The sequence below is a fragment of the Marinobacter sp. HL-58 genome (genome assembly GCF_001314605.1).
Taxonomy (GTDB): domain Bacteria; phylum Pseudomonadota; class Gammaproteobacteria; order Pseudomonadales; family Oleiphilaceae; genus Marinobacter.
Genome location: NZ_LIHP01000016.1, coordinates 1 through 461,373 on the forward strand (window position 1 = coordinate 1; position 461,373 = coordinate 461,373).

General features: G+C 56.9%; 422 protein-coding genes and 5 tRNA genes (1 of these 427 only partly in view). 144 read left to right on the forward strand and 283 right to left on the reverse strand.

All coding sequences use genetic code 11. The features are described from left to right. Positions 1-313: 313 nt before the first annotated feature. Together HLUCCO03_RS12495 and HLUCCO03_RS12500 are read right to left on the reverse strand one after the other, a co-directional pair. Positions 314-850, reverse strand: coding sequence for a hypothetical protein (locus HLUCCO03_RS12495; protein ID WP_027831530.1), 537 nt, complete (start codon positions 848-850; stop codon positions 314-316). 158 nt (positions 851-1,008) lie between these two features. Further along, positions 1,009-1,911 carry a hypothetical protein gene (locus HLUCCO03_RS12500; RefSeq protein ID WP_027831529.1) on the reverse strand — a complete coding sequence of 301 codons (903 nt, stop codon included), beginning with the start codon at positions 1,909-1,911 and terminating at the stop codon, positions 1,009-1,011. Positions 1,912-2,220: 309 nt separating this feature from the next. On the opposite strand from HLUCCO03_RS12500, the gene HLUCCO03_RS12505 reads away from it, so the two are divergent. After that, entirely contained in the window at positions 2,221-2,628 is a 408-nt protein-coding gene (locus tag HLUCCO03_RS12505; RefSeq protein WP_027831528.1) for a DUF6316 family protein, read from the forward strand. Between the two features lie 8 nt (positions 2,629-2,636). Here the strand turns inward: HLUCCO03_RS12505 and HLUCCO03_RS12510 are convergent, their stop codons facing one another. The 3 genes from HLUCCO03_RS12510 to HLUCCO03_RS12520 form a co-directional block, all read right to left on the reverse strand. Then, positions 2,637-2,837, reverse strand: a complete 201-nt coding sequence (locus HLUCCO03_RS12510; protein ID WP_027831527.1) for a hypothetical protein — start codon at positions 2,835-2,837, stop codon at positions 2,637-2,639. A 334-nt stretch (positions 2,838-3,171) separates the two neighbouring features. Continuing rightward, entirely contained in the window at positions 3,172-5,289 is a 2,118-nt protein-coding gene (locus HLUCCO03_RS12515) for an Ig-like domain-containing protein (RefSeq protein ID WP_027831526.1), read from the reverse strand. 120 nt (positions 5,290-5,409) lie between these two features. Further along, entirely contained in the window at positions 5,410-6,507 is a 1,098-nt protein-coding gene (locus HLUCCO03_RS12520; protein ID WP_051603815.1) for an OmpA family protein, read from the reverse strand. A gap of 210 nt (positions 6,508-6,717) precedes the next feature. Here HLUCCO03_RS12520 and HLUCCO03_RS12525 point away from each other — a divergent pair, with 210 nt between their 5' ends. Beyond that, a complete protein-coding gene (locus HLUCCO03_RS12525; protein ID WP_027831525.1) occupies positions 6,718-8,028 on the forward strand; it encodes a bifunctional diguanylate cyclase/phosphodiesterase in 1,311 nt (436 codons plus the stop codon). 11 nt (positions 8,029-8,039) lie between these two features. Here the strand turns inward: HLUCCO03_RS12525 and wecA are convergent, their stop codons facing one another. The 36 genes from wecA to HLUCCO03_RS12705 form a co-directional block, all read right to left on the reverse strand. Continuing rightward, positions 8,040-9,089 carry a UDP-N-acetylglucosamine--undecaprenyl-phosphate N-acetylglucosaminephosphotransferase gene (wecA, locus tag HLUCCO03_RS12530; RefSeq protein WP_051603814.1) on the reverse strand — a complete coding sequence of 350 codons (1,050 nt, stop codon included), beginning with the start codon at positions 9,087-9,089 and terminating at the stop codon, positions 8,040-8,042. Positions 9,090-9,221: 132 nt separating this feature from the next. Next, the gene (locus HLUCCO03_RS12535) at positions 9,222-10,364 is read right to left on the reverse strand and encodes a glycosyltransferase family 4 protein (RefSeq protein WP_036197392.1); all 1,143 of its coding nucleotides are present in this window, start codon (positions 10,362-10,364) and stop codon (positions 9,222-9,224) included. A 272-nt stretch (positions 10,365-10,636) separates the two neighbouring features. Further along, positions 10,637-10,921 carry a hypothetical protein gene (locus HLUCCO03_RS12540; RefSeq protein ID WP_027831522.1) on the reverse strand — a complete coding sequence of 95 codons (285 nt, stop codon included), beginning with the start codon at positions 10,919-10,921 and terminating at the stop codon, positions 10,637-10,639. A gap of 22 nt (positions 10,922-10,943) precedes the next feature. Continuing rightward, a complete protein-coding gene (locus HLUCCO03_RS12545) occupies positions 10,944-11,984 on the reverse strand; it encodes an EpsG family protein (protein ID WP_027831521.1) in 1,041 nt (346 codons plus the stop codon). An 11-nt stretch (positions 11,985-11,995) separates the two neighbouring features. Beyond that, positions 11,996-13,066: a glycosyltransferase family 4 protein gene (locus tag HLUCCO03_RS12550; RefSeq protein WP_027831520.1), complete on the reverse strand. Its 1,071-nt coding sequence runs from the start codon at positions 13,064-13,066 to the stop codon at positions 11,996-11,998. Next, positions 13,063-14,301 (reverse strand): glycosyltransferase, encoded by a 1,239-nt coding sequence (locus HLUCCO03_RS12555; protein ID WP_027831519.1) that lies wholly within the window; start codon positions 14,299-14,301, stop codon positions 13,063-13,065. Before HLUCCO03_RS12555 ends, HLUCCO03_RS12550 begins: the two co-directional genes overlap by 4 nt. Next, entirely contained in the window at positions 14,298-15,428 is a 1,131-nt protein-coding gene (locus HLUCCO03_RS12560; protein WP_027831518.1) for a glycosyltransferase, read from the reverse strand. Before HLUCCO03_RS12560 ends, HLUCCO03_RS12555 begins: the two co-directional genes overlap by 4 nt. 25 nt (positions 15,429-15,453) lie before the next feature. Further along, positions 15,454-16,347 (reverse strand): sulfotransferase domain-containing protein, encoded by an 894-nt coding sequence (locus HLUCCO03_RS12565; protein WP_051603813.1) that lies wholly within the window; start codon positions 16,345-16,347, stop codon positions 15,454-15,456. Between the two features lie 112 nt (positions 16,348-16,459). Then, positions 16,460-17,431: a glycosyltransferase family 2 protein gene (locus HLUCCO03_RS12570; RefSeq protein WP_027831517.1), complete on the reverse strand. Its 972-nt coding sequence runs from the start codon at positions 17,429-17,431 to the stop codon at positions 16,460-16,462. After that, complete coding sequence (locus HLUCCO03_RS12575; protein ID WP_081813518.1) at positions 17,428-18,252, reverse strand: sulfotransferase family 2 domain-containing protein; 825 nt, start codon at positions 18,250-18,252, stop codon at positions 17,428-17,430. Before HLUCCO03_RS12575 ends, HLUCCO03_RS12570 begins: the two co-directional genes overlap by 4 nt. Before the next feature lie 10 nt (positions 18,253-18,262). After that, positions 18,263-19,591: an oligosaccharide flippase family protein gene (locus HLUCCO03_RS12580; protein ID WP_027831516.1), complete on the reverse strand. Its 1,329-nt coding sequence runs from the start codon at positions 19,589-19,591 to the stop codon at positions 18,263-18,265. After that, entirely contained in the window at positions 19,588-20,136 is a 549-nt protein-coding gene (gene rfbC / locus HLUCCO03_RS12585) for a dTDP-4-dehydrorhamnose 3,5-epimerase (RefSeq protein ID WP_027831515.1), read from the reverse strand. The genes HLUCCO03_RS12580 and rfbC overlap by 4 nt, the downstream gene beginning before the upstream one ends. Positions 20,137-20,145: 9 nt before the next feature. Further along, positions 20,146-21,018 carry a glucose-1-phosphate thymidylyltransferase RfbA gene (rfbA, locus tag HLUCCO03_RS12590; protein ID WP_027831514.1) on the reverse strand — a complete coding sequence of 291 codons (873 nt, stop codon included), beginning with the start codon at positions 21,016-21,018 and terminating at the stop codon, positions 20,146-20,148. A gap of 80 nt (positions 21,019-21,098) precedes the next feature. Continuing rightward, the gene (rfbD, locus tag HLUCCO03_RS12595) at positions 21,099-21,947 is read right to left on the reverse strand and encodes a dTDP-4-dehydrorhamnose reductase (protein WP_027831513.1); all 849 of its coding nucleotides are present in this window, start codon (positions 21,945-21,947) and stop codon (positions 21,099-21,101) included. Continuing rightward, positions 21,944-23,020 (reverse strand): dTDP-glucose 4,6-dehydratase, encoded by a 1,077-nt coding sequence (gene rfbB, locus HLUCCO03_RS12600; protein ID WP_027831512.1) that lies wholly within the window; start codon positions 23,018-23,020, stop codon positions 21,944-21,946. Before rfbB ends, rfbD begins: the two co-directional genes overlap by 4 nt. 10 nt (positions 23,021-23,030) lie before the next feature. Beyond that, complete coding sequence (locus HLUCCO03_RS12605) at positions 23,031-25,244, reverse strand: polysaccharide biosynthesis tyrosine autokinase (RefSeq protein ID WP_051603811.1); 2,214 nt, start codon at positions 25,242-25,244, stop codon at positions 23,031-23,033. 15 nt (positions 25,245-25,259) lie between these two features. Continuing rightward, positions 25,260-25,694: a low molecular weight protein-tyrosine-phosphatase gene (locus HLUCCO03_RS12610; RefSeq protein WP_027831510.1), complete on the reverse strand. Its 435-nt coding sequence runs from the start codon at positions 25,692-25,694 to the stop codon at positions 25,260-25,262. A 7-nt stretch (positions 25,695-25,701) separates the two neighbouring features. Further along, on the reverse strand, positions 25,702-26,823 hold the full coding sequence (locus HLUCCO03_RS12615; protein ID WP_051603810.1) for a polysaccharide export protein: 1,122 nt from the start codon (positions 26,821-26,823) through the stop codon (positions 25,702-25,704). Positions 26,824-26,849: 26 nt separating this feature from the next. Then, positions 26,850-28,178, reverse strand: a complete 1,329-nt coding sequence (locus HLUCCO03_RS12620; protein ID WP_292016712.1) for a capsule assembly Wzi family protein — start codon at positions 28,176-28,178, stop codon at positions 26,850-26,852. 387 nt (positions 28,179-28,565) lie between these two features. Next, complete coding sequence (locus tag HLUCCO03_RS12625) at positions 28,566-28,865, reverse strand: hypothetical protein (protein WP_155939904.1); 300 nt, start codon at positions 28,863-28,865, stop codon at positions 28,566-28,568. Positions 28,866-28,903: 38 nt separating this feature from the next. Then, positions 28,904-29,302 carry a hypothetical protein gene (locus tag HLUCCO03_RS12630; protein WP_027831507.1) on the reverse strand — a complete coding sequence of 133 codons (399 nt, stop codon included), beginning with the start codon at positions 29,300-29,302 and terminating at the stop codon, positions 28,904-28,906. 25 nt (positions 29,303-29,327) lie between these two features. Continuing rightward, positions 29,328-29,693, reverse strand: coding sequence for an STAS domain-containing protein (locus HLUCCO03_RS12635; RefSeq protein ID WP_027831506.1), 366 nt, complete (start codon positions 29,691-29,693; stop codon positions 29,328-29,330). Positions 29,694-29,715: 22 nt separating this feature from the next. Next, positions 29,716-30,096 (reverse strand): ATP-binding protein, encoded by a 381-nt coding sequence (locus tag HLUCCO03_RS12640; RefSeq protein ID WP_197025653.1) that lies wholly within the window; start codon positions 30,094-30,096, stop codon positions 29,716-29,718. 8 nt (positions 30,097-30,104) lie between these two features. Then, positions 30,105-32,441: a SpoIIE family protein phosphatase gene (locus HLUCCO03_RS12645; RefSeq protein WP_155939902.1), complete on the reverse strand. Its 2,337-nt coding sequence runs from the start codon at positions 32,439-32,441 to the stop codon at positions 30,105-30,107. Between the two features lie 5 nt (positions 32,442-32,446). Next, complete coding sequence (locus HLUCCO03_RS12650) at positions 32,447-34,036, reverse strand: hypothetical protein (protein ID WP_292016713.1); 1,590 nt, start codon at positions 34,034-34,036, stop codon at positions 32,447-32,449. Between the two features lie 199 nt (positions 34,037-34,235). Then, entirely contained in the window at positions 34,236-34,526 is a 291-nt protein-coding gene (locus tag HLUCCO03_RS12655; RefSeq protein ID WP_027831502.1) for a hypothetical protein, read from the reverse strand. Beyond that, on the reverse strand, positions 34,523-35,257 hold the full coding sequence (locus HLUCCO03_RS12660) for a tetratricopeptide repeat protein (RefSeq protein ID WP_155939899.1): 735 nt from the start codon (positions 35,255-35,257) through the stop codon (positions 34,523-34,525). The genes HLUCCO03_RS12655 and HLUCCO03_RS12660 overlap by 4 nt, the downstream gene beginning before the upstream one ends. Positions 35,258-35,294: 37 nt before the next feature. Continuing rightward, complete coding sequence (locus tag HLUCCO03_RS12665; RefSeq protein WP_051603963.1) at positions 35,295-36,167, reverse strand: type II secretion system F family protein; 873 nt, start codon at positions 36,165-36,167, stop codon at positions 35,295-35,297. Next, entirely contained in the window at positions 36,160-37,077 is a 918-nt protein-coding gene (locus HLUCCO03_RS12670) for a type II secretion system F family protein (protein WP_027831500.1), read from the reverse strand. The genes HLUCCO03_RS12665 and HLUCCO03_RS12670 overlap by 8 nt, the downstream gene beginning before the upstream one ends. Next, on the reverse strand, positions 37,074-38,267 hold the full coding sequence (locus HLUCCO03_RS12675; protein ID WP_036197387.1) for a CpaF family protein: 1,194 nt from the start codon (positions 38,265-38,267) through the stop codon (positions 37,074-37,076). The genes HLUCCO03_RS12670 and HLUCCO03_RS12675 overlap by 4 nt, the downstream gene beginning before the upstream one ends. 16 nt (positions 38,268-38,283) lie before the next feature. Next, positions 38,284-39,459, reverse strand: coding sequence for a hypothetical protein (locus HLUCCO03_RS12680; protein WP_027831499.1), 1,176 nt, complete (start codon positions 39,457-39,459; stop codon positions 38,284-38,286). Positions 39,460-39,471: 12 nt separating this feature from the next. Further along, a complete protein-coding gene (locus HLUCCO03_RS12685; RefSeq protein ID WP_051603962.1) occupies positions 39,472-40,641 on the reverse strand; it encodes a pilus assembly protein N-terminal domain-containing protein in 1,170 nt (389 codons plus the stop codon). Positions 40,642-40,648: 7 nt separating this feature from the next. Continuing rightward, a complete protein-coding gene (cpaB, locus tag HLUCCO03_RS12690; RefSeq protein WP_027831497.1) occupies positions 40,649-41,566 on the reverse strand; it encodes a Flp pilus assembly protein CpaB in 918 nt (305 codons plus the stop codon). A gap of 83 nt (positions 41,567-41,649) precedes the next feature. Beyond that, positions 41,650-42,090: a TadE/TadG family type IV pilus assembly protein gene (locus HLUCCO03_RS12695; RefSeq protein WP_027831496.1), complete on the reverse strand. Its 441-nt coding sequence runs from the start codon at positions 42,088-42,090 to the stop codon at positions 41,650-41,652. Positions 42,091-42,195: 105 nt separating this feature from the next. Beyond that, positions 42,196-42,405 carry a hypothetical protein gene (locus tag HLUCCO03_RS12700; RefSeq protein ID WP_027831495.1) on the reverse strand — a complete coding sequence of 70 codons (210 nt, stop codon included), beginning with the start codon at positions 42,403-42,405 and terminating at the stop codon, positions 42,196-42,198. Between the two features lie 429 nt (positions 42,406-42,834). Continuing rightward, positions 42,835-44,223: a hypothetical protein gene (locus HLUCCO03_RS12705; RefSeq protein ID WP_027831494.1), complete on the reverse strand. Its 1,389-nt coding sequence runs from the start codon at positions 44,221-44,223 to the stop codon at positions 42,835-42,837. Between the two features lie 165 nt (positions 44,224-44,388). Between HLUCCO03_RS12705 and HLUCCO03_RS12710 the strand changes: the two genes are divergently transcribed. Further along, positions 44,389-44,988: a hypothetical protein gene (locus HLUCCO03_RS12710; RefSeq protein WP_027831493.1), complete on the forward strand. Its 600-nt coding sequence runs from the start codon at positions 44,389-44,391 to the stop codon at positions 44,986-44,988. Here HLUCCO03_RS12710 and HLUCCO03_RS12715 read toward each other — a convergent pair. The 8 genes from HLUCCO03_RS12715 to HLUCCO03_RS12750 form a co-directional block, all read right to left on the reverse strand. Continuing rightward, positions 44,966-47,017 (reverse strand): GGDEF domain-containing protein, encoded by a 2,052-nt coding sequence (locus HLUCCO03_RS12715; RefSeq protein ID WP_197025652.1) that lies wholly within the window; start codon positions 47,015-47,017, stop codon positions 44,966-44,968. The genes HLUCCO03_RS12710 and HLUCCO03_RS12715 overlap by 23 nt on opposite strands. 94 nt (positions 47,018-47,111) lie before the next feature. Further along, positions 47,112-49,010 (reverse strand): hypothetical protein, encoded by a 1,899-nt coding sequence (locus HLUCCO03_RS12720; RefSeq protein WP_027831492.1) that lies wholly within the window; start codon positions 49,008-49,010, stop codon positions 47,112-47,114. Between the two features lie 365 nt (positions 49,011-49,375). Further along, entirely contained in the window at positions 49,376-51,550 is a 2,175-nt protein-coding gene (locus HLUCCO03_RS12725) for a hypothetical protein (RefSeq protein WP_027831491.1), read from the reverse strand. Further along, a complete protein-coding gene (locus HLUCCO03_RS12730; RefSeq protein ID WP_027831490.1) occupies positions 51,550-52,245 on the reverse strand; it encodes a response regulator transcription factor in 696 nt (231 codons plus the stop codon). The genes HLUCCO03_RS12725 and HLUCCO03_RS12730 overlap by 1 nt, the downstream gene beginning before the upstream one ends. 122 nt (positions 52,246-52,367) lie before the next feature. Beyond that, the gene (locus HLUCCO03_RS12735) at positions 52,368-53,957 is read right to left on the reverse strand and encodes a hypothetical protein (RefSeq protein ID WP_292016714.1); all 1,590 of its coding nucleotides are present in this window, start codon (positions 53,955-53,957) and stop codon (positions 52,368-52,370) included. A 374-nt stretch (positions 53,958-54,331) separates the two neighbouring features. Continuing rightward, positions 54,332-55,282, reverse strand: a complete 951-nt coding sequence (locus tag HLUCCO03_RS12740) for a TraI domain-containing protein (protein WP_027831488.1) — start codon at positions 55,280-55,282, stop codon at positions 54,332-54,334. After that, positions 55,269-56,504, reverse strand: a complete 1,236-nt coding sequence (locus tag HLUCCO03_RS12745; protein ID WP_027831487.1) for a site-specific integrase — start codon at positions 56,502-56,504, stop codon at positions 55,269-55,271. Before HLUCCO03_RS12745 ends, HLUCCO03_RS12740 begins: the two co-directional genes overlap by 14 nt. Continuing rightward, the gene (locus HLUCCO03_RS12750; protein ID WP_008937850.1) at positions 56,497-56,742 is read right to left on the reverse strand and encodes a hypothetical protein; all 246 of its coding nucleotides are present in this window, start codon (positions 56,740-56,742) and stop codon (positions 56,497-56,499) included. The genes HLUCCO03_RS12745 and HLUCCO03_RS12750 overlap by 8 nt, the downstream gene beginning before the upstream one ends. 152 nt (positions 56,743-56,894) lie before the next feature. Here HLUCCO03_RS12750 and HLUCCO03_RS12755 point away from each other — a divergent pair, with 152 nt between their 5' ends. Then, the gene (locus HLUCCO03_RS12755) at positions 56,895-57,101 is read left to right on the forward strand and encodes a helix-turn-helix transcriptional regulator (protein ID WP_027831486.1); all 207 of its coding nucleotides are present in this window, start codon (positions 56,895-56,897) and stop codon (positions 57,099-57,101) included. 344 nt (positions 57,102-57,445) lie between these two features. Here the strand turns inward: HLUCCO03_RS12755 and HLUCCO03_RS12760 are convergent, their stop codons facing one another. Continuing rightward, positions 57,446-59,329, reverse strand: coding sequence for a sigma-54-dependent Fis family transcriptional regulator (locus HLUCCO03_RS12760; RefSeq protein ID WP_027831485.1), 1,884 nt, complete (start codon positions 59,327-59,329; stop codon positions 57,446-57,448). 209 nt (positions 59,330-59,538) lie between these two features. Here HLUCCO03_RS12760 and HLUCCO03_RS12765 point away from each other — a divergent pair, with 209 nt between their 5' ends. The 5 genes from HLUCCO03_RS12765 (at position 59,539) to HLUCCO03_RS12785 (ending at position 65,899) form a co-directional block, all read left to right on the forward strand. Further along, positions 59,539-60,462, forward strand: coding sequence for a transporter (locus HLUCCO03_RS12765; RefSeq protein WP_081813514.1), 924 nt, complete (start codon positions 59,539-59,541; stop codon positions 60,460-60,462). Between the two features lie 39 nt (positions 60,463-60,501). Further along, positions 60,502-62,613, forward strand: a complete 2,112-nt coding sequence (locus HLUCCO03_RS12770; protein ID WP_081813513.1) for a PQQ-dependent dehydrogenase, methanol/ethanol family — start codon at positions 60,502-60,504, stop codon at positions 62,611-62,613. Positions 62,614-62,627: 14 nt separating this feature from the next. Continuing rightward, positions 62,628-64,142, forward strand: a complete 1,515-nt coding sequence (locus HLUCCO03_RS12775) for an aldehyde dehydrogenase family protein (RefSeq protein WP_027831483.1) — start codon at positions 62,628-62,630, stop codon at positions 64,140-64,142. Between the two features lie 254 nt (positions 64,143-64,396). Next, positions 64,397-65,161 carry a response regulator transcription factor gene (locus HLUCCO03_RS12780; protein ID WP_051603806.1) on the forward strand — a complete coding sequence of 255 codons (765 nt, stop codon included), beginning with the start codon at positions 64,397-64,399 and terminating at the stop codon, positions 65,159-65,161. A 600-nt stretch (positions 65,162-65,761) separates the two neighbouring features. After that, positions 65,762-65,899, forward strand: coding sequence for an AbrB/MazE/SpoVT family DNA-binding domain-containing protein (locus HLUCCO03_RS12785; protein WP_292016715.1), 138 nt, complete (start codon positions 65,762-65,764; stop codon positions 65,897-65,899). Positions 65,900-66,082: 183 nt separating this feature from the next. On the opposite strand, the gene HLUCCO03_RS12790 is transcribed toward HLUCCO03_RS12785, so the two are convergent. The 5 genes from HLUCCO03_RS12790 to HLUCCO03_RS12810 form a co-directional block, all read right to left on the reverse strand. Then, positions 66,083-66,697 (reverse strand): tyrosine-type recombinase/integrase, encoded by a 615-nt coding sequence (locus HLUCCO03_RS12790; RefSeq protein ID WP_027831480.1) that lies wholly within the window; start codon positions 66,695-66,697, stop codon positions 66,083-66,085. Positions 66,698-67,460: 763 nt separating this feature from the next. Next, the gene (locus HLUCCO03_RS12795; protein ID WP_027831479.1) at positions 67,461-68,783 is read right to left on the reverse strand and encodes a DUF6602 domain-containing protein; all 1,323 of its coding nucleotides are present in this window, start codon (positions 68,781-68,783) and stop codon (positions 67,461-67,463) included. A gap of 68 nt (positions 68,784-68,851) precedes the next feature. Then, positions 68,852-70,390, reverse strand: a complete 1,539-nt coding sequence (locus HLUCCO03_RS12800; protein ID WP_292016716.1) for a hypothetical protein — start codon at positions 70,388-70,390, stop codon at positions 68,852-68,854. Positions 70,391-70,477: 87 nt separating this feature from the next. After that, positions 70,478-71,452: a hypothetical protein gene (locus HLUCCO03_RS12805; RefSeq protein WP_027831477.1), complete on the reverse strand. Its 975-nt coding sequence runs from the start codon at positions 71,450-71,452 to the stop codon at positions 70,478-70,480. A gap of 95 nt (positions 71,453-71,547) precedes the next feature. Next, a complete protein-coding gene (locus tag HLUCCO03_RS12810; RefSeq protein WP_027831476.1) occupies positions 71,548-71,895 on the reverse strand; it encodes a hypothetical protein in 348 nt (115 codons plus the stop codon). Positions 71,896-72,467: 572 nt separating this feature from the next. On the opposite strand from HLUCCO03_RS12810, the gene HLUCCO03_RS12815 reads away from it, so the two are divergent. Then, complete coding sequence (locus HLUCCO03_RS12815) at positions 72,468-72,761, forward strand: nucleotidyltransferase family protein (protein ID WP_027831475.1); 294 nt, start codon at positions 72,468-72,470, stop codon at positions 72,759-72,761. 768 nt (positions 72,762-73,529) lie between these two features. Here HLUCCO03_RS12815 and HLUCCO03_RS12820 read toward each other — a convergent pair. From HLUCCO03_RS12820 to rpsB, 16 genes are all read right to left on the reverse strand, one after another. Further along, positions 73,530-73,606 (reverse strand) — tRNA-Met (locus HLUCCO03_RS12820). A 95-nt stretch (positions 73,607-73,701) separates the two neighbouring features. Beyond that, positions 73,702-74,379 carry a ribonuclease HII gene (rnhB, locus tag HLUCCO03_RS12825; protein WP_027831474.1) on the reverse strand — a complete coding sequence of 226 codons (678 nt, stop codon included), beginning with the start codon at positions 74,377-74,379 and terminating at the stop codon, positions 73,702-73,704. Further along, a complete protein-coding gene (gene lpxB / locus HLUCCO03_RS12830) occupies positions 74,376-75,560 on the reverse strand; it encodes a lipid-A-disaccharide synthase (protein WP_027831473.1) in 1,185 nt (394 codons plus the stop codon). Before lpxB ends, rnhB begins: the two co-directional genes overlap by 4 nt. A 19-nt stretch (positions 75,561-75,579) precedes the next feature. Continuing rightward, positions 75,580-76,371, reverse strand: a complete 792-nt coding sequence (lpxA, locus tag HLUCCO03_RS12835) for an acyl-ACP--UDP-N-acetylglucosamine O-acyltransferase (RefSeq protein WP_027831472.1) — start codon at positions 76,369-76,371, stop codon at positions 75,580-75,582. Further along, positions 76,371-76,808 carry a 3-hydroxyacyl-ACP dehydratase FabZ gene (gene fabZ / locus HLUCCO03_RS12840; protein ID WP_027831471.1) on the reverse strand — a complete coding sequence of 146 codons (438 nt, stop codon included), beginning with the start codon at positions 76,806-76,808 and terminating at the stop codon, positions 76,371-76,373. The genes lpxA and fabZ overlap by 1 nt, the downstream gene beginning before the upstream one ends. A gap of 11 nt (positions 76,809-76,819) precedes the next feature. After that, positions 76,820-77,845 (reverse strand): UDP-3-O-(3-hydroxymyristoyl)glucosamine N-acyltransferase, encoded by a 1,026-nt coding sequence (gene lpxD, locus HLUCCO03_RS12845; RefSeq protein ID WP_027831470.1) that lies wholly within the window; start codon positions 77,843-77,845, stop codon positions 76,820-76,822. A gap of 51 nt (positions 77,846-77,896) precedes the next feature. Continuing rightward, positions 77,897-78,394 (reverse strand): OmpH family outer membrane protein, encoded by a 498-nt coding sequence (locus HLUCCO03_RS12850; protein ID WP_027831469.1) that lies wholly within the window; start codon positions 78,392-78,394, stop codon positions 77,897-77,899. 50 nt (positions 78,395-78,444) lie between these two features. Beyond that, entirely contained in the window at positions 78,445-80,763 is a 2,319-nt protein-coding gene (gene bamA, locus HLUCCO03_RS12855; RefSeq protein WP_027831468.1) for an outer membrane protein assembly factor BamA, read from the reverse strand. A 43-nt stretch (positions 80,764-80,806) separates the two neighbouring features. Next, positions 80,807-82,156, reverse strand: coding sequence for an RIP metalloprotease RseP (gene rseP / locus HLUCCO03_RS12860; protein ID WP_027831467.1), 1,350 nt, complete (start codon positions 82,154-82,156; stop codon positions 80,807-80,809). A gap of 48 nt (positions 82,157-82,204) precedes the next feature. Further along, a complete protein-coding gene (gene ispC / locus HLUCCO03_RS12865; protein ID WP_197025650.1) occupies positions 82,205-83,398 on the reverse strand; it encodes a 1-deoxy-D-xylulose-5-phosphate reductoisomerase in 1,194 nt (397 codons plus the stop codon). Beyond that, positions 83,392-84,231: a phosphatidate cytidylyltransferase gene (locus HLUCCO03_RS12870; protein WP_027831465.1), complete on the reverse strand. Its 840-nt coding sequence runs from the start codon at positions 84,229-84,231 to the stop codon at positions 83,392-83,394. Before HLUCCO03_RS12870 ends, ispC begins: the two co-directional genes overlap by 7 nt. A gap of 22 nt (positions 84,232-84,253) precedes the next feature. Then, entirely contained in the window at positions 84,254-85,024 is a 771-nt protein-coding gene (gene uppS, locus HLUCCO03_RS12875) for a polyprenyl diphosphate synthase (RefSeq protein ID WP_027831464.1), read from the reverse strand. A 77-nt stretch (positions 85,025-85,101) separates the two neighbouring features. Next, a complete protein-coding gene (gene frr, locus HLUCCO03_RS12880; protein ID WP_027831463.1) occupies positions 85,102-85,659 on the reverse strand; it encodes a ribosome recycling factor in 558 nt (185 codons plus the stop codon). A 30-nt stretch (positions 85,660-85,689) separates the two neighbouring features. Continuing rightward, complete coding sequence (gene pyrH, locus HLUCCO03_RS12885) at positions 85,690-86,418, reverse strand: UMP kinase (protein ID WP_027831462.1); 729 nt, start codon at positions 86,416-86,418, stop codon at positions 85,690-85,692. A gap of 184 nt (positions 86,419-86,602) precedes the next feature. Next, complete coding sequence (tsf, locus tag HLUCCO03_RS12890) at positions 86,603-87,472, reverse strand: translation elongation factor Ts (RefSeq protein ID WP_027831461.1); 870 nt, start codon at positions 87,470-87,472, stop codon at positions 86,603-86,605. Between the two features lie 95 nt (positions 87,473-87,567). Further along, positions 87,568-88,320, reverse strand: coding sequence for a 30S ribosomal protein S2 (rpsB, locus tag HLUCCO03_RS12895; RefSeq protein WP_027831460.1), 753 nt, complete (start codon positions 88,318-88,320; stop codon positions 87,568-87,570). Positions 88,321-88,605: 285 nt separating this feature from the next. On the opposite strand from rpsB, the gene map reads away from it, so the two are divergent. From map to dapE, 6 genes are read left to right on the forward strand one after another with little or no spacing between them, the layout of a single operon-like run. Then, the gene (map, locus tag HLUCCO03_RS12900) at positions 88,606-89,376 is read left to right on the forward strand and encodes a type I methionyl aminopeptidase (protein WP_027831459.1); all 771 of its coding nucleotides are present in this window, start codon (positions 88,606-88,608) and stop codon (positions 89,374-89,376) included. After that, on the forward strand, positions 89,377-92,022 hold the full coding sequence (locus tag HLUCCO03_RS12905) for a [protein-PII] uridylyltransferase (RefSeq protein ID WP_027831458.1): 2,646 nt from the start codon (positions 89,377-89,379) through the stop codon (positions 92,020-92,022). After that, positions 92,019-93,221, forward strand: a complete 1,203-nt coding sequence (gene dapC, locus HLUCCO03_RS12910) for a succinyldiaminopimelate transaminase (RefSeq protein ID WP_292016717.1) — start codon at positions 92,019-92,021, stop codon at positions 93,219-93,221. Before HLUCCO03_RS12905 ends, dapC begins: the two co-directional genes overlap by 4 nt. Next, entirely contained in the window at positions 93,218-93,562 is a 345-nt protein-coding gene (locus HLUCCO03_RS12915; RefSeq protein ID WP_027831457.1) for an ArsC family reductase, read from the forward strand. Before dapC ends, HLUCCO03_RS12915 begins: the two co-directional genes overlap by 4 nt. 17 nt (positions 93,563-93,579) lie before the next feature. After that, positions 93,580-94,608, forward strand: coding sequence for a 2,3,4,5-tetrahydropyridine-2,6-dicarboxylate N-succinyltransferase (gene dapD / locus HLUCCO03_RS12920; protein ID WP_027831456.1), 1,029 nt, complete (start codon positions 93,580-93,582; stop codon positions 94,606-94,608). Next, positions 94,595-95,731 (forward strand): succinyl-diaminopimelate desuccinylase, encoded by a 1,137-nt coding sequence (dapE, locus tag HLUCCO03_RS12925; protein WP_027831455.1) that lies wholly within the window; start codon positions 94,595-94,597, stop codon positions 95,729-95,731. The genes dapD and dapE overlap by 14 nt, the downstream gene beginning before the upstream one ends. Before the next feature lie 18 nt (positions 95,732-95,749). Here the strand turns inward: dapE and HLUCCO03_RS12930 are convergent, their stop codons facing one another. Further along, on the reverse strand, positions 95,750-95,968 hold the full coding sequence (locus tag HLUCCO03_RS12930; RefSeq protein WP_027831454.1) for a SlyX family protein: 219 nt from the start codon (positions 95,966-95,968) through the stop codon (positions 95,750-95,752). 185 nt (positions 95,969-96,153) lie between these two features. Here HLUCCO03_RS12930 and HLUCCO03_RS12935 point away from each other — a divergent pair, with 185 nt between their 5' ends. Next, a complete protein-coding gene (locus tag HLUCCO03_RS12935) occupies positions 96,154-96,717 on the forward strand; it encodes a cold-shock protein (RefSeq protein WP_027831453.1) in 564 nt (187 codons plus the stop codon). Positions 96,718-96,788: 71 nt separating this feature from the next. On the opposite strand, the gene HLUCCO03_RS12940 is transcribed toward HLUCCO03_RS12935, so the two are convergent. The 4 genes from HLUCCO03_RS12940 to HLUCCO03_RS12955 form a co-directional block, all read right to left on the reverse strand. Further along, positions 96,789-97,166: a hypothetical protein gene (locus HLUCCO03_RS12940; RefSeq protein ID WP_027831452.1), complete on the reverse strand. Its 378-nt coding sequence runs from the start codon at positions 97,164-97,166 to the stop codon at positions 96,789-96,791. Then, positions 97,138-98,547, reverse strand: a complete 1,410-nt coding sequence (locus tag HLUCCO03_RS12945) for a Clp protease N-terminal domain-containing protein (RefSeq protein ID WP_027831451.1) — start codon at positions 98,545-98,547, stop codon at positions 97,138-97,140. Before HLUCCO03_RS12945 ends, HLUCCO03_RS12940 begins: the two co-directional genes overlap by 29 nt. A gap of 56 nt (positions 98,548-98,603) precedes the next feature. Then, positions 98,604-100,010, reverse strand: a complete 1,407-nt coding sequence (locus HLUCCO03_RS12950) for a mannose-1-phosphate guanylyltransferase/mannose-6-phosphate isomerase (RefSeq protein ID WP_027831450.1) — start codon at positions 100,008-100,010, stop codon at positions 98,604-98,606. A 112-nt stretch (positions 100,011-100,122) separates the two neighbouring features. Continuing rightward, positions 100,123-100,563 carry a VOC family protein gene (locus tag HLUCCO03_RS12955; RefSeq protein WP_027831449.1) on the reverse strand — a complete coding sequence of 147 codons (441 nt, stop codon included), beginning with the start codon at positions 100,561-100,563 and terminating at the stop codon, positions 100,123-100,125. Between the two features lie 31 nt (positions 100,564-100,594). Here HLUCCO03_RS12955 and HLUCCO03_RS12960 point away from each other — a divergent pair, with 31 nt between their 5' ends. Beyond that, the gene (locus tag HLUCCO03_RS12960; RefSeq protein ID WP_027831448.1) at positions 100,595-101,515 is read left to right on the forward strand and encodes a DUF1853 family protein; all 921 of its coding nucleotides are present in this window, start codon (positions 100,595-100,597) and stop codon (positions 101,513-101,515) included. On the opposite strand, the gene HLUCCO03_RS12965 is transcribed toward HLUCCO03_RS12960, so the two are convergent. Continuing rightward, positions 101,512-102,573, reverse strand: a complete 1,062-nt coding sequence (locus HLUCCO03_RS12965) for a GGDEF domain-containing protein (protein ID WP_027831447.1) — start codon at positions 102,571-102,573, stop codon at positions 101,512-101,514. The genes HLUCCO03_RS12960 and HLUCCO03_RS12965 overlap by 4 nt on opposite strands. A 246-nt stretch (positions 102,574-102,819) precedes the next feature. Here HLUCCO03_RS12965 and HLUCCO03_RS12970 point away from each other — a divergent pair, with 246 nt between their 5' ends. Continuing rightward, positions 102,820-103,668 (forward strand): ABC transporter substrate-binding protein, encoded by an 849-nt coding sequence (locus tag HLUCCO03_RS12970; protein WP_051603805.1) that lies wholly within the window; start codon positions 102,820-102,822, stop codon positions 103,666-103,668. Positions 103,669-103,744: 76 nt separating this feature from the next. On the opposite strand, the gene HLUCCO03_RS12975 is transcribed toward HLUCCO03_RS12970, so the two are convergent. The 4 genes from HLUCCO03_RS12975 to HLUCCO03_RS12990 are packed head-to-tail and all read right to left on the reverse strand — an operon-like array spanning position 103,745 to position 108,932. Then, positions 103,745-105,520, reverse strand: coding sequence for a DUF2235 domain-containing protein (locus HLUCCO03_RS12975; protein ID WP_027831446.1), 1,776 nt, complete (start codon positions 105,518-105,520; stop codon positions 103,745-103,747). Continuing rightward, positions 105,498-105,980, reverse strand: a complete 483-nt coding sequence (locus HLUCCO03_RS12980; RefSeq protein ID WP_197025649.1) for a hypothetical protein — start codon at positions 105,978-105,980, stop codon at positions 105,498-105,500. Before HLUCCO03_RS12980 ends, HLUCCO03_RS12975 begins: the two co-directional genes overlap by 23 nt. A gap of 14 nt (positions 105,981-105,994) precedes the next feature. Further along, positions 105,995-106,846, reverse strand: a complete 852-nt coding sequence (locus HLUCCO03_RS12985; RefSeq protein ID WP_027831444.1) for a DUF4123 domain-containing protein — start codon at positions 106,844-106,846, stop codon at positions 105,995-105,997. A 4-nt stretch (positions 106,847-106,850) separates the two neighbouring features. Then, positions 106,851-108,932: a type VI secretion system tip protein VgrG gene (locus HLUCCO03_RS12990; RefSeq protein WP_051603804.1), complete on the reverse strand. Its 2,082-nt coding sequence runs from the start codon at positions 108,930-108,932 to the stop codon at positions 106,851-106,853. A gap of 218 nt (positions 108,933-109,150) precedes the next feature. On the opposite strand from HLUCCO03_RS12990, the gene HLUCCO03_RS12995 reads away from it, so the two are divergent. Further along, positions 109,151-110,176 (forward strand): NADP-dependent oxidoreductase, encoded by a 1,026-nt coding sequence (locus tag HLUCCO03_RS12995; protein ID WP_027831443.1) that lies wholly within the window; start codon positions 109,151-109,153, stop codon positions 110,174-110,176. A gap of 39 nt (positions 110,177-110,215) precedes the next feature. Here HLUCCO03_RS12995 and HLUCCO03_RS13000 read toward each other — a convergent pair whose 3' ends face one another. Genes HLUCCO03_RS13000 through HLUCCO03_RS13025 form a run of 6 tightly spaced genes read right to left on the reverse strand, consistent with a single transcriptional unit; the run spans position 110,216 to position 117,099 of the window. Further along, the gene (locus tag HLUCCO03_RS13000) at positions 110,216-111,184 is read right to left on the reverse strand and encodes an NAD(P)H-quinone oxidoreductase (protein ID WP_081813511.1); all 969 of its coding nucleotides are present in this window, start codon (positions 111,182-111,184) and stop codon (positions 110,216-110,218) included. A gap of 29 nt (positions 111,185-111,213) precedes the next feature. After that, a complete protein-coding gene (locus HLUCCO03_RS13005) occupies positions 111,214-112,326 on the reverse strand; it encodes a DUF3524 domain-containing protein (RefSeq protein ID WP_027831441.1) in 1,113 nt (370 codons plus the stop codon). 15 nt (positions 112,327-112,341) lie between these two features. Then, on the reverse strand, positions 112,342-114,072 hold the full coding sequence (locus HLUCCO03_RS13010) for a sugar phosphorylase (protein ID WP_027831440.1): 1,731 nt from the start codon (positions 114,070-114,072) through the stop codon (positions 112,342-112,344). Positions 114,073-114,094: 22 nt separating this feature from the next. After that, entirely contained in the window at positions 114,095-115,318 is a 1,224-nt protein-coding gene (locus tag HLUCCO03_RS13015) for a glycosyl transferase (RefSeq protein WP_027831439.1), read from the reverse strand. 18 nt (positions 115,319-115,336) lie between these two features. Next, complete coding sequence (locus HLUCCO03_RS13020; RefSeq protein WP_027831438.1) at positions 115,337-116,140, reverse strand: mannosyl-3-phosphoglycerate phosphatase; 804 nt, start codon at positions 116,138-116,140, stop codon at positions 115,337-115,339. Between the two features lie 11 nt (positions 116,141-116,151). Next, positions 116,152-117,099, reverse strand: a complete 948-nt coding sequence (locus HLUCCO03_RS13025; protein WP_292016718.1) for a hypothetical protein — start codon at positions 117,097-117,099, stop codon at positions 116,152-116,154. Between the two features lie 166 nt (positions 117,100-117,265). On the opposite strand from HLUCCO03_RS13025, the gene HLUCCO03_RS13030 reads away from it, so the two are divergent. Then, positions 117,266-118,720: a YdiU family protein gene (locus HLUCCO03_RS13030; RefSeq protein ID WP_027831437.1), complete on the forward strand. Its 1,455-nt coding sequence runs from the start codon at positions 117,266-117,268 to the stop codon at positions 118,718-118,720. 110 nt (positions 118,721-118,830) lie between these two features. Here HLUCCO03_RS13030 and HLUCCO03_RS13035 read toward each other — a convergent pair whose 3' ends face one another. Next, on the reverse strand, positions 118,831-120,345 hold the full coding sequence (locus HLUCCO03_RS13035; RefSeq protein WP_027831436.1) for a fumarate hydratase: 1,515 nt from the start codon (positions 120,343-120,345) through the stop codon (positions 118,831-118,833). 194 nt (positions 120,346-120,539) lie between these two features. Here HLUCCO03_RS13035 and HLUCCO03_RS13040 point away from each other — a divergent pair, with 194 nt between their 5' ends. Both HLUCCO03_RS13040 and HLUCCO03_RS13045 read left to right on the forward strand, forming a co-directional pair. Beyond that, entirely contained in the window at positions 120,540-121,313 is a 774-nt protein-coding gene (locus tag HLUCCO03_RS13040; RefSeq protein WP_027831435.1) for an enoyl-CoA hydratase, read from the forward strand. Between the two features lie 299 nt (positions 121,314-121,612). Next, positions 121,613-124,948, forward strand: a complete 3,336-nt coding sequence (locus HLUCCO03_RS13045) for a hypothetical protein (RefSeq protein ID WP_027831434.1) — start codon at positions 121,613-121,615, stop codon at positions 124,946-124,948. Positions 124,949-125,234: 286 nt separating this feature from the next. On the opposite strand, the gene HLUCCO03_RS13050 is transcribed toward HLUCCO03_RS13045, so the two are convergent. Both HLUCCO03_RS13050 and HLUCCO03_RS13055 read right to left on the reverse strand, forming a co-directional pair. After that, positions 125,235-127,943, reverse strand: coding sequence for a penicillin acylase family protein (locus HLUCCO03_RS13050; RefSeq protein WP_027831433.1), 2,709 nt, complete (start codon positions 127,941-127,943; stop codon positions 125,235-125,237). A 99-nt stretch (positions 127,944-128,042) separates the two neighbouring features. After that, the gene (locus HLUCCO03_RS13055) at positions 128,043-129,170 is read right to left on the reverse strand and encodes a CaiB/BaiF CoA-transferase family protein (RefSeq protein ID WP_036197367.1); all 1,128 of its coding nucleotides are present in this window, start codon (positions 129,168-129,170) and stop codon (positions 128,043-128,045) included. 75 nt (positions 129,171-129,245) lie between these two features. Between HLUCCO03_RS13055 and HLUCCO03_RS13060 the strand changes: the two genes are divergently transcribed. Beyond that, positions 129,246-130,265, forward strand: a complete 1,020-nt coding sequence (locus HLUCCO03_RS13060; RefSeq protein WP_027831432.1) for an AraC family transcriptional regulator — start codon at positions 129,246-129,248, stop codon at positions 130,263-130,265. Here the strand turns inward: HLUCCO03_RS13060 and HLUCCO03_RS13065 are convergent. Then, a complete protein-coding gene (locus HLUCCO03_RS13065) occupies positions 130,250-131,116 on the reverse strand; it encodes a M48 family metallopeptidase (protein WP_027831431.1) in 867 nt (288 codons plus the stop codon). The two genes, HLUCCO03_RS13060 and HLUCCO03_RS13065, sit on opposite strands and share 16 nt — an antisense overlap. Positions 131,117-131,121: 5 nt before the next feature. Continuing rightward, complete coding sequence (gene rmuC, locus HLUCCO03_RS13070; RefSeq protein WP_292016734.1) at positions 131,122-132,477, reverse strand: DNA recombination protein RmuC; 1,356 nt, start codon at positions 132,475-132,477, stop codon at positions 131,122-131,124. Positions 132,478-132,776: 299 nt separating this feature from the next. On the opposite strand from rmuC, the gene HLUCCO03_RS13075 reads away from it, so the two are divergent. The 4 genes from HLUCCO03_RS13075 (at position 132,777) to HLUCCO03_RS13090 (ending at position 136,582) form a co-directional block, all read left to right on the forward strand. After that, positions 132,777-133,142, forward strand: a complete 366-nt coding sequence (locus HLUCCO03_RS13075) for a hypothetical protein (RefSeq protein WP_027831429.1) — start codon at positions 132,777-132,779, stop codon at positions 133,140-133,142. A gap of 184 nt (positions 133,143-133,326) precedes the next feature. Next, positions 133,327-134,118 (forward strand): ATP-dependent zinc protease, encoded by a 792-nt coding sequence (locus HLUCCO03_RS13080; RefSeq protein WP_367142367.1) that lies wholly within the window; start codon positions 133,327-133,329, stop codon positions 134,116-134,118. Beyond that, a complete protein-coding gene (locus HLUCCO03_RS13085; RefSeq protein WP_027831427.1) occupies positions 134,115-135,632 on the forward strand; it encodes an inactive transglutaminase family protein in 1,518 nt (505 codons plus the stop codon). The genes HLUCCO03_RS13080 and HLUCCO03_RS13085 overlap by 4 nt, the downstream gene beginning before the upstream one ends. Next, on the forward strand, positions 135,632-136,582 hold the full coding sequence (locus HLUCCO03_RS13090; protein ID WP_027831426.1) for an alpha-L-glutamate ligase-like protein: 951 nt from the start codon (positions 135,632-135,634) through the stop codon (positions 136,580-136,582). The genes HLUCCO03_RS13085 and HLUCCO03_RS13090 overlap by 1 nt, the downstream gene beginning before the upstream one ends. 71 nt (positions 136,583-136,653) lie before the next feature. Here the strand turns inward: HLUCCO03_RS13090 and HLUCCO03_RS13095 are convergent, their stop codons facing one another. Beyond that, on the reverse strand, positions 136,654-138,243 hold the full coding sequence (locus tag HLUCCO03_RS13095) for a BCCT family transporter (RefSeq protein WP_027831425.1): 1,590 nt from the start codon (positions 138,241-138,243) through the stop codon (positions 136,654-136,656). Between the two features lie 244 nt (positions 138,244-138,487). On the opposite strand from HLUCCO03_RS13095, the gene HLUCCO03_RS13100 reads away from it, so the two are divergent. Next, positions 138,488-140,134, forward strand: coding sequence for an FMN-binding glutamate synthase family protein (locus tag HLUCCO03_RS13100; RefSeq protein WP_027831424.1), 1,647 nt, complete (start codon positions 138,488-138,490; stop codon positions 140,132-140,134). Positions 140,135-140,246: 112 nt separating this feature from the next. Then, positions 140,247-140,323 (forward strand) — tRNA-Pro (locus HLUCCO03_RS13105). A gap of 119 nt (positions 140,324-140,442) precedes the next feature. On the opposite strand, the gene eutC is transcribed toward HLUCCO03_RS13105, so the two are convergent. From eutC to HLUCCO03_RS13225, 24 genes are all read right to left on the reverse strand, one after another. Further along, positions 140,443-141,273 (reverse strand): ethanolamine ammonia-lyase subunit EutC, encoded by an 831-nt coding sequence (eutC, locus tag HLUCCO03_RS13110; RefSeq protein ID WP_027831423.1) that lies wholly within the window; start codon positions 141,271-141,273, stop codon positions 140,443-140,445. After that, entirely contained in the window at positions 141,266-142,678 is a 1,413-nt protein-coding gene (locus tag HLUCCO03_RS13115) for an ethanolamine ammonia-lyase subunit EutB (RefSeq protein ID WP_027831422.1), read from the reverse strand. Before HLUCCO03_RS13115 ends, eutC begins: the two co-directional genes overlap by 8 nt. Positions 142,679-142,692: 14 nt before the next feature. Then, positions 142,693-143,064 (reverse strand): VOC family protein, encoded by a 372-nt coding sequence (locus HLUCCO03_RS13120; RefSeq protein WP_027831421.1) that lies wholly within the window; start codon positions 143,062-143,064, stop codon positions 142,693-142,695. Positions 143,065-143,214: 150 nt separating this feature from the next. Further along, positions 143,215-143,580, reverse strand: coding sequence for a MerR family transcriptional regulator (locus tag HLUCCO03_RS13125; protein WP_027831420.1), 366 nt, complete (start codon positions 143,578-143,580; stop codon positions 143,215-143,217). Continuing rightward, positions 143,561-143,863 (reverse strand): integration host factor subunit alpha, encoded by a 303-nt coding sequence (ihfA, locus tag HLUCCO03_RS13130; protein WP_007151838.1) that lies wholly within the window; start codon positions 143,861-143,863, stop codon positions 143,561-143,563. The genes HLUCCO03_RS13125 and ihfA overlap by 20 nt, the downstream gene beginning before the upstream one ends. Before the next feature lie 3 nt (positions 143,864-143,866). After that, on the reverse strand, positions 143,867-146,239 hold the full coding sequence (pheT, locus tag HLUCCO03_RS13135; RefSeq protein ID WP_027831419.1) for a phenylalanine--tRNA ligase subunit beta: 2,373 nt from the start codon (positions 146,237-146,239) through the stop codon (positions 143,867-143,869). Positions 146,240-146,298: 59 nt separating this feature from the next. Further along, a complete protein-coding gene (gene pheS / locus HLUCCO03_RS13140) occupies positions 146,299-147,297 on the reverse strand; it encodes a phenylalanine--tRNA ligase subunit alpha (RefSeq protein WP_027831418.1) in 999 nt (332 codons plus the stop codon). Positions 147,298-147,435: 138 nt separating this feature from the next. Further along, complete coding sequence (gene rplT, locus HLUCCO03_RS13145) at positions 147,436-147,789, reverse strand: 50S ribosomal protein L20 (RefSeq protein WP_027831417.1); 354 nt, start codon at positions 147,787-147,789, stop codon at positions 147,436-147,438. A gap of 50 nt (positions 147,790-147,839) precedes the next feature. Then, complete coding sequence (gene rpmI / locus HLUCCO03_RS13150; RefSeq protein WP_007151842.1) at positions 147,840-148,031, reverse strand: 50S ribosomal protein L35; 192 nt, start codon at positions 148,029-148,031, stop codon at positions 147,840-147,842. 94 nt (positions 148,032-148,125) lie between these two features. Further along, a complete protein-coding gene (gene infC, locus HLUCCO03_RS13155; RefSeq protein WP_081813510.1) occupies positions 148,126-148,668 on the reverse strand; it encodes a translation initiation factor IF-3 in 543 nt (180 codons plus the stop codon). Then, the gene (thrS, locus tag HLUCCO03_RS13160; RefSeq protein WP_027831415.1) at positions 148,665-150,590 is read right to left on the reverse strand and encodes a threonine--tRNA ligase; all 1,926 of its coding nucleotides are present in this window, start codon (positions 150,588-150,590) and stop codon (positions 148,665-148,667) included. Before thrS ends, infC begins: the two co-directional genes overlap by 4 nt. A gap of 151 nt (positions 150,591-150,741) precedes the next feature. Next, the gene (locus HLUCCO03_RS13165) at positions 150,742-153,336 is read right to left on the reverse strand and encodes a TRAP transporter permease (RefSeq protein WP_027831414.1); all 2,595 of its coding nucleotides are present in this window, start codon (positions 153,334-153,336) and stop codon (positions 150,742-150,744) included. Between the two features lie 89 nt (positions 153,337-153,425). Continuing rightward, positions 153,426-154,409, reverse strand: coding sequence for a TAXI family TRAP transporter solute-binding subunit (locus tag HLUCCO03_RS13170; RefSeq protein WP_027831413.1), 984 nt, complete (start codon positions 154,407-154,409; stop codon positions 153,426-153,428). Positions 154,410-154,598: 189 nt separating this feature from the next. Beyond that, positions 154,599-156,986 carry an MMPL family transporter gene (locus tag HLUCCO03_RS13175; protein ID WP_027831412.1) on the reverse strand — a complete coding sequence of 796 codons (2,388 nt, stop codon included), beginning with the start codon at positions 156,984-156,986 and terminating at the stop codon, positions 154,599-154,601. 46 nt (positions 156,987-157,032) lie between these two features. After that, positions 157,033-158,127: a YCF48-related protein gene (locus HLUCCO03_RS13180; protein ID WP_292016719.1), complete on the reverse strand. Its 1,095-nt coding sequence runs from the start codon at positions 158,125-158,127 to the stop codon at positions 157,033-157,035. 208 nt (positions 158,128-158,335) lie between these two features. Next, positions 158,336-159,724: a DUF1329 domain-containing protein gene (locus tag HLUCCO03_RS13185; protein WP_027831410.1), complete on the reverse strand. Its 1,389-nt coding sequence runs from the start codon at positions 159,722-159,724 to the stop codon at positions 158,336-158,338. 174 nt (positions 159,725-159,898) lie between these two features. Further along, positions 159,899-162,547, reverse strand: a complete 2,649-nt coding sequence (gene pepN, locus HLUCCO03_RS13190) for an aminopeptidase N (protein WP_027831409.1) — start codon at positions 162,545-162,547, stop codon at positions 159,899-159,901. A gap of 30 nt (positions 162,548-162,577) precedes the next feature. Continuing rightward, on the reverse strand, positions 162,578-163,420 hold the full coding sequence (locus HLUCCO03_RS13195; RefSeq protein WP_027831408.1) for a DUF2797 domain-containing protein: 843 nt from the start codon (positions 163,418-163,420) through the stop codon (positions 162,578-162,580). Next, a complete protein-coding gene (locus HLUCCO03_RS13200) occupies positions 163,417-163,716 on the reverse strand; it encodes a DUF1315 family protein (RefSeq protein WP_027831407.1) in 300 nt (99 codons plus the stop codon). The genes HLUCCO03_RS13195 and HLUCCO03_RS13200 overlap by 4 nt, the downstream gene beginning before the upstream one ends. A 162-nt stretch (positions 163,717-163,878) precedes the next feature. Further along, complete coding sequence (locus tag HLUCCO03_RS13205) at positions 163,879-164,754, reverse strand: rhomboid family intramembrane serine protease (RefSeq protein WP_027831406.1); 876 nt, start codon at positions 164,752-164,754, stop codon at positions 163,879-163,881. 3 nt (positions 164,755-164,757) lie between these two features. Then, positions 164,758-165,771 (reverse strand): metallophosphoesterase, encoded by a 1,014-nt coding sequence (locus HLUCCO03_RS13210; RefSeq protein WP_027831405.1) that lies wholly within the window; start codon positions 165,769-165,771, stop codon positions 164,758-164,760. Positions 165,772-165,775: 4 nt separating this feature from the next. Next, positions 165,776-166,660 (reverse strand): NAD(+) kinase, encoded by an 885-nt coding sequence (locus HLUCCO03_RS13215; RefSeq protein ID WP_027831404.1) that lies wholly within the window; start codon positions 166,658-166,660, stop codon positions 165,776-165,778. Between the two features lie 131 nt (positions 166,661-166,791). Further along, complete coding sequence (locus HLUCCO03_RS13220) at positions 166,792-168,042, reverse strand: DNA repair protein (RefSeq protein WP_027831403.1); 1,251 nt, start codon at positions 168,040-168,042, stop codon at positions 166,792-166,794. A gap of 221 nt (positions 168,043-168,263) precedes the next feature. Next, the gene (locus HLUCCO03_RS13225; RefSeq protein WP_027831402.1) at positions 168,264-170,330 is read right to left on the reverse strand and encodes an NADPH-dependent 2,4-dienoyl-CoA reductase; all 2,067 of its coding nucleotides are present in this window, start codon (positions 170,328-170,330) and stop codon (positions 168,264-168,266) included. A 132-nt stretch (positions 170,331-170,462) separates the two neighbouring features. On the opposite strand from HLUCCO03_RS13225, the gene HLUCCO03_RS13230 reads away from it, so the two are divergent. Further along, complete coding sequence (locus tag HLUCCO03_RS13230; protein ID WP_027831401.1) at positions 170,463-171,521, forward strand: AraC family transcriptional regulator; 1,059 nt, start codon at positions 170,463-170,465, stop codon at positions 171,519-171,521. 202 nt (positions 171,522-171,723) lie between these two features. Here the strand turns inward: HLUCCO03_RS13230 and HLUCCO03_RS13235 are convergent. Then, positions 171,724-171,800: transfer RNA gene (locus tag HLUCCO03_RS13235), tRNA-Asp, on the reverse strand. Positions 171,801-171,925: 125 nt separating this feature from the next. Beyond that, complete coding sequence (locus HLUCCO03_RS13240) at positions 171,926-172,957, reverse strand: AraC family transcriptional regulator (protein ID WP_027831400.1); 1,032 nt, start codon at positions 172,955-172,957, stop codon at positions 171,926-171,928. Positions 172,958-173,120: 163 nt separating this feature from the next. Here HLUCCO03_RS13240 and HLUCCO03_RS13245 point away from each other — a divergent pair, with 163 nt between their 5' ends. Next, positions 173,121-173,996, forward strand: coding sequence for a MaoC/PaaZ C-terminal domain-containing protein (locus HLUCCO03_RS13245; RefSeq protein ID WP_027831399.1), 876 nt, complete (start codon positions 173,121-173,123; stop codon positions 173,994-173,996). Positions 173,997-174,000: 4 nt separating this feature from the next. On the opposite strand, the gene HLUCCO03_RS13250 is transcribed toward HLUCCO03_RS13245, so the two are convergent. The 3 genes from HLUCCO03_RS13250 to HLUCCO03_RS13260 are packed head-to-tail and all read right to left on the reverse strand — an operon-like array spanning position 174,001 to position 178,688. Next, on the reverse strand, positions 174,001-175,590 hold the full coding sequence (locus tag HLUCCO03_RS13250; protein ID WP_027831398.1) for a response regulator: 1,590 nt from the start codon (positions 175,588-175,590) through the stop codon (positions 174,001-174,003). A gap of 45 nt (positions 175,591-175,635) precedes the next feature. Then, entirely contained in the window at positions 175,636-176,262 is a 627-nt protein-coding gene (gene fixJ / locus HLUCCO03_RS13255) for a response regulator FixJ (protein ID WP_027831397.1), read from the reverse strand. Between the two features lie 17 nt (positions 176,263-176,279). Then, positions 176,280-178,688, reverse strand: a complete 2,409-nt coding sequence (locus HLUCCO03_RS13260; RefSeq protein WP_027831396.1) for a Lon protease family protein — start codon at positions 178,686-178,688, stop codon at positions 176,280-176,282. A 164-nt stretch (positions 178,689-178,852) separates the two neighbouring features. Between HLUCCO03_RS13260 and HLUCCO03_RS13265 the strand changes: the two genes are divergently transcribed. Beyond that, entirely contained in the window at positions 178,853-179,137 is a 285-nt protein-coding gene (locus HLUCCO03_RS13265) for a hypothetical protein (protein WP_027831395.1), read from the forward strand. A gap of 178 nt (positions 179,138-179,315) precedes the next feature. Continuing rightward, on the forward strand, positions 179,316-179,693 hold the full coding sequence (locus tag HLUCCO03_RS13270; RefSeq protein WP_027831394.1) for a PilZ domain-containing protein: 378 nt from the start codon (positions 179,316-179,318) through the stop codon (positions 179,691-179,693). Positions 179,694-179,700: 7 nt separating this feature from the next. Here HLUCCO03_RS13270 and HLUCCO03_RS13275 read toward each other — a convergent pair whose 3' ends face one another. From HLUCCO03_RS13275 to HLUCCO03_RS13285, 3 genes are all read right to left on the reverse strand, one after another. Further along, positions 179,701-180,174, reverse strand: a complete 474-nt coding sequence (locus HLUCCO03_RS13275; protein WP_027831393.1) for a flavodoxin family protein — start codon at positions 180,172-180,174, stop codon at positions 179,701-179,703. A gap of 34 nt (positions 180,175-180,208) precedes the next feature. Next, the gene (recA, locus tag HLUCCO03_RS13280) at positions 180,209-181,255 is read right to left on the reverse strand and encodes a recombinase RecA (RefSeq protein WP_027831392.1); all 1,047 of its coding nucleotides are present in this window, start codon (positions 181,253-181,255) and stop codon (positions 180,209-180,211) included. Positions 181,256-181,401: 146 nt separating this feature from the next. Beyond that, the gene (locus HLUCCO03_RS13285) at positions 181,402-181,902 is read right to left on the reverse strand and encodes a CinA family protein (RefSeq protein ID WP_027831391.1); all 501 of its coding nucleotides are present in this window, start codon (positions 181,900-181,902) and stop codon (positions 181,402-181,404) included. A gap of 82 nt (positions 181,903-181,984) precedes the next feature. Here HLUCCO03_RS13285 and mutS point away from each other — a divergent pair, with 82 nt between their 5' ends. Together mutS and fdxA are read left to right on the forward strand one after the other, a co-directional pair. After that, complete coding sequence (gene mutS, locus HLUCCO03_RS13290) at positions 181,985-184,618, forward strand: DNA mismatch repair protein MutS (protein WP_027831390.1); 2,634 nt, start codon at positions 181,985-181,987, stop codon at positions 184,616-184,618. A gap of 137 nt (positions 184,619-184,755) precedes the next feature. Beyond that, positions 184,756-185,079: a ferredoxin FdxA gene (fdxA, locus tag HLUCCO03_RS13295; protein ID WP_027831389.1), complete on the forward strand. Its 324-nt coding sequence runs from the start codon at positions 184,756-184,758 to the stop codon at positions 185,077-185,079. A gap of 88 nt (positions 185,080-185,167) precedes the next feature. On the opposite strand, the gene HLUCCO03_RS13300 is transcribed toward fdxA, so the two are convergent. The 6 genes from HLUCCO03_RS13300 to HLUCCO03_RS13325 all read right to left on the reverse strand — a co-directional run bounded on the left by HLUCCO03_RS13300 (position 185,168) and on the right by HLUCCO03_RS13325 (position 192,238). After that, positions 185,168-185,821, reverse strand: a complete 654-nt coding sequence (locus HLUCCO03_RS13300) for a LysE family translocator (protein WP_027831388.1) — start codon at positions 185,819-185,821, stop codon at positions 185,168-185,170. A 31-nt stretch (positions 185,822-185,852) separates the two neighbouring features. Next, positions 185,853-186,887 (reverse strand): hypothetical protein, encoded by a 1,035-nt coding sequence (locus HLUCCO03_RS13305; protein ID WP_027831387.1) that lies wholly within the window; start codon positions 186,885-186,887, stop codon positions 185,853-185,855. Between the two features lie 154 nt (positions 186,888-187,041). Beyond that, positions 187,042-187,992, reverse strand: coding sequence for a DegV family protein (locus HLUCCO03_RS13310; RefSeq protein ID WP_027831386.1), 951 nt, complete (start codon positions 187,990-187,992; stop codon positions 187,042-187,044). A gap of 107 nt (positions 187,993-188,099) precedes the next feature. Then, positions 188,100-188,933, reverse strand: a complete 834-nt coding sequence (locus tag HLUCCO03_RS13315) for a metal-dependent hydrolase (protein ID WP_027831385.1) — start codon at positions 188,931-188,933, stop codon at positions 188,100-188,102. 246 nt (positions 188,934-189,179) lie between these two features. After that, on the reverse strand, positions 189,180-190,556 hold the full coding sequence (locus HLUCCO03_RS13320; protein ID WP_027831384.1) for a solute carrier family 23 protein: 1,377 nt from the start codon (positions 190,554-190,556) through the stop codon (positions 189,180-189,182). 53 nt (positions 190,557-190,609) lie between these two features. Continuing rightward, positions 190,610-192,238, reverse strand: a complete 1,629-nt coding sequence (locus HLUCCO03_RS13325; RefSeq protein ID WP_027831383.1) for an acyl-CoA synthetase — start codon at positions 192,236-192,238, stop codon at positions 190,610-190,612. Positions 192,239-192,393: 155 nt separating this feature from the next. On the opposite strand from HLUCCO03_RS13325, the gene HLUCCO03_RS13330 reads away from it, so the two are divergent. Both HLUCCO03_RS13330 and HLUCCO03_RS13335 read left to right on the forward strand, forming a co-directional pair. Then, positions 192,394-193,890 (forward strand): ATP-binding protein, encoded by a 1,497-nt coding sequence (locus HLUCCO03_RS13330; RefSeq protein WP_027831382.1) that lies wholly within the window; start codon positions 192,394-192,396, stop codon positions 193,888-193,890. Then, the gene (locus HLUCCO03_RS13335) at positions 193,887-194,525 is read left to right on the forward strand and encodes a response regulator (protein ID WP_027831381.1); all 639 of its coding nucleotides are present in this window, start codon (positions 193,887-193,889) and stop codon (positions 194,523-194,525) included. Before HLUCCO03_RS13330 ends, HLUCCO03_RS13335 begins: the two co-directional genes overlap by 4 nt. 9 nt (positions 194,526-194,534) lie before the next feature. Here the strand turns inward: HLUCCO03_RS13335 and HLUCCO03_RS13340 are convergent, their stop codons facing one another. Continuing rightward, entirely contained in the window at positions 194,535-195,947 is a 1,413-nt protein-coding gene (locus HLUCCO03_RS13340; protein ID WP_027831380.1) for a PLP-dependent aminotransferase family protein, read from the reverse strand. A 177-nt stretch (positions 195,948-196,124) separates the two neighbouring features. Here HLUCCO03_RS13340 and HLUCCO03_RS13345 point away from each other — a divergent pair, with 177 nt between their 5' ends. The 3 genes from HLUCCO03_RS13345 (at position 196,125) to HLUCCO03_RS13355 (ending at position 198,596) form a co-directional block, all read left to right on the forward strand. Beyond that, a complete protein-coding gene (locus tag HLUCCO03_RS13345) occupies positions 196,125-196,421 on the forward strand; it encodes a hypothetical protein (RefSeq protein ID WP_036197358.1) in 297 nt (98 codons plus the stop codon). Next, on the forward strand, positions 196,418-197,227 hold the full coding sequence (locus tag HLUCCO03_RS13350) for a PhzF family phenazine biosynthesis protein (RefSeq protein WP_027831379.1): 810 nt from the start codon (positions 196,418-196,420) through the stop codon (positions 197,225-197,227). Before HLUCCO03_RS13345 ends, HLUCCO03_RS13350 begins: the two co-directional genes overlap by 4 nt. Positions 197,228-197,411: 184 nt before the next feature. Beyond that, entirely contained in the window at positions 197,412-198,596 is a 1,185-nt protein-coding gene (locus HLUCCO03_RS13355) for an NAD(P)/FAD-dependent oxidoreductase (RefSeq protein WP_027831378.1), read from the forward strand. 15 nt (positions 198,597-198,611) lie between these two features. Here HLUCCO03_RS13355 and HLUCCO03_RS13360 read toward each other — a convergent pair whose 3' ends face one another. The 4 genes from HLUCCO03_RS13360 to HLUCCO03_RS13375 all read right to left on the reverse strand — a co-directional run bounded on the left by HLUCCO03_RS13360 (position 198,612) and on the right by HLUCCO03_RS13375 (position 203,554). Then, positions 198,612-200,156, reverse strand: a complete 1,545-nt coding sequence (locus HLUCCO03_RS13360) for a phospholipase D family protein (protein ID WP_051603803.1) — start codon at positions 200,154-200,156, stop codon at positions 198,612-198,614. 26 nt (positions 200,157-200,182) lie between these two features. After that, positions 200,183-201,109: a universal stress protein gene (locus HLUCCO03_RS13365; RefSeq protein WP_036197353.1), complete on the reverse strand. Its 927-nt coding sequence runs from the start codon at positions 201,107-201,109 to the stop codon at positions 200,183-200,185. A 1-nt stretch (position 201,110) separates the two neighbouring features. Then, positions 201,111-202,598 (reverse strand): SulP family inorganic anion transporter, encoded by a 1,488-nt coding sequence (locus HLUCCO03_RS13370; RefSeq protein WP_027831375.1) that lies wholly within the window; start codon positions 202,596-202,598, stop codon positions 201,111-201,113. 332 nt (positions 202,599-202,930) lie between these two features. Continuing rightward, positions 202,931-203,554 (reverse strand): LysE family transporter, encoded by a 624-nt coding sequence (locus HLUCCO03_RS13375; RefSeq protein WP_027831374.1) that lies wholly within the window; start codon positions 203,552-203,554, stop codon positions 202,931-202,933. Positions 203,555-203,639: 85 nt separating this feature from the next. Between HLUCCO03_RS13375 and HLUCCO03_RS13380 the strand changes: the two genes are divergently transcribed. Beyond that, a complete protein-coding gene (locus tag HLUCCO03_RS13380; RefSeq protein WP_027831373.1) occupies positions 203,640-204,530 on the forward strand; it encodes a LysR family transcriptional regulator ArgP in 891 nt (296 codons plus the stop codon). Then, the gene (locus HLUCCO03_RS13385) at positions 204,523-205,803 is read left to right on the forward strand and encodes an MgtC/SapB family protein (RefSeq protein ID WP_027831372.1); all 1,281 of its coding nucleotides are present in this window, start codon (positions 204,523-204,525) and stop codon (positions 205,801-205,803) included. Before HLUCCO03_RS13380 ends, HLUCCO03_RS13385 begins: the two co-directional genes overlap by 8 nt. 6 nt (positions 205,804-205,809) lie before the next feature. Here HLUCCO03_RS13385 and alkB read toward each other — a convergent pair whose 3' ends face one another. Continuing rightward, positions 205,810-206,460: a DNA oxidative demethylase AlkB gene (alkB, locus tag HLUCCO03_RS13390; protein ID WP_027831371.1), complete on the reverse strand. Its 651-nt coding sequence runs from the start codon at positions 206,458-206,460 to the stop codon at positions 205,810-205,812. Between the two features lie 208 nt (positions 206,461-206,668). Between alkB and djlA the strand changes: the two genes are divergently transcribed. Further along, a complete protein-coding gene (gene djlA, locus HLUCCO03_RS13395) occupies positions 206,669-207,439 on the forward strand; it encodes a co-chaperone DjlA (RefSeq protein ID WP_027831370.1) in 771 nt (256 codons plus the stop codon). A 6-nt stretch (positions 207,440-207,445) separates the two neighbouring features. Here djlA and HLUCCO03_RS13400 read toward each other — a convergent pair whose 3' ends face one another. Then, entirely contained in the window at positions 207,446-208,072 is a 627-nt protein-coding gene (locus tag HLUCCO03_RS13400; protein WP_036197351.1) for an isoprenylcysteine carboxylmethyltransferase family protein, read from the reverse strand. A 178-nt stretch (positions 208,073-208,250) separates the two neighbouring features. Between HLUCCO03_RS13400 and HLUCCO03_RS13405 the strand changes: the two genes are divergently transcribed. Further along, positions 208,251-209,723 (forward strand): amidase, encoded by a 1,473-nt coding sequence (locus tag HLUCCO03_RS13405; RefSeq protein ID WP_027831368.1) that lies wholly within the window; start codon positions 208,251-208,253, stop codon positions 209,721-209,723. Here the strand turns inward: HLUCCO03_RS13405 and HLUCCO03_RS13410 are convergent. Continuing rightward, positions 209,696-211,576, reverse strand: coding sequence for a diguanylate cyclase (locus HLUCCO03_RS13410; protein ID WP_292016720.1), 1,881 nt, complete (start codon positions 211,574-211,576; stop codon positions 209,696-209,698). The two genes, HLUCCO03_RS13405 and HLUCCO03_RS13410, sit on opposite strands and share 28 nt — an antisense overlap. Before the next feature lie 267 nt (positions 211,577-211,843). Here HLUCCO03_RS13410 and HLUCCO03_RS13415 point away from each other — a divergent pair, with 267 nt between their 5' ends. Further along, a complete protein-coding gene (locus HLUCCO03_RS13415; protein ID WP_292016721.1) occupies positions 211,844-213,658 on the forward strand; it encodes a sensor domain-containing phosphodiesterase in 1,815 nt (604 codons plus the stop codon). On the opposite strand, the gene HLUCCO03_RS13420 is transcribed toward HLUCCO03_RS13415, so the two are convergent. Next, positions 213,625-216,720 carry an efflux RND transporter permease subunit gene (locus tag HLUCCO03_RS13420; RefSeq protein ID WP_027831365.1) on the reverse strand — a complete coding sequence of 1,032 codons (3,096 nt, stop codon included), beginning with the start codon at positions 216,718-216,720 and terminating at the stop codon, positions 213,625-213,627. The two genes, HLUCCO03_RS13415 and HLUCCO03_RS13420, sit on opposite strands and share 34 nt — an antisense overlap. 5 nt (positions 216,721-216,725) lie before the next feature. Next, the gene (locus HLUCCO03_RS13425; protein WP_027831364.1) at positions 216,726-217,808 is read right to left on the reverse strand and encodes an efflux RND transporter periplasmic adaptor subunit; all 1,083 of its coding nucleotides are present in this window, start codon (positions 217,806-217,808) and stop codon (positions 216,726-216,728) included. A gap of 323 nt (positions 217,809-218,131) precedes the next feature. Between HLUCCO03_RS13425 and ilvG the strand changes: the two genes are divergently transcribed. After that, entirely contained in the window at positions 218,132-219,832 is a 1,701-nt protein-coding gene (ilvG, locus tag HLUCCO03_RS13430) for an acetolactate synthase 2 catalytic subunit (protein ID WP_027831362.1), read from the forward strand. Beyond that, on the forward strand, positions 219,829-220,107 hold the full coding sequence (locus HLUCCO03_RS13435; protein WP_027831361.1) for an ACT domain-containing protein: 279 nt from the start codon (positions 219,829-219,831) through the stop codon (positions 220,105-220,107). Before ilvG ends, HLUCCO03_RS13435 begins: the two co-directional genes overlap by 4 nt. Before the next feature lie 412 nt (positions 220,108-220,519). Here the strand turns inward: HLUCCO03_RS13435 and cynS are convergent, their stop codons facing one another. Genes cynS through HLUCCO03_RS13455 form a run of 4 tightly spaced genes read right to left on the reverse strand, consistent with a single transcriptional unit; the run spans position 220,520 to position 224,155 of the window. Further along, on the reverse strand, positions 220,520-220,963 hold the full coding sequence (cynS, locus tag HLUCCO03_RS13440; protein WP_027831360.1) for a cyanase: 444 nt from the start codon (positions 220,961-220,963) through the stop codon (positions 220,520-220,522). Between the two features lie 31 nt (positions 220,964-220,994). After that, positions 220,995-221,885 (reverse strand): ABC transporter ATP-binding protein, encoded by an 891-nt coding sequence (locus HLUCCO03_RS13445; RefSeq protein WP_027831359.1) that lies wholly within the window; start codon positions 221,883-221,885, stop codon positions 220,995-220,997. 18 nt (positions 221,886-221,903) lie between these two features. Then, on the reverse strand, positions 221,904-222,731 hold the full coding sequence (gene ntrB, locus HLUCCO03_RS13450) for a nitrate ABC transporter permease (RefSeq protein ID WP_027831358.1): 828 nt from the start codon (positions 222,729-222,731) through the stop codon (positions 221,904-221,906). A 2-nt stretch (positions 222,732-222,733) separates the two neighbouring features. Continuing rightward, positions 222,734-224,155 carry an ABC transporter substrate-binding protein gene (locus HLUCCO03_RS13455; protein ID WP_027831357.1) on the reverse strand — a complete coding sequence of 474 codons (1,422 nt, stop codon included), beginning with the start codon at positions 224,153-224,155 and terminating at the stop codon, positions 222,734-222,736. A 325-nt stretch (positions 224,156-224,480) separates the two neighbouring features. Between HLUCCO03_RS13455 and HLUCCO03_RS13460 the strand changes: the two genes are divergently transcribed. Next, positions 224,481-226,409 (forward strand): sigma 54-interacting transcriptional regulator, encoded by a 1,929-nt coding sequence (locus tag HLUCCO03_RS13460; RefSeq protein ID WP_051603802.1) that lies wholly within the window; start codon positions 224,481-224,483, stop codon positions 226,407-226,409. On the opposite strand, the gene HLUCCO03_RS13465 is transcribed toward HLUCCO03_RS13460, so the two are convergent. From HLUCCO03_RS13465 to HLUCCO03_RS13480, 4 genes are read right to left on the reverse strand one after another with little or no spacing between them, the layout of a single operon-like run. After that, positions 226,390-227,733, reverse strand: coding sequence for a sodium-dependent transporter (locus tag HLUCCO03_RS13465; protein ID WP_027831355.1), 1,344 nt, complete (start codon positions 227,731-227,733; stop codon positions 226,390-226,392). The genes HLUCCO03_RS13460 and HLUCCO03_RS13465 overlap by 20 nt on opposite strands. Further along, positions 227,730-228,773 carry a proline racemase family protein gene (locus tag HLUCCO03_RS13470; RefSeq protein WP_027831354.1) on the reverse strand — a complete coding sequence of 348 codons (1,044 nt, stop codon included), beginning with the start codon at positions 228,771-228,773 and terminating at the stop codon, positions 227,730-227,732. Before HLUCCO03_RS13470 ends, HLUCCO03_RS13465 begins: the two co-directional genes overlap by 4 nt. Then, entirely contained in the window at positions 228,773-229,921 is a 1,149-nt protein-coding gene (locus tag HLUCCO03_RS13475; RefSeq protein ID WP_027831353.1) for a zinc-binding dehydrogenase, read from the reverse strand. The genes HLUCCO03_RS13470 and HLUCCO03_RS13475 overlap by 1 nt, the downstream gene beginning before the upstream one ends. A gap of 45 nt (positions 229,922-229,966) precedes the next feature. Next, positions 229,967-231,079 (reverse strand): AI-2E family transporter, encoded by a 1,113-nt coding sequence (locus HLUCCO03_RS13480; RefSeq protein WP_027831352.1) that lies wholly within the window; start codon positions 231,077-231,079, stop codon positions 229,967-229,969. A 217-nt stretch (positions 231,080-231,296) separates the two neighbouring features. Here HLUCCO03_RS13480 and HLUCCO03_RS13485 point away from each other — a divergent pair, with 217 nt between their 5' ends. Continuing rightward, a complete protein-coding gene (locus HLUCCO03_RS13485) occupies positions 231,297-231,725 on the forward strand; it encodes an SRPBCC family protein (RefSeq protein ID WP_027831351.1) in 429 nt (142 codons plus the stop codon). A 141-nt stretch (positions 231,726-231,866) separates the two neighbouring features. Further along, a complete protein-coding gene (locus tag HLUCCO03_RS13490) occupies positions 231,867-232,667 on the forward strand; it encodes an MBL fold metallo-hydrolase (RefSeq protein ID WP_027831350.1) in 801 nt (266 codons plus the stop codon). Positions 232,668-232,676: 9 nt separating this feature from the next. Here the strand turns inward: HLUCCO03_RS13490 and HLUCCO03_RS13495 are convergent, their stop codons facing one another. Both HLUCCO03_RS13495 and HLUCCO03_RS13500 read right to left on the reverse strand, forming a co-directional pair. Further along, a complete protein-coding gene (locus HLUCCO03_RS13495) occupies positions 232,677-233,072 on the reverse strand; it encodes a hypothetical protein (protein WP_155939893.1) in 396 nt (131 codons plus the stop codon). Positions 233,073-233,579: 507 nt separating this feature from the next. Continuing rightward, positions 233,580-234,002: a tetratricopeptide repeat protein gene (locus HLUCCO03_RS13500; RefSeq protein ID WP_027831349.1), complete on the reverse strand. Its 423-nt coding sequence runs from the start codon at positions 234,000-234,002 to the stop codon at positions 233,580-233,582. 180 nt (positions 234,003-234,182) lie between these two features. On the opposite strand from HLUCCO03_RS13500, the gene HLUCCO03_RS13505 reads away from it, so the two are divergent. Both HLUCCO03_RS13505 and HLUCCO03_RS13510 read left to right on the forward strand, forming a co-directional pair. Next, entirely contained in the window at positions 234,183-234,905 is a 723-nt protein-coding gene (locus HLUCCO03_RS13505; RefSeq protein ID WP_027831348.1) for a YebC/PmpR family DNA-binding transcriptional regulator, read from the forward strand. A gap of 13 nt (positions 234,906-234,918) precedes the next feature. Beyond that, entirely contained in the window at positions 234,919-235,632 is a 714-nt protein-coding gene (locus HLUCCO03_RS13510) for a glutamine amidotransferase (protein ID WP_027831347.1), read from the forward strand. On the opposite strand, the gene HLUCCO03_RS13515 is transcribed toward HLUCCO03_RS13510, so the two are convergent. Genes HLUCCO03_RS13515 through HLUCCO03_RS13525 form a run of 3 tightly spaced genes read right to left on the reverse strand, consistent with a single transcriptional unit; the run spans position 235,629 to position 238,398 of the window. Next, positions 235,629-235,979, reverse strand: coding sequence for an FHA domain-containing protein (locus HLUCCO03_RS13515; RefSeq protein ID WP_027831346.1), 351 nt, complete (start codon positions 235,977-235,979; stop codon positions 235,629-235,631). The genes HLUCCO03_RS13510 and HLUCCO03_RS13515 overlap by 4 nt on opposite strands. Positions 235,980-235,993: 14 nt before the next feature. After that, positions 235,994-236,740: a protein phosphatase 2C domain-containing protein gene (locus tag HLUCCO03_RS13520; protein ID WP_027831345.1), complete on the reverse strand. Its 747-nt coding sequence runs from the start codon at positions 236,738-236,740 to the stop codon at positions 235,994-235,996. Then, the gene (locus tag HLUCCO03_RS13525) at positions 236,740-238,398 is read right to left on the reverse strand and encodes a serine/threonine-protein kinase (protein WP_027831344.1); all 1,659 of its coding nucleotides are present in this window, start codon (positions 238,396-238,398) and stop codon (positions 236,740-236,742) included. The genes HLUCCO03_RS13520 and HLUCCO03_RS13525 overlap by 1 nt, the downstream gene beginning before the upstream one ends. A 217-nt stretch (positions 238,399-238,615) precedes the next feature. Between HLUCCO03_RS13525 and HLUCCO03_RS13530 the strand changes: the two genes are divergently transcribed. Genes HLUCCO03_RS13530 through HLUCCO03_RS13545 form a run of 4 tightly spaced genes read left to right on the forward strand, consistent with a single transcriptional unit; the run spans position 238,616 to position 242,600 of the window. Next, on the forward strand, positions 238,616-240,052 hold the full coding sequence (locus HLUCCO03_RS13530) for a phospholipase D-like domain-containing protein (protein WP_036197346.1): 1,437 nt from the start codon (positions 238,616-238,618) through the stop codon (positions 240,050-240,052). 19 nt (positions 240,053-240,071) lie between these two features. After that, positions 240,072-241,148, forward strand: coding sequence for a carboxysome shell carbonic anhydrase domain-containg protein (locus HLUCCO03_RS13535; RefSeq protein WP_027831342.1), 1,077 nt, complete (start codon positions 240,072-240,074; stop codon positions 241,146-241,148). Between the two features lie 42 nt (positions 241,149-241,190). Continuing rightward, entirely contained in the window at positions 241,191-241,592 is a 402-nt protein-coding gene (locus HLUCCO03_RS13540) for a PA2779 family protein (protein ID WP_027831341.1), read from the forward strand. A gap of 12 nt (positions 241,593-241,604) precedes the next feature. Further along, positions 241,605-242,600 carry a PA2778 family cysteine peptidase gene (locus HLUCCO03_RS13545; protein WP_292016722.1) on the forward strand — a complete coding sequence of 332 codons (996 nt, stop codon included), beginning with the start codon at positions 241,605-241,607 and terminating at the stop codon, positions 242,598-242,600. On the opposite strand, the gene HLUCCO03_RS13550 is transcribed toward HLUCCO03_RS13545, so the two are convergent. The 3 genes from HLUCCO03_RS13550 to HLUCCO03_RS13560 form a co-directional block, all read right to left on the reverse strand. Then, the gene (locus tag HLUCCO03_RS13550) at positions 242,597-243,235 is read right to left on the reverse strand and encodes a class I SAM-dependent methyltransferase (RefSeq protein WP_027831339.1); all 639 of its coding nucleotides are present in this window, start codon (positions 243,233-243,235) and stop codon (positions 242,597-242,599) included. The two genes, HLUCCO03_RS13545 and HLUCCO03_RS13550, sit on opposite strands and share 4 nt — an antisense overlap. A 76-nt stretch (positions 243,236-243,311) precedes the next feature. After that, on the reverse strand, positions 243,312-243,629 hold the full coding sequence (locus tag HLUCCO03_RS13555) for a DUF2007 domain-containing protein (RefSeq protein WP_027831338.1): 318 nt from the start codon (positions 243,627-243,629) through the stop codon (positions 243,312-243,314). Positions 243,630-243,706: 77 nt separating this feature from the next. Continuing rightward, positions 243,707-244,084, reverse strand: coding sequence for a thiol-disulfide oxidoreductase DCC family protein (locus tag HLUCCO03_RS13560; RefSeq protein WP_027831337.1), 378 nt, complete (start codon positions 244,082-244,084; stop codon positions 243,707-243,709). A 108-nt stretch (positions 244,085-244,192) separates the two neighbouring features. Between HLUCCO03_RS13560 and HLUCCO03_RS13565 the strand changes: the two genes are divergently transcribed. Continuing rightward, on the forward strand, positions 244,193-245,422 hold the full coding sequence (locus HLUCCO03_RS13565; protein ID WP_027831336.1) for an RNA polymerase sigma factor: 1,230 nt from the start codon (positions 244,193-244,195) through the stop codon (positions 245,420-245,422). A gap of 78 nt (positions 245,423-245,500) precedes the next feature. After that, positions 245,501-245,860, forward strand: a complete 360-nt coding sequence (locus tag HLUCCO03_RS13570; RefSeq protein ID WP_027831335.1) for a YciI family protein — start codon at positions 245,501-245,503, stop codon at positions 245,858-245,860. 31 nt (positions 245,861-245,891) lie between these two features. On the opposite strand, the gene HLUCCO03_RS13575 is transcribed toward HLUCCO03_RS13570, so the two are convergent. Beyond that, complete coding sequence (locus tag HLUCCO03_RS13575) at positions 245,892-246,401, reverse strand: cupin domain-containing protein (RefSeq protein WP_051603799.1); 510 nt, start codon at positions 246,399-246,401, stop codon at positions 245,892-245,894. Between the two features lie 163 nt (positions 246,402-246,564). Between HLUCCO03_RS13575 and HLUCCO03_RS13580 the strand changes: the two genes are divergently transcribed. The 3 genes from HLUCCO03_RS13580 to HLUCCO03_RS13590 are packed head-to-tail and all read left to right on the forward strand — an operon-like array spanning position 246,565 to position 248,714. Continuing rightward, positions 246,565-247,218: a sigma-70 family RNA polymerase sigma factor gene (locus HLUCCO03_RS13580; RefSeq protein WP_081813509.1), complete on the forward strand. Its 654-nt coding sequence runs from the start codon at positions 246,565-246,567 to the stop codon at positions 247,216-247,218. After that, entirely contained in the window at positions 247,215-247,451 is a 237-nt protein-coding gene (gene rsrA / locus HLUCCO03_RS13585; protein WP_027831332.1) for a mycothiol system anti-sigma-R factor, read from the forward strand. Before HLUCCO03_RS13580 ends, rsrA begins: the two co-directional genes overlap by 4 nt. Before the next feature lie 33 nt (positions 247,452-247,484). Continuing rightward, positions 247,485-248,714, forward strand: a complete 1,230-nt coding sequence (locus tag HLUCCO03_RS13590) for a MerC family mercury resistance protein (protein ID WP_027831331.1) — start codon at positions 247,485-247,487, stop codon at positions 248,712-248,714. On the opposite strand, the gene arfB is transcribed toward HLUCCO03_RS13590, so the two are convergent. Together arfB and HLUCCO03_RS13600 are read right to left on the reverse strand one after the other, a co-directional pair. Further along, positions 248,705-249,118 carry an alternative ribosome rescue aminoacyl-tRNA hydrolase ArfB gene (gene arfB, locus HLUCCO03_RS13595; protein WP_027831330.1) on the reverse strand — a complete coding sequence of 138 codons (414 nt, stop codon included), beginning with the start codon at positions 249,116-249,118 and terminating at the stop codon, positions 248,705-248,707. The two genes, HLUCCO03_RS13590 and arfB, sit on opposite strands and share 10 nt — an antisense overlap. Further along, positions 249,112-250,104, reverse strand: coding sequence for a GTP-binding protein (locus tag HLUCCO03_RS13600; protein WP_027831329.1), 993 nt, complete (start codon positions 250,102-250,104; stop codon positions 249,112-249,114). Before HLUCCO03_RS13600 ends, arfB begins: the two co-directional genes overlap by 7 nt. A gap of 140 nt (positions 250,105-250,244) precedes the next feature. Here HLUCCO03_RS13600 and HLUCCO03_RS13605 point away from each other — a divergent pair, with 140 nt between their 5' ends. Together HLUCCO03_RS13605 and HLUCCO03_RS19425 are read left to right on the forward strand one after the other, a co-directional pair. Continuing rightward, on the forward strand, positions 250,245-250,814 hold the full coding sequence (locus HLUCCO03_RS13605) for a DJ-1/PfpI family protein (protein ID WP_027831328.1): 570 nt from the start codon (positions 250,245-250,247) through the stop codon (positions 250,812-250,814). 47 nt (positions 250,815-250,861) lie between these two features. After that, entirely contained in the window at positions 250,862-251,296 is a 435-nt protein-coding gene (locus HLUCCO03_RS19425) for a ribbon-helix-helix domain-containing protein (protein WP_367142368.1), read from the forward strand. Here HLUCCO03_RS19425 and HLUCCO03_RS13615 read toward each other — a convergent pair. Further along, entirely contained in the window at positions 251,245-251,937 is a 693-nt protein-coding gene (locus HLUCCO03_RS13615) for an SDR family oxidoreductase (RefSeq protein WP_027831327.1), read from the reverse strand. The genes HLUCCO03_RS19425 and HLUCCO03_RS13615 overlap by 52 nt on opposite strands. Positions 251,938-252,112: 175 nt before the next feature. Here HLUCCO03_RS13615 and HLUCCO03_RS13620 point away from each other — a divergent pair, with 175 nt between their 5' ends. Further along, a complete protein-coding gene (locus HLUCCO03_RS13620) occupies positions 252,113-252,973 on the forward strand; it encodes a PA4780 family RIO1-like protein kinase (protein WP_027831326.1) in 861 nt (286 codons plus the stop codon). Here HLUCCO03_RS13620 and HLUCCO03_RS13625 read toward each other — a convergent pair. The 7 genes from HLUCCO03_RS13625 to HLUCCO03_RS13655 all read right to left on the reverse strand — a co-directional run bounded on the left by HLUCCO03_RS13625 (position 252,970) and on the right by HLUCCO03_RS13655 (position 258,816). Further along, complete coding sequence (locus HLUCCO03_RS13625; RefSeq protein WP_027831325.1) at positions 252,970-253,365, reverse strand: hypothetical protein; 396 nt, start codon at positions 253,363-253,365, stop codon at positions 252,970-252,972. The genes HLUCCO03_RS13620 and HLUCCO03_RS13625 overlap by 4 nt on opposite strands. Positions 253,366-253,388: 23 nt before the next feature. Beyond that, positions 253,389-253,922, reverse strand: coding sequence for a hypothetical protein (locus tag HLUCCO03_RS13630; RefSeq protein ID WP_027831324.1), 534 nt, complete (start codon positions 253,920-253,922; stop codon positions 253,389-253,391). Between the two features lie 123 nt (positions 253,923-254,045). Then, positions 254,046-254,720, reverse strand: a complete 675-nt coding sequence (locus HLUCCO03_RS13635) for a spermidine synthase (RefSeq protein ID WP_027831323.1) — start codon at positions 254,718-254,720, stop codon at positions 254,046-254,048. Then, a complete protein-coding gene (locus HLUCCO03_RS13640; protein WP_027831322.1) occupies positions 254,721-255,065 on the reverse strand; it encodes a YdbL family protein in 345 nt (114 codons plus the stop codon). Between the two features lie 29 nt (positions 255,066-255,094). Continuing rightward, complete coding sequence (locus HLUCCO03_RS13645) at positions 255,095-255,313, reverse strand: YnbE family lipoprotein (RefSeq protein ID WP_027831321.1); 219 nt, start codon at positions 255,311-255,313, stop codon at positions 255,095-255,097. A gap of 32 nt (positions 255,314-255,345) precedes the next feature. Continuing rightward, the gene (locus tag HLUCCO03_RS13650) at positions 255,346-257,229 is read right to left on the reverse strand and encodes a YdbH domain-containing protein (protein ID WP_197025648.1); all 1,884 of its coding nucleotides are present in this window, start codon (positions 257,227-257,229) and stop codon (positions 255,346-255,348) included. Positions 257,230-257,247: 18 nt separating this feature from the next. Further along, positions 257,248-258,816, reverse strand: coding sequence for a bifunctional GNAT family N-acetyltransferase/carbon-nitrogen hydrolase family protein (locus tag HLUCCO03_RS13655; RefSeq protein WP_027831320.1), 1,569 nt, complete (start codon positions 258,814-258,816; stop codon positions 257,248-257,250). A 162-nt stretch (positions 258,817-258,978) separates the two neighbouring features. Here HLUCCO03_RS13655 and HLUCCO03_RS13660 point away from each other — a divergent pair, with 162 nt between their 5' ends. The 5 genes from HLUCCO03_RS13660 to HLUCCO03_RS13680 all read left to right on the forward strand — a co-directional run bounded on the left by HLUCCO03_RS13660 (position 258,979) and on the right by HLUCCO03_RS13680 (position 266,532). Continuing rightward, positions 258,979-259,467 carry an NlpC/P60 family protein gene (locus tag HLUCCO03_RS13660; protein WP_292016723.1) on the forward strand — a complete coding sequence of 163 codons (489 nt, stop codon included), beginning with the start codon at positions 258,979-258,981 and terminating at the stop codon, positions 259,465-259,467. 76 nt (positions 259,468-259,543) lie between these two features. Further along, positions 259,544-261,430: an ATP-dependent zinc metalloprotease FtsH gene (ftsH, locus tag HLUCCO03_RS13665; RefSeq protein ID WP_027831318.1), complete on the forward strand. Its 1,887-nt coding sequence runs from the start codon at positions 259,544-259,546 to the stop codon at positions 261,428-261,430. A gap of 120 nt (positions 261,431-261,550) precedes the next feature. Continuing rightward, on the forward strand, positions 261,551-262,669 hold the full coding sequence (locus tag HLUCCO03_RS13670; RefSeq protein WP_036197342.1) for a diguanylate cyclase: 1,119 nt from the start codon (positions 261,551-261,553) through the stop codon (positions 262,667-262,669). A gap of 77 nt (positions 262,670-262,746) precedes the next feature. After that, entirely contained in the window at positions 262,747-263,802 is a 1,056-nt protein-coding gene (locus HLUCCO03_RS13675) for an alpha/beta hydrolase (protein WP_027831316.1), read from the forward strand. A gap of 159 nt (positions 263,803-263,961) precedes the next feature. Continuing rightward, positions 263,962-266,532, forward strand: a complete 2,571-nt coding sequence (locus HLUCCO03_RS13680) for an FAD-dependent oxidoreductase (RefSeq protein ID WP_027831315.1) — start codon at positions 263,962-263,964, stop codon at positions 266,530-266,532. 13 nt (positions 266,533-266,545) lie between these two features. On the opposite strand, the gene HLUCCO03_RS13685 is transcribed toward HLUCCO03_RS13680, so the two are convergent. Then, a complete protein-coding gene (locus HLUCCO03_RS13685) occupies positions 266,546-267,928 on the reverse strand; it encodes an L-serine ammonia-lyase (protein WP_027831314.1) in 1,383 nt (460 codons plus the stop codon). A 321-nt stretch (positions 267,929-268,249) separates the two neighbouring features. Between HLUCCO03_RS13685 and HLUCCO03_RS13690 the strand changes: the two genes are divergently transcribed. Beyond that, entirely contained in the window at positions 268,250-269,362 is a 1,113-nt protein-coding gene (locus HLUCCO03_RS13690) for a GlxA family transcriptional regulator (RefSeq protein ID WP_051603796.1), read from the forward strand. Here the strand turns inward: HLUCCO03_RS13690 and HLUCCO03_RS13695 are convergent. The 4 genes from HLUCCO03_RS13695 to HLUCCO03_RS13710 form a co-directional block, all read right to left on the reverse strand. Continuing rightward, positions 269,354-271,051, reverse strand: a complete 1,698-nt coding sequence (locus HLUCCO03_RS13695) for a formate--tetrahydrofolate ligase (protein WP_367142371.1) — start codon at positions 271,049-271,051, stop codon at positions 269,354-269,356. The genes HLUCCO03_RS13690 and HLUCCO03_RS13695 overlap by 9 nt on opposite strands. 22 nt (positions 271,052-271,073) lie before the next feature. Beyond that, positions 271,074-272,000, reverse strand: a complete 927-nt coding sequence (locus HLUCCO03_RS13700) for a methylenetetrahydrofolate reductase (RefSeq protein ID WP_027831311.1) — start codon at positions 271,998-272,000, stop codon at positions 271,074-271,076. Positions 272,001-272,086: 86 nt separating this feature from the next. Then, positions 272,087-273,448 carry a glycine cleavage T C-terminal barrel domain-containing protein gene (locus HLUCCO03_RS13705; RefSeq protein WP_027831310.1) on the reverse strand — a complete coding sequence of 454 codons (1,362 nt, stop codon included), beginning with the start codon at positions 273,446-273,448 and terminating at the stop codon, positions 272,087-272,089. Positions 273,449-273,580: 132 nt separating this feature from the next. Further along, positions 273,581-274,930, reverse strand: a complete 1,350-nt coding sequence (locus tag HLUCCO03_RS13710; protein ID WP_027831309.1) for a hypothetical protein — start codon at positions 274,928-274,930, stop codon at positions 273,581-273,583. 196 nt (positions 274,931-275,126) lie between these two features. Between HLUCCO03_RS13710 and HLUCCO03_RS13715 the strand changes: the two genes are divergently transcribed. Both HLUCCO03_RS13715 and HLUCCO03_RS13720 read left to right on the forward strand, forming a co-directional pair. After that, on the forward strand, positions 275,127-275,480 hold the full coding sequence (locus HLUCCO03_RS13715) for a gamma-glutamylcyclotransferase (RefSeq protein WP_027831308.1): 354 nt from the start codon (positions 275,127-275,129) through the stop codon (positions 275,478-275,480). Positions 275,481-275,525: 45 nt separating this feature from the next. Continuing rightward, positions 275,526-275,939, forward strand: coding sequence for a DUF2721 domain-containing protein (locus HLUCCO03_RS13720; RefSeq protein WP_027831307.1), 414 nt, complete (start codon positions 275,526-275,528; stop codon positions 275,937-275,939). A gap of 81 nt (positions 275,940-276,020) precedes the next feature. On the opposite strand, the gene HLUCCO03_RS13725 is transcribed toward HLUCCO03_RS13720, so the two are convergent. Genes HLUCCO03_RS13725 through HLUCCO03_RS13755 form a run of 7 tightly spaced genes read right to left on the reverse strand, consistent with a single transcriptional unit; the run spans position 276,021 to position 280,162 of the window. After that, positions 276,021-276,881 carry a serine hydrolase gene (locus HLUCCO03_RS13725; protein WP_292016724.1) on the reverse strand — a complete coding sequence of 287 codons (861 nt, stop codon included), beginning with the start codon at positions 276,879-276,881 and terminating at the stop codon, positions 276,021-276,023. A 51-nt stretch (positions 276,882-276,932) separates the two neighbouring features. Further along, entirely contained in the window at positions 276,933-277,211 is a 279-nt protein-coding gene (locus tag HLUCCO03_RS13730) for a hypothetical protein (protein WP_027831306.1), read from the reverse strand. 39 nt (positions 277,212-277,250) lie between these two features. After that, positions 277,251-277,694 carry a PaaI family thioesterase gene (locus HLUCCO03_RS13735; protein WP_155939891.1) on the reverse strand — a complete coding sequence of 148 codons (444 nt, stop codon included), beginning with the start codon at positions 277,692-277,694 and terminating at the stop codon, positions 277,251-277,253. A 47-nt stretch (positions 277,695-277,741) separates the two neighbouring features. Further along, positions 277,742-278,320, reverse strand: a complete 579-nt coding sequence (gene thpR, locus HLUCCO03_RS13740) for an RNA 2',3'-cyclic phosphodiesterase (protein ID WP_027831304.1) — start codon at positions 278,318-278,320, stop codon at positions 277,742-277,744. Next, complete coding sequence (locus HLUCCO03_RS13745; RefSeq protein WP_292016725.1) at positions 278,313-278,903, reverse strand: CPBP family intramembrane glutamic endopeptidase; 591 nt, start codon at positions 278,901-278,903, stop codon at positions 278,313-278,315. The genes thpR and HLUCCO03_RS13745 overlap by 8 nt, the downstream gene beginning before the upstream one ends. Further along, positions 278,904-279,227: an antibiotic biosynthesis monooxygenase gene (locus tag HLUCCO03_RS13750; RefSeq protein WP_027831302.1), complete on the reverse strand. Its 324-nt coding sequence runs from the start codon at positions 279,225-279,227 to the stop codon at positions 278,904-278,906. Beyond that, positions 279,227-280,162 carry a M23 family metallopeptidase gene (locus tag HLUCCO03_RS13755; protein WP_051603795.1) on the reverse strand — a complete coding sequence of 312 codons (936 nt, stop codon included), beginning with the start codon at positions 280,160-280,162 and terminating at the stop codon, positions 279,227-279,229. The genes HLUCCO03_RS13750 and HLUCCO03_RS13755 overlap by 1 nt, the downstream gene beginning before the upstream one ends. A 281-nt stretch (positions 280,163-280,443) precedes the next feature. Here HLUCCO03_RS13755 and HLUCCO03_RS13760 point away from each other — a divergent pair, with 281 nt between their 5' ends. After that, complete coding sequence (locus HLUCCO03_RS13760) at positions 280,444-280,650, forward strand: cold-shock protein (RefSeq protein WP_027831301.1); 207 nt, start codon at positions 280,444-280,446, stop codon at positions 280,648-280,650. Between the two features lie 177 nt (positions 280,651-280,827). Next, a complete protein-coding gene (locus HLUCCO03_RS13765; protein ID WP_027831300.1) occupies positions 280,828-281,247 on the forward strand; it encodes a universal stress protein in 420 nt (139 codons plus the stop codon). A gap of 71 nt (positions 281,248-281,318) precedes the next feature. On the opposite strand, the gene HLUCCO03_RS13770 is transcribed toward HLUCCO03_RS13765, so the two are convergent. From HLUCCO03_RS13770 to HLUCCO03_RS13785, 4 genes are all read right to left on the reverse strand, one after another. After that, a complete protein-coding gene (locus HLUCCO03_RS13770; protein WP_027831299.1) occupies positions 281,319-281,513 on the reverse strand; it encodes an SPOR domain-containing protein in 195 nt (64 codons plus the stop codon). 76 nt (positions 281,514-281,589) lie between these two features. Next, positions 281,590-282,258 carry a thiaminase II gene (tenA, locus tag HLUCCO03_RS13775; RefSeq protein ID WP_027831298.1) on the reverse strand — a complete coding sequence of 223 codons (669 nt, stop codon included), beginning with the start codon at positions 282,256-282,258 and terminating at the stop codon, positions 281,590-281,592. 58 nt (positions 282,259-282,316) lie between these two features. Beyond that, complete coding sequence (locus HLUCCO03_RS13780; protein ID WP_027831297.1) at positions 282,317-282,988, reverse strand: SDR family oxidoreductase; 672 nt, start codon at positions 282,986-282,988, stop codon at positions 282,317-282,319. A gap of 71 nt (positions 282,989-283,059) precedes the next feature. Further along, positions 283,060-283,521, reverse strand: coding sequence for an MgtC/SapB family protein (locus tag HLUCCO03_RS13785; protein WP_027831296.1), 462 nt, complete (start codon positions 283,519-283,521; stop codon positions 283,060-283,062). Positions 283,522-283,670: 149 nt separating this feature from the next. On the opposite strand from HLUCCO03_RS13785, the gene HLUCCO03_RS13790 reads away from it, so the two are divergent. Further along, complete coding sequence (locus HLUCCO03_RS13790) at positions 283,671-284,510, forward strand: zinc-dependent peptidase (RefSeq protein ID WP_027831295.1); 840 nt, start codon at positions 283,671-283,673, stop codon at positions 284,508-284,510. Between the two features lie 3 nt (positions 284,511-284,513). Here HLUCCO03_RS13790 and HLUCCO03_RS13795 read toward each other — a convergent pair whose 3' ends face one another. The 3 genes from HLUCCO03_RS13795 to HLUCCO03_RS13805 all read right to left on the reverse strand — a co-directional run bounded on the left by HLUCCO03_RS13795 (position 284,514) and on the right by HLUCCO03_RS13805 (position 287,085). Then, the gene (locus tag HLUCCO03_RS13795) at positions 284,514-284,972 is read right to left on the reverse strand and encodes an ion channel (RefSeq protein ID WP_051603794.1); all 459 of its coding nucleotides are present in this window, start codon (positions 284,970-284,972) and stop codon (positions 284,514-284,516) included. 90 nt (positions 284,973-285,062) lie between these two features. Next, complete coding sequence (locus tag HLUCCO03_RS13800; RefSeq protein ID WP_051603793.1) at positions 285,063-285,851, reverse strand: isoprenylcysteine carboxylmethyltransferase family protein; 789 nt, start codon at positions 285,849-285,851, stop codon at positions 285,063-285,065. Between the two features lie 142 nt (positions 285,852-285,993). After that, the gene (locus HLUCCO03_RS13805) at positions 285,994-287,085 is read right to left on the reverse strand and encodes a class I SAM-dependent methyltransferase (protein WP_036197338.1); all 1,092 of its coding nucleotides are present in this window, start codon (positions 287,083-287,085) and stop codon (positions 285,994-285,996) included. Between the two features lie 197 nt (positions 287,086-287,282). Between HLUCCO03_RS13805 and HLUCCO03_RS13810 the strand changes: the two genes are divergently transcribed. Then, positions 287,283-288,317, forward strand: coding sequence for a GlxA family transcriptional regulator (locus HLUCCO03_RS13810; protein WP_027831292.1), 1,035 nt, complete (start codon positions 287,283-287,285; stop codon positions 288,315-288,317). 34 nt (positions 288,318-288,351) lie between these two features. Here HLUCCO03_RS13810 and HLUCCO03_RS13815 read toward each other — a convergent pair whose 3' ends face one another. Further along, positions 288,352-288,582 (reverse strand): hypothetical protein, encoded by a 231-nt coding sequence (locus HLUCCO03_RS13815; RefSeq protein WP_292016726.1) that lies wholly within the window; start codon positions 288,580-288,582, stop codon positions 288,352-288,354. A 167-nt stretch (positions 288,583-288,749) separates the two neighbouring features. Between HLUCCO03_RS13815 and HLUCCO03_RS13820 the strand changes: the two genes are divergently transcribed. Genes HLUCCO03_RS13820 through HLUCCO03_RS13830 form a run of 3 tightly spaced genes read left to right on the forward strand, consistent with a single transcriptional unit; the run spans position 288,750 to position 293,085 of the window. After that, complete coding sequence (locus HLUCCO03_RS13820; protein ID WP_027831290.1) at positions 288,750-289,472, forward strand: ABC transporter ATP-binding protein; 723 nt, start codon at positions 288,750-288,752, stop codon at positions 289,470-289,472. Between the two features lie 4 nt (positions 289,473-289,476). After that, on the forward strand, positions 289,477-291,855 hold the full coding sequence (locus HLUCCO03_RS13825; protein WP_027831289.1) for an ABC transporter permease: 2,379 nt from the start codon (positions 289,477-289,479) through the stop codon (positions 291,853-291,855). A gap of 21 nt (positions 291,856-291,876) precedes the next feature. Further along, entirely contained in the window at positions 291,877-293,085 is a 1,209-nt protein-coding gene (locus tag HLUCCO03_RS13830; protein ID WP_027831288.1) for an HlyD family efflux transporter periplasmic adaptor subunit, read from the forward strand. Positions 293,086-293,143: 58 nt separating this feature from the next. Here HLUCCO03_RS13830 and HLUCCO03_RS13835 read toward each other — a convergent pair whose 3' ends face one another. The 4 genes from HLUCCO03_RS13835 to HLUCCO03_RS13850 all read right to left on the reverse strand — a co-directional run bounded on the left by HLUCCO03_RS13835 (position 293,144) and on the right by HLUCCO03_RS13850 (position 297,327). Beyond that, on the reverse strand, positions 293,144-293,494 hold the full coding sequence (locus HLUCCO03_RS13835) for a DUF1622 domain-containing protein (RefSeq protein WP_027831287.1): 351 nt from the start codon (positions 293,492-293,494) through the stop codon (positions 293,144-293,146). A gap of 335 nt (positions 293,495-293,829) precedes the next feature. Then, the gene (locus HLUCCO03_RS13840; RefSeq protein ID WP_027831286.1) at positions 293,830-294,384 is read right to left on the reverse strand and encodes a hypothetical protein; all 555 of its coding nucleotides are present in this window, start codon (positions 294,382-294,384) and stop codon (positions 293,830-293,832) included. Positions 294,385-294,701: 317 nt separating this feature from the next. Further along, positions 294,702-296,510, reverse strand: coding sequence for an AAA family ATPase (locus HLUCCO03_RS13845; RefSeq protein WP_027831285.1), 1,809 nt, complete (start codon positions 296,508-296,510; stop codon positions 294,702-294,704). Between the two features lie 304 nt (positions 296,511-296,814). After that, a complete protein-coding gene (locus tag HLUCCO03_RS13850) occupies positions 296,815-297,327 on the reverse strand; it encodes a copper chaperone PCu(A)C (protein ID WP_036197335.1) in 513 nt (170 codons plus the stop codon). A 217-nt stretch (positions 297,328-297,544) separates the two neighbouring features. Here HLUCCO03_RS13850 and HLUCCO03_RS13855 point away from each other — a divergent pair, with 217 nt between their 5' ends. Continuing rightward, positions 297,545-298,273, forward strand: coding sequence for a tellurite resistance TerB family protein (locus HLUCCO03_RS13855; protein WP_292016727.1), 729 nt, complete (start codon positions 297,545-297,547; stop codon positions 298,271-298,273). Positions 298,274-298,297: 24 nt separating this feature from the next. On the opposite strand, the gene HLUCCO03_RS13860 is transcribed toward HLUCCO03_RS13855, so the two are convergent. Together HLUCCO03_RS13860 and HLUCCO03_RS13865 are read right to left on the reverse strand one after the other, a co-directional pair. Next, positions 298,298-298,813: a phosphate-starvation-inducible PsiE family protein gene (locus tag HLUCCO03_RS13860; protein WP_027831284.1), complete on the reverse strand. Its 516-nt coding sequence runs from the start codon at positions 298,811-298,813 to the stop codon at positions 298,298-298,300. Between the two features lie 32 nt (positions 298,814-298,845). Then, positions 298,846-299,424, reverse strand: coding sequence for a histidine phosphatase family protein (locus HLUCCO03_RS13865; protein ID WP_081813614.1), 579 nt, complete (start codon positions 299,422-299,424; stop codon positions 298,846-298,848). A 287-nt stretch (positions 299,425-299,711) separates the two neighbouring features. Between HLUCCO03_RS13865 and HLUCCO03_RS13870 the strand changes: the two genes are divergently transcribed. From HLUCCO03_RS13870 to HLUCCO03_RS13905, 8 genes are all read left to right on the forward strand, one after another. Next, positions 299,712-300,164 (forward strand): YaiI/YqxD family protein, encoded by a 453-nt coding sequence (locus tag HLUCCO03_RS13870; RefSeq protein ID WP_027831282.1) that lies wholly within the window; start codon positions 299,712-299,714, stop codon positions 300,162-300,164. A gap of 71 nt (positions 300,165-300,235) precedes the next feature. After that, complete coding sequence (locus HLUCCO03_RS13875) at positions 300,236-302,026, forward strand: ABC transporter ATP-binding protein (protein ID WP_027831281.1); 1,791 nt, start codon at positions 300,236-300,238, stop codon at positions 302,024-302,026. Between the two features lie 94 nt (positions 302,027-302,120). Beyond that, positions 302,121-302,894 carry an ABC transporter ATP-binding protein gene (locus HLUCCO03_RS13880; RefSeq protein ID WP_027831280.1) on the forward strand — a complete coding sequence of 258 codons (774 nt, stop codon included), beginning with the start codon at positions 302,121-302,123 and terminating at the stop codon, positions 302,892-302,894. Beyond that, on the forward strand, positions 302,884-303,816 hold the full coding sequence (locus HLUCCO03_RS13885) for an ABC transporter substrate-binding protein (RefSeq protein WP_027831279.1): 933 nt from the start codon (positions 302,884-302,886) through the stop codon (positions 303,814-303,816). The genes HLUCCO03_RS13880 and HLUCCO03_RS13885 overlap by 11 nt, the downstream gene beginning before the upstream one ends. After that, a complete protein-coding gene (fhuB, locus tag HLUCCO03_RS13890) occupies positions 303,806-305,836 on the forward strand; it encodes a Fe(3+)-hydroxamate ABC transporter permease FhuB (protein ID WP_027831278.1) in 2,031 nt (676 codons plus the stop codon). Before HLUCCO03_RS13885 ends, fhuB begins: the two co-directional genes overlap by 11 nt. Then, complete coding sequence (locus HLUCCO03_RS13895) at positions 305,823-306,614, forward strand: (2Fe-2S)-binding protein (RefSeq protein WP_027831277.1); 792 nt, start codon at positions 305,823-305,825, stop codon at positions 306,612-306,614. Before fhuB ends, HLUCCO03_RS13895 begins: the two co-directional genes overlap by 14 nt. Positions 306,615-306,877: 263 nt before the next feature. After that, positions 306,878-308,977, forward strand: a complete 2,100-nt coding sequence (locus HLUCCO03_RS13900) for a TonB-dependent siderophore receptor (protein ID WP_027831276.1) — start codon at positions 306,878-306,880, stop codon at positions 308,975-308,977. Between the two features lie 87 nt (positions 308,978-309,064). Further along, positions 309,065-310,192: a PQQ-dependent sugar dehydrogenase gene (locus HLUCCO03_RS13905; RefSeq protein WP_027831275.1), complete on the forward strand. Its 1,128-nt coding sequence runs from the start codon at positions 309,065-309,067 to the stop codon at positions 310,190-310,192. Positions 310,193-310,204: 12 nt separating this feature from the next. On the opposite strand, the gene HLUCCO03_RS13910 is transcribed toward HLUCCO03_RS13905, so the two are convergent. Beyond that, entirely contained in the window at positions 310,205-310,618 is a 414-nt protein-coding gene (locus HLUCCO03_RS13910; RefSeq protein WP_027831274.1) for a GFA family protein, read from the reverse strand. Positions 310,619-310,741: 123 nt separating this feature from the next. Between HLUCCO03_RS13910 and dkgB the strand changes: the two genes are divergently transcribed. Next, positions 310,742-311,551: a 2,5-didehydrogluconate reductase DkgB gene (dkgB, locus tag HLUCCO03_RS13915; protein WP_027831273.1), complete on the forward strand. Its 810-nt coding sequence runs from the start codon at positions 310,742-310,744 to the stop codon at positions 311,549-311,551. On the opposite strand, the gene HLUCCO03_RS13920 is transcribed toward dkgB, so the two are convergent. Beyond that, on the reverse strand, positions 311,520-312,206 hold the full coding sequence (locus HLUCCO03_RS13920; protein WP_027831272.1) for a DUF6064 family protein: 687 nt from the start codon (positions 312,204-312,206) through the stop codon (positions 311,520-311,522). The genes dkgB and HLUCCO03_RS13920 overlap by 32 nt on opposite strands. Further along, positions 312,203-313,126, reverse strand: a complete 924-nt coding sequence (locus HLUCCO03_RS13925; protein WP_027831271.1) for an aldo/keto reductase — start codon at positions 313,124-313,126, stop codon at positions 312,203-312,205. Before HLUCCO03_RS13925 ends, HLUCCO03_RS13920 begins: the two co-directional genes overlap by 4 nt. Positions 313,127-313,389: 263 nt before the next feature. On the opposite strand from HLUCCO03_RS13925, the gene dacB reads away from it, so the two are divergent. Then, positions 313,390-314,973, forward strand: coding sequence for a D-alanyl-D-alanine carboxypeptidase/D-alanyl-D-alanine-endopeptidase (gene dacB / locus HLUCCO03_RS13930; RefSeq protein WP_027831270.1), 1,584 nt, complete (start codon positions 313,390-313,392; stop codon positions 314,971-314,973). A gap of 37 nt (positions 314,974-315,010) precedes the next feature. Here the strand turns inward: dacB and HLUCCO03_RS13935 are convergent, their stop codons facing one another. The 6 genes from HLUCCO03_RS13935 to HLUCCO03_RS13960 are packed head-to-tail and all read right to left on the reverse strand — an operon-like array spanning position 315,011 to position 319,582. After that, positions 315,011-315,595 (reverse strand): NapC/NirT family cytochrome c, encoded by a 585-nt coding sequence (locus HLUCCO03_RS13935; RefSeq protein ID WP_292016735.1) that lies wholly within the window; start codon positions 315,593-315,595, stop codon positions 315,011-315,013. Continuing rightward, the gene (locus HLUCCO03_RS13940) at positions 315,595-316,071 is read right to left on the reverse strand and encodes a nitrate reductase cytochrome c-type subunit (RefSeq protein WP_027831268.1); all 477 of its coding nucleotides are present in this window, start codon (positions 316,069-316,071) and stop codon (positions 315,595-315,597) included. Before HLUCCO03_RS13940 ends, HLUCCO03_RS13935 begins: the two co-directional genes overlap by 1 nt. An 11-nt stretch (positions 316,072-316,082) precedes the next feature. Next, complete coding sequence (napA, locus tag HLUCCO03_RS13945; protein WP_027831267.1) at positions 316,083-318,587, reverse strand: nitrate reductase catalytic subunit NapA; 2,505 nt, start codon at positions 318,585-318,587, stop codon at positions 316,083-316,085. A 22-nt stretch (positions 318,588-318,609) separates the two neighbouring features. Next, positions 318,610-318,909 (reverse strand): chaperone NapD, encoded by a 300-nt coding sequence (locus HLUCCO03_RS13950; protein ID WP_051603790.1) that lies wholly within the window; start codon positions 318,907-318,909, stop codon positions 318,610-318,612. After that, on the reverse strand, positions 318,902-319,399 hold the full coding sequence (gene napF / locus HLUCCO03_RS13955; RefSeq protein WP_081813506.1) for a ferredoxin-type protein NapF: 498 nt from the start codon (positions 319,397-319,399) through the stop codon (positions 318,902-318,904). Before napF ends, HLUCCO03_RS13950 begins: the two co-directional genes overlap by 8 nt. 9 nt (positions 319,400-319,408) lie before the next feature. Further along, positions 319,409-319,582 carry a periplasmic nitrate reductase, NapE protein gene (locus HLUCCO03_RS13960; RefSeq protein WP_081813505.1) on the reverse strand — a complete coding sequence of 58 codons (174 nt, stop codon included), beginning with the start codon at positions 319,580-319,582 and terminating at the stop codon, positions 319,409-319,411. A 294-nt stretch (positions 319,583-319,876) separates the two neighbouring features. Between HLUCCO03_RS13960 and HLUCCO03_RS13965 the strand changes: the two genes are divergently transcribed. Together HLUCCO03_RS13965 and HLUCCO03_RS13970 are read left to right on the forward strand one after the other, a co-directional pair. Beyond that, entirely contained in the window at positions 319,877-320,251 is a 375-nt protein-coding gene (locus HLUCCO03_RS13965; RefSeq protein ID WP_027831265.1) for a DUF4398 domain-containing protein, read from the forward strand. Positions 320,252-320,277: 26 nt separating this feature from the next. Next, entirely contained in the window at positions 320,278-321,087 is an 810-nt protein-coding gene (locus tag HLUCCO03_RS13970; protein ID WP_027831264.1) for an OmpA family protein, read from the forward strand. A 141-nt stretch (positions 321,088-321,228) separates the two neighbouring features. Here HLUCCO03_RS13970 and HLUCCO03_RS13975 read toward each other — a convergent pair whose 3' ends face one another. Continuing rightward, positions 321,229-322,611 carry a DUF4397 domain-containing protein gene (locus HLUCCO03_RS13975; RefSeq protein WP_027831263.1) on the reverse strand — a complete coding sequence of 461 codons (1,383 nt, stop codon included), beginning with the start codon at positions 322,609-322,611 and terminating at the stop codon, positions 321,229-321,231. 211 nt (positions 322,612-322,822) lie between these two features. Between HLUCCO03_RS13975 and HLUCCO03_RS13980 the strand changes: the two genes are divergently transcribed. Further along, positions 322,823-323,692, forward strand: a complete 870-nt coding sequence (locus tag HLUCCO03_RS13980) for a DUF6279 family lipoprotein (protein ID WP_027831262.1) — start codon at positions 322,823-322,825, stop codon at positions 323,690-323,692. Positions 323,693-323,694: 2 nt separating this feature from the next. On the opposite strand, the gene HLUCCO03_RS13985 is transcribed toward HLUCCO03_RS13980, so the two are convergent. From HLUCCO03_RS13985 to HLUCCO03_RS14005, 5 genes are all read right to left on the reverse strand, one after another. Beyond that, on the reverse strand, positions 323,695-324,465 hold the full coding sequence (locus HLUCCO03_RS13985; RefSeq protein ID WP_027831261.1) for an SDR family oxidoreductase: 771 nt from the start codon (positions 324,463-324,465) through the stop codon (positions 323,695-323,697). Positions 324,466-324,481: 16 nt separating this feature from the next. Beyond that, on the reverse strand, positions 324,482-325,171 hold the full coding sequence (locus HLUCCO03_RS13990) for a histidine phosphatase family protein (RefSeq protein ID WP_027831260.1): 690 nt from the start codon (positions 325,169-325,171) through the stop codon (positions 324,482-324,484). After that, positions 325,171-326,235: a phosphotransferase family protein gene (locus HLUCCO03_RS13995; RefSeq protein WP_027831259.1), complete on the reverse strand. Its 1,065-nt coding sequence runs from the start codon at positions 326,233-326,235 to the stop codon at positions 325,171-325,173. The genes HLUCCO03_RS13990 and HLUCCO03_RS13995 overlap by 1 nt, the downstream gene beginning before the upstream one ends. A gap of 169 nt (positions 326,236-326,404) precedes the next feature. Then, complete coding sequence (locus HLUCCO03_RS14000) at positions 326,405-327,220, reverse strand: SDR family oxidoreductase (protein ID WP_027831258.1); 816 nt, start codon at positions 327,218-327,220, stop codon at positions 326,405-326,407. Positions 327,221-327,610: 390 nt separating this feature from the next. Further along, positions 327,611-328,822: an acyl-CoA dehydrogenase family protein gene (locus HLUCCO03_RS14005; protein WP_027831257.1), complete on the reverse strand. Its 1,212-nt coding sequence runs from the start codon at positions 328,820-328,822 to the stop codon at positions 327,611-327,613. A gap of 119 nt (positions 328,823-328,941) precedes the next feature. On the opposite strand from HLUCCO03_RS14005, the gene HLUCCO03_RS14010 reads away from it, so the two are divergent. Further along, the gene (locus HLUCCO03_RS14010; protein ID WP_027831256.1) at positions 328,942-329,835 is read left to right on the forward strand and encodes a LysR family transcriptional regulator; all 894 of its coding nucleotides are present in this window, start codon (positions 328,942-328,944) and stop codon (positions 329,833-329,835) included. Here the strand turns inward: HLUCCO03_RS14010 and HLUCCO03_RS14015 are convergent, their stop codons facing one another. Then, positions 329,836-330,192, reverse strand: a complete 357-nt coding sequence (locus HLUCCO03_RS14015; protein WP_027831255.1) for a hypothetical protein — start codon at positions 330,190-330,192, stop codon at positions 329,836-329,838. Between the two features lie 21 nt (positions 330,193-330,213). Continuing rightward, the gene (locus HLUCCO03_RS14020) at positions 330,214-330,978 is read right to left on the reverse strand and encodes an EAL domain-containing protein (protein WP_027831254.1); all 765 of its coding nucleotides are present in this window, start codon (positions 330,976-330,978) and stop codon (positions 330,214-330,216) included. Positions 330,979-331,161: 183 nt separating this feature from the next. Here HLUCCO03_RS14020 and HLUCCO03_RS14025 point away from each other — a divergent pair, with 183 nt between their 5' ends. Next, complete coding sequence (locus HLUCCO03_RS14025) at positions 331,162-332,313, forward strand: isocitrate/isopropylmalate dehydrogenase family protein (RefSeq protein WP_292016728.1); 1,152 nt, start codon at positions 331,162-331,164, stop codon at positions 332,311-332,313. Between the two features lies 1 nt (position 332,314). Here HLUCCO03_RS14025 and HLUCCO03_RS14030 read toward each other — a convergent pair whose 3' ends face one another. Genes HLUCCO03_RS14030 through HLUCCO03_RS14040 form a run of 3 tightly spaced genes read right to left on the reverse strand, consistent with a single transcriptional unit; the run spans position 332,315 to position 334,321 of the window. Further along, positions 332,315-332,884 carry a DUF1439 domain-containing protein gene (locus tag HLUCCO03_RS14030; protein ID WP_027831253.1) on the reverse strand — a complete coding sequence of 190 codons (570 nt, stop codon included), beginning with the start codon at positions 332,882-332,884 and terminating at the stop codon, positions 332,315-332,317. Between the two features lie 13 nt (positions 332,885-332,897). Further along, on the reverse strand, positions 332,898-333,089 hold the full coding sequence (locus HLUCCO03_RS14035; protein WP_027831252.1) for a CPXCG motif-containing cysteine-rich protein: 192 nt from the start codon (positions 333,087-333,089) through the stop codon (positions 332,898-332,900). Between the two features lie 5 nt (positions 333,090-333,094). Further along, positions 333,095-334,321, reverse strand: a complete 1,227-nt coding sequence (locus tag HLUCCO03_RS14040) for a pyridoxal phosphate-dependent aminotransferase (RefSeq protein WP_027831251.1) — start codon at positions 334,319-334,321, stop codon at positions 333,095-333,097. Between the two features lie 259 nt (positions 334,322-334,580). Between HLUCCO03_RS14040 and HLUCCO03_RS14045 the strand changes: the two genes are divergently transcribed. After that, positions 334,581-335,561, forward strand: coding sequence for a D-2-hydroxyacid dehydrogenase (locus tag HLUCCO03_RS14045; protein WP_292016729.1), 981 nt, complete (start codon positions 334,581-334,583; stop codon positions 335,559-335,561). Between the two features lie 117 nt (positions 335,562-335,678). On the opposite strand, the gene HLUCCO03_RS14050 is transcribed toward HLUCCO03_RS14045, so the two are convergent. The 4 genes from HLUCCO03_RS14050 to HLUCCO03_RS14065 all read right to left on the reverse strand — a co-directional run bounded on the left by HLUCCO03_RS14050 (position 335,679) and on the right by HLUCCO03_RS14065 (position 341,699). Then, a complete protein-coding gene (locus HLUCCO03_RS14050) occupies positions 335,679-336,344 on the reverse strand; it encodes a response regulator transcription factor (RefSeq protein ID WP_027831250.1) in 666 nt (221 codons plus the stop codon). Positions 336,345-336,388: 44 nt separating this feature from the next. Then, positions 336,389-338,335 (reverse strand): acetate--CoA ligase, encoded by a 1,947-nt coding sequence (gene acs, locus HLUCCO03_RS14055; RefSeq protein ID WP_027831249.1) that lies wholly within the window; start codon positions 338,333-338,335, stop codon positions 336,389-336,391. 271 nt (positions 338,336-338,606) lie between these two features. Beyond that, positions 338,607-340,145 carry a fatty acyl-CoA reductase gene (locus HLUCCO03_RS14060; RefSeq protein WP_027831248.1) on the reverse strand — a complete coding sequence of 513 codons (1,539 nt, stop codon included), beginning with the start codon at positions 340,143-340,145 and terminating at the stop codon, positions 338,607-338,609. 240 nt (positions 340,146-340,385) lie between these two features. Further along, a complete protein-coding gene (locus HLUCCO03_RS14065; protein WP_027831247.1) occupies positions 340,386-341,699 on the reverse strand; it encodes an AAA family ATPase in 1,314 nt (437 codons plus the stop codon). Between the two features lie 315 nt (positions 341,700-342,014). On the opposite strand from HLUCCO03_RS14065, the gene HLUCCO03_RS14070 reads away from it, so the two are divergent. From HLUCCO03_RS14070 to HLUCCO03_RS14085, 4 genes are all read left to right on the forward strand, one after another. Further along, positions 342,015-343,991: an HDOD domain-containing protein gene (locus HLUCCO03_RS14070; protein WP_027831246.1), complete on the forward strand. Its 1,977-nt coding sequence runs from the start codon at positions 342,015-342,017 to the stop codon at positions 343,989-343,991. Positions 343,992-344,013: 22 nt separating this feature from the next. Then, on the forward strand, positions 344,014-346,188 hold the full coding sequence (locus HLUCCO03_RS14075; protein WP_027831245.1) for an EAL domain-containing protein: 2,175 nt from the start codon (positions 344,014-344,016) through the stop codon (positions 346,186-346,188). Positions 346,189-346,427: 239 nt separating this feature from the next. Then, positions 346,428-347,081, forward strand: coding sequence for a class I SAM-dependent methyltransferase (locus HLUCCO03_RS14080; protein ID WP_027831244.1), 654 nt, complete (start codon positions 346,428-346,430; stop codon positions 347,079-347,081). Positions 347,082-347,130: 49 nt separating this feature from the next. Beyond that, a complete protein-coding gene (locus HLUCCO03_RS14085; protein ID WP_027831243.1) occupies positions 347,131-348,138 on the forward strand; it encodes a DUF2156 domain-containing protein in 1,008 nt (335 codons plus the stop codon). On the opposite strand, the gene murI is transcribed toward HLUCCO03_RS14085, so the two are convergent. After that, the gene (murI, locus tag HLUCCO03_RS14090; RefSeq protein ID WP_027831242.1) at positions 348,116-348,964 is read right to left on the reverse strand and encodes a glutamate racemase; all 849 of its coding nucleotides are present in this window, start codon (positions 348,962-348,964) and stop codon (positions 348,116-348,118) included. The two genes, HLUCCO03_RS14085 and murI, sit on opposite strands and share 23 nt — an antisense overlap. Positions 348,965-348,966: 2 nt before the next feature. Beyond that, positions 348,967-349,782, reverse strand: coding sequence for an NAD(+) diphosphatase (gene nudC / locus HLUCCO03_RS14095; protein WP_027831241.1), 816 nt, complete (start codon positions 349,780-349,782; stop codon positions 348,967-348,969). A 142-nt stretch (positions 349,783-349,924) separates the two neighbouring features. Here nudC and plsB point away from each other — a divergent pair, with 142 nt between their 5' ends. Beyond that, a complete protein-coding gene (gene plsB, locus HLUCCO03_RS14100; protein ID WP_027831240.1) occupies positions 349,925-352,393 on the forward strand; it encodes a glycerol-3-phosphate 1-O-acyltransferase PlsB in 2,469 nt (822 codons plus the stop codon). A gap of 21 nt (positions 352,394-352,414) precedes the next feature. Here the strand turns inward: plsB and HLUCCO03_RS14105 are convergent, their stop codons facing one another. The 7 genes from HLUCCO03_RS14105 to ppc form a co-directional block, all read right to left on the reverse strand. Continuing rightward, entirely contained in the window at positions 352,415-353,230 is an 816-nt protein-coding gene (locus tag HLUCCO03_RS14105; RefSeq protein ID WP_036197330.1) for a class I SAM-dependent methyltransferase, read from the reverse strand. Then, positions 353,230-353,592: a hypothetical protein gene (locus HLUCCO03_RS14110; protein WP_027831238.1), complete on the reverse strand. Its 363-nt coding sequence runs from the start codon at positions 353,590-353,592 to the stop codon at positions 353,230-353,232. Before HLUCCO03_RS14110 ends, HLUCCO03_RS14105 begins: the two co-directional genes overlap by 1 nt. 86 nt (positions 353,593-353,678) lie before the next feature. Continuing rightward, positions 353,679-354,476 (reverse strand): undecaprenyl-diphosphate phosphatase, encoded by a 798-nt coding sequence (locus HLUCCO03_RS14115; RefSeq protein ID WP_027831237.1) that lies wholly within the window; start codon positions 354,474-354,476, stop codon positions 353,679-353,681. Positions 354,477-354,511: 35 nt separating this feature from the next. After that, positions 354,512-355,207, reverse strand: a complete 696-nt coding sequence (tsaB, locus tag HLUCCO03_RS14120) for a tRNA (adenosine(37)-N6)-threonylcarbamoyltransferase complex dimerization subunit type 1 TsaB (RefSeq protein ID WP_027831236.1) — start codon at positions 355,205-355,207, stop codon at positions 354,512-354,514. A gap of 4 nt (positions 355,208-355,211) precedes the next feature. Further along, positions 355,212-355,865 (reverse strand): adenylate kinase, encoded by a 654-nt coding sequence (adk, locus tag HLUCCO03_RS14125; protein ID WP_027831235.1) that lies wholly within the window; start codon positions 355,863-355,865, stop codon positions 355,212-355,214. Between the two features lie 204 nt (positions 355,866-356,069). Then, positions 356,070-357,440 carry an HDOD domain-containing protein gene (locus tag HLUCCO03_RS14130; RefSeq protein ID WP_027831234.1) on the reverse strand — a complete coding sequence of 457 codons (1,371 nt, stop codon included), beginning with the start codon at positions 357,438-357,440 and terminating at the stop codon, positions 356,070-356,072. A 195-nt stretch (positions 357,441-357,635) separates the two neighbouring features. Next, positions 357,636-360,281: a phosphoenolpyruvate carboxylase gene (ppc, locus tag HLUCCO03_RS14135; RefSeq protein ID WP_027831233.1), complete on the reverse strand. Its 2,646-nt coding sequence runs from the start codon at positions 360,279-360,281 to the stop codon at positions 357,636-357,638. A gap of 101 nt (positions 360,282-360,382) precedes the next feature. Here ppc and HLUCCO03_RS14140 point away from each other — a divergent pair, with 101 nt between their 5' ends. Next, positions 360,383-360,616, forward strand: coding sequence for a hypothetical protein (locus HLUCCO03_RS14140; RefSeq protein WP_027831232.1), 234 nt, complete (start codon positions 360,383-360,385; stop codon positions 360,614-360,616). Positions 360,617-360,695: 79 nt separating this feature from the next. Here the strand turns inward: HLUCCO03_RS14140 and HLUCCO03_RS14145 are convergent, their stop codons facing one another. The 5 genes from HLUCCO03_RS14145 to cysM form a co-directional block, all read right to left on the reverse strand. Continuing rightward, entirely contained in the window at positions 360,696-361,040 is a 345-nt protein-coding gene (locus HLUCCO03_RS14145) for a hypothetical protein (RefSeq protein ID WP_027831231.1), read from the reverse strand. Between the two features lie 128 nt (positions 361,041-361,168). Further along, positions 361,169-362,026, reverse strand: a complete 858-nt coding sequence (mazG, locus tag HLUCCO03_RS14150; protein WP_027831230.1) for a nucleoside triphosphate pyrophosphohydrolase — start codon at positions 362,024-362,026, stop codon at positions 361,169-361,171. Then, on the reverse strand, positions 362,023-364,260 hold the full coding sequence (gene relA, locus HLUCCO03_RS14155) for a GTP diphosphokinase (RefSeq protein ID WP_027831229.1): 2,238 nt from the start codon (positions 364,258-364,260) through the stop codon (positions 362,023-362,025). The genes mazG and relA overlap by 4 nt, the downstream gene beginning before the upstream one ends. Positions 364,261-364,315: 55 nt before the next feature. After that, the gene (gene rlmD / locus HLUCCO03_RS14160) at positions 364,316-365,656 is read right to left on the reverse strand and encodes a 23S rRNA (uracil(1939)-C(5))-methyltransferase RlmD (RefSeq protein WP_027831228.1); all 1,341 of its coding nucleotides are present in this window, start codon (positions 365,654-365,656) and stop codon (positions 364,316-364,318) included. Positions 365,657-365,676: 20 nt separating this feature from the next. Then, on the reverse strand, positions 365,677-366,570 hold the full coding sequence (cysM, locus tag HLUCCO03_RS14165; RefSeq protein ID WP_027831227.1) for a cysteine synthase CysM: 894 nt from the start codon (positions 366,568-366,570) through the stop codon (positions 365,677-365,679). Between the two features lie 247 nt (positions 366,571-366,817). Between cysM and HLUCCO03_RS14170 the strand changes: the two genes are divergently transcribed. After that, entirely contained in the window at positions 366,818-369,694 is a 2,877-nt protein-coding gene (locus HLUCCO03_RS14170; RefSeq protein ID WP_027831226.1) for an ATP-binding protein, read from the forward strand. Between the two features lie 9 nt (positions 369,695-369,703). Here the strand turns inward: HLUCCO03_RS14170 and pdxJ are convergent, their stop codons facing one another. The 13 genes from pdxJ to rpoE all read right to left on the reverse strand — a co-directional run bounded on the left by pdxJ (position 369,704) and on the right by rpoE (position 383,114). Then, on the reverse strand, positions 369,704-370,453 hold the full coding sequence (gene pdxJ / locus HLUCCO03_RS14175; protein WP_036197323.1) for a pyridoxine 5'-phosphate synthase: 750 nt from the start codon (positions 370,451-370,453) through the stop codon (positions 369,704-369,706). After that, a complete protein-coding gene (recO, locus tag HLUCCO03_RS14180; RefSeq protein ID WP_027831224.1) occupies positions 370,443-371,171 on the reverse strand; it encodes a DNA repair protein RecO in 729 nt (242 codons plus the stop codon). Before recO ends, pdxJ begins: the two co-directional genes overlap by 11 nt. A gap of 7 nt (positions 371,172-371,178) precedes the next feature. Further along, positions 371,179-372,096, reverse strand: coding sequence for a GTPase Era (gene era / locus HLUCCO03_RS14185; RefSeq protein ID WP_027831223.1), 918 nt, complete (start codon positions 372,094-372,096; stop codon positions 371,179-371,181). Continuing rightward, positions 372,096-372,785, reverse strand: a complete 690-nt coding sequence (rnc, locus tag HLUCCO03_RS14190) for a ribonuclease III (protein ID WP_027831222.1) — start codon at positions 372,783-372,785, stop codon at positions 372,096-372,098. The genes era and rnc overlap by 1 nt, the downstream gene beginning before the upstream one ends. After that, positions 372,782-373,171 carry a DUF4845 domain-containing protein gene (locus HLUCCO03_RS14195; RefSeq protein WP_027831221.1) on the reverse strand — a complete coding sequence of 130 codons (390 nt, stop codon included), beginning with the start codon at positions 373,169-373,171 and terminating at the stop codon, positions 372,782-372,784. The genes rnc and HLUCCO03_RS14195 overlap by 4 nt, the downstream gene beginning before the upstream one ends. Before the next feature lie 29 nt (positions 373,172-373,200). Beyond that, entirely contained in the window at positions 373,201-373,986 is a 786-nt protein-coding gene (gene lepB, locus HLUCCO03_RS14200; RefSeq protein ID WP_027831220.1) for a signal peptidase I, read from the reverse strand. A gap of 11 nt (positions 373,987-373,997) precedes the next feature. Next, positions 373,998-375,800 (reverse strand): translation elongation factor 4, encoded by a 1,803-nt coding sequence (gene lepA, locus HLUCCO03_RS14205; protein WP_027831219.1) that lies wholly within the window; start codon positions 375,798-375,800, stop codon positions 373,998-374,000. Between the two features lie 105 nt (positions 375,801-375,905). Then, positions 375,906-378,632 carry an EAL domain-containing protein gene (locus tag HLUCCO03_RS14210; RefSeq protein ID WP_027831218.1) on the reverse strand — a complete coding sequence of 909 codons (2,727 nt, stop codon included), beginning with the start codon at positions 378,630-378,632 and terminating at the stop codon, positions 375,906-375,908. Positions 378,633-378,782: 150 nt separating this feature from the next. Then, on the reverse strand, positions 378,783-380,207 hold the full coding sequence (locus tag HLUCCO03_RS14215) for a DegQ family serine endoprotease (protein WP_036197944.1): 1,425 nt from the start codon (positions 380,205-380,207) through the stop codon (positions 378,783-378,785). A gap of 112 nt (positions 380,208-380,319) precedes the next feature. Beyond that, a complete protein-coding gene (locus tag HLUCCO03_RS14220) occupies positions 380,320-380,757 on the reverse strand; it encodes a SoxR reducing system RseC family protein (RefSeq protein ID WP_027831216.1) in 438 nt (145 codons plus the stop codon). Further along, positions 380,754-381,770, reverse strand: coding sequence for a MucB/RseB C-terminal domain-containing protein (locus HLUCCO03_RS14225; RefSeq protein ID WP_036197941.1), 1,017 nt, complete (start codon positions 381,768-381,770; stop codon positions 380,754-380,756). Before HLUCCO03_RS14225 ends, HLUCCO03_RS14220 begins: the two co-directional genes overlap by 4 nt. A 133-nt stretch (positions 381,771-381,903) precedes the next feature. After that, the gene (locus HLUCCO03_RS14230; RefSeq protein ID WP_027831214.1) at positions 381,904-382,482 is read right to left on the reverse strand and encodes a sigma-E factor negative regulatory protein; all 579 of its coding nucleotides are present in this window, start codon (positions 382,480-382,482) and stop codon (positions 381,904-381,906) included. Positions 382,483-382,493: 11 nt separating this feature from the next. Then, positions 382,494-383,114, reverse strand: coding sequence for an RNA polymerase sigma factor RpoE (gene rpoE / locus HLUCCO03_RS14235; protein WP_292016736.1), 621 nt, complete (start codon positions 383,112-383,114; stop codon positions 382,494-382,496). Positions 383,115-383,313: 199 nt separating this feature from the next. On the opposite strand from rpoE, the gene nadB reads away from it, so the two are divergent. From nadB to HLUCCO03_RS14260, 5 genes are all read left to right on the forward strand, one after another. Continuing rightward, positions 383,314-384,918 (forward strand): L-aspartate oxidase, encoded by a 1,605-nt coding sequence (nadB, locus tag HLUCCO03_RS14240; protein ID WP_197025646.1) that lies wholly within the window; start codon positions 383,314-383,316, stop codon positions 384,916-384,918. Positions 384,919-384,963: 45 nt separating this feature from the next. Then, positions 384,964-385,218, forward strand: a complete 255-nt coding sequence (locus tag HLUCCO03_RS14245) for a succinate dehydrogenase assembly factor 2 (RefSeq protein ID WP_027831211.1) — start codon at positions 384,964-384,966, stop codon at positions 385,216-385,218. After that, a complete protein-coding gene (locus HLUCCO03_RS14250; RefSeq protein ID WP_051603788.1) occupies positions 385,202-385,702 on the forward strand; it encodes a hypothetical protein in 501 nt (166 codons plus the stop codon). The genes HLUCCO03_RS14245 and HLUCCO03_RS14250 overlap by 17 nt, the downstream gene beginning before the upstream one ends. Positions 385,703-385,716: 14 nt before the next feature. Further along, positions 385,717-386,715: a folate-binding protein YgfZ gene (locus HLUCCO03_RS14255; RefSeq protein ID WP_027831210.1), complete on the forward strand. Its 999-nt coding sequence runs from the start codon at positions 385,717-385,719 to the stop codon at positions 386,713-386,715. 117 nt (positions 386,716-386,832) lie between these two features. Further along, a complete protein-coding gene (locus tag HLUCCO03_RS14260; protein ID WP_027831209.1) occupies positions 386,833-387,666 on the forward strand; it encodes an HDOD domain-containing protein in 834 nt (277 codons plus the stop codon). A 157-nt stretch (positions 387,667-387,823) separates the two neighbouring features. Here HLUCCO03_RS14260 and ung read toward each other — a convergent pair whose 3' ends face one another. The 13 genes from ung to ffh all read right to left on the reverse strand — a co-directional run bounded on the left by ung (position 387,824) and on the right by ffh (position 401,820). Next, complete coding sequence (gene ung, locus HLUCCO03_RS14265; RefSeq protein WP_027831208.1) at positions 387,824-388,570, reverse strand: uracil-DNA glycosylase; 747 nt, start codon at positions 388,568-388,570, stop codon at positions 387,824-387,826. Between the two features lie 3 nt (positions 388,571-388,573). Next, the gene (lysS, locus tag HLUCCO03_RS14270; RefSeq protein WP_027831207.1) at positions 388,574-390,106 is read right to left on the reverse strand and encodes a lysine--tRNA ligase; all 1,533 of its coding nucleotides are present in this window, start codon (positions 390,104-390,106) and stop codon (positions 388,574-388,576) included. Positions 390,107-390,160: 54 nt separating this feature from the next. Beyond that, positions 390,161-391,256 (reverse strand): peptide chain release factor 2 gene (gene prfB / locus HLUCCO03_RS14275; protein WP_155939887.1). Its coding sequence is split into 2 segments (ribosomal slippage): positions 390,161-391,183 and positions 391,185-391,256, totalling 1,095 coding nucleotides; the frame shifts between segments, so codons are not numbered across the junction. Between the two features lie 589 nt (positions 391,257-391,845). Next, positions 391,846-393,579, reverse strand: a complete 1,734-nt coding sequence (recJ, locus tag HLUCCO03_RS14280; protein WP_027831205.1) for a single-stranded-DNA-specific exonuclease RecJ — start codon at positions 393,577-393,579, stop codon at positions 391,846-391,848. A 5-nt stretch (positions 393,580-393,584) separates the two neighbouring features. Beyond that, positions 393,585-394,988 (reverse strand): threonine synthase, encoded by a 1,404-nt coding sequence (thrC, locus tag HLUCCO03_RS14285; RefSeq protein WP_027831204.1) that lies wholly within the window; start codon positions 394,986-394,988, stop codon positions 393,585-393,587. Between the two features lie 12 nt (positions 394,989-395,000). Then, positions 395,001-396,302 carry a homoserine dehydrogenase gene (locus HLUCCO03_RS14290; RefSeq protein WP_027831203.1) on the reverse strand — a complete coding sequence of 434 codons (1,302 nt, stop codon included), beginning with the start codon at positions 396,300-396,302 and terminating at the stop codon, positions 395,001-395,003. 113 nt (positions 396,303-396,415) lie between these two features. Next, positions 396,416-397,162: a DsbC family protein gene (locus HLUCCO03_RS14295; protein ID WP_027831202.1), complete on the reverse strand. Its 747-nt coding sequence runs from the start codon at positions 397,160-397,162 to the stop codon at positions 396,416-396,418. 132 nt (positions 397,163-397,294) lie between these two features. Beyond that, positions 397,295-398,227 carry a site-specific tyrosine recombinase XerD gene (gene xerD / locus HLUCCO03_RS14300; RefSeq protein ID WP_051603787.1) on the reverse strand — a complete coding sequence of 311 codons (933 nt, stop codon included), beginning with the start codon at positions 398,225-398,227 and terminating at the stop codon, positions 397,295-397,297. 110 nt (positions 398,228-398,337) lie between these two features. Beyond that, positions 398,338-398,694 (reverse strand): 50S ribosomal protein L19, encoded by a 357-nt coding sequence (rplS, locus tag HLUCCO03_RS14305; protein ID WP_027831200.1) that lies wholly within the window; start codon positions 398,692-398,694, stop codon positions 398,338-398,340. 26 nt (positions 398,695-398,720) lie between these two features. Beyond that, the gene (gene trmD, locus HLUCCO03_RS14310) at positions 398,721-399,479 is read right to left on the reverse strand and encodes a tRNA (guanosine(37)-N1)-methyltransferase TrmD (RefSeq protein WP_027831199.1); all 759 of its coding nucleotides are present in this window, start codon (positions 399,477-399,479) and stop codon (positions 398,721-398,723) included. A gap of 3 nt (positions 399,480-399,482) precedes the next feature. Beyond that, on the reverse strand, positions 399,483-400,010 hold the full coding sequence (rimM, locus tag HLUCCO03_RS14315) for a ribosome maturation factor RimM (protein WP_027831198.1): 528 nt from the start codon (positions 400,008-400,010) through the stop codon (positions 399,483-399,485). 32 nt (positions 400,011-400,042) lie between these two features. Beyond that, positions 400,043-400,288, reverse strand: coding sequence for a 30S ribosomal protein S16 (gene rpsP / locus HLUCCO03_RS14320; RefSeq protein WP_027831197.1), 246 nt, complete (start codon positions 400,286-400,288; stop codon positions 400,043-400,045). 143 nt (positions 400,289-400,431) lie between these two features. Continuing rightward, entirely contained in the window at positions 400,432-401,820 is a 1,389-nt protein-coding gene (ffh, locus tag HLUCCO03_RS14325; RefSeq protein WP_027831196.1) for a signal recognition particle protein, read from the reverse strand. Positions 401,821-401,999: 179 nt separating this feature from the next. On the opposite strand from ffh, the gene HLUCCO03_RS14330 reads away from it, so the two are divergent. The 5 genes from HLUCCO03_RS14330 to HLUCCO03_RS14350 all read left to right on the forward strand — a co-directional run bounded on the left by HLUCCO03_RS14330 (position 402,000) and on the right by HLUCCO03_RS14350 (position 408,182). After that, positions 402,000-402,806, forward strand: a complete 807-nt coding sequence (locus HLUCCO03_RS14330; protein ID WP_027831195.1) for an inner membrane protein YpjD — start codon at positions 402,000-402,002, stop codon at positions 402,804-402,806. A 90-nt stretch (positions 402,807-402,896) separates the two neighbouring features. Next, positions 402,897-404,174 carry an HlyC/CorC family transporter gene (locus HLUCCO03_RS14335; RefSeq protein WP_027831194.1) on the forward strand — a complete coding sequence of 426 codons (1,278 nt, stop codon included), beginning with the start codon at positions 402,897-402,899 and terminating at the stop codon, positions 404,172-404,174. A gap of 123 nt (positions 404,175-404,297) precedes the next feature. Further along, on the forward strand, positions 404,298-404,900 hold the full coding sequence (locus tag HLUCCO03_RS14340; RefSeq protein ID WP_027831193.1) for a Yip1 family protein: 603 nt from the start codon (positions 404,298-404,300) through the stop codon (positions 404,898-404,900). A gap of 186 nt (positions 404,901-405,086) precedes the next feature. Continuing rightward, positions 405,087-407,312, forward strand: a complete 2,226-nt coding sequence (locus tag HLUCCO03_RS14345; protein WP_027831192.1) for a DUF1631 domain-containing protein — start codon at positions 405,087-405,089, stop codon at positions 407,310-407,312. 87 nt (positions 407,313-407,399) lie between these two features. Continuing rightward, positions 407,400-408,182, forward strand: a complete 783-nt coding sequence (locus HLUCCO03_RS14350; RefSeq protein WP_027831191.1) for a TonB family protein — start codon at positions 407,400-407,402, stop codon at positions 408,180-408,182. An 11-nt stretch (positions 408,183-408,193) separates the two neighbouring features. Here HLUCCO03_RS14350 and grxD read toward each other — a convergent pair whose 3' ends face one another. After that, positions 408,194-408,520 carry a Grx4 family monothiol glutaredoxin gene (gene grxD / locus HLUCCO03_RS14355; protein ID WP_027831190.1) on the reverse strand — a complete coding sequence of 109 codons (327 nt, stop codon included), beginning with the start codon at positions 408,518-408,520 and terminating at the stop codon, positions 408,194-408,196. Positions 408,521-408,850: 330 nt separating this feature from the next. Between grxD and argF the strand changes: the two genes are divergently transcribed. Together argF and HLUCCO03_RS14365 are read left to right on the forward strand one after the other, a co-directional pair. Beyond that, positions 408,851-409,765, forward strand: coding sequence for an ornithine carbamoyltransferase (gene argF, locus HLUCCO03_RS14360; RefSeq protein WP_027831189.1), 915 nt, complete (start codon positions 408,851-408,853; stop codon positions 409,763-409,765). A 4-nt stretch (positions 409,766-409,769) separates the two neighbouring features. Then, positions 409,770-410,840, forward strand: coding sequence for an ABC transporter ATP-binding protein (locus HLUCCO03_RS14365; RefSeq protein WP_027831188.1), 1,071 nt, complete (start codon positions 409,770-409,772; stop codon positions 410,838-410,840). A 20-nt stretch (positions 410,841-410,860) separates the two neighbouring features. Here the strand turns inward: HLUCCO03_RS14365 and glpK are convergent, their stop codons facing one another. The 3 genes from glpK to HLUCCO03_RS14380 form a co-directional block, all read right to left on the reverse strand. Beyond that, entirely contained in the window at positions 410,861-412,342 is a 1,482-nt protein-coding gene (gene glpK, locus HLUCCO03_RS14370) for a glycerol kinase GlpK (RefSeq protein WP_027831187.1), read from the reverse strand. Positions 412,343-412,637: 295 nt separating this feature from the next. Next, positions 412,638-414,212: an ATP-binding protein gene (locus tag HLUCCO03_RS14375; RefSeq protein ID WP_292016730.1), complete on the reverse strand. Its 1,575-nt coding sequence runs from the start codon at positions 414,210-414,212 to the stop codon at positions 412,638-412,640. 58 nt (positions 414,213-414,270) lie between these two features. Next, positions 414,271-415,008 (reverse strand): response regulator, encoded by a 738-nt coding sequence (locus HLUCCO03_RS14380; RefSeq protein WP_036197317.1) that lies wholly within the window; start codon positions 415,006-415,008, stop codon positions 414,271-414,273. A gap of 299 nt (positions 415,009-415,307) precedes the next feature. Between HLUCCO03_RS14380 and HLUCCO03_RS14385 the strand changes: the two genes are divergently transcribed. Together HLUCCO03_RS14385 and HLUCCO03_RS14390 are read left to right on the forward strand one after the other, a co-directional pair. Further along, on the forward strand, positions 415,308-416,072 hold the full coding sequence (locus tag HLUCCO03_RS14385; protein ID WP_027831184.1) for a GNAT family N-acyltransferase: 765 nt from the start codon (positions 415,308-415,310) through the stop codon (positions 416,070-416,072). Between the two features lie 24 nt (positions 416,073-416,096). Then, the gene (locus HLUCCO03_RS14390; protein ID WP_027831183.1) at positions 416,097-416,903 is read left to right on the forward strand and encodes a lysophospholipid acyltransferase family protein; all 807 of its coding nucleotides are present in this window, start codon (positions 416,097-416,099) and stop codon (positions 416,901-416,903) included. A gap of 2 nt (positions 416,904-416,905) precedes the next feature. On the opposite strand, the gene HLUCCO03_RS14395 is transcribed toward HLUCCO03_RS14390, so the two are convergent. The 4 genes from HLUCCO03_RS14395 to HLUCCO03_RS14410 form a co-directional block, all read right to left on the reverse strand. Beyond that, a complete protein-coding gene (locus HLUCCO03_RS14395) occupies positions 416,906-417,364 on the reverse strand; it encodes a peptidylprolyl isomerase (RefSeq protein WP_027831182.1) in 459 nt (152 codons plus the stop codon). After that, positions 417,364-419,571 carry an acetyl-CoA hydrolase/transferase C-terminal domain-containing protein gene (locus tag HLUCCO03_RS14400; RefSeq protein WP_027831181.1) on the reverse strand — a complete coding sequence of 736 codons (2,208 nt, stop codon included), beginning with the start codon at positions 419,569-419,571 and terminating at the stop codon, positions 417,364-417,366. Before HLUCCO03_RS14400 ends, HLUCCO03_RS14395 begins: the two co-directional genes overlap by 1 nt. A 170-nt stretch (positions 419,572-419,741) precedes the next feature. Then, positions 419,742-420,056, reverse strand: a complete 315-nt coding sequence (locus HLUCCO03_RS14405; RefSeq protein ID WP_027831180.1) for a hypothetical protein — start codon at positions 420,054-420,056, stop codon at positions 419,742-419,744. Positions 420,057-420,332: 276 nt separating this feature from the next. Further along, complete coding sequence (locus tag HLUCCO03_RS14410) at positions 420,333-421,370, reverse strand: NADP(H)-dependent aldo-keto reductase (RefSeq protein ID WP_027831179.1); 1,038 nt, start codon at positions 421,368-421,370, stop codon at positions 420,333-420,335. 88 nt (positions 421,371-421,458) lie between these two features. Between HLUCCO03_RS14410 and HLUCCO03_RS14415 the strand changes: the two genes are divergently transcribed. Together HLUCCO03_RS14415 and HLUCCO03_RS14420 are read left to right on the forward strand one after the other, a co-directional pair. After that, entirely contained in the window at positions 421,459-422,706 is a 1,248-nt protein-coding gene (locus tag HLUCCO03_RS14415) for a glycosyltransferase family 1 protein (RefSeq protein WP_051603786.1), read from the forward strand. Further along, a complete protein-coding gene (locus HLUCCO03_RS14420) occupies positions 422,672-423,220 on the forward strand; it encodes a phosphatase PAP2 family protein (RefSeq protein ID WP_027831177.1) in 549 nt (182 codons plus the stop codon). Before HLUCCO03_RS14415 ends, HLUCCO03_RS14420 begins: the two co-directional genes overlap by 35 nt. Here HLUCCO03_RS14420 and HLUCCO03_RS14425 read toward each other — a convergent pair. Further along, a complete protein-coding gene (locus tag HLUCCO03_RS14425; RefSeq protein WP_027831176.1) occupies positions 423,217-423,924 on the reverse strand; it encodes a helix-turn-helix domain-containing protein in 708 nt (235 codons plus the stop codon). The two genes, HLUCCO03_RS14420 and HLUCCO03_RS14425, sit on opposite strands and share 4 nt — an antisense overlap. A 188-nt stretch (positions 423,925-424,112) precedes the next feature. On the opposite strand from HLUCCO03_RS14425, the gene HLUCCO03_RS14430 reads away from it, so the two are divergent. Then, positions 424,113-425,609, forward strand: a complete 1,497-nt coding sequence (locus HLUCCO03_RS14430; protein WP_051603785.1) for an FAD-dependent oxidoreductase — start codon at positions 424,113-424,115, stop codon at positions 425,607-425,609. A 35-nt stretch (positions 425,610-425,644) separates the two neighbouring features. On the opposite strand, the gene dinB is transcribed toward HLUCCO03_RS14430, so the two are convergent. Then, positions 425,645-426,709, reverse strand: a complete 1,065-nt coding sequence (dinB, locus tag HLUCCO03_RS14435) for a DNA polymerase IV (RefSeq protein ID WP_027831175.1) — start codon at positions 426,707-426,709, stop codon at positions 425,645-425,647. A 114-nt stretch (positions 426,710-426,823) separates the two neighbouring features. Here dinB and HLUCCO03_RS14440 point away from each other — a divergent pair, with 114 nt between their 5' ends. From HLUCCO03_RS14440 to HLUCCO03_RS14480, 9 genes are all read left to right on the forward strand, one after another. Then, positions 426,824-427,105, forward strand: coding sequence for a DUF1244 domain-containing protein (locus HLUCCO03_RS14440; RefSeq protein WP_027831174.1), 282 nt, complete (start codon positions 426,824-426,826; stop codon positions 427,103-427,105). Then, complete coding sequence (locus HLUCCO03_RS14445; protein WP_027831173.1) at positions 427,102-427,491, forward strand: HopJ type III effector protein; 390 nt, start codon at positions 427,102-427,104, stop codon at positions 427,489-427,491. Before HLUCCO03_RS14440 ends, HLUCCO03_RS14445 begins: the two co-directional genes overlap by 4 nt. Next, the gene (minC, locus tag HLUCCO03_RS14450; protein ID WP_027831172.1) at positions 427,488-428,252 is read left to right on the forward strand and encodes a septum site-determining protein MinC; all 765 of its coding nucleotides are present in this window, start codon (positions 427,488-427,490) and stop codon (positions 428,250-428,252) included. The genes HLUCCO03_RS14445 and minC overlap by 4 nt, the downstream gene beginning before the upstream one ends. Before the next feature lie 65 nt (positions 428,253-428,317). Beyond that, the gene (gene minD, locus HLUCCO03_RS14455; protein ID WP_027831171.1) at positions 428,318-429,130 is read left to right on the forward strand and encodes a septum site-determining protein MinD; all 813 of its coding nucleotides are present in this window, start codon (positions 428,318-428,320) and stop codon (positions 429,128-429,130) included. A gap of 3 nt (positions 429,131-429,133) precedes the next feature. Beyond that, positions 429,134-429,388: a cell division topological specificity factor MinE gene (minE, locus tag HLUCCO03_RS14460; protein WP_027831170.1), complete on the forward strand. Its 255-nt coding sequence runs from the start codon at positions 429,134-429,136 to the stop codon at positions 429,386-429,388. Between the two features lie 200 nt (positions 429,389-429,588). Next, positions 429,589-430,335 carry an START domain-containing protein gene (locus HLUCCO03_RS14465; protein WP_027831169.1) on the forward strand — a complete coding sequence of 249 codons (747 nt, stop codon included), beginning with the start codon at positions 429,589-429,591 and terminating at the stop codon, positions 430,333-430,335. Positions 430,336-430,393: 58 nt separating this feature from the next. Then, the gene (locus HLUCCO03_RS14470; RefSeq protein WP_027831168.1) at positions 430,394-430,885 is read left to right on the forward strand and encodes a CBS domain-containing protein; all 492 of its coding nucleotides are present in this window, start codon (positions 430,394-430,396) and stop codon (positions 430,883-430,885) included. A 50-nt stretch (positions 430,886-430,935) separates the two neighbouring features. Beyond that, positions 430,936-432,291, forward strand: a complete 1,356-nt coding sequence (locus HLUCCO03_RS14475) for a PhoH family protein (protein WP_051603784.1) — start codon at positions 430,936-430,938, stop codon at positions 432,289-432,291. A 169-nt stretch (positions 432,292-432,460) separates the two neighbouring features. Continuing rightward, positions 432,461-434,113 (forward strand): diguanylate cyclase, encoded by a 1,653-nt coding sequence (locus HLUCCO03_RS14480; protein WP_051603783.1) that lies wholly within the window; start codon positions 432,461-432,463, stop codon positions 434,111-434,113. Between the two features lie 10 nt (positions 434,114-434,123). On the opposite strand, the gene HLUCCO03_RS14485 is transcribed toward HLUCCO03_RS14480, so the two are convergent. From HLUCCO03_RS14485 to HLUCCO03_RS14510, 6 genes are all read right to left on the reverse strand, one after another. Continuing rightward, on the reverse strand, positions 434,124-434,549 hold the full coding sequence (locus tag HLUCCO03_RS14485; RefSeq protein WP_027831166.1) for a secondary thiamine-phosphate synthase enzyme YjbQ: 426 nt from the start codon (positions 434,547-434,549) through the stop codon (positions 434,124-434,126). A gap of 14 nt (positions 434,550-434,563) precedes the next feature. Further along, positions 434,564-435,631, reverse strand: a complete 1,068-nt coding sequence (locus tag HLUCCO03_RS14490) for a succinylglutamate desuccinylase/aspartoacylase family protein (protein ID WP_027831165.1) — start codon at positions 435,629-435,631, stop codon at positions 434,564-434,566. A 1-nt stretch (position 435,632) separates the two neighbouring features. After that, on the reverse strand, positions 435,633-436,538 hold the full coding sequence (gene rimK, locus HLUCCO03_RS14495; protein WP_027831164.1) for a 30S ribosomal protein S6--L-glutamate ligase: 906 nt from the start codon (positions 436,536-436,538) through the stop codon (positions 435,633-435,635). Next, positions 436,535-437,032, reverse strand: coding sequence for a RimK/LysX family protein (locus HLUCCO03_RS14500; RefSeq protein ID WP_051603782.1), 498 nt, complete (start codon positions 437,030-437,032; stop codon positions 436,535-436,537). Before HLUCCO03_RS14500 ends, rimK begins: the two co-directional genes overlap by 4 nt. Next, entirely contained in the window at positions 437,013-437,873 is an 861-nt protein-coding gene (locus HLUCCO03_RS14505; RefSeq protein ID WP_036197313.1) for a mechanosensitive ion channel family protein, read from the reverse strand. The genes HLUCCO03_RS14500 and HLUCCO03_RS14505 overlap by 20 nt, the downstream gene beginning before the upstream one ends. Positions 437,874-437,948: 75 nt before the next feature. Further along, positions 437,949-438,767, reverse strand: a complete 819-nt coding sequence (locus HLUCCO03_RS14510) for a hypothetical protein (RefSeq protein ID WP_027831161.1) — start codon at positions 438,765-438,767, stop codon at positions 437,949-437,951. Positions 438,768-438,873: 106 nt separating this feature from the next. On the opposite strand from HLUCCO03_RS14510, the gene phrB reads away from it, so the two are divergent. Next, entirely contained in the window at positions 438,874-440,274 is a 1,401-nt protein-coding gene (phrB, locus tag HLUCCO03_RS14515; RefSeq protein ID WP_027831160.1) for a deoxyribodipyrimidine photo-lyase, read from the forward strand. A 121-nt stretch (positions 440,275-440,395) separates the two neighbouring features. Here phrB and HLUCCO03_RS14520 read toward each other — a convergent pair whose 3' ends face one another. The 4 genes from HLUCCO03_RS14520 to hemA are packed head-to-tail and all read right to left on the reverse strand — an operon-like array spanning position 440,396 to position 444,347. Continuing rightward, complete coding sequence (locus HLUCCO03_RS14520) at positions 440,396-441,145, reverse strand: molybdopterin-synthase adenylyltransferase MoeB (RefSeq protein WP_027831159.1); 750 nt, start codon at positions 441,143-441,145, stop codon at positions 440,396-440,398. Then, entirely contained in the window at positions 441,132-441,983 is an 852-nt protein-coding gene (gene prmC / locus HLUCCO03_RS14525) for a peptide chain release factor N(5)-glutamine methyltransferase (protein ID WP_197025645.1), read from the reverse strand. The genes HLUCCO03_RS14520 and prmC overlap by 14 nt, the downstream gene beginning before the upstream one ends. Continuing rightward, positions 441,976-443,061, reverse strand: coding sequence for a peptide chain release factor 1 (gene prfA / locus HLUCCO03_RS14530; RefSeq protein WP_027831157.1), 1,086 nt, complete (start codon positions 443,059-443,061; stop codon positions 441,976-441,978). The genes prmC and prfA overlap by 8 nt, the downstream gene beginning before the upstream one ends. Continuing rightward, on the reverse strand, positions 443,058-444,347 hold the full coding sequence (hemA, locus tag HLUCCO03_RS14535; RefSeq protein WP_027831156.1) for a glutamyl-tRNA reductase: 1,290 nt from the start codon (positions 444,345-444,347) through the stop codon (positions 443,058-443,060). The genes prfA and hemA overlap by 4 nt, the downstream gene beginning before the upstream one ends. 233 nt (positions 444,348-444,580) lie before the next feature. Here hemA and HLUCCO03_RS14540 point away from each other — a divergent pair, with 233 nt between their 5' ends. The 9 genes from HLUCCO03_RS14540 (at position 444,581) to HLUCCO03_RS14580 (ending at position 451,799) form a co-directional block, all read left to right on the forward strand. After that, positions 444,581-446,335: a tetratricopeptide repeat protein gene (locus tag HLUCCO03_RS14540; RefSeq protein WP_027831155.1), complete on the forward strand. Its 1,755-nt coding sequence runs from the start codon at positions 444,581-444,583 to the stop codon at positions 446,333-446,335. Further along, positions 446,332-446,970: a lipoprotein insertase outer membrane protein LolB gene (gene lolB / locus HLUCCO03_RS14545; RefSeq protein ID WP_027831154.1), complete on the forward strand. Its 639-nt coding sequence runs from the start codon at positions 446,332-446,334 to the stop codon at positions 446,968-446,970. Before HLUCCO03_RS14540 ends, lolB begins: the two co-directional genes overlap by 4 nt. Continuing rightward, positions 446,967-447,824 (forward strand): 4-(cytidine 5'-diphospho)-2-C-methyl-D-erythritol kinase, encoded by an 858-nt coding sequence (gene ispE / locus HLUCCO03_RS14550; RefSeq protein ID WP_027831153.1) that lies wholly within the window; start codon positions 446,967-446,969, stop codon positions 447,822-447,824. The genes lolB and ispE overlap by 4 nt, the downstream gene beginning before the upstream one ends. Before the next feature lie 19 nt (positions 447,825-447,843). Continuing rightward, positions 447,844-447,918: transfer RNA gene (locus HLUCCO03_RS14555), tRNA-Gln, on the forward strand. Positions 447,919-447,970: 52 nt separating this feature from the next. Beyond that, positions 447,971-448,921 carry a ribose-phosphate diphosphokinase gene (locus HLUCCO03_RS14560; protein WP_027831152.1) on the forward strand — a complete coding sequence of 317 codons (951 nt, stop codon included), beginning with the start codon at positions 447,971-447,973 and terminating at the stop codon, positions 448,919-448,921. Between the two features lie 156 nt (positions 448,922-449,077). After that, positions 449,078-449,725: a 50S ribosomal protein L25/general stress protein Ctc gene (locus HLUCCO03_RS14565; protein WP_027831151.1), complete on the forward strand. Its 648-nt coding sequence runs from the start codon at positions 449,078-449,080 to the stop codon at positions 449,723-449,725. 30 nt (positions 449,726-449,755) lie between these two features. After that, the gene (gene pth, locus HLUCCO03_RS14570) at positions 449,756-450,346 is read left to right on the forward strand and encodes an aminoacyl-tRNA hydrolase (protein WP_027831150.1); all 591 of its coding nucleotides are present in this window, start codon (positions 449,756-449,758) and stop codon (positions 450,344-450,346) included. A 195-nt stretch (positions 450,347-450,541) separates the two neighbouring features. Further along, positions 450,542-451,633: a redox-regulated ATPase YchF gene (gene ychF / locus HLUCCO03_RS14575; protein WP_027831149.1), complete on the forward strand. Its 1,092-nt coding sequence runs from the start codon at positions 450,542-450,544 to the stop codon at positions 451,631-451,633. An 89-nt stretch (positions 451,634-451,722) separates the two neighbouring features. Continuing rightward, positions 451,723-451,799 (forward strand) — tRNA-Met (locus tag HLUCCO03_RS14580). Positions 451,800-451,855: 56 nt separating this feature from the next. Here HLUCCO03_RS14580 and HLUCCO03_RS14585 read toward each other — a convergent pair. The 5 genes from HLUCCO03_RS14585 to HLUCCO03_RS14605 are packed head-to-tail and all read right to left on the reverse strand — an operon-like array spanning position 451,856 to position 457,448. Next, positions 451,856-452,860, reverse strand: a complete 1,005-nt coding sequence (locus HLUCCO03_RS14585; RefSeq protein WP_027831148.1) for an oligopeptide/dipeptide ABC transporter ATP-binding protein — start codon at positions 452,858-452,860, stop codon at positions 451,856-451,858. Continuing rightward, positions 452,857-453,825, reverse strand: a complete 969-nt coding sequence (locus HLUCCO03_RS14590) for an oligopeptide/dipeptide ABC transporter ATP-binding protein (RefSeq protein ID WP_027831147.1) — start codon at positions 453,823-453,825, stop codon at positions 452,857-452,859. The genes HLUCCO03_RS14585 and HLUCCO03_RS14590 overlap by 4 nt, the downstream gene beginning before the upstream one ends. Before the next feature lie 19 nt (positions 453,826-453,844). After that, the gene (gene oppC / locus HLUCCO03_RS14595) at positions 453,845-454,777 is read right to left on the reverse strand and encodes an oligopeptide ABC transporter permease OppC (RefSeq protein WP_197025644.1); all 933 of its coding nucleotides are present in this window, start codon (positions 454,775-454,777) and stop codon (positions 453,845-453,847) included. Then, positions 454,777-455,697, reverse strand: coding sequence for an oligopeptide ABC transporter permease OppB (gene oppB, locus HLUCCO03_RS14600; RefSeq protein WP_027831146.1), 921 nt, complete (start codon positions 455,695-455,697; stop codon positions 454,777-454,779). The genes oppC and oppB overlap by 1 nt, the downstream gene beginning before the upstream one ends. An 8-nt stretch (positions 455,698-455,705) precedes the next feature. Then, positions 455,706-457,448: a peptide ABC transporter substrate-binding protein gene (locus HLUCCO03_RS14605; RefSeq protein ID WP_197025643.1), complete on the reverse strand. Its 1,743-nt coding sequence runs from the start codon at positions 457,446-457,448 to the stop codon at positions 455,706-455,708. Between the two features lie 159 nt (positions 457,449-457,607). Here HLUCCO03_RS14605 and HLUCCO03_RS14610 point away from each other — a divergent pair, with 159 nt between their 5' ends. The 4 genes from HLUCCO03_RS14610 to HLUCCO03_RS14625 all read left to right on the forward strand — a co-directional run. Continuing rightward, positions 457,608-458,885, forward strand: coding sequence for an aminotransferase class I/II-fold pyridoxal phosphate-dependent enzyme (locus HLUCCO03_RS14610; protein WP_027831145.1), 1,278 nt, complete (start codon positions 457,608-457,610; stop codon positions 458,883-458,885). Positions 458,886-459,030: 145 nt separating this feature from the next. Beyond that, entirely contained in the window at positions 459,031-460,077 is a 1,047-nt protein-coding gene (gene lipA, locus HLUCCO03_RS14615; RefSeq protein WP_027831144.1) for a lipoyl synthase, read from the forward strand. Positions 460,078-460,084: 7 nt separating this feature from the next. Then, positions 460,085-461,305 (forward strand): methyl-accepting chemotaxis protein, encoded by a 1,221-nt coding sequence (locus HLUCCO03_RS14620; protein ID WP_027831143.1) that lies wholly within the window; start codon positions 460,085-460,087, stop codon positions 461,303-461,305. A gap of 52 nt (positions 461,306-461,357) precedes the next feature. Continuing rightward, on the forward strand, positions 461,358-461,373 hold the beginning of the coding sequence (locus HLUCCO03_RS14625) for an MMPL family transporter (protein WP_027831142.1). It continues 2,471 nt past the right edge of the window; the window shows 16 of its 2,487 coding nt (coding positions 1-16); it begins with the start codon at positions 461,358-461,360; its stop codon lies beyond the right edge, outside the window.

Genomic DNA, 461,373 nt, shown 5'->3' on the forward strand with positions numbered 1-461,373 from the left:
AAACACACAAATAACGGGAAAATAGTGTCTGAATCTTCGATTTTTTGCCGGTTAAACCCAAGATCGGCAAATATCAGCAGTTATTCAGACCTTCCCTAGATCATCAAATATAAATTATCGTATCGCATTATATATACTGCATTTTTGTGAATAAAATGCAACCACCCGGAAACCGAGCATGAGCAAAAGATCTGCCTCCTCTAAGGGGAAATGTATCCGCTGAAAAACCATGAAGAACCTGGCTCGCAAACGTGAGCCAATGACCAACAGGGAAACACATGCTGTGGCCTTCAAAAAGCTTGAACTAGCTCCGTTAAGCGCCTACCTGCTCGAACACACAGTCCAGATTTTCTTCGATGAAATCTGCAATCACTGCGATGAGCCGCTTATCATTTTCACGAACCGCCACATTATGCACTGTTTCCACCGTCGATTGACCGTGCCACTCGTCGTATTCGATGTCGCGCAACAGTGCACTCTCATCCCGTGCCTGGTGCAGCACTTCGAGAGCAACATCAAAATCATAGCCCAGGAAAACTTCCGGACACTGCCGTGAGGCTAACAGCCGGATCGCCTCAAACTGCTTCCCAAAACAGGCCCAGGATATGCCCCGATAATCGGTCAGGCAGTCCTTCGAAAACCAACTGAAATAGGATGGAAGTCCATCAAGGAAATATACGATCTTCTTAATATCACCCTCATAGCAAGCTTGACAAAAGGCCTGCTTGGCATCCCGCTGGAATTGCCCAAGAGCTGCGCCTCGAAGGGTTTTTGCCGCCTCGTCAAAATGAGCGCGCAAATCTTCTAAAGACATGTACGCGACGTGATTGAGGCTCTGATTGTTAGTCATATTTGTTGGCGCTCCAAAGGTTGTTCTGGATCAGATTATCCACAGCTTATCAAGGAAGAATTCCAAACAGGATCATGTAAAGACTTGGCGTCATTTTCCGATTTATAGCATCAAATAGTGAACCTACTATCCTGTAGCGCCATCCTGTTAAATTTCTATCAAAGTGTCATCGAACCTTCCAAATGTCCCAGATTTCTGGCAGATTTTGTCCATTCGTTTATCCTCTCGTGAAACACAGCGACCTCATTACGCTGGTTCGAAGACCCCGCTTTGAGTTGGGCAATGGCGAACAGCCCGTCGTAGGAAGCGTGTTGCAATTCCAACTGGGAAAGGTCAAGCCACGTCAATTGAGAACGGAACAGCTCCCCAATCGCATACTGACTCACAATGTCGCGTTCCGGTAAAGAAACGTCAAAGGCCTCCACCAACATTGACACATCAAACTCTTGCTGCCGAAATTTCTCTATGGGACTTACAAAACTACCGAGAAATCTAGGAACTCCACTACCCATCATCCGATAAACGAGTTGTTCACCAGTTGCCTCATGTTTCATCGAGTATGGAGAATCGCCCACGACTGCCAAGATTCTTTCATTAAACAGAGCGACATCAACCCGGGAGCAGCAACGACCGATCACCTCGTAACCAGCTAAACCATCCTCAACTGGCTGAGAGTAATCTCTTAACTTGAGCACAGTCACTAAAAATTCTGATTCAAGGTCTTTTCGCTCCAAAACCACCTCATATTGCGGCGGAACAGGAGAAGGTTTTGCAGACCGCTCTTGCGGCATGCGCCACAACAAACTATGAGACCCATGGGTGTAGCCGAGATTTATGGCCGTTTGTATCAATCCCTGGAGAACATGTTTACCCATGTGCTCTAATTCTTGCTTTTCAATTCGACCAACAAGATCCGAGAACTCACTCCGGAGCTGGGTAATCCTTTGATATGGGGGCAGGCAGTTAGTAGTGCTTATCGCTTCTGAAGCTGTCGCACCGTACCCGATGCCCTCAAGTTTTCGAGTTATCAACATTCGCTTGTCAGGGTCTAACTGAGACATAGCAAACTCCTTACTATTTTCAGATATCTCCCATAGTTTTTTTCAACAACAGCATATTTCATGATCATTACAATTCCCTGATATTTAAAACTAATCGTCAAGACGAAGCCAATAGCATCTGATCAATTTACTACAAAAGACAATAGGTTTTATATGTCAGCATAAATGTACCTATACGACTTGTAAAATATACCGCATACTGTATACTCTATGAAGAGCCTCCCGGCTCTGCGAGCGAACCCGCTCAACCCTTAGCCACTGCCCCATACAATGCCCCGGGGCAGTGGCCTTTTCAAAAGCAGTGGTGGTATGTCCAAATTTACTCGCTTCTTTTCAAAGAAAAACCAAAAAACTCAAAACAAAACCCGACATGAGCAAAAGCCAGCTGTAGCTGACGACAGTGTGTCCGCCGAAGAACCTGACGATGGCCATGCACGCGATGATCGATCAAGACTGGTCAAAACATCTGTCGGCTGGTTTGCTCGAACCCGCGAAAAAGATGATCTCGGGCCTTACTCTACTGAAGTAGACGCTCAAGACGCCTTGTTGGCCTATCTCTCGCTCACAAAGTCTAATCAAGAGAGGCCTTACTCCCCGCAAGTCACCCACGGCATGTTCATTCACGACCCCGAAACCTGTAAAAAAGATCTATGCGCGTTTTGCATTGAGGCCGAAGCGTCTGACGAGAACACATGGAGTGACCTTCAGGAAGACTGACGCTTCCATCAAGCTCCTATTTGCTCGAACACCCGGTCCAGAGTTTCTTCGATGAGATCCGCGATCACAGCAATCAGCCGCTTGTCATTCTCACGAACAGCCACTTTGTGCACCGCCCCCACCGTTGATTGGCCATGCCACTCGTCGTAGTCAATGTGGTGCAGCAACGCATTTTCATCCCGCGCCTGATTCAGCACCTCCAGTGCCACGTCGAAATCGAAAGCCAGTCAAAATACGACGGGAGTCCGTCGAGGAAATATACGATTTTGGCGTTGCGCTGAAACTGCCCAAGACCCGCCCCACGCAGAGTTTTTGCTGCCTCCTCAAAATGAATACCCAGGTCTTCGGGCGACATGCTGGAAAGCGTTTTTAAGCTCTGATTGTTATTCTTAGGTATAAGTTATCCACGACCACGGTTGCTGAACCATAACAAAAAGGCCTGAGTCATGTTTAACACAGAACTCAGGCCTTGTTGAACGCGGGGCCATGCATTCCGGCGACTGCCGGTCAGTTCATGGCCCTGCGGTTTTTCGTACGGCTCGGTTAATTCTCCGGATTCAACAGATCCACAAGGCCACCAACCAGGGTCACATCTCTCAACTGATCCGGGTTGAGCACGTCGGTCAGCGGGGCAAGGGGGCTGTCGCCACTCAGAGCCTCGTCGTCCAGCAGCCTGGCAAAGTCGTCAATCAGAGGCAGCGACCCCGGATCAGCTTCACCGCCGCCATCACTGAATGCAAGCAGCTGTTCCACCAGATCCCCGAGCAAAGGGGCAGACGTCAGCGGATCGCCGCCGTCCGCATCACCCAGATTGGATGGATCGAGCAGCATAACCAGGTCGCCAATCAGCGGCAGCTGGTCTGCACCACCATCAGGGAACTCACCGGGGAAATCGCTCGGCAGCGCTGAGAGAATATCGCCTACCAGCGGCACAGTCTCAGGCTCGAACTCAAAGTCGTCCGGCAGCATCAGCAGCTCAGAAAGCTCACCCAGCTGGTTCGGATCCAGGGGACTGCCACCTTCCATGTTCAGAAGATCTCCGATCAGCGGCAGATCTTCAGGCGACAGCGGCAGATCGCCACCCGGAGCACCCTGACCCGGCTCCGGAATCCGCTCAAGCAGCAAGTCAAAGAGCGAACCACCCAGGTTGAGAACACCTTGATCGCCGATGATCTGCTCAGTGCCACTCAACACGTCAGCCGTTGCCAGCTCACCCAGATCAACACCCAGCAGAGAGCCTTCAAGCAGGCCAAGATCCACCAGTGACGCGCCGTCGTCCTGGGCCACCAAATCGCCCAGCACCGGAATCGCATTCAAGCCGTCAAGTACCGTCTGCAGGCCCTCTTCTGCCGGCTCTGGGAGCGGAGTGCCACTATCGTCAACCAGGCGCAACTCAATCACACCTTCAGACTCCGACAGCTCATTACCGAGAACGTCGGAAAGCTCAGGAGGCAGATTATTGAAATCTCCTGTGGCCAAGCTTTCCCCGAGCGCCTCGATAAGGGCCGGTATCTGCTCCGGGTTACCTTCGGTAAAGGTATCGGCGAGGCTTTGCAGCTGGTCTGGATCAAGATCCAAGTCAAGGGCGACTGTGCAATCAGGCGATGGAGTAACCGTTTTCGGGTCGCAGACCGCAACCAATGCACTTGAAAACTCTGCGAACTCTGTACCGTTTATGTTCGTTGTAGAGAAGTCGGAGTCGCCAATATCTCCAACACCACTCAATTGGTCAGTCAGCCCCGTCAGCAAGGGGATCTGCAGCAACAGCGCGTTATCAAGACTGTCCAGCCCATCATCCTCGTTACCAAAAGCCAGGGGTTCAAGAAGTGTCCCTCCCAGCGTATTCAAAGCCTCGTCAAGAGGACCGAGTTGTGATACGACGCTGTCATTAAGCAAAACAACTAACCCACCAGAGCGGAACGTGAATTGCTCCTGTTCCACGAGCGGATTACCTGCCAGATCAGTAATGGAAGTGTCTACTGCAATCTCGTAAAACGTCTGTCCTTTCAGGTCAGCACTGGGAACAAACTCAATGGAGTTGCCAACAGGATTAATCTCTCCATCAACGGAGGAAACCACGTCCCCATTTTCATCAAGCTCCGACACAGTAAAATTATTCTCATCCACTGACTGTGGATCAATTTCCTCATCAAACTCAACGAAGACCGAAGAGTCTACAGGCGCCAAGGTCTCGCCATCATCTGGCGAAGCACTCACCACTTCCGGCCCCTGGTCGTCAATTTCCTCACCTGTCGTGAACTCAGCTGAATCATTGTCAACAAGACTCTTGACCAGATCACCTTCTGAGTCACATAAAGCACGTAGCTCGGTGGTTGCAGTTACTACATAATCGGTATTGGCATTCAGATCTTCGTCCGGATTGATAACAACCGTTTTGCCCAAGACGCTATACGAAGAAGCAACCATTGTTGCATCGCCATCAATTGTCAGCGGCAAAGAATTCTGGCTGACGGATTCTTCATCAATTTCGGCATTAAACGTCAGGCGAATACTGCGATTGGGTTCAACATTTTGTGAGCCATTCTCAGGAACGAACTCGGCAACCTCAAAAGTTGTATCCCCGGAACTGCAGAAGATTTCCTGTTCGCTTCCATTGTCGCCGTTCCCGCCATCGTTGCCAGTACTTTCGTCTCCGTCCAAGCGGGGCTCGCTAGGCCCGTTGCTACCGCTATCACCGCATCCTGCCAGAGCTATCACTGAAGCAAGCGCGAGGGGTACCCAATGTTTCGATTTACTCGTCATGACTGCGTCCTCTGCAAGTTACTTTTTAATGATTTCAGAATATTCGCCAGAAACAATCGCCTCTACGCGACGATTTTTGGCACGACCTTCAGCCGTGTCGTTGGAAGCAATAGGCTGGGATTCCCCCATGCCAGTTGTGTTGATCCGATCAGAGTCAATCGAAAACTCATTAATCAGAACCTTCATAACGGCATCTGCGCGACTCTTCGACAATTGCTGGTTGTATCTGGAGGAGCCTGAACTGTCCGTATGTCCTTCCAACAAAATTGTGCTGGATGGATATTGCTTCATCACATCAGCAAGCTTCTCGATTTCGGGGAAGAATTCACTTCGCACCTCTGTTTTATCCAGCTCAAACTCAACATACAGAGTTTCGCGGACCTCCTTAGTCAACTCCTTCGCGCACCCATCGGAATCAACCAAAGCGCCCTCCGGTGTGTCGGGGCATTTATCGATGTCATCGATTACGCCGTCACCATCAGAGTCTTCAGGCGGGGCAACCTTCGGCTCTCTTTTGGTTTGCAGAACAACCTCTGACTTCGGTGCTTTTGGATACTCGCGACCAAACATGTAATGCACACCAGCAAAGTACTCACCATCCAAATAACCATCTTCCAATTCAGCTCTTGCGCGAACACCAGCCTCAATCAAAAACCGCTGCGATACCATGCGCTGAAAGCCTCCTTCCGCATAGATCGCATCTTCAGTTTTGGAGTTTACGGCTTGATCTACGTCGAAGTCCGTATAGCTATATCCGGCACCTCCAAAAGGCCGCCAACCACCAAGGCGAAATTTACCAGGATGCACACGGCCGCCAAGAGAGAATCGCAGCATGTCAACGTCGATGTTGGTATTGCGGGTTTCCGGTTCAGCGTATGTCCCCTGAAGCAGCATGCTTACCTTGGGGTTGAACTGGCGGGTGAAGTTCAGGCCGAAAGTTCCGTAGTTGGATAAATTGTCGCTGGTCTCATCTTTATCTCTTGAGTTACCGGAATCGATGTAACTGCCCTCGATTCCCACTGAGTTGTATTCCATTGGAAAATCATCTTTGGCAAAGGCCACCCCCGGCAATAAAATTACCGCCAAAGCGACCCCTTTCACTGGTAAAGCGCGCATATCAAACCTCCAGGCTGTTTTAATTCTTGTGTCAGCATACATTAGGTCATATTATTTTTGAATACTTTCAGTTGCGCTTGTAAGCATTTATTGTTACCTGATTGTCAAATCAAATTTTATAAATGGATAATCCATGAACATGCCAACCCAGGTTCCACGCTCAGCGCAGTCAGCCCACGGAGCAACAGGGGGCCAGCAGGAGGGATACCGATGACACCAAATTTGACACAAACGAATGCCTGCGCATCAAAGACGTCCAGTGCGAGTGAAGATCAGGATCAGCTCACGCAATTTCTTAACCGGGTTGGTCTTGCGAAACATCTAGAGGCCCAGACAAAGACACCGCGTCTGTCGATCATCCATCTGGACTTTGAGCACTTTGGGCTAATCAACCAGAAGTTCGGCCGCAGGATTGGAGACAACCTTATTCGGTCTGCAGCGCACCGGATACGCAGTGCTGTTGGTACAGAACATAGATATTGCCGCCCCGCGGGAGACGAACTGCTCATCCTACTCAACGCCTGCAACAAAGAAGACCTGCTCACCTACGTCTATCGAATACAGGACACACTGGAAAAGCCCTTTGAGATTGGCGGCCAACATATAACACTCAGCGCAAATATCGGCGTTGCCCGTTGCCCCCACGACTCGAACAACCCGGAACGACTGCCTGATCTGGCTGAGTGCGCTCTGCGACAATCCAAATTACAACTGGATCCAATCGCTTTTTTTAATCCCGGGTTCCACCTCAGAATGCAGAGAACGATCGACGTTGAGCAGGCTTTAAAGTCTGCCATCCTGAACAACAAACTGGAGGTCTATCTTCAGCCCAAACTGGACTTCGCCACACGGGAAATTGTCGGCTTCGAGGCACTATTAAGATGGCAAGACAGTGAGCTTGGATGCGTCATGCCGGATGAGTTTATCTCCATTGCTGAGCAATCGTTGCTAGGGCAGCAACTGGATTTTTTCGTATTAAGATCGGTATGCAGCTTGATTGCTGAGCGCAATTTTCTTGGTCTTGCCACACCGCCAATTGCCATAAATATCGGGGCCGGTCATTTTTCCGATCCCGAATTGACTGGCAACCTTAACGCAATTCTAAGTGCAGCTGACGTTGAACCATCTGCTATAATCCTGGAGGTGACAGAGGGCGTACTTATGGAGCGCAATTGTCAGGTCGCGCCCAATCTCAAGAATCTCAGGGCTCTTGGGTACGCTATCGCCATTGACGATTTTGGCACCGGCTACTCAGCGTTAAGCTATCTAAAATTCATACCAGCCACCGAACTGAAAATCGACAAATCGTTCATAAGCGACATAGATTCAGACCAGGGTCAGACCCTGATCCGCATTATTATCAGTCTTGCCCGGGCCTACGACTTAGTCGTGACTGCAGAAGGTGTGGAAACCAAAGCACAACAGACGTTCCTCCAAAGCCTCGGTTGCGAGCAGGGTCAAGGGTTCTTCCTGGCTCAGCCAAAACCGGCCCTGAGCGCGCTGGGTATGTTGCCGGCATAAACAACTATAAATTAACCGTGAATCAAAACTCGTAGGCGCCCGATGTGACCTAAAAGCCGGCTATAAAAAGTGAACAAGCCAAGAAAGGACGCAAACATGAGCCACTCAGGGACCAGAAACAGTTCTCCCAGAATGCCAGCCATCGCTAATAGGCTTGCAGCGCCAACAATAGATACCAACGCTTGGGTTTGATTGAAACCTGCGCGCAAAAATACATGGTGAAGGTGTTCCCTGTCAGCTCGCATCATCGGCTGACCATTGCGCGCGCGCCTGACCATAATAGACACCATATCCATCAGTGGTAATGCAATCACCCATAGTGCCGTTACCGGCCGCATAGCAGGTGCATCCGCCTGAGTACCATTAATCAATAACCACACAATGGCAAAGCCGATAAAAATGGAGCCGGCGTCCCCCATGAATATTTTCTGGCGAAACCCGAATAACCGTAGGTTTGCGGCCAGATAGGGAACCAGAGCAGCCGAAATCCCCAGCGACAACACCAATTCCAGCTCAAACCCTGGCTGCTGGCTGAACAGATAGGCAAGCGAAAGCAACGCTACCAAACTCATTGAGCCCGCCAGCCCGTCAATACCATCCATCATGTTAAATGCATTGGTAGAGCCGATAATTGCCGCCACCGTAATGATCGACCCCACTAGCACTCCAAAGTGTATAGGCCCGAATCCCAGCAAATTACCGAAGGTGTTCAAATGAAGCCCTGACCCAGCAATCAGAATAATAGCCAAAAGCACCTGCGCAAGCAGCCGAAAGCCTGCGGGTAAATTCCGGGCGTCATCCACTGCCCCGATCATTACCAACGCAAATGAACACAAGAAGAACGAGCCATACCCGAAGTCCAATGGCATTAACAGGATCCACGCCAAGAGCAGACCAAAAAACACGCTCAGTCCGCCCACCAGAGGAACCGCGCCAAAATGGAGCTTCCTTTGATCCGGCACATCGACCAACTGAACGTGAACGGCAATCGGCTTCAACAAGACCAGCGACATCCATGCGAACAGGCCAGCGAGTACCAAGGTAACGTATGCAAGGCTCATAGCAGCCTCCATGCCTATCGTATAGTATGTTTTATACTGTATTTTAGAGTTTATTTAATAATGAACTATCTACAGTCATCTGCTGCAGAAGTCACATGAAAGACATCTAGCATTATTATCGCCTAGATTAATTTATACTGTATTTTCATGATTAATGGAAGAAGAGCTTGAAGCTTTTAAACAGTCCAAATAGGCCTTTACAACGACTGCCTCACTGAAATGCGCCTCCATTCTTGAGCGCGCTGCAACTCCGGCTCGAATTACGTGATCAGGCCCCTTCTCGAAAACTCCTTTCATCTGTGCCACCAATGACTCAGTATTTCGTACCTCACATAACCACCCGGTTACCCCTGGCTCAATGGCATGACGGCAGCCCGGCACGTCGGTTACGATGGCCGGGCGGCCCATGGCGGCAGCTTCCAAAACGGTCCGAGGCATACCCTCTCGGTAGGAGGGCAACACCATCACATGGGCTTGCTGAAGCAAGGGGCGAACATCATCTGTTGCCCCGGTATATTCCACAACCCCCTGATCCTGCCAATGACTAATTTCCCTTTCCGAAATCGCGGTGCGGTTACTCACTCCCAAGGGCCCTACCAAAATGCAACGCACATTCAGCCCTTGAGCTTTCAATTTCCCGCACGCCTCCACATATTCTCGAACACCCTTATCTCCCAGCAAACGGGCTATCATAATGAAAGTGAAAGGACCGCCTATCGGTAGGGGCGAAGCCTGAAATCGTTGCAAGTCCACCCCGGAGCCTGGCAAAAGCGTATATGGCGTGTCGCCTAACAAGCCTTGGCTCCGGAATACCGCCAAGTCTTCCTCATTCTGAAAAAAAAGATGCAGCGCCCGCCGATTAACTAGCCCGTAAACCTGCCTTACTCGCCGGAACAGCCAGGAATCGTGAATGAATGCCGTGCCCAGTCCTGAGATGTTGTTAGCAAACGGAATATTCTGGAGCGCACACACCAGGCCACAATAAATGTTCATCTTCACGGTAAAGTTGAATACGAGATCGGGCCGGTAATGACGCATCACCTTCCGAATTGAACATAGGCTGCGAAGCTCCTGTAATGCACCCGTACTCTTGCCATCCAGGGGCAGCGCAACATGCTCCGCTCCTAGCTCATCCGCTAACCTCTGGCTGAAATCATCCGGCGGTGACAGACAGATAACTCGGTTGCCCTGCTCTCGCAAAGCCTCAATGGTGCTGCGGCGAAAGTTATACAAATACCAGGAGGTATTAGAGGTAAGAAAAACGACCGGGTTCAAACGTGCTCCTGCAATCCTGCTCAAGGGTCAAGTTACCAAAGCGCGGCCCAAATCACTCACCACCTTGCTAATATCCAGCCGGGGATGCCGGACACCTCTCTCAAGGAAATGAAACCGCGTCCACTGATCATCTAGGCTGCGAGCCGCATTCCGGTTTCGCTGGTGGCCAGTGACAAAGTTGTCCAAGACTACTTCATCTTTAGCAGTTGGCTGAGCCCATGAAGCCGATGGTATTGGTGATTAGCAAAGCTTTGGATTGACCGGGGGCTTGATCAAGAAGCTTTAACACCAGGAGCCACCATAAACTGTCGCATGGCCTCTGCTTCGGGCACCTCCAGAACCAACATCGTTGGGTGTTGATCCTCAAGATAGCCTCGGACCCAATTGCTGGCCATTGGCAAAGACCAGAACCACAACCAAAGCAACGCCACTGCACCTAACCAGAACGCCAGTCGCCTACGGCCAGCAATGGCAAGCAATAAAGCCAGCAAACCACCGAATAACGACATACCCAGAGGCGATATCAGGGCTATGGCAAGTTTCGAGACTACAGCCATGATTTACTTGCGGCTTTACAGCTCAGAGCCATACGACATTTTGGTATGGCAACCAAGCAAACGAGTGACTCGCGAAATTTAACCAGACCGCCTGCACTAACGTGTAATACCCAACAACTCCGAGAACCACCAAACCACGACGCCGTGGATCACTCATCACAAAAGGCAGCCGAGCAAACACAAACAGTTGTATTGGAATTAGATACAACGCAACACGGTCTGTAGCGGTGGAGGATAAAGCTACCAAGGGGATACAAGCGAGGGCAAGAAGGGACATCCAGAACCAAAGTTTGTCCTCCGACTCTGTAAGTCGCAATTGCCGGCGTAAAAGAAAAAACAAAAAAGCAGGTACCGAATTCATTAATACCCGAATCAATCCACCTTGTGATTGATACTCTGCTTCAACATAGTTAGTCCACAACCTATCTGCAGAATCGAACACAAAAAGATAGCCGCCTACCAAAGACATCACCCCCACCCAAAGCAGGCTCCAGAAACGATTGGAGGTCGAGGCCAGAGCTGCAACGGGTAACATCAAAACTGCTGATTTATGCAAAGCGGAACCGAGCATTACCCAAAACACGAACCAGCGGATCTGAGCATTAGCCAAAGAGACAAGGCCGATCAACAAAAGCCCAAGTGCCGCTGACTGCCGCGTATAACCCATACCGACAACAATAATCAGATAGGGAACCGCCACCAGAAGCGTTAGCCAAGGCAAGGGCTGCGCCCTGGCAAAACGGACAATCCCTGCCATAAGTATCATCCCGCAGCCAGTATTCACCCAATAGATGGAGCCACCAGACTGGGCGACAATCCAGTTTATCAGGTAATAGCCTGGGTCAGACCCCACCAGGACATCAGAAAACGAAGTGGTGGCTCGCATATCGAGGTGGCGAAGGTATGAGAACCAGTCTCCACCTACCTCGAACCGCAACCCGATAGCGAGCGAAAAAAACAACCAAACAGCAAACCAGACCCAAAACTGTGATCGTTCGGACAATCGGCGGTTTGTTAAAATGACACTAACCGGCAGGATTAGAAATAGCCAATAAGGTAGCATTAGAAACGGAGTTACTTGGCTGCTGATTTGAGGATATCAGCAAGAATTGGGGCTTGAGTCTGAAGAGAATATCTTTTCTCAACAGCGTTTCTGCCAGCACGCCCGAATGTGTTCCGCACTTCATGGTCCGAGAGAAGTTCTAGCAACGAAGCAGCCCATTCATCTGTTGACTGGGCAAGGCAACCACAGCCATAGTTATTTACGATCTCAACATTCACCCCAACCGGGGACGCCACAACAGGCACACCGCTGGCCATGTATTGAATCAGTTTGTAGCCACACTTGCCCTTTTCCCAGGGACCATCAACCAAAGGCATGATGCCAACATCCATCTTGGCAATATTCTCCGCCTCCGTATCTTCGCTCCAGGGAACAACGTCAACGGGGATGCCCGCGAAATGTTCAACCACATCCTCTGTAGCCCCAACCAGCATCAATCGGGCGCATGACTTATCGCACGCCGCACGAAGTGCTTCTTTGATATCAACAACATAACACTGGGTTGAAGGGGAACCAATCCACCCAATAATTAGGTTGTTGCTTTTAGCAGTGCGTGCTTGCCTATAACGGGAATGATCTACAACCGTCGGAATAATTTCCACCCTAGAGGCTCCGGCTTGCCTTGCGTGGTAAGCCAAGTACTTATTACCAGCGATCACACAGGCCGAGTGGGCCATCACGATATCAATTTTGTGGCCTAGTACCGTCCTAATTAACCCATTGCTGGACAGATCATAGTTGTGGAAGATGGCATCATCATAATCAACCACATACTTAATCCCTGAAAAGGACAACAACTTTTCAAAGATCGCAGGAATAAAGGGGAAAAGCTCTTTCTCAATCCAAACCAAGTCGTACCGATAGACTGTCAGGAGAACAAACAATCGCTTCAGATAAAGCAGGAGCGAGCGGATTCCGGGGCGATTGCCTTCTTCATACAGCGAGTTAAGGTATTGCTCATCAAACAAGCCACTAACGGTAACCTCAACACCCTCTTCAGCAAGAGCAGGAATATATTGCAGTGACCGCAAGCGACTGCTTGCACCCATGCGGGGATATTTGGATAAAAGTAAAACTTTCATCCGCTTGGGTTTCGTATTTCTTGCAATGAACTTTGACTAACCCTTTCTAATGCCTGCCGATAAGAATCAACACTTGCTCGAAGCGAGTGGCCCTGCAACCCTATTTCTCTGGCACGAGACCGAAATCCTTCCCGATCCTTCAACACCCGATCAGTAAACCAGGTCGCAGCTCCTATCAGGGAGTTGCTACCATGATCGTCGACCAGGTAACCAACATCCTCATTGATTAGCCCCGTGTCACCGATCCCTCTCGTGGCAATTATCGGCAATCCACATAGTAGGTACTCTCCCAATTTAATGGGAGCTACTCCCTGCATTGAAAACATGGGCCGACGAAGAGCAAGTCCTAGATCTGCGCTCGCGAGGTAATTCGGCACATCGGCTGGGGATACTGAACGAATGATGACCTTCTCCCTCAGTTTGGCATACGCCGCCACTCCCAAGTGGCCAATCTCCGGAACCCCCGTGAGAATCAAAAATCGCGCATCGGGCCTCCAGAGCAAAATATTCGAAAAAATCTCAAGCATTTCGGTAAGGCAGTATTGCTCCCCCAAAGACCCCGCATAAACCAGTAACACCGCATCAATTTCAATACCGAGCAGGGCCCTTATCTGCGGCCTCTTGCAGGCATCTAACGGCGCAAACCGGCTTGCATCCCGCCCGTTTCCCACCTGGAAAAATCGCTCCTGCGAGGTGCCCGCGCCAGCTCGTGCCGCCAGAATATCCGCCGCTCTACTTGTGCGCGTCAACACCACCTCCGACCGACGCACACCTTGCGCCTCGACATCACGCAGTAACCGGTAGACCACGCCGGTCGGGGACATGCCGCCGAAATCTACTCGCTCATCCAGCGGCAAGCCATCGGCGTCAAACACCATCGGCATCTGTTTCCCTCTCAGGGCCCTCATGGAGGCTAGCAAGGGCAAGGTACTCCGCGGCATCACCACGTCGATATTCCAATCACGGACCGCGCGGCGGATGTCTCGCGCCCCCTTGATCGCCGTGAACAGGGAACCCAACGAGACCGGCCTGCGCCACACCTGAATCGCGCGATACGACACCCCAGCCTCCGCGCAGGCTTGGTGACTCCGTTGCAGGCGCTGGTTATCGCCCCAAGTGAATTGCAGCACGTGGAATTCCCAGCCATGCTCGGCCAGGCGGCGGAAGATGGGCAGGAACAACCCTTCCAGGTAGGACACCTGAGGACCGTCCCAGGTGATGAACAGTACCTTCATGTCACCTTCCACTCCGCGAGCAGGCGCTGATAAAGCTTGTCGACATCGCTCACGTAACGCTCGGCGCTAAATTCAGACCTTGCCCTCTCCTGACCTTTAATACCCATGGCTCGACGTAACTCAGCAGAACGCAAAAGTTTAAACAAGGAATCAGCAAGACGTTCAGCGTCACCAGGGTTCAGCAAGAAACCAGTGTTATTATCATTTACCACACTAGGCGTACCCCCAACACTGGTAGCCACCACAGGCAGTTGAGCAAACATGGCTTCAAGAACTACTAAAGGAAGCCCCTCATACTCAGAAACCAGAGCAAAAATATCCATTACCGCATAGTAGGGCGCAGTGTCTGCTTGATACCCAGCAAAAATCGTTGCATGAGCCACATTACATGTAACTGCCAACTGCTTAAGCTCATCCTCATCTGGCCCTCCACCAACGATTAGAAGGCAAGCTTCTGGGGTATGCTCAAGAACACGGGGCAATACCCGGATCAAATCACTTACCCGCTTGTGCTTGTCCAAGAGTCGCCCAACAGTACCGATGACTATTTTGTCATCACCGATACCATGCTTATTTTTTATATCCTCTAACTTTTCCTGATTAGGTCGCTGACGCTCTTCAACGCCGTTATTTATAAGCGTTATTTTTTTGTCGGGATTATAAATCCTATCCGCCAAATAGCCATGCACCGCTGGTGAAATAGCAACCAAGTGATGCGTCATCGAACACAATGCACGGTAGAGCAAATGCCCTGTTACTCGCCTGTACTTGGGATCGACAGTTTCCTCCCCAACGACCACGGGGACACGACCGAATCGTCCAGCCACTGCTGCCAAAGCCACTCCTTCATAGACAGCCCCGTGGATGATGTGCGGTCGAAGCTCCCGCACCACTTCCAGCGTCGCCTTGTACGGGCGACGATCAAGAATGCCGTTGAACTCGCCCACCTCGTGGATGATGCAACCCGCCTTCTCGAACTCGGCCGGGAGTCCACCAACAGCCTTCGTGCATACCAGGTGCTGTTCGTAACGTTCCCGATCAAGGCGTCTCGCAAGTGACAGGCGCCTCTGCTCAACTCCGCCTGAGCCCACCCTGTAAAGGCAGTGAAGCACTTTAATTTTTTGCATTACGCATCACTTTTCGCATGGAAAATTATTTTTGGTTACCAACATTCTTCCAAGAAGAAAGATCTGCACCAGTCAAGCTTTCCAGAAGACAAACTTCATCAAGAAACTCATCGCGCACCGCATTTAGGAATTCCGAATCAACGGGCTCACCATTATATTTCCTCTTGTTCCACTTGTGCGCAAACCTCAAAAACCCGGTGCCACCCGAAAAACCGAAACGCAATTTGAAAAACTCAACCGCCTTTAGGGCACGCGCCACCCCCAATGACCTGTTTGTCTTCCTCACATTTCTAGGTGTGTTATCGATATTCAGTGACTCGTTTACACCCAAAAACCGCTCAACCTCATTCAACGAGCCAAGCGGATCGCGCCTCAGGGAATCCATAAATATAACGCAAACACGCTCCCTACCCACCAATGAGAACAAAGACTTCAATTGTGTTCCCAGCGAACAAATATCTTTGTACATAAGCAAGTTCGGCGACCTACATGCCTTTGGAATCTTATATCCCTTTTTCCGGTCTCCTTGAGCCAGCCACGCTTGACTGAAATCAGAAATATTCTCATTAAGTGAAAACAGCTCCTGCGAGTGGAGCGACACCGCCATCTCGACCGGATCCCTTAGCATCACAATAAATTTTGCAGCAGGCTGGTATCGTAAAATCTCTTTAACCGCCAGCTCAGACCTTAGGTATGTGGTTGATGCCTCACCAACCGCCCGAATCTCATTGCCAGCACCAAAAAAAAGCCGTTCGTAATCACGAATAGTCTGGTAATCAGATGGCACAACGTCCGGTGAGAAGAAAAACGGCTCTTTGACATCAGACATGAAGACCTGCGGATTTTCACCAAGCCATTCTGCTAAAGAAGTAGTGCCACACTTCGGAGCGCCGACAATAAAAAAGTTAGGGGCTTTCATGCATTGCTTCCTCCGATAAAGCTGACATTGAGCGTATATACGCAAACTCCGGGATCATAAAGAAACTCACAATAAAGTGCATATTGAATCTCTATCGAAACCCGCGCCCTACTCACGGTCGGATCAAGTCCTTGGCGGCACTTTTCCAACCTGAGAGATGTCGATATCCACCTGTAAACCAGAAAGAAAGCACGTTCGGCCACCGTCGCCGTCGAGGGAGTGATGCCAATTCCACACGACGGCTTAATGCAGCGCGTTTTTCGTTCATTGAAACGAGAAACCCATCCACCGTTTCTCCAGCGACCCATCCTTCAAGCTCCGGGCGTCGTTCTTCAATGCGCTTGCTGTACTCACCCAGGTTTCGTATGTCTCTCTCCCAGCCTGCACGCGCATCCCGCAGACCATACATTGTCCACAAACTGACAACCGATGCAGTTTTATTACCGCTTTTGACGGCAACAGATTCTGAAACGTTATTTTCGTGTCGGCGATATAACTGCAACGTGCTTTCAAGGATCAACCGCACACCAACTGAATCCGCAAGACGATTGACCCATGCATCATGCATATCCATACCAACCGGAATCGGCATGATGATATCAAGCCACTTTTTCCGTAACGCAGTGCAACAACCCGTTACAAACCAAGAGTCACCAAGACCTAATTTTCTTACGTTATGCAATTTGGTGACGCCGCTATCCCGCAACTCACCATCGGTGATCAACTGGTCGTTGATCACGACCATCTTGTCCGGATTACGCAGGAACGCCTGCTCCACCTCGGCCAGCTTGTTTTCCAGCCAGACGTCATCCTGATCGCTCAGGAATACAATGTCACCGGAGCATAGCGACATGGCCTTCTCGAAGTTCTTGGCATAACCAAGATTCGACTCGTTCACGTGAATCTTGACCTCAAACGGGGCGGAAGCCGCGAACTGTCTTAATATCTCTACCGTCGCATCACTGGAGCCGTCGTCGCATACCACCAGTTCATCCGGCTGGCGCGCCTGGGCAACAAAACTGTCCAGTTGTTCCTGGAGATACTTTTCGCCGTTGTACGTCGCCATGGCAATGGAGATTTTCATGACGCGTCGCTCCTCTCGTGCTGGTTCACATGCCGGCAAAGGGCAATGTCGTCCGCGTAGTAGTCAAGGACGAATGCTTGTACATCGTCGGCTTCGAAAAGGTCCTTCATTCGCTGGTCGCGCGGCACGTAGACGCGCTCACGGACCTGCTGCTTTACGGACTCCGGCAGGACCTTGCCCAGGCGGTCGGTCAGGGGCCTGGCTGTCTCGATCACTCGGCGCAGAAGGTCGTTGCGGAACACCACCGTGCGGTTGGCCTGCGTCACGCCTCCTTCCGTGCCCGGTTCCCCCAGGTTCTGTCCCACCCGCCGCCCCACGTCCAGCAGCAGGTCGTTAATTTCGTTCACGGTATAGATCGTGTCGAGAACGCGAACCCCGTCCAGTTGGATGTAGTCCACCTGTTTCTGGAAGTGGATGTATTCCGGCGGTAGCAGGTGCCCCTCCCGAGGCTGGCGTGACAGGTAGTCGATGCTCTCGTCAATCACCAACCGGACCTCGTCCAGCGAGCGCTTCTGGATCGGCTGGTCGCTGTACATTCTCAGCCGCTGGGAGACCGAGGAGGCGAAGCGGTCGAACGGATCACGCATGACCGCAAAGGACCAGTAGTCCCGCACGGCCTCGAACTCCGCCGGGAAATGATGGCGAAGCGTAAACAAGGGGATGTGACCGTAATCCAGCGTGCCTAGAACCGAATTCTTTTTTTGCCAAGGCGGCCCCGCGAGCTGCCACTCATTGAACGGCGTTAATGGGTTACGTATCGACGTTCCCGCGCATTTCGGGATGTGGACAAAAACAAACCGGTGCTTCTCACTGATAATCATGAGGTGATCCCTAGAACGCAGAGGGTCTAAGCCCAAGTCTCTGGACGAAACGAATGGCAAGTATCAGATTCCAGGTCGCGAGACCGATCGCTACGGCCAAGGCAGCACCAACTGCACCAAAAGGCGGGATAAGGACGACGGCGGCGATAGCGTTGATGAGTAGCGCGACGATCTGACCATTCAAGGTGTCTCGCTCGAAGCCGCTCATGATCAGAAACATGCCGACAGAACCAAAGGCCACGTTCACCAGTTGACCCACAGCCAGAATCGCCAGCGGCAGGGTGACCGTATCGCGGTACACCTCGCCGTATACGAGTTCGACAATCGGCCCGCCGAGCAAGATTAGCGGCAATGCGATAGGAAGAGCCACCGCGAGTGCCGCCCGCGCGGACTGGCGCGAGAGCCGTTGCAGACGGGGCTTGTCGTTGTCCCGGTGGGCGCGCGTGATATGCGGACCGATCACCATGTTGACGATGGTCAGTGATAGCACGACGAGCATCGAGCCGCTCATCGCCACCTGGAGGGCGGCAACGTCTTCATCGGTGCCCAGCCAGCCCAGCGCCAGGATGCCGATCTGGCCGTTGAGCGTACCCACCGCCGCCAGCAGTGTGAAGGGCAGCAGCGCCCGGCCCCATTCGCCGTGGCGGTAATCCGGTCGGGCCTGCCCGACTTCCGCCGGCTTGAGGCGCCACAGTAACCACGCGCCGACCCCGAACGCGAGCGCCGTGGCGACGATCTGGCTGGCGAGCGCGGTGGCCGGGTTGAGTATGCCCGCGGCCAGCAAGCCGCCGGCGATGACCAGATGCAGCCCTGGCCGGGCCAGCAGTTCGGGTAGCTGGGCGTAGAAGACATTGCGCAGCCCGCGCAGGGTGGAACTACGCAGGGCGTTGAGGCCCAGCAGCGGCAGCATGAACGTGGCGAGAGACAGCAGGGCCCAGCGGTCGTCCACGGTCCACGAGGCATTCCGGAACGCGAGCAGGGCGATCACCACGGCCATCAGGGCCGAGCCAAGGATCACCCACTGGTGGGCGCGGCGCAGCAGGCCGCGAAACAGCCCCCACTCCTTGCCGTGGTGGCACTTCGCCACCTCCCGGGTAACGAGCTGCCCCAACCCCGGGCCCACGGGAAGCGCCAGCAGGGAGATCACGGCCAGCACGAAAACGTACTGCCCGTAGCCTTCTGGCCCCAGCCCCCGGGCGAGCAGGATGGAGGTGGCCAGTGTCAGTGGCAGGGAAAGCAGCTTGAGCCCGCCCACGCCCAAGGCCCCACGCACGAGCTGGGCCTTGAGGCCATCACCGTGGGAGGACGACAGCAGCCGTTGTGCGAGATTGGCGATCAATCGAAGCACTCCGCTTGCGCGAAGGCTTGCCCCTGGCAGTCCTTTTCCGAAACCAGCAGTTCGCCGTTACCCTCGAGCGGCCAATCTATCGCCAGGTCCGGGTCGTCCCAGCGGATGCAGCGTTCGTGTTCGGGTGCGTAGTAGTCGCTGCACTTGTACTGGAAGTCCGCCGTCTCGGAGGTGACATAGAAGCCGTGGGCGAAGCCCGGCGGCACCCAGAGCATGTACTTGTTCTCGGCGGAAAGGTGCTCCCCCGCCCACTGGCCAAAGGTGGGCGACCAGCGGCGCAGGTCCACCGCCACGTCGAAGACCGAGCCGGTGGTCACGCGCACGAGCTTCCCCTGCGGCTGTTGGATCTGGTAGTGCAAGCCGCGCAGCGTGCCCTTCACAGAGCAGCTGAGGTTGTCCTGGACGAAGTCGTGGTCGATTCCCCCCTCGGCGAACTTGCGCCGCTGCCATGTTTCCATGAAGAAGCCGCGCTCGTCGCCGAAGACTTTGGGTTCGATGAGTTTTACATCCGGGATTCTTGTTTCTGTGATTTTCATATAGCTCGCTCATTTACCTGCTTTGGCCAGTTTCTTCAGGTAGGCGCCGTAGCTGTTCTTTCTCAAGTTTTGGGCCTCAGCCAGCAGTTGTTCTTCACCGATAAAGCCCATGCGGTAGGCGATTTCTTCCAGGCAGGCGATTTTCAGGCCCTGGCGTTTTTCCAGGGTTTCGATAAAGCCGCTGGCTTCGTGCAGGGAGTCGAAGGTGCCGGTATCCAGCCAGGCAAAGCCACGGCCCAGCAGTTCTACGTTCAGGTCGCCCCGCTCCAGGTAGGCCTGGTTAACGCTGGTGATTTCCAGCTCTCCCCGTTCCGAGGGTTTTACCTGTTTGGCAGTGTTGACTACGTTGTTGTCGTAAAAGTAGAGGCCTGTTACGGCGTACGCGGATTTTGGTTTAGCGGGCTTTTCTTCAATAGAGATAGCACGCTGGTTCTGGTCAAACTCCACTACACCGAAGCGTTCCGGGTCAGTTACCTGATAGCCGAAGACGGTGGCACCTTTATCTCTTTTGGCTGCGGTTTGCAGCATCTTGCTCAGGCCCTGCCCGTAGTAGATATTGTCGCCCAGTACCAGGCATACACTGTCGCTACCTATAAACTCTTCACCGATGATGAAGGCTTGAGCCAGGCCGTCCGGGCTGGGTTGTTCGGCGTAGCTGAGGTTGATGCCCCATTGGCTGCCATCTCCCAGCAAGCGCTGGAAGCCTTGTTGGTCTTCCGGGGTGGTGATGACGAGGATGTCCCGAATGCCCGCCAGCATAAGTACAGACAGCGGGTAGTAGATCATGGGTTTGTCGTATACCGGGAGTAACTGTTTGGAGATGCCTCGGGTGATGGGATAGAGGCGAGTGCCGGAGCCACCGGCTAAGACTATTCCTTTCACTTTGTACCCTTTCAGTGTGTTTCAATGGGGGCTGTCCACGCAGGGACAGACGCCGTCTAAACTTTGGAGCCCACGCTCAATCAGCTTTCGAGGTATTCGTTTAACGTGAGTGCCAGTTGGTTTCGCCAGTCTGGGAGCTGGATGTTGAGTGCGGTTTCGAGTTTGGTTGTGTCCATCCTTGAGTTAAGCGGCCGTGTGGCTGGGGTGGGGTAGTCGCTGGTTGGTATGGGGTTCGTTTTTGTGGTTATGCCGGCTTGGCGGAAGATTTCTTCGGCGAAGCCTTGCCAGCTTGTTTCACCTGCCGGAGCCAGGTGGTAAAGGCCACCCGGGATATTGCTATGGATCGCCAGGGTGGTGATCTGGGCGATAAGTCTTGCCGGAGTAGGTGCGCCTATCTGGTCTGCCACGATATCAAGTTCGGTTTTGCTTTTCGCAAGGCGCAGTATGGATTTCATGAAGTTGTTGCCCCGCACGCTATAGACCCAACTGGTGCGGAAGATAAGATAGTCCGCTTCGCTTTGCTGGATTGCCTCATCACCTTGCAGTTTGGTTTTACCATAAGCGCTCAAGGGGCAAGGTGGACTGGTTTCCTGCCACGGAGTTGTTTCGGTGCCGGGGTATACGTAGTCGCTGCTGTAATGCACCAGGAAGACGCCATGCTCTGCACTGTAGCTGGCCAGTTGATCGGGCAGGCCAGCGTTGAGACGCCTTGCAGTTCCCATCCGGGCTTCCGCGGCATCTACAGCAGTCCAGGCGGCGGCGTTTACGATCAAGTCCGGTTGGTGCGCATCCAGATAATCTGCTACGGCTTGGGCGTTGATCAGATCAAGTTCTTGCCGACCAGGGGCCGTGATGGTGCCCAGCAGCGGCAGGGTTCGGCAAAGCTCGAAACCGACCTGACCGGTTTTGCCCAAGAGAAGGATTTTCATGCAGTTACTCCAAGCCGCTCACTCTGATAACCGCCATCTTGTACCCGCTTCCACCATCGCTCGTTGTCGACGTACCATTGAACGGTTTTCCGCAAGCCGGATTCAAAAGTCTCCAGGGGTATCCAGCCTAGGTTCTTTTCAATTTTGCGGGCATCGATGGCGTAGCGCAGGTCGTGACCAGGGCGGTCTTTTACAAAGGTAATCTGATCTCGATAACGAGCTTTTTTGGGTACTACTTGCTGCAGTATCTCGCAAATGGTTTCGACGACTTCCAGATTTTGCTTTTCGTTGTGTCCTCCGATGTTGTAGGTTTCGCCGGGCTTGCCTTCAGTGACAACTTTATAGAGGGCACTGGCGTGGTCCTCGACGTAAAGCCAGTCACGGATCTGGCTGCCGTCACCGTATACCGGAAGAGGTTTCCCGGCAAGGCCATTCAGGATTACCAGTGGAATGAGCTTTTCGGGGAGTTGGTAGGGCCCGTAATTGTTCGAGCAGTTCGTGATCAGAGTTGGCAAGCCATAGGTCCGGTGCCAAGCACGTACGAGGTGGTCTGAGCTGGCTTTACTGGCAGAGTAGGGGCTGCTTGGGGCATACGGGGTTTGTTCTGTAAACAGGGGCAGAGCCGCCGGGAGCGAATGGTCTGTGGTTACTGCCAGGTCGCCGTAGACTTCATCAGTACTAATGTGATGAAAGCGGAAGTTGGCTTTTTTATTCCCTTCCAGATCTTGCCAATATTGCCGGGCGGCTTCCAGCAAGGTGTAGGTACCCACTATATTGGTTTCGATAAACTTGGCCGGTCCGTCGATAGAGCGGTCTACATGGCTTTCTGCTGCCAGGTGCATGATTGCGTCCGGCTGATGCTGGGCCAGTATGTGATCCAACTCGGCTCGGTTGCAGATATCTACCTGTTCGAAAGTATAGCGAATGTTACTGTTGATACTTTCGAGACTTTCAAGATTACCGGCATACGTCAGTTTGTCGACATTAACAACACTATTATTCGTATGACCTATTATATGCCTTATGCATGCAGAACCAATAAAACCGGCTCCGCCGGTGATCAGAATCTTCATTTCAAGGTGCTCATTTGTAACTGTAATTGTAATAACCGTAGTAGCCGTAACTGTTAGCAGCCCGGCGCTCTACAGCATTGAGAATAGTCCCTTTCACGTTAACACCACCTGTTGCCAGCCGCGCCTGTGCGATTTCAATCTCCTTCTGGGTGTTTACGCCAAAACGAACCACCATCAACGCCGTGCTACACTGCTTTGCTATGATCGCGGCATCAGTGACTGCGAGAATGGGCGGTGTATCCAGAATCACCAGGTCGTACCTGCGGCTCAAATGATCCAGAAATTCGGTGAAGCCGGGCTGCATCAGCAGTTCCGAAGGATTCGGTGGGGAAATGCCGCGGCTAACCCAGTGAAGCCCATTGATTTTGGATTCCCGCACTGAGGCTTCGAAGCCCAGCTTGCCGGAAATAACTTCGGAAAGGCCGCTCTTTGCCTCCTGCCCCATGTCTATATGCAAATGCCCTTTCCTCATGTCTGCGTCTACAACCACAACACGTTGGCCACCTACAGCACAAATTGCCCCCAGGTTGGATGATATAAAGCTCTTACCGATTCCCGGGCTGGGACCGGTGATCACAAGCCGGTTATCTGCACCTTCCATCATCGCGAAATGCAGGCTTGTACGCAGGCCTCTTATAGCCTCAATGGAGAGATCAGCCGGGTTTCTGAACGCCAGCAGGTCGGTGTGCTTTCGTCTGCTTTTTTTGTTGCCTCCAGATGATTTAGCCTCCATGCCGCGTTTCTCTTCCTCGGAAAGCGGCACTGTTGCATACACTGGCAAGCCCAGGTCTTCCAACTGTTCGGAAGATACAATGCCCCGGTTGAACGCTGCTCTCAACAACACTACCACCATGGCCAAGAGCAGGCCCGCAAGCAACGAAACTCCTGTGATCAATCCACGCCGTGGCTCGACCTGGCCCTGTATCTCAGCCTCATCAAGAATCCGAACATTACCAACCGTACCTGCTTTAGCGAGCTGCAACTCCTGCATCCGATTCAGAAGCTGCACATAGATTTCCTGAGTAACCTGCACATCACGGCTCAGCCGCAGAACCTGTTGCTGGGTTCGCGGTAGATTGTCTGTGCGGTCTTCTAAGCGCGCCTTCTCCCGCTGCAGCTGCTCTTTCTTTTCTACTAGCGCACGATAGACCGGATGGTACTCCGTAAATCTCCGTGCAAGCTCCGCCTCTTGCAGTTCCAGTTCGTTCAGGCTGGCTTCGACCTCCACCAGGCTGCTTAATGCATTTTCAGTTTCAAAGCTCAAATCAACAGAGTCACTTTTTAGACGAAACTCGTTCAGACGATCCTCTGCTTCTGTTAACTGTTGACGCACTTGAGGAACTTGCTCGTCCAGAAATTCCAGGCTTTTTTCTGCCTCAGCGGCCTGCCGGGCAATGTTCTGAGTCAGAAATACCTGATTAACTGCATTCAGACTAGAGACCACTTCTTTGCGATCGGGCCCGTCCAAACTGAGCCTAAGCATTCCTGTATCCTTCCCTTGCTCGGCGATATCAAGCCGCCCTTGCAACTCCCGGGTTGCCGCTAAGCGGTTTTGCTTGGTTACCTTAAATATCGCACCCTCAGGCGCAGTCAGTTCGTCGACTCTGAGCTCGAACCAGGGTTCCTCAACCTCAAGGGGAATGCCAACACGCCCTTTCGCAATCACACGGTCTTCGTCAGGCGCCATTACGGTATAACGCTGATTTCCGTCAGATCTTATCCGCAGCTCCATTCCTTCCGAGTCATGGTCTGTCACGAAACTGGCTATGCTCAGTGTTTCGCCGCCCCATATGTAACCTGATGTATCGAACAGGTTAGGCCTGGAAATATCGGATCGAACCAACCATTGTCCAATCAATGGTAAAGTCTTGGGCGTGACCCTAATATCAACCGAGGTCTGGTCCACCACTTGCCTCAGAATCAACCGAGATTTCAGGATTTCCACTTGCGTACTGGTTGGGTTTTCTGGCTCTCCCCCAAGCGCCGCCTCAAGGTCCGCACCCGCCATGGAGCTCGATTTCTGCTCCACTTGAACCAGTGAGTCAGCCCGATAAATTGGTGTAGCCAGGATCCCGTACACAAACCCACACAGCGCAAATACAAAAGCTACTAACCCTATAAAGTACTTGTGGTCCCAAAGACTGCCCAACAAAAATCCGATATCGATTTCGTCATCGTTACTGGTATTCCGGATTTTCTGGGCGGGCACTACCGATTCGGACATAAATAGCTGGCTCGATTATTTGAGTCTCGCCGCCCAGGCGGCTGTCGCATTGAGTAGCAGGGTATGGACATGCTCGAAGGCTTCCCGCCCCTTTTTATAAGGATCAGGAATAGACGGCTGACCGGGCAACCAACGGCCCATCAACATGGTTTTGCCGGTGGATGCCAGATCAAGTTCACTAACACGCTGGCGCTGATGTTCATTCATGACCAGAATTAAATCTGCATCCCTGATCATCTCAACGGTTACCTGACGAGCTTTGTGGCTTGTAGTGTCAAGACCACTGGCCTCTGCCAGAGAAGCAGCCATGGCATCTACCGAGTGATCAACCAGTGCAGTAAGCCCTGCCGATTCCACCTTACGATCAGGCAAATGCGCCTGCAGCATTCTTGCTGCAACCGGGCTGCGGCAGATATTACCCATGCACAAGATCAGTATGTGGTAGAACATTATTGTTTTACTCCACAATATCCGTTGCACGGTCACCCAGGAACAAGGCCGAGAAGGACGGCGTTAGCAGCGATATTACGCGGTTCCAGCGGGCCGCCGGTGCTGTAGTAACGTACACCAGATCCCGATCATTCAGAACGAAACGGTCCGCCAGAACCATTGCGGTTGCGTCCTTCATGTTCAACTGAAAGAGATCAATCGGCTTTGATGACTCTGGTGTTTCAGATCGGCGAACCACGAAGACCCCCGTAGCATCCGATTCGCGTTCGTTGAGCCCCCCAACATTTGAAATTGCCTCTGCCAGCGTCAGCCCGTTTCGCCCCATTGGCAGCGTTTGCGCGCTGCCGACCTGCCCCAGAACAAAAACCTTTTGATCATCCCCCAGCGGTACATTCACCACGTCACCAGACTGCAGAAGTACGTTATGCAGCTTGTCCCCTGATTCCAGCACAGCCTTCAAAGACAGACGGTAATCGGTTCCGTCCCGGGTTAAAATGACATTTCGCCAGTCAGCTCCTTCATCCAGACCGCCAGCCTGGCTGATGGCATCCACAAGACGTGTGGGCACATTAGTCAGGGGGTATACGCCGGGTTCTTCTACCGCCCCACTCATGTAAACGCGCTGACTTTGAAAGGACGCCACAGCAACATCCACTTCGGGATCTTCAATGTAACGTGAGAGTCTGGCTGCAATCTCCTCACGAATTTGTTTGGTGGTTAACCCCACCACATCCACATAGCCAATGTATGGGTAATAAATCGAACCGTCTGAATTAACAACATTGCCAGATTCCGCAGAGCTTCTGCCTTCCCCTGCCGGGTTTGTTAATTCTGGATGGTCCCACACAGTGACTTGCAGTACGTCACCTATGCCAACGTAATACTGATAGGCTCCATCCGGTTGCATTAAGTCTTTCGGGGGGGCAGATGCAGACTTTACAGACCGGTCACGCAAAATGTCCGCATCTATTTGAGTCACATTGATCAACTCGGAGTAATCAACATCCAGTTGTCTTTCCCCTCCCCTATAGAATCCTGAGGGATCGTCTGTGTCCATGTGCGAACCAGGCGCATAGGCACATCCAGCCAGTACCAAAAACACCAGCATCGCCAAAACAATATTTCGCATTAAAGCCAACTGCCTTTGCATTATTGTCAAAATCTGTAGGTCCACTCTCCACTGAGGGACCAGCGGTCGCGAGCCCCGCTTACAAAGTCTGTTTTCTGATTACTGCCTTGAGCATTCAAATCAAGCCAGCCAGACAAAAAGTGGGTTCCGTAACCGATCGAAACAAAGGCGGCGGTACTCCGTTCAGCAGGGGCAAAATAAAAAATATCGTCACCGGGAACCTGCACTCTGGGGTTATCGTCTACGTTCAGGTCTGCGTACGATACGCTGACTGACAGGGTTCCCCCACCCTGAAAAAAGTGATAGCCGCCAAGCGTTGTTGCCCTGGTGTCGCCACCGAAAGACGCCCCGATGGCTCTGCCGAAATGGTTGTAACCACTGCGGTACTGAAAGTGTTCATAGGTGACGTTCGGTACTGAGTTACCATCCAGATCGTTAGCAACCGTATTTATGTGTTCTACAAACCACTGTTGCTGACCTCCCCACAAGGCGCTGGTTGCGTCAGCACCGAAGAGCCAGGATTTCTTGGCTGGTAGTAAACCGGCCTCATCTTCACCTAGCACCTCTGTGTATACCCCCAGGGTATGGTCACCCAACGCGAAGCCATAACGAACGTCGATAGACGCAAGCTGATTGCCTGGATCGTCATCTGCCCCATCCTGGGAATTATCTCGCCCAATCAGAGCATCCAGAACGGTTGAAGCACCTTCTGAACGTTGGCGGCCTCCAAACATCATGACCCTTGAGAATCCCACATCAAGGCCCTGAAATGGTCTGAGGGTCAATCGCATTCCTAGAATCTTTGCCTCCGGTTGCGCTCGCTTACCTTCGAGTTGCCCACCAAGCAAGGTGAAATCCCAAGGACCAGCCCAAGATAACCATGGGCTGGCTGACTCAGTCGCGATTTTACGATTTAGCCAGATTCCAGGAATAGGTCGAGCGTTATTCGATAGAATCAAGCTTGAGTGCCACCCTGGCCCCCACCAACGGTCAATTTGGCCAGCTCCCACTACCCAGTTTCCCAAACTCTTGGCAACGTAGCTGCCATCGGCCTGGACCTGCTGGTTATCGTCGGGGTCTATTACACCCGAACCTGACAACCCGAGCGCCCAGCCATGCCCTTGCCATTCGGCCGTGACACCGACGCGGCCAGTGCCACCAATTGCCTTCTCAAAGCCAGTAACAAAGGGAGCTTCGTTCTGCCCCCCAATAACCACAGCTGCAGAAGAACTGGGCAGTCCTGCTTGCTGATATTCGAATGCCAGATAAGGGCTACCCCTCTTGAGCCGAGCACCGCCTTTGGCGCCAGGCAGATTAACCCACATGACCGGCCAAGTCGTGAAGGTACGGTTCACAAGTCCTAAATCGGCAGACTGCTGAGCTTCAGATCGAGCCCTTGCGTCACCGGGGCCGACCCAGGGGGCTGCCGCAAGAGGAGGCGTCAACATACTCGCCAGGCACGCTACCGCCCCACCGACCAGAGTCCAGTGTTTTGAGGTCATAGTTCTATTTTTCTATTCTGGGAAATCAAAACAGAAGGAGGGATTCTCCAACTGACTCCCTGTCAGACTGCTTGTGAACCGCGATATAGCCGGGGCGTGCCTACATTACATGAGGCGACACAAATTCTGCCTGGGGCGCCGGAGGGTACCCAAGCCGCCAAACATCAACGTTTTGATTATCACATAAGGCATAATATGCTTTATTTTATGACGTTTCAAACAAATCTGATCGAAGTGACATCAGCCCTTCGCCTTGCCAAGTTCAACTTTTTGCTTGATTTCTGATGTTTCTGGTGCCCCCAATGCGCCTTTATCATTGGAATGAATCGCGAGGGCGTGGTGTCCAGACACTGCAAGCGTCCCCACACAGAACTTTAACACTGCAAGCTCCGTTGTATCACTCATGCTCTGAACCAAGCTCGACGATGCCTCGGAATCAAGACTTCTCAGGGCGCGACCACTGAGAAGGCGCACCTCCATCCCTTCTGATGCCATCGCTTTGACAGCATCAATGTAGTTTTCATCATAGTTCGCTTGCATGTTAGCATCCATAACGTTGGGTACCCTGTCTAACAGTATCACCCAGCACGAGACAGTTCGTTTATCATCGTCACATAGTCACTAAAGTACTGGACCGGTAGCAACCACTCGACTCTCTCATCATTACTAGCCAGGTTACCATTCATTTTCAAGGCGGATATCAGAACATACCCATAGGTACGATAGAACTCCTTTACCTCTACTGCATTGCGATGTTCTGATGCGGCTTCCCAATCGGCATAAACTGCGTATTCTTCTCCGTCCAGCTCAAAAGAAATCATTTGTGGCGATCCCTGACCGAACGACTCATGAAGAAAGACCGCTTGTTCTGGCTGCACATCAGTTTCAGGCAGCCCGTACAGAAACCAGATGATGTTTACAATTTTCTGCTGTTCATCCCGCTGAATAGCGAGAGTACCGTCTAGCACAATGGCCATTAACCTAGTCCTTGCAGCGTTTCGCTCAACTTTCGCGGCGCTGTATCTCTGCCAGATACTCGTCCATCTCAGCCTGACTGGCGAAAACCGTCAGGTCCGGCATTACTTTAACAATTTCGAAGACCTTTTTAACACCCTTGGACATCTGCGATATGCTGACCTGTCCACCCCGTGCTTTCATCAGCTTCAACGTTTTAAAAATCACTCGCAACCCCGCGGAGCTGACAAACGTGACTGCCCCCATATTGATGGCTACCACCTTGGTCTCTGGCGTGATCAGCTCGTCCAGTGTTGAATTCAGTTTTGGAGCAGTTTCGCTGTCCAGCGCCCCTACCAGCACCAGGCTGACAGTTTCCTTTGTACTTTGCAGATGCTCAATAGTTAACGACATGGAAATCCTCCGAAGATAGGTATTAAAAATGTTTCTTTATAGTCCACTCATTCATGCCGTTCAGATAATTGAAGTGCTGATCGTCACTTAACGAATATATTAAAATCAGGCCCAATCCTCCAATATCGCGGCGCTCAATCGGGCAATCCGCCACATAACCGCAGGCTGACGCAGGATCAAATTTTTTTCCCGCATACCTGAACTTAATTGTCACACCAGTTTGCGTTTTTTCCAACTCCAGTGTCCATTCCGTTGCTGGAGTGGCTGGAAAGACGTGGTGCTTCATGTTTGCCATAAATTCATCAATAATAATCTGGCATTCATGAATAATATCTTCGGCAACCCCATTCAGTGCAGCTTCTGTCTCCGACAGAACATCGCTGACCGAGTCATTCGCACTCACAGTTAATTTCATAAAGCCCTGACGTGGCGTTGGATTGTCATTATTGTTATGTCATCTGATTGGGGAGCATAACCCGAAAACTGCTCAATTTCACTTTTCAGTATCGTCAGAAAGCTATTATCCATATCATTAGCGCGGTAGCCAATTTGGATAAGCCTGCCATCTCCAAACTCTTCCCCCGATTCATTAAACGATTCAGTAACGCCGTCACTGTATAGAGTGACAGTGGCACCTTGCTCAATTGTCACACTAAAAGATGGGAACTGAACCTCTTCGTAGAGCCCAAGAGGTGGGCCTGATTCTCTGGCTATAAGCTCCGGGGTCATAAAAGATTGCACCAATAATGGAGCATTATGGCCAGCATTGATGAACTTCAGCTCACCGTTTGCCAGATCCAATAGCCCGAAAACGGCAGTGACAAACATACAAGATTCGTTGTTAACACAGAGCTCTGCATTAAGCTTTGTTACTATTCGCTGGAGATCCGATCCTTCGGCTTTAGCGAGATAATTAATCAATGACACGGTTTTAGCCATGAACAGGGCTGCGGGTACGCCTTTATCGGATACATCCCCAACAACCAGCAAAAGCTTTCCACCCTGACAGCGGATAACATCGTATAAGTCCCCACCCACCGCGCTAGCGGGGTTTAGCAGTGCTTCAATAGTCCAGTCTTTGTAATCTCCCCGGAACTCTCCCTGGAGCGGCACCATCGACATTTGTATTTCCCGGGCAACGGACAACTCTCCCTCCAGTTTTTCCCGCGCTCCTTTCTCGCGCTCAATCGATTGAGACATCGACTTTACCAGGCGTGCATTCATCATACTGGTCGCAATCATCGAACCCAGAATAAGCAGATAGTCGATTGCAGATTTGGAAATATAGAAATACCTCGATTGCAAGGTCATAACCCCAACAATGGTATTCGCATCCAGGGATAGCGGAAGTAATAGCACTGGGCGATTATCATGGCCTACGCAACAGGCACGATACATGCTGTCCTGCGGCATCACGTAGTCAGTGGAACGGCCACCTAACTTTTCGTCGAGATCGCTAATCGAAAAGGTCAAAGGAGACGGGTCGTCACCGTAGCGAGAAGCAGCACCGGAGCTTGTGGACGCAACAGGCCTGAAGTTATCAGTGTCCAGCGGCCGCTCCCACAGGGTAATGCTCCCCAGATCATAGTGCCCCTTGATACGCAACAATACACTTTCAAGATCGCCCCAAAGCTTGCTGGCTTCAGCACCCGCCAAACGCACGCCTATGTCCCGGATGAAACGCTCGCCAGATAATGCGGTTTCCAATGAAACCTGCCAGGTATGTCGCTCAATCGCCAGGCTTGCAAGAAACACAACGGAAGAAAAGTCTGCGATTTCCTGGTCCGTTGGGTGCTTCGCATACTCAAAAAACAACGTAATGACGCCCAGTAAGTCTTTATCCTTACCAGGAATAACCTCCGACCATGAAGCAGTCATTCCTAGCTCGGATACCTGGGCCCCATACCCCTGCCATCGATGGTCGCTTTGCAGATTTTCTACGATAACGCGGCCGCCAACATAGAATGCCGTGCCGATGGACGTTGAGCCATAAAGCGACGTAATGACAGGAAACATCTGTTGAAACTTGCGAGCAAAAGGGGATGAACCGGTTGAACTCAAATTGGCGCTTTGGTCATCGTAAAGTGAAAGTACACAGTGGGAGTGTGCGATGGTTACTTCTGCCAGCTTCGCGATGGTATCCAGAACGCTCTGCAGCGAACGACCCGACATGATGTCTACCAGTGCTCTGTTACGCAGGTGCTCGGCGATCTGATTCATTTTTTCGCCGTGGATGTTATTTGCCGCAAAAAGCCTTGCTGGCCGTCCTTCGAACGCCGTATTGCTGATGGTCGCCGCGACCCACAGGTGATCGTCCTCACCCGTTCTGAAACACCATTCCCTGCGTTCAACCCCAATGGCCTTTACTTTACCCAGCCATTCTTCAAAGTCGACCAGACGATGGGGAGCGACCAGCCAGGCGTCTGGCCTAGAAATCACCTGATCCATCAGCTCATCAACGGAGTGCTTGCCAAACATATCCAGTGCCTGTTGATTGGCAAAGAGCAAAACCGGCGCGTGGCGATCAAACACCATGATTATCTGTGATGTCTGGTTCAGCAATGCACGGGTGTCTGCAATTGCTGAACGTAGCTGCCGGCTGACTCTGTTACTGAGTTCCTCACGCGCAGTAATAACGCCCTTGATACGACGCCGATACGAGAGAAAGGTAGCTGCGAGGCAAAATAGGGCCATAAGCGCTCCCAGCGATAGCCACTCCGCCCAACCGAGCTGTGTCATCACTTCCATATGGTTCACTGCTCTACATTCTCGATAAGCTGGGTACTTTGCTGGCTTGCGCCGATCACTTTCACAGAAGCTCCGCCAAGGTCTGCTCCCAGGGATGTCAGAAGCGGTGAGACTGCACTCTCGAGGACGACGCCTGTCACGCCCTCGACTAGGTCGGTCACTGGCGCGGATAGCCCGGACAGTACCGTGTTGAGGACACCGCTGATTGCCCCCCCTGACTCACATTGAAGCGACAGATTGCTCAGGTTGACAGATAATCCACCCAACGACCCCGTTGAGCTGTCGGTCAAGGTTTCCTCATCGCAATCTCCATCGGGACAATGAAGGCTGTAATACTGCAGTGCCTCCTGCACCCCAGACTGATGCGGCAAAGAAACACTCAGATCGCCCCTGACACAGGTCTCGACAGCGGGAAGAAGTGGTGCGTCGAGTCTCAGGATTGTCGCATTCAGCGAATCAGGAACTACCGCGCCCGTGGAGGTGTCAATGGTTCCGGTTTCGATCGCCACAACACTGCCCTGGGTGTCAAAATCAAGATTCACAGTATTGTTGTCTCCCCGGGCACAATCCGCTGCGATCAGATCTGCTTCTCCGCCACCTGCCTGTACTGCAAGCGGAATACGAATATCATCCAGCACTGAGACGCCCACCAGCCCTGCTGATAACGTGTCAACCAGGGAAGTTAACTCTCCCGTTGCCAGCCCCACGTCAATGTTCGCCTGTAGACTTATATCAGCGGCTCGTACGTTAGTTAGCCAGTCGCCAGCCTCATCCTGACGCGCCGGCCCGAAGACAATCCGCGGTGGCTCATCCACCATCAAATCCAATGTGATTTCAACATCACCCAGCAGGTCCAGCCCACTGGCATCAAACAAATCCTCGGTATCTTCAAGCTCTAGTTGTAACAAACCGGCGCCACTCTGATTGGCTGCTCTCACGCTGTTTAATACTATGCTGTTAACAAAGTCATACAGAGGAAACGAGCTATCCTCTGAAACACTGATGCCACTCACAACATCGAAGACAGCACCTGCATCGAGCCCATTCAAACCGGTCGCAGAGGTCAGGTCATCTATAACCGAACCTGCCGGAGACCCTGCCTCACCAACAACAGTAGTCACTGCCTCGAGAACATCCAGAAGCGGTTCGTCTGCCAGTGCCGTCAAATCAGATACGCCCAACTCATCCAGCAGGTCACCGACACTAACCACCGTTGACTCAAGGCTTTCAAGATTGGTGGCATCCACTTCGGATACACCAGTGAGCTCCTCGATCAACTGGCCCAGAATCCCGTCTTCAATGCTCGCAGTCGAACCGGTTGCACTCAAGATCGCCACCACTTCTTTCCTGGCCGCGGCGTCTACCGATAGTTCAACCGGGCTGAAAAGACTTTCCGGCAGCAGTCGCGACAACGGTTCTGTTCGGGTGTATGTCACCAGGGCTGCATTGGTCTGGAGAATGTCAGCTTTTTGGGAAAACCGCAGTGAATCGGTGTTTTCCTGATCCGGAGCCAGCAAACCGGCCGCCACGTCGAGATCGCTCTCGTCGCCGTCAAACCCCACCGCCCGGGCGGCAGACAACCCACGGGCCTGCATTTCTGAGAGGTCACCGCTTTCTCCGCCGCAAGACTGCGCTGCGTCGGCGGCGGCGGTTGCCGCTGCGTTAACCTGGGACTGCATGTCCGATCGGATGGACAGAAGACGGGCGCTGTCGATCACCAGGGTCAACAGAATTACAATCAGGGTCAGGAGCACGGGGGTCAGAGCAATGAAAACCCCGCGCTGTGAACGCCTGTTAATCATCCCGTGTTGACTCACTGATACGGTCTGGTATTGGCCGCGAGAATGTCTCCGCAATGCGCTCCTGGGTGAGCACATAGATGTCCTGGGTGAGCTCACCACCTCGAACCGGCTTCGATGCCTGCTCATCCATCACCTTTTCCGTATCACTTCTCGGATCTGCTTCAAACGAGAGCCCGATCATTCCACCCGGCTTGTCATCCGATTGGTCCGGGTCTTCAGCCATCACAACTCCGCTAATGGCAAAAAGGCCGAAAATCACGAAACTCTGAGTCATGGTTTTCATGGGTGCTCCTTGCGCATATTTTCAGCGACTTGCTTACCGGTTTTCAGGTCTCTTTCTGACAGGCCAAGCGTGCCTTTGAGCTTATTGAGTGCGGCATCACCTCCGTTGAGATAATAGGCCGCGACCATATTCTGTTTGACCGCACCTTTGCCTTCGGCCAGTTCGTACGCTGTTCGTAATTCGAAGGCAGCACGCCCGTATTCACCGGCTATCATCAGCGCATAGCCATAATCGTTCCGAATGTCCGGCACCGCCGGCGACATGTCTTTGGCCGTCTTCAACGCATCCAGCGCGTCCTGAATCTTGTCCTGCTTGACGTAGACCACGCCAAGGCCGTGATAGGCCTCATGGGACTCACATTTGTCGGCAATCGTCTCAAAGGCCTCCTCTGAGTCCTTCACCTGATCAACCTGCGCCAGCAACTGCGCCCAACGAAGCCAATGGTGTTGGGTTTCAAAAGACAGTGACTCCAGTTGCGCAAGGGCCGCATAATACTCACCCCCTTCCATGAGTGAGTCGATCAGATCAAGTTCAACCCGATGCTCCGGCTGCAGCGTTGTGGAGCAGCCAACGGAATAAATCGGGTCTTTGAGTGGCCGCTGGTCGTCCTCGCTCTGCTCACTCTGTTCGCTCGACTCCATCGTTGAACAGCCGGTGGTCACCAGCCCCACCATCACTGCGATCACTGATGCAGCTGTGATCCAACTTCCTGCTCGATGACTCTGCTTCATAACTGTTTCCATTACCGATGTCTTCCGTTGAATCTGTTTAGTTTCTCAATGTGTCCAGAATAGAAAGTACCGCTGGCCCCCCGATAAGCATGAACAGCGCAGGCAACATGAACGCCATCATTATGATGGTCATTTTCGCGCCGACCCGGTTGGTCTCTTCTTTCAATTTGCTGCGTTCTTCGTGCTGCGCTTCTTCAATAATCTGGTCCAGACTGACCGAAACCCGCGAGCCCAGGGTGCCGCTCTGTTTCATCAGCGTTACGTAGCTTCGCAATACAGTGATGTTTCGATTTCGACCCAGCTCATCCAGTGCCACCGTTCTGTCTGCACCACTTTCCATCACCCGGTTGAACCGATCAACCCGGTGGATCAGGCGTGGCATGAGGTCCCTCGCCTGATGAGAAATAAGCTTCAAGCTGCGCTCGGGCGATAACCCTGCCTCCAGAAGCATTCTGGTCATGTGGCAGAGCTCTATCGCTTCGCGGTTCTGTTGTTTCTCGGCGAAAGCGCCGGAGGCGCGAATCATCCGGCGCGGGACGAAAAATGCCATAAGCGCGGTGAGTATGGCCGCGGCGGCACTGAAAAACACAAATGCGACAGGCAAGATGATGGCCGGAACGACCCAGCAGAGGCCAAAGTAATAGACCCGAGACTGGTAAGGAGACCGTCCGCTGGCTTCCAGGGCGGGCTCAAGCTCTTTAAAATCTCCCCGAACAAGTCGGCGCTCGGCGAGCCAGAACACCAGCTCTGCCATGGCCGAGTCGCTTTCAGGGTCATCGTCAACCAGGCGCTGATGATGCAAGCGGGCATTGATACGCGCCTGCATTGACCAGGAGGGTGCGCCATATATTCCAGCAATTAGAGACAGCAGTCCGATCACGAGCGCCGCTCCAAAAATAAGCTCAATCACGGCCAACCCTCCGAATCAGATTCCAGATCAGCAAACTGCCAATCACCTGCAGGGCTCCCGCGATCATCAACAGGGTGTGGCCCGTGTCGGTGTTCAACAGTACCGCAGAAAATTCCTCGTTGAGTATTACCATGTAGGCCGCCAAGCCAGGGGGCATTACAGCGAACACAACGGCGGTGAACCGGGTTTCGGCCGTTGCCGCCATGAACTCTCTTCTCAGCTCCTGCTGCGAACGAATGGCTTTCGAGACTTCCTGAAGAACCGGCTTGATGGACGAACCAAAGCGGCTAGTGGTGCGCAGCGCAATCGCTATCTGGGTGAGCGCCGGGATCCGGTACATGTTGGCAAAGCCCTCGAACACGGGCGTGTAGTCCCGCCCTTGATTAATGGCGCTGCGCAAGCGCTGCAGCAGGGGCTGAAACACCGGCGACGCATCGCCAAAAGCGGCAAGAAGTGCTTGTTCGATAGACCGGCCGGCGGTGATAGAGCGCAAGACCGAATCGAGGACCACGGGTACATCTTCGAGAACCTGTTTGCGCAGCTTTTCAAATTTTACGCGCCACAGTGTGATGCCGGTGGATATCACGAAAAAAAGCCCAATCATGGCTTCGATCCATCCCCGGGATAGCCCGACGCCCACAATAAGCCCCAGCATGACAGCCGAAAGTGCAACGGCCCTGCCACTGGACATAGTAAAACCGGCCCTAACCAGCGTTTTTTGGATCGGGCCCATGTCCACTTTTGCCGTCTGGTCGCCCTGACCAGCCACCTCGGATCGTAAACGCTGGCGCACCCGGTCTTTAATCGCAGCCGAGGCCCGGGCACTACTCCACAGACCCTGAAGCACCGCCACAATGAGGGCGAGAACGCCCAACATCATGGCCAGTAAAAGCAGTAACTGGACGGTCATAACGGCTCCTCGGGGGCAGAGGAGAAGTCCAGTTCGGGCGACCGGTAGAGTGACTCCATCCGGTAGGGGTCCGTCATTGTTGGTTTGAGCGCCACAACCTCACTGATCAATCGCCTGCCATTGGGCAATCGGCTGAGCTGAATGATAATATCCAGTGACGATCCAATGAGACGTCCAATCGCTCTCTCGCCGGCATCGTACCCATTGACCGCAAGCAGCGTTTCGATCCGAACCAGCGCATCTTTTGCGGAATTCGAATGGATTGTGCTCATAGACCCTTCGTGGCCCGTGTTCATAGCCTGGAGCAGCTCGATGATCTCTCCGGAGCGCACTTCACCCACAACGACCCGGTCGGGCCGCATCCTCAGCGCGTTGACGATGAGATCCCGGGCCGTTATTTTTCCGGTTCCTTCGGTATTTGCCGGACGCGTCTCCAGGCGCACAACGTGGGGATGAGTCAACTGCAGCTCGGCGGAATCCTCAATTGTTACCACCCGCTCGTCTTTTGGTATGTATTGACTGAGCATATTGAGAATCGTGGTTTTGCCCGTGCCGGTGCCTCCGCTGACCAACAGGTTGCGCCGGCCCTCCACCACCGAAATCAATGTGTCGAGGCACTCCGATGTCATGGTTCCGCCGTTCACCAGATCAACGGCAGACAGGTGCCTGTCACTGAATTTTCTAATGCTGAGCGACGGCCCATCGAGGGCGATGGGCGGGACAATAGCGTTGACACGGGACCCGTCTGGCAAGCGAGCATCCACCATTGGGCTGCTTTCATCAAGTCGGCGCCCGAGCGGCGCAAGAATGCGGCGGATGATCCGGAGGACATGGTCATCGTCGATAAAGCGAGTCTGGACTTTTTGCAACACCCCGGCGATCTCAACGAAAACCACGAGGGCACCGTTGACCAGAATGTCGTTTACCTGATCGTCAGCCAGCAAGGGTTCAAGCGGACCGAAACCAATGATTTCGTCCAGAATTTCCTTCGTCAGCGTGTTTTGATCCGGCGCTGCCAGAGGGATACGATGGTTGTGGATGTACTGAGATACAGACGTTTGCACAAAAGACTGCAGGGCGTCTCTGGTCGATTTTTCAACCTCTACCCCCTCCTCATCAAGCCGCTCTATGAGGAAGGTATGAACGCTCTTCTTGAGCTGCTGATAGTCTTCATCGATTCGAGTCGCCACACGTTACCCCTAGATTTCATGATCGGCCGATGAAACCAAACCGGCGTTTTAACGGTGATTGAGAAACGAAAGTCGAGCTGACGTAAGCGTTCAGTTTTTTGTGGTATCGGGAGCGGCTCGGGAGCATCCCCAAGGGCACGCCTGCGTTGATAGAATCCAGCCGGTGGTTCCACTCAATCGGCAGTGTGAGATCACAGGCCACACCAACGGTTTTTTCAATGTCCGCAATCGCCAGTTTGGACCGTTTCTCGTACCCATCTATAACGAGGCTTTTAACGCAATCCGTCGACAGCCAGTTACCGATTTTCTGAAAAAGCCCTTCAGCCTCCTGGATCTGATCAACCACCGGGTGCATCACGACGAACATACGATTGACGTTGGCCCCTATCGCACTCAGCCAAGAGTCCGCCAGGTCGCTGTCTACCCTGACAATGACCTCGTCGAAGAGCTCTCCCAATTGAGTCAGCGTTATAAAAAGGTCTGCACCGCCATCGCCGGAAAGGTCCCCTTTTTCCAGCCCACCTGACAGTAGGCGTAGTCCGTTTGAGTACTCACCTAGGGCGGTTTCCACGAATGACCGGTCGATCGAGTCCTGTCGCTTAACCAGTTCGTCTAGTGTCAGGCGATTGAGGTTGTCAAAATAGAAAGTGCGTTCACCACGAGATAGTGTGTCAATCGCAAGCACCTGCTCATGGGGAAGAGCCCGGTTTATCTCACTGACAAAGTTCTGACAGAAAAATCGGGTATCCACTACAGGGCTTACCGAGGTGACAAACGTGACATTGCGGCGGGCCCTTGTGCTTTCCAGCGCCGGCTTATTATGCGAAGACTCTATCACCCGTCGTACGCGCTCCGGTGCAGCGTCGGTATCCGTTCCGGTAATCAAGCAGTCCCTGGCACCGACTCGCATGATTCTCAACAACATGTCTTGAGAGATGCGTTTAGCAACCGCGATCAGCTCGGCCGAGCCACATATTTTCCCCAGGGCAGCAAATGTTTTGACGGCACGTTCCGGGTTGTCCTCTTCAACAGCCACTAGGACCACTGGCGTGCCTGTCGCCTTTACCAGGCGGCTCACCCTTGAAAGATCTGACGAGGTGACCGCCTCGATCACCCATTCACTATCCAGAGACCGTTCCAGCCAAACCCTCAAACCAATATCATCGCTGACACATACAAGGGTTTCGTTCATTGAAGGCACTCCCTACCAACTCAGTCCGTGTTCGACAGGCTCGCCGGCTTTTCTTGAACCTGTAAACATGTCCGGCCACTCTGTGCTGCTGTTTTCATACTCCATACCAAACCGCTTTACAGAGTCAGGCATCTTTTTCTGTGGGCTGACCAGGCGGGGAGTGACGACCATGATCAGCTCCTTGTCTTCCGCAGACACCCGGTCTGAACGAAACAGAGCCCCCAAAATGGGAATGTTGCCAAGCCCGGGTAATCGATCACTGTTATTCAGTGTTGTCCTGCTAACCAGGCCACTGATGATGAACGTTTCCCCCGGCGCCATGGAAACGGTTGTTTCAGTCCGCCGGATTCTCAACCCGGGCACTGAAACACCAGAGGTGGAAACACCGGCAGTGAAATCCAGCTCACTCACTTCCGGCGCAACCTTGAGAATGATCTGGTCGCCTTCGACCACCGTTGGCGTCAGCGACAGACTTACCCCGAATTCCTTGAACTCGATCTGGGTGCCGTTGTTGTCAGACTGGATCGGGATCGGAAACTCTCCCCCGGCCAGAAACGTTGCACTCTGGCCACTCAGGCTTACCAAAGAGGGCTCGGCCAGGGTGTAAGCGAACCCTCCGGATTCAAGCGCATTGATGATACTGAGCGAGCTGCTGCCAAAGCTGAAAAGGTTGAAGCCTTCACTGCTGATACCTTCGGCAGCGTTGCTGGCTGAATCAAAGCCACGAAAACCACCACCGCCAGGAGGCGCCACACCAATGCTGGATTGGCCGCCATTGAACAGTTTGGCGTAGTAAAGCCCCAGTGTATTGAGCTCGTTGCGGTTTACTTCCACAATCCGAATGTCAGTCTGAACCTGCATTGCCAGAGGAGACTTTTCGCCGCTGGTTGAACTTACAACAACCGTGGAAACCAGTGGCTCATCAGCACCATCCAGCCAGACACTCAGGGTGGCATCTCCCGGCTCTTCGCCGGTAATCAGCACTTCGGATTCGCCAGACGCCGTGACCTTTGCAACACTCGGGTCAGACGTCGCAACCTTACTCAGCTCACTCGGAAACGACAGGGCGCGCTGCTCACCGGGTCCCATTTCCAGAACCGCGTCCTGCTCTTCTGCCCAGACCTGTGCAACGGACAGCAGCAGGACGAGCAGGCATGCTGCCCTGGCGTTCAATCGGTGCATTCCACGCTCACTGCACATAGACATTCCTTGCTTCAGAGCCTTCAAATATCTGAACCTTACGGCCCGGATCCTCGCGCTCGCGTTCAGGACTTGCATTGCCATCGTTACTGGACCTTCGCGGGGATTCCGGCATCAAATCGGAGAGAAAAACCGCTGAGTCAGCGGCACTTTTCTCGACGGGGATCGAAGCAACAGACTCGTTCTCTTCTTCGGCTATCAGCGGCGACCGCTTGACCGCAATAAAGCTCAGTTGCGCTTCCTCAGAGGCCAGCACCAGCTCTCTTGTCCTCTCTTCCGGCACAGAAAGTACCATCGTACTGTTGCGGCGACGATCTTCTTCGGAAGCGGATGGGCCGACCTTTGTTGCTCCTTTGACCGAAAGCACCTCAACGGACTCAAGCAGGGTTTTTGATGATGACTCACTCTCGCCCCTTTCGTCGAACGACACGAGAATATCCACGAAATCGCCCGGCCTCAACAATCCCCCGATACTGGCCACGCTGCTCATTTCAAAGGCAATTGCCTTGTGCCCATCGGGAACAAGCTGCCTTACCAGGCTCTGATCTTCAAGGATTTGTGTCGTCAAAAGCTCGCCCGGCTCCATAGATGTCTCGATCGAAATGTCATATGGCACATCCTCTGCTTCGATTGCATTGTCGATGGGCGTCGATGATTCGATTTCAATGAAACTGCCCCGCTCCAGAGCGTCTCCGGGCTTGATGTTCTGGGCCGCGACCACATAGGTATGGACAGGTGCCTGCTCCACTTCAGGCTCGGTGACGGCAGCGGCGCGACCTTCTGCCGCCGCCGACTCCTTACGCGCTTCTTCCGCTGCGTTGTACTTCATCAGGCCGAACAGTGCGGTCGCTATGGCCACCATCGCCAGAAGGAGGGAAGGAAGGAAATACAAGAAGCGGGGTTTCATAACAGTGTCATCCTGAGCTCATAAGTGCGGGCTTTCATACTATTTGACTTACTTACCTCTTCCCTAAGCGAAGCCTGTAATGCTCAAAAGGCGACTGCCGACCTGACCTCTATGGTGTCAGGCAAGGGTGGAAATTTTCCCAGAAAACCGAATTTGAGTTGTGGCACGAAAGGCGACTCCGTTCCATCCGCCACAACTGTGCACTCCACAAGCGAGACACCACCCACGTTCTCAATGCCGCACTCTCTATCGTCCGAGCGTGATGCCAGAGAACCTGATACTTCTGAAATTAGAGCTTCCAAAGTATCTGAAGCCCGATCGACTGCTCTCTCGTCAGCGCCCTCACCGAATTTGCTTCGATCGAGCGACATTGCTGATGAAGCCGCGCGGTCAACCACCTTCTGCAACTGGTACTTCTGAAAAAACACCCCGCCGTAAGCCGCAGCTGTGTAGACCATGCCGACTACCAGCGGAAACACCAGAAGAAACTCGAGTGCAACCGCTCCGCAGTTTTTCCGCGACATCAAAACCCTATAACCGCAAGCCATAATGATCACTTAATACCAAATAAGCCAACGGCGTGATTGGCTGACATCTGTCGGTCAAACCCTATCAGCATTCAAAGCAAACTACTCACCGTTGCCGGTATCAGATGCTTCCTGAAACAAATCTTCGAAGGCGGACTCTACCGTGTCTCCAAAGCCCCCGCCGCCAGCCAAGAAGCCCAGCACAATGATAATACCGGCAGCGAGAACCAAATACTCGAGCGCTGAGGCACCCTTTTGGCGGCTCCGCCCAGCTATCGAATCGGCTTTGTTTCTGAAGCTCTGAAAGTGCATGGGTTGCCTCCTTGGTTTTCATTGATCAATAGAAATGTCGCTTGAACATCTATGTTCAGTCTAGAGGGTATTGTTCGACAAAATCGAACAACACCCGCAAATCCTAATTTAATGGTAACAAAAATAGCAAGTTACCAAATGAAGAGAAATGTCAATTTTGGTTAAAATTAAAGGATGTATATTATCCTTAACAACAGAATGTAGTTATATAAAACGTCGAGGCTGTCGCGAAACCCTGAAATCTCCACATTCAATTGGTGAAATTGAGGAGGAAAGGCAAGGAGCCGGCAGATAGCCAACCCCCATATCAGGCTACGCCGTTGGAGTCGTCAGCTACTGCCAACTTTGGATCAAGCTCCCACTCACTGAACAGGCCCTGGTTACGACCCGGAATCGCTTATTTCTTTAATTTCTTGCTCTTTCTATAACTTATTCATGCCAACGGCCATCTCTCCAAAACTGTACAGAATTTAGCCCACGAGCCTGTAATTCATCTTCAACACAATCACGAATCTGCCGGTAAATCGGCTCTCCCATGATCGATCGTTGCCGGAAAATTCCAGCCAACCGGCGGGCAAAAAAAGGGCACGGAATATTGTCGTTAGCAAACGCATAGCTCATGACCCGTGATGCGCCAAATAAAGGACCAAGCTGACTAAGCTTGAAGCTTGGGTCTTCCTGTTGAATTCTAGCCAAGATCTCGCTGCCTTTGCCCGGGCCGCGAATGAATAGTTCAATGTCGCCAGGGTACCTGAACAGGTAACGAATCAGTATTGACGTTGGTGCATCGATGCGCTGGTTCGCCCTTTGCCGAAATCGGTAGAAGGCTTTAACTTGGATACCAAGAGTCCAATAAGCCTCAGAACTCGTCAGCTCGAAACTTTCCCTGAACAACGTAAAAAGGCTGTTAGTGTCTCCAAGAATCGGTTGAGTGTTGCGTGTGTATTTTCTAAGCTCCGTCTCGGCTACCTTTTCCGTGTTAGTCCAATTTCCCTTACCCAGTGCACTCTCAGGATCCAAATCTCTTGACACTGCTTCGTCACGGAGTACCTGCAGATAGTGCTTTTGGAACCAATCACCCCACAGAGCACTCAGTTCATCAAAGAAAGCCTCATAGGTTTCATCGGACATCCAGGACGTTAATGAGTCCTGTTCGCGCAGAACGGCCCATCCCCGGGCTTCAAACTTTTCGATTTCATTACCGCCCCCGATGACCCCCTGCTCCTTCTGGTATTTCGATAGTAGCCGCTTGAACAATTCACCAAACTTTCCGACCACGAGCATCTGTAGACGGGTTACCGGGATACTGCTGTTGACGCTGCTGGAACTGTCCTCCGCAAGCATTTTATAGGAAGAAATATAGGACCTTCCGAAAAGCGGCGCGAAACCACTTTTTTTCGGTCTTGCACTGCCATTGCTGACACCCCTTCCTTCAGGGAGCATGAATGGTGCTATAAGATCAAAAACTTCAGGATTGGTGGGCCTCAGTAGCAGTTGGGCGTAATGGGGGTACTTCAGCAATAGCCGGACCAGGATAGCTTGACTGGGCCGTAAACTTGGCACCTCGACTGCCCGAGTTTCCAGTTCCTCATCAACATCAACTGTGGAGTCGGTCTTGCCGAGCACATCAATAGACGATTTTGCCCGCTTCAACTGTCCAAGCCGGTTAACCGGTACATTCATAAGCATCGCTAAATCAAGATCCTTGACCTCAACGCCATCAAGAGCGCTTTCAAGCATTACTTTGAGGTACGCCAAATTTTGCCCACTGATTGCTTGAGCTGGCCGAGTCAGTTCATTTTTGTTTGCAAAAGACATTTTTTAATCCTGGAAATGAAATTTGATTTAGCGTAAGCATTATACTTTTGACCTAGTCGAATTCGATGTTAACATTGGTCGCGTTTAGGGTTTACAGCGATCCTCATCAATTGTGACGAGTCAAATGATAATAAGGTTCATTCGTTTACAGACAAGGTGTGAAGTGTGTCACTAATTGGAGCGAAAACATTTTTCTTCTACAAGGGTAAATCCCAGCCCTCGCATCACACTGTAAGCCTGCCGGATTACTTTCAAAAATCAGATATGAAATTGCCGAGATCTGGCGTCACGCTCCTCTACGGGCATAAAGGGCCTGGAAGCCTGGTTGGTGCCGCTATCCGCAAAAGCGCCAGTGAGAACATCGGCGTTTGCTTTGCCGACATAAAAATAGATATTGGTCTTTGGGATGCCAATAAACAGAGCCTCGACAATTTCGATCGGTGCCGATTCCTGAATCTTCCCTCCAGGGCCAACAGGGATGTTCTGGATGACATCAACAGCCGTTGGAACCAATGGCTGGAACAGAGCTGCCTGCCAAGAGAAAGCTTCCCAAGAAAACCATCATCAAATATGAACCTATTAGACAGGCTCGTTCTTGAAGAACCCTACTCGCACCTAAACGCCATTGCTTACGACGCGATTACCCGGTTTGGGATAGCCAAGTTTGTCACCGTTTTCAATCTGGATGCCATACTGATGGAAGAAATAATGGTGATTCCACCATCCACAAGAATTTCGTTCGTTAAGCCCGAGGCGGCTGATTGACCTCTGGCAATACCTTGTTTCTTCCACTGTTTTTTGCCTCGTACAGGGCAACATCCGAGCGTTTAACAAGCGACTCCGCTGTATCACCGGGCCGAAATTCCGCAACACCCATACTTATGGTTAACGGTGTATCTATGCCAAAGTCATAGCTTTCGACATGTCGGCGGACCATATTTCCCACGCCAACAGCTTTGTTAATCGGCGTTTCTGTCAATATGACAATAAACTCCTCCCCACCCCACCGGCCAATTACATCTGTCGCCCGAATTGTCGATCTAACGAGGTCGGACAGTGCAAGCAGCATGCTGTCACCCATATCGTGACCGTAATTATCGTTCACTAACTTGAAATGATCGATATCGAAAAGCATTACTGAAAATGGGTTTTGGTACCGTAAACTACGGTCGATCTCGTGATGCAATATCTCTTCAATTTTATGACGGTTGAAGAGGCCAGTCAGACGGTCGTAGAGAGCCTGATGCATGAGACTCTTAATAAGTCGGTGACGGGCAAATGCACTGGCAAGTATTGGAGCGATCGTCGACAAGAGGTTAAGTTTTTTTACTACTCTCGATTCCTGAGGGCCAAGCACAATAAATCCCTCCAACGTAGAATCTGCAGATAATGGGAACACCAGACACTGATCGATGAGCCGCTTGTTGCTGTTAACAGATCCATTCGAACTGATACCTATGGCATGAGCGAACTCGTGGTCAGTACTCAAGTGCAAGCACTGATACTCCGCTTCCAGCGAAGCTACAAACTCTGACTTGTGAACCAACAGCTCCTCACTGGAGAGCCACTGCCGCACATCCTTACCAGCGAGTCCAGAACATATGCTGCTCTCTTGATCCCGGAAAGTGCCAACCGGACGATAATTTCCGTCCCTCTCATCAAGAATCCAGCACCTCAGGCTTGATGATGGTACTTTCATGAAGGCTGCAAGCTTATTGGTTGCAGCCACAAACGTACTGTGGTCAGGTCTGTGTGGATCTGTCATTAACTGTTGACTGAAAAACCTGAGAAATTCTTCTAACCGCGCATTCTCCCGAAGCGCGTTGATGGAGAGGTGTCGCTCCATTGTTGAGCTGGCCAGATGAAGCGGGATTGCCAATTCTTTATCGCTTACCGGTGTTTCCACGACAGCCTCTTTGTAGAAGAAGTCGAGGGTTCCAAGCAGTTGGTCATTGATGCCGAGCAATGGTAGAGAAACCCAACGCTTGATACCGGCGGCCTTGAGTGCCGAAGCCATTACCCGAGGCGCGAGAATATCGCCGTCGCGAAAGTCCGTTGTGGTTTTTTTCCTCAACACTGACGATGTTGTGTGGACACCATTCCCGAACACAACGAGAGCATTATCAATTGCGCTACAAGCCTCTCGCGACAATCCCTCAGGCCGAACGAGATATTCGAGCCTTTCGGTCTCGGCGTTAAAAGTAGTTACACCAATTAGAGCTTCTGGCCCGATGTATTCACGGCAGAGACACACGATAGACTGTAATGCGTCGGGCAACTTTTGCTCAGTTAGAGTAGAGTCAACTAATTTATAACGATCATTCAGCAGCTTTTCGTGGCCACTTTGTGCGGCGCTGCGATCCAGGGATATCAGATACTCCCCACCAGACCGTCCTTTTATCAATTCAATGTGAGCTATGAGCGCGTTAAGGTGCTCTCCCTCTCTATGAGTTGATTCCAGAATGTGATCTGCAACCCCCATTGGAGACGGTATACCCTCTTGTAACAGCCTCCGCACGTTGGATAACTCTGCTGGAGACTCTTCCTGCCAGCACAATAGATATTCCAATCTTCTTCTTGCTGAAGCTTCCGATCCATCGCCCAAGAGATTAACGCAGGCACTGTTCATTTTCCTGACCGACAAGGGCTCTTTCTGTAGGACCAACAAAGGTGTCTGGACAGCCTCAAACACCTGATCGAGATAATTATTGGCTAATTGAACCTCACGGGAAAGCTCACGGTTTCTGTCAATGATAGAACACCAATTCAATTTTGCTTCCGCTACCTTGGACATGAACGCCCATAAGAACAGGCCTATAACGACCAAGGTTACGACCACGAACCAACCTGCCAACCATCCGGGCCAAGCGCTCAAATCTACCATAGCGCTATGCAATCATCTCTCGTAAACTTGTCACTAATCCAATGATATCATTGGCGTTTTTCTCACGATTGACCAATAGATTGTAGCGAACACGAATAATCTGGCCCTTTCTCACCGAGGGCACACTACTATTGACGCTGTTGCGCCATACGAGCACGAACCCCTCACTAGCATGAATGTCGGAAGAGGTATCTTCTACCAGTATTTGCTGGTGGGAATCCATGTATGTGAGCACTTTGCGAACTCGAAAGTCCTGCTCGAATACTGGTTCGGGAAATCCCCTTCCCCATGGCTGCCGCTCAATCCAGTGGGCAAGGGGGAAAACTCGTTGATTGATTGTGAGTGCTCCGTCACTGCCTTCCGGCGAAACGGCCATCTGAAAGTCACTTGACGCTTGTTCCAGATATTGACGCAACGACATCTCGAAGCCTGGCAATCCCGCCTCGTCTATCTCGAGAAACGCATAGCTTGTATCTGCTTGCCATTGCGGATGGTAGGACGCCAACTCGGATTGAAACGATAGAACATTCAGCGTGTCACCAATGTGTATACTTTCAGTCCTGAGATAGCAGAGGGCACGATCGGCTCCCCCAGCTTTTGTCGTTGTGAGCAAATAAACCCCCCCGAATTGCCCAAAGTTCTGTTCCGCGACTACCGGCAACAAAGCTTCAGTTAGGGAATCATTTCGTAACACATGTAATTGAAATTGTGAGTTGTGAGCATTTCCTGACTTTCCACTCAATTCATTTAATGTAGGTATGCCATGAAACTCGGTACGGGTCCGCAGCATATCTGTCTGGTGCGTCAGCAGTGATGCTTTGGCACTTTTATCCTTTGCAGTTTTTCTATCATTGGTTAGCAAACACTCTATCAGTGTGTGGCAATCTCCAATCTGTGCCATCACTCTGAATAATGGGGATAGCGACTGATCAATCTCTTTCGAAGTAAAGGGGTATGCAGCGTCGCATTCCGTAAGAAGAGACCTCAAACCATAGCTTAACAACCCTCTTGAATGCGCTGTCCGAGGCGGCAACGACCAACCACGATTTATTTGTTCAAGACCTGAGCGAACCAAAAGGCGCATGGGTGCAGAAAGTAGCCTACCGCCCAGGATAATGGACAGCCCAACCAAGGCTCCAATGGTCTCAAGACCCGCAGATTGCAACTGCGACACCAGGACCTGACTACGCGGATGGGATGCAACAGAATTAGCGATCTCATCACGGGCGCGCAACAGAAGAAAATGAAGCATGCAGCACAATGTGTATTCTTTTTGCGGCCCCTCTCCTGGATTATCCAATCGGGGCGCGAACGCGATTTCCCCATCGCGACTATCAAGGCAACCGGCAATTGGAGAAACCGTGGCGAGACCAGCATCAACACCGGATGACAGCAAGATATTTCGGGTTTGATCAATCTCCCCCTTGGACGGGTTCAGCAGCAAAACGAGATCCGGCTCCGAACACTCTATCTTTTCTTTCACTACGGAGGCGCCTTGAGTGTCGACCATACAAATCGCGACATCGACCGCCGCCTCTGACTTCCAATCCCCGACATTGCCACGAGAGGTTGCAACAACATCTCGCGTTCGACGCATTGCCTGGGACAATAACTGGATTCCCTGCTTAAAGCATGCAACGCTAAAGATTACCTCTGATGAGGCCTTACCAACGAGAAGTATGCTTCCTCCGTTCAAAAAGGATTCCGCAATTTTCGATGCCAGCGCAGAGAATTGAGGCGTAGCTAATCCATTCTCGATAGTCTCGAAGCTTTCAAGATCTGGGAAACTTGTATGTCTAGAGTTGAAGATCTTTTTTTTCACAGTGTCCAGGTCTGAGGAGGAAACAGGCCTGCGAACCTTCATATGGCGATCGATGTTGGATATGGTTGCTGTTTCTGGCATGTATTTTCCCTGTAAAGCCGCTGGTACGTTTTCTAACCTTAACGAATAATGACAAAGTATGGTGCCGCAGATGGGGGTCGGATTTCGTAGTCAGTCTCTGCGCAGGCCACAGCCACCAAAAACGTATCTATGCTGTTAGAAAGCAAATCCGGCAGGCCTCTCAGCACCAATCACCAAAGCTCAGGTACTTTGAGCATAAATGCGTTTATGCTGGCATAACCGTAAAATTTTAGAATAATATAGCATAGGTATTATTATTCTGTACATCCAATGATGTTTCGAAATTTTACGAGGTGATAGTTAATCATTTAGCTAATTTACTAGGAGAGACAACATCGAAAACGAGCCATCGAAACAATAGACTGTCAACGTATCAAGGGGATAACCGCGCGAATACCGGCGTTACTACCATTCACCCAAAATTCAGCCAGACCACCCAGTTCAGCTGCCCGAGTCTGCATATTATTTAGTCCCCGACCCCGCGTCACGCAGGTCGATTTTTCGCACTGGACTACACCATCGTTCCATACCGTCATTTCCAGATTCTGCCCGTCAGACACCAGAGAAACACGGATGCAGGTCGGGTGTGCATGTTGGAGAGCATTAGTAATGGCCTCAAGCAGAATGCGCCTTAAATTGATCCCCTGCCGAACCGAGAATTTTCGCGGACCTGCCTGCAAATTTTGACTCCAGTCAAGCTCAACCTGCGTTGGGCATAACCTTTCCTCTGCCTCTGCCTGCCAGTCCTCAATGCATCCAGGTGCTTCCTGAAGAGCGTCGCTATCAATGGCTTTCATTGACTCACGCAGGGATCGCAGTGCGTTACGAGCCAACGAAGCATAATGATCATTGGGCGATTGATGTAGCAGAGACAACAACTGACCTCCGACATCGTCGTGCAAATCTCTTACTATACGCTGCCGCTCCTGCTGAACGGCCTCCATTTCCTGCTGATGGACTTTTAGTATTCGTCGCGTTACTCCGAAAAGGCTTTCTACGTAAACTTGATCATCGGGAGAAAATAGCCTCTTTCCATTATCCGCGTAAAGCAGCCGGAGACGACCACAGTCGCCAAACAATGGAACATCCATATGCGTACCATTGTCGGAGAGATACACACTGGTGAGCTGAATCGCTGAAGATTCAATCGCGGCCGGCTGAAAGCTCCGGCTAAGGATGGATTCCCACTTTTTATTGACTTCGCCTGCAGGAACAGCACCTGCGATTTCCTCCACCATCTGCACCGGATCCTGCTGACTTCGTGGTGCACCACCGACTAGTGAAGCCCACGCCCACTGGCGCAAAGGAAAATACAACCACCCCACGATGACCACTGCCACCATCAGTGCTACCGGCGGTTGCACCTGAAGATAGGTAATTAAGGCTAAATCCACCAAAACGATTGATAATCCACCCAGAAACCAACCCCAGATGCGCAGCCACCACCGGTCAACCTGGAATAACCTGTATCGAATGATTCCTAGAGCAAATCCAACGTACAGTAATGAGGCCACTGCCACCAGCCCCCACTCTGGAACGATTGGAACGCCTCGTAAAGTAAGCGGTATATAATATATCGTCAGTCCTGCGCCCATGATGATAAATACTGCCAGTAACATCCATTTCAGAGCTGCCCGATCAACCGGTCTGCCTCGTGAAACTCGCCATTGGCAGAATGCTATAGCGACGCCGATCGCATACATGGCGTATATGGGCAGAAAAAAACTGTGAAGCGGCAAATCGAACATCTGATACCATTCATTGCTTAAAGTAAGAACAAAGGCTGCAGAAGCGTATAATTCAGGAGGGTTTCGAGTTATTTTATTTGGAAATCTCGCCATGAGCGCGAGGATGGCAAACAGCATCACTAGAAGCCCGGTTCGATTGCCTCTGGAAAGCAGCGCCAACACGTCCCCTTGGATACCAAGTTCACGACAGACGTAAATACTGTTAAATATACAGGACAGTATAAAACCACCGGACGACAGACAAAGCATCCTCGCTGCTGGTTCCCTTGGCCGGGCTGCAAAAACCGACAAGCCAACGATCCACACTACCATCCCAAAGAAATTCAGTAGCCAAAAATCAGCGGGAAAACTCTTTAAAGCTCGCTCGTCAATCAAGCTGACCGAAACGCTGCGCTGGCCATTGATCTCAAGCTTGGCGCCAGACGAAAGCAACTTGGCGACGCGCGCCGAATGCTCGAAATAGTTTGCCTGCTCTGCGAAGCGATTAAATCCGGAAGGCTCCAGACCGGGGTCGAATCCCCGGAGTGAAAAGCGTCCCGCTTGTTCACTGATGAGTGCAGTCACGCGGTCGCCGGGACTCAACTCGACCGAAGAAAACTGATGATGATAAACCTTGTCAATGACGGGGAAACCAGCTTCAGTATCATAGGCGACACTAACACCTAACCAAGGCTGGCGCTCCACGAAAACCAATGCAGCCAGCGTCATAAGTAGCGCCAGAATCGCCCCCGCCCCCATCAAAGGTAGCGGTGCAATCGCTGCCCCCCTGATCAGTTGCTGGTAGGCCATCATCAGAAATCGGAGGCTCCCGGAACCACCCCCATCTGCACCGCTCGCAAGGTCGCTTCGGCCCTGCCTGAAACATTCAACTTCCGATAGATGGATTTGGTATGACTGGCAGCTGTGTTGGCAGACATGCCAAGCAGCCTTGCAATGTCCGCCCGGCCCATACCCTTTGCAAGTAGCTGAAGCACTTGCTCCTCCCGCTCCGAAAGTGGTTTATCCAGTAAAGAGGCGGTCTGTCCATCGCTCAGGTTTTTATTGCTATACGCTTCATTTTCGTCCTGCTCTTTATGGAAGTGACGGAGGATGCGTCGCGCGATGGTGGGACTGAGCGGCGGCTTTCCTTCCAGGATACCAGTGAGACTTTCAATCATCGAATGGGTTGGCTGGTCTTTCAACAAATAACCGCCGGCACCAGCCTTCAACGCGTTAAAGAGATGGCGATCATCATCGAAGATGGAACAGACAACCAGGTAGGCTTCCGACCGCTCAGAACGCAGTCGGCAAAGGAGGTCAATACCAGAACCGTCCGGCAGGCTAAGATCTATCAATGCCAGAGAGGGCATTATGTCAGGCAGTATCCTGAACGCCTGCTCAAGCGTTCCCGATTGAACAATATCCGGATTTTTCAACACCCGGTTTACAATCGAAACCAGCCACTCACGGGTCTCAAGGTGGTCCTCTACAATTAGCACCTGCTGCATCACACATCCTTTGCCTACGCAAAATTGCGGAGATCCTACATCCATCGATACTCTTAGTTTAGAAGCAGGTGGCATCAGAATTCAAAGTGGGGCCCTGGAAACAGGGCCCCGGATACTGGTAGTTACTGGCGCTCGTAGCCAAAATCAGTGAACAGTTCGTCGTCCCGGAACTGCTCTTCATCGGGATTGGCCGCCGGGTCGCTCAGATAGAGCGTGCTGCCGTCGACCCCGAACAGATCGTAGACCTCGACGCCAATGTCGTAGAACAGGTCAAGCTCGTAGGCCTGCACGGATTGCGGAGAATTATCCACCGCCTCGCCTACCTCATAATCGAACGGCTGAGTATCGCTGTTCTCGGGAGTATCACAGGCCTCCGAATCAAAAGCTTCCTGTGTTGCCTCACCTGAACCATCACTGTTGAAGGTATAGGTGATGCTGGTCCACTGGTCAGTATCGGATTGCTCGCACTCTGACATGGCCCAGGTGCCGGTAATGTCTGGTGCCTCCTCGGGTTCGGGCTCTTCCGTGCTTTCAACGTAGCCACAGGCCGCTACTGCGCTCAGGTCGTCCTCACTTGCCTGTTGTCCATTGACAAGAACCTCACCGCCGCCCGACGGAAATTCCACGGTATAGGTTTCTTCCGAGCCCGCTGGCGTAATATCAATACCCCCGCTGGTTGGAGTAACCTCGTCTGCGGTCAGGGACTCAACATACAGAGGGCCGCTTTCTTCGGTGCTGAGAGTGGCGTTCACCCCGCAGCCCTGGGTCGCACTGCTGCGTACCTCGTACTCCCCGTTAATGTCCAGCCGGATGTCCCCGGTGCCACCCGAATCCTGCGCGGCCTGCAACACAAAGGGGTCGTCCAGCGTGCCCAGGCGGCTGTAGGACTGGTTGCCGTTGATCTCCATGTCCATTTCCAGAAACGCCACACTGGTGAGATCTTCACCCGGAGTGCCAAGCCAGTCGGACAGGTCACCGTCGACACAGCCATCACACAGATACATGCGATAACGCAGCACCGGTATCGACAGCCCGGCAAGAGGCGACTCCAGTTGCAGCGAACGTGAGGGATCCGGGGCATCGTCAAAACTGAGTGTATCCCCGCCAAGCCCCCCGGCTTCGGCGAAAACCAACCGTCGGTTTGGGTAGGTATCGACATCTTCCCGCTGTGCGATGTCGTAAGCACCCAACACCCTTGCCTGACTGACATCACAGTTGGCCCGCCCGCGGGCATCGTCCGCCGCCCCGGATGCCACAGATGCCGAAGAAGTGAATGGTGATGGAAAGTCAACTTCCGACAAATCAATCACATTGCCTTCCTGAGCCACAAAACCTGGGTCCACAGAATCATCAACTGCGGAGCAATTATCATAGGGCTCGGTGGTTGTTGCCGTACTAACACTCTTACTCTGCGCCATGGCGCCCACCTGCTCGTCTTCCGCTGCACTACCCGACTGAGCCAGTGCCTGGCCGGGAAGAGTGTTGGCTTGTCCAGCGATGGAATAGGCAATAGCCAAGGCCTGACGAGAATCGGATAACGTTGAGACGTTTGGCGGATCATCACCCTCGTTACCTCCGTTACCTCCATCGTCTCCGTCACCTCCGCCGGAAGATCCCCCACCACACCCGGCAATTGCTAGGACCGTCGCCAGTGGTAAAAAAAGCCAACTTACCTGACGTTCCAGCACCGTTTTATTCTTGCACTTGCCCATAGTTCGACTCCATGATCTGTCTATTATTTCCTTAACCGGTCAGCAGATACCTGAACAATCTTGCTTGTCATTGTCATCCGCCGTGCCGGCTACATACCAGCAACAAAGCTCAATGTTTTTTTGGGATGTGCAACCCCTTACTTGTGAGACTTTGACACTTTCCATCTTTCAGGTGAGCGTGAACGTTAGCAATGACCCAAATGGGCTAACCCTGGGAGGTGATGTTGCTATATCGGCGGATAATTCTACAGCTGGTCAGTTAGGCAGTTAGCCAACGAGCGCTGAAATAATGAAAACCTACGGCCTAGGATCAAAGCAGCGATCTCCCAGATGGTGGATCAAGGGATCGTACTGTGCTTCGGAGAGGCCATTGTTCAATACGACTCAATCGACGGCAACCAATAGGCGTTCTGCCCCAACCGACCAAAGCCTGCAGGTTCGCGGTGTTGGTATGCTTTTCGCTGGTTATCTGCCATGGTGCTCTGGCCGTCGGCATCTCTTACGTAACGGGCCAGTGTCATCGCGGCAGGCACCCCATAGCGGGCCCCCGAGGATGCGCAGGTCCAGATGTGTCGCAGGGTAAGCGCAGCGTCAGAGTCCATTCGGTCCAAGTAGGCCAGTCCGAACGCACAGGCTTCCAACGTCAAGTCGTCATGACCACAAAGCCGTGACATTGCGGTGGGTCGTCCCTGGACATCGAAGGTGTAAGTCTTACCAATGTCATGAAGCAGCCCGGCTACAAAGCCCATTTCCTGTAATGCCCTTGGCATCCTAGGCTCGTTGATTCGGATCATGTTCAGCACACCCTTAGCCACCTCCAGTGAATGCACCAGCAATCCACCCGGGTAGTTATGGTGGTAGTTCTTGCTGGCCGGCGCCCGCAGGAATGTTTCCAGCCGATCCCGACGCTCCAGTACCCGCTTGATGAACGCCTGCAGATGTTCAGATTCAAGCGCACGCACTGTATCAATCAACTGATCGAGGAAGTCCGGCCTCGGGCAAACCATTCGCGGCAGTGTTTGCAGCGCCGGCAAGTAGGCCACATCCTTCGGAAGCGGTCGACGGATGTCCGTCAGAAGGATGGTGCTTTCCTCTGGACCAATGCATACCTGCCCTTTCGCCACCACCAGTTCCATATGACCCAAGCATTCCGGAATAGGAATCGAATCGATCACCGCCAGCACCACACAATCGCCTGCACAGCTGCTCAACCTCAACTTCAGATACGGAATGCCCTCGTCGTCAAAACACGCTACTCGTCCGGTCAGCCGGTACGTTCCAGTAAAGGTTTCCTGCAGAATCGGGCGAAACTCATTCAGTTTCATCGTCCACCTCCTGATTGGCGGTTACACGGTTTTGGATCAAGCGCTCGAAGGCGCTGCCATCCATACGGGTCACATTAGGAATAAAGCGGGAATACACTTTGAACAGCATCTCGGTGGAGGAGTGCCCCAACACTCGCGCAACCCACTCAGGGTTTTCTCCGGATGCCAACAGCAAGGTGGCTGCGGTATGCCGTGTCTGGTAAGGCCGACGCTTCTTTAAATTCAGGGCTTGAAGTAAGGGGTACCACACCCTCTTGGTCATGTTGTTGTGATCAAGAGGCTCACCGAGACGATTACAGAATACGAACTTGCTCAGTTTTCCGGTTGCCTCATGCTGAGCCTTGAGTGCGTCGTAAACCGGGCCAAACATAGGGATTTCCCGCTGGGAGCCATCGGTTTTGGTGTACTCGGTCTTACCGTTGATCAGCGTCTCGCGAACGAGAATCTCGCGCTTCTCAAAATCAACGTGCTCCCACTTCAAGCCATCGATTTCGCCCGTGCGCATGCCGGTGTAGAAGCGAACCAGGTAGTAATTCTGGTAGTCCTTCCGCACATACTTGGTAATCCGCTCTACCTCATCCAGAGAAAAAGGTTCGATGTTTACTTTCTTCAGCTTCAGCGGCTTGATGTTGCGATACGGGTTCGCAAAGTCGAAGCGCTCGGCGCCTTCGGTCAGAATCATCCGCAGAATCGCCATGTGGCTATTGATGGTCTTGGGAGCCATCTGGATATTGCCCGCCCTACCCTTGCGGCTCGCCAGCTTGTTGCGGGCTGCCAGGATGTTGGCTTTGGTGATTTCTGTCAGACGTTTGTTTTTAAATGCCGGCTTGAGAGAGCTCTCAAGAATAGACTCAACATTGCGTAGATGAGAGGCGCGCCATTGAATCTTGTTCTCCTCAAGCCACAGGTCGGCGAAATCAGGGAACAGCGGCGACTGATCGGTTTCCTGATCCGGATAAGCCATTACATTGGAAGCCCGACCCGTTCCGGATAGCGCGCCTGCCTTGGCCAGCTTTTTCAAGTTCTTGCTGCCCGGAAAGAATTCAGCGTAGTCGAATTCACCCAGAAGGATTTTGGCCTCAACCTTCTGAAGAAGAGCTTCGCATTTTTTACGATTGGCCGGCGTATCCGGCAGCGCGGTCTGTTCCCTGCACCGCAGCCCCTCGCACATAAAATCCAGATAAAGCTTGCCGGTCTCCTTACGCTCTCTCACCTTACCCATGACATACCGCTCCGCTTGCCATAGGAATTGACAGGTGTTCGTGCTCACGAGCACTGACCAGCATTTCCTTTTCAACTTCTTCCCAGAGAAAGAGAATTTTCCGCCGGCCAAAAGGCTTGATGTAATGCTTGCCCTCCAGCAGTACCGTGTCTTTAAGACATTGACGAATTGTCCGGCAGTCGTATTTGATGCGGCCAGCCAGCTCTTCAGTGGTCAGGTAGGTGTAGGAATTTTCCATCGAAATTTTCCTTCTGTTGCGCTACGCTAAATCAACAAAAGACATTCTCCGTATCAGAATGCCACCCTAAATGACATTTTAGGCAGAAAAATTACATTTGCAAGCACTTTTTGTCATTCTGAATAACATTTTTAAATTAAGGATGATCAGAAATGGTTCGATGCCATCTCGCTCGGCTGATGGGCGAGCGAAAAATGAAGATCGTGGACGTAGCCAGAGAGACGGGTCTTAACAGGAATACTGTAACCCTGCTCTACAAAGAAACGGCGCAAAGGATAGACCTGGAAGCTATTGAGAAACTCTGCCAATTATTTGAATGCCAGGTGGGAGATCTGCTCGAGTTGCAAGAGGATCATTGAGCAAATGAGATGGTTAAAAGGCCACTCTCATTCAATCAACATGTTTTGGCGCAGTTTTGCTCCATCGCTTGACCCGTCGCGGGCCTCCCTACTTCTTTGCTGTGACCACAAAGCAGACCTTTTCAGATGGGGGCCTACTCAATCCGCTATTCGAAAACAAAGCACGCTGAGGTCTCAAAGCGAACATTTAGAATGGGCGGACAACGACCGGCACAGCCAAGCTAATGCCCCATAATTGGAAACCGGATACACCTGACAAACTGTAATGCCCAGGCGCTTACTCGCTGAAAATAGCGGCGCGTTTTATCGCCTCATGAGAAATTCGGGCTAGTCCACGAATTACCTCAGAGGCCAAAATGTTTTATTTTCCGATAGAGGGTGGCTCGTGTTATCCCTAATTCTCGAGCTGCGGCACTGACGTTGTGATTGTGTTTCTCAAGCACACATCGCACCGCCTCGCGCTCTGCAGAGGCGAGTGTGCCGCCCTCGCCGACATCCACCTCCGCAGTGTCATTTTGGGCCTTGATGTCCTCGGGCAAATGCTCAACATCGATAATTCCCTGAGTAGAAAGCGCCTGGCCAAGATTCAGTGCCTGCTGGAGCTCTCTGATATTACCTCTCCACGAATGGCGCCTTAAGAGATTACGAGCCTCGGATGTCAGAATTGATGGGGAATCTTCCTGTGACATTGATGCCAGCAAGTGATCAATCAAAGCATCGAGGTCTTCACGCTCCCGCAGAGCAGGGAGCTGCACCCTGAGGCCATTGATCCGGTAATAAAGATCGCTCCTAAAGTCCCCACTCTCCATAAGCTCATCAAGATTCCGATGCGTCGCACAGACCAGAGAAAACGAGACGGGCCGAGGCTTCTCTTCTCCAAGCCTGGTGACAGTGCGCTCCTGCAAAACACGTAACAAACGTGCTTGAAATTCCACTGGCATATCGCCTATTTCATCCAGGAAGAGCGTACCGCCGCTCGCCTCCTCAAATTTCCCCTTGGCCCCACCACGTCTGGCACCAGTAAATGCGCCGTCTGCGTAGCCAAACAACTCTGATTCGATCAGCCCAGCAGGAATAGCCGAGCAGTTCACTGCAATAAACGCACCCTTTGAAGAAGGCCCATTGGCATGTAGCGAGCGCGCTAAAACCTCTTTGCCCGTGCCAGTTTCTCCAGTTACCAGAACCGGAACTCCAAACTGGAAGGCCCGATGCGCCTTGTCGAAAAGTGATTGTGTAGGCTTGCCCACGTAAAAAGACTGAGCGATGTCGGGCCGTTTTTGCGGTGGCATCGATTTGACGCTCAAAGGCCCTTTGCGAAGACTTTCAACTTTAAGGAAAAGCCTTGCCCCATTGTGACATTCCACCTCAACAGGGTTTTGTTGTAATCCCTCAATCTCGGCAACGCGGCAAGAGAATACGTCTTTGAAACAGACATGACTCTGCTTCTGCTTGAGAGCATCGAGATCCAGCATTTGCCTGGCCGAGGGGTTTGCACCTAAAACTTCACCGTCTTCGCCAAAATGTATCAAACCACGCACGGGTGACTGTGTAAGCTCCGGGCGATAGTGAAGCGCAAGGACAAAGGCGCCACGCAAATCGTCGACCATTCGATTCTCAACAGCCCGAGTTGCGAGCGCAACCGACTCCACAATACCGACCGGCCGGCCATCATAAGGTTTCGAGGCGTTCAAAGCCCCAACCAGCGTCCCGGCAGGGTCAAAAATGGGTACTGCCACACAAGATAGATCCCAGAGTGAATGCAAGAAATGTTCTCTACCACAAACAACCGAAGGCCTGCCTTCTATCAAAGCGCAACCAGGGGCATTGGTTCCGGCTATCTCTTCTGAAAGGTCGATACCAGCATTCAAAGCGGCTCCGAGCACTTCGTAGCAGGGACTGTCATTGCCGAAATATTTAATGCTGTGACCTTCTCTCTCCACACAGGCCAAGACCCAACCTGCAGAACTCATTGAACGGAACAAGCGTTGCATTTCAGGCTCTGCATATGTCAGGAGCCGCTGGTACTGATTGCGGACATGAGAGATCTGGTCGAATCGTGCGGCCTCACGTAAGACCTGTTCCGTGGGGGACACTCCATGTTGTCTGCATCTTAGCCAGGAACGCAAAACCTCATCCCGCACCAACTGGGACGGTACAACACGTCCTTCATCAAACAACATACGCGCTTGCTGGATCTGAGTATTCAGGTCAACGATCTTTTTATGCATAACGATACCCACGGCTCTGTATTGTTTTTATTCAACCCTACACTTTTAGTGTATTGAAACGATCCACTTTTTTCCAAAAACTGAAGTATTGAAGCTAAAAAACCTATTAGATCACTGTTTCAAAAGGACTTTCAAAAACCCTGACGATCTGGCATATCGATTGCTGAACATTGAGTGCAATACCAACAAAACTAATAAGAGGCTGCACTATGTCATCTGTATCAAACTATAAGCACAAAAGTTTACTCCATTTCAGAATTAGAAATGTCATCTTCGCTTCTGCTGGTCTGGCCACCATGTTGCTGTGTTCTGGCAATGCAATGGCTATTGACGTTGATGCCGGGGACTACACGGCGCTTCCCGCCGGCACCAATCTTGGAATGGTCTACTACCAATACGCCACTGCCGATTCCCTCTACTCGGATGGCGACAAGGCCCCCATTAATGCTGGATTAGACTCACAGGTAGGAATCCTGCGTGGGGTCCATTTCACTGAAATAGGCGGCTATATCGTAGACCCGCAATTCCTCCTCCCGTTCGGCAAAGTAGAGGGAAAAGACGATACATCTGCCCTTGGTGACACCAGTGGCATCGGCGACTTGATACTTGCGGCGACTGTTTGGCTTGTAAACGAACCCGAGAGCAACACCTATTTCGGCATTACTCCGTTCCTGTATGTCCCGGTAGGGAGTTACGATCGAAATGACACATTAAACCTTGGCGAAAACCGGTGGAAATCTGCATTACAGGCGGGTTACATAACCGGTCTCACCTCTAACATCTCATTAGACTTGGTTGGTGACGTCACTTTTTTCGGCAAGAATGACGAACTCGGTGCCTCCAAGGCCACTCTGGAACAGGACCCTTTGTATCAATTCCAGGGGTTCCTGCGTTATCACGTAACGCCGCAATGGGACCTTCGCACCGGCATTTCTCATACCTTTGGCGGTGAGTCACAGATAAACGATATTAACCAGGACAATGATCTTGCCACGACCAAGATGACAATCGGTACGGCATGGTTTGCTAATCCGGGGCTGCAACTAATCGCAAATTATGGAAGAGATTTGTCCGTAGAAAATGGATTTAAAGAACAACATCGACTCAACTTTCGTATTCTAAAAGCGTTTTAAGTTCCCATAAAACAGTAATAAAAACAAAAGGACATAGAAATGAAGCTGATTAATAATCACTACAAAGGCCGTTTCATAAAAAAATCGTTAAGTAGTGCATTAGTTCCATTTTTAGCAATCGGAGCCAGTACTGCTATTGCCGCCGATCAGGTTGACCAAAGCTATATCATTGAAAATGCAAAGACCGGGAAGGACTGGCCCACCCATGGTTTTGATTATGCGGAGACGCGCTTTAGCCCTCTTTCCCAAATTTCAGCGGACAACGTCGAAAACCTCGGACTTGCATGGTCCTACAACCTTGGGTCTGAGCGAGGAATCGAGGCTACTCCGCTTGTTGTGGATGGCGTGATGTACGTTACTGCTTCCTGGAGCATTGTACATGCACTTGATGCAAAGACCGGCAAAAAACTCTGGACCTACGACCCTGAAGTACCTGGCGAGGCGGGCTCAAGGGGTTGTTGTGATGTTGTAAACCGCGGTGTGGCAGTGCACTACGGAAATGTCTATGTTGCATCCTACGATGGTCGATTGATCGCTATTGATGCAAAAACCGGCGAAAAAGTCTGGGAAACGAACACTCTGCCCGACAACGACATGAGCTACACGATTACCGGCGCACCTCGGATTGTTAACGGCAACGTGATCATAGGCAATGGGGGGGCCGAATTTGGAGTCAGGGGCTACATCACAGCTTACGACGCGAAAACCGGAGCACAGAAATGGCGTTGGTATACCGTGCCGGGAAATCCGAACGAACCGTTTGAAAACGGAGCCATGGCTCGCGCCGCAAAAACCTGGGACCCGAGTGGAAAATACTGGGAGGCCGGTGGCGGCGGCACTGTATGGGACTCCATCGTTTTTGATCCGGACCTGAATCTATTATATGTCGGCACAGGTAACGGCTCTCCATGGTCACACAAGAAGCGTAGCCCGGAAGGTGGAGATAACCTCTATCTATCCTCAATTGTTGCTCTCAATGCCGACACTGGAGAGTACGTGTGGCATTACCAAGCCACGCCCGGTGATAACTGGGACTATACTTCAGCGCAGGACATGATTCTCAGCGAGCTCACAATTGATGGAGAGCGTCGTAAAGTAATCATGCAAGCTCCCAAAAACGGCTTCTTTTTTGTTCTCGACCGGACAAACGGTGAATTCATATCGGCCGACAATTATGTCGATGTTAATTGGGCCACGGGATACGACAGCAATGGTCGTCCAATAGAAGTTCCTGAAGCACGATCCATGGACGAACCCTTCGATATCATCCCTGGGCCTTTTGGTGGACATAATTGGCACTCAATGTCTTTTAACCACCAAACCGGCCTAGCTTACTTCCCGTCTCAGCACATCCCTATCACAATGGTCGAGGACCCCTCCTGGGAAAGCATAGAAAGCAATGAGCCGGGACAACCCATGAGTGGCGTAGGTTGGAACACCGCTTTCCAACTCAACGTAGCGCCACCATCAAGCAAGCCGTTCGGGAGACTTACAGCCTGGGATCCCATTACACAGCAGGAAGCCTGGCGTTACGAACACGTCTCTCCATGGAACGGCGGAACCCTGACAACGGCCGGCGATCTGGTATTTCAGGGAACCGCAGATGCTCGCTTTATGGCGTTCAACGCGCAAACTGGTGACCCCCTATGGGAATCCCCAATGGGTACCGGCGTCATCGCAGCGCCCATCACCTATGAAGTGGACGGCACTCAGTATGTCTCTATTGCGGCGGGCTGGGGCGGTGTTTTTGGAAAATCCCAGAGGGCCTCCGACCTCAAGACCGCCGGCACTGTTTATACATTTGTCCTGAACGGTGATGCCGAGATGCCTGAGTTCACCAAGTATCAGCTGAACTCACTGGTTTCCGGCGTTGAATATAATCCCGACTTTATTGAAGAAGGCACGGCTCTCTACGTCAGTAATTGCGTGTTCTGTCATGGTGTTCCTGGTGTAGACAAGGGCGGAAATATTCCAAACCTGGGCTACTCAAAGGAATCAGTTATTGAAAACCTGGACGCCTTCCTGTTTCACGGTCCATTCGTTTCCAGTGGCATGCCTGATTTTACCGAAACGCTGAATGAGACAGATGTCGAGAAAATAAAAGCGTTTATTCAGGGTACTGCAGACGCTATCCGTCCGAAAAGTCAGTGATTTGAGGGAAAACAATGAATACGTTTACAAAACATCCACATGGTTTAGAGAACAAAACCCTGGCGTTTCTGGCTCGTCAAAATCACCGTATGCTGATAGGCGGCCAATGGGTTGATGCTCTGGAAAACAAACGCATAGAGGTAGAAAACCCGGCTGAAGAAACGGTTATAGGAAGCATACCACTTGCACATCCTGATGACGTTAACAAAGCGGTTAGCTGTGCAAAAAGTGCGTTCAATAGTGACGACTGGGGCCGAATGAGACCCTCCGCCCGTCAGAAAATGCTTCTTAAACTTGCAGATCTGATCGAGCGAGATGCCAGAATCATTGCTGAGCTGGACGCTATCGACAACGGCAAGTCTGTTGCTGTTGCCGAAGCTGTTGACGTAAGCCTGGGACTGGAATTCTTTCGCTACATGGCCGGATGGGCAACAAAAATTGAGGGCTCGACTCTTGATGTGTCCATGCCCTTTGCCCCGGCTGACTCTGACTTTTCTGCATATACCCGGCGCGAACCCGTCGGTGTTGTTGCCGCGATCATACCGTGGAACTTTCCATTTCTGATGGCCTGCTGGAAGCTGGCTCCGGCACTTGCAGCGGGCTGCACGGTTGTGTTGAAGCCTGCGGAACAAACCTCCCTCTCTGCGCTCTATCTGGGCGAGCTCATCGGAGAGGCAAACTTTCCTGACGGGGTTGTCAATATCATTACTGGCGAGGGCCAGAGCGCTGGGTCGACACTGATAACTCATCCTGACATCAACAAGATTAGTTTTACGGGATCCACTGAAGTGGGTCAGATCATAGGCCGTGCTGCGATGGATAATATGGCGCGAGTTACCTTAGAGCTCGGGGGCAAGTCTCCCATGATTGTCCTCGCTGACTGTGATCCCGAGAAGGCTGCGCAAGGCGCAGCGGCCGCAATCTTCTTCAACCATGGGCAAACTTGCAGTGCAGGCTCGCGACTTTACGTCCACCGAAGCATTTACAGTGAGGTCCTGGATCGGCTCGCCGAGTTGGCAGAGGCCATCCCCCTGGGCCCCGGCCTGGATCCATCGGCTCAAATGGGACCACTCGTGTCTAGGGTGCAGCTGGACAGGGTCTGTCACTACATTGAAACGGGCCGCCATGAAGGTGCACGCCTGGTGACTGGTGGCGAACGTGCTGACCGCAAAGGTTATTACGTTAAGCCCACTATATTTGCGACCGAAGACGATTCTATTGTCATAGCCAAAGACGAGATCTTTGGTCCCGTTCTGGTGGTCATTCCGTTTGATAATATCGAGAATGTCGTAGACCGGGCCAATGATAGTCGTTATGGCCTGGCGGCCAGTATCTGGTCAAACGATCTTTCCCAGGTGCAAAGCTTAATCCCGAAATTAAAAGCAGGCACTGTTTGGGTAAATGGGCACAACATGCTTGACGCCAACATTCCATTCGGGGGCTATAAACTCTCCGGGTTTGGACGTGATATGGGTAAGCAGTCACTCGATTCATATCTTGAAACAAAGTCGGTTGTCATTGCCCTTTAGGAAAAACGATAAACCCCGACTCTGAGAAGCCGGGGCTTATCCCTGATAGGTCAAACATTCAACTTCAGAGAGTCGAATAACGCCTTCCCCAGAGGAGAGCCACAGAGCTTCACCGGTGTGTAGATGAAGAGAATGATGCAGGCCTGGTTTAAGGCTCCTTGCTCGATTCCGCTCGAAATAGTCAGGTATCAATGCGGCGAGGAGTGCGAGCAAAACACCGGCCAATGTATTTACAGTTTGGCAAGGAATAACAAATGCTAAAAGAAGCCAATAACCTCAGAAGCTTGGAAAAGAGCCAAGCCACGCTAAACTCGCTCCCGGTTCCTGACATTGGGCAGGACGAAGTCGAAATGGCGCGATTGTCCAAGGTCATGATTGCTGATTATCAGCCGCTTTTTCGAGACGCCATACGCGATATTATTTTAGTAAATCATGATTGCGAACGCGTCTTCGAAGTATCCAGCTTGGAAGATGCCATGGAAATCATCAGTAAGCATGGCAACCTTGATATTATCTTCTTCGATCTTGACATGCCGGAGATGCAGGGGCTTGGCGGTCTCGGTAGCTTAAATGAGATCGCGCCTTCACTACCCATCATCGTTATGTCATTCAGATTAAACAGGTATCTCGCGTCTCAGGCGATCGGCCACGGTGCTATGGGAGTCGTGGCGAAAACTGCATCCAGACATGAAATTGTTGACGCTATTCGACAAATTCTGGGTGGCAAAATTTGCATTTGTGCAGGCTCTGACGAATTCGAAAGTGGTAATGGCCGAGCCAGCTCAGAAGCAGAGGGGGATCTCAGCCAGCTTCAATCTTTAACGAAGCGACAGCAGACAGTTTTAGAGAGAATGACACTTGGAGAGTCCAACAAACAGATTGCGTACAAGTTGCACCTCGCCGAAACCACTGTTAAGGCTCATGTTTCGGCAGTCTTACGTAAGCTGAATGCTCAGAACCGCGTGCAGGCGATTCTTACAGCAAGTTGTCTCGACCTAGTTTCCCGAATGCGCAAATAGCCGGGTGTTTCGATTCAGGGAGACCTAAAACGAAGTCGGATTCGAAGACTGACTGAAAAATCAAATCAGCCGGTGGGTGCCGAGAGATTTCCAACTGGCAGTTTTGGGAACGAATGTCAGGAACATTCGGTGCTTATGTAAGCATCCCTGTTTTAGTTGAACCGCGGATTAGGGTTTTCCGCCCCGTTGTGTTATGCCAAACATTCGAATGTCGGAGGGTCTTTCGGTGACTCGGGGGGAAGGCAATCAGGTCACGCAGCCGAAGAAAAGGTCCGCTTTTGGGTCAAATTCGGTCGTTTCTGAATGTCCGCTTTTGTTAAAGCTTCTACTTATGCTGGGGGCCTCGCCACACCAAGCCTATGAGTGAAGCTACCCCGGTTCAGACTCCTTTCACTGGCTCATCTCGTCGCGGTAAAAAGGCCCGCTTTCCAATTGAGGCCATGCGGTATAGTCGAAATTGACCCGACCCAGGCATGTAGCGGTTAAGCCTGAGCAGAGCAAGTCATCGTCTGCCAAACTATGGTTGAATCAACAGGGGTCGATAAGAATGAGAGCGATAATATGGCAACAACAAAAATTCTAAGAGACGGTGACGATCTAGTGGTTGAGGTACCAGAGGACATACTGCTGGCGCTGGGCATTGGAATCGGGCAAAAGCTACATGTGTCACTCGAAGACGACAAAATTATTCTCGACCCCGCGCAGACCGATGACACTGCGGACGAGAATCAGGATTAGGTGAACACTCGGCAAAAAGGTCCGCTTTCCAATGAAACGGGCATCTTTACAGATGGCTTACCAATGTCCGCTTTTGTTTAGACGTCAGAGGATGTCTGGGAAAACCAGATATATGATTATCGACTGACTCCGAGAGCGACTCCGGTTCCCAGTGATTCGAATTGAAGGGCCACGTTACAGCAATCAAATCTCAATACTCTCAACTATCTCCAGAGCATCCTCCACTTCGACACCAAGGTATCGCACGGTACTGGACATATTTGTGTGCCCCAATAGCAACTGGACTGCTCGAAGATTTTTGGTCTTCTTGTAGATCAATGTTGCCTTGCTGCGTCTCATTGAGTGGGTGGCATAGACGGAAGGATCGAGTCCAATTCTGGTTATCCACTTCTTGACGATACGGGCATATTGATGAGTAGTGATGTGATCAAACTTCCTCATCCGGCTCGGCCATAAATAATCCATACCTGATAGTCCGCGAAATTTGATCCACGCTTCGACGGATTCGCGAGTCTTTTTGGTTATCTCAAACTGAACAGGCTGACTGGTTTTTTGCTGGATGACTTGCGCCCGATCCATAACCTCACCGTTTCTGGAAATATCTCGAACCAAAAGCTTTACCATATCGCAGGATCGGAGTTTGCAATCGATCGCCATGTTGAACATCGCCAGCTCGCGGATATTCTTTGCAATCTCCAACCAAATGCGGATAGCCCATATTTGTTCGAGTTTGAGTGGTAACTTCTGGCCAACGAGCTTCCCCTTGTTCCAGGGAGCTTTGCTGATAGGAAATGTCATGACGTGGCCCTCTTCGAGGGTAAGGGCCTTTAAGTATGGTTCAGAAGATCGTTCTCTGCCGCCTAACGGTCGCAAAGCGGACATTTGGGTTGGGTGATAACGCCGCCAGAATGCGCGGCTTTATAGTGAAGGCGCAGCCGCAACGAAAAAGAAGTCGCCGTGGTGCCAGGCCTGGCCTGGCCTGGCCTGGTTAGAGCGCCTACCGCCCCGGGATTGAGGATAGTAGTCGGCAGGCATATTGTTTTGGCCCCCATGAGAAGGCAAATGTATCCGACACCTCGTGCCAACGACCTTCTGGGTGCCCCGTTCCATGGTGAGCCCCCATGCACGAACACTCGCAGTGTAGCCCTTTCGCATTCCAACACGCCGGGGCGCACTTTTGGTGTTTTTTGTATAGCTGAATTACGTAGGCCTTGCCAAAGCGCCTGAGTACTTTCGCCGTGATTTCATCGAACCAAGCAATCGGTACTTCCCATGCTGAGAACTGCGGATTCCAATTAGGCTTATGCCGGCGATCTCCTCGAACCCACTGGAAATTATCGGCAGCGTATGGGAGCCGCAGTAACAATGGGGCTGGCCTCGACCTGCGAAAAACCACCGGTATGGCTTTTTGTTTCCACAACTCTCGCAGTCTTGGATCACGCTCATCCATGGTACCTCCACTGTATGTTGATAGCGCTTTAACGCACGGCTCACGCGCCGTGATGTTGAAGCTGCGATGTGGCGGAAAATCGGTTTCTGTGCAGCCGATTGTTATACATTTTCAATCAATCAACACTAAGTTAATGTAATGCGGTGCAATCTCATTTTCTTTACACCAAAGATCGAATCGCTCTCGTTCGCAACATACATAACCGCTACCATCATCATTCGTTACCATGTGGGTAAACGAATGAATAGGACGCAAATACTTTCCATCTTTCATGAATAGTCTTGTTGATATCAAGTTATCGGAAACCTCTTCAATTGAGGTCTCATATTCTTTATTGAGGTAGTCGTTCATTCCGTCATCCATCAGCAAATACCCACCTCCCATCGCCATTATTTGTACAACGGAGACTTCTGCCGCCGTTAATGGTGATGGCTCCCAAATATCATCATCTTCTCTGACCAAGTGCTTTTCTTTAGGCTCTAGCGTATTGTACATCCAGCCAACTCTCTCACCAGCCCTAACAGCTTTTGATATTAGTAATGGCTGAACATTATCCATGTGTAAACCATCACCCCATGGCATATTAATATCAAAAAATAAGGATATTTTCGACCACACAATTTCCAGTATCAGTTTTGCTGAATTATGTCGAATTGAGACAACTGAAACCCATTCACCTTTACCTCTGACAGTAACAAATGGGACACCATTAGCTTTTACCAATGCATACTGGCCAGAGGTTACTAAAGATGGAATACTCGGTATCCCAACTCCGGAACCATCCTCTAATGTTTTCTCTTCCAAAATATCGATAAACGCTGTCCTGAGGCCCTTTTCTGTCTTGTAACCGTCGTAGCCGTGAACAATACTGACAGGAGCTAGAGATTCCTGAACAAGACAATAGAATAAAATGCCTTCATCCTCAGGCAGGTTATGAATTCCACTATAGCGTTCTGGTGCGGTCTTCCCAGTAATCTGTGCGAAGTGTCGACGAGCGGAAGAAATATCTGGCTCGTATCCCTTGTGGATAAGCCTATGTTCGAAGTTGCGGGCGAACTTCTTTCTGATACCCGCTAAATGCTCAATCGCATCTTTGTATTCTTTTTTACCTAATGTCTTTTTAACCTCAAAAATGCACAGAACATTTTCGATTTTGTATATATATTGGTCAGTTAAACCATACCTTTCTCCAGAGCCATGAACGAGCATGCAGTCAACTTGTTCAGGTAGCATCTCTCCACCGACTGATATAAAACCGGATACAACGCTCAAGTCTAAGAATTTGGGGATCGAGAATTTTTGGTCTATTCCCTGTTTAGTTACCTCTTCATAGGCACTTCCCAGAGTTGGCATATGAGGCATATTGAAGCCCGACAACTTCTCTGTTTCTTCCTTGATGAATAGCTCTAGTAGCTCCGATGCTTTGGTAATCAATTATGCATCCTCAAATTTGGATTTCTGTATAACGCCGCATCCATCGGCTTGTCCGGTGCAATGCATTGTTACATTTCATCATTGTCCTGCGCTACAATCTCTAACCATCCCTCATCACCGATTGATCTAGTTGCTGGTTCTACGGGAATAACCGTTATTAAATCACGATGCTCTGGGGCAATACGGAGGCGCTTTACCAAGGCTCTCTTCTGAGATTCTGCTGAGCCATCTTTATCCAAACAGACCCAGACCATTGACTTTCCTTCTTCCTCGATAAGCTTTCTGAAAAGGCCATTAATGTGGCTATCGTCTATATTAAATCCATACCCCACAACAACTAAACGGTCGCACGCAACATATTCATCGTACAGCCCGACATACCTACGAGACATATCTACAGAGGTTAACGGCTTTAACCCGCTTTGGGTAAGAACAAAAGGAACGTGTATCTGATCCTCGGGAACTTGATCGGGATCATCTTCCGAAATTACTGAATTCTTGTATGGGTTATAGTAATCGGTCACGCCGCCATTTAGGTGCTGGACAGCAGGTATTTCAAAATCAAGGTCCTCAGATATCTTTTCAACCAAACTGTTATAGTTCGAAGTTCCAATTGCAGAAACCTTAAGTCCAAGTTGTTCACATCTTTCGAGGTCGTGATAATAGCCATTTTCTGGGAGGTCACCAATTTCATCTAATTGCTTAACTATATAATCTCTAGTTGCCCTAAGAAAAATTACCATTTTAGAAAATTTTGCCCATTCTGTTCTGGGTGAAAATAGGTATCTAAAATGACTATCGATTAACGATTGGTAGTCTAGAACTGTGGTAAATATATTTTCCAACACCTGCTGAGAAACAGCACATAAGATTTCAGATACATTGCCATTTTCCAGATTATAATTACGGCGTTTTTCAAGCAGCAGCTCTAAAGCGGTCAGGCCAGCGCGGCTAAACTCAAGCTTAAACATACCTGTAACGTCATCGAAAATCGGAATATCGTCCGGAGCAGCCTCAAAAAGCTCTTGGTTTAGCCGTTGCACCAAGTGCTGACCATGAGCTCCAACAAGTAGTTGAAGAAAAGCTCCTGCGTAACGTTGAAGATCAGCAGAGTTTTGACCACCACTAATAACACTTAGAATCGCGGAATATGATTCACTTCCAAAAAGCCTGACTTCATTGGCGAGGATTGGATTCATTCTTATTGCAGTTGAGTACAGGTGCTCGCCAAAGTCGGTATCCATCTGCTCATTGAATTTATCAATTAGAATGTCCTTTTCTATACCCAATTGAGAAAGAGCATACTCGACCTCTTCATCAAAGGCATTAAGCCTGCGTATGATTTCGTTTTTTCTGTATTCAATTGAGGATTCAATCAGCGCTGTAAATTCATTTTTACCGAATGCATGAATTCGCTGTGTTGCATAATTCTCTGGAAGCCAGCTAGTGGCATAATTGGTTCGAGGATCAATTTGTCCAAGCTGTTCACGCAGCTTTTTCTTATGTTCACTCACATCTTGTCGAAAGAGGTCGATGGCGAACTTCCCACCACTCGGAAGTCCATAACCTATCTCGGCTCCTGCCCCAAAGAAAAATCCTACTTTCATTCAACCTCCAAGTGGTCGTATTTCATTTAGATGTAACGCAGAGCGAAGCGGCCCGCCAAGGATGTCCGCCTTGCCCGTTTTGATATATCAATTAAAAAAATCCGGCACATTCTGGGGCTGTGGGTCAAGTACGTACGATACGATACCATGTCGCATATTCTCTAGAACTCCAGACCGGAACTCCTTGAATTCTGACACACTGTCTTTCCCCGATACGAAGGAGCGCCAATGAATGCTTTCTTCACCGATAGCAAGTTTAAATTTCAACAGCCGAGTAATGGCCATATGTGCAAAGAGTGCAGATGTTTCTTTGGCAACCGAGTGAATTAAAAAATGACTTCCGATGTCCTCCTGGGATTCTTCTAGGTTCCAAGAGTAGAATATGCTCTGAGCTATAGGTGATAGATCCCTCACGGTATCGCCGTTACCATTCGTGTAATAGACATCATCAATGACTACTTCCCAGTGCTGTGACTCACCGCCTTGCTCAGATTCCACGAATCGTTGCTTCTTACAGCTTATATGTACTCCTGCTCCAGATTTGACCGTGTATGAAAAATCGCCGGCAAGCATTCCAAGCAAGCTATTACACAAGGCGTTTTCGAAATTTATATTGTAGTTTTTCTGCGCTTTTCTCAGGTTTGAAAGAGGAAATAGAGCCCAAATATCCCATCTTGTCCTCCAAGCTACCAAGAGTGGAAGCTTTAGCGTGTCAGCATATTTCTGTAGCCGTTCTTTGTAGTCCGGCCTGAAAGACAGGGTATTCTTCCAACTAGATTTAACTTCAATTAAAACCGGAACATCTTTTCCGTTACACTCAAAAATTGCCAAAAGGTCAGGTGCCTGGATTAAAGCCGCAGACCCTTGGGGGTACTGGCTTTGATCCAATTTGTGTATCAACTTGCAGTTGCCAAGCCACCCACAAACGACACTGAACTCATCTTCTAGCGGGAGGCCTAGATCAAGCCGTTTCACTCGTTGAGCAACTTGCGAGGCATCAGCCGACCACCCAAGTTGCTCAAGAGATTCGTGAATCAATCTCTCCAGATCATCATTAGGCATCCAAACTCCCTTTGATATAACGCGGAGCGCACTGGCGGCCCGTCAGAGACGTCCGGCGGCCATCGGCAGCGTAATGGTGGGAATTGTTAGAGCCGTTACTCACGCCAGATACCCTTTTCCAATCTGGCGACCTCGTCTAAGAGCATCTGTTTGATAACGCTATCCCCTCGGCCGCCACAGACATAGACCGTTCGGGCGGCCTCAACTTTTTTGATTATCTCTGGCTGCATGTGAGTTCGTAGCGCTGAATACCAGGCCGTGTCCCCAAATCGTTCGTTATCAAAATCGAACTGATCAATGACTTTTCGCCATTCTGAAATATGCGCAGCTTTTTCCTGACGGACTGCTCTTTTCTTGTCGATCTGCCACCGAACCCATGGAGTGAGTAAGCCACCCAAAAATCCCAATACGGCTGTAACAAGACCCACTATTACGGTATCCATGGCTCGATCTCTAACAGCTGATTCAATGATAAATGGCACCTATTCCGCATGCGCATATCCCCAGCGGAAAATGACACCTTCGGCCATCGTAGTTAAACAATCAGAGATTTACGAGCACTTCTTTGAGCGCGTTGCACCGGGATAAACTCAGATTGTCGCTTGTTGCTCAAACTGCTGATTCGCTTATCCCAATATCACCTCCCCGCACTATTCCATTGCTTTCATAGGATCCACCTCAAAGCTCTTGAGCATCCAGTTGCCGAAGTTCTGCGACGATTGTCGTTGATCTGCGGGTGGTAGCCCTGCTCAGAGAGGGGGATGGAACGCCGTCCGTCCCAGTGTTCGCTTTTGTTTAAAAGCTTGGATTTATTCTGGCGCTCTTGCAACTCCTAGCCTATGAGTGAACCTATCTCGGTTCAGATTCCCCTCACTGGGTCATCTCGTCGCGGAAAAAAGATCCGCTTTCCAATGGAGGCAACTGCGGTATAGTCGGAATTGACCCGACCCAGGCCGATAGCGGTTACGTCTGAGGGGAGCAGGTCAATGGAAGCGAGGATTCAAGGTGGAATGACATGGGCAGGACTTCCAGGGTTTACAACCGGTATAGAAACGAAATTCGAGAAATTACCAGTCGTTACCCGGTGACAAATATACGCGTATTTGGCTCGGTTGCTCGTGGCGATGACGGCGATACCAGTGATCTCGATTTACTGGTGGACCCACTACCCGATACCACATTGTTGGATTTGGGCGGCCTTCAGGATGAGCTTCAGTCACTGCTAAAAGTAAAAATTGATCTGGTTACGCCAGGCGATTTGCCTATCAGGGTCAGGGCAACCGTAATAAGCGAGGCAAGACCCGTGTGAAAGATCTATAAGCCAAACTGCACTTGGCTCACATCAGATCAATACCAAAACTTGGAAGGTGGGTTGGACGGGTTCTACCCCATTCACTGCTTCTCTTCATGGTCCATCATGACCCCTCCTGAAATGCCTTCTCCGTCAAACCACGCCTCCCACTCCTCTGGGCCAGTAACGGGGTCCGTGGGTTGCTCAAATTTCTTCACTGAACCTTTCAGTCTCTCCAAGGGCTCCGACTCGTGGGGGAGCGGCCTTGCCAACACGTCCGCGTGGGCTCCATAGGCATCTAGGTCTTTGAGTAGCTTCTGCTCTGTCTGTCGTTTTTTTTTGCATGGGAACCTCTCGCTTCAAGATTTTCTTCTCATCTAGTTTACAAAACTGGCAAATCCATCGATCCAACACCACGACAGGCTCAAGATGAGATCACCGGTTGGTTTACATTGGAAAAATTTCCTAGCCCTGCTGTTAGCCGATCTCCTCGCGACAAAAAAGTCCGCTTTCCAATGAAGCGTGGCAGAACTCCAGACGAATATCGCCATAATGTGGCAGCTTGGGCTAGACTGGAACGTCACGAACACACCCAGAGTTGCAGCGCAGACAGACTACTCTCACCCGAAGACCAAAAACTGACTTACGGTCATTTTCCACCTAGCGCCAAGTCGAAGCGTCACAAGCCTTGGCACATATTTGTCACATATACGTCACATGGAATTTCTGCCGGCCCAAATGCAAAAAAGGCAGATCAGTAAGTGACTGATCTGCCTTTCTTAAATATGGTAGCGGGGGCAGGATTCGAACCTACGACCTTCGGGTTATGAGCCCGACGAGCTACCAGACTGCTCCACCCCGCAACAAACTTTTTTCGATTCTGCGCTTCGAATTCTGGTGTTTTCCGGGGCAACCCCCGATCAACGTGCGCGTATACTAAGGATTTGGTGGCAGGCTGTCAATCGATATTTTCAAAGAGATCCGTCGGGTATGTCAGCGCTTTGACGGTATCGGTGTTGACCATACCAACGGCATCGATCGCTTCCTGAACCGGGCGGAATGAGCGCCGGTGCTGGGTGGTGGCTCCAAGCCTGCCGAGGGCATCCAGGTGCACGGGTGTGGGATAGCCTTTGTGGCTGGCGAAGCCGTAGTCGGGATAGGTTTTGTGGAGCTCGGCCATCTCCCGGTCGCGGGTTACCTTGGCCAGTATGGAGGCGGCGCTGATGGCTTCCACACGGCTGTCGCCCTTGACGACTGGTTCCGATGGCCAGTGCCAGTCCGGGCAGCGGTTGCCATCCACCAGTACGTATTCCGGGCGGATGTGCAGGCCAGCTACCGCCCGCTCCATCGCCACCATCGTGGCCCGAAAGATATTCAGGCGGTCTATCTCATCTGCTTCACAACGGCCCAGGCTCCAGGAGGCAGCCTGTTCAATAATCTGATCGTACAGGGCCTCACGGCGCTTTTCGGTCAGCTTTTTGGAATCCGCCAGCCCGGGTATGGGTTTATCCGGGTCGAGAATCACCGCGGCTGTCACGACTGCACCCACCAACGGGCCGCGGCCGACCTCGTCCACACCTGCCAGCAGGCGTCCCTGATAACGACACTCAAACGGTGGCAGCGGTTTCCTGCTCATGGCTGTTTGCCCTCAATCAGCGCTGAAATCGCGGTTGCCGCCTGCTCGTCGGCATTCTGCCGTAGCTGCTCGTGCAGTCGGGAGAAAGCATCCACCAGGCGGGCGCGCTCGGTTTCGTTTTCCAGGCGTTCGAGAACGGCTTCGCCAAGGGATTCCGGCGTGGCGTCATCCTGCAGCAGCTCCGGCACCAGGGCCTCTTTGGCCAGCAGATTGGGCAGCGCAACATGGGGAACCTTCACCAGCCTCGACACCAGGGCGTAACTCATGCCGCTCAGCCGGTACCCGACCACCATGGGCTTTTTCAGCAGCATGGCCTCCAGGGTGGCGGTGCCGGATGCCAGCAAAACAACATCCGACGACGCCATCACCTCCCGGGAACGGCCCCGGACAATGGTCACTTCAAGCTTTACATCAAGAGCGTCTACGAGAGCGCGCACCTGCTGTTCCCGCTCCCGATTGACGCAGGGAATAACCAGCTGCAGATCCGGCCGCTTGCCCTGGATCCGGCGCGCAGCCTCGAGAAACAGGGTGCCAAGGCGCTCTACTTCCCCACCCCGGCTGCCCGGCAGAATGGCCAGCACCGGAGCATTGCCACGGAGCCCCAGAGCCTCGCGGGCACCGGCGGTATCCGGCGTCATCGGAATTCTGTCTGCCAGGGGGTGTCCCACAAACGCAACGGGGATGTTGTGCTCTTCATAGAACCGGGCTTCGAAAGGAAACAGCGTCAGCATGAGATTGACGGCTTTGGCGATCTTGAAAATACGCTTCTGGCGCCAGGCCCAGACCGAAGGGCTGACGTAGTGGGCGGTGAGCATGCCCGCATCGCGGCAACGACGCTCGACGCCCAGGGTAAAATCCGGGGAGTCGATGCCAATCACCACATCCGGTGGGGTTGCCAGCAGGTAGTCCATCAACCGGGCGCGGATACTGAACAGTTCACGGATGCGGCCAAGCACCTCCACCAGCCCCATGACGGAAAGCCGCTCCATGGGCACCAGGGAATGAAAGCCTTCAGCAACCATTTCCTCACCGCCAATACCCACGAACCGGGCATTGGGGTAGCGGATACGAAGCGAACGGATGAGGCCCGCGCCGAGAATATCGCCGGAGGCTTCTCCGGCCACGATGGCAATGGTTACTTTGCGGGTACTGACAACGGTGTTCTCGGGATGATCCGTCACCGGGGCACTCTCTCCCTGGTCAGCGGATGATGCCGCGGTCTGCACCGCGAAGGGATTCAATCAGCGGCTGCACTTCGGGGATGTCGGAGTAGGCTTTTTCCAGTTCCTCAACGGCCTGTTCAGTGGTCAGGCCCTGGCGGTAGATCACCTTGTAGGCACGGCGAAGAACCAGCAAGGCTTCCTTGCTGAACCCACGGCGCCGCAACCCTTCCACGTTCATGCCAAAGGGCTGGGCCGACTGGCCGCTGGCCATGATGTAGGCAGGAATATCCTTGAGCACAATGCTGCCGCCGGCACTCATGCTGTGGGTGCCAATATGGCAGAACTGGTGAACCATGGTGCCGCCGCCCAGTATGGCAAAGTCGCCAACGGATACATGCCCGGCCAGGGTGGCGCAATTGGCAAGAATCGTGTTGTTGCCAATAATGCAGTCGTGGGCCACATGCACGTAGGCCATCAGCAGGTTGCCGTTGCCGATACTGGTTTCACCGCGGTCCTGTACGGTTCCCCGGTGAATGGTGCAATTCTCGCGGATGATGTTGTCGTTACCGATAACCAGTGTGGTGGGTTCGCCGGCGTATTTCTTGTCCTGGCATTCCTCACCCACGCTCGAGAACTGGAAGATGCGGTTATTGCGGCCAATTCTGGTGGGGCCCTTGATCACAACATGGGACATGATTTCGGTGCCCTCACCGATCTCCACGTCCGGGCCAATATAGCTCCAGGGGCCGACAGTTACGTTGTCAGCCAGCCTGGCGGACGGATCCACGATCGCCTGAGGATGGACTCCCGACCATTCTTTTGTCGCCATCAGACTTCTCTCTCAGCGGTCAGTATTTCTGCCACACAGACAACTTCGTCATCTACCAGTGCGCGGCATTCGAATTTGTAGATTCCACGTTTACCAGAGATCATCCGGGACTCCATGCTCAGCCTGTCTCCGGGTATCACAGGGCGCTTGAAACGCGCCTTGCTGGAACCAGCCAGGTATTGTACCACGCCGTCCGATGGCTTCCGCCCAACCGTCACAAACCCCAGAACGCCCGAAAGCTGAGCCATGGCCTCGATAATCAATACGCCCGGCATGATCGGATTATTCGGGAAATGGCCGGTAAAAAAAGGCTCATTCAGGGAAATATTCTTGTAGCCCTTGATGAATTGCCCCTTTTCCACCTCGGTAACCCGGTCAACCAGCAGGAACGGGTAACGATGGGGCAGGTATTCCATGATTTCATCGATGTACATCATCAGTAACGGCCTCAGCCTTCTATTTTCTTTTCCAGTTCTTTTAGCCGACGCGCCATGGCATCAAGCTGACGAAATCGCACGGCGTTCTTTCGCCATTGCCGATTGGTATCGGCGCTGGTTCCGGACGAGTAAACGCCGGGCTCCCGGATATCTCCGGTAACCAGTGTCATGCCGGTCAGGTGAACCTGATCGGCAATCGTAAGATGACCTGCCACTCCCGAGGCGCCGCCAAACACGCAGTGGCTGCCAATACGGGTACTGCCGGCAATGCCGACCATTGCCGCCATGGCACTGTGATCACCAATACTGACGTTGTGTGCTATCTGAATGAGATTGTCGAGCTTTACCCCATCTCCGATCACGGTGTCGTCGAGCGCACCGCGATCGATGGTGGTGTTTGCCCCCACCTCTACATCGTCGCCCAGCACCACCCGGCCTAGCTGCGCTATCCGGTGCCAGGCGCCTTTCTCGTTGGCAAATCCGAAACCGTCCGAGCCGATTACCGCGCCACTCAGAACATGGCATCGCTTGCCCATCACAATATCGTGCGCCAGCGTCACCCGCGGACGCAGCACAGAGAGCTCGCCAATGTTGCAGCGGGCACCAATGACACAACCGGCACCCACCACCACGTTCTCACCGATGATCGCATCAGCCTCGACAACCGCCTGGGGGCCGATACTGGCGCTCTTTGCAACCTGCGCGGAAGGATCAACCACCGCAGAGGCATGAATGCCCGGCTGTGGCACCGGTGCCGGATCGAACCAGTGGCTCAGGCGAGCATAACCAAAATAGGGGTTGTCCAGTAACAGGACATTGGTGGGGCATTGATCAGCAACAGACGGCGAGACAATCACGGCAGAAGCCCTGGTGTCTGCCAGATAACGGGCATACGACGGGTTGGCCAGGAATGCTACCTGTCCCGGCACAGCCGCCTGCAACGTGGCCAGCCCCTCGATTTCCGTTTCGGGGTTGCCTCTGAGCTCTGCCCCGAGCTCAGAGGCAATGTCGCCAAGCCGGTACGAACGCTTTGTCATTATCAACTCCACAAAGTTTTTCCGGGCTGGCCATCGTCCGGCCCACCGTTATCAGCGGTCCAGCTTCTCCAGGAGTTCATCCGTCAGGTTCATGTCTGGCTTGACGTACACCACGGCCTCGCTGGGCAGAATCAGGTCGAGGTCATGCTCTTCCAGCAGTTCCTTGACGGCTGCATCCACTTCCGGGCGGGCATCTTCCAGAAACTGCTGCTTGCGGTTGGCTACGGTGGAGTCCAGGCGCTGCTTGAGGAAGTTGAATTCCTTTACCTTCTCCTGGAATTCCGCCGTCATTTTGTTGCGCTCGGACTCATTCATCATCCCGCTGTCTTTTTCCAGACGCTCCTGGAGTTTACGGGCGGCCTCCTGGGCCTCCCTGACCTTTGCTTCCTCTCCGGAGAAATCCTGCTGCATCTTTTCGCTGAATGCCTTTGCATCACCGGAGGAGAACAGTGCCTGGCGCAGATCAACTACGCCGATACGGGTTTCCGCTGCAACTGTCGAAGTAGCCATCAGTGCAGCCAGGATTACGGCAATGGACAATCGGAACATTTCTTTTCTCCTGTGTTTTTATTTATACCGCGTTTCCATTCGCTCTCTGATCAGAATGTCTGCCCCAGGGAAAACTGGAATACCTGAGTATCATCGCCACTCTTGTCGTTCAGAGGCTTGGCAAGGCTGAATGCCAGCGGGCCAACCGCTGTTATCCACTGAAATCCTACACCGGCTGACAACCGTACTTCATCCAGTGCCGGGTCAAAATTACGGTCGGCATCAAACACCTGTCCCGCATCAACAAAGAACGCCGTTCTCATTGATCGGGTGTCGCCGGCAAACGGCGTGGGGAAGATCAGCTCAAGGCTGCCTTCTGTCAGCAGACTACCGCCGAACGGATCCTCATCGGATAAATCGTTTGGCGCGTTTGTGGCCTTCGGCCCCAACGAGTTTGCCTCGTAACCGCGCACCGAGCCATAACCACCGGCATAGAAGTGTTCGTAGAACGGCATCACGCTGCGCCCGCTGTAACCATCACCATAGCCGATTTCGGAACGGGCACGGAACACCCATGTCTGATTGTCGTTGAACGGCTGGTAAAAGTCTGTTTTCTGATTCACTTTATAGAAAGTCAGATCACTGCCAGGTACAGCAACATCCGTGGACAGGGACAGGCTGTAGCCATCGGTTGGCAACACACCCCGGTTAAGGGTACTGCGGCGCCAGGAACCGAACAGGAAGTAGTTGTTGAAGTCGTTACCTTCTTCGTCGATGAAGGTTTTCACTTCTTCGGACGTGAAAGAGCCTGCCTTTATCTTGGAGAGTGTATAACCAAGACCGAAGTTGAGCCGGGTGACGTTGTCCGTCGGGTACCCGAAAGTAACCCGTCCGCCGTACTCATCGAGCAGGTAGGAGGAAATGTCCTGCTCTTCAAAATCCGTTTCGCGGGCGAAAACGCTGAAGCCCCGGCTTACACCATCCACCGTGTAATAAGGATCCTGGTAGGAGAAATTGGCGCTTTTTATAGACTCACTGACGTTAACGCCAAACGATAACCGCTTGCCACTACCAAAGAAGTTGTTCTCGGACACGTTGGCCCCGAGGATCACACCAGAGGCCTGAGAGAAGCCCACCGATGCTGAGAGGCTGCCCGTTGCCTGCTCTGATACCGAATAGTTTACGTCGACCATGTCGTCCGTACCCGGCACCGGCACGGTCTCCACATCCACGGTTTCGAAGAAGCCGAGCCGTTCGAGACGGGTTTTCGAGAATTCGATTCTGTCAGTGGAAGCCACACCGCCTTCCATCTGGGTCATTTCCTGGCGCAATACATCATCGCGGGTGGAAACGTTACCATCGAAATTGACGCGCCTGACGTACGCCCGCTTGCCGGGCTCAACAAAGAAGGTGACCGATGCCGTGTCGTCCTCACCCGGCTCCGGCACCGCGTTGACGTTGGCAAAGGCATAGCCCTCACGGCCAAGACGACGAGACAGGGATTCGGAAATGGCGGTCATGCGGGAACGGGAAAATACATCGCCCTCTTCAATGGGAATCAGCTCTCGCAGTTCTTCCTCGTCTACAATGAGCTCACCCCGAAGATTGACTTCGGATACCGTGTACTGCGGCCCTTCATTGAGTGCTATGGCAATGAATACCTTCTTCTTGTCCGGTGAAATGGACACCTGGCTGGATTCAACGTTGAAGTCGATATAGCCCCGGTCGAGGTAGAAAGAGCGCAGGGACTCCAGGTCACCACTCAGGCGCTCGCGGGCGTACTTGTCGGAATTGGTAATCGAGTTCCACCAACTGGTGGTTTCAAGCTCGAACAGATCCAGCAGGGTTTCATCGTCGAAAGCTTCGTTACCAACAATGTTGAGATGCTGGATAGCGGCCACCGAGCCCTCGTTGATATCCAGCCGGATCGCAACCCGGTTGCGGGGAAGCTCTTCAGCGGTTGCCTTGACGCGGGCGTTGTAACGCCCCTGGCTGATGTATGACCGCAGAATCTCGAGCTCAAGCCGCTCCAGGGTGGCACGGCGAAACACCTGCCCTTCCTGCAGGCCGGCGCTGGATAGCGCTTCCATCAACATGTCGGTTTCAATGTTCTTGTTGCCGTCAATGTCAATGGAGGTGATCGACGGCCGCTCCTCGACAGTCAGAATAAGCACACCACCGTCCCGACTGGCCTCGATATCGGTAAACAGACCAGTTCGAAACAGATCCTTGATGGCAGATGACAGCTCAAGTTCATCAACCGGCTCGCCAATGGATACCGGAAAGGCAGAGAACACCGTTCCTGCAGATACCCGCTGGAGACCCTCTACCTCAATATCGGATACGGTGAATTCATCAGCCAGAACCGGTCTTATGGCGGAAGTGGCGACTGCCAAGCCTACAGCTAAATTCAGAAAAGAACGTCTCATTCAATAATTTCGCCTGTTGATGCGCGTAAGGAGTTCGCAATTCTCACAACCGCATCAGGTCGTTGTAAAGTGCAAACACCATTAATGTGAGGATCATTGCCATACCAATACGTAATCCAAAAGCCTGTGCCTGTTCGGAAAGCGGCTTTCTGCGGATGGCTTCGATGGTGTAATAAACAATGTGCCCACCATCCAGAACCGGCACTGGCAAAAGATTCAGCACTCCCAGGCTGACACTGAGGTAGGCAAGAAAGCGTACAAAATCTTCGAAGCCCGAACTTACACTGGCTTCGGCTATCCTTGCAATGGTAATCGGGCCGCTGAGGTTAGTGGGGGAAAGCAGGCCGGTCACCATTTTCTTGATGGCCACCAGGGTCAGCCTGGTGTCGCCCCAGGTTTCTGACATGGCATTGGGAATTGCAGCCAGGGGGCCATAACTGACATCCCGGAGCACTTCGTCAGGCCAGGTCACTTCCTTGACACCGGCGCCTACCAGGCCCGTGACGGTTCCGTCGTCAGCCCGGTTTTCTGCTGGCGTCACCTCAATCTGCCGGCTGCTGCCTTCCCGTTCTACCGTGAGCTCCAGCGGTTTTTCGGGGGATTCACGAATGAATTCCACCAGCTCGAACCAGTCAGCGACCGGCTCTCCATCCACGGCAACCACCCGGTCTCCGCTCTTCAGGCCTGCAGCCTCAGCCCTTCCCCCGGCTGCAATCTCCCCCAGCACCGGTGGCACGTCGGGCCGCCAGGGGGTAACACCGAATTCACCCAATGGATCTGGATCCTTGTCACTGAGGCGCCAACCTTCGAGAGAGCCGGTCACAGTACCACGGCTGCCATCCCGGGATACATCAATGGTTATCTCGCCAAACTCACCGGTACGCTCGAGCAGGCGCATGTTCACATCGCGCCAGGACGTTACCCGATGGCCATCCACCTCATGGATTTCCATCCCGGAGGCAAGCCCTATTCGGTCAGCCACGCTTCCTTCATTGACGTCTCCGACAATGGGGGCAACCGTAGTGAAACCCACAACACTGAGCAGCCAGTATGCAAAGATGGCAAAAAGGAAATTGGCTATGGGCCCTGCCGCTGCAATGGCTATGCGTTTTGAGGGCGGCTTGGAGTTGAAGGCCAGGTGTTTCTGATCTTCCGGAACGGGGCCTTCCCGCTCATCCAGCATCTTTACATAACCGCCGAGCGGGATGGCGGCCACGGCGAACTCGGTACCCTGGCGGTCGTACCAGGAATACAGCGGCTTGCCAAAACCCACGGAAAACCGCAGCACCTTCACCCCACAGCGCCGTGCCACCCAGAAGTGACCGAACTCGTGGAGGGTAACCAGAATGCCCAGCGTCAGTACCAGCGCCAGTATGGTTTCAACTAGTTGCATAGTGTTCTCTGTTGAATTTGATCAGCTCGCCAGTCGAGCCCGACTGTATCAGACAGCCAGCCCGAGGATCTGTTCCCGGGCTACAGAGCGGGCTTCAGCGTCCTTGGCAAAAATGGTATCGAAACTGTCCGCCGGCACAACATCGATCATAGCCAGAGCCCGCTCTATGATAACGGGAATATCGGCAAAACCCACCTTACCGGCCAGAAACGCTGCTACCGCCTCTTCGTTGGCTGCATTCAGCACGGCCGGCGCGGTTCCACCCTGCTGAAAGGCCTCGGCTGCCAGCCGGAGACAGGGGAAGCGCTCCAGGTCCGGCCTTTCAAAGTTGAACTGCCCGATGCGGAAAAGATCCAGGGGCGCTACGCCGGCATCGATTCGTTCGGGCCAGGCCAGTCCATTGGCGATCGGGGTACGCATATCGGGGCTGCCCAGCTGGGCAAGTACCGAGCCATCGGCATACTCCACCATGGAATGGATGATGCTCTCCGGGTGCACGTGCACTTCGATCATGTCCGGAGTGGTATTGAACAGCCAGCACGCCTCAATCAACTCCAGCCCTTTGTTCATCAGAGTTGCGGAGTCCACCGAGATTTTCTGGCCCATGGACCAGTTGGGATGGGCACAGGCCTCTGCCGGCAGGACATGGCGCAGAGCTTCGGCAGAATGGGTACGGAAAGGGCCACCGGATGCCGTCAGCAGAATACGGGTGATGCCAGCGGCGCCTGTATCGCGGATCCTGTCCGCTGGCATGCACTGGAAAATGGCGTTGTGCTCGCTGTCGATGGGCAGCACTTCTGCACCTGAGGCAGTGACGGCATCCATGAACAGCTTGCCGGACATCACCAGTGCCTCTTTATTGGCCAGCAGCACCCGCTTGCCGGCCCGGACAGCGGCCAGTGTGGGAGGCAGGCCCGCGGCACCAACAATGGCGGCCATGACCGTATCCGCACCCGGGTCTGCGGCAACTTCGCCAAGGGCCTGTGTTCCACTGAGAACCGTCACCGACGGCAGGCCGGAAAGCGCTGCAGACAACGCCCCGGCCGCTGCCTCATCCGCCATCACGGCATAGCGCGGGCGAAATTCATGGCACAGCCCGGCCATAACTTCAACACTGGTGCTGGCCGTAAGCGCAAAGACCGAAAAGCGATCCGGGTGGCGGCGTATGACATCAAGCGTGCTCAGGCCTATGGACCCGGTGGCACCCAGTATCGTGATGCTTCGCTTCACGATGGTCACCATTGCCCCGCAGTCAGCCAGCCGAGCAGCGTGATCATCAGTGCAAAGACCGGGATGGCCGCCGTCAGGCTGTCGATACGGTCCATGATGCCACCGTGTCCGGGTAACAGCCCGCTGCTGTCCTTGATACCACGGAAACGTTTGAGCATGCTTTCCAGAAGGTCTCCCAGCACGGATACCAGGCCGGTGACAAGGCTGGCGACAACCAGCAGAAGAGACTGAGTAACGGTAGCCGAGGCCAGCGTACTGACAATGACAGCAAATACGGCAACCGCAGCCAGACCACCCCAGACGCCCGCCCAGGACTTGCCGGGGCTGACTCGCGGTGCCAGCTTGGCCTTGCCGAATGCGCGGCCGGCGAAGTAGGCCCCGATATCGGCAACCCACACCACGCAGAAAATATAGAGAATCACCAGCAGGTTGTTGGTGGTATCACCAAACTGGAAGCCACCGGTGCGTATATGGTTAAGCCCGACCCAGGCTGGCACCAGCACCAGAAGACCCATAATAGCCCGGCCCGGCACACTGCCCCAGCGATCCGAACCGTCCGGGTAGCTTCTCACCAGCAGGAAACACAGAATCCACCAGACCAGAGCCAGCCAGAGAACAGCCACAGCCGGCACATTCAACAGTCCGTAGAGCACCGCCGCAACCAACAGGGCATAGGCAACACGGGCGGCCGGTGTCACCAGGCCGGACATATTGGCCCACTCCCAGGCGCCAATGGTAATGATGGCTCCGGTGAACAGCGCAAAGCCAAGGGGCGGCAGGAAGAAAATGCCACCAATGGCAATGGGTGCCAGTATGAGCGCGGTAATAATACGGGTTTTAAGCACGATATCGTTCGCTATCTTGTCGTTATTGTTCCGACGAAACACTGGCAATCTGGTCATCGGTCTGACCAAACCGGCGTTTTCGGCCCGCATACGCCTGTAGCGCCTGGCTCATTTCCTGTTCACGGAAATCAGGCCAGTAAACAGGAGAAAAGTACAGCTCGGTGTATGCCAGGTGCCAGAGCATGAAATTGCTGATGCGTTGCTCACCTGCGGTACGGATCATCAGATCCGGCATCGGCAGGTCGCCAATGGAGAGGTGCTGCTGTATCAGGTCGTCGGTGATGTCCGAGGGCGCCAGCTCACCCTTGCGCACTTTCTCCGCCACTTTGCGGCTGGCCTGGGTAATATCCCAGTGGCCACCATAGTTTGCGGCGATAACGAGGGTCATCCGCTTGTTGTCGCGGGTCAGCTCCTCGGCGCGGTTCATATGTTCCTGGAGGTTGGCACTGAACGCCGTGCGATCGCCGATAATACGCAGGCAGATATCATTGCGATGAAGCTTTTTCACTTCCCGCTCCAGGGCAAACAGGAACAGCCGCATCAGGGCCGACACTTCTTCTTCGGGCCGGCGCCAGTTCTCGCTTGAGAACGCGAAAAGTGTCAGTACCTCGACCCCTTCCCGGGCGCAGGTTTCCACCACTGACCGGACCGCCTTGACGCCCGCCTTATGACCGGCAACGCCCTTCAATCGCCGGGCTTTGGCCCAGCGATTGTTTCCATCCATGATAATGGCCACATGCCGGGGCTGGCTGCCAGCCGATACCGGAATCTCTGCGGATACACTTTCCGTCATGCAATCCCCTGTTCAGCCAGCACCCGGCAATACAACCGCCACTGACTGATCACGTTGCTGAAATTGACCGGCTGCACTCAGACAGCCATCAGGTCCTCTTCCTTGGCCTTTAGCTGCTTCTCGATCTCGGCGATGTAGCGGTCAGTCAATTTCTGGATTTCCTCCTCACCGTAGCGCTCTTCATCTTCATTGATTTCCTTTTCCTTCAGCAGCTCTTTCAGCGTGCTGTTGGCGTCGCGACGGGCATTGCGAACAGACACACGGCCGTGCTCCGCGTCAGCCTTGGCCTGCTTGACCATTTCCTTGCGGGTTTCTTCGGTCAGCATCGGCATGGGAATGCGAATAACCTCACCGTTATTGGAAGGATTCAGGCCCAGATCCGACATCATGATTGCTTTCTCGATCTTCGGTAACAGCGGCTTCTCCCAGGGCGAGACGGCCAGGGTGCGGTTGTCTTCCACATTCACACTGGCCACCTGCTTCAGCGGTGTTTCCTGGCCGTAATAGTCAACCATTACGCTGTCCAGGATGGAGGGGTGGGCACGACCGGTACGGATCTTGTTGAAAGCCGAGTTCAGGGACTCAAGGCTTTTCTTCATCTTCTTTTCGGCATCAGCTTTAATATCGTCAATCACTGCAGCATCCTCGGATTCATTGTTCAAAAATTACTCAATCAGTGTGCCTTCCGACTCCCCGGTTACGATCCGGGTCAGCGCGCCGGCCCGGTTCATATCGAAGACCCGCAGAGGCATACCATGATCCCGGGCAAGACAGATGGCGGTCAGGTCCATCACGCCCAGTTTCTTGTCCAGCACCTGATCGTAAGTCAGGTGATCATACTTCTCTGCCGTCGGGTCTTTGTAGGGATCTGCGGAATACACCCCGTCAACCTTGGTGGCTTTCAGCACGGCATCAGCTTCAATCTCGATGCCCCGCAGGCAAGCCGCTGAATCGGTTGTGAAAAACGGATTACCTGTACCCGCACAGAAAATCACCACATCGCCGTCTTTCAGATCACGCACGGCACGGCGGCGGTCGTAATGCTCAACAATACCACTCATGGGGATAGCAGACATAACCCGGGTGCGAATGTTGGAGCGCTCCAGGGCGTCTCTCATGGCCAGCCCGTTCATCACGGTTGCCAGCATCCCCATGTGGTCACCAGTCACCCTGTCCATGCCGGCAGCGTTCAAAGCAGCACCACGGAACAGGTTGCCACCCCCGATCACCAGTCCTACCTGAACACCAATACCAATGAGGGAGCCAATATCCAGCGCCATACGGTCGAGTACTTTGGGATCAATACCGAAATCATGATCACCCATCAGGGCTTCGCCACTGAGCTTGAGCAGAACACGTTTATATCTGGGCTGGGTATTGGAAGACTTCGGCATGAGGATCCCCTTCTTGGTGTCTGGCTTGGTGTCTGGCAGGACAAGCTTCTCAGGCTTGTATCTGACATACTCCTCCGAAAAGGGGTATCTCAGATACAAGCCCGCCACGAGAGCCGGAAAACTCCAGCTAACGTGGCAGACTCGAACGGTGCGTCAGCCTGTGCGTCGGCACCTGTCAGAAGGATCAGGACTTGCCGGTGCCCGCTGCAGCAGCGACCTCGGCAGCGAAGTCCACTTCTTCCTTCTCAATACCTTCGCCGACTTCCAGACGAACGAAACTCACCAGATCGGCGCCGTTGTCCTTGATCAGCTGACCAACAGTCTGGTCAGGATTCTTGACGAACGGTTGCTCGACCAGGCTGTTCTCCGCCAGGAATTTCTTGATGCGGCCGCCCATCATCTTCTCGACGATTTCGGCAGGCTTGCCTTCCATGTCCGGCTGGGCCTTGATGACGTCCTTTTCTTTCTCCAGCTCATCGGCAGGCATGTCTTCCGGCTTGCCAACACGCGGGTTGACAGCGGCAACGTGCATGGCAACGTCACGGGCAACTTCAGGATCACCGGCGCTCAGGGCAACAACGGAAGCGATCTTGTTATTGCTGTGAACGTAACCGCCCACCACAGGCCCTTCAACGCGGATGATGCGACGAACGGTGATGTTCTCACCGATCTTCTGAACCAGTGCTTCGCGCTTGGCTTCAAGATCGCCTTCCATCAGTTCGGCAACGTCTGTCTTGCCGTTTTCAAAGGCAACATTCAGAACGTCGTTGGCGAAGTTCATGAAGTTGTCATCACGGGCAACGAAATCGGTTTCGGAGTTCACTTCCAGAATGTAAGCGACAGTGTTGTCGTCAGACACCTTGATCAGGGAAACACCTTCAGCGGCGGTACGGCCCGCTTTCTTGGCAGCCTTCAGGCCGGAAGACTTGCGCAGCTCTTCGATAGCAGCGTCAACGCTTCCGCCAGCTTCTACCAGTGCCTTTTTGCACTCCATCATGCCAAGGCCGGTGCGCTCACGCAGCTCTTTGACCATTGCAGCAGTAATTGCAGCCATGTTCATTCCTCTTAACTGTTCCAGTCCAAATTCTGTACCGGTGTGCCCGGCGGTAAACCACGGGCACACCCTACAACCTGTTCGCGAAGGAAATATTACTCCGCAGCGGGAGCAGCACCTTCCGCGTCTTCGCTGACTTCTACAAATTCGTCAGCGCCGGCAGCGCCAGACTGGGCAGCCTCGATACAGGTGTCGGCAACGGCCTGCACGTAAATCTGGATCGCGCGGATGGCATCATCGTTGCCCGGGATAACGTAATCAACGCCGTCCGGATCGCTGTTGGTATCGACAACACCGATAACAGGAATACCCAGCTTGTTGGCTTCCTTGATGGCGATACGCTCGTGGTCCACGTCGATCACGAACATGGCGTCCGGCAGGCCGCCCATGTCCTTGATACCGCCGATGGAGCGTTCAAGGCGATCCATTTCGCGGGTGCGATCAAGGGCTTCTTTCTTGGTCAGCTTGTCGAAAGTACCGTCCTGGCTCTGTGCTTCCAGGTCACGGTAGCGACGGATCGACTGGCGGATGGTCTTGTAGTTGGTCAGCATGCCGCCGAGCCAGCGATGGTTCACGTAAGGCTGGTTGGAGCGGAGTGCTTCTTCCTTGATGATCTTGGCCGCCGCACGCTTGGTGCCAACGAACAGGATCTTGTTCCTGTTGCCTGCGAGGTTATGAACGAAGTTCAGTGCCTCGTTCATGGCAGGAACAGTCTGCTCAAGGTTGATGATATGAATCTTGTTACGGGCGCCGAAGATGAACTTCGACATTTTCGGGTTCCAGTAACGGGTCTGGTGACCGAAGTGGGCGCCTGCCTTCAGCAGGTCACGCATATTTACCTGAGCCATGATATTTACCTTTTTAGCTTCGGGTTAGTCCTCCACACGTCCGATTGACCCAACCTGAACCCGATGCTTGTTATGTGAGCAACAGGAGCAGGCACCCTGGGACAACGTGCCGACGTGTGTGCGAATTTGCCGGATTTGTTTCCAGCGGGCGCGTTTATACCATAAATCGGCCGCCGGATTCCATTAATTTGTACCTCCCGTAATGGGCCGGCCATCGCCTCTTCCTTGTACCGGGCCACGCTCCCCCTTAAAATGCCTGTTTGATCCAAATCAACGGGAAACCCAATGCAGGTATCGATCAAGACTCCGGAAGAAATCGAAAAGATGCGTGTCGCCGGCCGCCTGGCGGCGGAAGTTCTCGAAATGATCGGTGACTACGTCAAACCCGGCGTGACAACCGAGGAACTGGACAACATCTGCCACGACTACATGGTGAACGAGCAGCACACGATTCCCGCACCGCTGAACTACAAGGGTTTCCCGAAATCGATCTGCACTTCCGTGAACCATGTGGTCTGCCACGGCATCCCTTCGGAAAAGAAGGTGCTGAAGGATGGCGACATTCTCAATATTGACGTCACCGTCATCAAAGATGGCTGGCACGGCGATACCAGCAAGATGTTTATCGTGGGTAAACCCAAGCCCGGAACCGAGCGCCTGATCCAGATCACCCAGGAATGCCTGTATAAAGGTATCGAACTGGTCAGGCCGGGCACCCGGCTCGGGGACATTGGCCACGTTATCCAGCAGCACGCAGAGAAGCACCGGTATTCCGTGGTGCGGGACTACTGCGGCCACGGCATCGGGCAGGTTTTCCATGAAGAGCCACAGGTAATGCACTACGGCAAGCCGGGAACCGGCATGGAGCTTCAGGAAGGCATGACCTTTACCATTGAGCCGATGATCAACCAGGGCAAGTACCACACCAAGCTGTTGCCGGATGGCTGGACGGTCGTGACCAAGGACCACAAGCTGTCAGCCCAGTGGGAACACACCATTCTGGTAACGGCTGACGGCCACGAGGTACTGACCAAGCGCACGGAAGAGTCGTTCTAGGTGGACTTCAGCGAACTTGAGGCCAGAATCAGCAGCGACCCGTCTCCTGTCGGGGCAGCCAGGCAACTGCTTAAGGAGCGCTACCGCGCGGATGCAGAGGCCTTCCGCCAGGGGGCGGATGTCCGCGCCCTGGTTCATTCCAGATCCGACACCATTGATACAGTCCTTGCCCTGATCTGGAACCGTTACGCCTTCGCGTCTTCCCCGGATGTTTCCCTGGTTGCCGTTGGTGGCTACGGCCGCGGAGAACTCCACCCCCATTCCGATATTGATCTGCTGATCCTCACCCGCAACGGTATTGAGGACAACTGGCAGGAAGACCTGGGCGCCTTCATTACCCTGCTCTGGGATCTGAAGCTGGACATTGGCCACAGTGTCCGCAGCATCAGGGAGAGCATGGAAGCCGCCCGGCAGGACGTCACCATCCTGACCAACCTGCTGGAAACCCGCACCATCGCCGGGCCGGATGAGTTGCGGGACGAACTCAGCCAGCAGGTCTATTCCGACAATATCAGTTCCGACCGGGACTACTTCATCGCCAAACGGGAAGAACAGAAACTCCGGCACGCGAAATACGGCGATACCGAGTACAACCTGGAGCCCAACGTGAAAGGCTCGCCGGGCGCCCTGCGGGACATCCAGACCATTGGCTGGATTACCAAGCGACACTTTGGCCTGCAGAATATCGCGGACCTGACCCGCTTCAGCATTCTGACCGAAGAAGAACACCAGATCCTGCTGCAGGGGGAAACCTTCCTCTGGCGGCTGCGGTATGGCCTGCAACTGATTGCAGACCGCAACGAAAACCGCCTTCTGTTTGACCACCAGCGGGCCCTGGCCGAGATGCTGGGCTATCGGGATGAAGGCAAGCGGCTCGGCGTCGAGCTGATGATGCAGTCCTACTACCGGACGGTACTGGCCCTGGCCGAGCTGGCCGACGTCATTCTTCAATACTACGACGAAGCCATCCTGGGCTCGGGCAGCGACGATGACATACTGCCACTGAACAAGCGTTTCCAGATCCGCAATTTCTACATCGAAGCGGTAAACAACCAGGTATTCGCCTACGCCCCCTATGCCATCATGGAGATCTTCGTGCTGATGGCCCAGCACCCGGAGATCAAGGGTATCCGGGCGACCACCATCCGTTCCCTGCGGGCGCACCGGCATCTGATTGACGACGCCTTCCGGTCGGACCTGGCGGTAACCTCCCTGTTCATGGAATTACTGCGGACGCCCCACGCCCTCGACCAGACCCTGTCTGCGATGAAAAAATACAACGTGCTGGGCCGCTACCTGCCGGAGTTCGGCCAGATCATCGGCCAGATGCAGCATGACCTTTTTCACATCTACACCGTGGACGCCCACACCATGCGGGTGATCCGCAACATGGTCCGGCTCGACAGCGCCGAAGCCCGCGATGAATACCCCCTCGCCTCGCGCCTGATACACCGGTTACCGAAACTGGAAACACTGTATATAGCGGGCCTCTATCACGATGTGGCCAAGGGCCGCGGAGGCGACCACTCGGAACTGGGCGCCATTGACGCCGAGGAGTTCTGTCAGCGCCACCACCTGAGCGAACGGGACACGCAGCTGGCTTCCTGGCTGGTAGAGAACCACCTGCTGATGTCCATGACAGCCCAGCGCAAGGATATTTCCGACCCGGACATCATCCACGGGTTTGCACGCTCGGTACCGAGCCAGGTTCATCTGGACTACCTCTACGTGCTGACGGTATGCGATATCAGCGCCACCAACCCGAAACTCTGGAATACCTGGCGGGCGTCGCTCCTGCGCCAGCTCTACATTGAAACCAAGCGGGCACTGAGACGTGGCTCGGAAACGCCGGTAGACCGCCAGGAGTGGGTGCGCGCCACCCAGTCCGAGGCGCGGGAGATCCTGCATGCCCAGAACATGACCGACGAGCAGATCGACAGCATCTGGGAAACCCTGGACGAAGATTACTTCCTGCAGGATTCCACCGTGGATATCGCCTGGCAGACCGCCGCCATCATCCGCCATGGCGATGACCCGGACCCGCTGGTGCTGATTCGTGATACCCGCGGCGGGCCAACCGACGGCTACTCCCAGATCATCATCTACATGAGCGACCGTATCGATCTGTTTGCTGCAACGACGGCGGTGCTGGAACAGCTCAACCTGAACATCGTCGATGCCCGCATCAGTTCCAGTGAAGGCCCCTTCTCCATCAGTTCCTATATTGTCCTGGATGAGAAAGGCAAACCCCTGGGCATCGATCCGGCCCGCAAGGACCGTGTGCGCAGGCGCCTGATCGAGGAGCTGGATGACCCTGAGGATTACCCGGACATTATCCACCGGCGCACGCCCAGGCAGCTGAAACACTTTGCCTTTCCCACCGAGGTGACCTTCTCCAATGACACCATTAACCAGCGCACGGTTATGGAAGTGGTCACACCGGACCGGCCGGGGCTGCTGGCGCGGGTCGGGCAGGTATTGCTGGAACATCGTGTGCGACTGACCAACGCCAAGATAGCCACCCTGGGCGAACGGGTGGAAGACGTATTCTTTGTAACCGATGAGCATGGCGAGCCGATCCGTGATCCGGCCGTCTGCCAGGCTCTGCAGCAGGACCTTTGCCAAATGCTGGACGACACACGATGAACCCGGATCTGGACAGACTCCACCCCTACCCGTTCGAGAAGCTGACGAAACTCAAGGCCGGCATTACCGTCCCCCGGGACCTGAGCTCAATATCACTGGGGATTGGCGAACCCAAGCATCCGTCACCGGAATTCGTGAAACAGGTGATTGCGGATAACCTGGACAAGCTTGCCAACTATCCCACCACCAAAGGCACCGATGAACTGCGCCAGGCCATCGCAACCTGGGCCACAGGGCGTTTTGGGCTGACACCGGGAACACTGACTCCGGAGCACCACATCGTTCCGGTCAACGGCACCCGCGAGGGGATTTTCTCGCTGGTCCAGTCTGTTGTGGATTCCACCCGCCCCGCCACCGTGGTCAGCCCGAACCCGTTCTACCAGGTGTATGAAGGGGCCGCGTTCCTGGCCGGCGCCACGCCTCATTACCTGGCATGCGATGCCAGCAACCGGTTCATACCGGACTTCGACCGGGTACCGGATTCGGTGTGGGAAAACTGCCAGGTTCTGTTCCTGTGCTCACCGGGAAATCCCAGCGGTTCCGTCATACCCCGGGAAACCCTGGCACAGGTGATCGAACTGGCGGACAGGCACGATTTTATCGTCGCCTCGGATGAGTGCTACTCCGAGCTCTACCCCGATGAAAGCCAGCCGCCGGAAGGGCTGCTGCAGACGTGTGCCGCCATCGGCCGGAATGATTTTGCCCGCTGCATTGTGTTTCACAGCCTGTCCAAGCGCAGCAATCTGCCAGGCCTGCGCTCCGGGTTCGTTGCCGGCGACGCCAGCATTCTGAAAGGTTACCTCAAGTACCGCACCTACCACGGCTGCGCCATGCCCATTCACAACCAGCTCGCCAGCATCGCAGCCTGGAACGATGAAAACCACGTGCGTGAGAACCGGGCCGCCTACCGCGCCAAATTCGAGGCGGTGGTGCCCATCCTGCGGGAAGTCATGGACGTGGATTTCCCGGACGCAGGCTTTTATCTATGGCCGGAAACACCGATGGACGATGAAACCTTCGCGCGGGAGCTGTCAGCCCAACAGAACGTACACGTGTTGCCGGGCCGCTACCTTTCCCGCACTGTCGACGGCCATAACCCCGGCGAGAACCGGGTACGGATGGCCCTGGTGGCCCCCGTTGAGGAATGTGTTGAGGCAGCAAAGCGCATTGTGACATTTGTAAAGGCGAACAAGGCATGAAGCTATACGGCATCAGAAACTGCGACACCGTCAAGAAAGCACGTAAATGGCTGGATGACGCCGGTATCGACTACGAATTCCATGATTTCAGGAAGGATGGCCTCGATGCCGATCGACTCAGCGAATGGGAGCAATCGGCCGGCTGGGAAGTGCTGCTGAACCGCCGCGGTACCACCTGGCGCAAACTTCCGGACGAGGTTCGTGATAATATTGGCGCCCAGTCCGCCCATCGCCTGATGCTCGACAACCCGTCCATCATCAAGCGGCCTGTGGTAGAGCATGGCGACACGGTCAGCGTCGGTTTCAACCCCGGTGAATGGGCCGAACGATTCAAACACTGAGAACCAGGAGCACATCAATGAGTTTTGCATTCGGAATTGGTATCGGCACCCAGAACAAACAGGGCGAGTGGCTGGAAGTGTTTTACCAGCAGCCGGTCATCACCCCCGATAACGGCCTCATCGAAGTGGCTCGTAATGTACTGGAATATCAGGGTGGCAACCAGGCAATATCGGCAACCCCGGAGCAGCTCAAAGCGCTTTCCGACGGGCTGCGCCAGCTTGGCCAGATGGAACAGTCCGCCCTCGCCAGCAAGGCTGCAGAAAGCCGTCGCCCGGTTGTGGTGACACTGCTGGACTCCGACGATACTGCGTCCAGCACACCGGAGGTGTATCTCAAACTGCACCTGATCTCCAGCCGCCAGGCCAGGCCACACGAACTGAAGCTGGACGGCATTTTCGGATTACTGCCCAACCTGGCCTGGACCAGCGAAGGCGCCATTGATCTGAACGAACTTCCGGCCCGCCAGCTGGAGGCACGAATCCAGGGCCGCACCCTGGAAGTGAAGTCCGTGGACAAGTTCCCGCAGATGACCGATTACGTGGTGCCGAAAGGCGTACGCATCGCCGACACCGCCCGTGTTCGCCTGGGCGCCTATGTGGGTGAAGGCACTACCGTGATGCATGAAGGCTTTATCAACTTCAATGCCGGCACCGAAGGCACCAGCATGATTGAAGGCCGCATTTCCGCCGGCGTCATGATCGGCCAGGGCTCGGATCTTGGCGGTGGCTGTTCCACCATGGGCACACTTTCAGGCGGCGGCAATATCATTATTTCCGTGGGCGAGAACTGCCTGATCGGCGCCAATGCCGGCATCGGCATTCCCCTGGGCGACCGCTGCAAGGTGGAAGCCGGCCTGTACATCACCGCCGGCACCAAGGTTGCCCTGCTGGACGACAACAACGAGCTGGTGGAAGTGATCAAGGCCCGGGACCTGGCCAACAAGCCTGACCTGCTGTTCCGTCGTAACAGCCAGACGGGTGCGGTGGAGTGCAAGACCAACAAGACTGCCATCGAGCTGAATGAAGAGCTGCATGCAAACAACTAATTCCCCCACCCTTGAACTCGCCGTGGATCTTATCCGCCGCAAGTCCGTGACGCCGGACGACGCTGGCTGTCAGAATCTGATGATGTCCCGGCTTTCCGCCCTGGGCTTCAACGGCGAAGCCCTACGCTTTGGCGACACCGACAACCTCTGGGCCCGCAAGGGTTCAGATGGCCCGTTACTGGCCTTCGCCGGCCATACGGATGTTGTTCCCACCGGCCCGGAGAAGAACTGGCGCCATCCGCCGTTCGATGCTGTCATCGATGATGGTTACCTCCACGGCAGGGGTGCTGCCGACATGAAAGGCAGCCTCGCGGCGTTCGTGACCGCCTGCGAGCGTTTTGTGGACAAGCATCCGGATCACCGGGGCTCCATTGCCCTGCTGATCACCAGTGATGAGGAAGGCCCGGCCCAGAACGGCACCGTGAAAGTGGTGGAAACCCTGGAAGCCCGGAACGAGAAAATCGACTGGTGCCTGATTGGTGAACCTTCCAGCACCCACCAGCTGGGCGACGTGATCAAGAACGGACGCCGGGGCTCGCTGCACGGTTACCTGACAGTGCACGGCACCCAGGGCCACGTGGCCTATCCGCATCTGGCGGAAAATCCCGTGCATACCGTCGCTCCGGCGCTGGATGCGCTGGCAAAGGAATTCTGGGACAACGGCAATGACTTCTTCCCGCCAACCACCTTCCAGATTACAAAAATCGAGGCTGGCACCGGCAGTAACATTATCCCCGGTGAATGCCTGGTGCACTTCAATTTCCGTTACTGCACGGAAAACACAGCGGAGAGCCTGGAAGAGCGCGTGGTTGCGATTCTCGACCGTCATGAACTGAAGTACGACCTGCAGTGGCACCTGAGTGGACGTCCGTTCCTGACCGACCGAGGCGCACTGGTTTCGGCAGCCCAGAGTGCAATCCGCACGGTTACCGGCCGGGATACCGAACTGTCCACATCTGGCGGAACGTCCGACGGGCGCTTTATCGCGCCTACCGGTGCCCAGGTTCTCGAACTCGGCCCCATCAACGCCACGATTCACAAGGTGAACGAGTGCGTAAAGGCGGAAGACCTGGATACGCTGTCAGAGATTTACGAGCAGATTCTTATCGAGTTGCTGGCCTAGATGGCCAGCCGCCGGTAATCAATAGTGGGGAGGAGGCGTTTCGTCCTCCTCTTTTCGGATGTTTGACGACGACACTTCCTTCAACTGCGTGTTCAGCTGCTTCTTCGCTTCCCAGAGTTCCCGGATATCCAGTTCCTGACGGGCAAGTTGCTCGTTCAGTGTGTTGATGATGTCGTCCTGGAATGCCAGCCGGGTTTCCAGCTCGTCGAGCCGGGCCTCAAGATCTTTCTCGCTCATATACTCCTGCCGCTTGGTCAGCGCTCCCCGTTATCTGGTATCATGCCGCTTTTGCCCACCAGGGGATTGGCAAGGCTGTTTTACGCCTTGAAGTATCCTGGCGGTTTTCACCGGCCGGTGACCCGATTTTACCCGATATCCGGCTCTTTATCGTTAGCGTTTGATTAATGGAGAAACTTCAGTCCATGCAAAACCCAGCAAAAGCGATCGTTCTTGCTCTCCTGGTCGCCATTCCGTCACCCTTTATCCTCGGCTTTCTGTTGGTGACTTTCACCCCGGAGCTCTTCCAGATTCTGTCACAGTCACGCACCAGTGAACTGGCAACCAATACCACCTTCGTACTGGGCAGCGCCCAGGGCATTGCGGCTTACATCCTTGCGGTTGTTATTTTTGGCCTGGCAGGCTTCCTGACGGTGGCCCTGGCTGCCAAGAAACCATCCGCAGTCAGCCAGCAGGCTCCGCGCGCCAGCGCAGCGCCTCGCAAGCAGGCCCAGCCCGATTATGACGACGACGATGATTACGATGACACCACCCCTGAAGGTGATGAAGAAGGCACCGTCAAGTGGTTCAACGTCAAGAAAGGCTTCGGCTTTATCGTTCGCGACAGTGGTGATGAAGTGTTCGTTCACTTCCGTGCCATCCGTGGCCGCGGCCGTCGCGTACTGCGGCAGGGCCAACTGGTCCGTTTCAGCGTTGTGGAAGCGGATAAAGGTCTCCAGGCAGACAATGTGTCCATCCTGAGCGAGTGACCTGAGAACCTCTGCGTTAACTGAAAGGGGCAGCCAATGGCTGCCCCTTTCAGTTTCTTCCGGCAGCGGTCTCAGTTCCAGACTGCCAACTGCTCTCCTCTCTGATCAAGCCGCCACCATCTCTCGTCTTCAACCGGCTCCCCTTCTTTCCAGTCGCCCGGGCTGCAACGAATTTCCGTATCCAGGGCCCGCCATGCACTGCGGGCACAGCCCAGGTCCGAGTTCCAGGGCAGATCTTCTGCTTCCAGGATCAGGGAGGTATACCGCTTGCCGCCGGCACCGGGGTATAAACTGATCCGCACCCGATGCCCGTGGTACCAGGCCGTGCCTTTCACCGCCTTGTCGCCCAGCGGATCGTCCGCCAGATCAATCTCGTCGAGATGGTTGGCCAGCCAGTCCGATACCGCTGCCGACTCAAGGTCACGAATATAGATTTCGAGATCCCTCACCCTCTGTTTCTCCTGCCGGTTGGTCACAATGGACAACATAGTGAACCGGGCCGGGACGCGCTGCAACCCAGCGCTCCAGTTCGTGGCGAAGGTCTTCCACTTTCAGGGTTCGAAGCGTCCCCTCCGCCTTGCGTTCATGCCATGCCACTTCCGCCGCTGCCCGTTCGATCGCGACACTCTCAAGGGAACGTTCCAGGCCTTCCAGCGGCTGCTGACGCGCCATGGCCACCAGGGCCTGGCGCCTGAGTGTGTCCGTGGTTCCCGCCAGCGCCAGACTTTCCAGAGACCCGCGCCCGGCAAACAGATTCAGCCTTGCCGCCGCTCTCTCCACCCACTGCAGCATGCCGCCGGGAGAGCTCACCAACCGGCTTCTGCTCGACGCCGCATAGCGGATGAGTGCCGGGGACAGCTCGATATTCCAGTGTCGCTCAATGGCTGGCTGGTGAGCGGTCAGAATCGCTGACCTCTGGCCAGGACTGGTATCCGGCATGTCGAAAATATCAAAGTCCCGCCCCAGGTAACGCTCCAGTTGCTCAATGGCCTCACCCGTCCCCGGCGAGTCTGGCCCCAGCAGGAGAACCGGGCCCGGATAGCTGGTTACCAGCGTACTCGCCAGACTGTGGGCGGACGTGACCATGGCGGCCAGATCAGTCGGGGAGATATTATCGAGAATCAGGGCCGGGCATGCTCTGCGTTCAGTGCCATTGGCCGGCATCGCCGGGATGTCCCTGGCCATCACTTCCGCTTCATTGCGCAGGTCAAGCCTCACGAATCCGGATTCCAGGAACGGCAGCAGTGCCTGCAGCCAACTGGTCTTGCCGCTCCCCCGGGCACCACGGACCCATACCAGTGCTCCGGGCACCGAGGCCAGGGTAATGGCCACGTCTTCCGCCAGCGTCAGCCACTCAAGATCGGTGATCACGACGGGGGCCTCACCGGCGCCATCCGCATCAGCTACATGGCGCGGGCTTTCATCGGTCGCAGGCCAGCGGCTCACCAGTTCCAGCACGGCAACATAGGCTTTTCCCTGCAATCGCTCCGCATTGCCCGTCAGTACCGATAACAGATGCGGCCAGTCCAGCCAGGGAGCATCACTCAGTTCACGGGCGCAGGAGAACCAGTACATGAGCTGCGAGGACAGCAACCCTTCGCCGCCCACTTCTGTCACGATGGGTTGTTCACATTGGATGGTGCGGGTCAGTTCATCGAGGTCGACGCCACAACCCCGGAGGAAATCACAGATGGCAGGCTCGCCATCCAGCAGCGCCAACAGAAAATCTTCTGTCGTGATTGCATAGCCACCGCGCTGGGCAACGTTGTCACGGGCCCGTTGCAGTGCGGTCTGACAGAGCGGGCTGAGGCATCCTTGCCAGTCTTCCATTCACTTCTCCTTGTGGTTCCAGTGGCATCATCCTGATGCCGTTTCAATCAATCCGGTCACACCCGGTTATAGGTATCCTCGAAGCGCACGATATCGTCTTCGCCCAGGTAACTGCCGGTCTGTACTTCGATCAGCTCAAGGGGAATCACCCCCGGATTGGTGAGCCGGTGGGTAACGCCCAGCGGGATATAGGTAGACTGGTCCTCGGTCAGCAGCAGAACATCGTCACCACGATTGACCGTTGCCGTTCCCTTTACCACCACCCAGTGCTCGGCACGGTGATGGTGCTTTTGCAGTGACAGGGACGCACCCGGCTTGACCGTAATACGCTTGACCTGGAAGCGCTCGCCCATGGCAATACCCTCGTAGGTGCCCCAGGGCCGATGTACCTTCTTGTGGAAGCGGTGTTCATGGCGGCCCTGGGCCTTGACCTGGGCAACCAGTTTCTTCACATCCTGTACCCGGTTCCGGTCGGCCACCAGTACCACATCATCGGTTTCAACAATAACGTGATCGGTAATGCCCAGTGCGGCAATAAGACGGCCTTCAGAGTGTATGTAGGAGCCGGACACGTCTTCGGTGATAACGTCTCCCCGGCAGACATTATTGTTCTCGTCGTGGGGCTGGATGTCCCAGAGTGCCGACCAGGAACCTACATCTGACCAGCCGGCGTCCAGTGGCACCACCACGGCGTCACGGGTCTTTTCCATGACGGCGTAATCAATGGAATCGTCCGGGCAGGCCTTGAAAGCTTCAGCGCCCACACGGGTGAAATCCATATCGGAATTGCGTTCTTTCCAGGCAGCCCGGCAGGCCTTGATCATCGCCGGTTGCTGGCTTTCCAGCTCTTCCAGGTAACGGTCAGCACGGAACAGGAACATGCCACTGTTCCAGAAATAGTCGCCCTCCTCCAGATACTGGCGGGCAGTTTCCTCATCCGGCTTTTCCACGAAGGCGGCCACATCGTTGTAGCCCTCATGGGCCGGCCCAGCCTTGATATAGCCATAACCCGTGTGCGGCGCATCGGGGACGATACCGAACGTCACCAGCTTTCCTGCCCGTGCGGCCTCCGCGCCCTGGCTGACGGCCTGGCGGAAGACGTCCTGGTTCTTGAGAACATGATCCGAGGGCATGACCAGCAGTAACTCTTCGGGATTCTCCTCAGCCGCTGCGAGGGCCGCCAGTGCGATTGCCGGTGCAGTGTTGCGACCCACAGGCTCCAGAATGATCCCGGCGCTGCGCTCCGGGGCCTGGGCCTGAAGGTGGGCGGCCACGACAAACCGGTGCTCCTCGTTGGTGATGGCCATTACCCTGGCCTTGTCACCCAGGGCCAGACCACGGTCGATGGTTTCCGCCAACAAGGTCTCCTCAGACACCACCGGCAGAAACTGCTTGGGATAGGCTTCACGGGAAAGCGGCCACAACCGGGTGCCGGAACCACCAGAAAGAATCACTGCAAGCATGGGTCGTCCTTGTCTTGAATTTTCGCGAATTTTACCCCAAAGGCCGCCGGGTTGTCCTGCCGCCGGTAATTAAACCGGTTTCATTTCGTGTTCAGAGCCTGATGCACAAAGATCACCAGGTTCCCGTATTCTCCATGCTTGCCCAGGGCTCTTTCGGTGGCAGGGATTCACCTTTCTGAAGCAGTTCGATGGAGATACCATCCGGCGTGCGGATAAAGGCCATGTGGCCATCCCGAGGCGGCCGGTTGATGGTAACCCCGTTGGCCTGCAAATGGCTGCACAACCCGTAGATATCGTCCACCCTGTACGCCAGATGCCCGAAATTGCGGCCGCCGGTGTATTCTTCCGGGTCCCAGTTGTAGGTGAGTTCAATCATCGGCGCTTTGTCTTCCCTGGCCCGCGCCTCGTCATCGGTAGCGGCGAGGAACACCAGGGTGAAACGCCCCTTCTCGCTGCTCTTGCGACTGATTTCAATCATGCCGAGAAGGTCGCAGAAAAAGTGCAGGGTCTGTTCCAGGTTGCTGACCCGGATCATGGTATGAAGATACTGCATATTGTGTCTCCTGTTGGGTTATCCTGCCACCATGAGCAAACGACGTGAAACCGCAGCCCATCTTCAGTACCGCGTTCCGGCCGTGCGCCATCTGGCGTGGATGTGTCATGCCCCCCAGCTTATCAGCTCTCCCATGGGATTTGTTCCGGAAAAATACCTGCCGGATGATGCCGAAGACCGATTGAGGGCCTGGGACCAGGAACCCCTTTGTGGTCCCGCCGTACTGACGGAACAACCGGCCCGGCGCCTCGGGCACTATTTCGAGCGGCTGTACCAATGCCTGATGGAAGACCTGCTTGGCTGGGAGATTCTGCTGAAGAACCAGCCGGTCCGCAGTAACGGTATTACCCTCGGGGAACTGGATTTTGTTGTCCGTAACCCGGCAGATAATGCCATTGAGCACCATGAAATTGCTGTCAAATTCTACCTTGGTTATCGCAATACAGATCGGGAGAAAGCCCTGTGGTACGGGCCCAACTCAAGGGATCGCCTGGACATCAAAACCCGGAGGCTGATCAACCATCAGAGCCAGCTCACGAAAAAACCGGAGGCCCGCAGCCTGCTGGACGCATCGGGTATCGAGACACCCGCCAGGCCACGGATATTCATGCCCGGCTACCTGTTCTATCCACTGGGAGAAACTCTGACGCCACCTGCCGACACACCATCCGACCATCTGCGGGGCGGCTGGCTCTGCATTGACGATCTGGACGAGCTGATTGACGACACACAGCAGTGGATTCCACTGATCAAACCCCACTGGCTTGGCCCCTGGCGCCAGGGACAGGCGCCCGATCAGCAGGAGACCGAAGCGGCACTGGAAACTGTCCGAACCGCAGGCATTCCCCGCCTGTTTGCCGTGCTCGAGCCATCTCCGGCGGATGGTCACTGGCAGGAAGTTTCGCGCCTGTTCGTGGTGCCCCGCGGCTGGCCGGAGGCCAATGGCCGTTAAAAGGCTTCCAGCTCTACGCGATTCCGGCCAAGCTCCTTGCTGCGATAAAGCGCGCGATCGGCACGGTTAATCGCGGAATTGAGATCATCGTTGCTCCGGAACTCACTGACACCTGCGCTGATGGTAAGGTCGATCCGCTCACCGTTGGGCGCCCGCCAGTCATGGGCCAGAAGTGCCTCCCGAACCCGCTCTGCACTGGCCTGGGCACTTTTCAGGCCAGTGTCCGGGAGCACCGCTAGAAACTCTTCTCCGCCCCATCGGGCAATCAGGTCCTGAGTTCGCAACTGTGCCTTGATGATTCCGGCAACATCCCCAAGTACCCGATCGCCGGCCTCATGACCATACTTGTCATTGATCGACTTGAAATGGTCAATGTCGAGCACGAGAAAAGCCACCGGGTGACCGCTCCGTTGATAACGCGCCAGCTCTTTTTCAACAAGGTAGGTCATGTGGCGGCGGTTGAAGAGGCCCGTCAGTGAGTCCGTTGTCGCCATTCGCCGCAGTTTCCGGTTCGCCATGGTGACCATCGTCAGGTAAAAGAACGACAGGTAACTGAACATGGCGAATACCACACTCAGGTTGAAAAGATAGACACCGAGCAGAGCGCCCGGAGCGATCGGCTGAAGCGGCTCGATAAACCACATCAGAAGATACAGGGCGACGTAATAGCTCCACAAGGCCGCGAGTGCCGCGATGGCTCTTTGCAGCTGCATGCTTACAAACAGGGCTGGAATAAACATCAGCAGGTAATAGTGAAAACCACTTTCCCAGCCAATCAGCATCACACCAAGCCCGGCGTGAATGATGACCTCCGACCAGATCAGGGTTATGGCCAGAACATTCTGTTTTTTGCCCAGTGCCCTGTACGCCACCACGTACATGGTAACGCTGACCACATTGACCCAGGCCAGGATGGGTGAACCCAGCAAATGGAAAAGAAAGAAAAAAGCCACATCAACGGTGGCCGCGATCTGACAACAGCGCTTCGCAACCTGCCAGAATTGCGGGCGACGTTCCCGGATTGACTCTCCGGCAAACATGGACCTGGCCTGACTCATAAAAATGACAACTTGGCGGAATAATTGACACCAGATTACGCCGAAAATCACAAACCTGCTTACCGCAATCGTAAAAAACTGAAAATCTTTGCAAACGTCGGGGAGCAGCCGTTAGCCACCCTGGTTGTAATAGGCTCGCCCGCTGCTATTCTTTGGATATAACGATTGACCTTCTCTTGATTACAGTGCTGCCTCGCCCTGCCTGAATGCATTGCCTGGCCAGCATTGGCCTGTCTGGAACAGACGATGTATCAGCATGGACAGCTCTATCGCAAGCCATTAGTGATCCGGGCGCGCAACCTGCTTCTGGGCATGTTGCTTCCCTGTGCCCTTCCCCCGGGCCTGCAGGCCGAAGAGCCGCGCCAGAAAATCCGGCTTACCAATGGCCACTGGCCCCCATACATGGAAAACACCCCTCCCCGGTATGGGGTCATCTCGCACATTGTGTCGCTGGCTTTTGCCAGGAACGACAGACCGGTCACCTACGGCTTCTTCCCGTGGTCACGAGCCATACTGCTGGCTGAAAAAGGCCTTTGGGACGGTTCAGTCGCCTGGACCTGCCGCTCGGCATTACTCAAACACTTCCACTTCAGCGATCCCATCGTGGCCCACAACTACGTGCTGTTCCATCGCAAAGACAAAGACTTCGACTGGGAGCAAGTGGAAGACCTGGAAAGCAATCGCATTGGCCTGACACAGGACTACAACTACGGCGACGAATTCGAGGAAGCCGTTGCGGCAGGTAGAGTCAGCACAGAAACAACGTCCTCAGACGAATCCAACTTCCGCAAACTGGCAGCGGGACGAATCGATCTCTTCCCCATGGAACCGGCCGTCGGAATCGAAATGCTGAAGGCGCTGAAACTGAACGACAAAATCACCTTCCACACCACGCCACTGCAATCGGATTATCTGTACCTGGTCCTGTCCCGGCGGGTACCGGATAGTGAGCGTTATCTGGAGGAATTCAACGAGGGTTTGGAGGAGCTGCGGGAAACCGGCCGGCTTGAGGAGTTGATTGCTACCTCGTTACCGGAGTTGCCGATGCGGTATCTGGAGGTGGAGGATGGGGGTGAAGATGCGCTTTGTGAGTAACCACACCGCCTGGTTTGAAGGGGCGTGATCCTTGGTTTAAAAAGGCCGAACTCGCCATACTGGCTCGGCCCTCAACTTAAGAGGGCAAATCAAGTCCTCTTACACTGAAATACCGATAGCCATGAAACAGGCTTGTTTGTTGGTGTGAGCGAAAATCCATCTTTTCTGGTACGGAATCGTGCATACCATGACTAAACAGAAGCATGACAGCGTTTGGCACGTCGTTCGGTAGATTTTTCCCAGCTATCCAGTCCTTCCAGCGATACGCCATCAGGCATTCGTTCTGCAGCACCAATCGAGCGTGCCTTGAAACAGAAGGGCTTGTTGATTCAAACCTACGGACTAAATCCGTTGCCTCTTCATCAACTTGGTTAAGCCAGCCCCAAGACTCATCCAACTCCTCTATTGCTGTATCTAGCCTATCACGCTCTCGTTTCACCGCTTCCCAGTGATCCTCATCAGAGTCGGTCAATGCAGCTACCAGGCCACTAACTCGAGTACGCAACCAACCGGGTAATTCTTCCTGGGAACCTTCAAGAACACTCTTAGCATATCGGTACTCAGCAAAACGTTGAGACTGCCAGTACAGGTACAGCAGGGTATGTGCTCTGAACGCTGTTTCCTTCGGGTCCCGATGCGCCCTCATGAATCGCTCATAATGCCGAACCAATCCAAACATCGTATATGAACCCACAACGTGATTGAACTCGAATTGCTGTGCAATTTGGCGATCTGCCTGTGCGAGATCATCCATATGAGGAATTGGAACTCCTGCCCGATAAGCGGCGTTGTACATGCGATGTAATGCTACCTTGGAAAGTTCAGAGCTCGGTTTCTGGTTGTCATCTTCAAGACCGCCACCGACGTCAGGACTGATCCCAGGGAAAAGTTCTTCACTCCAATTGGCTTTCAATGTCCCCAAAGTCCGCGAACGACGGTAGAAGCGGCGCTCATGGGCAGCCACCAAATGAAGCGCTTTTACTACTGCTGGATGCAAATCGCCCCCATCATCCAAAACGGGCGTTAATGGGTGCATCCAGTCTAGGGGCCCCATTTCCGGGTGTGTGCGATCAACACAATCAAAGAACCCCGCAAACTCAACAACAACTTCCATGCCGTTATATAAAAACTTCCCATCCGACTGGATACAGAGGTTCTCCAGCAAGTTTCGAATGAATCGCTTACCTAAAGCAGCACCAAAATCGAACCCGAATACTGAAACTCTTATCGACCGTAATGGTGCTCCCCCAGCTAACGTAACCTCTTCTACCTTATGAAGAAATGATTGTTCTGCCATGTCAAGCCGCGTAGAAGCACCAGACATCAATAAGCTGGCGGCAATAGAGGTATCGCGTATTGGTTCGAAAATTTCAGCACCAGCACGAATCGCACCATTACGAATCTCTTTAACCCAGCCTTTCCAATCGGTAAAAGAATCTTTAAAGGTTTTTGAGAACGTTTCGTACCAAGGGCGCCCACCGTTACCATTTATCGTGTCCTTGCCAGCTTCGACCCCCGCCCCTTGCGATTGACCCTCAACTCCGGCAGAAATCTCGTCAGGGGCGCGATGAACACTTCCCCCAAAGCCAGACGCGAGGGACGCATTCAATTCAGTACCTAAACCGGAAAAATAAAATCGGTCAAAATGTTGCAAATCACTAGACGCATCCGTGGCACGAAATACCCCCCACAGCTTAGCTATGTTACTTCTAGTGTCACCGTACTGTGTCCCATTTATCTCGCATCCCATTCCATCGAAAAAGAATCCCAACTTGAGCTCAGAACTACATGTTGCATCTTCGGAACCACTTAAAATTCGACTGCAAGTGTCAACCGCTTTTCCCGATAACATTGTCTCGTGCTTCCTTGCCTCTGATTACCTGAAATTTGGACTGCATCGTCTCACTCCAAAACAGTCTAACTGCATTATCTGGGTATATATGAACGTGGAGATATATTTCATCGTCAGCGCGCTCTGGGACAAGGGCTTCCTTTGCTCTATGCTCTCCTCTAAGCCCAGAGTCGTATTGATTTTGGGTAACACTAAGCTTCCACTGAACGTCAACCCTGCCTTTCTCTACCTCGGCGCAGCATATAACACCACTTCCAGTCGAATACCCATCAAAAGCCGCTGAATTCCCAATCCAAACATCGCCTACAATGGCCTCCGAAATAGGTCGTTCTGTATGATTATGTAATACAAAAGCAGTCTCTTTATCAGTAAATGTATACTTCCACACAATTGGACTAACAATTATTAGAACAAGCGCCACTTGCAGCCAAACAGGCAGTGGATCCAGAATTTTATTCATTAACCATCGGCCAATCATTTATTTCCCTGTTCTATCAAACTGTCAAGTAACTCGACTAATGGCTTCTGCATACCAACTGCGCGCTTTGTCAATTCGGAAATTTCATCAGACGACTCGGCCTTATTTCCAGTTACCATCTCTAAATACACATAAACTTTTCGATCATCGGCCGCCCTAACACCGAGCGCATCAGCTTTAGCGAGGCAATTCCTTACCATTCGCCGTTTCGCTGAACCTTTCAACCCCTCAAACACTTCGGGTGCATCCTTGGCAAGGCAACTGATGAGTACCTCTATCTCAGGGTTGCCGACTAACTCAAACCACAAATCCTCATCAACCTTTAGTGTCCACTTATCAGGTTTACCAGATTTCGTAGTTAAAGGAGACTCAAAGGCCAATTGAAATTTTCCATTTTCCGATCTCCAGTGCCATGATTCCAAGTTGGCAAAAAGTTCATCGAACCAAGAGTATTCCGCTTGGTTTTTCAGCGTCTTGATGATCTCCGGGCAGTAAAACCTAAGTAACCTCACTTCTTGTGCCGGAGAGATGCAACACATTGCCGGAGTGAATTGGCGACTAAGCTGCCCCCCCTCAGAGTACGCGGCTATCCAAGCGTGGCTCGCATCAGCCAAGGTGCTGATATCAGCCTGTTCAAGTCGATCTAAATCAACCTGAACTAACCACGGCCCCTCGCTAATCAAATGGATCTGTGAGCTATCATTCACGAGAGGCCACATCATTCCTGTCACTCGATCTAGAGCTACAGCGCGTTCAGTGGGTTTAATAAAGCCAAGTTCTGCAATCATGAAAAAGTTCAGTTTCTCATTTGTGCTATCAAACCACTCTCTTGGCACACACTCAATCATGCTTCTAATCTCCACTCACCATAAGTGATCCATGATCCAGTGCTCTTAACCAGCACTCCTTACAAATCTTTGGCAAAGCTTGAGATTCCGGGCCAGCATTGCGTCTGATCGAAGTCTCCGCTAGTTCAGGAGCTCTCACGCTTTTACCACCATTAGCTGCGAGGACCTCGGGCTTTTGTGGGAGCCGAGATTGTTGGCCACATCCACTCCCCGGCGAACCACCGGAATTGATCTTGATCCCCGGCCCCGCCAGCGTCACACCACTGGGGTCCAGCTTCAGCAGACTGCCGCCGGCGGAGATGGTGAGTTCCGCACCGGCGTCCAGTACCACTTTGGCGCCTGCCTTGTGGTGAACTTCGGTGCCGGCTTCGCTGAGGGTGCCCTGGGCGGACTTCTGGTGGAAGGTGCCGCCAATGTCCTGGCTGCAATCACCGCCTAAACTCTCTCGCTTTTCGCCATCCACGGTGCAGTGATCGTTGCCCTTGATGTGGGCCTTGCGGTGGTTGTCCACGGTGAGGTGGCTGTCATTCTTGATGACTTCGGTACGGTTGTTTTCGGTCAGCAGGTCCAGGTCTTTCTGGGCGTGGAGATAGATCTGTTCCTTGTCTGCTTCGTCTTCAAACCGCAGTTCGTTACTGCCCTCGCCCTTGTGGGTCTGGGTTTTTAATGTCGTCCGGGTCTTGTGCTCCGGCAGCGCATAGGGCGGTGTGTTGGTGGCGTGGTAGGTTCTGCCGGTAATAATGGGTTGGTCCGGGTCGCCGTCCAGGAAGGAAACGATGACTTCGTGGCCGATTCTCGGTATCGCCATGAAACCATACTGGCCACCGGCCCAGCCCTGGCTGACTCTCAGCCAGGCGCTGGAGTGTTCATCATTCTTTGAGTATCTGTCCCAGGGGAACCGAACTTTGACTCTGCCATGCTCGTCGCAGTGGATCTCTTCGCCTTCGGGGCCAGTGACCAAGGCGATCTGGGGGCCGTCCATCATCTGGCGATGTTTCACCTGGGGCCGCCAGGTGCGGTCACCGGGAATGGCGTTGAAGGCGTTGTGGTAGGTGGTGGCTCCACCGCCGCTGTCTTCTTCCAGGGCCTGGGGCTGTTCGCCGGTGTGGGTGATGCGGGTGAACAGCCAGTCCCGATTCAGTTTGGGGTTGTCGTGTTCGGTAAGTTCGACTTTAGCGCCCACGGTGAAGTCGGGGCGGTTGCTCTGGCCGTGGGCCAGGGTGGCGTCGTTTCTGAGGGCGTCCAGCCGCGCTTCGGTGAAGGGCTGGCCACTGGCGTCCTGTTTGAAGCGGCCGGGGTAATCGTAGTGTTGGTAGTCTTCCCGTTGGGCGTCCAGTTTGTCGGCCTGGCTTTCATGCATCAGGGCGTAGGCGAGGTTCTTGAAGGTGTAGTCCTTCATGGCCACGGAGGATGCTTTGACCCGTTCCCGGTAGGTGAACTGGAAGATGGCACTCTGGCGGGAGCTGCCGCCGGCCTTGCCGTTGTATTCCACCGGTTCCAGTCTTGGGGCGTCGCCGTGGTGGTCGGCGATGATCAGGGCCGGTTGTTCTGTGCCTTCCACATCCCCGTGGTTGTAACGGTAGTGCCAGCCTTCTTCGGCCGAGAGCCTCTCCATAAAGGCCAGGTCGCTTTCCCGGTGCTGGACGCAGTATTCCCGTTCTTCGGGGGTGCGCTTGAGATCAAAGACCGTATCAATAATGCCCCGCTCTTCCAGCAGGGTGCGCACGATCGCGTCGGTGGTTTGGGTCTGGAAGATGCGGCTGTTGTGCACCAGGTCCAGGCGCCACAATGGAGGCTGGACGATGACTTCGTAACAGGTGCGGCGGTGGCCGCTGTCGCCCCGGGCGAATTCGTTGACCACGCCGTGGAAGCGCCGCAGGGGCATGCCGTCCTGCCAGACCACCAGTTCCACGGGCTGTTCCAGCACGTCTTCGGCGGCAATATCCGGGGCGGTACTGGCCAGTTCCAGCTTGCAGCGGAATAGTTGCGAGAGGTGTTCGGTCAGTTCGAAACGGACGACCGCGAACAGGTCTTTGGGAAGTTGGCCAAGGGTGGCCGTGAACTGCAGTCCGGTTGCCTGGGGCATGTCTTCGATCCTTGAAGATTAAAAGTTTGTCTGCTCATCCTGAGCTTGCGCGATTATAACGATCACGCCGAAGAATGTAACCCCATTCAATGGGGTCAGACCCCAGTGCATTTGATGCGGTTAAATGTATTGGGGTCTGACCCCAACACCGGGAAGTTGACCTTATAACGATTCTGCGGCACCCTAATCTGGTTTCATTATGCAACCGGAGATTATTTGTGAGCAACTATACCAATCGAGCGGTCATTCTTAACCAGCGCCCCCAGGGCGAAATCAAGGAAGGAGACCTGGTGCTGGAAGAGCGCCCGGTCCGTGACCTGAAAGACGGTGAAGTTCTGGCCAAGGTGTTGTGGCTGTCCCTGGACCCCTACATGCGTCCGCGCATGAACGACGCCAAGGGCTATATGGACCCGATCGGCATTGGTGAGGTGATTGTTGGCGAGAGTGTCGCGCGGATTGTTGAATCCCGGTCAGACGACCTGAAGGTAGGCGACCTGGTGACCTGCTACTCCGGTTGGCAGGAATACGTGGTGTTCCCGGGCAACGCCGAAATGGTCTACAAGATCGACCAGAAGGACAACGTGCCCCTGCAGGCTTACCTGGGCGTAGCCGGCATGCCCGGGCGCACCGGTTATTGCGGCCTGATGTACGTGGGCAAGCCAAAAGCCGGTGAAACGGTTGTGGTTTCGGCAGCCTCCGGCCCTGTCGGCACAGTGGTCGGCCAGACCGCGAAGAAAGAAGGCTGTCGCGCCGTGGGTGTGGCCGGCGGCCCGGAGAAGTGCCGTTACGTGGTGGAAGAACTGGGCTTTGATGCCTGCGTGGATTACAAGGCCGGCAACCTCGAGGCGGACCTGAAAGCCGCCTGCCCTGATGGTATCGATATCTACTTCGAGAACGTCGGCGGCGCCGTGACCCGTGCAGTGGCTCCGCTGCTGAATCCGGGCGCGCGAGTGCCTATCTGCGGCTTTGTATCGGCTTACAACGCCGAGGATATGAATTCGGTGGAAACCCCGTTCCACGTGCTCAAGGCGCTGGACCCGGTTCCGGAGCACCGCTTCTTCCTGGTGACGGAATGGCAGGACAAGCACCAGGAAATCACCAATATCCTGGCGGACCGGGTTGCCTCCGGCGAACTGAAATACCGCGAAACCGTCGCAGAAGGCCTGGAAAACGCAACGGAAGCCTTCAAGGGCATGCTCAAAGGCAAGAACTTCGGCAAGCAGCTGGTGCACATCGCTGACTGACCAGGCAAACCTCCAGGGACGGAGGTTTATCCGATTGCCTTAACCCGCCACCTGCAACAGCACCTTCCCGGTATTGCGGTTGTCCGCCACGTAGGCCATGGCTTCACCGGCCTTTTCAATGGGCCAGGAACTGTCGATCACCGGATCAATCTGGCGGGCGGCGAGCAGTGGCCATACATGCTGATATAGGGCGCTCATCACTTCGCCCTTGTCGGCAACCGGTCGTGAGCGCAGGGTAGAACCGATCAGGCGGTGGCGCTTCATCAACATCAGCCCAAGATCCACTTCCGCCATGCGGCCGCCCATCAGACCAATCAGGATAATCCGGCCGTCCACATTCAGAACTTTCTGGTCCTCAGCAATGTAGTTGCCGCCTACCGGGTCCAGAACCATGTCCACGCCGCCCCAGGATTTGATGGCGTCAACGAAGGAGCCATCCTTACGGTTCCACACGCCACTGGCGCCCAGCTTCCTGCAGGTTTCCAGTTTCTGTTTGTCACCGGCGGTGGCGAATACCGGATTGCCAAGGGCCGTGGCCAGCTGGATAACGGCCGTTCCCAGACCGCTGGCCGCAGCATGCACCAGTACCTTTTCGCCGGGCTTGAGAGCCGCCTCGTGGTACAGGTTCAGCCAGGCGGTGGCGAACACCTCCGGAATCGCTGCTGCTTCCTCCAGGGTGTACCCCTTTGGAATGGGCAAGACCTGAACGGCTGGCACCACCACATGGGTGGCGTAACCGCCACCGGTGAGCAGGGCACAGACTTCATCGCCAGGTTTGAGATGAGTGACCCCCTCCCCCACGCTTGAAATGGTTCCACTGACTTCCAGGCCGAGAATCTCCGAAGCCCCGGGCGGCGGCGGATACACCCCGGCTCTCTGCATCAGGTCCGCACGGTTGATGGCGGTCCACGCAATATCAATAGCCACATGATTTTCTGCCACCTCGGAAGGGATGTCACAGGCCTCCCAGCTCAATGTGTCGCCACTGACCTTTATGGCTCTCATCATCTGTGGTTACTCCATAGTGTGCGTCAGGCTCAGCATACCGTCTGCCGGTGCAGGGTTGCACTGATCACTTTGTAATATTTCTTTTGCAGTTCGCTCAACCGCCAGGCGGTGGGCTCACAGGGCTCGGGCGGATCAGTCAGCAGCCAGCCAAGACACTGTACCGCCGCGTCTGCCTCCGCTGCGGGATCGCTCTCATGGCTGGCATACAGCTGGGCCGCTGGCACATATTCAGGGTAAGCCAGGCGATCCGGCGCCAGGGCAATACAGCCTGACCCCATGGCCTCAAGAACAGACAACCCCTGGAAATCATGAAGTGCGGTTGAGATAACCACGTCCGCCTCGGCAAGCAACCGGTCATAGTCCGCCCGGCTCTCCAGGTATCCCCAGTTCACAATCCGGTCGGAATGCGCTTCCCGGATGCGGGCGAACGCCCCCGGCTGATTGCGGAACTGTTCCCCCACCACACTTAACCGGAAATCCTGCCCCGATTCTGCCAGAGCCTCCAGCAGGAGCAACAGCCGGTCCGGTGCCTTGTCGTATTCCCAGCGATGATTCCAGAGCAGATGCGGGCATCGGGCGTTGAGTGTGCTGTGCCGCTGCACAAACAGCCTGTCCTCGATGGGCACCGGTATGACGTGGGATTTTTCCCGGATGCTGCTGATCAGTCCATCGGGCAGGCCGTCCGGCATCTTTTCCAGAAAACGATAGGCGCCTTCCAGAAAGCTGTCGCGGTTCCAGGCACTGTTGAACAACACACGATCAGCCGCTACCGCACTGTAGAGGTTCACTATTTTGGGCTCAGCGCTGGAGTGCTGCCGGCCGGAGTCCGGATAGGCGAACTGGTTCTCGTGCATGTAGAGAATGGTGGGCGTTCGTGCCAGGTGGGGATGAAACCCTTTCAGGGACGCCAGATCTACCATGGAAGTGACGATCAGCAGATCGTAGGGCGCCTTTAACGCGGGTTCCTGCAGCCAGGTCAGCGCATTGCCGCGAATCCGCCAGCGGAAGAACCTTGGCGGTAATGCCAGCACCACCCAGTGGAATTCGGGCTGGCTGGCCACCAGCTGTTCCCGCCAGCGTTTGTGACTGCCGGCGTCGTAGGCGGATAAAAGCAGAATGCGGGGCTGATGGCTCGATGGCATCGGCGCATTTTGCCATCATTCCCGGTTGGACAGCCAGACACTTTGGTAGGGTTTGAGGGTCAGGCAGCCGGAGAGGTCATCGATCTTCAGGCCGGAGATCAGGTCCTGCCACTCATCGGTGCCGATCAGGTTGATGTCGCCCAGGGACACCTGCTGCACCTCGTCGGTGATGTTGTGAATACAGAAGATGGACTGGTCCCGGCGCATGCTCTGGCGCCAGAAGCCGAACAACTGAAGCCCCAGGTGCAGGGTGAACTGGGTGGCGTTGGGGTGAAAGGCCGGTTGCCTGCGGCGAATACCGATCAGGCGTTTCAGTTCAACGAAGACCTTGTGATGGTGGCTCAGCGGATCCGCCAGTTTGGCTTCCAGTGTTTCCAGGTTCCACTGCCCCCGATTGATCGAGCGCAGCCGACCCGTATTCGCGACCCGGTCATGATCGTTTTCAGTGCCCAGAAGGCTGTGGATGTAGAAGGCGGGAATGCCCTCCAATGCCAGCATGATGGTATAGGCGCAGATAAAGCGATGCAGTTGCCAGTGATCCGCCCCCCTCTCCGCCGTGCCCTTGAGGGCATCGAACAGAGCCACGTTCATTTCATAGGGTTGGTCCTTGCCGTCCGGTGTGCGCCGGTAGGACACCTTGCCGCCGAAGGATTCCATGGTATTGATCAGCCGCTGCTTTTCCTCATCCGTCAGCAGCCCGTCCGTGGGGCGCAACCCGACACCGTCGTGGGACGCGACAAAGTTCAGGTAGGTAGTACCCATCTGGGCCGGCGGCATGCTCATCAGCCAGGTTTTCAGATGCCGGCAGTTGCCGGTAACCAGGGTGTTGATCAGCAGCGGCGGCAGGGAAAAATTGTAGATCACATGGGCTTCGTTGGCGTTGCCGAAATAGGTGAGGTTCTCCCGGTTGGGGACATTGGTTTCGGTGATCACCACGCCGTGGGGGGTGTGATGCTCAATGAGTAACCGCAGAATCTTGATCAGTTCATGGGTTTGCTGCAGATGGATGGATGGCGTGCCCACCTCTTTCCACAGGAATGCCACCGCATCCAGCCGGAAGATGGTCACGCCCCGCTCCAGATAATAACGGATGATGCCCACAAACTCGTTCAGCACCTGGGGGTTGGCAAAGTTCAGGTCCACCTGGTCTTCGCTGAAGGTGCACCAGACATAACGCTCTCCGTCATCCGTCTGTACCGCGTTAAGCAGGGGCGATGTGCGGGGGCGAACCACGGCGCTCAGGTCGTCGGTGGGCCGGGCCTCGAAGAAATAGTCCTTGCCGGGGTCGATTCGTTTTCTGAAGTTCTCGAACCAGCGGCTGCGGGCGGACATGTGGTTGATCACCAGGTCCGCCATCAGCTTGTAGCCGCCGGCGATGCGCTCGATATCCTCCCAGTCGCCGTGGGACTCGTTGACCGCCAGATAGTCCATCACCGAGAAGCCGTCGTCCGAGCTGTAGGGGAAGAACGGCAGTATGTGTACCGCCGATACCGTGTCCTTCAGGCAGTCCTCCAGAAACCGGTACAGGGTCTTCAGTGGTTTTTCATTTTCCCGCTGTACCGTGTCTGCGTAGGTGATCAGCATCACGTCAGACTCGTCCCAGTTGTTCTGGTGCGCCGGGGGTGCAGGGGTGTCCGGTTGCAGGCCCATGGTGGACAGCAGCTGGTCGGCCAGGTATTCCGTGTCCACCTCCGGGTAGACCACCTCCAGCATGGTGGCGAGCTTGTGATGCAGGGTGTTGCTCATGGTTGCGGCTCCGGCCCGGTTCTCACTGGCGATACTCCTGATTGTCCAGTTCCACGGCTTCCATCAGTTGCTCCTTGATATCCGGAATCGCACTGGTAACCCGGTTCCAGCTGGGAATAAAGGGGGTATCCATCGGGTTGTCCAGGAAGTAGGCCCCGGCCAGCATCACGTTCTGGGCGAACAGTTCCACCGCCTTTTCTTCCTTGTGGCGGTCGTAGCTCAGCCCATTGATGATGGCATCGCTCTGGTAGGTTTCCACGAAATCCAGGGCAATACGGAAATAGGTGGCCTTGATGGTGCGGAATTTCTCGTTGGAGAAGATCTCGCCGTTGGTGGCCAGCTTGCGGAACAGGGCCTTGCTGATGTCCGTGCTCATTTTGGACAGGCCGCGGCTGGCGTCTTCCGGGGAAAGCTCCTGGTGCTTGTGGTCGTAGGTGTCGGCGATATCCACCTGGCACAGGCGGTTGGTGGCGTAGTTGCGCTTCATTTCCGACAGCACGCCCACTTCCAGCCCCCAGTCACTGGGAATGCGCAGGTCTTCGATGACGTCGGTGCGGAAAGAGAACTCCCCGGCCAGGGGATAGCGGTAGCTGTCCAGATAATCCAGGAAATCACTGGGGCCACACACTTTTTTCAGGGCCCGGATCAGCGGCGTGACCAGCAGGCGGCTGACGCGGCCGTTCATTTTTCCGTCTGCCACCCGGGCGTAATAGCCCTTGCAGAACATGTAGTTGAAATTGGGGTTGGCCACCGGGTAGATCAGCCTGGCAACCAGATCCCGGGAATAGGTCAGTATGTCACAGTCGTGCAGGGCCACCGATTTGCTCAGGCCGGAGGCCAGCACATACCCGAAGCAGTACCAGACGTTCCGGCCCTTACCCATTTCCGTGGGTGCCAGGCCCTGCTCCCGCAGCTTCAGGTCCAGCGCTTGTAACCGGGGCCCATCGTTCCAGAGCACCCGAACATGCTGGGGCAGTTCCGAGAAATACTCCAGGGCGTGCCGGTATTCCTGCTCATTGGCCCGGTCCAGACCAATGACGATCTGCTCCAGGTAAGGCACCTTGGCCAGTTCCTTTACAATGTTCTTCAGCGCCGGGCCTTCCAGTTCCGAATACAGGGATGGCAGTACCAGCGACATGGGCCGGGCTTTGCGAAAGCTCATCAGTTCCGCTTCCAGCTCCTCCACCGGCCGGCGGCAGAGGTTGTGAAGGGTGGTTATGATGCCGTTCTGATAAAAGTCGCCCATGGTGGAGCTCCTGTGGTTTCAGTAACCGTACTCAATCAGCAGATTCAGTACGCATTCATTCCAGCCTGCAGGGCCCTCCTTGATGGAGCGTATTGCCCTGCTCTGGGAAGGCAGCGATACGCTGTCTGACTGCGCGCCTTTGACAATGACCGCAATATCCGCCTCCTCCAGCATGTGTTGATCGTTGGGGCTGTCACCCAGCGCAATGGCAATGATCTTCTCCGCTGGGTACTGCGCCTCATACTTGCGCAGCAAAAATCGGACCCCATCGGCCTTATCGAAGGTTCCCATGGCATGAAGAAAGCGCCCACCCTGCACCAGGCGGCAGTTTTGCGCGGCGAGTTTCTGCCTGAAAGCCTCCAGGGATGCGTCGTCCCCCTCCCACAAAAGCGGCTCGGTGCCAGCCCGGTCCTTCGCCAGCTCCGCCGCTGACTCAGACAGGCCGGCATTGCGGGCCAGCTCTGCTGCGCTCATGTCGCTGAAACTGCGGAACTGAAAGCCCTCGTCTCGCAGTTGTGCGAGTAATGCGAGGACATCATCCCGGGATGCCCCAAAAGTCTCCACCTGCTCCGGGCCCGGTCCAAAACAGTTCGCGGGGATAACCACGGCGGCACCGTTTTCAACGATATAGGGCGCGTTATTGTCCAGTTCGTCCCTCAGCGCCCGGATCTCGCCGGCGGTTTTGCTGGAGTTGAGCACCACCGGTATCTTTGCTGCTGCCAGCCGCTCCAGAGCAGGCCTGGCGGCGGACCAGTGGTAGTTGTGATGGTCCAGCAGGGTGCCATCCAGGTCAGAAAAGACAATCAGGCGGGGCTTGGGCATGGCGGCATCCTCTACTGGCGTTGTCGTATCAGCGGTTCACTGAAGTTGTGGTCTTCATCCACGTGAATCACGCAATCCGCGCGCGCGGGCATTTCCTCCAGACTGGCGCGGGTGATTCGTTCGTAGTGCATGATGAACCGGGCAACCTCCTCTTCACTCATGATGCGCAATGGCTGTGCATGAGCACCGTCTTTTTCGCCCTCTTTTGGTGCACTGTTTAACGTTTCCCTGAGCTTATGCTCTTGCAAGGTGCGCCACTGGTGAACACACTCCAGAGAGGGCGCCTTGAGCATGATCAGGCTGTCGATCTGGCTGAAAAAGCGGCCGTAGTCGCCCTGCAGGCAGCGGTTGACGTATCGGCGCCAGATGCCTTCAGGGTCTTCGGATTCTTCCAGTGCGTTGACCGGTGTCAGCAACTCACTCTCATCGGCTGCGGGTTCTGCGCCCATGCACCAGCCTTCAATCAGGATAATGTCTGCCCTGCCCCTGAACACCGGCCACTGGTCTTTCGGGCGGCGGTCGTCCCGGGATTTGTCGAAGGCGGGAATGGCGGTTTCAGAATCCGGCCCGGCCGCTTTCAGCTGGTCGATCACCTGCTGGCCCAGGCTCAGATCGTGGGTGCCTGGTACGCCCCGTGTGATAAACAGGGGGTGAACCTCTTCGGCCAGTTTCTCCCGTTCGGCGCGGGTGAGATAGAGGTCGTCGAGGGAGAAGTTCGCCGTGGGTATGCGATAGTGGGCGGTCAGCAGATCCCGTAAAAACAGCGTGAGGGTGGATTTTCCGGTGCCCTGGGCGCCGTGGATGCCGATAACGACAGGTTCACTGCGGGCCTGTCTGAGGCTGTGGAGGTGCTGGGCCAGGGGGAGGATGGTCTTTTTGGCGATGTCGGCGTAGGAATCGGGGAGTGATTCCTGTTTTATCAAAGTCTGGATGGTGGTGGTCAGTTCGGGTGTAGACACGGTTGGCTTTTCCCCCTTTGGTTTGTATCGGGTTTTGCAGGTTTTGTACCAGATTGGAGTATAGGTGGTCGACGCCGGGTTGTTTGTCGCGGGCTTGAGTTATCTGGGACACTGGTGTTGTAAACTTGGGAGTTAACTTCTCCGCCCAAAGAGATACTTACGTTATATGAGCAGCAATGAATTCAAAATCGAACACCGCTACCTTGAGCTTCCCGACAGTTTCTACACCCGGGTGCAGCCCACGCCGTTGAAGGACGCGCGGATGGTGTGTTTTAACCATGAGCTGGCCAGGGAGATGGGGTTTCATACGGACAATCCCGAGGAGTGGACCGGGGTTGGTGCAGGAACCGAGCTGCTTGAGGGGATGGATCCGGTGGCGATGAAGTACACGGGGCACCAGTTCGGGATGTATAACCCGGATCTCGGGGATGGCCGTGGGCTGTTGTTGTGGGAGACGGTGGGCCCAGATGGGCGGCGTTGGGACTGGCACTTGAAGGGTGCGGGGATGACGCCCTATTCGCGGTTCGGGGATGGCAAGGCAGTGCTGCGGTCGACGATTCGGGAATATCTGTGCAGCGAGGCGATGGCGGCGCTTGGGATCCGGACCACGCGGGCGCTGTTTATGGTAAGTGCGAAGGACCCCGTGCGGCGGGAGTCGATTGAGACTGCGGCGGCGTTGATGCGGGTGGCGGAGACGCATATCCGCTTCGGGCATTTCGAGTTTGCGGCTCATCATGAGGGGCCGGGGGCGGTGAAGACCCTGATGGAGCATGTGATTTCATTGCACTTCCCTCACCTGATCGACCTGCCCGAGGACGAGCGTTACCAGCGCTGGTTTGTGGAAGTGGTGGAGCGCACGGCGCGGATGATCGCGGACTGGCAGGCGGTGGGGTTCTGCCACGGGGTGATGAACAGCGACAATATGTCCATCATCGGGGATACCTTTGACTACGGCCCCTATGCGTTCCTGGACGATTTCGACGCCGGTTACATCTGCAACCACACCGACCAGGGCGGGCGTTATGCCTACAACCGCCAGCCCAACGTCGGTTTTGTGAACTGCCAGTACCTGGCCAATGCACTGCTGCCCGTGATGAACGAGGATGATGTGCGCCGGAGCCTGCGGCGTTATGAAATCGCCTACAACGAGCGCTTCCTGCAGAACATGCGGGACAAGCTGGGGCTGGCGCAGGAGGATTCGTCGGATCTCAGCCTGATTATGGATACTTTCAGCATGCTGCACGAGCACCATGTGGACTACACGCTGTTCTTCCGGGGTCTGTCCAATCTCACATCAAAGGGCTCATCACCCATCCGGGATCTGTTCGTGGACCGCAGCGTGGCGGATGAGTGGCTGGAGCGCTACGAGCAGCGCCTGCAAAACGAAACCCGCGCCCATGACGAGCGGGAATACCAGATGCGCAAGGTGAACCCGAAGTACATCCTCAGAAACTACCTGGCGCAGCAGGTGATCCTGGAAGCCCAGAGTGGCAACTACGAGCCGATGAAGGAATTAATTGAGGTACTGAAAAAGCCGTTCGATGAACAGCCGGAAAACGAAGAATATGCAGCACAGCCCCCGGATTGGGGGAAGCATTTGAATATCAGTTGCTCTTCCTAGGGAAAAGATTTTTTGCCACTAAATCCACGAAATCCACTAAAAAAAACAATAACTGATCTGTTTTTTTTCATTTTTTCGTGGATTTAGTGGATTTCGTGGCAAATCTTTTTTTAAACGGCTTTAGCGGCAATGATCTTGTCGTGCCACTCGGCCGGGCCGGTCTGATGAACAGAGGAGCCCTTGGAGTCCACTGCAACAGTCACCGGCATGTCTTCCACTTCAAACTCGTAGATGGCTTCCATACCCAGTTCCGGGAAGGCCACCACTTCCGCGTGCTTGATGGCCTTGGACACCAGGTAGGCTGAACCACCCACCGCCATCAGGTAGACGGCGCCGAACTCACGGATGGCGTCGATGGCTACCTGGCCGCGCTCGGCCTTGCCGATCATGCCGGTAAGGCCGGTTTTTTCCAGCATGGTGCGGGTGAACTTGTCCATGCGCGTGGCGGTGGTGGGGCCGGCCGGGCCAACCACTTCCTCACGCACCGGATCTACCGGGCCCACGTAATAGATGAAGCGGCCTTTCAGGTCTACTGGCAGCTCTTCGCCGCGCTCGATCATGTCCACCATGACCTTGTGGGCGGCGTCACGGCCGGTCAGCATCTTGCCGGACAGCAGCACGGTTTCGCCCGGTTTCCAGTCTTTCACATCTTCCGGAGTGACCGTATCCAGGTTCACGCGGCGCACGCTGTCACCCACTTCCCAGGTGATTTCCGGCCAGTCGTCCAGACTCGGCGGGGTTTGCAGTGAGGGGCCGGAGCCGTCCAGCACAAAGTGAGCGTGGCGGGTGGCGGCACAGTTGGGAATGATCGCCACCGGCTTGTTGGCGGCGTGGGTGGGATAATCCTTCACCTTCACATCCAGAACCGTGGTCAGGCCACCCAGGCCCTGGGCGCCGATGCCCAGTTCGTTGACCTTCTCGAACAGTTCCAGGCGCAGTTCTTCAGCTCGGTTGGAGGCGCCGCGGGCCTGCAGGTCGTGGATATCAATCGGATCCAGCAGGGACTCTTTCGCCAGTTCCATCGCCTTCTCGGCGGTGCCACCAATGCCGATGCCCAGCATACCGGGCGGGCACCAGCCGGCGCCCATCTGCGGCACCATCTTCAGCACCCAGTCCACCACGGAATCCGACGGATTGAGCATGGCGAACTTGGACTTGGCTTCGGAACCACCACCCTTGGCGGCCACGTGGACATCCACGGTGTTGCCCGGAACCATCTTGTAATGGATGACGGCGGGCGTGTTGTCCTTGGTGTTGGCACGCTTGCCGTCCGGGTCTGCCAGCACGGAGGCGCGCAGCACGTTATCCGGATGGGTGTAAGCGCGACGAACGCCCTCATTGATAATGTCGTCCAGCGGCATGTCCGCATCCCACTGCACATCCATGCCGATGGTCACGAAAACCGTCACAATACCGGTATCCTGACAGATCGGCCGCTTGCCCTGGGCACACATGCGGGAGTTGATCAGGATCTGCGCCATGGCATCCTTCGCCGCCTGGGATTCTTCCTTCTGATAGGCCTCGTACACTGCCTGAATAAAATCTTTCGGGTGGTAGTAGGAAATGAACTGCAGCGCGTCCGCTACGCTCTCAATCAGGTCGTCCTGGCGGATTACGGTGGTCATAGGCGTCTCATCAGGTCTGGTTTATAGATCGGTTATGAATTTCAGGGCTGTGTAAACAGAAGCGCGAAGTTTACCAGAAAATCCTGAAACGAGGGATCAGACTGAAGGGGAAGCTTTTCACCGGAATCTTGGCGAAACGGCGCCAAATGACTGTAATATCGTCGCCAAAGTCGAATCAGACCGCAGGAGACACCGTGACCGAACTCGTCCTCACCGAAAAGAACAATCACATCCTTACCGTTCGTATCAATCGCCTGGACCGCAAAAACGCCCTCACCCATGACATGTACACCGCCCTGGGCGATGCCATCGAACAGGCGCAGAACGACAGCGACATTCGCTGCCTTCTTTATACCGGCAGCGAAGACTGCTTCACCGCCGGCAATGACCTGGGCGACTTCGCCGCGGGCCTGCCCGGGGATTTTGAGGATACGCCCGTGGGCCGTTTCCTGTTCCTGCTGGCCACCACCAACAAACCCATTGTGGCGGCCGTCAATGGCCCGGCGGTGGGTATCGGCACCACCATGCTGCTGCATTGCGACCTGGTGTTCGCCGGCAACAACACCCACTTCCAGATGCCGTTCGCCAACCTTGGCCTCTGCCCGGAAGGCGGCTCCAGCCTGCTGCTGCCCTCCTGGCTTGGCCGGGTGCGCGCCGCAGAGCTGCTGATGCTCGGTGATGCCTTCACCGCCGACGATGCCCTGCGCATGGGGCTGATCAACCGGGCATGCAAACCGGCGCAGACAGAAACCGCCGCCCTGGAAGCCTGCACCCGGCTGGCGGCCCAGCCACCAGCCGCCATCCGCGCCACCCGGGAACTCCTGAACAGGGCCACCGCCGAAGAGCTCAAAACCACCATGCTGGCCGAGGGCAAACTGTTCGCTGAACGCCTGAAATCTCCCGAAAATGCCGAAGCCATCACGGCCTTCACGGAAAAAAGAAAACCCGATTTCTCAAACTTCAGCTAAGCTCGGAACACCCGTCCTGAGGGACTCGACAAACGTCTCAGGGCCAACTATTTTTCAATGAAGCCGAACTCCGACTGTGCGGGTGGGCTCCCAATGGTCAGAATCACACTTTAGAGCGATCAACTGTTGCTTTACTGACGTTATAGTCAGAGTTACAGAAAACTTGGCACAGAGCGCTGGCCAGAAATTCAGACAACAGAATAAGCAGAACAGGCCACTGACATTGGGTTTACCGGACCAGACCGGCCCCGTCAGCAGCCGAACATAACGACACAACAACAGGAAAAGGTTCCACACCCATGTTCAAGAAAACTCTAATAAGTCTTGCTGTGGCGTCCTCCCTTGGACTAACAGGGTGCTTTGATAGCGCCGGCTCCGGGTCGCAGAATGCGAATCCGGAGCCAAAGGTTAACAACCCGGACATTGATGGTAAGACCTGGCCAGTTTTTAATCCGATCACCAGCGAAGTGCCTATTCCAAGTGACCTGAACTTTGACCAGGAAGCGCAAGATGGCTCCTTCGGCATTGATGGAGACGAGACAAATCCCGTCATTGGAGCTCTCAACAAACTGAGTGGCGCGTCCACGGTAGCTCCTGCCGTTGTCCGAATGAGTGGCGATATTGACATCGATTCCGTCGACTCAAGAGCTTTCATTCCCAATCCTGCCTTCGATCCAGAAGCCGATCCACAGACGGAACTGCCGGTCATCCCCAACCCTAACCAGAACGTTTTCCTGATTGAGCTTGCCTATGCCAGCGGCGAGCCCGTCCGTGCCCTTTCAGCAGGAGAGCCACCGACCATTCCCCTGGCCGTTACTTTCCAGCTTGCTGCCGGCCAGGATCCCCTCGGCACCGGTGAAGACCTGCAAGGCCGAAACCGTGAACAGGCGATTGGGTACCTGATGGAACTCGCAGAATCTCCCGCCTATGATCACGACGTGGTAGAACTGAATGGCGACTCTGCAATTCGCGTGCGTCCCAACACGCCTCTTAATCCTCTAAGCCGTTACGTGGTCGTGGTCACCGACGGCATTGAGGATGTAAATGGCGATGCAATTGTTGGTTCCCCGTCATACCAGAATCTTGGCGAGGAAGACGAGCCCCTTGGTAACAACGCTCTCGCTCCCGTCAAAACCCTGATCACGGGCTTCTGGGAAAACATCAGCACCAATTATTTCGCGCTGAACAACAGCTCCCGTGAGGGTGCGGGGCTGGCTGCCCTTGGCAAGGACAATATTGCCCTGTCGTACAGCTTTACGACCAGCGAAGACAAAAAAGTTCTTAGCCATATCGCCAACCCGGCCAACTGGATAAGTGACCAGCTTGAAAGGCAGGTTAAGGTAGGTGCTGCCGGTTTAAGAGCGGCAGCGGCAACTGTTTTTGAAGCACAGGCTAGCGGCGAGCCCTCGGGACTGGACCCGGAACGTTTTGGTCTTCCCGAAACGGCGACCGATGAGCAGGTTCAGGCTGCTGTTGTGGCGGCCCTTGGCAAAGATCCAGAAAATGACGTCGTTGAACCATCAGATTTTCTTCGTCCGGGGAACGATGATCCGACGTCATTCGGTTTCGGAGATACTTCCTATTTCGTACAGGTAGCAACATCGGGATTTACCCCCAGTGAGGTGCTTGGCAGCGACTTCGGGGACTGTGACGCCCTCGATGGTAAGCAAAAGTTTGATTGTGTCGGCGCTACTGCGGAAGCAGGATTTGGTATCGCAGGTATCGAATTCCCCATACCCGAGGCCCGCGATTTTGGCATCGACTCCACCAATGATGCGCTGTCGGTATCAGCTGTGCTCTCTTCACTGGATGTTGAAGCGGGCGATATTGATGTCCATCAGGGTTTCATTGAGCTGCCGCAGTATATCAGCGTGCCTGACGCGAACCAGACTGGCCCAACATCCTCGATCCGCACCCAGAGCTGGCAGCCAGATTCCGGCCTTGCCGCAATCCTCGGGGATCAGCTTGATGCAACGATTCCCCAGGAAGATTCGGATGTGAGTTCAGTGCTCAATTACAACTTCCCGTTCCCCACGCTGCAGGATGATGTCCGGGTACCCATGCTCGTCATCACTCCGAATGGAGAGAATCCGGCCGATGACAGTGGTACTCCGCTTATCCCGGTGATTTTCCAGCACGGTATCACGACCGACCGAAGTGCCGCACTTGCCTTCGGCACCCAGTTGGTCGCATCCGCTGAAGAGGCAGGCCTGAGCCTTGCCGTATTTGCGATCGACCAACCCCTGCACGGTGTATCACCGTTCACGCTGGAAGATCAGGAAAGCCTTGCACTAACATTGCTGGTTCAGGGTGGGGTTGTTGACCAACCTGAACTGGACGACGAAGGCAATCCTATCGTGACGCCCGAAACCCAGGCAACGATTGATACGGTAATTGCTGGAGAGTTCCCAGCACAAATTCTGACCGCGATCGCTTTGGGCCTCGAGCCACTCGATGCATCCCCCGATACCCCATGCGAAGACGCGAGGTTCGACGGAATGCCTGACGGGGCCGGTGGTACCGTATCCGGCGAGCGGTCGTTCGATGAAGCAGTTGGCAATGTTTTGGCAGGCCAGTGCGATGACGTAATTGTTGGCGCGGGCGAAGACCCGGTAAATGCTCCGGCCCTGGGTTTAGCGTTCTCACTCGATACGACGGTTGCCAATGCGGGAAGCACTATTCCGGGGCTCGAACCTGCGAATACTGCCACCGGTTATGTCGAAGGCGAAATCAACGAGCGCCACTATGGCTACACAGCTGACCCGGATAACAATCCGATGGCCATGGACTTCGAAGAGGGCGTTGGCAGCTCTGGATCGCTGTTTATCAACCTGACCAACTTCCTGAACTCCCGCGACATTCTTCGCCAGGGCTCTATCGACCTGATGAACCTCGCTGCGACGATCAATGGCATGGACGGAGTCACCGGTAATGGAGTGAATTTCGTTGGGCATTCCCTCGGCACGCTGAACGGTGGTGCCTTCGTGGGTGCGGCCACGGCGAGTGGCAACGAAGACCTTTTGGTGGCGTCGTCGCACCTGCTTACTCCGGTCGCTGGTACTACACGACTGCTTGAAAACTCTCCGAGCTTCGCGCCAACCATTCTTGGTGGTCTGCAAGTCGCGGCTGGTCTCTCGCAAGGTGATGCCGATCTTGAGACCTTCCTTAATGTGAACCAGGCGACTCTCGATGCGGTTGACCCCATCAACTTTGCCAACGAACTTGCTGTTTCAAACACTGTTCTGGCTCAGGTAGAGGGGGACCGCACTACTCCGAATGCCGCCGACACGCGTTACGGTGAGGACAAAGGGCCGTTGGATATCACCTTCCCCAATGGCCTTCGCGTCCAATCACCGGCAGCGCCGCTCTCCGGCTCTGAGGCGCTCGCTCTGATCATGGGCGCCAAGGCAACTGAGGAACCACTGGACACGCCGATGATTACTCGCTATGAAACAGGTGTCCACGGAACCCCGGTTCTGCCACAAGAAGAGATTGCCGAACCGGGTGACGTGTTGAAAGACCGCACAATTGCCGCCGGCGGCGAGGTGATTGTCTCTACGGAGGATGCCCAGACAACCTTTGGCACAATGATTGAGCAAACAATCCAGCTAATCGGAACTACGATACCGGATTGAATTTCATGAGGTGTGAAGCTGAGGCCGCCATCGTTGATGGCGGCCTTTTTTGTTTCAGCTTTGCACAGGCACGCGGCTTGTACTCCATACTCTATGCAGCCACAACACCGATACTCCCCTCACCCCCAAACATCTCTACTGCAAAGATCATCTCTACGCGTCATCAACTAGGGTACGAACCGGGATCACGTCACAGGCGTTATGCCAAGCCAACAAAAAACCCCGAAGCCAAGCCCCGGGGTTCCTGTTACCATACACAGCTGCAGGAATTCTCTATTTTAGCCTATTAGTTACTGATGGTTATCTCCCCATCAGTCAGTAGGTTCTGTTCGATTTCCTCCTCCGTAAAGTACAGCTTCCTCGCATCTTTCTGTGAGTAGCGACTGCTTTGGTCGATAAAGAAGTCAGATTCTGTATCTGCGGATTGGGAATAACTGGTCAGCCCATAGGCCTGAGGCCCCTCATCCGTATACTCGAGCCCGAAATGCCAGCTTGTACCGCGGGCAATCAACCAACCTTCTCCATCGTTAGCAGATAGTCCTGCCGCGAAGCCGGCTCCACTGTCAGAATCATATTCCGGGGTATTCACTCGCGGAATGCGCGTATCTTCAGCGAAATTATTATCCACCACGCCAATGGCGTTGAAGGCACCTTCTACATTGCCATCACCACCGTGCCATGGAATTCTTGCGGAGAGCGCCTGAGCATTTGCCGGATCCCCTCCTGGCGGAACACCTCCAGTGGGCTGATAGTACTGAACCTCACCCAGCGGGCTATCAAGTGCAATACCGGCATCCTCCAGCAATACCATTGCTGCTGCCAGGGACTGAAGCATAACGTCATCAGCCTCGCCGCGATTGTCCGTTGAAGGGTCAGCCGGCGTGTTGACTGGATCCGCCGGATCGAAATCCGTTTCCAGGTCATCGGGGAAGCTTCGATTGTAGATATCGATAAACGCCCTGAACAGATGGGCACCGGTACTGGTTAGATCATAGGTTCCATTCCAGTCATTCAAGGTATCACACCCTTCTGTAACATCCATTGAGCCAGGTGATGTCACCTCGGGATCTGACGGCAGGAGTCCTTGGGGCACTTCAACAGGGTCGCTTATCTCAGTGCAGCGAGCCCGCAGTTCTGGCAAGAACTGTTCGGCGTACCAGGCCCGGTTGTTCCAGATGGTGTTGATCAGATCCTCGGCGCTGAATTTGCCATCCTGACCGGCGGGCGGTGGGGTATTCGGGTCCAGTCCCGGATCAGTTGGGTTCTGAAGCATTTTGATGCCAAGTCTCGTGCGGGGATTCACCGGCGCATTCTCAGCGCCGAAGAGGGGCGAAAAACCAGTTAGAAACTCATCAGGGTTGGTGGCCCAATGACTGCTATTGGAGTTCTGAACCCAGTCTGCACGTTGCAACTGGGGCTTATCCTCAAAAGGCACCAAGCCTGCACACTCCCCTTCTACCCAGTCATCCCGGGACTTTGAACCGTCAAGGAGGGTGACACCGCCATCAAACAACTGGTTGAACGCCGGGCTGGCAGTGCGCTTGAAATCAAGGACCGCAAGAGAAGCCCCAGAGAGATTGGGCACGGAGCTACTATCAATATAGTAGGCATTGCCCTGATCGTCTGCGTATGTGGTGTTCGTCCACAGGGTGGTACCACACTCACGGAACACATTCTTAAACTCCTCAAGATTCGTCGCCCGACTCATCTCAAGCCAGGTATCAAGCAGGCCGGAGGTATTCGCATTAGCATCGCGATAGGTATAAGCGGCCGGTTCACCGTTGACAAGCCCCGTCCCACCCCACTCCGGGAAGGCGTCGTTGGCCTCGTTTGCCGCCAGCATAGGGCCGTATTCGGAGAACCAGAAGGTCCTTTCAAGAACGACCGGCTCAGGGCCGCCCATGTTCACTTCAATCTGAAAGGTTTTGGAGGTTATAGGCTTTTCGACGCCGTCTTTAATATAGGTCAGCGGGTCACCTGCCTTCAGCTCCAGTTCATACCAGGTAAAGCGTCGGCTGGTGGTCACTGTGTGGGACCACGCCAGATTCTCGTTGAAGTTAATCAGCGGAATGGCCGTGCCAAGCAGCCCCGCGCCATTGACATTCAGGTAGCCCGGAACAGTCAGCTGGGCCTGGTAGAGCCGCCTGTGGCCGGTGTACGGAAAATGGGGATTCGCGAGTAACGCACCTTTTCCATTCTCGGTCAGTTCAGAGCCAATACCCCAGGCGTTGCTGGCCAGGCCCATGTCCGCAAAGTTGTCGATCCTGCGAACGTTCTGTCGAGCAGCCTCTGCCACTTGCAAGAGCTTGCCAGTGGTATCGTCAGTATTCTGAGCCAGAATCGGCTCGGCTGACTCTCCCGGAGGTACCGCGGCAAAGGCCAAGCCAGTGGCAAATTGCGCACCACTGGCAAATTGCCCCACGATCCGATAGTGCGCCAGCAGATCGGTTGGCTCGATTTCCTTTACCCAGGGCTGGTCACGGCATTCCGCAGGTAGGGCGCTGGGGTCGGTTTCGCTTACGTACCGGTTATATCCGGCCGTGAAACCTTCAACCATGGCGCGACTTTCTTCAGTAAGCTGTGGAAACTCGGCTTTGGCTCCGCTGAGTATGTCCTGCGCCATATAGCTGAAATCGTTGATTATATTGATACTGTTATCGCCGGGGCCAAAATACTTCGCCCTTTCACTCCTTGCCTTGACGAATGCCTCTGCCAACAAACACACATTATCCTGGGCCTGTACGTAGCCATGTCCAAAAGCCGCCGAAGCAAGATTATTCGCCTTTATATGCGGAACCCCGTTCGTCGTTCTCCTTATATTTGCCTCAAATTTACCGTCCGCCGGGAAGAGCTGTTCGTTCACTGAGTCACCGGAACTGGAAGAGCTGCTACCGTCGAAACATCCTGTTATCAGAAAGCTGCTGGCCAGCGCTACTCCAGCAGCTTTCAATGCGCCTTTGCCGGCGCTCCTGAAAGGTTTGCGAAGCAATTTCATAGTTGTTTGTCCATTGTGATTGTTATGGATGAGCCAAAGATGACTCACTCTCACAAATTAGTAGACAAACTCATTCTGCGCCAAGAACTGACGCTCGTTTCATTTTTTATTTACTACGTCGTTATCAGCCCCCAATACCCGCCCAACATAACGACTCTCACAAGGCGTCCCACTGAACTTGATCGGATGCCCTATCTGCTTCTGGAAACCACCGCCCTCCCTGGCCACCTCTATCACCATATTCCGCGCCTTCATCTGGGGATGCTCCGCGGCTTCGGTAATCGTCAGTACGGGCTCCACACAGGCATCCACGCCTGCAAACACCGCTTCCCACTCTTTCAGGGTTTTCCGGGCAAAGGCGGCTTTCAGGGCTTCGCGGATGGTTTGCTGGTGTTCGGGGTTCTGGCTGAGGGCGAAGCTTTTCATCTCGGGGATATCCAGGGCTTCGCACAGCCGGGCCGAGAACTGGGGTTCCAGGCTGCCGACAGAGATCCAGCGGCCGTCGCTGGTCTGGTAGTAATCGTAGAAGGTTCCGCCGTTAAGCATTGAGCTTTCCGGTTTCTGTTCCTGCCCCCCTGCCAGCGCGGCGGCGCCGGCCATGCCATTCAGGGCGAAGGCGGCGTCGGTCATGCTGATGTCGATGTACTGCCCTTCCCCGGTTTGCTGCCTGTGAATCACCGCCGCCAGGATGCCCATGACCGCATGGTGGGAGCCGCCAGCCACGTCGGCCACCTGGATACCCAGGGGTGGTGGGCCGGACTCCTTGCGGCCGCTGTGGCTGGATACGCCGGCCAGGGACAGGTAGTTGATGTCGTGGCCGGCACGGTCTTTGTAGGGGCCGGTCTGGCCATAGCCGGTGATGGCGCAGTAGATCAGGTTCGGGTTGATGGCTTTCAGGGTGTCGTAGCCGATGCCCAGCCTGTCCATCACGCCCGGGCGGAACTGTTCGATAACCACGTCGTAGTCTTTTACCAGGCGCTTGATCACGTCCGCACTGCCCTCTTTCTTCAGGTCCAGGCCAAGGGAACGCTTACCGCGGTTCAGGAAGGTGTGGGCCGTGCTTACGCCGTCTTCCAGCGGGGGCATGACGCGGGTGAGGTCCAGCCGGTCCGGGGCCTCCACCCGCAGGACGTCTGCGCCCATGTCCGCCAGCAGCATGGTGGCGTAGGGGCCAGGGAGCAGCGTGCTGAAATCCAGTATCTTGAGGTGGTTTAGCGGGCCGGGCATGCAAATCTCCTTATGGTTGCATTGTAAGCGAAGGGTTTTATGATGGGCTTCATTCAAAGAAGGATAAAGGATCACATGTCGGAACTCACCGTTTCCAGACACTTTGTGGAAGCCGCGCTGATAGGCGCCGGGAAGGCGGGTTTTGATACCCGTGCCTTGCTGCGGGAAGCCGGGATTTCACCGGATCTGCTGAGAATCGAGATGGCGCGGGTCAGCAGCACCCAGTACAGCCGGCTGATGCAGATTATCTGGAACCGCATGGAGGATGAGTTCATGGGCCTGGGCCCCCGGCGCTGCCGTACCGGCACCTTTGCCACCATGTGTGCCCTGGTGATTGACTGCCCCAACCTGGAAGCGGTATACCGGCGGGCCTTCGATTTCTGCCGTCTGTTCGAGCCCATGGTGGCCATGAAGCTGGAGGTGGATGACCAGACCGCGCGACTGGAAACGGTGATTGAGGGTGATATTCAGGACCCGATGTATTTTTTTCGGGAAAGCATTCTGGTGATCTGGCACCGGCTGGGCAGCTGGCTGATCGGGCAACCGGTGGAGTTGCTGAAGGCACAGTTCAGCTATCCCCGGCCGCCCCATGGCGATGAATACCGGCATATTTTCCATTGCCCTCTGTCTTTCGAGGCCGGGAAAACGGCACTGACATTCGACAAGCGTTTTCTCCAGGCACCGGTAATCCGGGACAAACCCGAGATGCGCCAGTTCCTGAAAACCTCGCCGGCGGATCTGTTATCACGCCCGGATGAAAGCAATACCTTTACCGGCCGGATACGGGCGCTGATCGGCCGGGACTTTACCCGGTCATTGCCGGATTTCGAATGGATTGCCGCGGAACTGCATACCAGCCCCCAGACCCTTCGGCGGCGGCTGAAGCAGGAAAACACATCGTTCCAGGAAATCAAGGACTTGCTGAGGCGGGATATGGCCATTTACTACCTGTCGCGGCCGGATTTACCCATTAACGACATTGCCTTCCGTGTCGGATTCACCGAGCCTTCCACCTTCCACCGTGCGTTCAAGAAGTGGACAGGCGTCACCCCCGGGGCCTACCGCGAGGGTGAGCGGGGTCAACTGCCGGACTGACTGGCCCCCTGCATCGTCTTTATCAGACGGCCTAGGGTGCGGGCAATTTCCCGTGCCCTTTCCCGGTCCTCGCTCAGCTTCATCAGGCGTGAGCCATCTCTCGGATCGTATATCCAGCAACTGCTGGTTGAGCTCTCGCAGTTCCACTCCACCTGCGGATTGACCCCGAACACACCCAGCGACTCCGTTGTTCGGACCACCCGGTCGTTGTCCTCACGGCGGGACTCCTGAATGCTGATCGTGTCGTTGCGTCTGTCCAGCGTGTAGGCGATATCTGCCGGCTGGTCCAGCCTTACGATTCGCTGGTCGGCTCTCCATCCCGCCGCCCCGAGAAGGGTATTGGCGTGAATCACCAGGGCTTGCTCATCCGATTCAGCCAGGTACAGCTGCTTCAGATTCTCCAGTGATTCCTCACCAGCAGGCTCTATGATGGCAACCGGCTCACTCTTGTCCTGCCCGTTTTCACTGGCATTTGCCCCCTCTTGCTTTCGCTCCTTCTCAACCCGTGTAATCAGATTGAGGGCGTCGCGGTAATGCTCACCGTCTTCGCCGGCCCGGCTGACGTAGCGTTCCAGTGCCGCCCGCGCCTCGTTAAAATGCCCGGCCTCCAGCATCACCCGGCCGCGAAAATAGTAATAGTCCGCCGGTTTGTCCCCTTCCAGTTGCTGAAGGCGGTTGAGATATTCCCCCGCTTCGCCCCAGTTCTCGCCGGTGACCGCCTCTTCAGTGGCCAGCATCAGCCTGCGGATTTCGTGTTCAGGCTCCAGTGCATCAACCTGACCGGCCATCAGCAGCGATGCCAGAAAAAGGCCGCAAGCCGATCGGCGCCCGATGCGGGTTATCTTCACCATGTGCTTTACTCCTGCTGGTTATCCCGGACGGCGTCGTCTTCGGCGTCCACTTCTGCCTGATCCATGATCGCTTTCGGGAGTTCTTTTTTAACACGAACGCCCAGCTCCACAAAGCGATTGGCCTGGGAGATCAGATTACCGCGCCCACGGGTCAGGGTGTTCATTGCGGAATCATAAGTGCCCTGTGCAGTGTGTAGCTGGGTGCCGAGTTTTTCCATGGCCTCCACAAATATCCTCAGCTTGTCATACACTGCACTGGCCCTGTCAGCAATGCGACGCGCGTTCTGGCTCTGGCGCTCGTACCGCCAGATGTTCTCGATGGTGCGCAAGGTGGCCAGTAACGTGGTTGGTGTAACCACAATAATCTTTCGCTCAAATGCTTCTGCGAATAGGTTCTCGTCCTGCTGAAAAGCGGCTACAAATGCCGGTTCAATGGGCATGAACAGGAAGACGAAGTCCGGCGAGTGCAGACCGTGGAGCTGGCTGTAGTCCTTCTCGCTCAGCGCCCGGATGTGGTTGCGAACGGCTTCCACATGCTGCCGTAGCGCCTCTTCCTTTGCCTCTTCATCTTCTTCCGTCGCCCATTGCTGGTAAGCCACCAGCGACACTTTCGAGTCCACCACAAGGTTACGCTGGTCAGGCAGGTGCACAATCACATCCGGCCGCAATAGCTGGTTGTTGTCATCGCGGTAGCTGCCCTGGGTTTCGTACTCGATGCCCTTGCGCAGGCCGGAACGCTCCAGCACTCTCTCAAGGATCAGTTCACCCCAGTTGCCCTGGATCTTCTTGTCACCCTTGAGCGCCCTGGTCAGGTTGGAGGCCTCTTCAGTGATCTGGCGGTTCAGTTCCTGCAGGGACTTTATTTCGCTTCTCAGGGCCTGTCGATCACGGGTTTCGTTGGTGTAGACGTCCTCCACCCGCTTGCGAAAATCCTGCAGCTGGTCACGGAACGGGTTGAGCAGGGTATCAATGCTGGTCCGGGTCTGCTGGCTGAAACGCTCGCTTTTCTGTTCAAAAATGCGGTTGGCCAGGTTCTCGAACTCCTGCTTCAGCGCATCGCGATTCCGTTCCAGCAGTTCCAGTTTTTCAGTGGTAGACCGGCGCTCTTTCTCAAGTGTGACTTCCTGCTCCCTGAGAGCGACTTTTGCGTCACTGAGCGCCCGGGCAAGCTCATCGGCGCGCTGCTGTTGCGACACTCTCTCAGCTTCAAGCTGCTCAATACGCTCCAGCCGGGACCTGCTTTCGGACTCCAGGCCAGCCACCTGATTGTCCAGAACCGCCGCGCGTTGCCGCCAGCTTTCAGTGGTGCGGTTACCCTTTATCACCATGAACACCAGCAGGCCCACAACCAGGGCCAGCATGGCCGCGGACACAACAATCTCCGGCTGGTTTTCCATCGCAGCAACTACGGCCTGGGGCACCCTGATCTCCTTGACTGATTATTCGAATATGACAATGCAGCAACAGTTTACCGTATTCGCGGAACCTTTTTGCCTGTCGCCCCGTCGGATACTTGTTGTTACACATGCAGCCATCGACTGCTTGGCAAAAATTTCAGCCTGATACATCCGGCTCTGGACTCGGTGCGTAATATCATCTAAAACGGATAATACACCCCGGCACCAAGGTCCCTGGGCAGTATAAAGGACAGGAATTCGACATGCTTAAAGAGCTCTGGAGAAAACTGGGATCGGAACTGTCACCCTCCGACTGGCCTGAAGACCACGACGGCTTCCGGTCGAAGAATCACAAGGGAGAGTTCCGCATACTGCCGCACATGACCCATACCGGTGAATTTCATCTCGAGCGTCTGACCGGCATCCTGAAGAGCCGCTATGGCAAGACGTTCCAGAACAACGGCGATGAATCCATACGTGATCTGATCCACTATGCCTCGCGTATCCAGGATCAGGATGTTCAGAGGGAGCTGCTACTGTTCTATCTCAATTGCTCCCCGATTGTTCAGGAATATCTCCGGTCTGATGAAGTGCTTGCCGAGAACCACTTCCTGTCCCGGACATCCTGAAACAGATATTTTCGCCGTTAACCATCTGTAAACCCTCCCAACAGGTATGTTGTTGTATACTTCCGCCCTGAGAATAAGATAGCGTTGCCCGATGGGGTAATGACTTTAATTGCGGCACTCTTTATGACGGTATTCCGGACTGTGAGAAATCACGCCGCGGGTTCAGAGGTTTCGGATGTTTTTCATGGTTTCAGTTTCTCGAAAGCTTGCGGCGCCAGCCGTGTTACTGCTGTTGATGTCCGGTTGTACTGCAGATCGCTATTTCATGGTGGAGAAAGAGGACCTCGAGGCCCTCAACACTTCGGTGGTCAACCAGGGCGACCAGGTCGCCAGCCTGGAGAACCGCGCTGACGAGGGGTTTCAGGCGCTTACCCGCCACAACGAAGAATCCACCAGAACCATTCTGCAGGCCATTTCTGAACAGGTTGAAAAACCCACTTGCCCACCCGCTCCCGAAGAACCTGTCTGCACGATTCAAAACCAGAGTGAAGGTGACGATGGCAGGGCAGACAGGCTCAGGGGCAAGGTCATTGTCGGTGAACTCGAAAAATTCTACCTCGTTGGCGCCGAGCTGGTATACGACGCACGCATTGACAGCGGTGCCGAAACCTCGTCACTGGACGCCCGGAACATCAAACGGTTTGAAAGGGATGGCAACAACTGGGTCAGATTCGATGTACCGGTTCCGGACTCAGACGATTTCATGACGCTGGAAAGAGAAGTTGCCCGCCGCGTCAAAATCATTCAGTCCAGCACCGACGAAAGCGAGCGCCGGGTGGTTGTCGAGCTTCAGTTCATGATTGGCAATCACCAGCAACAGGCAGAATTCACCCTGACAGACCGGAGCCATCTATCCCATCGCGTATTGGTGGGGCGAAACATTCTGAGGGACGTTATGCTGATCGATGTCGGCAAGGAGTTTGCCACAGAGCTGCCAAGCTCACGCCCTGACGGAGACAATGGGGACGAATCGTGACGGCCCGCTCCCGCATTCCCTTCTACTTTGCGATTCTTTTACTGATAGCTGCCGGTATTTCGGTGGCTGTCTGGCGTCATGTGGAGCTGGGTATTCCCTGGTTCACCGGAGAGCAACAGCCGGTCTGGATGGTGGAAGCCCGGATTGATTTCGAGGGTACCGGTGAACCGGTGCTTGCCAGTATGAATATCCCTGACCAGCCCCCGGGGTTCCGCATTATTTCTGAACAGGCTGCCTCCCCGGGTTATGGCTTCTCCATTGTGGAAGACTCCGGTGACCGCCGGGCTGAATGGTCAAAACGGGATGTCAACGGTACCCAGACATTGTATTTCAAGGTACAGCTGGTGCCGGACGGACAGGCTCAGACCATTGAACCCGAGCGACGCCCGAAACCCGAGCCGGTATTCTGGGAGGAGCCCCAGGCCACTGCCGTTGAAGAACTTCTTCAACAGGCTGCGGCAAAATCCAGCACACCGGAAAGCTTGACCCGCGAACTGATCAAGCTGCTGCGGCCGGATAGCCGCGCACAGAACACCACTCTGCTCGTTTCCAACGCAAACTACATCGAACTGCTTAACCAGATGCTGAACCACGCCGGTATTCCGGCCCGCACGGCGGACGGCCTGGCACTTGAGGATGCAAGGCGTCAGCAACAGCTCCGTCCCTTCCTTCAGATCTATGATGGCGCCCGGTGGCTGACATTCGATCCCCGTACGGCAGAACAGGGGCTCCCGGAAGACGTTCTGCTATGGCGCCAGGAGTCGGTTTCATTGCTTGATGTGGTCGGTGGTGATGACTCGGAAGTGAGCTTCTCTATGCTCAGGCAAACGGTGCCAGCGCTGCAACTGGCGCAGGCCCAGTCCTCCGACAACGGCCTCGGTTTTCTGAGCCTCTATCAGCTCCCTATTGAAGAACAGGGCATGTTCAGGATGCTTCTGTTACTGCCACTCGGCGCGCTCGTTGTTGCACTGATGCGGATTGTGGTGGGCATCAAGACCTCCGGAACCTTCATGCCGATTCTGATCGCCGTGGCATTTGTGCAGACCACACTGGTGCCGGGATTGATCGCGTTTATTTCTGTGGTTGCCATCGGGTTGCTGATGCGCAGTTACCTGTCCAGCCTCAACCTGTTGCTGGTATCCCGGATATCGGCGCTCATCATTCTGGTGATCTTTATAACCGCTGGTCTGAGCATTGCCGGCTATCAGATGGGCTTTAATACCGGTATGACAGTGACGTTCTTCCCCATGGTCATCATCGCCTGGACTATCGAGCGCATGTCCATTCTCTGGGAGGAAGAAGGGCCGCGGGAGGTCTTTGTTCAGGGCGCCGGCAGCCTGTTCGTCGCTGTGTGCGCTTTTCTACTGATGAGTACGCCGCTGGCCAGCCATCTGACTTTCAACTTCCCGGAGCTGCATCTTGTGGTGCTGGGGCTGATCCTGCTGATGGGCCAGTATACCGGCTACAAGCTGTCTGAACTGCGCCGGTTCAATCCCATGAAGGTCTACGACTGATGGGCTGGATATCGCCCTGGAAGCTTAATCGGCTGGGAATGCTGAACATGAACCGGCGCAATGTGGACTACATTGCCCGGTACAACAGCCGCGTCTCCTATCCCCTGGTGGATAACAAGCTGAAAACCAAGCTGGCCGTCGCCGAATACGATGTCCGCACGCCCAAGCTGTTACAGGTTGTGCGCCAACAACACGAGATTTCCCGTTTCCGCCAGATGGCCGAGGATCTCAAGGGCTTTGCCATCAAACCCGCCAAGGGCTCTGGTGGCAAAGGCATTACCGTCATAACGGGGCGGGACGGAGACGACTACATCAAGGCGTCGGGCGCCCGGGTGTCGGTTCCCTACCTTGAGCGGCACCTGTCGAACATTCTCGCCGGCCTCTATTCCCTCGCCGGGACCCCGGACGTAGCCATCGTTGAAGATCTTGTGGAGTCTATTCCCGAGTTGGCCAGGTATTCCTTCCAGGGTGTGCCCGACATACGCATTGTGGTGTTTCAGGGCTATCCGGTTATGGCCATGCTGCGCCTGGCAACCACGGCTTCTGACGGCAAGGCAAACCTGCACCAGGGTGCCGTGGGTGTCGGGCTTAATATTGCCAACGGCCACAGCCTGAATGCAGTGCAGTTCAACCGCCCCATCTCATTACATCCGGATACCGGTCTGGCACTGGAGAACATCGCCATTGATGACTGGCAGGAAATGCTGGTAATGGCCTCGCGGTGTTACGAAGCCACCGGCCTGGGGTATATGGGAGTGGACCTGGTTGTTGATGTGGACGACGGCCCCCTGTTGCTTGAGCTGAATGCCCGCCCCGGCCTGGCCATCCAGATGGCCAATGGTCGCGGACTGTTACCACGCCTCAGGCAGATTGAAGCCCTTCGCAAGCCACATTTCACGCCGGAAGACCGGGCCGCCTACGCCATGGAAACCTTCACCTCGAAAACCTGAACCATCCTCGCAGGCACAAAAAAACCGGGGTGAACCCAACCCCGGTTTTTTTCAGACTGCGTTTGCTCTTGTCAGAGTTTGCCTTCCGCAAGCAACAGTTGGCGCTCATGGGAGAGACCTTTCAGAAGCCCCCATGTCATGATCAGCAACACCACCGTAAACGGCAGGCCAGCGGTGATCGCGACTGCCTGAATGGCGCCCAGTGCATCTTCACCGCCGCCAAAGATCAACGCAGCCGCAATAGCACCCTCCATGACCACCCAGAACACACGCTGTGCAGTGGGTGCATCGGTTTTACCGCCAGCGGTGATGCTGTCGACAACCAGTGAGCCGGAATCGGAAGAGGTCACGAAGAACACCAGAACCAGCACGATACCCACAAACGATACGATCTCAGTGAGCGGCAGGTTGGCGAACATCTGGAACATCGCCAGGGGAACCTCAGTCAGGCCATCTTCAGCCAGTGCACCGATGCCCTGCTTGATCTGCTCAAGTGCAGAACCCCCGAATGAGCTCATCCAGACCACAGTAATAACCGTCGGCACAATCAGTACTGCAGTCACGAATTCACGAACGGTACGGCCACGGGATACGCGCGCAATGAACATGCCTACGAACGGTGACCAGGAAATCCACCAGGCCCAGTAGAAGACGGTCCAGCCGTGGAACCATGCTTCGTCATCGCGGCCAAACGGGTTACTCAGCGGCACCGCATTGGCAACGTAGCTGGAGGATGTAACCCAGAGCGTTTCGAGGATCGCCATGGTCGGGCCGGCAAAGATAACAAAGAGCAGCAGGATGGCCGCCAACCCCATGTTGAAATTACTGAGAACTTTTACACCGCCGTCGAGGCCCCGCAGTACCGAAATCAGCGCAAGCGCCGTTACACCGGTGATAATCGCCATCTGCACGTTTATGCCCGACGATACCCCGAACAGGTAATCCAGGCCGGATGCGGCCTGCTGGGCACCGAAACCGAGGGAGGTGGCAAGGCCGAAAATCGTCGCCACGACTGCCAGAATATCGATGATGTGCCCGGGCCACCCCCATACGCGGTCTTTAAGCAGCGGGAAAAAGGCCGAGCGCATGGTCAGAGGCATGTTCTTGTTGTAGGCAAAGAACGCCAGCGAAAGCGCCACAATGGCGTAGATGGCCCATGGATGCAGGCCCCAGTGATACATGGTGGCACCCATAGCCAGCTTTGCAGCTTCCGGGGTTTCGGCTTCAACTCCCAGGGGGGTTTCATACCAACCCGTGTAATAGGCCACAGGCTCGGCGACAGCCCAGAACATCAGGCCGATGCCCATGCCGGCAGCAAAGAGCATGGAAAACCATGACAGCGTCGAAAAGTCAGGTTTGGCGTCCATCCCGCCGATGCGGATTTTGCCAACCGGCAGGAAAATCAGAGCGAGGGACACCACCACAAAGATGTTGGCACTCACCAGGAAGAACCAGTCAAACTGACCGATTGTCCACCACTTGGCACCGTCAAGAAGCTCCTTTGCCTCTCCCGGGAAGATCAGCGTTCCAACTACAAACGCAACGACCAGTACTGCCGTGATCGGGAATACTGGCGCATGCAGGTCGAGACCGAAAGGATTTATATTATCCTGGCCCGCGACGTAATCCGTCTGGTATTCGTCTTTTACAACGTCGCCCACGTATTGAGCCTCCTGTCTGGGTAAGTCTTTTTGGTATTCGGATGCAAAGGTTACAAGATTGACATCTTATTGCTTTGAGCTCAAAACATCAAAGAACGCATACCTACGCCCTGAATCAAAGCTTAGACCAATATTCAGATGTCCGGAAAAATCAAATGAACCAAACTCACGCCGGAGCACGTATCGCAAGGGCCATTCCTGATAGTATTCAACACACCTGAAGCCCTTCTGTGCAGAGGATCCAATGGCAAGAACCAGAACCATTCCTTTTCGTTATACCGCCTACGTACTGAGCATTGCCGGCTTTCTGCTGTCCCTGCCGGCAGGTTTTGCGCTGCAGGGCTGGTATTCCGCACTGCCATTTGTTTTCGGCGCTCTCGTCATACTGGGAACCCTGGATCTGTTACAGCGCAAACGAACTGTCAGCCGCAACTACCCGATCCTTGCCCACTTCCGATATTTCCTCGAATCCATCGGCCCGGAAATGAGGCAGTACTTCATCCAGTCCGACACTGAAGAGCGACCCTTTTCGCGGGAACAGCGCACAATCGTCTACCAGCGCGCCAAAAACGTGCTCGACAAGCGGCCTTTCGGCTCCCAACTGGGCATGTATGACGAGGGCTTCGAATGGATCAATCATTCGATGAGGCCTGTGAACCTTACCGACCCCGACTTCCGCATCGTTATTGGCAAACGCTGCGCCAGGCCCTACAGCGCCAGCGTTTTCAATATCTCTGCCATGAGCTTTGGCGCGTTGTCTGGCAACGCCATTCTGAGCCTTAACACCGGCGCAAAAATGGGTGGCTTCTATCATGACACCGGAGAGGGCTCCATCTCCCGCTATCACCGGGAACCGGGTGGTGACCTGGTCTGGGAAATCGGCTCAGGCTACTTTGGCTGCCGCCACAAGGATGGTTCCTTCAATGAGGAAATGTTCGTTCGCAATGCCACAATCGACCAGGTCAAGATGATAGAGGTCAAACTGTCCCAGGGTGCCAAACCCGGCCACGGTGGCATACTTCCCGGCGCCAAAGTGACACCGGAAATCGCCGAAGCAAGGGGTGTGGAGCCCGGTGAGGATGTTGTATCACCAGCCAGCCATTCAGCGTTTTCCACCCCGGTGGAACTGCTGGAATTCCTGGACCGGTTACGCGAGCTGTCTGGCGGCAAGCCAGTGGGGTTCAAGCTGGCTATCGGCCACCCCTGGGAATGGTTTGCAATCGTCAAGGCCATGCTGACAACGGGCAGGAAGCCTGACTTTATTGTTGTGGATGGCGGTGAAGGCGGCACCGGGGCGGCTCCCCTGGAGTTTATAAACCGGCTGGGAACACCGATGACAGAAGCCCTGCTGCTGGTTCATAACACCCTGGTGGGGACCAACCTGCGGGAAGACATCGCCATCGGCGCTGCTGGCAAGATCACCTCGGCATTCAATATCGCCAGGACCCTGGCACTCGGAGCGGACTGGTGTAACGCAGCCCGCGGTTACATGTTTTCACTGGGCTGTATTCAGGCCCTGAACTGCCATACCGGCAAGTGCCCCAGCGGGGTCGCCACCCAGGATCCGGGACGTAGCCAGAAGCTTGATGTGGGCGACAAAAGCCAGCGGGTTTACAATTACCACAGGAATACCCTGGAGGCGTTAATGAACCTGCTCGGCGCCTCGGGGCTCAGGCACCCGTCCGAACTGGGGCCGGAGCACATTATCCGTCGCACCGCGCGAACCGAAATTCACTCCTACATGGACCTGTTTCCGTTCCTGCAACCCGGGGCACTGCTCGAGGGGAAAACCGGCGAGCGGGTATTCGATATCTACTGGGCGGATGCAGATCCGGACAGCTTCGAGCCACCGGAATTTATTCGTCAGCTTCGGGAAACCAAACTGAAATAGAAATACCCCGGAATTGCCGAAAGCATGTTTATTTTTTGCAAAGGCTGGTGTAGACTTCGCTCCCGCTAAGCCACTGAGATTTATCTCAAGTTTCTCTGGCCAATGGCAGTATCGGGGCGTAGCGCAGCTTGGTAGCGCATCTGCATGGGGTGCAGAGGGTCGCAGGTTCAAATCCTGCCGTCCCGACCATATTCCCTACAACAAAGCCCGGGCCGAAAGGTCCGGGCTTTGTTGTTTCTGTTATGTTTTGCTGACCTCACTCGTATCGGATGCGCCCCGGATTCAAACATTCTGGAGGTGCCGATACATTATGATTTCGTCAGAAAATTCCCGGTATCCCCGGCCCTGCCGATCACAAGCTCTCCGGTACGATCTTTGAGTGCCACACCGGAGGTTCCCAGGCGCGCTGCCTCATCCATCAGGTAAAGCAGGCGCTCACTGGCATGCTCAACACTCAGCCCAGCGGGCCTCACGTTCGAGATACAGTTCCTGCGGGCGTCACTCAGGCCCTGTTCTGGGCCCCAGGTCAGGTAGATTCCCAGGCTGTCTGGCGAACTGAGCCCCGGGCGCTCCCCAATCATGATTATGACCATTCTGGCGCCGAGGGATTCGCCAATCTGGTCTCCTATCGCAACCCGGCCCTGTTCAACAATGCTCAGGGGTGCAAGGCGCCAGGCCTTCTTCCGATCAGCCAGGTCCGAGAGCAACCGGTTGATCATCGGTACCGCGTTATTCTGGATGGCGATGGCCGACAGTCCATCAGCAATCACGATTGCCGCGTCGAAGGGATCCCCGTTGCTGCCACGGTTGTCGGCCAACAGGGCTTCTGAATCCGGGGATAGAATGCGCCCGAGATCGGGTCTTTGCAGGTAAGTCAGGCGGTCTTCCGCCCGGCTTTTGAGCAGCAGGGGGGATTGGGTAGGCAAGGCCGCCGCTGAGCCTTCCAGATCACGCACCAGGCGGTCCACATCAAGCGGAAAGTGCACGGCGTCTCTGGCCCGGGCATGGGCCAGCTGGAATTTCAGCAGCTCGCCGGTGGGCAGGCTGACACCGGCCCTGCCCTGGCCAATCCTGGCGTCGGTGAACTGGCGCAGGACCCGCCAGACGTTCTCCGTAACTAGAGATGGGCGCTTACTCATGGCCTTTTCCCTGTGTCAGGGCTTTCAGTGGTCCTCTGAACAGCTCCGGTAACTCACGGCCTGGCTCTGCGCGGGACACATCCTCAAAGATTCTGGTGCGGGCAAGCCACTCTCCAAATTCAGGAGCGGGCTCAAGGCCAAGAACCCGCCTGGCATAGAGCGCATCGTGAAAGGACGTTGTCTGGTAGTTCAGCATGATGTCGTCAGAGCCGGGAATACCCATGATGAAATTGCATCCGGCCACTCCCAGCAGGGTAAGCAGGTTATCCATATCATTCTGGTCGGCTTCCGCGTGGTTGGTGTAACAGATATCACACCCCATGGGGACGCCGAGCAGTTTGCCGCAAAAATGGTCCTCCAGCCCTGCCCGGGTGATTTCCTTGCCGTCAAACAGGTATTCGGGGCCGATGAAGCCGACCACCGTATTGACCAGCAAAGGATCAAATTGGCGCGCCACGGCATAAGCCCTGGCCTCGCAGGTCTGCTGGTCCAGGCCGTGGTGGGCATTGGCGGACAGGGAGCTGCCCTGCCCCGTCTCAAAGTACATCACGTTGTTGCCCACCGTACCGCGCTTCAGTGACAGCGCCGCCTCCCTGGCTTCCTGCAGTGTGGCAAGGTTGAACCCGAAGCTGCTGTTGGTGGCCTCGGTGCCGCCGATGGACTGGAATACCAGGTCCACGGGCGCACCCTGCTCAATGGCCTCCAGGGTATTGGTCACATGGGTAAGCACGCAGGACTGGGTAGGGATCTCGTATTTGCTGATCACATCGTCCAGCAGGCCGATCAGCCTGACCGCCTGGCTGACGTTATCCGTGGCCGGGTTGATACCGATAACCGCATCGCCGTTACCATACAGAAGGCCATCCAGAACACTTGCGGCAATGCCCGACACATCATCAGTGGGATGATTGGGCTGCAGTCGGGTGGAGAGGTGGCCCGGCAGGCCGATGGTGTTTCGAAATACTGTGATGACATGGCATTTTTTGGCCACCAGGATCAGGTCCTGGTTTCGCATCAGCTTGCTCACTGCCGCCACCATTTCCGGTGTCAGGCCACTGCGGAGCCGTTCAAGGCTTTCCGGAGTGGCATGGTCACTCAACAACCAGTTCCGGAAATCTCCCACGGTCAGGTGGGAGATGGGTGCGAATGCCTTCTTGTCGTGGGTATCCAGGATCAGGCGGGTTATTTCGTCTTCTTCGTAGGGAATCAGCGCCTCGGAAAGAAACTCCCTGAGTGGCAGCTCGGCCAGGCGCATCTGGGCAACGACGCGCTCCTCCGCCGACCCGGCAATCACACCGGCCAGCCGGTCACCGGAGCGTGCCGGTGTGGCCTTCGCCAACAGCTCCGCCAGGCACCCGAACTGCCAGGTGCGTGTACCCAGGGTGAACCTGTACCGGTCAGCCATGTGCTGTCCGGCTGCTAGCCGAAGTGGAAAAAGGCCAGTTTGTTGCCATCGGGATCGCGAACATAGGCACCATAGAACTGGTTCGGGATGCGTTGACCGGGCGCTCCGTCACAGGTGGCACCCAGTTCGATCGCACGGTTGTAGTGGGCATCAACGGCCTCCTTGGAGCCGGGAGGAATGGCAAACATATTGCCGTTGCCACAATTGGCCTCCTGTCCGTTTGCCGGCGTGCAAACCGCTAACATGGGCGACTTCATATCCTTGCCAATGAACGCGATGCGGCCAAGATCCAGCAGTTCCCTGGCGCCAAGATCACCCAGCAGGTCCAGGTAAAACTTCTTGGCTTTCGCCATATCCTTCACACCAATGGTGACGTAACCGATCATATTATTCTGCTCCTGTTTGTCAGATGGAAACAACTATACGAGCCCGGGGAGGAAATCGGCCACTGGCTCACTGGCGATCTTGCAGCGCGCTTCCTGAAACAAAAAAACCGAAGGCGCGCCTTCGGTTTCTGGTGTCTGGTTCCGGTGTTCTCACTTTACCGGTGTGTTCAGCACATCCAGCACTTCTTCAAGCTCGGTGATCATCTGCCGTATCAGCTGCTTGTACTGGGAGGTATCGTCTTTCACCTCATGGCTGCTGAGTTTCTGCTTGGCCCCACCGATGGTGTAGCCCTGATCATAAAGAAGGCTGCGAATCTGACGGATGGTGATCACGTCGGCACGCTGGTAATAGCGGCGATTTCCACGACGCTTGACGGGCGACAGCTGCGGAAACTCCTGTTCCCAGTACCTGAGAACGTGCGCCTTTACCGCACAGAGTTCGGCAACCTCACCAATGGTAAAGTAACGCTTACCCGGTATCGTGGGTAACTCGTTGTTATGACTGGGTTCCAGCATACGCTTCTACTTTCTGTTTTAGTTTTTGTCCCGGGCGAAACGTAACAACACGCCGTGCACTGATAGGGATTTCCTCACCCGTTTTCGGGTTCCGTCCCGGCCGCTGCTTCTTGTCACGCAGGTCGAAGTTGCCGAATCCCGACAATTTGACCTGTTCGTTATGGCTGAGAGCGCCCCTGATTTCATCGAAAAAAGCTTCTACCATTTCCTTGGCTTCGCGTTTGTTGAGCCCTAATTCTTCATACAACCGCTCTGCCATTTCCGCTTTCGTCAAAGCCGCCATCTGTTAACTCCTCAGTGTTGCCCCCAACTCTTCCTGCAATGCCTCGATGACACCGTTGAAGAGCGAATGCACCTCTTCTTCATTTAGTGTGCGCTCGGGATGCTGCCAGAACAGGCTGAGGGCAAGGCTGCGATTACCTTCACCCAGGCTTTCACCTTCATAGACATCAAACGCACGCAAAGCTGTGAGGTACTCGCCGGCGTGCTTTTTAGCCACACGCTCGACATCTGCAAACCCCACATCGCTTCCAATAATGATAGCCAAATCCCGCCGAACTTCAGGGAATTTTGAAATATCTTTGAAATTAGGCACATATCCCGAAACGATCGAATTCAAGAATAGCTCAAACATCAGAATCGTGCCATTAAGTTCCAGTTTTTTCTGAACTTGTGGGTGCAACGTGCCCAGCCAGCCTACATGTTCTCCATCGCGCAGAAGTTCCGCGGTCTGGCCCGGATGCAGCGCCGGGTGCTGGCTGGCAAGAAACTGGATGTCGATCCCGAGTAGTCGGAACAGGCTTTCCAGTTCCCCTTTTACATCAAAGAAATCGGCATTTCTGCGACCGTTGGCCCAGTTTTCCGGCAACTGATTCCCAACGACCACCCCGGCCAGCATGGGTTGCTGATCGATCTGGTCGCCCTGGGTGACGAACCGGAGACCGGTCTCGAACAACCGGATACGGGGCTGCTGGCGATTCTGGTTATGGGCAACGGTTTTCAGCAATCCGCTCCAGAGACTGGTGCGCATAACCGAAAGATCGGAAGAAATGGGGTTTGCCAGGGCAATGCCTTCCCGCCCGGGATCCACCAGCCCCTGGACTTTCGGATCCACGAAGCTGTAGGTGATTGCTTCCTGGTAACCGCAGGCGACAAAATAATTCTGGATGGCAGAGACCGGACGCACCGCCTCTTCCTGAACTCTCAGCCCCAGTGACCCGGTGGGCTCAGTGACCGGCAGATTGTTATACCCGTAGATCCGGCCAATTTCCTCAATCAGGTCCTCTTCAATGCTGATATCCGGGCGAAAGCTGGGTACGTGCACACGCCAGCCATTCTTCAGCAGTTTGTCGATATGAAGACCAAGCCGGGTCAGGATTTCCTCAACGGTGGTCCGGTCGATTTCCAGCCCCAGCACATCGGCAACCCGCTGCTCACGAAGATCCACGGTACGGTCTTCCGGCAGATCCTGCTTGCTGACTACCTCTACAATATCGCCGGGCTCGCCGCCCACGATGGACATCAGCAACGCCGTTGCCCGCTCCATGGCATCCCGGGCCAGCTCATAGTCCACGCCCCGTTCAAAGCGGTGGGACGCATCGGTATGCAGGCCATAATGGCGCGCCTTGCCCGCGAGGGTGATCGGATCGAAATACGCCGCTTCCAGGATCAGGTCCCGGGTTTTCTCGCTGACACCGGAGTGCTCGCCGCCCATCACGCCGGCAATGGCAATCGGCTTGGCATGGTCGGCTATGACCAGTGTATCTCCGGTCAGCTCGACTTCCTGGCCGTCAAGCAGTACCAGTTTTTCACCGGGCTCCGCCATGCGGACAACAATACCGCCTTCAATTTCATCGCGGTCAAACGCATGCAGCGGCTGGCCCAGTTCCAGCATGACGTAGTTGGTGACATCCACCGCCGCATCAATCGAGCGGATACCGGAGCGACGCAGCTTCTCCTGCATCCAGAGCGGCGACTCCACGCTCAAGTCCACATTGCGCAGGATCCGGCCCAGGTAGCGTGGGCAGCCTGCAGGCGCCCTGACAGCAATCTCCGGCACCTCGGAATGTACTGCTTCCACCGGGGCAATGTCCGGGCCTTCAACCACCAGGCTGTTCAATACCCCCACCTCACGGGCAATACCCTTGATAGACAGGCAGTCGCTGCGGTTCGGGGTCAGGTCCACATCGATGGTGACATCGTTCAGTTTGAGGAAATCACTCAGCTCCTGGCCCACCGGTGCATCTTCGGGCAGTTCCATAAGGCCGTCGTGATTCTCGGACAGGCCCAGTTCGGCTTCAGAACACAGCATGCCTTCGGATGGCTGGCCTCGGAGCTTTGCCTTCCTGATCCTGAAATCACCCGGCAACACCGCGCCCACAACAGCAAAAGGCACCTTGAGGCCTTCACGAACATTGGGGGCACCACACACCACCTGCACCGTCTGGCTGCCATCATTGACCTGGCAGACCCGCAGTTTGTCCGCATCCGGATGGGGCGATACGGAAGTCACCTCACCCACCACAATGCCACTGAACTTGCCGGCTACCGGCTCGAATCCGTCAACTTCCAGACCCGCCATGGTGATCTGGTCCATCAATGCCTGGGTGTCGTTCGCCGGATTGACCCATTCCCGTAGCCACTGCTCACTGAATTTCATGGTATCTGCCTTGTCCTGGTGCGGTTGTGCCTGTTAATTCAATTGCCCTGACAGCCTGCTCAACGGAACTGCCGCAGGAAGCGGAGATCGTTTTCGAAGAACATACGCAGGTCATTCACGCCATAGCGAAGCATGGCAAGCCGCTCAACGCCGAGACCAAACGCAAAGCCCCGGTATTCTTCGGCGTCGATACCGCAATGCTCGAATACTTTGGGATGAACCATGCCGCAGCCCATCACTTCCAGCCACTTGATGCTGCCGTCTTCTTCACGCCCCCATTCGATATCCACTTCCGCGGAGGGTTCCGTGAACGGGAAATAGGACGGCCGGAAACGCACTTCCAGATCGCGCTCGAAGAACACCCTCAGAAATTCTTCAACGGTACTCTTCAGATCGGCAAAGCTGACGTCTTTTTCCACCAGCAGCCCTTCCACCTGATGGAACATGGGTGTGTGGGTCATGTCGGAATCACAGCGATAGACCCGCCCGGGGCAGATCATCCGGAACGGTGGCTTGCCAGCCTCCATGGTGCGGATCTGAACCGGAGAGGTGTGGGTGCGCAGCAAGGTTCCCGGATTGAAATAGAAGGTGTCGTGCATTGCGCGGGCGGGATGGTGCCCGGGAATGTTCAGCGCTTCGAAGTTGTGATAATCGTCTTCTATTTCAGGGCCCTGCTCAACGGTGTAGCCGGCACGGGAGAAAAACTGCTCGATACGCTGCAGGGTCCTGGTTACCGGGTGCAGCCCGCCGAGGTCCTGGCCACGGCCCGGCAAGGTCACGTCAATCGATTCACTGGCCAGCTTCTGCTCGATGGCCGCGCGCTCGAGATCCGTCCGGCGGGCGTTGATGGCCTGTTCTACCTGCCCCTTGGCTTCGTTGATTTTCTGGCCGGCGGCCGGGCGCTCCTCTGCAGACAGTTTGCCCAGTGTCTTCGCCTGCTGGGTGATGACACCCTTCTTGCCAAGGTATTCAACACGAATCTGATCCAGTGCCTGCAAGCTGTCGGCACTCTCAACCGCTGCCAGACCGTCCTGAACGAGTTGATCCAGGTTTTCCATTGACCCTGCTCCAATCCAGAAATGGAATCGCTTTAAACAAAAATAGGGGAAGAGCGCGCCCTTCCCCTATCAGAAGGCGTCTTCATGAACCCATGGAGACGCCCGGATCGATCAGTAACCGATGAAAGAGCTAAGCGATCACAGAGACGCTTTTGCCTTCTCAACAACAGCAGTAAACGCTTGCTGCTCGTTCATGGCCAGGTCAGCCAGAACTTTGCGATCAATCTCAACGTTAGCCTTTTTCAGGCCTGCAATCAGACGGCTGTAGGACAGACCGTTGGCACGGGCGCCGGCATTGATACGGGCGATCCACAGTGCGCGGAATGAACGCTTGCGATTGCGACGGTCACGGTAAGCATACTGACCAGCCTTGATAACCGCCTGCTTGGCTACACGATAGACGCGGCTACGCGCTCCGTAGTAACCCTTGGCCTGATTCATGATTTTCTTGTGACGACGACGTGCTACCACGCCACGTTTTACACGAGCCATACTTTAATCCTTCTACCTTTAAACCTTTGCAGGAATCGTTAGCGGCTGAATCAGCACGCTGTCATACGCTTGATGGAAGCCACATCAGACTTGGCAATCAGCTTGGTACCACGGAGCTGACGCTTACGCTTGGGGCTCTTCTTGGTCAAGATATGACTGGTGAAGGACTGCTTGTGCTTGAAGCCAGTGGCGGTTTTCTTGAACCGCTTGGTGGCCCCGCTTTTGGTTTTCATCTTGGGCATTTTTTAAAACTCCGCATTCTGTTTTTAAATGACATCAATGTGCCCCTGAACGACAAATCCCCCGCGACCGCGGGGGATCATCACCGGATCAGGTTCACTTCTTTTTGCGGGGAGCCACAACCATGGTCATCTGGCGGCCTTCCATTTTCGGCCGCTGTTCTACCTGGGCAAGCTCTTCAATATCCGCCTCGATTCTGTTCATGAGCTTCATACCGATTTCCTGGTGTGCCATCTCACGCCCACGGAAGCGAATAGTGATTTTGCCGCGGTCCCCGTTTTCAAGGAAACGTACCAGGTTGCGTAGTTTGACCTGATAATCCCCCTCTTCAGTTCCTGGACGGAACTTAAGCTCTTTGACCTGGGTCTGCTTCTGCTTTTTCTTCGCAGCAGCCTTGGCCTTCTTCTCATCGAAGATTTTCTTGCCGTAGTCCATTATCTTACAGACGATCGGATCGGAATCCGTAACCTGAACCAGGTCAAGAGACGCTTCTTCAGCCTGCTTGAGTGCATCTTCGATCGATACGACACCGACCTGATTGCCTTCGGCATCGATCAGACGGACTTCCGTTGCGTCAATATTCTCATTGATCGGCGCCTTTGGTGTACGCCCCCGATTCGCTCGCTGTTTAATAATCAGATCTCCGTTTTGGTTCGGCCTTTACGTTCAATTTCCTCAGCCATCAGCTGCTCAAACGCGTCCAGCGATAAAGTCCCCAAATCTTCGCCCTTGCGGGTTCTCACCGCAACGGCGTTGTTCTCGACTTCTTTGTCGCCGACAACAACAAGGAAAGGGACTTTGTTAATAGTATGCTCGCGGATTTTAAAGCCGATCTTCTCGTTTCTCAAGTCGGCATTAACCCTATAGCCAAGGGAATCCCATTTTTTTGCAAGATTCTGGCAATAATCACGCTGATTATCGGTAATATTCAGCACCGCAATCTGCGTTGGGGCCAGCCAGGTCGGGAATGCGCCCTCGTATTCTTCTATAAGGATCCCGATAAACCGTTCGAAAGACCCCAACACCGCCCTGTGCAGCATAACCGGCGTCTTGCGCTCCGAGTTGTCCGCAACATATTGTGCGCCCAGGCGACCCGGCATGGAAAAATCGACCTGAATGGTACCACACTGCCATACCCGGCCGATGCAGTCTTTCAGGGAAAACTCGATTTTCGGGCCGTAAAACGCCCCCTCGCCCGGCAACAGCTCCCAATCAACGCCTTCACGGTTCAGGGCCTCTTCCAGGGCGGCCTCTGCCTTGTCCCAGACTTCGTCAGAACCCACGCGTTTTTCCGGGCGGGTTGAAAGCTTGTAGAGGATTTCGGTAAACCCGAAGTCTTCGTAGATCTCGTGGAGCATCTGGATAAAGTCCGACACTTCCTGCTGAATCGCATCTTCTTCACAGAAAATGTGGGCGTCATCCTGGGTAAACCCGCGAACCCGCATCAGGCCATGCAAGGCGCCCGAGGCTTCGTTGCGGTGGCAGGAGCCGAACTCCGCCAGGCGCAGGGGCAGATCCTTGTAGCTTTTCAGGCCCTGATTGAACACCTGTACGTGACAGGGGCAGTTCATGGGCTTGATGGCATAGTCGTGTTTCTCGGACTCGGTGGTAAACATGTCGTCCTTGAACTTGTCCCAGTGCCCGGACTTCTCCCAGAGCGCCCTGGAAACCACCTGCGGCGTCCTGATTTCCTGGTAGCCATGCTCATGCTGTTTGCGGCGCATGTACTGTTCAATTTCCTGGTACAGGGACCAGCCATCCGGATGCCAGAACACCATGCCAGGCGCTTCTTCCTGCATGTGGAACAGGCTCAGTTTCTTGCCAATCTTGCGATGATCACGTTTCTCCGCCTCTTCAAGGCGATGGAGATAGGCCTTCAGATCCTTCTTGTTACCCCAGGCCGTGCCGTAGACCCGCTGCAACTGTTCGTTGCTGGTATCCCCGCGCCAGTATGCGCCGGCCACCTTGGTCAGTTTGAATGCCTTGAGCTTGCCGGTGCTGGGCACATGGGGGCCGCGGCACAGGTCGATAAAGTCGCCCTGGCGGTAGAAAGACAGGTCCTCGTCGCCAGGGATATCCTCAATGATGCGGACCTTGTATTCCTCACCCATTTCATCAAACAGACGCACGGCCTCATCACGGGACATCACCGAGCGGGACACGGGAATATCCTGCTTTGCCAGCTCTTCCATGCGTTTTTCAATCCGGCTCAGATCCTCGTTGGTAAATGGCCGGTCGAATTTGAAATCATAATAGAAGCCATTGTCCACAACCGGCCCGATGGTTACCTGGGCCGAGGGAAACAGCTCCTTGACGGCCATGGCCAGCAGGTGGGCGGTGGAGTGGCGGATAATATCAACGCCGTCCTCATCCCGCTCGGTAACAATGGCAAGATCAGCATCTTCCTCAATGCAATAGCTGGTATCAACCAGCTTGCCATTTACACGGCCGGCGATAGCGGCCTTGGCAAGACCGGCACCGATGTCTGCTGCGACATCGTGAACGGTGACAGATTCGGCAAAACTGCGGTGACTGCCATCAGGCAGGGTAACGACAGGCATAATTGGCTCCTTGAGTCTCAGAGGTGATCCGTACCAAAGACCACATGTTGACGGTTGGCCACGATACAAACCGCGGACCGTTGCGGGCAGGAGTTTAACAGAAAAAAACCCGGCAGGTTAATGCCGGGTTTTCACGACACCAGGAGGTTGGTCACGCCGTTGCTTCCTGCGCGTCCTCCCGGCTCTTGCGCCGCAACTGGCCGAAGGCCACGAGCCCAAGAAGTATCAGCGCCGGAATAAACATCAGCTCTTTGGGTGGGCGCTCCAGCTCAACCTGAAACGCTTCGATGGTCCAGCCGAAGTCAATACCGGCATCTTCTGCCGGACTGTCGAATTCAACCGTGTTGACCGTCATGACGTCCCCGTCAGTACTCAAATCAAGACCAGCCCCCAGCAGTCGCTCCTCCGGGCTGTCGCCCCCGGGGATTTCCAGTTTGAGATAGGTGGACACATCGTTGCCGTCCATGGACGTTCCCGAGACTTTCAGCACAATGTCCTTATCCGCAGGCACTTCTTCCACATACTCCATGATTTCGGCCCCGGGACGTTCCTCCGTTGGCGGATATACGCGGTCCCACCAGTATCCGGGACGAAACATGGTGAACGTAATCAACAGCAACGCCAGGGTTTCCCACCATCGGGTTTTGGTAAACCAGTACCCCTGGGTTGCAGCGGCGAACACCAGCATGGCTGTAACGGCGCTGAAAACCGTGAGCAACAGGTCAAACCACCCTGTCAGCCCGATCAACAGCAACTGGGTGTTGAAGATAAACATGAACGGCAGAATCGCGGTACGGATATCGTAGGCAAAACCCTGAATACCCGTTCGTATCGGATCCGCTCCTGAAATAGCAGCGGCGGCATAGGCTGCCAGACCAACCGGGGGAGTGTCATCTGCCAGTATCCCGAAGTAGAACACGAACAGGTGTACCGCAATCAACGGCACCAGCAGGCCGCTTTCGGCGCCCAGCGTCACGATCACCGGCGCCATCAGCGTGGACACTACAATGTAATTGGCAGTTGTCGGTAGACCCATTCCAAGTATCAGGCTGATGACGGCGGTAAAGATGAGCATCAGCAGCAGGTTGCCGCCGGACAGAAGTTCAACGAATTCCGTCATCACCAATCCGATGCCGGTCAGGGTAACCGTACCCACCACGATGCCAGCTGTTGCCGTGGCAACACCAATTCCGACCATATTCCGGCCGCCGGTAGCCAGGGAATGCACCAGGTCGCCCAACCCCTCCCTGAAGGCACCAAGAAACGCGCCGTGTTTGCGAAAATACGCTTGCATAGGGCGCTGGGTAACAACGATAAACACCATGAACATGGTTGCCCAGAACGCTGACAGCTGCGGAGAAAAACGCTCCACCGTCAGGCACCAGATCAGTACAACCACGGGCAGCAGGAAAAACAGGCCACTTTTAACCGTGGGGCCTACTTCCGGTAACGCGCCCATTTCCTTGCTGGGGTCATCGACTTCAAGCTCCGGGAAGCGGGTGCCATAGGCAACCAGGCCGATGTAACTCAACAGAAGTATGGGCCCGAGCACCCAGGCAGCCCCGTCCCCCAGCCATGCCTTCACCCAGCCAATGCCGTAATAGACAGCCAGGGTGAGTACACAAAGGCCTATCAACAGAACAACCCAGCTTAGCATCCGCTGAGCCAGCGAAGGCCGGTTGGGGCGCTCAATACCTTTCATATTGAGCTTGCAGGCTTCCAGGTGAACGATGTAAATCAGTGCCACGTAGGAGATCATCGCAGGCAGAATCGCATGCTTGATGACTTCCAGATAGGAAATTCCGACATACTCAACCATCAGGAATGCCGCTGCGCCCATAACAGGGGGGGTCAACTGGCCATTGGTTGAGGCTGCAACTTCCACCGCCCCGGCCTTGGTGGCCGGAAAGCCAACACGCTTCATCAGCGGAATGGTAAAGGTACCGGTGGTCACCACGTTTGCGATGGAGGAGCCGGAAATGATGCCACTGAGCCCACTGGATACAACGGCCGCCTTGGCAGGACCGCCTCGCATGTGCCCAAGCATTGCGTAGGCAACCTTGATGAAGTAGTTACCGGCCCCTGCCCGTTCGAGCAGCGCACCAAACAACACGAACAGGAAGACGAAACTGGTGGAGACGCCCAGTGCGACCCCGAACACGCCCTCGGTACCCAGCCATTGGTGAGAAGCCAGCTTGTTGAGACTGACCCCTTTGTGGGCAATGACATCCGGCATGTAGCGCCCGAAGACGGAATAGGTAATAAAAACAGCGGCGACAATGGCCAGTGGCAAACCAAGAGCCCGCCGGGTGGCTTCCAGCAAAAGCACGAGGCCGATCAACGCAACCCACAGATCCATGGTTGTGGGAGAGCCCGGGCGACTGGACAGTTCCCGGTAGAATACGTAGAGGTAAGAAGCGCAGAAAGCGGCAATCAGGGCAAGAACCCAATCATAGACTGGGACGGCACTGGAATGTTTGCCCTTGATCATCGGGTACGCAGAAAATGCGAGAAAAACAGCGAAAGCCAGGTGTATTGAGCGCGCTTCCGTGGAATTGAAAATGCCGAAATTTACGATGTATGGAAGTGGCGAGGCTATCCATAACTGGAACAGCGACCACACCAATGGAACAAGAAAAAGTACAGTGGCGGCTTTACCGGTGGCTGCCCTCCCGCCGATTTCTGTCTGCAGAATCTCTTCGACCTTATCGACATCAACACCCTTCGACGGGTCACTCGTTGCCATAAGTATTTCCTGTCAATTCAAAAGCGGTAGGCTGAACACAAAGCGCAGCGGGTTCGTGACCGAACCCGCTGCGCTTGGCAACCGGCTGATCAGTCGATCAGGCCAGCTTCCTTGTAGTACTTCTCTGCACCTTTATGCAGGGGGGCACTGTTGGCATCAGTGACCATCTCTTTCTTATCCAGATTCTCGAAGGCTGGATGCAGGCGCTTGAAGCTGTCGAAATTCTCGAATACCGCTTTGACCACTTCGTAGACAACCTCTTCCGAAACGTCAGAGGAGGACACGAATGTTGCGGCAACGCCGAAGGTGGCGACATCTTCGTCAGAGCCCCTGTACATGCCGCCAGGAATGATCGCCTTACGGTAGTACGGGTTCTCGTCGATCAGCTTCTTGGTGGCGTCGTTATCCACCTCAACGATGACGCTGTCACAGGAGGTGGTGGCCTCCTTGATAGCACCGGAAGGATGCCCAACCGTATAGAAGAAGGCATCGATATTGCCGTCACACAGCGCCTGGGACTGTTCGGCTGCCTTGATCTCGGCTGCGAGGGAGAACTTGTCCTTGTTCCAGCCCATTTCCTCCATCAGCACTTCGGCGGTGGCACGCTGGCCGGACCCCGGGTTACCGATGGATACGCGCTTGCCTTCAAGATCTTCAAATGTCTTGATGCCAGAACCCTTGCTGGCAACAACAGTGAACGGCTCCGGATGGAGGGAGAAAACAGCACGGAGTTTTTCGTCTTTGCCCTTGTCTTCGAAATCACTGCTTCCGTTGTGTGCATGGAACTGCCAGTCGGACTGGGCAACCGCCAGGTCAAGTTCACCGTCGCGAATGCCATTCAGGTTGTAGATTGACCCCCCTGTGCTTTCAACGGAACAACGGATGCCGTGTTCCTTGCGATCCATATTGACGAGACGGCAGATGGCACCACCAGCCGGATAATAAACACCGGTTACACCACCGGTACCGATGGTGACGAATTGCTGTTCCTCGGCGGATACCGCAGTAGAGCTCGCGCCAAAGCTGACCGCTGCCGCAACGGCGACTGCGGAGAATTTCTGTTTCAGTGTCATGACTTTTCCCTTTTTCTGATCGTTATTGCTTTTATTTCGGCCCGCGTAACAACACGGGCGCTTTCTTCGTTCCCTTTAAAACATAGACCACTTTGCGCCATAAATAAAGCAAGGTTTAGCACGCTAACCGATTGAGAGAGCAACAAAAAAGCCCGCAGTGCGGGCTTTTTTGATCAGAGGCTGCAATTCTTATTTGCTTGCACGGGCCTTGGCCACCATTCGATCCGGGCGCAACAGGAAGCGCGCCAGGGCCGGCAGCAGCCAGATAGAGCCCACCATGTTCCAGATGAACATAAAGAACAACAGCAGCCCCATATCTGCCTGGAACTTGATTGGCGAGAAGATCCAGGTCACCACACCAATGCCCAGGGTGATACCGGTAAAGATAACGGCTTTACCGGTAGACCGCAGGGTCTCGAAATAGGCTTCCTGGAGCGTCTTGCCCTCAAGCAGGAATTTCTCAAGCTTGCTGTAGATATAGATACCGTAGTCAACACCGATACCCACACCCAGCGCAATAACCGGCAGCGTCGCCACCTTGATACCGATACCCGACACCGCCATGATGGCCTCGGCCAGTATGGACGTGAGTCCCAGCGGAATCAGGATACACAATACCGCGCGCACTGAACGGAACGTCAGGAGGCACAGTGCCGCCACCACGCCATAGACGAAGATCAGCATCATGTTCTTCGCGCTGGAGATAACGTCATTGGTTGCCGCTTCCACGCCGGCGTTACCCGCCGCCAGAAGGAAAGTGTGCTCCTCGTTGTTATTGTTGGCTGCAAACTCCTCAACACGTTCCGTGACCGTTTCCAGGGTTTCAGCCTTGTGATCCTCAAGGAACACAAGTACCGGCGTCAGGTCGCAGTTCGTATTGATAAGTCCTGCCGGAGCCTCACGGATGGACGCATTGATGATGGTCTGGTTGCGGGAGATTTCATACCACTTCCAGTTACCCTCGTTCAGCGCCTTGGTAACCATCTTCGATACGTTTGCCAGCGAGGCGGAGGACTGGACACCTGGCGTATTCTGCAGTTCCCACTGCAGCGTATCCATGGCACGGAGCGTATTGTACTGGGTACACTGCTCTTCCTCCGTTTTCACCATCACCACCAGCACATCGGCACTGGTGGAGTAGTTATCGATGATGAAGGCGTTATCCTTGTTGTAGCGGGAATCAGCCCTCAGTTCCGGTGCGCCCTGGTCCAGGTCGCCGACTTTGAGGTCCTGCTTGTAGTACAGACCAAGCCCCAGGCCGATTACCGCGATCAGCAGTGAGATCGGTGCCACACCGGGATGCGCGAAGTAGGACATGACACGCCACTTACGGTCCTGCTTCTCACCATGGTTCTGCACATGGCGAACGCCGCCCTTGGAAATGCCCAGGTAGGACATGATCAGTACATGCAGCACCAGGTTGGTGAGGATAACGAATGCCACACCGATACCGGCAGCAATGGCCAGGTCCCGGATAACGTCAATTTCAATAAAGAACAGGGTCAGGAAGCCGAAGGCATCGGAAACCAGCGCCAGCATACCCGGGATATAGAGTGCCCTGAACGCCAGTCGTGCCGCGGTTACGGAATCAAACCCTTTGGCTGCTTCCACCGCCATGGCGTTGACAATCTGAACGCCGTGACTGATACCGATGGCAAATACCAGGAACGGAACCAGCACCGAGTACGGATCAAGGCCATACCCCAGCAGCCTCAACGTGCCCAACTGAAGAAATACCGCAATGATTGAGGTGAACACCGGCACCAGAGTCCCCTTGATACAGCGGGAGTAACCATACAGGAGCAGTGTGGTAAGAATGATGGTAATACCGGCAAACCAGGCAATGGAACCGATACCCTCGATCAGGTCACCCACTTTCTTGGCGAAACCGACGATGTGGATGTCGATATTCGGATTCTGACCTTCGTACTTGTCCCGGATTTTTTCTTCCAGTTGGCGGGAAAACTCACCATAGTCCAGCGGCTCACCGGTTTCCGGGTTATTTTCATAAAGCGGTGCATACACGATGGTGGAACGGAAGTTATCCGAAATCAGGCGACCGACTTCGTTTGACCTGAGCACGTTCTGGCGCAATTGCTCCAGACTGTCCCTGGATGAGCCATCGTAGTTGTCCGGAATAACTGTGCCGCCCTGGAAACCCTGCTCGGTCACTTCCACCCAGCGAACATTGGAGGTCCATAGGGATTTCAGCCCGGAACGATCCACACCATTCAGGTAGAACACCTCGTCGGTGATCTCCTTCAGGGTTTCCATGTATTCTTCTGTGAATATATCGCCCTCTTTCACTTCCACGGCGATACGCACAAAGTTGCCAAGGTTTTCCAGGTCGTCCCGGTGCTCCAGCATATTGACGATGTAGGGATGCTCCAGCGGTATCATCCGCTCGAAACTGGCATCCGGCTGGATTTTGACGGCGTTGTAGCCGAGAAACAGCGTCAGGAAGAAAAATGCAATCAGGATAATGGCCCGATTGTTGAAGATCAGCCGCTCCAGGAACGGTTCCGCCTTCGGTGTAGTCAGGTAATGCTCGCCCTTGTCATGCTTCGGGTTCGACATTCAAAAGCCCCTCTCGTTTTCGATCTGTTGGTGCCGCATCAGGGCGTTATTGAAGACTCTTGCCACGGGCATCGGTGAACTTCGCACCGCCTTCGCCCACGATCAGGAGGTTGGTTCCGGAAAGCGGAACAACGTCCATCACGCCTTCCCGGTCATCCCGGGAGTAGGGCCGGAAGGACTCGCCACCATTGGTGCTCATCAGAACGGTTCCACCATTACCAACCAGGGTTATTCTGCCGTCGTCCGCAACCACCCCGTTATTCAGGGTCGCGCCGGCTTCGTTCGGAACCACTTTCCAGTTCTTGCCAAGATCGGTTGAAAGGAACATGTTGCCACGCAGGCCGAAGGCCAGAACCTCATTCACCTGGCCTGTGCCAATGGCCCCGAACAGCGAACCTTCATAGGGACTTTCACGCTTTTCCCAGCTTTCGCCACCATCCACGGACACATAGATCTGGCCAGCCTCGCCCACGATCACCAAGGCACCGCCAGTGATGCGGGAAATACCATTGAGGTGATAACCGTCAGGATTGTCGATTCTGGGCGACCAGTCCTGCCAGGTTTCACCACCATCAGTAGTACGCAGGAACATTCCGTAGGCACCCACTACAAAGCCGTGATTCTCATCTTCAAACCAGACATCAAGAAGCGGGTTCACCGGCCCGATGTCCAGATCCGACTCCATGTTTTCCATGGCGAAGAACAGATCGTCGAGGGCCCACTCAAGGTCGGCTTTTTCCTCTTCCGGAGCGTCCTCTATTTCCTGTTCCATCTCTTCGATCTGTTCCTGCAGGCTTTCAATCGACAGTTCGGCAGCTTCGATGCCGGTCAGCTGAAGCTCCCAGCTTTTACCCGCGTCTCCGGAATGCAGAATCACGCCACTGTGGCCCACGGCCCAGCCATGCGTGTCCGTGCCGAAATCAATACCATTCAGGGTTACGGAGACAGGGACCTGACCCTGCACCCAGGTTTTGCCCTCGTCTTCCGAAAAAATGATATGACCACGCTCACCAGCCGCCACGATACGCTCGCCCGCACGATCAGCATCGTTGAGCAGATGCTCGGCTGCGAGCAGGGTGGGCCGGGAAGGGGTTTCGATGATATCTGCAAGCGCAAACACCGAGGGCGCGGACAGTGCCATGGACACTCCAAGACAGGCCGCTCCCAGAGTCTTGCACATCAACCTTGTAGCCATTCAGATTGCCTATATGTTGTATTGAACTGTGTCACTCTGATGTCACCGGTATTACCGGCCGATACTATGAATGTACCGGTGGCCTTGCGGCCACCGGTACATTCGTCGCCATCCATTGCTGGCGAAAGTCTTTTCCATTCAACAGACGCGGGCGTTAACGTACACTCCTGCGGCGCAGGGATGCCGGCGAGAAATAACGCCGGTTGGGCACGTCGTCAGTGAACTTACGGGTGGAGTTTTCCTCGGTATCAAGGCCCAGCACATGGTAGCGGCGCGCTTGCAGGTCATGATACACGTCCAGAACAGTCCAGACGCCGGGAAGTTCATAATAGTTCTTCGCCATACCCATGGTCACGCGCCAGAGTTCGCCACGGCCGTCATACTGATCCAGCAGAACCGTATTCCAGCTGTCTGCATCCACATAAAAACGGCGCTTGCCATAGATGTGGCGTTCACCATCTTTCAGGGTAGCTTCCACCACGTGTACCCGATGCAGCTCCCAGCGGGTCAGGTCCGGGTTCAGGTGTGAAATTCCGAGGATATCGGAGTACTCCGTGCCTTCCTCGCCAAGACGGTAGTTGTTGTAGGGAATATAGATTTCACGCATTCCCTCATAGTTCCAGTTGAAGCGATCCAGCGCCCCGTTGAAGATATCCGTGTCATCGGCGGTTCTCAGGTTGTCCGCTGCCGCAATCGGGGAATCATAACCCAGGTTGGGAGCTCGCCGGACACGACGCTGGCCAGCATTATAGCCCCATCCGTTACGCGGATTGATAATCTGGTTCAGGGTTTCGTGAATCAGGATGGCACCACCGGCAAGACGGGCCGGAGACTGGGTGAACGACAGATAGTAGAATATGACGTTATCCAGCTCTTCTTCACTGCCTTCCGGATTGTAGTAGTTGAAGAATGCTTCCTGCTGGGAAGTAACCAGGGAGTAATCACCATTGGTCTGCACGGCAACTTCGCTGGAACGACGGGTAATATTGACTCCGCGCCAGCGGGTCAGGTGATTCCAGATAACCTGCCAGGCTTTTTCTTCATTGTTACCATGCAAAATGGGGAACGGATAACCGGCAAACGCACCGTCAATCCCCTCGCCCTGGCCGACGATTTCTGCATTAACAGCGTTCTCTCTGGTATTTTCAGCAACCCAGTCCGGCACCGCATGGGTACGCCTGCTCTGATAGACAGGAATGCGGAAGGTGGTCGGATAGGTGTCCAGCATGGCTCTGAGACCATCTGTCAGGTACTCATCATACTGGTCCATGTTTGACGCGGTAATGGTAAACAGCACTTCGTCATCCGGGAACGGATCGATATGATGCTGACCGCTGCCCTCGTAGCCGTCAGGTGCTTCCGTCAGCCCACCGGTCCACGCGGGAATCGTTCCAGCATCATTGCCGTCTTTCACGGAACCAAACGGAGTCAGGTCCTGCCCGAGGCGATCGGCTTCACTGGAAGAAACCGCGGCGCCCACTGGCAAGGCAAAGACGGAAAACGCAAACAGACTGCTCAGAATTACGTTGTTTTTGTACTTCATTGTTTAACCTTAAACCTGTCTGAAAGCCCTGAGTAAGGCTTTTCTTATTGTGTTGTCATGGAATATCGGCTCCTGACAGATTAGCCGATTGGCTAACATTGTCTATCGACCGAAAGTGCGATTTTGTATCCGCCTGTGACAGGCCCGGGCGGATACAATCCTTACATCCTCCTGTTATTGGCCGGCAAGGCTTTTGTGGACCACCTCAAAAACGTCGCGGGACAAGCCGGACTTGTCCCTGATGGACTCAAGTGCTGCCTTCATCCGCTCCCCGTGCACAGGAGCAAATTTACGCCAGCGGGTCAGCGGCGACACCAACCGCGCTGCGATTTGCGGGTTGCTGTCGTCCAGACGGCGCACCTGCTGCTCCAGAAACTCATAGCCCGATCCATCCTCGGCGTGGAAGGCAGGCAGGTTCTGTCCCGCAAACACACCGATCACCGAGCGGATCTTGTTGGGGTTCTTCCAGTCAAATGCCGGGTGAGCCATCAGCTCCTGAATTTTCTGCAGGCCGCCGGTTCGGGTGCTGCCGGCCTGAACCGCAAACCACTGCTCCACCACCTGCGGGTCGTCTTTCCAGGTATCATAGAAGTCCTTCAGGGCCTGTTCGCGCTCCTGTTCGTACCCGGAGTTCACCAGCGCACGCAGCGCGCCCATGCGGTCGGTCATGTTATCTGCACTGGCAAACTGACTTACCGCCAGCGCCCGCCCTTCCTCATCATCGGTATGAAGCAGCCAGGCCAGGGCTGTATTTCTCAGGCTCCTGCGGGCGACCGCGTCCGGGGTTACCTCATAAGCTCCTTCAACGGAGTTGCGGCGGTAACAGGCCAGCAATTCGTCCCGCAGCGAGGCGGCCAGGTGCCCAAGCACCCGCTCCCGGGCCTGGTGAATGGCAGGCACATTGGGCTTGTCTGCCAGCTCAATCAGATAGGCCTCTGAGGGCAGCTGGAGCATTTTCGCAACCAGCGCCTGATCGAGGGAAGTATCGGTTAACAGGCCCCGGTACGCTTCCGTTAACCCGGAATCGACCGGTTCATCGCCGGCATTACCCACCAGCCCGTTAATAACATCAACAGCCAGCCTCTGGCCGGCGTCCCAGCGGTTGAATCCGTCCGGATCGTGGCTCATGAGAAACATCAACTGCTCACGTGTCCAGGGATAGAACACCCTGACCGGCGCCGAGAAGTTTCTCAGCAGAGACGGCACGGGGCGCTCGGGCAGATCGTGGAATTCGAAGGTATGACTGGCTTCCGTCAGTTCAAGAACCCGGTCTGTGGGCGCGTCTGTATCACCGGCATTCAGCTTCAGCGGCAGAGGTTCGCCAGCAGCGCCCAGAAGGCCAACGGCAAACGGAATGTGCTGTGGCTTCTTGTCTTTCTGGCCCGGGGTGTCAGGGATGGACTGCTCGATGGTCAGGCGGTAGATCCCGGCGGCCGGGTCGTAGTCATCCTTTACGGTCAGCTCCGGGGTGCCTGCCTGCTCATACCAGAGACGGAACTGGGACAGATCACGGCCACTGGCATCCTCCATGGCTTTGACAAAATCGTCCGTGGTTACTGCCTGGCCGTCATGGCGTTCAAAGTACAGGTCACTGCCCTTGCGGAACATATCAGGGCCGAGCAGCGTATGAATCATGCCAACCACTTCCGACCCTTTTTCATAGATGGTCAGGGTGTAGAAGTTGGTAATCTCCATGTAGGACTCCGGGCGCACCGGATGAGCCATGGGGCCGGAGTCCTCGGCGAACTGGGCCGTGCGCAGCATGGTGGCGTCTTCAATACGTTTGACCGTGGGTGAACCCATATCGGCGGAGAATTGGGAATCCCGGAAGACCGTGAAGCCTTCTTTCAGGCTGAGCTGGAACCAGTCGCGGCAGGTAACCCGGTTGCCGGACCAGTTGTGGAAATACTCGTGGGCAACAATGGACTCGATACGCTGGAAGGCCAGATCGGTTGCGGTTTCCTGGCTGGCCAGTACACAGGAGGAGTTGAAAATATTCAGCCCCTTGTTTTCCATGGCTCCCATGTTGAAATCATCCACCGCGACGATCATGAAGATATCCAGATCGTATTCACGGCCATAGACTTCCTCGTCCCAGCGCATGGCGCGCTTCAGGGAATCCATGGCGTGATCGCATTTTTCGGCGTTGCGGGGCTCCACATACATGCGCAGGTCGATATCACGCCCTGACATGGTATGGAAACGGTCCTGTTTCTCCACCAGATCCCCCGCCACCAGTGCGAACAGATAGCTCGGCTTGGGGAACGGATCCTCCCAGGTTACAAAGTGCCTGCCACCCTCCAGGCCACCCTTTTCAACATCATTGCCATTGGACAGAAGTATCGGGTATTTCGACTTGTCTGCCTCAATGCGGGTGCGGAAACGCGCCATCACATCCGGACGATCCGGGAAGTAGGTGATGCAGCGGAAACCCTCTGCCTCACACTGGGTACAGAACATACCGGATGATTTGTAGAGGCCCTCCAGACGGGTGTTGTTCTGTGGTTCGATCCATGTCACCACACCCAGCTCGAAGCGGTCCGGCACCTCATGGATGACCAGTCGGTCAACGCTGTCATCATAGGCGCCTCTGGCCAGATCGTTGCCATCCAGGCTGAGGGATTCCAGTGTGGTCAGAGAATCGCCGTTCAGCTCGAGGCTTTTATCCGCACTGTCACTGTCCGGGTTACGGCGCATGGACAGAACACTGTGCACCCGTGCCCCGTCCTCAAACAGCTCGAAGCGCAGGTCCACGTGGTCCACCAGAAAAACGGGGACGCGGTAATCCTTGAGGTAAATGGTCTGTGGCTGGCTGGTACGCATTCGCTATCTCCAGAAATTGTCGGGGCCGCTTCAGGCGTTCGGGAAGACCCGGAAGCGGACTTCATAACCTGTGTACTTGCGGATATTGATCACCCCGGTGTCGAGAATGAGATACTGGCCCTTGATCCCCTGGAGCACACCTTCCGCCGTGGGTGTTTTGTCCAGATTATGGGTTTTTACCTTCTGGGGCCACACCTGCACCGGGTAACTCAGTGCAAGACTGTCTTCCTCGACAGCTCTGATGGCGTTTTCGCCATGGCTCGCCCGCAGTTCTGCCAGATCATCGGCTATCAGGGCCAGAATGCGGCGGCGCTCCTGTGCCAGATCCAGCTCCGGCACCTCGCCCTTCAGCATGGCCCGCCAGTTGGTACGGTCGGCAACATGATTCTTGCAGGCCACTTCCACAAAGCCGGCCAGCTGGCGGGTGGCGACCCTGACCATCGGAATGGCATCCACCGCTCCCTGGTCAATCCAGCGGGTGGGGACTTGCGACCCACGGGTAATACCGACTTTGAGACCGGACGAGTTGGCCAGATAGACCACATGTTCAATCATGCAGTGGGTTTCGCCCCACTCCGGCTCACGGCAGGTGCCTTCATGATAGTGGCACTTTTCCGGGCTCATGATACAGCTGTCGCAGGCCGCCAGTTTGCGGAAGCAGGGATAACAATAGCCCTGATTGAAGCTCTTGCCGGTTTTGCGATCGCAGTGAATGCAGCGAATCACGCCGTCAAAATCAAGCTGCAGCGGGTAACCCACCATCTCGTTCAGAGGGACGAGCGTGTCCCCTACCCGGATGTTGTAGCTGACAGGATTACCGGGCTCGGCCGGCATCTTGCGCAGTCGGCCTGTCACATCAACCAGTGCCGTCAAGACTTCACCTCGAAGTACTGGCCGGAGTCCGCCGTGCCGTTGGCAGAGGTTCCGGTGGTTCGTGCCACGCTGGGATCACAGGCCGTGCCGGCTTTTTTTCCACGATCGAGGTAACCGACCCGCTGCTCCATGGGAACCTGGTGATGGTCTTCGTAATAGATCACCGCTTCCATGCAGATCGAGCGCTGTTCGTCGTTCAGCTTGCGGCCATCCGGCCATTTCCCCAGCTCCAGGGCGCGCTTGAGGCTTTGATAGACCGCCGGATCCAGCCGCTTGATCAGCTCTTCGTATGTCATTTCATCCTCCAGTCACTGTTCGTTCGCACTGCTCATTCGAAATACGGCAAAAAAAGTGCACAAACCCGTTGACAGCAATAAACGATAATGATTATCATTAACTCACCAAATGACGAAGGTCGTGTTCATTTGGTCTCTCTCATCAGGAGCTAAACGCTCTTTTCATGCCCCGCGGTTTCGCGGGGCTTTTTTTGGTACCGGCAAAATGGCCGCCAGTGCCAGACCCGCCACGAAGCCACCCAGATGGGCTTCGTTCGCCATCCGCCCCAGCCCCAGCACTTCCGGAAACGGCGTGAAACCAATCACCATCCAGGCCACGGCAAAGGTAATCAGTGCCGGAGGAAACTGGAACCTGGGCACCCGACGCTGGCTCAGCCAGCAATAGCCGAGTATGCCGTATACCACACCGGACAACCCGCCAAACAGCGGGCCCGAGACAATGTATTGCAACCCGTTGGACAGCAGACTGGTCACCACGAACAACACCAGCAGGCGGCTGCGGCCATCAAACCATTCGATCTGGCTGCCCAGGAACCACAGCATCACCGAATTGAATATGATGTGGGTCCAGCTGAAGTGGAGAAAATCCGGGGTAATGAGCCGCCAGACCTGGCCGCTCCCAAGCGTTGCAGACAATGCCTGGATACGCTCCGCCATGGTGCCCCAATCATACACCCGGGGGTCTACAAACATCAGCAGTGTGGATAACTGGTTCTGCCCCATGGCGGTCACCCAGGCCATCACCAGGGCCACCACAATCATGCCCAGCACTATCGGTGCGTGTCGCGGTGACGGCTGCCACCGGCCTCCGACGAACACCGGTGACCGGGCGGTTGTGTTCACCGCCTTCTGGATGTCCGGCTCACTCAGAAAACGCTCAAGGGCCTGAAGCACCGGCTCTGTGTGTTCGGGGTTTTCCAGCCAGAGAACCTGGTACCCGCCTTCCTCGGTAATCCGGTGCCCCACGCCCTGCTCTCTGAGCCAGCGACTGAAGCCCTCCAGATTGACCGTGGTCTCTATCTGCTTGATACGGTACACAGGCTACCTCGCCACGCTGTCTTCGCTGGTGGGATACTCGGGCTGTTCCGGGCGCTCCACATCCACCCAGACAAACTTGTCGCGGGAGAGAGTTCGTTCACCATCCAGCCGGTAGGCCACCAGTTTGCCGTATTTGACGGCACTGAAATCGATGCAGGCAACGTTGTGCTTCAGCGGCGCCGGCTCGCCTTCCATCCAGTAATGCCCTACAAACACAGGGGGGGCCGACGCCGGGTAGCTGATCAACTGGCTGCGTTCCGCATCCGTCAACTCGCGGCGGGCCACCTCTTCCGGCAACGGGTCCGGCTGGAACACCACATCCGCGTAGGTTCTGGGGTTATCAGCCCAGAACTTGGTGCGGAAAAACTCCCGGACATAGCCGTCTTTCCCGGTGATTTTCACGCCCGGCGGCAATCGCAGGTCAGTGCCACGTAGCAGGGTGTCCATCACCTGGCCGGCGAAGGACTCGATGGCGGCGGAGGCATGGAGGAAGTCATCATCGATACAGGCGCCGCCCTGGCTTTCCTTGAATTTGTTGATCAGGTCACTGTCCCAGCACGCATGCACGGCCCGGAAATCCGGCTCGTCGATAAACAGCGGGATGGTGTAGAACCATTCGAGAAACTCGTTCCACTCATGGGGGTAGTGCTCGAACTGCTCCAGGGTTTCACGGATCAGCCGGTCGTGGCGGGCATTGTGTTCCCGCAGGAATTTCTTGCCACTGCCCGGCCGTGCGCGGGTACAGTAACCCAGCGCGTTGTATTCATGATTGCCCATCACGATACGCGCCGAACCATGCTCCACCATGTCCCGCACCAGGTGCAGGGCTTCCCGGATACGCGGCCCCCGGTCAATGATGTCGCCGATAAAAATAGCCTGCCGCCGCGGATGCTCGTATATGCCGTTGACCTTGCGATAACCCATCTGCACCAGAAGGCGCTCAAGAGTGTGCGCGCAGCCGTGAATGTCGCCGATAATGTCGTAGCCGCGGCTAGCGGATCTTGCCTGTGATGCCATGGTGTTAACTCGCTGAAATCTCACTGGCCCAGCCCAGCTTGTCCCGGCATGTGGCGTAAAAATTGTGATCCGCCGGATGAATCAGGCGAATCTTGAAAGGCTTCTTGGTGATACGGATGATATCGCCGGGTGCGCAGGCAATGTTCATTTGCCCGTCAAAACTGATCTGTGGATAGGTTTCGTTGGTCTCACCAATCACCAGTTTGATCTCGCTCTTGCCATCCACCACGATGGGGCGGCTGCTCAGGGTGTGAGGGAACATGGGCACCAGCACAACGGCATCCAGCTTGGGATGCATAATCGGCCCGCCGGCCGACAACGAATACGCCGTCGAGCCGGTAGGAGTAGACACAATAAGCCCGTCTGATCGCTGGCTGTATACGAAATGTCCGTCAATATACAGATCGAAGCCGATCATCCGGGTGGATTTGCCGGGATGAAGCACCACATCGTTCAGCGCGGTTCCGAAGCCGAGTGGCTGGCCATTGCGTTCAACATGCCCGTCCAGCAGGAAGCGTGTTTCTTCGATGTACTCACCCTGGAGCACCTTGCCCAGCCGCTCTTCCAGGTCCGACGGTGATATATCGGTCAGGAAGCCCAGGCGACCGCGGTTCACCCCCAGCAGCGGAATCTTGGATTTGGCCAGCTCGCGGGCTGCGCCAAGCAGACTTCCATCCCCGCCGACCACGATCACCAGATCACAGATTTCCCCCAGAAGCTTCTTGCTGGCCACCTGCAGGCCGTGGCCCGGCAGCATACTGGCGGTGTCTTCTTCAATGATCACGTGATAGTGGTTGTTCACCAGGTACTGTTTGAGCTGACGCAGCGACTCGACCACTTTGACACTGCCCATGCGGCCAATCACGCCAATGTTTCTGAATTGATCCATGAAGCTTCCTGTGGATGTCTGTATGGGCCGGGATCGATCTGACAGGTCTCCCGGGAACGTCTGGGAGACCATAGTAACGAAATACGGCCTGATTCTGAAAAAAGATGCCGATACGGGCAGACGCTGGCGGGTTATTTTTCGTCCCGGGGCTGGTGATTCCCGCAGCGATCATCAATTCCCGGGCGGAAGTCCGCGGGCTGGCTGACCCGCATTACCGGCTCTTCACACAGTGTTCTGTCGTCGTTCTGGTGGTGACAGACAGGTTTCTCGTAATGCTCCAGCCACTCCCTGTAAGCGGGCTCGTTGAGGCCACAACGTTCTGCTGCATAGGCGACCGGGTTGCGGAAATAGGTTTCAATATCGTCGTACGGCAGAGTCAGGTGACCAACGCCGGGGTGATAGGCCACCAGAAATACCGACTGGCCCTGCAAATGGTCCATGACCGAGTTTTCGACGGGTGTCTGATGGCGAAGGTCGTAATTTTCCTGTTCCAGGGCGACGATTTTTTCATCCCGAAGCTCCAGCTCACGCTGCCGGCGCTCCAGTTGTTCCCGCAACAACACCACCTCCGCATCGGCCGTTGCGTCCTCACGCTGCTTGCGCTCATCCCCGCCGGTTATCTGCTCCTGCATGGTCAGGTATTGTTCATTGCGCTCGGCAAGGCGCTTTTTCAACTGTTCGTTGCTGAGTTTCTGGCGTTCGTATTTTTGCTGAAGTTCCGCCATTTCGTTACGCAGTGCCTGCATTTCATGGCGGTTTTCACGCTGGATATCAGACAGTGCATCCCGGTGGACACTTTGCAGGGTTTTTATACGAAGCCGTTGCTCACGGATAACCCGGGCCAGGCGCACGCGATCAGCGGAGGGCTCCATGTCATCAGAGGAGCGGGATTCATCGCCGAGAACGGGGATATTCTCTTCCGGGGCCGGGTCAACTTTCCGGAGTTTCAGGCTGTTGGCATCGACAGCACGGCGAATGGCCTGGAAGTGGTTGCTCCCGGGCGTCATATCCGGGTCCCACAACTCTTCGGCGTTCACCGACTTCGGGCACTGGCTACGGCACACCAGGCGGATCGGGCCGGCTCCCATGTCCGGACCCTTGGCCCCCTTTCTGGCAAGCTTCTCCACCGGCAGATTCCAGTGGCTGTCGGCCCTGCCCTCTTCATCGAAATAAATGCGGAAAAACACCAGAGACCGCACCAGAAGGTCCGTGCCCAGAAGCACATACACCGCCTTCACATCGGAGTCCGCCAGATCGGAAAGCCCGACATAGCCATCCAGAAAGGCACCGAACTCGGAAGCACGCATCTGCCGTGACACATTGCTGCCATCCATGAAAAACACGGCCGAATAACTATCGTTTGCCTGGTCGGCAGACCCCATTGCTGACTCCCCACTTTCCGAAAACCTGACAGCAACACGGTAAACACCGGGCCGGCGTTCCGTTTTTACCATCAGATACCAGAAACCGGCCGCGCACGGTCAGTACGGGCCGGTTTCAAACTGACAGACTTCCGGATAATAGTCTAGCGGGTCAATGCCCGCCGGACAGGGGAAAACTGCAACGTTTTGTGATCATGGGGCCTGACGCACGCTTCTGTCTGTCACAGCTGGGCTGCCAGCCGGCTGCCCTGATCTATAGCGCGCTTGGCATCCAGTTCCGCAGCCACATCCGCGCCTCCGATCAGGTGAACCTGAATGCCCTCGGCTTCCAGGCCGCCCTGCAGTTCCCGCAGCGGCTCCTGTCCGGCGCAGATCACGATGGTATCCACCGGCAGCACCCGGTCTTCCCCCTGTTCCGCCCCTTTCGGCGTGACGGTGATGTGCAGGCCCTCGTCATCAATCCTGCGATAGCTGACTCCCGGCACCATCCGGACCTGACGGTTTTTCAGGGACGTCCGGTGAATCCAGCCGGTGGTCTTGCCCAGGTTCTTGCCCACCTTGGAGGCCTTGCGCTGCAGCAGGTAAACCTCACGGGCCGGCTCGGGTACTTCCGGCTCCATGCCCTGAATTCCGCCGCGGTGCTCAACGCTCAGGTCCACACCCCATTCGCGCATGAAATGCTCCGGATCCAGCGCCGCAGACGTACCCTTGTGAACAATGAATTCAGCGACATCAAATCCGATACCGCCGGCGCCGATTACTGCCACCTTCCGGCCAACGGGCTTACGCCCCAGCAAGGCATCCAGATAGCCGATCACCTTGGGGTTATCAATACCCTCGATGTCCGGTGTACGGGGGCTGACACCAGTGGCCAGCACCACATGGTCGAACCCGCCGGCGTTGAGATCCTCCACATCCACACGGGTATTCAGGCGAACATCCACGCCATGCTTGTCCAGCATCACACGAAAATACCGCAGGGTTTCGTAAAACTCCTCCTTGCCCGGAATCAGCTTGGCCACATTGAACTGGCCCCCGACTTCGCTGCCGGCATCAAACAGAGTGACCTGGTGGCCCCGTTCCGCGGCCACCGTGGCGAACGCCAGGCCCGCCGGGCCGGCGCCGACGACGGCAATATTCTTCGGCGCTGCCGTCTTGATGTAGGCAAGCTCGGTTTCATGACAGGCACGGGGATTCACCAGGCAGGAGGTCAGCTTACCGCTGAAGGTGTGGTCCAGGCAGGCCTGGTTACAACCGATGCAGGTGTTGATCTCGTCGGCGCGGTCTTCCGCAGCCTTGCGCACCAGGTCCGCATCCGCCAGGAATGGCCGGGCCATGGACACCATGTCGGCATCGCCTTCGGCCAGGATTTTCTCGGCAACCTCCGGCATATTGATGCGGTTGGTGGTCACCAGGGGAATACTCACTTCGTCTTTAAGGCGGGCGGTTACCTTGGTAAAGGCACCCCGGGGCACGGAGGTGGCAATCGTTGGTACCCGGGCCTCATGCCAGCCTATACCGGTATTGATGATGGTGGCGCCGGCCTTTTCAATTTCCTTGGCCAACTGCACCACCTCGTACCAGGTGCTGCCATCCTCGATCAGGTCCAGCATCGACAGACGGTAAATCAGGATGAAATCATCGCCCACACGCTCCCGGACCCGGCGAACAATCTCGATAGGCAGGCGAATGCGGTTTTCATAGGAACCGCCCCACTGGTCGGTGCGGTGGTTGGTGTGAGCCACGATGAACTGGTTGATGAAGTAGCCTTCGGAGCCCATGATCTCCACGCCGTCGTAGCCCGCTTCCCGCGCCAGGGCCGCGCAGTTCACGTAATCACTGATCTGTTTTTCGATGCCTGCTTCGTCCAGCTCTTTCGGTTTCAGGGGATTGATGGGCGCCTGGATGGCAGACGGGGCCACCAGTTCCGGATGGTAGGCGTAGCGGCCGGCGTGCAGAATCTGCATACAGATCTTGCCGTCAGCCTCATGCACCGCCCGGGTGATGATCCTGTGTTTTTCCGCCTCTTCCGGCGTACTCATTTTGGCGGCGTGCTGGAAGACGGCGCCTTCCACATTCGGCGAAATTCCCCCGGTCACGATCAGGCCCGCACCACCGCGGGCGCGCTCAGCGTAAAAGGCTGCAAGCCGCTCGAACCCGTTCTTTGCTTCCTCCAGCCCGGTATGCATGGAGCCCATCAGTGTGCGGTTGCGAAGACGGGTGAACCCGAGGTCCAGCGGTTCAAGCAGATTGGGGTAACGTGTCACGCCAGGGGTGGATGCGGTCATGATCTCTCTCCTCTCGTTTTGACGGCAATGCCGATTCATGGGCCATAAAGTAGCCCCCGGGCTTGCACCAGACAATATCCCTGAAGCACAATCTGATATCCTTGAACAACTTGTAAGACAATACCGACCGCCATGACCGCCAACACCCGACACAGGAATTCCCTTGGTGACATCAGCGTGCTGTACGTTGCGGTCATGGCACGAGCCATCCGGGCTGAAGGTGCCGACCCAACCGCTTTGCTGGGTCGCTTCGGGCTTGACGAAAAGGCTCTGAGGGCACCGGAGGCGCGCATCAGCATCCCCAGATTCATGCGCATGGGTCAGGCGGCGATTGCCCTCACCGGTAATCCGGCGTTCGGTCTTACCATGGGTCAGCTTTCAAGGCCGGTGGATGCGGGGATAGCCGGGCTTGCCGCCCAGTCCGCCCCTGACGCCGGCGAGGCCATCAGCACCCTGATTGACTACGCCCTGCTCACCAGCCGCAATAGCCGGGGCGTGCCATGGACCACCCATCATGGGCGTGAGGCCCATTTTTACTCGATCAAACCCTACAATGTGTTCAACTTCTTCGTGGTGGACTCGGTTCTGGGCGCCTGGACGCAGTTTCTGAGGGCTATTACCGGACGCAGCAGGGTCATCGAGCGGGTTACTATCGAGTACCCCTCCCAGGGGCAGGACGAGGTGTTCGAACAGTGGTTCGGCTGCCCGGTGAGTTTTGGCAGCGGAGGCAACAGCCTGAGGCTGGCAGCAGGCATTGCCGAAACCAGCTCCTTACATACCCAGCCGGCCATGTATGAACAGCTCAGGCAGCAATGCCAGCGGGAACTGATGCGGATACGGGCCGGCTGGAGCACCGGAGACCGGGTAAAGGATCTCCTCCCGCCGATGCTGCAGGGAGATACACCAACTCTGGCTGCCATGGCAGAAAGGCTCGGCATGGCGCCCTGGACATTGCAACGGCAACTGGCGGAAGAACAGACCGGGTTCAGGGAACTGGTGGACGAAACCCGCAGGGAACTGGCGGTGGAGTATATCCGGGAGACCCGCACATCGCTGTCGGAAATTGCCTGGTTACTGGGTTTTTCCAATCCGGCAGCGTTTCACAAGGCGTGGCGTCGATGGTTTTCCACCAGCCCGGGGGAACACCGGAAACGGTACCTGGCAGAACAGGCGGCGAAAGGAATCCGTTAGCGATTGGAGCCGGAGTCAGAGCTCAGTGGCGTCATCCGGGGCATCGTCGTCATCATAATCTTCGAACTGACAGTCCATCAGCTCTTCTTCGTAGTCGGACATCATTCATCTCTCGTGTTTATTTGAGAGAAACGATGGCACGGGATTGTGACAACTGTGTGACCGGAAGATAAAAAAGACGAATTCACGAAAGGAAGGAAAATGGCGGAGCGGACGGGACTCGAACCCGCGACCCCCGGCGTGACAGGCCGGTATTCTAACCAGCTGAACTACCGCTCCGCGTGAGCCGCCACCTCGGACGCAATCAAGGGTGTGATTGCTCGGTGACAACGAGGGCGCATTATAAAGAGGCCGCCCTGCATGTCAACGTTTTTCATGAAAAAAATCAGGTAATCAGGCTGCCCTCACATGGCATCAACCATGGCATCCTTTCCCTGCGCGGTTTTGCGGTATTCAATGGGGGTCATACCCGACCAGCGCTTGAACGCACGATAAAAGGTGCTGGGCTCCGAAAAGCCGGTCAGGTAGACAATTTCATCAATGGACTCATCGGTGGTCGCCAGCAGCTGCCGGGCCAGGCGATAGCGGAAATCCGCCAGTACCTGGTTAAAACTGGTTTCCGCCTCGGTGAGGCGCGTACGCAGTGTTCGCGGCTTGATTCCCAGGCGTTCGGCCACAGCGTCAAGTGTCACCTCACCGCTGTCCAACAGCTCGGCCACGATCCGTTCCACCTGGCCGACAATGTCTTTCTTCTCAAGGCGCGCCACCTGTTCACTGGCAAATCGTTCGTGAAGATCCAGCAACTCGGGTTCCGCATGGGGTGAGGCATGGGACAGCAGGGAAGCCGGGAAATACAGCCGGTTTTCCCGGGCACCGAAGACCACGTCACAGCCCAGCACCTCACTCGCATGGGCTTCGCCATGGTCGCGCTCATGCTCGAACTCAATCCGGGAAGGGTAGAAACGGTCATCGGTGATGGATTTGAAGAAGGTAATCAGGCCCTGAACAAAGCATTCGTTGAAATGCCGCAGGCGGCTGACCTCCTCAGAGGCGGCATCCAGCACCATGCAGGCTTCGTCGCCCTCGATGAAGAAGTCGGTATTGGCGGCATCGCTCAGCAGCCTCTGGTAGTTCTGCGCTCGCCGCAGACCCTCACCAAACGTGGGACTGCTCAGGAACAGATATTCAAGCACCTGCCCCTTGTAGGCGGGCAAATACTGGCCCAGATGAAGGCCCGCATCCGGATCGCCGGAGACATCTTCCACCACCTGCCAGAAATAGAGCTGGGCGCTGTGGGGTGTTCTCAACTGCTCGGTGTAGACATAGCCCTCATCCACACCCAGACGGGCAAAGATGGCGTCGGTATCGATTCCCTTGCGTTTCATGGCCTGATAAATCAGGCGCAACATCACACCCGCATCACGAAGTTCCTGCATAGTGTCCCGCTTTGTAGTTGTTTATTGATCGGCTTGGCCCGTCGGACAACCTTGCCGGCAAGCCAGGTCAATGCTCATACTGACGGGGTTTGCCAGACTCTGAGACATTAGTATTAGAGCATATCAGGCCAGAGACGCACAGGTGTACCAGGAGAGTAACAATATGACAGATACTGTAATCTATCGTAATCACCCGCCAGGCCTTTGGTCGCTTTACAGCAAGGCATTGCTTCCGAAAGAGAAGTCACCCGGCAATGACATTCACATTCCCGCGCTTTCCGCGAGACTGATCGGCGTCAGTACGGCCAACGATAACCTGAAACGCTATCACAAAGTGTGCGGATTCGGTACACAGACCACTGTGCCCATTACCTGGCCACATATCCTGGCATTTCCGCTTCACCTGAAGCTGCTGACGGAAAAGGCTTTCCCTCTGCCGCTACTGGGCCTGGTACACCTTCGCAACCACATCACCCAGCATCGTCCGATCGGTACCGGCGAAACCCTGGATATTCTCGTGAAGCTGGAGGGTCAGGGCAATACTTCCAGAGGGCTGGAATTCGATCTGGTCACCGAAGCCTGGGCGGGTGGCCGGCTGGTTTGGGAGGAAACAAGCACCAACCTGTTCCGGCAGCCGGACAAGAACAGCAAAAAATCCGGCGGGAAACCACCGGAGCTGCCCCGTTATCCGGAAACGGCGGAGATAAGCGCGCCGGAATCCATTGGCCGGCAATACGCCGGAGTTTCAGGAGACAGGAACCCGATACACCTGCACGCGCTGACGGCCAAGGCATTCGGTTTTCCCCGCGCCATTGCCCATGGAATGTGGAGTAAGGCCCGGGTGCTGGCCCTGCTGGAGCAGCAGAGCGGCTGGCGACCGGATGCGGTGTCCATTTCCTGCCAGTTCAAGAAACCGCTTTTCCTGCCGGGAACGGCACAGCTTAACTGGCAGACTGGCAAGTCGGGCTGGGATTACCAGTTACTGAATGCCTCGGGGGACGCCCCTCATCTGAGCGGCGAGATCCAGTGGAGAGACTGAGGATTTACGCCCCGGGCTCTCCGGAATCGGCATCCGGCGCACAGGGCGAGCCTTCGGCTCCTGCTACGGGCAAGGTGAAATAGAAGCAGGCGCCGCCCTGTTCCGGGCGCTCGAACCCGATATCACCACCCTGGGCCTGGATCAGGGAGCGACAGGTGGGCAGGCCAATCCCCATGCCTTCTTCCTTGGTGGTGTAGAACGGCAGGAACAGCTTGTCTTCAGCATCGTCCGGCAACCCAATGCCATGATCGGTCACTGCAACACGCACGCAACGGCTACCGTCCATGGTGACTGTTACCTCGACCGGCGCTGAGGAATTGGCACTGCGGGTCGACTCAAGGGCATTGCGGATCAGATTAAGCGCCACCTGCTGCACCTGGATGGGGTCCGCCAGCACTTCCGGCACGTCATCAGCCACGAAAATTTCAACGCCACCTTCGTTGTTGCGGATATCCACTTCGGCAAACTGGCGGGTATCCTCAAGTAGCGCGGAAATAGACAACACATCCTTGCCTGCCGCCGGTTTTTTCATGAACCGACGAATCCGCCTGATCACTTCACTGGCACGGTGTGACTGGGCTTCAATTTTATCCAGCGTTTCTTCAAGCAGCTGCTGATCCGGCTCTTCCTTGGCCAGCACGCGCTTGGCCACGCGGGCGTAGTTGGTGATGGCAGTCAGTGGCTGATTCACTTCGTGAGCCACCCCCGCAGCCATTTCCCCCATGGTGGTCAGGCGTGAGAAGTGGGCAATCTGCTCCCGCTGCTCCTGAACCACATTGCGGGCATCCTCAAGGGCCTTCTCACTTTCAAGCTCGGCGGTGATGTCGCGAAAAACAACCACTGCGCCGTGCAGTTCCTCGCCATCCAGCTTGGGCGTGGAACGGTACTCCACCGGAAATGCGGTACCATCCGCCCGCAGCATTTCGATGTCACGCTGGTTCTCCGGCACACCCTGGCTACAGGTGGCATAAACCGGAAGCGACTCACACCCCTGGCCGGCCGTGCGGAAATGCAGCTCAAAGAAATTCCGGCCAATCAGTTCCTCGGCAGAGCTGCGCATGATCCGGGCAGCGGCAGGATTGGCAAATACGATAACGCCGTTGGCATCCAGACCATAGATGCCCTCACTGATGGAGTTCAGAATGCGCGCCTGGTCACTTTCCAGCTGACGATTGCGGGCCTGCAGCTCCCGCTCCAGACGGATGACCCGGGCATGGGTTTTTACCCTGGCAATCACTTCCTGCGCCTGGAACGGCTTGGAGATATAGTCGGCGCCACCGAGGGAAAAACCACGGACCTTGGCCTGGAGATCATCCAGGGCGGAGAGGAATACGACGGCACAGTCTGAAGTCACCGGATCTGCCTTCAGGCGCTCGCACACCTGGTAGCCGTCCATTTCCGGCATCATGATATCCAGCAGGATAACTTCAGGCTGATGGCGATGGGCGAGGTCCAGCGCTTTTTCACCGTCATTGGCGATTAACAGGCGATAACCCTTGTCTTTCAGGGTTTCATAGAGAACTTTCAGGTTCTGCGGGTTGTCGTCTACAAGCAGAACCGTTACGTCTGTTGTCTCCAGGACAGCATCTGTCATATGAATACGGCCGGTTACGATAGTGACTGCATGATGCCGGCCTGATCAGCGTTCGTCGATAAGGTCCTTTACGGACAGAACCATACGGACCAGGTGTGCCAGTGAGTGGGTGCCCATCTTGTGCATAACCCGGGAACGGTGTATTTCCACGGTGCGCTGGCTGATCTCCAGCTCGATGGCGATCACCTTGTTGGCCTGCCCGGCGATCATACGGTCCATGATTTCGTGCTCACGGGGTGTCAGGCTTTTCACGCGGCGGAGAATTTCCTGCTTCTCACCAAGGGTTTTGCGCTGCTCCCGATCCTGCTCCAGCGCCGCCTCGATCTTCTGCAGCAGCGCCTCTTCCCGATAGGGTTTCTGGATGAAGTCCACGGCGCCCTCTTTCATGGCATCCACGGCCATGGGCACGTCACCATGCCCGGTCACGAATATGATCGGGAGAATGGAGTGCTTTTCATTCAGTTTTTTCTGAAGCTCCATGCCGTCCATCCCGGGCATACGGATATCCAGCACAATGCAGCCAGCCATCTTGTCGGAATAATCCTTCAGGAACGCGTTGGCGTTGTCATAAGTTCTGACCGGCTTGCCATCGGATTTCAGCAGCAGCTCCAGCGAGTCACGAACCGCCTCGTCATCCTCCACTACGTACACTGTTTGCTGGGTATCAGTCATGTGCCTTGTCTCTCCTTTCAGTGAATCGACGGGTCTTTATGGTCATCCCGGGCATGTTCCTGACGCTCATGCTCGCGCATTTTCTCCAGACGTTGCTGGATCATGCCAAAAACACTCTGTTTGGGATACCTGCCTTTCTTGTCCGCCCTGCCTGCCGGCTTGCCCAAAAGGAGGGTAATGGCCTCTTCCGCCCGGCTTACCGAATGCACGGTAAACTTGCCGGCACGGACCGCCTGCACCACTTCCTGATCAAGCATCAGGTTCTGTACGTTGGTGGCGGGAACGATCACCCCCTGGGTACCGGTCAGCTCGCCCGTCAGCTTACAGGTACTGTAAAAGCCCTCGACTTTTTCATTAACGCCACCAATGGGCTGCACCTGGCCAAACTGGTTGACGGAACCGGTGATTGCCAGATCCTGCCTTACGGGCAACCCCGACAGGGCCGATACCAGGGCGCACATCTCTGCCAGCGACGCACTGTCGCCATCTACTTCACCGTAGTTCTGCTCAAACGTCAGGCTCGCCGACAGGTGCATGGGGTCATTGACCGCAAAATGAGCCGAGAGCCAGGAGCTGAGTATCATCACGCCCTTGGAGTGAATATTACCCCCCAGCTTCACATCCCGTTCGATGTCCATCACACCGCCATCACCATAATAGCAGGTAGCGGTAATTCTGTTGGAAAGACCAAACTCGAAGCCACCGGTCGAAAGTACCGACAGCGCATTTACCTGCCCCACACAGGTGCCACTGGTCGTCACCAGGGTGGACCCGTCGCGGATGGAGTCGTAGAACTGATCCCGAATGCGGCTGCTGCGATAGCGGGCACTTTCCAGCGCCTGATCCACATGGGTGTTCTGGATCAGCCTGGCGCCCGCCTGCCGTGCCCAGTAATCCGATTCACGCAGCAGGTTGGCAATATCCGCCGCGTGCAGCGAGAGGCGGTCCTGGTGTTCTGCCATCCGCGCGCTGTGTTCAATGATTCGGGCCACAGCCTTGTTGCTGCAGTGCAGCAATTTCTTTTCATCCACCAGGCTGGCGATGAACTTGGCGTACAGCAACTGGCTTTCGTCCGTACGCATCATCTCGTTCTCGAAATCCGCCGTAACCCGGAACAGCTCGGCGAATTCGGGATCATACTCCTGCAGCAGCATCCAGGTTTCCCGGTCACCGAACAACACGATTTTCACATCCAGCGGAACAGCTTCCGGCTCCAGCGAGATGGTGCCGGACAGGGTAAGCTCCCGTTCCAGCGAATTGATCTGGATAGATCGGGACCTGAGCGCCCGCTTAAGACCATCCCATACGAACGGCTGCTCAAGTACCTTGATGGCATCCATCAGCAGGTAACCGCCGTTGGCACGGTGAAGGCTGCCCGGACGGATGAGTGAAAAGTCGGTGAACACGGTGCCTTTGAACGTCACACTTTCCACATAGCCGAAGAGGTTATGGTAGGTGGGGTTATCTTCCACCACCACCGGCACTTCATCGGTTTTCTGGTGGACCAGCACGTTCACCAGGTAACGCCGTGGCATCTTCTTGTCCAGCGAAGCGTAGGCAATCGCTGCCTGCTCTTCATTGTCTTCCAGGAAAATCTCCAGGCTCTCGGACAGGTCCTTGCGGACAGCCTCGAAATAGGCCACCACATCCGGCTGGTCATGGTATTTCTCGATCAGCTCATCAATCTGGTGGCCGGAGATACCCTCCAGGGTCTCCTCGTTGAGTGCCTGCTGGCTCTCCGCGTATTCCTGCTCCCAGTCCGCCAGTTTGCGCAGCGCCTGGCGCAGCTTTTTCTCGAGCTTGTTGATGTCGCTCTCGAATTTTTCCCGCTGCTCCTCGGTCAGGGCCTGGAATGTCTCGGCGGTATGGGGTTCGTCGCCATTCATCGCCACCAGGCGATAGCCGCCGGGCGTGGTGATATTCAGGCTGACTTTCTTTCGCCTGGCCTGGGCGGCGACCTTTTCCAGCTCGTCTTCCTGTTTCTTGCCGTATTCGTTCTTCAGCTGTTCCGCCCGTTCAAGAAAGCTGTCGCTGTCGAAGGTCTGGGGAATCATCTTCATCAGACGCCCCATCAGCTTTTCCATATCCTGCTTCAACTCTGTGCCCTTGCCGGCCGGTAACCGCAGCATCCTGGGAACACGAGGCTCTTCGAAGTTGGCCACGTAGCACCAGTCATGGCTCTGGTTTTCCGTGTCTACATGATGTTCAAGGTACCGCAGCATCATGGTGCGTTTACCCAGGCCATTGCGCCCGACCGCGTACACGTTATAACCGCCGTGGGGCATGGCCAGGGCAAACCGGACCGCTGCCTGCGCGCGGTTCTGGCCGACAATTTCCGCCAGGGGCTCGAGCTGACGAGTGGTCTTGAACGGTAAATCTTTTAGTACACAGGCTTTGTAGAGCTGGTTCAGGGACAGTGACTTCAAGGTTCGGTCCTGTAACGGTATGAAAGCATTTGGTTATGGCCGGTCATTGTAGAATCTGGGGCCGGCCCTGTCGCGCTCAGGCTAAAGATTTAGCCAAACTTGTCGATAAATTGATCAATTGGGCATAATGGCAATGCTCAACCATAGGGCAGGACACTCACTTAATGGACATTTACCGAAATCAGTCGCAACCGCTGACCGTGCTGGAATCATTGCGCAAACGCCAGCCCTTCACGGCGCCACAAACCTCGCAGGCGGCATCGACCCCGGAAAAACCTGCAGGCGACCGCCGTGCTCAACCGGACAGGCGCCGTGTCCAGGTTGCATTCGAAGGGCCGGACCGGCGCAAGAAACGCTCCAGGCGCAGCCCGCGCCTGCTCAATCCCAAAACCGGGCAGGAAGCCCCCTCCGAGGATCGCAGAGGGCGGCTGGTAAGTACCCGGGCCTGAAAGCCATGGCAGAATGGGCATGATTCGGTGACACAGGTGGGAACGCATCAATTTTGATAACCTGATCACAGTTCTCGGCTTGGTCATTTTTCAGCCACCATCACGGGAACTAAACTCCGTGATCCCGGTGGAAGAACGGGGCAATAACAAACACAAGATCAGCAATGGATGCCAGTGTATGACGAGTGATTCCGCAGACCGCAGAATCAAGGACCGCTACCCTGCCATGTGCCTCAAGGTACGGCTGCAGGAACGGGGCTTTTTTGGTCGGGGGAAGAATTCAACCGCAGTGACCTGCCTTGATATGAACCGCTATGGCATGGCAGTTCTCTGCCCCAGGCCCGTGGAACCGGGCGCCAGGCTTTACATGGACTTTGATGGCAAATACATCAGCCAGTCCCGCGTTGCCGCCCGCGTGGTGAACTGCCAGCCCTATCAGACCGGTTACCGGGTGAGCGTCCAGTTCAGCTACTGTTTCGACAAGAAAGGTTATTCAAGAACGGTAGACAATGCGCTGTCGCGCATTGAAGGCTTCTACAACCAGTACGCCAGCTAATCCCGGGCTAGAACAACCCCGCATCCAGGCCGGCCGCCATATACAGCCCCAACTCCCGGCACTGTTCCTCGAACTCCTCCCGATACTCACCGTGGCAGAGCAAAGGCTCCTGCACCAGGCGCCAGCGCAGGCCCGTGGTAATGGATTCAATGGCACGGTGGGTGCCGGTGCCGTCGAGACCGGCACGGATGTAAAAAGTGAAAGGCAGGCCCTGGGTTTCCTCCAGGCAGGGGTAGTAGCTGCGGTCGAAGAAATCCTTGAGGGCACCGCTCATATACCCGAGGTTTTCAGTGGTGCCAAGGATAATGGCGTCACAGGCCAGAACGTCGTCCGGGCCGGCTTCCAGTGGCGGCAACACGGTGACATCAACATTCTCGATGTCTTGGTGTCTGGCGCCCTGCTCTACGGCTTCCCGCAGCTTGAGGGTATTCGGGGAAGGAGCATGGGCAACGACCAGCAACTTTTTCTTCGCGTTTTCCATGCTCCCTCCCCGACAGTCCGAGAACGGTCAGCCCTTAAAGAAGCTCACCATTGGCGTCTGCGGTTACCTCTTCAGCCGCTTCTTTTTTCACCGGCTTGGGCATCAGCTTGTCACGCACAGCGGCTTCAATTTCCCTGGCAATATCCAGGTTCTCTTCCAGGAACTTGCAGGCATTGGCCTTGCCCTGGCCGATCTTGTCGCCCTTGTAGGCGTACCAGGCACCGGACTTGTCCACGAAGCCTTCCTTCACGCCCATGTCGAGCACTTCGGCCATGTGGTAGATGCCCTTGCCGTACATGATCTGGAATTCGGCCTGCCGGAACGGCGGGGAGACCTTGTTCTTGACCACCTTGACACGGGTCTCGTTGCCGACCACTTCATCGCCGTCTTTCACCGAACCGATGCGGCGGATATCCAGGCGAACAGAAGAGTAGAACTTCAGGGCGTTACCACCGGTGGTGGTTTCCGGGCTGCCGAACATAACGCCAATCTTCATACGGATCTGGTTGATGAAGATCAGCAGGCAGTTGGCGTGCTTGATATTACCGGTCAGTTTGCGCAGGGCCTGGGACATCAGACGAGCCTGCAGGCCCACATGGCTGTCGCCCATTTCACCCTCAATTTCGGCTTTCGGAGTCAGCGCCGCAACCGAGTCCACAATGATGACGTCCACCGCATTGGAGCGCACCAGCATATCGGCGATTTCCAGCGCCTGCTCACCGGTGTCCGGCTGGGATACCAGCAGGTCATCCACGTTTACACCCAGCTTTTCGGCGTAGATGGGATCAAGCGCGTGCTCGGCGTCGATAAAGGCACAGGTTTTGCCATCTTTCTGGGCTTCGGCAATCACCTGGAGGGTCAGTGTGGTTTTACCGGAGCTTTCCGGGCCATAGATCTCACAGATACGGCCATAGGGCAACCCACCGATACCCAGCGCTACGTCCAGGCCAAGGGAACCGGTGGAAACCGCAGGGATGGCTTCCCGGGGCTGGTCGCCCATTTTCATGACGGCACCCTTGCCGAACTGACGTTCAATCTGGCTAAGTGCTGCGCTCAGTGCTTTGTTGCGGTTGTCTTCCATCGTTGCAAACCCTCTGTCGCCAATGCCGTAACCGGGACGGGAGCCCGACGGCCATCATCGTAAACGGCGGACCCCGGAAAAACCGGACTCCTGTATATTTGAACAGTATTAAAACATAACCCGCGGGCAAGACCAACCCCTCAATCTCAGGAGTTTTCCAGAAAGCCTCTAACCCCCTGTAACGCATACAATACAGCCTGGCGCCGTACCTGATCCCGGTCGCCCTCGAAGATTTCCACCACCGCCTCGGTATCCGTCGGCGAGCTGCCCCAGGCAAACCACACCGTGCCCACCGGCTTGTCTTCGCTGCCACCTCCGGGGCCTGCGACGCCACTGATCGCCACCGCAACGCTGGCACCGGTTGCGGCCAGCGCACCGGCAACCATCTCCCGCACCACCGGCTCACTGACGGCACCATGTTCATCCAGAGATCGATCGGTAACTCCAAGCAACCCCTTCTTGGCGTCATTGCTGTAGGTCACCAGCCCCGCCAATACATAGGCGGAGGAACCCGCGCGATCGGTCAGAACCTTGGCAACCCAGCCCCCGGTGCAGCTTTCAGCGGTGGCAATGGTAAGCCGGCGCCGCTCGAGTAATTCAGCCAGTTGCTCACCGGCTTCCGCCAATGCCAGGTCGGTCAGTGGCATAATGTTCTCCTTCGTTTCATCATGGCGGTTATTTTCTTACAATCCCTGCCTTCATATAAAGCCAATGGATCCGGAACCGTTCATGTCAGCAGCCCAGACCGATCTGTCCCAGCACACCCCGATGATGAGGCAATACCTCAAGATCAAGGGCGAACACCCCAACGAACTGGTGTTCTACCGCATGGGGGACTTCTACGAGCTGTTTTACGACGATGCCAGAAAGGCCGCCGAACTGATGGACATTACCCTCACCGCCCGGGGGCAGTCCGGTGGCAGCCCGATTCCCATGGCTGGCATTCCGTATCATTCCGCTGAGGGTTACATTGCACGTCTGGTACGGGCTGGTCAATCCATCGCCATCTGCGAGCAGATTGGCGACCCGGCCACCAGCAAAGGGCCCGTGGATCGCCAGGTGGTTCGTATCGTGACACCCGGCACCCTCAGTGACGACGCCTTCCTCGAAGACCGCCGCGATAATCTGCTGGTTGCCATCTACAGCCACCGGGAACAGTTCGGTTTCGCCTCTCTGGATATTTCCAGCGGACGGTTTACCGTTTCCGAACTGGACGGCACCGAGAGCCTGCAGGGAGAACTGCAGAGATTACGGCCGGCAGAAATTCTGGTGAGCGAGGATTTTCCCTACCAGGAGCTGCTTGAAGGCTACACTGGTATCCGGCGCCAGGGCCCCTGGCTGTTTGAATCCGATACCGCCCACCGGGTGCTTACCCAGCAATTACAGGTACGCGACCTGACCGGCTTTGGCTGTGAGGACCTCACCCTGGCGATCTGCGCTGCCGGTTGCCTGCTGCAATATGCCAAAGAGACCCAGCGCACCGCCCTGCCCCACATCCGCAAGCTCAGCCGGGAGCGGCGCGAAGAGGCCGTGATACTGGACGCCACCAGCCGCCGCAACCTGGAAATCGACACCAATCTCATGGGCGGCACCCAGCACACCCTGGCGTGGGTAATGGACCGCACCGCCACCGCCATGGGGGGGCGCCAGCTTCGGCGCTGGCTCAACCGGCCACTGCGGGATGTGGCCGTGGTGGAGCAGCGCCAGCAGGCCGTTGCTGCACTGCTGGACGGATTCCATTACGAGCCGGTTCACGACCTGCTCAAGAGCATCGGGGATATCGAGCGGGTTCTGGCACGGGTGGCGCTGCGCTCGGCACGGCCGCGGGATCTGGCCCGGTTGCGGGATGCCTTCCAGGCACTTCCGGATCTGCAACAGGCCCTGAAGCCGGTCAGTTCCCACCATATCGTCAAGCTGGCCACCACCATCGGTGAATATCCGGAACTGGCCGATGTTCTGGAGCGGGCCATCATCGACAACCCACCGGTGGTCATTCGTGATGGCGGCGTAATCCGTGAGGGGTTCGACGAAGAGCTGGACGAACTGCGCAACATCAGCGAGAACGCCGGCCAGTTCCTGCTGGACGTGGAAACCCGGGAGCGGGAGCGCACCGGTATCAGTACCCTCAAAGTGGGTTACAACCGGGTACACGGCTACTACATCGAGATCAGCCGTGCCCAGTCCGGCCATGCCCCCGTGGACTACATCCGGCGCCAGACCCTGAAGAATGCCGAGCGGTTTATCACTCCGGAACTGAAGGAATTCGAGGACAAGGCCCTCAGTGCCAAGAGCCGGTCACTGGCGCGGGAAAAAGCGCTGTACGATGAAGTGCTGGAAACCGTGGCTGCCCAGCTGGCACCGCTGCAGGATGCCGCCCAGGCCCTGGCGGAGCTGGATGTACTCAGCAACTTTGCCGAGCGCGCCACAAGCCTGCGCTTCAATGCGCCGGAGTTCAGTAATACCCCCGGCTTTGATATCGAGGAAGGCCGCCACCCGGTGGTGGAGCAATTACTGAGTGAGCCCTATGTACCCAACGACCTGCTGATGGACCAGCAACGGCGCATGCTGGTCATCACCGGCCCCAACATGGGCGGTAAGTCCACCTATATGCGCCAGGCAGCGCTGATTGCCCTGCTGGCCTACACCGGCAGTTTCGTACCTGCCAACCGGGTGGTGATTGGCCCGGTGGACCGTATTTTCACCCGTATGGGCTCCTCGGATGATATCGCCGGCGGGCGCTCGACCTTTATGGTGGAAATGACCGAAACCGCCAACATCCTCCACAACGCCACCGAGCACAGCCTGGTGCTGATGGATGAAGTGGGGCGCGGTACCAGCACGTTTGATGGTCTGTCACTGGCCTGGGCCACGGCGGAACACCTGGCAAAACATATTCGCTGCTATACCCTGTTCGCCACCCACTATTTCGAACTCACGCAGTTGGCTGATGAGCTCGAGCATGCCGTCAATGTTCACCTGACGGCCACGGAGCACGACGACACCATCGTATTCCTGCACAATGTCCATGATGGCCCTGCCAGCCAGAGTTACGGCCTGCAGGTGGCCAAACTGGCGGGGGTGCCCCAGGATGTTATCCGCAATGCCCGGGAGCAGCTGTCCCACCTTGAGGGCAGCGCTGCGCCGGCCAATCCCGCGCCCGGCAGCACTGTAGCGGTAAGCGCCGAGCCTGAACGGCAAAAACGCACGAAACAGGTCAGCGAGCCGGTGATGCAGGGGGATATGTTTGCCAGCCTGGAACCCAGCAAGGTGGAGGAAACCCTGGCGGAACTGGATGTAGACGGGCTGACACCCCGGGAGGCCTTGAACCGACTGTATGAATTGAAGGAACTGCTGAATAATTAAGCGCAAATTGCGGCAGAATTGACCCATGTAATAACGATATAGCGCCTCGGCGCTTGCGACCGGGCAGGCCGCTCAATACAATATCGCGCAATTATTATTACTCTGATGAGATTGACTACTGGACCAGGAATCTGACTATGGCGTTTATCGTTACTGATAACTGCATCAAGTGCAAATACACGGATTGCGTGGAAGTATGCCCGGTTGACTGCTTCTACGAAGGCCCGAATTTTCTGGTAATTGATCCGGACGAATGCATCGATTGCGCCCTGTGCGAGCCGGAGTGCCCTGCAGAGGCCATCTTCTCCGAGGACGAGCTGCCTGCAGACCAGGTCCAGTTTGTTGAGCTCAATGCCGAGCTGGCAGGCAAGTGGCCGAATATCACCGAGAAGAAAGACCCGCTTCCAGACGCCGAAGAGTGGGACGGCAAGCCGGACAAGCTGCAGTATCTGGAGAAGTAATTGCAGCGTACCGCGCATGCGGAACGAAAAGGGGAGCCACAGGTGCTCCCCTTTTTTTGTGGCCTGCGGTTAGATGGCCGCCAACGGCTCACTGGGTTGCCAGCTTCGCCCCCATGGCAACGAAAAAACCACCGGTGAGGGCGTTCAGTGTGCGTTTGACACCCTGCCCCACACCCAGCCTGCGGGACTTGACCACCAGCGCAGCCAGTGCACATTGCCAGGCCATGGCCAGCACAAAATGAACGGCGGCCAGAAACAGCGATTGCTGGAAGGCATTACCTGCAGGGTCAATAAACTGGGGCAAAAGCGCCATATAGAACAATGCGGTTTTGGGATTCAGGACGTTGGACAGCAGGCCTTCGCGGAACGCCACCGCAGCTGACGCCGGTTTCATCAGCGCCGATGCTGCCGCCAATGACGGCTCTGCAGCTCCCTGCCCCGGAGAACGCTTGATGGCCTGACGCAAGGAACTGAGCCCCAGCCAGACCAGGTAACAGGCACCTGCCCACTTGAGCATGGTGAAGGCCCAGGCGGTCTCCACCAGCAACACGGAGATGCCCAGGGCAGACAGGGTGGCATGAATGAAAAGCCCGCTACAGATGCCCACGCTGGTCACGCAACCGTCCCGCAGACCGCCGCGGCCGGCGTTGCGCATCACCAGCAGGGTATCCACGCCCGGTGTTAACGTCAGCAGCGTAATTGCTACCAGATAGGCCCAGAACAGTTCGGTCGGTATCCACATTGCCAGACAACCCCGCGGACAGCAGGTGTGCTCAGCTCTCCTGCTGCAAAAGCTTTTTTGCCGCCGCGGACCTGTAGAACGGCTCGAGACGGCGACGGATCAGGGCTTCAAGATACCCCTCCTCCCGCAACACGTCTATCACCGGAAGTGCGTAGGCATCGACTTCCGCCATCACCACCTCGCGGTCGACGCCAACCGTGCGGAGCAGCTCGATGACCGGCCTGTCGCCGTAAAGGGTGAACAGGTGCTCCACCACTGCCCTGGCACAGCCTTCAAAGTAGTCGGTCTTGCGGAACTGCAGCCAGAATTCGTAGCCCAGAACCACGAACTCCTGTAACTGCACATCTCCCAGCCCTTCATGAAGCTCTTCGATGGTGCGGTCTTCAAGGGATACCCAGGCTGCCATCACGCTGTCCCGCAGTTCATCGTCTGTCAGCGCCCGGTGGAGAAACTGTTCACTACGGGCAATCAGCCCCGGCAGGCTGTCAGACAGCCAGGCCTTGAAGCGGCGCTCGAAGCTTTCATCCAGGCCTGGCACTGCCTTGTTGGCCATGCGCTTGCCGAACTTCATCATCGAACCCACGCCGGGGACACTCTTGGTAATCAGGTTGTCCTCGTAGAGGTAATTCACCACGCCCTGGTATACCACGTTGGAAACCAGCTCCTGGTAGACCGGGTGCGCCATGATCTCACTGATCACCCTTTCCCGCTGCTGGCGAAGCTCAAGGGCCTCTTCCAGAAAGCCGGTCGCCTGCTCGCGGGTGATTATGTCATTGAGGCGGGAGGTTCGCTGAACCGGGGCATTAAGCACTTCCGTGGCCATCTCTGCTGCCAGCTCCGGTATCCCGGCGTCCAGCTCCATGTTGATCACAATACGGTGAATCACACCCATCACCTGTTCCACCGAGGTAATCCGGTTCAGTGTGATGGTACCGGCGTAGTCAAACAGCTCATCCACCTCTGTTGCCAGGAACCGTCGCAGTTTCGCACCCTTCAGGGACGCCATTTCATGTTTTACATGCTGCTCCAGCAGTGCATTGGCGAGATCCGTTTTGCCTTTGGTCATAATCAGGTCCGGTGCTGTCAGAAAGTGGGCGTTGGCGTTAGGAAGTGAAAGAGGCTAACACGAAGCTGCACCGGCCGCGTTTGCCGAAGATACACCCGGCAGGATGCAGGCGGGCCAAGCGGCAACGGCACCTCCTGATGGCACCAGGCGGTTATTACTGGAAATCGCTGAATTCGTGAGGCTCGGCCGCCAGGGCCAGGCAGAGGCTGCCAGGGCCGACATAGATACTGCTGGTAATCCCCATCTGGGACAGCAGCAGTTCCACGCCGTTTTTCTCACACGCATCCCGCAGCCGGTTCAGGCCGGGAAGGTCCTCGATCTCCGTCCAGGTCAGGCCACAGGAAAGGCTGACATAAGGCGTCAGCAACCCGGCCTCTACCCGGCCGACGGCGTAGTTCATGACTTTTTCCACCGCCATGTCAAAGCTGCGGGTTTTGGCCGCTGGCTGCCCCTGTGCCCCCTGTCCGAATATGACCGGCGTAATGTTCAGCGCCTTGCCCAGAAAGGCCACCAGCGCGGAAACACTCTTGTCGCCCCGTTTGCGGGCACGTTCGCGGATGTAATGCAGGTCCCGCGGGATTACGCAGGTGTAGATCTTGTCGGTGAAAATCTCGACTTCATTGCGGAGGGCGTTCTTGGACAGTTTCTGCTCGATCAGCCGCAACGTATGGGCTGCCAACAGGCCCTGGCCGGCAAATATCTGCTTGCTGTCGATCACACGCATGGAGAACTTGCCTTCACGGCCGGCAGCCTTGCGCGCTTCCTGGTAGTGCGCCATGACACTGTTCATGGCTTCGGTGGCATTCTGGAAAATCAGGCTGCGGGAGCGGGTGACGGTTTCGCAGATCGCCACATCAAACTGGGTGACGATCTTTTCCATGAACAGATCGTGGATCTGCTGTGGGGAAAAGGCCTGGGTTTCCGCATGGTGGCCTTTTTGCAGTAATCCGCTCTGGTAGAACTCCTGGGTCCGAACCGGATCGTGCTCATCAATGTAGGTCTGACCGTCGATAACGGCGGTCACGGGCAGAATGAACAGATCGTGCTTGCGACTGAACTCATAAGGCAGATCACAAGCTGAATCCACAATCAGACCAACGCGCATGGGGGCCTCCAGCTGCGGGAAGTCAGCCTGCCGGGCTCTTCCCTTTATTGTCATTGTTCCTGGCAGCGCCCAGTCTTACACAAACCCCCGGCAATTTCAGCACCCCGTTAGCCGGCAGTTTGCTCCAGCTCAAGTTCGTTGAGGTTTTTATGGATCAGGTCACGATTATCCTGTTGCCAGGGGTGAAATCCCTTGCGGAAATAGGCCAGAAAGTCCGGCAGGCACTTGCGCAATACGCCCGGTTTTCCCCAGAGGAAGTTGATACCACCAATCCAGGTGCCCGGGCTCCATAGCTTGCCATCGGTCTTCAGCAGGCTGCAGGTATTCAGGAAGGTGTACTTGAAGAAGTTCCAGGTCACAAACAGGAACACAACCCGCCGCAGCCGCTCATTGCCCACGCAATGACGATAGACGTCGAAAGCCACGGATTTATGCTCGGTCTCCTCGATGGCATGCCAGCGCCATAACCTGGCCATCCCGGGGGTCGCCCCGTCCATCCATTCCGGGTGCTTGAGGATCGCGTTGGCCAGCACGGCGGTATAGTGTTCCGCGCCGCAGGTTCCTGCCAGCTGCCGACTCGGGGGCAGTTTGCCTACCCACTCCATGTGCTTGCGAAAGCGCTCGTCAATGGCATCAATATTGTAACCCCGCGCTTTCAGGGCTTCGTTGTAATGCTTGTGCTCCCGACTGTGCAGCGCCTCCTGCCCGATAAACCCGCGGATCTCCTCTTTCAGCTTGGGGTCATCCACCTGGTCACGATACAGGCGGACAGCGTTGATAAACTGCTGCTCCCCGTCCGGAAACTGTAGCGAGAGGGCGTTGAAAAAGGCCGTGCGAAAGGCGTCGTTGCCGTGCCAGAGCGTTCTGAGTTCTTCGGCAAGATCGAAGCGCAGGTGCCGTGGGGTAACGGATACCCCCTCGGGTGTGGAGCTGATAGTCATGACTGCCTCCGGTTTATTGTGATTATGGAGCGGCATTCACCGTACTGCGGAAAACCGAGTACGAAAATTGATCAGAGGATTCAGTTTAAACCCGGATTGAGCCCGGAAGGAAGGCAGGAACAGGAAAAAACCGACAGATTGTCACAAAATGACAGATCGTCAACAACAAAAAAGGAGGTATGGCAATGCCGATACCTCCAAGGACACACAGGGGTTGAGAACCTCCGGCAAGGCCGGAGGTTCTCGTTAGTGCTCTTCGGCCGCTTTCACACCCGGCGCTTCCGGGTCTGCGGTAAATCCGATCAGTTTGGTGCGCTCAATCAGGAAATACAGCACCGCACCGGTGGCCAGGCCCCAGCCCGCGCCATAAACCGCCAGCACCACACCCATGGTGCCGGCAATACCGCGTTCGGTGTTGTTCTCCAGCTGCTCCAGGCCCACCATCAGGCAGATGTAACCGGTCAGCAGCAGGGTCAGTGACAGGGCAATCGGGAGTACCGGCTGGAAAAAGCTCACCAGCGGCAACATGAATACGGCAATGAAACCGGTGATCCAGAAGGTACCGCCACCACTGTAGATGGACTCCATGGCATTGCGGCCATACTTGTAGCGCTCCGCCATGGTGGCCGTGACCGCTGTCCAGATCGGGCCTGCCAGACCCGGATACGGAGCGAAGAAGGCATGGCCACCATTACGAATGGCTGTGACCAGGTGTACACGGTCAATGCTGTTGTCAATGTCTTCATCCTTGCGCAGATGGTCGACACGGCTCATCAGGGACTGGCCGACAACAATGTCACCGAAGGCAATGACATAGGCAATCACTGCGGTCGGGATGGCGTACATGAACACGCTGGCATCCGGGAAACCAACCGTGAACGGCAGGTAGTTCCAGAGCTCATCAAACGCCGGCTTGGTGATGCCCCACTCCACCTCGGGTACGGCATACTCGCCGGTGGCAAAGCCCACGACGATGGCGACGACCATCCCGGGCACCATGCCGTAGTTGGCAATCTTGCGGGCAATGTTGCTGCTGTCCACAAAGCCCTTGAAGGAAACGGAGAACATCAGGTACAGGCACACCAGGCCACCGACAATGAGCGATATGGGGGTTTCCGCCAGGCGGCCACCGGCCTCGATTTCACCCATCAGCGCGGCTATACCGGCGCCAATGATAATACCGCCCTTCATGGACCGGGGAATCAGCTCCACCAGCTTACTGCCAAGGCGGGTTATCCCCAGCACCAGGAAAATAATGAACACCAGGAACTGCAGGGCAAACAGGGCCTGGATGGCCTCGGGGCCGGGCTCGTAATCGCCCAGGAACAGAAGCACCACAGGAATACCCGGGGTAATCCAGCCAGGTACCAGGGGGACACCCAGCAGCGCTGGCAACATGAAGCCAATACCACAGATCACCACATAGGCAAGGGCGACGTCGTAGGGCACGCCAAGGTATTTTTCCAGCAGTGGAATCATCGCCAGGCTGACCACGAACATGATCAGGGCCTGCACCATTTCCGCAAATTCCCAGCGGTAATGGACAAATGGCAGTCGGACTTTGAAGGGGCCTGCAGGCCAATACGGCTGCTCTTCCCCGTTTTTGCGTTCATACAATTGCATAACAGAAGTCTCCTGGCGCGGGGTATTCCGCGCCTGATGTTGTTTTTGTGGTCTTAGCCGAGTTCTTTCGCCTGGTCTCGCAGGACGAACTTCTGGATCTTGCCGGTGGAAGTCTTCGGCAGCTCCGTGAACACGATGGTTTTCGGTACCTTGAAGCGGGCCAGGCGCTCACGGCAGAACCCGATCAGGTCCTCTTCGCTGACATCGCCGGCCTCAGGCTTCAGGGTGATGAACGCACAGGGCGTCTCGCCCCACTTCTCGTCCGGACGCGCCACCACGGCGGCCTCCAGCACTGCAGGATGACGGTACAGGGCATCTTCCACTTCAATGGTGGAGATGTTCTCGCCGCCGGAGATGATGATGTCCTTCAGGCGGTCCTTGATTTCCATGTACCCGTCTTCGTGCCACACCGCCAGGTCGCCGGTGTGGAACCAGCCGCCCCGGAAGGCTTCTTCCGTGGCCCTGGGGTTCTTCAGGTAGCCTTTCATCACGGTATTGCCGCGCAGGAAAATCTCGCCAATGGTTTTGCCGTCCTTCGGCACCGGCTCCATGGTATTGGGGTCGCCTACCATGGTGCCCGCCAGGGTGTGGTAACGAACGCCCTGACGCGCCTTGATGGTGGCCCGCTCATCCAGGGTTTTTTCGTCCCATTCGGACTTCCAGGCACACACGGTCACCGGACCATAGACTTCTGTCAGGCCATACACGTGGGTAATGGCAATGCCCATTTCCTCGATGGCGCCGATAACCTGGGCGGGGGGAGCTGCACCGGCGGTCATCGCCTTCACTTCGTGGTCGATACCCGCCTTGGCGGATTCCGGCACGTTCAGCAGAGCGTTAAGGACGATCGGCGCACCGCACATATGGGTGACCTGGTGGTCACGGATCAGTTGCAGGATTTTCTCCGGGTCCACCCGGCGCAGGCACACATGGGTACCGGCCAGAGCGGTGACGGTCCAGGGAAAGCACCAGCCATTACAGTGGAACATGGGCAGCGTCCAGAGATAGACCGGGTGCTGGCCCATGGACCACACCGCCTGGTTACCCAGGCTGTTCATGTAGGCGCCACGATGGTGATAGACAACGCCTTTCGGATTACCGGTAGTGCCGGAGGTGTAGTTCAGGGAAATCGCATCCCATTCATTACCCGGCAGGCGCCACTGGTAATTCGGGTCACCCTCCTGCAAAAAGGCCTCGTAGTCGAGATCGCTTACCCGGGTGCCTTCGCCGTACTCCGGATCATCCACATCGATCACCAGCGGCTTTTCGTTCAGGCGACTGACGGCATCGCGGACCACATCGCCAAACTCACGGTCGGCAACCACCACTTTGGCCTCGCCGTGCTCAAGCATGAAGGCAATGGCTTCTGCGTCCAGACGTACATTCAGGGTATTGAGAACCGCCCCGATCATGGGCACACCAAAGTGGCACTCCACCATGGCCGGTATGTTGGGCAGCATCACCGCCACGGTATCGCCCTGGCCAATGCCACGGCCGGCCAGTGCAGAAGCGAGCCGGCGACAACGCTCGTAGGTCTGGCTCCAGCTGTAGCGGATAGCACCGTGAATCACCGACGGATACTCCGGGTACACACTGGCGGTGCGCTCGATAAAATCGATGGGGGACAGAACAGAATAGTTGGCGTCGACAGGCTCCAGGGCCTGATCAAAAATCGAGGTCATTGGTGTGGTCCTTTGGCTTCCATTGTTCTTATGGTGTATTCAGTAAGTACGCCGGAAAAGCTATACTCATGGCTGGCGAAAATGGTATTAAATAGCAACATTACTAGAAATTACACCAACGTATTATAGTATTACTACTATACAATGGCTGGCCAATGACAATAATATCCACAGTCCCGGTCTTTCAGCTCCCTGAATGCGATCCGGAAGCCGGGCTTGTACTGGGCCCGGACAGCACCATTCTGGCGAGCAATCCGGCGGCAAAGATGCTGGCCCGGGAAGCAGGCACAGAAGAGATTGCAGGCCTGTTACCAATCAACACACAGGCACTGATCAACGCCAGCGTCAGCCAGGGGCGGGCCATTGAGGGCGTGGAATGCCACCTGCCCGGTATCGCTCTGCTCTGGACATTCATTCCCGATCGGGCCTCCGGCCAGGTTCTCGCCCGTGGCAGAAATGCCACTGATGAGCTCCGCAAACTGAACGAAGCGACCCGCTGCAGCCGCCTTTACCGCCTGATCACCGAAAACACCACAGACCTTATTTCCCGTCACGCCCCGGATGGCCGTTTTATCGATGCCACTCCGGCTTCCTGGCGATTACTGGGGTACTGGCCGGAAGAACTGCGAGGCAAACCCCTGGAAGACGTGTTTCGCAGCAGCTCCATTCACGATGAACTGGAAGAAGCACGCAACAGGCTGCGGGACGAAGGCTACGCCACCCTGACCCTCGAAATTACTCACCGGGATGGCAGCCGGCGCTGGTTTGAAATTGCCAGCAGGGCCATCCGGGAAACCTACACCGGAGCGGTGATCGAGGTGGTGAGTGTGTCCCGGGATATAACGGCGCGAGTTGAATCGGAAGAAAACAACCGGCGGTTGGCCGACGAGCTGGCGCACACGGCCCGGCTGGCAACCCTTGGCGAACTGGCCTCGAGTATCGCCCACGAAATGAACCAGCCATTGGCCACCATCGTGAATTTTGCCAGCGCCAGCCAGCGCTACCTGAAACAGGCACAGGAACACCCCGAATGCCTGGAACGGGTGGACGACGGGCTCCAGCGCATTACCCACCATGCCAATCGTGCCTCGGAAGTGATCAGACGTCTGCGGGCGTTTTTGAGCAAGGGCCAGAAACGAACGGCTCCGATCAGCATTAACGATACCGTTACCAACGTCCGGCGCCTGTGCCAGTGGGATGCGGACAAAAACAACGTGGTCATACGGACTCGGCTGGCCGAAAGCAATCCGGTGATCACGGCCGACCCGGTGTTGCTTGAGCAGGTCCTGATCAACCTGGTGCGCAATGGTATCGACGCCAACCTGGAAGCCCGTGGCGGCAATGACACCGCCTCACGGATAACCCTGACAACCTGCGTGACACCGGAACGGGAAACCCTGATCGAGGTGACCGACCAGGGTACGGGACTGGATAACGAGGGCCTGCGGCAAATGTTTACACCCTTCTACACCAGCAAACCCCAGGGGCTGGGCCTGGGGCTTTCCATGAGCCGCTCCATTATCGAGGGTTTTGGCGGATTCCTGGATGCAAAACCGGCCGAAGGCAGCGGGCTGGTGCTGGTCTGCCGGTTTCCCCCCGCCCTTTCCCGCACAAATACACCAGACGATCCCCGGGGAGACACACCAGAATGAGTGAACAACCCAATACGGTCTACGTGGTGGACGACGACGCGGGTATGCTGGAATCCACCCAGTGGTTACTCGAGTCCGTGGGCTTGCAGGTACGCCCTTACGCCGATGGGCGCCGGTTTCTGGAAGCGGTGGAACCGGAGCAGACCGGCTGTGTGGTGCTGGATATCCGTATGCCCGGCCTCGGCGGGCTGAACGTTCAGGAGGAGTTGCAGAAACGCGGCTCGCAGTTACCCATTATCTTTGTTTCCGGCCATGCGGATGTGCCCATTGTTGTCCGGGCGTTCAAGTCCGGAGCCTTTGATTTTATTGAAAAGCCCTTCAATGAACAGCTTTTGCTCGACAGCGTTCAGCAGGCCCTGCAGCAGCACCAGGCCACCAGCACCCGGCAACAGGGCGACGCTCAGACCGATGCCCTGATAGCCTCCCTCACCCGCCGGGAACGGGATGTATTCCTGCCACTGGCCCAGGGTTACACCAGCCGGGAAATTGCCGAGCAGCTGGACGTGGGCATCAAGACCATTGATCTTTACCGGGCGCGGGTCATGAAGCGACTGGGCGTGGAGCGGGTGCCGGATGTTACCGGCATCGCCATCGCCGCCGGCCTGCTGGACCCACTGGAGCTGAGAACAAGGTAAGTCCGGGGCTCAGGATTCCGACGCCAAAGCGGTTGCAATGGCACCCAGGCGGGCAACCGCGTGCTCGATCCGCTCACTCCATGGGTTGGCGCCATTGAGCCGCAGGCAGTTTTGGTATTTGTCGGTTGTGGAGAACATCAGCCCCGGAGCCACATTGATGTTTTCCTCCCGGGCCCGGCGGTAAACCTCCGTTCCGGACGTCTTGCCCGGAAGCTGAACCCAGAGCACGAAACCACCCTGTGGGCGGCTGACAGCGGTGCCCTCCGGAAATGACCGCCCCACCGCAGACCGCATCCGCTCGGTAGCCTCGCGAAAACGTGGCCGGACCGAGCGCAGGTAACGGTCATACCCCCCCTGCTCCAGGAAACGGGCCACCGCAAGCTGCGGTAGACTCGCGGTTCCCAGATTACTGAAATACTTCTGCTGGCGCGCCTCGGCCAGATATTTTCCAGGCATCATCCAGCCCAGGCGCAGCCCCGGCGAAATGGTTTTTGAAAACGAACTGCAATAGATCACATTGCCGGTACGGTCGAAGACCTTTGCCGGTCTCGGCCGCTCGCCGGTGTGGAAAACATCACCATAGATATCGTCTTCAATGAGCGGCACACCGGCCCGCTCCAGCATCGACACCAACTGCTGCTTACGCTCATCCGGCATCCGCGCGCCCATCGGGTTGCTGTGATTGGGGACCACCACGCATGCCTTGACCGGCCATTGCTCCAGCGCCAGTTCCAGCCCCTCCAGGCTCATCCCTTCGGACGGATGCGTCGGCACTTCAATCACTCTGAGCCCGACAACATCCAGGGCCTGAAGAATGCCCGGAAACGAAGGCGACTCAACCACGACGATATCCCCGGGTGAAGTCACTGCCTTCAGGGCCAGAATGATCGCCTCCTGCGCACCGTTGGTGGCGATAATATCGTCGGGTGTGACCATGACACCCAGGGCCGCCATCCGCTGGGCCACCTGGCGGCGATATTCAATCTTGCCCGGAAAGGCATAATCCAGGGATTCCAGCCCACGCCTGGCCGCCCACAAGGTCGCCTGCTGGATCTGCCGGACCGGCAGGAAATCCGGGTGCGGCACTGCGGCCGCCAGCGGGACCATGCGCTTCTGCTCGTCGGCACACAGGTCCAGCGTCATCTCCCGGGCGCTCACCGGCATGGGTTTGGCCCTGTGTTGCTGCATCACCGGTTCGGGCATATCCCGCCTGGGCAGATGCACAAAATAGCCGCTGCGTTCCCGGGCTTCCAGATAGCCACGGGCCTCCAGCGTCTGGTGGGCCTGAAGTACCGTCGAAACGCTCACACCAAACTGCCGGCTCAACGCCCGAACACCGGGCAGCCGCTCCCCTTCGCGATAAACCCCGTCACGAATCAGCGCCTGCAACTGGTCTGCCACCTGGTTATAGAGAATGCCCATGACCTTATCCTGCCATATCCATCAAGCGTAACGGCGGTACAGATTGCCGGAATCCTGACCGGTACAGATGCAGATACCGTGGATCTGTACCGGTTCAAAACCACAATATCTGAATCTGTTATGGTTGTCTGCAGCGGCGGAGAATGGTGATCAGCGTCCGGAAGAAGGAGTTTCACCATGACCGCACTGAACCGATTACAGCCCCACCCGCTGACAGAGATACCACCGGCCAGCCGCAGGGACTTGCTGGGCGTTGGCCACAACCACGACCTGGCCCCGATGACCATCCACACCGCCCGGAAGTGGCTGGAGAACCTCGGCTTTGAAATGCGCCTGGTCAAATCCGAACACTGGATCATTACCCACTCGAAAGCTCTGCCAGAGCTTCACTTCTACAGCGCCGTGGAACTGAGCCAATTTGCCGCCCACCGGGCACACCGCTACGCTGACACGTTCACAAGGGAGGAGTCATGAAAACATTACCGATCTACCAGGTCGACGCGTTTACCAGCCAGGTTTTTGGTGGCAACCCCGCTGCCGTTATGCCACTGGAAGAGTGGCTGCCAGACGACACCATGCAGAAACTGGCACTGGAGAATAACCTCTCGGAAACGGCCTTTCTGGTTGCCCTTCCCGACCATGCAGAAGAAGACTTTCACATACGCTGGTTCACACCAACGGTAGAAGTTCCCCTATGCGGCCACGCCACCCTGGCCAGCGCCTGGGTCGTCTTCAACAAACTGGGCTGGCAGCAAAAACAGATCCGCTTCCAATCCAGAAGTGGCCCCCTGGGCGTGCAAATGAAGGACGATGGCTGGCTGGCGCTCGACTTCCCCAACCTACCTTTTGAAGCACGTCCCACACCGGATCTGATCCGCAACGCACTGGAAGGCACCCAGGACACGTCCTTTTTCGTGCCCAACGACACCAACTACATGGTCGTCCTGAAAGACGAAGCCTCGGTAAAAGCCGCCCAGCCCGACATCCGCAAGCTCCGGGAACTGGGCAACCAGGGCGTCATCATCACCGCACCGGGCAACAACTGCGACTTCGTCAGCCGCTACTTCGCCCCCGGCGCCGGTATCGACGAGGACCCGGTCACCGGCTCCATCCACAGCGTGCTGGTGCCCTACTGGGCGGAGAAGCTTGGCAAAAGCACGCTGCTGGCGAATCAGGTGTCTGCCAGAGGAGGCGTACTGCGCTGCGAACTGAAAGGCGACCGCGTAGCCATAGCCGGCCAGGCGGCTTTCTACATGGAAGGCTCCGTTCACCTGCCCTGAAACCCCGGCAAAAATGTATACTGCGCCGAACAAACGCAAAGCGGCAGGCAACACAGATGTTCGGCAAGGCACGGGTTGAGGGTGGTCAGGGATCGTCAAAAACAGGGATGTTTTTGTCGAGCGTACACGGACGTATTCACCGCGTATCCCTGACCACCCTCAACCCGTGCCGGAACTCCAAAGCATGAAAGAACAGAACTACGACGTCATCATCATAGGCGCCGGCGCAGCAGGCCTAATGTGCGCATTAACGGCGGGCTATCGCGGCCGCAAAGTCCTGGTCATCGACCACGCCAACAAACCCGGCAAGAAAATCCTCATGTCCGGCGGCGGCCGCTGCAACTTCACCAATCTCAACAGCACCCCGGCCAACTTCCTCTCGGACAACCCCCACTATTGCATCTCCGCCCTCAAACGCTACACCCCCCAGCACTTCCTGGATCTGGTGGAGCGCCACGGCATCGAACACGAGGAAAAAGCCGCCGGCCAGCTTTTCTGCAAGGACAGCAGCAAGGAAATACTCAACATGCTGCTGACCGAGTGCGAATGGGCCGGCGCGGAAGTGCGGCTGAATACCAGCGTCAGAACAATCAGCTCCACCGACAACGGCTACCAGCTGCAAACCAACGCCGGTGCCCTGAACTGCGAATCCCTGGTAGTGGCGTGCGGCGGCCTGTCCATTCCCACCATGGGCGCCACCGGCTTTGGCTACGACATTGCACGACAATTCGGCCTTACCGTATTGCCCACCCGGGCGGGACTGGTGCCCTTCACCCTGCACCCGGAGCTGAAACAGCAACTCGCCCCTCTTTCCGGTGTCAGCTGCCCGGTGGACGTACACTGCAACAACGAACACTTCCGCGAACCCATGCTGGTCACCCATCGGGGCCTGAGCGGACCGGCCATGCTGCAGATCTCCAGTTTCTGGCATCCCGGCGACAGCCTGAGCATCAATATGCTCCCTGCTACCAATATCGGGCAGGATCTGTATCAGCTCAGAAAAAGCAGACCGCAATCCACCCTCGCCCAGTACCTGATGCAACACCTGCCCAAGCGCTTTGCGCAGGCCCTGAATGACCTCCACGGCTGGTCAGGACCGCTGCAGGAATACAAGAACAGTGACATCGAAAAAGCGGCCCGTGCCCTTGGCCAGTGGGCCATCAAACCCGCCGGCACCGAAGGCTACCGGACCGCCGAAGTAACACTGGGCGGCGTGGACACGCGCCAGCTCTCATCCAGGACCATGGCGGTTATTGAACGACCGGATCTGTACTTCATTGGAGAGGTGGTGGATGTCACCGGTCATCTTGGCGGGCACAACTTTCAGTGGGCATGGGCGTCCGGCGTGGCGGCCGGCAGTGTTGCCTGACCAGCCCGGACAATCCTAGAGATACTTCTCGACAGGCAACCACGACAGGAAACGGGACTCGACACGGCGCCACCAGCCAACCGTAGGCTCGCTGGAATACACCTGCTCATCGCTGCGCCATTGCAGGTCTCCGCCATCGTCCAATGACACTTCCCAGCTGTTACCGGGTGCCATGACAGAGCGGATGTCATCCGCCACCTGCCCTGCCAGTTCCGCACTGTGAATGATCAGCACCGTCTCGCCGTTCAGGTAAATGGAACGAAGATTGACATTGAAAGACCCCACCACCAGCGTGCTGCGGTCGAACACCACGGACTTGGAGTGCAGGCTGACCTCTCCCGTCGAACAGACCGCATCCCTGCTCAGCCACTGCTGGCACGCCTCCGCGTCTGGCCTGAGTTCGTAGATTCGCATCCCCTGCCCGAGCATGTAAGGGCGCCAGCGGGCATAACCGGCATGGTTGGTGACCAGGTCGTTGGAGGCCAGTGAATTGGTCAACGCAGATACCTGCAGCCCCTGGCGGTCGTCGATATCAAGTAGCTGCAACTGCTCCGAGGTGAGGATCAGGTAGGCGGACTCGATCAGGATTTCCCGGGTAGCAGCCTCTGCCAGTTTTTGCAGTGCTCTGGCACTTCGTCTCGGAGCTTCGGCCGGCTCTTCCATGGTTTCAAAAGGGTAGTCGAACACCAGCTCGCCGGAGGCCAGTGTCATCTTCTCGAACATCCCAGTAAGTTCCGTCCTGCCCTGCTCAAAGTCCACAGGCGCCGGCACCGGCAGCCGGCCCTGTGTTGTGGCCTGGCGCCGAAGCCTGTCCATGGTGGCAGCCAGGTCTCCCCCGGCGGGAGTACCCGGGTACAGCGTGGCCACGGGATAGGCCCAGGGGTTGTTCCAGTAGGCCTGAAAATTGTCCGTCATTCCGCCAACCACCGGACCAAGCGCGAACACGTCGCGGTCCCGGAAATAGCGGCCGGCATCAAAGCCGAAATACTCATCGCCGATGTTGCGGCCGCCAACAATACCCGCGGTACCATCCACCACGAACGTCTTGTTGTGCATGCGGCGGTTGATACGGTCGAAGTCCAGCAGGAAGGATACCCATCGGCCCCAGCCACTGCGGCTTCTGGCGGGATTGAAGATGCGGATATCAATGTTCGGATGGGTATCCAGGGCGGCAAACAGCTCACCGATGGTTCCGGCATTGAAATCATCCAGCAGCAGCCTGACCCGTACCCCACGGTCCGCAGCCAGTAACAGTCGCCCGGCCAGATACTGCCCCGACGGGTCGTTGCTCCAGATGTAGTACTGCGCGTCGATGCTCTGTTCTGCCGCTTCGATCAGCGCCGCACGATAGAGAAAGGCGTCCTGGCCGGAATCCAGCATGTAAAAACCGGACTGGCCATTCGTACCGGCCAACCTTTGCCTGGACTGGGTGGAAAGAAAGCTGTCGTTGTTTTGCAAGGCTTCCCCGACTCCCGGGTGTGTCACCGGTGGCAGACTGCCAGCACATCCCGTCAGCATTGCCATCAGCACCAGGAACCAACCGCCTGACGCCGGGAGCATGGCCGGGGAACGCCGGCACAATGGCATTAACGCAGGATCACCAGAGGTTTTCTGGCGGTCTTGAGCATTGTGGTTGTGGTGCTTCCCACCAGGAACTGGCGAATCCGCGAATGCCCGTAAGCGCCCATGACCAGGATATCGATATCGTGCTCTTCCTGATATGCATGGAGGGTGGGCTCCACATCACCGGCGCGGATGGCCAGGGTAATGTCCGAACCGAGCCCGCCGAGCATCTTTTCGGCTTTCCGGAGCTGCTCCCGGCGGTCACTGGTATCCGCACCGATCATCACCAGGTGGATCGGCATACCCTTGAGTACCGGGCTGCCGGCCAGCAACTCCACACCCTTGAACGCGGTGGCACTGCCATCAAACGCCAGCATTGCGCTTTTCGGCTGCTGGTATTCGTCCGGTACCAGGAGAATCGGCCGGTGGACACTGCGGATCACGGTTTCCAGCTGGCTGCCCACATGCACGTCCCGGTCAGAGCTGCTTTCGCCATGAAGCCCCATTACCAGCAGACGGGTCTGGTTCTCCAGGGCCAGCAGGGACTCGGTAAGGTCGCCGTGGCGCTGACGCTTGATGATGTCGTCGATTCCCAGGGTCCGGATCCGGTCCTCGGCCTCGTCCAGCATGTGGTGGCCATGCTCCAGGGCCAGTTTCGATCGCTTCCGGTCCAGTTCGGCCAGCTCGTCCATCAGCTGCTCACGGCTGCCCAGACCAATGCTGCCGGCCAGGTCCGGTTCCATCGGATAACGCTCCTCATCCAGAACATGCAGAAGCGTGACAGGGGTTTCCATATGCTTGCTGGCCCAGGCTGCGTAATCACAGACTGCCGGTGCGGCCCTGGAACCATCGATACAGGCAACTACTCGTAACATCTTAACCTCGCCCTGGTGATTGTTATGGTTGTTATTCTGGCCGGGTTCGTTGGTGAATTCCTTGGCTTGTGTCATATCAGTGCCCCATCAACTGGTCAACGGCTTCAGGCTTGTCGTGCACCCCGAAGCGGTCAACGATGGTGGCACTGGCTTCATTAAGCCCGATAACCTCTACCTCGGCACCCTCACGACGGAACTTGATCACCGCCTTGTCCAGGGCCGCCACTGCCGTTATATCCCAGAAATGGGCACGGCTGAGGTCAATCACCACATTATCCACTGCTTCCTTGAAGTCAAAGGATTCCGTGAATTTTTCCGAGGAACTGAAGAATACCTGCCCCACTACGTTATAGGTTCGGGTGTCTGTTGCGTCATCGAACCCGGAGGTAACCAGCATGTAGTGGCCCACCTTGTTGGCAAAGAACAGCGCGGCAAGCAGCACACCAGCCAGTACACCAAACGCCAGGTTGTGGGTTGCGACAACCACAATCACCGTTACCACCATGACAATGTTGGTGGACAACGGATGCTCCTTGAGATTCTTGATGGAGCCCCAGCTGAAGGTACCGATGGACACCATGATCATCACGGCTACCAGCGCCGCCATCGGAATCTGTACCAGCCACTGGTCCAGAACCAGAACGAGCACCAGCAGGAAAACACCGGCGGTCAACGTGGAAAGCCGGGTTCGACCGCCCGACTTGATATTTATGATGGACTGGCCAATCATCGCACAGCCAGCCATCCCGCCCAGCAGGCCGGAACCAATATTGGCAATACCCTGGCCCTTGCACTCGCGGTTGCGGTCACTGGTGGTATCCGTGAGGTCGTCCACAATGGTGGCGGTCATCATCGATTCCAGCAAGCCAACAACGGCGAGACCGACGGAGTAAGGCAGGATAATCATCAGGGTTTCAACGTTGAGCGGCACGTCCGGCCACAGGAAAACCGGAAGTGTATCCGGCAACTGCCCCATATCGCCGACCGTGCGGATATCGATGTTGTAGATCATGGCGATGACCGTCAAAGCAACGATGCAGATCAGCGGCGAGGGCAGGATGCGACCAACCACCGGCACCAGTGGAAACAGGTAGATGATACCCAGACCAGCGGCCATCATGGCGTACACATGCCAGGTCACGTTGGTCAGTTCCGGCAACTGGGCCATGAAGATCAGAATGGCCAGGGCATTTACAAACCCGGTGACAACGGAACGCGATACAAATCGCATCAGGCCGCCAAGCTTCAGGTATCCGGCTCCGATCTGCAGCAGGCCGGTGAGCAACGTGGCCGCCAGCAGGTATTCCAGGCCATGCTCCTTGACCAGGGTAACCATCAGCAGCGCCATGGCACCGGTTGCCGCCGAAATCATACCGGGGCGGCCACCCACAAAGGCAATCACAACAGCGATACAGAAAGAAGCGTACAGCCCTACTTTGGGATCCACACCAGCGATAATCGAAAAAGCGATTGCTTCAGGAATCAGGGCCAGCGCCACCACGATACCGGCAAGCAAGTCGCCCCGTATATTGGAGAGCCAGTCGGCTTTGAGCTTGTTAATCATTTTCAGGATCCAGTCAATTCATGCAGGGGAGAAAAACCGTTGGTAAAACCCGGAGACAATAAAGCCCATGGCACTCGCCGGCGGCGAATACAGGCTATTGGCTCGAGGATTTAACCTGGAGAGGGTGCGCGAAGCGCTATGGCGGAGTGATCGTCAGGAACGTCGCGGACACTTTCATCAAAGTAGGTTCATAGGCCGTGAAATAAAGGCGGCGAAGAGTACCAGAATGGGCCCGGGAAAGTAACAGCTATAACGGATTTTTCTTAGGGCCCTAAACAAAATGCACTGATCAACAAATAGCCGGACGGAACAGGGGCATCGCACCCGGCAGCCTATGACAGACCGGGTCCGGACAGCCCGGTACTGGCAAGATGGAAGGCGATTACCGCCATCATTGAACCGATGGCCCCGTCGATAAACCGCCATGCCCGGGGGCTGGCCAGCCAGGGTGACAGGGCCGCGCCACCGGCGGCCAGCAAACCGAACCAGAGTATCGACGCACTGCTGGCACCGGCCACGAATACCGCGGGGCTTTCCTGCTGCGCACCGATGGCAGGAATCAGCAGCAGGGTATCCAGGTACACCTGCGGGTTCAGCAAGGTCACCGCCAGTGTGGTCAATACCACCATGCGAACGCTGGAAGCGGCGGCGACATCAGCCCCCAGGCCCTGCCGACCCATTATCACCCGGTAAAATGCCACCAATGCCAGCCAGGCCAGGAACACCACCCCGAGCCATCTCAGAACCTCCAGTGCCTGCGGAACAGCCATCAATGCCGCATTCACGCCAAACATGCCCGCCGTGAACAGCAGAATGTCGGCGCACATGCAGATGCCCGCGGAGTACCAGTGGTGCTCCCGGCGTATCGCCTGGCCCAGGATATAGGCATTCTGGGCCCCGATGGCGATGATAATTCCGCCGCATACAACCAGCCCCGTCAGATAACTCGTCAGCATTCGTTCCTCCTGAAACAGAGTGGCAGGTTACCGGCCCGACGCTATACTGAAAAATCATAACCCTTATATCCCATGAATTTTTCTTATGCTGGACTACAAACTGCTTCAGGCGCTGGCCGCGGTGTTGGAAAATGGCGGTTTCGAGCGGGCCGGGGAGATCCTGGGGCTGACCCAGTCAGCCGTGTCCCAGCGCATCAAGTCACTGGAGGTTCGCCTCGGCCAGCCGGTACTCGTCCGTCACCCGGAGCTGCAGGCGACACCCGCAGGCAACAAACTGCTGAATCACTTCCAGCAGGTCCAGTTGCTGGAAAGGGACCTGCGCGACACCATCCCCGCCCTTGCTGAAGACACCGCCCGCCTGCGAATCGCTATCAATGCCGACAGCCTGGCTACCTGGTGGGCCGCTGCCGTGGGAGATTTCTGCAGCCGGGAAGGCCTGCTGCTGGATCTGGTCATTGAAGACCAGGACGTGGGCCTGAAGCGGATGCGTGACGGCGATGTCGCAGCGTGTCTGTGCAGCAGCAGCCAACCCATTGCCGGTGGTCGCTGCGTTCCCCTGGGAGAAATGATCTATATGCCACTGGCAACGCCGGAGTACCTTGATCGTTTCTTTCCGGAAGGGATTTCAACAGATGCCTTTGCAACCGCACCGGCTATTGTTTTCGGCCCCAATGACCAGTTACAGCACCGGTTTCTGGCGGGCTGCGGCTACCACGGCCACTTTCCCTTTCATCTGTGCCCGTCATCCGAGGGATTTGTGCAGCTTGCCAGGGCCGGCATGGGTTACGGTATGATTCCCGAGGTCCAGGCCCGCCAGTGGCTGGATGACGGCATTCTGGTCAATCTTGCGCCTGGCCATGAGCTGAAGATCCCGCTCTACTGGCACTTCTGGCGCCACAGCGGCGAGCTGCTCCAGCGACTGACCACCACCCTGGAGCGATCCATCAAACCCGATAACGGAACACATCATGGATGAGGTAACCACCCGGTTTATTGCCGACAACCAGACCACCCTGAACCTGCTGATCGCCCTGCTGCTGGGGGCCATTATCGGGCTGGAGCGGGGTTGGGACGCCCGGGAGCAGGCGTCGGGAGAGCGCATCGCGGGGATTCGCACCTTTGCCCTGATCGGTCTGCTAGGGGGTATTGCCGCGCTGCTGACACAGGAAGTGACCGAATGGGCATTTCCCGTGTTGCTGGTGAGCGTGGTGGCCATTGCCATGGTGGCCTTCAGTCAACGGCTTGCCCACATACGCAACTTCAGCATCACCGGCACCATAGGCATGGTGCTCACCTTCTGTTTCGGCGCCATTGCCGTGGCCGTGGACCCGGCCATTGCCACCGGGGCAGCCGTTGTCACTGCGCTGATACTGGACAACAAGAAAGAGATCCACGGGCTGGTGGACAAGCTCCAGTCCCACGAACTGGATGCAGCCCTGAAACTGCTGGTTATCTCAGTGGTGATGTTGCCACTGCTGCCCAACGAAGACCTTGGCCCCGGCGGTGTTCTCAACCCCCGGGAAATCTGGTGGATGGTGGTGCTGATTGCCTCGGTTTCCTTCGTTGGTTATTTCGCCATCCGTATGGCCGGAATGAGAAAGGGCATTCTTTTCACCAGCCTGTTCGCGGGGCTGAGCTCTTCAACGGCACTGACACTCCATTACGCCAGGCAGTCCAACGCCTCGCCGGAAGTCAGCCCGCAATTTGCCAGTGGCATCCTGATTGCCTGCGGCACCATGTTCCCACGCATCCTCGTGTACTGTGCGCTGATCAATCCGGCATTACTTCCCAGCCTGATTTGGCCTGTGGCCGTCATGACGATCCTCCTCTATCTGCCAGCCCTGATTATCTGGAAACGCAACCAGGGTGCCCTGGAAGCAACCCGGCCGGAACTGACCCAGAATCCGCTGGATCTGAAATCTGCACTGTTATTCGGTGCGCTGCTGACGGGCATTCTGTTGCTGGGTGAATTCCTGCAGGAATGGCTGGGCGATCTGGGCATCTTCATGCTGGCGGCCACGTCCGGGGTTGCGGATGTGGACGCAATCACTCTTTCCCTGACGCGAATGTCCCAGGATTCCCTGGCCATGCAGACAGCGGTCATCGGGATCGTTATTGCAGCCGCCACCAACAACCTGGTGAAAGCGGGAATTGCCGGCGCCATTGGCCGCCGGGAACTCGGCACCCGGGTAGCTGGCCCCATGGTGCTGTCCCTGATTGCCGGGCTGGCCGTGGCATGGTTTCAGTGACGATGTTCAGCGGGCCCTGCGGAAGGTGAGGTTATAACGGCAGGCGCCGGTCAGGGGATGGTCCGCGGCTTTCAGGGTGAGCACCCCGTGGTACCGCAAACGGGCAGGGCCACCCCAGACCACAATATCGCCATGCTCCAGGGGGACTCTTACCGGCCGATCACTGCGCCGCATGCCACCAAACTGGAAAGTCGCGGGTGTGCCCAGGGAAACAGACACAATGGGCTGATCGAAATCCGCTTCGTCCCTGTCCTGGTGAAGACCCATTCTGGCACCCGACTGGTACCGGTTGACCAGGCAGGCATCAGGCTCAAAACCCGGATATCCCCCCGCTTTCGCCGCTTCTGTCGCCAGCTTCTGAAACAATACCGGCATGGCAGGCCAGGGCTCCCCTGAAAGCGGATCGTCCCGCTGATAACGGTAACCCCGGGCGTCCGTTACCCAACCCCAGTCACCACAACAGGTCATGGCCACAGACATGGTGTGGCCACCGGGTGTCTTCATCTGCCGGAACGGCGCCTGTTCCGCAACCTGCCCAATCGCCTCCAGCAGCTGCACATCGCGGCTGACGGCAAAATGGCGCAACACAAGCGCCCCCTCGCAAAGTGGCTGGACCCGGGGTTCTTGAGGTGATTGGCCGAAAAGCTCCATTGTCATGATGTTTTCACCTTTTTATCCGGAAAACCATGGGGTTAAGCTCAATCCTATAGTCCGTATCCTGCCTGGTCATACGCCTGGCCACCCGGTAAAGCGTAAAGCACGCTTTCTGAAATGAAAATTCATCCATTGCCCCGGGTTGTCTCCGAATTCTTTTCTGAAACCCGTATACTTTGCGCAGTTCTAAACTCTTGAAAAGGATAATGCCATGTTTGGCCTGTTTATCGGTGGTTTGATCGGCTACCTGTTTGGCCGCTTTCCCGGATTACTGATTGGCGCAGTCGCGGGCCTGCTGCTGACCCGTTACATCAAGAGCCGATTGTGGCAGAAACTGCGAAATGTGCAGACGGATTTTCTGGAATCCGTGTTCGCGGTGATGGGTGCCCTTTGCAAGGCGGATGGTGTGGTCACACGGGACGAAATCAAGGTGGCGGAAGGCCTGTTCGACCGCTTCCGATTGTCCGGAGAACATCGGGAACGTGCCAAGGCCGCCTTCAACCGGGGCAAGGCTGACGATTTTGACCTGGATGCCGAATTACAGCACTTCCTGAGGGTAAGTGGACGACAGCCCGCCCTGTTGCAGATGTTCCTTCAGGTGCAGGTGTCTGCCGTTGCGGCTGACGGTGTTGTGCATCCCGCCGAGCACGAAATGCTGGTGCGTATTGCCCGTGGTCTGGGGCTGCCGGAAGCCCAGGTGGACCAGTTGGAGGCCATGTTGCGCGGCGCCCACACCGGGCAGGCAGGTGCTTCGGGCCAGGCCTCATCCGCCAGCCAGATCGACGATGCCTACAAAGCGCTGGGAGTGTCCCCCTCCGCGAGTGATGCCGAAATCAAGAAAGCCTATCGCAAACTGATGAGTGAAAACCACCCGGACAAACTGGCCGGGCGGGGCCTGCCCGAAAGCATGCGGGAACTGGCAGAGGAACGTACCCGGGAGATCAGCCACGCCTACGACGTGATCAAGGAAGCCCGCAAATAGTCCGGGTCACAACCAGCGCGGTACTCGCCGGCGATAGGCTTCATAGGCATCCCCGAAGAGTTCCGCCAGCGCTTTTTCTTCCACCCTCGCCTGCCGCATCAGCACGGTTACACCTGCCAGCAGGCACACCAGGGAAAACACCGACGGCAGTGCGAGAAAAAAGCCCAACTGCCCCAGCATCACCGCAATGAACACCGGATTGCGGCTGCGACTGTAGGGGCCACCGGTGAGCAGGTGACGATTCTGCTTCGGGTCCACGCCGGAGCGCCAGTCTTCATGCATGTAGGCCTGCAGGTAATTCACCAAGCTGAAAGACAGCAACAGCAAAACCATCCCCGTGACCAGCACCGGCCCGTGGTACATGAATCCGAAGACCCCGAGCCAGGGGTCAATATCCGCAAACACCCGCACGACAACCACAGCCAGAATGAGCGCACGGAACACATTGAAGATATGCCGGTGCCACCAGCCAGCGGATGCTGTCCGGCCATAGTTTATGAAGGAAAACCCCATCCGCGCGTACAGTCCGAGGCTGCGGGCGCTGAACTGCAGGCCGATCATAAGGAAAAAGATACCGAGGAAATAGCGGACCAGTGGCTCGGCAAATGTATCAAAGTTATCCAGAAACACCATTAAATTCACTTATTGCTGATGCGGAGCCCGAGGGACAGGCCTGTAACCTGACGCGATGGCTTGAAACCGGATTCTTACCTTTTGTTTCGCCTGATGCAATTTCCTGATATGACATATCGTCACATTTAAACCTCGGTTACAGTACTTTTAATTCCGGACCCGAAATGGAGAACAGGCCTTGACCACAAGAAACCCGCCACAATCCATGCATACCTTCAGCGACGATCTGCTGGGACAGCACGATGCGACAGCGCTGGCTGCCATGATTCGCGGCGGCGACGTTTCAGCGGACGAAGTCCTGCAGGCAACCCTTGCCCGGGCCCGAAAAGCCGAGCCCTTTATTCACGGCCTGGTCACACCGATTCCGGACCCGGGCAGCGTAACACTGCCCGGGGCGTCATCTTCTGCCCGGACGAGCCCCGGCATTTTCGCCGGTGTCCCCACAGTGATCAAAGACAACACAGACGTAAAAAGGTTTCCCACCACCCATGGTACCGCAGCCATTCGGCCCCGGCTGGCGGAAAAAACCAGTCCCGTCGCGCGCCAGCTTCTGGCCCAGGGGCTGGTCTGTTTCGGCAAAAGCACCCTGCCCGAGTTCGGATTCAACGCCACTACAGAGCCGGCCCATGATACACCCACCCGTAATCCCTGGAACCTGAACTATTCCACCGGCGCCTCCTCGGGCGGTTCCGCGGCATTGGTAGCTGCCGGCGTTATTCCCATCGCCCACGCCAACGATGGGGGCGGTTCCATCCGCATTCCCGCAGCCTGTTGCGGACTGGTAGGCCTGAAGCCCACCCGCGGCCGCCTGATCGACAACGACGCGGCAAAGTCACTGCCCGTCAATATCGTCAGTGACGGTGTGGTGACCCGCAGCGTAAGGGACACGGCCAACTTCTACCATGGGGCGGAAAGCTACTTCCGCAATCCGAAACTGCCGCCAGTGGGTAAAGTGGAAGGCCCGTCATCGCGCCCGCTGACCATTGGCCTGGTGATGGACTCCATCAATGGTCACCGGACAGATGCCGCCACCCGCGAGGCGGTGGAAACCACCGCGCGGGCCCTGGAGGACCTGGGGCACAGAATAATACCCATGGACGTACCTGTTGCCGCGTCCTTTCCGGACGACTTTGCGCGCTACTGGGGAATGCTGGCCTTCGGGGTACGCTCCAATGGCAAGTGGCTGATTCACCCCAGCTTTGACAAATCCCGGCTGGACGGCCTGACCCGTGGCCTGGACAAGGCCTTCAGGCGGGAATTCTACAAGCTGCCGGGCACTCTCTGGCGCCTGCACAGGTCTTATCAGCACTACGCCGGAGCCATGACGAATTACGATGCGGTTCTTACCCCCGTGCTCGGCCACACAACACCGGAAATCGGCTACCTGAGCCCGACAGTGGACTTCGACACCCTTTTTGAACGCCTGACCCGTTATGTCAGCTTCACCCCGCTGGCCAACGCCACGGGCGCACCTGCACTCGCACTGCCGGCCAATCTTGACGGACATAACCTGCCGGTTTCCATCCAGCTGATGGGGCGTCATGGTGAGGAGCGGACATTACTGGAGCTGGCCTTTGCCCTGGAAGACACCATGGACTGGCCGAGCATGATCCAGGACAACCTTCAGGTGGTTACAGGCTCCGCATCCTGAACCTCCGGGGGCTCACAGGCCACGACCTGATTCCGTCCACGGCCCTTGGCTTCGTAGAGTGCTTCATCCGCCCGTGAGAAAATCGCTGTGGTGGCGTCAGCCTCGTCGGGACAGACGGCGCACACCCCAATGCTGACAGTCAGGTGCAACACCTCGTCTGATATCCGGAAGCCGGTCTCCTCGATTTCCCGGCGAATTTTCTCAGCCACCCGCAGCGCACCTTCTGCCGGCGTATCCGGCAACAGCACCACGAATTCCTCACCACCGTAACGGGCGGCCAGATCCTGGGGCCGGGTAACATACTGGCGGATGCAATTGGCCACCATCTGCAGACAATCATCCCCGACCAGGTGACCGTAGGTATCGTTGAACCGCTTGAAATGGTCGATATCCAGCAGCAACAGCGAAAGCGGCTGGCCAAACCGGTACGCCCTGACTACCGCCGAGCTGAACGCCCGGTCGAAATGGCCACGATTCTTGAGGCCCGTCAGGGCGTCGGTTGAGCTTAGCTCCCGCAACTGGTCATTGAGGGATTCCAGGTCCCTGGTACGCGCCTGCACCCTTTGCTCCAGGAGCGTATTGGCTTCCTGCTGGATACGGAGGGACTTTTCCTGCGCCATCCGCGCCTTGCGCTCCTCCCTGAATAGATTCTGCTGCGCCTCGAATGCGCGCTTTTTCTCCTTGTTAAGCCGGTCTGCCAGGGCCACCGACAGCAGGATGACACCGATGGCAGAGCCTACCTGGGTAGCATTCTCCGTCAGCAGGTTACGGGGCAGCATGGTGAACTTGCTCAGAGCCAGGACGATCCCTCCAAACAGCATGAATACCCACGCCAGGGTATAGTAACGGGCGGCAGGGTCTTTCCTGATCCATCGCATAATGCTCATGAGCAGCATGGCCGTGCAGCCCAGGAAAGCCACCAGGATGGTTGGCAGGATCATCAGCCGATAAGGGATCAGTATCCCTGCGGCCGCCATTACTCCCGCCACTATCATCAGCGACACCGCCAGCCGGTTCATAATCGGATGGTTGTGGCGGGACACATTGATGAAACGAATACTGAAGGCGCCACCGAAAAGCACCACAAGGTTCAGGAAGACAATAATGGCCTGATCATTCCAGCGGGTCGCCTCGGGCCACAGATACTGAAAACTGACACCATGCAGGCTTGCCAGGAACAGGGGCATGGCGGTGATGTAACCGACGTAATAGAGAAAACTGCGTTCGCCGACTGCCATATACACGAACAGGTTATACAGAATCATCACCAGTACGATGCCGTAATAAATTCCCTCGAACAGGCTTCTGGACTGCTCAGCTACGTAGTAGGCTTCCTGATTCCAGAGGGTGAGTGGCACCTGCATTGAACTGCTGGTATCCACGCGGAGGTACAGGGTCAGATTTCCATCGGCTGGCAGGGACAGTGGAACAAGGAAGTTCCGGTTATGGATCAGACGTTCATGGAAAGGTTTCTTGTCACCGAGGATGTATTGTTCAATCAGCGCGCCATCTCTGACCAGGTATACTTCCACATGATCCAGCACCGGGTAGCCGATTTCCAGGAACAGAGGGTCCGAGGCGTCAAGGTGGTTCTCGATACCAACCCGGAACCAGTACACCTCATCGCCATAACCCAGGCTGACACTGTCCTTGCCGTTGCGCTGCCATTGATCATCGGGAAGCCCCCGAACGGACTCAAGGGTGGCACGCTCCGAAGATTCTGCCCGGTAGTCCACAAACCGGGACAACTCCATACGCCTGGAATGATTGTCCCAGGTAGCCGGTTGGGCCGAAACCAGTACTGGCAATGCCGAAACCAGAATCAACAGTATCCGCACAACAATGGTATTCAATGGCAGTCCCGCAGCGGAGAAATCGGTTCGTTCATGATCAACGGCAGTATGAACCAGAACCGGTAACTTCGCCGTACATGCAAAAAATTGATGCAATCAGACAACAAATCTTCACAGACTGACATCTTCCACGACAGACCGCACCGGGGTTGGACAGGGCCGGAAGCTGGTGCCACTATAGAAGCAGTGCCACAGGGACGGGCCGGCAAACCGGCATCAATCATTCACAACCGAAAGCCAGAATCTATGCAGGATACGGACACCTTTGTGAACTTTCACAAAGCACTGATGAAGCTGAGCCATAGCCCGGAATTCGTCAGCAGGGAGCGCGAAGAGAAACTGTCAGCGTTAACAGCTCTGTGTGCAGAACTGCTTGATGTGGAGCGGGTCAGTATCTGGCGGTTTCCGGAACATCGGGGCTGTATCGAGTCGGAATGGTTGCACACGCCGGAGGAGGCAACAGCAAAATCATCCACGCTGCATCAGTGGAATAACCCGGCCTATTTCTCTGCACTGGAAAGCGAGCGGGTGCTGTCTGTACCCGATGCCCAGAATGATCCGAGAACCCGGGCCTTCACACCCGGTTACCTCGCCCCGAAGAATATTCATTCCATGCTGGACGCGCCGGTCTTCGATGGTGCCCGGCTCAGCGGCGTGGTCTGTCTGGAGTCAACAACCCGCCGGAAATGGACCTTGCCGGAAATATCCTTCGCTATCGCCATCGCCGACACCATCAGCCTGATGAATACCCACGAGGCCTGGCTCGACTCAAAGCAGGCCCTTGAATACGCCACCCGCTATGATTCCCTGACCGGCCTGTTGAATGTCAGGTCACTGAGGGATCGCATCAACTATCTGATTGGCAAGGTAGAACGGCGCGGCCTTGGCAGCCTGGCCTTGATATGGCTGGATGTGGACCGGCTGAAGTCCATCAATGACGGGCTCGGGTCACAGGTGGGCGACAATGTCATTGAAGAAATCGGCCAGCGACTCAAGCAGATCAATGTTCCCGGCAAGGACCTTCTTGCCCGGATCGGCGGCGATGAGTACGCCCTCATCATTCGCAATCAAACCCGACCGGAGACCCTGGAACGGACCATCTCGCGTATCCGGCACGAAATCAGCAAACCCATTCGCCTGAACGGGCATTCGATCACGGTGGGCGTCAGTCTTGGTATCTGTCACCTTCCCGGTGACTGCAAGTCCACCGAAGACCTGCTTCGCGGTGCTGAAGCGGCCATGTACAACGCCAAGAACAAAGGAAGGGGCCAGGCCTGTTTCTTCGATTCCCGAATCCAGGTAAGCGCCCGATCGCGCTTTGAGCTGGAACACGAATTACGCACTGCCATTGAAGAACAGAAGCTCGAGGTGTTTTACCAGCCCATTACCCGGGCCTCGCAATTCAGTGTGGAATCGGTTGAGGCACTGGTTCGCTGGCAGCACCCGGAGCGCGGATGGCTGTCACCCATTGAATTCCTGGATATCGCAAGAGGCAGCGGGCTGATGTATGCCCTCGGGGAATGCGTGCTGCGCCGGGTGTGCGAGCACTGGCAACAGGCCCGGGAACAACAGATTCCGATGCCCGAAGTGTCGGTCAACCTGGCTCCGGAGCAGGTTTTGGCCGCAGAGCTCCCCCGGCTGATCCGGAATATCTGTGCCGAATACGATTTACCCGTCAGTACCCTGCACTTCGAAGTGACCGAGGATGCCATTCAGGGTGATGTCAGCACGGTTACCGGCATCCTGGAGGAACTTGTTGCAGACGGGGCGCAACTGTCGATTGACGATTTCGGCACCGGCTACTCATCCCTGTCACGGCTCAAGGGGCTGCCGTTTTCACGCATCAAGATTGATCGCTCCTTCATCAGCAATATTCCCGACGATGAAGATGATTGCGCCATCATCCTTTCCATACTGGGGCTGGCAAAGGGGCTGGGGCTGGAGGTCGTGGCCGAAGGCGTGGAAACCCTGGCTCACGAAAAATGGCTTTGCGACCAGGGTTGCGACTACCTGCAGGGTTATCGGTACAGCCGGCCACTTCCCTTCGATCAACTGGTGGAACGTTTCTTTGCCAGTGCATAGGAAACCTGCTTCAGTTTCCGTCCGGATTTGTCCCCCAGAACCAGCAACGCCGGCGTAAGCAGCAGGGTCAGTATGGTCGCAAAGGCCAGCCCACCGGCGATGGCACTGGAAAGCTGGGTCCACCACTGGGTTGAAGGTGCGCCAAGCCCCAGCGACGGTGTAATCAGGTCCACGTTCACCCCCAACACCATGGGCATCAGCCCCAGGATGGTGGTTATGGCGGTCAACAGTACCGGGCGGAGACGCAGACACCCGGTTTCCAGTGCCGCCTGGAACGCCTCCATACCGTCTTTGCGCATCTGATTGTAGGTGTCGATCAGAATGATGTTGTTGTTCACCACGATACCGGCCAGGGCAATAATGCCCATACCCACCATCACGATACCGAAAGACTGACCGTTGAGCAGCAGGCCCAGCAGCACTCCGGCCGTCGAGAGCACGATGGCGGAGAGTATCAACAGGGTCTGGAAGAGGGAATTGAACTGGGTCACCAGGATCAGCAACATCAGGGCGATCGCCACCATGAACGCAGAGGCCAGGAAGTTGGACGCCTGTTCCTGGTCCTCGTTTTCACCGGCAAAGCGCACGGAGACGCCTTCGGGCGTTTCCGGCATGTCTTCCTGTAATGCCCGCAACAGTTCATCGGCCCTTCGCCCCGGTGCCACGTCCGACTTGATGGTAACCGTGCGCTGTCCGTCCACCCGAACGATACTGCCGGTCTTGTCGCCCGGTTCCAGTTCCACGAATTCAGACAGCGGAACCTGCCCCCTGGCGGTATTGATCGTCTGGCGCTGGAACTGGTCCAGTTCACGCCAGTTGTTAGGAACGCGCACGGCTATATCCACCTCGTCTCGCACATCTTCCGGACGATAGGTCGCAAGCACCAGCCCGTTGGTAATCAATCGCACGGCACTGCCTACACTCAGCACATCGGAACCGAAGCGGGCCGCTGCCGAGCGATCCACGTTCAGCTGCCACTCGATACCCGGCAGACTGCGATCATCCTCAACATCCACAAAACCATCAATGGCACTCATGCGTTCCTGGATCAGCTCCACATACTGGTCCAGTTTTCCGCTATCGAGACTGCTGACCATCAGTTCGATGGGCTTGCCATCAGCCGGGCCTCCCTCCTGCTTGCGAAATTCCAGTTCAACACCGGGTATGTCGCTGGTGCGCTCGCGGAAATCCTCGAGAATCCGGGTGGCAGACCGGCGCTCGAACCAGTCGGTGAACTGGAACTGCAGCACGCCGATAACATCCGGTGCCATCTGGTTACCGGGGCTGACCATTGAGCGAGCGTACAGGGCCTTTACTTCGGGCATGCCCTGCAATCTTTCCTCCACTTCCCGGACAATGGCGTCCCGTTCTTCCACGGACATATCACCCCTTGCCCGCACCTGGACCTGAGCCGAATCCGGCTCGACACTGGGAAAGAATTCAACACCATGATTGAACATGCCATAGGCCGCATAAATCGCCACAACCACAGCCAGAACACCCGCCAGGGTGAACCCCGGTGCTGACAGTAAACGCCCCAGCATTTTGCGGTACAGCCTGGTCATCCGCCCGTCCGGTGACGCCTGGCGCTTGCGCCTGCCGCCACTGAGACTGCCCAGAACCGGCAGGAACACCAGTGCCATTGCCAGGGAAGCGGTCAGGCAGATAATGACTGTCGTGGGCAGGAACTTCATGAATTCACCCACCACGCCTGGCCAGAACAGCAGGGGGACGAAGACAGCAAGCGTGGTCGCGGTGGAGGCGGTAATCGGCCATGCCATGCGGCTGGCGGCCTCGCCCCAGGCAGACCGCACGCTCTGCCCTTCGGACAGGTTCCGGTCCGCCAGTTCTGACACCACAATGGCCCCGTCGACCAGCATGCCCGCCACCAGGATCAGACTGAACAGAACCACAATGTTGAGGGTAAATCCCATGCCCCAGATCACCAGAATACCGGTCAGGAAAGCCCCCGGGATGGTCAGGCCCACCAACAGGGCCGAGCGTGGGCCCATGGCGGCAATTATCAGGATGATCACCAGGACGATGGCGGTGAGTACGTTGTTGAGCAGATCGCTGAGAATATCCCGCACTTCGCCGGACTGGTCCATGATGTAGCGGACTTCCAGCTCCTCCGGCAGCTCCGGCCCTGCGGCCCGGATCAATTCTTTGACCTGCCCTACCGTTTCAATAATATTGGCGCCCGTGCGCTTGGATATCTCCAGCACGAGCGCCGGTTCACCATTAATCCGGGCATAACCGGTAGGGTCCTTGAAGGTACGCTGAAGCATGGCAACGTCCCCGAAAGTGACCACGGTGTCACCATCCACCTTGATGGGCATGGACATCACATCCTCCACCGACTCAATCACGCCGGGCACCTTCATGGTCATGCGGCCGGCGCCGGTATCCAGGCTGCCGGCCGCCACCAGCTGGTTGTTGCGGGTTACCAGCGACGCCAGCTGGTCAAAATCAATGCCATAGCTCTCAAGCACCTGAGGATCCACAACGATTTCCAGCAGGTCTTCGCGATCGCCGCCGATGTCCACTTCCAGGACTTCCGGAATCCCTTCTATGGCGTCCTGAAGTTTACGGGCAACCGTGACGAGCTCACGCTCCGACAACGGCCCGGACAGGCCCACGGACATCACGGGAAAGAGTGCCACATTGATTTCGTTCACCCGGGGCTCGTCCGCTTCCTGGGGAAGCTTGCTGCGGGCAGTGTCCACTTTCTCCCGCACATCCTGGAGCGCCAGATCCGGGTCGAAGCCGGCGTCGAACTCCAGCATTACCGAGGCATGGCCCTCCGAAGCGGTACCGCGCATTTCCTTGATCCCTTCAAGGGACCGCAGCTCCTGTTCCATGGGTCGGATAAGCAGGCGTTCGGCGTCTTCGGGGCTGATACCCTCAAGGGTCATGGACACATAGATCATGGGAATGGTGACGTCGGGGTTGGCCTCCTTGGGGATGACCTGGAAGGCAGCAATACCACCGAGGATCAGGAAAACCAGTGTCAGGAACGTTGTGCGGGATCGGTCAAGCGCCGCAAATATCAGCGTTCGCATACCGGTCAGCCCCGGTCCGAATCACGGTTGACCGGGCGCACCTGCTGCCCGATCGAGACAAATCCGGCACCACGGGTGATCAGCCGGATTTCTTCCGGCAACCCTGTGACCCAGGCGCCGTCGGTGGTGACGTTCAGCAGTTTGACCGTGGTGAACACAACCTCGTCGGTCTCACCCACATACCGCACACCGGGTCGGCCATCCTCACCCAGGCTCAGATAGGCAGGTGAAATAAACGTGGCCCTGACTTCCGGCAATGAAATCCGCAGCGTTGCGCTTCCGCCGGCAACCCGTTTACGTTCAGGGTTCTCCACCGCCACTTCCACCGCAAAGCTGCGGGTTTCCCGGTCTGCGGCACTGGCCACGAAGCTCACTTTGCCTTCGAGCGTCTCTCCGTCCAGGGTGCGGATCGTTACTTTCTGTCCTTCTTCCACGGTACCAACAGACTGTTGGGGAATCTGGCCCGTTGCCTTCAGCCGGTCAATCCGGACCAGCTCCAGTAATGGAGACCCCACCTGAACCAGGTCCCCCAGATCCACGTCGCGACGGTTAACCGTGCCATCGAATGGTGCGCGGGGAGTCAGGTTGTCCACAGCCAGCCGAGCCCGCTCCAGCTCCGCCCTGGCGGCCGAGAGTTCACTTTGCAGGGTCAGAATCTCAGATTCAGAGGTGAGATCCCGGGTGCGAAGTTGCCGGGCCGCCGAAAGATCTGCCTCCAGTTTGCGGATACGGGATTGCCATTGCTCTACCGCTGAGCCACGACCATCTTCGGACAGCCGCAACAGAATATCTCCTTCCGTGACCCGGGCGCCCTGTTCCACCATCAGTTCATCGACAGTACCGGCCACCCGTGCACCAACAGCCACGGTCCGCCAGGGCTCCAGTTGTCCCTGCAACATCAGGCCCGGCTCATAAGGCCTGGCCCGCAGTACGTCCACCTGCACTGAAGGTACCGCTTTCTCCTGCTCAGGCGGCGCTTCCGGCGCTTCATCCCGTGCCTCTCTGACATTCCCCGTTGCCATCCAGACAACAAGTAACACCAATACCAGAGCAGACAGGCCGAGGGATCCAAATTTTGCTTTTGTCATGATTGCTCACACGCTGAAACAGGTGATGTCAGTGATCACTGCGATTCCTGTTGGAAAACTGCCAGAAAACGGTTGCATCCGGTTATTTCCGTGGGGTAGATTCTACACACAAACCTTTTACAAATTCAGAGCAGATCCTGATTTTATGAATCTCAACGCAGTGGTTGTCCTTGTGAAGCTAGTCCTGGTGGTCGTGGTACCGTCCGGGGGCTTTTGCGTGGACAAGCGGGTGAGATAGCGACAACCTGACAAGACACGAGAAGCCCCCGGCACCGAAAGGTCCCGGGGGCTTTTTTTTGCAGCAAGAAAAAGGGAAAACGACCATGAACGGCGCACAGCACATTCTTGAAGCATTCCATCGCCACCACATCAGCACGGTTTTCGGTTATCCGGGTGGCTGCATCATGCCGCTATACGACGCGCTGGTGGACGATGTGGACGTGGAACACGTGCTGTGCCGCCACGAACAGGGCTGTGCCCTCGCCGCCGATGGCTATGCCCGCGCCAGCGGCAAGCTGGGGGTGTGCATTGCCACTTCCGGCCCCGGCGCCACCAACCTGATTACCGGCGTGGCCAACGCCCACCGGGACTCCATCCCGATGCTGGTCATAACGGGCCAGGTTCCCTCAGCCCTGATCGGCACCGACGCCTTCCAGGAAACCGACGTTCTGGGCATGACGCTGGGTATCGTCAAGCACAGCTACCTGGTTGACGATACCAATGCGCTGCCGGGCATCATGGAAGAAGCCATTGAACTGGCCCAGAGCGGCCGACCGGGGCCGGTGTGGATTGATATTCCCAAGGACGTATTGCTGAACGACGCTGCCCATACGCCCTTACCCGCACCGGAGCAACAGTCCGCCGGTTGCCCGGATCTGACCCAGGCCCTGGCCATGTTGCGAGAGGCTCGAAAGCCTCTGCTCTACAGCGGTGGTGGCATCAGCCTGGCCCATGCAGAAGACAGCTTCCGCCGTTTTGCCGAATCCTCCGCCTTGCCCGCAGTTGTGACGCTCAAGGGCATCGGCAACCCGGGCAAGCACAACCCCTTCAACCTCGGCATGCTGGGCATGCACGGCTCCCGCGCCGCCAACAGGGCGGTGGATGAGTGCGATATGTTGCTGGTCATCGGCGCCCGCCTGGACGACCGCGCCACCGGCAAGCTGGACGGCTTCGCCCCCAATGCCAGGATGATCCACGTTGACGCCGACGCCGCCGAAATCAACAAACTGCGCCCGGCCGATGTGGCGATCCGGGGCGATCTGAACGCCATCCTGCAAGCATTGGCCACAGCGCTGCAGGAAAACCCTCTGGCCATCAGCACATGGCAGAAACAATGCCGTAACTGGCACACTACCGGCGGTTTCCAGGCAGCCGACAACGAAGAGCCCCTGGCGCCGATCACCGGCCCTGCCTTCATCCGCCAGCTCTCCCGCATTGCGCCGGATGACACCGTGATCGCCTGCGATGTGGGCCAGCATCAGATGTGGGTGGCACAGCATTATGAATTCGATCACCCGCGCCACCACCTCACCAGCGGTGGCCTGGGCACCATGGGCTTCGGCCTGCCCGCTGCCATCGGCGCCCAGTTCGCTGACCGCAGGCGCACGGTCATCAACGTTACCGGCGACGGCTCGTTCATGATGAACGCCCAGGAACTGGCCACCATCCGCCGCTACAACCTGCCGGTGAAACTGATCGTGATGGACAATCAGTGCCTGGGCATGGTCCGCCAGCAGCAGGAGCTGTTCTACAACAACCGGGAAAGCCAGATAGACCTGGACGACAACCCGGATTTCGTTGCCATGGCCCGCGCCTTCGACATCCCGGCCCTGCACATCGAACGAACCGACCAGATCCGCCGCGGCATCGAGACCATCCTGGCCTACAACGGCCCGATGCTGCTGCACGTGGCCATCAGCCGTGAAGAAAACGTCTGGCCCATCGTCAAACCCGGCGCCAGCAACCGCGAGATGATCGACGAAACCCGACGCCCCAGCACCGCCAACAAGGAGCAAGTAGCATGACCCAGCAAGAGGACACCTCGATACCGAGTTACACCCTGAACTGTCGCATGTCCCAGGAAGCCGCTGCCTTGGAGCGCCTGTGCCAGGTGGTCCGCATCCGCGGTTTCCGGATCGCCAGAATGGCAGTGGAATCCGCCGGCGAGCACATCCACATCGCCCTCACCCTGGAAGGCACCCGCCCGATCGCCATGCTGCAGTCGCAACTGGAGAAGTTGCATACGGTTGCTGAGGTTGCCCTTGGTCAGTCGTCTGGGGTTCGGGTTCAGACGGCCTGATACCTTGGGAGTTACCGGCCCTTTGTAGCCTGCCGGTTTTGGGGCGGGCTTGCGGGGTGGCATCTGTATTTTTTTTGAAAAAGAACTCGCTTCGCTCAGACACCTTTTTCTGGCAAAAAATCCAGATACCACCCCGCGCCGAGCTGACCAAGGCGGGATCGCGAAGAAAATAAAATACGACTGAAAAGGCTGGCTCGGATTTGTCGGGAATCCCCGGAGCATTAACGCCTACTCGACTTCAGTATCCCCGTGCTGCACGTCGATAGGGGGGTGGGGGTATTTTTTCTGGCAAGGAAAAAGATGTCTGAGCGAAGCGAGTTCTTTTTCCAGAAGAAAAAATACCCCCACCCCCCGTATCCGCCCGCAAAAACAGCAGGCTACAAAAAGCAGGCAACTCCCAAACTAACGGAGATCACCAAGCCTTATAGGGCAGGAACTTGCCGTTCATGGTGACCACCACGCGGTCGCCCTTGGGGTTCTCCTCCTTCTCGATGTCCATGGTGAAGTCGATGGCGCTCATGATGCCGTCGCCGAATTTTTCGTGGATCAGGGCTTTCATGGTGTCGCCGTAAACGCCAACCACCTCGTAAAGACGATAGATCAGCGGGTCCTGGGGTACACCGCCGTCCCAGGATTTCTTCGGGAATTCCTGCAGCGCATGGGCTACGTCTTTGTCGAGGCCAAGGGTCTCGCACAGGGCGAAGGCCTTGTCTTCAGAGAAGCTGTTCATGCCGAAGCACACCGAGATGGTGAACACCGGCGACATGCCGATGGACTCGGCGATGGCTTCCCAGGTCATGTCCTTGGCGACTTTGGCTTCCAGGATTTTTGCGGTCATCAGTTCTTTGTTCATCATGGTTTCTTCCTCACGGTTGGCGTGTCTGGTTTCAGGCGTTGACGGCTTTGGCCGACGTTTCCGGTTTGCTGGCCTCGGTGGCTGACGCCACGTCGGATGGGTCTATAACACGTGGTTTTCCGTCTTCGTCAGGAAGCGCGCTGCCGCTTCGGTTGATCAGGAAATCCACCAGGTAATCCCGGGTTTTGTGATAGGCCGGGTTCTGGAAAATGGTGGCCCGGGCCCGTGGCCGGGGAATGTTCACCTTAACGCTCTCGGCGATGCGGGCGTGTGGGCCGTTGGACATCAGGAAGATGCGGTCCGACAGCAGGATGGCCTCGTCCACATCGTGGGTGATCATGAACACCGTCTGGTGGGTCTCTTCCCAGATTTTCACCAGTTCGTCCTGGATCACACCCCGGGTCAGGGCGTCCAGTGCGCCGAAGGGCTCGTCCAGTAGCAGCAGTTCCGGCTGGGTGGCAAAGGCGCGGGCGATGCTCACCCGCTGGCGCATGCCGCCAGACAGCTGGGAGGGCTTGCGATCCAGCGCGTGGTCCAGGCCCACCATTTTCAGGTAGCGCTCACTGTGTTCCCTGACCTGTTCTTTTGACCACTTCGGCCAGCGGGCCCTTACCGCGAACACGATGTTGTTCAGAGTGGTTTTCCAGGGCAGCAGGCTGTAGTTCTGGAACACCACACCCCGGTCCAGGCTGGGGCCGATAACTTCCTTGGCGTTCATCACGATGTTGCCAGTGGTCGCTTCGTCCAGCCCCGCCATGACGTTGAGAATGGTGGACTTGCCGCAGCCGGAGTGGCCGATGATGCACACGAACTCACCTTTCTCCAGGGCAAACCGGATGTCCTCGAACACCGTCAGTTCGCCGCCCTGGCCGTCGGGGTATACCTTCGATAATCCGTCCACTTCCAGGAATGACTTACTCATAACGTTGCTCCGGTTCTATCACTCTTTGTATTCCACAAGGCTTTGAGCCTTGCCCAGTGCCAGGTCCAGCAGCATGCCTACCACCCCGATCATCAGGATGGAGAAGATCACACTGGCCAGGTCCAGGTTGTTCCATTCGTTCCACACGTAGTAGCCAATGCCGGTGCCGCCTACGAGCATTTCTGCAGCGACAATGACCAGCCAGGCAATGCCAATGGAGATGCGCATACCCGTCAGGATGGTGGGTGCGGCCGCTGGCAATATCACGGTTATGGCGGTCCGGACGGGGCTCAGCTCATGGGTACGGGCGACATTGACCCAGTCCTCCCGAACATTCGCCACTCCGAAAGCCGTGTTCAGCAGCATCGGCCAGATGGAACAGATAAAGATCACGAAGATTGCCGACTTCTCGGAGTCCTGGATGATGAACAGTGCCAGCGGCATCCAGGCCAGGGGCGAGATCGGACGCAGCACCTGAATGTAGGGGTTCAGCGCCTTGTACATCAGCGGGGACATGCCGATCAGGAACCCGACTGGCAGGGCAATGGCCATGGCTCCGATGAAACCGGTCAATACCCGGTAGATGGAATACGCCAGTTGAGTACCGATTCCCTTGTCGTTCGAGCCCCGGTCATAGAACGGGTCCGACAGCTCGTAAATTGCATGCTGGATGATTTCTGAAGGCGGCGGTACCCGCGCTTCCTCGTCTGCCCCTCCCATCAGCATTTCATATTCACTGAGATTTTCCTGGGGTGCGATCACCTGAGTTCCGAATTCCCAGATACCCAGGAACAGCACCAGAAATACCACTGACAAAAGGGCTGCACGTACATTTGTGGATGCCATGATCAGGACCTCCGGATATCAAAGCTCTGGACGTATTCCTCCGGCTTCTTGGGGTCGAAGGTTTTGCCCATGATGGTGTGGTTCTTGTAGGTTTCAGTCGGAGCCGTGTAGCCCAGCTCTTCCATGACCTTGCGGGTTTCCCCGGCCACGTAGACCTGCTCCGCGATGTCCTGGTAATCCACATCGCCTTCGATATAGCCCCAGCGTTTCATCTGGGTCAGGATCCACACGCCCATGGAGTGCCAGGGGAAGGGGTCAAAGTCTATGCGGTCCGGCACGTTCTGCACCTCGCCAAGGCCATCCGCGTAACGCCCGGTGAGCACCTGCTGGATAACGGCAACGGGCTGGTTGAGGTAATTCTTCGGCGCAATGGCTTCGGAGATTTCCTTACGGTTGTCAGCGTCCTGGGAATACTGGGTGGCATCGATGATCGCCCGCAGCAGTGCGCCGTAGGTGTTGGGATTCTCGGAGGCGAACTGCTGGCTGCAGGCAAAGGCGCAGCACGGGTGCCCTTCCCAGATGTCCTTGGTGAGGATGTGGATAAAGCCGACTTTTTCCCACACCGCCCGCTGGTTGAACGGATCCGGTGACAGATAGCCATCCAGGTTACCGGCGCGCAGGTTGGCGACCATCTCGGGTGGCGGCACCACGCGGATCTGCACGTCCTTGTCCGGATCAACACCATGCTCTGCAAGGTAGTAGCGCAGCAGGAAGTTATGCATGGAGTACTCGAAGGGCACCCCGAACTTGAAGCCCTTCCAGTCCTTCGGGTCGCGCTTGTCCTTGTGATCCACGTGCAGCACGATGGCCTGGCCGTTGATGTTCTCGACCGCCGGCATGATAAAACGCTTGGCACTGGAACCCGCGCCCATGGTCATGGCCAGGGGCATGGGAGTGAGCATGTGGGAGGCGTCGTATTCGCCGTTCAGGGATTTATCCCTTGCCACCGCCCAGCCGGCGGTTTTGGACACGTTCACGTCCAGGCCGTAACGCTCGTAGAAGCCCAGCGGGTGCGCCATGATGATGGGTGTGGCACAGGTGATAGGTACAAAACCGACGTTGAGTTTGGTTTTCTCAAGCTTACCCAGTGAGTCCTTCACGGCGGCCTTGGCCTTGTCCAGGGGGAAGACGCTGGATACCAGCGCCGCAGCAGTGCCCGCCCCCATCATCTTCATGAAGCTTCGGCGACTGTGATCGTTGTGCCCGAATACGGAACGCACCACTGCACTTTCAATGGCCCGGTCCAGCATGGCTTCGGAGTCTGCAGGCCCGTCGTTCGCCTGCACCTGCCGCTGATCAGAAACTATCGGTAATTCGGAATCGGAGCCGGCCCTGGCGTTCGTGCAATCGTTGCATCCGCATTGCTTGGAATGGATAAGGGTCTGGTCACCGTCAAACGGATTACCCAGGCTTTTGATCGTCATGGCTCTCTCCCCATACTGGTACTTGACTGGTTCATTCGCACATATTTGGTGCGCAACGGATGCCTTCCGCGTTCCGGCCCGACACCCGTCACGAACGCCTGTCATTACCTATCGCAGGGTTTGTGCCATGTTTCAGGAAATCAGTATCCTTCTGTTTTTACTGATTTTATTCGATCACCCCTCTCTCCATGGCTGCCACGATATTTCGTAATCCACGAACCTTCGTAGTGAATTGCACGAATTCTCGTAGTTGGCATAACTATTGATCAGTAGTTTTTGTCTGTTCCCGGTATGCCCCGGGAACGCCCCTTAAAGGAAGCCTGCAATGCCCGTTACGAGCACAGAGCCAACGACGCCAGGTACCGAGGCCATGTCCCCGCACTGGATCAATCACCTTCCGGAGCCGGCCGTGCTGGTTGATGCCGCCCTGGATGTGATTCTGGCTCTGAACACCGCGATGGCCAGATTACTGGGTTGCAGCCGGGGCAGCCTGGTCGGGCAACCCTGCACCAAACTGTTTCGGGACCAGCGCCCGCAACTGATCGCCTTCACCGAAGAAACCCTGTTTCGTGGCAATGCATGGAGCCGTGATTTCACGATCGAGCACCGGAGCGGGCGCGTTATCGAACTGGAGATCTCCGCCGCCCGTGCCGGTGAGGCCGAGGACCAGCATGTGCTGCTGCTGTTACGTGACCGTCAGTTGCTGAAAACCCTGCGCGAGCGACATGAGGTAAACCACTACCATCGCGGCGGGCTACTGGAATGGCGGCGGGTAGCCGAACTGTTCAAGGACATGGAGCGGGAAAACCAGCTGATTCTCCATGCAGTGGGCGAAGGTATCTATGGCGTCGATGCCGAGGGGCGAACCACTTTTGTCAATCCTGCGGCAGAGCGCATGCTGGGCTGGCGCTATGATGAGTTGATGGGGCGCGTCGCCCACCGGGTCATGCACCATTCCCATGAGGACGGAACCCTCTATCCGCTGAAGGAATGCCCCATCTATGCCGCCTTTCGTGACGGCAGCGTTCACCGCGTGGGGGAAGACTGGTTCTGGCGCAAGGATGGTTCCGGCTTTCCGGTTGAATACACCAGCACGCCAATCATGGATAACGGCCACCCCGTGGGTGCCGTGGTGGTTTTCCGGGACATGTCGTCCCGGATGCAGGCCCAGAAAGAACTGCATCAGGCGCTGGAAGAAGTGGAAACCCTCAAACACCGGCTTGAGATCGAGAACGCGTATCTGCAAGAGGAGCTGAGCGCTGAATACCATTTCCACGAAATTGTCGGCCAGAGCGACGCCGTCAAAGGAATCGTCCGCCGAATCGGCCTGGTTGCCCCGACCGATGCCAACGTACTGGTCACCGGCGAATCCGGTACTGGCAAGGAACTGATCGCACGGGCCATCCACCAGGCCAGTGACCGCAGGGACAGGCCGCTGATCCGGGTGAACTGTGCCGCTATCCCCAAGGATCTGTTCGAGAGCGAATTCTTTGGCCATGTCAAAGGTGCTTTCACGGGGGCATTCAGTGACCGCGTTGGCCGCTTCGAACTGGCCGACGGCGGCACCCTGTTTCTGGACGAAGTGGGAGAGATTCCCCTGGAGCTGCAGGGCAAGCTGCTCCGGGTGCTGCAGGACCAGCAATTCGAGCGCGTAGGCGAAAACCGGACCCGGGCAGTCAACGTGCGGGTAATCGCGGCCACCAATCGTGACCTCAGAGCCGAGATTCAGGAGAAAAATTTCCGTGAAGATCTGTATTTCCGGCTCAATGTGTTTCCCATCGAGTCGGTACCGCTGCGCAAGCGTATCGAAGATATTCCGATGCTGGCCCAGGAATTCCTGGAGAGAGCCTGCGTAAAGTTCAACCGCCCCCGCCTGACGCTGCGGACCGGTGATGTGGAACTCCTCAAGCAGTATCACTGGCCGGGCAATGTCAGGGAGCTGGAGAATGTGATTGAAAGGCAGGTCATTACTGCCGACCGCCACCTGGATTTCGACCTGCCGGGCCAGGATGACTTGCCGGGCGAGGCCCGGGGCGAAACACCCCTGCGACATTCCGGTTCAAGGGTCATGACGGAGCAGGAGTTGCAGGCCCTTGAAATCGCCAACCTGGTCGAAGCCCTGACCGCAACCGGTGGCCGGGTTTTTGGTGATGACGGTGCGGCCGCCATGCTGTGCATGAAACCCACCACCCTGGCCTCCCGGCTGAAAAAACTGAAAATCAGCCCGGCGGATTTCAGAGCGAGTCAGACGTAATACCCAACTGTGCCAGTGCGTAGGTCAGCACGATCCAGAGCACCATCACCAGTGGCAGGTAACGGCCAACCAGGTAGATTCGCCATTCCCACCAGCGGCTCTCGGTACCCAGCACGGTTCGTATCTGCTGGGGCGGTATAAACCAGCAGAACAGCGCGGCACCCAGCACGCCGGAGAAGATAATTACATTTCCACCTGCAATCCGGTCCACCACATCCAGCACCGGGTCACCGGCGATGGTCCATTCCATCGGGGTAAAACTCAGCGCCGAGGCACTGCCCAGGACCAGCATCACCACAGTCACAATCGACACGGCGGCGGTGTTACTCAGCCGGAATTCCTCGGCCACAGCCGCAATCATGACTTTCAGGCCGGCGAGGCTGGAGCTGAAGGCGGCCGCAAAAAAAAGACCGAAAAACAGGATGCCCACCCAGTAACCACCTGTCATATCCTCGAAGACCCGGGGCATGGTCACGAAAGCCAGTTGACTGCCTTCTGTCGGCTCAAGCCCGAAACTGAACACAAACGGAAAGATCATCCAGCCCGCCAGCAGGGCTACACTGGTTTCGGTACCCGCCACAATCATGCAGGCCCGGGGGACGTGGGTCTGGCGCGGGATAAAACTGCCATAGGTCACCAGATATCCCTGCCCGATAGCCAGGGTATAGAACGCCTGCCCGAAGGCGAAAGCCCAGAGCTTGCCGTCGGCCATGCGGCTCCAGTCAACCTGGAAGAAAAAATCCTTGGTCTGTGCCCATCCCGGCGTTGAACTGGCAAAGATCACCAACCCTATGACCACCACCAGCAACACCGGCATCAGTATCTTGGACATCAGCTCGATGGCGCTGACATCCCTGGCCAGAACCAGCGCTGCCAGAAGGGTAACGGTGATAAAATACCACAGGGAATTGAACCCGCCGGTGAAGCCGTCGAACACCCGCAGGTCATCACGTGCCGCGTCCACGGCGTAGCCAAGGGTCCAGCCGGTAATCACCAGATAATAGCTGGTAATAGCCATGGTGATCAGCACCACGAACCAGCCGTATACCGCGCCGAACCGGTTTACCTGGCGGTAAGTCTGCACGGTGCTGCCTTTCGACAACCTGCCGGCAGAGACTTCCAGAATCATGATGGGAAGCACCACCAGAATAAGGGCGGTCAGGTAGGCAACGACAAATGCGCCACCACCATTCTCCCCCACCATGTAGGGGAACCGCCACAGATTGCCCAAACCGACTGCAGCAGCCGCCATGGAAGCGATGAAGGCCGGTTCGGAACTCCACTGCTTGCGGGATTCTTCAATGAATTCGTGTTTTCTGGTCATTCCGGATGTGCGCTGGTCAGAATATGTGTGAGCCCCCCGCAGTCAACCATGGGGTCGTCACAGTTTACGATGATGTCCGCCCGGTTCAGTACGTAGCTCTTGCCGGTAATGGTATTCTCAACCACCTCATGCTGCCCTTCCTGACGCACGCCGGTTAATTCGCCGATGAACCCGGTCTCCCGCAGGGAGACGGTCTCAAGCCGGTCACCCGGGCTGATGGTGCCCTCGTAGTGCATCAGTGCCAGCCGTGCGGAGGTGCCCGTGCCAGTGGTGCTGCGACAGATTACCCCGGGATGGACATAGGTTGCCGAACGGGAGCGGTATGAATGGTCAGAAAGTTGCTCCACCGGCCCCATGAAATGGAGGAAAGGCAGGGGACCAACATCCCCGAGCGTGTAATGGGAAAAACCCCGCTCCGCCTGGATCGCTTCGATAATATGGCCGGCACATTCACTGAGCCTGCGCTCCTCGTCCAGGGTCAGGAAGAATCCCAGGCTGGTTGCGTCCACCAGGGCGTAGAAACCGCCACTGTACGCCACGCTGTAGGTGACGTTGCCGATCGAAGGCACATGAATGCTTGCCTTGTAGGTATCGATGTAACTGGGAAGCCCTTCGCAGGTGATGGCCTCCACCACATTGTCCCGGACCAGGGCATCAATGTGGACCAGGCCAGCCGGGGCTTCCAGGGTAAAGCTTTGCCAGCCCTCACGCTTGCGGACGATGCCCGACTCAAGCACCGCTGTCGCCGTGCAGATGGTATTGGAGCCGGAGTATATCGGGTAACCCATCACCTCCATGATGATGTAGCCGGCAACGGCTTCCGGGTCCGTCGGTGGTACCAGCAGGTCCACGGACATTTCCGGAATACCATAGGGCTCCTCAAGCAGGAGCCTGCGCAGGCCATCCGCCTCGTCCCGCAGGTATTCCATCTGGGCGCGCACGGTTGCTCCGGGAAGCGAGCGTATCCCCCCGGTCACAATCCGGCTTACATCGCCCCCGGCATGGGTATCCATCAATTGCAATTTCAATTCTGGCTGCATTATGACTTCTCCAGGGCAAACGGGGCGCCGTGTTCGTCCCACTGGGCATCCGGGACAATCACGATCTTGCCCAGGTAGTTGCTGTTACGGTTAACGAAATAACGCTCGGCTTCGTGCAGTTCCGAGAGCCTGAAGGCCGCGTGAAGCACCGGTTTCAGCTGCCCGCTGCGGATCCAGGCAACCAGTTGCTCCGCTTCCTCACGGGTACCGTGTGACACGCCGAAGATCTGAACCTGGTAAAGGTAGATCCGGGTCCACATGATTTCACTGAGATTACCTGCACTGGCACCGGCTATGCTCAGACGGGGATAGTCGCCCCGGCTGTTCATGTCGAAAATCATGGTGTCGATGAACTTGTCTGTCATCTCGCCGCCTGCCAGGTCCATGACCGCGTCGACAGGCCTGCCACCGGTTACAGCTCGAACCTTGTCGGTAAAGTTGGTCATATCGGAGCGGTCCAGAACCGCGGCGGCACCCAGCTTCAGCAGTGCCTCGGCCTTGTCCTGCTGGCTCAGGGCATAGGGAACGGCGCCCATAATACGACACAGCTGGATCAGTGCGGTGCCGACACCGCCACTGGCCCCGGTTACGAGTATGTGCTCACCGGCCTTCACCCGGGCAGAGGTAAGCATATGCAGGGCTGTCTGATAGGAACACATTCCCATGGACGCCAGTTCGGCATCCGCTAGGTCGGTATTCCCGATGTAATGGAACTGGTCGGACGGCACGGCAATGTATTCGGCAAATCCACCATCGGCACCGTGGCCGTAGTAGTCCGGAGTCAGGTTGATGTCCCGGCGCTCATCGGCATAAAGATTGAAATCCAGCAGGCCTCGCTGGCCTACCCTTGCCTCATCAACACCCTCCCCCACTGCGACAATATGTCCGACAACGTCCGCCCCCTGGATTCGGGGAAAGGTCAGGGTTGGCGACCCGCCCATCTGGAAGGAGGTGACTTCCCCCTTCTCTCGGGTGGGGTAGAGACCTTCACGGGCTTTACGGTCGGTGTTGTTCTTGGCCGTGGCGGTTATCCGTACAAGCACTTCTCCCGGGTCGGGTTCGGGAGTGGGTACGTCCTCGGCGTATTCCAGTTTTTCAATGCCACCGTGGCCGGTGAGCAGCATGGCTTTCATGGTCTTTGGGATCATGGGCTTTCTGCTCCTGTATTTGCTGGGTATTGCTTCAGAATAACACTATCGCGCAATGACTTTGTAAATCGGGCGGAGCCTCGGAATCTGTTTGAGAATAACCTGGATTACCGTCATCAGGGGCACAGCCAGCAGAACCCCGACCGGCCCCCACAGCCAACCCCAGAAGAAGATGGAGACGAAGATAATGACCGGGTTGATGGCCATTCGGAATCCGTGGATCCAGGGTTCAATGAAGAAGCCGATCAGGGAAGTAAGGGCCAGATAGCCAACCGGGGCAATGGCCATCATCCACAGGGTGTCGAGGCTGGTCGCGGAGACCACTGCCAGAAGGGTAATGGTAAGAATTACGCCCAGGTAGGGAATGAACCGGGCAAGGCCGGCGACCAGTCCCCATACAACGGGATCCGGCAGACCTACGGCCCAGGACACAAGGCCGGTTGCGGTGCCCACCAGCAGGTTACTGAGGCTGAGTACCGCCAGGTACTGGGCGATCTGCTGCTGGGAGTCACGGGCGATATGGAGCACGTTCCGTCGTTGCCCCCGGGGTAGCTGGCGCACGAAATTCTGGATAATGCGGTCGCCACCCACCAGCAGGAAGTATGTCAGAGCCAGAGCCAGGGCGAGGCCGGCAGCACCGTTGCGGGCTTTGGTTACCAGCTGGTTTCGCCAGGAGTCGGTTTGCAGCACGACCGTGTTGGTGGTGCCTTTCTCCCCGTCCTCTTCAGAGAGTTCATCCATCGACTCTTCCACCTTCTTGGCGGATTCGTTGACCTTGTCGATCTGGGTTTTGAGGCCACTCTCACCCACCAGCAGTCGCGAGATGCCCTGCGGCGCCTGTTGTGCCCACTCCAGGGCGGGCGTGGCAACCGCAACCCCGACGCCAACGAGCCCGGCCAGAACCAGGATCACCAGCACCAGCGCGCTGAGAACCCTCGGAATTCCGGCTTTCTCATAGGCTTTTTTGACCAGCGGAAACAGCAGCAGGCTGGTCAGAATAGCCAGCACGATAGGCAATACAATCTGATGGGCAAGGTAAAGGGTATAGAGTATGCCCAGAGCAAACAGTCCATTGAGAGGCGTGGCGAGATCCGAGCGGACCGGCTTTTCGCTGCCGGGTTCGGTGGCCGGTTGAGTATTCTCTTTGTCGTCGTCCATGCAGGTCAGAGCACCTTTGATGTCGGATTTTGTGTGTGCCGGGCTTGGGGCTGCGGAGTGAGTGTACCTGCCGGATGCCTGTCAATCAGCCCAAATCAGTCCCAATCAGCCCCAATCAGCCCCTTTCGGGCCAGAGCCCGGTCATCGTTGCCCTACGACTTTTGTTGTAGCACATAACCGGATACTCTGTCTGAAACAGTCTCTTAAGAGTGAGGTTATGGCAACTTACACGATTGAAATGGATGAAACCTTTGACGTGCCGCGAGAGAAGGTATTTGCCCTGTTTGCGGACCACGAGCGCTTCGGCAAACTGCTCGGGGCGCCGGTAAAGCGAATTCGTGACAGTGACCAGGCTGACCCCAACGGCGTTGGATCCATCCGCAAGATCGGTATTGGACCTATCGGTCTCGAGGAAACGGTGATTGCCTTTGAACCGGGCTCACTGATCGAATACACCATTTCCAGCATGAGCCCGATCCGCAATCATCTGGGCCGGATTCGCTTTGAAGATGTCGCTGATGGGAAAACCCGGGTTCTGTATACCATCTCCTTCGAGGACATTGTTCCCTACACCGGTCGTCTGGTGAGCTCGGCACTGGAACAGGGGATTCGCAAGGGCATCAGGCGCGTTCCCAGCCTTGCCTGAGGTACGTTGCAAAACATTACTTGATGGATATCAGTTTATTGACCTGACGCAAAAGGTCGCTGTCGGCAATTTTGTACCCTCCCGGAAATTTTGCAGTATCTGGCCATCCCGGCCGGATCGTCAGCCTACCGGGAGACAAGAATGGCAGCGGAACCCATCGTTCTGTTTGATAACGGGCAACACAAGTGCCTGATGTTCGATTCACTGGTAACCGGTGAGGGCGTGCAGTCCAACCAGTTCCTCATTGTCGATGGCAAGCACGAGGCCCTGATTGATCCCGGCGGCGATCTGACCTACACCCCGCTGTCGGTCGCCGCATCGCGGTATATGAATATTCGCGAAATGGACTACGTGTTCGCTTCCCACCAGGACCCGGATATTATCGGTGCCATTGATCGCTGGATCGTTCATACCCGCGCCAAAATCGTCACCTCCCGCCTCTGGGCACGTTTTCTGCCGCACCTGGTTTCCGGCTATGTGACCGGGCAGCTCAGCGGGAGCGTTTACGACCGGATTGTAAGTGTGCCGGATGGAGGCATTAACGTGCCTTTTGGGGAATCTTACATCCAGTGCCTGCCTGCCCATTTCATGCACTCCGTGGGCAACCTGCAGTTCTATGATCCGGTCTCGAAAATTCTGTTCTCGGGGGATCTGGGTGCCTCCATGGGCGGCGAAGACGACCACAAGCCAGTGACCGACTTCGACAAACACATTCCCAACATGATCGGCTTCCACCGGCGCTATATCGCGTCTCGGAAGGTATGCGAGTTGTGGGCCAACATGGTGCGGCAGATGGACGTCAGTGCCATCGTGCCACAACATGGGAAACGCTTTGAAGGACCCGCCATGGTGGATCAGTTCCTGAACTGGGTATCCAGTGTGGACTGCGGTATTGACCTCGTCAGCCAGGAAAACTACAGGCGGCCTGTGGATTATCTCTGAACCGGGCTACTACCGGGCCGGGCCGGCAGGACCCTGCTGTCCCGGAACCGGTTGCTGCCGCCCGGCTCCCTGGCCGGTGCTCATGCCAGCTCCCTGGCCTGCCCCGCTGGCGGGGCCCGAAGCACCACCCTGACCCCCGGCGTTCGGTTGTCCACGGATCTTGCGGCTACGGGGGTCATCGCCCGAGGACGACGGCAAACCACCAATCTCCTCCGGGCTCATGCCCTGGGCCCTCGCCCGGTCTGCCATTTTCAGGCGGTGTTCATCCATGATGGCCTGACGCTCTTCCTGGCTCCCTGCCGACCGTACCCTCTCCTGCAACTGGTCACGCTCCTCCGGGGTCATCAGCCTGGCGCCCGCCACCGGCTGGCCACCCTGGTTACCCATCTGCTGCTGATTCCGCATCTGCCCTTGCGCCTGACCCTGGGGTTGACCTTGGGGTTGCCCCTGGGGTTGCCCCTGGGCCTGACCTTGCGGTTGACCCTGAGGCCGGGCTTGCGGCTGTCCCTGGGTTTGCGGCTGCTGGGTTTGAGGTTGCTGAGTTTGCGGCTGCTGGGTTTGAGGCTGCTGGGTTTGAGGCTGGGCTTGAGGTTGCCTTTGGGGTTGCGGCTGACCCTGGGTTTGAGGCTGGCCCGGCTGTGGCGCGGTCTGCTGGGCCGCCACCAGGCCCGGCAGTGCCATCAGGAGGCTCATATTCACAAACAGGATTGTTGCACGTTTCATCATTCGACTCCCCGGTGCTGACGGGTGAACCGGCCTATTTCGCCGGAGCCCCGACAATCGTATCAGTTTACCTATGAGGCCGAGGATACTTACCTTTTACCAATGAATAAATGAATGCCCCCTTCCCTGACCAGTCCATGACAACATGGTAATGCTGTGGTAATCCGGTACAGGTGGTGGTTGATCCGGTCAGGAGTCCTGCTTCGCCCGGGTTCGCCAGTATTCAGCCTTCGCCGGATCAGATTCTGTGCCGATACCCTCAGCATAGGCCCTTGCCACCTCGGACATGCTTGGCCTGTCGCCGGCCTCCGCTGCTTTCAGGTACCACTCGAAGGCCCTGGATTCATTCTTTTCCACACCCTGGCCCGCCGCGTACATGTTCGCCAGGTTATACATCCCCTGGCGGCTGCCCGCTTCCGCCAGCGCCTCGTATCGTTCAAATGCCAGGTCATACTGGCCCATCTTGTAGACAGCGTAGGCTTCCAGAACCTTGACCATTTCCCGGGCCACGCCCATTTGCTGTTCCGCGTCATCACCCTGTACCACCGGTGGCAGCATTATCAGCAAGCCGGCAGCCATGGCGATCCTGTGAGCGGCGAATTGGCGTGACATGGGAACCTCCGGGTATCAGTGGATTCCCTTAAGCTAACACCCCGAAGCGATAACTTCTTTGACCCTAAAGTGGCGAAGGTTTACAACTTTGGGTGGGGCCGGCACGCCGGAAATAACTCTGTCGCCGGCCTGTGTTGTCGAGTAAAATCCGCACTTTTGAAACGACATCGAGGCAGCGAAATGGGCAGAGCCTATCAGAACCGAAAAGACTCCATGGCCAAGACGGCCGCCGCCAAAACCAAGGTTTACAGCAAGTACGGCCGCGAGATCTATGTATGCGCCAAGTCCGGTGGCCCGGACCCGGACAGCAACCTGTCACTGCGTGGCCTGATCGACCGCGCCAAGAAAGATCAGGTACCGGCCCATGTTATCGAGAAAGCCATCGAGAAGGCCCAGGGCGGAGCCGGCGAAGATTTCTCACCTGCCCGCTATGAAGGCTTCGGGCCGGGTAACTGCATGGCCATCGTGGATTGCCTGACGGATAACCCCAATCGCACCTTCGGTGACGTTCGCCTGGCTTTCACCAAAACCAAGTGCAAAATCGGCACCCAGGGCAGCGTCAGCCACATGTTTGATCACTGTGCCATTTTCGGGTTCCGGGGTGATGACGAAGAAGCCGCTCTCGAAGCGCTGATGATGGCGGATGTCGATGTCACCGATATTGAACATGAAGACGGCATGATTACCGTGTTCGCCCCTCACACAGAATACGCCAAAGCCCGGCAGGCCTTGCAGGAAGCCTTCGAGGGTCTGGAATTTGAAGTGGACGAAATCCAGTTCCTGCCCCAGACAACCACCACCATCGAAGGTGATGACATCGAGCTGTTCGAGAAATTCATGGACATGCTGAACGATCTGGACGATGTCCAGAACGTCTACCATAACGCCGTCATCGCAGAATAACAGGAGCCGTCAATTGCCCAGGGTCGTCATACTCAAAACCGGCACCACCTACCCGTCTCTAAGGGACACATTCGGGGATTTCGACAGTTGGTTTGTTGCCCGGCTGGCGTCGGAACTCAATGTTAATGTTGTGGATGTAACGGTTGACGAACTCCCGGGCGTGCCCCACAACTGGGACGGCATCGTGGTCACCGGCTCGCCAGCCATGGTCAGCGACAGGGCATTGTGGAGCGAACGAACGGGCCACTGGCTTGCTGATGCGGTTAAAGCACAAATCCCGGTGTTGGGCGTTTGTTATGGCCATCAGTTGCTGGCCCATGCTCTCGGTGGTGAAGTGGGTTTCCACCCCGGAGGACGGGAGACCGGCACCCACCCGGTGGAGTTACTGGATGCGGCTCTGGACGACCCTCTGTTTCAGGGGCTTCCCCGGCGGTTTCCGGCTCAACTCACTCACCGGCAGTCGGTCCTCCGGCTACCGGAAGGCGCAACTCTGCTGGCACGCAATGACTTCGAGGCACACCAGGCTTTCCGGGTGGGGCCATGTGCCTGGGGCGTTCAGTTCCACCCGGAATTCTCTGACGAAGTGATGCGGGCCTACCTCGAGGTTCAGGCACCGGACCTCAGGAAGGAAGGGCTTGATGCAGATGCTCTTTTGGCGGGCGTAAGCAGCGCGCCGGAAGCTTCTTCCCTGCTGGAGCGTTTCTCCCGGGTAGTGATGAATCGCTAATCGAGGATATAGGCGGTTTTTTCCATTGAGTTTTCATCTTCGTCCACGAAGCGGAACTCGTTCCAGCCGATACGCACCAGGTCGTTACTGTTCAGGCGCTGGCGTCCACTGATACGGATATCGTTGACGAATGTCCCGTTGGTACTGTTCTTGTCAGTGATATAGTAATCCACGGTGCCTTCAAGGTAGGCATTGGGGACGGATTCAATAAGCGCGTGATGACCACTGACGGATATCTCGTCGATGCGGATATCGTTGTCTCCTCCCCTGCCGATACTGACCTCTGGCCGGTCCAGCTCAAAAGTGTTCACTACAACGTTATCCACCAGTTGGGAAAGTGACGCCATACAGGGCTCCTTTTCTATTCGAGTATCAAAAGCACAACAGACACGTTGTCCGCCGCTTGATTGTCCAGGCTGGCTTTGACCAGCGCCCGCACCCTGTCTTCCGGTGACCCCTGGCCGGCTATCAGCGGTAACCAGTCTTCCTCCGGCAGGGACCCGGTGAGACCATCGGAGCACAACAACAGGCCGTCGCCCGGCTCCAGTGAAATTCGCCTGAAACTCGCAAGCACCGACGAGGCGCCCAGGGCGCGGGTCAGCACATTGCGAAATGGCACGTGAGGTACATCATCCGGCTGGATACTGCCATCTTCCAGCATATTCTGAACCACGGTGTCATCCCGGGTCTGGCAGTGCAGTTCTCCACCGTGGACGAGGTAACAACGGGAGTCTCCCAGGTGGGCAATGTGAGCGTTGCCGTCGATCACCCAGGCAATGACCAGCGTGGTGCCCATCTTTGCCAGGTCCGGATCCGTCGCCCTGCGCTCCTGGATGCGCGCGTTGGCAAGATCGATAGCAGCCTGCAGGGCTTCCTCGGGGTCGTCGGGCTGCTCCGGGTTTTCAGTCGCCAGATACGCACCCACTGTCTCCATTACCGAATCCACCGCGATCCGGCTGGCAATCTCTCCCCCCTGATAGCCCCCCATGCCGTCAGCAATCACCAGCAATACCTGCCGGTTATCATCACTGACGCGCCAGTCGAGGGCATCCTGATTGGCTGCACGTACAGCGCCGACATCGGTCAGTCCGGCCACCCGGGGAATCATCACGATGCCTCCTTCCTCAGCTCACGGGATGCCTGCCGCCGCAGCGCTTCTGCCATGGTTGCGGCGCTGAGGAAGCGTTTGTCCGGCTCCCGCTGTATGGCCTTATTGATAAGGCGAACCACGCCATCAGGCAGTTCAGGATTGAACTCACGAACGCTCCTGGGGCGTTTGTTCAGAATCTGGTAGGTCAGATTGGCCAGGGTATCCCCCTGGTATGGGGTTTCTCCACAGACCAGCTTGTACAGGGTAATACCCAGACTGTAAGTGTCTGTGGCGCCGGTGACCTTCTGACCCTTGAGTTGCTCGGGAGACATGTAGAGCGGGCTTCCCATGACATTCCCGGTGCGGGTACGGGAATCGTCCGATATCTTGGCAATTCCGAAATCGGTGATTTTTATCTCACCGTTGTCCGGATTGAAGATGATATTGCCGGGTTTTATATCACGATGAATGATCTTCTGGCGGTGTGCATAATCCAGGGCATCAGCCACCCGGGCAACGATATCCAGCACCGTGGCCAGGGGCAGCAGACGCCCCAGCTTGCCAAACTCACTGAGGGGACGCCCCTTGGCATAATCCATGGCGATAAACGCCAGGTCGGCCTCTTCTCCCACATCATAGACAGTCACAATGGCAGGATGGCTGAGGCGCCCCGCGGCCTCGGCTTCACGGAAGAACCGGGCCTTCAGATCCCGCAGTTCACTGTCCTCGAATGCCTGGTAGCTGAGTGTCTTGATCGCCACGGTGCGGGCGATTTTGGGGTCCTTGCCGAGATAGACCACCCCCATGGCGCCGCGCCCGATCTCCCGCTCAATCTCATAACGCCCGAGCGTTGGCCGGCTGACGCTCTGCTCCGGCAGCACCAGGGTCCGTGTGCTGTCAAAACCTCCCGTTGCGGCCGAGGTACTCTCTGCATTGAGATTTTCCAGGGCCGCCAGCCGTTTTCCTGCATCCCGATACTTGCGTTTCTGGTCAAGGATCTGCCGGTAGGTGGCGCAGGCCTTGTCGTACTGGCGCTTGCGCTCCTGCTGAATTGCAATCTCGTACTGCAAGGCCAGGGTTTCCTCGCCGGGAGGGCATTCTGAAAGCACCTCCAGCGCCTCGTCTGCCTGCCCCTGCTGCAACAGAAGCTTGCCCAGATGGGTTCTGGCTTCCTGCACATTCTCCGACAGTGCCACGATATCGCGCCGGGGTTGCAGCCAGAAGAGCATGATGACATAGCCTGCCACCAACAAGGTGACCACTTCTCCGAGCGGTAACCAGACATTCCGGTAAAACATGAAGCCAGCCTGCAGCACCACCAGCGACCCTGCCACCAGAAGAATGACAGGCAGGGCCACACCAGCACCCAGGCGAGGCACGGCCAGTACCAGGAACAGCGCCGATGCCATCAGCCCGGAACGAATGGCTGTGGCAGACCAGGCTGGTTCAGAGAGCCCCCGCGCGTCCAGTGCCGAGGTGAAAGCCTCTGGTGTCATCGTCAGTAAGGCACCGGCGTCAGCGATTCCGGAACGGTCTCCAAGAGAACCAAGCAGAAGGCGATCCGCCCAGCCAAGCATGGGGATGGCGTCTCCCATAAAGACACAGGCCAGCGCCAGCACAACAATGAGCAGGCGCAGGCTGAAAATACGGGAAATGACAAAAACCAGTGAGTTCACGGGAGCCGTTACTGTAAATGATCGATGCGGCAAGTTTAGAAAGTGAACGCGGACGGCGATAGGTTACGGGTAGCTGTTTTTTGTAATTGTTTGTTTAGCTGGGATCGCCATCACGCCTCCGGCAGAATAAGCCGGTGATGACAATGGTGTAAAGGACGCCACCCGCGCTTCTGCCGTATAGTCGGCGTTATGGACGTCTCCGCCGGGAAGCATGACAATGACATTCAAGTTACTGATTAGCCTGATTGTTCTGACAATCATAACCACCAGCCTCTACCACTCATTCAAATCCCTCCCCCAGGGGCTCAGTTATCAAGGCGATGAACGGCCCCTTGTCAACGCCAGGTTGCTCGTGGACAGAACCCTGCACTTCGCCAATGAAGAGCCACGGCTGGACCATGAGATCTTCTCTGAAGTGTTCAGAATGATTGCCGGCGCCCGGCAGTTTGTGTTGGTGGACATGTTTCTCTTCAACGACTCACGGGCAAACGGAAGCCGCCAGTTACCACTGGCACGGGAGCTTACCGATGCCCTGATCGCACGCAAGCAGGCCCATCCGGAGATGGACATAATCGTGATATCAGACCCCATCAACACGGTTTATGGCGGTACAACCTCTCCCCATTTCCAGCAACTCCGGAAGGCGGGCATACCGGTGGTGGAAACCCGTCTGGAGCGCCTGCGTGACAGCAATCCCATCTGGTCCGGGTTCTGGCGCATCTGCTGCCAGTGGATGGGCAACTCGGCCACCGCGGGCTGGCTGCCCAATGCGTTGGGTGAACAACCCGTCACCCTTCGCAGCTACCTGGCATTACCGAATTTCAAGGCCAATCACCGCAAAACCCTGGTGGTGGATAGCCCCGATGGGTTTGCGGGGCTGGTTACATCCGCCAATCCCCATGACGGCAGCAGTCGCCACAGCAACATCGGGCTGAGGTTCGGGGGAACCGCGGTTGCCGACCTGCTCAGAACCGAGCGGGCGGTGCTGGCCATGTCTGGCGCAGACACCGCTCCCGTAGACGAAGTACTGAACAACTTTCCCGACCCGGAACCGGAATCACGGGAAACCGTCTCGATTGTTACCGAGTCAGCGATACTTTCCTCTGCCAGAGAGATCATTGACACCGCTGCGCCCGGGGCCAGTCTTGATCTGGCGATATTCTATCTTTCCCACCGCACCGTGCTGCGCGCTTTGAAAGAGGCCCATGCACGGGGCGTAGAGGTTCGTATTCTGCTGGATGCCAACAACGATGCATTCGGGCTCAAAAAGAGCGGCATTCCCAATCGTCAGGCTGCCATGGAGCTCAAGCAGGCAGGCATCACGGTACGCTGGTGTCATACCGAGGGCGAACAATGCCACACCAAGCTTCTGATCAGGCGCGACCAGAATGACAGTGCACAGCTGCTGCTGGGTTCCGCCAACTTCAGCCGCCGGAACCTGGATAACCTGAACCTTGAGACGAGTGTTCATGTACGCTCAACCACTGATTCCGATACCGTGCTCAAAGCGTCGCAGTATTTCGAGGAGCAATGGACGCATGGCCCCGGAGACACACCGGTCATGAGCCTGCCCTACGAGGCCTGGGCAGACGAATCCCGCCTACGGTATTGGCAATACAGGTTGATGGAGGCCACGGGGCTGTCTACGTTTTAGGTTTCAAGAGGCGATTTTAATGAACACACCCGTGCATTCCCGGCCCATCAATGACCGGATTGACTGGTTGATGGAACTGAGCCGAAACCACTCGGCCAGTTTCTGCAGCCCTGAGAACCATCTGGCCCGCCAACGCTACCTGGCGGAACACAACACCCTTATCATCGCCATGAAATGCATGGACGGCCGCATTCACCTGCCCTACGTCACACAGACGCCCCTCGGGATAATCCATCCCTTTCGCAACCTTGGTGGTATTTTTGACCTGGGCTGGCCCTATCTCGGGGACCTGCTCGCAGACACCGTGCAGGAGGCAGTCAATGCGGGCAGGCGGGTACTGATCATCATCACCTACCACTATTCAAAGGGTGCAACCGAACGGGGATGTGCCGGTTTCAACTGCGACCTTGACTCAGCCCGGGAGCATGCCTTCAGTATCCGCCGGCAGGTTGAGGCGTTGTTCGGCAACGGGCACCAGACGGTCTACCCCCTGGTCTGTGGTTTTGAAACCGATGAAGACGCCCTGCTTCTTCACGGCCGCGACCAACTCTGCCTGGACCTGTCCACCGTTACCCCGGCCGATACTGAGGAAACCAGATCACGCATAGCGGGGCTTTACCCTGATATGCCAGCACCGATACAGCGGGACCTGTTACCCCTCGTGCACGGCAATATTCAGCATATTGCCGATATAAGAGAGAGCGACCGGGAACTGAACATTGAACACCGGGAATGGGTGATCTGCATCGGCCGGGGATTCGATTTCCTCCACGCACCGAACCTGGCACTGATTATCGGCCCTTACAGCCCTGACCTTTCCCATCCCATCCGCCAGGCTGCAGGTATCATTAAAGCCAACATGGAGGCCGGAAGAGTACCGGACGACGGATTTCTTTTACTTTCATCTGCCCCTTATCAGGAACCTGGAACCCAAAAAGCGCGTGCTACTCTTAAGTCCGCGTTTTTGTCGGAATTTGCAGCCAACGTTATTCACCAGGAATTTCCCGAACTGGCAGAGCGTATGGTTACACGCTCAGCTATCCTGAACTGGCCGGAGAGACGTCTTGAAGTTCAGCCAGGAAAACCCGGAACCTGAACACGAAACCGTGTTTGGTAATACCAAAGCGAGGAGAATGGAATGCAGACTATAAGAAAGCACCTGAGGTACGTATCGTTTGTCATGGCCATCATGATGGCTTTCGGCAGTGTGTGGGCGTCATCTGCCACCGCCGGCGTGGTAGGCACAGGGGAACTGCTGACCGAGCAGCGTGCCGATGTTGACCGCCAGTCACTGATGAACATGCTTGAGCGTGATGAAGTAAAAGACAAGCTCGAACAAATGGGTGTCAGCCAGGAACAGGTTGAGCAGCGAATTCAAAGCCTGACGCCAGAGGAGCTGTCGTCTTTCGAGCAACAACTGGCTGAAGCACCCGTGGGTGAAGACGTGGTAGGGATTATCGTCCTGTTCCTGCTTGTCTTTATTATCACCGACATGCTGTGTGCCACCAATATCTATCCGTTCATCAACTGTATCCGGTAGCGCGCAGTCTTCGTGATTCATTTCGCCAATCCGCACCTGTCACGAATCATTGCCGGTATCACACTGGCGGTGGTTCTGGCGGGCTGCTCCAACCGCCCCCAGTGGCCCGAATCAGAGCGCCTGAACCTTGTGACGGACCGTGAACAACGCCAGGTACTGGATGATGTTCCCTTCTATGCTCAGGAGCGCTACCAGTGTGGCCCGGCTTCCCTGGCCATGATGCTCAACAGCCAGGGGCTGAACACCAATCCGGAGGTGCTCAAGGAACTGGTTTATCTGCCGGAACGGCAGGGCAGCCTGAAGGTAGAGCTGGTAGCAGCCGCCCGGGCTCACGGGCTTCTGGTCTACCCGCTGGATGGGTCACTGGAAAGTCTGCTGGAAGAGGTAGCGGCCGGCAACCCTGTACTGGTCATGCAGAATCTCAGATTTGGCTGGTGGCCACAGTGGCACTTTGCCGTGGTGACGGGCTTTGATGCCGAAGCGCGAAATATCATCCTGCACACCGACACCCGCGAATATCACGAGGAAACCCTGGAAGTATTCACCGCAACCTGGCGACGCGCGGATAAATGGGCTGCAGTGATGCTGCCTCCTGACCGGTTACCGGCAACCGCCGCCCCCCTGCGCTACCTGATGTCCGCCAATGACCTGGAAACCACCGGCCGAACCCGCGCGGCAACTACAGCTTATGAAACTGCCGAAAAGGCATGGCCAGACCAGCCAGCGGCCATTATGGGACAGGGGAATATTGCCTGGGAGCAGGGAGAGCCCGAACTGGCGACACATCATTATCAACGCCTGATCCTGAAGTTCCCCGGCGTAGCCGCCGGCTGGAACAATCTGGCCCACTCGCTGGCAGCTCAGGGCTGTGCCAGCGCCGCTGAAACCGCAGCCAGCTGTGCAAAGGCTATCGACCCTGAGCGCTTCAATGGTGCCGCCCCAGACAGCCTGAACAACAACCGCCCGGATGCATGCCCGGTGGTTACCTGTTCTGAGAAGTCCCCTTAACGCTTCTGAAACAGGGCTACATCCTTGGCCGGAATATCCAGCACCCAGCCATGGGCTCTGGCCAGCCACTTCATGGTGGCACGACGGTAAAACACAATATGGGTCGGATCACGCCGGTAATGCCAGTTGGCAAATCGCTCATCGTCAGTCTGGAAACAGGTCATCACGCCCAACCATCCCCCGGGCACCAGCAGGCTATCCAGCTGGCGGAAGGTCTCCGCCGGATGATGAAGGTGCTCCACCACTTCCGTGCAGGTAATGAAATCATACTGTCGCTCGAGAACGGATTCTTCCGGACAGAAAAACGGATCGTAGACTGCCATATCCATACCCGCCTCCCGCAGCATGGCCGCCAACGCGGGACCAGGGCCACAACCAAAGTCGAGGCCGAAGGATCGCGGTTGCAGTCGCCCGAGTAACGGGCCGGTCAGCTTCGAGAGAAAACGACGGTAACCCGCATCGTCCGGATTATTGTCGTGAAGGTCATAAATTGCCTTTTCCTCGTGCGCCTCCAGCCAGCAGGACTCCTCCATAACCGTCGCTTCACAGGTGCCACAGCGTTGATAACGGGTGTCCCCGATGACCTGGAATGGCTCAAGCGCGGATGTTTCACAAACCGGGCAACGGGGTGTCAACGGATTGAACTCCTGCAATGACGAACGAGTGTTTCTATCAGGAAGGTATATTTCAGAACCCGGCTTACGGGAAAGTTTACAAAGCGCCGAACAGCACTACCATCACCACAGCCAGAAACAACAGAAACCAGGTGGCATAGCGGTCGGCCCGATCTTCGACACTGGCCGGGTCCGTCTCAGATGGCGAAGCGGCCTCATATTCGGCCACCAGCTTGCGGGCCAGCAAATAATCCTCATCTTCAACATGGACATTGGTAAACCCCGCGGCACCAATCTCGCCCATGGCACCCTGCAGGTAATGGCCACCCACGTGGGAATCGATCCCCCGTGATTGCAGCATGCCGGCGATAATATGGGCTTCCGCCAGGTCGCGGGCTCGATAGGCTATCTGCATTGAAAGGCTCCGCAGGCTCAGGCAACTCGTTACCTGAACCCTAGCCGGAATACTGCCATTCGTCGACCCGGGCCGGACTATTTTGGCATACGACCGGTTCTCTCCAGCCGCTCGCCAACCCATTTATGATAGAGCTTCGCCAGTACCGGCCGAATAACCGGTAATCCGATCAGCCAGGCCAGGGGTTTCAACAGCCAGACCCGCGACATCAGCAGAATGTAGGCATCCAGTTCCCGATGGATATTACCCTCACTGTCCTCCACGTGCAGTTCCTGAAGCGCCGCTTCTGGCTCAATACCCCGCTCTTTCAGCTCATCGTCGCGACCAGTGATATCAACCCATTCCACCGATTCCCCGGTTTTGCCGGCCAGCCGCTCGTAGAGCTTGCGATCCTTGACGCAACCGGGGCAGGCGCCATCATAAAATACCCTGAGCCTTTCCTGTGATGTAGCCATTTCCATCCCCGTTTCTTGCATCCTGTTCACTTGCTAACACGATAAAACAATGTCTAGTGTTAATAAAACAACCGGAAGAGTCGCCGCAAGGGATCATCTGTAGCGATCATGAACATCACCAGACACATTAACGACATTTATCGCCATCAGTCCCGGAAGGTACACGCTACCCTGATCCGATTGCTGGGGGACTTCGACCTGGCGGAAGAAGCCCTGCAGGAAGCGTTCACCGCCGCGCTCCGGCAATGGCCGGAACAGGGTATCCCGGACAACCCGGCCGCCTGGCTCATAAAAACCGGACATCGCCGGGGCATCGACCATATCCGCAGGCGCCAGACCGCCAGCCACAAACTTGTCCACCTCGCTGACGAAGAATCTCCGGTGTCAGAAGAATACACCGACACCATTGACGATGACCTCCTGCGACTGATATTCACCTGCTGTCACCCTGGCCTTGCTACCGAGGCGCAGCTTGCGCTGACGCTGCGCGAGATCTGCGGCCTGACCACGGAACAGGTTGCCAGCGCCCTGCTGCAGAAACCGGCCACCACGGCGCAGAGGATTGTTCGCGCCAAACGCAAGATCCGGGAAGCCGGCATTCCCTACGAGGTACCGGAACAGCGGGAATTACCGGAACGCCTGCAGAGCGTGCTCAAGGTAGTCTATCTGATTTTCAATGAGGGCTATTCCGCCACTGATGGCAATGCCGTGGTTAACGTCAGCCTCGCCAACGAAGCGATCCGCCTTGCCCGGCTTCTTGCCGAGCTTTTGCCGGAGGGGGAAGTATTCGGCCTGCTGGCCCTTATGCTGCTTCATGATTCCCGCCGTAACGCCCGCCAGGACGCCAACGGAGAACTGATCACACTGGAAGATCAGAACCGCGACCTCTGGGACCGGAACCAGATTCGTTCCGGCCTGACATGGCTGAGCTACGCACTGCCATTGACACCCACCGGGCCCTATACCCTCCAGGCCTCCATTGCTGCCGCTCATGCCGAAGCCGCTACGCCGGAAGACACCGACTGGTCACGCATCGCCAGGCTCTATGAAACCCTCTATCAACAGTTACCCTCTCCGGTTATTGCCCTGAACCGGGCCGTGGCAGTCGCCATGCGCGACACGCCCGAAGAAGGGCTGAAGCTTCTGGACCAGTTGGCAGGCCAAAAGGCAATCCAGAACTACTATCTGTTCCATGCCGCCCGCGCCGATCTCTATCGCCGTTCAGGGGATATGTCATCAGCCCGAACAGCCTACCAGCGCGCGCTCTCCCTTACCCAACAGGGCCCGGAACAACGTTTCCTTAACCGGAGACTGATGCAGCTGGACAGCGGCCACTAAAAAATTCTCCACCGTTGTCGATCTGAAGCATTCACACACGACTTACTGACACACACCCAGACAGACAGGCCGATTACCATGAAATACGTAGCACTGGTCTATTACCAGGAAAGCATTATCAACAGCATGAGTGAAAAGGAATGGCATGACCTCAACCAGGAGTGCATTGCCGGTGTGGAGAGGCTCACCGAGCAGGGCAAGTACGTGACAGGCCAGCCTCTACAATCGGTAGAGACGGCCACGACCGTCAGGGTACGGGACGACGAAGTTTTGATTTCGGACGGCCCCTTTGCCGAAACCAAGGAGCAACTGGCCGGCTTCTACCTGCTTGACGCAAACGACCTTAACGAGGCCCTGCAACTGGCCAGCCGCATACCACCCGCGCGCTTCGGCAGCATTGAAGTCCGGCCGGTGCGGGAATTACCCCCGAAAGAATAAAGAGGTGGCGCCGGTCTCCGGCGCCACCGGGTCAATTCCGGGGATCATCTTCCGGGTTGAGGTACTCGATACCCCAGGGGCCGGTACCGTGGAGCTGTATGACGACCTCCTCCTCGGTGTAACCAAACATCGGATCTCCCGGGGACATGATCGCGACACCGCCTTCTGGTAATGCCGTAGCCTTGTCGCGGTCGATTTCCTCGCCGTGGGCGAAATGGAAGGTGCCGGACAGTACCGTTACCCGCTCATACGCAGGGTGTATGTGCGGTGCGATCTCATAGTCCGCCGGTAACCGCAAACGCATGGTAAAAGGCTCCTCCTTCGACAGATCGCCCTCTATGATGGAGATCTCCGCGCCCGGAGCCATGGAACCTACTGGCCCCCACTCCAGCTCCGATGGTTTTACCAGGGTGTGTCCCTCGCCCATGTAGGGTGTTGCCGCCATTACAGCGGGTGCGGCCACAAGCATCGCAAACAGTGCAATGCCCCGACAGGTGCTACTGCGGTGGTAGGGTGAACGAATGGTTGTGTTGCCTGCCATGGGTTCTATCCTCCTTATTAGGGTGGTTGTTTTCCGGGACAATGCCCGGTCGGCTGCAAGGACGCTTGGCAGGTCCGGTTTGTTCCCGTTGTTGTCCACCGGTTGTAACCCGGAACTTTTCACGGGCTCACGCGTCCTTGCCGCAACAACAGCGGGAAAACACATGACAGCCAGCAACCGGAGAAGAGAAACCCTGGCCGTTTCGAAACAGCGCAGGGACCAGTTTGAACAGGAGGTGACCCGCCTGATGGACCGCCTCTATGGCACGGCCTTGCGCCTGGCAAGAAACCCGGATGATGCCGAGGACGTAGTCGCAGAAACGGTATCCAATGCCTGGAAGAAGCTGGATCAACTGGAAAATCCTGCACACATGGAAGGCTGGCTGTTCAGGATTCTTCATCACACGTTTGTCAGTCATTGGCGTCGGCGTCAGTGCCGACAGGCGCAGGAAGTGGATATCGAACCGGAGGAAAGCGGCGTTCGTTTCTCCCTGTTCGAAAAGCTTCACCAACCGTTCCTGCTCTGGTGGGGCGCACCTGAAAGAGAGTTCGTAAATGCCCTCCTGCAGGAGGATATCCGGAGGGCAATCGATAACCTGCCAGACTGCTTCCGGTTGGTTATCGTCCTGGTCGAGATTGAGGGCTACAGCTACGAGGAGGTATCCCGGTTACTTGACCTTCCTCTCGGCACAGTCCGCTCTCGAGTCAGCAGGGCACGCGGTCTCCTTCAGAAGGCCCTGTGGAACCAGGGCCGGGAGGCAGGCCTGGCAAAGTGCTGTAACCCGGCAGCAGGAACCAGCAGTGGAGGTGATGTATGACGGAGTCCTGGATTTCCTGTGAAGAGGTTGTCGAGAGCCTTTTCGAGTATCTGGACCGTGAACTGGACAACCATACCAGCGTCGAAATTGAACGCCATCTGGAACGTTGCCATGACTGTTTCAGCCGGGCGGAGTTTGAACGCAGACTCCGGGAACGAATCGCCGATAGCGGTCAACAGCAAGCGCCTGAGCAACTGCGTCGCAGGATCAGGGACATGCTTGAACGCTTCTGAACCGGGACACGCCCGGTAAGGAGAATCGTCACCATGGTAGCCATTCTTGGATACTCACCACAGCAAATCACCGAAGCCGTCCAGGAGATGTACACCACTGTTGCGGAAAGGCCCTCATCGCCCTTTCATTTCCCGGTGGGCAAACAGACGCTGGCCCTCCTCGGGTATGATGCCCGCGATACCGAGCCACTGCCGGAGAACGTTGCTGCGTCCTTTGCGGGTGTCGGCAACCCCTTCAGGGCAAAAGCACTGCAACCAGGCGATACTGCGCTGGACATCGGAGCCGGCGCCGGTAATGACACACTGATTGCGGGCAGGAAGGTAGGGCCCGATGGCAAGGTGATCGCACTGGATCTGACGGCAGCGATGACCCGGAAGATCAGACACAATACCGCTGGCCGATGCCCGAACGTTGACGTGGTTCAGGCATCCGCTGAACAGTTGCCGGTCGCCACCGGAAGCATCGACTGCATCACCAGTAACGGCGCTCTCAACCTGGTGCCGGACAAACGCCGGGCCATCAGGGAGATGTTCCGGGTATTGCGGCCCGGCGGACGACTGCAACTGGCCGACGTGGTCATCAACAGGCCGGTCAATGTTGATTGCGACTCCGACCCGCGCCTGTGGGTGGAATGCGTTGTAGGGGCAACGGTGGAAGAGAGCCTGATCGCCATGCTCGAAGATACGGGCTTTGAAGACATTCGCGTTCTGAACCGGCTGGATTACTTCGCCCACAGCCCCAGCCAGCAGACCCGAGAGATAGCGCGCAGCTTTGGCGCCCATTCCATTGAACTGACCGCCAGAAGAGCAGACCGCACCCCCGGCAGGTTGCGACAGTGGCTTCGCCCCCTGCACCCCCGACGCTGGCTGGCAGACCTGCACCGCCGGGGTCTTCTGGGCGTGGCCACCCTGCTGCTTGCGCTTGTCAGTTGCTATGGCGCTCTGGCCGCCGCAGGGCTGTTGGCCGCTCTGGGAGTGGGGCTCGCTCTCGACCCCGGTGTCTGGGCCGGAACCATTGCCCTGTTCGCGACGTTTGCCGCCGGATTCATTGCCGCCGGTTTCCGGTATCACCGTTCAATAGGACCGACTGTATTCGCAATGACGGGGGTTGCACTTGTTCTGTACGCCCTGTTCGTGGACTACAGCGTGATGACAGAGTTAACCGGGTTTGTTGTCATGATCGGCGCCGCGGCCCGGGACCTGTACCTGCGCCGGTATGAAGAGGCCAGAAAGCTCGGCCTCAAAGGCCGGGGTCACACCTGAACCTTGCCACGCAGGGCCTTGGTCCGGCCCTTGATGGTCTTTTTGTCCACCCGGCGGCGCTGGGAGCTCTTCGTGGGCCTGGTTGGCCGCCGGGCTTTCTGTTGTTTCACGGCCTCCTGAATCAGTTCTTTCAGGCGTTCAAGAGCATCTTCCTTGTTCAGCTCAAGAGTCCGGTATTTCTGGGCCTTGATAACGATAATGCCATCCTTGCTGATGCGCTGGTCAGACAGAGCCATCAATCGCTCCTTGTAGAACGGCGGCAGGCTGGAATTGAGAATGTCAAAACGCAGGTGCACAGCAGAGGCTACCTTGTTGACGTTCTGCCCCCCGGCGCCCTGGGCGCGGATCTGGGTCAGTTCGATTTCCCAGTCCCCCAGTTCCACAGCATTGGAAATCTTCAGCATGACGACTCCGCTTGCCCGATGGATTCCTGCAGGCTGGCATCCAGTTCAGCATCATCCAGTGCCTGCTCACTGATCATTTCAATACGGGACAGGTCCCTTGGCTCACATTCGGATACAGACAGGGCACCATCGGCCATATTAATGGTTCGCCACCCCTCAGCGGTATTCACTACCGCCTTGAACCTGGCAAAGCGCCCATCCAGTGATAACGCCAGCAAAGCGGTTTCAGAAAAAACCGTTTCCGGATGAATTCGCCAGCCCAGGCTGAAGTGCCCCTGCCCCTGATTGCTGACCCGCTGCCAGGGTTCATCCCGGATATCCGGAACAGGCGTGGGCTCTGCCGGATCATGGTGATGGTGGGCATGGGGCGAACCTACCTCTGACAATGCCGCGTCGCCATCCAGCCAGGCGATGTCCATTCTGCCCTGCCGGGTATGGAACACGGCGTTTTTGGCCGGCTGCAGGCGTCCCACCCAGTCATCAAAGCGGGCAACCTGACCTGGCTCACACAGATCCGTCTTGTTAGCCACAACGATATCAGCCGCGGCAACCTGGTCCTGGAACTGAACATTCTCCAGAACCCGGGCCTCCTCCAGTCGCCTCGGGTCCACGAGGCAGAGCACCGGGCCCAGCTTCAGCACATCGCGGTAGTGCTCTCCGGTAAGCGATTCGATAATCTGTGAAGGGTGCCCCAACCCGGTAGGCTCAATCAGCAGCCGATCGGGCCTGGCCTTGTGGATAAGCTGGTTGAGGCCGATCTGCATTGGCAACCCGGCCACACAGCACATACATCCCCCGGGAATCTCCCGCACGAAGGCACCCTCGGTTTCCAGTATGGCGCCATCGATGCCCACCTCACCGAACTCGTTTACAAGAACCGCCCAGACCTCCCCGTCCGGTTTTTTCTTCAGCAGGTCCAGTATGGCGGTGGTCTTACCCACACCAAGAAATCCAAGCACCAGATTGGTGGGTATCGGTGAAATCATAGATCGCCCGTATTGACAGATGGAGGAGCCGGTACAAACAAGTGTTATAACATAACGCTGTAGTATTCCCCTAATACCTGTTCTTCCCCGGCTCTTGGTAATGTGGACAGGCTACCATCAACAAGCACAAGGAGAAGGGTATGAGCGGAAAGAAGATACTGATGATCACCGGTGATTTCACCGAAGACTACGAAACCATGGTGCCTTTCCAGGCGCTTCAGGCAGTCGGACATACGGTTCACGCGGTATGCCCGGACAAGAAATCGGGGGACACCGTCGCCACGGCGATTCACGACTTCGAGGGCGACCAGACTTATACCGAAAAACCGGGCCACCGGTTTGCCCTGAACGCAGACTTTGCCGGTCTCAACCCCGCTGATTACGACGCACTGGTCGTGCCAGGGGGCCGTGCACCGGAGTACCTGCGCCTGAACGAAGACGTCAGGAAACTCGTGCGGCACTTCTTCGAAACCGACAAGCCGGTAGCCGCCATTTGCCATGGCGCGCAGCTTCTGGCCGCAGCCGGTGTTCTTGAGGGGCGCGAGTGTTCGGCCTATCCGGCCTGTCAGCCGGAAGTGGAACTGGCCGGCGGCCGCTTCGCCGAGATCGACGTTGACGCCGCGGTAACCGATGGTAATCTGGTGACAGCCCCGGCATGGCCGGCCCATCCCCAGTGGCTGGCACAGTTTTTCAAACTGCTGGACAAGTGACGGAAGCGGGGCCACTTCCGTGGCCCCGGATTCATGAGGACAACGCCATGTGCAAACTCTTCGTCCAGGCGGATTCCGAACTCTGGGTCAGCCGCACCCACTCCCTGCGCATCGACGGCATGGTCACCAGCATCCGCATGGAAAACGCCTTCTGGAATGCCCTCACCGAGATTGCCGCCCGCGACGGCATGAACCTGCCCCAGATGATCACGAAGCTCTACCATGAATCCATCGACGCCGGGCATGATCTGGGCAACTTTACCTCGTTCCTGAGAGTCTGCGCCATGCGCTATCTGGCCCTGCAACTCAGTGGCGACATCCCCGGGATACCCGGGTATCCATCGCCTCCCTGGATGCGGACAAGATCCTTGCCAGAAACATGGAGCAGAAGCCGCCCAGCGAAGCGACCCACTGAGCGGCCGGTTCAGGTTTACTTGAGCGCTGGCGTTGGCCGCACCAGAATTTCGTTGACATCCACATGAGACGGCTGGGATACGGCGTACATGACGGCCTGGGCAATGTCGTCGGGGTTGAGGGCGTTTTCCGGGCGCTCGTCAAAGAACGGCGTATCCACCATCCCCGGCTCCACAAGCGTGACACGAATACCCGAGCCCCGCAGTTCTTCCCTCACACCATAACCGATGGCCGAGACGGCCCACTTGGTGGCACTGTACATGGACCCCGGAATGGTAACCCGGCCGGCAGCGGAGCCGGTCAACAGAAGATGGCCACGGCTTTTCCTCAGGGCCGGCAAACAGCACTGAACGGTCAGCCCGGCACCGTAGACGTTGGTCAGGATCATGTCCTTCCATACTTCATGATCGGCACCACTGAATCCCCCCGGCTCACCGCCACGGCCGGCATTAACAAACACGGCGTCAATCTGTCCGAAGGCCGCCAGGGCGGAATCCACCACGGCCTGCTGGTCCTCCATGCTCTGCACGTCGCATCGGGCAATCAGTACCCGTTCACTGCCCCCGAGTTCGGTTTGCAGGGCTTTCAGCTTGTCTTCCGAGCGAGCCGAAAGCACCAGACGGTAACCAGCCTTTTGCGCTGCGCGTGCCGTTGCCTCACCAATACCCGATGAGGCGCCGGTAATAAGCATAACCGGGTCAGTCGTCATAAATTCTCTCCTGAATGTGGTGTTGAACCAGTGTCACAGATTACCTACGGCACCTGAAGCGTCTGCAGATCAATACAGCCATGAGGGTTCTGTCGACAATATCAGGTAATATAGCCGCAGACATGCCGGTCAACAGGATTGACGGGCCAGGCCAACCAGGCAACCGAAAGGCTTTATGAAAATACCGAAACGATTACAGCCCCTTGTCGACGACGGCATGGTGGACGAAGTGTTGTACCAGTTGATGAGCGGCAAGGAAGCCGAGGTGTTCGTTGTGCGCTGTGGCGACAGTGTTCGCTGCGCGAAAGTGTACAAGGAGGCTCAGAAGCGCAGCTTCAAGCAGGCCGTGCAGTACCAGGAAGGGCGCAAGGTTCGCAATACTCGCCGTGCTCGTGCCATGGGCAAGAAAACCCGTTACGGCCAGAAGGAGCAGGAAGACGCCTGGCTGAACGCCGAGGTAGACGCCCTGTACCGGCTGGCCTCTGCCGGGGTGCGGGTTCCGAAACCACACGGCTTTGTGGATGGCGTGCTGCTGATGGATCTGGTTTCAGGCACGGATGGCGAGGTGGCCCCGCAACTGGGAGAGGTTACGCTTTCGCCCGAAAAGGCACGGGAATACTACAGCCTGGTAATTGCCGATGTGGTGCGGATGCTCAACGCCGGGCTGATTCACGGCGACCTGTCCGAATTCAACGTACTGGTGGACAAGGACGGGCCGGTGATTATCGATCTGCCCCAGGCTGTCAACGCGGCGGGCAACAACAGCGCGGAACGTATGCTGGAACGGGATGTGGATAACATGCGCCGTTATTTCGGCCGGTTCGCACCGGACCTGCTGAACACCGATTACGGCAAGGAGATCTGGGCGCTTTATGAATCCGGCGACCTGCATCCGGACACGAAACTGACAGGGTGTTTCGAGCACGACACCGAAAGCGCGGATGTGGATGAACTGATGGCGGTCATCGATGCTGCCAAGGAAGAAGAGCGCGAACGCCAGGAACGCGCCCGTGATGCCGAAGAGGGTGACGACTAGCCGGGCTCACCCACAAACCTGCCCACCACGCGGTCAGACAGCATAAGGTGGGCAAGTGCGGGGTACGGCAGGTAATGGCTGAGCAGGAATATCCCCGCAGCCATATCAAGCCCGGAAGACAGTCCCACGTAGGCAGCCCAGGCCACGAACAAGGCGCCCAGGAAGCCACCATATGACCAGAGCACCCGGCCCCGTTCCTCGCTGCTTGGTACCCGCTTCAATATGCGGGCTACCGACCAGCTGATGTAGGCCGCAATCAACGCCGCGATAACCACCGATACCACTACCCCCGTCAGGCCGAACAGGAATCGTGCCAGGTAATTGGTAAGAAAAAACAGCACAATGGCGCTGACGGCAATGATGGTTACCCGCGAACGCTTCAGATCTTCCATAGACACAATCCCGGCCTGTTAAATCAGATGGTTTGCACTGTTTTAACATTCCGGGAATCAAGATGCGACTTCGCTTCCTGACGCTGCTGTCTACTGGCCGCATGAACTGCCAGTACATATTTCCCATCACGCAATGCAGACTGTGTCTTGACAAGATAGGGCGTGTGGTCTGGACGGAGTGTCACGGCGCCCGCGACCAACATGCCGATTGCCGCGCCGATCGCGGTCATTACAGAAGCGGCAACAACCGAATTCTGAACTACGAAACCGACACCCATGGCACTCAGTACCAGGAACAGTACGAAGCCGGCGACCGCACCGGCAGCACCAAGGCCGATATGGGAACGCACCAGTGTCTGCCAGATTCCCCGGTCTTCCGGTTCCAGTTCCTTCCCCTGATGCCGATCAGTCGGGCCAAGGACGGTTACCTGCTCGTCTGTCAGACTCGTTTCCTCACATATCGCTTTCGCCGTGCCTCTGGCATCGGACTCTGTGTCAAAAACCGCGGCCACCTTGTGGTCATCATGTTCGCCAGTCAATTTCACTGAAGCGTTCATGGGAATACCTCCCCGGTATCTCAGAGAATTAAAGAGGCCTCTGATAAAACATTGGTCCCTCCCTCCGAAATAACAACCTGTCGACCTGTCCATCAAATGACGGTCCGGTAATGGGAGACGCCGTTACCAGGCCAGCCAGATGACATGGCGCGCGCCCTTGCCCGGTCGCAGAGCCCGCACCGTGACCGGTTCCACGGACAATCCTGCACGGCGCAGCCTCTCGGTAAAGGCGTGCTCGGGGCCGGCGGACCAGTAGGCCAGTATGCCGTCAGGGCTCAGGGACTTCTGGGCGGCTGCGATACCGGCAGGGGAGTAAATCCAGTTGTTTTCCTTGCGGGTGAGCCCTTCAGGGCCGTTGTCCACATCAAGCAGAATGGCATCCCAGTTGCCATCGCCGGCCCGCAAAAGCTCCGCCACATCGCCGACGTGGACACAGGCCCTGGCATCGTTCAGGGGGTACCCTGCCGCAGCTCCCAGCGGCCCCCGGTTCCACACCTCAACTTCCGGAACCAGTTCCGCCACGGTTACCCTGGCATCCTCCGGCAGGGCCGACAGAGCCGCAGCCAGCGTGTATCCCATCCCCAGCCCGCCAATCAGGACACGGGGCCGGGGCAGTCCGGCTATACGCTCACAGGCAAGGGTGGCGAGGGCATCCTCCGAACCGTGCAAGCGACTATTCATAAGTTCACCGGTTTTCCCGGCTATTTTGATGGAGAACTCGTCATTTCGCTGCAGTAAACGTAGCTGTGTTCCCTTGCCGGGAATGGTTGCGATACCGATTTCCTCAAAGCGGGCCATCTATTTTTTGACCCACTTGCCATCCACCAGTATGAACTGACCCGATGGTGTTTTTTCCAGCGCCTTCTGGCCGGCGACGGTTTCCACCTGGGTGACCGGGATGTCGTGTTTCTCCGCAATACGGGCGTATTCATCCCGCCGGGCCTTGTTGATCGCCTCAACAATACCCCTGGCATTGCCTTCCGCCCTGACCACCTCCAGATAACCGGTTGGTGTTTCTCCCACCAGGCCCTCCTGCTTGGCTGTATCCAGCTGGCTTTTGGCTTCCTCCAGCCCCATCGAAAAGGCAGGCGCAGCCAGGCAAAGCACAAGGATCAATGCACCGAGTTGAACAAACCGCTTCATGACTGACTCCCAGGATTCAGAATGGATCATCAGAACAGCCCCTTTTCGCCGAAGAGTTCATCCACGTCTTTGTCGACTTTTACGTAGATCTCATGCTGGATCTTGACGTTCAGGTTGACGGTAATAGGCTCTTTCGGTGCCTCCATTTGCACGGTGGGCGTGCACGCCGTAACACCCAATGCGAGCGCAGTGATAATCAGTGCGTTCCGATATTTTCCGGGCGGGCCGCCCGGCCTGAATCTGTCCATCTGCCTTGCTCCTGTTTCATTCTCCGAACCGGTTACTGGCGCTCTGAATCCCGTTTCTCCAGGAGGTTTCGCACTTTTTCAGTAACGGCTTCATTCACCCGACCGCTCAGCTGCAAGCTCGTCAGCAACGCCGGAATGTCCTCTTCCAGGTTGATATTGAGCACAATCGGGTGTCCGTCCCGCACCTCGGGACTGCTGCCTTCAAGACGCAGACCGAGAATCAGCTTCCCGTCTTCATCATAGTCTACCGTGCTGTTGAGAACGGTGTAGTTAAAGTTTTCCATGGCTTGCACAACCAGGGCCATGGCCTCGTTGTTCTGTGCCATACCTCTCAACCTGTCCGCCGGCAGTTTCAGGGAGCCGCCGGGGGCTTGTGCTTCAACCTTTCCGCCATCGATACTGATTCCCTGCTTGCCGATCCGCAGCGGCACTGTTCCCCGGAGAATGCCGCTGCCCGCCAGCCCCTCCGCGGGGTACACCTCCATCAGCTGCGACAGTTCAATACCACTGAGTTCCAGGGGAAACCGCAGCGGCATTTCCGATAAATGCCACTCACCGGGTTCAATCCGCACACTGCCCCCCAGGAGCTCCGCGGTTGCCTCGCCAAGTCTCAGCGTGCCGGCAGTAATCTGCTCCGTTTTCGAGCTATAGCCGCCGGCAAGCCGGAGTTCACTCAGGACAATGCCCGGATTGACCGTGGCAACGGCCAGACCGGAGGTGTCCGCATCCAGACGATCCCCCGCAAGCTCAATGGCCACTTCACCATCAAGCCCGCTCCAGGCCGTTCGGCCGAACAGCCCACCCAGGCCATCAAATCCGACTTCTCCCCGTAAACTGAGGCCATCTTCCGGAAAACGCAGTGCCAGAGTCGTGTTGATGCTGCCCTCCCCGATTTCAAGTTCCCCGGGCCAGGCGGTGAACGTATCCGCCAGTACCTGGTTTCCCTTGGCACCAGTGGTAATCATGTTGGCATCAAGCGCCGGAATGCCTTTGAATGGAAGACGAAAAGCGACATTGGCGCTGGCACCCGCATCTGATGAGAGCGTGCCGTCAAGCCTGAAGGTTTCATGGCTGCCCTGCAGCCGGCCATCAAGTCGCCAGGGTTGCGGCCGTAACTGAGGTTGATGAATTGCAGCGGCCGTTGCCACCACCGGGCCCTCAAATTCCAGACTCTCAAGGGCCATTGCCTGCAGACTGTGCTCGGTGTGCAGTGTCGTGCCCGCCAGATTCATCCTGACGTTGTCCAGCTGCGCCACACTGTCCGGGGCATCCATCCGGGCGAGCGCGAGTTTGGTTTCCTCTTCGAATTCCACAGTGGCTGTTTGCGGGTCAGCTCTACCCGAAAACAGCAGGTCCACCCGCCCTTCCTGAAGCGCCCAGCCCGCCAGGGTCGTCGCCGGAATCGGAGTCTCCACCCTCATGGCATTGGTGACAAGTTCCCGTTCATCGGGCCTGGAAAGTTGCGAAACAGCCAGATCCCCCTCGGCACGTATGCCCTGCGGGAGGGTGAGGATTAGTTGATCAATTATCACCTGGTCAGGTAGCCAGAGGGGCAGTTCTGCAGGAGCGCTTTCTCCCGGCTCATTCTGTGACACCGAGCCGGGCCATGCGGGAATATCCACTGTCAACCGGCCCACGCTTGCCACGTCTGGCACCGGCCCATACCAGTGCCAGCTCCAGCCCAGGGACAGCGCCTCGGCCGCCGCAGAATAGCGCTGGCCGTCCTGCGTCGTGGTTACTGAAAAACGTTCAAGCTGAACCCCCGTCAGTGATACATCAATTCCCTGCCATTGCAGGTCGCCTATACCGTATTCGTGCCGCCAGTCATCCCAGGCCACACGGGCATACCAGCCTCCCGCCAACAAAAGCAGAAAAAGCAGTGCCAGCAGCCAGAGCAAAGCGCGACGCAGTGTCATGAAACCGGCCATAAAGGGTCACTGTCCACGCCAGTTCACCGTGTAGAGGTCATGCCGGCGGTCCTTCAGATTTTTGACCGTGCCGCTGTTACGGGCGGTGATCAGTGTTTCGGGCCTGAGGTCCGCAAAGGCAACGGTCTCCACGTTCGGGGTGGTATCGGCGGCAATACCGTCGCGGGCAAACGGGAAATCACAGGGCGTCAGTATGCAGCTCTGGCCGTATTGCAGCTCCATATTGGGAACGTTGGGCAGATTGCCCACATTCCCGGACAGAATCACGAACAGCTGGTTCTCCACTGCCCGGGCCTGGCAGCAGTAGCGCACTCTCAGGTAGCTCTGGCGCTCGTCGGTACAGAAGGGAACAAACAGCATCTGGATGCCCTGGTCTACCAGATGCCGGGTCAGCTCCGGAAATTCTGCGTCATAACAAACCAGGACACCGATGGGCCCGCAATCGGTTTCGATGGCAGTAACGCGATTGCCACCGGTGATGTTCCACCAGTAGGCCTCATTGGGCGTGGGATGGATCTTGGGTTGCGAGAACACCTGGCCATCACGCAGGAATACATAGGCAACATTGCGAATCCGCCCGTCCTCCTCCTTTACCGGTGTTGAACCACCGATAATATTGATGTTGTGTCGCAGGGCGAGATCCCGCATGAGATCGCGGAAGGGTTCGGCGTATTCCGTCACCGCTTCGATGGCTTCCGCAGGCGTTCCCTTCCGGCTCTCAATGGAAAGCAACTGAAGGGTAAACAGTTCCGGAAATACCACGAAATCGCCCTTGTAGGTGGACACCACGTCCACGAAATACCGCACGATATCGCTGAATTCCTCAAACGAGGCAACCCTGCGCTGCTGGTATTGGACGGTACCGATCCGTACGGTGTCCGGCACCCGCCGGCCATAACGCTTGCGTTTGCCATTGTCGCCGTTACGGGCCACTTTCGGGTTGCGCCAGACCAGGTGGATGCCGTACCCCAGAGAGGCATGGTCTGCATCCAGATAATGGGGAATAATGCCGTGGATCTCGAAACCATTGTGCAACTGGAATGACAGCACCGGATCCCGCTGCTTCCTGGACTTGACGGCTTCCACATAGGCTTCTACCGACCCAAACTTTTTCAGACGTTTGGCCAGCGTCGGTAACCTGCCGGCGAACACCACACCCTGCAATCCCAGGGACTGACACAGGCTCTTGCGTTCATTGTAAAGGCGCTCACCGATCTTGTACCCGCGGCAGTCCGGGTCGACACAGACTTCCATACCATAAAGCCATTCCCCTTCCGGGTCGTGCCTCGAGGCGTAACCGTTCCCGGTAATCTCGGTCCAGTCATGAGGAGCAAGTGCCACGTCTTCACCGATACGAAACGTGGCGCAGTAACCCACCACCCGGTCACCGAGCATGGCCACGAACTGGCCCTCGGGGAAGGTGTTGATCTGCCCCGTCAGCGGGCCGGCGGTATAACCATACATTCCGGTTCCCTCGTAGACCCGGCGGCTGAGGGCGATGATGCCGGGAATATCACTGAGGGTGGCATTTCTTACGAACAGGCGCTGATTCTGATCAGAGAACGGAGGGCTCATTGAAACCTCGGAGGCTGAAGGCGTTCACCCATAGTTCGCGAAACAGTCTTGAGCCGTCAAGTGGCATCCGGGGGAAACACAAATTGACGCAATCTTTAACCTGACAAACCAGCCCCGGGCTTCTAAAGTGGCCTGATGTCGAACAGTTCGAGGTTACATCCAGTGAATCGACACCCCTTGCCTGCGTTGTCTGCAATCCTGATGGCTCTCACCCTGGCCGGCTGCGCCAGTAACCAGAACCTGGATTCCGCCAACGAAGCGGGCTGGCAGCCTTCTGGCGAATCGGCAACGGTTGACCGGCTGTGGCGGGTCTTCGAACGCTACGAGGGCACGCCCTACCATTATGGGGGCATGTCTGCCAGCGGCTTTGACTGTTCCGGGTTTATCGCCACTGCCTTTGACGAAGCACTGGGGCGCCAGCTACCCCGCTCCACCTCCCAGATGCTTGCAGCCGGTGATGAAATCTCAAGGGATCAGCTCCAGGCCGGCGACCTGGTGTTTTTCCGCATCAAGGGCAAGGACCAGCATGCCGGCATCTACATGGGCGACAACCGCTTTATTCACGCGTCCACATCGGTCGGTGTAACCCACTCCTCCCTGGACGGTTACTACTGGCGCAACCGTTTCAGCCAGGCACGGCGGTTTGATTAGTATCCCTTGCCACCTGATCAGTCGCGGTGTAAAACTCCATTGGCGGAAGATTTTACAGCCCTGAAGACGGAACACCATGACCCAGACACAAAAGCCTCAGCAGCCAGAACAGCCGCAGACCCCGCAAGTACCTGCCCAATACTCGTTTTTATGGCTGAGCGCCGCAATCATTCTTATGTTTTTCTGGCTCCAGGACGGGCAGCAGCCGACGGTGACTGAATTACCCTATTCCCGGTTCAAGGAAGCTGTCGCTGAGAACCATGTGGAAGAAGTCACTCTCCGGGCAGACCACATCGAAGGTCAGTTGACCGAAGAAGGAGGCAGGGCCTGGGCCGAAGGCTCCAACTCCCTCCGCTTCCACAGCATTCGCCCCCCTGTCGAGGATCCTGACCTGTTACCGCTTCTGGAATCCAATGCGGTCACCGTCAGTGCAAAACCTGCGGACCCGCCAGCCTGGCAACAGCTGTTGAGCAATGTTCTGCCCTGGCTGCTGTTCCTCGGGCTGATGTTCTGGTTCTGGTCCTATGCCCAGAAACGCATGATGCAAGGCGGCGGGGCACTGGGTTTCAACCGGTCAAAAGCCCGCCGTGTAGAGAAGCAGTTTTCCAGAACCAGGCTGTCGGACGTGGCGGGGATTGAATCCGCGAAACGCGACATCACAGAAATTATTGATTTCCTGACAAATCCGGAAAAATACAAGGCCCTGGGGGCAGACATGCCCACAGGCATCCTGCTGGTAGGCCCGCCCGGTACAGGCAAGACCCTGCTGGCCAAGGCCATCGCCGGCGAAGCCGAGGTGCCGTTTTTCAGCATCAGCGCATCCGAATTTATTGAAATGTTCGTTGGGGTCGGGGCGGCGCGGGTCCGCGACATGTTCGACACCGCCCGGAAGGAAGCCCCGGCGCTGATTTTTATTGATGAGCTGGATGCCATCGGGCGATCCCGTGGCGCCGGCTTCGGCGGCGGTCACGATGAACGAGAGCAGACCCTCAACCAGATCCTGACGGAGATGGACGGCTTTGAAGGCCATGAGAATGTGGTTGTTCTGGCGGCCACTAACCGCCCGGATGTACTGGACAGCGCCTTGCTGCGCCCCGGCCGTTTCGACCGCAAGGTAACCCTCGACCGGCCCCACAAGGAAGCCCGCAAGGCCATACTCGAAGTTCATGTCAGAAAGGTTCCCCTCGACAGTGATGTCGACCTGGCGGAAATCGCGGCCCGCACCATCGGATTTGCCGGTGCCGACCTGAAAAATCTGGTGAACGAGGCGGCCCTTACAGCCGCCAGAATGAACCTGAAAAAGGTTAACAACGAGTGCTTCGAGCACGCCCGTGACCGGATTGTTCTGGGTGAGGAACGCGATGCCGAACTGACCCAGGAAGAAAAGGAAGTGGTGGCATACCACGAATGCGGGCACGCTATCATGGCCTATTACATGCCCAAGGCGGACCCGCTCACCCGAGTAACCATTATCCCCCACGGCATGGCGATGGGGGTTACCGAACAGACGCCCAAGGAAGACCGGTACAACTACACCGAAAGCTACCTGACCGACCGTATCAAGGTCATGCTCGGCGGCCGTTCATCGGAAAAACTGATTTACGGAGAAGTCAGCACCGGCGCCCAGAACGATCTCAAGGAAGCCACCAAACTTCTGCGGCGCATGTTCGGACAATGGGGCATGAGTGAAAAAATCGGCCCGCTGGGCCTGGGAATCGGAGAGGAGCATGTTTTCCTCGGCCGGGAGATGGGGCAGCCCCGGGAGTACAGTGAGCACATGGCGGAGCTGATCGACATTGAGGTACAGGCAAAACTGATCGAGCTCGAGAAAGCGACCGTGAATTTTCTTTCTGACCATCGCCAGCAGTTGGAAGCTCTGGCGGAAGCAGTACTGGCAAAGGAAACACTCTCGGCTACTGAAATCCACCAGATACTGGAAGAAAGTGAACGCCAGCGGGCCTGACCTGATCCACTGGCTTTAACAGCGCTTTGCGCGCTAGTATCTGTAGTGAAAACGTACTATTTTCTGTCTTCCCCTGCGGGCATCACGAGGAATCCCGCAATAAACGGATTGATAAACGCTATGGACTCAGCACCCGGGAATGACCTCCACGCCATTCGTACAGAACTGAACCGCCTTGAAACCTATCGGCGGCGCATTTATCTGGGCGTCATCCTGCTCACTATTGTCATTGTCATGCTCAGTTGGGCATTTCGGGAGAATGGCGACCCATTCATTGCAATAGCCTACCCCCTGTTTGCCGTAATTCTTGCGGGCCTGGGCATGGCCCTCTGGCGCAGGATTACCTCCCTGAGAACCATGGAGATCATTTTTGTTGCCACGGTGGGCACCCTGATACTCAGCCGTCTTGCCTGGCACTTCCGGTTCAGTGACCCGCTGGGTGAGCACCTGTTGCTGCTGGCCGGCGGGCATTACTGGGCAGTAGGCATACTGATTGTCTGTGGCTTCATCACCCTCGGTTTCCGGGGAGGCATGATTACCGGGGTAGCCACGTTTCTGTTCTCCGGGGCACTGGCAACCCATGAAATCCTGGGCTGTTTCCTCGCTGCGGCAGAGCAATGCCATAACTGGGTTTACCTGGCGCGGATCCATCTGTTCTTTGCCGTGCTGCTGGCACTGACCAGCGCCGGAACCTTCCTGCGTGAGCGAACCTGGGGCGCCTTTACCCGGGCGGAAACGCTCCAGCACTGGGCCAATACCGACCCGCTGTGCGGCCTGTCAAACCGGCGTGGTGCCGACCGGTTTCTGGCCGCCGAGGCAGCACTGGCGGACCGCTATCAACGCCCCCTGACCATCATTCTTATTGATATCGACCACTTCAAGGCCATCAATGATGAGCACGGGCATAAAGCCGGCGATACCGTTATTCGCGAGTTCGCAGACATTCTTTCCAGCACCGTACGGGAGGTGGACCTGGCGGCACGATGGGGCGGTGATGAATTCCTCGTGGCGACACCGGGCGTTGACCTCCGCGCCGCCCGTCATGCGGCTGAACGTTGCCGCCGGGCGATCGAGCGGGAGCCTATTGCCGGAATACCGGTAACAGTGACTGTGGGCATCGCCGAGTATGTTCCCGGCAAGGGCGCCGATGATGCCATCAATCGTGCCGACGCCATGCTCTACCGCGCCAAGACAGCAGGCCGTAACCGGGTTATTACCGAAGCCTGCGAACCTGCCTGATTTCAAGTGTTTACTTTGAGTACCAAATAGGCGAAAACTCGGCTAACACAAGACGTCGGTTGCCAAAAGGCTGATTCATGATCTGGTTTGTACTGGTATTACTCCTTTCTATCGTACTCATAACGCTTCTGTTGCTTCGGGGTGAAAACCTGGCCCACCTCGACCGGGATGACATGCCGAAGCAGAACTACACCCCCAGCCCTGGCCACAACCAGGTACTGGAAACCATAAAAGACATGGGCCGTTCCGCCAGGGGACTGAAAGGCAAGGCCCGGCTGATGGCACTTCGCAAGCACATGGACGGGCTCAGCGAAGGCCGGGAGTTTGTTTCGGAATTTCGCCCGTCCGGGGCCAATGCCCCGAATGGGGAGTGGGTTCTGGCACCGGGGGTGAACACACGGCGACGGATTCTCTACATTCACGGTGGAGCCTGGGTATCAGGCAGCCCCCGCAGCCACCGCACCATCACCGACAGGCTGTCGAAGGTCGCCAATGCCGCTGTATTTGCAGTGGATTACCGGCTATTGCCGGAGAATCGCTACCGTGAAGGGCTGCGGGACTGCCAGCAAGCCTACCAGTGGATACTGGAGCATGGCCCCGACGGCCCGGAGCCAGCCGAATTCCTGGTGGTCGCCGGGGATTCCGCCGGTGGCAGTCACACCCTGGTACTGATTGCCTGGATTCGCGACCAGGGTCTGCGACAGGCGGATGCCGCAATCGCACTTTCACCCTCTACCGACCTGACACTGACGGCCCCCAGCAACCGCCTCAATATCAAGACCGATCCTCTGCTCGGCCCTACCTTTGGCAGCCTGATGCGGGTACCGCTGCCGGTACTCTGGTGGCTGAGTTTCTTCGGCATGCGCCTGTCGCCATCCAGTCCGCTGGCCTCCCCGCTGCGAGGCAGCCTTGAAAACCTGCCCCCCACCCTGATCCATGCCAGCGATTCGGAGATGCTGCTGGATAACGCCCGCCGTTATGCCAACAAGGCCCGGGACTCGGGCTCACCGGTGGAACTGAAAACCTGGCCAGGAATGGTGCACGTATGGCATATTTTCCCGGATCTTTTGCCAGAAGCGGAAGAAGCCTTTGAACATATTGGAGATTTTCTGAACCGCGTCGAGAAGGGTTGAGGCAGCTCTGAAGACCGATTGAATCCCACCTGCCCTTTGCCGTTTTTGGACGCCTTGGTGTCGTATTGGATTTACCACCCCCGGCCAATCAGGGCCACATTGAATCAAGACCGTGCCGCGGCGCACGCGGGCGTTCAATGCGGGTAAAGGGGGTTCAAGATGGCACAGCTACCGAAACGTGCAAAAGTCGTGATCATTGGCCAGGGCGGTATTGTCGGGTCCTCGGTAGCCCACCACCTGATCGAACTGGGCTGGGATGACATCGTCGGGCTGGAGAAATCCGCCATTCCGTCGGATATCAGTTCCACCTCCCACGCCTCGGATTTCTGCTTCACCACTTCCCACGACAAGCTCAACATCTACACCACGAAATACAGCCAGGCCTTCTACGAAAAGCGCGGAAACTATGTGAAATGCGGCGGCATGGAAGTGGCGCGCATTGATGACGACGAACGCATGGACGAACTTCGCCGCAAGGTAGGCTCGGGAAAGGCCTTTGGCACCAATGTCAGCATGATCTCGCCAAAGCAGGCGAAGGAACTCTTCCCCCTGGTGGATGAAAGCCGGATACAGGGCGCCATGTGGGACCCGGATGCCGGGCTGGTGGTGCCGCGGTCGCAGAAGGTGGCGGGTGACCTGGTGGAGGAAGCCGTGGCGACCGGCAAGCTGCAGGCCTTTGCCTACACACCCGCTACCCGTATCGATGTCCGGGACGGCCAGGTGCGGGGTGTTGCAACCCACAAAGGTTATATTGAAACCGACTACGTGGTGCTCTCCATGGGCATCTGGGGGCCACTGATGGCGAAAACCGCCAATACGCCGCTGCCACTGATGCCCCTGGAGCATCCCCTGCTGTTCTTCGGCCCCTATGAGGAGCTGACTGGCACCGGCAAGCAGATTGTCTACCCCCTGTTCCGTGACCAGGGTAACTCCGCCTATGTGCGGGATACCGGCGACCCGACGACCACGGAGGGTGGCCGCATCGAGTGGGGTTATTACGAGGCCGAAAACCCCAGGCTGGTCTACCCCGGCGCCATTGCCGAACCCGAGGACGCGCGGATGTCACCGTCCATGCGGGACCTGTCGCTGGATCAGGTCATGAATGCCTACGAAAAGGCTATTGAAATGACCCCGATCCTGGGGGAGCTGGGCTGGGAGGAAAAACACTCCTTCAACGGCCTGCTGTCGGTCACACCCGATGGCGGCTCCCTGATGGGGGAATCCCCGGAAGTACGCAACCTCTGGTTCTGCGAAGCGGTCTGGGTCAAGGATGGCCCCGGCGCGGGCAAGGTACTGGCGGACTGGATGACCCACGGGTCCCCGGAGATGGACCCCCACAGTATTGATATCGCCCGTCACTACCCCCTGCAGAAAACCCCGGATTATGTCTATAACCGCTGCTACGAGACCGCCAAGAAGATCTACACCCCGGCGGTTCACCCCCGGGAACCCTACCTGACCGGTCGCAAGATGCGCACCAGCCCGTTTTACCTGCGTGAGGTGGAGCTGGGAGCCTACTTCATGGAAGCCGCCGGCTGGGAGCGCGCCCACGGCTATGCCGCCAACGAATCCACCCTGCTGGCAAAATACCGCGACCGCATACCAGTGCGGGAACACGAGTGGGACGCCCGGCATTTCTGGGAGGTGTCCAACGCCGAGCAACTGGAGATGAGCGAATCCGTGGGCATGATAAACCTCTCCCACTTCGCCATTTTCGACATCTCGGGCGACGACGCCGAAGCACTGCTGGAATACCTGTCGGTTGCCAGGGTCGGCGGCACCACACCCCATGGCAAGGGCGTTTACACCCATTTCCTGGACAGCCGCGGGGGTGTCCGCTCAGACCTGACCATCATCCGGCGTGGCGAAAAGGACTACCGGGTGGTCTGCGGCGGCGACACCGGCCACCGGGACTACTGCTGGATCACCCGCATCGCCCGCGAGAAAGGCCTGGACAACATACAGCTCCGGGACCGTACCGATGAGCTGGCTACCCTGGGACTGTGGGGGCCGAAAGCCCGGGAAACCCTGGCGCGGTTTGTCACCAACCCTGACGAGCTGTCCCATGAAAACTTTCCCTTTGCCACCGCCCGGGAGCTGAATGTCCAGGGCGTGCCGGTCTGGGCCTTCCGGATCTCCTACGTGGGCGAACAGGGCTGGGAGCTTTACTTCCCGTTCAGTTACGGCCTGCGGCTCTGGGATCTGCTGTACGACGCCGGCGTCACCCCGGTGGGTATCGAAACCTACGCCAACACCCGGCGCCTTGAAAAAAGCCTGCGGCTACAGAACGTGGACCTGGAAACCGAATACAACCTCTACGAAGCCGGGCTGCAGCGCCCCAAGGTCAAGGAAGCCGATTTCCATGGCAAGGCCGCCTATCTGGAGCAGCGCAGCCGGCCAGAGCAGGCAGCCTACCTGTGCACGATGACCATGACAGACCACCGGGATGCCAACGGGGTACTTCGCTATCCCGTCGGCCAGTGGCCCATCCTGGACCCACAGACCGGAGAAGTGCTGGTGGACAGCCATGGCCGGCGTTCCTACAACACCAGCACAGCCTGGGGGCCATCGGTCGGCAAGATTATCCTTCTGGGTTACATCCCCGTGGAGTACGCCCAGGAAGGGCGGGAACTGACCCTGGAATATTTCCAGGAGCATTATCCGATTCGCATCGAGGCCGTGGGTTACCGGGCGCTATTCGATTCCGACAATGAGAGAGTCAAGTCCTGATGGGCTCAGGCGGTCAGCATTCGATGATGTTGACAGCAAGCCCTCCCCTTGCGGTTTCCTTGTACTTGTCCAGCATGTCACGGCCGGTTTCACGCATGGTGTATAGCACCTTGTCCAGGGAGACGTAATGCTTGCCGTCACCACGCAGCGCCATGACCGCGGCGTCGATAGCCTTCACCGAGGCCATGGCGTTGCGCTCTATACAGGGAATCTGTACCAGCCCCCCGATAGGATCACAGGTCATGCCCAGGTGATGCTCCATGCCGATTTCAGCGGCATTCTCGACCTGTTCCGGCGAGCCGCCGGTGGCAGCGGCAAGACCGGCCGCCGCCATGGCACAGGCTGAACCGACTTCGCCCTGGCACCCGACTTCAGCTCCGGAGATGGACGCATTTTCCTTGAACAGCACGCCTATCGCCCCGGCGGTCAGCATAAAACGCTCGATGCCGTCTTCATCCGCCTGGGGGCAGAACTCCCGGTAATAATGAAGCACGGCCGGGATAATACCCGCAGCGCCATTGGTGGGAGCGGTTACAATCCGCCCCCCGGCCGCGTTTTCCTCGTTAACGGCCAGGGCATAGAGATTGACCCAGTCCAGCGCACTCAGTGACGGTGAGATCAGATCCACCCGCTGTTTATCCATCAGCGACCGATACAGGGAGGCGGCCCGTCGCCGGACCTTGAGGCCACCGGGCAACACCCCTTCGTGGCGAATGCCGTTCTGTACGCATTCCCGCATGACCCGCCAGAGTTCCAGAATGCCACTGCGGATCTCATCCGGCGTGCGCCAAGCCTGCTCGTTGGCATGCATGATATCGGCGATGGTCAGCTCATGTTCCCGGCAAAGGGCCAACAGAGCCCGGGCGCTGCTGAACGGGTATGGCTGTGGACTGTCATCCTCACGGATGATCGGTGTGCCTGCGGTGGTTCCATCCATCACGAAGCCGCCACCCACCGAGTAGTAGGTTTTCTTGAGCAGGCACTGTCCCTCCCCGTCGAACGCCTGACAGACCATGCCGTTGGGGTGTTCCGGCAGGGATTTCCGGCGGTAATTGACAAGGTCGCGGGATTCCCGGAAAGGAACCGGGTGCATTCCGGCCAGTAACAGCGTGCCCCTGCTTCTGATGCGCTCCAGGTGCGCCGGCATTGCCTCCGGATCAATTCTGGCGGCCTCCGCCCCTTCCAACCCCATCATCACGGCCGGGCCACTGCCATGGCCCTTGCCAGTGGCACCGAGAGAGCCGTAAAGAGAAACCTTGAGCCGCGTCACCGATACCAGCAACCGTTCTGTTTCGAGAGAGCCTGCGAACCGCCGTGCCGCCACCATCGGGCCCACGGTATGGGAGCTGGAAGGGCCAATGCCAACCTTGAACAGCTCAAACAGACTGATCGCCATTTTGCATACTCCTGCGCTGTCTCCAGCCGGTGGATCTGCCTCCACACTAACCCCACCGCTGCCCGAACGCGTGCTTGCCGGCGACACGGGAACGATGATTTACGACAGGCCGGGACGTCGCGTAAGGACCATCCTGAAACACAGGATGTCGCACGTGGACCATTGGCCGACCCACCAACGCCTTAGAATGAAGCACACAATGGAACTGATCACTTATTGCACTATCAAAGTGCAACAGCTAGTGTTCATGTTGCAGTAGTCAATATGCATCATTTATGCGCGGCTACCGCAACAGGCCCGGGCGGGGCAAGGGGGTTAATCATGGCCACTGATACAGGCCTGCACACAGACAGGCCCGCTCAAAATCCCTATCGGGTCGGCTTTCTGCTGATCGAAAATTTCACACTGATTGCGCTTGCCACTGCGGTTGAACCCCTTCGGGTGGCAAACCAGCTGGCTGGCACGGAACTCTATTCCTGGAAACTCCTCACCGCGACGGGCGAGTATGCCCGCGCCAGTGACGGCATTACTATGGTCCCTGACGCCTCCATTCAGGAGGAACACACCTTTGACCTGGTGATTGTGGTAGCCGGCATCGATGTCACCCGAAGTTTTTCCCGCAGCGAAGTCAACTGGCTGAAACAGATGGCCCGACGGCATGTCCTGCTGGGGGCGGTCTGCACCGGGCCCTATGTACTGGCCAGTGCCGGCTTGCTGGATGGCCACTCCTGCAGTGCCCACTGGGAATGCCTGGAAGCCATGCAGGAAGGCTTCCCCCGCGTGCAGACCAACAACCGTCTGTTCACCCTGGAACGGGAACGCATGACCTGCACCGGTGGTACCGTACCCATGCATATGATGCTCAGCTTTCTGGCGCGGCGCCACGGCCAGGAACTCAGTAATGCCGTGTCCCACATGTTTGTCTGCGACCGGGTGCGGGAAGAAAGCGAACAGCAGCCCATGCCCATGCATCCGAGGCTGGCCTGTGCCCAACCCAAGCTGGCGGAAGCCGCCCAGCTGATGGAGGCCAATATCGAGGAGCCGATCGAGCTCCGGGAACTGGCAACACTGGCTGGAATATCCCGGCGGCAGCTGGAACGGCTGTTTCTGAAGCACATGGGGTGCACACCTTCGCGATACTACCTGCGTGTGCGCCTGAACCGGGCACGCCGTCTGCTCAAGCAGACTTCCTGTTCAATCGTGGAGATAGCCTCCATGTGTGGTTTCGTCTCCGCCACACACTTCAGCCGCTGCTACCGTAAAACCATGGGCAAGGCCCCGAAGTACGAGCGCGTGGAAGTCGGCGGCCCCGGGACGGGAAGCGATCTGGTAACCGATACCATGGCTTCTCTCGCATCCTCGTCCTTACAGGCATTGCGCCGCGCCCGTACCGAGCCGACCTACGGCATCTTCGAGGACACCCATTCAGGTTAATCCCACCACCAGTCCATTGTCATCCAGGGCAATGTCCAGTGCTGCAGGGCGCCGCGGCAGCCCCGGCATGGTCATGATATCGCCGCATACGGCTACCACAAATCCGGCTCCCGCCGCGAGGCGCACTTCCCTCACTGGCAACGTATGGCCGGACGGGGCCCCTTTCAGTGAGGAGTCCGCCGAGAAGCTGTACTGGGTCTTGGCGATACAGACCGGCAGATGGCCAAAGCCCAGTTTCTCGTATTCCTCCAGCTGTTTACGGGCGGCTGTTGTGAACTCCACGCCTCCGGCATGGTAGATACGGGTGGCAATGGTGCGGATCTTGTCTGCCAGCGGCAGACTGTCCTCGTAGAGGAACCGGATCTCCGGCTTGCCCTCATCCATCTGGTCAAGCACGGCCTGGGCCAGCTCCGTGGCACCCTCGCCCCCGTTTGCCCAGTGATCAGCGGGCACCGCCCGCACACCCAGCTCTTCACTGATGGACTGGACCAGTGCCAGCTCCTCCTCGGTGTCGTCCGGGAACCGGTTGATGCATACCACCGGGGTCAGCCCGAACTGCTTGAGATTGCAGATGTGTCTTTCGAGGTTGGCGGCACCGGCACGCAATGCGGCCAGATCAGGAATACCCAGCTGACTGCGGGGGACACCGCCCTGCATCTTGAGAGCCCGGATGGTGCAGACAACCACCGCGGCGTCCGGACGCAGGCCGGTGTGCCGGCACTTGATGTCGATGAACTTTTCCGCGCCCAGGTCGGCACCAAAGCCGGCCTCCGTAATCACAACATCATTGAGGGCAAGAGCGGCGCGGGTGGCGGTCACGGAATTACAACCGTGAGCGATATTGGCAAACGGCCCTCCATGAATAAATACCGGATTATGCTCCAGGCTCTGTACCAGGTTGGGTTGCAGCGCTTCTTTCAATAATACGGTCAACGAACCTTCCACGCCCAGATCCCGAACGGTGACCGGCGTCATATCAGAGCGTCTGCCGACGATGATATTGCCCAGGCGCTGCTTCAGGTCTGCACGACCGTCGGCCAGGCACAGGATGGCCATGATTTCCGAGGACACGGTAATGTCGAAACCGGTTTCCCGGGGCACACCGTGGGCGGCGCCGCCGAGGCCCGAAACCATATTGCGCAGGGAACGGTCGGTTATATCCAGAACCCGCCGCCAACTGACATAACGGGTGTCCAGGCCGGCCTCGTTACCCCAGTGGATGTGATTATCGATCAGCGATGCCAGCAGGTTGTGAGCCGTGGTGATGGCATGGAAGTCACCATTGAAATGCAGGTTGATATCTTCCATGGGGATGACCTGGGCACGGCCACCACCGGCGGCACCGCCCTTCATGCCGAAACACGGCCCCAGAGACGGCTCCCGCAGGCACACGGACGAACGCACACCGAGACGGTTGAGGCCATCGTTAAGCCCCACGCTGGTGGTGGTTTTACCTTCTCCGGCCGGGGTTGGGGTGATTGCTGTCACCAGCACCAGTTTGCCCCGGGGGGCGCTTGCAGAAGTGTCCACGTAGGACATGTCCAGTTTGGCCTTGTAGTGACCGAAGGGCACCAGGCTCTCGGCCGGCAGGCCGAATCGCTGCTGCGCCAGCAACAGAATGGACAGTGGCTGAACCGACCGGGCAATCTCGATATCCGGCGTTCCCGGTGGCAGCCAGTTGCCGGACATTGGCGTTACGGATTGCGATTCACTATAGCGAAGACTCATGGCATTGCCCCTTCTGGTCCTCAATGGACCCGCTGTGTTCCTGAATCCATTGCGCGGACTTGCGCAGCCCGCCAAACGGGAAGAGATGAATACCCCGCAACAGGGTTTCCGGGTTGTCCAGACAGTACCGGACGAGCGCCTGCAACATGCCCTCCGGAGTCCAGGCCCGCAGCATCCTGGCGCTTCCTGGCCGGCGCAGCATCAGGCGTGCGGAGGCGCCCACCCCACACTGGGCAGCGTAGGCGATCAGGGTTTTCACCCGTGTCGGCCCGGCCATACCAATGTAAACAGGCACTTCTTCCAGAACGTCACCAAGGCTCTGCAGCCAATCCGTCACCACATTGGCGTCGAAGGTAAACTGGGTCACCACCCACAATCGTGTCGACGTTGTGCGGGCGTATTCCCGTTTGATTCCCAGGGCCTGGTGCAGGGTGGCCCGATCGGCCATGGGGTGTCCGTCCGGATGGGCGGCGACACCAATACCGTGGAACCGGAACTGGGCCAGAAGGCCGGACTCCAGCACCGCCAGGGTGTCGGGGAAAGGGCCGGCAACCGCATCGCTGTCGCCGGCGATCAGCAACAACCGGTCAACGCCGCTGTCATCCAGTTGTGAAAGCCAGTCCCGGAGTTGCCCCCGGCTTTCCGCCATACGGGCCGGGACATGGGGTACCGGCTGCATCCCGATTTCCAGGAGACGACGACACGCTTCCAGTGTTTCACTGAACTGGCCCTTTGGCAGGAACGGCACATAAACGCAGGTGCCGCCAGGCAACAGATCGGGCAAATCGTCCGTTGTCATTACCTGCCGCGGCGTCGCTTCCAGGGAGGCGGAGCGTACGAGGGCGTGAAGCTTTGCCGCGGTCTCCTTGTCGTGGGGACTGTACGCCTGTTTCTCTCTCACCAGTTTCATAAACCAAGCCCCCGCTTACTACCCGTGTAATCCGTGATCATCAGGCAGGCGGCGGACGGTCATTGCCGCCCGCCCTGCCGGCTTTGCTAGTCGGCGAAGTCGATCCCCTTCGCCCGGGCACGCTCCCGTGCGTTGGGATTGACCGACGGCCGGAAGGGAACCTCCACAACTTCCGCCTCCACAGCCGTGGTGCCGTCCGGGGCGGCGTATTCCACTGGCAGGTGAACCGTCAGACGGGTACCGATACTGCGCAAATCGTATGGCACATAAGCAAGCGCGATATTGGTTTCCAGCTCCGGGGAATACCAGGGGGATGTCACATAGCCTTCAGGCTCGCCGCCATCCGGGCCGCTGATCAGCCAGAAGTCATTGGCGTAGTCGGTTACTTCACCGCCACCGAAACGGATACCCACCATGATGTGACTGAACGGGGGCCGGCCGGCATCAATCTGTTCGCGGGCCTTTTCAAGCGCCTGCTTACCGATGTAATCCGCCTCTTTGTTACGTGGCACCTGGTAAGCCAGGGCACACTGGAACGGCAGGGTTTCCTGGTCCACGTCCTGGCCCCAGGAAAGAATACCCGCGGCAATGCGGCGATGGTGCGCAGGGGCAATCACCTTCAGGTTGTGGGGTTCTCCCGCCGCAAGCACCGTGTACCAGAGGTCCTCGGCGTATTTCGTGGCATCCTTGAGGTAGATCTCGTAGCCCTTTTCACCGGTAAACCCGGTCTGGGAAACAATGACATCGTGACCGGCGACCTGGCCTTCCATGAGTCCGTAATAGGGAATGTCCCTCACACACTCGCCAAACAGATCGGCCATGAGTGCTTCGGATTTCGGACCCTGGATCTGCACCGGTGCCACATCAATCTCTGCAATGCTGACGTTGAAGCCCATGCCGATATTGACGCCCCTCAGCCACATTTCCAGATCGCTGTCGGAAAGCGAGAACCAGAATTCATCCTCCGCAACCCGCAACAACACCGGGTCATTGAGAATGCCGCCTTCTTCGTTACACAGAATGACGTACTTGCCCCGCATGGGTTTGATCCTGGTGGCGTCCCGGGTGATCACATAGTTCACGAAACGCTCGGCATCCGGGCCCTTCACCTGAATCTGGCGCTCGACGGCCACATTCCACATGGTGACATCATGGATCAGCGACTCGTACTCCACCATGGCGCCGCCGTCCTCCGGCCGGACATAACCCCGGGGGTGGTACATACGATTGTATACGGAGGCCCGCCAGCAGCCGGCTTCGTAGGACAGGTGCCAGTATGGCGACTTGCGCACCCTCGTGGAGATCAGCATCTCCACTGGTGTGGGGCCGGACTGGCGCAGATTGATGGGAACGCGTCGATCAGTCTGATCGACGCTGTCGGGCTGGCGTGCTGCGCCTGCCCGCTGGTGTGGGTAATCCTGAAGTACTTGCTCGAATTTAACGGCCATTGCTATCTCCCCCTTAGCGGGTTGTCGATAGCTCTAATGTGACCCTGTTCGCGTTTATCGGGTTGAACCAATACGACACTGGCGCAACCAAAAACGTCAGAGGGATGGTGAAAGCCATCCCTCGTCAGCGTGTCAGTCGTGAGGTATGGGGTCCGGGCTCCGGTCCCAGCCCACCATAACCAGTGTCGCCACCACACCGATCAGCAACCCGATCCAGGGTTCGAAGAAGGCCAGTGCAGCGCCAATCAGCACTACGGTACCCCTTGAGGCATTATCCCTCGGAATGGACATGGCTATGTAGGCGCAGGCAAAGCCGGTGAGCACCAGTGTCAGCGACAGTGCAATGCCCAGCAACGGCTTGAGACCGGTCAGCAATGGCAGCAGGAAGTAGATGAACGGCAGGCCCATGAGGTAGTAGGACGCGAGACCACTGTGAAGGCTGCCCATGGCTTTCGGTCCCTGCTTCCAGCGCTGCACGACGATGACATGGACACCTGTCCAGACAGCCCCCTGGGTCGGGAAGAATGGTGCAACAATACCCATGAGCGCATTTCGGATCGACAGCGAGAAATGAGTACGGTTGAGGTTGATATCAATATGCTCGTCGGTGCGGGTTTTCATGCCATCCCGCAAGACTTCATTGCCGGTGACGATATCGCCGAACAGGATGATGTAGGCGATCAGTGCCAGGGGCACACTCTGCGCAACCATCTCCGTGGAAGGCCAGCCATTGACCAGTGGCGATGCCTTGGCAACCGCCTCGGCCAGGGGTGGCACCACAAAGCCCCACTGAATATCGAAGCTGACCTCACCCACGAACGGCCCCACCATGGCAGCAATCAGGAAACCAGGCAGCAATCCAAGCGCTCCGAGCATGAAGAAAAAGCGATTCCGGGCTTTCAGCTTCTGCATTGGCACCGAGAACGTGAAAATCAGGCAGATAGCACAGGCCAGCGTAGTGGCAATAGGCTGTTCCAGAAGAAAGCGATCGGCATCATCAATAAACACCCGCTTCAATGCCGCAATCGAGGCGCCAAGAATAATGCCGGCTTTCAGGGTATCCGGCAGCCAGATCACGAATCGTCGCCCCAACCCGGTTATACCCAGAAGAAACACCAGTGATGCGAACACCAGGGTCAGCGCGGTCATGGCCTGGAAACGGGAGGAAGGGTCTTCGTAGCCACCAATCACGAAAGCCAGGATCAATGGCAAAGCGGGTGTTATCCAACCGCCGGCATAGGGTTCCCCGAAGATAATAACGGCTGATGCAATCAGGAAGGCATGCACCATGGACAATGCGACGGCTTCTTCAAAGCTCAGGCCGAAGTAGGCCGTCATCACCGGAATCAGCGCCAGGCCCGTCGCCGCTGAAACCAGCAACCCCTGCAGGAATTCCGACCAACATAGCCTGGTGTGATAAAACGGTACCCGGAAAGTAAACGGGCCCCATCGCCAGCCCGCGAGTTCTTGTCTTTCTGCCATATTGGATTACCCGTTGGTGGTTATATTTGTTGTGACCAGAGTATGGAAAGGGTTCGGGTATTCCGCGAATGAATTTTTCTGATCGGCAGCGATAAGCGCCATTGATGGATTGGAGGCACGGTGCGGCTGGATTATCCCCCTGGCATCGCTTTAAACTCAGGGGCCACCCTCGTGATTTTTGTACCAAAGAGAGTCAATGAAACACGTAGTTGCGGTATACGGCACTCTGAAACAGGGCTTCGGGAACCACCACCTGCTCGGAAAAGCCTGCTATATTGGTTCCGACACCCTCACCAGCCTGACCCTTTATGATCTCGGCCCTTACCCGGGCGCACTGCCAAAGCCGTCTGAAGGCGTGAGCGTGGAGGTCTACGCCGTAAACGGCCCGCTGCTGGCGATGCTGGACGAACTTGAAGATTTCAATCCGAGAGCAAGAAAGGCAAGCCTGTACCTGCGCAAGAGAATGCAGACCCGACATGGGCTTGCATGGGTCTATCTCTATAACCGGCCAGTTCGCAGTAGCCAGCGCATCAACAGCGGCAACTGGTAGCGACAGGAATCGATTAATGACTCCATACCGTACAAGGAGCAGACGTTGACACTGACCACCCCCGCCCTGCTGTTTCCAGCCATTTCGCTGTTACTGTTGGCCTACACCAATCGTTTCCTGGTACTGGCCCAGTTAATCCGCCAGCTCAAACAGATGGATACCGAGGAAGACCACGCACTGATCGCAAGGCAGATCAGCATGCTGCGCAAACGTATCGTCCTGACCAAACGCATGCAGGCCTTTGGGGTATTGAGCTTCTTCCTGTGCACCGTGTCCATGTTCGTGCTGTTTCTGGGGGCGCAGCTTGCAGGCGCCATAGCGTTCGGCGTGAGCCTGATACTGCTTTCACTGTCGCTGCTGTTTTCGCTTTACGAGATCGTGATCTCCACCAACGCCATTAACGTTGAGCTTGAGAATTTTGAGGCGAGGAAGCAGGGGCAGGCGGATACCGGGGAATAACAAACTCTTCCAGCAGCGCATTCTGTTGCCGCATGAACGAGGGGGAGGCTGGCGGTTGCGGGTCGGCGGTCATCACCACTGTCATCCTGAGTTCCGGCACAACGTATAGCATCTGCCCACCGAATCCACGGCCGTAATAGGCTCTGTACCCGGCCAGATCGGTGACAAACCAGCCGATCCGTAACGATCATCTGTGTAACGGGAGAGGCCCCGCTGCGTCCAGGACGACTCGATCCACTCGGGCGATATCAACTGCTTCCCGGCGTGAACGCCCTCGTTACGATAGAGCTCCCCGATCTTCAGCAAGGCCATGGGAGAAAGGCGCATGTCGTTGCCCCCGAAATAGATGCCCTGAGGGTCAGTCAGCCAGGCGGGAATCTCGATATCCAGAGGGTCGCCAAGCCAGTCGCGGGCAATGGCCAGCGTACTTTGCCCGGTGCGATCGGTGAGCGCTGCCGACAACAGGTGATAGCTTCCGGTGGAATACAGCATGTCTCCGCCCGGCTCATCCACGAACGGGCGGTTGAGAACATACTCTACCCAGTTGTCGCTGTTGACCCACTGCCCGTAGTAACGCCCGGAGGTGCGCTGCAGGCCCGCCTGCATGGAAAGCAGATGGCCAATGGTTACTTCACTGACCCTTGAATCGGCGGTTGCCGGCACATCCAGGATATCGGTTATGGGCTGATCGGCGCTTTCAAACACACCCCGGTCAATGGCCATTCCGACCACGGCCGAGAGCACCGTCTTGGAAAGGGACTTGATGTTCACCGGCTCATCCAGATCCGGCCCCCGGATTGCCCTTGCGAACACCGGTTCTCCGTCTACGGCGATCACCAGGCCGTGAAGCCGTTCAAGTGCCACCGCCTTCTCGGCCAGCCCGGGGAATGGCTCATTGCTCTCACGCGCCTCGACCGTCCACGCCGACGCGGACAGGAGCATCAAGCCCCCGGCAAAGAGCAAAAGCTTCAGGGACGGAGAGCGCAACATGGCCTATCGGTTACCCCAGATCCTGGCGACAGCGCTGTCACTGCCGAGGAACCCCACGACAAGGCACACCAGGCCGATCACAAAGAAAAGAATGATGGGGAAAAGTGCCCCCAGGGTTTCCGCCACCAGGGCCGCCAGCAGGGACACCCCGGAAAGAACAAGGAACAGCAAACCTACTGCCAGCAGTATTTTCCGGTGGGACGGGCGATAGCCCTCTGCACTTTCACCCTTTTCGAAGAACAACAGAATGGGCCAGAAGACCTTTCGCAAAACCTCTTTCACTGAATGCAACCTCGCATCATCCGGGGATGGCCTGACCGCTCAGGCCTGTTTCGCAGGTACGTCACGGGGGCTGACGACGGCCAGTGTCACTGCCGCTTTGGACACAAGCCGCATATTATCAGCGGTACCGCAATACACCTCGGACTCTACCACAGTCAGCGAGGAGCCGGCCTTCAGAACAGTTGCAATACACTCAAGATGGGTGCCTTTGGCGGATCGCAGCAGTTTCAGTGAGAAATCCGAGGTGAGCACAATCTGGCCCGGCCGGGCCATGGCAGCACCGGCAGCGCCTGCGGTATGGTCGGCCACGGTTGCCTGAACCCCGAAATGAACAAAACCGTCCTGCTGCAGATGCCTGTTTGCAAGAACCAGCCGGGAACGGCACTCGCCTGCCTCAATGGAAACAAGCTCCAGGCCCAGATCGGCGATAAACGGTGCCGAGGAGAAAATCCGCTCCACTTCGTTTTTATTGAGAATCCCCACAATGATCTCCCGAATTCAATGAAGCCACTGAAATCCTACCTGAGTTTTCAGCCATCAGCGCTGTCGATTTTACCCTGATCCATCATTGTAAACCGCTCGATAATCTGGTAGACCGATCCCTGCTCACCCCGAACGCTTTGAAACAATGCAAATCTGTCCACAGCAAACGAACCGACTACCAGCTGCTCAGGACTCTGAAGCAGTTCAGTGACGGGCCCTGCCCCTTTCTTGAAACGGGACAAGGTAATATGCGGGTGGAACCTGCGCCTTTCCCCGGCGAGCCCACTCTGCGCCAGACCCTGGTCAAGCGCACAGTGCAACCTGACCAGGTCTTCCTTCGGCTGCACACCGGCCCAGAGGTTCTTCGGCCGATCTGGCGCGCCGAAGCAGCCAATACCACAGACGGTAAGTTCAAAGGGTTCAACCGGCAGATTTCGGGCAGCATCACAAACCACGGGCAGCCGTCCGGCGTCCACACTGCCCAGAAATGCCAGGGTGAGGTGTAGCTGGTCTGCCCGCTGCCAGCGCGCACCGGCCACTGGCTGCTGAATCTGCAGCAGCCGCTGTTTGATTGCTTGCGGAATCTCCAGCCCGAAAAACAGACGAAGCTTTGCCGTTTTATCCACTTCGCACCCCGAACAGCTCGGGAAACCGCCGCAGGCAATAAAGCGCGATCAGGTCATACACACCGTGCCAGACCATGACCAGTACCAGGCTGTCTGTGAGCGCATAGGCGGTTCCCAGCACCAGGCCCAGCCCGGTCGCCACCACGAAGTAGGTGAAAGATAGATAGTGCACCAGACCGAACAGCACCGAAGCCGCCGTAACCGCCACGGCAACGGGGACATTCTGCGTCAGCCAGCCCTGGATGGCACCGCGGAACAGTAACTCCTCACCCACGCCAGCCAGGGCCGAAAGGGCAATCAGAACCGGCCAGGAATAGTCGCTTGCGAACCGGTGCAACTGCTCCAGTTGGGATTCCAGAGACTCCCTGAGCAGGCCCGGAAGCCTCGTCAGCAGCATGATCACCCCGTAGGTCGCCACACTGCCCACCAGGCCCCACAGAACGGAAACCCCGTGGCTCATCCCGTTCAGCTGTACCGGTATGGCAAACAGGATAATGGCCACCAGGCCGACCACACCGATGCACCCCTGGAACATCAATGCTGCATGGGGTGAGATCTGCGGCCGTTTACCGGGTCTGGTCACTCAGTTGCCCTGCTTTCCGGGCGGCATCACCACCCATTCGGGGTCATCAAATTCACCGAGTGGTGTAATCTCACAGAACGGCGCAGCGCTGCGGATGATGCGGGCAACCTCCGGGTTGTGCTGTTTTTCCATCGCATCCCGGTCCGCCTTGCTGTCCCAGCTGGCGATGGCAATCAGCACATTCGGATCATCCATTTTCCGGTGCAACTCGGTTCCTCTGGCACCGGGTGCCTGCTGGATGATCTCGCTGGCACGGACCCAGGCATCTGCGTATTCCTCGGCGGTGTGCCCTTCCCGGATGCGAACCTCAAAGATGTATTTCATCAAGTGCCCCTCTGTCGAATCACATCATTGCGAACCAGGTAACGGCCATCAAAACTCATCGGCAGGCCATTGGCTTCCCACATGAGTTCGTCGTGTTGTGAAACCCTGCCTTCCACCGCATGCATGTGAAGGTGGGGTTCACTGGTATTGCCCGAGTTACCCACTCGCCCTAACAGGTCCCCTGACTGTACCCTGTCGCCCGGCTCTAACGAAACCGATCCGTCCTGCAGGTGGGCCAGCACCACCGTTGCATCGGCACAATAAATGGCAACGAAATTTCCGGCAGGATTGTCACGGTCACTGCGGGGCGGTGTCTGGTCCGGGAAACCCGTCTCCACGTTCGTCACCTCGCCGGAACACGGTGCGGTAACCGGTGAATTCCATATCTGATAGTCCTCCAGCGCGCTGGGTACAACCCCGTGGGTACGCAGGCCAAACCGGCCAACCCGCACCACATCAATCGCATGGTGTTGCGCGTCGATCCCGTAATGGTGATTCATCACATGGGAATTGCCACCCTGCCCGACACGGTATTGCCCCTCCGCCAACGGCCATTGCAACGCAACGGGCCGGGCGTCTACATCTCTGGCCCCCAGGACAGACCATGCCGGTACCGAAAGTGCGGCCAGCACCGCCAGGTTGAAACCCAGCGAAAGAATGGTACCGGCCCGCCAGGCAGGCCGTGGCGGCAGCAAGGGCATACGGCGCACCAGAAACCAGACAACACTGCCCGCCAGGGCTGCCCAGAACAGCCACGGCCAATAGCCGCCCAGCCATATCCAGGCTCCTGCCTGCTGGATCAGCAACAGATAAACCACAGCCAGCGCCAGGTAACTCAGCCAGTGAACTCTGGACGGCGATTTCCCGAACCCCACGGCGACGATGAACACCAATGGCACGAAAAGATGGGATAAAACGAGAAGCAGAAGAGTCATGGCCAATCGCTCACCTGGGACAGTAATATTTCTCTGGTCGTCGACCGCGTCGGTAAGTGCCTATGAAAATAAACTTGGCAAACCCGGGCCCATGATAGTACAGTGCGTTTCGTAGGAAAGATTTAGCACAGCATTTCACGAATAAGACGCATCTCTGTTGTTTTCGGTAGTTTTCCGTCCTGTTTTTGATTCCGCGCGTTTTTTGTTTCCGCACAACGCTGATCAGTCATCATTTCAGATGGTCTGGCGGCACATTAAATTATCGATTTCAGGATTAAATTATGTCTACTACTACCGGTACTGTTAAGTTTTTCAACGAAGCAAAAGGTTTCGGCTTTATCACTCGCGAAAGCGGCCCGGACGTCTTCGTTCACTACAGTGCAATTCAGGGTGGCGGTTTCAAGACTCTGGCTGAAGGCCAGCAAGTCGACTTCACCGTTACTGAAGGCCAGAAAGGTCCTCAGGCAGAAAACGTCGTTGCTGTTTAAATAACAGCCCGCACGTTTCAGAAAAGGCAGCTTCGGCTGCCTTTTTTTGTGCCTTTGATTCGTCTTCTTGCCCTGAATCAATAACGACAGCTTTGGTTTTGACAGGCGCCATCGCTGGCTGAGACTCTGGAAGTTCAGGTTCGGATTTTATTCTCTGTACATCTTCGGAGGTGATCCATGTACAGCAAGATACTGGTGCCGGTAGATCTGGCACATACCGAAAAGATGTCCAAAGCGTTGAACACCGCTATTGACATGGCCAAGCACTACCAGGCGACGCTGTGCTACGTCACTGTCACCAATACCACACCCTCGGCTGCTGCACATAACCCCGAAGAGCTTGCTGAAAAGCTTGCTACCTTTGCTTCCGAGCAGGGCCAGGCACATGACATAGACACAGAAAGCACTGTTATCAGCACAGCTGATACAGCCGTGGAGCTTGAGAAAAAACTGCTGGATGTCATCAAGGAATCCGGAGCCGATCTGGTTATCATGGCATCCCACCCACCAGGCATCGGCGACAAACTGCATATACTGCACTCCAATGGCGCCAACATCGTCCGGCACAGCGACGTCTCTGTATTTGTTGTTCGCTAGTGTCACTGCTATAACGTAAAAAGGCAGCTTTCGCTGCCTTTCTGTCAGAGCACTTCTTCTACGCGAAAACGTTAATAAGTCACGCCGTGGCGATCAAAAACTTCCTCAATCTCCCTGCGCTCCTCTGACGGAATCATAACCCTGATGATATTTTCCTGCTCCTCAATATAAATGTTTTCCTGGGGAAGGCCCATGGCAATCAGATCGTCTCTGACATTTCTGGCCTGTTCTTTCGAGGTGAAATTTCCGTTCAGCGCTTTGCTCATCAGACTATTCTCCATATAGTTCGGGCTATCAACTTCAAGGTTAGTTGAGCAGTGAACGCCTGTAAATTCAGCGGAGTTAAAGTCGCTGCTCCAGCCCCATTTCCCAGAAATCAATTTCCAGCCGGGTAGCCTCACTGAAAATCCGGGTTAACTGGCTGAAGCGGGCTGGTGTTACATCCGCCAGCTTGGCATTCAGCCAGTCGATTTCCGCCTGCATCGCCTCCTGGAACTCGTTACTTTCATACATGGCAATCCAGGCGTCATAGGGATTGTTGTCGCCGCGAACGGTGTCTGCCCTGGCATTCAGCCAGTTGGCAATTTCGCCGTAGCCGACCATACAGGGGGACAACGCCACGTGCAGATCCAGCAGGTCGCCCCGGTTCCCGGTGTCCAGCACGTACCGGGTATAGGCCATTGTTGCGCGGGCTTCCGGCAGGTTTGCCAGTTCCTCTTCGCTGATTCCCCATTCCTGGCAGTAGGTCACATGCAGCCCCAGCTCCACATCCACAATGGCCTGCAGGCCCTCCTTGGCCTGTTTCAGGTCGGCCAGTGTCGGGCTTTTATAGGCTGCAAGCGCAAACGCCCGGGCGAACTGGATCAGGAACAGGTAGTCCTGCTTCAGATAATGGCGGAATGCCTCGGGCGCCAGGGTGGCATCGCCCAACTGGCTCACGAACGGATGTTCAATGTAGGCCTGCCATTCTGACTGGCAGCTGTTTTTCAGGTCTTCAAACTGATAGCCCATCCTCAACACTCTTTCTCCGGAGAATTTAAACGATAAAACCTGCCTTGCCGGCAGCTGGTTACCAGGGCAGCTCCTCGCCATTGCTGTGCCAGAACGAGCCGGTATTTTCCAGGTTCAGCGCCTCAATCCTCGCTGCCAGCCCCTTTGCCGATTCCTCCGGAGTGATCAGCCCGCCGAAATTCACCATGCGGGTCTGCACATAGCCGGGATGAAGTTGAGCCACCGCAATGCCCCTCGGCTTCAGGTCCATGGCCAGGGACTTGCCAAAGGCATTCAGCGCTGCCTTCGAAGCGCGGTAACCATAGCGGCCGCCGGAATCGTTGTCCGCAATGGAGCCCATGCGGCTGGTGATGTTGGCGATCTTGCCGCCGGACGGAATCCGGGAGACCAGGGCCTCTGCCACACGAAGCGGTGCGTAGGCGTTGATCTCCATCTGGGTACGGATAGAGTCGAAGTCGATGCTGCCCAGTTTCTCATCCTGCAACAGGCCGGCATTGTTGATCAGCAAATCGATCTGCTGATCTTTTAACTCATCGACCAGCTTCCGGATACCTTTGTCGGTGGTTACATCCACCCCTTCAATCACCCGGGCGGCTACATCCGCCAGCTCCGCCGACGCTTCCCGGCAAACGCCCACCACATCACAACCTTCACCGGCATAATGACGGGCAAGCTCGAGACCGATGCCACGGTTGGCGCCGGTAATTACAACGGTTCTGTTAGCAGACATGGAAACCTCCTGTTCTGTGGTAAGGATTCACTGATACGAAATAAGGGCGTTACAGTTCAAACTGGCCGACATTACTGATCTTTATCAGTGGGAACCAGCTCTCGCTCGAAACGACCAAGCGCCACCATGATCACAAGAGCCAGCACGGTTACCATTCCGGCCAGGTAGAAATTATTGATACCGGCGGCAACTCCTATAGCCCCTGCCAGCCATATTGACGCACCCGTGGTAATACCCTGAATCTGTCCACCACTTCGAATGATACTGCCGGCACCCAGAAAACCGATTCCACCAACCACGCCCTGCACTACACGGGTAGGGTCTATACGGGCGGAAGGATCACCTTCTGCAGTGGCAAACAGAACGCTCATACCAATTATGATGAAGGTTGCCGAACCCAGCGAAACAAGCATGTGGGAGCGCAGCCCGGCAGGTTTACCACGCAGTTCCCGCTCAAGGCCAAGAAACAGTGCCAGGCCAGCGGCGACAGAGAGGCGGAGTAGCATGTCCAACGGAGCGATTTCGGTTTCCATGGTATTCCCTGAAAGAAACTTCGTTGATGAATGATATCGGCTCAACCCAAGCGTAGCACTGCAGGTTATCAACCGTTGAGTCTGGTGACCGCTCCGGATAACAATTACACTGACGGACCACTCACCGCTTCCGGAGCCGAGGCCCGCCAATGCTGCTCTACACCCTCTGCATGCTGGCCGTTATCGGACTTTCCGTTTTCTACCTGTTCTTCTATCGCAACTGGCGGCGGGAAAGAAAGCTCCAGCAACCCTTCCCTGACCAGTGGCACAAAATACTTGAAACCCAGGTGCCGGTTTTCAACAGACTGCCCCGCGCCCTGCAGCACCAGCTGGAACAACACGTGCAGCTGTTCCTGGCAGAAAAATCCTTCTACGGCTGCGACGGATTTGAAGTGGACGATACCGTACGCCTGACCATTGCCGGCCATGCCTGCCTGTTAATTATTGCCCGCAATTTTTCCGACTTCGACGAGGTAAGCAGCATCCTTGTCTATCCGGACGCTTATCATGTCAGGGAAATTGAAAGCGACGGGATAGTGGTGAGCGAGAGCAGCCAGATCCGCGCCGGCGAAGCCTCCAGCCGTGGTCAGGTGGTGCTGGCATGGGCCGAGTGCGAGGAAGGCGCCGTCAACCCCGACGGGCACCACAACGTGATTCTCCACGAGTTTGCCCATCAGCTTGATTACCTGGACGGCACTGCTGACGGCGCCCCTCCACTCTCCGGAGAACAGGCCCGGCACTGGCAGGAAACCATGACCCGGGCCTACGAACATCTGCGCCACTCACTCCGTCATCACAAAAAGCCCTGGCTGGACCCTTATGGGGCAACGGAGCCGGCTGAGTTTTTCGCGGTGCTGACAGAAGCTTTTTTCCAGCAGCCCGGTCACCTCGAAGAGGAACAGCCGGAAGTCTTCGTGGCACTGCGCGGGTTCTACAGGTTTGATCCCCTCTCGCTGAGCATAGCCGCTCCTGAGCACACTCAGAGGTGACAATTACCCGGTGTTGTTTCCCCAGGCCCTGGCCATGACCAGGTAACTGAACGAGGCCGACCAGGTAATCATCATGAAGCCTACCAGGGCCTCCGTACCTGCAAGAAACCGCACATGCCCGGAAGCCGCCAGATCCCCCCAGCCCGCAGTTGTATAGGTGGACGCAGAAAAGTAGACACAGTCCAGTAAGCTGATATGGGAGTAACCAACAATGGTGCCGTACTCACCGAAATCCAGCAGATACCAGAACGCCAAGCCAAACAGCCAGATTTCAATGACATGGGCAATGAGCAACGCAAACATATTGCCGAGGATAATCGGCCGGTTGCGAAACCCACCGGATGAAGAGAGTTGCTGCCTGGGACAAAAGCGGTTCAGCAATTGAATGACTTCAAAATGAAAGACGACAACCAATCCAACAACCAGAGCCGTAACTGACACAACAACCACTTCACCATTCACAAACAGTTCCTTAATTGCCGGTATCTGAATTTCGCAACACAGGTTTACCTCCTTACTTTCAGGCTGTCCAGATAAACGTAAAGCTCTACCTCACGCGTCGCGCCGCCAGACATCATCTTCCGACGCCGCATTGTCCGGTCGATCGGCCACTACCCTTCCACCGATCATCGGTACCAGGGCGGGTACACGCCTCTGATAGCGGCGATACTGATCCCCGAACACCTTCACGAGATCCCGTTCTTCGAAACGGGTACCAACGAGAATGTACAAAGTGAACAAACCGGCGAACAGTAGATGCCCTGCCGTCATGTCGGGCGTTGACCAGAGTACCAACAACATGCCGGTCATCATCGGGTGACGGACGATGCGGTACAGAAACGGGGTCACGAATGAAGGCGCATGGGCACCAGACAGATTCTTCAAACCACGAACAGCCTGTGCCAGCCCAACCAGCTCCCAGTGGTTAATCTGAAAGGTTGAGCCAACCAACAGCAACCAGCCACCCCAGTAAAAGATCTGAATGATCGTTTGCCAGTTACCGCTGCTGACCTTCCAAACGGTTTCCGGTAGCGGCTGCCAGGCCCACATCAGGAACAGAAGGATCACCGAAGAGAGAAACACATACACACTGCGTTCCATGGCCTCGGGCACCAGGCGATTGAGCCAGCCCTTGGAGCCTTCTCTGGCCATCAGACTGTGCTGGATTCCGAACAGCAGCACCAGGAGCGTATTTATCAGAACCGGGTAAGCACCCCGGGCTCCTCCGTCAATCGTCTCCCAGGGGCCAGAATTAAGCAGGAAGGCCATAAGGGCCAGAACACAAACCAAAAAAAGAATGTAGCTGAAGCCGCTGAATACAATAATTGATACACGTCGCATCACGTGCACCTCCTGATAGATTCAAGACCAAAATGATCAAGTGGTGGACAAAAACACTGCGGCTTGCACCCCGTTCCGGAGCTGTCAGGGCCGCATTGGAAATTGCAAAAAGACATTAACGTACGGCACTTGCCGCCCGGGATCATATCCCGGGACGTGCAACGAAATAGACGTTAAACGGGTCGTGTTCCAGCCGATGCGCCGTGATCTGCCTGAATCCCGCGGTTTGCAGCATGGCTTCCGCCATTTCTTCGCCCCACATCGTACCCAGTCCCGGGCCACCCTGCCCCAGAGAAACCGGCGTGCAGTGGGCGCAGGAGATGCTGTACAGCAGCGGCCCCAGTGGATGGTCCAGGTTATTTTCAAGATGGCTGGAGCCGGCAATGTCCTGCATCAGGTAAACCCCGCCTGGCCGCAAAGCCCGGGCGATACCCGACAGCAGCGCTTGCGGATCGGCCTGGTCGTGTACCGCATCGAAGCTGGTGATCAGGTCGTAGCGCTGGGGTTCATCAAAATCACGCATGTCCAGGCCCTGCAGAGTAAGGTTGGCCACCCCGGCCTCCGCCGCTTCCCGGGCAGTTTCTGCAAAAGCGTCCGGGCACAGGTCATAACCCACGAACCGACTGTGGGGATATTCACGAGCCAGCGTAAGCAACGCCTTGCCTGCTCCACAGCCGGCATCAAGAACATCGATTCCCTGTTCCAGCCGGCTGGCCAGGCCCGGCACGAGAGGAAGGATATGGTCGCGCAACGCGGCGACGACCGTTTGCGCACTGTCCTCACTCATAACCTGATGGAAGCAGGGATAGGCCTCATAAGGCAGTCCTCCACCATTCCGGAAGCAACCGATCAGTGCATCCTCCATTTTCGCAACGACAGGAACAAACTGGGCATTCACTGCCATGTTATTGGGCACCGCTGCCCGGGTCAGGCAGGCCGCATGCGCCGCGGGCAGTTCGTAGCATTGGGTCTGCGGATCGTAGGTGACTATTTTCCCGGTCACCATCACCGCCAGCCACTCGCGGACATAGCGCTCATGCAGGCCTGCTGCCCTGGCGATCACATCACCAGGGGCCGGCGGCAAATCTGCCAGATGATCGAAAAGCCCCAGCTTATGGCCCAACGACACCATGGCGATGATCGCACTGTGATTCAGCATGTTGACCAGGTCATTGGCAAAGGCGTCTGTGGCGGCTGCCTGTTGTTCAGCAAAAGACGGTTCTATGACGTTCATGGTGTGATCCCTGTGTTGAATGAACAGTTGTCATCTTAAAGAGCATTGATTAACCGCCCATCAGTCAAAAACCACCCAATACAGTCAAATCTGCCAGATCAGGACAACACCGTACTCAGTCACAGGCAAAGGAGGCTAATATTATAGAAACCCGATTGACCGGGAACCGCTGCCTTGCACCGGGGGAGAACATCACCATGCCTGCGCCAACGCACCGGAAGCCAACGGAAGTGGCTATTCTGGCCACCAGTCAGACTACATCCTCTACGGTGTACGGGATGAACGATCTGCTGTGCTCGGCTGGCCGGGACTGGGCCGTGATTACCGGGGGCGAAGCCGGACCTCCGCTTGTCAATCCCACCATCATCTCGGCCAGCGGCACTCCCCAGGAAGTGGCCAATGGGGGCTGGGTAAAACCCCATCGACGTTTCAGTGATAACTATCGTCCCGACGTGGTTTGCATCCTGGAAATCGCCATGGCCCCGGACAGCCAGTTCGTAAAGGAGCTGACCACGGAGATCCACTGGCTGAAGGCCTACTGGGAAAGCGGTGGAACCGTTGCGTCGGCCTGCACCGGCTCACTGCTCATGGCCGAAGCAGGATTACTCGACGGCGAGGACGCGACCACTCACTGGGCATTCTGTGACTTCGCCGCTCGCCGCTACCCACGTGTCCGCTTCCATTCGAACAGGGCACTGGTAACCTCCGGCAAGGGCCAGCGGCTGATCATGGCCGGAGGTGGCGCATCCTGGATGGACCTCGGGCTATACCTGATCGCCCGTTTCTGCGGCATAGAGGAAGCAATCCGAGTGGCGAAAGTCCACCTGATTGACTGGCATGAGGCAGGGCAACAACCCTACGCCGTACTCTCCTGCAGCCGGCAATCGGAGGATGCGGTGATTGCACGATGTCAGGTGTGGGTGGCTGAAAACTATGACCGCCCCTCCCCCGTCAACCAGATGATAGCCCGGAGCGGATTAAGCGAGCGTTCCTTCAAGCGTCGATTTCAGCTGGCCACCGGCATGACACCGATGGAATACGTCCTCACACTGCGCCTGGAAGAAGCCAAGCAACTGCTGGAAACTTCCGACTTGTCCATCGACGCGGTGGCCGAGGCCGTCGGGTATCAGGACGCCGGCTTTTTCGGGCGCAAATTCCTCAGCCGGGTGGGCATGACACCAACTCAGTACCGGCGCAGGTTCCACGGGTTGCGGCAACACGTTATGGCATAAAAGGGCAGATCAGCTCACTTTTACTTCTGGCTGCCTATCGCCTCACCCCTAACCTGTCCAGGTAAACGTGAAGCTCTGCCTCACTGATATTGACGTACTCCACCACCCGACCATAGAGCATCACCGTTGGCACATTACGCCCATTCAGCTCGCGCTGGGTTTCCTGCAAAACATACAGAATGATGCGCTCGGTGCGAGTCAGGCCGTCTCGCGCATCGGGGATGGTTTCCAGGAGGGTATCAAGCTCTTCCGGGCTTAGAGTCAATTCAACATGCTCCATTTCGATTAAGTCGCACGTGTGCGATATCAGGATACCGCAGGCTGTTCCAGTATAGAGGAGTCTGTTGCGACAGTTTGTGGTATATCTTCACACATGGGTAAGCTGCGACCTTGGCAGCGGATGCCAACTCATGAAGGGCAAGTGGCAATTACATGGACAGATCGAGCTCCGACCTACCCGTTTTTCATGCCTCCGGACTGACAAAAACCTATCACCAGGGCGAGGTTGAGGTGCATGCCTTACGGGGGGTGAACCTGGACCTGTTTGCAGGAGAACTGGTGGTAATGCTGGGAGCTTCCGGCTCCGGCAAATCCACTCTGCTGAACATCCTTGGCGGATTGGATGTGCCCACCAGTGGTGAGGTGATGTATCAGGACATTGATCTGACAAGGGCCAAAGACCGGGAGCTGACCCTTTACCGGCGAGACCACGTCGGCTTCGTGTTCCAGTTCTACAATCTGATACCCAGTTTGACGGCACGAGAAAACGTTGTGGCCGTCACGGAAATCGCACGCAACCCCATGACTCCGGAGGCGGCACTTGAACTTGTGGGCCTGGCCCAGCGCATGGACCACTTTCCCGCCCAACTCTCCGGGGGTGAGCAACAAAGGGTCGCCATTGCCCGGGCCATTGCCAAGCGCCCCGATGTCTTACTGTGTGACGAACCCACCGGAGCGCTGGACTCCGCCACAGGCGTACTGGTACTGGCAGCACTGGAAACCGCCAACCGGGAAACCGGTACCACCACTGTGATCATCACTCACAACGCCTCCATTGCACAGATGGCAGACCGGGTCATCACTCTGTCTGACGGGACTATCAGTGGCGAATTCCGCAACTCAACGCGGCAGGACCCACGGACCCTGAGCTGGTAACGCCATGCCAGCCATTCTCACCAGCATCCTGCATGCCAAATTACGCCGCGAGCTCTGGCAGATGCGGGGACCGACACTTGCAATCGCCCTGGTCATCGCTGGCGGCATTTCCGTGTGTCTGTTGTCACTGGTGAACTATTCCTCGTTAACGGCCACTCGCACCCAGTACTATCAGGAACATCAGTTTGCCGACGTGTTTGCCACCCTGGAACGAGCGCCCCGGCAGTTACTGCAACAGGCCGAAGAGATTCCCGGTGTAACCCGACTGAGCGGAAGAGTTGAAGGCGTCGCCAAGCTTGAAATTCCCGGCTTCAGTGATCCCGCTTCCGCCCGCCTGCTGTCTTTGCCCCCTGCAGGGCAGCCAGAGGTCAACCGGACATATCTGCGCCACGGGCGATTACCCCATTCCGACCGCAGCGATGAAGTCGCCGTGATCGGAAGCTTTGCTGACGCTCACGAGCTCCAACTGGGCGACCGCCTGGGAGCCATCATTAATGGTCGGCGCCAGGCCCTAACCGTGGTAGGTATCGTTGAATCGCCGGAGTTTGTTTATGTTATTCCACCGGGCGGAATGCTGCCCGACTACCAACGCTATGGCGTGGCCTGGATGACCGAGCAGGCGTTGGCGTCGGCCATGGACATGCGCGGCGCTTTCAACAGCCTGGTGTTAACGGTTGATCCGTCCATTCCGGTAGCTGGCGTAATCGATCTGCTTGATCGATTGCTGGCCCCTTACGGAGGCACCGGTGCCTATGCACGGGATGATCAGTTCTCACACCGCTTCCTGAACGACGAGCTGAACCAGCTCAAAACCATGGCCGTAGTCTTTCCCGTCATCTTTATGGCAGTTGCCATGTTCCTGCTCAATACAGTGATAACCCGGCTGATCAGTACCCAAAGGGACATCATTGCTGTATTGAAAGCGTTTGGTTACAGCAACAGGCAGATCGGCTGGCACTATAGTCAAATGGTGCTGACCATAGCCTTTACCGGCCTGTTGATAGGCACCATTACCGGCATGTGGCTGGGCCGGGCCCTGGGCGGGCTCTATATGGAGTACTACAGGTTTCCGGAACTGCTGTTCCGCATCAGCCCCTGGTGGATCCTTATCCTGAGCTTGCTGACACTTTTTGTAGCCTGGCTTGGGGGCTGGCGCGCCATACGCAGTGCTGCATCCCTGCCCCCGGCTGAGGCCATGCGGCCGGAAGGCCCCGCCAGATACCGGGTAACCGCTCCGGAGCGCATGCTGTCGTGGATCCGCTTCAGCCAACCCTCCCGCATGATTGTGCGACATCTGGCGCAACGCCCCGCCCGCACAGCGTTGTCCGTAACAGGCATAGCCATGGCGACGGCCGTGGTGATCGTCGGGAACTTCCAGTTCAGCTCGGTTTCCTTGATGGTACACACCCAGTTTGCACAGGTGCAGCAACAGGATCTGACCGTCAGCCTGACCGATCCACTTCACCAGACCATTATGTACGGAATGAGGAGGCAGCCAGGTATCCGATATACCGAGGGGCGACGTGTAGCGGCAGTTGAGCTGGTCAATGGCCACCGGCAATGGCGCACCGCCTTGACCGGTATTCCAGACGATGCCCGGCTACAGTTCGTCATAGACGAACATCTTAACAAGGTCCCTATACCTCCTGCCGGGCTGTTACTGACCGATTTTCTGGCAGAACAACTTGGAGTGAATGCCGGAGATTCCATACAGGTGAGGATACTTGAAGGTCATCGCCCTGTGCTGAACCTGCAAGTCGCAGGCGTAACCAGCGAATTCCTGGGTGTGGGTTCCTACATGAACCTCGCTGCGATGAATCGGGCACTGAAAGAGGGGCCAGTCGTCAATCAGGTGCTGATGAATCTGGAGCCAGGACAAGCGGGAACCGTGTATCAGGAACTGCGGGATACTCCGCGGGTAATGGCCATCAACATTCGCCAGGTGATGCTGGACAGTTTTTTCGAAACGCTGGCAAAAACCTTCCTCACCTTCACCTGGGTGATCAGCATGCTGGGTGGCATTATTGCTTTTGGAGTTATCTATAACACCGTGCGCATCTCCCTCGCGGAACGTGGGCGGGATCTGGCGAGCCTGCGAGTACTGGGCTATAGCCACAACGAAGTGGCCCACATTCTTCTTGCCGAGCTGGCAATTCTGCTGATACTCGGCATTCCCCTCGGTTGGGCCACAGGCCATGGCCTGGCGAGCCTGGTGGTGACTATGATGCAAACCGAACTATACCGGGTACCGTTGATTATCACGGGCAGAACGCTGGCACTGGCGGCCAGTGTGGTAATCGTATCGGCCCTGATAACCGGATTCATTACCTGGTGGCGGCTGCGTAAACTGGACCTTGTGGCAGTCCTCAAAACCCGGGAATAAGCAGATAAAGGGACATCTTTCATGGCAAAGGGTAAACAGTTGGCGGGCAAATGGCTGTTCTGGTCAATCCTTGGGGTACTGGCCATTATGGTGGTGGCCTATCTCCTGCGTCCTGAGCCAGTCTGGGTAGACCTGGCGACCGTACAACGAGGCCCCCTGGAAGTGACCATACTGGAAGAAGGCAAAACCCGAGTTAAAGATCGCTATGTTGTCTCCTCACCAGTAACCGGCTACCTGCATCGGGTGGAACTGAACGTTGGCGACCAGGTGATTCCCGGTGAGTTGTTAACCGAGGTAGACCCGATACCCGCCAGTGTTCTGGACGCCCGCAGTCGGGCTGAGGCGGAAGCAAAGGTTAAAGCCGCGCGTTCGGCTCTGAACTCTGTGCGTCAGAAAACACAGGTTGCGAAAGCGGATGCTGAACTCGCTGAAGCGGAATATCATCGCCTGCTCACCCTGGACGGTTCCCATTTCGTGTCTGCCGAGCGCCTGCAACAGGCTCAGTCCAGTTCCATACGAACCCAAGCTGTTCTGCGGTCCGCACTCTTCGATGAAGAAGTCGCCGCTCACGAATTGGCCGCAGCCAGAACCCGGCTGGAGATTTCCGCTGCCCGATCAGAGGGCCAACAGCCCGCAGAGCGGCTGGCGGTTCGCTCACCAGTCAATGGCAGCGTTTTGGGCATACAGCGTGAAAGTGAAGGCGTCATTCAGGCTGGCGAGCCGATTCTGGAACTGGGCGATCCCGGTGCACTGGAGGTAGTTGTGGATGTGCTCAGTTTTGATGCCGTCAAACTCACCCCAGGTGTTCAGGTACGGCTCAAGGGGTGGGGCGGAACCCAGCTGGATGCCGTCGTTCGACGGGTCGAACCGGTCGGGTTTGAAGACGTGTCTGCTCTTGGTGTGGAGGAACAGCGTGTACGGGTCATAGCAGACATGGTCAGCCCCCGTCAGAACTGGGAAATGCTGGGCGACGGATACCGGGTTGATGCAGATTTCATCCTCTGGCAGTCAGCAGACATACTCCAGGTGCCGGCATCTGCCGTTTTCCAGAATAACGGCCAGCCCACTGTCTTTCTTGTCAAGAACGAGCGTGCAGTAATGCAAACAGTGGAAACCGGCCGCAGCAATGGCCTGATGACAGCCCTGGAAGGCGGGCTGAACGAAGGTGACCAGTTAGTTCGTCATCCTGGCCGGGAACTGAGTGACGGCGACCGGATTCGGGTCAGATAGGCCGGATTCCTCTGCACCCTGAGGGTATTCAGCAGCGGCTTGAACACCAACCTGATAATTACTGTCTGTCCTGCCAGGGCCATTTACCATACATCTCCACTTCCAGGGTAAAGCTCAGGAATGTACGGATAAGAACAACAATTGCCAGAACACCAATGGTTTCAAACGTCAGCTCAACGGCCACCGTGTAAATAATGTCAGAGGCAATGAGAAACTCCAGCCCGAGCAGAATGCCACGCCCCAGTGACTGGCGCAGCTCCTGGAAAACAGCTTCCTTCTCTTCCTTTTTCAGCAACCTCGCCACGGCATTGTACAAGGCATACAGTGCAAAAAATGTAATAGTCGCGATGCCGATGGTTTCAATGATAACCGCGCACCAGGCTGCTATGGGCTCTATCAGATCACTCAAGTTCACTCCTTAAAGATCAGACACTGAAACGCCGAAGCACAAAATCGTAGACCCTTTATGCATAGATTGCGTATAAAACCAGCAGCACAGACGCAATAATGCCGAGAATCGGATCAACAATGCCAGCATTCAGCCCCGGCAGTATAAAAAGAGCAAATCCAAAACCTACCGCCAAAAGCAGAATGACCGTTAACAGAAAACAGGAAGGCCCTTGGGACTGTGAATGGAAGGATAATCAAGCTGAGCACAAAAACGTTGGCCCTGAAAAAAGACCACGTATCCAGTAGAAATGTTTTAGTCAACGCCAACTCCGTTCTTGTGCATATGCCACTCTTTTATTTCCCGTGATGAGGCTTGAGATGGCTGCCGTGTCCAGCATCGTTGTAGCCCCTTAAAGCCATGTACTCGGCTAGCTGCTGATCATTAGGCATTTCAGTCTGCTGCAAATGCGCACCGAGATGGATGGCACGCAGACGGGACTCAATATCGCCAATATCCTTCACAAGTTCCGACAAAGACGATTCGTCGATATTTCTGCTTCTGAATGCCTTATCCAGCGCAAGCTCTGCTGCAACCAAATCAGCACCCAGCTCTTTAGCGGAAGCTTCCATCCGGGCGAAGAGGGCTTCGGTTTCTCTCCACTTATCGGCTGTCAGCGACAGCTTTTCGCTGAGCTCGAGTACATGGGCCGGGCCGGGGTAGCCATTCAACTCCGCTGCTTTGGCGTATCCCATACCTTCCGCGGAGACCAGGCCGTCAATCTCTGCTTTTGACAGGGAACTGATTTCCCTGGCTTCTTCGCCTACATAAGGAGAGCTTTCAGAAGCCAGAGCTTTTACTCCCGGCAGCGCCACTATCATTACGAAAACGGCCGTTTTTATGCGACGCATTCAATTGATCTACATTGTTTCACAAGAAAACTATTGAAAGTAATTATAGGCTCCTCACCTTCGAACTCGACCTTGCTACCACACTCGACGGCACAAAATGCGGTGCCAGACCCACCGATGGAACTACCGGTCAAGTTATGATCTAAAGTCATGTAAGAGAGCCCCTATATGTGTTTACTGTGAGTGCCTGACAGTCCCGCGAGACTGACGACGCAGGCGTTCTCACTCATGGGTTTAGGTTGGCTGCTGGCGCGACCAAGTAAATGACTATTGCCTGTTGATTCCAAGAAGGCTCATATGTGTTATGTAGAACGTTTTCAAGACCACTGCTGGAAGATTTGTTCGATCTCATCGAATGCACCCAGCTGATATGCTGCGTTTTTTGCGATATACAATGACTTTAAGCGCCCAACAGGAATTTTTGCTGCACTTGCGAAGCTCGCTAGGATCGGTTTACCGGGAATCTTTTTTTTCCAGCCACCATCTCCTAGCGAGCCCTCGAGTTCGCGGTAGGTTTGCCGAACCAAAGTTTCAGTAGAGGGGCCGTCGAGTGCTGACAATACTCGATCACGTTCGGCCGCTTGGGCCGCCAAAATCAAATCGCGGAGTTCGTCGTCTGACTTACTGGCACACCCCTTCGGCATGACGCTTACATTACCAGCCTTCAACCGAACATGTTTGGAGACTATTAGAGCCGTTGCGTAACTGAGGTGAGTTCTCGCGAGCTCTTGTAGTTTCTCCCCAATGTCTTCCACATTCCGTAACCAAGAATCACCAGCTTCTTGATCCTCAAAACAAGCAGCGAGAACGTTCTCGTCAAGGAAGTAATTTTCAAGGTGGTAACGATCCAGAACACGGAACCGCCCTCCAGATTTTGAAGTCAAATCGTCTGATAGGCTGTCTGGTGCCGCATCGCGATCAGCGAGCATATAGAATTCGACGCCCCATATTGTACGGTTGAGAATATTATCGATAATGGCATCAAATGACACCAGTTGATCTTTTCCTCCGGCGGGTTGTAGTACAAAGTTAGTGTACTTGTTCTCTAATATCTGGCCATAAGTTTGTTTGTCGAGACTTGAATCATTGCCCTCAATCAAAGCAATCTTATGGCCCAGCGCGACAACCCCAATTGATTGGCCTAGTTTATGAAGAGCATCTGAGGTCGAGTTCTCAGGCGTTACAAGGACAGCTTGGTTTGAGCCATCCGGCTTTGGAGGGGTCAGGAAGACAACAGAATCTTCTAGAGACGCTGAAATTACGGCTGGCGAATGAGAGACCAAAAAAAATTGGTTATTTTTTCCAACAGATCTCAAAGTAGTAATGAGTTTATGAAGAAGCTCAGGGTGGAGGTGAAGTTCAGGCTCGTCAAAGAATACTATACAATCACTTGGTTTACGCAGTATGAAGTCAAATATTATGTTAAGGACTTCTTTTTCCCCGCTACTCAACGACCTGATGTCATCTTCCCTGTCTCCTTCCGCGTAGATCAATGTTTGCTTTTGTATATCCGCTCGAACTAGTTTTTTGGGGCCTAGCAACTTGTAGAAAGCATCACGAAATGGCTCAAGAGGGTCGGCAAACTCGAGGTTCATCGACTTATGCCCTTCATTCTTTAACTGGATAGCGCGGGATGCAATAAAACTCTTTTGACTCTGAATCTTCTTAAAAACGGCATGGATTGTATCTTGCCAACGACTTTTTAGCGGGTTAAACGAAAACCGCTTTCCAATCTGCTCTTCCCAAGGGTCTTCATACTCGAATTGAAATTTTAGAGGTTCGATCTTCTGAATGCTTCTATCGCTTTCGTAGTAAATTATCGAGCTCTTTAGATTTCGTCTTCGTTGATTTCTTTCTAGGAGGGTGCGCAGCTTCTGAGCATCAAGAGAATCTGAAGTAACAAGCCTGTCTTTTCCCCAGGCATTATATTCATCATCACAGGTTGCAATAATCTCAAAGGAAGTATTCGCCTCCTTGAATGACTTGAAGTAGTTAAGAAACGAGGTGATCAGTCGCGACTTTCCGACACCGTTTGGTCCTGCAATAACGACAAGATCGGACAAGCATTCGACCTCAAAGCGATTAACGGGCGGAATACATCCAGATTTAATTTTATCAATCCTCACGGCAAATTCCCATTGGCTGGCTTGTGGTGCATAACAGTTTATTTTACGAACACATTTGTATAACTCCGGGCGCCTATCCAGCGTTCATACAACGCAAAACCCCATACAAATCCCGCCCAGAAAAACCAATATAGTTCAGAATTTTAGAACACGCATTTTGGCTCCCAAACAGGTCTTATGCGAACATGTCCGTATAATTCCAGAAAGCACTATTCGTATAACTCGGGAAACGCACTGTTAAAACCTCATAGATTCAGCAATCAGGGCATAGCTCTTCGGAGTTATACGAACAAGGACGTATAACTCAGTGCCCTGAATGATCCATGTCACTTTCTTGCTTCTGCATGCCGCCATCCAGCGGTTCAACGTCCAGTTCTACGTCCATGTCTGCGGCACCTTCGAAGCCGAGGGTCAGGGGAATGCTCTCCCCTTCCTTCAGGGGGCCATCCAGTTTTTCAAGCATCAGGTGGTATCCATGGGGTTTCAGTTCCACGGTTTGTCCGGCAGGTATGGGCAGGCCCTCTTTTAACGGGCGCATGCTCATGGTGCCGTCTTTCATGGCGCTTTCATGAATGGAAACACTTTTGGCTCTGGAGGTAGTGGCACTGATCAGCGTTACATCGCTGTCACCGTTGTTGGTGATGACCATGTAGCCGACACCCATGGGTACACCCGGGGGTGTGGGACGGCTCCAGGGATGATCGACAGTGATCTCGCCCTCGGTGTATTCGTGGGCAACCGCGGTGTTGGCAAAGGTGCCAGCAAGGATGCTGGAGCCGATCAGTACAGGCGCAGCCAGCGCAGTGAGTGTTTTCATGGAGCCTCGCTTTATGGGTTTCTGATCAATCGGTTGGCAATGTAGTACCAGTGTCGCTTTCGCCACAGCGGATGACAAGTAGCAGCGTTGTCCTGTCTGAAATCCTGTGTCGGGAGCCGGGCACCAAAACCGAACGCGGCGGTCATACCAGCGGGAAAGGATGTACCTCCAACCACATCCGTCACATTCACCGCACGTGCGATGCAGGAGTGAACCAATGAATGCCATGAACATTCTCAAGCAGTTGATGGACCAGGCTTCCGGCAGCCAGGCCGGGGGGTCCGGGGTGAACCGTATGATCGGGGAACTCACATCACAATTCGGGGGCGGCGGATCCAGAGGTTCAGGCTCCGGGGGGATTGACGTAAAAAGCCTGCTTGGCGGCGGTGCCGTAGGGCTGATGCTGGGTTCGAAGCGCGGCCGGAAAATGGGTGGCACGGCACTGAAGTACGGCGCTCTGGCCGGCGTTGGGGTGCTGGCATGGAAGGCCTACCAGAACTACCAGGCGCAATCGGCCCATCAGGCTGGCCCACAAGCACCCGACGCCCGGCAGGGCCAGCCGCTGGAGCAACTGCAGGGCAGTGCCCAGGAGCAGCGTGGCCTGGAAATCCTTCAGGCCATGATCATGGCGGCCCGTGCCGACGGCCACGTGAATGCCAATGAGCGCGCCCTGCTTACCGGGGAGATCGAGAAACTCGGACCGGATGACGAATTGCACGCCTGGATTCAGCAGCAATTCGACGCCCCGCTGGACGCCAATGCCCTGGCCCGCAGTGCAGACTCGCCCCAGGCGAGCCGGGAGATCTATATTGTCAGCGCAGTGATGATAGACGACCAAAACCCGATGGAGCGCGCCTGGCTGGACCAACTGGCAAATGCCCTGAAGCTGGAGCCCGGCCTTGCCAGGGAACTCGAACAGCAAGTGCAGGTTGCCACCGCGGCGTAAACCGGCATTGCACTGGCCGGGTAATCAGTCATCCCACTCCTGGTACTGGTTGCCCTGCCTCAGCAGCCAATAGGTGACGCCCAGTGCCAGTGTGGTGGCGGCAATACCGATCAGATACATGGGCGTCAGGGTATCGAAATCCAGCACAATGACTTTCCGTGCGATCGCCATGAGAGCGGTGGCAACAACAAGCTGGACCGGGAACACGTTGGTACCCAGGTAGAGCCGGATATTGATGAAGATTTCCACGGCAATCAGCACGGCCATGAAGGCGCCGAACGTGTAGAAAATGTCATTTATACTCAGCAGCAGGAAAGGCGGCGTGATCAGCCGGTCGTAAATAATGTAAATAACATCGCCCACACCCCAGAGGATGACGGCGACCATCAGTACCGCAAGCACCCGGATCGCGAAGCGAATAATCCGGTGCAGACTGCGAAAGAAAGGGTCCGGGAAATCAACAGGCAGCTCCTGATGGAGTTCGTGCCGTCTATCTGGTGGTATCTGTGCAGGTGTCTGTTCTTTATCGCCGTCAGCCATTGAAATCCTCCGTCAAGCCACGGACTATACCACTACTTCTGCGGCGAAACCCTCGCCAGTACCGTCGGCTTTTCGGATAACGGCAAGGCAATAATTACCCCCTCGTTGGAGGACGGGAATACATCGGCCAGTTCGGTCACATTCACCTGGTGAGATACCAGCACCACCGGTGGCCCCGGTTCCATCTCGTTCACTATGGCTATTGTCTGCCTTGTCTGCATTTGCCCGTCGCCGCGACTGCGGAAGAACGAATTCAGCGATATCATCTCCTCCACCGGCCCGACATCCATTTCCCGGGCTGTTTCAAGGCAACGGCACCACTGACTGCTGAACACCCTTGCTTCATCAATGCCATGCTCTGCAAGGAAAGGCTTCCATGCCCTCGCCTGCTCACGGCCGGTATCGTTAAGATTGCGCTGGGTGGAACAGTCGTCCACCTTGAATTTGTCAGGATCCCCGGTGCCCGGCGCCAGCGCATGCCGCAGCATCAACACGGCACGGCCCTCTCGAAGAGCGTCCCAGGCCTCTGATTCGTCAGCCTGCGCAGAACCCGCTGAAGAAACAATAAGGCCAAACACTAAAGCAAATAATACAGTTGAAACACTGTGCATTTTCATTGGTTTTCCTGCCCTCTCGTCTGAACTCCCTCTGCTATCGCGGATTTTACTCTGTAGCCTGATCGCGCCCTTGGGAGGGGCTTTCCAAAAATGTTGGAGGCCATGGATGGCCGGAATCAAGCGCACAGGGACGTGCTTGTAGCGTTTTTTGGAAAGCCCTTCCCAAGGGCGCAAGCCCGCCAAACCTGCAGACTTGGCAAATAATACGCGGAACCCAACTACCAGGCTCACACCAACAGAAGGTAAACTCCGCCCAGAACCGAACCAAGAAGGAACCCGCCATGCCAATCTGGGTCGACGCCGACGCCTGCCCCGTCCCCATCCGGGAAATTCTCTGCCGCGCGGCGGCCCGCTGGCAGATCGATACCACCTTCATTGCCAATCATGCCATCAACCTGCCCCCGAGCCCCTATATAAAGCGCCGGCAGGTTCCCCAGGGCTTTGACGTGGCCGACAACGAAATCATGGACCAGATGCAGGAAGGCGACCTTGTTATTACCCAGGATATTCCCCTGGCTGCCGAAGCCATCGAAAAAGGCGCTGATGTTTTTAACCCGCGGGGGCAGGCCTTTACCAAAGAAAACATTCGCCAACGCCTGGCCATGCGCAATTTCATGGAAGAGATGCGAAACGCCGGTCAGGTTACCGGCGGCCCGGCACCACTGAACCAGACTGACCGCAAGGAATTCGCCGACAAACTGGACCGCTGGCTGCAACGGAACGCCCGCAGGTGATAATGATTCTGTTTTATTGACAGGTCAAATCCGCTACCCTTGCCGCTTTTCTGGCGCAAGCGGAGCGAACCATGAGCGAGCCTTCCCACAAGACCACCAGCAGTTTCGCCGCACTCGGGCGCCTTCTGCGTTACGCCAGGGGCTACCGCCGGCAGATCATCGCGGCCACCACCTGCTCTGTGATCAACAAACTCTTCGACATTGCGCCAGAGATCCTGATTGGCGTTGCCATTGATGTGGTGGTCAATCAGGAAGAGAGCTTTGTCGCGGGCCTGGGGTTTGAAACCGCCCAGGAACAGATCACCATTCTGGCAATACTGACCTTCTTTATCTGGGCCGGCGAATCCATATTTGAATACCTGTTCCAGGTGCTCTGGCGCAACCTGGCCCAACGCCTGCAGTCTGACCTGAGACAGGACGCCTATGAACATGCCCAGAAACTGGACATGAGCTTTTTCGAGGCCCGCAGCTCCGGCCAGCTGGTTGCCACCATGAACGACGACGTCAACCAGCTCGAACGCTTCCTGGATGGCGGCGCCAATGCCATGATCCAGGTGCTGGTTACGGTGGTGGCTGTCGGCGCGGTGTTCTTCGTGCTGTCGCCCCTGATTGCCCTGCTGGCGTTCACGCCGATTCCGCTGATTGTCTGGGGCGCCTTCTACTTCCAGCGCAAGGCCGGCCCCCTGTATGCGGATGTGCGGGAAAAGGTGGGCGACCTGTCCAGCCGGCTGGCCAACAACCTGGGCGGCATTGCCACCATCAAGAGTTTCACCTCGGAACAGCGTGAAGCCGAACGCCTCAAGGCCAGCAGCGAGGCCTATGTGGAAGCCAACCGCAAGGCCATTCGCATCAGTTCGGCGTTCATTCCGGTTATCCGCATGGCCATTCTGGCGGGTTTCCTGGCCACCTTTACTGTGGGCGGCATGATGGCCCTGGAAGGCTCCCTGAATGTGGGTGCTTACGGTGTTCTGGTGTTCCTCACCCAGCGCCTGCTCTGGCCCCTGACCGGCCTTGCCGAAGTGATCGACCTGTTCGAACGCGCCATGGCCAGTACCCGCCGAATTCTCGACCTGCTGGCAGAGCCGGTGCACGTGCGGGACACGTCGGACACCTCTCTGGCGCAGCCGGTCAGGGGTGAAGTGACTTTCCGGAACGTGAGTTTCCACTACCCATCCAGCGGCGCCGGTATCGAGGATATATCCGTTGAGGTGCCAGCCGGGAATACGCTTGCCCTGGTGGGTGCGACCGGCTCAGGCAAGTCCACACTGATCAAGCTGTTGCTGCGTTTTTACGACCCCACCGGCGGCGCAATTCGCATCGACGGGCAGCCGATTCAGTCCGTCAGCCTCAAGTCCTTGCGGCAGGCCATCGGGCTGGTAAGCCAGGACGTGTACCTGTTCGAGGGCAGCATCCGCGACAATCTGGCCTACGGTTTCCCCGGCGCCAACGATGAGCAGATCATCGAGGCGGCGAAAACCGCAGAGGCCTGGTCCTTTATCGAGGCCCTGCCGGAAGGCCTGTCCACCGCCGTGGGGGAACGGGGTGTGCGGCTTTCCGGCGGGCAGCGTCAACGCCTTTCCCTTGCCCGGGCACTGCTGAAAGACCCGCCCATCCTGGTGCTCGACGAGGCCACCAGCGCCGTGGACAATGAAACCGAAGCCGCGATACAGCGCTCTCTCAAGCGCATCGGCCACAACCGTACGGTGATCATGATCGCCCATCGGCTGTCCACCATTGTGGATGCAGACACCATTGCGGTGGTTGATGCCGGGCGGATTGTGGAGTCCGGCCGCCACGAGGACCTGTTGCAGGCCGAAGGAGCCTATGCCGCCCAATGGCGGGTGCAGACAGGGCAGGTGTAACAAGTCTGCCGGGATGGCCTGTAAATCCATTGATGTATTGATAGTAATTCGCATTTAGATTATTCTGCAGACCCTCAGAATTACTGGAGCCTGCATGTCTGCGTTCTTCGAAGTATCCAGCCTGGATGTTAACGTCGGCGACACCTCTATCCTCCGGAATATCAATATCGAATTCCGCGAAGGTGAGGTGACCGGGTTGCTCGGGCACAATGGCTCCGGCAAGTCCACGCTCCTGAAAGTCCTGGCCCGGCAGATGTCGCCTGCCTCGGGCGATGTCAGCCTGCTGGGCACTTCCTTCCGTACCACCGGTGCACGGGAGTTTGCCCGCACCGTCGGTTACCTGCCCCAGCATCCGCCGGGCACAGACGGCCTGACCGTGCGTGAACTGGTTGCCCTCGGCCGCTATCCCTGGCGCGGGCCACTGGGCCGCTACAACAACGAAGACCACCGGCTGATCGACCAGGCCATTGAAGACACCGGGCTTGGCCATTTCCAGCATCGCTCCGTGGATACGCTTTCAGGCGGCGAACGCCAACGGGCCTGGATTGCCATGCTACTGGCCCAGCAAACCCGCTGCCTGTTGCTGGATGAGCCCATCTCCGCACTGGATGTGAAGCACCAGGTGGAAACCCTGCGCCTGGTCCATCGCCTGGCGGAAGAAAGAGAGCTGACCGTGGTAGTGGTACTCCACGATGTGGATCTGGCCGCACGTTTCTGCGACCGGCTGGTGGCGCTCAAAACCGGCCGGCTGATCGCTGACGGCAGCCCGGGAGACATCATGGACTCCGGAACCCTGGAAACCATCTACGGCGTTCCCATGGGGGTGATGGAACGGGCGCCGGGCCAGTGGGTCTCCTATGTACATTAAGTATCCCGCAAGAACCTGTGCGGCCCTGCTGTTTCTCGGCCTGTTGTCACTGCAGGCCGCTGCCGGAACCTGGCACCACGAGAATGGCACGATTACGCTGGATTCCACCCCGAAGCGGATCGTTGCCCTTAACTGGGCTGCCACTGAAGCGCTTCTGCTGCTCGGCGTAACGCCGGTGGGTGTTGCGGATCGGGACGGCTATTCCGTGTGGGTGAAAGAGCCTGAGCTGCCCGACAAGGTCGCCAATATCGGTACCCGTGTGGCGCCCAGCCTGGAGGCCATTGCCGAGCTGGAGCCGGACCTGATCGTTACCAGTTCTGAAATGGCCCCTGCGTCCGGCCTGCTGGAACGGATTGCACCTACCTACGTCATCAGCGTTTACAAGGAAGGCCACCGGCCCTTCGAAAAAGCCAGCGAGATGCTGACCACACTTGGCGAGATGCTCGGCCGGGAAGACCGCGCCGAGGGCATACTGGCAGACATTGAACAGACCCTGGATACCCAGCGCCAGCGGCTGGAAGAGGCCGGCATGACCGACCGCCCCGTGGCCCTGGTGAACTTCCTGGATGACCGGCATGTGCGCATCTATGCGCCCAACAGCCTCTACCAGAGCACACTTGACGCCCTGGGGCTGGAAAATGCCTGGCCCCGGCAGGGAAATTTCTGGGGTTTTTCAGTGGTCGGGCTGGAAGCCATCGCCCCTTACCAGAACAGCCGCATTGCGGTTGTTTCCCCCACCCTTCCCGGTCTGTCCGACACCCTGGCCGACAGCCCGTTCTGGACCTACCTGCCAGCGGTGAGGCGTGACGAGGTCTACCAGATAGACGCCGTATGGCCATTCGGTGGTGTCTTTCCGGTCAAACGACTGGCAACCATGTTGACGGACTCACTCCTGGAAGGGGGCTCCGACAATGTACGCTGATACCTCCACCCTGCCCGAAATGCGCCCTTCCATTCCTGCAAAACTGCCGGTAGCGGCGATTATCCTGTGGTTCGGTGCCCTGATTGCCAGCTCTGCCCCCTGGATTGGTCAACTGGACGCCGGGGCGCTTGCGTCTGCCTTCTGGACCTTTGACCCGGAGAATTACTCCTCGGTACTGGCCCACTACAGCTGGGCGCCCCGGGTATCCATTGCCATTCTGATTGGCTGTGGGCTGGGCCTGGCCGGGGCAGTTACCCAGCAGATACTGGGCAACCCGCTGGCCTCCCCCACCACCCTTGGCGTGGAAGCGGGCGGACAGTTCGGCATTACCGTTGCCACCCTGTTTGCACCCGGGCTGCTGGCGTTCAGCCCCGACCTGGCAGCCATTGGCGGGGGATTGCTGGCCATTGGCATGGTGATCGCCCTCACCTGGCGGCTCGGTTTCTCGCCGGTTACCGTTATTCTCGCCGGGCTGGTGATCACCTTCTTCCTGGGTGCCCTGAACATGGCGTTCCTGCTGCTCAAGGGTGAATGGCTGGGCAATCTGTTTATCTGGGGTGCCGGATCGCTGGTGCAGAACAACTGGGGGCCATTTATGGAACTGTGGCCCCGGGTGCTGATTCTCGCCGTTCTGATGTTACTGCTGTTGCGGCCACTGCAGTTACTGCAACTGGGGCAGAGTTCCGCCAACTCCCTGGGTGCAAGGGTCGGGCTGATCCGCGCACTGGCGCTGTTCCTGGTGGTGCTGATGACCGCCACGGTTGTCAGCCGGGTAGGTGTCGTGGCATTTGTGGGCCTGGCGGCACCGGTGCTGGCCCGCTTGCTGGGTGCCCGCACCATAGGCGACAAGCTGCTTTGGAGTACCCTGATGGGGGGCGGGCTGCTGCTTCTGGCGGATACCCTGGCACACTGGGCGTCCACCTGGGGCGATGGTTCTCTGGTGCCTACCGGCACCACCACGGCGCTGATTGGCGGCCCTGTTATCCTGCTGGCCCTGCAGAGCTTCAGGAACACCCATCATATGCCGGGCCAGGAATCCGGCCCGGCAGGGTTCCAGCCCCGGCGCCGTTCCCCCGTACTCGTTACCGGCATTATTTCCGCACTGCTTCTGGCCACCGTTGTTGTATCCATGGGCTGGGCTCCGGGGCTGGAGGGCTGGAACTGGACGGCATTAACCCAGTGGGACCATGCCTGGGTCTGGCGCGGGCCGCGGTTGCTGGCGGCCATGCTTGCCGGAGTGGCCCTGGGACTGGCCGGCACACTGATCCAGAGGATGACCGGCAATCCCATGGGCAGCCCGGAAATGCTGGGCATCAGCGGCGGCGCCGCACTGGTGATGGTTTTGATTGTTCTGTCCGGCGCTGAAGTCGGCCGGGCTGGCCAGCTTGGCGCGGCCACCCTGGGTGCTGCCGGTGCCCTGGGCCTGCTGATTGTTCTTGCCCGCAAACACCGGTTTGCAGGCAACCAGTTGCTGCTTGGCGGCCTGGCCCTGTATGTATTCATGGACGCGGGCCTGAGGCTGGTGATGGCGTCTGGGGGCACCGTAGCGTCCCAGTTGCTGAACTGGATGTACGGTTCCACCTGGCTGATCTCCGAGGGTGAGGCTTTTGGCCTGTTGGGCTTTACCGTGCTGGTCAGCGGCTTACTGCTTCTGGTGGTACGGCCGCTGTCCATTCTGCCGCTGGGGGACACTGCCGCGTCCTCCCTCGGGCTGTCCGTCGCTCGTGCCCGGTTGCTGCTTCTGTTCCTGGCGGCCGTATTGACGGCCTCGGCGACGGTGGTTATCGGCCCCCTGAGTTTTGTGGGGCTGATCGCACCGCACCTTGCACGCGTCCTGGGGCAGCAGACTGTCGGCCGGCAAATGATTGTGGCCGCTCTGGTGGGGGGGCTCCTGCTGGCCGTGGCGGATTATCTTTCCCGGATTGTCGTCTTCCCCGGCCAGTTGCCGGCCGGCTTGCTGGCGGCACTGGTGGGTGGAATCTACTTCCTTTGGGGGTTGAGCCGCCATGGCCGGCAGTGAGCAACAGCAATGGGCCCGGTTGCGGGACGCCGCCGGCGTCTCGGCACAGGACATTCGCCAGTCCTACACCCTGGCAGGGCACACCACTGCCCCGGCCAATGCCCTGACACTGGCCCAGTGCCTGGAAGAACCTGAACGGCTGGCCCGGGAGGTTCATCAGCCCATTGCGGGCATTGGCCAACAAAAACAGCGGCGCATCCGCGTCTCCGTGCTGCACCAGAACCTCGCACTGGAAGTGATTGCGCCGCTGACCATGCGGCTGTTCCTGGAGGGAAGCACACGGCTGCCCTCGGCAGCAGAGATCATCCTGGTTCCCGGCGACGAAACGCCCTCATGGTCCTGGCTGGAAACTGCCTCAAGCGCCGATACTGAGACCTTCGTGGCAGAGATGTCGGCACAGGTACAGGGCTGGTACCCGCCGTTTCGCAATGATCACGGCGTCAGCCCGGGCGCCTATTGGAGTAGCGTGGGGCTGGGTCTCGGGATGCCCTTTTCACTGCTGTATAACGTTGCACCACCGGACCGGCTCTGTGCACTGGCAACCCGCTGGTTGAGCCGTTTTGACTGCGACGCGAACCGGTTTATCGAATGGATTCCGGCGGTTTTCAATGGCCAGACCATGGCCATTCCCCAACGCCGGGGTTGCTGCCTGAAATACCTGCTACCGGAAGGCGGCTATTGCGGTACCTGCGGGGTCTACCGCAAGGAACGCATTGCCCGTCTCAACCCCCGCCCAGCGTCGACCCGAGTATCAGGATACTGGCCAGCACCAGAATAAACATACCGGATCCTGCAGCCAGTTTAAGCCCTTCGATTGCCTCTTTTTCCGGTGTCATGTCACATCTCCCTGGTCGGCTTGGGTTCTTTTGAATAATTTACACCACAATATTGCAAATGTTAATCGTTATCATTATTATTGCCATAATTTCAGTAACTGGCAACCCCCCGCCAAGGTTTTAACTCCCGACTTCCTGAAAAGTGACAAAAGGTAAGCAGTCTATGTCGTTCAGAAAACAGCGCAGTAAACCCCGGAATCTGATCTTGAACACCTCCACCTGGATAGCTTCCGGTCTGGTGCTGACATCAGCCATCGTGCCCGCCACCCGGGCCGAAACCACCCTTGATGCAATCGAGGTGACTGAAGACAGAATCGAAGACCCACGAGGCCCCGTCGACGGTTACCGGGCAGAAACCGCTGTGAGTGCAACCAAAACGACAACGCCCATTGCCGAAACGCCCCAGGCCATATCCGTGGTCACCAAAGAGCAGATGAGCGACCAGGGCGTTACCAGTGTTCAGGAAGCCCTTCGCTATTCGGCCGGAGTGGGCGCGGAGCAATTTGGCATGGACAGCCGTGGTGACTGGCAGAGTGTGCGCGGTGGCGACCCGGTTATCTTTCTGGACAGCCTTCAGAAGACCTTTGGCAATTACCAGAGCCCCCGTACAGAGCCCTACACCCTGGAGCGGATCGAGATTGTTCGTGGCCCGTCTTCGGTGCTCTACGGTCAGGGTAACGTCGGAGGCATCATCAACCTCGCCACAAAACGCCCCCTGGACCAACAACAGAGCGAACTGAACCTTCAGTTGGGCAACAACGAGCGTAAGCAGGCAGCCATTGATACCACAGGCCCCCTCAACGCAGACGGCACCCTGCTCTATCGCCTTGTTGCACTGGGCCGCGACAGCGACACCCAGGTCAAACAGGTTGAGGACAACCGTGTTGTTATTGCACCCTCCATTACCTGGCGCCCAACGGACAGCACCGAGTGGACCCTGATGGCGTTGCACCAGGAAGACCGCACCGGATCAACCACCCAGTTCCTGCCTCACGCCGGCACCGTCACACCAGCACCTGACGGGCTGCCGGACATCCCGGTTGATGTTTTTGTGAGTGAACCGGATTTCGACAGGTATGATACGAAAGAAAACTCTGTCACCTCTCTGTTCAGCCACCGGGTCAATGATGTCTGGACCCTCCGCCAGAACCTGCGGTACTCGGAAAGCGAAGTAACCTATCAGACCATCTATCCGATGTTCCCCCCGACTTTGCAAAGTAACGGTGACATCTCGCGGCTTGCTTATGCCAGGAACCCGAACCTGGACACCCTGACCATGGATAACCAGGCCGAGGCGGTTTTCGGCTCCGACAATGTCAACCACACGGTGATTGCCGGTGTGGATTATCAGCGTGCTGAAAGCGATGGCCGCACGGCCTATGTCGCGGACATCGGCGACCTGAACCTGTATGACCCTGTTTATGGCAACTACTCACGGGTAACCGAGGCAGACTTCAGCGACATCGCTGAAAACACCGTGCGCCAGACTGGTGTTTATCTCCAGGATCAGATCACGATCGACGATCGCTGGATTGCCGTACTGGGCCTTCGTTACGATAATGCCCGCAACAAGACCGAAGGTAGCGAGAGCTTCGAAGACAACGAAGTCACCACCAGGGCCGGCCTGATGTACAAAACCGGCTTTGGGCTGTCGCCTTACATCGGTTACTCCGAGTCTTTCCAGCCCATTACTTCGGTTGACGCCTTCAACAAGCCTTTCGAGCCGCTAAAAGGAGAGCAGGTGGAACTGGGCGCGAAATACCAACCCCCGGGATCCAACAGCTTCTTCACCGCAACCGCTTACGACCTGCGGGAGAAAAACCGCCGGGCGCCGGACCCGGCTATGCCAAACAACCAGATTCAGAATGGTGAAACCCGGGCCCGTGGTGTTGAGCTGGAAGCGTTGGTGGAGATGAACCCTCAATGGGATCTGATTGCCAGCTACGCCTACACCGATACCGAAGTGCTGGAAGGCACCAACGAAGGGGCACGGCTGGCAAGTGTTCCTGAACAACTGGCTTCCGTCTGGAGCCAGCACGATTTTGCCATCGCCGGCATTCCCGGCTTCCGCGCTGGTGCGGGCGTACGCTACGTAGGCGACAGCTGGGATGGAACGGACCAACTGAAAACACCCTCCGTAACGCTGTTTGACGCCATGGTTGGCTACAGCCGCGGCAACTGGGATCTTAGCCTGAACGTAAACAACATTGAGGACGAAACCTACTTCAGCTCCTGCCTGGCGCGGGGAGATTGCTTTGTAGGTACCAAGCGAACGGTTGTCGGGTCTGTTAACTACAGTTTCTGATACTGTCGGCCCTTCCCTTCGTACCAACTGCTAGACTGCATTCATTAGGGATGTTCTGACAGATATTCAGAAGGGAGGGGCCATCTCATGAACCGAATCGGCAAATTAGCAACATCACTGGCTTTCGCCGGCATGGCCAGCGCTAACCTGGCTGGCGCTGGCACCTTCAGCTCGGACAAGGCTGACTTCCGCCTGGATACCGTAGCCGAGGGCCTGGAGCATCCCTGGGGCCTGGTTTTCCTCCCGGACGGTTCCCAACTGGTCACCGAACGCGAGGGGAGGTTACGGCGCATACAGGACGGCAAACTTCAGGATCAGCCCATCAGTGGCGTGCCGGATCTGGTGGTTTCCGGCCAGGGCGGCCTGCTGGACATAATCCTGCATCCGCAGTTCGAAGATAATCAGACCCTGTTTCTCAGCTATGCCCACAAGGTAAGCCGCGAAGGGATGACAACCCGGGTGGCAAGGGCGAAGCTGGACGGCGACCGGCTTTCCGATGTTGAAGTGATTTTCGAGGCCCTGCCCCGGGGCAGGGCCGGCCGCCACTTCGCCGGACGAATGGAATTTGACCGCGACGGCAACCTGCACGTTGCCGTGGGCGACCGGGGCGAGATGGACCGCGCCCAGAAAACAGACGACGACGCCGGTGGCGTACACCGCATCACCACCGATGGCGAACCGGCCCCCGGCAACCCGTTCACCGATGACGCCTCGGTGAACGATACCTTCTTTACCTACGGCAACCGCAACATCCAGGGCATGACGATTCACCCGGAAACCGGTGAGATCTGGAGCCACGAGCACGGGCCCCGTGGCGGCGACGAGATCAACATCATTCGCGCCGGCAACAACTATGGCTGGCCGGACGTTACCTACGGCATCGACTATTCCGGTGCCACCATATCGGACAAGACCACCATGGAAGGCGTAACCGACCCGCTGCATTACTGGGACCCGTCCATCGCCCCCTCCGGCATGGCTTTTTACACCGGAGACCAGTTCCCCGAGTGGAAGGGAGACCTGTTCGTGGGCGCACTGAAAATGCAGAAGCTGGTACGCCTGAGCATTGAAGACGAGGAAGTCAAAGAGGAAGAGGATCTTCTGGAGGATCTTGGCGAGCGCATCCGCGATGTGCGGATGGGCCCCGATGGCGCCTTGTGGCTACTGACGGATCATTCCAACGGCAAGGTATACCGGATCGTTCCCGCGGAATGATCGTATATATCCTCAGTTGGGATCGTTGGTTCTTTCAGTTTTGTCGTACTGGGAAATATCATCCGTGATGGTGAACCAGTCTGACTTTGAACCCACGTAAACGTGTGATGCAGGCCCTTTGCCCAAAGGCTCGTTGATCATACCGACACGCAGGCGCAAGATACCCTGAATGGCATCGACCCGGCTGTACAGCTGGCTGCCACAGCGGGGGCAGAAGGCCCGGAATTTGCCCGGGCGGGATTCATACTCGCGGATCAGATCCTCGCCTGCCGTAAAACGGGTGCGAATTTTCTGTATCGGAGCGCTGGCCGAAAACGCACTGCCATGGGCTCGACGGCACTGGCTGCAATGGCACAGGGCTATGGGCCCCAGTGGGCCATCGTATTCCAGCTTGATATCGCCACAAAGGCACTGCCCTGTCAGCATGATTTGACCTCCACGGTGGTCGGATTGGCGTATTCCCGGGGCCGTCATGATAACCACCCGCCACTTGAAGAACCAGCGGGCGGGCACCACATACAAGTCAGAGCGTTCGCAAAGGAGGACACTATGGCATTCAGCACACTTCCGAAAATTGGCATGGGCACTTTTCGCCTGAAAGGCAACGATGCGAGAGACGCGGTCAAAAGCGCCCTCTCACTCGGTTACAGGCATATCGATACGGCCCAGATGTATGGAAATGAGTCTGAAGTGGGCGATGGCATTACCTCCAGCGGCATTCCGCGCCGTGAGATTTTCCTGACCACCAAGATCTGGCATGACCGGCTCCACCGCAGCGACCTTATCAACAGCCTGCACGACAGCCTGGCCCGGCTGAAGACTGACCATGTGGACCTGACCCTGATCCACTGGCCGTCACCGGGGGACGAAGTTCCCATGGCGGAGTATCTTGGAGCACTGCGGGACGCCCAGCGCGAGGGGCTGACCACGCACATCGGCATTTCCAACTTTACCTGCGCCCAGATGGACCAGGCAAAAGAGATCCTGGGCGAATCCCCGATTCTTACCAACCAGGTAGAGGTTCACCCCTTTCTGGCCAACCGCAAGGTGGTTGACCATGCCCGGAAGCTGGGCATTACCGTGACAGGCTATATGCCCCTGGCCGTCGGGAAGGTCATGGAAGATGAAACCCTGATTCGGATCGGCCGTGAGCACAATGCTTCACCAGCGCAGATTGCCCTGGCCTGGATTGCCGCCCGCGGCGTGGTTCCCATTCCGTCGTCCACACGCCCCCAGCACCAGAAAGCCAATCTGGACGCGCTTGATATCAGGCTCAGCGAGGACGAGATGGCCGAGATCGACAAACTGGACCGGGGCGAGCGAATTGCTAACCCGGGCTTTGCGCCGGCCTGGGACTGAACCGGAAGCCGGCAATGGCCAGCACCAGGGTAACAGCCGGCAGGACAAGCATCAGCCGGATGCCGAGGGCCCACAGGGTTGCCATGCTGAACAGGGCCCACAACAGCGGCAGCAACAGAAACACCCAGCGCACCCGCCTGGGGAACATGAGCAGGCAAGGCACAGAGGCGGCGACAGTCAGGTCCGGTGTGATTCCGAACAGCGCCAGGGACTGCCAGTTCCCAGTCTGTGCCACGACCAGAAAGGGCAAAAGAGCGGTTACCACAAGCCAGCCGGTGCCGGCCTGCCATCGTTGGGCAGCCCTCCGGGCCGTTCTTTCCCAGGGACACACCAGCGCCGCCACGGTCAGAAGTGAACCTTGCAGGATAAAGGCCCAGCCAAACCAGGTGGCCGGCGAATTGATGGGCCCGTAATACTCCATCAGGAAGCCGGCACCGCTCCATACCCAGGCAGCCGCCAACAGCAACAGGATCGCCCGTTTTGCCGCCGTGTTGCCACGCACCAGCAACCCGGCAATCAGTACCATCATCACCACCGCAATGGCCTGCCAGGGCCAGACATCCTGATTGATCCGAACAAAGAGCCGGAGAAACACCTCCGGCCCGAACATCAGAAAATCCGACAGTGAATAGCTCAGCCAGTCCGCATCAGTCATAACCCTGCCACATAGTCAGCCATCCGCCGACGCTGCTGTTCATCCGGAAGCCTGCCGTACAGGGCACCCATGTTTTCCTCCATGTGCTCCACACGGGTTGTCGCCGGAATAGCACAGGTAACCGCCGGGTGCGACACGATGAACTTGAGGAAGAACTCTGCCCAGTTGCTGCAACCTGCCTCTTCCGCCCAGCCGGGCAAAGATTCCGACTGGAAACGGCGGAACAGATTGCCACCCTGAAAAGGCCGGTTAGCAATGACAGCAATGCCCCGCTCCCTGGCCAGGGGCAACAGGCGTTGTTCAGCCTCCCTGTCCAGCACATTGTAGGTCAGTTGCACGAAGTCGAGGGGCCCCTGTTCCATTATCCGCGCCAGATCGCTGTGGCGGCGGCCGTGGGAGGTGGTGATCCCCAGGTACCGTATATCTCCGTCCGCTTTCATCTGTTTCAGGGTTTCCAGGTGGGACTCCCAGGCCAGCAGGTTATGGATCTGCTGAAGATCAAAGCGCTCGATGCCCCACTTGCGTCGCAATGTGCTGTCCTGCTCCCCTGTGGCGCTGCCATCCCGGGCCCAGATCTTGTTGGCGGAAAATACCTTGTCGTGGGCATCTAGGCTGTCCAGTGCTTCGCCCATGACATCGTCTGCCGACCCGTACATGGGCGACGAGTCCACCAGGGTTCCGCCCCATTCAAAGAACGTTTTCAGAACGCGGGTACGTTCAGCCACCAATTGCTCATCGCCGCCCACATTGAAGGTGCGCCAGGTGCCCATGCCGATCACCGGCAACGACTCTCCCGAGGAGGGAATAGCCCGGGTAATGGCTTTCTGTCCGGGTGCCGCCATCAGCGCGGGCACACGCAAGGAAAGGCCGGTTGCGGCCAAAGCGGCAAGGAACTGTCGTCGGGACCATCGAATCGCCATGACTCATTCTCCGGTGTTCAGCACATATACCTGTACTACGCAGACAGACAGATTCAGGTTCTGTTCCTGCCAGCGGGGTAACGCCCCAGCTTGCCCGGCAGCTAACCCTTTGATTCATTTGAGCACTTACATCCATTAACAAAAACGCAGTATAAACAACGACACTACTGGCATTTTTTAACGTCATGTAGAGCCTTTCCACATAGTATGCGCCGAATTTTTGGGCTATTGTTATTGGATCAGAAACCAACGAGCGTCGCACCATGTTGCTGAAGGCACGAAGCCATCGTCACAAGCCAGATAACGGAACTGCGCGCCAGCATGGTTCAGTGATACCCCGCGTTCTCGCTACCACCATTGCAACCTTGCTGGCATTTGGTACCGCATCCGCTTCCGAGCCTGCAACCAATACCGACGCAGCCAGCGCCTCTGCCAAAACCTGGAGTGGCCAGGTCAGAAGTTACGCGTTTCAGTCCCTGAACAACGAGCAGGCACTGAGCATGGCCGCCATCCCACTGAACGGCCCCGGCATTGAGCAATATATTAACGCTGATGAACTGATGAGCCCCGGTTCCATTATCAAGCTGATCACCACCTACGCAGCCCTGGAAACCCTGGGGCCAACCTATCACTGGGACACAAAGTTCTACACCGATGGCAAGCTTGTGGGCGACACGCTCAACGGCAACTTCTATGTGGATATGGGCGGGGACCCCAAACTGACCATCGAACGCCTGTGGAGCACCCTGAGCGAGCTTCGCGGCATGGGCATCAGCGCGATCAAGGGCAACCTGGTGCTGGACGGCGACGTATTCAGCCTGGCGGATGGGCTGCCAGGCTTTGACGATAACGGCGACAACCCCCATGCGCCGTTCCTGGTCCAGCCTTCGCCTTACCTCACTAACCTCAACCTGATGCACTTTCAGGTACGGGCCGATGAGCGTGGAACCCAGGCCTGGAGCGCACCGTCCCTGAATGATGTGGTTGTCGACAACCGGGTAACGGCAAGTGCAGAAGGCCCCTGCCCCGGCCGCAAAAACTTTGACTGGGAGCCGATTTTTCACGAGGACCACAGGGTTACGGTCAGGGTTACCGGTGAATTGCCCCAGGGGTGTCGCACCACGGCCTACCTGTCTGTACTGCCACATGAGCAATACACTGCGTCGCTCATCCGCTCGCTGCTGAAAGATATGGGCATAGAGATCTCCGGAAAGAGCCTGCTGGCCAGCACGCCGGAAGACGCCAGGCTGTTGCTGAAAACCACCTCGCCCGATCTGGTTACCATGGTGCGGGACATCAACAAATGGAGCAGCAACGTCATGGCCCGTCAGTTGTTGCTGACCATTGGCGCCGAGCACCGGCAGGACGACGATGAAGACGACCGCGTCGCCGGCATCCGCGTGATATACAAGTGGCTGGAAGATAAGGGCATCAATACCAAAGGTATGGTCATTGATAACGGCGCAGGCCTGACCCGCCACGGCCGCATTACTGCCCGTCAGGGCGCACAGATTCTTCAGCACGCCTGGAACAGCAATTACTCGGCCGACCTGATGGCCTCCATGCCACTGATTGCGATGGACGGCACCATGGCCCGCCGGCTGAAGAACGCCGGTCTTGATGGCAAAGGCCGCATAAAGACCGGTTACCTGGAGAATGTGCGTTCAATCGCGGGTTTCACCCGGGATGGCACGGATACCACCTGGGCAGTTGTGGGTATGGTCAACAACGATCCGGCGTGGAACGGGCAGGCAGTACTGGATCGAATCATCTATTCCCTTCACCACCGCCCGCCTACTGGCACAACGCTGTCACAGGGCCCGTCCAGTGGTACCGAGGTACGCTGAGCCAGTACCGTAACCGGCCTGGCCCATGCTTTTCCCTCTATCGCTCCACGCCTGCCATGTCCGGCAGCTCATGGGCAATGCCCTTGTGACAGTCGATACAGGTTTTATCCCCCTCGTCCGTCAACGCGGTGGAATGGGCTTCTGCCGCGCGCGGATCCTGCTGCGTGAAGTCCATGGAATCAAACTCGTGGCAGTTGCGACACTCCAGTGAGTCATTGGCTTTCAGCCGGTGCCACTCCCGCTCCGCCAGTTCGCGCCGCTTGGCCTCGAATTTTTCCGGGGTGTCGATAGAACCAAACAGCCAGCCCCAGACTTCCTTGGAGGCTTCCATCTTGCGGCCTATCTTGTGGGTCCAGTCGTGGGGCACGTGGCAGTCAGAGCATTCCGCCCTGACCCCGGAGCGGTTGCTGTAGTGAATCGTCCCTTTCAGTTCCTGGTAGGGATTGCTGTACATCTCGTGGCAGCCGGTACAGAACTCCTCGGTGTTGGTAACCTCCAGGGCGGTATTGAAACCGCCCCAGAATATGATGCCGGCCAGAAACCCGCCCAGCGTAAGAAATCCGAGGCTGTAGTGAACGCTGGGTTTACGTAACAGTTGCCAGTAATACTTCAGCCGATCCATCATTGGCCTTCTCCCCGATCGCCCTCACGGATTACCTGGTCGATGGGTTTGAAGTCTGACTCAACCAGCGCTTCTGCATCCGTTTGAGGCACATGGCACTGGGTACAGAAGTACCGTCCGGGGGTCACTTCCGCCCTCACCTGAAAATTGCGATCCATGAAGTGGGTCACACTGACCATGGGGGCGCCGGCGTCCGGGGCCGACTCACGGCTGTGGCAGTCCAGGCATCGATTAAAACGCTTGTCCACCTGGTAGTCCCGTATCGTGTGGGGAATCACCGGTGGCTGCTCCGGGTAGTTGCGTACTTCCCGCTGAACATCCCTGGGATCGCCGGCAATCGGGGGAGCATCCGCAACGTCCCCGAGGGTTCCACCTTTACGCAGGCCATCCGGCGAGGACGGTGACATTGAGGGCGACTCCGCCAGAGCAACCATGGCAAGGGAGGCCGTCAGCAGGATTGCGATCAGCTTTTTCATGGCATGTCTCCTCAGGCCAGGTTAACCAGTTCCAGACGCACCGCACATTTCTTGAAGTCCGTCTGTTTGGAGATGGGATCGGTGGCGTCCAGCGTGACCTTGTTGATGATCTTGCCGGCATCGAAGAAAGGCACATACACCATACCTTTGGGGACACTGACACGGCCCCGGGTTTCCACCCGCAACCGCACCTCACCACGGCGACTGGCCACCAGAACCTCACTGCCCCGCCGGAAACCCTGCTCCCTGGCATCTTCCGTGTTCATGTACAGCAGGGCGTCAGGCACCGCCTTGTGGAGTTCACTGACCCGCCGCGTCATGGAGCCGGTGTGCCAGTGCTCCAGCACCCGGCCGGTACAGAGCCAGAACGGATAGTCGTCGTCAGGTGATTCCGCCGGTGGCTCATGGGGCACGGCAAATATCCGGGCCCGGTTATCGTCATTGCCATAGAACTGAAACCCGCTTCCCTCTTCCACATAGGGGTCGGACCCCTCGCGGTAACGCCAGAGCGTCTCCTTGCCATCAACAACCGGCCAGCGCAAGCCACGGGTCTTGTGATAGGTGTCGAAGTCCGCCAGGTCCTTGCCCTTACCCTTTCCGAATTGCCGGTACTCCTCGAACATTCCCTTCTGGATGTAAAAACCGAAATCCTTCGATTCATGGTTGCCATACTCGGGATTCAGGTCATCCAGCGGGTAGGCATCCACATTACCGTTGCGGTAAAGCACATCGAACAGGGTTTTGTCCCGCATATCCGGCGCCTTGGCCAGGAGGTCCTCGGGCCAGACATCCGCCACCTTGATGCGCCTGGCCAGGGCCACGGTCTGCCAGAGATCGGATCTCGCCTCACCCGGTGCCGTCACCAGCTCCTGCCAGAACTGGGTGCGGCGCTCTGCATTGCCGTAGGCGCCTTCCTTTTCGACCCAGCCGGCGGAAGGCAGAATCAGGTCTGCCGCCTGGGCAGACACCGTGGGATAGATATCGGAGACGATGATGAACGTGTCCGGATTGCGCCAGCCCGGCAGGGTTTCCTGCATGGTATTGGGGCCGGCCTGGATGTTGTTGGTGACCTGGGTCCAGTAAACCCTCAGCTTGCTGTCCTTCAGCATCCGGCTTTGCAGCACGGCGTGGTAACCCACTTTTTCGGGAATGGTGCCTTCCGGCAGTTTCCAGATTTTCTCGGCCTTGGCCCGGTGCTCCGGGTTTGCCACCACCATGTCGGCAGGCAAACGGTGGGCAAAGGTACCCACCTCCCTTGCAGTACCACAGGCGGACGGCTGGCCGGTCAGCGAGAATGGGCTGTTGCCGGGGGTGGCAATCTTCCCGGTCAGCAGGTGTATGTTGTAGATCAGGTTGTTAACCCAGACGCCACGGGTGTGCTGGTTGACGCCCATGGTCCAGAAAGTGGTAACGCGCTTGTCCGGATCGGCATAGAGCCTGGCCAGGCGCTCCAGCCGGTCTGACGGGACACCTGACTCCTTGACGGCCCGTTCCAGGTCGTACTCCTTTACATATTCGGCAAAGGCTTCAAAGCTCATATCCTCAAAGCTGTTGGCGTTATTGGCATTCTTCGCGTTTTGCTCCCGGGGATCTTCCGGGCGCAGACCGTAGCCGATATCGTCAGCCCCCTTTACGAATTTGGTGTGCCTATTGACGAAGTCCTCGTTAACCGCATCGTTCTGGATGATGTAGTTGGCGATGTAGTTGAGGATGGCAACGTCGGCGTGGGGCGTCATCACCATCGGCAGGTCAGCCAGGTCAAACGAGCGGTGTTTGTAGGTAGAAAGTACTGCAACCTCGGTGGACGGATGAGACAACCGGCGGTCAGTGACCCGCGTCCACAGAATCGGGTGCATTTCCGCCATGTTTGAACCCCAGAGCACAAACGCGTCGGCGTTCTCGATGTCGTCATAGACTCCCATGGGCTCGTCAGAGCCAAAGGTGCGCATGAACCCTGCCACCGCCGAGGCCATGCAATGCCTGGCATTCGGGTCAATGTTGTTGGTGCGGAAGCCGGCCTTGAACAACTTGCTGGCGGCGTAGCCTTCCCAGATGGTCCACTGGCCGGAACCGAACATGCCAACGCTGTCTGGTCCGTGCTCCTTGATGGACGCGGTAAATTTTTCTGCCATCACATCAAGTGCTTCGTCCCAACTGACCTCCTGGAAGTCTCCTTCCTTGTGGAATTTGCCATCCCGTTTTCGTAACAGAGGCTTTGTAAGCCTATCCCGGCCATAGAGAATCTTTGATAGGAAGTAACCCTTTACACAGTTCAGGCCACGGTTCACCTCGGCCTGGGTGTCACCGTGGGTGGCAACAATCTGGTTGTTCTTGGTGGCCACCATAACGCTGCAACCGGTACCGCAGAAGCGACAGGGTGCCTTGCTCCATTTCAGTTCGGTGAGTTCTGCGTTGGTGATCAGATTGCTGGCTGCTGCGGGAATCGACAGCCCCGCGGCCGAAGCCCCGAGAGCAAGCGCGTTGGCCTTGGCGAATTCGCGTCGTGTCAGGTTCATGGCTCTGTCCCTGTGATCGGTTTTATTGTGTTTGTTTCAGATCAATCATCTCGTGGCCGGCTTCCGCCGCCGACATCAGCTCGTGATAAACCAGAATGCATTCCAGAACACCCGGCTGACTTTCCAGCAACTCAACCGTTTCCAGCAATCGCTGCTGGTGCGGGCCTTCGGCAATGACCACCAGCTTCCCTTCAGGTGATTCGGCTCCGGTTTCCAGGCCTTCAGTCTGGTCAATCTGTGCCTTGATGGCGTCCAGATGGTCGGGCCAGCAATGAACAATAAAGCTGGCGATATGCAGCTCCTCAGAGGAAGTGTCAGACATGGTCAGTCTCCTTGCCGACGGGCACAACCAGCTCTATGGCCTCCTGGGGGCAGACCGCCACGCAGGCACCGCAACCGGTACAGTCATCAAGGGCAACATGCGGCGTTGGCACGTGGCCAGGTGAAGGGGCAAAGCGGATAGCATCAGGCTCGCAGGCGTCCTGGCAGCTCTGACAATGGATATTGGCCAGTGCCAGGCAGTGATCACTGACCTGCGCGCGCCAGGAAAAGGCTTCCCGCGTCAGATCGAAAACAGGTTCTTTACAGACGCGGACACACTCTTCGCAAAAGGTGCAACCATCATCCTGAAAACGGATCTGCGGAAAACCGCCATCGCCCCTGAACAGAACATCCTCCGGACAGGCATCAATACAGTCACCGCAACGGACACAGGCGTCCGTGAAAGATTCATCCGTCCAGGGTGGTCTGTGCTCGGCAGACAAGGTACGACCGCCGCGAAGAAACGATCTGCGGGCCAGGGATACAGACATGCCGACGCCCTATCCGGGAGACCCTGGTGGCCCCATAAAGATCTGGGAAATCCAGATAATAAAGCCATATCCGCCAACAACGGCGACCGCGAGAATGGGAAACAGGAAAACGATCAGAAAGACAAAAAGCCGGAATTCATACTTCTTTCTGGGCTCCTGCGACAGTGCTGGTTGATCATCCATAAACCCGCCTTTCAGATGTGTATAACCAGAAACCTAGTCGAGACCCCTCAGTTTTCAAGTGACATGGTTCAAGTTTGATAAACACCGCACAGGCCAGTTTCAGCAACCATACTGAAGTTAATGGCAAAACCGTCATACCGGATGCTGAACTGCCTGCTAACCTTAACCGTAACGTCAGGTGGCACTTTGATTGGAGAACGTTGTCCCGGCAAAAGGGTGTTCCTTGGGCAAATGTGTCTACTCGAGTACAGGCGGGGCTTACTGATCCCGCTCTTCACTGGAAGGAGATAGTGCATGACCAAGCATACTTCGAGAACAGGCGCTGCAGGCATTCTCGGCATCGCCGTGGTTTTGGGTGGCTGCGCCAGTTCTGGCGAGAGGCCGGACGGAGAACTGCAGACAGCTGAGTCAGCCATTCAACAGGCAGTATCATCGGACGCCCGCGACTTCGAACCCGTGCTGCTGAACCGGGCTCAGAACAAGGTAGCCGATGCGGAGCAATTGATCGACGCCGAAAAATACCGGGAGGCCAGCCGCCTTCTTGAACAGGCCTCCGTCGACGCTCAGCTGGCCGGAGCCCGCTCGGACACCGCGAAGGCAGAACAGGCGGTTGAAGAGGTCAACAACAATATTGAGTCTCTTCGCCAACGAATCGAAGAACGCCAGTAAGGCCTCAGCGGAAACAGGAGATTGTTATGAACAAGCGCAACATGACATTGGGCATGGCTGTGAGCTTATCTGTGCTTATGGCCGGCTGTGCCAGCACGCCCCAGGACAACGAGAAAGTTGATGAGGCCCGGGCCGCCTATGAAGAAATCCGCAATGATCCGAATGTTGCCCGCAGCGGCGATCGTCAATTGAGGAGCGCCAGGGACAATCTATCCCGTGCCGAGTCCCTGCTGGAAGATGGCGAAGATATTGTCGAAATCGAACATGCCGCCTACCTCGCCAACCGTCATGCCCAAATCGCCCGTGAACAGGGCAGGCGTGCGGAGCTTCAGGAGCAGATCGATTCCGCAGAGGAGCGGCGCAAGGAACTTGAATTACAGATGAGCTCCAGCGAGGCTGAGCAAGCCCGGCGCGAAGCGGAAGAGCTCCGCCGGCAAATGGAAGAAATGCAGGCAGAGCAGACAGACCGTGGAATGGTGCTGACCCTTGGTGATGTGCTCTTCGACCTGGACCGGGCTGAACTCAAGTCCTCGGGTGAAGAAACCGTGACCCGGCTGGCCGAGTTCATGAAAGAATATGAAGATCGCAGGGTTCGGGTAGAAGGCTATACCGACAGTACCGGCGAGGCATCCTACAACCAGGGCCTGTCCGAGCGCCGGGCAGAAGCTGTACGTGACGCCTTGGTTGACATGGGTATCAGCCGTGATCGTGTTGAAACCAAAGGCTTTGGCGAGGAGTACCCCGTGGCCAGTAATGACGATGCCAGCGGCCGGCAGCAGAACCGGCGGGTAGAGATCGTGATATCCGACGAAGACGGCAATATCGAAACGCGGTAGGCCTGATCTGCCTGCTGCTTTCTGGTCAAAAAAAAGCCCCGGCCAAGCCGGGGCAAGTTTTTTCAGCAATGCAGTGAGTCAACGCTTTGGCAATTCACACTTATTCAATACGTTGCTGCTGCGTGATCTGGATCAGTTAGATTATGGCGATACAAAATCATCGAACAGAATAAGACCAAGTTCGTCCAATGGTTCCATTCCCGCATCACGAGCAACCACCGTATATATCTGACCATTGCTCAACTCAACCGCTTCAGCGGTGATCGCTGGAGTACCGGAACCAGCCGGTGTGATATATACGTTGTAGGTTCCCTCCGCCACCGGCAGGTAGTCTGTGACGGCCTTGAAAGGAACATCTTCCAGGGTCGGCTCGGAATTTCCGATACCATCCTGGCTTCCTGGTACCAGATAGACATCCACGTTACCGGCCTGGGTAGAAGCATGGATAATCCGCAAAGACGCCTGAGTTGCTATGCTGCGCACTTCATCCGCTTCCACCAGACCTTCAATGTTATCCAGCAGGCCGACGGCAAGGACTGAATAACCCTGGCCGTTTGCGAGATCTTCAACGGTTTCTATCACTGGATCTGTAGTGCCTGTCGCAGCCACCTCGAGGAGCGTCTCACCAGCAGGCAAAGCTGCGTATCCATCCAGGAAGAACTCCGGAGAAACGTCACCAAATGCGATGTCCTCGAGAGCCAGAGCTTCATCCACCAGAACGTCTACATTGGGTGCATCGGCGGAAGCATGCACAACTCGAACACCCGCCCCCTGATTCGCGTCGTAAATCTCAGAGACCTCTGCGCCATCAACAACGATCAGGCTGATCGGGCTGGCACCATCGGCTGAAAAATTGGCCCCGGTGTTCTGTACTGCACCGATAAACAAATCGGCACCGGCAGGCAATGTGACATCACCACTATCAAAAACCGGATCTGAGTCACCGGTGGCAGTAACCTGGATTCGGTAATCCCCCGCCGGAACAATTAATGGATCCTCTGTCACGGTTTCATAGGACACGTCTGGCAGCAGGGGATCCTCGGCGGAAAGGTCATTACCCTCCCCGGCAGCCGTGACATAGATATCCACATTCGGCGCATTTGGTGCCAAATGACCAATCAGCAACCTGGCATCGCTTCCCGAGCTGAAATCGGGCTCGTCTTCGAGGAAGACAAGAGGACTGATTTCGTTGACCGGACCGATCGCAACAATGTTGTACCGCGTTCCTGCTTCAAAACTGAAATCGGCCGGCCCTATAACCGTGGCGTTGCCGCCCGGAATAATGCCTTCAACCGCGATTTCATAGTCACCCACCTCGGGTGTCAGCAGCGCTGCCTCTTTGAAGTCAGCGCTCTCAACTGCAGCTTCTCCGTTCACTAGAATATTGACTGGCGGCGCATCGGGCGAGGCGTGAATTACACGCACTTGTGATGTCACCGGCGACGAACTACTGGAACCATCAAAACAACCTGCGAGCACAATTGAGCTCGCAACCACTATTGGTAATGCATACTTGCTTGTCATTGTTCTGCTCCTTCGATGCAGATGAAGATTACCGGTTTAAAGTGGTTCGAACCTGCACAGGTTCAGTCCCTGAACTATGCGTCAAAGCAACTTACGGGTGTGCGCCGGAATCGGATTTACAAAATTTGACATTTGTTCTCGTTGCACGTGAACTCCATCTGAAAGCCTCCCGGCACCGTATGTTTCAGTACACTCACCAAGATGAACAACCATGCTCCGAACTTTCTGTATTGCGTTAATGAGTCTGCTGGTACTGGCGGGCTGCAGCTCCACCAAGCTGGCTTACCGCTACGCGGACTGGGGCATTGTCTGGTGGGTGGACGACTACATTCCCATGACATCAGAGCAGGAATCCCGATTGGAGCAGGACATTCGTGACCTCCGCCAGTGGCATTGCAGCACTGAACTGCCGCGCTATTCCGACTGGCTGGCCAGGCTGAAACAGGACGTTCGCGCCGGGGCTCTCGATGAATCCACGGTTGGCTGGCACCAGGAGCAGCTGTTCTCTTTCTTCCCACCGTTGATGGACCGGGCAAAACCAGCCGCCACCCGGCTGCTGGCTGATCTGAGCGATCAGCAGGTCCGGCAGTTGCGAGAGAACATGAAGGAAAGCCAGCAGGAACTGGAGGAAGAGTTCCTGGCGGACAATCCTGAGAAAACACAGGCAGCCCGGGCAGAGCGCACCACCGAGCGGGTTGAGCGCTGGCTGGGGCCACTGAATGACCGGCAGCGGGAAACCGTCAGTGCCTGGTCTGATGCCCGGGGCCAGCAGACGGAAATCTGGCTGGAAGGCCGCCGCAACTGGCAACATGCTTTACTGGAGGCGCTAGAAGAACGGGATGAGGACGGCTTTGCCGACCGCGTCAGTTACCTGATCGACAACAACGAGGCCGTGCGTGGGGAAAGGTATCAGCAGATGATGTCAGAGAGCCGGCCTGCCATGGCGGAGCTGATGACAGAGCTCTTACAGCAGGCAGACCAGCGCCACATTGATCATTTGGTGGGGCGGGCGGAAGAACTGGCAGGAGATTTCGATACCCTCGCCTGCGTCAGCGAAGATACCGAAAGCCGTAACAGCTGACATCAGATCGTCAGGTAGCCGCCATCCACATTGATGCAGGTGCCGGTGGTGTAGCTGGAGGCACCTGACGCCAGGTAAAGCACTGTGCCGGCCATTTCGTCCGGATCGGCCACCCGCTTCATCGGAATGTGGGCCATGGCCTGCTTCTTGATAGCTTCGTTGCTGGTCAGCGCACTGGCGAACTTGGTGTCCGTCAGCCCCGGCAACAGGGCATTCACCCTCACCTTCTGCTGGCCCAGTTCCATGGCGAAGGACTTGGTCATGGAGATGACCGCCGCCTTGGTCACCGAGTAGATACCCTGGTAATGCCCCGGATTGACACCGTTTACAGACGCCACGTTAATGATGGAGCCGCCACCGTTTTTCTTCATGATCTGGGCACCACGGGCACACATGAAGAAATAACCGCGAATATTCACATCTACGGTCTTCTGGTAGGCGCCGAGGTCCGTATCTTCAATGGGGCCGAAATAGGGGTTGGCCGCTGCGTTGTTCACCAGGATATCCAGCTTGCCATGCTTTGACTCGATGTGCTGCCAGATGTCTTCGATCTGGTCCATCTCGCCGATATGGCAGGCATAGGCCTCGGCACTGCCACCGTTTTCGCGGATGCTGCCGGCAACCGCCTCGCAGCCGTCAATCTTTCGGCTGCTGACAATCACATGGGCGCCGTAATTGGCCAGGGTGCGGGCGATGCTCTCGCCAATGCCCCGGCTGGCACCGGTAATCAGGGCTACCTTGCCGCTCAGGTCAAACAGGTCTTGCTTGCTCATTACTCACCTCAATTCGTTATCGGAAGGTCACCAGGGAAGCATCTTCTGCTTCCAGATGACTGTAATTGTTGAAGACCGCGAGGCTGCGGCGGGCTCCTGAGTGCAGAATCCGGGTGACGCTGGTGTTGGCAATCACGGAGTTCATTTCCAGTGCCTTGCGGTCACTCAGTTGCAGCAGATGCTGGGCTATAACCGCAATGGGCCCACCGGAAGTAGACACCAGGGTGTCGCCACCGTCTGTGTATTCGATCAGTTGCTCCAGGGCTGTGATCACCCGGCTACGGAAATCACTCCAGCTTTCGGAGTATTCATCATCGTGCTCACCGCTGACCCAGCGCACCATGGCCTCTTCAAATACCTGCTGAAACGCCCTGGCAGGCTTGGGAAAGGCGGCCAGATCCCGCGCCATGCGCTCGCGGTCTCCCCACTCGGGGCGCAGGCGCTCAACCACCTGGATATGGTCAAACTCGTTGAATCCCTCAACCGCCTGCATATCCGGAAGGGCATCGCCGTAGCCACTGGCCAGGGCTTCCACCGTTTCACGATGACGCTCCATATTGCCGCCAAACACCGCGTTGGGCTTTACCTTGCCATACAGCCAGCGACCCAGAACACGGCCCTGCTCCCAGCCCCGGGGCGACAGTTGATCATAATTTTCCTTGCCGAAACTGGCCTGGCCGTGGCGGATCAGATAAATCGTTGCCATTACAGGTCACTCGCCTCGATCAGTCGCTGACAACGCTTCTCCAGATAGTTGGCAGCATGGCCGAAGGCAGCAAAGCGCTTGTCTTTGGTCTGGCCGTGGTAATAGCGGTAATAGATCTGCTGCACAATCACCGCCAGGCGGAACAGGCCGTAGATTTCGTAGAAGTCGAAGTTATCGATTTTAAGACCGGACTTCTCCGCGTAGTAAGCGACCACTTCCTTGCGGGTCAGCATACCGGGGCGGTGTGTTGGCTGACGGCGCAACATCTGGAACGGGCCTTCATCGCCTGCCTCTATCCAGTACGCCAGGCTGTTGCCGAGGTCCATCAACGGGTCACCGATGGTGGCCATTTCCCAGTCCAGCACGCCAATCACTTCAAACGGGTTGTCCGGGTTCAGCACCACGTTGTCGAAGCGGTAGTCATTGTGGATAACCACCTGGGCGATGTCGTCCGGCATCTTGTCGTTCAGCCAGCCCATGACGGTTTCAAAATCACCCACGTCTTCAGTCTTCGCCTTGCGGAAGCGGTCGCTCCAGCCGCCGATCTGGCGCTGCACGTAACCGGCACCCTTGCCCAGCTTGTCCAGGCCCGTGGCCTTGGCGTCCACGTTGTGCAGGTCCACCAGTTTGTCGATCACGTTCAGGCACAGCTTGCGGGTATCCGCTTCACTGAGCTCGAAGTCCTTGGGGAAATCCTGGCGCAGGATGATGCCCTTCAGGCGCTCCATCACGTAGAAGTCGCAGCCCAGTACGTCGTGGTCGTCGCAGATGGCGATGATGTTGGGCACATAGGGAAATTCGGGCTTGAGGGCCCGCATGACCTTTGCTTCCCGCAACATGTCGTGGGCGGACTTGGCGATCTTGCCGAAGGGTGGGCGGCGCAATACGTAGGAACGGTCGCCGTAATCCACCTGGTAGGTCAGGTTGGAAGCGCCGCCGGGGTACTGTTTGATTTCCGGCTTGCCTTCCAGGTCCGGAATGGCCTGCTTCATGAAGCGGTCAACAGCCGCGACATCCAGCTCTTCGCCTTCGCGGATATCAACAGCCTGGTCAATCTGGCTCATTCAGGGCTCTCCTATCGTCTTCGTTTTGTCCGCTCGTCAGCAAGCAAACAGGGCTTTCCTGAACACGCTGTAAATACGTCCCTGTACGCTCGGCCTCCGCCATCCATGGCTCCGGACGGTTCTGGAAAGCCCTGTTTGCTTGCTTCCTTATTTCGCAGTAAACCGGAACTCAGGCTTTACCACCCATTTTTTTCATCCATCGCTTACTTTCCTGGTGCATCAACCAGTCAAACGCCTTGGGCGCATGGCGCTTGACCATCCACATGCGACGCTCCCTGGCGTGGGGCAGGACCCAGAAATCGCCTTTCTCGACCGCACGGAGGATGTCATCCGCCACATCTTCTGCGGTAATGGTGGAGCGCTTCATCAGTTTGTTGACGTTCTGCTGAATGCCGGGAATATCCGAACGCATACTGCTGGTCAGATTGGTCTGGAAAAACGCCGGGCACACACAACTGACGTGAATGCCATCGTCCCGAAGCTCCTGGCTGAGGGTTTCCGAGAGCGCAATCACACCAGCTTTGGAGACATTGTAACTGTCCATCAGCGGCGCAAGCATCAACCCTGCCATGGAGGCAATGTTCACGAAAGCCCCGGAGCCCTGTTTCTTGAACTGGGGCGTAAACGCCTTACACCCACGCACGACACCCAGCACGTTGATGTCCAGGATCCATTCCCAATCGGCCATGGTGGTGTCTTCAATGGAACCTGCAGAAGCAACGCCGGCGTTGTTCACCACAACGTCCACCCCACCCCATTTACCGGTCAGATCGGCACAGATCTTCTCCAGGTCGGTCAGTCGGCGCACATCGCACTCGACAAAGTAACCTTCGCCACCGGCGTTGTTGATCTCCTTCTCCACGGCAACGCCCTGCTCCGGGTTGATGTCACCGATGCAGACCTTCGCGCCCTTTTTTGCATACCGCAACGCAATCGCCCGGCCCAGACCACTGGCCCCGCCGGTTATAAATACTCGCTGTGTCATCGTTGTCTTCCGCTGGTTTCTCGTTTATTGAATATGGGTGCAAGAGCCGTCAATGGGGAGGCCCTTCTGAAACACGCTGTGAATACTTCCCTGTACGCTCCGCTCCGCCATCCATGGCTCCGCAGGGTTTCCGAAGGGCCTCCCCATCGCCGGCTCCCAAACATTTCAGTTAGCCGCTCCACTTTTCCAGACAGCCTGTTGCTTTACTCCGCCACCCCTCACAGACCTGCTCCGGAGTTAGCCGGAGACGGCGGGAGGATATGTCAGAAACTGTACGGAGCCATGGATGGCGGAGTCCAAGCGTCACATGGATGTGCCGAAGGAGCGTGTTTCTGACATATCCTCCCGCCGGCTCCACCCTCCCAGTCAGAGGGCCACGATAAAAGCAGCTCAGCCCCGATACTTGGCCAGTTCCAACCGGGCAACCATCGCACGGTGAACCTCATCCGGGCCATCGGCCAGGCGCAGAACCCGGGCATAGGCAAACAGCTGGGTCAGCGGGAAGTCGTCGTCGCTGACACCGGCACCACCGTGAATCTGAATAGCATCATCCACAATCTGCTGAAGCATCTTCGGAATCACCGCCTTGATCATTGAGACTTCCTGCAAAGCGCCCGAAATACCCTTGGTATCCAGTGCCCACGCACACTTCAGAGTCAGCAAACGTGCCTGTTCGATATTCATCCGCGCGTTGGCAATGATATCCGGATTGCCGCCCAGTTTCGCAATCGGGCGACCAAACGCTTCCCGGGTTGTGGCGCGTTTGATCAGCAGTTCCAGGGTACGTTCCGCAGCACCGATGGCCCGCATGCAGTGATGTACGCGGCCCGGCCCGAGGCGGCCCTGGGCGATTTCAAAACCGCGGCCTGGGCCGGCGATGAAGGCGCTCTTGGGCAGGCGCACGTTCTCGAAGGACACCACACCGTGGCCATAGGGCTCGTCGTAGGCGCCGAAAACCGGCAGCATGCGTTCGATTTTTACGCCCGGCGAATCCAGCGGCACCAGCACCATGGAATGACGACGGTGTTTGTGGGCCTCCGGGTCGGTCAGGCCCATGAAGATGGCAACCTTGCAGTCCGGGTGGCCAACGCCGGTGCTCCACCATTTGCGGCCGTTGAGGACGACTTCATCACCTTCAACGATGGCGGTGGCTTCCATATTGGTGGCGTCTGAAGAGGCGACGGCCGGCTCGGTCATGCAGAAAGCGGAACGTACCTCACCGCTTTGCAGGCGAGGCAGCCATTCGGCTTTCTGCTCTTCAGAACCGTAGTGAATCAGCACTTCCATGTTGCCGGTGTCCGGCGCGTTACAGTTGAAGATTTCCGGGGCAATAAAGCTGCGGCCGGTTTCCTCGGCAATCAGGGCGTAGTCGGAGTTCAGCAGGCCACAACCGTTTTTCTCGTCCGGGAAAAACATGTTCCACAGGCCCTGGGCTTTGGCCTTTTCCTTGAGCTCCTTGATGATGGGCAGCACCACCCAGCGGTTTTCCTGCGCCATCAGGTCCTTGTGGTACTGCTCTTCAATGGGGAAGATCTCCTCCTTCATGAAGGTTTTGACGCGCTCAAGATAGTCCTGGCCTTTCTCGGAAATATTGAAATCCATCGCCGTATCCTCGTGGTTTGACCGATATGGCACCAGTCTAGATTCCTCCCAACTATTACGCGACTGAATTATTCTTATCCTTTATCATAAGGCCTGCTTATTCTAAAACAGGAGGCGCCATGGCACTCAACCGGCTGGATCTGAACCTGCTGCACGTATTCGACACCATTTACCGGGAAGGCAGCCTGACCCGCGCGGCCAAAGCACTGCACCTGACCCAGCCGGCAGTCAGCCATTCCCTGTCACGGTTGCGGGAGCATTTTGATGACCCCCTGTTCAGCCGCCAGGGCAACCAGATGGTGCCGACGCCCCTGGCCCGCCGGTTTCTCGAATCCATGCGTCCAGGCCTGACCCAGATACAGAGCGCGGTGAACCAGTTCCACGCCTTTGACCCTGCCAACCAGCGCAAAACCTACTCGCTGGCCCTGCGGGACATTCTCGAATCCACTTTCCTGCCCAGACTCATGGCGCGGCTGGAAAGCTATTCGGAGTTGGAGATTGTCAGCCAGAGGGTGCCACGGCGGGACATGGAAACCCAACTGGCGGCGGGCAAACTGGATTTTGCTGTGGATGTGCTGTTGCCGGTCAGCAGCCAGACAGCCCATGAATTATTGCGGCAAGACCGGCTGGTGGTGCTGGCCAGGAAGGGGCACCCGCTGACCCGGGAGGGCCTGACCATGGAAAAGTACCTGGAGGCAAAGCATGTCCTGGTGTCGTCCCGGTCAGAGGGGCCGGGCATTGAGGATTTTGCGCTGTCGCGGTTCGGGGTGCAGCGACACATTCGCCTTCGGTGCCAGCACTATTACGCGGCCTGCCGGGTGGCGGAAGGCACCGACCTGCTGCTGACCATGCCGGAGAACTACGCCCGCATCATTGCCGAGCGGGCCGATATTGATATTCACACCGCGCCGGCGGACCTGCCGGATATTGATGTGCATCTATACTGGCACAAAGCCTACGAGCGGGAGCCGACGCTCATCTGGTTCCGAGAGCAACTTAACAGCATTGCCTGACTAATAGGCCCCGAGCAGCTTGAGGAAACCAAGAAATCCGGCAGCGGTGATACCCAGTGATGCCGCAACAATACCAAACCCCCACCAGATGGCGGCACCGTCGGATACCGGCACATCGTGCCCCCGCAGGGTCCGGTAAAACGCCCAGGGGCCGAGGATAAAGGCACCCAGAACCGCAAACACCAGCCCTACCCCCACACCGGCAAAGGTCCAGGTGGCCAGTACGGTGGCATGGTCAGACACCTGTTCGGTTACACCATGGCGCTGCAGGAACTGCTTGCAGAAAAACCAGATCAGAGCGAACAGTATGATGACAAAGAGCAGGCCACCAACAATGGTAATCAGGCGAAAGAACACAGTGTATCCTCGAAAGCTCGTCTAACAGGGAAAGTAAGGCTCCGGCAGACACTCGAACCCGGGCTTGGCGAAAAGGTATCCCTGGAACAGCGTAATACCCTGTGACCGCAGCCAGAAGTATTCTTCTTCAACCTCGACGCCCTCGGCAACGATTCGACCTCCAAGTAGCGTCATGGTTGTAATAATGCCGGCAACGACTGCCTGCTTGTTGGGCTCTTTGTGAATATCCCGTACCAGCGCCATATCCAGTTTCAGCAGGTTCGGCGGGCTGGCAATGAGGATATTGTAGCGCGAATAGCCGGCACCGAAATCGTCCAGGGCAGTATGAAATCCCATTTCCCGATAGGAATTGATGATACCCACCAGATGATCAAGGGACGTCAGGTCTTCCGTCTCTATCAGTTCGAAGATAATCTGGCGGGTATCAAATTTGTACTTCTGGGCCGCCGCAAGCGTGGTCCTGATGCAATACTCCGGGTTATACACCGCATTGGGCATGAAATTGATGCTCAGCATGGTTTCCATACCGAGGCGTGCTGCCAGTTTGACCGCTTTTACGCGGCATATCTGGTCAAAGGAATAACGGTTGTTCTCGTTGACCTTTGACAACACACTGTATGCGCCCTCACCCTCGGGCCCGCGGACCAGGGCTTCGTAGGCATAGACACTTTCGGTGGTAACGTCGACGATGGGTTGAAACGCGAAGGTGAAGCTGAAGTCCAGGCCCTCTCCGCAGGCGCATTGCTCACAATGAGACTCATCAAACAGTTTGGCTGGCTTATTCACTACAACTCCGGTTTTCTGACAGTCATGCCCGAGGATAAGGTGACAACATGCTCACTATAGCCACCAAAGCATATCGGGTAAAAGAAATGCTCTGTTAAATCCTGTGGAATCCCCGCTCCACATGACTACACTGAACCACACAACTGTCCTATACGATCAAAGCGACCCGAAGGAGTATCCGGAATGGCCAAGAAAATCCGTATTGCGGTCACACCAGGTGACGGCATCGGCCCTGAAGTGGTTGCCGAGGCAGTGCACTGCCTGGAAGCACTGAGATCCAGCCACAATCTTCCCCTGGAGTGGACCCGCTTTCCCTGGCCATCCCACGCCTGGCATGAAGAGCATGGGGAGTCCATGCCGGCTGACGCGCTTGATCAGCTGCAACAATACGATGCCATTCTTCTGGGTGCACTGGGCGACCCGGGCCCGGTAGACGATCCGGAACGCTATCTGCTTCCGGACAGCATCTCACTGGCGCCCTTGCTGGACATGCGCAAGGGCTTTGATCAGTGGGTCTGTGAGCGCCCGGCCCGGCTGTTACCGGGCGCGCGCCAGTACCTTGCCGACGAGCGCGCCAAAGACATCGATATGCTGGTGATCCGGGAGAACAGCGAGGGGGAGTACGTAAGCCAGGGGGGCCGGCTGCGCAAGGGCTCACCTGACGAAGTGGCGACCCAGATGGAAGTGTTCACCCGCCACGCCACCGACCGCATTATCCGGTATGGTTTTGAACAGGCCCGCCTGCGGGCGGCCACTCGCGCCGAGGAAGGCCGAACCCGCCATTTCCGGACACTGGACGGCAAAACCTGTGAGAGCCAGGTGTGCATCGTGACCAAACGCAATGCGTTGCGTTATTGGGGAGACATGTATACCGAGGCGTTCGAAGCGATAGCCAGACAGTACCCGGATGTGGCAACGCACCATGAACTGGTGGACGCGGCGTGCATGAAGTTTGTGCAGGCACCCTGGGCTTTCGATGTGGTGGTGGCCAGCAACCTTCAGGGCGACATACTGACCGACCTGGCAGCGGTGTTGTCCGGCGGTATGGGGGTGGCACCGTCCTGCAACCTGAACCCGGACGATCCGGATATGCCGTCCATGTTTGAACCCACACACGGCAGCGCGCCGGACATTGCCGGCCAGGGGCTCGCCGACCCGACTGCCATGCTGTTTACCACGGCACGCATGCTGGAATGGCTGGGGCGGAACGATCCTGCTGTGGCAGCTGCGGGGAAGGAGCTGTTCGATGCCGTCGCCGCAGACCTGGCAGAAAATGCCGGGGCAAGGCGAGGCACCCAGGAGATCGGCAAGGCCGTCCGTGACCGCCTGAAATGACCTAGTCGGCCATTATGAACTCAAGCCGCCCGGGTGCTACGCGCACGTCCATGGGGACCATCCCGAACATCCGCTGGGTGAAATCCGCTTCATCCAGCCGGTACACCGGCATGGTCTCCAGCATCTGGGCAACGGCCCGCATGACCGTGTCGGTGACGGGTTTCAGATCCCCCTTGAAGAGCGACGAATCGATGCTGCTCTCCAGCAACTGCAGGCGGCGGATGTAGATCGCCTTTTCCTCACTGTCGTACACCGGCGCACCTTCCACTTTCAGGGCAATATCCACCGGCAGCTTTGTCAACAGCGCATTAAGGGATACCTGCCCCTGCAGATCTATCACCGCCACATCGCGGCCATCCGGCCCCAGGGTAATATCCGCATTGCTCAGGCTGAGACTCAGGGGTGAACCGCTCTGCAATTGCTGGCGATCAAAATCACTGACGGTATCCTGAAGGTGCCTCTCCAGGGTTCCCTCGGAGATGGAATAGGGAGACAGACTGGCACAGCCTCCCAGTAAAACCATAGGGATCAGAACAACAACCGCCAACAGGCGGGAACCAGTGGTGAACATCAGGGCATTCTCCTTATTCGTTTTCTGCGCGGACATCCACCGTTGGCGTCAGGCTTTCATCCAGAACCACATGGACAACGATTGGCTGGCAACATACCTGGCAGTCCTCCACGTATTCCTGGTCAGCCACCGAAGGGTCGACGCTGATTTCCAGCGTCTCCCAACAGTAGGGGCATTGAACCAGTACCGAGTCCAGGGCTGACATGGTGGTCAGAACTGCTGCTTCGCCATCCAGGGGATGATTCTGTCGAAGGCTTCCTCCAGTTTCTCGCAGGTGGTGGAGAAACTGATGCGGACCGCGTTGGTGCACTCCTCACCAAATGCGTCGCCAGGCACCAGGCATACACCGGTTTCCTTGAGCATCCGCAGCGCCAGGTCGGAACCGTCCACATGGGGCGGCAGGTCGGGAAATGCGAAGAAGGCACCGCCAGGCTTGTAGCCGGTCATGTAGGGCGTCTGGTCGATCAGCTCCACCACCTTGTCGCGCCGTTCACGGTAGATATCCACCATGTTCCTGACGCATTGCTGGTCGCCGGTCAGCGCAGCAACACCGGCAAACTGCGATGGCGTGTTGGCCACGGAAGTGGTGAACATGTGCAGCCGGCGAAGCGACTTGATGGCCGCCTGGCTGGAGATCACCCAGCCAACCCGCAGGCCTGCCATGCTGTAGGTCTTTGAGAAGCTGCTGATGCACATGATGTTGTCCAGGTCCATGGAACAGTTCAGCACGCTGGCGAAGTCGTCATCGTCGAAAATCAGATGGTCGTAGACCTCATCGGCATAGACCTGAATACCACGGTACGCGCACTCCTCCAGAATGGTCTCAATGGTACTACGGGGATACACCGCACCCGTGGGGTTGTTCGGGTTATTCAGAATCAGGGCGAACGTGCGTGATCCCATCGCCCGGATCACTTCATCAGGGTCGAGCTGGTGATCATTCTCTGCACGGGTCGGGACGAATTTTACCTCACCGCCGTTCATCCGGATCAGTGGTGCGTACAGCAGGAAAGACGGGTCCGTCACGATGAACTGACGGCCCGGCGCAGACGTTGCTGAAATGGCCAGGTACATGGCCTCGGTGGCACCACTGGTAATCAGGATGTTGTCCCGCGTCAGCTTCCGGTCGTAACGCGCCCCGTAATAATCCCGCAGCGCCACCAGCAGCTCGGGCAACCCGGCATCCATGGTGTAGCCGGTCTGCCCCGCATTGAGGGCATCAATGTAGGCATCAATGACATGCTTGGGTGTCGGCAAATCCGGCTGACCGATGGAAAGATGGATGACATCCTTCATGGTGGCCGCCATATTCACCATGCGACGAATGCCCGGCACCGGAACCGCCTGCATGGCCGGATTCCAACTGGCCTTGTTCTTGCGGTACTTCACTTTACGCGGTCTGGTCTGGCCGGTTTCTTTATTGGCGGCTTCTGCCATAAACACCTCCTGAAACGGGGCAAAAATAGTGGCTACCCCTGCAGGTTAGCCAGTAAACAGGGGGCGTACAAGACATAAAACAGAAAGATTCCGTTGCCATACTGAAACCTTTTATTCCCACCTGTACAGGGCCCTACGACCTTTGTCCCGGATTGGCTCAGGTTGACCAGTTCAAGCTCAGATACCAGACTGTAAGCCTGATATCCGGACTGTCGATTCCCGCGGCCGGACGCGGACAAACTGCAATGGCGGAGGACTGATGACTCAACACACCAAACCGGTTGTGACCGTTCTGACAGCACCCGGAGAGCAGGAACCTCCCGGCATGGATGCACTGAGAGCAAGGGCAGAAGTCCGCTTTGCGTGCGACGAACCCACGCTGCGGGAAACCCTGCCGGGCACCGATGTCATGATGGTGACGGATTTTCGCACCGAAGCCCTGGCTGCCGCCTGGCCTTCCGCCGATAAACTGAAGTGGATTCATGCCACCAGTGCCGGTGTCGATGCACTGATGTTCCCGGACCTGATCGAAGGTGACGTAATCGTAACCAACGCCAGGGGCATCTTCGACCGCACCATTGCCGAATACGTGCTGTGCACGATTCTGATGTTCGCCAAGGATTTTCCCCGCTCGTTGCGCCTGCAGGCGGCCCACGAGTGGAAGCACCGGGACACCGAGCGAGCCGAGGGCAAGCAGGTCCTGATTGTCGGAGCCGGCTCCATTGGTGGCCAGATTGCCCGGCTGTGCAGGGCTGCCGGTCTGAAGCCCCATGGCATAGCCCGCAAGCCACGTCACGATGACCCTGACTTTATCGCCGTTCACGGTAACGATGACCTGACAGAACAACTGGGCCTTGCAGACTTTGTAGTGATCGCCGCTCCGCTGACCCCCCAGACCGAGGGCCTGTTCAACGAAAAAGCCTTCAAGGCCATGCGCAAGTCCGCCCGCCTGATCAACATCGGCCGCGGCCCCGTGGTCAAGACGGACGACCTGATTGCCGCCCTGAACAATGGCGACATTGCCGGTGCTGCCCTGGATGTCTTCGAGGAAGAACCCCTGCCCGCGGATCACCCGCTCTGGGATATGGAGAATGTGATCATGACAGCCCATATGTCCGGGGATTTCATCGGCTGGAAACGGGCCCTGACTGATCAGTTCCTGGAAAATCTGGACCGGTGGCACAAGGGCCAGGAGTTGTTCAATTTCGTGGACAAGAAGCTGGGGTACGCCAGTAAGTAGGTTGACTGGCGGGTGCCTATGAGGTGATTGTCGGATTACGGCTTTGCCTGATCCGACCTACGTTTCCGGGCCGAGACTCATGTAGGTCGGATTAGCCGCAGGCGTAATCCGACAAAATCAGCTACCAGACAACGACGTATCCGAAGGATCGATCTCCATCTGCTGGATCGCAATCACCGCCTGGGTCCGGTTACGGACGCCGAGTTTGCGGAATACCGCGGTAATATGCGCCTTGATGGTGGCCTCCGACACATCCAGATCGTAGGCAATCTGTTTGTTCAGGAGGCCCTCCGCCAGCATACCCAGCACCCTGAACTGCTGCGGTGTCAGCGAGGCCAGCTTTTCGGAGAAATCCGTCATGTCCGAGTGCATGCGCTCGATCTTGTCTGCCACGCCCTCAGGCAACCAGACGTCTCCTTCCAGCACCGCCTGAATGGCCTCGGTGATGGTGGGAAGCGGCGCCGACTTGGGAATAAAGCCGGACGCCCCGTAGTCGATCGAGCGACGCATGACCTGCATTTCTTCCGATCCTGACACAACCACCACCGGCAACCCCGGATACTGCCCGCGCATGAACACGAGCCCGGAAAAGCCGTGAGCACCCGGCATATTCAGATCCAGCAATACCAGATCCGCATCCGGGTGCGACTCTACCGCCGCCTGCAGCGCCTTGATGCTGTCCACTTCCACTGTTCTGGCATCAGGAACCGCCTGACTGACCGCCTGCTTCAAAGCTGCACGAAACAGCGGGTGATCATCGGCGACGATAATGGTTTGTGTCATTCAACAGATTCCTCACAGGGTCACAGCCTGGTTACAGGCAGGCCTTACTTGTTCGCACGACCGCTGATCAGGTCATCCACCACACCGGGATCCGCCAGTGTTGATGTATCACCCAACTGATCGTGCTCGTTTGCCGCAATCTTACGCAAAATCCGTCGCATAATCTTGCCAGAACGTGTCTTGGGCAGTCCAGGCGCCCACTGGATCACATCCGGAGAGGCAATCGGGCCAATTTCCTTGCGCACCCACTGGACCAGCTCTTTCTTGAGCTCATCGGAAGGCTCTTCGCCGTGAACGAGGGTGACATAGACATAAATGCCCTGCCCCTTGATATCATGGGGATAGCCTACCACAGCCGCTTCAGCAACTTTGCTGTGGGCTACCAGGGCACTCTCAACCTCGGCAGTACCCAGGCGGTGGCCTGACACGTTCAGCACATCGTCCACACGGCCGGTAATCCAGTAGTAGCCATCTTCATCACGGCGGGCACCGTCACCGGTAAAGTACATGCCCTTGTAGGTGCTGAAGTAGGTCTGCTTGAAACGCTCGTGGTCGCCATAAATGGTGCGCATCTGACCCGGCCAGCTGTCCAGAATAACCAGGTTGCCCTCGGTCTTGCCCTCCAGGATCTTGCCATCGTTGTCCACCAGCGCCGGCTTCACACCGAAGAAGGGTACCGTCGCGGCACCGGGCTTCAGATCAATGGCACCGGGCAGTGGGGAAATCAGGATGCCGCCGGTTTCGGTCTGCCACCAGGTGTCCACGATCGGGCACTTGCTGTTACCGATGACGCGGTGATACCACTCCCAGGCTTCCGGGTTAATGGGCTCGCCCACGGAGCCCAGCAAACGCAGGCTGTCGCGGGTGGTACCATTCATGCAGGATTCGCCTTCGGCCATCAGCGCACGGATGGCAGTGGGTGCGGTGTAAAGAATATTCACCTTGTGCTTGTCCACCACCTGGCCCATGCGGGAAGTATCCGGGTAGTTCGGCACACCCTCGAACAGAACAGAGATAGCGCCGTTGGCCAGCGGGCCATACAGGATGTAACTGTGGCCGGTCACCCAGCCGAAGTCCGCTGTACACCAGTAAACGTCGCCATCGTGGTAGTCGAATATGTATTCGTGGGTCATGGAGGTGTACACCATGTACCCGCCGGTGGTGTGCAGAACACCTTTTGGCGCGCCGGTGGAACCGGAGGTATACAGCATGAACAGTGGGTCTTCCGCGTTCATGGGCTCTGCCGGGCAGTCAGTGGACGCGCCTTTCATCAGCTCTTCGTAGCTCTGGTCGCGGCCGTCTTTCCAGGGCACATCGCCGCCGGTACGTTTGACCACAATCACCTTGTCCACATTGGCGCCGGCTTCATTATTGAGTGCGGCATCCACGTTTTTCTTGAGCGGAATCTTGCGGCCGCCGCGCACACCTTCATCGGCCGTAACAACGAAACGGGACTTGCCGTTGGCAATCCGGGCACCCAGTGCTTCCGGTGAGAAACCACCGAAGACCACGGAATGAATGGCACCTATGCGGGCACAGGCAAGCATGGCAACGCCGGTTTCAACAATCATGGGCATGTAGATGGTAACCACATCGCCTTTTTTCACGCCCTGAGCCTTCAGCACGTTGGCGAACTTGCAGGTTTCCTCATACAGCTCGCGATAGGTCACGTTGCGGGAATCGGCGGGGTCGTCACCTTCGAAAATGATCGCTGTCTGATCACCACGCTTCTCAAGATGACGGTCCAGGCAGTTGGCGGCAGCGTTCAGCTGGCCATCCTCGAACCACTTGATGGACAGGTTATCGTAATCGAAGGTGGTGTTCTTCACCTTGGTGAAAGGCTTGATCCAGTCGAGGCGTTTGCCGTGTTCGCCCCAGAAAGTTTCCGGGTCCTCCACCGACTGCTGATACATCTTCTCGTACTGATCCCGGTTTAACAGGGCCCTTTTGGCCACGTCCGGGCTTACCGGATAAACCTGTTTATCAGTCATTGTGCTCCCCCTTATAGTCAGAGTCTGTTGTCATTATCGGTTATTTAATAAAGAGCGTGACGGGCAAAAAGCCCTGAAGACGGATACCCATAGTTCAACATGCGTGCCAGTGAACAATGAATTAGACTAACGTCCTAATGCGCCGGCACTTTTAGCCAGAATGACGACTTTGCTGGGTTGTTCAGGAGCCTTCATAAAGGATAGACCCACTGGCCGAAACAACAAGTGGAAAGCGGACCCCCGGGGGGCAGGGATCCGCCGGTTGCGGATTTTATGCCGCTTTTTTGCGGGGTTGGGCGGCCCGCAGGCTGTAAAGCTTGCGTTCATTGAGCGCATAGCGGTTGAGGCCGCCAAGGTGAATCTTGCGCAGGTACAGCTGCCAGTCGATCTGGCGCGCATCCACCGGGAACAGTACCCGGTCCAGTTCACCCATGCGGGAAGCAAGCGCCATCAACCTGTCGTTACGGAAGGTGTAATCCGGTGCCGTGTAGAACCCGAAGATGGTGGCCAGTGACCGGGTGGTGTCGAGGTTCTTCAGAACTTTCAGCTCCCTGTTCTGCCCCGCCAGCCTCAGGGCTTTACCGGCGATAGACAATGGTAGCCTCATACCACCGACCACAACATCAAACAGTTTCCGGTTCACAGCAATAAACGGTTTGGTGGGCTTGCGATAGAACAGCTGGTCATAATCCGCATAGCTGGACTTGGCTTCCGCCATCAGATGATCAATGAACTCACCCAGCGAGATGGGGTTGGAACTGCCGCTGCAACACTGGTAGATCCTGCGCTGGCCTGGTTCTGCAATGGTCTCTGCCAGTGACAGGATAATGCTGTTGGCAACCAGGTCCACCGGGATAACATCGATGATGCCGCTGCGCTTGCCAGGAAACAGAGATACCTTCCCGCGGGCGTAAGCCAGTATGATGGCATCGGCCACTTTCACACCCTCGATCCAGCCGGGTGACGGTTCTTCCAGGGCGCTCTCGATGATAGCCGGACGCACGATGGTGAGGGACCGACCGGAAAGCGCCTTCATCAACAACTGTTCTCCCAGCCACTTGGTGAAGGTATAGGTATCACTCCAGCCATAGAGGTTGGCTTCACGGATGCCCAGATCCACCAGTTTCTTCTCGAGCATTTTGCCGGAATAGCGGGAACGGACATCAGCTACCTTGTCCTGCAGCAGATGCACCAGTTCGTCGATCTCGTAGTAGCCATCGGTACTGCGGGGGATGGCCTCGCCTGCAGGCTTGATCACGGACTCGGTAACCTGCCCGGAGTTCTTGCCGTTGACATAACAGGTCGATACCTGGATGACCGCCATCGTGCTGTTCAGCTTCGCCAGAGCCGCTACGTTTTCGAGGCACAGGGTGTTGATCTTGAGTGCCTTGTCGAGCTCTTCCCGGAAATTGACGCTGGCTGCGGAGTTGATGAATGCGTCCATCTGGCCGGCCAGTGACCGGAACCGCTCCGGAGTGAGGCCGAAATGGGGTTCTGTAACTTCACCGGTAATACAGTGAACGCGCTCCTCGAGAAAATTCTCGAAGGCTTCGTTATCATCCTGCCGGAGCCGGTTGAACACCGACGAACTGGCGATCTCGTTGTCAAAGCGTTCCCGGGCACCCGGATACCGCTTGTTTCCCCGGATAAGCAGATGAATACCGCCAATGTCGGGCACGGTGCGGATCAGTTTTTCCAGCACCACCTTACCGAGAAATCCGGTCGTTCCGGTGATCAGTACGTGTTTGCCTCTGAGTTGTTGCAGAACACCGGACTCTGAGGTTCCGGGTTGCAGTTGCTGTTTCGCCATGGCGTGAACTCCTTCTCTATAGTCTCTGTGCAGCCATCATTAAGTGCAGTTGGTTTCAGATGAAAATAACGGTTCCCTGACCACTGCATTTTGCGGGCCACGATTCCGGGAAATAAGGTCAATATTTGCACAGACGCCATTACAGTGCGGTGACAGACTGCAAAGTTACGCTACAAAAAGCGTAAAAAAAATGACGATAAAATAAGGTGATTTTCAGGAAAAAAACGGGGCGGAAAACGATCAGGAACCATCCTTGCCGGTATCCGCGAGAGACCGTAACAGCTGGTCTAGGGAAATATCGGAAGGCTGCTCCCTGAGCGCCCGCACCAGCCGGTTCTGGTCCCCGAAGCTGATACGGTCATAGTAGGGTTCACGTCGCTTCCCGGGCACCTCCGGCTCTACTTTCTGCTGTACAGAACCAGGATCAATCTGACTGGCGATATGATGCAGGTGAGTTGCCAGGTGTGTGCGCTGCTCCTTATCCAGCCGCTCCCAGTCCAGAGACGAAAGCCCCGTCTGGATGATCTCGATGGTATCTGCATCCATCGTGCGCCCCAACAGTGCAAAAAATCCGTTGAACGCTTCATAACGCAGCAAAGGCGCGTCGCGGCTTTCCGCCAGTACTTTGTCGATATCAGCAATCAGCCGCTTGCATTCCGCCGCCGGATCCAACGGTGTTTCCGGTTCCCCTTTACGGGCTGACTGAGCGGGCTCCGCCGGCGCGGTGGATACCCGGTGCCAGTAGGCGGCAATACCGGCCTTCCGGGCAGGAAGCTGGCGCAATCGCACATTCAGCATGTCGGATAACGTGCGAAACTGGCGACAGGAAGGATCCGACGGCGGCAATAGCGCTACCGGACGCTGATTCAATACCGATTGGCGCAACGTCTCATCCCGCCAGACAGCCCCCAGATAATGCAAAGATATCCCGAGATGGCGTTGGGCAGCCGCTTCCAGGCGCTGAAACACCGACCTCGCCTGGCTGGCTCCCTGGGCCATATTGACCAGTACGCTCGGGGTCCTTCTGTAACCACGCCGGATAAGCAACTTGATCAGAGAGAAGGCATCCGTTAGCGATGCCGGGTCCGGGGTCACCACGACACAGGCCAGTTCCGCTGCGGCGATCATATGCATGCCGGTCTTCTGCAGCCCCGAAGCGGTGTCGGTGATCACATAGTCGTAATTCTTCTCGAGCCGGGACAGCGCCTTGAGCACCCGCAGGCTTTCTTCGGCAGCCATGTCCACGCACTGCTCCACACCCGAGGCACCGGGAATGATATGAAGCCCCCACTCGGCTTCCATGATGACATCAGCCAGGCTGCACTCGCCGGCCATCACATTGGCCAGTGTCCGGGTGGGGTAACGCCCGAGCATGATGCTGACATTGGCAAGATCCGTGTCACCATCCAGCAACAGAACCCTGTAACCCTCACGGGCAAGAGTGAGGGAGAGATTAAGGGCTACAGATGTTTTGCCCACACCTCCCTTGCCACCGGTAATTGCCAGCGTTCTGGGTTGGCTCTGATGTTGCGTGCTCGTATGGGAGTCCGTCATGGGTTCTTATTGGCGCCGTCTGATCCGTTGACTGGCACATTTCCGGGGAAATTTGTGCACTGCTTCAAATTGTACCCCGGACTGCGGTCTAACTGTAGCCAAAAACGAGCTATCGGGCCGGCCAGAAGTGCGCTGTTTGACTACAATTTATCTGTAAAAAGTTTACACACATCACAAGGCGGGTAATACTTTGCCTAAAAAAGGAACAATAAGTGTTTAATAATTGCAACTTATTGACTAAGCTCAGCCCAAATATTTTATGAACAAACTGTCAGAAACTGACTACTCATTCCGGTGTTGAACACAGGCAGGCTTATGCAGATTGCCCCTGACATACAGTTACCAAGCCTCCCCGAGGTCACGCTCAGGGCGCTGGAAGCTTGTCATCAGGATGAGAGCTACCGCAGGATCAGCGACATTGTCTCTGCGGACACGGCACTGGTATCCCGAATTCTGGCCCTTGCCAATTCCGCACTTTACGGCCCTGTTGCAGAAATCCGTTCAATTGACCAGGCCCTGCTCAGGCTCGGAACAAGGCGCTTCCATACCCTGGTTCTGACGGCGGCGTTGCGACAGATACTGTACGAGCTGGGTGCGGATCAATGGCAGCAGCTCAGAGACTTCTGGCGTCATTCCCTCACCACCGCCCTGACCGCACGGGCACTGGCGACACTGACACGCTACCCCGAGCCCGACCAGGCGTTCATGCTGGGCATGCTTCATAACGTGGGTGAACTGATCGCCCTCAAGACGCCACCTGGGGATACACAACAGTATTATTTCGACCACCAGGCCGATATCGCCGCCGCGCTGGTCAGTTCCTGGGGCCTTGGCCCCATGGCCGCTGATGCCATGCGTTACCAGCAGGCCATGCCAACGGAAATACGCGACGCCGGCCATCTGGTAAAGCTGATCAGTCTTGCCACCAGACTGGCACTGTCAGATGCAGCAGGTATTGCTGCCGCCGGCACCATATTCGGCCTGAACGAGGAGCTCACGCGGGAAATAAACCGTCGTATCGATCAGGAAGTAAGCGGGATGGCGGAGTCTCTTGGCATTCCGCTGTCCGATGAATACGATGCCAGTCACTCCAACCAGAAACTCAAGCAGACAATACTGAAGCAGGCCATGGCCAACCAGGCGCTGGACCTTTCACCACTCCGGGGCAATGCCCAGGAATACCTGGCTGCAACGGTTAACAGCCTGACCCTGATTACCGGGCTGCCGGCACTGTATTTCAGCCAGGCAGGCGATGGCCTGACTCTTCTTTCGGCCAGTAACGGCGACATCCCCGATCTTTCAGTTGCCAGCGGGCCTGCCACCAGTGTCCTGACGGAGGCCTTCAGCACCGGAGACGCCCTTTGCCTGGAGGAACGCTCACCCACGGTACTCGACCGCCAGCTTCTGTCACTGTTGAAAACTCCTTCACTGGTTGCCATTCCCGTCAAAGGGAACGAGGAGTGCGCCGGGGTATTCGTGGTGGGCACCGACAAGGAAAACTCGGCGCAGACCGAGGAGCTTGGCCGGCTGTTCAGTGAAAAGCTGTCTCAGGCCTTGACCACCATGCTCTCCGGCGCTGACGGCCAGGACAATATCGAAGCCGAGCTGGCCCGGGAGGCCATCCGGCGCCAGGTTCACGAAGTCAGCAATCCACTGACGATTATCCGGCAGTATATCTATCAGCTCAGAACCCGGCTTGACGATGATGAAGTGCTGCAGGAGCTGGACGTCATCCGGGATGAACTGGACCGGGCGGGGGACCTGCTGCTGCAGATCAGCCGCACCCCGGAACATGACTCAACCGGATCGACCGGATCCTGTAACCTTAATGACGAACTCAGAATATTGCGGGATCTGCTGGAAGACAGTCTTTTCAGCGGTGAGGACAAATCACTTGAACTGGAACTTTGCGACGAACCCACCGATGTTGCAGTCTCGGGCGCGGTTATCCGGCAAGTGGTCATCAACCTGGTCCGCAATGCCGCGGAGAGCCTGGTCGATGGTGGCAATGTATCAATCCACACTCTGGCGCCGGTCTGGCAAAGCGGCAAGACCTGGGTTGAACTGGAGATCGCAGACACAGGCAATGGAATCCCTGCCGAGGTCCGCAAGAACCTGTTTTCTCCGGTTCGTTCCACCAAAGGCAAGGGCCACAGCGGCCTGGGCCTGAGTGTCGTAAAACAGCTTATTGATGACATGGAGGGCATCATCAATTGCCGTACAGGGCGTGGAGGGACAGCATTCCGAATACTGTTCCCCTCGGCGGCAAATAAAAAAAACGATGACGAATGACGAAAAGCGACGGGCATAAAAAATGAAACCTTCGAGCACCGAATGGACTTCCGGCAACGGCGCAGAAGCACGCATTCTGGTCGTCGATGACGACCCGAGGCTCTTGTCAGGTCTGGCATCACTGCTCAAGGGCAAGGGGTATGACGTTACCGAGGCGGAAGGCGGCCGTAAGGCCTATCGCATCCTCGAGAATGAATCCTTTGATCTGGCGATGCTGGATCTGCGAATGCCGGACGTGGATGGATTCGATGTCATGGAAAGGCTGTCCACGGAGCAACCGGATTGCGGCGTCATCGTCGTCAGCGGGGAAAGCTCCTTCAACTCTGTCAGCCGCGCACTACGCCGTGGCGCGCTGGACTATATCCGCAAACCATTCGACCCGGAAGAACTGCTGGCCACCGTCAACGGCGTGCTCGGCAAGCGTTCCCTGCTACGCGCCCACGAACACATACGCATGCGGCTGGAAAAATCGGAAGAGCTCCATCGCTACATCGTCAACAGCTCTCCCGATATCGTATTCATGCTCGATGGCGACGGTCATTTCTGCTTTGTGAACAGCAAGATCGAGAGCCTGCTGGGTTATCAGCCCGCAGAACTTTTCGGGCGCCACTTCCGTCATATACTGGATGACCGCGACATAGCCAGGGGCACCTATGCCCTCAAAGGCCCCAACATATCCGCGGACAATCCCCGCACCCTGGAAGTAAGGCTGAAAACCCGGGGAAGCCGCAAGGCCACCCGGCATTTCGAAATTACCGCATTCCCCATTGACCCGGAAACCTGGCCTCACTCGAATCACGAAGATGGCAAACAGGGCGGCCGGGAAGCCCGTTACTACGGCACCGCCCGCGATGTGACCGAGCGCAAGGAAGCAGAAGCCTTTATCAACTTCCAGGCCTATCACGACCTGCTCACACGACTGCCCAACCGCGCCCTGTTCAAGGACCGGCTTGACCTGGCGATTACCCACGCCCGCCGCAGCGAACAGAAACTGGCGGTTATGTTCCTGGACCTGGACCGCTTCAAGGTTATCAACGACACCCTTGGCCACGCCATGGGCGACCGCTTGCTGCAAGCCGTTACCCAGAGACTGGAACGCTGCCTGCGCAAGGGCGATACCCTGTCCCGTTTTGGGGGTGACGAATTCACTCTCCTTCTGCCTTCGATTCACAACCATGAAGATGCCCGGCAGATCTCCAGAAAACTGATCAAGGCCCTTCGCGCGCCCTTCCAGCTGGGAGATCACGAAGTGTTCGTGGGTGTCAGTATCGGTATCGCGATCTATCCGGAAGCGGGTGAGTCGATGGACCATCTGATCCAGAACGCTGACATTGCCATGTACCACGTGAAAGCCCGGGGAAAGGATGGCTACCGCTTCTATTCCGAAAGCATGAGTATCGACACCGCCAACCGTCTGAACCTGGAGCGGGATCTGAGGCTGGCACTTGAGCGGGACGAACTGCGGGTGTTCTACCAGCCGCAGGTATGCTCCACCAGTAACCGGATTGTTGGCCTGGAGGCCCTTGTACGCTGGCAGCATCCCGAGCGTGGCCTGCTGTACCCCCGCGATTTCCTGCCACTGGCGGAAGAAACCAAGCTGATTGCAAAACTCAGTGAATGCGTACTGGACCGTGCCTGCCGCGATGTGGGCCAGTGGATCCGTGACGGCCACAGTGACCTGAGACTGGCGGTCAATCTGTCTCCGGTACAGGTGGAGCACCCACGGTTCGTCGAAACCCTGATGGAACAGATCCACGCCCATGGATTCCCGCCCGGCAACCTGGAAATCGAGATCACGGAAAACGTGATCATGAACGATCTTGAACAGATCAGTAACAAACTCCGTGAACTGGCGTCACTGGGCGTCAGAATTGCCATTGATGATTTCGGCACCGGTTACTCCTCCCTGAACTACATTCATCGGCTGCCCATTCACACCCTGAAAGTGGACCAGTCCTTCGTCAAGGCCATTCGAAGTGGCGAGGACGGCGCCTGCATTGTCAATGCCATCGTTGCCATGGCTCACGGTCTGAAACTGGAGATTGTGGCTGAAGGCGTAGAGACCGACGAACAGCTTTCCTACCTCAAAAGCCTTGGCTGCCATCAGGTTCAGGGTTTCTTCTATGGTCCCGCCCGACCAGCGGAGGACATCGAAAAAACCCTCGGGCACATACCTGCCCGCGCCGTGGCTTTCTGAACCGCCCGAAAAACGACACTCCATTGTCTGACAGTCTGATCTAGAATGTTGATCTGGTTTGCAAAGTGTTGCTGTTCGTTACTTTGTGTATCCGGAAATGCGTATTACTGCACACAATTCCCCCACCGCCTTCTCTAAGCTCAAATCATCAGACGTTTCCATCGCAATCACCATACGGTGAAACAATCATTACAAGAACGATGGAAGCATCCAATGGACAGGGACAGGCAGAAGTCACCATGCACGACAAATACAAATACATTGGTCCGGTTTACGATTTTCTGAGCAACCTCTACAGCGGCAAGAACATCCATCGATGCAAGACGGCAATGCTTGATGTGGAAACCGTAAAACCCGGTGCACGTATCCTGTTTGCCGGTGTCGGCCATGGCCGTGACGCCATTCGCGCAGCGGAACTGGGCGCGGATGTCACAGTAGTGGACCTGTCCGAAACCATGTTGCGAAAGTTCGGGGAGGCCCAGGAAAAAGAGGCTCCTCATCTGACCATCCGCCGTATTCACAACGACATCATGAAGGTGGATGAATTCGAGCAATACGACATGGTGGTGGCCAACTTTTTCCTCAATGTGTTCGACGAAGACATGATGGTGCGGGTGCTTGAGCATCTTATCCGTCTGGGCAAGGCCGACGCCAAAGTCGTGGTCGGCGACTTCTGCTACCCCACCGGCAATATTGTCGCCCGGCTGTTCAAGAAGATGTACTGGTACATGGCTGTATTTATCTTCTGGCTGTTCGCCAATAACGCCTTCCACAAGATCTACAACTACCCCGAGCACATGCAGCGCCTTGGTCTGCAGGTTACCGAGAAGAAGCATTTCAAACTGCTGAACATGAACTGCTACTGGTCAATCCTGGGACAGAAACAGGCGTAGACAGTCGTCCTCGCGCCGGTTCAACAACAAAAACACGGGGAGCAACATCATGTCAGACCAGATTCTTTCGCTTGACGGCATTCAGTCACTGGACGAAGGCGCCTTTACCTTCCCGGAACGGGTGGGCTATCTGAAAAAGTACGGCACCCACTCCCAGTCCTTCTCAACCTTGCAGCCGGGAATGCAGTATTTCGATGTACCGGGCGTTGGATACCTGGCCTATATGCGCAAGTGGGGCGGAACCTTTGTACTGTCTGACCCGGTCACCGCACCTGAGCACTTCGGGGTCATACTGGAAAAATTCCATCAACGCTTCCCCAACGCCTGCTATATTCAGGTTTCAAAACCAGTGGTGGACTACCTTCACCGCCGGTTTGGCCTGTTCGGCACCCAGTTCGGCAGCGAATCCCGCATCAATCTCCAGAACTGGTCCCTGAGCGGAAAAAAGAAACAGATCCTGCGCACGGCCCTGAACCAGGCGGAAAAGAATGGAATCACGGTCAAGGAGCGGTTCAGCGACGACCATACACGGGAAATCTCCGATGCCTGGATTCGCACCCGCAAGTGCAAGAGCAAGGAGATCCGTTTCCTGATTCGCCCCATGGAAATGGAATACCGGGAAAACGAGCGGCATTTCTACGCCTACCAGGATGGTAAAGCGGTGGGTTTTATCTATTTTGACCCCATCTACCGCAACAACGAGATCATCAGCTATGTGCCCAACATTTCCAGGGCCAATGCCGATTTCCGCCAGGGTATTTTCTACACCCTGATGGCTCACGCCATGGACGTGTTCAAGGCCGAAGGCGTGCCCTATCTGGACCTGGGACTGATCCCGCTGTCAATGGACCAGGCCACCGAGCACCAGGAAAGCCGCCTGCTCAAGCGCATCATGCACGGCCTGTATGAGAGGGGTAATTTCCTCTACAACTTCAAGGGGCTGGAATTCACCAAGTCGCGTTTCCGTGGCGACAACTTCAAGACCTACTGTTGCCACCGACGCGCATTACCGGCACTGGAGTTTCTGGCAATGTTCAAGCTGACCCGGTTGCTGTAATCCCCGCGGCGGACGTTGCCCAATGGCCCCGGATGTCGTCGCTGCCGAGCTCCAGCCGGCTCAGAAAGGCTTCCAGCCCCTCGGGCACGGCACCGGTGAACAGGGCGGCTTCAACAGCAACAGAGCCACGTGGCTGTTCCAGGCTGCCGGGAGCATGCCCCTGCTTCTCAAGTAACCAGGCAGTGCGCCGGGCAATGGCGTCACCGGAATCCACCCAGAATTTCACCTCCGGCAACTGCGCTCTCAATGTCCCGGTAATCAGCGGGTAGTGGGTACACCCCAGCACGACCGTATCCACCCCGGCGTCCCGAAAAGGCTGCAAGGCTGCGTGCAGAGCCTCCTCTGGCACCGGCGTCCCGGTGACCAGTCGTTCGATCCAGTAGACCAGGTCCGGATGGCCCAGGCGTTCAACCGTGCAGTCGCCGGCGAATTCATCAATGAGGTTTTTGAGATAGGGACGCCTGACGGTCGCCGGTGTTGCCAGCACGCCAATGCGACGGTTCACAGACAGGGCAACGGCCGGTTTGACCGCGGGGACCACACCAATGACCGGTGTTGATGTCATCGCCCGCAAATGTGGGAGCACCACTGTACTGGCGGTATTGCAGGCCACGACGACCACGTCACAGGGAAACTCGTCCAGCGCCGCTCCTATCAGCGCCTGGCTGCGCTCGACAACAACCGATTCCGGTTGGTTGCCATAGGGGAAACCGGCGTTATCCGCCACATACACCAAACCCACTCCCGGCAACTGCCGGTGGATACACTCGGCAATACTCAAACCACCCACACCGGAATCGAAGACCAGTACCCTCGGAGTCGTCACGCCTACATCCCCCGCCCGGTAATTTCCTGCTCCATGGCCCGGATCAGCTTCCCGGCTATGGTGGTTGCAGGTGGTACGGGAGGCAGCTCACCCGGCCGGTACCAGTCTGCCTCGGCCAGCTCGTCTTCCTGCAGGATCAGCTCCCCGCCGGCATAGTCCGCAAAAAAACCCAGCATTAACTGGTGGGGAAACGGCCATGGCTGCGAGGCCTGGTAACGAATACCGCTCACGTCCAGCCCGGTTTCTTCCTTTACCTCCCGGGCCACCGCCGCTTCAATGTCCTCCCCCGGTTCCACAAACCCCGCAATCAGACTGAAGTAATGGCGCTTTACCCGGGACGAGCGGGCCAGGAGCATATAATCACCCCGACGGATAACCACGATCACACACGGCGCTACCCGTGGATACCAGGGAATACCACAGGCATCACACCATTTTGCCCGTTCCAGTGAATGCAGCCCGGTCACCCTGCCGCAGCGGCCGCAGAACCGGTGATCCCGCCACCACTGATGAACCTGAAAGGCGGTACCCAGCATGTCGGCCGGCGCCTCCTCCATCATCAGAATGGCGTCTCTCAGCGGCACAGCCTCGACCCCACCCTTCATGGCATCCGCATCGGCCTCGGTGACATAGACAGCCTGCCCGTCCAGTTGCCCCACATACACCACGCCGGTGTCCGCACTGACAAACGATGACACCGCCCGCCATGGGCTGAGCCAGCCGGACACCGGCTTCAGGACGATATCGCCAGCGATGGCGAGCACACGATCGTCTTCGCCGGGGGGTTTTGTTGTCCAGCCCGGTGTCCATGTCGTCATAATCCGGATCCTGCAGCTATGATGGAGAGATAAGGGAAAATGTACCACAACGGTGCAATGCAACTGAACGACATCATGTCTTTCAGCACCTTGCACAACCAAGTAAACTTAGCGCCTGTTTTGTGAACCGGAGCGACCATTTATGCGTTTTTTCCTGGGCCTTCGCAGCCTGATCCTGACCCTTTTCCGCAAGATCCTGTTCTTGTGGGTCCGGACAGACGTAAGCGGTAACAGCATCGAGGCCCTGGGACTGGACCCGGAAAAACCGGTTTGCTACGTGCTGCAGTACAGCTCGCTTTCCAGTCGCCTGGTGCTGGAGCAGGAAGTACTGAGCGCGGGCCTCCCGGGCGCGGAATCGTCCCTGCCGGTCAAGAATGGCCCCAACCATTCATTCTTCTTTCTGTACCGGCGCATAGGGGGTCTGTTCCGGAGGCGCCAGACGCCGGTGCCCACCAATGAATTCAGGGCACTGGTCCGCCATGGCCTGGAGCACCCGGAACAGGACGTGCAGATTGTTCCGGTATCACTGTTCTGGGGACGCTCCCCGGACAAGGAAAAGTCCCTGGTCAAGCTGCTGTTATCGGATACCTGGTCGGTTGCAGGCCGGCTTCAGAAATTCCTGATCATTCTGGTTCACGGCCGCAATACCTACGTGCAGTTCAACCAGCCCCTGTCCCTGAAACAGGTCATTGACGAGTACCGCCACAGCGAGGAGCGAGCCAATCGCAAGCTGGCACGCATACTCCGCACCCACTTCCGCCGCGTGCGCCAGGCCGTGCTCGGGCCGGACCTGTCGCACCGCCGCACCCTTGTCAGCGGGCTGGTGCGCACCCAGGCTGTGAAAGAAGCCATCCGGGAGACAGCCCGCAAGGACGACATCCCCCCGGAAAAGGTTCGCGCCAAGGCGTACAAATACGCTGACGAGATAGCCGCCAGCATGTCCATTGTCACTATCCGTATCCTGGAGGTGGTGCTGGCCTGGCTGTGGAACCGTATCTACAACGGCATCAGCATCAACAATATCCAGGTCGCCAAGGAAGTGGCCCAGGACAACGCCGTGGTTTACGTGCCCTGCCACCGCTCCCACATTGATTACCTGCTGTTGTCCTATGTGCTCTACAAGAACGGGCTGATGCCGCCCCATATCGCGGCCGGCATCAACCTCAACATGCCCATCGTCGGCCCCATCCTGCGCCGTGGCGGTGCCTTTTTCATGCGCCGGAGCTTCCGCGACAATCCCCTCTACGCCACCGTGTTCAACGAGTACATGCATGTGATGTTTTCACGGGGCTATTCGGTCGAGTATTTCGTGGAAGGCGGGCGCAGCCGCACAGGGCGGATGCTGCAGCCTCGCCCGGGAATGCTGTCCATGACCGTGCGCAGCTTCCTTCGTGACCATCGCAAACCCATCGTTTTTGTGCCGGTTTACATCGGCTACGAGAAAGTGATGGAAGGCCGCTCCTACCTGGGCGAATTGCGGGGCAAGAAGAAACAGAAGGAAAGTGTGTTCGCCCTGGCCAAAACCGTTCGCAAGCTGAGCAACTCCTTTGGCAGGGTGGCCGTCAATTTCGGTGATGCCATTCACCTTGCCGATGTTCTGGACGAGGTCGAACCCAGCTGGAGGGAGGAAGCCTACGATTCCGAATACCGGCCAAAATGGCTGAATCAGGCCGTATCCGAACTGGCGACCCGCGTGGCTTCAAGCATCAACGCGTCGGTTGCGGTCAATCCCATCGGTATTACCGCCACGGCACTGCTGGGCACCGATCGCCTCGCCATGGATGAGGGCCAGTTGATCCGCCTGATGGACCAGTATGCGGATCTGCTGAAAGCCTTCCCCTATGCGGAAACCATCACCCTGCCCGAAGGCAGTGGCAAAGACTGGGTGGCCTACTGTGAGAACATGGGCCTGGTCTCACGCCAGCCACAGAAGCTGGGGGACATTATCGCCCTGGAAGGCAGTAATGCCATTCTGATGACCTACTACCGCAACAATATACAGCATCTGTTCGCACTGCCGTCGCTCATTGCCAGCCTGTTCGAGAACAAGCAATCGCTGCGCCGGGAAAAGGTCGAGTTCCTTGCCAGCGTGGCCTATCCCTACCTGCAGTCGGAGCTGTTCCTGAAGTATCCACTGGACGACATTCCCGGTGTTATCAATCAGTGGATTGACGTGCTGGTGTCCAGGGGGCTGCTGTTCGAAGAGGAGGATGACCGGATCAGCCGTCCCGAGGAAGGCACCGACGCCATGCTGCGGTTACGGATACTGTCACGGTTCATTATCCAGACCCTCGAGCGTTACCACATTGCCATCGGCATTCTGCGCAAGTACGGCTCCGGCAAGATTACCGCCAGCGAGCTGGAAGAGCAGAGCACGCTGCTGGCCGAGCGCATGTCCATCCTGTTCGGCCTCAATGCGCCGGAGTTCTTTGACAAGACGCTGTTCCGCAACTTCATCGCCAATATGCAGAAAAATGGCGTGATCACCACCGATGAAAACGGATTGCTGTGTTACAGCGACGGGCTTGATGAAGTGGCCGAGGATGCCCGACTGGTACTGAGCGTGGAGAAACGCCAGGCCATCCAGCAGGTTACCATGCTGGGCGCCTGAGCGCCCGGCACCGGGATACTGTCAGGCCGGTGAGGTGGGCAGTGCCTTGATGGAGTACACGTCGTAACGACTGCTCTTGCCTTCAATGCGAGTAGTGGGTTCGGGGCCGCTCACAGGCTCAGCCTTGCGGGGGCGCTTGACCACCACCCGGTAGGTTGCCACCGCCAACGCTGCTGACAGAAGGTCTTCGGAATCGCTATCCTCCCCCACCACGGTCCGGAACACCTGCATCTCTTTCTTGACCAGGGCCGACTTGTCCCGGTGGGGGAACATCGGGTCAAGATAAATCACGTCCGCGGCACCTTCACCTGCCTCTTTCAGCCAGTCAATGCTGCTACCGGGCCTCAGTGTCATACGGGCAACCACAGGCGCACTCTGCTGGTTCAGGGCGGCCCTGGCAAGACCGTCGCTGAGCAGGGCATGTATGACCGGAGAACGCTCGAACAGGGTGACACGGCAACCCAGGGACGCCAGCACAAACGCATCCTGCCCGAGGCCGGCAGTGGCATCAAGAACGTGCAGCGGTTGCCGGGTTTTCTGCAGCCCCACCGCCTTGGCGATCAACTGGCCGGTGCCACCACCATGCTCCCTGCGGTATCCGGCCTTGCCGGTGACAAACTCCGCCCTGACTGGCCCCGGAGCACCCTTGCCGGTCACTTGCAGCCCGAGTCCGTTTTCATCGGAAAACAGCAGCACCGGGTATTCCCGGATATCGCGGGGGTGGACCTTGCCAAGAAAGGGCAGAGAAAGCTCACTTGCAAGCTCGCGTGCGGCGCGGGCATCACCGAGTGGACTGCAGGCAACCGCAAGCCGGGGCAACGGGGAATCGGTGGGCATCAAACCAGTATGTCGATACCGGACAGGCCGGAATCGGATACATCACCCCGGGCGGCCACATCGGCAAAGGTGGACAGGGCCCGCGAGGTATTCAGGGGTATTTCGTCGGCACGGAAACGCTCAAGGCGGACATCTTCGGCTGCCTGGCGGGCTTCGATACGCCGGTCCAGTGATTCTGCAGAGGGAAACGGGCGTTCTTCGGCATTGCGTGAGCGGGTATCGGCAAGATCCCGCCTGACCGCATCACCGTTGTTATCCGGGGCTGTCGCGGGGGCGCGGGCTACGTCACTGCGTTCCCTTACCGGGCTGTTATTGCCGGACTGAAAAGCAAGACCGCTGTTCGGATTTACACCACCAATCATCTCAGGCACACCGATTATGGTTACAACTGAATCCGGATTATGGAAGATTTACTGCGGCTTTAAAAGCTGCCTGCCTACATTCTGTTCTACCAGAGCATGACAAGAAGCAGAACGCCAAGAATCATCCGGTAGATCACAAACGGCATAAGCCCCAGACGCTCAAGGAATTTCAGGAACAGGTGAATACAGATAACCGCACTGACAAAGGACAATGCGGCACCCAGCGCGATAGCGGTCCAGTCAGTTGCGCCCCCCTGCTCCACCAGCTCGAGAGTCTTCAATAAACCGGCGGCAAGAATCAGCGGGATGGAGAGCAGGAAAGAAAAACGCGCGGCTGCTTCGCGCCCGAATCCCAGAAACAGGGCAGCCGTAATTGTGATACCGGAACGGGAGGTACCCGGAATCAGTGCCAGCGCCTGGGCGACTCCGATAATCATTGCGTCCTTCATGGTCAGGGATGGCAACTCGCGGACGCGGCGTCCGACAGCATCCGACCACCAGAGCACAAGCCCAAAACCGATGGTGGAGGCGGCGATAACCAGCCCGGAGCGCAGGGAGGACTCAATAAAGTCGTTCAGCAACAGCCCTGCCAGACCAGCCGGCACCGTACCAGCGATGACAGCCCAGGCAAGCCCGCTGTCCTGCCCTACCCGCCCCCGCGCCGTGTCGCCGGCCCAGGCGACGGTGAGCCTGCACACCTCCATGCGAAAATACCAGATGACCGCGGCCAGCGTGCCCACATGGACCGCCACATCAAAAGCCAGACCCTGATCCGGCCAGCCCAGTATCTGTGATGGTAGAATCAGGTGCGCGGAGCTGCTGATAGGAAGAAATTCCGTCAGCCCCTGAATAATGGCCAAAACAATAATGTGCCACAGTTCCATGGGCAGAGTTTCCGTCTTGATAACAGGGAAGGTAGTCAGCGGCCGGGGAGCTTCTTCCAGGCCACTTCATCACGAATATAGACCGGCTGGGCCTCAGCGGCAGATACACCGGCGCCCTCGCGAAACGCCGTTGCCGCCAGTTCCGCCACTCTGGAAGCCCGGGGAACCAGGGTTTCGTCGATGGCCGTCATGGCATCCACAACCTCAGCCGGGAAGCTTTCCCGCAGGGCCCAGCCCTGACCGGCGCCAGACCAGCGGGTGATTCCGGAGGCCAGCTCAACCGAGCCCGGTGCACAAACCCGTTCGTCACCGACCAGTTGCGGCTGGCCAGCCCGGCATACATAGCAGGCCCAGTAAAGCTCGCCCATACGGGCGTCGAAAGCCACTGCAATACCGTCGCCTTCTGCCAGGGAATGACGGGCAATGGCATCCGCTGCAACCGCTGCCAGGGACGATACCGGCACAACCGGCACATCCAGGCCATAGGCCAGGCCCTGAACAACCCCCGTGGCGATCCGAAGGCCGGTGAAAGAGCCCGGACCACAGGCGAAGGCCAGACAATCCAGTGCAGCCGGCGCCAGGCCCTGTTCCGAAAGCAGCTCGCGGACCATTGGCATCAGCAGTCGCGTGTGCCCACGGGGAGCAATCTCGAACCGCTCAGTTACGCTACCATCAACGAGAAGGGCTGCCGAGCAGCCCTCCGACGAGGTGTCCAGTGCCAGTAATTTCACGTCGTTACTTCAGCTGGGTAAGGATCTGATTGCGGATATCATCCAGACTGCCCACACCTTCAACACGCACGTATTTGGGCGCTGCTGCCGGGTCTTTCTTTGCCCAGTCCTGGTAGTAGCCGATCAGTGGTGCCGTCTGCTCATGATAGATTTTCAGGCGCTTGCGAACCGTTTCTTCCTTGTCGTCCTCGCGCTGAACCAGAGGCTCGCCGGTTTCGTCGTCCTTGCCTTCAGTTTTGGGCGGATCATATTTGACGTGATAGATGCGGCCACTGCCCTCATGCACACGACGACCGGACAGTCGGCTGACAATTTCCTCGTCTTCAACGGCAATCTCGACCACGTAGTCAATCTCGATGCCCTGGCTCTTCAGTGCTTCGGCCTGGGGGATGGTGCGGGGGAACCCGTCCAGCAGAAAGCCATTCTTGCAATCCGGTTGCTTTACCCGCTCTTCAATCAGCGCGATGATGATGTCGTCGGATACCAGACCACCGGTGGCCATCACTTCCTTGACCTGCTTGCCAAGCTCGGACTCCGCCTTGACTGCTGCCCGCAGCATGTCACCGGTAGATATCTGGGGGATACCGAACCGCTCGGTGATAAACTGGGCCTGAGTCCCCTTGCCCGCGCCTGGTGCGCCTAACATGATGATTCTCATAACGCTGTGCTCCCGTTGTAGTCATTATCATTTGAAAAGCTGTGGCAAAACCCCGCGGCTTTGCGACAGCCTCTCGCCGGCTGCAGTCTGGCGGACCACGCCGAAGTTGGCGCATTATACGAACTCAGCCACATCATAGAAAGTGGACCTCCGTAGCATGCACCAAGAGGTTACATCAGGCTGTAACCGGCAACCATGCGCGGGTCAGGATGACAGGGAAAGTGCCAGTGCGTCCAGATCTCCGGAAACCTTGTCGATCTCTTCACTGAGAAGGTTGATATCAAAATCTGTAAGCCCGAGAGGAGACGCCAGCGCACTCAGGTCGTCCGGGTTGAACTCGTCTCCGATACCTTTTTCCTTGAGCAGGCCATTGGCAAGCTGAACCATAAGCACATAGCTTTCATGCTCCCCGTGATAGCCCTGCTGCTGGTGCATGCCAGCAGCCTTGACGACAGGGTCCGGCAATTCCCACAGACGGTGCAGAATGCCGCCAATAGCGCCATGACCAACCGCCAGCATCTGCTGGTTGTCGTCGGCCCCGAATACCTGTTGTTCCAGTGCGTGCATGCTGGCTTCCGGGTTGGCTTCGCGAAGAGCATTCAATTCCTTGAATTCCTGTGGAAACAGGTGGCCAATCAACAGCAGGCCAAAGTTGTGCAGCAACCCGCAGAGATAGGCAAGCCCCTTGTCGGAATTGCACTTGGGTGCCATGCGCTGGCACAGGAAAGCGCAATACAGTGAATGCCGCCAGAACTGGTCCATTCCCAGCATGCCCTGTCGGGGCACTTCAAAAGCCCGAACCGAGGCAATCCCCAGGGCGATGTGGGCAACACGGTCAAAGCCCAGAACCCGGGTTACCGCTTCCTGAACGGAATTGATCTGGCCGGGGTAATTGAAGAGCGCCGAACGGGCATATCGCATGATTTGCGCCGTCAGGCTGGGGTCAAACTCGATCAGCTCAGCCAGTTCCCGGGCGGTGGCCTCTGTGTTGGCAGTCAGCCTGAGTATCCGCAAGGCCAGTGCCGGCATGGGCGGCAGGCGATACAGTTTCTGGAGCTTATCCGCCACCTCTTCCAGCGTCAGCGCATCCCGCTGGCCGTTATTCTCGCCGCGAATCACCAGGTGCCCCTGGGTCGCATCGGCCAGAGACCGTGCCAGGGAGGTGCGGTCCAGCTCGAGCAGGGTGTTGTCGGTACCACAGCACATCAGTGCACGGGGGTAACCCAGAACATCTTCATCCACCAGCACGGGTATGTCGTAGGCACCGCCAATGGGCGGCTGGAATCCCGGGTCGCAGTCGGCGAAAAGGCGCGCGGACTGGCGGGCCGTCAGAGGCTGGAGGCGCCGACCGGTCAGCTTGTGCACCAGATCCATATCGAGGCTGGTGTTGTAACCGTGAACGGCCATCACAACGCCACTGATATCGATCAACGGCGTTGCCCGGATAAACTCCTCCTGGGAACGCCCGGATGCCATGACCGCCGCATCAAAATTGAGTACCTGGTCAATGGGCACTTCCTTGTACGCAATCCCCTGACGGGTCAGAAAACGTTCCAGCCTTGCCGCTAACGCCACGGCGTTACTCCTGTTATTTTGTTTACTTGCCCGCTTTCTCAGCGGCTTATTACGGATATGTTTACTCGACAGTCCGGGGTCATGTGGGGTGATGGGCCCCAGGACTGTCTTTGGCCATGGATGGCCAAAGTCAAGCGCACATGGATGTGCTCGTAGCGTGTCCTGGGGCCCATTGCCCCACATGGCCTTGCACCGCTATCCAGTATTTCGCATACCCGCGGAAATACCCGCCATGGTAACCTTCAATGCGCGCTCCACCATTTCGGGGACTTCTCCCTTGCCTTCGCTTTCGCGGTCGCGCTTAAGCAGTTCCGCCTGCAGATAGTGTAGCGGATCTGTGTAGGGATTACGTACACGCATGGAATGGGCAAAAACCGGTTCCTGCTCCAGCAGCATCTCCTGCTGTTTCAGCTCCAGCAGATTCCGGATACAACCCTGCAGACGCTCCCGCAGGCTTTTACCCAATTCCAGCAACTCTGGGTCTTCCACCAGAGTCTGCTCATAGTAACTGGCGATTCGCAGGTCGGATTTTGCCAGTACCATCTCCAGCATATCCACATAGGTTTTGAAGAAGGGCCATTGTTGCATCATTTCCCGCAGCACCGGCACCTTGTCATTACGGAAGGCTTCTTCCAGGGCAACATCGCTGCCCAGCCAACTGGGCAGCATCATGCGCATCTGGGTCCAGGCGAAGATCCAGGGGATGGCCCGCAGGCTTTCGACACCACCGCCGGGTTTCCGGCGTGCAGGGCGGCTACCCAGGGCCAGTTTGCCCAGCGCCTGCTCGGGGGTAACCTGACGGAAATAGGGAACGAAGTCGGGATTTTCCCGAACTACATCGCGGTAGGCTTTCAGGGACCTTTCGGTGAGCCAGTCCATGACCTCCCGCCACTCCGGTTCGGGACTGCGGGGCGGCGCCAGCGTCGCTTCTATCACCGCCGTGGTGTAGAGCGTCAGGCTCTGCTCCGCCAGCCGGGGCAGGCCGAATTTGAAACGGATCATCTCGCCCTGCTCGGTAATGCGGAAGCTGCCGTTGACCGACCCCGGTGGCTGGGACAGGATTGCCCGGTTGGCAGGGCCGCCACCACGGCCGACGGTGCCGCCACGGCCATGAAACAGCGTCAGATGAACACCATGGTCACTGGCAACCTGTGTCAGCTGTTCCTGAGCCTGATACTGGGCCCAGGCGGCCATCATCTGGCCGGCGTCCTTGGAAGAATCGGAGTAACCGATCATGACTTCCTGGCGGCCTTCACAGTAGTCCCGGTACCAGTCCACGTTATACAGCGCAGCCATGCTGTCCGGTGCCCCGCGCAGGTCGTCGAGGGTTTCGAACAGAGGCACCACCCGCATCGGGTTTGCCATGCCGGCTTCCCGCAGCAACAGAATGACATTCAGTACGTCCGAGGGTTTGCTGGCCATGGAAATAACGTAGGAACCCAGGGCCTCGGGTGTCTGTTGCGCCACAACTTCACAGGTGGCCAGTACTTCCGCGACCTCGTCCGATGGCCGCCAGTTCCTGGGCACCAGGGGGCGACGGCCCTTGAGCTCGCGTACCAGGAAATCCTGGCGCTCCTGTTCTGACCAGGACAGGTAATCACCCATTCCCAGGTATTCCACCATCTCGGCAACCGCTGAGGCATGGCGGGCGGCTTCCTGGCGGATGTCCAGGCGGATCAGCGGCAGGCCGAAAGTATGGGCGCGGCGTATGGTATCCAGCAGCGGCCCGTTGGCGATGGTTTCCAGCCCACAATCGACCAGTGAGCGATAACACAGCTCCAGCGGGCCGGTGAAATCCTCGTTGGCAAACAGGATGTCGGAGCTGTCCACCGGCTCACCGGCGACACTGGCCTCGGCCCAGTCCCGGGTTTTGATCAGTTTTTCACGCAGTCCCGCCAACACCATGCGGTAGGGCTCGCGGGAATCCCCGGTGACGGCCCGCAACTCATCACTGGCCTGCCACATGGAAAGCTCGGCACGCAGAGCCTGGATATCCCGCAGGTACAGATCGGCGGCCATCCACCGGCCAAGCAGGAACACTTTGCGGGTCACTTCATGGGTAACATTGGGGTTGCCGTCCCGGTCTCCCCCCATCCAGGACGCAATACGGATCGGTGATGCGTTCAGGGGCAGGCCCTTGCCGGTGGCCTCGGAAAGCGACAGGTCGAGGCTTCGCAGGAAACGGGGCAGCGCCTCCCAGAGACTGTTCTCGATAACGGCAAACCCCCACTTGGCTTCGTCCACCGCAGTAGGGCGTTCGTGCCGGATTTCATCGGTATGCCAGGCTTCGGTCACCAGCTGGCTCAGCCGGTCAACGATTTCGTCGCGCTCTGCCGGTAACAGGTCATCATGATCCAGACGGGCCAGGCAGTCCGACATCTCGTCGTATTTCATGATAAGTGTCCGACGCGCCACCTCTGTGGGGTGCGCCGTCAGTACATATTCAATGCGCAGATCAGCCACCCGCCGGTGCAGTTCCTCCGCACTGACACCCCCGTTCTTCAGACGGCTGAACACATCACCGAGGGATTCCACCATAAGGTCTGACTGGTGGCCGCGCTTGCGGCGAATGCCATGGTACTGCTCGGCCAGGTTGGCGAGGTTGAGAAACTGGTTAAAGGCTCGGGTTACCGGCAGCAACTCGTCATCACTGAGCTTGCCCAGCAGGTTGACCAGGCGCTGGCCGGAGCCGCTTTCCTGGCGACGGTCCGCCTTGGCGGCGGCGCGCACTTCTTCAATCAGCTCGTAACAGTCCTGGCCTGGGTGGCGCCGGATACTCTGTCCCAGCAACTCACCCAGCATGCGAACGTTTTCTCGGAGTTCGGGGTGTAGCTCGGTCACATTGACGTCCTTTTAAATTGACGGAGGCGAAGTAAACTGACGATACTATTTACTCTTAAATCCTTTCTAACGATTTAAGCCTGTGGCCGCAAGGAGTATTCATGAAAGTAACCGATCTGCCCAAACACTGGGAAGGCAAAAAAGAACCTGTTGAGCGGAGCCACGATTACAACCTCCGCCTGCCTCTGGAAGATGCCGCGCGTATCGCTGCGCTGGCCGAACTATACCCGGACCGTTCCGAAAGCGATATTCTGAACGACATGATCGGAGCTGCCCTGGACGACCTGGTCAGGCTGAGTCCATTGAAGGACAAACTGGAAGGCAAGGAAAAGTAACAGGGGGCAGTTTACTGAGGGGTGGCTGAAACCACCCCGTGATTATTGCAGGTTTTCTGTGATCAGGCCGCTGGCCTGATCAGGCAACCGACTCGAGCTGTCGCGCCTTGAGCTTCTGGATATGCTTCTGGCTCAGGCTGATGAAGCGCGGTGTCATACCCTTGTCTTCATAGATCTCAAAGCCGTCCTCATCGAATGCCACCACCTTCGAACCCTGAACATAGGGGAAGCTGGTTTCCAGTTCGTCAAGGGCGGCGGAGATGAGATCCCGCATGAGATCCTGGGACGACTTCATCGGATATAGAGCGGCCAGTTTCTCCAGTCGCTTGTGATGCTGGTCAGAAAGATTGGCAAAATACGCATCACGGGTCAGCCGACCACGCGCATGCTTGTCCCAGTAGTTGACCAGATCTTTGATTTTCATGGTGCCTTCACTCCTGCATCTTCTTGGTGGCCCACGGGATGCACAAAAGGTGTGCACCCGTAACCGGAAGTGTAGACGAAGCAACCGCACCAGGGGCGGAATTATTGGTAACGGATTGTACTTATCCGTTACTTTTTCCGCTGTTTTTCAACTCCCTTGACGGTTTGCCAGACGGCATCCAGTGCCTCAAGTGACTCACCATCCAGATCACGGCCTTCGCGTTCGAGGTGTTCCTCAATAGCACGGAATCGTGTCTCGAACTTGTGATTGGTGCTGTTGAGGGCCTGCTCGGTATTAACCTTCATGAACCGTGCCAGATTCACGCAGACAAACAGCAGGTCCCCCAGCTCATCCTCGACGGCGTCCACCGGACCTGCCCCGGAGCGCGCGTCATGCCAGGCTTCTTTCAGTTCATCGATTTCTTCATGAAGCTTGTCGAACACGGGTTCAATGTCCGGCCAGTCAAAGCCGTGACTGGCCGCCCTGCGCTGAAGTTTCTCAGCACGCACCATTGCGGGGAGTGTCCGGGCGATACCGTCTAACCGGCTGGCGGCACCCGGGTCTGATGACTTGTCCGGTTGGGCTGCCCGCTCCTGCGCCTTGATACGCTCCCAACTGGCCTTGATCTCGGCTTCCCCGGGACGGTTATCCGGGTCCACCCGGCTTTCCAGGGTGCCATCCGGAAACACATGGGGGTGGCGGCGGACCAGTTTACGAACCAGGTTGTCCACCACCGAGTCAAAATCAAAGTGGTTCTGCTCTTTTCCCATCTGGCTGTAGAAAATCACCTGGAACAGGAGGTCTCCCAGCTCATCCTCAAGGTGGGGATAGTCTTCCCTGTCAATGGCATCGGCAACCTCGTACGCCTCTTCCAGTGTGTGCGGCACGATCGTTTTGAAGGTCTGGCGGGTGTCCCACGGACACCCGGTGTCCGGGTCCCGCAGCCGCGCCATCAGGGTTTTCAGGTCGTCGATGGTATAGCTCATGAGCGCTTGCGCCTGACGTCGATGATGTTAGGCAGGTTACGGATCTGGGCCAGCAACCGGGCCAGCTGATCAAGGCTGGAAATTTCCACTGTCACCGTCATGGTGGCGGTGTTCTCATCCTTGTTGGACATGGTGTTCAGCGCCAGTACATCGCTTTTGGATGAAGACAGCACCTGGGTGATATCCCGTAACAGTCCCGAGCGGTCATAGGCTTCTATTTCCACATCCACCGGATAGACAGCCACCGGCTGACCACCCCAACTCACCTCGATGATGCGGTTGGGCTCGAATTCCCGCAGGTTCAGGAATGTAAGGCAGTCCTGCCGGTGTACCGTTACACCACGGCCAACGGTGATGTAGCCACCAATGGGATCACCCGGCAGCGGTTTGCAACACTTGGCCACCTGGGTCTTGAGCTTGCCTACACCGAGGATCTGGATATCGGATTCGGTATCGTAAGGCTTGCGCCGCTGGGTGGTCAGCTTCAGGTCCAGCTGTTCGGATTTAGGCTCCAGCATCTGCTGGGCGACATTGGCCACATGGGTGGGACGCAGGTCACCTGCGCCCACCGCTGCGAACATGTCTTCGGCCCCCTGATAGTTTACCTTGCGCGCGAGATCATCCAGATCCACCTCGTATAGGGACAGCCGCTTGAATTCATCCTCCAGGATTGCCCGGCCGTCGATGATGTTGCGGCCACGGTCCTGCTGCTTGAACCAGTGGGTCACCTTGGCTCTGGCACGGGAAGTCTGGATGTAGCCCAGGCTCGGATTCAGCCAGTCCCGGCTCGGCGCCTGGTTGTTGGAGGTAAGAATGGAGATCTGGTCGCCGGTTTTCAGGGGATAGGTCAGCGGAACAATACGATTGTTCACCTTGGCGCCCCGGCAGGCGTGGCCGATCTCGGTATGCACCCGGTAGGCAAAGTCCACCGGCGTGGCACCCTGGGGAAGATCCACCACATGGCCCTCGGGGGTAAACACGTAGACACGGTCGGAGGCCACATCGGACTTCAGGTGGTCCGCCAGCCCGGAGAGGTCACCCAGTTCCTCCTGCCATTCCAGCACCTGGCGCAGCCAGTTGATCTTGGCGTCGTAACCAACGGAGCGATTGCCCTTGTCCATACCCTTGTAAAGCCAGTGGGCACAGACCCCCAGCTCCGCTTCCTCATGCATGGCATGGGTGCGGATCTGTACTTCCATTACCTTGCCTTCAGGGCCGATGACGGCTGTATGCAGGGACTGGTACCCGTTTTCCTTGGGGTTGGCGATATAGTCATCGAACTCGTTGGGGATATGGCGCCAGAGGGTATGCACGATACCGAGCGCGGCGTAACAGTCCCGCACCTCCGGTACCAGAATACGTACGGCGCGAACATCGTACACCTGCGAGAAGTCGATCCCCTTGCGGCGCATCTTTCTCCAGATGCTGTAGATATGCTTGGCACGCCCCGATAATTCGCCTTCTATTCCGGAGGCGCCGAGCTCTTCTTTCAGGGTGGTGATCACGCGCTTGATGTAGCTTTCACGGTCCAGCCGTTTTTCGTCCAGCAGTTTGGCAATCTTTTTATAGGCGGTGGCATGCAGGTAGCGGAACGAGAGATCCTCCAGCTCCCACTTGATGTGACCGATACCGAGCCGATGCGCCAGGGGCGCGTAGATATCGAACACCTCGCGGGCAACGCGCATGCGCTTTTCTTCCGAGGCGTTTTTCACGGCGCGGATGGCACAGGTCCGCTCTGCCAGCTTGATCAGTGCGACCCGCACGTCGTCAATCATGGTCACGAGCATCTTGCGGACGTTATCAAGCTGGCCTTCGGTCTGGCCGAGCACATTGCCCTTGAGCGGGTGATGAATGGACGATATGGCAGCCATCTGCTGCACACCGTCAATCAATCCGGCGACTTCATCACCGAATTCCGCCCGTATTTCCGCCAATGGAATACGCTCTTCCCGCACCGCCCGGTAAAGAATTGCTGCAACCAGGCTGGTCTGGTCCAGATGCAATTCAACCAGCACCTGGGCCATTTCTATGCCAGTACGGAAACTGCTGGCACCGGGTGCCCACACCCGGTCTTCACGCACGGCCTGGAAATCGATGGCTGCCGCTTTCTCGCAAGCCCGCCGGAACTGTTCGGCATTCTCCAGATGAGTCTGTGACTCTATCTGGCGAACCCAGCGCTCAATATCCACCTGGCCGTCGCCGGTCACTGCATAATCTTCGCGAACTTTTACCATATCGCTCTTGTTCTTCCTGGTTGTTTACCCGGGCATCCGTGACCGGCACCGAGATTCATCTGTTATCCACGCGCTCGAACACCGCCATGGACTCAACGTGCGTGGTGTGGGGGAACATGTCCATTACCCCCGCCCTTACCAGCCGGTAGCCATTGCGCACCAACACCCCTGCATCCCTGGCCAGAGTGGCCGGATTACAGGAAACGTACACAATCCGCCTGGCACCGAAGGCTGTCAGGTATTCACAGACCTCCTGGGCACCGGTCCGGGGCGGATCGATCAGGATCTTGTCGAAACCCTCAACAGCCCAGGGTTGCGCCGTGAAATCCGCCTGCAAGTCTGCGCCGTGGAATGCGACATTGGATAACCCGTTGAGTTCCGCATTTTGCCGTCCCCGAACCACCATGGCGTCATCGCCTTCCACGCCAACCACCTGCCCGGCACGACGCGCCAACGGCAGGGTAAAGTTCCCCAGTCCGCAGAACAGGTCGAGTACCCTCTCATCCGGCTGGACATCCAGCCATTCCACGGCCCTGTGTACCATGGTGCGATTGATCCCTGCATTGACCTGGGTAAAGTCCATGGGATGAAACTTCATGGTCAGGTCGAATTCTTCCATGCGATAGGCCAAGCGCTCCTCACCCGACTCAGGCCAGATCCTGTAAACCGTATCCGGCCCTTTTGGCTGCAGGTAGATATGCAATTCATGGGCCTGACCAAACCGGATCAGCGCCGCGGTGTCTGCTTCGCTCAACGGGTCCATGTTGCGGAAGACCATGGCCGCCTCCTGATCGCCGCAGGCCACTTCCACCTGGGGAATGCGCCGGTAGGCCTCCAGGCCGTGAAGCATTTCCCGAAGCGGAGCAATGCGATCGCCTATGCGCGGATCCAGCACCACACACCGGTCGATGTCAGTCAGGAAGCTGTTGCGTTTTTCACGGAAGCCCACCAGCACCGACTCCCGCGCCGGCACATACTTCACCCCCAGCCTGGCCTTGCGCCGATAACCGAGCGCCGGAGAACGCATGGGCGCCACCCATTCTTCTGGCTCAATGCCCCCGAAGTGGGCAAAGTGCTCCCTTAGGGTATCCTCCTTGAACCGGATCTGAGCATCACTGTCCATATGTTGCAGGCTGCAACCCCCGCACAGGTCCGCAAACTCGCAGGGGGGTGTAATCCGGGCCTCGCTGGCTTCCAGCACCTCCACGGCCCGCAACTCGTCGAACTTGCTGCGTGAGCTGATCACCTTTGCCATTACCGTTTCGCCGGGCAGCGCGCCATCAACAAACTGCGCCTTGCCATTCTCACGGGCAATACCGCGGCCATCATGGCTCAGGGTTTCAATAACACAACGCACCGGCTTGGTGGGCAGGACTTTCCTGCGTCTTCTGCTCATAGATACTTCTCTTGATGAATTCAGGCGCCGGGAAAGACACCTGTAGACAGGTAACGGTCGCCCCGGTCACAGATAATGGCCACGATCACTGCGTTTTCAACCTGGGCTGACAGTTTCAGTGCCGCGGCAATGGAGCCGCCGGAGGAAACCCCACAGAAGATACCTTCCTCACTGGCCAGTGCACGCATGGTGTCTTCGGCTTCCTGCTGGCCGATATCCAGTACGGTGTCGACACGGGAAGCATCATAGATTTTAGGCAGGTAGGGTTCCGGCCAGCGGCGGATTCCTGGAATCGAGGCCCCTTCTTTTGGTTGCAGGCCAACGATCTGAATGTCCGGATTGCGTTCCTTGAGGTACCTGGAAACCCCCATTATGGTACCGGTGGTACCCATGGAGCTGACAAAGTGGGTCACCTTGCCTTCGGTCTGTTCCCAGATCTCAGGGCCTGTGGTGCGGTAGTGGGCCAGCGGATTGTCCTGATTGGCAAACTGGTCCAGCACCTTGCCCTTGCCCTCTGATTCCATCCGCTGGGCCAGGTCCCGGGCGGATTCCATGCCGCCCTCTTTGCTGACATTGATAATTTCGGCGCCGTAGGCCCGCATGGACGCGCGGCGCTCTTCGCTGGCATTCTCGGGCATGATCAGAACCATCCGATACCCCTTGATGGCCGCCGCCATCGCCAGGGCTATACCGGTGTTGCCGCTGGTGGCCTCGATCAGGGTATCGCCCGGCTTTATGTCACCCCGGCGCTCCGCCTCCTGGATCATGCTGATAGCCGGGCGGTCTTTCACTGACCCTGCCGGGTTGTTGCCTTCCAGCTTGGCCAGAATCACGTTGCTGGTTTTACCAGGAAGCCTTTGCAACCTCACCAGGGGCGTATGCCCTACATAATCTTCGATGGTCGGGAAATGCATGCTCTTACCTTCCTCAAATCTGCCGCAACCCGCGGCCAGCAGTTAACGCCGGCAACACAAGCCTGTGGTACACTCCGGATTCGCATGATACGCGGAATAGCCGCCGTCTCCCAATACAGCTTCTCGCTATATCCATGACTGCGGGCTATATCCGGGAGTGCCATCACGGCCAGAACGGCTGCAATCATCTATTCTGTCAGGGAAGAATGCCGGAGATCAGGCCGGCGACGTCAATCGGGAACTCACTATGCGGCGTTGGGGCATACGCAAAAAAGTACTTGTGGTGACGCTCGTCCCCACCCTTCTGACCACTCTGATGCTGGGGCTTTTCTTTACCTACAGCTGGGTCAACAATATTGAAAACCTTCTGAAGGACCGGGGTGAATCCCTCTCGCGGCAGTTGTCTGCCGGCTCGGAATACGGCCTTTTTACTGCCAATCGCAGCCTCCTCAGCAGCCTCTCCAATGCTCTGCTGGAAGAACAGGACGTGCGCTCCATTACCTTCTTTGACAGCGAGCATAACCGGCTTCTTCACACCGGCCCCGGCAGTTCCGATGACGTCGGCAAGGACACCCTCACCGGCGAGGATGCCAAACAGATCAGCAGGCCGGACAGCACTGTGTTCGTCACCCCGGTTTACCTGCAGGACCTGATGATCGAAAGCATGCTGGACCCGGACTCCCGCCAGGATGTGGCCAGCGGCAAGGAGCCTATTGGCTGGGTCACGGTGGAAATGTCCCATGTTCGTACCGAGAAGGAAACCTATAAGGCCCTGCTGATTTCACTGCTGCTGGTGCTGGGCGGGGTGCTACTTAGCCTGGTTATTGCCATGCGCCTGAGCCGTGCCTTTACCGATCCGGTTTTCGAGCTCAATGAAGCGGTGGCCAGGCTCAAGGAAGGCAAGCTGGACACCCGTGTCTACACCGGGGCCGGCCCTGAATTCGAGCAGCTGGAGTCCGGCCTGAACGCCATGGCCAGCGAACTGAGCAAAGCCCAGGCGGAGATGCAGCAGAACATTGACCAGGCCACGGAAGACCTGCGGGAAACCCTGGAAACCATCGAGATCCAGAACATCGAACTGGATTTTGCCCGCAAGGAAGCCCTTGAAGCCAGCCGTATCAAGTCCGAGTTCCTGGCCAACATGTCCCACGAGATACGCACGCCGCTCAATGGCATTATCGGCTTCACCGAGTTGCTGCTGAAAAGCCCCTTGCCCCGCCAGCAGCGGGACCACCTCAGCACCATCCGGAAGTCGTCGGAAATACTGCTGACCATCATCAACGACATCCTCGACTTCTCCAAGATCGAGGCCGGCAAGCTGATTCTCGACCGCATTCCGTTCCAGCTCCGGGACATTGTCGAGGAAGTCATGGTGATGCTGGCCCCGGCCGCTCACAGCAAGAACCTGGATCTGGTGCCACTGGTTTATAACGATGTCCCCGACAACATCATGGGGGATCCTCTGCGGGTGAAGCAGGTGATCACCAACCTGGTAAACAACGCCATCAAATTCACCCAGACCGGTGAAGTGGTGTTGCGGGCAAGCCTCGAAGAGGAGGACCCGGAAAGCAACCGGATTACCCTGCGGCTGAGCATTACCGACTCCGGCGTCGGTCTTTCCCGGGCCCAGCAGCAATCACTGTTCAATGCCTTCAGCCAGGCTGATGCCTCCACCGCACGGCAATACGGCGGCACCGGCCTGGGCCTTGCCATTTCCAAGCGCCTGGTTGAAGAAATGGGCGGAAAAATCGGGCTGGAGAGCGAACTGGGCAAGGGCTCCACCTTCTGGTTTACCCTTACCTCGGAGCTGTCTTCCACCGGAGAGGCGATTGCGCCGAAAGATGCCCTGCGTGGCGAACGGGTTATCTACCTGGAACAACAGAAGACCACCGGCCTTGCCGTTGAGCACATGCTGCGGGAATGGGGCATGACGGTAGACCGGGTCTCCTCTCCCGGCGCCATGCAGGAGCAGATCGAGGAAGCCCAGAAAGCGCAGTCCGGTTATGCGGTTGCCCTTCTCGGCATCACCCGTCATCTGCTCAACTCCAGCCAGTACTGCTCACTGGTCAGAACCCTCGAACTGGAGAGGGATTGCCGTACCCTTTTGCTCACTCCGACGCTGGAAACCCACGATACCCCGCTTTCGGGCCTTGCCAGTGGCCACCTCACCAAGCCGGTATGCCGGGACTCGCTCTACGATGAGCTACTGTTGCTGGTCCATGGCATCAGCAGCCGGCAGCGACATCTTCCGGCCCCATCCGCTGCAAGAGAGGCAGCCCCGCAATCCGGTCAGGCACCACGGGTTCTGGCGGTGGACGATAACGATGCCAATCTGAAACTGGTACTGACATTACTGCACGATTGCCGCATTGAAGCCGAGGGCGCCAGCAGTGGCTTTGAAGCCCTGAGCAAGGCACGGCAGAAGCCGTTTGACCTGGTTTTCATGGACCTGCAGATGCCGGGCATGGACGGTGTCGAGACCACGGAAAGACTCCGCAGCCTGGACAACAACAGTCATCGCACCCGTATCATTGCCCTGACCGCCCATGCTCTGGCGGAAGAACAGGACCGGCTCACCCGGCAGGGCTTCGACGGCTATCTTGCCAAGCCCATCAGCAATAGCCAGCTGATCGATATCATCTATGACTACACCGGCTATAGCTGTAACCCGGCCGGGGACAGTGGCTACCCCTCTGTTCCGGAGATCCGGGATACCCGGCGAGCCCTGCGACCGTCCACCCGCAAGAAACAACCGGATTGCGTCAGTGTCGCCGAGAGCATTCAGTTGGCTGCCGGCAAGGCAGACCTGGCGGAAGAGCTGTTCAGTATGCTGATTGAACAGATCCACACCGACCTGGACCGGATTAACAGGCTCTGGAACAACGGCGACCGGGAGGAGTTACTGGAATGCGTGCACAAATTGCATGGTGCAACCCGGTATTGCGGTGTACCTGAACTGCGGGGTGCCGCCAACCAGCTGGAAACCTCGCTGAAATGCGACTCACCCGATGCGGAATACCTGAAAGACCAGTTGCTTGTTGCAATGGAACGCCTGCAGACCTGGAGTGAACAGACCGACTGGCAGCAGCTGTTCCGGGAGCAGAATCAACAGGCTGAGGTCTGATACATCCCGTCAGGCCCGGGCGTTTTGCAGGATCGCCTTCATGTCCCGCACGGCCTCCTTCAGGCCGGTGAATACCGCCCGGGCAATAATGGCATGGCCGATGTTGAGCTCATTAATGCCAGGAATCGCAGCAACCCGCTCAGTGTTGTGATAGTGAAGGCCGTGGCCCGCATTCACGATCAGGCCCTTTTTACGGGCATGCTCCACGGCATTCACCAGGGTATCGAAGGCGGCTTCTGCAAGTTCCGGTGTACCGGCTTCCGCATATTCGCCAGTATGAAGTTCCACCACCGGTGCGCCACACCTGACCGCGGCATCAATCTGCCCGATGTCAGGATCGATAAACAGGGACACCTCGGCCCCTATCCGCGCCAGACGCTCACAGGCTTTTGCAACCCGCGCCTCCTGGCCCTCCACATCAAGCCCGCCCTCGGTGGTCAGCTCTTCACGCTTTTCCGGCACCAGGCAGACACATTCCGGCCGCACCTGTTCAGCGAATGCCAGCATGGCGTCTGTCACCGCCATTTCCAGATTCATCTTGGTGGTCAGGATTTCCCTGAGCAGCAGTACATCCCGGTCCTGAATATGGCGACGGTCTTCCCGGGGATGAATGGTAATCCCGTCTGCCCCGGCTTCTTCCGCCATGATGGCCGCCTGGACCGGATCCGGATAGCGGGTGCCCCTGGCCTGCCGCAGCGTTGCGACATGATCAATATTGACGCCCAGCAACACTCTGGGGCTGGTTGCACTAGGATTCATGACGATCTCCTCGATGATGACGGAACAGGCTACGGCTGTTGAGAGGCCGGCCCTGCAGAAGGTAATCCACCAGTACACGGGTTACCCGCTTGGCAACGCGCCGACACTCCGTTGATTCCAGGTCTCCGGAGGCCAGCGCCAGCAACGTGGCACCGGAAAGGTCCTGAAGCCTGACACCAGCCGAAGGCGTGGCCAGAATCCCCTGCTCCGGATCATAGCAATAATATTCACTGGCCTCGACCGCATGCCCGGTGTCGGTTGCGAGGTCCCAGGCAAAGTCATACCCCAGCTCCGCGGCAAATGATTGCTCGAACCGGCGCAGGACCGGCTCCACATCACGGGCTCCCGACAACTCGGCGATCACATCGATATAGGCGGCGAAGAGACGGGGATGGGGATCTGACGGGGGCAGCAGGCGCTGCAGGAGTTCATTAACGTACAACCCGCTGTACAGGGATACCGTGCGCTTGAGGGCAGGCCCGCCGCGGACTTCTGCCTGGGTCAGAGTCTTCAGGTCACTGCGGCCGGTCCAGTCCAGTAGCAACGGCTGAAACGGCTGTAACTGTGCCTTCAGTGGGCTCTTGGCGCTGTTGCCACCCCGGGCAATAAGGGTAAGCCGGCCCCCGTTGAGGGAGAAGATGTCCACCATCAGACTGGTTTCGCGCCAGGGCCTGCGGTGGAGGACATACGCGGGCTCCTGCTGCACTGGCCCCGTCATGGTTTCCTCAGAAGTCGGTCATGCCGAGACTCTTGAGCGCCCGGTCGCTGTCCGCCCAGCCCCGTTTGACCTTGACCCAGAGCCGCAGCATGACCTTGCTGTCAAAAAGGCGCTCCATGTCGGTTCTGGCTTCCTGACCGATACGACGCAGGCGCTCGCCCTTGTCGCCAATAATGATCTTTTTCTGGCCCTCACGTTCAACCAGAATCAGGGCAGAAATGTGCAGGGTCTTGCCGTCCTTGCGGAACTCCTCGATTTCGACCGCCACGGAGTATGGCAGTTCGGCACCCAGTTGCCGGGTAATTTTTTCCCGCACCATTTCCGAAGCCATAAACCGTTCACTGCGATCGGTAATCTGGTCGTCCGGATAGAAATGAACGCTTTGTGGCAGGAAACGTCCAACGGCTTTCTCCAGGGGCTCCAGATTCATGCCCTTCAGTGCCGACAGGGGAATGATTTCGGCGAAATCCCGTTTCCGTGACAGCATGTCCAGGTGGGGAAGCAGGGCTTCACGATTCTCGATCCGGTCCACCTTGTTCACCGCAAGAATCACCGGGCACTTCAGGCTGCTCAGCTTCTCCAGCACCATGTCGTCGGCAGTGGTCCAGGCCAGCTGATCAACCACGAACACAGCCACGTCAACGTCCTTCAGCGCCGACGTAGCAGCCTTGTTCATATAGCGGTTGATCGCCCGGGGCTCTTCCTCGTGCATGCCCGGTGTATCCACGTAGATTGCCTGTACCGGGCCCTCGGTCTTGATTCCCAGAACCTGGTGACGTGTGGTTTGTGGTTTTCGCGAGGTGATACTCAGTTTCTGGCCAAGGATATGGTTCAGCAGCGTCGACTTGCCGACATTGGGGCGTCCGACAATAGCCACAAAACCACATCGGCTGTCCGGGTTCTCCGGGCGGGTAATATCATTCATCATTCATTCTCCACGCCCAGTTCCTTGAGGGCATTGCGGGCGGCCTGCTGCTCGGCGATCCGGCGGCTATTGCCGGTTCCGGTGGTTTTCCGATCCAGCGACGGCAGAGCACAGGAAACATGGAACGTCTGGGCGTGGGCTTCACCATCCACGGAAATTACATCGTAGCGCGGCAGCGGAAACTGCCGCGACTGCAGGTATTCCTGCAACCGGGTTTTGGGGTCCTTCTGGGTGTCCTGCAAATCCAGTTGCTTCAGGCGCACCTCGAACCAGCGCAGCACCTGCTCCCGGCAGGTATGAAAATCACTGTCCAGATAGATTGCGCCGATAATCGACTCAACCGCATCGGCAAGGATCGACTCTCGGCGAAACCCGCCACTTTTCAGCTCACCGGAGCCCAGTCGAAGGTATTTTCCCAGTTCAAATTCACGGCCGATCTCCGCCAGGGTAACCCCCTTGACCATGCGGGCACGCAGGCGACTAAGCTGCCCCTCCCGGGCCTTCTCGAAGCGCAGGTACAGGTGCTCTGCTATGACCATATTGACAATGGAGTCACCCAGAAATTCCAGGCGCTCATTGTTCTGGTTACCGTAACTTCGATGGGTCAGCGCCAGCAACAGGCGCTCAGGGGTTTTGAACTGATAGCCGATACGCCGCTGCAGCTGGTCCAGATCCGGTTGTGAATTCACTTGCCCTTCATCTCATACTCGTGTTGGAAGTGGATAACCGTATCTACGTTACGGAAAAGGTTGTTGCGGACTTCATAATCCACATTGATCACGACAAACTCGCCGTTTTTCTCAACGCTGATGTTCTTGGCGTCGAAGCCCCTCACGTTGTTCACGCTCAGGCGCTTGTTGATCAGGCTTCTGACCTGGGAGGGCCCCATTTCGGAGAGGTCTTCGGTTCCCTCCAGGCTTTCCAGTGCCTCCTGAATGGTAATATCGTCCAGATACGCCGGCCCCAGCTTGATGACCAGTGTCAGCAGGCTGCCGAAAAAGAGCACCATGATCATGATCACCAGTGCCGAGGCACCTGACTGCCTGCGCATGGAGGAAAGACTGTTTTTTTTCATTGTAGAGACACCCCTGAATTACAACCCACTTATTCTATGCCGCCCACACGATCAAATGATGGCAGACTGGTCAACGATTGCCAGTGCATCCAGATCGCAAATGCCTTGCCCACCACCAGTTCGTCCGGCACCGTGCCCCAGTAGCGGCTATCGTTACTGTTGTCGCGGTTGTCACCCATCACGAAATACTCCCCCTCCGGCACCAGCCACTCTCCCTCGCCGGAGCGGCCCGTGCGCCCGAGTGTCAGGAACACGTCGTGTTCACTGTCGCCCAGGGTCTCGCGCCAAAGCTCTGCCGGTGGCAATCGGGCCACAAAACGGGATTCGACTTTTTCGCCATTGATGTAGAGCTCCCTGTCTTCGTAGCGGATACGATCCCCGGGCATGCCGACAACCCGCTTGATGTAATTGGTGCTGCCATCTTCCGGATAGCGAAAGACAACAATATCGCCCCGCTCGGGATCATCCACCTCAAGAATTTTTGTACCGGCAACGGGCAGCCTAAGCCCATAAGCGTACTTATTGACCAGAATGAAGTCTCCCACTTCCAGGGTCGGCAACATGGAGCCCGAGGGAATCTGGAATGGCTCCACCAGGAACGAACGCAACACCAGCACTACGGCCAGAACCGGGAAAAAAGAACGGCTGAGGTCAACAAGGTAGGGTTCCCTGGGCTCTTCGTCGCCCTCCTGCTCGCCCGGTTTCAGTCCTGCCGCAGCAAGCCTGCGCTTACGGAGGAAGAGCCTGTCCAACAGCCAGATCAGCCCGGTTGCAAACGTCAGAACTACAAGAACCAGGGGAAAATCAATATCCATTCAGGTGCCTTTTAGTTATCCACTTTCAGTACCGCAAGGAAGGCTTCCTGAGGCACCTCAACATTGCCCAGTTGCTTCATGCGCTTTTTGCCTTCTTTCTGCTTCTGCAGCAGTTTCTTCTTCCGGCTGACATCGCCACCGTAACACTTGGCTGTCACGTTCTTGCGAAGCGCCTTCACCGTGACCCGGGATACCACCTGGTTCCCGATAGCTGCCTGAATGGCAATATCAAACATTTGCCGCGGGATCAGCTCTTTCATTTTTTCCACCAGGGCCCGCCCCTTATAGTGGGCCTGATCCTTGTGCACAATCAGCGCCAGAGCATCCACGCGCTCTCCGTTGATCAGCACGTCCAGCCTCACCAGATTGGCGGTCTGGAAGCGCACAAACTGGTAGTCGAGTGACGCAAAGCCCCGACTGGCCGATTTGATGCGATCAAAGAAGTCCAGGACCACTTCTGCCATCGGCAGCTCGTAAGTGACCTGCACCTGGGTGGACATGAAGTGCATGTTTTTCTGGATGCCGCGTTTTTCCTCACACAGGGCTATGACATTGCCCAGATGTTCCTGGGGCACCAGAATGCTGGCCTCCACGATCGGCTCGCGCATTTCTTCAATAGAACCAATATCCGGAAGGCTCGAGGGATTGTCTACCGACAGGGTCTCACCCTGTTTGGTAACGACTTCATAGATTACCGTCGGCGCCGTGGTAATCAGGTCAATGTCGTATTCACGCTCCAGGCGTTCCTGGACAATCTCCATATGGAGCATGCCGAGGAAGCCACAGCGGAAACCGAAGCCGAGCGCATCCGAGCTTTCCGGCTCGAAAAACAGTGAGGCATCATTCAGGGTCAGTTTTTCCAGCGCGTCGCGGAAGTCGTTGTAATCGTCGGAGCTTACCGGGAACAGACCGGCATAGACCTGAGGCTTCACCTTCTTGAAGCCGGGCAGCATCGGGATATTCTCCGAACCTTTCTGCTGCACGATGGTGTCGCCCACCGGCGCACCATGGATATCCTTGATGCCAGCCACCACAAAACCGACATCGCCGGCCTGGAGAATGTCCGTATCCTTGGGCTTGGGGTTGAAGATACCTACCTTGTCGGCATTCCAGGCCTTGCCGGTGGATTTGATGACAATCTTGTCACCCTTTTTCAGGGTGCCCTCGGTAACCCGGACCAGGGAAACGACCCCCAGATAATTATCAAACCAGGAGTCGATAATCAGTGCCTGCAGGGGTGCACTGCGATCACCTTTCGGCGGCGGGATCTTCGCGATCAGGTCTTCCAGGACATCTTCCACCCCGATACCACTCTTGGCGCTGCAGCGCACCGCATCGGTGGCGGCAATGCCGATGATGTCCTCGATCTCCTGGGCGACCCGCTCGGGTTCAGCCTGTGGAAGGTCCATCTTGTTCAGTACCGGTACCACCTCCAGGCCCTGCTCTATGGCGGTATAGCAGTTGGCCACGGACTGTGCTTCCACGCCCTGGCCGGCATCCACCACCAGCAGCGCGCCTTCACAGGCATAGAGGGAACGGGACACTTCATAGGAGAAGTCCACATGCCCCGGCGTATCGATAAAATTCAGTTTGTATTCCTTACCATCCCGGGCCTTGTAGTTGAGCGTCACACTCTGGGCCTTGATGGTGATGCCGCGCTCACGCTCAAGATCCATGGAATCAAGCACCTGTTCGGCCATTTCACGTTCAGTGAGGCCGCCGCAGATCTGGATAAAGCGGTCTGCCAGGGTGGATTTACCGTGGTCAATGTGGGCGATAATCGAAAAATTTCGGATTCGGCTCAGTTCAGTCACAGACAATGAATACTCATAAAAAGACGAAGGATTGAGCCCGGACGGGCCGTTGCCGGAGTCCGGCGACGGCGTGATTTTACCGGTTACCGGCCACCATTGCCATGATCAGGAGGTAAGCGGCCGCTCATATTGCCGAATCAGGAAGCCAATGAGGGCATCTTCATCCAGCGGATAGCTGAACAGGTTGCCCTGGCACTGGGCGCAGCCGGCGCTTTTGAGAAAACTCAGCTGCTGCGGTGTTTCCACTCCCTCGGCCACAACCGTGAGGTGTAATTTCCTGGCCAGCGCAATAACCGCTGAGGCAACATCCGTTGCGCTGACATTATAGGGAATGTCGCGGATAAAACGGTGGTCAATCTTGATCACGTCCAGCGGCAGTTGTTGCAGTGCAACCAGCGAACAGGCACCGGTACCGAAATCGTCGAGGATCAGACAGACGCCCATGTCGTGGAGGGAAACCAGCAACTCCCTCAGCATGCGCGGGTCTTCATTCAGCAGTTCCGCCGGCATTTCCAGCTCCAGACGCTCCGGAGACACCCCGGTTTCGGTAATCACCTGGCGCATCATGTCAAGGAAACCGGTATCCGTCAGCTGGCGCACCGACAGATTAACCGCCATTTTCAGGGACTCGAATCCGGCACGCTCGAGGGCCTGCACCTGAATGCAGGCCTGGCGCAACGCCATCTCACCGAGCCGTATGATCAGCCCGGTTTCCTCCGCCAGGGAAATAAACTGCTGGGCGCTGACCAGCCCTTTCTCCGGGTGGTGCCAGCGCAGGAAAGCTTCCACCCCGATCACCCGCTCGGTCTCCAGGTCAACCTTGGGCTGGTAATGCAGAACAAAACGGTCGCCGTCCAGGGCAGTGGCCAGTTCTTCCTGCTGCAACAACCGGCGGGCGGCCTTGATGTTCATGGCCGGGGTGAAGAACTGGAATGTGTTCCGCCCGAGTTCCTTGGCCCGGTACATGGCCAGGTCCGCATATTTCATCAGGGTACCCGGGTCCTCGCTGTCGTGAGGAATCATGGTGATACCGATACTGACGGTAATGCCCACTTCGTGATCGTTCAGGCGAATGCGCTGGCACAGCCGCCGGAGGATGGTTTCGGCAACCTTGCTGGCGGCGTCCGGGCCACTGATGCGGGACAACAGCACAACGAATTCATCACCCCCCAGCCGGGCAACCGAATCGTCCTCTCTGACACACCCGGTAAGCCACTGGGATACCTGCTTGAGCAGTTCATCGCCACTGTCGTGACCGAGGGTGTCGTTGATGCGCTTGAAGCCGTCCAGGTCCAGGAACATCAGGGCGGCCGGTTCTTCGCTGCGGCGGCTGCGGCGCACCACATGGCTCAGGCGATCCTTGAACAGCTGGCGGTTGGCAAGACCTGTGAGCGGATCATAGAACGCCAGCCGGTGAAGTTCCGACTGGGCGGCCTTGAGCTGCGTCAGATCCCGCAGGCTGAGTACCACGCCATTTACCCCGGGCACATTGAGCATGGCAGTAAAGGTACCCTCCATGTCCCGCCACTGGCCTTCGGCATCCCGTATGCGGGCATGGACCACTGGCATCTGCTTGCCCGGTGACTTGACCGCCTCGACGAAACCGGCTTTCAGCTGAGGCCAGTCTTCTCCGTGAACCAGAGTGTCGAGATCCAGGCGGTCGGCCTGTTCGGGATCAAAACCCAGGATGTCCCGGCTGGAAGGGCTTGCGTACCGTGGCTTGCCGTTACGCTCCAGTACCAGGGTTACATTCGCGGCGCCTTCGGTAATGGCACGATAACGGCCTGCGCTGATCTGCGCCTGAATCCGGCTGCGGATCATGGTCAGCACGAACAGGAACATCAGCAGGCTGATAAGGATGCCGGAACCGAGGACAATGGGAGGGCGGGGATCAGACGCGAGGAAATCAAAGGCCGGTGTGGAACGGGTCTGCAACAGCCAGTCCCGGCCTCCATGATTGATGGTCTGGCTCATTTCAAAGCTGAATTCTTCGTCCAGCGAGCCCAGGTTGGAGCCGTACATCAATGAATCCCGGGTGACTTCCCCGCTGTCGTAGATCTTCACGTCCAGAAACGGTGAGATCAGGCCGACAATACCATCCAGCAGGTGATTCATCCTGAAGGCGCTGAAGACATAGCCCGCCAGCATCATCTGCCGCTCCACCCGGCTTTCCGGTACATCGCCCCCCTGAAATACCGGGTAATACATCAGAAACCCTGCCTGGTCTTCAGCCACTTCTTCCTGCACCAGCACCACCTTGCCGGTGACCTTGGGTGCAGCGTGGTCCCGCGCTCTCACCATGGCCCGCCGGTGGACCGGGTCGCTGTAGGCGTCATATCCCAGCGCCTTGCGGTTCCTTTCGGTACCGGGTTCCAGATAGACCATGGGGTAGTAATCGGGACCGGTACCCAATGGCGTGACCAGGTAATTGAGCACCCCATCCCGCCGGACAGAGGCTATGTGATCCGCCATCTGCCGAACGCCGACCTTCTGGACATAGCCGATACCCTGAATCCCCGGGTAATAGCGGTTGATATCCACATTGTCGATATACTCCCGCCAGTCTTCCCTGCTGACTTCTCCGGCAACGGCGAAAAGGCCGGCACTGCCAGCAAGCACCTGTTCGTAATTCAGCAGCCGTTCTTCGATGGCAGTTTTGAGCTGCAGGGACTGGGTCTTGAAACGGGCTTCAGTGCGATCCTCAACCAGACGGATAGACACCTGCCACAACAGGAGAGTAACAGCGAGACAGGCAGCCAGCAGCAGCCAGGCCACCCACGAGTGACGCAACTGAAGCAGTTTCCGAAGGGGGAGATCCTTTTTGTTCATCATTCGGGCAGGTCCGATCCGTGGCCAGTTATCTGATTGTTTTCGCCATTATAACAAAAGCCCTGCTGACTGTCGTTTAACCGACAGGCAACAGGGCTCTGTTCAGTGAACGCCCGCACACCTTACCGGCATTCCCTGCCGGTATTCGGGCTGTCAGGGCTTCATAACCAGATAGATTGCCCGTCCCTGACGAACAACACGAACCGAGACCGCACTGTCTTTCGGCAATGCCTCAACCGCTTCCCGGAAGTCTTCAACAGAGCTGATGGAACGGCGGTTAAGCTCGGTGATCACATCCCGGGGCTGGATGCCGGCATTCAGCGCTGGCCCCTGGCCAAGCTCGGACACTATCACTCCGCCGGAAATACCCAGCGAATCCCTGACGTCATCCGGCAAGGGCTCCACTACCATTCCCAATGGCGCAGATGACGGCCCCTCACCACCGGTGGCCGGCGCGGAGGCACGCTCTTCACCTTCCTCCGGCAGCTTGCCGATTTCTACGTCCACGGTGATCTGCTTGCCTTCCCGCATTACCTTCAACGACGCTGTTTCGCCAACGGGGGTACGGCCCACCATGGGGGGCAGATCGGATGAAAGCGTGACTTCCTCACCTTCATATTCAAGCACGATATCACCAGATTTCAGACCAGCCTTTTCAGCAGGTGAACCGGACATGACCTCGGCAACAAGGGCGCCGCGGGGGCGCTTCAGCCCGAAAGACTCCGCCAGATCCCGGTTAACTTCCTGGATAAGCACTCCAAGCCATCCTCTGGACACACCCCCCTCATCCCTGATCTGCCGGAATACATTCATGGCATCATCAATAGGGATCGCAAACGAAACACCCATGAAACCGCCGGAACGGGTGTAAATCTGGGAGTTGATACCGACAACCTCTCCGTCCAGGTTGAACAGCGGCCCCCCGGAGTTGCCGGGATTGATAGCCACATCAGTCTGGATAAACGGAACGTAGTTTTCAGATGGCAGGGAGCGGCCAAGAGCACTGACAATACCGGCGGTCACCGTGTAGTCGAAACCAAAGGGTGATCCGATGGCCAATACCCATTCGCCCACTTTCAGGTCCCTGGAGCTACCCACCCGCACCACCGGCAGGTCGTCTCCGTTCTCAATCTTCAGGACCGCCATATCGGAACGGGGATCAGTACCGACCAGCTTCGCCTGCAGTTCGCGGCGGTCATTCAGACGCACGATGATCTCATCCGCGCCTTCCACAACGTGATTGTTGGTCAACACATAACCGTCGCTGGACACAATAAAACCGGAGCCCATGGACTGACGGGGAGCAGAGCCGCCCGGCCCGCCCCCGAAAGGTGACTGGGGACCACGGAAGAATTCCTGGAAGAACTCCGGCAATTGCTCAAGCTGACGCTCATCGAACGGGAGGCCGTTAGAACGGTTACGTCCGGACTTCGGTTCGGTCGTGGTACTGATATTGACCACCGCAGAGGAGTTTTCCTCAACCAGCTCGGTAAAATCCGGCAAACTGCGGGCCGAAACAGATTGAGCCAGCGACAAAGGCACCAGCAGGCAAAGCAGATACAGACCGAACGCTGTCATACCCCGGCCTCCGAACCAGAGTGACACTTCACGGTCATTCTTTACTTTGAGCATTCAGAACCCCCTGATCGATGTTTGTTTGCAGATTATAATGTGGTCGATACCGGTATTTTCAACGCAGCTCCTGCCGGACCTTCAAAAGCCGCGGCTCGTAATCCCGGGCAGGGTTCGAGCCGGCCCGGCGAGCCAGGAAGAAACCGGCAAACAGTCCGGCGGCGGCACCCCACATGGCTGCGGCATCGTGCCCCCCCGAGAGCTGATGCCCGGCTACGGTTCCGAGCACCATCAGCAACAGCGGTAACGCATACACCAGCAGGGACGCACCGAGCAGTGCGGATTCATCAATGGCAACAGTTACCTCGTCGCCAACCCTCGCCCCCAGACTGTTGGTGACCAGTACCTGGTTGGCGCGCCCGCCGGACACCCCTGCCAATGCCCGCTGGCCGCAGCCATGACGGGCCGTACAGCTCTCACAGGCACTGGTACGGATGGTCTGCACCCAGACCCGGTCACCACTGACCGCTACCACTCTGCCCGTTTCAGTGATCATTGCCCCAGTGCTCCGAATGCCAGCGTGTCATCTACCTTGACGGATTCCGCAACCTTGCGCGCAGTCGTGGGGGGAATTTCACCGACCACGGTCACGAAAAAGTCCACGTTATCGACTTCAAGCTGCTTCATGTAAACCGTTGTGGCCCCGATGCGTGAGGCTCCGGTAGGCATCAGGATCTTCCGGGCAGGTTCGACAAATACCGAAAACGCCGCCAGACCATCGGAAAATGCCACCGCCTGACCTTTTCCTGAACGTGGCGCCGCCGCCGCAATGAACCCGTCCGGCTGCCATTCAAGGGTCCAGCCGTCCATCCGTGGGGCCGGAGAGGCTGTCTTTTTGGGTGTCAGTTCCCTGGCGACTTCTTCGCCTTTGGTACGTATCTCGAATTCGCTGTCAGAAAGGCTTTCGGTAATTTCGAGGCTGGTGAACTGAAAGTGTTCCAGCACCTCCCCTTCGGCCGAGCGCACATGACTTTTCACCAGCAGACCGGTGGACTTTTCCAGCCACAACTGGTGACTGTAGCGAAGCTCATCTTTTGCCTTCAGCGCCAGCTTGATCACATCGTACCCGGCGATACGGTCGTCTCCGGCCAGTTCCGGCTGATACCAGCGGCTGACCGGCATTAACTGGCTCGAGAAGGCTTCGGCAAAGGGGCCGGAGGGAATCACCTGATCCAGCTGGATACGTCCATGATCAGGAAGCACACACACCACACGCATGCCCTTGCGAACAATTTCGCCACTGGCACCGTCCTGGGGAACCAGGCGTTCTTCCACAACCCCGTCCCGATATCGGTGGGCGATCTGCATTGAACTGACCTGGTCGCCCCGCGCGTAGACAAACACGCCACGATAAGACGTCATATTCAGGGCGGGGCCCAGACGATCCAGCCAGTACTCCGCATCCCTCGCGGTTTCGCCACCGGATGGGGCCGATTGTTCCCCCTCCCCGGTATCAGCAGATACCTGCCCCACCAGGAAAACAGCGAATACCGCCAACAGGGTCAACAGACATCTGCCAGGGTCCAGGCACCGAGTCCGGATTCCGTTTACCGTCTTGTGAATCAATTATTCAACTCCGGCCACTGTACAGTTTGAAATCCCAGGTCAGCTTGAATTCATGGAGCGCGGCGACTCTGCCGGCCTAGTAGGCCGGTCCGGAGGCACTTACCAGCCGTGCGTAACCGACCGAGCCACGCCCCGCTCCGACACTGTTGTGCTGGGCATGCTCCAGAAGGTAGCGGCTGACCTGCTCCCATTGCTCGTCATCCAGTCCCTGCAGTGCAACCTCCTGCACCGGCTCGCCTGATGAGCTGACATCCTGGCCCTCGGACGACTCGGCCGGAATACCGGCGTTGGCCACTTCGGGGCTGGAGTCTGCCGACTCCCATCCCGCACCTGCGCCAAAACCCACCACCAGGGCCAGTGTCACCATGGCGACTGCAGGCCAGTGCCAGTTACGGTCTCTGCCTCCCCGCTGTGCTGCCACGGGGCTGTCCGTCTTCCGGGAACCGCCGTCCAGTGCTTCTCTGACACGGGCACTGACATCCACCCGGTCGTCAGCCAGATTGCCCTGGTGCATCAGATCGCGCACCTGCTGCCAACGCTGCCACTGGGAACAGACTTCATCCTGTCGGGCATGGGACAATAACCTGCGGACAGACAGTTCGTCCGCTTCGTCATCCATCATTGCCGACAGGGTTTCTTTGAGACGATCATCCATAGGACGCAACCTCATGATGTCCGGGAATCATTTAACAAGGGGCCAAGGTGACGATCCACTGCGTCCCGTGCCCTGAAAATTCGCGACCTGACGGTGCCAATCGGACACTCGAGGATACCCGCGATATCGTCATAGCTCAGCCCGTCGTATTCCCTGAGCAAGAACGCTGACCTGAGCTCCTCCGGAAGATTCGCTATGGCCACCCTGAGGGCTTCCTGCAACTGGTCCCGCTGCAGCAGTTTCTCCGGTGAAGCGTTGTCTCTCAGCCTTGAGCCGTCGTCAAAATTCTCGGCCTCAACAGCGTCGGCACTCCCCTGCGGACGGCGGCCACGGGATTCCAGGAAATTCTTGGCCGTGTTCACCGCAATCCGGTATAGCCAGGTATAAAAGGCACTGTCACCCCGAAAGCGCTCTATCGCACGGTACGCCTTGACGAAGGTTTCCTGGGTCAGGTCCATCACCTCCTGGCTGTCGTACACATACCGGCTGATGATCGATGCGACCCTTGACTGGTACTTGACCACCAGAAGGTCAAAGGCAGACCGGTCACCATGACGTACCTTCCTTACCAACTGAAGGTCTGTCTGGCTCTCGTTGTTTTCTTCCTTGTGTCGTTCTGTTTCCACAGTCATGGACGGAGTGCCGGGATTTCCATAGTGAGCGACCATCTGGCCAACTTGCCTGTACTTCGGTGGATTCATGCTGCTGCCCGATGTCCGATTAGGCTATGGTGCGCCCGCTTCAATGGGTACACCCCGTCAGGCCAAATAGACAGCAGGCACAAAGTTTAGTTCAATACACCTCCACATTATGGCCTGCGATAACGATCCGATGCCACAATCCCACGAATTCGATGTCCTGATAATCGGCAGCGGTGCAGCCGGGCTGACCGTTGCCCTCAATTTGCCCGAGCACCTGCAGGTTGCCGTTGTCAGCAAGGCAGATATCAGCAGTGGCGCAACACTCTGGGCCCAGGGGGGCATTGCCGCGGTTCTGGATGACGACGACTCCCTGGAGAACCACATCAGCGATACTCTCATCGCCGGTGGCGGACTTTGCCATGAAGACGCTGTCCGCTTCACCGTGGAACACGGCCGCGAGAGCATTGACTGGCTGATTGACAGCGGGGTCACCTTTACCAGGGACGATGAGTCACACTACCACCTGACACGTGAAGGTGGACACAGTCATCGACGCATTATCCACGCCGCCGATGCCACCGGCCATGCGGTTTCCACAACCCTGACGTCACAGGCCCAGGCGCGCTCCAATATTACGCTGATGTCAGGCCGGGTTGCTGTCGACCTGATCACCAATCGCAAGCTGTCATTGCCAGGCAATGCCTGCGTGGGTGCCTATATCCTGAACTTGGAAGACAGTCATGTTGAACTCTTCCGGGCCCGGTTTACGGTCATTGCCACCGGCGGTGCCAGTAAAGCCTACCGTTATACCACCAACCCCGATGGCGCGTCCGGCGATGGCATTGCCATGGCCTGGCGGGCGGGCTGTCGGGTCGGCAACATGGAATTCAACCAGTTCCATCCCACGTGCCTGTACCACCCTCACGCAAAGTCGTTCCTGATTACCGAAGCCGTCAGGGGTGAGGGTGGCGTTCTTCTGCTCCCGGATGGCACCCGGTTCATGGACAGGTTTGACGACCGGGGTGAATTGGCCCCGAGAGACATTGTCGCCCGCGCCATTGACCATGAAATGAAACGGCTGGGTGCGGATCACCTGTATCTGGATATCAGTCACAAGCCGGCAGACTTCATCAGGCATCATTTCCCGACCATATACGAAAAATGCCTGACTTTCGGAATCGACATCACCAGAGAACCCATTCCGGTGGTCCCCGCCGCCCATTACACCTGTGGTGGCATCCTCAGCGATCAGCGGGCGCGCACGGATATAAACCAGCTCTATGTTGTTGGCGAGGCAGCGTTCACCGGGCTGCACGGCGCCAACCGCATGGCCAGCAACTCGCTGCTGGAATGTCTTGTCTACGGCCGCGCCGCCGCTGCGGACATCACTCGCCGGGAATCGGATATTCCCGCGCCGCCGGACGCACCCGACTGGGACGAAAGCCAGGTAAGGGATTCCGACGAGGACGTGGTAATCTCCCACAACTGGGATGAGCTCCGGCACTTCATGTGGGATTACGTGGGTATTGTTCGCACCACCAAACGTCTGCAGAGAGCCAAGCATCGTATTGACTTGCTGGAACGGGAAATCGGCGAATTCTACAGCAACTACCGGGTTTCCAATGACCTGCTGGAGTTGCGGAACCTGGTGACCGTCGCGGATCTGATCATCTGCTCCGCCCTTCAGCGCAGAGAGAGCCGTGGCCTGCATTACACGCTGGATTTCCCCGGACTGCTCAACGAAGCAAAGGATACGGTACTGGTGCCGACAACCTACCGTCGCCCAGCCCCATGACAGGGCCGATCCAAACTGATTGCCACTGACCAACTGAGAGTACTCATGTCTGATAACACCGAGTTTAACCGCCTGTGGTGGCACAGCCGTCGCGGCATGCTTGAGCTGGACGTATTGCTGATCCCGTTCCTCGAAGAGGCCTACCGGGATCTGCCTGCGGAAGATCAGGCCCGTTACCACAAGCTGATCACCTGCGAAGACACTGACATGTTCGAGTGGTTCATGCAGCGCAGCCAGCCGGAAGACCCGGACCTGCAACGTATTGTCGATATCATACTGAAACGTGTTCAACCGGATTGACCTGAACGTCTCGCCATCACACCGGGTGGCGTTACTATGTGCACTGCCCTGGCTGTTGCTGACAGCCCTGCTGGTGCAGCTTGCCAGTAGCGGGGGCCCGGCAATGCTCGCGCCTGTCGCAATCACACTGGCCGGAGCCGTCTTACAGTACCGCCGCACCGGCTTGCTGCGGGGCCCGAACGCCGTAACCGGTTTAAGGATTGAAAACCAGCGCCTGTTCGCGCGCTTGGGCTCCGGCAGGGAACATCCCGTGCTCACTGCCGGAGAAAGCCGGGTCAGTGCGGGGTTTGCCATCTTGAAACTGCAGCTTACCGACACCACATCAAAAGCATATCCTGTTGTTCTGGTTGCACTGACGCCCGGTTTTCGTAACACCTCACCGGAAGCGTTCCGCCAGTTGCGCGTATGGCTTCGCCTTGGGCCGTCCTGTGCCATCAGGCAGGCCGGCGACCAGCAACCACTCACTGTTCAGGAAACCCACTGATTCCGGAGCATTCCATGTCAGATACCGAACACCCGGCTGCCGGCCATCCGCTGCCTCAACCCGCCCGCGTTACCCTTTCCGACCGGGTGATTGCGCGCATTTCCGGCCCGGGAACCGACAAGTTCCTGCAGGGCCAGTTCAGCCAGCAGATTGATGATGTCACCGAAAGCCACTCCCCCAGAGCTGCCGCCTGCACGCCGAAAGGTCGCGCCTACTGCCTGACCCGACTGGTGCGGGAAGGCGAAGACGTGCTGATGGAACTGCCGTCTGAGCTGGCAGAGGATACCGTCAACCATCTGCGAAAGTACCTGATGCTTTTCCGAGGCACTTCCATGGAAATGGAAACCGGCGCCCGCATCATCGGGTTAATGGGAGAAGCTACGGCAAAACAGTTGTTGCCGGAGGCTGTCGAGCAATTATCCTCCCCGGGAGACTCCGTGGTCGTTCAGGGTGGGCACCTGATACGCACCATGAGCACCGCCGAAGGCATGGTCCGCTATGAATTCTGGCTGACCGGAAATGTGGACGAGGCTCTGCAAAAGGCATTGGACGACATTCCGGAGGCCACCCTGGCCGACTGGCATGCGTCGGAAATTGCTGCCGGCGTGGCGGCACTGACTCCGGCCACGAAAGAAGGTTTTGTGCCGCAGATGCTGAACTGGCAGCACGTGGGCGGCGTTCACTTCAAGAAGGGGTGCTATACCGGTCAGGAAGTGATTGCCCGCATGCACTTCCTGGGGCAGCTGAAAAAAAGTCTGTTTCGGCTGGGCACCAGCCAGGCTGCAAGCCTGCCGGTATCCGGTGAAGCCATCATGAACGGTGACCGTTCCGTGGGCACCGTGATCAACTCTGTCGGCTTTTCAGATGGCAGCGCAGAGCTTCTGGCCGTGGTTCGCCACGATGCCGCGGGGCTGAGCCTTGCTCCTGAGAGCGCCACGGACACAGCACTCAGCCTGCGTCCGCTGCCTTATGAGGTTCCCGAAAGGGAACAAACCGGCACCTCTGATACATAAGTTGACAGGAAGAATCGCGAGAATTTGCTATAAAGTACTTCAAATACCTGAACATTTTGGCCTGCACGGTGCTTCCTGCCGGCCGGGTGACTCTCAACTTGCGGACTGCAGCTGACCATGTCGAATATTGTAGAAACCATAAAAGCCGACCTGACCGATGCCATTGAGAACGACAAACTCGTATTGCCGACGCTTCCGGAAGTTGCGTTGCAGGTGCGGGAAATCGCAGAAAACGAGGATTCAGCAATACTGGATCTGGTAAAGGTCATCAGCAATGACACGGCGCTTTCTGCCCGCATCATCCGTGTCTGTAACAGCCCGCTTTTTCGCGGCAGTCGCGCCATTGAAAACCTGAATATGGCGGTCAGCCGTCTTGGCATGGCCTACACCAGCAACCTGGCCATGGGCCTGGCCATGGAGCAGATGTTCCAGGCAACCTCGGACATGATCGACAAGCGCCTGCGTGCCACCTGGCAAAAGAGTACCGAGGTGGCCGGGGTGTGCCACGTTCTGGCCCAGCATTACACGAAACTCAAGCCTGATCAGGCAACTCTGGCCGGCCTTGTTCACCTGATCGGTGTGCTGCCCATTCTGCGCTATGTGGAGGACCGGGATATCCAGATCAGCAGTATCATGCTGGACAATGTGATTGATGAGATTCACCCCCGCATTGGAACGGCGATTCTGCAGAAATGGGATTTTCCGAAGGAACTCCAGAACGTACCGCTTGAGTACGCCAACCTTCATCGTGAGGTGCCTGCTCCGGATTATGCGGATCTGGTGCTGGTTGCCAATCTGCAGTTGGTGGCGGGGACGGATCATCCCTGGACGGAGGTGGACTGGAAGACGATTTCGGCGTTTGATCGGCTCGGGCTGGATCCTGAGGTGGATATGACCGAGGAAGAGGATCTGAATGCCCAGATGGAAGCGGCTATGGCGCTTCTTCAGTAGTTCCTTCCTGGCCGGCTGGAATTGGGGGCTGGCCGGAGGCGGGGGTATTTTTCCTCGGGAAAAGAACTCGCTTCGCTCAGACACCTTTTCCTGTCAGAGAAAATACCCCCACCTCCGGCCGATCACACTCTGTTGCGGGCCGCTCTTTGCGGTCCCTTCAAGAGCTGGGCTGACTTTTCCCGTAATGTTCCAGTAACTCTGATTTGCCTGGTAAGGACCAGTCGACGATGGGCAGGCCGTTTTGTTGTAACCACTCGTTGGCCCTGGAAAAGTGCTTGCAGCCGAAGAAGCCGCGGTAGGCGCTTAACGGGGACGGGTGTGGGCCGTCCAGTACCAGATGTTTGCTGCGGTCGATGTGTCGGCCTTTCTTTTTTGCGTAGCTTCCCCAGAGCAGGAACACCACGCCCTGTCGTTCCCGGTTGATGGTTTCTATGACCCGGTCGGTGAAGGTTTCCCAGCCTTTGCCCTGGTGAGCACCCGCCTGGCCCTGGACGACGGTGAGTACGCTGTTGAGCAGGAGGACGCCCTGCTCGGCCCAGGGTTGGAGGCAGCCGTGGTCCGGGGGCTGAATGCCGAGATCGTCCCGGATTTCCTTGAAGATGTTGACCAGTGAGGGCGGTATCGCCACATGGGGGCGCACGGAGAAGCACAGGCCGTGGGCCTGGCCGGGGCCGTGGTAGGGGTCCTGGCCGAGGATGACCACGCGGACCCGGTCCAGCGGGGTGCTGTTCAGTGCGTTGAAGCAGAGGTGGCTGGCGGGGAAGAGGATTTTGCCGGCCTGTTCTTCCGCAGCCAGGAAGTCAGCCAGCTGTTGCATGTAAGGCTGGCTGAATTCGTTGGCAAGATGTTCGGACCAGCCCCGGCCAGGCTTGAGCTGGCTTGCCAGTACCTCCACCGGCTGCATGGGTCAGTCCTCGTCTTTCTTTGTTTCCGCCCTGTGTTCCGGGCGCATTGCCGGGAACAGGATGACATCGCGGATGGAGGCCGAGTTGGTCAGCAACATGGCCAGGCGGTCGATGCCGATCCCCTCCCCCGCCGTTGGCGGCAGGCCGTACTCCAGTGCCATGATGTAGTCTTCGTCGTAGAACATGGCTTCGTCATCACCGGCGTCTTTTTCGGCCACCTGGTCCTGGAAACGCTCCGCCTGGTCCTCGGCGTCGTTAAGCTCGGAGAAGCCGTTGGCAATTTCGCGGCCACCCACGAAGAACTCGAAGCGCTCGGTGACGAACGGGTCGTTGTCCTTGCAGCGTGCCAGTGGCGACACTTCTTTCGGGTAATCGGTAATAAACGTCGGCTGCATCAGGCGATGTTCGGCGGTTGCCTCGAAGATCTCGATCTGGACCTTGCCGAGCCCCCAGCCATTCTTGATATAGATGCCGAGATCCTTCGCCACCTGACGGGCGCCGGCTTCATCCGACAACTGCTCCGCCTTGATATCCGGGTTATGGCGCAGAATGGCTTCCACCACCGTCAGGCGTTCAAATGGCTTGCCGAAATCGTATTCGATGGTCTCTTCTTCGCCATCCGCCAGGGTGCGGGTATTCACCACGGTGGTGGTGCCCAGGACCTTCCGGGTAATGGTGCGCAGCATGTCTTCGGTCAGGTCCATCAGATCGTTGTGATCCGCGTAGGCCTGATAGAACTCCACCATGGTGAATTCCGGGTTGTGACGGGTGGATAACCCTTCATTACGGAAGTTGCGGTTGATCTCGAATACCCGCTCGAAGCCACCCACCACCAGGCGCTTCAAAAACAGCTCCGGCGCAATACGCAGGTACATGTCGATGCCCAGGGCGTTGTGATGGGTCACGAACGGCCGTGCGGTGGCGCCACCCGGTATGACCTGGAGCATGGGGGTTTCCACTTCCATGAAATCCCGGTCGGTGAAGTACTGGCGCATGACGCTGATGATCTTGGAGCGCGCATAAAACACCCGCCGGCTGTCTTCGTTCACCATCAGGTCCACATAACGATGGCGATAACGGGCCTCGGTGTCGGTCAGGCCTTTATGCTTCTCCGGCAGTGGCCGCAGGGACTTGGTGAGCAACACATATTCATCCATGCTGACATACAGATCCCCTTTGCCAGACTTGCAGAGAACGCCACGGACACCAACGATGTCACCCAGGTCCCAGTGTTTGGTGTCTTTCTGGACGTCCTTGGAGGCGTAGATCTGGATACGCCCGGTCATGTCCTGTACCACCTTGAATGCCTTGCGGTCCAGCATCATGCGACCCGCGATGGCCACCTGGACTCCCATTTCCGCCAGCTCTTCCTTGGTCTTGTCGCCGTATTTGGCCTGAAGCTCTGCGGCGGTGGCGTCGCGGCGGAAGTCATTGGGAAAGGCGTTGCCCTGCTCGCGCATCTCGGCCAGCTTGGCGCGGCGCTCGGCAATCAGCTTGTTATCCTCTGGCTGTGCATTCTGGGTGTGGTCAGTCATGTTGGCTCACAAAAAGATCGGGAATTGTCCGGGTCAGCATGGAAAAGGCGCCGGTTACAGCGCCATCTTCAGGCTGGCTTCGATAAACTTGTCGATGTCACCATCCAGCACCGACTGGGTATTGCTGGTTTCCACCTTGGTACGCAGATCCTTGATGCGGCTGTCGTCCAGCACGTAGGAACGAATCTGGCTGCCCCAGCCGATATCCGCCTTGGCGTCTTCGGCTTTCTGCTTTTCGGCATTGCGCTCCTGCATCTCGCGCTCGAACAGCTTGGCTTTCAGCTGTTTCATGGCCTGGTCCTTGTTCTGGTGCTGGCTTCGGCCAGCCTGACAGGCCACGACAATACCAGTGGGGTTGTGGGTCAGACGCACCGCGGATTCGGTCCGGTTAACATGCTGACCACCGGCACCGGAGGCACGGTACACATCCACCCGCAGATCCGCCGGGTTGATCTCGATCTCGAAACTGTCGTCCACTTCCGGCGACACAAATACCGAGGAGAATGACGTATGGCGGCGGTTGCCGGAATCGAACGGTGACTTGCGCACCAGTCGATGGACGCCGGTTTCGGTTCGCAGCCAGCCAAACGCATAATCGCCCTGAACATGGATGGTGGCACTCTTGATGCCAGCCACATCGCCTTCCTGCAGTTCAACAATCTCGGCCTTGAACCCGCGGCGCTCTGCCCATCTCAGGTACATGCGCAGCAGCATGTTGGCCCAGTCCTGGGCCTCGGTGCCGCCGGAGCCGGCCTGAATGTCCAGATAGGCATTGTTGGCATCCATCTCGCCGGAAAACATGCGGCGGAATTCGAGCTTTTCGAGCTCTTTGTCGAGCCCCGCCAGGTCGGCTTCAATTTCTGCAACCGTGCCCTCGTCCTCTTCCTCGGCAGCGATATCCAGCAAGCCCTCGGCGTCTTCGAGGCCGGAGGTGAGGTTGTCGATGGTGCGGACGATTAGCTCAAGATCAGAGCGCTCTTTGCCCAGCGCCTGGGCCCGGTCGGGATCTTCCCACACCGAGGGCACTTCCAGCTCGCGCTCGACTTCGGTCAGTCTCTCACTACGCTGATCGTAGTCAAAGATACCCCCTGAGCGCTTCGGTGCGCTCACGAAGGTCTTTTATCTTCGTAACAATAGGATTGATTTCCATGAAATCCTTACTCACTCTCGGAAAATGGATGCGATCAAAATCAGACGCGAGATTCTACCGGAAATCTGTTTTTAAATCAGCCGGTGGAAACCGTTACCTCAGTGCTTGCAGCAATCTGACTTTGGTGAAAGCACCAATCGGGCAGGCCCTTCCGGGATACGCTGTGAATACGTCCATGTACGCTCGACAAAAACATCCATGTTTTTGACGATCCCGGAAGGGCCTACCCGATCGGTGCCTGCAACCGGGAGTTGCTGTCGACATGAAACGTAGGTTGGATTAGAGGCAACGCCTCGTAATCCAACAATGCCCGGTCTATCACCCCAGCCAGCCCTCAAATCCGCCATAACGCGGCTTCGGTTTGTTTTGTTATTTTTACCTTTGAAGGTGGCTATCCGGCTTTTGTCGGATTACGGCCTTTCAGGCCTAATCCGACCTACATTTGAGGCGTTAACTCTCGAGTTTGATCGGGCCTGGGGTGGGGGTATATTTTCTGCCAGAAAAAGGTGTCTGAGCGAAGCGAGTTCTTTTTCCAAAGAAAATATACCCCCACCCCAGGCCCGGCCCCAAAAGCCGAAGCCCCAAAGGATCAGGCCAGAGGCTCCAGATAATCCACCAGAAGCTGCAGATTGGTCCGCCCGCGAAACGTATTGGCGTCGGGTTTGTAGACCACACGGGCGCCGGTCCGGGTGTAGTCGGGCACCTCCGGTCCGGTGTTGAAGGCGATGCCGTCGATGATGGCACCGCCTTCTTCCGGCTGGAGCACCAGTTTCAGGTGGTTTTCACCGACAATACGCTGGCTGACGACACGGAAGTTGCCATCGAACAGAGGCTCCGGGAAATGCTGCCCCCAGGGGCCTGCCCTTTTTAGCAGGGTTGCGGTTTCCAGATGCAACTCATCGGGGCTCAGGGGCCCGTCGGTGGTGATGGCGGCTTCCAGATCTTCGGCTCTCAGAGTGTCACGCACGGCCCTGTCGAAGGCCTCACTGAATGCGTCCAGATCGCTGCGCGCCAGGGTCATACCTGCAGCCATGGCATGGCCGCCGTACTTTTTCATCATGCCGGGATGGCGGGCATCGACCACTGCGAGCACATCGCGGATATGAAGGCCGGGAATGGACCGGGCTGAGCCCTTGATATCCTGACCATTATCGTCCGGCGCAAAGGCAATCGTCGGGCGATGGGTCTGTTCCCGGATGCGGGCGGCCAGGATGCCGATCACGCCCTGGTGCCAGGCGGTGTCAAACAGCGCCAGTCCCCAGGGCAGGCCTTCAATATCGAGAGACATGGAGGCCAGCAGATCCTGGGCTTGGGCTTTCATGTCTTTTTCGATGGTTCGCCGCTCACGGTTAAAGGTATCCAGCTCACGTGCCAGGCGCTGGGCTTCGTCGCGGCTGTCGGCCAGCAGGCAGGCAATGCCCACACTCATGTCATCGAGTCGGCCGGCGGCGTTAAGGCGAGGGCCAACCACAAAGCCCAGGTCCGTGGAGCTGATTTCGCTGTGGTCGCGGCCGGCCACTTCCAGCAGCGCCAGGATTCCGGGCCGGGCTTCGCCCTGCCGGATGCGACGCAGGCCCTGCTCGACGAAAATGCGGTTGTTGTGGTCCAGGGGAACCACGTCCGCCACGGTGCCAAGGGCCACCAGGTCCAGCAGCTTGCCAAGATTGGGCTGCGGGTCTGGCAGCAGGCCCTGTTCCCGAAGATGCTTGCGCAGGGCCGTGAGCACATAGAACATTACTCCAACCCCCGCCGCGTTCTTGCTCAGGAAAGGGCAGCCGGGTTGGTTGGGGTTCACTATGGCGTCTGCATCCGGCAGGGTATCACCGGCCAGGTGGTGATCGGTCACAACCACCCTGACCCCCAGGTCCCGGGCTGCGCGCACACCCTCCACTGCGGAAATACCGTTGTCCACGGTCACCAGCAGGTCAGGTAATGAACCTTCTTCCTGAAGCCGGTAAATGATTCCCGGTGTCAGGCCGTAGCCATCGGAAAAACGGCTGGGCACGCGAAAGTCGATGTCATTCAGCCCCAGCATGCCCAGGCCCAGCATGGCCACTGCAGTGCTGGTGGCGCCATCAGCGTCGAAATCACCCAGCACCAGCACCCGCTGCTGGCGGGCAATCGCCTCGGCAAGCAGGGATACGGCCCGGTCAATGCCCCGGAGGTCCATGGGTGAAGCCAGATGCTTCAGGGTGTAGCTCAGTTGGTCATCAGAAGTAACGCCACGGGCGGCGTAGAGGCGACGGAGCAATGGAGGCAGGTTCTGACCCCAGTCCGGAGTATTTTCCGGACCGGGGCGACGCAGGATTTTTTTCGGTGTCATACCGATCAGGTATTCTTCCAGTGTTTGGCAATAAAGTCCTGCACGGCAGGCAGGTCATTATCCAGTACGGTGTATTTCTCTTCCCGCTCAAAGAGATCTGCCATATGCAACGGCAGCGCAGGCTCTGCCTTGACGCCGGAGCGCATCACGGCATCCGGGAACTTCGCCGGATGGGCGGTACCCAGGGTAATCATGGGAATGGCCGGATCACGGCGGCAATTGCGAGCCGCACGTACGCCAATGGCGGTATGTGGATCCAGCAGGTATTCGTTCTGCTCGAAGATTTCACGAATGGTGTCCGTTGTGCCTTGGTCATCGACTGCGTCGCTGTCGAACAGCTTACGGGCGTGCTTCCAGCGATAGTCTTCAATGCTGACCGGCCCCCTGGAAGCATTCTCCAGCAACTCTTTCACTGCAGCACCATCGCGCCCGTGCAGGTCGAACAGCAGGCGTTCGAAATTGCTCGACACCATGATATCCATACTCGGCGACAGCGTATGCTCAAGCTGGTGCTGCTCATAGCGGTTGCCACTCATGAAGCGGTGCAGGATATCGTTGCGGTTGGTGGCAATCACCAGCTGGGAGATGGGCAGGCCCATTTTTTTGGCCAGGTAACCGGCAAAAATATCGCCGAAGTTACCCGTTGGCACCGAAAACGCCATGCTGCGATCCGGGCCGCCGAGGGCCAGGGACGCATGAAAGTAGTAGACGATCTGGGCCATGATCCGGGCCCAGTTGATGGAATTCACCGCCGCAAGCTGGGTTTTGCCGCCGAGGAACGACTGGTCGCCAAAGCTTGCCTTGACCATCCGCTGGCAGTCATCAAAGTTGCCGCGCACCGCGATGTTATGGATATTATCACCCTTCACCGTGGTCATCTGGCGGCGCTGCACCTCGGAAACACGCTCGTGGGGATGCAGGATAAATATGTCCACATGCTTGCAGCGACGGCACCCTTCAATAGCGGCGGACCCGGTATCACCGGACGTTGCCCCCATGATCACCACATGTTGCTGACGCTTTTCCAGCACGTAGTCCAGCAGACGCCCCAGTAGCTGCAGAGCGAAATCCTTGAACGCCAGGGTGGGACCGCGGAACAACTCCATGACCCACTCATTGGTATCCAGCTGCACCAGCGGCGCAACGGCCTTGTGGGCAAATGCCTCACCGTAGGTTTCATCCAGCATCTTACGGAAATCTTCCGCCGGAATGGCGTCGTCCACGAACGGATGCATCACCTTGAAGGCCAGCTCGCTGTAGGAGAGCCCGCGCCAGCTGCGAATTTCCTCGAGACTGAAATGGGGCAGCGATTCCGGGACATAAAGGCCACCATCGGTGGCCAGGCCTGTCAGCAGGACATCCTCAAAGCCCAGGGCGGGAGCTTCGCCCCGTGTACTGATGTATCTCACCTTGCGTTCCTGTCAGTTAAAGTTTTCGGCACGAATGCGAACGACCTTGCCGTCGATATCGCTGAGGGCTTCCAGTTCTTCAATGGCGCGGTTGATCTGGCGTTCCTGAACCGTGTGGGTCAGGATAATCACCGGAATACGGCCATCCTTGAGCTCCGATTCCTTCTGCATGATGGACTCGATATTGATACCGTGCTCGCTCAGGATCGACGCTACTTTTGCCAGTACACCCGGGCGGTCGAGAGCCTGAATGCGGAGGTAATAGGCAGACTGGATATCCTCCATGGGCAGCACCGGGAGATCTTCCATTGCTGACGGCTCAAAGCCAAGATAAGGCACACGCTGGTTGCTTTCAGCGGCAACGGAACGGGCGGCATCGATAATGTCGGCGATAACTGCTGAGGCTGTAGCCTCGTCGCCAGCACCCGGGCCGTAATACATGGTCTGGCCGACGGCATCGCCATCCACCAGCACGGCATTCAGTACACCATCAACCTGGGCAATCAGGTGGCTTCGGGGAACCAGCGTGGGATGCACGCGCAGCTCGATGCCTTCATCGCGACGGCGAGCAATGCCCAAATGCTTGATGCGATACCCCAGAACCTCGGCATGGGCGATGTCGTAAGGGGTAATCTCGGAAATTCCCTCGGTGTAGGCTTTCTCGAACTGCAGCGGCACGCCGAAACCGGCCGAGGCCAGGATGGTCAGCTTGTGAGCGGCATCAATGCCCTCGACGTCGAAGGTGGGGTCCGCCTCTGCGTAACCCAGATCCTGCGCTTCTTTAAGCACCTCGGCGAACTCACGGCCGGCACGCATTTCAGTGAGGATATAGTTACCGGTGCCATTGATAATGCCGGCAATCCAGTCGATACGATTGGCTGCCATGCCCTCACGAACCGCCTTGATAACCGGAATACCACCGGCAACACCGGCTTCGTAGGAAACAATCACGTTCTTCCTGGCAGCGGCTTCGAAGATCTCGTTGCCATGGACCGCAATCAGCGCCTTGTTGGCTGTGACCACGTGCTTGCCATTGTTAATGGCTGCGAGCACCAACTCCCTGGCGGTATCGTAGCCGCCAATCAACTCGACCACGATATCAACCGACGGGTCGTTCACCACGTCAAAAACGTCCGTACTGAACGGAATACTGCCAAGATCAATATCCTTGCGCGGGGTACGCGTTGCGACCCGGGCAATCCGGATATTAAAACCTGTCCGGCCCGTTATCAGGCTGGCATTCCGGGTCAGTACGTTGAACGTACCACCACCGACTGTTCCCAGTCCGCAGATTCCGACATTGACGTCTTTCAAGCTTTCACCTCTGTTCCCGATGGGTTGCTGTGGGGAGCGACAGTATAACGGTTAAAGTGCGCCCGAATAAGCCCTTGCCGATACAGCAGGCCGGGCACGAGACCGCTAGACTATCAGAGCAGCCCCAGGCCTTCAGCCAGTTTTTCCGACGGCACGTAGCCACGAACCATGTTACCGTCTTCCAGCACAATTGCCGGGGTACCGGTCACACCGATACGACCGCCCAGGTCAAACTGGTCCCTGACCGGATTTTCACACTCCTGAGTCTGAACATCCCGTCCCTGTTTTGCGGCATCCATGGCGGCCTGCTGGTCGTCAGAGCACCAGACCGAGATGTATTTCCTGAAGGACCGCGTGTTGGGTCCGGAACGGGGGAAGCCATAGTATTGAACGGTAATACCCAGCTCGTTCAGGCGAGGTACCTCGTCGTGCATTTTACGGCAATAGGGGCAGTCGATATCGGTGAACACCGCAATGGACGCCTTTTCAGTGCCGTCGGCGGGATAGGTGATCAAGCCCTCGTCGCCAAACTCTTCCAGGGCCCGAACGCGCTGTGATGCCCTGCCCTGTTCCGACACGTTAGCGATACCGTTATCGGTAACCTTCAGCAGATCGCCGGTAAGAATATACTGGCCATCTTCAGTGGTGAAAATCGTATCGCCGTTGTTGCTGTCTACTTCATACAAGTCGTCGGCTTCCGATTTGCGCACCCCGGAGATCTTCAGGCCCGGAATCGCGGCCGTCAGTTTTTCGGTAATGGTGTCTTCGATCTCTCCCGCATGCGCGGTCGTCATCCCGGCCACAGCCAGAACAGCAACCAACAATGGTAGACAGGCGTTGCAAAGATTCTTGATCAGCATATTGGCTTCCAGTTTGTTCCAATTTTCAAAGGCTTTGGGCCGGAATCGTGACAGGTTTGCCACGGAGATGTTGCGACACCACTCCCCGGAGAAAGTTCAGTGTACCAAGGCACATCGTTGGCGCCTAACCGGCTACCCCCGGGGATGGTGTGACTGATGCAGCGACTGCAGCCGCTGGCGCGCTACGTGAGTATAAATCTGTGTAGTGGACAGATCCGAATGGCCCAGCAGCATCTGGACTACCCGCAGGTCCGCACCATTATTCAGCAAATGAGTCGCGAAGGCATGTCGCAGGGTGTGGGGTGACAAATGCTTGTGAATACCCGCCCGCAGCGCATAATGCTTTATCCGGTGCCAGAAAGTCTGTCGCGTCATGGCAGCCGGGCGGTTGCCGGGAAACAGCGCATCGCAGGGCCGCCCCTTGAGTAGTTCACCCCGGGCTTCTTTCATGTATTTTACCAGCCAGTCTATGGCTTCTTCCCCCAGGGGAATCAGCCGCTCCTTGTTTCCCTTGCCAACAATCCTGAGCACCCCCTGGCGCAGATTGACCTCGTCTACCGTCAGCTCTACCAGTTCAGACACCCGTAAACCACAACCGTAGAGAATCTCCATCATCGCCTTGTCCCGGAGTTCGATGGGCACCTCGGGGTCTGGCTCGGACAGCAGGTTGTCCACATCCTCTTCCGACAGGGAATCCGGAAGTCTTCGGGGAAGCCTGGGGCTGTCTATGCGCAGCGTCGGATCTTCGGAAATCACACCCTCACGCAGGAGGTAGCGATAGAAACGCCGTAAACCGGACAGGCGCCGGGCAGCGGTGGACGTTTTGAAGCCATCCGCCAGTCCCCGGGAAATCCAGGCCAGCAGATCGGTACGGCGCACCTGCGTCAGCAACGGCCTGCCCGGTTGATCCTGCAGCCAGGTCGCCAACCGCTCAAGATCGCTGCGATAGGCCTGGCGGGTTTTCTCACCCAGGCCGTCCTCGAGCCATACAGCATCGGTAAAGCGGAGAATAACCGCTTCATCCTGAGGCCGCAGTTCAGCCCTGGAGTTGGATTTCCGGTTCATGGCAGATTACTCGAAACGGAACGTACGCAGGCGGGGCCGGGAATCGGATACGAAAAAGGCAGCCAGTGGCTGCCTTTCTCTGACGAACTGTAACCAGCAACCTGTGCTGATCAGCCCAGCTTTTCCTTGATACGAGCTGCCTTGCCAGACAGGTCGCGCAGGTAGTAAAGCTTGGCCTGACGAACGTCACCGCGACGCTTCACACTGATGCTGTCGATCAGCTTCGAGAAGGTCTGGAAGGTACGTTCGACACCAACACCGTAGGAAATTTTCCGTACGGTGAAGGAAGAGTTCATGCCGCGGTTACGCTTACCGATAACAACGCCTTCGAACGCCTGCAGACGCTCACGGTTGCCTTCTGTTACGCGAACCTGGATAACCACGGTATCACCCGGCGCAAAGGCTGGGATTTCCTTGGTCATCTGCTCTGATTCAATCTGACTGATGATGTTGTTCTTACCGCTCATCGTATGTGCTCCTGATACCCAATCTTTTAATGCCCTGATGATTCAGAGGCACCCGGTTCGTTCAAAATCTCTTCCAGCAGCTCACGCTCTTCGTCCGTAAACACCCGCTTTTCCAGCAGGTCGGGGCGTCGCTCCCGGGTTCGCCTCAGCGACTGTTTGAGCCGCCAACGCCGGATCTGATCATGGTGACCGCCCAATAAAACATCCGGCACCGCCTGACCTTCGTAAATTTCGGGCCGGGTGTAGTGCGGACAATCCAGCAAACCGTCAGCAAAGGAATCCTGCTCCGCCGACTGCGCATGACCCAGCGCTCCGGGGATGAGGCGTGTCACCGCATCAATAACAGCCATGGCCGCCAGCTCACCACCGGAAAGCACAAAGTCTCCCAGTGACACCTCCCGGTCGACTTCGGCCGCGATCAGGCGTTCATCAACACCTTCATAGCGCCCGGCTACCAGAATGAGGTTCTGTTCCGCTGCCAGTGACTCAACCACCTTCTGGTCCATCGGCTCCCCCTGGGGAGACAGATAAACCACGCAGGTTTTTCCGGGTGCCGACGCTCTGGCCGCATGAATGGCATCCCGCAGCGGCTGGATTTTCATCAGCATGCCCGGGCCACCGCCATAAGGCCGGTCGTCAACAGTGCGGTGACGATCCTGGGTGAAGTCCCGGGGATTCCATGCTTTGAAGGTCAGCAAACCATCCCTGACCGCCCTGCCGGTAATCCCGTAATCTGTCACCGCGGAAAACATCTCCGGGAACAGACTGACCGCGCCAATCCACACCCGTCAGAACTCCGGATCCCAGTCGACCACAATGCGCGATTCGCCCAATTCCACGCTCCGGACCACCTGGTCCGGAAGGTAGGGAATCAGCCGTTCACGCTGGTCAATGGAGGCATCGGTTGCCCTCACTACCAGAACATCGTTGGAGCCTGTCTCTATCAGATGATGCACTCTGCCAAGGCATTCATCCTCTGTCGTGAAGACGTCAAGCCCCTCCAGCTGGTGCCAGTAGTATTCCCCTTCGGGCAACTCCGGCAGCTCGGCGGTAGACACGATAACGTCGGCGCCACAGTAACTGCGCGCCACTTCACGATCATCAATACCCTTAAGCCTGACAACGATCCCCTGGCCTTGCCGGCGACCCTCCTCAAGCTTTGCAGGAATGCGCTTGCCGTTGTGGACCAGGGTCCAGTCACGGTAGTTCAGTATTCCTTCTCTGGGGTCGGTGTAAGAGTAGACCTTGAGCCACCCTTTGACCCCAAACACCGAGGTGATCTGACCAATCACAGTTTCCTGCGAATGCTGAGCCATACCCTAACCCCGGTGGTGAAACGTTAACTCTGTTACTCTGCCGCAGCGCCTTTCAGCAGCTGTGCAACGCGCTCGCTGGTCTGAGCGCCCTGGCCCAGCCAATGATCAATGCGATCGCGATCAATACGCAGACGCTCTTCCTGACCACGGGCGATCGGGTTAAAGAAGCCAACGCGCTCGATAAAACGACCGTCGCGGGATTTGCGGCTGTCTGTCACTGTCAGATGGTAGAACGGGCGCTTCTTGGAGCCGCCACGAGCCAAACGGATTATTACCATTTCGACCAATATCCTGTTCTGTTGTACGAACTTTGTACGATTCACACCCGCCAAACCAAGGCCGGCGCGAAGACCCATACTCGAAAGGGGCGCTATTCTATGCTAAATGAACGCCAAAGAAAACAGGGAATACATCCCGGTTTCTACATACGTCCACGGGGTGGCATACCGCCACCGCCTCCGCCCGGCGGCATCATACCGCCAAGACCACGCATCATGTTAGCCATTCCGCCTTTCTTGCCCATTTTCTTCATCATTTTCTGCATTTGCTTGTGCTGTTTGAGCAAACGGTTCACATCCTGGATCTGGGTGCCGGAACCGCTGGCAATCCGGCGTTTGCGGGAATTGTTGATCACATCCGGGTAGCGACGCTCCTTGGGGGTCATTGAGCAGATGATGGCTTCCATCTGCCCCATGGATTTGTCGTTCACCTGTTGCTGGGCCATCTGTGCCATCTGCCCCATTCCGGGCAGCTTGTCCATCAGCCCGCCGATACCACCCATATTCTTCATCTGTTGGAGCTGGTCGCGAAAATCCTCAAGATCAAAGCTCTTGCCCTTCTTGATCTTCCTGGTCAGTTTCTGGGCTTTCTTCTGATCAATCTTGCGCTCGGCTTCTTCTATAAGGGAGAGCACATCCCCCATGCCCAGAATCCGGGATGCCACCCTGTCCGGGTGAAACGGCTCGAGGGCATCGGACTTCTCGCCCACACCCAGGAACTTGATCGGCTTGCCGGTGATATGGCGAACAGACAGCGCGGCACCGCCACGGGCATCACCGTCAGTCTTGGTAAGCACCACACCGGTCAGCGGCAGCGCATCATTGAAGGCTTTTGCGGTATTGGCAGCATCCTGACCGGTCATGGCATCCACCACGAACAGTGTCTCGACCGGGTTTACTGCTTTGTGCAGTCGCCCTATCTCGCCCATCATCTGCTCATCGACGTGAAGGCGGCCGGCGGTATCCAGGATAACCACATCTATATGTTTCTTGCGGGCGGCATCCATCGCGCTGTTGGCAATGTCTACCGGATCCTGGTCGGCGGAACTCGGGAAAAATTCAACACCCACTTCCCCGGCCAGGGTTTCCAGCTGCCGGATCGCGGCCGGGCGGTAAACGTCGGCGCTCACCACCATCACGGATTTTTTGTGACGCTCTTTCAGAAACCTGGACAGCTTGGCAACGGTGGTGGTTTTACCCGCACCCTGCAAACCGGCCATCATGATGACCGCCGGCGGCGCCACAGCGAGGTTGAGGGACTCGTTGCCCTCCCCCATCACGCGCTCGAGTTCCTGCTGGACGACTTTTACGAATACCTGCCCCGGGCTCAGGCTGCGCTGGACTTCCTGGCCAATGGCTCTCTGGCGCACACCCTCTATGAATGCCTTGACCACTGGCAGGGCAACGTCCGCCTCCAAAAGCGCCATGCGAACTTCACGCAGCGTTTCCTTAATATTGTCATCGGTCAGCCGCGCCTGGCCTGATATCTTGCGCAGACTGCCGGAAAGTCGGTCCTGGAGGTTTTCAAACATGTTGCTCTTCCGTACCCGGATTAATTGAGTGCATGAAACACGGGAACCTGATCAGGTTCCTTGATTCCTGTTGCATAATCGCGACATTATAACCAGACTATCGCCCTGAAACGACCAACCCGGTCAAATCGGCGTGAATGCCCGCCGTCCCCCAGTCAGAGAGTGGTTAAAAGGAAGTCATGGGAACGCTGATTCTCGCGGTCACTTCATTATTACTGTACAGCATAGGTACTTGCCTGCAGGCGCTGAGCTTCAGGGGAAAGGTACACACCAACATCGCCATGACCACCCTTATTGGCATGCTGGCTCTGACCGCACACGGCCTCCTGATCGCCCAGACGGTACACCGGGAAGGCGGATTCGATTTCGGATTCTTCCAGAGCTCGGTCCTGATTTCCTGGTTGATCGTCTTCCTGTTGCTGGGCCTGAACCTGCGCAAGCCGGTTCAAAGCCTCTTTCTCGGGGTTTACCCCATTGCGGCGCTGACCATTGTCATGGGACTGATCTCCCACTCATCTTCCCGCCTGGTTCCCGAAGACAGCTACGGCATGCTGTCCCACATCGCGCTTTCGGTCACAGCTTACAGCCTGTTTACCCTGGCCGCCATCCAGGCGGCATTACTGTACCTGCAGAACCGCCAACTCAAGCATAACTACAACAGCATACTGATCCGGAACCTGCCGCCACTGCAGACCATGGAATCCCTGCTCTTTGAAATGGTCTGGGCCGGTGTGGTGATGCTGGTGCTGGCCATTGTCACCGGAGCACTGTTCATCGACGATATCTTTGCCCAGGATCTGGCCCACAAAACCGTGTTCTCGCTGCTCTCCCTGATCGTCTTCCTGGCATTGCTGATCGGGCGCTATACCCGCGGATGGCGGGGCATAACAGCCAGCCGCTGGACTCTCGCAGGCTGCGCCCTGCTGATGCTCGCTTTCTACGGCAGCAAGTTTGCCCTGGAAATGGTATTCCATCGGGGTGGCTGAGCAGGGCTCCACCACCCCGACCGACACTTGACACCCGAATCCTTCACCACCTATTTTCGCTATTCGCCAGCAACATAAGGACACCCCGTCTTGAACGAAACATCGCTTACCGCGCTGTTTATCATCCTGGCAGGACTGATACTTCTCTCTGCCTTCTTCTCCAGCTCCGAAACCGGCATGATGTCTCTCAACCGGTACCGGCTGAAGCATATGGCCAAGACCGGCCATAAAGGCGCCAAAAGAGCCCAGGCACTCCTGAACCGGACAGACCAGCTGATCGGCGTGATTCTGATTGGCAACAACTTCGTCAATATCTTCGCCTCCGCCATCGCAACCGTCATTGCCATCCGGATCTGGGGTGACGCCGGCATCGCCATCGTCACTGTGCTGCTGACCATTGTCATCCTGATATTTGCAGAGGTAACGCCGAAAACCCTCGCAGCACTGTTTCCGGAAAAAATTGCGTTTCCGGCGAGCCACATACTGGGGCCATTGCTCAAGATACTCTATCCGGTCGTCTGGGCCGTTAACCTGTTCACCGGCGCCATTCTGAAAATCATCGGTGTGTCCGCCGCCGATTCCACCAACGAGCACCTCAGCCGGGAGGAACTCAGAACCCTTGTCAATGAAGCGGGGGCGTTGATTCCGGCAAAACACAAAGACATGCTGGTCAGCATCCTCGACCTGGAGAAAGTAACCGTAAACGACATTATGGTTCCCAGGAATGAAGTGGTCGGCATTGACCTGGAAGACGATCTTGACACCATCATGCGTCAACTGAGAAGCAGCCAGCATACCCGGCTGCCAGTGTTCAAGGGCGACATCAACAATATTCAGGGCGTGCTACACCTGAGGAACGTATCGAGACTGCTGCTTCATGATGAAGTCAACAAGGACATGCTGATGCAGCTGTGTCGCGAGCCCTACTTCATTCCTGAAAGCACACCCCTGAACACCCAGCTGATCAACTTCCAGAAGCAAAAACGGCGTTTTGGCATCGTGGTCGATGAATACGGTGAGGTTCTCGGCCTGGCCACCCTGGAAGACATACTGGAAGAGATCGTCGGTGAATTTACCACTGATTACGCCGCCACCAGCCCGGACATCATCCCCCAGGATGACGGCACCTATATTATTGACGGCACATCGGCGGTCAGGAGCATCAACAAGACCCTGGGCTGGAAACTGCCCATTGATGGCCCGAAAACCCTTAACGGCCTGATTACCGAAACACTGGAAAACATCCCCGAAACCAACGTCTGCCTGAAAGTAGGCGAGCACAGGATTGAGGTACTTCAGATCAAGGATAATGTAGTCAAGGCCGCCATTGTCCACCCCAAAAAGCGCAAGAAACGCAAGACAGGCTAGATCTTTCGGTTATAAACAGGATCTCTTTAGAAAGATCAAAATTTAATCTTTCTCTTGACCCGACAGCCGTTGCCACCAAGACTGAAGTCGTACAACACAACAATAACCAACAGGAGTACGTCCATGAGTCTAACCCATACCCTGGGGCTGCTTACGCACCCGGATCGCGAGTGGGAAGCTATTCGCAACGAGCCGGAATCCGTTGGCAAGCTTTACCTCGGCCATGTTCTGTTACTGGCACTGATCCCGGCCCTGGCAGCTTTCTACGGCAGCACCCAGGTAGGCTGGCAAATTGGTGACGGACAAGTAATAAAGCTGACATCAACCAGCGCCCTGCAACTTTCCGTACTCTTTTACGGTGCCATGCTGGCCGGAATCTATATCATCGGGCGCTTCATCGACTTTTTTGCAGCAACCTATGAGGTACAGGACAGCACCCCGAGGGGCATTACGCTGGCAGCCTATACGGCAACACCGGTATTCCTGCTGGGAATCATTGCGGTCTACCCCAATATCTGGGTCAATATGTTAGTGGGCCTGATCGCCGTTGCCTACGCAGTTTACCTGCTTTACGAGGGACTGCCGATACTGATGAAAATACCGGAGGAACGCGGCTTTATGTTCGCCTCCGCCGTACTGACCGTGGGCCTGGTCATGTTTGTTGGCCTGCTTGCCATAACCGTGGTGATCTGGAGCGTTGGGATCGGCCCCGTATACGTGAGCTGACACCAACCGGCACGATCATCCGACAACCGGGGTGCCTTCGGGTACTCCGGAATTTTTTATTTGTGGGCCCAGTTAGCATTTGGTCATGTTACCAAGTGTTAAAATGAGGTAGATTTAACTTATAAATAATAAACGCAGTTGTAAGCTCGGTCATGTATCCGGTTGAGGCGTACACAGGAGTCGGCCATGAATAAGCAGTCCGGCATACATTATCTCCGCGAGCACCGGGAGGCTGGGAGTTCTAACCCCGTACCTGCACAGGTGGTCCGTATCCGTGACACTGTCGTTGCCGGACTGGGAGATTTGTTGCAGGGTGCATTTGACGCTGTTGATGACTCGCTGTTCGAACTGGCCAACAACGCCAGGAGCAACAACGAGCAGAACCGTTATTTTGAAGCCATGCGCGAAATCCGCATCAAGCGGAAGGGCGTAGAGCGCCATTTTCAGAATGCCGTGGCCCAGCTTTTTGCGAATCCGCCGCGAAGCGGCAGCGTAGCTGCAGAGGAAAGCCTTGCCGGCCAGGCCAATTCGGACAGCCTGTCGCTGGTGGGCGATGACGATCTGGAAGAGCAGGTCGCCCTCAATGCCATGATTTCCAAATCCAAGGTACACTTCCAGGGCCCGCTGCTTCAGCTGCAGACCCGGTTCAGTGTTGTCTATCCGGGTGCCAGCGAAGAAATACCCGTCAACCCCATGGCCCCCGAGCACCTGTGCAGCGCCTTCGTGGAGGCCATTCAGGCCCTTGAAATCCAGATTCGCGAACGCCTGATCCTGCTCAAGCAGTTTGATCGTTACGTGGTGTCCAACCTGGGCATGTTACTGGACGAAGCCAACCGGATCCTGATCCAGGCTGGCGTCATCCCCAACTTCCGTTACCACGGCAAGGCCGGTAAACAACACAGCAGTTCTGCCTCGGGCACCGCTGCGGATCAAACGGCAGGTGACACTGCATCCCCGGCAGTTGACCAACAGGGTCACCACGAAGGTGCAATGTTCGAGCAGATCAGGCAGATGCTTGCCCGACAGCGCGCCAATGCCGGCATTCCACCCAGGGCATCCGACCCCAATGTTCACGTTATCGGCGGCGCAGAACTGGCCAGCCTGCTCGGCTCACTCCCCCAGCAACCGCCCGGTGAGCAGGTCAGCGGCAATCTGAGTTCCGGTAAACCGGTGATGGTTGACCTGTATGAGGTCGTCCAGCAACTGCTCGTCCAGGCTGGAACCACCAGCGATGGCAAGAAGCCGGCCCTTAACGAAATGGACGAGGACCTGATCAACCTCGTATCCATGCTGTTCGAGTTCATTCTGGACGACTACAACCTGTCGGCACCGGTACAGGTACTGATCAGCCGCCTGCAGATTCCCATTCTCAAGGTGGTTATCAAGGACAAGACATTTTTCAGCAAGGCGACCCACCCTGCCCGGCGTCTGTTGAACTCCCTGGCCAGGGCGGGTATTGGCTGGAGCGAAAGTGACGAAAAAACCCGGGACAAACTGTACGAGCAGATTCATTCGGTGGTTGCCCGCATCCTCAATGAATTCGACGGCGACGTAACCCTGTTCGAAACCCTCGGCGAAGAATTCGAGCAATTCCTCGCCAGAGAGAATCGCAAGTCTTCCCTGGTGGAACAGCGCACCCGGGAATCCGAGCGCGGCCGCATCAAATCCCAGAAAGCCCAGGAGACCGTGGATCAGCTTCTGCAGAAAAAACTGGCCCGCTACAAGCTCCAGGAGCCCGTTCGGAACATTCTGCTCAATGGCTGGAGCCGGGTCATGTTTCTGGCTTACCTTCGGGACGATGTAGAGCACCGCTGGCTGCAGACCGTGAGGGTGGTAGACGACCTGATATGGTGCCTGCACCCCCATCAGGATGACGAAGAACGGGATCAGTGGGTACGGGTTGTACCCGGGCTGTTGAAGTCACTCAGAGCCGGCCTCGAAGAGGTGTCCTACAACTCATCCAAACTGGATGAAATGATGTCGGACCTCAAACACGAGTTAACCGAGGCGTTCCGTGCCAATGCGCTGGCAGAAGCCATGGAGGACACTCCCGAGCCGGAAACCGACGATGACGACGCCGCCGGCCACCAGACCGCCATCCAACGGCAGCAGGAACTCGAAGACGCGGCTATTGCCGAGTATGTGGCGCAGATAGACGCCATTGAAATCGGCAACTGGGTGGAGTTCAACCTGGTTAACGGCGCCAGCTTCCGCTGCAAGCTGTCTGCGATTATCGAAGAGGCCGATTGCTTCGTGTTCGTGAATCGAATGGGGCTCAAGGTTATTGAGAAATCCCGGACCGATCTCGCGCATGAGATGCGACGGGGACGCCTGACTGTGCTCGAACAGGGCGCGTTGATTGACCGGGCTCTGGACGCCGTTGTGGGTACCTTGCGGAGCAAGGCGGGATAAGCTAGCCTGCCCTGCCCGCAAATACTGACAGCGCCGCGTCCGAGCGACGGTCGCTCTCAACCCGTTACCTGGAGCACCTCAACCACAATGCTGGAGTATGGCAGCGTAACCGGCCTTCCGGGAAAATACCGGATAACCCTGGCGATATCGATTGCCTTGCTGCTCCATACCCTGGTGATGTCCTTACTGCCGTTTACAGTCCCAGAGGCAGACCGCCACCGCCAGACCGTCCAGGTAGAGCTTGTTAATCCCGGCAGCCTGCCCTCACCAGAAACAACACCCAGTGCGGCGACACAACCCCGTGAAAGGGAAGCCCGGAAGACGGAAACGAATAAAAACGGCCCGGATGCGAACACACAACCTGATGTTGTCACCGTGGACTCTAGCCGCAATCAGAGCCGTCCCGATGAGCCACGACCTGAGCGCCCCAGTGAGAATACATCCGATCAGCCTGCCGAAAACCCCGCGCCCGCGCGCCCATCCCGCGCTTCCCCGGCTTCGGCGGCAGGCAATCCGGATGCGGCTGCCGAAACCGAACCGGAGCCGATGACCCGGATAACCCGTTCGCCGCAGGAAACCGACCCCTATCTGGCAAGCCTGGCGGTTCAGGTGGCCAGGGAGCTGGACAAGCGCCCCGTGCCGTCAAGCCGCAACGTGACAGAACCGGTGACCATGGAACTGGAATTACGGCTTATGGGCAGTGGCGCGCTGACAAGTGCAAAGGTAACCCGGTCAACGGGTTTCAGTGACATCGACCAGGCGGTCTATCAGGCAGCGCTGCTTGCGAGCCCGTACCCGGAACCGCCTAAAGAATATTCAGGAAGGAAGCGCTTCCGGGTTGAGCTGATTTTCACCCCGGAACGCCTGTAAAACCGTATTGCTCAGGCTTCGGCTTGCTTGGCAGCAGCCTTGACCTGCTCCGCCAGCTCACCACTTTCCGACATTTCCAGAATAATGTCGCAGCCACCAACGAGCTCACCGTTGATATAAAGCTGCGGATAGGTCGGCCAGCTTGAGTAGACCTTCAGGCCTTCACGCAATTCCTGGTTATCAAGGATATTCACGAAGGCAAACCGCTCGCCACAGGCCATCAGCGCCTGTACGGTCTTGGCGGAAAAGCCACACTGGGGAGCCTGCGGAGTACCCTTCATGTAAAGGATAATGGGGTTTTCCTCAAGCTGACTCTTGATGGTTTCGTTGATATCCATGGGCAATTACCTCTCGTTGGAAACGGGATCGCCTCGCGGCAACCTGACTGCCCCCTATTGTACACGTACCGGCATTGGCACCAAACACCGGTATTGATCCGGGACAAGGGCTCTACCCGGCGGCGTTGTCTTCAGCCCCCCGACGGGCTAGACTTGAGCCCCTGTCTTTCAGGCAGCCAGGCAACCCCCGTCTTCATATCCCGCCAGTGCGGCCTTCGCCGTTAGCTGGCATATTGTCGTTTCAGGACAATGACTGCTGCGGGCCGGTTGTAACCACGAACACGCCCCGGAATTCAGAGACAGGGTTATCGATCAACTAAGGGCCATAGCATGGCAGCAAGACATTTTCTCACTCTCAACGACCTGAGCTCCGACGAGCTTGAGCAACTGCTGGACCACGGTACCCGACTGCGTAACGAGTGGCGCAACGGCACGGTGAGGGAAACCCTGAAGAATCGTGTCCTGGCCATGATCTTCGAGAAATCCTCGACACGCACCCGGGTGTCCTTCGAAGCCGGCATGACGCAACTCGGTGGTGCCGCCCTGTTTCTGTCTCCCCGCGATACCCAGCTTGGCCGCGGAGAACCCATAGAAGATTCCGCCATCGTCATCTCCAGCATGGTGGATGCAGTGATGATCCGGACCTTTGCCCACACCACCGTTGAACGCTTCGCGGCTGCCTCACGGGCCCCCGTCATCAATGCCCTTACGGATGACTTCCACCCCTGTCAGTTGCTGGCAGACATGCAGACCTATCGCGAGCATCGCGGCAGCATTCGTGGCGGTACTGTTGCCTGGATCGGTGACGGCAACAACATGTGCCAGTCCTATATCAATGCCGCCGCACAGTTCGGTTTCAATCTTCGGGTTGCCTGCCCTGAAGGTTACGAGCCGGACGAAACCCTGATAAAGACCTCGGGGCCGCATGTCTCCATTGTCCGGGACCCGGCTGAAGCCGCACGGGGAGCCGATCTTCTTGTTACCGACGTCTGGGCTTCCATGGGGCAGGAAGACGAACAGAAGGCCCGGGAAAAGGCCTTCCGCGGCTACCAGATCAACTCACAACTGATGGATCTGGCGGACAAGGACGCATTGTTCATGCACTGCCTGCCAGCCCATCGCGGTGAGGAAATCTCGGCGGAAATGATGGAGCACCCACGCTCGGTGGTCTGGGATGAAGCCGAAAACCGCCTGCATGCGCAGAAAGCATTGCTGGAATTCCTGATACTCAACCGACTGGATTGACTGGATGACTGAACGCCTGGCTCAACCCGCTGACTGGCTGCTAGAGGTCAACAATCTGTCCTGTGGCTATGGTGAAGGCTCCGTGGTGAAGGACGTCAGCTTTGCCCTCAGCCACGGCGATATTGGCTGCCTGCTGGGCCCCAGCGGCTGCGGCAAAAGCACCATCCTGCGGGCGCTGGCAGGCTTTCTGCCCATCAATACCGGCGAGATTCGCCTGCAGTCCAACTCCATCAGCCTGCCCGGCCGGACCCTGGCACCGGAGAAACGCCGAATCGGCATGGTATTCCAGGACTACGCGCTGTTTCCGCACCTGACGATTGCCGAGAACGTGGGCTTTGGCCTGCGTCACGAGAACCGGGCGGAAAAACGGCAGAAAGTCATGGAGCTACTGCAACTGGTTCACCTTCAGGATCTTGCGGAGCATTACCCTCACGAGCTGTCCGGTGGTCAGCAGCAGCGGGTTGCACTGGCCCGGGCACTGGCCCCGGAGCCGACGCTGATCCTTCTGGACGAGCCGTTCTCCAACCTGGACGCAGACCTTCGCCGCCGACTCAGCCTGGACGTCAGGGAAATCCTCAAGACCCTTGGCATCAGCGCCATACTGGTTACCCACGATCAACAGGAAGCCTTTGCCATGTGTGATCAGGTGGCTGTCCTGAAGGATGGCGGTATTCAGCAATGGGACGTGCCCTATAACCTTTACCACGAGCCTGCCAATCGCTTTGTGGCAAGCTTTGTCGGCCAGGGAGGCTTTATCCCCGGCAAGGCACTGGGGCCGGACACCATCGAATCCGAGCTTGGGGTGATCCACGGTAACCGGGCCTACAGATGGGAACCAGGTACCCTGGTGGACGTGCTGATTCGCCCGGACGACATTGTCTACGATGCAGAGTCGGACCTGAAGCCCCGGGTTGTGGAAAAAACCTTTGCCGGCACCTCAACCCTGTATCGCTTCCGCTGCTCCGAAGACACCGAATTCGAGGCGCTGTTCCGAAGCCACCTGGACTTCTACCTGGGGGAACACGTTCCGGTGCGGGTGGAAGCGGACCATCTGATTGCCTTTGAACGGATCTGACCCGGGCAGTCTTTACCGGTTCAGTTATTGCAGACCCGCTCAACGGAATCCAGCCATCCGGCGTACAGCTTCTCCCTCTGGGGTGGCCTCATCACCGGTTCGAAACGACGCTCACGCTCCCACAGCCGGGCAATCTCGTCCAGGTTCTGGTAAACCCCTGTTTGCAGGCCTGCCAGGTAGGCTGCTCCCAGCGCTGTGGTTTCGGTCACCCGGGGACGATCCACCGGCACATTGAGAATGTCTGCCAGAAACTGCATCACCCAGTCATTCACAGCCATACCGCCATCAACCCGTAATGCCTGCAGCGAAGCCCCGTCGTTCTGGATGGCCCGGATAAGATCCTTGGTCTGGTAGCAGACGGACTGCAGGCCGGCGGTAACAATCTCGGCAATACCGGTATCCCGGGTCAATCCCATAATGGCTCCACGGGCATGGGGATCCCAGTGCGGGGCACCAAGGCCGGTAAAGGCCGGCACCAGGTAAACCGGGTTATCCACACCCACTTCCGCGGCGTAGTCAGACGATTCACTGGCATGCCGGATCAACCGGAGCCCGTCCCGCAACCACTGCATGGCAGCGCCGGCAACAAAGATGCTGCCTTCCATGGCATAACAGGGCTTGCCATCAAGACGATAGGCCATGGTCGTGAGCAGCCGGTTTTCAGAGCGCAGCGCTTTCTCACCGGTGTTCAGCATCAGAAAACAGCCTGTGCCATAGGTGCTTTTCGCCATGCCAGGCTCGAAACAGGCCTGCCCGACCAGCGCCGCGTGCTGGTCACCCGCAATGCCGGCCACCCGTACCGGAGCCCCCAGCCACTGCTTCTCGGTGAGGCCGAATTCCGCCGCTGAATCCAGCACCTCTGGCAACAACTGCCGGGGAACCCGGAACAGCGCCAGCAGTTCCTCGTCCCATTGCTGGTCGTGGATATTGAACAGCGCTGTTCGGGACGCGTTGGTGGCATCCGTCTTGTGGGAACTGCCCCCGGTCAGTTTCCAGAGCAACCAGCTGTCAACGGTGCCAAACGCCAGTTCACCGGCTTCCGCTCTCGCCCTCGCTCCCTCGACATGATCAAGAATCCACGCAATTTTGGTGGCGGAGAAATAAGGGTCGATCAACAGGCCGGTGCGTTCGACAACAGTGGATTCGTGGCCATCAGACCTGAGCTTGGTACACACCGATGCAGTGCGTCGGTCCTGCCAGACTATGGCATGATGAATGGGCTCCCCGGTCGCCCGATCCCAGATCACCGTGGTTTCACGCTGATTGGTGATACCGATTCCCGCCAGCCCGGAGGCATCAACACCCGACTTTTTCAATGCGTCCCGGCACACTGCCAGGGTACTGTCCCAGATCTCACGGGCATCGTGCTCAACCTGGCCATCCCCGGGGAAGTACTGGTGAAATTCCTGTTGTGCGGTGGCGACGGACGTGCCGGAGGCATCGAAGACAATAGCGCGGGAGCTGGTGGTCCCCTGGTCTATGGCGAGCAGGTACTGGGTCATTTCAGGCGTCCTTTCAGAGGTTTCAGCATCGTTATTCTTGATGCTGCAATCTTCTCAAAGGAACGGAGAGAACGCTATGGGCAGGATCACGCCGGAAATGAACAAATCCATAAAAAAAGGGCCGGAAAACCGGCCCTCAAATGACGAATGAAACAAGGAAAGTTCGTAAGAACTACAACCTCAAAAGTCATCCCTTACACTCGCAGTATCGGGCGTTTCACCGCTGGCGTCAGTTGCGGTTGTGTTGTCCGATTGTTACATCCGGTGAGGGGCAGAGAACTCCATCACAAAACCGTCAGAGGCTGTGTTCCATCGGCTTTTTCCGGGGCCAGACCAGGCTGAACCGGGCACCGCCAAGCTCATCACTGCGGCTGACGAAGGCCTGGCCGCCATGCCAGTAAAGTATCCTCCTCACAATTGAAAGGCCAAGACCATAACCACCGGAGGTGCGGGTACGGCTGTCGTCCAGGCGGGCAAATGCGGTAAACACCTTTTCCCAGTCTTCTTCCGGAATGCCGGGACCATCATCCTCCACATCTATGCGGCAATTGTCCTCATCAAACTGGCAATGAACCCTGACTTTACGGTTGGCATAGCGGGCGGCATTGCCCACCAGGTTCTGGACAGCACGGTGCAGGTACCGGGGCTCTACATCCGATAACGACCAGCGTTCGGATTCGTCGTCGATATCCGCTTCAATACTGTGTTCAGGGCGAATCATCTGTTGTTCATCAACGACCTGCCGAACAATATCCGACACAGACGTTTCCTGCAGCGCAAACACCGGCCCGCCCTGCTCGAGACGGGCGTAAGTCAGTATCTCGTCGATCAGTTCGTCCAGCTCCTGGATATCGCCATCAATACCATCGAGCTGTTTCTGCAAGGCTTCAGGGCTGCTGGCGCTCTCGATCATCTGGACACCAAAACGAATCCGGGCCACGGGCGTTCTCAGCTCATGGGAAACAGCATGGATCATTTCCCGCTGCACACCGACCAACCTCTGGATATGTTCTGCCATGCTGTTGAAAGCGACTGCAAGCCGCGACACCAGGCGGCTGTCACCGGCATCAATACGGGCCCCCATTTCCCCGCGCGCAATGCGGATAGCAACGGATTCCACAGCCCGCAGATTGCTGTCCACGTCTCTCAGGGCGAGATAGAGCGCCAGCGCCAGTATACTGCCGGCCACCAGCATCAGCAGCAGGACAACCGGCCAGGCCCAGGGATTGAAAGGAGACGGCATGGCCAGGTCAATCAGGGTGCCATCGTCAAGCCGAAGCAGCACATGGGCCCGGTCCCGGGACGGATGATGATACAGCGAGATACCCCGCTCGGAGACGCGGTCCAGAACATCCCCGTCAGGCAATGCTGACTGGTCCTGAACAGGCACCAGCTCCACAGAGAGTGTGTCCGCCAGCTGCACCATCGCCTCCTCCCGGTCTTCAGGGGAGACGTCATCAAGATGCAACCGGGCAATCAGGGCCGTCGCCTCGGCAACATCGCTGTAGATGTCACGGAAACGCAGGTCGAGGATACGGCCATTATCGTCCTGAATCATCGCCTGCTGGCCAATGCTGGTCTGAACAGCCACCACCTGGCCATAAGACAGGCGCTCCATGATGACATCTGAGAGTTGCAAGTCATCGGCAGGCGTTACGCGGAAATCGTAGAATGACTCCAGCCAATGGTATTGCTGTTCCGGATAGGGTGTGGCTGCAATCCAGCTCAGCAGTGGCTCTGCAAACCGTTCCTGCCAGAACTGCTCACGTACGGAATTAACACCCAGGAACAGCGCGGCACAAAGCAGAAGTATAAGAAAGGTCAGGCCAATCAGCCGGGCGTAGAGCTTGAGGAAAAACTTGAGGGGCATCGCGATAACCCTGGCAATGAACGCCAGCCCCGACGGGCCGGCGCCAGAGGCTGAACGGTCAGGCTTCCTTTACGAACAGGTAGCCCTTGCTTCGCACGGTCTTTATGCGCCTCGGATGAATCGGATCGTCACCAATCTTTGGACGTATCCGCGAAACCCGGACATCGATCGAGCGGTCCTGGCCATCATATTCAATGCCTCTCAGAGCGGTAAAGATCTCCTCGCGGCTGAGAACACGGCCGGCATTGCTGGCCAACAGCCACAACAGGTCAAATTCAGCACTGGTCAGGTCGATGCTGTCATCGTTCAGCCACGCTTCACGCATGGAGCGATCCACAACCAGATCATTGAACTGCAGCCTGACAGGCTCCTCGCCACTGCCCTCTTCCGAAGCCGTCGACCCGTTCTCGCTGACCCGTCGCAGCAGGGCCCGGATTCTTGCCAGCAACACCCTCGGCTGAACCGGCTTGCCAATATAGTCATCGGCGCCCATTTCAAGACCGAGTACCTGGTCAAGATCATCCGTACGGGCAGTGAGCATGATGATGGGGCCAGGGTAAAAAGGACGGGCACGCCTGCAGATGGACAGCCCGTCTTCGCCGGGCAGCATCAGGTCCAGCACGACCAGATCAGGCTGCTCCTTGCGGATCCGCTCAACTGCGTTGCCACCGTGGGTTTCGAGAGAGACAGTAAGCCCATTGCTTTCCAGGTATTCCCTGGTCAGCTCTGCCAGCCTCTCATCATCTTCGACTATAAGAATCCGCCAACTTTCGTTCGTCTGTTCCACGCCGTCCATCTCTGATTTTGTTTTTCCGGTTTCTGAAGCTTCCGGCCATATTCACCCCACCTGGCCGGATAAGAGTTGTCTGCCAGAAGATCTGCCATGTAACTGACAATACAGGCTACCTCCTGTAACAGCAATTATACATGCTATTCAGAAATATACATGGAACCGCCTGATCGTTACAGCCCGTGACAAACGTCACACCGCTGCACCAGCGCCGGCACCTGTCACAAAGTCGTCATCCCCCGTTCATTCCGATGTCACACCGGATTCATAGCCTTGTCGAAAAGTGGAAACAAAGAGGCATTGCCATGAACGCCCAGACTGCCCGCCTGTCACGCCCGGCCCGCCGGCTGAAAACGGTTATCACCCAACAGAAGGATCTGGTGGAATCCGCTCAACGCCTGCGGTATCAGGTTTTCTCGGAAGAATACAGCTCGGACCTGGGCGCTGCGGTGCCCGGCATTGATGCGGACGAGTTCGACAGGTTCTGTGACCACCTGATCGTTACCGATGAGAACACCGGTGAACTGGTGGCGACTACACGGGTCCTCCACCACAGCAAGGCACTGGAAGCCGGGGGCTTCTACTCCGAGGGCGAATTCGAGCTGTCTTCGCTGTACCGGCTTCCGGGAACCGTAGCCGAACTTGGCCGCACCTGCGTGCATCCGGATTACCGCAATGGTGCCACCATCAGCCTGCTGTGGGCTTCCGTTGCCGAGTACCTGGTATCCCGCAATGTGGATTACCTGATCGGCTGCGCCAGTATCGGCATGTCTGACGGCGGCCTGAAGGCCTGGCGCATTGCCCGATACCTGCAACGGGAATTTCTCGCCGGTGAGGAATACCGGGTCACACCGCTGCGCGCACTGCCCCATCTGACCCACAGCATCAGCGATGACCGCCCTGTCGACGTGCCTGCCCTGATCAAGGCCTACATGCGACTGGGGGCCCGTGTCTGCGGCGAGCCATGCTGGGATCCGGACTTCCGCTGCGCCGATCTGCTGGTGGTGCTGGATGTCAACAACCTGGCCAGTCGCTACAGCCGCCACTTCATGCGCAAACAGGCGCAATAGGCAACAAGACCCGGAGAACCGGCTATGGAACTGATACGTCTGACTGCAAGGCTCACCCTGTTCAGCGGATTTCTCGGCCTGACGGCAACACTTGCAGGGTGCGTGCTGATGGCGGAAACCCTGTTACGCCGCCGGATCGACCGGGCACCCATTGCCCGACTCTGCTTCGCGGGTGCGAGCCGTTGCCTCGGGTTCCGGATTTCCGGACAAGGCTCGTTCAGCGACAGGCCCGTGCTTTATGTCAGTAATCACATTTCCTGGTCAGATATCCCGGTGCTCGGAGGCATGGTGCCACTGCGCTTCCTGTCCAAGGCGGAAGTGGGCCGCTGGCCGTTGATTGGCTGGCTTGCGCAGCAAGCCGGCACCCTGTTTATTCAGCGGGGCAGTGGCAAGGCCGGCCAGTCACGACGGGAAATCGCCCACACCCTCAAAAGGGGCCAATCGGTACTGGTATTTCCCGAAGGCACGACCACTGCAGGCGTGACAGTCCTGCCGTTCCACAGCCGCCTGCTTCACGCCGCGGCGGACGCCGGCGTGGATATACAGCCCATCAGCATTGCCTACCTGCGGGACGGACGGCCGGATCATCTGGCACCGTTTATCGGTGATGATGAATTCCATCATCACCTGGTTCGCATGCTCCGCCAGCCAGCGGTTGAAGTGGGTGTGATCGCTCATCCTGTGGTGACTCTGGACGGAAACCGCGATGCGGGGGAACTGGCCCGGGAAATACAGCAAACGGTTCTGGAGGGTGTCAGGACTATCCAGGCGGGGCGCCTGTCAGACCGGGAACCCTCCGGGCCAACTGCAGTGGCCGACCCGGGGGTGTAAGCTCAGCTCAGAGGGTGGCCGGCGTTGATTTCTTCTTCCGTCGCCTCGCGCTTGCCAATGATTTCCAGATCAAAATACAGGGTAAAGCCCGCCAGAGGATGGTTGGCATCCACCCTGACCAGGTTGCCATCGATACCCACCACCTGCACCACCTGGGCGGCATCACCGGTGTTGGTCTGGAATTTCATGCCGACGTGCAGATTCTCGACCCCCTCGAACATCGACCGGGGCACTTTACGAACCAGCTCCGGATTGTGTTCCCCGTAGGCCATGGCAGGCGGCACCGTCACTTCCAGGCAATCTCCCACATTTCGATCTTTCACCGCCTTCTGGATGCCCTCAATGATTTCCGGGCTACCTTCCAGGAAGTGAAGCGGCTCGCTGCCTTCGGAGGTGTCGACCAGTTCTCCCAGCTTGTTCTTGAGCACATAATGTACGGTAAATACGGCAGGTTTTTGCATCAGGCAGTACTTTTTCCTTTGTCCGGTGTGTCTGTCAGGTTCAGGCCATGGATGACCAGACGCTGATCCAGCCTGGCTTTCAGCCCCCTGGGTTTGTCCAGGCTCATACGCTCCAGCAGCGACTGATAACGCCCCTGATCATCCTTCGCTTTCGCAGCGCGCCACAAAGTCGCCAGTTTACCACGCCGAGTCGCTGTTGCGGCCTTCAGGGTTTTCAGAGCCTTGCCCAGCCGCAACTCTTCATCCGTAAAGTCCCGGCCAAACGGGAAAGGAGGAAAGACATCCTGGTCACCGGCAGCCCTGATGGCAGCCTGAATGGCTTCCGGCGTGTTGTTGCACCACTCCGGTGGCAGGCGGAATGCTGAATCCACCTTTCCGGCCTTCTGGGCCTGCTTCAAAAGGTCCTGCTGGAAGCGGGAGTCCGCAATGCGGATCAGGCGCAGATAAACCTGCTCATCGGACTGGCCACGGAGATCCGCTATCCCGTACTCGGTGATCACGATATCCCGAAGGTGGCGGGGAATGGTGCAGTGGCCATAGCTGAACACAATGTTGGAAAGCGTTTTGCCGTGGGACTTGCGGGTACTGCGAAGGGTCAGGATCGAGCGCGCACCCGGCAGTTCATGGGCCATGGCCACAAAGTTGTACTGGCCGCCCACACCACTGACCACACGACCGTCATCCAGCCCGTCAGACACCGCCGCCCCGTTCAGGGTATACATCATCGCCGAGTTGACGAAACGGCTATGGACCCGCTGTGCAACCTTCAGGCGCTGGTTGCCGAAAGCGTGGTCGTACAGGTGGTTGATGTAATTCACACTGGTCATGCAGATGCGCCGACGATTCTCCGGAGAAAGATCCCGCAGGCGCTGGTAGAACTGCTCGGGGCCGACATAGAAGCCCCCGTGCATGACAATACCCCCGGCCAGGCGCTCACCCAGGGCCAGGCTCTCTATTGCCTGCCGGGCGTCCTGGATGTCCAGGTCCGGATCAAGTGACTGCTCGCCAATTCGCAGACGCCCGCCCTTGAACTCGACTTCCTGATGGAAAATGCCATATCGGCGGAGCCAGTCCACGTCCCGTGAACGCAAGGGGGAGTCGATCAGTTTTTTACGGCGCAGTACATCCAGGGTGTCGAGTGAGACTCCATGAGTCAGCTCGCCCCTGTTGATGAGTTCCTGCAGCCCTGCATGACCAAACACCTCACGGGTGAGCACCCCGGCTTCCAGCAGGTATATGAACCCGTCCACCATCATTTCACTGCAACCGTAAAGACCCTCGGTAAAGGTATCGGTACCGCCATATTCGTTCACCACCGGAAAACGCTCGGCCACTTTGAGGTGGTCGAACACCTTTTTCCAGTGATCGTTGTCCTGGTGTCGCAGAATGGCACTGTGAACCAGGGCAGCGCCCAGTGACCCGATACCTACCTGCAGGGTACCCCCGTCCTTCAGCAATGCGCTGGCGTAGAATCCGATCAGGTGATCCTCGGGGCTTACTGCCATCTGCGGGGCCGAGAACAGGGGGTAATCGGACCCGGAATCTTCAAGGACGATATCGAAACTGCCCTGCTCCACCGCCGCATCATTGCCCATATAGGGCAGATGCTGGTTGGTCTCGCCGACAATCGCTATTGCGGTTCCCGACTGTTCCTGTTTCCTCAGCAATGGAATCAGATCCAGGGTCAGGTCGGGATTACAGCTCAGGCTGAAATAACCTTCCTGCGACGGCTCTGTCGGCGGCGCCACCATCTGGGCAACCACATTGACGCCGGTCGCCAGCAGATCCCGAACCGCGTGGGTGTAGTTGGTGCAGACGTAGTTGCGCTGCTGGGTGTCGTTGTGGAGAAAGGACCCCGCCTTGAAGAAAAATTCGGACACCGTCACGTTGTCCGGCAGCTTGTGGCGGATAACGTCCCGGGCATACTCAAGATCCGGAATCCGTCCATAAAGCCGCTCGGAAAACGGCCCCATGAAACGTTTTTCGAGCGACGAGCTTCCACCCGGGGCCGTCAGGGAAAGGGCGGTGACGATATGCAACTGAATGGATGAATCTTCCCTTGCACGCTGGTACAGGGCATTCACGAAACGGACGGGTTTGCCAAGCCCCAGGGGCAGGCCAAGGGTGATGTTCTTGCCGACCCGACGGATCAGCTCATCCACGCACTCTGCACTGCTCCCCAGAATTACCGGTTGTTCCTTCGCCATGGCCATACTCCGTTTCTGTGCGTCAAAAGACATTCGACATGGATAATCACATGCGAAAACGCATCAGGCAATGAGCCGGATCATATAAACGGCAGTTAAGGGATATCAGTACGAGGAGGGGTAACCGGAGACAACAATTGGAGCCGGCACAATGCTGGCCAGCTAGTCCGTCAGAAGTTCCATTTGAGGTTGAGACAGGCGCCCTCTTCGAGCAGCGCAATGCCATGGTCCGCCCGGGCAGGGTCGGAAGCGTAGGTCTTGCTGCGGGGGTTGGCACGACTGAAGCCCAGGCTCAGCAGCCGTGAGCCGAGGTTGGTATACATGTCGGTGTCTTCTCGCTCGAAATCGCCGGACATTTCATCCTGAAGCTGGTAAATATCCTCGGCAGGTGTTTCATCGGCAAAAACACGCTCATTGGCTTCAGCACGAACCACGAAAGCGATCATGTTCAGAGCAAGGAGTGCGATGAAAATACGGATAATCATGATGTCTCTGGCGACCTGTTAGCGAAACGGGATTCTACTGTCACGTAATGCTTAAGTCTAATGATTAACGGTCGGAAAGATGTGATCCTGCACACATTGGTGCTGATTTTTTGTCATCAGATCACAATGATTTTGTCAAAAAACCAGCGATTTTTATTGCGGAATGTAAGTAATGCCCCTTACCCCACCCTTTTCTGCCTTTTTTACCCTTTTCGGGAGCGGCCAAGTGATATTTTCCGGGCACAGGGCATTAAATAACCGTAACTCCCTTCGCTGCTATGGACAGGGGTAGGTGTATTCTTCGTTAAGATTTTCTATTTCTTCAAGCACCTCTTCACTCAGTGAAACAGACGCCGAGCCCAGGTTTTCCCGGAGCTGTTCCAGGGTTGTGGCGCCGATGATATTGCTGGTAACGAAATCACGGCTGGTAACATAGGCAAGAGCCATCTGAACCGGAGAAAGGCCGTGGCTGGCCGCCAGATCAACATAGGCACGGGTGGCCTCGGCGCCCCGGCCGCTGGTGTAACGGGTGAAGCGCTCATACAGAGTCAGGCGAGCGCCTTCCGGGCGTTTTCCGTCCAGGTATTTGCCGGAAAGCATACCGAACGCCAGGGGCGAATAAGCCAGCAGACCGACCTGTTCGCGGCAGGCAATTTCAGCCATTCCCACTTCAAAGGTGCGGTTGAGCAGATTGTAGGGGTTCTGGACGCTGGCAATACGGGGCCAGTTACGCTCCCGCGAAAGACGGAGATATTCACTGGTCCCCCAGGGGGTTTCGTTTGAGATCCCGATCTCCCGGACCTTGCCTTCCTTTACCAGTTCGGCCAGTGCAGCCAGGGTTTCTTCAATTGGCGTGGCCTGCTCGTCAGCCTTGTGCCGGTAACCAAGCTTGCCAAAAAAATTGGTGTTCCGGTCCGGCCAGTGCACCTGGTAAAGATCGATATAGTCTGTCTGGAGCCGTCGCAGACTGTCCTCACAGGCCTGGCGTATGTGGTCCCGTGTCAGGCGGGGACCGTTACGCAGGTACGTGAGGCCATTACCAGGCCCCGCCACCTTGGACGCAATCACCAGGTCATCCCTGCGCCCGCGCCTTGCCAGCCAGTTCCCGAGAAAGGTTTCCGTCAGCCCTTGTGTTTCAGGCTTTGGTGGCACGGGGTACATCTCCGCCGCGTCGATGAAATTAATGCCCTCGGCTGTCGCCAGATCCAGTTGTTCGAACGCCTGCTGCTCGCTGTTCTGTTCGCCCCAGGTCATGGTGCCCAGGCAGATCTCACTCACTTCAATACCTGTCCTGCCCAACTTTCGGGTTTTCATACTTCCTCCGGATCCGGTTGATGAAAGGGTAAAGGGATTGTCACGGAAATGTCCCGGAACTGTCATGCCGGATTTTCATAGTAGAAGCATGAAAGAGGACAGCGCAGGAAACACCGTGACCGGAACGCCCCAGGCTTCAGACCGCAGACCTCACATTACCATTGTTTCGGAGACCTTTCCTCCGGAAATCAATGGAGTGGCCAACACCCTCAGATACCTGTGTCTGGGCTTGATGCGGCGTGGGCACAGGGTAACCGTTATCCGGCCGCGCCAGAACAACGAACCGAAAGGCCATTATTCTGAAACCGGCGAATGCCTGTTCTCACAGGAACATGTGGTTACGGGCCTGCCGCTGCCGGGTTACGGGGGGTTGCGGTTCGGAGTTGTCCGCCTGGGCTACCTGGCCTCGCTGTGGCGAAGTCAGCGCCCGGACGCCGTTTATGTGGCCACCCAGGGGCCCCTTGGCGTTGCGGCGGTGACTGCCGCCCGACAGGCCGGCATACCGGTCAGTTCTGGCTTCCACACCAATTTTCACGCCTACAGCCACTATTACGGCGCCGGTTTCCTGGAAAAACTGCTGTGCGGATACGGCCGCTGGTTCCATAACCGGACTTCGGTAACCCTGGTCCCGACCCGGAAAGTGGCTGCAACCACCGCCAGCATGGGCATCCATCCCACCTCGGTGTGGAGCCGCGGCGTTGACTGTCATCGCTTCTCTCCCCACAAGCGGGACGTGGCACTCCGGCAACAATGGGGCCTGCAATCCAAAGACCGGGCGGTACTCTACGTGGGCCGGCTGGCAGCAGAAAAAAACCTGCAGATGGCAGTGTCCTGTTACGAGCGCATTCGCGGGCTGCATCCCGGAGCAAAATTCATCCTGGTTGGCGACGGGCCCATGGCAAAGCGCCTGGCCGAACGCCACCCGGACTATATCTTCGCCGGAACCCGCAAGGGAGAGGACCTTGCCCGGCATTATGCGTCCGGAGATATCTTCCTGTTTCCCAGCAAAACCGACACCTTTGGCAATGTGGTGACTGAAGCCATGGCCAGCGGCCTGGCTGTCGTCGCCTATGATGACGCGGCCGCCAGTGAACACATCCGCCACGAAGAAAATGGCATGAAAGCCCCGCTGGGTGTAGACGAAGCGTTTGTAGACCATGCCCTGCGGCTGGTCGATCAGCCAACGCTGATGAACAGAATCCGTGCCCAGGCCCGCCTGGATGCCCTTGACCTGAACTGGGCGGCGCAAATCGAGCAGTTCGAGCATCTGATACTCAACCAGCCACAAAGGACTCCCTACAATGCCCTCGACAAGCAAGGCATCTCGCTTCTTTGATCTGGTGGATCAGAGAGAATTCGCGCTCTGTCAGTCCATCAACCGGACATTGAGGTTCCGCCCGGTCCACGGCTACTTTCAGGTGGTGAGCCGGCTGGGTGACGGCTGGCTCTGGTATCTGGTCATTCTGACCATCCCCCTGCTGCGGCCACAGGACGGGCTGGCCATCGCACTGCTGATGGTTGCCACCGGCCTCACCTGCACCATTGCCTACAAGCTGCTGAAACGCTGGCTGATCCGCGAGCGACCGTTCATTTCCTTTCCCAGCATCAACTGCGGCACGCCGCCTCTGGACCGCTACAGCTTTCCGTCCGGCCACACCCTTCACGCCGTGTGCTTCAACACCGTCCTGGCCATGACCATACCGGAGCTGGCCTGGCTGTTGCTGCCGTTTACGCTCAGCGTTGCTGCCTCCAGAGTGGTTCTGGGGCTACACTATCCCAGTGATGTCGCCGCTGGTGCGCTGATTGGGGGTGCCCTGGGCCTGGTCACGGCCCAAATCGCCGTGATCTAGTTGGGGGATACCTGCTTGGCGACTCCGGCAAAGTGACTGAGGCCAAGCCACTTTTGCATAGTGGCCCGCAGTTCACGGGGACCCAGCAGCTTCAACAGGTTATCGTGCAATGCCGACTCCACCGTTTCAATGCCCATCCAGATGGCGGTCATGGTGCGCAGATCGGTAACCACATAAAGGTCGACTTCGTGCCCCGGATCGATCTGGCACAGGTCCACGAGCCCATCCTCTTCGCCATTATCATTATCGATCACCAGCCACCACCTGGCCTGGCCATGGGTGACATCCTGGTACAAAAACTGAACTGTTATACGACGGGCCGGTAGGGGCGCAGGGTTGAGGTTACGCCGCATGTCCCACATCAACAGGGACGGGTCGAGGTTTTTCAGGGACAACTGGGATTCCAGCCAACGCTGCCCCCAACTCCCCATCGCCATGATAACAGGGCGCAATTCATCGCCAGCCTCCGTCAGCGTGTAGCCCTGGCCCTCCTTACCGCCCCGCGCTACCAGGCCCAGATCCTCGAGCTCCACCAGACGTTTCGACAACAGTGCCGGTGAGATCCGGGGTAGTCCTCTGCGCAGGTCATTGAAACGGTGACTCCCACAGAGCAACTCCCGCAGGATCAGTATCGTCCAGCGGCTACCCAGTACCTCAGCGGCCATGGCAACCGGACAGAACTGGCCGTATCCTCGCTCTGCCATTATCCCACCCTCCGGTCAGGAGAAACGGTTCATTTCCTATACTTGTTTCATATTACTCGAACATGGGACATTGGCAATCGACGCCGCGCGGTTTTTGCCACTATTGAAAAATGTGGAGGAACCATCATGGATACCCTTAAATTTCTCGCCATTAGCGCCCTGGGGCATCAGCTATGTGGGGGACGAGGATGACCCACGTAACCGGTAACCGGGTCGCAGTGATAGGCGGCGGTGTCGCCGGGCTTGTCAGTGCAAAGGTTTTGATGCAGGACGGGTTCGACGTAACCATGTTCGAGAAGGCCCCCACCCCCGGTGGAGTATGGAGCGAATCCCGGGCCTACCCGGGCCTGCGGACCAACAACCCGAGGGAAACCTACGCTTTCTCGGACTTCGCTTACCCGGAGGGCACCGCTGAATTTCCCACTGCTGCGGAGGTCCGCCGATACCTCGACGCCTATGCCCGGCATTTCGGGCTTACGCCGCATATCCGCTGCATGACTGAGGTCACTTTGGTCGAAACGCTCGGAGGACGCGCCGACAGAGAACAACGCAGGTACCGGCTCACCCTTCGCCGCCACAATGGGCAGCAACCGGCAGAAGATACATACCATGCCGATCGCGTAGTGGTGTGTAACGGTGTTTTCAACCGGCCCTTTGTGCCTGCGCCAGCTGGGCGGGAGGCCTTTTCCGGGCAATACCTGCATTCAAGCCAACTGGCTCAGGCCAGTATTTCTCCCGGCAACCGAGTCGTTGTAGTGGGAGGGGGCAAGTCGGCACTGGACTGTGCACTGGCCGCCAGCGACCAGGGAGCCCTCTGCACCCTGGTATGCCGGCGACCACACTGGATGCTGCCCAGATACTTCGGCGCCCGGCTGCGGGTAGACAAGGTGCTGTTTACCCGCTTTTCGGAACTGCTGCTGCCAGCCTATTATCGCGCAGGCCGGGTCGAACGAGCGTTAAGGTGGACCGCCTCGCCCCTGCTGAAGCTGTTGTGGAAACTGCAAAGCCGCAAAACCATCAAACTGGCCGGCATCCCACCCGCCATGGTGCCAGAGGCGCCGCTGCCCAGTGGTATCGAAAATATTGGCATCGGGGAAGCTTTCTACCAGGCGATGAAGGCCGGGCGAATCACCGTGCGCAGAAGTGGTATGGCGGCATTCACCGGCGGAACCCGCATCCTGCTTGACAACGGAGACCATCTGGACGCCGACCTTGTGGTATTTGCCACCGGCTGGCGACAGGATACGAGCCTGCTGTCTACCCAACTGCGCCGGCGGATACAGCGTAATGGGTCATTTCAGCTCTACCGCCATATCCTGCCACCGGAAGAACCAAATCTGGGGTTTGTTGGCTATGCCTCTTCCAGTGCCTGCCCGATGACGTCGGAACTGGCCGCCCACTGGCTTTCCCAGCATTTCCGCGGCGAGCTGACATTACCGGACGTGCCCACCATGAAGGAGGAAATAGAACGGGTAAGACGGTGGAGCGGGTCTGTGTTCCCTGCCCGAAAGGAAGGTTACTTTATAGGTGCCTATATCGCCCATTATGCCGACGAGTTGCTTGGCGACATGGGGTTGCGCCAGAAGCGCGCACCTTTGCTTCGGGAATATTTTGCACCTTTCTGGCCCCATCGATACCAGAATCTGGCACGTGAGCGCCAGCAGGCCCGCGGCAAACGCCACTGAAGGTTCCATTACCCAAGCCTTTGGGCACGGAACGCTCAGTCAAACAATCGCAACTGCATAACCGGCGACTCGTCGCTGCGAAACCTAACCCCCAGCCCCAGCAAACGGACGGGACGTTCGGTATTGGTCACCAGTTCGTCCAGCAACGGCTGGTAATCTTCCAGTGCCGGCGACTGGATCTGGTCTCTGACCCGCTCCAGGGTGTGGGTGGAAAAGTCGCTGTAACGGATCTTGATAAACAGCTTGTGGATAGGCTTGCGGCCTGCCTTGCGGCTGAGCCTCAGGTTCAGGTCTGCTACCAGCGAGGCCATCACCGATTCGCAGGCACGTTTGTCCGGCAGGTCCTGGGAAAAGGTGCGCTCCACGCTGACGGACTTGGCGATACGGGAGACCACCACTTCGCGGTTGTCGCGCCCGAAGGCCATTTCCCACAGCCGGTACCCCTGCTTCCCGAATTTATCCAGCAGGGTCTGTGGCGGAATCTGCTGCAGATCACCACAGGTGGCGACACCCAGGGCATGAAGTTTGCCGGCCGTCACCTGCCCCACTCCAAACAGTTTTTCAACCTTCAGGTCCTGAACAAAACTGTCGACATCCTCCGGACGAATAACAAACAGACCGTCAGGCTTTTTCCAATCGCTGGCAATCTTGGCCAGGAACTTGTTGGGAGCCACCCCGGCGGAAATGGTGATACCCACTTCTTCTTTCACCCGTTGCCGCAGATATTGCGCCATCAGGGTGGCGCTGCCCTTGTGATCAGTCACCTCACTGACATCGAGAAAGGCTTCGTCCAGCGACAGCGGCTCCACCAGGTCGGTCAGTTCCCGTAATATAGCCATCACCTGTTTCGACACCGCCCGGTAGCGGGCCATGTCCGGAGGCACGGTGACCAGCCCCGGACACAGGCGCCGCGCTTCGCCACCGGGCATGGCAGAGCGCACCCCGAAGGCACGGGCCCGGTAGTTACAGGTAGTGACCACACCACGGCCGCCCTCGCCGCCAACGGCCAGCGGAACCTCCGCCAGCGAGGGATCGTCCCGCATCTCCACTGCAGCGTAGAAGCAGTCGCAATCTACATGGATAATCTTGCGCTGGGCCATGGCTCATCAATCGGGTAAATTATCTGTACATATGTACAGCCTTGTATCTTACGGTAACATGCCGAGAATGTCAGGAACTCCAACGACCAACCCCAGACACTGGTGAGAGCAACCATGACAAACCCTATCCCCGAACAATCACAGACCGAAATCGAAGCCGCAGCGTTTCGGAAACTGGTTCGCCATCTACGCGAACACACCGAGGTACAGAATATTGACCTGATGAACCTTGCCAGTTTCTGCCGTAATTGCCTTTCCAAATGGTACCGTGCCGAGGCCGCCGAACGGGGATTCGAGTTGTCCGACCCGGACGCCCGGGAGATTATTTACGGTATGCCCTATGAGGAATGGAAAGCCCGGTACCAGAAGGGCCCGAAGAAGGACCATCATGAATGAACGTAAATGAGGCGGTGCGTATTCATCTGGCATCGGTGGACGCCGGCCATGGCGACTTTAACGACACCCTGGCCCTGGTTGACCGGTTTTTCGAGTATCATCCCACCGGCTTCCACAATGGCCCGCTTTATAATGGCGCCGGGGAGAACGCAGGCTCATGCCGGGTATTTTCACTTGCCCAGCTCTGCAATCTGACCGAGGCCGACACCCTGAAGCTGTTTGCGGAGCATTACCGGCAGGTGCTCGACGACCCTGCGGGCGAAAGCCATGGCAACATCCGGCAGTTTATGGGAACCGGCTGGTCCGGGATTCGCTTCGAAGGGCAGGCACTGCGCAAACGCCCCGCCACCACACAGGACGACACCACGGAAGAGACCCACCCATGAGCGAGACTGCTGTATCCGGGGTAAAACAATGCTTTCAGCTGAAAAGCGCCAGCGTGTCCATGACCGCACTGGAGCTTTATTTCTTTGATGACGCGGAATTCGAGAGCACCCTGCGGGACAAGATCAGCCAGGCTCCCGGCTTCTTCAAGGATATTCCTCTGATCATAAGCCTGGAAAAATACGAGGGCCTGAGCAGCGAACTGGATTTTTTCAAGATGATCGGAACCTGCCGCCGTCACAGCATCCACGTGATCGGTGTACGCGGCGGCAACGATGATCAGCGACGTCTGGCACGGGGGGCCTCACTGGCACTGCTTCCCGGCGGCAACCAGAGGGACCGGGAGATCGATACCGGGCCGGAAACCGAAGCCACAGGGCCCACAGACAGCCCCACACCGCCGACGGTGGAAACTCACAGCGAGCCGGCACCCGCCAGAATCATCAACCAGCCCGTCCGCTCCGGCCAGCAGGTCTATGCCCCGGACGGTGACCTGATTATCCTGGCACCGGTACAGGCCGGGGCCGAGGTGCTGGCCGCAGGCAATATCCACGTCTACGGGCCCCTGCGTGGCCGGGCACTGGCGGGCATTCATGGTGCTGAACATGCAAGGGTATTCTGTCAGTCTCTTGAAGCAGAGCTTGTGTCCATCGCCGGACACTATAAAATCTCCGAAGATCTTCAGGACAACGGCTGGAAAACCGCCGTGCAGATCCAGCTCAGGGATGACCTGCTGGTGGTAACGCCACTGGAGAAGGCCTGATCATAACGTAACGGCCCGTGCAGACGGGAAAGCCGACAAATCCACCGCAAAACAGGAATGCAACCTTGGCTAGAATCATTGTCGTTACCTCAGGAAAAGGTGGCGTAGGTAAAACCACAACCAGCGCCTCCATCAGCACCGGGCTGGCAAAGCGTGGCCACAAGACCGTGGTTATCGATTTTGACGTGGGCCTGCGCAACCTGGATCTCATCATGAACTGCGAGCGCAGGGTGGTGTACGACTTCGTGAACGTGATCCAGGGCGAAGCCACACTGAACCAGGCCCTGATCCGGGACAAGCGGGTCGATACGCTGTATATCCTTCCCGCTTCCCAGACCCGGGAGAAAGAAGCCCTGACCCGGGACGGCGTCGAAAAGGTGATCAACGAACTGTCCGAACGCTTTGACTACATTGTCTGCGACTCCCCTGCCGGTATTGAACACGGTGCCCTGATGGCCCTGTACTACGCGGATGAAGCGGTCGTAGTGACCAATCCCGAAGTATCCTCGGTGCGGGACTCCGACCGCATTCTGGGCATCCTGCAAAGCAAATCCCGCCGCGCAGAAATGGGGCAGGACCCGGTCAAGGAGCACCTGCTGCTGACCCGCTACAATCCGGACCGGGTGGAAAGGGGCGAAATGCTCTCGGTCGCGGACGTGGAGGAAATCCTCGCCATTCCCCTTCTGGGCGTGATTCCGGAATCCCAGATCGTACTGAATGCATCCAACCAGGGGCTTCCGGTGATTCTGGAAGAAGACAGCGACGCCGGGCAGGCCTATGATGATGCTGTTGCCCGTCTGCTGGGTGAGGAGCGCGAGCATCGGTTCATGACATCCCAGAAAAAGGGTTTCTTCTCACGGATGTTCAAGGGGGGCTGACGGATGAGTTTCTTCGACTATTTCAAGAGTAAGAAGAACAATCGCTCCGCCAGTGTTGCCAAGGAGCGCCTGCAGATCATTGTTGCCCATGAACGGGGCCAGCGCGAACAACCGGACTATCTGCCCGCATTGCAGAAAGAACTGCTCGAGGTCATCCGCAAGTACGTTCAGATCAGCGATGATATGGTGCAGGTAGAAGTGGACCGTAACGACAGTTGTTCCGTACTGGAACTGAACGTGACCCTGCCGGAACACTGATCGGTCCCGGACAGTATACGCGCCCCCGGCAGGTCGCCTGCCGGGAGTCGGCTGCCCTTCCGATTCTGCCCATCAATTCAGGCCAAAAGTTACCTTCAGGATTTCAGTCAGTTACCCAGTTCACAATCCCCCGATTACATCCGCATGGCCCACCATAACCCGTGCTAGACTCGCCCGGACAATTCCAAGGATGTGTACCTATGCAGAACCTGAGAGCCCCGGGCACTGGTCGTCGGGCCTGCGCACTGGCCACTTTGCTGATGGCAACCATGGTTTCCGCCATGGTATCAGCCATGGCCCTGGCCGAGCTGCCGGATGAAGAAGCCGAAGGCTGGAGCCTTCGCAAGGAAACCGACAACATCCGGGTATTTACCGTTGATCAGCCCGATTCGAGCTTCAAGGCGTTCAAGGCCGAAGCGGTTCTCGATGTCCCCATCGAAAATATCATGGCGGTGATGGCCAACCCGCAGTCCTGCGTGGAGTGGGTGCACAACTGCTCCGAGTCCTACGCCTTCGGGGATGGTGACTTCCATGATCGCTATGCCTATTCGGTCAATGACATGCCCTGGCCGGTGACAGACCGGGATTACGTCATCCGCATTCACACCCGGGGTGACAGGAACGGCGAGATTGTCATGGACCTCAACGCTATCCCCGAACAGCGGGAGGATGAAAGTGACTATGTTCGCGTGGATAAATCCGACACCCTGTACCGGTTCACTCCCGAAGGCGACCAGACCCGGATGATATGGGTCCAGCATACCGAACCCAACGGATCGATTCCGGGCTGGCTGGTGAACAGCCTGCTGGTGGACATCCCCATCCGATCCATGGAACAGCTGGAGCGGGTTGCCCGCAAAGATCGTTACCAGAACCATGATCTGGTCTACAATGAAAAAGGTGAGCTGCAGGATGTGGTTCGTAAATCCCGATCAGGGGATGACTAGCTGCATTGTTCCAGCTAAGCTCTGATCCAAAGGACCTGTTAACGGAGCCGAATCGTAAATGACCGTTCTCGCTTACGAGATCATGACCCCGAGCATCAAGGCCGTACCGCAGTCATGGACGATGGACCGGCTGGCAAGATTCCTCACCGACAACGAAATTACCGGCAGCCCGGTTACCGATGAAAACGGCGAGATAGTCGGCATTGCCACCCTCAAGGACATCACCGAGTTCCGCTGGAACGCCAGCCGGCCTGAAACCGATACCCGGATGACCCCGGAAGAAGAGCAGGAAGCCCGACGCCTGCGCATGGCCATTTTCGAGGAAATGGGCAAGGTGCCAGTGGAAGTGCGCGATATCATGACCCCCATCGTTTTATCGGTTGACGAGCAGACGCCTGTGCGCGACATTGCCGATATCATGATGCGTGAACACCTGCACCGGATTTTCATCACCAGAGACGAAAAGATCACCGGAATCGTGACCACGTATGACATGCTCAAACTGATCTCCGACCAGGAGCTCACCAACCGCTGTGCCGGGAACGGCTGACCAGAGAGGTATCACACCCTATGCCAAGAGCACCGCAGGCTCGCAGAAAGATGTATGTCCTCGACACCAACGTCCTCATCCACGACCCGAACGCCCTCCTGAACTTTGAAGAACACGATGTCATCATCCCGATGACGGTCCTTGAAGAACTCGACAGCCTCAAATCCGGCAAACAGGCGGTCGCCGCCGACTGCCGCCAGGCCATCCGCAACATCGACAAGCTGCTTGGCGATGCCAGCCCCGGAGAGATCGAGAAAGGCGTTCCCATCGTGCGCGGCAAGAAGGCCGAGCCCCTCGGCGCGCTGTCGATACTGATGAGCACGGAATACCAGGGCAACCATGGCCTGCCGGAGCACCTTAACGACAACAAGATCATCAATACCCTTGCAGCGCTGCAGGAGCGCCACAAGTCCCGGGATATCATCCTGGTGAGCAAGGACATCAACATGCGGCTGAAAGCCCGCGGTTTCGGTGTGGAGGCCCAGGACTACCACAACGACATGCTGCTGGACGACATCGACCTGCTGCCGAAGGGCTACAAGGAGTTCGCCAACTCCTTCTGGGACACCATCGAGAAGGTGGAAACCATCCAGCGGGAAGGCATCACCGAACATATCCTGCGCCGGGAGGGCGACCTGGCGAAACTGACCATCAATGAGTTCGTGATTGACGAGCAGGGTTTTGTCGGCAAGGTGTCCGATCTCAGCGACACCCAGATTGTCATCCGTGACCTGCACCAGCACGACCTGATGAACGAGGAAGTCTGGGGCCTGGTGCCCAGGGATATCTACCAGGCCATTGCCCTGAACCTGCTGCTGGACCCGGACATTCACCTGGTGAACCTGACCGGCTCCGCAGGCTCCGGCAAGACCATCCTGGCCCTGGCCGCCTGCATCGAGATGACTGTGGCCAGCAAGCTCTACAAGCGCATCATTGCCACCCGCAGCACCCAGGGCCTGGATGAGGATATCGGCTTCCTGCCCGGCACCGAAGCCGAAAAAATGGAGCCCTGGCTGGGCGCCATCGTCGACAATCTGGAAGCCCTGCACGAAGACGACGAGAACATGACCGCCAGCGTGGATTACATCCTCAGCAAAGTGCCCCTGCACTTCAAGTCCATGAACTACATCCGCGGTCGCAGCTTCCAGCACAGCCTGATCATCATTGATGAGTCCCAGAACCTGACGCCGCACCAGATCAAGACCATCATCACCCGCGCCGGCAACGGCTCCAAGGTCATCTGCCTGGGCAACCTGGCGCAGATCGACACCCCCTATCTCAGTGCCCTGAGCTCAGGCCTGACCTACATGACCGAACGCTTCAAGAGCTTCCGCCATGGCGGGCATATTCACCTGCAGGGTGTGCCCCGCTCTGTTCTGGCGGAGTATGCGGAGGCGAATCTCTAGAAACCTTCAATCCACAGTTGGGGCGGCTGGCCTTGCCGGCCTCCCAACTGTCAAATCTTGTCCAACGCCTTCCATCCAGGGAAATTACTGTAGAAAATATGATCAGGCCTGGTTATCTCTCCATGCCAGACCAAACCGGATCACCCGCCCGTAAGCAAGGCCCAATGGCATGTCGATTTCAGCAAAAACCACCCTACTGATTCTGCTGATGGGCATTGCGCTGGCACTTTCCGCGTTCTATATCCAGCGAAGCATTATCTTTCCTGCCTTTCATGACATCGAGATTGATTACGCCAAAAACAGCATAGACCGGGTAGTCCGCCGTCTCGAGGCACAGCGGGAAACCATCGATTTTACAACCTACGACTGGTCGGCGTGGAACGACACCTATACGTTTATCCAGACGGGTGACCCGGATTACATCGAATCCAACCTGTACCCGGACACCTTTCTCAACCTGGGGCTCGATGTCGCCCTGTTTCTGAACCTGGACGAGGACCTGGTCTGGGGCAGGGTCTTCGATTTTCCGCCGGAAGGCGAGATCGTTGATCTGACAGATACCTACATTGATGAGTTGCAGGCCCAACTAGCTGACTTCACGGGCAGGATTGATCCTGAGGACGATATTGATGACCAGACTACCAGCGGGATCGTAGAGGTGGATGGCATTCCGGTTCTCTTTACCATGCGACCCATCGTGAAAAGCGATGGTTCAGGCCCGCACAAGGGCTATCTGGTGTTCGGCCAGTTCCTGGATGATGATCTGATTGCCAGGTTTTCGGATCAGATTGTCCAGGACTTCAGCATTGCGCCCGCGCCGGGAACCAGAGCGTCAGACACTTACACGCTCAAAGTGATCGACCAAAGCGCCCTCTCTGCCTCCAAGATCTACAGCATCGAGGGCAAACCAGTCCTGCGGGCTACAGCGGTTCTGCCCCGGACTATCACCGAACTGGGCAGGGACATCACCTACTACGGCGTGGCATTGCTGGTGTTCCTGTGCACGCTTCTCGCGGCAGCATTACTGGCACTGTTTCGCTGGATTGTTATAAAGCCGATCATGAGCCTGAAAGCCGACATTTCCAGCATCTCCAATGCCATGGATTACTCCCTGAGGGCCAATATCAGGAATAACGACGAGATCGGGGCCCTTTCCCGTGAGTTCAATTCCATGCTGGGGGTGATGGAGTCGAACAACTCGGAGCTGCTGAGACTGAATGCCGAGTTGACCTCAAAGCATCAGAAGGTACTTGAGATTCAGGATGAGCTTCAGGCTGCCAATACAGAACTGAGGCGGCTTTCAGAGCACGACCCCCTTACCGGCCTGTCGAACCGGCTGGCCCTGGAAAAGAAGTTCGAGCAGGCGTGGGAAATACTGAGCCGTACCGGCGACCCGCTAACCGTAATGCTTGCGGATATTGACCATTTCAAACTCTACAATGACCGCTACGGGCATCAGGCCGGCGACGAGGCCCTGAAACAGGTTGCAGCTATTCTGGCGGGCGCCATACAGCGGAAATCAGACATGGCGGCCCGCTATGGTGGGGAAGAATTTCTGCTGGTGCTTCCGGGCACGGGCGTGGACGCTGCGATGGATATTGCGGCCGCCATACAGGAACAGATCCGAGCAGCCAATATTGAGCATGATCGCAGCCCTGTCAGACCTTTCCTGACCCTCAGCATCGGAATCGCGTCCGTGGTGCCCAACAGTGACCTGACGATGGATGACCTGGTCAGCGCCGCGGACACGGCCCTTTACAGGGTCAAGGCTAGCGGCAGAAACAGTATCGCCTGTGAGCCGGTCGGCACAACGGTGCGCTAACAGCAGCGCTTTACCATCGCCCCTGCAACGTAGCCACGATCCTTCGGCCGCCGGCATTGTCCCGGTGTTCACAGAGGTAGATACCCTGCCAGGTACCCAACGCCAGGTGGCCATCGCTCACAGGGATCGTCAGGGAAGGGCCTACAAGAACACTCTTTATATGGGCGGGCATGTCATCCGGCCCTTCGGTGATGTGCTCATAGTAGGGTGCATTCTCCGGAACCATCACATTGAAATGCCGCTCCAGGTCTCCGCGCACGTCCGGGTCGGCATTTTCGTTGATGGCCAGCGACGCGGACGTATGCTGGATGAACAGATGCAGGAGCCCCACCTGGCAATTCTGAAGATCAGGCGCCCGGGCGAGGATTTCATTGGTCACCAGGTGAAAGCCCCGCGGCAGGGGCGCGAGCTCGATAAAAGTCTGATCCCAGATCATCACGCACCTCCCGATTATTTCTGGCGGTCATCCCAAGGGTGAACGGGGACAACATCGTCGCCCACATCCCCTTCGTAGCTGCTGCGGAAGTAATCCATGGCTTTCTCCGCCTCGCTGAGTTCGTCGAACCGGGCAATGTGATAGATCGCCTCACCCTCATTGACCAGCGGCAGGTTATTCACGCAGATCACAATACCCGAGCAGGGCGAGAGCACAGCGGTTTCCGACTCGCCGAACGGATCTGCCACCATGGCCAGCTTCTGGCCCTTGCGTACCTTCTGGCCCAGGCTGGCCACCGGTCGCATGATGCCGTCTGTATCGGTCCGCACCCACTGGGAGTTGGCGGCGGTTTCAGAACGTTTTCTCGGCGCCTTAGGGCCTTTTTTCGCGGGAATCATTTCCAGTTCCCGCATTACCCGGATCACACCTTTCACACCACTGGAAATCACCACATCATCAAATCGCAGGGCCTCGCCCCCTTCGAACGTGACCACGGGAATATCCTGGGAGTCGGCGTAGGCGCGCAGGCTGCCTTCCCGAAGGCTGGCGTTGATAATAATCGGTGCGCCGAAGGCCTCCGCCATGCGGATGGTTTCCGGGTTGGTCAGTTCGGCACGTATCTGCGGCAGGTTGAAGCGGTGTATGGCCCCCGTGTGCAGGTCAATAATGTGAGTGACATTTTCCATGATCTGGGTACGCAGCAGGTAGGCGATGCGCCCGCCCAGGGAACCGGACTCAGTACCCGGAAAGCAGCGATTCAGATCCCTGCGGTCCGGCAGGTATCGGGTACGCTGCACAAAACCGAAGATGTTGACAATGGGCACGGCCACCAGGGTGCCCCGCAGATGCCGCAGAGCCGAGTTGGTCAGCACCCGGCGTACGATCTCCACGCCGTTGATTTCGTCCCCGTGAATGGCACCGCACACCATCAACACGGGGCCGCTGCGGCGGCCATGGACCACTTCCACCGGAACGTGGAGCGGCGTGTGGGTGTACAGCTTGGCTACGGGTATTTCCACGGTTTGCCGGGTTCCGGCCTTTATCTCGTTGCCGGCCATGACGAAGGGGGCACGGGCGGCCATCTCAGCCTCTCCCCTTGGTGCGGGTTTTCCAGGGTTGCTGGTTCTTTTCCGTCCAGTTCATGATCATGCCGGCCACATTCTTGCCCGTGGCATTTTCGATGCCTTCCAGACCCGGCGAGGAGTTCACCTCCATCACCAGGGGACCGCGGCTGGAGCGCAGCAAATCCACGCCGGCTACGTTCAGGCCCATGGATTTCGCCGCCGTAATCGCCGTACGGCGTTCTTCCGGCGTAATGCGAACGAGCGACGCGGTGCCGCCCCGGTGCAGGTTGGAGCGGAACTCACCCTCGCCGCCCTGTCGCTTCATGGCTGCAATTACCTTGTCACCAATCACGAAACAGCGGATATCAGCGCCACCGGCTTCCTTGATGAATTCCTGCACCAGGATGTCGGCCTTCAGGCCCATAAAGGCCTCGATTACACTTTCCGCCGCCTTGCGGGTTTCCGCCAGTACCACTCCGATACCCTGGGTACCCTGCAGCAGCTTGATCACCACCGGGGCACCCCCCACCATCTTCAGCAGTTCCGGCACGTTATCCGGCTTGTTGGCAAATCCGGTCACCGGCATGCCGACACCTTTGCGGGCCAGCAACTGCAATGAACGCAGCTTGTCGCGGGAACGGGTAATGGCGACGGACTCGTTGACCGGAAAAACACCCATCATCTCGAACTGGCGCAACACCGCCGTGCCATAAAAAGTAACCGACGCGCCAATCCTGGGGATCACCACGTCAAAATCTTCCAGCACTTCCTCATGGTAATGGATCCGCGGATCCGCAGAGGTAATGTTCATGGAGCAATGCAGGCAGTCGATAACCTTTACCTCATGGCCCCGGTTAACCCCCTCCTCCACCAGTCGACGTGTTGAGTAGAGATGACGGTTTCGCGACAGAATCGCAATCTTCATTTTATCGTCCTTAGGGCCGGCTCACCGGCAAGATAGGAACATTCAGGAAGTACAATGGCACGTCTGGCCATTGCCGTTCGACCAAGCAGCATACGAAAACGCATGGAGTCACGATTGGTCAGGGTCATTTCAATGGGCCACTCCGTATTACCAATGACCAGGCGGGTTTCGATAACCAGCCGCAGTTCTTTATGGCCTCCGGAGTCCGACACATTGCGTTCATCCAGTACCAGTGCATCGCATTCCACCACATGATGCAGATCGTTCTGCACCGGGTGAACCCAGAAACGGACCCGGCGTTCTCCATTTTCGGTATAGGGCTCCGTCCGGAAGGTATGGAGGCAGGAAGTGCGGGCCCCGGTATCCACTTTGGCCTTGATGCGGGAGATATCAAAATCCGGCAAGGCTACCCATTCTCGCCAGCCAAGGGCCAGTTTTCCGCCTGTGTCCGGCACCTGGCCGGCTGTTCTGGACTCATCCTTTCGGGTCGGCATCCGGATCTCCCTTGCTGGTTGTGGTTTCCGGGCGGAGCAGTTGCACCCGGAATGGCTCGGAATGGCTTCCGGCATAGATACTTGTATGAGGAAAAGGTATTTCAATCCCTTCCTCGTCCAACGCTTTCTTGATAGCGACCATCATCTGACTTCGACCTTCCAGTACCTGATTGCCCGGCACCCAGAAAGAAAACTGCAGGTCTACCGAGGATGGACCAAATCCGGTCACCAATACAAACGCCCTGGGCTCTTCCAGGCAGGCGCTGTTCTGCCTGGCCAGATCCAGAAGCAGTTTTTCCACCCGCTCCACATCTTCTGCGTAGGCGATGCCAACCGTCAGGTCCATACGGCGGATGGGAAAGCGCGAGCGGTTGACGACCCGGGTCTTGATCAGTGTTTCATTGGGAATGCGCACATAGAGGTTGTCCGGCGTGCGCAACTTTACACTCAGCATATCAATAGAGATCACTTCACCGACAGTGTTCTCCACCTCAATAAAGTTGCCAATTTCAAAGGGTTTTTCCACCAGCAGGAACAGGCCACTGATCATGTTGGAAGCGGAAGTCTGGGATGCAAAACCGATGGCAACGGTCAGTATGCCGGCAGCACCCAGCACTACGTCCAGGGAAAAACCGGCCTCCCGCAGTGCGGCGACGAAGAACAGCACCAGTATAAGGTAGAAAACCAGCCGCCTGATCATGACGGTGTGATGCCTCGAGGCCCGGTCCTCCATAAAACGGGAGACGCCACGGGCAGCAAATGATGCCAGCAAAACGCCAAGAATCAACAGGAACAGGGTGCTGAACCACTTGCCCCAGGCGATGGCACCAAAAAACTGCATCAGACTGCCTTCAAGTGACTCTATCAAGTAACTGACTCCATCCGCTGTGTAGGTGTCGGTGCCTGACGGCTAGCATCAGCCAAAAATTCGATCGTAGGCACGCACCAACCCGCCACGGGCCGATTGCTCCCGGGCCGGAGCAACCAGCGTACAACGCCCGGCGGCACTGATGAGTTGCTGGTCAATTTTCAGGCGTGCAGAGCTCATGTCGGTCTCACAGGTTACGGTCACGCCGGGCGTCCAGAGCTGGCCCTTGTCGTTGCGATGCAGTGACAGCAAAGGGGTCGGAAGATTGAATCGTTCCAGCAACAGCGGTTCGTGTCGCTGATTGACAATCCGTACCGGCGTTACAGCCCGCCAGGGGCGCTTGGGAACGGCGTCCAACACCAGCCTGGCAAAGGTTGCAGCGGCATAACAGAGCTCGCCCTCCATGGTGGTCCGGCCCACCCAGGTCAGTGACGGATCCGCCAGCGGCAGTTCCATCAGGTGCATCTTCCGGCTCCCGGCCAGAATCCGCATCCACAGCAACGTCCCCACGTATATTGTGCATTCACTGTCGGCCGGGATGGTTAAAGGTTGGAAGGGACGAATCACCGTGGCAAGACTCGACATCGCCGGCAGGTACTCAATTTCATTACCGTCGTCCGGACGCACGAAACGCTGAACGCTCAGATCGGGATCCGGTGAGGCGCCAATCACCCCTTGCAGCCAGCGCTCCAGATCTTCCTCTTCAGGCATCCGCTGGTAGCGAATCTGCCATTCCTGCTCCAGCAGCGTTACCCAGACCCGGGTATGGCTGAGCTCATGGTACTGGGTCTGTCCGGGTTCCAGTGTATAGGGTGTTGCCCATTGGCCGTCCTGCATCGTGCGCTGCGTTTCCAGACTCGTTGTCATCCTCACCCTTTATCCATGGATTCTGGCATTAACTATAATCCAATCAGCACGTTCCAGCGAATATCCCGCCGTGCCCGTGAATTCTTCATCCAACACAGGAACCACAATGACTCAGCTCGTCTGGTTCAGAAATGATCTTCGTGCCGCCGATAACCCTGCCCTCACGGCCGCCTGCAAAAGCCGGCATCCGCTAAAGGCCTGTTTCATTGTTACGCCGGAACAGTGGCGAGAGCACGACTGGTCACCGGCACGGGTCCGTTTCGTGCTCGACCACGCCAATGCCTTGTCGGAAGAACTGTCCGGGCTGGGCATTCCGCTGTCGTTCATCACGGCATCGAGGTTCACGGACAGCGTTGAAAAACTGGAGGAGTTCTGCCGGCGCGAGAGTATCCGGCATGTACACTTCAACGAGGAATACGGAGTTAACGAAAGACGCAGGGACAAGGCTGTCAAACAGGCGCTGGACGATACCGGCATTGCCGTCAACAAGTACCGGGACCAGACCGTGGCGCCTGTCGGCAGCATCCTGACCCGGCAGAACGAGCCCTACTCCGTGTTCACGCCCTTCTCGCGACGCTGGCGCAGCTGGATTGACGAGGCCCGCCCGACCCTGTTTCCTGTACCCGAACCGGTTGGCGATCCGGTGGAACCAGCCCGTTATGACGACTACCCGCCAGGCTTTGACAATCCGCCGCCGGGGCTGGTGGCGATCGGAGAAGACTCTGCCCATCAGCGCCTGGAGCAGTTCCTGGATAACCGCGTAGGCGACTACAAAAACCTTCGCGACCTGCCATCGGTGGACGGCACCAGCCTGTTGTCGCCCTACCTGGCCAACGGCGTGCTGTCCGGCAGGCAGTGCCTGATCGCTGCCCGCCAGCATCAGGGCCTTGGTGGCAACCAGGAAGGCCTGGCCACCTGGACTAACGAAATCGCCTGGCGGGATTTCTACATCAATATTCTCTACCACTATCCGCGGGTGAGCATGCACCGGGCTTTCAAGCCGGAGACCGAGGCGCTGAAATGGAATACGCCCGGTGAAAAGTTTGAAGCCTGGAAAGCCGGCAATACCGGCATTCCCATTGTTGATGCAGCCATGCGCCAGCTTAACCAGACCGGCTGGATGCACAACCGCCTGCGCATGATTACGGCGATGTTCCTGACCAAGAATCTGTTTATTGACTGGCGCCTGGGTGAGGCATATTTCATGTCGAAACTGGTGGACGGATTCCTGGCCTCAAACAACGGCGGCTGGCAATGGAGTGCGTCCACCGGTACGGATGCGGCACCCTATTTTCGCGTGTTCAACCCAGCCACGCAGAGTGAGCGGTTCGACCCTGACGGCGAATTCATCCGCAAATATGTTCCAGAACTGGCAAAACTGGATAACAAGCGAATTCATCAGCCTTGGACCTCTGGTGTCATTCCCGGCAGATACCCGAGACCGATTGTTGACCTTAAGGAAAGCAGAAAAGAAGCGATAGCAAAGTTTCAGGCACTGAAGAACTAGGGGAATCGGCGGGCAGGCTCTGCCAAAACCGTGCGGAGCCATGGATGGCGGAGCCGAGCGTACAGGGAGGTATTCACAGCGTGTTTTGGCAGAGCCTGCCCGCCGGTTCCGACTCCCAAGCCTAACGGCCTGAGCAGACAGGGCAACCTTGGTCTCTTGAAAGTTTCATTTCCCGCCATTCCATTTGCCACGCATCCAGAATCAAGAGCCGACCAATCAAGGGCTTGCCGACGCCGGTGACCACTTTAATAGCCTCCATGGCCTGGGAGGCACCGATCATGCCTACCAGCGGCCCGATAACCCCTGCTTCGGAACAGGTGAGGTCCTCATTACCCTGCTCTGGATATAAACAATGGTAACAAGGGCTCGCTTCGTCACGAACGTCATATACCGATAATTGGCCTTCTCCACGAATAGCCGCACCCGACACCAACGGAACGCGGGCTGCAACACAGGCTCGATTTAGGGCGAAGCGGGTGTTGAAGTTGTCGGTGCAGTCAACCACCAGGCTGGCAGATGCAACCTGACGCTGGAGTTCGTCTCCTGCGAGGCGCTCGGTCAGAGTTGTTACTGAAACCTCCGGGTTTATCCGCCGTACCCGGTCCGCCAGGCGTTCGGCCTTGGATTGGCCAATATCGGACTGTTCAAACGCAATCTGGCGTTGCAGGTTGGCGATCTCCACTTCATCGTCGTCAACCAGGGTGAGATGGCCGATCCCGGCCGCGCCAAGGTAGAGGGCTACCGGGCAACCCAGGCCGCCGGCGCCTACTACCAGAACCCGGGCGGATTTCAGTCTGGTCTGGCCGGCGATGTCGAACCGGGGCATCAGGATCTGGCGGCTGTAGCGCAGCAGTTCTTCATCGTTCAGCATGGTGTTTTCTCCCGAGGGTAAAGCGGTCGCGCCGGCCATAGTCCTGGCGTGTTTCCACACTGGTCAGTCCCGCGCTGGTAAAAAGCGCTCGCACCGCTTCACCCTGATCGTAGCCATGTTCCAGTATCAGCCAGCCGCCGGCGTTGAGCCAGGCCGGTGCTTCGGCGGTAATGTGGCGGATATCATCAAGGCCGTCGTTACCGGACACCAGGGCTGACGCCGGCTCAAACCGCACATCCCCCTCACCCAGGTGATGGTCGTCGCCTGCAATGTACGGGGGGTTGGAAATAATCAGATCAAACGTAGCAGCCGGTAGGCCTGCGAACCAGTTACTCTGCGATATTGTCACCGGCAGGCCGAGCCGGGCGGCATTTTCGGTTGCCAGTTCCACTGCCGCCTCGATGGCGTCGGATGCGGTGACACGCCAGCCGGGTCGTTCACTGGCCAGGGCCAGGGCGATGGCGCCGGTGCCTGTACCAAGATCCAGCACATTGGAATGTTCCGGCAGATCCAGAATCAGGGCGGCTTCCACCAGGCACTCGGTATCCGGCCGGGGGATGAGTGTGGACGGGTTAACTTTCAGTGGGAGTGACCAGAATTCCTGTTCGCCAAGCAGGTGCGCTACCGGATGGCCAGTCCGGCGCAATTCCACAAGTCTGTAAAAGCGGGCGATGTCAGTAGCGCTTACCTTACGCTCCGGCCAGGCCCGAAAGGCGGTACGGGACCAACCGGTCACAGAACCCAGCAACAGTTCCGCATCCAGGCGCGGGGTATCGCCTCCGATAACCTCGGCGGCCTCTTTCAGCAGGGATTCACAGGACAGGGTCTGATCAGTCATCAGCCAGGGAGGCCAGAAGATCAGCCTGATGTTCCTGCTGCAGGGGGACGATGACAGCGTCCAGGTCACCGGTGATCACTTCATCCAGTTTGTACAGGGTCAGGTTGATGCGGTGGTCGGTAACCCTTCCCTGGGGGAAGTTGTAGGTGCGGATGCGTTCTGACCGGTCGCCGCTGCCCACCAGGCTTTTACGGGTGGCGGCCATGGTTTTCTGCTGCCGCTCGATTTCTTCGTTCTGGAGGCGGGAGGCCAGAAAACTCATGGCCTTGGCCCGGTTCTTGTGCTGGGACCGCTCTTCCTGGCACTCCACCACGATACCCGTGGGGATATGAGTGATGCGAATAGCGGAATCGGTCTTGTTGACATGCTGGCCGCCGGCGCCGGAGGCGCGGAAGGTGTCCACCCGCAGGTCGGATTTGTTGATCTCGACTGCCTCGGCTTCGTCCGCTTCCGGCATCACCGCCACTGTGCAGGCCGAGGTATGAATTCGGCCCTGGGACTCGGTTTCCGGCACCCGTTGAACCCGGTGTGCACCGGATTCGAACTTCAGAGCACCGTATACGGCACTGCCGGCTATGCGGGCGATGATTTCCTTGTACCCGCCATGCTCTCCCTCACTCGCGCTGATAACCTCCACCTGCCAGCCCTGACGCTCGGCGTAGCGCATGTACATCCTGAACAGGTCACCGGCAAATATGGCCGCCTCGTCGCCACCGGTACCGGCGCGAATCTCCAGGAACACGTTCTTGCCGTCGTTGGGGTCCTTCGGCAGCATCAGGCGCTGGAGTTCTTCGTCCAGTTCTTCACTTTTCCGCTCTGCCAGGGTCAGTTCTTCTTCCGCCATGGCGCGCATGTCTGCGTCACCATCCCGGGCCAGTTCGGCGGCCTCTTTCATATCCTCGCGGGTTTGCTGCCAGGCCTGGAAGCAATGAACAATGGGTTCGATTTCTGCAAACTCCCGGGAAAGATCCCGGAACCTGTCCTGATTGGCAATCGTCTGCTGATCGCTCAGCAACGCGCTGACCTCCTCGAAGCGGTCAACAAGCTGCTCAAGGCGGGACTGGATCGATGACTTCATAGTTTTTCCGGAATGATGGGCGCGTCGGCATCCAGTACGTCAAGCTGATGCAATTCTCTGAGCCATTCAGTAACTTCGGTCCTGCCTTCCGTGGTCGCTTTGCGCACCTGGATGGAAGGCTCGTGGAGCAGTTTGTTGGTCAGCCCCCGGGCCATGCTTCTCAGCACTGTCTCCGGGTCGGCGCCATTGCGCAGAGCCCGGACAGCCTTTTCGGTTTCCGCATCCCGCAGGGTTTCCGCCCGCTGGCGGAACTGCTTGAGGGTAGACACCGCATCCAGCGCCCGCAACTGGCTGAGGAACTGCTGCACACCGTCGGTTATGAGGTTTTCTGCTTCCCTGGCGGCACCCTCACGGGAGCGCACGTTCTCCTCGATAACCTGGCGCAGGTCATCGACGGTATAGAGGTAGACATCCGCCAGGGAACTGACTTCCGGCTCGATATCCCTGGGCACGGCAATATCCACCATGAAATAGGGGCGGTGCTTGCGTTTCTTGAGTGCTCTCTCCACGGCGCCCTTGCCCAGAATCGGCAGGGGGCTGGCGGTGGAGGAAATAATGATATCCACATCGGCCAGGTGGTCGGGAATATCCGAGAGCAGAATGCCTTGCCCGCCCCGGGATTCAGCCAGTGCCTGGGCACGCTCCAGGGTGCGGTTGGCCACCAGGAAGTTGCGGACGCCGGCATCGGCCAGATGCCGGGAAACCAGCTCGATGGTCTTGCCGGCACCAATCAGCAATGCCTTGTTCCGGGACATGTCTGCAAAGATATGATGCGCCATGCTCACCGCAGCGTAGGCCACAGACACCGGATTCTCACCAATGGCGGTTTGCGTGCGAACCCGCTTGGCCACCGAGAAAGTCTGCTCGAACAGGCGCGACAGGAAGGCACCACTGGCGCCGTGTTCCCGGGCCATAGCGTAGGCATCCTTGAGCTGCCCCAGTATCTGGGGCTCACCCAGCACCATGGAGTCCAGCCCCGCCGCCACCCGCATCATATGACGAACGGCGTCCGCATCCCGGTGCACGTAAAGTACTTCTTCCAGGTCCCCGGCTTCCATATCATGAAAACCCGCCAGCCAGCGCAACACGGCTGGTGCACAATCGTCGTCCCCGGCCAGGTATAGCTCGGTACGGTTGCAGGTGGAAAGAATGGCCGCTTCGCTGGCACCGGACGTCGCACGCAATTCGGCGAAGGCTTCGGCCATACGCTCGGGAGTGAACGCGACGCGCTCACGCAACTCGACCGGTGCGGTACGATGGTTGATTCCGAGGGTGACCAGTGCCATATCGGGGTTAGACTGCCTTATGCCTGAAGAAGACGTAATATTACCGGTATTTTAACGGTCAGGGGCTTCCATCGCCACCCAAAACCGCCATGGTATCGGGAACTGCTGACAGGTTGGGCAATATCAGGCGCTTGTGCCATCATAGAACCTCGTTGCTTTACGCCACATCTGAGACTGCCGCCAGAGTCAGCCCGGCCGATCAGGTGCACTGTACACAGATCATGGGATGTTGCATGCAAAAGTCCGCATTACTGCTTGTTACCTGCCTGTTTGGGCTCTCACTGTCCGGCTGCGCTTTCCTCCAGGGTGACCAGGAACAGCAACCCGACTCCTCGCAGGAGGATACCGGAAACACTGAGGCGCAGGCTGAACAGGAGCCAGAAATCCGCTACGCCGACTTCGAGCCAGAAGAACTGTACCTGCTGCTTTCCGGCGAGGTAGCCGCCCAACGGGGCCGTTTCGACGTAACGCTTGTCAACTACATGAAAGCGGCACAACTATCCCGCGACAAGGCGGTGATCGAGAGAACCATGCGCATTGCCCAGTCCCTCAACGCAGACAATGCGCAGAAGAAACTGGCCACGTTATGGCTGGATGTCGACCCCGACAACATGCAGGCGCACCGGGTCTCAGCTATCCAGGCAGTGAAGGAGAACGACCTGGAAACCGCCCTTGGCCATATGGAGCGCATCATGGATCTGGGCGGCGATGCTGATTTTGACAGCCTTGCTGCCATGGCCGGCAACCTGCCACCGGAGCAACAGCAGGAACTGCTGCGGCTATACCGGCAGATGGAGGAACGGCACCCGGACGATCCGGAGCTTCAGTACAGCATCGCGCTTCTGTTAAAGGTCACCGGTGAACCGGAACAGGCCCTGGACGAACTGGCGCCTCTGCTTGACCGGGAACCGGACTTCCAGCCCGCGCTGGTGCTCAAGGGTGACCTGCTGTACCAGACCGGCGAGAAACGCCAGGCACTGGACCACCTGCTCAGCAATACCCGGCGCTTTCCGGACAACCGCCAGATGGGCACCCTCTATGGCCGTATGCTGATCGGCGAAGGTGAACTGCAGGCGGCACAGGATGAGTTCAGCAGACTGGTCAGGCGCTTCCCCGACGTTCCGGGCCTGCGCCTCTCCCACGCCCTGGTGGCGCTCGAGAATGACCAGACCGACCTTGCCCGGGAGGAACTGACCCGGCTGATAGAACAGGGCCACCACACGGATGAAGCCCACTATTACCTGGGACGGATTGCCGATGAACAAAGCGACGCCGAGCAGGCCATCGGCTACTACAACAACGTAGAGAAGGGTAACTACTACTTCCCGGCCCTGGCGCGGGCGAGCGAACTCATGGCGGAACAGGGCGAGCTTGATGAAGCACTCACCGCAATACGGGAACTGAGAGACAACAATCCCGATCAGGAAGAGAATTTCCACCTGCTGGAAATAAACCTGCTCCTGGACCAGGAAGTGAACGAGCAGGCCCTGGAGGCCGCCAACAGTGCCCTGGAAGACTACCCGGACAATGTCCGCATCCGCTACGCCCGGGCCATGCTGCTGGACTCCATGGATCAGTCGGACCAGGCAGAGGCAGACCTGAGACGGATCATCGACGAGCAACCAGAAAATGCCGTAGCGCTCAACGCCCTTGGCTACATCATCACCACCCGCTCTGATCGCTATGACGAAGCAAGAGACTATATAGAACGGGCACTGGAGATCGACCCGGAAAACCCCGCCATCCTCGATAGCATGGGCTGGGTTCTCTATCAGCAGGGTGAAATCGAAGAGGCTCTGGAATATCTTTCCCGCGCCTGGGAAGCCTATGCCGACCCGGAAGTGGCCGCGCATCTGGGCGAAGTGCTCTGGCAGACCGGCGAGCGGGAACAGGCACGAATGATCTGGGAAGAAGGTTTTGAGCTGGACTCCGACCACCCGATACTGATCGAGACCGTTGAGCGGCTGACGGGGGAGCAGTCCCCGTGAGATTACCGGTTATTGCCCTCACTCTCGCCACACTGATCGCCGGAGGTTGCACCTCATTTCAGGTTGAGCCGCTGCCGGATGGCCTGACAGAGCAACCACCGGCAGGCTGGAATGAAGACCGCGCCCAACTCGACCGGTTCCGGCAGTGGGAGCTCAGCGGCAAACTCGCGGTCAAGCAGCCTTCCGACAGTGGTACTGCGGTGATCAACTTCTGGAAGCAGGACGAAGACGCCTACGAACTGGAACTCTCCTCGGCATTTCTCGGCATGGGTCGCACAACCCTTGAAGGCGTGCCAGGCTTCATAGAGCTTACGCTACCGGGTGGCGACCAGTATCGGTCCGGCGACCCTGAAGCCCTGATTGAGTCAGCTACCGGCTGGCTGCTACCGATCAACAGCCTGACCTGGTGGATTCGCGGGCTGCCCGGCCCCGATGGTGACTTCCGGCTGTTCTTTGACGAACAGGACAAGCTGGCAATGATTCGCCAACAGGGCTGGGAAATCCGCTACGACCGCTGGAAAACATTTATCGACGATTACCCGCCATTGCCAGCCCGGATAACCGCCGTCAAAGGCGAGAAGCGCGTCAGGCTGGTTGTCAGCAACTGGCAGCAGCTCGACGGAGAAACCCGGTGAGCTCTCTGACACTGCCCTCACCGGCGAAACTGAACCTGTTCCTGCATATCCTGGAGCGCCGGCCTGACGGCTACCACGAGCTGCAAACCCTGTTTCAGTTTCTGGATTACGGTGACACCATTACCCTGACACCCCGGGCCGACCGCCGCATCGTCATGGAGCAGTCGGTGCCGGGCGTAGCCGACGAAGACAACCTGGTTATCCGCGCTGCCCGACAGCTGGCGGCAACCACAAACACAGCGGTCGGTGGTGTCAGTATTGCCATCGACAAGCGCCTACCGATGGGGGGTGGCCTGGGTGGTGGCAGCTCCAATGCCGCCACCACACTGCTGGGGCTGAACCGTCTGTGGGGGCTCAATCATTCCCTGGATGAGCTGGCAGAACTGGGCCTGTCCCTGGGCGCCGATGTACCGGTGTTCGTTCACGGGCACGCCGCATGGGGCGAAGGTGTCGGTGAACAACTGACTGACGCCAATCCACCGGAAGACTGGTTCGTGGTTATAAAGCCACCCTGTGATATAAGCACGAAAGAGATTTTTTCCGAGCAAGGGTTGACAAGGGATACCCCCGGAATCAAAATAGCGCCCGCTTTTGAGGGAGACGCCTCGAGGTACCGAAACGACTGTGAGGATGTAGTTCGAAGACTGTATCCTGAGGTTCATCAAAGCCTGGAGTGGCTTGCACAATTCGGACCTGCAAGATTAACCGGAACCGGGGCTTGCATATTTGGACGTTTCCCGACAGAATCCGCAGCCCGGATTATCTGGGAAAGCAAACCCTCCGGCATCACGGGGTTCGTAGCTCAAGGGGTGAACATTTCACCACTTCACAAAAAGCTGACAGAGCTGAAATGATGCCAAAAAAGCACGATACTGGGGTGTCGCCAAGTGGTAAGGCAACGGGTTTTGATCCCGTCATGCGCAGGTTCGAATCCTGCCACCCCAGCCACCTTTCTCCCGCTTCTTCTGAATCAAACGCCGTTACCGAGAAGGATGCCGTCGTGTCCAAACTGATGATTTTCACTGGCAACGCCAACCCTGAGCTTGCCAAAGCCATCGCCCAGAAACTCCACATCCCCATGGGCCAGGCCACCGTTGGAAGGTTCAGCGACGGTGAAACCACCGTCGAAATCAACGAAAACGTTCGCGGGCATGATGTCTTTATCATCCAGCCCACCTGCAACCCCACCAACGACAACCTGATGGAGCTGATTGTGATGGCTGACGCCCTGCGTCGTGCCTCCGCCACCCGGGTTACCGCGGTTATTCCCTACTACGGCTATGCCCGTCAGGACCGCCGCGTTCGCTCCACCCGTGTTGCCATCAGTGCGAAAGTGGTTGCAGACATGATTTCCAGTATTGGCGTCGACAGGGTTTTGACACTGGACCTGCACGCTGACCAGATTCAGGGGTTCTTCGACATTCCGGTGGACAACATCTACGCCACCCCGGTCATGCTGGAAGATATCGAGAAGCAGCGTTTTGAAAACTTTATCGTGGTATCACCGGACGTGGGCGGTGTGGTTCGGGCCCGCGCCGTGGCGAAACGCCTTGATGACGCCGACCTGGCCATCATCGACAAGCGTCGCCCGAAAGCGAATGTATCGCAGGTCATGCACATTATCGGCGATGTGAAAGACAAGACCTGTATCCTGGTGGACGATATCATCGATACTGCGGGCACCCTCTGCAAAGCCGCCAATGCGCTGAAAGAGCATGGCGCTGCCAAGGTCGTTGCCTACATCACCCATCCTGTCCTGTCCGGGCCGGCTGTCGACAACCTGAATGCCTCCGAACTGGACGAACTGGTTGTCTGTGACACCATCCCGCTGGGTGACAAAGCGCGCAATTGTGATAAGATCCGCATCCTCAGTATGGCTGGCCTGCTTGCGGAATCCATTCGTCGCGTCAGTAACGAAGAATCCATCAGCGCGATGTTTGAGAACGCCTGATCAGCTAACAGCCTGATTTACAGAGAAGAATCCAGACCGGGAGCCCAGTGGGCTCCCGGTCTGTTTAGTCCGCCGGAAAAGCTTCCGGCATTTCGCAAATGTCACCTGTCCAGGACCTGGTCGCGGGCCGTTCGGGTGAAAATTGAGGTTATAACCATGTCTCAGGAATTTCTTATTGAAGCATTTCCTCGTGGTGATCAGGGGAGAGGTGCGAGCCGCCGCCTGCGTCGTGAGGAGCGTAAAATTCCGGCCATTATCTATGGCGGGAAGAAAGAAGCCACTCCGATTTCCATCTGGCACAATGAACTGAAAAAAGCCCTGGAAAACGAAGCCTTCTTTTCACACGTTCTGACCATCGAACTGGAAGGCAAGAAGGAAAGCGTGATCCTGAAGGACCTGCAGCGTCATCCGTACAAGCCGCTGCTGACCCACGCCGACTTCCTGCGCGTTGACAAGGATCACGAGATCCACGTTAACGTACCGCTGCACTTCCTGAATGAAGACTCTGCTGCAGCCATCAAGCTCCAGGGCGGCGTTGCCAACCACCAGATCACCGAAGTGGAAGTGATCTGTCTGCCGCAGAACCTGCCCGAGTTCATCGAAGTCGACATGGCTGAAGTGGAAATGGACCAGGTCGTTCACCTGAGCGACCTGAAACTGCCGAAGGGCGTTCGTGTTGCCGCCCTGCTGCAGGGTGAAGACCACGACCTGCCGGTTGTCGCCATCCACAAGCCTCGCGGCGCCAAGGTTGACGACGAAGCAGAAGACGGCGAAGAAGGTGAAGAAGGCGAAGACAAGGAGTAATCACTCCTGGAAGGATGAGGGCAGCGGCAAATGGCACAGGATATCCTCATGGTGGTGGGGCTGGGTAACCCCGGCCCTGACTATGCGAATACCCGCCATAACGCCGGCGCCCTTTTCGTCGAAGCTCTGGCCCGTGAAGCGGGCCAGACGCTCCGCCCCGAAAAGAAGTTCCACGGGCTCTACGCCCGCATTCAGATGCAGGACCTTGAACTGCACCTGCTGAATCCCGCCACCTATATGAACCGCAGCGGCCTGGCTATCAAGGCACTGGCGGACTTTTTCAAGATTCAGCCCCAACAGATTCTGGTCGCCCACGACGAGCTCGACCTGCCTCCCGGCACCGCCAAACTCAAGAAAGGCGGCGGCCACGGCGGACACAACGGCCTGCGGGATACCATCGCCCACCTGGGCACCAACGACTTCCAGCGCCTGCGCATCGGTATAGGCCACCCCGGCGACAGCCGCCAGGTCACCGGCTATGTGCTCGGCCGCCTGGGCAAACAGGAAACCGAAGAGCTCAACGCCGTGATCGACGAGATCATCCGCGTACTGCCGGATGCCGCCAGCGGCAAGCTTCCGGCCGCGATGAACCGGCTCCATAGTTTCAAGCCAACCCCCTGAGCCTGTCCGCGCGCCGGGCGCATTGCACTTTGTTGGATTACGCCTGCGGCTAATCCAACCTACGATTTAACAGGCCTGGAGTAGGTCGGATTAGCGAAGCGTAATCCGACACCCCTGAAGATTTCCCTTATTCGCTTACACCCCCATACACCGGTATAATCCGCCCAAATTTTTCATACCCAGCAGAGGCACTCCATGGGATTTAACTGCGGCATCGTCGGCCTCCCCAACGTCGGCAAATCCACCCTGTTCAACGCATTGACCAAATCCGGCATCGGTGCAGAGAACTTTCCCTTCTGCACCATTGAGCCTAACGCAGGCGTCGTGGCCATGCCGGACCCTCGCCTGAACAAGCTCGCCGAGATCGTGAAGCCGGAGAAGGTGGTGGCAACCACCATGGAGTTCGTCGATATCGCAGGCCTTGTGGAGGGCGCCTCGAAAGGCGAAGGCCTGGGCAACCAGTTCCTGGCCAACATCCGCCAGACCGACGCCATTGCCCATGTGGTGCGCTGCTTCGAGGACGACAACGTCATTCACGTTGCCAACAAGATTGATCCGGCTTCGGATATAGAAATCATCAACACAGAACTGGCCCTGGCTGACCTGGATACCGTCGAGAAAGCCATCAAGCGGGTTCAGCGAGTCGCGAAAAGCGGCGACAAAGAGGCCAAAGCCCAGCTTGAAGTCTTCGAAACCCTGCTTCCGGTGCTGAACGAAGGCAAGCCGGTCCGCAGCATGAACCTCGACAAAGAGAAGATGGCGCTGATCCGCGAACTCTGCCTGCTCACCGTCAAGCCGACCATGTACATTGCCAACGTCAGCGAAGACGGATTCGAGAATAACCCTCACCTGGACACCGTCAAAAGGATTGCGGAATCCGAGAACGCGGTTGTTGTACCTATCTGTAACAAGATAGAAGCTGAAATCTCCGAACTGGAAGACGATGAGAAATCCATGTTCCTGGAAGAAATGGGTATGAATGAACCTGGCCTGGACCGGGTAATTCGCAGCGGCTACGGCCTGCTGAATCTTCAGACCTACTTCACCGCGGGCGTCAAGGAAGTCCGCGCTTGGACGGTAAAAGTGGGCGCTACGGCACCCCAGGCGGCAGGCGTGATACACACCGACTTCGAGCGCGGCTTCATCCGCGCCGAAGTGGTGAGCTACGAGGATTTCGTCAGGTACAACGGCGAAGCCGGCGCCAAGGAAGCCGGCAAGTGGCGCCTGGAAGGCAAGGAATACATCGTGCAGGACGGCGACGTCATCCACTTCCGGTTTAACGTGTAATTTTCTGAAAAAGCGGGCCCCAAGCCTTGACAGCGGGGGCCCAAATACTGAAAATACGCGCCTCGTTTGGGCTTGTCCCATAACGAAATGGCAAGGTAGCTCAGTTGGTTAGAGCACGGCACTCATAATGCCGGGGTCGGCGGTTCGACTCCGCCCCTTGCTACCAGTATTCAAAAAGCCTGGCTCGAGAGAGTCAGGCTTTTTTCATTCCTGGCACCCCTTCTACCTATCTTCCCGCTCCACATAATGGCAAGCCACCCAATGCCCTGCTCCGGTCTTGTCTTCCAGTACCGGCACTTCCTTACTGCAATACTCCGTTGCCAACGGGCAGCGCGTGCGAAACACACACCCACTGGGCGGATTCATGGGTGAAGGCAGGTCCCCGTCCAGTATTGGTGGTGTTTTAGCCTGTTCCCTGTCCGGGTCCGGGACTGGTACGGCGGCCATCAGGGCCCGGGTATAAGGGTGCCTGGGGCCGGCGTACAGGTCAGCGCGGGAAGCGGTTTCCATTACCTTGCCCAGGTAAAGCACCATGACCCGGTCACTGATGTGCTTCACCACGCTCAGGTCGTGGGCAATGAAAATCAGTGACAGCCCCATTTCCCGTTGAAGGCTTTTCAGCAGGTTGATCACCTGGGCCTGCACGGACACATCCAGTGCGGAGACGGGTTCGTCGCAGATAATCAGTTTCGGCTCCAGGATCAGCGCCCGGGCGATGCCTACCCGCTGGCACTGGCCGCCGGAGAATTCGTGGGGATAGCGGTTCTTCTGGTGGGAGTGCAGGCCGACGCGGTCCATGATGGCGTCCACTTTCTCCCGCAGCTCGGCGCCCTTGATATCCGGGTAGTGAGTACGCAGCGGTTCGGCAATGATGTCGCCAACGGTCATTCGCGGTGACAGCGACGCAAGCGGATCCTGGAACACCATCTGCAGACGCTGGCGCCGTTTACGCACCTGTTTCAGGTTCAGCCCCTGCAGGTCTTCACCAAGCCAGACCACCTTCCCCGACTGACTGGGCACCATGCCCATGATCGCCCGTGCCAGTGTGGACTTGCCGCAGCCGGATTCGCCCACAATACCCAGGGTCTCCCCTTCGTTCAGGGTGAAGTTGACGTTATTCACCGCCCGCAGCTGCTGCGGTCTGCTCCAGGGCCAGGCGTTACGGGGCATGATATCGAAGGTCACCTGCAGGTTCTCCACCACCAGCAGGGGCTGGCGTTCGCTCATCGGATCGCCTCCCGTGGCAGATTACAGACCCTTATCCTGTCCGGTTCAAAATGCTCCGGAGGATCCAGCTCGTGGTAACAACGGGGCTCGGCAACCGGGCAACGGTCGCAGAACGGACAACCCGGTGGCAGGTTCATCAGGTTGGGCGGATTACCGGGAATCGTGACCAGCTCTTCAATCTGCTCGTCGATACGGGGAATGGCGCCCATGAGCCCCTTTGTGTAGGGGTGTGACGGATCCCGGAACAGGTCCCGGGTGGCGGCGTATTCCATCATCTGTCCGCCATACATCACCAGGGTCTGGTCGCAACTGCCGGCCACCACGCCCAGGTCATGGGTGATCAGTATGATGGCGGTGCTGAATTCCTGTTGCAGCTCCCGCAGCAGGGCCATCACCTGCGCCTGTACGGTGACATCCAGGGCGGTGGTGGGCTCGTCGGCAATCAGCAGCTGAGGGCGGCACAACAGGGACATGGCAATCATCACCCGCTGGCGCATACCCCCCGAGAACTCATGGGGGTAGCGGTGGATGCGGTTGCGGGCCTCGGGGATACGCACCGCGTCCAGCATCTGCAGGGACTCCTGCAGCGCCTGCTTGCGGCTGATGCCCTTGTGTTGCACCAGTACCTCGGTGAGCTGGTCACTGACTTTCATGAACGGGTTCAGGGAGGTCATCGGGTCCTGAAAGATCATGCCGATACGGGCTGCACGAATCCGGTTCATCTGTTTTTCCGGCAGGTTCAGCAACTCCTCCCCTTCGAACATCACCTCACCGCTCACCCGGGCGTTGTCCGGCAGCAGCCCCATCAGGGCAAACACACCCTGACTCTTGCCGGCGCCGGACTCCCCCACAATCCCCAGGGTCTGCCCGGCCTCGAGTCGGTAGCTGAGCCCCCGCACCGCCTGCAGGGTGCCGTCGGGCGTGTCAAACGCCACTTTCAGGTTGTTCACTTCAAGCATTGCCATAGAACGGAATCCTGCCGGCTCAGCGGTCTTTGGGGTCCAGGGCGTCCCGCAGCCCGTCGCCGAGGAAATTGAAACAGAACAGGGTAAGCACCAGCATCAGCATGGGGAAAATCAGCGTCCAGGGGGCTGTCCACATGGCATCCGCACCCTCGGAAATCAGCGCACCCCACGATGTGTAAGGCTCCGACACCCCCAGCCCCAGAAATGAAATAAACGACTCGAACAGGATCATTTCCGGCACCAACAGGGTCGCGTAGACAATCACCACCCCCAGCACATTCGGCACAACGTGCCGGACCACAATCAGGAACGGGTGCACCCCGATGGCCATGGCCGCTTCGATGAATTCCTTGCGCTTCAGGCTGAGGGTCTGCCCCCGCACGATCCGGGCCATATTGAGCCAGCTGACAGCGCCGATGGCGACAAAGATCAACAGTACATTTCGCCCGAACACCGCCATCAGCACAATTACCAGGAACATGAACGGAAACGCGCTGAGTACTTCCAGGGTGCGCATCATGATGGCGTCCGTACGCCCGCCAACGTAGCCGGAAATGGCACCATAGAGGGTGCCGATAATAACGGCGGTGAGCGCACCCAGCACACCCACCATCAGGGAAATCCGGCTGCCCTGCACGGTGCGCTGGTAAAGATCTCGGCCGATGGGGTCCAGGCCAAAATAGTGCTGGCTGGCCAGGCCCGGCGCGCCGTCTTCATCCAGGTTGGGCAGGCTGGCCCAGTCGATGGACTCATTGTCCCAGGGGGACAGATACTGGCCAAAGACGGCGAACAACAGCAACAGCGCCAGTACCGCCAGGCTCGCCACTGCGGCCCGGTGTTGCATGAACCGGCGGCGGGCATCACGCCACAGGCTGCGGCCTTCGGTGTAGGCATCGTCCGCCAGGGCATCCGCCAACTCGCCCATCCCGGCGTGTTTATCTGAAAACAGCATCAGTAACGCACCCTCGGGTCCAGCCAGGTGTAGAGGATATCCACCGCGGCGTTGAAGATGATGGTCAGCACGCCCACCAGGATGGTGACCCCGAGAATCAGCGAGTAATCCCGGTTGATGGCACCATTGACGAAGTGCTGGCCGATACCACCGGTGGAGAACACCTGATCGATGATCACCGAGCCGGTAATGATGCCCACAAAGGCCGGCCCCAGATAGGACACTACCGGGATAAGGGAAGGCTTGAGGGCGTGGCGCAGGACAATCTTGTGGCGCGGGATGCCCTTGGCCCGGGCCGTGCGGATAAACGGGCTGCGCATGGTCTCGATCATGCTGCTGCGGGTGATACGCGCCACCTGGGCAATGTAGGACGTGGCCATGGCAATGATAGGCAGTACGATGTATTCCACCTGCCCGCCTTCCCAGCCACCGGCGGGCAACCAGCGCAGGGTGACGGCGAACAGCAGAACCAGCAGTGGTGCCATGACGAAATTGGGGAACACCACCCCGGTCATGGCGGCGGTCATCACGGTGTAGTCCGGCCAACGGTTCTGTTTGAGGGCGGCGATGATGCCCAGTCCCACCCCGAACACCACCACAAACAGGAAGGACCAGGCACCGATATAGGCGGAACGGGGAAAGCTGGATTCAATCAGTTCATTGACCGTGAAATCCTTGTAGCGAAATGAGGGGCCCAGATCTCCCTGTGCCACGTTACCCACGTAGATGAAGTACTGCTGCCACAGGGGTTTGTCCAGATTGTACTTGGCCTCGATGTTTTCCATCACCGCCTCCGGCACATTGCGCTCGTTGGTGAACGGGCCGCCGGGCGCTGCGTGCATCAGCACGAAAGACACGGTAATCAACGCCAGTATGGTCGGCACGGCGACAGCCAGACGCCGGATAATGAAACTGAACATGGCTTCTCTCAGTCAGCAGTAATGTACATATCCTTGCTGTAGATGATGTTCCGGGGATTCTCTTTCGGGTACCCCCTCAACACCGGGCTTACCAGCGCCACCGTGGTGTTGAAATACACCGGTAGCACGGGAAACTCCTGCCACAGGATGTCCTCAGCCCTGGCATAGTAGGCATTGGGGTCCCCGCTGGAGCGGGCTTCCTTCAACAGCTGATCGTATTCGGAATTGCTCCAGCCACCATCATTGTTACCACTGTCACCGGTCAGCAGGGTCAGGAAGGTGGAGGCTTCATTGTAGTCTCCTTTCCAGCCGAAGCGGGCCATCCCGTAATTGCCTGCCTGCTTCTCGGACAGGAAGGTTTTCCATTCCAGATTGCTGATCGTCACCCGGGCCCCGAGCTTTTCCTTCCACATCTGGCTGACCACAATAGCCAGTGCCTTGTGGCTTTCATCGGTGTTGTAGAGCAGCTCGAATTCCAGCGGGTTGTCTTCATTGTAGCCGGCCTTCTCCAGTTCCCTGCGCGCCTCCTCATCACGCCGGGTCTGGCTCCAGGTTGCATACTCCGGCTGCCGGAAGTCGAAACCGCTGACATAGGGTGGCGTCAGCGTGTAGGCGGGCATCTGGTTACCCCGGGTGATGTAATTCACGATCACGTTACGGTCGATGGCATAGGTCAATGCCCGGCGCACCCGCACATCGTCAAACGGTGGCCGCTGCACATTGAAGGCGTACATATAGGTGGCGATGCTGGGAGCCATTACCAGTTCGTCCGGCCGCTCCTTCTTCAGTCTCGCCATCTGTGATACCGGCACCGTGGATGTCATGTGGAGTTCGCCACTGGCGTATCGCTGCAATTCCGCGGAGGAGGACTCGATGGGAAGATACACCACCCGGTCGATAATGGTCGCTTCGTTGTCCCGGTAGTGGGGATTACGGGCAGCGACCAGCTTCTCGCCCAGATGCCAGGTATCCAGCTGGAAGGCGCCGTTCGAAACCATGTGCCCGGGCTTGGTCCAGTCCGTACCGTGGGTTTCAATCGCCTCTCGTGGCGCGGGGAACATGGTGTAGTGAACGGTCATGTCCGGCAGGTAGGTAATCGGCTCGCTCAGGGACACTTCAAAGGTAAAGTCATCGACGGCACGTACACCCAGTGTTTCCGGCGCTTTTTCCCCGGCAATAATCTTCGCGGCATTTTTCACCCCGGCTGATTCAATGTAGTAGGCGTAGTTGGAACCCACCTGCGGGTCCACCGCACGCTGCCAGCCGTAAACGAAATCATGGGCGGTTACGGTGGACCCGTCGCTCCAGCGGCCGTCTTCCCTCAGCCTGAAGGTCCAGGTCAGGTTGTTATCCGACGCAGACCAGGACCGGGCCAGTGCTGGCTCGGTATCACCATCAGGGCCACTGCGGGTGAGGCCCTCGAAGAGATCAACAACAATGGCTCCACCCACGGTGTCTTCCACCAGATGGGGGTCAAGTGACGCCGGCTCACTGGCATTACCCCGAACCAGCACCTGCTTGCGGGCCAGCTTCTCTCCGGTTACCGGATGCTCTCTCAGGAGGGTATCCGGCACATCAATATCCGCTGCGGCCAGGGCCTCGTCACCGGCCTCCTCCTGCCCGCTTTCACCGCAGCCAGCCAGCATGATGATTGCCAGAAACACTATGGTTGCGGCGATACAACGGCCAGCACCGGCCTCCATGGGCGGTAGCTGGCTGAGGGTATCTGTTGGCAGGCAGTTGGCGGTCATATCTGACCGAAACTAGCGCGAATCCGGCCAAGTCACAAGCCAACGGGGTGAAGATGAAACGGTGAAGATGAAACTCTGCTCACAATCCGTTAGCTGTGGCATACTCGTCCGGAACGCTCACACTCAAACCCAGCACGTAATAAAAAGGGATGCACCATCATGAAACCGGAAACTCTTGCCCTCCACGCGGGCTTTAAAGGCGACCCGGCAACCAACGCAGCCACTACGCCCATTTACCAGACAACCTCCTATACCTTTGACGACACCCAGCATGGTGCCGACCTGTTTGACCTGAAGGTTCAGGGCAACATTTATACCCGCATCATGAACCCCACCAACGCTGTACTGGAAGAGCGTATGGCGCAGCTTGAAGGCGGCATTGGCGCGCTTGCGGTGGCCTCCGGTATGGCCGCTATCCTGTACAGCCTGCAGACTATCTGCAAGGTGGGCAATAACATTGTCAGCACCGGCCAGCTCTATGGTGGCACCTACAACCTGTTTGCCCACTCCCTGCCAAACCAGGGTATTGACTGCCGCATGGTCAGGCACGATGACTTCGACGCCGTGGAAAAGGCCATCGACGACAACACCCGTGCGCTGTTCTGCGAGTCCATCGGCAACCCTGCCGGTAACGTCGTGGACATCCAGCGCTGGGCGGAGATTGCCCATAAACACGGCATTCCACTGATCGTCGACAACACCGTGGCAACACCATTCCTGTGCCGGCCCTTCGAGCATGGCGCTGACATCGTGGTTCATTCACTCACCAAATACATTGGCGGACACGGCACCACGGTTGCAGGCGTTGTGGTGGATTCCGGAAAATTTGACTGGGCCGCCAACAAGGCGAAATTCCCGATGCTGAACGAGCCAGACCCGTCCTACCATGGCGTGGTCTACACCGAGGCACTGGGAGAAGCCGCCTTCATCGGCCGCTGCCGAGTGGTGCCCCTGCGCAACACTGGCGCTGCCCTGTCTCCGTTCAACGCTTTTCTGATCATGCAGGGCCTGGAAACGCTTGGCCTGCGGATGGAGCGCCACTGCGAGAACGCAGAAAAAGTGGCCAACTACCTGCAGAACCATCCTTCCGTTGAATGGGTCAATTACGCCACCCTGGCGGACAGCCCCTACAAGGCCACCTGTGACAAGATCTGTGGCGGCCGCGCCTCCGGCATCCTGAGCTTTGGCATCACCGGCGGCCTGGAGAACGGGGCGAAGTTTATCGATGCCCTGCAACTGATCTACCGCCTGGTGAACATCGGCGACGCCAAGTCCCTGGCCTGCCACCCGGCCACGACAACCCACCGCCAGTTGAACCCGGAAGAGCTGGCAAGTGCGGGTGTCAGCGAGGATCTGGTGAGACTGTCCATCGGCATTGAACATGTGGATGACATTATTGCCGATATCAGTCAGGCGCTGGACAAGGCGACCGCCTGATCAGCCTGCGGGTACGACGAAAGTCGTGCCCGCAATCCCAGTGATTATCCGTAGCTGCCTTGTATCCTCCACGGGGGCGGATTACCCTTTAAGGTCAGACAAGCCCCGAGGCAGCCAAACAGGCCAAACAGAGAGTCCCGTTGTAATGAGCGACAGTGCCAAATCCCGTGTCACCAGTGGTTCCAAGTTCCGGAATGAACATGGTTTTTCCGCCATCAAGGACGGGATCAAACGGTCAGGCTCAGGCATTATCGATACCACAACCCAGCGCAAGCCCTCCTGGCTCAGAGCGCGCATGCCCGGTGGTGAGCGTTACGAGGCCGTTCGCAAGAACGTCAGCCAACACCGGCTGAGCACGGTTTGCCAGGAATCCCACTGCCCCAATATTGGGGAATGCTGGTCCAATGGTACCGCTACCATCATGGTGATGGGCTCGGTATGCACCCGGGCCTGCCGCTTCTGTGCCGTGGATACCGGCAATCCAAAAGGCTGGCTGGACCACGAAGAGCCGGAAAATACCGCCAAATCCGTCGAACTGATGGGCCTGCGCTACATCGTACTCACCTCTGTTGACCGGGACGACCTCGACGACGGCGGCGCCGCCCATTACGCAGCGTGCGTATCGGCCATCAAGCAGCGCACGCCGGAAGTGGCAGTGGAAGCCCTGACACCGGATTTTGACGCCGTGATGGAGCACGTGGAGAAAGTTGTGGACTCTGGCCTGGACGTGTTTGCCCAGAACGTGGAAACCGTGAAACGCCTGACCACCCGCGTGCGGGACCCACGTGCCGGCTATGAAAAAACCCTCAGTGTTCTGGCCCATGCCAAGCAATACCGCCCGGACGTACTCACCAAGACCAGCCTGATGCTGGGATTGGGTGAAACCGAGGAAGAAATCCTGGAAACCATGGATGACCTGCGGGCCATTGGTGTCGACATCCTCACCCTCGGCCAGTACCTGCGCCCCACCCCGAACCACCTGCCGGTGGAAAAGTATGTGACTCCGGAAGACTTCAACCGCTACCGGGAGATCGGCCTGGAGAAAGGCTTCATGGAAGTGCCCTCGGGCCCCATGGTGCGCTCCAGCTATCGTGCCGACCGGGTGTTCGAAAAGAACAACCTTGGCCTTGCCGTGCCGGAAGTCCCCGTTTCTTCGAAGGCCCAGCAGATTCCCGTCAAAGCCGTGGACTGAGAACGCCATGCTTCAACTGCTCAGGAATGCCCGGCTTAAATACAAGTTCTGGCTGCTCAACATTGTTGTGTTCGCGGTACTCTGCCTGCTGGTGATCTTCGCCATGCACACCATTGCCGGAATGACTGACCAGTCTTTCTCTGCCGTTTTCCAGGAAACCGCCGGACGTTTTGCACTGGTTGTCGCGATACTGATGGTACTGGAAATGGCCGGTTCCCAGTTGCTGATTTCCTTTATCGAGCGGCATGTGTACAGACTGAAAAAAACCATGGTGTCGGTACAGGCATCCGGCAATCTCAGTGAACGGGCCGAGGTGGACTCCACGGACGAAATCGGCGAAATGGCCGGGGCCTTCAATGCCATGCAGGACCGCACCATGGGTGTGGTCAGGAGCATGAAACAGGCAATTGAACACCTTCACAACGAAGTACGCGAGCTGACAACCGCCGCGGACGCCCGCCGGGATGATCTCAGCCGCCAGCAATCGGGCGCCGATCGCAGTGCCGAAGTGGTGGAAACCATGCTGCAGAGCTTTACCGGCATTGCCGAACAGGCAGGCATCGCCAAGACCCTGTCTCACGAAGCGCGAAACGCGGCCGTGGACGGCAGCGAGCGGGTGGCCCGCAGTGCGGACTCCATTCGCCACCTCGCCACCGCCATCCAGACATCGGCCAACAGCGTGCAGGCACTGGCAGAGAACAGCCATGAAATCAGCCATGCAGTTGCTGAAATCAAGGGCATAGCCGAGCAGACCAACCTGCTGGCACTGAACGCCGCCATTGAGGCCGCCCGAGCAGGAGAACAGGGCCGGGGCTTTGCCGTGGTCGCCGACGAAGTACGCAATCTGGCCCAGCGGGTGCAGGACTCCACCGACCAGATCCAGGGCACCATCGACCGGCTGCTCACCGCCATGGACGCTGCAGTCACCCAGATGACCGGCAGCTCGGAAGACGCCTCCCGTTGCGTGGATGAATCCGACGAGGCTCGCCAATCCCTGGACGCCATCAACTCGGTGGTAAGCCGCATCGACGAAACCAACCAGGAAATCGCCAATGTATCCGCGGACCAGACGGCATCCACCGATGACGTACAGGCCAATGTTCAGAGCATCCGCGACACCACGCAAAGCATGGTGACCCAGCTTACCGAAAGCGCGGATATGAGCAGGCGCCTGAAACAACTGATCGATTCCCTGGAAGAAGCATCCAACAGAGTCACCGTCGACTGAAACTTTGTGGCACACTCTGCACTCGATTTCATAGTGAAGGGTGTTGTTTTCAATGTCGTGGCTTCGAT

Coding starts and splice junctions, on each gene's coding strand:
- HLUCCO03_RS12970 (WP_051603805.1), top strand. CDS start 102,820: ATGTATCAGCATGGACAGCTCTATCGCAAGCCATTAGTGATCCGGGCG.
- HLUCCO03_RS13985 (WP_027831261.1), bottom strand. CDS start 324,465: ATGAGCAAGCAAGACCTGTTTGACCTGAGCGGCAAGGTAGCCCTGATT.
- HLUCCO03_RS13825 (WP_027831289.1), top strand. CDS start 289,477: ATGCCAGCCATTCTCACCAGCATCCTGCATGCCAAATTACGCCGCGAG.
- HLUCCO03_RS14340 (WP_027831193.1), top strand. CDS start 404,298: ATGAGTCTAACCCATACCCTGGGGCTGCTTACGCACCCGGATCGCGAG.
- HLUCCO03_RS13485 (WP_027831351.1), top strand. CDS start 231,297: ATGGCAACTTACACGATTGAAATGGATGAAACCTTTGACGTGCCGCGA.
- HLUCCO03_RS13100 (WP_027831424.1), top strand. CDS start 138,488: ATGGCAAGAACCAGAACCATTCCTTTTCGTTATACCGCCTACGTACTG.
- fdxA (WP_027831389.1), top strand. CDS start 184,756: ATGGCGTTTATCGTTACTGATAACTGCATCAAGTGCAAATACACGGAT.
- HLUCCO03_RS12745 (WP_027831487.1), bottom strand. CDS start 56,504: ATGGGTAAGGTGAGAGAGCGTAAGGAGACCGGCAAGCTTTATCTGGAT.
- HLUCCO03_RS12645 (WP_155939902.1), bottom strand. CDS start 32,441: ATGGAAGTGATGACACAGCTCGGTTGGGCGGAGTGGCTATCGCTGGGA.
- rplT (WP_027831417.1), bottom strand. CDS start 147,789: ATGGCTCGTGTAAAACGTGGCGTGGTAGCACGTCGTCGTCACAAGAAA.
- recA (WP_027831392.1), bottom strand. CDS start 181,255: ATGGAAGACAACCGCAACAAAGCACTGAGCGCAGCACTTAGCCAGATT.
- HLUCCO03_RS12780 (WP_051603806.1), top strand. CDS start 64,397: ATGCTAAAAGAAGCCAATAACCTCAGAAGCTTGGAAAAGAGCCAAGCC.
- HLUCCO03_RS12715 (WP_197025652.1), bottom strand. CDS start 47,017: ATGTCCAAGGTAGCGGAAGCAAAATTGAATTGGTGTTCTATCATTGAC.
- HLUCCO03_RS13490 (WP_027831350.1), top strand. CDS start 231,867: ATGGCAGCGGAACCCATCGTTCTGTTTGATAACGGGCAACACAAGTGC.
- HLUCCO03_RS14220 (WP_027831216.1), bottom strand. CDS start 380,757: ATGATCACTGAAACGGGCAGAGTGGTAGCGGTCAGTGGTGACCGGGTC.
- HLUCCO03_RS13975 (WP_027831263.1), bottom strand. CDS start 322,611: ATGACAAGCAAGTATGCATTACCAATAGTGGTTGCGAGCTCAATTGTG.
- HLUCCO03_RS13055 (WP_036197367.1), bottom strand. CDS start 129,170: ATGCCCGGCCCGCTAAACCACCTCAAGATACTGGATTTCAGCACGCTG.
- pheS (WP_027831418.1), bottom strand. CDS start 147,297: ATGGAAAACCTGGATCAACTCGTTCAGGACGGTCTGGCAGCGGTTGAG.
- HLUCCO03_RS13435 (WP_027831361.1), top strand. CDS start 219,829: ATGACCCAGCAAGAGGACACCTCGATACCGAGTTACACCCTGAACTGT.
- recO (WP_027831224.1), bottom strand. CDS start 371,171: ATGACGGGGCCAGTGCAGCAGGAGCCCGCGTATGTCCTCCACCGCAGG.
- HLUCCO03_RS13530 (WP_036197346.1), top strand. CDS start 238,616: ATGACATTCAAGTTACTGATTAGCCTGATTGTTCTGACAATCATAACC.
- HLUCCO03_RS14145 (WP_027831231.1), bottom strand. CDS start 361,040: ATGAAAATCAAAGATCTGGTCAACTACTGGGACAAGCATGCGCGTGGT.
- HLUCCO03_RS13300 (WP_027831388.1), bottom strand. CDS start 185,821: ATGTGGATACCGACCGAACTGTTCTGGGCCTATCTGGTAGCAATTACG.
- HLUCCO03_RS13015 (WP_027831439.1), bottom strand. CDS start 115,318: ATGGGCGACTTTTATCAGAACGGCATCATAACCACCCTTCACAACCTC.
- HLUCCO03_RS13810 (WP_027831292.1), top strand. CDS start 287,283: ATGCCTGCGCCAACGCACCGGAAGCCAACGGAAGTGGCTATTCTGGCC.
- HLUCCO03_RS13990 (WP_027831260.1), bottom strand. CDS start 325,171: ATGGCAACGATTTATCTGATCCGCCACGGCCAGGCCAGTTTCGGCAAG.
- HLUCCO03_RS13310 (WP_027831386.1), bottom strand. CDS start 187,992: ATGCGCGTTGGTCTGATTGTGGATTCAGCTTGTGATCTGCCTTATGAG.
- HLUCCO03_RS14490 (WP_027831165.1), bottom strand. CDS start 435,631: ATGGCCGCCCGTGCCCCCTTCGTCATGGCCGGCAACGAGATAAAGGCC.
- HLUCCO03_RS12805 (WP_027831477.1), bottom strand. CDS start 71,452: ATGCCTAATGATGATCTGGAGAGATTGATTCACGAATCTCTTGAGCAA.
- nudC (WP_027831241.1), bottom strand. CDS start 349,782: ATGACGACATGGACACCGGGCTGGACAACAAAACCCCCCGGCGAAGAC.
- ispC (WP_197025650.1), bottom strand. CDS start 83,398: ATGGTGACCATCGTGAAGCGAAGCATCACGATACTGGGTGCCACCGGG.
- pdxJ (WP_036197323.1), bottom strand. CDS start 370,453: ATGAATCCTAGTGCAACCAGCCCCAGAGTGTTGCTGGGCGTCAATATT.
- HLUCCO03_RS13215 (WP_027831404.1), bottom strand. CDS start 166,660: ATGGATCAATTCAGAAACATTGGCGTGATTGGCCGCATGGGCAGTGTC.
- HLUCCO03_RS12980 (WP_197025649.1), bottom strand. CDS start 105,980: ATGAATAAAATTCTGGATCCACTGCCTGTTTGGCTGCAAGTGGCGCTT.
- HLUCCO03_RS13340 (WP_027831380.1), bottom strand. CDS start 195,947: ATGGGCATTCTCTATAACCAGGTGGCAGACCAGTTGCAGGCGCTGATT.
- HLUCCO03_RS12705 (WP_027831494.1), bottom strand. CDS start 44,223: ATGTCTTTTGCAAACAAAAATGAACTGACTCGGCCAGCTCAAGCAATC.
- djlA (WP_027831370.1), top strand. CDS start 206,669: ATGTTTGGCCTGTTTATCGGTGGTTTGATCGGCTACCTGTTTGGCCGC.
- HLUCCO03_RS13120 (WP_027831421.1), bottom strand. CDS start 143,064: ATGATCGGTTACGTCACCATTGGTGTGAAGGATATGGCGAAAGCCAAG.
- napA (WP_027831267.1), bottom strand. CDS start 318,587: ATGAACCTGACACGACGCGAATTCGCCAAGGCCAACGCGCTTGCTCTC.
- HLUCCO03_RS12700 (WP_027831495.1), bottom strand. CDS start 42,405: ATGCACTTTCAGAGCTTCAGAAACAAAGCCGATTCGATAGCTGGGCGG.
- HLUCCO03_RS13965 (WP_027831265.1), top strand. CDS start 319,877: ATGACCAAGCATACTTCGAGAACAGGCGCTGCAGGCATTCTCGGCATC.
- rpsP (WP_027831197.1), bottom strand. CDS start 400,288: ATGGTAATAATCCGTTTGGCTCGTGGCGGCTCCAAGAAGCGCCCGTTC.
- acs (WP_027831249.1), bottom strand. CDS start 338,335: ATGACTGATAAACAGGTTTATCCGGTAAGCCCGGACGTGGCCAAAAGG.
- HLUCCO03_RS12540 (WP_027831522.1), bottom strand. CDS start 10,921: ATGGCTGTAGTCTCGAAACTTGCCATAGCCCTGATATCGCCTCTGGGT.
- HLUCCO03_RS14430 (WP_051603785.1), top strand. CDS start 424,113: ATGACCCACGTAACCGGTAACCGGGTCGCAGTGATAGGCGGCGGTGTC.
- HLUCCO03_RS12720 (WP_027831492.1), bottom strand. CDS start 49,010: ATGCCAGAAACAGCAACCATATCCAACATCGATCGCCATATGAAGGTT.
- glpK (WP_027831187.1), bottom strand. CDS start 412,342: ATGACCCAGTACCTGCTCGCCATAGACCAGGGGACCACCAGCTCCCGC.
- HLUCCO03_RS13420 (WP_027831365.1), bottom strand. CDS start 216,720: ATGCGAACGCTGATATTTGCGGCGCTTGACCGATCCCGCACAACGTTC.
- HLUCCO03_RS13010 (WP_027831440.1), bottom strand. CDS start 114,072: ATGAGCAACACCCTGCATCACAAGCTCGCCACCATGCTGGAGGTGGTC.
- mutS (WP_027831390.1), top strand. CDS start 181,985: ATGTCAGCAGCCCAGACCGATCTGTCCCAGCACACCCCGATGATGAGG.
- HLUCCO03_RS14110 (WP_027831238.1), bottom strand. CDS start 353,592: ATGATTGGTGGTGTAAATCCGAACAGCGGTCTTGCTTTTCAGTCCGGC.
- HLUCCO03_RS13350 (WP_027831379.1), top strand. CDS start 196,418: ATGAAAACATTACCGATCTACCAGGTCGACGCGTTTACCAGCCAGGTT.
- HLUCCO03_RS14400 (WP_027831181.1), bottom strand. CDS start 419,571: ATGGCGAAGGAACAACCGGTAATTCTGGGGAGCAGTGCAGAGTGCGTG.
- HLUCCO03_RS13750 (WP_027831302.1), bottom strand. CDS start 279,227: ATGAAATACATCTTTGAGGTTCGCATCCGGGAAGGGCACACCGCCGAG.
- HLUCCO03_RS12610 (WP_027831510.1), bottom strand. CDS start 25,694: ATGTTCTACCACATACTGATCTTGTGCATGGGTAATATCTGCCGCAGC.
- HLUCCO03_RS13615 (WP_027831327.1), bottom strand. CDS start 251,937: ATGACGACTGACCCGGTTATGCTTATTACCGGCGCCTCATCGGGTATT.
- HLUCCO03_RS13400 (WP_036197351.1), bottom strand. CDS start 208,072: ATGGTGTTTCTGGATAACTTTGATACATTTGCCGAGCCACTGGTCCGC.
- HLUCCO03_RS13710 (WP_027831309.1), bottom strand. CDS start 274,930: ATGGCAGAAAGACAAGAACTCGCGGGCTGGCGATGGGGCCCGTTTACT.
- HLUCCO03_RS14510 (WP_027831161.1), bottom strand. CDS start 438,767: ATGACAACGAGTCTGGAAACGCAGCGCACGATGCAGGACGGCCAATGG.
- HLUCCO03_RS13245 (WP_027831399.1), top strand. CDS start 173,121: ATGACAGATACTGTAATCTATCGTAATCACCCGCCAGGCCTTTGGTCG.
- HLUCCO03_RS14385 (WP_027831184.1), top strand. CDS start 415,308: ATGAACGCCCAGACTGCCCGCCTGTCACGCCCGGCCCGCCGGCTGAAA.
- HLUCCO03_RS12670 (WP_027831500.1), bottom strand. CDS start 37,077: ATGACCGTCCAGTTACTGCTTTTACTGGCCATGATGTTGGGCGTTCTC.
- lpxA (WP_027831472.1), bottom strand. CDS start 76,371: ATGGCGACAAAAGAATGGTCGGGAGTCCATCCTCAGGCGATCGTGGAT.
- HLUCCO03_RS13920 (WP_027831272.1), bottom strand. CDS start 312,206: ATGACTGATGCGGACTGGCTGAGCTATTCACTGTCGGATTTTCTGATG.
- HLUCCO03_RS14040 (WP_027831251.1), bottom strand. CDS start 334,321: ATGGCAGAAGCCGCCAATAAAGAAACCGGCCAGACCAGACCGCGTAAA.
- ilvG (WP_027831362.1), top strand. CDS start 218,132: ATGAACGGCGCACAGCACATTCTTGAAGCATTCCATCGCCACCACATC.
- HLUCCO03_RS14195 (WP_027831221.1), bottom strand. CDS start 373,171: ATGAAAAAAAACAGTCTTTCCTCCATGCGCAGGCAGTCAGGTGCCTCG.
- HLUCCO03_RS13090 (WP_027831426.1), top strand. CDS start 135,632: ATGGGCTGGATATCGCCCTGGAAGCTTAATCGGCTGGGAATGCTGAAC.
- HLUCCO03_RS12800 (WP_292016716.1), bottom strand. CDS start 70,390: ATGAAAGTAGGATTTTTCTTTGGGGCAGGAGCCGAGATAGGTTATGGA.
- HLUCCO03_RS13515 (WP_027831346.1), bottom strand. CDS start 235,979: ATGGCGTCACTTTCCCAACTGGTGGATAACGTTGTAGTGAACACTTTT.
- HLUCCO03_RS13950 (WP_051603790.1), bottom strand. CDS start 318,909: ATGTCTGACACTTCCTCTGAGGAGCTGCATATCGCCAGCTTTATTGTT.
- xerD (WP_051603787.1), bottom strand. CDS start 398,227: ATGAACCGGAAATCCAACTCCAGGGCTGAACTGCGGCCTCAGGATGAA.
- HLUCCO03_RS14590 (WP_027831147.1), bottom strand. CDS start 453,825: ATGGCAATGCTTGAAGTGAACAACCTGAAAGTGGCGTTTGACACGCCC.
- relA (WP_027831229.1), bottom strand. CDS start 364,260: ATGGTAAAAGTTCGCGAAGATTATGCAGTGACCGGCGACGGCCAGGTG.
- HLUCCO03_RS14050 (WP_027831250.1), bottom strand. CDS start 336,344: ATGACACAAACCATTATCGTCGCCGATGATCACCCGCTGTTTCGTGCA.
- HLUCCO03_RS13365 (WP_036197353.1), bottom strand. CDS start 201,109: ATGACACAAGCCAAGGAATTCACCAACGAACCCGGCCAGAATAACAAC.
- HLUCCO03_RS12815 (WP_027831475.1), top strand. CDS start 72,468: ATGGGCAGGACTTCCAGGGTTTACAACCGGTATAGAAACGAAATTCGA.
- HLUCCO03_RS19425 (WP_367142368.1), top strand. CDS start 250,862: ATGTGCAAACTCTTCGTCCAGGCGGATTCCGAACTCTGGGTCAGCCGC.
- HLUCCO03_RS13875 (WP_027831281.1), top strand. CDS start 300,236: ATGAGCGAGCCTTCCCACAAGACCACCAGCAGTTTCGCCGCACTCGGG.
- HLUCCO03_RS13445 (WP_027831359.1), bottom strand. CDS start 221,885: ATGAGTAAGTCATTCCTGGAAGTGGACGGATTATCGAAGGTATACCCC.
- HLUCCO03_RS13715 (WP_027831308.1), top strand. CDS start 275,127: ATGAAACACGTAGTTGCGGTATACGGCACTCTGAAACAGGGCTTCGGG.
- HLUCCO03_RS13865 (WP_081813614.1), bottom strand. CDS start 299,424: ATGCACAGTGTTTCAACTGTATTATTTGCTTTAGTGTTTGGCCTTATT.
- HLUCCO03_RS12945 (WP_027831451.1), bottom strand. CDS start 98,547: ATGGAAGACTGGCAAGGATGCCTCAGCCCGCTCTGTCAGACCGCACTG.
- HLUCCO03_RS13690 (WP_051603796.1), top strand. CDS start 268,250: ATGGCCACTGATACAGGCCTGCACACAGACAGGCCCGCTCAAAATCCC.
- HLUCCO03_RS13805 (WP_036197338.1), bottom strand. CDS start 287,085: ATGAACGTCATAGAACCGTCTTTTGCTGAACAACAGGCAGCCGCCACA.
- HLUCCO03_RS14245 (WP_027831211.1), top strand. CDS start 384,964: ATGTCTGATAACACCGAGTTTAACCGCCTGTGGTGGCACAGCCGTCGC.
- ffh (WP_027831196.1), bottom strand. CDS start 401,820: ATGTTTGAAAACCTCCAGGACCGACTTTCCGGCAGTCTGCGCAAGATA.
- HLUCCO03_RS12605 (WP_051603811.1), bottom strand. CDS start 25,244: ATGTCCGAATCGGTAGTGCCCGCCCAGAAAATCCGGAATACCAGTAAC.
- HLUCCO03_RS13220 (WP_027831403.1), bottom strand. CDS start 168,042: ATGGGGTCTGCCGACCAGGCAAACGATAGTTATTCGGCCGTGTTTTTC.
- HLUCCO03_RS13820 (WP_027831290.1), top strand. CDS start 288,750: ATGGACAGATCGAGCTCCGACCTACCCGTTTTTCATGCCTCCGGACTG.
- HLUCCO03_RS13770 (WP_027831299.1), bottom strand. CDS start 281,513: ATGAGCAAAGCGCTGAACGGAAATTTCACCTCGAAAGAACAGGCCAGA.
- HLUCCO03_RS12550 (WP_027831520.1), bottom strand. CDS start 13,066: ATGAAAGTTTTACTTTTATCCAAATATCCCCGCATGGGTGCAAGCAGT.
- HLUCCO03_RS12695 (WP_027831496.1), bottom strand. CDS start 42,090: ATGTCGCGGAAAAACTGCGGAGCGGTTGCACTCGAGTTTCTTCTGGTG.
- HLUCCO03_RS13480 (WP_027831352.1), bottom strand. CDS start 231,079: ATGGACGACGACAAAGAGAATACTCAACCGGCCACCGAACCCGGCAGC.
- HLUCCO03_RS13905 (WP_027831275.1), top strand. CDS start 309,065: ATGAACCGAATCGGCAAATTAGCAACATCACTGGCTTTCGCCGGCATG.
- HLUCCO03_RS13635 (WP_027831323.1), bottom strand. CDS start 254,720: ATGGCCCGCTTTGAGGAAATCGGTATCGCAACCATTCCCGGCAAGGGA.
- HLUCCO03_RS13980 (WP_027831262.1), top strand. CDS start 322,823: ATGCTCCGAACTTTCTGTATTGCGTTAATGAGTCTGCTGGTACTGGCG.
- HLUCCO03_RS12755 (WP_027831486.1), top strand. CDS start 56,895: ATGGTTCGATGCCATCTCGCTCGGCTGATGGGCGAGCGAAAAATGAAG.
- HLUCCO03_RS12730 (WP_027831490.1), bottom strand. CDS start 52,245: ATGCAGCAGGTGCTAATTGTAGAGGACCACCTTGAGACCCGTGAGTGG.
- oppB (WP_027831146.1), bottom strand. CDS start 455,697: ATGTTCAGTTTCATTATCCGGCGTCTGGCTGTCGCCGTGCCGACCATA.
- HLUCCO03_RS12525 (WP_027831525.1), top strand. CDS start 6,718: ATGACACCAAATTTGACACAAACGAATGCCTGCGCATCAAAGACGTCC.
- HLUCCO03_RS13385 (WP_027831372.1), top strand. CDS start 204,523: ATGGATGAGGTAACCACCCGGTTTATTGCCGACAACCAGACCACCCTG.
- HLUCCO03_RS14605 (WP_197025643.1), bottom strand. CDS start 457,448: ATGACCGCCAACTGCCTGCCAACAGATACCCTCAGCCAGCTACCGCCC.
- HLUCCO03_RS13360 (WP_051603803.1), bottom strand. CDS start 200,156: ATGCTCCCGGCGTCAGGCGGTTGGTTCCTGGTGCTGATGGCAATGCTG.
- HLUCCO03_RS13185 (WP_027831410.1), bottom strand. CDS start 159,724: ATGAAGTACAAAAACAACGTAATTCTGAGCAGTCTGTTTGCGTTTTCC.
- HLUCCO03_RS14000 (WP_027831258.1), bottom strand. CDS start 327,220: ATGACACAGCGAGTATTTATAACCGGCGGGGCCAGTGGTCTGGGCCGG.
- HLUCCO03_RS13625 (WP_027831325.1), bottom strand. CDS start 253,365: ATGGAAGATCTGAAGCGTTCGCGGGTAACCATCATTGCCGTCAGCGCC.
- HLUCCO03_RS12960 (WP_027831448.1), top strand. CDS start 100,595: ATGAGCAAACGACGTGAAACCGCAGCCCATCTTCAGTACCGCGTTCCG.
- minC (WP_027831172.1), top strand. CDS start 427,488: ATGAGCGAGACTGCTGTATCCGGGGTAAAACAATGCTTTCAGCTGAAA.
- mazG (WP_027831230.1), bottom strand. CDS start 362,026: ATGAGCTATACCATCGACGACCTGAAAACCCTGATGGCGCGGCTGCGG.
- HLUCCO03_RS13005 (WP_027831441.1), bottom strand. CDS start 112,326: ATGCCATCGAGCCATCAGCCCCGCATTCTGCTTTTATCCGCCTACGAC.
- HLUCCO03_RS13000 (WP_081813511.1), bottom strand. CDS start 111,184: ATGATGAGAGCCATAAAGGTCAGTGGCGACACATTGAGCTGGGAGGCC.
- fabZ (WP_027831471.1), bottom strand. CDS start 76,808: ATGATGTACATCGATGAAATCATGGAATACCTGCCCCATCGTTACCCG.
- lepB (WP_027831220.1), bottom strand. CDS start 373,986: ATGGATATTGATTTTCCCCTGGTTCTTGTAGTTCTGACGTTTGCAACC.
- HLUCCO03_RS14470 (WP_027831168.1), top strand. CDS start 430,394: ATGACCGTTCTCGCTTACGAGATCATGACCCCGAGCATCAAGGCCGTA.
- rplS (WP_027831200.1), bottom strand. CDS start 398,694: ATGAGCGGTAAGAACAACATCATCAGTCAGATTGAATCAGAGCAGATG.
- lipA (WP_027831144.1), top strand. CDS start 459,031: ATGAGCGACAGTGCCAAATCCCGTGTCACCAGTGGTTCCAAGTTCCGG.
- HLUCCO03_RS14380 (WP_036197317.1), bottom strand. CDS start 415,008: ATGGACGGCGTGGAACAGACGAACGAAAGTTGGCGGATTCTTATAGTC.
- HLUCCO03_RS14075 (WP_027831245.1), top strand. CDS start 344,014: ATGAAACCTTCGAGCACCGAATGGACTTCCGGCAACGGCGCAGAAGCA.
- HLUCCO03_RS13455 (WP_027831357.1), bottom strand. CDS start 224,155: ATGACGATCAAAAGCCTGGGTAATCCGTTTGACGGTGACCAGACCCTT.
- HLUCCO03_RS13695 (WP_367142371.1), bottom strand. CDS start 271,051: ATGTCCGGCAACTGGCTGCCACCGGGAACGCCGGATATCGAGATTGCC.
- rimM (WP_027831198.1), bottom strand. CDS start 400,010: ATGGCTCAGCATTCGCAGGAAACTGTGATTGGTCAGATCACCTCGGTG.
- HLUCCO03_RS13265 (WP_027831395.1), top strand. CDS start 178,853: ATGGACATTTACCGAAATCAGTCGCAACCGCTGACCGTGCTGGAATCA.
- tsf (WP_027831461.1), bottom strand. CDS start 87,472: ATGGCTGCAATTACTGCTGCAATGGTCAAAGAGCTGCGTGAGCGCACC.
- rfbB (WP_027831512.1), bottom strand. CDS start 23,020: ATGAAGATTCTGATCACCGGCGGAGCCGGTTTTATTGGTTCTGCATGC.
- recJ (WP_027831205.1), bottom strand. CDS start 393,579: ATGACACCGAAAAAAATCCTGCGTCGCCCCGGTCCGGAAAATACTCCG.
- HLUCCO03_RS13565 (WP_027831336.1), top strand. CDS start 244,193: ATGAACATCACCAGACACATTAACGACATTTATCGCCATCAGTCCCGG.
- HLUCCO03_RS12955 (WP_027831449.1), bottom strand. CDS start 100,563: ATGCAGTATCTTCATACCATGATCCGGGTCAGCAACCTGGAACAGACC.
- HLUCCO03_RS14105 (WP_036197330.1), bottom strand. CDS start 353,230: ATGCCCACCGATTCCCCGTTGCCCCGGCTTGCGGTTGCCTGCAGTCCA.
- HLUCCO03_RS14030 (WP_027831253.1), bottom strand. CDS start 332,884: ATGTTCACCACTGGTTCCCGCCTGTTGGCGGTTGTTGTTCTGATCCCT.
- HLUCCO03_RS13270 (WP_027831394.1), top strand. CDS start 179,316: ATGACGAGTGATTCCGCAGACCGCAGAATCAAGGACCGCTACCCTGCC.
- argF (WP_027831189.1), top strand. CDS start 408,851: ATGGCAGCAAGACATTTTCTCACTCTCAACGACCTGAGCTCCGACGAG.
- HLUCCO03_RS13640 (WP_027831322.1), bottom strand. CDS start 255,065: ATGAAGCGGTTTGTTCAACTCGGTGCATTGATCCTTGTGCTTTGCCTG.
- HLUCCO03_RS13060 (WP_027831432.1), top strand. CDS start 129,246: ATGTCGGAACTCACCGTTTCCAGACACTTTGTGGAAGCCGCGCTGATA.
- HLUCCO03_RS13225 (WP_027831402.1), bottom strand. CDS start 170,330: ATGACCGCATCCACCCCTGGCGTGACACGTTACCCCAATCTGCTTGAA.
- HLUCCO03_RS13175 (WP_027831412.1), bottom strand. CDS start 156,986: ATGTCGAACCCGAAGCATGACAAGGGCGAGCATTACCTGACTACACCG.
- rfbC (WP_027831515.1), bottom strand. CDS start 20,136: ATGAAAATCACAGAAACAAGAATCCCGGATGTAAAACTCATCGAACCC.
- HLUCCO03_RS12520 (WP_051603815.1), bottom strand. CDS start 6,507: ATGCGCGCTTTACCAGTGAAAGGGGTCGCTTTGGCGGTAATTTTATTG.
- HLUCCO03_RS13355 (WP_027831378.1), top strand. CDS start 197,412: ATGAAAGAACAGAACTACGACGTCATCATCATAGGCGCCGGCGCAGCA.
- grxD (WP_027831190.1), bottom strand. CDS start 408,520: ATGGATATCAACGAAACCATCAAGAGTCAGCTTGAGGAAAACCCCATT.
- HLUCCO03_RS13590 (WP_027831331.1), top strand. CDS start 247,485: ATGGTAGCCATTCTTGGATACTCACCACAGCAAATCACCGAAGCCGTC.
- dacB (WP_027831270.1), top strand. CDS start 313,390: ATGTTGCTGAAGGCACGAAGCCATCGTCACAAGCCAGATAACGGAACT.
- HLUCCO03_RS12765 (WP_081813514.1), top strand. CDS start 59,539: ATGTCATCTGTATCAAACTATAAGCACAAAAGTTTACTCCATTTCAGA.
- HLUCCO03_RS12635 (WP_027831506.1), bottom strand. CDS start 29,693: ATGTCGTTAACTATTGAGCATCTGCAAAGTACAAAGGAAACTGTCAGC.
- HLUCCO03_RS12500 (WP_027831529.1), bottom strand. CDS start 1,911: ATGTCTCAGTTAGACCCTGACAAGCGAATGTTGATAACTCGAAAACTT.
- HLUCCO03_RS12655 (WP_027831502.1), bottom strand. CDS start 34,526: ATGAAAACCATGACTCAGAGTTTCGTGATTTTCGGCCTTTTTGCCATT.
- HLUCCO03_RS14390 (WP_027831183.1), top strand. CDS start 416,097: ATGGAACTGATACGTCTGACTGCAAGGCTCACCCTGTTCAGCGGATTT.
- HLUCCO03_RS13500 (WP_027831349.1), bottom strand. CDS start 234,002: ATGTCACGCCAATTCGCCGCTCACAGGATCGCCATGGCTGCCGGCTTG.
- HLUCCO03_RS13870 (WP_027831282.1), top strand. CDS start 299,712: ATGCCAATCTGGGTCGACGCCGACGCCTGCCCCGTCCCCATCCGGGAA.
- HLUCCO03_RS13600 (WP_027831329.1), bottom strand. CDS start 250,104: ATGATTTCACCGATACCCACCAATCTGGTGCTTGGATTTCTTGGTGTG.
- HLUCCO03_RS14215 (WP_036197944.1), bottom strand. CDS start 380,207: ATGACAGCGTTCGGTCTGTATCTGCTTTGCCTGCTGGTGCCTTTGTCG.
- HLUCCO03_RS13045 (WP_027831434.1), top strand. CDS start 121,613: ATGTTCAAGAAAACTCTAATAAGTCTTGCTGTGGCGTCCTCCCTTGGA.
- HLUCCO03_RS14500 (WP_051603782.1), bottom strand. CDS start 437,032: ATGCCGACCCGAAAGGATGAGTCCAGAACAGCCGGCCAGGTGCCGGAC.
- HLUCCO03_RS13830 (WP_027831288.1), top strand. CDS start 291,877: ATGGCAAAGGGTAAACAGTTGGCGGGCAAATGGCTGTTCTGGTCAATC.
- HLUCCO03_RS12625 (WP_155939904.1), bottom strand. CDS start 28,865: ATGCAAGCGAACTATGATGAAAACTACATTGATGCTGTCAAAGCGATG.
- HLUCCO03_RS14520 (WP_027831159.1), bottom strand. CDS start 441,145: ATGCTGAACGATGAAGAACTGCTGCGCTACAGCCGCCAGATCCTGATG.
- HLUCCO03_RS13755 (WP_051603795.1), bottom strand. CDS start 280,162: ATGACTCTTCTGCTTCTCGTTTTATCCCATCTTTTCGTGCCATTGGTG.
- pth (WP_027831150.1), top strand. CDS start 449,756: ATGGCACAGGATATCCTCATGGTGGTGGGGCTGGGTAACCCCGGCCCT.
- dinB (WP_027831175.1), bottom strand. CDS start 426,709: ATGGCCCAGCGCAAGATTATCCATGTAGATTGCGACTGCTTCTACGCT.
- HLUCCO03_RS12565 (WP_051603813.1), bottom strand. CDS start 16,347: ATGAAAGCCCCTAACTTTTTTATTGTCGGCGCTCCGAAGTGTGGCACT.
- ntrB (WP_027831358.1), bottom strand. CDS start 222,731: ATGGCATCCACAAATGTACGTGCAGCCCTTTTGTCAGTGGTATTTCTG.
- HLUCCO03_RS12930 (WP_027831454.1), bottom strand. CDS start 95,968: ATGAGCGAGAAAGATCTTGAGGCCCGGCTCGACGAGCTGGAAACCCGG.
- HLUCCO03_RS13960 (WP_081813505.1), bottom strand. CDS start 319,582: ATGGATGATCAACCAGCACTGTCGCAGGAGCCCAGAAAGAAGTATGAA.
- HLUCCO03_RS14345 (WP_027831192.1), top strand. CDS start 405,087: ATGAATAAGCAGTCCGGCATACATTATCTCCGCGAGCACCGGGAGGCT.
- HLUCCO03_RS12810 (WP_027831476.1), bottom strand. CDS start 71,895: ATGGATACCGTAATAGTGGGTCTTGTTACAGCCGTATTGGGATTTTTG.
- pepN (WP_027831409.1), bottom strand. CDS start 162,547: ATGCGTACCAGCCAGCCACAGACCATTTACCTCAAGGATTACCGCGTC.
- HLUCCO03_RS13910 (WP_027831274.1), bottom strand. CDS start 310,618: ATGCTGACAGGGCAGTGCCTTTGTGGCGATATCAAGCTGGAATACGAT.
- HLUCCO03_RS12680 (WP_027831499.1), bottom strand. CDS start 39,459: ATGAACGAAACCCTTGTATGTGTCAGCGATGATATTGGTTTGAGGGTT.
- HLUCCO03_RS13620 (WP_027831326.1), top strand. CDS start 252,113: ATGAAAATACCGAAACGATTACAGCCCCTTGTCGACGACGGCATGGTG.
- HLUCCO03_RS12985 (WP_027831444.1), bottom strand. CDS start 106,846: ATGATTGAGTGTGTGCCAAGAGAGTGGTTTGATAGCACAAATGAGAAA.
- HLUCCO03_RS13375 (WP_027831374.1), bottom strand. CDS start 203,554: ATGCTGACGAGTTATCTGACGGGGCTGGTTGTATGCGGCGGAATTATC.
- plsB (WP_027831240.1), top strand. CDS start 349,925: ATGCGTTTTTTCCTGGGCCTTCGCAGCCTGATCCTGACCCTTTTCCGC.
- HLUCCO03_RS13725 (WP_292016724.1), bottom strand. CDS start 276,881: ATGCTCCTGTCCGCGTCGGCGTGGACGGTCGAGGCGCGTGAGAGCAAT.
- HLUCCO03_RS13700 (WP_027831311.1), bottom strand. CDS start 272,000: ATGAAACTGGTGAGAGAGAAACAGGCGTACAGTCCCCACGACAAGGAG.
- cynS (WP_027831360.1), bottom strand. CDS start 220,963: ATGATGAACAAAGAACTGATGACCGCAAAAATCCTGGAAGCCAAAGTC.
- phrB (WP_027831160.1), top strand. CDS start 438,874: ATGACTCAGCTCGTCTGGTTCAGAAATGATCTTCGTGCCGCCGATAAC.
- lysS (WP_027831207.1), bottom strand. CDS start 390,106: ATGACTGACCACACCCAGAATGCACAGCCAGAGGATAACAAGCTGATT.
- ihfA (WP_007151838.1), bottom strand. CDS start 143,863: ATGGCGGCTTTGACGAAAGCGGAAATGGCAGAGCGGTTGTATGAAGAA.
- hemA (WP_027831156.1), bottom strand. CDS start 444,347: ATGGCACTGGTCACCCTCGGAATCAACCATCGTACCGCACCGGTCGAG.
- HLUCCO03_RS13075 (WP_027831429.1), top strand. CDS start 132,777: ATGCTTAAAGAGCTCTGGAGAAAACTGGGATCGGAACTGTCACCCTCC.
- HLUCCO03_RS12650 (WP_292016713.1), bottom strand. CDS start 34,036: ATGCAGGCCCGTGGGTTGTCTGCCGCCCGGGCGGTGGGGTTTGACGGC.
- HLUCCO03_RS13995 (WP_027831259.1), bottom strand. CDS start 326,235: ATGAGCCAGATTGACCAGGCTGTTGATATCCGCGAAGGCGAAGAGCTG.
- HLUCCO03_RS13780 (WP_027831297.1), bottom strand. CDS start 282,988: ATGTCTGCTAACAGAACCGTTGTAATTACCGGCGCCAACCGTGGCATC.
- HLUCCO03_RS13165 (WP_027831414.1), bottom strand. CDS start 153,336: ATGGCAACGAGTGACCCGTCGAAGGGTGTTGATGTCGATAAGGTCGAA.
- HLUCCO03_RS12560 (WP_027831518.1), bottom strand. CDS start 15,428: ATGCAAAAAATTAAAGTGCTTCACTGCCTTTACAGGGTGGGCTCAGGC.
- HLUCCO03_RS13840 (WP_027831286.1), bottom strand. CDS start 294,384: ATGCGTCGCATAAAAACGGCCGTTTTCGTAATGATAGTGGCGCTGCCG.
- HLUCCO03_RS13210 (WP_027831405.1), bottom strand. CDS start 165,771: ATGGCATCACAGGCAAGATCCGCTAGCCGCGGCTACGACATTATCGGC.
- rpsB (WP_027831460.1), bottom strand. CDS start 88,320: ATGGCTCAGGTAAATATGCGTGACCTGCTGAAGGCAGGCGCCCACTTC.
- HLUCCO03_RS13680 (WP_027831315.1), top strand. CDS start 263,962: ATGGCACAGCTACCGAAACGTGCAAAAGTCGTGATCATTGGCCAGGGC.
- HLUCCO03_RS14085 (WP_027831243.1), top strand. CDS start 347,131: ATGTCAGACCAGATTCTTTCGCTTGACGGCATTCAGTCACTGGACGAA.
- HLUCCO03_RS12495 (WP_027831530.1), bottom strand. CDS start 850: ATGACTAACAATCAGAGCCTCAATCACGTCGCGTACATGTCTTTAGAA.
- fhuB (WP_027831278.1), top strand. CDS start 303,806: ATGTACGCTGATACCTCCACCCTGCCCGAAATGCGCCCTTCCATTCCT.
- HLUCCO03_RS13605 (WP_027831328.1), top strand. CDS start 250,245: ATGAGCGGAAAGAAGATACTGATGATCACCGGTGATTTCACCGAAGAC.
- HLUCCO03_RS14230 (WP_027831214.1), bottom strand. CDS start 382,482: ATGGATGATCGTCTCAAAGAAACCCTGTCGGCAATGATGGATGACGAA.
- HLUCCO03_RS12790 (WP_027831480.1), bottom strand. CDS start 66,697: ATGACATTTCCTATCAGCAAAGCTCCCTGGAACAAGGGGAAGCTCGTT.
- tenA (WP_027831298.1), bottom strand. CDS start 282,258: ATGGGCTATCAGTTTGAAGACCTGAAAAACAGCTGCCAGTCAGAATGG.
- HLUCCO03_RS14565 (WP_027831151.1), top strand. CDS start 449,078: ATGTCTCAGGAATTTCTTATTGAAGCATTTCCTCGTGGTGATCAGGGG.
- HLUCCO03_RS13560 (WP_027831337.1), bottom strand. CDS start 244,084: ATGGCTACATCACAGGAAAGGCTCAGGGTATTTTATGATGGCGCCTGC.
- dapD (WP_027831456.1), top strand. CDS start 93,580: ATGAGTTTTGCATTCGGAATTGGTATCGGCACCCAGAACAAACAGGGC.
- HLUCCO03_RS13320 (WP_027831384.1), bottom strand. CDS start 190,556: ATGCAATTGTATGAACGCAAAAACGGGGAAGAGCAGCCGTATTGGCCT.
- lpxD (WP_027831470.1), bottom strand. CDS start 77,845: ATGACAAAGCGTTCGTACCGGCTTGGCGACATTGCCTCTGAGCTCGGG.
- HLUCCO03_RS13275 (WP_027831393.1), bottom strand. CDS start 180,174: ATGGAAAACGCGAAGAAAAAGTTGCTGGTCGTTGCCCATGCTCCTTCC.
- HLUCCO03_RS13520 (WP_027831345.1), bottom strand. CDS start 236,740: ATGATTCCCCGGGTGGCCGGACTGACCGATGTCGGCGCTGTACGTGCA.
- HLUCCO03_RS12740 (WP_027831488.1), bottom strand. CDS start 55,282: ATGAAACTGAATGAGTTTCGCCCGATTCTGCAGGAAACCTTTACTGGA.
- HLUCCO03_RS12775 (WP_027831483.1), top strand. CDS start 62,628: ATGAATACGTTTACAAAACATCCACATGGTTTAGAGAACAAAACCCTG.
- HLUCCO03_RS12750 (WP_008937850.1), bottom strand. CDS start 56,742: ATGGAAAATTCCTACACCTACCTGACCACTGAAGAGCTGGCTGGCCGC.
- cysM (WP_027831227.1), bottom strand. CDS start 366,570: ATGCATTTCCCGACCATCGAAGATTATGTAGGGCATACGCCCCTGGTG.
- HLUCCO03_RS12570 (WP_027831517.1), bottom strand. CDS start 17,431: ATGAAAATCTCCATTGCCATGGCGACGTACAACGGCGAAAAGTATCTC.
- HLUCCO03_RS13370 (WP_027831375.1), bottom strand. CDS start 202,598: ATGATTAACAAGCTCAAAGCCGACTGGCTCTCCAATATACGGGGCGAC.
- rpmI (WP_007151842.1), bottom strand. CDS start 148,031: ATGCCCAAGATGAAAACCAAAAGCGGGGCCACCAAGCGGTTCAAGAAA.
- HLUCCO03_RS14035 (WP_027831252.1), bottom strand. CDS start 333,089: ATGTCAGCCCTGGACTCGGTACTGGTTCAATGCCCCTACTGTTGGGAG.
- HLUCCO03_RS13250 (WP_027831398.1), bottom strand. CDS start 175,590: ATGACAGATGCTGTCCTGGAGACAACAGACGTAACGGTTCTGCTTGTA.
- HLUCCO03_RS13790 (WP_027831295.1), top strand. CDS start 283,671: ATGCTGCTCTACACCCTCTGCATGCTGGCCGTTATCGGACTTTCCGTT.
- HLUCCO03_RS14350 (WP_027831191.1), top strand. CDS start 407,400: ATGCTGGAGTATGGCAGCGTAACCGGCCTTCCGGGAAAATACCGGATA.
- HLUCCO03_RS12545 (WP_027831521.1), bottom strand. CDS start 11,984: ATGCTACCTTATTGGCTATTTCTAATCCTGCCGGTTAGTGTCATTTTA.
- HLUCCO03_RS13670 (WP_036197342.1), top strand. CDS start 261,551: ATGGACTCAGCACCCGGGAATGACCTCCACGCCATTCGTACAGAACTG.
- HLUCCO03_RS13645 (WP_027831321.1), bottom strand. CDS start 255,313: ATGGACAGATTCAGGCCGGGCGGCCCGCCCGGAAAATATCGGAACGCA.
- HLUCCO03_RS13230 (WP_027831401.1), top strand. CDS start 170,463: ATGACCGCCAACACCCGACACAGGAATTCCCTTGGTGACATCAGCGTG.
- dapC (WP_292016717.1), top strand. CDS start 92,019: ATGAACCCGGATCTGGACAGACTCCACCCCTACCCGTTCGAGAAGCTG.
- HLUCCO03_RS13685 (WP_027831314.1), bottom strand. CDS start 267,928: ATGGCGATCAGTCTGTTTGAGCTGTTCAAGGTTGGCATTGGCCCTTCC.
- HLUCCO03_RS14585 (WP_027831148.1), bottom strand. CDS start 452,860: ATGAGCGAACGCCAGCCCCTGCTGGTGGTGGAGAACCTGCAGGTGACC.
- HLUCCO03_RS12735 (WP_292016714.1), bottom strand. CDS start 53,957: ATGGGCAAGTGCAAGAATAAAACGGTGCTGGAACGTCAGGTAAGTTGG.
- rimK (WP_027831164.1), bottom strand. CDS start 436,538: ATGAAGATTGCGATTCTGTCGCGAAACCGTCATCTCTACTCAACACGT.
- ychF (WP_027831149.1), top strand. CDS start 450,542: ATGGGATTTAACTGCGGCATCGTCGGCCTCCCCAACGTCGGCAAATCC.
- minE (WP_027831170.1), top strand. CDS start 429,134: ATGAGTTTCTTCGACTATTTCAAGAGTAAGAAGAACAATCGCTCCGCC.
- map (WP_027831459.1), top strand. CDS start 88,606: ATGCAGGTATCGATCAAGACTCCGGAAGAAATCGAAAAGATGCGTGTC.
- thrS (WP_027831415.1), bottom strand. CDS start 150,590: ATGCCTGTCGTTACCCTGCCTGATGGCAGTCACCGCAGTTTTGCCGAA.
- HLUCCO03_RS14065 (WP_027831247.1), bottom strand. CDS start 341,699: ATGACGGACTCCCATACGAGCACGCAACATCAGAGCCAACCCAGAACG.
- HLUCCO03_RS12770 (WP_081813513.1), top strand. CDS start 60,502: ATGAAGCTGATTAATAATCACTACAAAGGCCGTTTCATAAAAAAATCG.
- HLUCCO03_RS13020 (WP_027831438.1), bottom strand. CDS start 116,140: ATGCCCAAGCCCCGCCTGATTGTCTTTTCTGACCTGGATGGCACCCTG.
- HLUCCO03_RS13880 (WP_027831280.1), top strand. CDS start 302,121: ATGTCTGCGTTCTTCGAAGTATCCAGCCTGGATGTTAACGTCGGCGAC.
- HLUCCO03_RS13705 (WP_027831310.1), bottom strand. CDS start 273,448: ATGGCCGTTAAATTCGAGCAAGTACTTCAGGATTACCCACACCAGCGG.
- HLUCCO03_RS13465 (WP_027831355.1), bottom strand. CDS start 227,733: ATGACCAGAAAACACGAATTCATTGAAGAATCCCGCAAGCAGTGGAGT.
- HLUCCO03_RS13760 (WP_027831301.1), top strand. CDS start 280,444: ATGTCTACTACTACCGGTACTGTTAAGTTTTTCAACGAAGCAAAAGGT.
- HLUCCO03_RS12760 (WP_027831485.1), bottom strand. CDS start 59,329: ATGCATAAAAAGATCGTTGACCTGAATACTCAGATCCAGCAAGCGCGT.
- HLUCCO03_RS14115 (WP_027831237.1), bottom strand. CDS start 354,476: ATGGAACTGTGGCACATTATTGTTTTGGCCATTATTCAGGGGCTGACG.
- HLUCCO03_RS14260 (WP_027831209.1), top strand. CDS start 386,833: ATGTCGAATATTGTAGAAACCATAAAAGCCGACCTGACCGATGCCATT.
- HLUCCO03_RS13035 (WP_027831436.1), bottom strand. CDS start 120,345: ATGACCACCGTAATCCGCCAGGACGACCTGATTGAGAGCGTAGCGGAC.
- era (WP_027831223.1), bottom strand. CDS start 372,096: ATGAATGATATTACCCGCCCGGAGAACCCGGACAGCCGATGTGGTTTT.
- HLUCCO03_RS13180 (WP_292016719.1), bottom strand. CDS start 158,127: ATGGCACTGTCCGCGCCCTCGGTGTTTGCGCTTGCAGATATCATCGAA.
- HLUCCO03_RS12685 (WP_051603962.1), bottom strand. CDS start 40,641: ATGCACCGATTGAACGCCAGGGCAGCATGCCTGCTCGTCCTGCTGCTG.
- HLUCCO03_RS13675 (WP_027831316.1), top strand. CDS start 262,747: ATGATCTGGTTTGTACTGGTATTACTCCTTTCTATCGTACTCATAACG.
- dapE (WP_027831455.1), top strand. CDS start 94,595: ATGCAAACAACTAATTCCCCCACCCTTGAACTCGCCGTGGATCTTATC.
- HLUCCO03_RS13650 (WP_197025648.1), bottom strand. CDS start 257,229: ATGACACTGCGTCGCGCTTTGCTCTGGCTGCTGGCACTGCTTTTTCTG.
- HLUCCO03_RS13970 (WP_027831264.1), top strand. CDS start 320,278: ATGAACAAGCGCAACATGACATTGGGCATGGCTGTGAGCTTATCTGTG.
- HLUCCO03_RS13495 (WP_155939893.1), bottom strand. CDS start 233,072: ATGCGGAATCAGCAGCAGATGGGTAACCAGGGTGGCCAGCCGGTGGCG.
- fixJ (WP_027831397.1), bottom strand. CDS start 176,262: ATGACTGATACCCAGCAAACAGTGTACGTAGTGGAGGATGACGAGGCG.
- nadB (WP_197025646.1), top strand. CDS start 383,314: ATGCCACAATCCCACGAATTCGATGTCCTGATAATCGGCAGCGGTGCA.
- bamA (WP_027831468.1), bottom strand. CDS start 80,763: ATGAGACGTTCTTTTCTGAATTTAGCTGTAGGCTTGGCAGTCGCCACT.
- HLUCCO03_RS14330 (WP_027831195.1), top strand. CDS start 402,000: ATGGGAACGCTGATTCTCGCGGTCACTTCATTATTACTGTACAGCATA.
- napF (WP_081813506.1), bottom strand. CDS start 319,399: ATGTCTGTATCCCTGGCCCGCAGATCGTTTCTTCGCGGCGGTCGTACC.
- HLUCCO03_RS12575 (WP_081813518.1), bottom strand. CDS start 18,252: ATGATTATCAGTGAGAAGCACCGGTTTGTTTTTGTCCACATCCCGAAA.
- HLUCCO03_RS13460 (WP_051603802.1), top strand. CDS start 224,481: ATGCCCGTTACGAGCACAGAGCCAACGACGCCAGGTACCGAGGCCATG.
- HLUCCO03_RS13580 (WP_081813509.1), top strand. CDS start 246,565: ATGACAGCCAGCAACCGGAGAAGAGAAACCCTGGCCGTTTCGAAACAG.
- HLUCCO03_RS14480 (WP_051603783.1), top strand. CDS start 432,461: ATGTCGATTTCAGCAAAAACCACCCTACTGATTCTGCTGATGGGCATT.
- rfbD (WP_027831513.1), bottom strand. CDS start 21,947: ATGAAAATCCTTCTCTTGGGCAAAACCGGTCAGGTCGGTTTCGAGCTT.
- HLUCCO03_RS14170 (WP_027831226.1), top strand. CDS start 366,818: ATGCGGCGTTGGGGCATACGCAAAAAAGTACTTGTGGTGACGCTCGTC.
- HLUCCO03_RS13540 (WP_027831341.1), top strand. CDS start 241,191: ATGCAGACTATAAGAAAGCACCTGAGGTACGTATCGTTTGTCATGGCC.
- HLUCCO03_RS14375 (WP_292016730.1), bottom strand. CDS start 414,212: ATGCCCCTCAAGTTTTTCCTCAAGCTCTACGCCCGGCTGATTGGCCTG.
- HLUCCO03_RS14440 (WP_027831174.1), top strand. CDS start 426,824: ATGACAAACCCTATCCCCGAACAATCACAGACCGAAATCGAAGCCGCA.
- HLUCCO03_RS13330 (WP_027831382.1), top strand. CDS start 192,394: ATGACAATAATATCCACAGTCCCGGTCTTTCAGCTCCCTGAATGCGAT.
- HLUCCO03_RS13505 (WP_027831348.1), top strand. CDS start 234,183: ATGGGCAGAGCCTATCAGAACCGAAAAGACTCCATGGCCAAGACGGCC.
- HLUCCO03_RS14465 (WP_027831169.1), top strand. CDS start 429,589: ATGCAGAACCTGAGAGCCCCGGGCACTGGTCGTCGGGCCTGCGCACTG.
- HLUCCO03_RS14210 (WP_027831218.1), bottom strand. CDS start 378,632: ATGATGAACAAAAAGGATCTCCCCCTTCGGAAACTGCTTCAGTTGCGT.
- pyrH (WP_027831462.1), bottom strand. CDS start 86,418: ATGCCGAAGTCTTCCAATACCCAGCCCAGATATAAACGTGTTCTGCTC.
- uppS (WP_027831464.1), bottom strand. CDS start 85,024: ATGACGGAAAGTGTATCCGCAGAGATTCCGGTATCGGCTGGCAGCCAG.
- HLUCCO03_RS14255 (WP_027831210.1), top strand. CDS start 385,717: ATGTCAGATACCGAACACCCGGCTGCCGGCCATCCGCTGCCTCAACCC.
- eutC (WP_027831423.1), bottom strand. CDS start 141,273: ATGAGTAAGCGCCCATCTCTAGTTACGGAGAACGTCTGGCGGGTCCTG.
- HLUCCO03_RS13935 (WP_292016735.1), bottom strand. CDS start 315,595: ATGGATCGGCTGAAGTATTACTGGCAACTGTTACGTAAACCCAGCGTT.
- HLUCCO03_RS13850 (WP_036197335.1), bottom strand. CDS start 297,327: ATGAAAACACTCACTGCGCTGGCTGCGCCTGTACTGATCGGCTCCAGC.
- HLUCCO03_RS13115 (WP_027831422.1), bottom strand. CDS start 142,678: ATGGCTGACCGGTACAGGTTCACCCTGGGTACACGCACCTGGCAGTTC.
- HLUCCO03_RS14140 (WP_027831232.1), top strand. CDS start 360,383: ATGAAAGTAACCGATCTGCCCAAACACTGGGAAGGCAAAAAAGAACCT.
- HLUCCO03_RS12935 (WP_027831453.1), top strand. CDS start 96,154: ATGCAAAACCCAGCAAAAGCGATCGTTCTTGCTCTCCTGGTCGCCATT.
- HLUCCO03_RS13305 (WP_027831387.1), bottom strand. CDS start 186,887: ATGACCAAAGGCAAAACGGATCTCGCCAATGCACTGCTGGAGCAGCAT.
- HLUCCO03_RS13570 (WP_027831335.1), top strand. CDS start 245,501: ATGAAATACGTAGCACTGGTCTATTACCAGGAAAGCATTATCAACAGC.
- oppC (WP_197025644.1), bottom strand. CDS start 454,777: ATGCTGTTTTCAGATAAACACGCCGGGATGGGCGAGTTGGCGGATGCC.
- HLUCCO03_RS12660 (WP_155939899.1), bottom strand. CDS start 35,257: ATGAAGCAGAGTCATCGAGCAGGAAGTTGGATCACAGCTGCATCAGTG.
- HLUCCO03_RS12615 (WP_051603810.1), bottom strand. CDS start 26,823: ATGCGAAATATTGTTTTGGCGATGCTGGTGTTTTTGGTACTGGCTGGA.
- HLUCCO03_RS13425 (WP_027831364.1), bottom strand. CDS start 217,808: ATGACAAAAGCAAAATTTGGATCCCTCGGCCTGTCTGCTCTGGTATTG.
- pheT (WP_027831419.1), bottom strand. CDS start 146,239: ATGAAATTCAGTGAGCAGTGGCTACGGGAATGGGTCAATCCGGCGAAC.
- HLUCCO03_RS13335 (WP_027831381.1), top strand. CDS start 193,887: ATGAGTGAACAACCCAATACGGTCTACGTGGTGGACGACGACGCGGGT.
- HLUCCO03_RS14425 (WP_027831176.1), bottom strand. CDS start 423,924: ATGGCAGAGCGAGGATACGGCCAGTTCTGTCCGGTTGCCATGGCCGCT.
- HLUCCO03_RS14485 (WP_027831166.1), bottom strand. CDS start 434,549: ATGATCTGGGATCAGACTTTTATCGAGCTCGCGCCCCTGCCGCGGGGC.
- HLUCCO03_RS13925 (WP_027831271.1), bottom strand. CDS start 313,126: ATGGCGATTCGATGGTCCCGACGACAGTTCCTTGCCGCTTTGGCCGCA.
- prmC (WP_197025645.1), bottom strand. CDS start 441,983: ATGACTGATCAGACCCTGTCCTGTGAATCCCTGCTGAAAGAGGCCGCC.
- HLUCCO03_RS14080 (WP_027831244.1), top strand. CDS start 346,428: ATGCACGACAAATACAAATACATTGGTCCGGTTTACGATTTTCTGAGC.
- HLUCCO03_RS13325 (WP_027831383.1), bottom strand. CDS start 192,238: ATGACCTCGATTTTTGATCAGGCCCTGGAGCCTGTCGACGCCAACTAT.
- HLUCCO03_RS13200 (WP_027831407.1), bottom strand. CDS start 163,716: ATGACATACGAAGAGCTGATCAAGCGGCTGGATCCGGCGGTCTATCAA.
- HLUCCO03_RS13800 (WP_051603793.1), bottom strand. CDS start 285,851: ATGCGACGTGTATCAATTATTGTATTCAGCGGCTTCAGCTACATTCTT.
- HLUCCO03_RS14395 (WP_027831182.1), bottom strand. CDS start 417,364: ATGCAAAAACCTGCCGTATTTACCGTACATTATGTGCTCAAGAACAAG.
- HLUCCO03_RS13785 (WP_027831296.1), bottom strand. CDS start 283,521: ATGGAAACCGAAATCGCTCCGTTGGACATGCTACTCCGCCTCTCTGTC.
- HLUCCO03_RS13475 (WP_027831353.1), bottom strand. CDS start 229,921: ATGATCCCAAAGACCATGAAAGCCATGCTGCTCACCGGCCACGGTGGC.
- HLUCCO03_RS14410 (WP_027831179.1), bottom strand. CDS start 421,370: ATGAAAACCCGAAAGTTGGGCAGGACAGGTATTGAAGTGAGTGAGATC.
- wecA (WP_051603814.1), bottom strand. CDS start 9,089: ATGAGCCTTGCATACGTTACCTTGGTACTCGCTGGCCTGTTCGCATGG.
- HLUCCO03_RS13855 (WP_292016727.1), top strand. CDS start 297,545: ATGAATGCCATGAACATTCTCAAGCAGTTGATGGACCAGGCTTCCGGC.
- rsrA (WP_027831332.1), top strand. CDS start 247,215: ATGACGGAGTCCTGGATTTCCTGTGAAGAGGTTGTCGAGAGCCTTTTC.
- HLUCCO03_RS13555 (WP_027831338.1), bottom strand. CDS start 243,629: ATGCAGATAGCCTATCGAGCCCGCGACCTGGCGGAAGCCCATATTATC.
- HLUCCO03_RS12965 (WP_027831447.1), bottom strand. CDS start 102,573: ATGAGTCAGGCCAGGTCCATGTTTGCCGGAGAGTCAATCCGGGAACGT.
- HLUCCO03_RS14060 (WP_027831248.1), bottom strand. CDS start 340,145: ATGGCGAAACAGCAACTGCAACCCGGAACCTCAGAGTCCGGTGTTCTG.
- HLUCCO03_RS13575 (WP_051603799.1), bottom strand. CDS start 246,401: ATGGCAGGCAACACAACCATTCGTTCACCCTACCACCGCAGTAGCACC.
- HLUCCO03_RS14540 (WP_027831155.1), top strand. CDS start 444,581: ATGCAAAAGTCCGCATTACTGCTTGTTACCTGCCTGTTTGGGCTCTCA.
- HLUCCO03_RS12725 (WP_027831491.1), bottom strand. CDS start 51,550: ATGATGGCCTACCAGCAACTGATCAGGGGGGCAGCGATTGCACCGCTA.
- HLUCCO03_RS13885 (WP_027831279.1), top strand. CDS start 302,884: ATGTACATTAAGTATCCCGCAAGAACCTGTGCGGCCCTGCTGTTTCTC.
- HLUCCO03_RS14420 (WP_027831177.1), top strand. CDS start 422,672: ATGCCCTCGACAAGCAAGGCATCTCGCTTCTTTGATCTGGTGGATCAG.
- HLUCCO03_RS14445 (WP_027831173.1), top strand. CDS start 427,102: ATGAACGTAAATGAGGCGGTGCGTATTCATCTGGCATCGGTGGACGCC.
- ftsH (WP_027831318.1), top strand. CDS start 259,544: ATGACCCAGACACAAAAGCCTCAGCAGCCAGAACAGCCGCAGACCCCG.
- HLUCCO03_RS13315 (WP_027831385.1), bottom strand. CDS start 188,933: ATGACTATCAGCTCCACACCCGAGGGGGTATCCGTTACCCCACGGCAC.
- HLUCCO03_RS14025 (WP_292016728.1), top strand. CDS start 331,162: ATGGCCAAGAAAATCCGTATTGCGGTCACACCAGGTGACGGCATCGGC.
- HLUCCO03_RS14505 (WP_036197313.1), bottom strand. CDS start 437,873: ATGCAGTTTTTTGGTGCCATCGCCTGGGGCAAGTGGTTCAGCACCCTG.
- HLUCCO03_RS14365 (WP_027831188.1), top strand. CDS start 409,770: ATGACTGAACGCCTGGCTCAACCCGCTGACTGGCTGCTAGAGGTCAAC.
- rseP (WP_027831467.1), bottom strand. CDS start 82,156: ATGCAACTAGTTGAAACCATACTGGCGCTGGTACTGACGCTGGGCATT.
- HLUCCO03_RS13050 (WP_027831433.1), bottom strand. CDS start 127,943: ATGAAATTGCTTCGCAAACCTTTCAGGAGCGCCGGCAAAGGCGCATTG.
- prfA (WP_027831157.1), bottom strand. CDS start 443,061: ATGAAGTCATCGATCCAGTCCCGCCTTGAGCAGCTTGTTGACCGCTTC.
- HLUCCO03_RS13285 (WP_027831391.1), bottom strand. CDS start 181,902: ATGCCACTGACCGACCTGGCATTGGCGGAAGCCGGTGAGCAACTGGCT.
- HLUCCO03_RS13065 (WP_027831431.1), bottom strand. CDS start 131,116: ATGGTGAAGATAACCCGCATCGGGCGCCGATCGGCTTGCGGCCTTTTT.
- HLUCCO03_RS14295 (WP_027831202.1), bottom strand. CDS start 397,162: ATGCTGATCAAGAATCTTTGCAACGCCTGTCTACCATTGTTGGTTGCT.
- HLUCCO03_RS14610 (WP_027831145.1), top strand. CDS start 457,608: ATGAAACCGGAAACTCTTGCCCTCCACGCGGGCTTTAAAGGCGACCCG.
- HLUCCO03_RS13470 (WP_027831354.1), bottom strand. CDS start 228,773: ATGCAGCCAGAATTGAAATTGCAATTGATGGATACCCATGCCGGGGGC.
- HLUCCO03_RS14005 (WP_027831257.1), bottom strand. CDS start 328,822: ATGGATTTCAATATTTCCGAGAAAGGCCAGGACTATCTTGAGCGCGTC.
- alkB (WP_027831371.1), bottom strand. CDS start 206,460: ATGACAATGGAGCTTTTCGGCCAATCACCTCAAGAACCCCGGGTCCAG.
- HLUCCO03_RS12990 (WP_051603804.1), bottom strand. CDS start 108,932: ATGCCCCAGGCAACCGGACTGCAGTTCACGGCCACCCTTGGCCAACTT.
- HLUCCO03_RS12850 (WP_027831469.1), bottom strand. CDS start 78,394: ATGTTCCGATTGTCCATTGCCGTAATCCTGGCTGCACTGATGGCTACT.
- HLUCCO03_RS12975 (WP_027831446.1), bottom strand. CDS start 105,520: ATGTTATCGGGAAAAGCGGTTGACACTTGCAGTCGAATTTTAAGTGGT.
- HLUCCO03_RS13895 (WP_027831277.1), top strand. CDS start 305,823: ATGGCCGGCAGTGAGCAACAGCAATGGGCCCGGTTGCGGGACGCCGCC.
- rpoE (WP_292016736.1), bottom strand. CDS start 383,114: ATGACTGTGGAAACAGAACGACACAAGGAAGAAAACAACGAGAGCCAG.
- HLUCCO03_RS13860 (WP_027831284.1), bottom strand. CDS start 298,813: ATGGCTGACGGCGATAAAGAACAGACACCTGCACAGATACCACCAGAT.
- HLUCCO03_RS13630 (WP_027831324.1), bottom strand. CDS start 253,922: ATGAACGCTTCAGTGAAATTGACTGGCGAACATGATGACCACAAGGTG.
- HLUCCO03_RS14620 (WP_027831143.1), top strand. CDS start 460,085: ATGCTTCAACTGCTCAGGAATGCCCGGCTTAAATACAAGTTCTGGCTG.
- ung (WP_027831208.1), bottom strand. CDS start 388,570: ATGCAGCCGGTGGAGGTACTGGCAAGCCAGCTCAAGCCTGGCCGGGGC.
- HLUCCO03_RS14010 (WP_027831256.1), top strand. CDS start 328,942: ATGGCACTCAACCGGCTGGATCTGAACCTGCTGCACGTATTCGACACC.
- dkgB (WP_027831273.1), top strand. CDS start 310,742: ATGGCATTCAGCACACTTCCGAAAATTGGCATGGGCACTTTTCGCCTG.
- HLUCCO03_RS13125 (WP_027831420.1), bottom strand. CDS start 143,580: ATGCTGGAACCCAGTCATAACAACGAGTTACCCACGATACCGGGTAAG.
- rmuC (WP_292016734.1), bottom strand. CDS start 132,477: ATGCTGGCCCTGGTTGTGGGCCTGCTGGTGTTCATGGTGATAAAGGGT.
- HLUCCO03_RS12915 (WP_027831457.1), top strand. CDS start 93,218: ATGAAGCTATACGGCATCAGAAACTGCGACACCGTCAAGAAAGCACGT.
- arfB (WP_027831330.1), bottom strand. CDS start 249,118: ATGCTGAAGATTTCCAATGCTGTGGAACTGGGGGACTGGGAAATCGAA.
- HLUCCO03_RS13170 (WP_027831413.1), bottom strand. CDS start 154,409: ATGACACTGAAACAGAAATTCTCCGCAGTCGCCGTTGCGGCAGCGGTC.
- adk (WP_027831235.1), bottom strand. CDS start 355,865: ATGAGAATCATCATGTTAGGCGCACCAGGCGCGGGCAAGGGGACTCAG.
- HLUCCO03_RS13345 (WP_036197358.1), top strand. CDS start 196,125: ATGACCGCACTGAACCGATTACAGCCCCACCCGCTGACAGAGATACCA.
- HLUCCO03_RS14475 (WP_051603784.1), top strand. CDS start 430,936: ATGTATGTCCTCGACACCAACGTCCTCATCCACGACCCGAACGCCCTC.
- HLUCCO03_RS13535 (WP_027831342.1), top strand. CDS start 240,072: ATGAACACACCCGTGCATTCCCGGCCCATCAATGACCGGATTGACTGG.
- HLUCCO03_RS14415 (WP_051603786.1), top strand. CDS start 421,459: ATGAAAGAGGACAGCGCAGGAAACACCGTGACCGGAACGCCCCAGGCT.
- HLUCCO03_RS12950 (WP_027831450.1), bottom strand. CDS start 100,010: ATGCTTGCAGTGATTCTTTCTGGTGGTTCCGGCACCCGGTTGTGGCCG.
- HLUCCO03_RS13655 (WP_027831320.1), bottom strand. CDS start 258,816: ATGAGCCCTCCGTTCTCTGATCAGAATCAGCGCCTGTTCGTAAGAAAT.
- HLUCCO03_RS13380 (WP_027831373.1), top strand. CDS start 203,640: ATGCTGGACTACAAACTGCTTCAGGCGCTGGCCGCGGTGTTGGAAAAT.
- rnhB (WP_027831474.1), bottom strand. CDS start 74,379: ATGAGCAGGAAACCGCTGCCACCGTTTGAGTGTCGTTATCAGGGACGC.
- HLUCCO03_RS13030 (WP_027831437.1), top strand. CDS start 117,266: ATGAGCAGCAATGAATTCAAAATCGAACACCGCTACCTTGAGCTTCCC.
- HLUCCO03_RS12505 (WP_027831528.1), top strand. CDS start 2,221: ATGTCCAAATTTACTCGCTTCTTTTCAAAGAAAAACCAAAAAACTCAA.
- HLUCCO03_RS12555 (WP_027831519.1), bottom strand. CDS start 14,301: ATGAAGGTACTGTTCATCACCTGGGACGGTCCTCAGGTGTCCTACCTG.
- rlmD (WP_027831228.1), bottom strand. CDS start 365,656: ATGAGCAGAAGACGCAGGAAAGTCCTGCCCACCAAGCCGGTGCGTTGT.
- HLUCCO03_RS13080 (WP_367142367.1), top strand. CDS start 133,327: ATGGTTTCAGTTTCTCGAAAGCTTGCGGCGCCAGCCGTGTTACTGCTG.
- HLUCCO03_RS12630 (WP_027831507.1), bottom strand. CDS start 29,302: ATGGCCATTGTGCTAGACGGTACTCTCGCTATTCAGCGGGATGAACAG.
- HLUCCO03_RS13240 (WP_027831400.1), bottom strand. CDS start 172,957: ATGCAGGAACTTCGTGATGCGGGTGTGATGTTGCGCCTGATTTATCAG.
- HLUCCO03_RS14070 (WP_027831246.1), top strand. CDS start 342,015: ATGCAGATTGCCCCTGACATACAGTTACCAAGCCTCCCCGAGGTCACG.
- HLUCCO03_RS14405 (WP_027831180.1), bottom strand. CDS start 420,056: ATGATTATCCGTATTTTCATCGCACTCCTTGCTCTGAACATGATCGCT.
- HLUCCO03_RS14045 (WP_292016729.1), top strand. CDS start 334,581: ATGACTCAACACACCAAACCGGTTGTGACCGTTCTGACAGCACCCGGA.
- cpaB (WP_027831497.1), bottom strand. CDS start 41,566: ATGAAACCCCGCTTCTTGTATTTCCTTCCTTCCCTCCTTCTGGCGATG.
- HLUCCO03_RS13765 (WP_027831300.1), top strand. CDS start 280,828: ATGTACAGCAAGATACTGGTGCCGGTAGATCTGGCACATACCGAAAAG.
- HLUCCO03_RS13940 (WP_027831268.1), bottom strand. CDS start 316,071: ATGAAAAAGCTGATCGCAATCCTGCTGACGGCCTCCCTTGCCATGGTT.